The organism is Mesorhizobium ciceri biovar biserrulae WSM1271 (assembly GCF_000185905.1).
Taxonomy (GTDB): domain Bacteria; phylum Pseudomonadota; class Alphaproteobacteria; order Rhizobiales; family Rhizobiaceae; genus Mesorhizobium; species Mesorhizobium ciceri.
The window spans coordinates 5,816,083-6,264,489 of sequence record NC_014923.1 but is presented as its reverse complement, the minus strand read 5'-3'; the positions used below and the strand labels follow the sequence as shown (position 1 = coordinate 6,264,489).

336 protein-coding genes, 1 tRNA gene, 50 pseudogenes, 1 riboswitch and 1 other annotated feature are annotated in these 448,407 nt (G+C 60.3%); of the genes and pseudogenes, 193 read left to right on the top strand and 194 right to left on the bottom strand.

From position 1 onward, the window contains the following. Window positions 1-781: 781 nt before the first annotated feature. The 4 genes from rpsT to MESCI_RS30125 all read right to left on the bottom strand — a co-directional run bounded on the left by rpsT (window position 782) and on the right by MESCI_RS30125 (window position 4,260). Complete coding sequence (rpsT, locus tag MESCI_RS30140; protein ID WP_013533694.1) at window positions 782-1,048, bottom strand: 30S ribosomal protein S20; 267 nt, start codon at window positions 1,046-1,048, stop codon at window positions 782-784. Window positions 1,049-1,230: 182 nt separating this feature from the next. Beyond that, window positions 1,231-2,004 (bottom strand): enoyl-CoA hydratase, encoded by a 774-nt coding sequence (locus MESCI_RS30135; protein WP_013533693.1) that lies wholly within the window; start codon window positions 2,002-2,004, stop codon window positions 1,231-1,233. Between the two features lie 131 nt (window positions 2,005-2,135). Next, a complete protein-coding gene (mutM, locus tag MESCI_RS30130) occupies window positions 2,136-3,026 on the bottom strand; it encodes a bifunctional DNA-formamidopyrimidine glycosylase/DNA-(apurinic or apyrimidinic site) lyase (RefSeq protein ID WP_013533692.1) in 891 nt (296 codons plus the stop codon). After that, window positions 3,019-4,260 carry a phosphopentomutase gene (locus MESCI_RS30125; RefSeq protein ID WP_013533691.1) on the bottom strand — a complete coding sequence of 414 codons (1,242 nt, stop codon included), beginning with the start codon at window positions 4,258-4,260 and terminating at the stop codon, window positions 3,019-3,021. Before MESCI_RS30125 ends, mutM begins: the two co-directional genes overlap by 8 nt. 251 nt (window positions 4,261-4,511) lie before the next feature. On the opposite strand from MESCI_RS30125, the gene MESCI_RS30120 reads away from it, so the two are divergent. After that, a complete protein-coding gene (locus tag MESCI_RS30120) occupies window positions 4,512-5,432 on the top strand; it encodes a phosphate/phosphite/phosphonate ABC transporter substrate-binding protein (protein WP_063169997.1) in 921 nt (306 codons plus the stop codon). A gap of 34 nt (window positions 5,433-5,466) precedes the next feature. On the opposite strand, the gene MESCI_RS30115 is transcribed toward MESCI_RS30120, so the two are convergent. The 3 genes from MESCI_RS30115 to MESCI_RS30105 all read right to left on the bottom strand — a co-directional run bounded on the left by MESCI_RS30115 (window position 5,467) and on the right by MESCI_RS30105 (window position 7,264). Beyond that, entirely contained in the window at window positions 5,467-6,084 is a 618-nt protein-coding gene (locus MESCI_RS30115) for a TadE/TadG family type IV pilus assembly protein (RefSeq protein ID WP_013533689.1), read from the bottom strand. A gap of 38 nt (window positions 6,085-6,122) precedes the next feature. Then, the gene (locus MESCI_RS30110; protein ID WP_013533688.1) at window positions 6,123-6,704 is read right to left on the bottom strand and encodes a TadE/TadG family type IV pilus assembly protein; all 582 of its coding nucleotides are present in this window, start codon (window positions 6,702-6,704) and stop codon (window positions 6,123-6,125) included. 137 nt (window positions 6,705-6,841) lie between these two features. Beyond that, window positions 6,842-7,264, bottom strand: a complete 423-nt coding sequence (locus MESCI_RS30105) for a pilus assembly protein N-terminal domain-containing protein (protein ID WP_013533687.1) — start codon at window positions 7,262-7,264, stop codon at window positions 6,842-6,844. 334 nt (window positions 7,265-7,598) lie between these two features. On the opposite strand from MESCI_RS30105, the gene MESCI_RS30100 reads away from it, so the two are divergent. The 9 genes from MESCI_RS30100 to MESCI_RS30060 all read left to right on the top strand — a co-directional run bounded on the left by MESCI_RS30100 (window position 7,599) and on the right by MESCI_RS30060 (window position 16,699). Further along, window positions 7,599-7,781 (top strand): Flp family type IVb pilin, encoded by a 183-nt coding sequence (locus MESCI_RS30100; protein WP_013533686.1) that lies wholly within the window; start codon window positions 7,599-7,601, stop codon window positions 7,779-7,781. A 172-nt stretch (window positions 7,782-7,953) separates the two neighbouring features. Continuing rightward, window positions 7,954-8,472, top strand: a complete 519-nt coding sequence (locus MESCI_RS30095; RefSeq protein WP_013533685.1) for an A24 family peptidase — start codon at window positions 7,954-7,956, stop codon at window positions 8,470-8,472. Window positions 8,473-8,685: 213 nt separating this feature from the next. Continuing rightward, the gene (cpaB, locus tag MESCI_RS30090) at window positions 8,686-9,498 is read left to right on the top strand and encodes a Flp pilus assembly protein CpaB (RefSeq protein WP_013533684.1); all 813 of its coding nucleotides are present in this window, start codon (window positions 8,686-8,688) and stop codon (window positions 9,496-9,498) included. Further along, window positions 9,495-11,015, top strand: a complete 1,521-nt coding sequence (locus tag MESCI_RS30085; protein WP_013533683.1) for a type II and III secretion system protein family protein — start codon at window positions 9,495-9,497, stop codon at window positions 11,013-11,015. The genes cpaB and MESCI_RS30085 overlap by 4 nt, the downstream gene beginning before the upstream one ends. A 14-nt stretch (window positions 11,016-11,029) precedes the next feature. Beyond that, window positions 11,030-11,767 carry a CpaD family pilus assembly protein gene (locus MESCI_RS30080; protein WP_013533682.1) on the top strand — a complete coding sequence of 246 codons (738 nt, stop codon included), beginning with the start codon at window positions 11,030-11,032 and terminating at the stop codon, window positions 11,765-11,767. Window positions 11,768-11,805: 38 nt separating this feature from the next. Then, the gene (locus tag MESCI_RS30075; RefSeq protein WP_013533681.1) at window positions 11,806-13,095 is read left to right on the top strand and encodes a CpaE/TadZ family protein; all 1,290 of its coding nucleotides are present in this window, start codon (window positions 11,806-11,808) and stop codon (window positions 13,093-13,095) included. A gap of 29 nt (window positions 13,096-13,124) precedes the next feature. Next, window positions 13,125-14,624, top strand: coding sequence for a TadA family conjugal transfer-associated ATPase (locus MESCI_RS30070; RefSeq protein WP_013533680.1), 1,500 nt, complete (start codon window positions 13,125-13,127; stop codon window positions 14,622-14,624). A 29-nt stretch (window positions 14,625-14,653) separates the two neighbouring features. Further along, entirely contained in the window at window positions 14,654-15,667 is a 1,014-nt protein-coding gene (locus MESCI_RS30065; RefSeq protein ID WP_013533679.1) for a type II secretion system F family protein, read from the top strand. A 9-nt stretch (window positions 15,668-15,676) separates the two neighbouring features. Further along, window positions 15,677-16,699 carry a type II secretion system F family protein gene (locus MESCI_RS30060; protein WP_013533678.1) on the top strand — a complete coding sequence of 341 codons (1,023 nt, stop codon included), beginning with the start codon at window positions 15,677-15,679 and terminating at the stop codon, window positions 16,697-16,699. A 90-nt stretch (window positions 16,700-16,789) separates the two neighbouring features. On the opposite strand, the gene MESCI_RS30055 is transcribed toward MESCI_RS30060, so the two are convergent. Next, window positions 16,790-17,611: a tetratricopeptide repeat protein gene (locus MESCI_RS30055; RefSeq protein ID WP_013533677.1), complete on the bottom strand. Its 822-nt coding sequence runs from the start codon at window positions 17,609-17,611 to the stop codon at window positions 16,790-16,792. A gap of 116 nt (window positions 17,612-17,727) precedes the next feature. Between MESCI_RS30055 and MESCI_RS30050 the strand changes: the two genes are divergently transcribed. The 5 genes from MESCI_RS30050 (at window position 17,728) to pdeM (ending at window position 23,865) form a co-directional block, all read left to right on the top strand. Then, window positions 17,728-19,092 (top strand): leucyl aminopeptidase family protein, encoded by a 1,365-nt coding sequence (locus MESCI_RS30050; RefSeq protein ID WP_013533676.1) that lies wholly within the window; start codon window positions 17,728-17,730, stop codon window positions 19,090-19,092. 72 nt (window positions 19,093-19,164) lie between these two features. Further along, window positions 19,165-19,515, top strand: a complete 351-nt coding sequence (locus MESCI_RS30045; RefSeq protein WP_013533675.1) for a MarR family winged helix-turn-helix transcriptional regulator — start codon at window positions 19,165-19,167, stop codon at window positions 19,513-19,515. 26 nt (window positions 19,516-19,541) lie between these two features. Next, the gene (locus tag MESCI_RS30040; RefSeq protein WP_164920088.1) at window positions 19,542-20,402 is read left to right on the top strand and encodes a C40 family peptidase; all 861 of its coding nucleotides are present in this window, start codon (window positions 19,542-19,544) and stop codon (window positions 20,400-20,402) included. Window positions 20,403-20,602: 200 nt separating this feature from the next. Next, window positions 20,603-23,152, top strand: coding sequence for a ligase-associated DNA damage response DEXH box helicase (locus MESCI_RS30035; protein WP_164919987.1), 2,550 nt, complete (start codon window positions 20,603-20,605; stop codon window positions 23,150-23,152). Further along, entirely contained in the window at window positions 23,149-23,865 is a 717-nt protein-coding gene (gene pdeM / locus MESCI_RS30030; RefSeq protein WP_013533672.1) for a ligase-associated DNA damage response endonuclease PdeM, read from the top strand. Before MESCI_RS30035 ends, pdeM begins: the two co-directional genes overlap by 4 nt. 6 nt (window positions 23,866-23,871) lie before the next feature. Here pdeM and MESCI_RS30025 read toward each other — a convergent pair whose 3' ends face one another. From MESCI_RS30025 to MESCI_RS30015, 3 genes are read right to left on the bottom strand one after another with little or no spacing between them, the layout of a single operon-like run. Next, a complete protein-coding gene (locus tag MESCI_RS30025; protein WP_013533671.1) occupies window positions 23,872-24,807 on the bottom strand; it encodes a dimethyl sulfoxide reductase anchor subunit family protein in 936 nt (311 codons plus the stop codon). A 3-nt stretch (window positions 24,808-24,810) separates the two neighbouring features. After that, window positions 24,811-25,545, bottom strand: a complete 735-nt coding sequence (locus MESCI_RS30020) for a 4Fe-4S dicluster domain-containing protein (protein ID WP_013533670.1) — start codon at window positions 25,543-25,545, stop codon at window positions 24,811-24,813. Continuing rightward, window positions 25,542-28,472 (bottom strand): molybdopterin oxidoreductase family protein, encoded by a 2,931-nt coding sequence (locus tag MESCI_RS30015; protein WP_164919986.1) that lies wholly within the window; start codon window positions 28,470-28,472, stop codon window positions 25,542-25,544. Before MESCI_RS30015 ends, MESCI_RS30020 begins: the two co-directional genes overlap by 4 nt. Window positions 28,473-28,750: 278 nt before the next feature. Here MESCI_RS30015 and MESCI_RS30010 point away from each other — a divergent pair, with 278 nt between their 5' ends. Continuing rightward, the gene (locus MESCI_RS30010) at window positions 28,751-29,653 is read left to right on the top strand and encodes a LysR family transcriptional regulator (RefSeq protein WP_013533668.1); all 903 of its coding nucleotides are present in this window, start codon (window positions 28,751-28,753) and stop codon (window positions 29,651-29,653) included. A 134-nt stretch (window positions 29,654-29,787) separates the two neighbouring features. Here MESCI_RS30010 and MESCI_RS30005 read toward each other — a convergent pair whose 3' ends face one another. After that, window positions 29,788-31,350, bottom strand: a complete 1,563-nt coding sequence (locus MESCI_RS30005) for a winged helix-turn-helix domain-containing tetratricopeptide repeat protein (RefSeq protein WP_013533667.1) — start codon at window positions 31,348-31,350, stop codon at window positions 29,788-29,790. A 110-nt stretch (window positions 31,351-31,460) separates the two neighbouring features. On the opposite strand from MESCI_RS30005, the gene MESCI_RS30000 reads away from it, so the two are divergent. Beyond that, the gene (locus MESCI_RS30000) at window positions 31,461-31,922 is read left to right on the top strand and encodes a cupin domain-containing protein (protein ID WP_013533666.1); all 462 of its coding nucleotides are present in this window, start codon (window positions 31,461-31,463) and stop codon (window positions 31,920-31,922) included. Window positions 31,923-32,110: 188 nt separating this feature from the next. Here MESCI_RS30000 and MESCI_RS29995 read toward each other — a convergent pair whose 3' ends face one another. The 4 genes from MESCI_RS29995 to MESCI_RS29980 all read right to left on the bottom strand — a co-directional run bounded on the left by MESCI_RS29995 (window position 32,111) and on the right by MESCI_RS29980 (window position 39,481). Further along, on the bottom strand, window positions 32,111-33,367 hold the full coding sequence (locus tag MESCI_RS29995; protein WP_013533665.1) for an Hsp70 family protein: 1,257 nt from the start codon (window positions 33,365-33,367) through the stop codon (window positions 32,111-32,113). A 169-nt stretch (window positions 33,368-33,536) separates the two neighbouring features. Next, window positions 33,537-34,328, bottom strand: coding sequence for a TIGR02186 family protein (locus tag MESCI_RS29990; RefSeq protein WP_013533664.1), 792 nt, complete (start codon window positions 34,326-34,328; stop codon window positions 33,537-33,539). Beyond that, window positions 34,328-35,251, bottom strand: a complete 924-nt coding sequence (locus MESCI_RS29985; protein WP_013533663.1) for a sulfite exporter TauE/SafE family protein — start codon at window positions 35,249-35,251, stop codon at window positions 34,328-34,330. The genes MESCI_RS29990 and MESCI_RS29985 overlap by 1 nt, the downstream gene beginning before the upstream one ends. 192 nt (window positions 35,252-35,443) lie before the next feature. After that, window positions 35,444-39,481: a peptidoglycan-binding protein gene (locus tag MESCI_RS29980; RefSeq protein WP_013533662.1), complete on the bottom strand. Its 4,038-nt coding sequence runs from the start codon at window positions 39,479-39,481 to the stop codon at window positions 35,444-35,446. Window positions 39,482-39,936: 455 nt separating this feature from the next. On the opposite strand from MESCI_RS29980, the gene MESCI_RS29975 reads away from it, so the two are divergent. The 7 genes from MESCI_RS29975 (at window position 39,937) to MESCI_RS29945 (ending at window position 48,782) form a co-directional block, all read left to right on the top strand. Beyond that, entirely contained in the window at window positions 39,937-40,395 is a 459-nt protein-coding gene (locus tag MESCI_RS29975) for a MerR family transcriptional regulator (protein WP_013533661.1), read from the top strand. Between the two features lie 307 nt (window positions 40,396-40,702). Continuing rightward, entirely contained in the window at window positions 40,703-42,493 is a 1,791-nt protein-coding gene (locus tag MESCI_RS29970) for an acyl-CoA dehydrogenase (RefSeq protein WP_013533660.1), read from the top strand. A 46-nt stretch (window positions 42,494-42,539) separates the two neighbouring features. Continuing rightward, window positions 42,540-43,712 carry an acyl-CoA dehydrogenase family protein gene (locus MESCI_RS29965; protein ID WP_013533659.1) on the top strand — a complete coding sequence of 391 codons (1,173 nt, stop codon included), beginning with the start codon at window positions 42,540-42,542 and terminating at the stop codon, window positions 43,710-43,712. 33 nt (window positions 43,713-43,745) lie between these two features. After that, window positions 43,746-44,954 (top strand): acetyl-CoA C-acetyltransferase, encoded by a 1,209-nt coding sequence (locus tag MESCI_RS29960; RefSeq protein WP_013533658.1) that lies wholly within the window; start codon window positions 43,746-43,748, stop codon window positions 44,952-44,954. A 14-nt stretch (window positions 44,955-44,968) separates the two neighbouring features. Continuing rightward, window positions 44,969-47,188 carry a 3-hydroxyacyl-CoA dehydrogenase NAD-binding domain-containing protein gene (locus tag MESCI_RS29955; protein WP_013533657.1) on the top strand — a complete coding sequence of 740 codons (2,220 nt, stop codon included), beginning with the start codon at window positions 44,969-44,971 and terminating at the stop codon, window positions 47,186-47,188. Between the two features lie 82 nt (window positions 47,189-47,270). After that, a complete protein-coding gene (locus tag MESCI_RS29950) occupies window positions 47,271-47,921 on the top strand; it encodes a S24 family peptidase (protein WP_013533656.1) in 651 nt (216 codons plus the stop codon). A gap of 9 nt (window positions 47,922-47,930) precedes the next feature. Next, window positions 47,931-48,782 (top strand): thermonuclease family protein, encoded by an 852-nt coding sequence (locus MESCI_RS29945; protein WP_366216711.1) that lies wholly within the window; start codon window positions 47,931-47,933, stop codon window positions 48,780-48,782. On the opposite strand, the gene MESCI_RS29940 is transcribed toward MESCI_RS29945, so the two are convergent. Next, window positions 48,748-50,394 carry a lysine--tRNA ligase gene (locus tag MESCI_RS29940; RefSeq protein ID WP_013533654.1) on the bottom strand — a complete coding sequence of 549 codons (1,647 nt, stop codon included), beginning with the start codon at window positions 50,392-50,394 and terminating at the stop codon, window positions 48,748-48,750. The genes MESCI_RS29945 and MESCI_RS29940 overlap by 35 nt on opposite strands. A gap of 165 nt (window positions 50,395-50,559) precedes the next feature. On the opposite strand from MESCI_RS29940, the gene MESCI_RS29935 reads away from it, so the two are divergent. Continuing rightward, the gene (locus MESCI_RS29935; RefSeq protein WP_013533653.1) at window positions 50,560-50,967 is read left to right on the top strand and encodes a tellurite resistance TerB family protein; all 408 of its coding nucleotides are present in this window, start codon (window positions 50,560-50,562) and stop codon (window positions 50,965-50,967) included. Window positions 50,968-50,979: 12 nt separating this feature from the next. On the opposite strand, the gene MESCI_RS29930 is transcribed toward MESCI_RS29935, so the two are convergent. Beyond that, on the bottom strand, window positions 50,980-51,828 hold the full coding sequence (locus MESCI_RS29930; protein ID WP_013533652.1) for a transporter substrate-binding domain-containing protein: 849 nt from the start codon (window positions 51,826-51,828) through the stop codon (window positions 50,980-50,982). Between the two features lie 249 nt (window positions 51,829-52,077). On the opposite strand from MESCI_RS29930, the gene MESCI_RS29925 reads away from it, so the two are divergent. From MESCI_RS29925 to MESCI_RS29915, 3 genes are all read left to right on the top strand, one after another. Then, window positions 52,078-52,809 (top strand): helix-turn-helix transcriptional regulator, encoded by a 732-nt coding sequence (locus MESCI_RS29925; RefSeq protein WP_013533651.1) that lies wholly within the window; start codon window positions 52,078-52,080, stop codon window positions 52,807-52,809. A gap of 96 nt (window positions 52,810-52,905) precedes the next feature. Beyond that, window positions 52,906-53,544 carry an acyl-homoserine-lactone synthase gene (locus tag MESCI_RS29920; protein ID WP_013533650.1) on the top strand — a complete coding sequence of 213 codons (639 nt, stop codon included), beginning with the start codon at window positions 52,906-52,908 and terminating at the stop codon, window positions 53,542-53,544. Window positions 53,545-53,558: 14 nt separating this feature from the next. Continuing rightward, window positions 53,559-54,308, top strand: a complete 750-nt coding sequence (locus tag MESCI_RS29915) for an enoyl-CoA hydratase-related protein (protein ID WP_013533649.1) — start codon at window positions 53,559-53,561, stop codon at window positions 54,306-54,308. 49 nt (window positions 54,309-54,357) lie between these two features. Here the strand turns inward: MESCI_RS29915 and ppk2 are convergent, their stop codons facing one another. After that, complete coding sequence (gene ppk2 / locus MESCI_RS29910) at window positions 54,358-55,266, bottom strand: polyphosphate kinase 2 (protein ID WP_013533648.1); 909 nt, start codon at window positions 55,264-55,266, stop codon at window positions 54,358-54,360. A gap of 121 nt (window positions 55,267-55,387) precedes the next feature. On the opposite strand from ppk2, the gene MESCI_RS29905 reads away from it, so the two are divergent. From MESCI_RS29905 to MESCI_RS29895, 3 genes are all read left to right on the top strand, one after another. Further along, complete coding sequence (locus tag MESCI_RS29905) at window positions 55,388-56,653, top strand: sensor histidine kinase (protein WP_164919985.1); 1,266 nt, start codon at window positions 55,388-55,390, stop codon at window positions 56,651-56,653. Between the two features lie 112 nt (window positions 56,654-56,765). After that, window positions 56,766-57,491 carry a phosphate signaling complex protein PhoU gene (phoU, locus tag MESCI_RS29900; RefSeq protein ID WP_013533646.1) on the top strand — a complete coding sequence of 242 codons (726 nt, stop codon included), beginning with the start codon at window positions 56,766-56,768 and terminating at the stop codon, window positions 57,489-57,491. A gap of 90 nt (window positions 57,492-57,581) precedes the next feature. After that, complete coding sequence (locus tag MESCI_RS29895; protein ID WP_013533645.1) at window positions 57,582-58,592, top strand: magnesium and cobalt transport protein CorA; 1,011 nt, start codon at window positions 57,582-57,584, stop codon at window positions 58,590-58,592. A 154-nt stretch (window positions 58,593-58,746) separates the two neighbouring features. Here MESCI_RS29895 and MESCI_RS29890 read toward each other — a convergent pair whose 3' ends face one another. Then, entirely contained in the window at window positions 58,747-59,265 is a 519-nt protein-coding gene (locus MESCI_RS29890) for a GcrA family cell cycle regulator (RefSeq protein ID WP_013533644.1), read from the bottom strand. Window positions 59,266-59,623: 358 nt separating this feature from the next. Between MESCI_RS29890 and MESCI_RS29885 the strand changes: the two genes are divergently transcribed. The 3 genes from MESCI_RS29885 to MESCI_RS29875 all read left to right on the top strand — a co-directional run bounded on the left by MESCI_RS29885 (window position 59,624) and on the right by MESCI_RS29875 (window position 62,894). Further along, the gene (locus MESCI_RS29885) at window positions 59,624-60,823 is read left to right on the top strand and encodes an aspartate aminotransferase family protein (RefSeq protein ID WP_013533643.1); all 1,200 of its coding nucleotides are present in this window, start codon (window positions 59,624-59,626) and stop codon (window positions 60,821-60,823) included. A gap of 17 nt (window positions 60,824-60,840) precedes the next feature. Further along, on the top strand, window positions 60,841-61,752 hold the full coding sequence (gene argF / locus MESCI_RS29880) for an ornithine carbamoyltransferase (protein WP_013533642.1): 912 nt from the start codon (window positions 60,841-60,843) through the stop codon (window positions 61,750-61,752). A 110-nt stretch (window positions 61,753-61,862) separates the two neighbouring features. Then, entirely contained in the window at window positions 61,863-62,894 is a 1,032-nt protein-coding gene (locus MESCI_RS29875; protein ID WP_013533641.1) for an Hsp33 family molecular chaperone, read from the top strand. A 47-nt stretch (window positions 62,895-62,941) separates the two neighbouring features. On the opposite strand, the gene apaG is transcribed toward MESCI_RS29875, so the two are convergent. Then, window positions 62,942-63,334, bottom strand: coding sequence for a Co2+/Mg2+ efflux protein ApaG (gene apaG, locus MESCI_RS29870; RefSeq protein WP_013533640.1), 393 nt, complete (start codon window positions 63,332-63,334; stop codon window positions 62,942-62,944). Window positions 63,335-63,567: 233 nt separating this feature from the next. Between apaG and MESCI_RS29865 the strand changes: the two genes are divergently transcribed. Then, the gene (locus MESCI_RS29865; RefSeq protein WP_013533639.1) at window positions 63,568-64,719 is read left to right on the top strand and encodes a ceramide glucosyltransferase; all 1,152 of its coding nucleotides are present in this window, start codon (window positions 63,568-63,570) and stop codon (window positions 64,717-64,719) included. Between the two features lie 7 nt (window positions 64,720-64,726). Here MESCI_RS29865 and MESCI_RS29860 read toward each other — a convergent pair whose 3' ends face one another. Then, complete coding sequence (locus tag MESCI_RS29860; protein ID WP_013533638.1) at window positions 64,727-65,914, bottom strand: O-succinylhomoserine sulfhydrylase; 1,188 nt, start codon at window positions 65,912-65,914, stop codon at window positions 64,727-64,729. A 57-nt stretch (window positions 65,915-65,971) separates the two neighbouring features. Then, window positions 65,972-66,049: riboswitch (SAM riboswitch) on the bottom strand. Window positions 66,050-66,123: 74 nt separating this feature from the next. Between MESCI_RS29860 and MESCI_RS29855 the strand changes: the two genes are divergently transcribed. Both MESCI_RS29855 and MESCI_RS29850 read left to right on the top strand, forming a co-directional pair. Next, window positions 66,124-67,218, top strand: coding sequence for a 2'-deoxycytidine 5'-triphosphate deaminase (locus MESCI_RS29855; RefSeq protein ID WP_013533637.1), 1,095 nt, complete (start codon window positions 66,124-66,126; stop codon window positions 67,216-67,218). Window positions 67,219-67,318: 100 nt separating this feature from the next. Beyond that, window positions 67,319-68,092 (top strand): ABC transporter substrate-binding protein, encoded by a 774-nt coding sequence (locus tag MESCI_RS29850; protein ID WP_013533636.1) that lies wholly within the window; start codon window positions 67,319-67,321, stop codon window positions 68,090-68,092. 172 nt (window positions 68,093-68,264) lie between these two features. Here MESCI_RS29850 and araD1 read toward each other — a convergent pair whose 3' ends face one another. The 4 genes from araD1 to chvE form a co-directional block, all read right to left on the bottom strand. Beyond that, window positions 68,265-69,257 carry an AraD1 family protein gene (gene araD1 / locus MESCI_RS29845; RefSeq protein ID WP_013533635.1) on the bottom strand — a complete coding sequence of 331 codons (993 nt, stop codon included), beginning with the start codon at window positions 69,255-69,257 and terminating at the stop codon, window positions 68,265-68,267. A 307-nt stretch (window positions 69,258-69,564) separates the two neighbouring features. Further along, complete coding sequence (gene mmsB / locus MESCI_RS29840; protein ID WP_013533634.1) at window positions 69,565-70,851, bottom strand: multiple monosaccharide ABC transporter permease; 1,287 nt, start codon at window positions 70,849-70,851, stop codon at window positions 69,565-69,567. Continuing rightward, the gene (gene mmsA, locus MESCI_RS29835) at window positions 70,848-72,380 is read right to left on the bottom strand and encodes a multiple monosaccharide ABC transporter ATP-binding protein (RefSeq protein WP_013533633.1); all 1,533 of its coding nucleotides are present in this window, start codon (window positions 72,378-72,380) and stop codon (window positions 70,848-70,850) included. Before mmsA ends, mmsB begins: the two co-directional genes overlap by 4 nt. A 123-nt stretch (window positions 72,381-72,503) precedes the next feature. Next, a complete protein-coding gene (gene chvE / locus MESCI_RS29830) occupies window positions 72,504-73,574 on the bottom strand; it encodes a multiple monosaccharide ABC transporter substrate-binding protein (protein ID WP_013533632.1) in 1,071 nt (356 codons plus the stop codon). A 311-nt stretch (window positions 73,575-73,885) separates the two neighbouring features. On the opposite strand from chvE, the gene MESCI_RS29825 reads away from it, so the two are divergent. Both MESCI_RS29825 and MESCI_RS29820 read left to right on the top strand, forming a co-directional pair. Next, on the top strand, window positions 73,886-74,875 hold the full coding sequence (locus MESCI_RS29825; protein WP_013533631.1) for a LysR family transcriptional regulator: 990 nt from the start codon (window positions 73,886-73,888) through the stop codon (window positions 74,873-74,875). A gap of 130 nt (window positions 74,876-75,005) precedes the next feature. Next, entirely contained in the window at window positions 75,006-75,242 is a 237-nt protein-coding gene (locus tag MESCI_RS29820) for a hypothetical protein (RefSeq protein WP_013533630.1), read from the top strand. Between the two features lie 2 nt (window positions 75,243-75,244). Here MESCI_RS29820 and MESCI_RS29815 read toward each other — a convergent pair. From MESCI_RS29815 to MESCI_RS29770, 10 genes are all read right to left on the bottom strand, one after another. After that, window positions 75,245-75,318, bottom strand: a tRNA-Gly gene (locus MESCI_RS29815). 81 nt (window positions 75,319-75,399) lie between these two features. Then, window positions 75,400-77,313 (bottom strand): acyltransferase family protein, encoded by a 1,914-nt coding sequence (locus MESCI_RS29810; protein WP_013533629.1) that lies wholly within the window; start codon window positions 77,311-77,313, stop codon window positions 75,400-75,402. 196 nt (window positions 77,314-77,509) lie between these two features. Then, window positions 77,510-78,991 carry a hypothetical protein gene (locus MESCI_RS29805; RefSeq protein ID WP_013533628.1) on the bottom strand — a complete coding sequence of 494 codons (1,482 nt, stop codon included), beginning with the start codon at window positions 78,989-78,991 and terminating at the stop codon, window positions 77,510-77,512. A gap of 40 nt (window positions 78,992-79,031) precedes the next feature. After that, window positions 79,032-79,466, bottom strand: a complete 435-nt coding sequence (locus MESCI_RS29800) for a GtrA family protein (RefSeq protein WP_245458386.1) — start codon at window positions 79,464-79,466, stop codon at window positions 79,032-79,034. Between the two features lie 10 nt (window positions 79,467-79,476). After that, on the bottom strand, window positions 79,477-80,178 hold the full coding sequence (locus MESCI_RS29795) for a class I SAM-dependent methyltransferase (RefSeq protein WP_013533626.1): 702 nt from the start codon (window positions 80,176-80,178) through the stop codon (window positions 79,477-79,479). After that, the gene (locus tag MESCI_RS29790) at window positions 80,171-81,160 is read right to left on the bottom strand and encodes a glycosyltransferase (protein WP_174299097.1); all 990 of its coding nucleotides are present in this window, start codon (window positions 81,158-81,160) and stop codon (window positions 80,171-80,173) included. The genes MESCI_RS29795 and MESCI_RS29790 overlap by 8 nt, the downstream gene beginning before the upstream one ends. Window positions 81,161-81,240: 80 nt before the next feature. Beyond that, a complete protein-coding gene (locus tag MESCI_RS29785) occupies window positions 81,241-82,740 on the bottom strand; it encodes a sensor histidine kinase (protein WP_013533624.1) in 1,500 nt (499 codons plus the stop codon). Continuing rightward, complete coding sequence (locus tag MESCI_RS29780) at window positions 82,737-83,411, bottom strand: response regulator (RefSeq protein ID WP_013533623.1); 675 nt, start codon at window positions 83,409-83,411, stop codon at window positions 82,737-82,739. Before MESCI_RS29780 ends, MESCI_RS29785 begins: the two co-directional genes overlap by 4 nt. A gap of 40 nt (window positions 83,412-83,451) precedes the next feature. Next, a complete protein-coding gene (locus MESCI_RS29775; protein WP_013533622.1) occupies window positions 83,452-83,844 on the bottom strand; it encodes a hypothetical protein in 393 nt (130 codons plus the stop codon). Window positions 83,845-84,159: 315 nt separating this feature from the next. Further along, window positions 84,160-84,777 carry an outer membrane protein gene (locus MESCI_RS29770; RefSeq protein WP_013533621.1) on the bottom strand — a complete coding sequence of 206 codons (618 nt, stop codon included), beginning with the start codon at window positions 84,775-84,777 and terminating at the stop codon, window positions 84,160-84,162. Window positions 84,778-85,234: 457 nt separating this feature from the next. Between MESCI_RS29770 and MESCI_RS29765 the strand changes: the two genes are divergently transcribed. Then, complete coding sequence (locus tag MESCI_RS29765) at window positions 85,235-85,498, top strand: DUF6460 domain-containing protein (RefSeq protein ID WP_013533620.1); 264 nt, start codon at window positions 85,235-85,237, stop codon at window positions 85,496-85,498. A 97-nt stretch (window positions 85,499-85,595) separates the two neighbouring features. Here the strand turns inward: MESCI_RS29765 and MESCI_RS29760 are convergent, their stop codons facing one another. Next, the gene (locus MESCI_RS29760; RefSeq protein WP_013533619.1) at window positions 85,596-86,501 is read right to left on the bottom strand and encodes a histone deacetylase family protein; all 906 of its coding nucleotides are present in this window, start codon (window positions 86,499-86,501) and stop codon (window positions 85,596-85,598) included. 132 nt (window positions 86,502-86,633) lie between these two features. On the opposite strand from MESCI_RS29760, the gene MESCI_RS29755 reads away from it, so the two are divergent. Beyond that, window positions 86,634-88,007: an MATE family efflux transporter gene (locus MESCI_RS29755; protein ID WP_013533618.1), complete on the top strand. Its 1,374-nt coding sequence runs from the start codon at window positions 86,634-86,636 to the stop codon at window positions 88,005-88,007. A 266-nt stretch (window positions 88,008-88,273) separates the two neighbouring features. Here the strand turns inward: MESCI_RS29755 and MESCI_RS29750 are convergent, their stop codons facing one another. Continuing rightward, entirely contained in the window at window positions 88,274-89,350 is a 1,077-nt protein-coding gene (locus MESCI_RS29750) for a quinone-dependent dihydroorotate dehydrogenase (protein WP_013533617.1), read from the bottom strand. Next, entirely contained in the window at window positions 89,347-89,697 is a 351-nt protein-coding gene (locus MESCI_RS29745; protein WP_164919984.1) for a DUF952 domain-containing protein, read from the bottom strand. The genes MESCI_RS29750 and MESCI_RS29745 overlap by 4 nt, the downstream gene beginning before the upstream one ends. A 184-nt stretch (window positions 89,698-89,881) precedes the next feature. Between MESCI_RS29745 and MESCI_RS29740 the strand changes: the two genes are divergently transcribed. Next, on the top strand, window positions 89,882-90,310 hold the full coding sequence (locus MESCI_RS29740) for a hypothetical protein (protein ID WP_013533615.1): 429 nt from the start codon (window positions 89,882-89,884) through the stop codon (window positions 90,308-90,310). A gap of 120 nt (window positions 90,311-90,430) precedes the next feature. Beyond that, window positions 90,431-91,090, top strand: coding sequence for a response regulator transcription factor (locus MESCI_RS29735; RefSeq protein WP_013533614.1), 660 nt, complete (start codon window positions 90,431-90,433; stop codon window positions 91,088-91,090). A 3-nt stretch (window positions 91,091-91,093) separates the two neighbouring features. On the opposite strand, the gene MESCI_RS29730 is transcribed toward MESCI_RS29735, so the two are convergent. The 3 genes from MESCI_RS29730 to MESCI_RS29720 all read right to left on the bottom strand — a co-directional run bounded on the left by MESCI_RS29730 (window position 91,094) and on the right by MESCI_RS29720 (window position 95,174). After that, complete coding sequence (locus MESCI_RS29730; RefSeq protein ID WP_164919983.1) at window positions 91,094-94,579, bottom strand: PAS domain-containing hybrid sensor histidine kinase/response regulator; 3,486 nt, start codon at window positions 94,577-94,579, stop codon at window positions 91,094-91,096. A gap of 120 nt (window positions 94,580-94,699) precedes the next feature. Continuing rightward, window positions 94,700-94,975, bottom strand: a complete 276-nt coding sequence (locus MESCI_RS29725; protein ID WP_013533612.1) for a type II toxin-antitoxin system RelE/ParE family toxin — start codon at window positions 94,973-94,975, stop codon at window positions 94,700-94,702. Then, window positions 94,965-95,174, bottom strand: a complete 210-nt coding sequence (locus MESCI_RS29720; protein ID WP_013533611.1) for a hypothetical protein — start codon at window positions 95,172-95,174, stop codon at window positions 94,965-94,967. Before MESCI_RS29720 ends, MESCI_RS29725 begins: the two co-directional genes overlap by 11 nt. Window positions 95,175-95,573: 399 nt before the next feature. Here MESCI_RS29720 and mscL point away from each other — a divergent pair, with 399 nt between their 5' ends. After that, complete coding sequence (gene mscL / locus MESCI_RS29715; RefSeq protein ID WP_013533610.1) at window positions 95,574-95,996, top strand: large conductance mechanosensitive channel protein MscL; 423 nt, start codon at window positions 95,574-95,576, stop codon at window positions 95,994-95,996. A 112-nt stretch (window positions 95,997-96,108) separates the two neighbouring features. Next, window positions 96,109-97,275, top strand: coding sequence for a pyridoxal phosphate-dependent aminotransferase (locus MESCI_RS29710; RefSeq protein WP_013533609.1), 1,167 nt, complete (start codon window positions 96,109-96,111; stop codon window positions 97,273-97,275). A 72-nt stretch (window positions 97,276-97,347) separates the two neighbouring features. On the opposite strand, the gene hemA is transcribed toward MESCI_RS29710, so the two are convergent. Then, window positions 97,348-98,625 carry a 5-aminolevulinate synthase gene (hemA, locus tag MESCI_RS29705; protein ID WP_013533608.1) on the bottom strand — a complete coding sequence of 426 codons (1,278 nt, stop codon included), beginning with the start codon at window positions 98,623-98,625 and terminating at the stop codon, window positions 97,348-97,350. Between the two features lie 267 nt (window positions 98,626-98,892). On the opposite strand from hemA, the gene galE reads away from it, so the two are divergent. The 3 genes from galE (at window position 98,893) to MESCI_RS29690 (ending at window position 103,073) form a co-directional block, all read left to right on the top strand. Further along, window positions 98,893-99,888: a UDP-glucose 4-epimerase GalE gene (gene galE, locus MESCI_RS29700; protein WP_013533607.1), complete on the top strand. Its 996-nt coding sequence runs from the start codon at window positions 98,893-98,895 to the stop codon at window positions 99,886-99,888. A gap of 106 nt (window positions 99,889-99,994) precedes the next feature. Beyond that, window positions 99,995-101,245 carry a D-amino acid dehydrogenase gene (locus MESCI_RS29695; RefSeq protein ID WP_013533606.1) on the top strand — a complete coding sequence of 417 codons (1,251 nt, stop codon included), beginning with the start codon at window positions 99,995-99,997 and terminating at the stop codon, window positions 101,243-101,245. 1 nt (window position 101,246) lies between these two features. Next, complete coding sequence (locus tag MESCI_RS29690) at window positions 101,247-103,073, top strand: alanine racemase (RefSeq protein WP_013533605.1); 1,827 nt, start codon at window positions 101,247-101,249, stop codon at window positions 103,071-103,073. Here MESCI_RS29690 and MESCI_RS29685 read toward each other — a convergent pair whose 3' ends face one another. The 7 genes from MESCI_RS29685 to MESCI_RS29655 all read right to left on the bottom strand — a co-directional run bounded on the left by MESCI_RS29685 (window position 103,074) and on the right by MESCI_RS29655 (window position 110,213). Beyond that, the gene (locus tag MESCI_RS29685; protein WP_013533604.1) at window positions 103,074-104,450 is read right to left on the bottom strand and encodes an FGGY-family carbohydrate kinase; all 1,377 of its coding nucleotides are present in this window, start codon (window positions 104,448-104,450) and stop codon (window positions 103,074-103,076) included. Beyond that, window positions 104,447-104,764: an L-rhamnose mutarotase gene (rhaM, locus tag MESCI_RS29680; protein WP_013533603.1), complete on the bottom strand. Its 318-nt coding sequence runs from the start codon at window positions 104,762-104,764 to the stop codon at window positions 104,447-104,449. Before rhaM ends, MESCI_RS29685 begins: the two co-directional genes overlap by 4 nt. Next, window positions 104,764-105,759 carry an ABC transporter permease gene (locus MESCI_RS29675; RefSeq protein WP_013533602.1) on the bottom strand — a complete coding sequence of 332 codons (996 nt, stop codon included), beginning with the start codon at window positions 105,757-105,759 and terminating at the stop codon, window positions 104,764-104,766. Before MESCI_RS29675 ends, rhaM begins: the two co-directional genes overlap by 1 nt. Continuing rightward, window positions 105,756-106,730 carry an ABC transporter permease gene (locus MESCI_RS29670; protein ID WP_013533601.1) on the bottom strand — a complete coding sequence of 325 codons (975 nt, stop codon included), beginning with the start codon at window positions 106,728-106,730 and terminating at the stop codon, window positions 105,756-105,758. Before MESCI_RS29670 ends, MESCI_RS29675 begins: the two co-directional genes overlap by 4 nt. Beyond that, a complete protein-coding gene (locus MESCI_RS29665) occupies window positions 106,727-108,268 on the bottom strand; it encodes a sugar ABC transporter ATP-binding protein (RefSeq protein WP_013533600.1) in 1,542 nt (513 codons plus the stop codon). Before MESCI_RS29665 ends, MESCI_RS29670 begins: the two co-directional genes overlap by 4 nt. Before the next feature lie 84 nt (window positions 108,269-108,352). Next, window positions 108,353-109,348 carry a rhamnose ABC transporter substrate-binding protein gene (rhaS, locus tag MESCI_RS29660; protein ID WP_013533599.1) on the bottom strand — a complete coding sequence of 332 codons (996 nt, stop codon included), beginning with the start codon at window positions 109,346-109,348 and terminating at the stop codon, window positions 108,353-108,355. A 55-nt stretch (window positions 109,349-109,403) separates the two neighbouring features. Next, the gene (locus MESCI_RS29655; protein ID WP_013533598.1) at window positions 109,404-110,213 is read right to left on the bottom strand and encodes a DeoR/GlpR family DNA-binding transcription regulator; all 810 of its coding nucleotides are present in this window, start codon (window positions 110,211-110,213) and stop codon (window positions 109,404-109,406) included. Between the two features lie 185 nt (window positions 110,214-110,398). Between MESCI_RS29655 and MESCI_RS29650 the strand changes: the two genes are divergently transcribed. The 3 genes from MESCI_RS29650 (at window position 110,399) to ggt (ending at window position 115,851) form a co-directional block, all read left to right on the top strand. Then, window positions 110,399-112,501, top strand: a complete 2,103-nt coding sequence (locus MESCI_RS29650; RefSeq protein ID WP_013533597.1) for a bifunctional rhamnulose-1-phosphate aldolase/short-chain dehydrogenase — start codon at window positions 110,399-110,401, stop codon at window positions 112,499-112,501. A gap of 12 nt (window positions 112,502-112,513) precedes the next feature. Beyond that, on the top strand, window positions 112,514-113,803 hold the full coding sequence (gene rhaI / locus MESCI_RS29645; protein ID WP_013533596.1) for an L-rhamnose catabolism isomerase: 1,290 nt from the start codon (window positions 112,514-112,516) through the stop codon (window positions 113,801-113,803). Between the two features lie 308 nt (window positions 113,804-114,111). Continuing rightward, window positions 114,112-115,851 carry a gamma-glutamyltransferase gene (gene ggt / locus MESCI_RS29640; RefSeq protein ID WP_013533595.1) on the top strand — a complete coding sequence of 580 codons (1,740 nt, stop codon included), beginning with the start codon at window positions 114,112-114,114 and terminating at the stop codon, window positions 115,849-115,851. A gap of 86 nt (window positions 115,852-115,937) precedes the next feature. On the opposite strand, the gene MESCI_RS29635 is transcribed toward ggt, so the two are convergent. Next, a complete protein-coding gene (locus MESCI_RS29635; protein ID WP_164919982.1) occupies window positions 115,938-116,285 on the bottom strand; it encodes a hypothetical protein in 348 nt (115 codons plus the stop codon). 505 nt (window positions 116,286-116,790) lie between these two features. Between MESCI_RS29635 and MESCI_RS29630 the strand changes: the two genes are divergently transcribed. Genes MESCI_RS29630 through MESCI_RS29620 form a run of 3 tightly spaced genes read left to right on the top strand, consistent with a single transcriptional unit; the run spans window position 116,791 to window position 120,628 of the window. Beyond that, window positions 116,791-117,666 (top strand): ABC transporter substrate-binding protein, encoded by an 876-nt coding sequence (locus tag MESCI_RS29630; RefSeq protein ID WP_013533593.1) that lies wholly within the window; start codon window positions 116,791-116,793, stop codon window positions 117,664-117,666. Beyond that, the gene (gene fhuB / locus MESCI_RS29625) at window positions 117,659-119,707 is read left to right on the top strand and encodes a Fe(3+)-hydroxamate ABC transporter permease FhuB (protein ID WP_013533592.1); all 2,049 of its coding nucleotides are present in this window, start codon (window positions 117,659-117,661) and stop codon (window positions 119,705-119,707) included. The genes MESCI_RS29630 and fhuB overlap by 8 nt, the downstream gene beginning before the upstream one ends. Before the next feature lie 21 nt (window positions 119,708-119,728). Then, on the top strand, window positions 119,729-120,628 hold the full coding sequence (locus tag MESCI_RS29620) for an alpha/beta hydrolase (protein WP_013533591.1): 900 nt from the start codon (window positions 119,729-119,731) through the stop codon (window positions 120,626-120,628). 26 nt (window positions 120,629-120,654) lie between these two features. Here the strand turns inward: MESCI_RS29620 and MESCI_RS29615 are convergent, their stop codons facing one another. Together MESCI_RS29615 and MESCI_RS29610 are read right to left on the bottom strand one after the other, a co-directional pair. Then, window positions 120,655-120,993 carry a hypothetical protein gene (locus MESCI_RS29615; RefSeq protein WP_013533590.1) on the bottom strand — a complete coding sequence of 113 codons (339 nt, stop codon included), beginning with the start codon at window positions 120,991-120,993 and terminating at the stop codon, window positions 120,655-120,657. Window positions 120,994-121,371: 378 nt separating this feature from the next. Further along, window positions 121,372-121,812, bottom strand: coding sequence for a hypothetical protein (locus tag MESCI_RS29610; RefSeq protein WP_013533589.1), 441 nt, complete (start codon window positions 121,810-121,812; stop codon window positions 121,372-121,374). Window positions 121,813-121,893: 81 nt separating this feature from the next. Here MESCI_RS29610 and MESCI_RS29605 point away from each other — a divergent pair, with 81 nt between their 5' ends. From MESCI_RS29605 to gspG, 6 genes are all read left to right on the top strand, one after another. Continuing rightward, window positions 121,894-123,996 (top strand): RHS repeat domain-containing protein, encoded by a 2,103-nt coding sequence (locus MESCI_RS29605; protein WP_013533588.1) that lies wholly within the window; start codon window positions 121,894-121,896, stop codon window positions 123,994-123,996. Beyond that, window positions 123,993-125,006: a transglutaminase family protein gene (locus tag MESCI_RS29600; RefSeq protein ID WP_164919981.1), complete on the top strand. Its 1,014-nt coding sequence runs from the start codon at window positions 123,993-123,995 to the stop codon at window positions 125,004-125,006. The genes MESCI_RS29605 and MESCI_RS29600 overlap by 4 nt, the downstream gene beginning before the upstream one ends. A 37-nt stretch (window positions 125,007-125,043) precedes the next feature. Next, window positions 125,044-125,919, top strand: a complete 876-nt coding sequence (locus MESCI_RS29595; RefSeq protein WP_013533586.1) for an RHS repeat-associated core domain-containing protein — start codon at window positions 125,044-125,046, stop codon at window positions 125,917-125,919. Window positions 125,920-126,797: 878 nt separating this feature from the next. After that, entirely contained in the window at window positions 126,798-128,921 is a 2,124-nt protein-coding gene (gene gspD, locus MESCI_RS29590; RefSeq protein ID WP_013533584.1) for a type II secretion system secretin GspD, read from the top strand. A 2-nt stretch (window positions 128,922-128,923) separates the two neighbouring features. Continuing rightward, the gene (locus tag MESCI_RS29585) at window positions 128,924-129,418 is read left to right on the top strand and encodes a prepilin peptidase (protein WP_013533583.1); all 495 of its coding nucleotides are present in this window, start codon (window positions 128,924-128,926) and stop codon (window positions 129,416-129,418) included. After that, window positions 129,418-129,870: a type II secretion system major pseudopilin GspG gene (gspG, locus tag MESCI_RS29580; protein WP_013533582.1), complete on the top strand. Its 453-nt coding sequence runs from the start codon at window positions 129,418-129,420 to the stop codon at window positions 129,868-129,870. Before MESCI_RS29585 ends, gspG begins: the two co-directional genes overlap by 1 nt. Before the next feature lie 73 nt (window positions 129,871-129,943). Here gspG and MESCI_RS29575 read toward each other — a convergent pair whose 3' ends face one another. The 12 genes from MESCI_RS29575 to MESCI_RS29520 form a co-directional block, all read right to left on the bottom strand. Continuing rightward, window positions 129,944-130,654 carry a PulJ/GspJ family protein gene (locus MESCI_RS29575; RefSeq protein ID WP_013533581.1) on the bottom strand — a complete coding sequence of 237 codons (711 nt, stop codon included), beginning with the start codon at window positions 130,652-130,654 and terminating at the stop codon, window positions 129,944-129,946. Continuing rightward, entirely contained in the window at window positions 130,651-131,007 is a 357-nt protein-coding gene (locus tag MESCI_RS29570; RefSeq protein ID WP_013533580.1) for a PulJ/GspJ family protein, read from the bottom strand. The genes MESCI_RS29575 and MESCI_RS29570 overlap by 4 nt, the downstream gene beginning before the upstream one ends. Continuing rightward, a complete protein-coding gene (locus tag MESCI_RS29565; protein WP_013533579.1) occupies window positions 131,004-131,477 on the bottom strand; it encodes a prepilin-type N-terminal cleavage/methylation domain-containing protein in 474 nt (157 codons plus the stop codon). The genes MESCI_RS29570 and MESCI_RS29565 overlap by 4 nt, the downstream gene beginning before the upstream one ends. Next, window positions 131,474-132,691 (bottom strand): type II secretion system F family protein, encoded by a 1,218-nt coding sequence (locus tag MESCI_RS29560; protein WP_013533578.1) that lies wholly within the window; start codon window positions 132,689-132,691, stop codon window positions 131,474-131,476. The genes MESCI_RS29565 and MESCI_RS29560 overlap by 4 nt, the downstream gene beginning before the upstream one ends. After that, on the bottom strand, window positions 132,691-134,334 hold the full coding sequence (locus MESCI_RS29555; RefSeq protein WP_013533577.1) for a GspE/PulE family protein: 1,644 nt from the start codon (window positions 134,332-134,334) through the stop codon (window positions 132,691-132,693). The genes MESCI_RS29560 and MESCI_RS29555 overlap by 1 nt, the downstream gene beginning before the upstream one ends. After that, complete coding sequence (locus MESCI_RS29550) at window positions 134,331-135,251, bottom strand: hypothetical protein (protein WP_013533576.1); 921 nt, start codon at window positions 135,249-135,251, stop codon at window positions 134,331-134,333. Before MESCI_RS29550 ends, MESCI_RS29555 begins: the two co-directional genes overlap by 4 nt. Continuing rightward, complete coding sequence (locus MESCI_RS29545; RefSeq protein ID WP_013533575.1) at window positions 135,248-135,814, bottom strand: hypothetical protein; 567 nt, start codon at window positions 135,812-135,814, stop codon at window positions 135,248-135,250. The genes MESCI_RS29550 and MESCI_RS29545 overlap by 4 nt, the downstream gene beginning before the upstream one ends. Further along, the gene (gene gspM, locus MESCI_RS29540; RefSeq protein ID WP_013533574.1) at window positions 135,811-136,410 is read right to left on the bottom strand and encodes a type II secretion system protein GspM; all 600 of its coding nucleotides are present in this window, start codon (window positions 136,408-136,410) and stop codon (window positions 135,811-135,813) included. Before gspM ends, MESCI_RS29545 begins: the two co-directional genes overlap by 4 nt. A 2-nt stretch (window positions 136,411-136,412) precedes the next feature. Beyond that, window positions 136,413-137,462, bottom strand: a complete 1,050-nt coding sequence (locus tag MESCI_RS29535) for a PilN domain-containing protein (RefSeq protein WP_013533573.1) — start codon at window positions 137,460-137,462, stop codon at window positions 136,413-136,415. 379 nt (window positions 137,463-137,841) lie between these two features. Continuing rightward, entirely contained in the window at window positions 137,842-138,162 is a 321-nt protein-coding gene (locus MESCI_RS29530) for a hypothetical protein (RefSeq protein WP_164919980.1), read from the bottom strand. Between the two features lie 184 nt (window positions 138,163-138,346). Beyond that, the gene (locus tag MESCI_RS29525; RefSeq protein ID WP_164919979.1) at window positions 138,347-138,637 is read right to left on the bottom strand and encodes a hypothetical protein; all 291 of its coding nucleotides are present in this window, start codon (window positions 138,635-138,637) and stop codon (window positions 138,347-138,349) included. Window positions 138,638-138,702: 65 nt separating this feature from the next. Further along, the gene (locus MESCI_RS29520) at window positions 138,703-139,119 is read right to left on the bottom strand and encodes an integrase arm-type DNA-binding domain-containing protein (RefSeq protein ID WP_245268578.1); all 417 of its coding nucleotides are present in this window, start codon (window positions 139,117-139,119) and stop codon (window positions 138,703-138,705) included. 2,077 nt (window positions 139,120-141,196) lie between these two features. Between MESCI_RS29520 and trxA the strand changes: the two genes are divergently transcribed. Further along, on the top strand, window positions 141,197-141,517 hold the full coding sequence (gene trxA, locus MESCI_RS29510; RefSeq protein ID WP_013533570.1) for a thioredoxin: 321 nt from the start codon (window positions 141,197-141,199) through the stop codon (window positions 141,515-141,517). A gap of 278 nt (window positions 141,518-141,795) precedes the next feature. Next, entirely contained in the window at window positions 141,796-146,997 is a 5,202-nt protein-coding gene (locus MESCI_RS29505) for a shikimate kinase (RefSeq protein ID WP_013533569.1), read from the top strand. A 594-nt stretch (window positions 146,998-147,591) separates the two neighbouring features. Here MESCI_RS29505 and groL read toward each other — a convergent pair. The 5 genes and pseudogenes from groL to MESCI_RS29480 form a co-directional block, all read right to left on the bottom strand. Further along, window positions 147,592-149,259: a chaperonin GroEL gene (gene groL / locus MESCI_RS29500; protein ID WP_013533568.1), complete on the bottom strand. Its 1,668-nt coding sequence runs from the start codon at window positions 149,257-149,259 to the stop codon at window positions 147,592-147,594. Window positions 149,260-149,321: 62 nt separating this feature from the next. Next, window positions 149,322-149,618 (bottom strand): co-chaperone GroES, encoded by a 297-nt coding sequence (gene groES / locus MESCI_RS29495; protein WP_013533567.1) that lies wholly within the window; start codon window positions 149,616-149,618, stop codon window positions 149,322-149,324. A gap of 191 nt (window positions 149,619-149,809) precedes the next feature. Then, a pseudogene (locus MESCI_RS32915) lies at window positions 149,810-149,986 on the bottom strand (alanine racemase); the annotation flags it as partial. 1,073 nt (window positions 149,987-151,059) lie between these two features. Then, window positions 151,060-151,428 (bottom strand): GNAT family N-acetyltransferase, encoded by a 369-nt coding sequence (locus MESCI_RS29485; RefSeq protein WP_245262926.1) that lies wholly within the window; start codon window positions 151,426-151,428, stop codon window positions 151,060-151,062. Between the two features lie 329 nt (window positions 151,429-151,757). Beyond that, the gene (locus MESCI_RS29480; protein ID WP_013533564.1) at window positions 151,758-152,480 is read right to left on the bottom strand and encodes a Crp/Fnr family transcriptional regulator; all 723 of its coding nucleotides are present in this window, start codon (window positions 152,478-152,480) and stop codon (window positions 151,758-151,760) included. Between the two features lie 1,237 nt (window positions 152,481-153,717). Here MESCI_RS29480 and MESCI_RS29475 point away from each other — a divergent pair. Together MESCI_RS29475 and MESCI_RS29470 are read left to right on the top strand one after the other, a co-directional pair. Continuing rightward, the gene (locus MESCI_RS29475; protein WP_041163934.1) at window positions 153,718-153,963 is read left to right on the top strand and encodes a DUF982 domain-containing protein; all 246 of its coding nucleotides are present in this window, start codon (window positions 153,718-153,720) and stop codon (window positions 153,961-153,963) included. Between the two features lie 829 nt (window positions 153,964-154,792). Further along, complete coding sequence (locus MESCI_RS29470) at window positions 154,793-155,443, top strand: FAD-dependent oxidoreductase (protein WP_157163676.1); 651 nt, start codon at window positions 154,793-154,795, stop codon at window positions 155,441-155,443. Between the two features lie 202 nt (window positions 155,444-155,645). Here MESCI_RS29470 and MESCI_RS29465 read toward each other — a convergent pair whose 3' ends face one another. Continuing rightward, window positions 155,646-155,969 (bottom strand): phospholipase C/P1 nuclease family protein, encoded by a 324-nt coding sequence (locus tag MESCI_RS29465; RefSeq protein ID WP_013897122.1) that lies wholly within the window; start codon window positions 155,967-155,969, stop codon window positions 155,646-155,648. Window positions 155,970-156,192: 223 nt separating this feature from the next. Between MESCI_RS29465 and MESCI_RS29460 the strand changes: the two genes are divergently transcribed. The 4 genes from MESCI_RS29460 to MESCI_RS29450 all read left to right on the top strand — a co-directional run bounded on the left by MESCI_RS29460 (window position 156,193) and on the right by MESCI_RS29450 (window position 160,961). After that, window positions 156,193-156,570 carry a calcium-binding protein gene (locus tag MESCI_RS29460; protein ID WP_013533563.1) on the top strand — a complete coding sequence of 126 codons (378 nt, stop codon included), beginning with the start codon at window positions 156,193-156,195 and terminating at the stop codon, window positions 156,568-156,570. Window positions 156,571-157,241: 671 nt separating this feature from the next. Beyond that, window positions 157,242-157,424 (top strand): sunset domain-containing protein, encoded by a 183-nt coding sequence (locus tag MESCI_RS33430; RefSeq protein WP_476738568.1) that lies wholly within the window; start codon window positions 157,242-157,244, stop codon window positions 157,422-157,424. 328 nt (window positions 157,425-157,752) lie between these two features. Further along, the gene (locus MESCI_RS29455) at window positions 157,753-157,947 is read left to right on the top strand and encodes a DUF2158 domain-containing protein (RefSeq protein ID WP_276325708.1); all 195 of its coding nucleotides are present in this window, start codon (window positions 157,753-157,755) and stop codon (window positions 157,945-157,947) included. A 2-nt stretch (window positions 157,948-157,949) separates the two neighbouring features. Continuing rightward, window positions 157,950-160,961, top strand: coding sequence for a DEAD/DEAH box helicase (locus MESCI_RS29450; protein ID WP_013533561.1), 3,012 nt, complete (start codon window positions 157,950-157,952; stop codon window positions 160,959-160,961). Between the two features lie 178 nt (window positions 160,962-161,139). Here the strand turns inward: MESCI_RS29450 and MESCI_RS29445 are convergent, their stop codons facing one another. Genes MESCI_RS29445 through MESCI_RS29435 form a run of 3 tightly spaced genes read right to left on the bottom strand, consistent with a single transcriptional unit; the run spans window position 161,140 to window position 165,801 of the window. After that, window positions 161,140-162,219: a ComEC/Rec2 family competence protein gene (locus MESCI_RS29445; protein WP_013533560.1), complete on the bottom strand. Its 1,080-nt coding sequence runs from the start codon at window positions 162,217-162,219 to the stop codon at window positions 161,140-161,142. Window positions 162,220-162,228: 9 nt separating this feature from the next. Next, window positions 162,229-164,652: a caspase family protein gene (locus MESCI_RS29440; protein WP_013533559.1), complete on the bottom strand. Its 2,424-nt coding sequence runs from the start codon at window positions 164,650-164,652 to the stop codon at window positions 162,229-162,231. A 51-nt stretch (window positions 164,653-164,703) separates the two neighbouring features. Further along, window positions 164,704-165,801: a CHAT domain-containing protein gene (locus MESCI_RS29435; protein WP_013533558.1), complete on the bottom strand. Its 1,098-nt coding sequence runs from the start codon at window positions 165,799-165,801 to the stop codon at window positions 164,704-164,706. A gap of 495 nt (window positions 165,802-166,296) precedes the next feature. Between MESCI_RS29435 and MESCI_RS29430 the strand changes: the two genes are divergently transcribed. Further along, on the top strand, window positions 166,297-167,259 hold the full coding sequence (locus MESCI_RS29430) for a CHAT domain-containing protein (protein ID WP_013533557.1): 963 nt from the start codon (window positions 166,297-166,299) through the stop codon (window positions 167,257-167,259). Window positions 167,260-168,145: 886 nt separating this feature from the next. On the opposite strand, the gene nodU is transcribed toward MESCI_RS29430, so the two are convergent. Then, window positions 168,146-169,825, bottom strand: a complete 1,680-nt coding sequence (gene nodU, locus MESCI_RS29425; RefSeq protein ID WP_013533556.1) for a nodulation protein NodU — start codon at window positions 169,823-169,825, stop codon at window positions 168,146-168,148. 405 nt (window positions 169,826-170,230) lie between these two features. On the opposite strand from nodU, the pseudogene MESCI_RS29420 reads away from it, so the two are divergent. Then, window positions 170,231-170,728: pseudogene (locus MESCI_RS29420) on the top strand (IS5 family transposase); the annotation flags it as partial. A gap of 1,517 nt (window positions 170,729-172,245) precedes the next feature. On the opposite strand, the gene MESCI_RS29410 reads toward MESCI_RS29420, so the two are convergent. The 3 genes from MESCI_RS29410 to MESCI_RS29400 all read right to left on the bottom strand — a co-directional run bounded on the left by MESCI_RS29410 (window position 172,246) and on the right by MESCI_RS29400 (window position 174,386). Beyond that, the gene (locus MESCI_RS29410) at window positions 172,246-172,656 is read right to left on the bottom strand and encodes a response regulator (protein WP_081285670.1); all 411 of its coding nucleotides are present in this window, start codon (window positions 172,654-172,656) and stop codon (window positions 172,246-172,248) included. Window positions 172,657-172,699: 43 nt separating this feature from the next. Further along, on the bottom strand, window positions 172,700-173,272 hold the full coding sequence (locus MESCI_RS29405) for a Spy/CpxP family protein refolding chaperone (protein ID WP_013533554.1): 573 nt from the start codon (window positions 173,270-173,272) through the stop codon (window positions 172,700-172,702). 898 nt (window positions 173,273-174,170) lie between these two features. Next, complete coding sequence (locus MESCI_RS29400) at window positions 174,171-174,386, bottom strand: hypothetical protein (protein ID WP_150111244.1); 216 nt, start codon at window positions 174,384-174,386, stop codon at window positions 174,171-174,173. Here MESCI_RS29400 and MESCI_RS33375 point away from each other — a divergent pair. Beyond that, window positions 174,328-174,501 (top strand): transposase, encoded by a 174-nt coding sequence (locus tag MESCI_RS33375; RefSeq protein WP_157163674.1) that lies wholly within the window; start codon window positions 174,328-174,330, stop codon window positions 174,499-174,501. The two genes, MESCI_RS29400 and MESCI_RS33375, sit on opposite strands and share 59 nt — an antisense overlap. A 590-nt stretch (window positions 174,502-175,091) precedes the next feature. Here MESCI_RS33375 and MESCI_RS33130 read toward each other — a convergent pair. Beyond that, on the bottom strand, window positions 175,092-175,568 hold the full coding sequence (locus tag MESCI_RS33130) for a hypothetical protein (protein WP_276325686.1): 477 nt from the start codon (window positions 175,566-175,568) through the stop codon (window positions 175,092-175,094). A gap of 370 nt (window positions 175,569-175,938) precedes the next feature. On the opposite strand from MESCI_RS33130, the gene MESCI_RS29385 reads away from it, so the two are divergent. Further along, complete coding sequence (locus MESCI_RS29385; protein WP_013533552.1) at window positions 175,939-176,652, top strand: GntR family transcriptional regulator; 714 nt, start codon at window positions 175,939-175,941, stop codon at window positions 176,650-176,652. A gap of 708 nt (window positions 176,653-177,360) precedes the next feature. After that, complete coding sequence (locus MESCI_RS29380; protein WP_013533551.1) at window positions 177,361-177,546, top strand: hypothetical protein; 186 nt, start codon at window positions 177,361-177,363, stop codon at window positions 177,544-177,546. Window positions 177,547-177,768: 222 nt separating this feature from the next. Here the strand turns inward: MESCI_RS29380 and MESCI_RS29375 are convergent, their stop codons facing one another. The 3 genes from MESCI_RS29375 to MESCI_RS29365 are packed head-to-tail and all read right to left on the bottom strand — an operon-like array spanning window position 177,769 to window position 179,660. Next, window positions 177,769-178,230 carry a hypothetical protein gene (locus tag MESCI_RS29375; protein ID WP_013533550.1) on the bottom strand — a complete coding sequence of 154 codons (462 nt, stop codon included), beginning with the start codon at window positions 178,228-178,230 and terminating at the stop codon, window positions 177,769-177,771. 3 nt (window positions 178,231-178,233) lie between these two features. Further along, the gene (locus MESCI_RS29370; RefSeq protein WP_013533549.1) at window positions 178,234-179,367 is read right to left on the bottom strand and encodes a HigA family addiction module antitoxin; all 1,134 of its coding nucleotides are present in this window, start codon (window positions 179,365-179,367) and stop codon (window positions 178,234-178,236) included. Further along, the gene (locus tag MESCI_RS29365; RefSeq protein ID WP_013533548.1) at window positions 179,367-179,660 is read right to left on the bottom strand and encodes a type II toxin-antitoxin system RelE/ParE family toxin; all 294 of its coding nucleotides are present in this window, start codon (window positions 179,658-179,660) and stop codon (window positions 179,367-179,369) included. The genes MESCI_RS29370 and MESCI_RS29365 overlap by 1 nt, the downstream gene beginning before the upstream one ends. Before the next feature lie 107 nt (window positions 179,661-179,767). Between MESCI_RS29365 and MESCI_RS29360 the strand changes: the two genes are divergently transcribed. Beyond that, window positions 179,768-180,646 (top strand): IS1 family transposase, encoded by an 879-nt coding sequence (locus MESCI_RS29360; RefSeq protein WP_081285673.1) that lies wholly within the window; start codon window positions 179,768-179,770, stop codon window positions 180,644-180,646. A gap of 21 nt (window positions 180,647-180,667) precedes the next feature. Beyond that, on the top strand, window positions 180,668-180,973 hold the full coding sequence (locus MESCI_RS29355; protein ID WP_013533546.1) for a hypothetical protein: 306 nt from the start codon (window positions 180,668-180,670) through the stop codon (window positions 180,971-180,973). A gap of 1,009 nt (window positions 180,974-181,982) precedes the next feature. On the opposite strand, the gene MESCI_RS29345 is transcribed toward MESCI_RS29355, so the two are convergent. The 3 genes and pseudogenes from MESCI_RS29345 to MESCI_RS29335 all read right to left on the bottom strand — a co-directional run bounded on the left by MESCI_RS29345 (window position 181,983) and on the right by MESCI_RS29335 (window position 184,119). Beyond that, the gene (locus tag MESCI_RS29345; protein WP_013533545.1) at window positions 181,983-182,174 is read right to left on the bottom strand and encodes a hypothetical protein; all 192 of its coding nucleotides are present in this window, start codon (window positions 182,172-182,174) and stop codon (window positions 181,983-181,985) included. 304 nt (window positions 182,175-182,478) lie between these two features. After that, window positions 182,479-183,376, bottom strand: a pseudogene (locus MESCI_RS29340) (dihydrodipicolinate synthase family protein). 128 nt (window positions 183,377-183,504) lie between these two features. Further along, a complete protein-coding gene (locus tag MESCI_RS29335) occupies window positions 183,505-184,119 on the bottom strand; it encodes a trans-sulfuration enzyme family protein (RefSeq protein WP_425339448.1) in 615 nt (204 codons plus the stop codon). A gap of 595 nt (window positions 184,120-184,714) precedes the next feature. Here MESCI_RS29335 and pdxR point away from each other — a divergent pair. The 4 genes from pdxR to MESCI_RS29315 all read left to right on the top strand — a co-directional run bounded on the left by pdxR (window position 184,715) and on the right by MESCI_RS29315 (window position 189,654). Then, the gene (gene pdxR, locus MESCI_RS29330; RefSeq protein WP_013533544.1) at window positions 184,715-186,220 is read left to right on the top strand and encodes a MocR-like pyridoxine biosynthesis transcription factor PdxR; all 1,506 of its coding nucleotides are present in this window, start codon (window positions 184,715-184,717) and stop codon (window positions 186,218-186,220) included. Between the two features lie 215 nt (window positions 186,221-186,435). Next, the gene (locus MESCI_RS29325; RefSeq protein ID WP_172832179.1) at window positions 186,436-187,158 is read left to right on the top strand and encodes a B3/B4 domain-containing protein; all 723 of its coding nucleotides are present in this window, start codon (window positions 186,436-186,438) and stop codon (window positions 187,156-187,158) included. Window positions 187,159-187,626: 468 nt separating this feature from the next. After that, a complete protein-coding gene (locus tag MESCI_RS29320; RefSeq protein WP_013533542.1) occupies window positions 187,627-188,247 on the top strand; it encodes an FMN-binding negative transcriptional regulator in 621 nt (206 codons plus the stop codon). A gap of 564 nt (window positions 188,248-188,811) precedes the next feature. Then, window positions 188,812-189,654, top strand: a complete 843-nt coding sequence (locus MESCI_RS29315; RefSeq protein WP_013533541.1) for a TIM barrel protein — start codon at window positions 188,812-188,814, stop codon at window positions 189,652-189,654. Between the two features lie 236 nt (window positions 189,655-189,890). On the opposite strand, the gene MESCI_RS29310 is transcribed toward MESCI_RS29315, so the two are convergent. The 8 genes from MESCI_RS29310 to MESCI_RS29275 form a co-directional block, all read right to left on the bottom strand. Next, window positions 189,891-190,577 carry a transposase gene (locus MESCI_RS29310; RefSeq protein WP_245262924.1) on the bottom strand — a complete coding sequence of 229 codons (687 nt, stop codon included), beginning with the start codon at window positions 190,575-190,577 and terminating at the stop codon, window positions 189,891-189,893. A 1,014-nt stretch (window positions 190,578-191,591) separates the two neighbouring features. Further along, complete coding sequence (locus MESCI_RS29305) at window positions 191,592-193,637, bottom strand: carbamoyltransferase family protein (protein WP_013533539.1); 2,046 nt, start codon at window positions 193,635-193,637, stop codon at window positions 191,592-191,594. A gap of 362 nt (window positions 193,638-193,999) precedes the next feature. Continuing rightward, entirely contained in the window at window positions 194,000-194,737 is a 738-nt protein-coding gene (locus MESCI_RS29300; protein WP_015319224.1) for a sulfotransferase domain-containing protein, read from the bottom strand. A 164-nt stretch (window positions 194,738-194,901) separates the two neighbouring features. Further along, window positions 194,902-195,690 carry an ABC transporter permease gene (locus tag MESCI_RS29295; protein ID WP_013533537.1) on the bottom strand — a complete coding sequence of 263 codons (789 nt, stop codon included), beginning with the start codon at window positions 195,688-195,690 and terminating at the stop codon, window positions 194,902-194,904. Window positions 195,691-195,693: 3 nt separating this feature from the next. Then, complete coding sequence (gene nodI, locus MESCI_RS29290; RefSeq protein WP_013533536.1) at window positions 195,694-196,608, bottom strand: nodulation factor ABC transporter ATP-binding protein NodI; 915 nt, start codon at window positions 196,606-196,608, stop codon at window positions 195,694-195,696. Between the two features lie 226 nt (window positions 196,609-196,834). Continuing rightward, on the bottom strand, window positions 196,835-198,187 hold the full coding sequence (gene nodC / locus MESCI_RS29285) for a chitooligosaccharide synthase NodC (RefSeq protein WP_013533535.1): 1,353 nt from the start codon (window positions 198,185-198,187) through the stop codon (window positions 196,835-196,837). A gap of 14 nt (window positions 198,188-198,201) precedes the next feature. Continuing rightward, entirely contained in the window at window positions 198,202-198,843 is a 642-nt protein-coding gene (nodB, locus tag MESCI_RS29280; RefSeq protein WP_013533534.1) for a chitooligosaccharide deacetylase NodB, read from the bottom strand. Then, on the bottom strand, window positions 198,840-199,430 hold the full coding sequence (locus MESCI_RS29275) for a NodA family N-acyltransferase (RefSeq protein ID WP_013533533.1): 591 nt from the start codon (window positions 199,428-199,430) through the stop codon (window positions 198,840-198,842). The genes nodB and MESCI_RS29275 overlap by 4 nt, the downstream gene beginning before the upstream one ends. Before the next feature lie 298 nt (window positions 199,431-199,728). Here MESCI_RS29275 and MESCI_RS29270 point away from each other — a divergent pair, with 298 nt between their 5' ends. Next, a complete protein-coding gene (locus MESCI_RS29270) occupies window positions 199,729-200,712 on the top strand; it encodes a LysR family transcriptional regulator (protein ID WP_013533532.1) in 984 nt (327 codons plus the stop codon). Window positions 200,713-200,844: 132 nt separating this feature from the next. Here MESCI_RS29270 and MESCI_RS32475 read toward each other — a convergent pair whose 3' ends face one another. The 5 genes from MESCI_RS32475 to MESCI_RS29245 form a co-directional block, all read right to left on the bottom strand. Next, window positions 200,845-201,204, bottom strand: a complete 360-nt coding sequence (locus tag MESCI_RS32475) for a hypothetical protein (protein WP_172832180.1) — start codon at window positions 201,202-201,204, stop codon at window positions 200,845-200,847. A 234-nt stretch (window positions 201,205-201,438) separates the two neighbouring features. Then, complete coding sequence (fabG, locus tag MESCI_RS29260) at window positions 201,439-202,176, bottom strand: 3-oxoacyl-[acyl-carrier-protein] reductase (protein WP_013533530.1); 738 nt, start codon at window positions 202,174-202,176, stop codon at window positions 201,439-201,441. A 246-nt stretch (window positions 202,177-202,422) separates the two neighbouring features. Beyond that, window positions 202,423-203,631 carry a beta-ketoacyl-[acyl-carrier-protein] synthase family protein gene (locus MESCI_RS29255; RefSeq protein WP_013533529.1) on the bottom strand — a complete coding sequence of 403 codons (1,209 nt, stop codon included), beginning with the start codon at window positions 203,629-203,631 and terminating at the stop codon, window positions 202,423-202,425. Continuing rightward, complete coding sequence (locus MESCI_RS29250) at window positions 203,632-203,913, bottom strand: acyl carrier protein (protein WP_013533528.1); 282 nt, start codon at window positions 203,911-203,913, stop codon at window positions 203,632-203,634. A gap of 211 nt (window positions 203,914-204,124) precedes the next feature. Next, window positions 204,125-204,715: a NodA family N-acyltransferase gene (locus tag MESCI_RS29245; protein ID WP_013533527.1), complete on the bottom strand. Its 591-nt coding sequence runs from the start codon at window positions 204,713-204,715 to the stop codon at window positions 204,125-204,127. A gap of 158 nt (window positions 204,716-204,873) precedes the next feature. Between MESCI_RS29245 and MESCI_RS29240 the strand changes: the two genes are divergently transcribed. After that, complete coding sequence (locus MESCI_RS29240; RefSeq protein ID WP_013533526.1) at window positions 204,874-205,791, top strand: LysR family transcriptional regulator; 918 nt, start codon at window positions 204,874-204,876, stop codon at window positions 205,789-205,791. Between the two features lie 14 nt (window positions 205,792-205,805). Here MESCI_RS29240 and MESCI_RS29235 read toward each other — a convergent pair whose 3' ends face one another. The 3 genes and pseudogenes from MESCI_RS29235 to MESCI_RS29225 form a co-directional block, all read right to left on the bottom strand. Further along, on the bottom strand, window positions 205,806-206,645 hold the full coding sequence (locus MESCI_RS29235; RefSeq protein ID WP_013533525.1) for a TIM barrel protein: 840 nt from the start codon (window positions 206,643-206,645) through the stop codon (window positions 205,806-205,808). A 162-nt stretch (window positions 206,646-206,807) separates the two neighbouring features. Then, window positions 206,808-207,872, bottom strand: coding sequence for a LacI family DNA-binding transcriptional regulator (locus tag MESCI_RS29230; protein WP_015319223.1), 1,065 nt, complete (start codon window positions 207,870-207,872; stop codon window positions 206,808-206,810). A 181-nt stretch (window positions 207,873-208,053) separates the two neighbouring features. Continuing rightward, window positions 208,054-209,460, bottom strand: a pseudogene (locus tag MESCI_RS29225) (dicarboxylate/amino acid:cation symporter); the annotation flags it as partial. 1,287 nt (window positions 209,461-210,747) lie between these two features. On the opposite strand from MESCI_RS29225, the gene nifA reads away from it, so the two are divergent. Next, a complete protein-coding gene (gene nifA / locus MESCI_RS29220; protein ID WP_013533522.1) occupies window positions 210,748-212,517 on the top strand; it encodes a nif-specific transcriptional activator NifA in 1,770 nt (589 codons plus the stop codon). 535 nt (window positions 212,518-213,052) lie between these two features. Here nifA and MESCI_RS29215 read toward each other — a convergent pair. The 17 genes from MESCI_RS29215 to MESCI_RS29130 all read right to left on the bottom strand — a co-directional run bounded on the left by MESCI_RS29215 (window position 213,053) and on the right by MESCI_RS29130 (window position 230,180). Beyond that, complete coding sequence (locus tag MESCI_RS29215; protein WP_013533520.1) at window positions 213,053-213,574, bottom strand: Ntn hydrolase family protein; 522 nt, start codon at window positions 213,572-213,574, stop codon at window positions 213,053-213,055. Beyond that, window positions 213,571-213,927, bottom strand: coding sequence for a hypothetical protein (locus MESCI_RS32900; protein WP_245262923.1), 357 nt, complete (start codon window positions 213,925-213,927; stop codon window positions 213,571-213,573). Before MESCI_RS32900 ends, MESCI_RS29215 begins: the two co-directional genes overlap by 4 nt. A 1,462-nt stretch (window positions 213,928-215,389) precedes the next feature. After that, window positions 215,390-217,288 carry an ABC transporter ATP-binding protein gene (locus MESCI_RS29200; RefSeq protein WP_013533517.1) on the bottom strand — a complete coding sequence of 633 codons (1,899 nt, stop codon included), beginning with the start codon at window positions 217,286-217,288 and terminating at the stop codon, window positions 215,390-215,392. Next, window positions 217,288-219,150, bottom strand: a complete 1,863-nt coding sequence (locus MESCI_RS29195; RefSeq protein ID WP_013533516.1) for an ABC transporter ATP-binding protein — start codon at window positions 219,148-219,150, stop codon at window positions 217,288-217,290. Before MESCI_RS29195 ends, MESCI_RS29200 begins: the two co-directional genes overlap by 1 nt. A gap of 86 nt (window positions 219,151-219,236) precedes the next feature. Continuing rightward, a complete protein-coding gene (locus MESCI_RS29190) occupies window positions 219,237-220,121 on the bottom strand; it encodes an SIR2 family NAD-dependent protein deacylase (RefSeq protein ID WP_013533515.1) in 885 nt (294 codons plus the stop codon). A 39-nt stretch (window positions 220,122-220,160) separates the two neighbouring features. Then, window positions 220,161-220,373, bottom strand: coding sequence for a putative nitrogen fixation protein NifT (gene nifT, locus MESCI_RS29185; RefSeq protein WP_013533514.1), 213 nt, complete (start codon window positions 220,371-220,373; stop codon window positions 220,161-220,163). Then, entirely contained in the window at window positions 220,373-220,690 is a 318-nt protein-coding gene (locus MESCI_RS29180) for a nitrogen fixation protein NifZ (RefSeq protein WP_013533513.1), read from the bottom strand. Before MESCI_RS29180 ends, nifT begins: the two co-directional genes overlap by 1 nt. Before the next feature lie 76 nt (window positions 220,691-220,766). Then, a complete protein-coding gene (locus MESCI_RS29175; RefSeq protein WP_013533512.1) occupies window positions 220,767-220,961 on the bottom strand; it encodes a 4Fe-4S binding protein in 195 nt (64 codons plus the stop codon). 31 nt (window positions 220,962-220,992) lie between these two features. After that, window positions 220,993-222,474, bottom strand: coding sequence for a nitrogenase cofactor biosynthesis protein NifB (gene nifB / locus MESCI_RS29170; protein ID WP_013533511.1), 1,482 nt, complete (start codon window positions 222,472-222,474; stop codon window positions 220,993-220,995). A gap of 760 nt (window positions 222,475-223,234) precedes the next feature. Then, window positions 223,235-223,534 (bottom strand): ferredoxin family protein, encoded by a 300-nt coding sequence (locus tag MESCI_RS29165; protein WP_013533510.1) that lies wholly within the window; start codon window positions 223,532-223,534, stop codon window positions 223,235-223,237. 12 nt (window positions 223,535-223,546) lie between these two features. Continuing rightward, window positions 223,547-224,854 (bottom strand): FAD-dependent oxidoreductase, encoded by a 1,308-nt coding sequence (locus tag MESCI_RS29160; protein WP_013533509.1) that lies wholly within the window; start codon window positions 224,852-224,854, stop codon window positions 223,547-223,549. A gap of 11 nt (window positions 224,855-224,865) precedes the next feature. Continuing rightward, entirely contained in the window at window positions 224,866-225,975 is a 1,110-nt protein-coding gene (locus tag MESCI_RS29155; protein ID WP_013533508.1) for an electron transfer flavoprotein subunit alpha/FixB family protein, read from the bottom strand. Between the two features lie 18 nt (window positions 225,976-225,993). Next, window positions 225,994-226,842 carry an electron transfer flavoprotein subunit beta/FixA family protein gene (locus tag MESCI_RS29150; RefSeq protein WP_013533507.1) on the bottom strand — a complete coding sequence of 283 codons (849 nt, stop codon included), beginning with the start codon at window positions 226,840-226,842 and terminating at the stop codon, window positions 225,994-225,996. Between the two features lie 181 nt (window positions 226,843-227,023). Continuing rightward, window positions 227,024-227,404 (bottom strand): nitrogenase stabilizing/protective protein NifW, encoded by a 381-nt coding sequence (gene nifW / locus MESCI_RS29145; protein WP_013533506.1) that lies wholly within the window; start codon window positions 227,402-227,404, stop codon window positions 227,024-227,026. Continuing rightward, the gene (locus MESCI_RS29140) at window positions 227,404-228,468 is read right to left on the bottom strand and encodes a beta/alpha barrel domain-containing protein (protein ID WP_013533505.1); all 1,065 of its coding nucleotides are present in this window, start codon (window positions 228,466-228,468) and stop codon (window positions 227,404-227,406) included. The genes nifW and MESCI_RS29140 overlap by 1 nt, the downstream gene beginning before the upstream one ends. Then, window positions 228,465-229,682, bottom strand: coding sequence for a cysteine desulfurase NifS (gene nifS, locus MESCI_RS29135; protein WP_013533504.1), 1,218 nt, complete (start codon window positions 229,680-229,682; stop codon window positions 228,465-228,467). Before nifS ends, MESCI_RS29140 begins: the two co-directional genes overlap by 4 nt. 177 nt (window positions 229,683-229,859) lie before the next feature. Continuing rightward, window positions 229,860-230,180: a HesB/IscA family protein gene (locus MESCI_RS29130; RefSeq protein WP_013533503.1), complete on the bottom strand. Its 321-nt coding sequence runs from the start codon at window positions 230,178-230,180 to the stop codon at window positions 229,860-229,862. A gap of 318 nt (window positions 230,181-230,498) precedes the next feature. Between MESCI_RS29130 and MESCI_RS29125 the strand changes: the two genes are divergently transcribed. The 7 genes and pseudogenes from MESCI_RS29125 to MESCI_RS29100 all read left to right on the top strand — a co-directional run bounded on the left by MESCI_RS29125 (window position 230,499) and on the right by MESCI_RS29100 (window position 239,199). Continuing rightward, window positions 230,499-231,560: a hemin-degrading factor gene (locus tag MESCI_RS29125; protein WP_013533502.1), complete on the top strand. Its 1,062-nt coding sequence runs from the start codon at window positions 230,499-230,501 to the stop codon at window positions 231,558-231,560. 1,190 nt (window positions 231,561-232,750) lie between these two features. After that, entirely contained in the window at window positions 232,751-234,007 is a 1,257-nt protein-coding gene (locus MESCI_RS29120; protein ID WP_013533500.1) for a cytochrome P450, read from the top strand. Window positions 234,008-234,009: 2 nt separating this feature from the next. Next, window positions 234,010-234,180: pseudogene (locus MESCI_RS32895) on the top strand (ferredoxin); the annotation flags it as partial. A 105-nt stretch (window positions 234,181-234,285) separates the two neighbouring features. Beyond that, complete coding sequence (locus MESCI_RS29115) at window positions 234,286-234,876, top strand: nuclear transport factor 2 family protein (RefSeq protein ID WP_013897121.1); 591 nt, start codon at window positions 234,286-234,288, stop codon at window positions 234,874-234,876. Window positions 234,877-235,245: 369 nt separating this feature from the next. Beyond that, window positions 235,246-236,847: an SDR family oxidoreductase gene (locus tag MESCI_RS29110; protein WP_013533498.1), complete on the top strand. Its 1,602-nt coding sequence runs from the start codon at window positions 235,246-235,248 to the stop codon at window positions 236,845-236,847. Window positions 236,848-237,110: 263 nt separating this feature from the next. Continuing rightward, window positions 237,111-238,163 (top strand): LLM class flavin-dependent oxidoreductase, encoded by a 1,053-nt coding sequence (locus MESCI_RS29105; RefSeq protein WP_013533497.1) that lies wholly within the window; start codon window positions 237,111-237,113, stop codon window positions 238,161-238,163. A gap of 433 nt (window positions 238,164-238,596) precedes the next feature. Then, entirely contained in the window at window positions 238,597-239,199 is a 603-nt protein-coding gene (locus MESCI_RS29100; protein ID WP_013533496.1) for a nitrogen fixation protein NifQ, read from the top strand. 12 nt (window positions 239,200-239,211) lie between these two features. Here MESCI_RS29100 and rpoN read toward each other — a convergent pair whose 3' ends face one another. The 3 genes from rpoN to MESCI_RS29080 all read right to left on the bottom strand — a co-directional run bounded on the left by rpoN (window position 239,212) and on the right by MESCI_RS29080 (window position 244,360). Then, complete coding sequence (rpoN, locus tag MESCI_RS29095) at window positions 239,212-240,558, bottom strand: RNA polymerase factor sigma-54 (protein WP_013533495.1); 1,347 nt, start codon at window positions 240,556-240,558, stop codon at window positions 239,212-239,214. Window positions 240,559-240,727: 169 nt separating this feature from the next. Further along, entirely contained in the window at window positions 240,728-241,261 is a 534-nt protein-coding gene (locus MESCI_RS29090) for a peroxiredoxin (RefSeq protein ID WP_013533494.1), read from the bottom strand. A gap of 1,878 nt (window positions 241,262-243,139) precedes the next feature. After that, window positions 243,140-244,360: an MFS transporter gene (locus MESCI_RS29080; protein ID WP_013533492.1), complete on the bottom strand. Its 1,221-nt coding sequence runs from the start codon at window positions 244,358-244,360 to the stop codon at window positions 243,140-243,142. A gap of 578 nt (window positions 244,361-244,938) precedes the next feature. Here MESCI_RS29080 and nifH point away from each other — a divergent pair. From nifH to MESCI_RS29035, 9 genes are all read left to right on the top strand, one after another. After that, the gene (nifH, locus tag MESCI_RS29075; protein WP_013533491.1) at window positions 244,939-245,832 is read left to right on the top strand and encodes a nitrogenase iron protein; all 894 of its coding nucleotides are present in this window, start codon (window positions 244,939-244,941) and stop codon (window positions 245,830-245,832) included. 91 nt (window positions 245,833-245,923) lie between these two features. Further along, entirely contained in the window at window positions 245,924-247,426 is a 1,503-nt protein-coding gene (gene nifD / locus MESCI_RS29070; RefSeq protein ID WP_013533490.1) for a nitrogenase molybdenum-iron protein alpha chain, read from the top strand. Between the two features lie 134 nt (window positions 247,427-247,560). Further along, window positions 247,561-249,102 (top strand): nitrogenase molybdenum-iron protein subunit beta, encoded by a 1,542-nt coding sequence (nifK, locus tag MESCI_RS29065; RefSeq protein WP_013533489.1) that lies wholly within the window; start codon window positions 247,561-247,563, stop codon window positions 249,100-249,102. Between the two features lie 62 nt (window positions 249,103-249,164). Next, complete coding sequence (gene nifE / locus MESCI_RS29060; protein ID WP_013533488.1) at window positions 249,165-250,664, top strand: nitrogenase iron-molybdenum cofactor biosynthesis protein NifE; 1,500 nt, start codon at window positions 249,165-249,167, stop codon at window positions 250,662-250,664. Further along, on the top strand, window positions 250,661-252,043 hold the full coding sequence (gene nifN, locus MESCI_RS29055) for a nitrogenase iron-molybdenum cofactor biosynthesis protein NifN (protein WP_013533487.1): 1,383 nt from the start codon (window positions 250,661-250,663) through the stop codon (window positions 252,041-252,043). The genes nifE and nifN overlap by 4 nt, the downstream gene beginning before the upstream one ends. Continuing rightward, entirely contained in the window at window positions 252,009-252,500 is a 492-nt protein-coding gene (nifX, locus tag MESCI_RS29050; protein WP_013897120.1) for a nitrogen fixation protein NifX, read from the top strand. The genes nifN and nifX overlap by 35 nt, the downstream gene beginning before the upstream one ends. 14 nt (window positions 252,501-252,514) lie before the next feature. Further along, on the top strand, window positions 252,515-252,994 hold the full coding sequence (locus tag MESCI_RS29045; protein ID WP_013533485.1) for a NifX-associated nitrogen fixation protein: 480 nt from the start codon (window positions 252,515-252,517) through the stop codon (window positions 252,992-252,994). Next, window positions 252,987-253,805 (top strand): response regulator transcription factor, encoded by an 819-nt coding sequence (locus MESCI_RS29040; protein WP_013533484.1) that lies wholly within the window; start codon window positions 252,987-252,989, stop codon window positions 253,803-253,805. Before MESCI_RS29045 ends, MESCI_RS29040 begins: the two co-directional genes overlap by 8 nt. Window positions 253,806-254,097: 292 nt before the next feature. Then, a complete protein-coding gene (locus MESCI_RS29035; protein ID WP_245262922.1) occupies window positions 254,098-254,790 on the top strand; it encodes a universal stress protein in 693 nt (230 codons plus the stop codon). A gap of 515 nt (window positions 254,791-255,305) precedes the next feature. Here the strand turns inward: MESCI_RS29035 and MESCI_RS29030 are convergent. Then, the gene (locus tag MESCI_RS29030; protein WP_013533482.1) at window positions 255,306-257,273 is read right to left on the bottom strand and encodes an acyltransferase family protein; all 1,968 of its coding nucleotides are present in this window, start codon (window positions 257,271-257,273) and stop codon (window positions 255,306-255,308) included. Window positions 257,274-259,753: 2,480 nt separating this feature from the next. Between MESCI_RS29030 and MESCI_RS29025 the strand changes: the two genes are divergently transcribed. The 9 genes and pseudogenes from MESCI_RS29025 to MESCI_RS28985 form a co-directional block, all read left to right on the top strand. Beyond that, complete coding sequence (locus MESCI_RS29025) at window positions 259,754-261,058, top strand: lysine N(6)-hydroxylase/L-ornithine N(5)-oxygenase family protein (RefSeq protein WP_013533481.1); 1,305 nt, start codon at window positions 259,754-259,756, stop codon at window positions 261,056-261,058. A gap of 594 nt (window positions 261,059-261,652) precedes the next feature. After that, window positions 261,653-262,828: a TlpA disulfide reductase family protein gene (locus tag MESCI_RS29020; RefSeq protein ID WP_013533480.1), complete on the top strand. Its 1,176-nt coding sequence runs from the start codon at window positions 261,653-261,655 to the stop codon at window positions 262,826-262,828. Between the two features lie 779 nt (window positions 262,829-263,607). Beyond that, window positions 263,608-263,811, top strand: a complete 204-nt coding sequence (locus MESCI_RS29015) for a CCE_0567 family metalloprotein (protein WP_013533479.1) — start codon at window positions 263,608-263,610, stop codon at window positions 263,809-263,811. Then, window positions 263,808-264,119 carry a ferredoxin III, nif-specific gene (fdxB, locus tag MESCI_RS29010; RefSeq protein WP_013533478.1) on the top strand — a complete coding sequence of 104 codons (312 nt, stop codon included), beginning with the start codon at window positions 263,808-263,810 and terminating at the stop codon, window positions 264,117-264,119. Before MESCI_RS29015 ends, fdxB begins: the two co-directional genes overlap by 4 nt. Before the next feature lie 112 nt (window positions 264,120-264,231). Next, window positions 264,232-264,345, top strand: coding sequence for an exopolysaccharide production repressor protein (locus tag MESCI_RS33215; RefSeq protein ID WP_338048537.1), 114 nt, complete (start codon window positions 264,232-264,234; stop codon window positions 264,343-264,345). A gap of 376 nt (window positions 264,346-264,721) precedes the next feature. Next, the gene (locus MESCI_RS29000) at window positions 264,722-265,735 is read left to right on the top strand and encodes a 1-aminocyclopropane-1-carboxylate deaminase (RefSeq protein ID WP_013533477.1); all 1,014 of its coding nucleotides are present in this window, start codon (window positions 264,722-264,724) and stop codon (window positions 265,733-265,735) included. 419 nt (window positions 265,736-266,154) lie between these two features. Then, window positions 266,155-266,901: a LuxR family transcriptional regulator gene (locus tag MESCI_RS28995; protein WP_013533476.1), complete on the top strand. Its 747-nt coding sequence runs from the start codon at window positions 266,155-266,157 to the stop codon at window positions 266,899-266,901. Window positions 266,902-267,020: 119 nt separating this feature from the next. Next, window positions 267,021-267,188: a hypothetical protein gene (locus tag MESCI_RS28990; RefSeq protein WP_015319221.1), complete on the top strand. Its 168-nt coding sequence runs from the start codon at window positions 267,021-267,023 to the stop codon at window positions 267,186-267,188. A 129-nt stretch (window positions 267,189-267,317) separates the two neighbouring features. After that, window positions 267,318-267,551 (top strand): annotated as a pseudogene (locus MESCI_RS28985) (transposase); the annotation flags it as partial. A 260-nt stretch (window positions 267,552-267,811) separates the two neighbouring features. On the opposite strand, the pseudogene MESCI_RS28980 reads toward MESCI_RS28985, so the two are convergent. Continuing rightward, a pseudogene (locus MESCI_RS28980) lies at window positions 267,812-268,855 on the bottom strand (IS110 family RNA-guided transposase). Window positions 268,856-268,920: 65 nt separating this feature from the next. Here MESCI_RS28980 and MESCI_RS28975 point away from each other — a divergent pair. Next, window positions 268,921-269,459: pseudogene (locus tag MESCI_RS28975) on the top strand (IS3 family transposase); the annotation flags it as partial. Between the two features lie 441 nt (window positions 269,460-269,900). On the opposite strand, the gene MESCI_RS28970 reads toward MESCI_RS28975, so the two are convergent. From MESCI_RS28970 to MESCI_RS33370, 4 genes and pseudogenes are all read right to left on the bottom strand, one after another. After that, entirely contained in the window at window positions 269,901-271,658 is a 1,758-nt protein-coding gene (locus MESCI_RS28970; RefSeq protein WP_245263017.1) for a CocE/NonD family hydrolase, read from the bottom strand. An 880-nt stretch (window positions 271,659-272,538) separates the two neighbouring features. After that, window positions 272,539-272,721, bottom strand: a complete 183-nt coding sequence (locus MESCI_RS28965; RefSeq protein WP_013533473.1) for a hypothetical protein — start codon at window positions 272,719-272,721, stop codon at window positions 272,539-272,541. A 320-nt stretch (window positions 272,722-273,041) separates the two neighbouring features. Then, window positions 273,042-274,172 (bottom strand): annotated as a pseudogene (locus MESCI_RS28960) (IS110 family RNA-guided transposase). 629 nt (window positions 274,173-274,801) lie between these two features. Next, entirely contained in the window at window positions 274,802-275,167 is a 366-nt protein-coding gene (locus tag MESCI_RS33370) for a hypothetical protein (protein WP_420845286.1), read from the bottom strand. 275 nt (window positions 275,168-275,442) lie between these two features. Between MESCI_RS33370 and MESCI_RS28950 the strand changes: the two are divergent. After that, window positions 275,443-276,213: pseudogene (locus tag MESCI_RS28950) on the top strand (IS110 family RNA-guided transposase); the annotation flags it as partial. A gap of 384 nt (window positions 276,214-276,597) precedes the next feature. On the opposite strand, the pseudogene MESCI_RS28945 reads toward MESCI_RS28950, so the two are convergent. Further along, window positions 276,598-276,864 (bottom strand): annotated as a pseudogene (locus MESCI_RS28945) (transposase); the annotation flags it as partial. Between MESCI_RS28945 and MESCI_RS28940 the strand changes: the two are divergent. Then, window positions 276,841-277,803, top strand: a pseudogene (locus MESCI_RS28940) (IS110 family RNA-guided transposase). The pseudogenes MESCI_RS28945 and MESCI_RS28940 sit on opposite strands and share 24 nt — an antisense overlap. A 578-nt stretch (window positions 277,804-278,381) precedes the next feature. Here MESCI_RS28940 and MESCI_RS33125 read toward each other — a convergent pair. The 3 genes and pseudogenes from MESCI_RS33125 to MESCI_RS28930 form a co-directional block, all read right to left on the bottom strand. Beyond that, window positions 278,382-278,594: pseudogene (locus MESCI_RS33125) on the bottom strand (transposase); the annotation flags it as partial. A 600-nt stretch (window positions 278,595-279,194) separates the two neighbouring features. After that, window positions 279,195-279,365: a hypothetical protein gene (locus tag MESCI_RS32885; RefSeq protein WP_245262921.1), complete on the bottom strand. Its 171-nt coding sequence runs from the start codon at window positions 279,363-279,365 to the stop codon at window positions 279,195-279,197. Between the two features lie 496 nt (window positions 279,366-279,861). Beyond that, a pseudogene (locus MESCI_RS28930) lies at window positions 279,862-280,513 on the bottom strand (IS3 family transposase); the annotation flags it as partial. Continuing rightward, window positions 280,223-280,338: a sequence feature (AL1L pseudoknot), on the bottom strand. Its footprint overlaps the pseudogene before it by 116 nt. Before the next feature lie 348 nt (window positions 280,514-280,861). Between MESCI_RS28930 and MESCI_RS28925 the strand changes: the two are divergent. Beyond that, on the top strand, window positions 280,862-283,543 hold the full coding sequence (locus tag MESCI_RS28925; protein WP_013533471.1) for an AMP-binding protein: 2,682 nt from the start codon (window positions 280,862-280,864) through the stop codon (window positions 283,541-283,543). Between the two features lie 708 nt (window positions 283,544-284,251). On the opposite strand, the pseudogene MESCI_RS28920 reads toward MESCI_RS28925, so the two are convergent. Beyond that, window positions 284,252-284,893: pseudogene (locus MESCI_RS28920) on the bottom strand (amino acid ABC transporter ATP-binding protein); the annotation flags it as partial. On the opposite strand from MESCI_RS28920, the pseudogene MESCI_RS32875 reads away from it, so the two are divergent. The 4 genes and pseudogenes from MESCI_RS32875 to MESCI_RS28895 all read left to right on the top strand — a co-directional run. Further along, window positions 284,828-285,108, top strand: a pseudogene (locus MESCI_RS32875) (integrase core domain-containing protein); the annotation flags it as partial. The pseudogenes MESCI_RS28920 and MESCI_RS32875 overlap by 66 nt on opposite strands. 342 nt (window positions 285,109-285,450) lie before the next feature. After that, on the top strand, window positions 285,451-286,707 hold the full coding sequence (gene ectB, locus MESCI_RS28910; RefSeq protein ID WP_013533470.1) for a diaminobutyrate--2-oxoglutarate transaminase: 1,257 nt from the start codon (window positions 285,451-285,453) through the stop codon (window positions 286,705-286,707). Then, a complete protein-coding gene (locus MESCI_RS28905) occupies window positions 286,700-287,539 on the top strand; it encodes a 2OG-Fe(II)-dependent halogenase WelO5 family protein (RefSeq protein ID WP_013533469.1) in 840 nt (279 codons plus the stop codon). Before ectB ends, MESCI_RS28905 begins: the two co-directional genes overlap by 8 nt. A 173-nt stretch (window positions 287,540-287,712) precedes the next feature. Further along, on the top strand, window positions 287,713-288,642 hold the full coding sequence (locus MESCI_RS28895; RefSeq protein WP_013533468.1) for a 2-oxoglutarate and iron-dependent oxygenase domain-containing protein: 930 nt from the start codon (window positions 287,713-287,715) through the stop codon (window positions 288,640-288,642). 395 nt (window positions 288,643-289,037) lie between these two features. On the opposite strand, the pseudogene MESCI_RS28890 reads toward MESCI_RS28895, so the two are convergent. From MESCI_RS28890 to MESCI_RS28880, 3 pseudogenes are all read right to left on the bottom strand, one after another. Beyond that, window positions 289,038-289,844: pseudogene (locus tag MESCI_RS28890) on the bottom strand (IS5 family transposase); the annotation flags it as partial. 72 nt (window positions 289,845-289,916) lie between these two features. Continuing rightward, a pseudogene (locus MESCI_RS28885) lies at window positions 289,917-290,906 on the bottom strand (IS110 family RNA-guided transposase). Between the two features lie 183 nt (window positions 290,907-291,089). Then, window positions 291,090-291,740, bottom strand: a pseudogene (locus tag MESCI_RS28880) (IS110 family RNA-guided transposase); the annotation flags it as partial. A gap of 15 nt (window positions 291,741-291,755) precedes the next feature. Here MESCI_RS28880 and MESCI_RS32870 point away from each other — a divergent pair. Continuing rightward, a pseudogene (locus MESCI_RS32870) lies at window positions 291,756-291,956 on the top strand (IS110 family RNA-guided transposase); the annotation flags it as partial. Window positions 291,957-292,229: 273 nt separating this feature from the next. On the opposite strand, the pseudogene MESCI_RS28875 reads toward MESCI_RS32870, so the two are convergent. Further along, window positions 292,230-292,518, bottom strand: a pseudogene (locus MESCI_RS28875) (integrase core domain-containing protein); the annotation flags it as partial. 14 nt (window positions 292,519-292,532) lie between these two features. On the opposite strand from MESCI_RS28875, the pseudogene MESCI_RS28870 reads away from it, so the two are divergent. Both MESCI_RS28870 and MESCI_RS28865 read left to right on the top strand, forming a co-directional pair. Beyond that, window positions 292,533-292,776 (top strand): annotated as a pseudogene (locus MESCI_RS28870) (IS110 family transposase); the annotation flags it as partial. 245 nt (window positions 292,777-293,021) lie between these two features. Next, window positions 293,022-294,308 (top strand): ATP-grasp domain-containing protein, encoded by a 1,287-nt coding sequence (locus tag MESCI_RS28865; RefSeq protein ID WP_013533467.1) that lies wholly within the window; start codon window positions 293,022-293,024, stop codon window positions 294,306-294,308. A 6-nt stretch (window positions 294,309-294,314) separates the two neighbouring features. Here the strand turns inward: MESCI_RS28865 and MESCI_RS28860 are convergent. Then, a pseudogene (locus MESCI_RS28860) lies at window positions 294,315-294,796 on the bottom strand (integrase core domain-containing protein); the annotation flags it as partial. A 1,689-nt stretch (window positions 294,797-296,485) separates the two neighbouring features. On the opposite strand from MESCI_RS28860, the gene MESCI_RS28850 reads away from it, so the two are divergent. The 10 genes from MESCI_RS28850 (at window position 296,486) to MESCI_RS28805 (ending at window position 305,614) form a co-directional block, all read left to right on the top strand. Continuing rightward, window positions 296,486-297,508 (top strand): D-alanine--D-alanine ligase family protein, encoded by a 1,023-nt coding sequence (locus tag MESCI_RS28850; protein ID WP_013533466.1) that lies wholly within the window; start codon window positions 296,486-296,488, stop codon window positions 297,506-297,508. 185 nt (window positions 297,509-297,693) lie between these two features. Next, entirely contained in the window at window positions 297,694-297,813 is a 120-nt protein-coding gene (locus MESCI_RS33365; RefSeq protein WP_245262920.1) for a hypothetical protein, read from the top strand. A gap of 250 nt (window positions 297,814-298,063) precedes the next feature. Then, window positions 298,064-299,386, top strand: coding sequence for an NAD(P)-dependent oxidoreductase (locus MESCI_RS28840; protein WP_013533465.1), 1,323 nt, complete (start codon window positions 298,064-298,066; stop codon window positions 299,384-299,386). After that, entirely contained in the window at window positions 299,383-300,090 is a 708-nt protein-coding gene (locus MESCI_RS28835; protein ID WP_013533464.1) for a class I SAM-dependent DNA methyltransferase, read from the top strand. The genes MESCI_RS28840 and MESCI_RS28835 overlap by 4 nt, the downstream gene beginning before the upstream one ends. Beyond that, window positions 300,087-300,452, top strand: coding sequence for a 2-oxoglutarate and iron-dependent oxygenase domain-containing protein (locus MESCI_RS28830; protein ID WP_013533463.1), 366 nt, complete (start codon window positions 300,087-300,089; stop codon window positions 300,450-300,452). The genes MESCI_RS28835 and MESCI_RS28830 overlap by 4 nt, the downstream gene beginning before the upstream one ends. Beyond that, a complete protein-coding gene (locus MESCI_RS28825; RefSeq protein WP_013533462.1) occupies window positions 300,449-301,552 on the top strand; it encodes an aromatic ring-hydroxylating oxygenase subunit alpha in 1,104 nt (367 codons plus the stop codon). The genes MESCI_RS28830 and MESCI_RS28825 overlap by 4 nt, the downstream gene beginning before the upstream one ends. Further along, the gene (locus MESCI_RS28820; protein WP_013533461.1) at window positions 301,545-302,999 is read left to right on the top strand and encodes an aldehyde dehydrogenase family protein; all 1,455 of its coding nucleotides are present in this window, start codon (window positions 301,545-301,547) and stop codon (window positions 302,997-302,999) included. Before MESCI_RS28825 ends, MESCI_RS28820 begins: the two co-directional genes overlap by 8 nt. 9 nt (window positions 303,000-303,008) lie before the next feature. Then, window positions 303,009-303,368, top strand: a complete 360-nt coding sequence (locus MESCI_RS28815) for a carboxymuconolactone decarboxylase family protein (RefSeq protein WP_013533460.1) — start codon at window positions 303,009-303,011, stop codon at window positions 303,366-303,368. Window positions 303,369-303,384: 16 nt separating this feature from the next. Further along, window positions 303,385-304,491, top strand: coding sequence for a mandelate racemase/muconate lactonizing enzyme family protein (locus tag MESCI_RS28810; protein WP_013533459.1), 1,107 nt, complete (start codon window positions 303,385-303,387; stop codon window positions 304,489-304,491). A gap of 16 nt (window positions 304,492-304,507) precedes the next feature. Beyond that, a complete protein-coding gene (locus MESCI_RS28805) occupies window positions 304,508-305,614 on the top strand; it encodes an alcohol dehydrogenase family protein (protein WP_013533458.1) in 1,107 nt (368 codons plus the stop codon). A 526-nt stretch (window positions 305,615-306,140) separates the two neighbouring features. Here MESCI_RS28805 and MESCI_RS28800 read toward each other — a convergent pair. Then, on the bottom strand, window positions 306,141-307,361 hold the full coding sequence (locus MESCI_RS28800) for an ATP-grasp domain-containing protein (RefSeq protein WP_013533457.1): 1,221 nt from the start codon (window positions 307,359-307,361) through the stop codon (window positions 306,141-306,143). A 640-nt stretch (window positions 307,362-308,001) separates the two neighbouring features. On the opposite strand from MESCI_RS28800, the pseudogene tnpA reads away from it, so the two are divergent. From tnpA to MESCI_RS28785, 3 genes and pseudogenes are all read left to right on the top strand, one after another. Beyond that, window positions 308,002-308,313: pseudogene (gene tnpA / locus MESCI_RS33360) on the top strand (IS66-like element accessory protein TnpA); the annotation flags it as partial. A gap of 26 nt (window positions 308,314-308,339) precedes the next feature. Beyond that, window positions 308,340-308,929 (top strand): annotated as a pseudogene (gene tnpC / locus MESCI_RS28790) (IS66 family transposase); the annotation flags it as partial. A gap of 293 nt (window positions 308,930-309,222) precedes the next feature. Continuing rightward, the gene (locus MESCI_RS28785) at window positions 309,223-309,420 is read left to right on the top strand and encodes a hypothetical protein (RefSeq protein ID WP_013533456.1); all 198 of its coding nucleotides are present in this window, start codon (window positions 309,223-309,225) and stop codon (window positions 309,418-309,420) included. Here the strand turns inward: MESCI_RS28785 and MESCI_RS28780 are convergent. The 3 genes from MESCI_RS28780 to MESCI_RS28770 all read right to left on the bottom strand — a co-directional run bounded on the left by MESCI_RS28780 (window position 309,417) and on the right by MESCI_RS28770 (window position 312,117). Next, window positions 309,417-310,496: a GlxA family transcriptional regulator gene (locus MESCI_RS28780; RefSeq protein WP_013533455.1), complete on the bottom strand. Its 1,080-nt coding sequence runs from the start codon at window positions 310,494-310,496 to the stop codon at window positions 309,417-309,419. The genes MESCI_RS28785 and MESCI_RS28780 overlap by 4 nt on opposite strands. A gap of 305 nt (window positions 310,497-310,801) precedes the next feature. Then, window positions 310,802-311,182, bottom strand: a complete 381-nt coding sequence (locus MESCI_RS28775; protein WP_013533454.1) for a carboxymuconolactone decarboxylase family protein — start codon at window positions 311,180-311,182, stop codon at window positions 310,802-310,804. 29 nt (window positions 311,183-311,211) lie between these two features. Next, on the bottom strand, window positions 311,212-312,117 hold the full coding sequence (locus MESCI_RS28770; RefSeq protein WP_013533453.1) for a MurR/RpiR family transcriptional regulator: 906 nt from the start codon (window positions 312,115-312,117) through the stop codon (window positions 311,212-311,214). A 241-nt stretch (window positions 312,118-312,358) separates the two neighbouring features. Here MESCI_RS28770 and MESCI_RS28765 point away from each other — a divergent pair, with 241 nt between their 5' ends. The 7 genes from MESCI_RS28765 to MESCI_RS28735 all read left to right on the top strand — a co-directional run bounded on the left by MESCI_RS28765 (window position 312,359) and on the right by MESCI_RS28735 (window position 321,043). Continuing rightward, complete coding sequence (locus tag MESCI_RS28765; protein ID WP_245262919.1) at window positions 312,359-313,708, top strand: MmgE/PrpD family protein; 1,350 nt, start codon at window positions 312,359-312,361, stop codon at window positions 313,706-313,708. A 219-nt stretch (window positions 313,709-313,927) separates the two neighbouring features. Next, window positions 313,928-314,782 carry a substrate-binding periplasmic protein gene (locus MESCI_RS28760; protein ID WP_013533451.1) on the top strand — a complete coding sequence of 285 codons (855 nt, stop codon included), beginning with the start codon at window positions 313,928-313,930 and terminating at the stop codon, window positions 314,780-314,782. Window positions 314,783-314,892: 110 nt separating this feature from the next. After that, window positions 314,893-315,537, top strand: a complete 645-nt coding sequence (locus MESCI_RS28755; protein ID WP_013533450.1) for an amino acid ABC transporter permease — start codon at window positions 314,893-314,895, stop codon at window positions 315,535-315,537. Beyond that, window positions 315,534-316,295 (top strand): amino acid ABC transporter permease, encoded by a 762-nt coding sequence (locus tag MESCI_RS28750; RefSeq protein ID WP_013533449.1) that lies wholly within the window; start codon window positions 315,534-315,536, stop codon window positions 316,293-316,295. The genes MESCI_RS28755 and MESCI_RS28750 overlap by 4 nt, the downstream gene beginning before the upstream one ends. 33 nt (window positions 316,296-316,328) lie before the next feature. Further along, window positions 316,329-317,072 (top strand): amino acid ABC transporter ATP-binding protein, encoded by a 744-nt coding sequence (locus tag MESCI_RS28745; RefSeq protein WP_013533448.1) that lies wholly within the window; start codon window positions 316,329-316,331, stop codon window positions 317,070-317,072. Between the two features lie 208 nt (window positions 317,073-317,280). Further along, window positions 317,281-319,758 (top strand): FAD-dependent oxidoreductase, encoded by a 2,478-nt coding sequence (locus tag MESCI_RS28740; RefSeq protein ID WP_013533447.1) that lies wholly within the window; start codon window positions 317,281-317,283, stop codon window positions 319,756-319,758. Then, window positions 319,751-321,043, top strand: coding sequence for an aspartate aminotransferase family protein (locus MESCI_RS28735; RefSeq protein WP_013533446.1), 1,293 nt, complete (start codon window positions 319,751-319,753; stop codon window positions 321,041-321,043). Before MESCI_RS28740 ends, MESCI_RS28735 begins: the two co-directional genes overlap by 8 nt. 383 nt (window positions 321,044-321,426) lie before the next feature. Here MESCI_RS28735 and MESCI_RS33355 read toward each other — a convergent pair. Next, a pseudogene (locus MESCI_RS33355) lies at window positions 321,427-321,639 on the bottom strand (hypothetical protein); the annotation flags it as partial. Window positions 321,640-322,400: 761 nt separating this feature from the next. On the opposite strand from MESCI_RS33355, the pseudogene MESCI_RS28725 reads away from it, so the two are divergent. Next, window positions 322,401-323,206, top strand: a pseudogene (locus tag MESCI_RS28725) (IS5 family transposase). A 14-nt stretch (window positions 323,207-323,220) separates the two neighbouring features. Here MESCI_RS28725 and MESCI_RS28720 read toward each other — a convergent pair. After that, window positions 323,221-323,568 (bottom strand): transporter substrate-binding domain-containing protein, encoded by a 348-nt coding sequence (locus MESCI_RS28720; protein ID WP_013533444.1) that lies wholly within the window; start codon window positions 323,566-323,568, stop codon window positions 323,221-323,223. A gap of 484 nt (window positions 323,569-324,052) precedes the next feature. Here MESCI_RS28720 and MESCI_RS28715 point away from each other — a divergent pair, with 484 nt between their 5' ends. The 4 genes from MESCI_RS28715 (at window position 324,053) to MESCI_RS28700 (ending at window position 329,601) form a co-directional block, all read left to right on the top strand. Further along, window positions 324,053-325,717 carry an ABC transporter substrate-binding protein gene (locus MESCI_RS28715; protein ID WP_013533443.1) on the top strand — a complete coding sequence of 555 codons (1,665 nt, stop codon included), beginning with the start codon at window positions 324,053-324,055 and terminating at the stop codon, window positions 325,715-325,717. A gap of 68 nt (window positions 325,718-325,785) precedes the next feature. Continuing rightward, window positions 325,786-326,736, top strand: a complete 951-nt coding sequence (locus tag MESCI_RS28710; RefSeq protein WP_013533442.1) for an ABC transporter permease — start codon at window positions 325,786-325,788, stop codon at window positions 326,734-326,736. Beyond that, window positions 326,736-327,587, top strand: a complete 852-nt coding sequence (locus MESCI_RS28705; RefSeq protein ID WP_013533441.1) for an ABC transporter permease — start codon at window positions 326,736-326,738, stop codon at window positions 327,585-327,587. The genes MESCI_RS28710 and MESCI_RS28705 overlap by 1 nt, the downstream gene beginning before the upstream one ends. Continuing rightward, on the top strand, window positions 327,580-329,601 hold the full coding sequence (locus tag MESCI_RS28700; protein ID WP_013533440.1) for an ABC transporter ATP-binding protein: 2,022 nt from the start codon (window positions 327,580-327,582) through the stop codon (window positions 329,599-329,601). The genes MESCI_RS28705 and MESCI_RS28700 overlap by 8 nt, the downstream gene beginning before the upstream one ends. A gap of 168 nt (window positions 329,602-329,769) precedes the next feature. Here the strand turns inward: MESCI_RS28700 and MESCI_RS28695 are convergent. Beyond that, window positions 329,770-329,904: pseudogene (locus MESCI_RS28695) on the bottom strand (IS110 family transposase); the annotation flags it as partial. A 78-nt stretch (window positions 329,905-329,982) separates the two neighbouring features. Between MESCI_RS28695 and MESCI_RS28690 the strand changes: the two are divergent. The 3 genes and pseudogenes from MESCI_RS28690 to MESCI_RS28680 all read left to right on the top strand — a co-directional run. Further along, a pseudogene (locus MESCI_RS28690) lies at window positions 329,983-330,125 on the top strand (IS256 family transposase); the annotation flags it as partial. 1,120 nt (window positions 330,126-331,245) lie between these two features. Next, window positions 331,246-332,676 (top strand): amidase, encoded by a 1,431-nt coding sequence (locus MESCI_RS28685; RefSeq protein WP_013533439.1) that lies wholly within the window; start codon window positions 331,246-331,248, stop codon window positions 332,674-332,676. Between the two features lie 184 nt (window positions 332,677-332,860). Next, window positions 332,861-333,534: pseudogene (locus MESCI_RS28680) on the top strand (IS6 family transposase). A 54-nt stretch (window positions 333,535-333,588) separates the two neighbouring features. Here the strand turns inward: MESCI_RS28680 and MESCI_RS28675 are convergent. Beyond that, the gene (locus MESCI_RS28675; RefSeq protein ID WP_245262918.1) at window positions 333,589-335,265 is read right to left on the bottom strand and encodes a CocE/NonD family hydrolase; all 1,677 of its coding nucleotides are present in this window, start codon (window positions 335,263-335,265) and stop codon (window positions 333,589-333,591) included. A gap of 1,041 nt (window positions 335,266-336,306) precedes the next feature. Between MESCI_RS28675 and MESCI_RS33350 the strand changes: the two are divergent. Together MESCI_RS33350 and MESCI_RS28660 are read left to right on the top strand one after the other, a co-directional pair. Further along, a pseudogene (locus MESCI_RS33350) lies at window positions 336,307-337,056 on the top strand (ISAzo13 family transposase); the annotation flags it as partial. A gap of 387 nt (window positions 337,057-337,443) precedes the next feature. Next, entirely contained in the window at window positions 337,444-338,541 is a 1,098-nt protein-coding gene (locus MESCI_RS28660) for a DUF2817 domain-containing protein (RefSeq protein WP_013533436.1), read from the top strand. Window positions 338,542-338,948: 407 nt separating this feature from the next. Here the strand turns inward: MESCI_RS28660 and MESCI_RS28655 are convergent, their stop codons facing one another. Together MESCI_RS28655 and MESCI_RS28645 are read right to left on the bottom strand one after the other, a co-directional pair. Continuing rightward, entirely contained in the window at window positions 338,949-339,209 is a 261-nt protein-coding gene (locus tag MESCI_RS28655; RefSeq protein WP_041163552.1) for a hypothetical protein, read from the bottom strand. A 410-nt stretch (window positions 339,210-339,619) separates the two neighbouring features. Next, a pseudogene (locus MESCI_RS28645) lies at window positions 339,620-340,081 on the bottom strand (IS110 family transposase); the annotation flags it as partial. Between the two features lie 255 nt (window positions 340,082-340,336). Between MESCI_RS28645 and MESCI_RS28640 the strand changes: the two are divergent. Then, a pseudogene (locus MESCI_RS28640) lies at window positions 340,337-340,650 on the top strand (integrase core domain-containing protein); the annotation flags it as partial. Window positions 340,651-340,692: 42 nt separating this feature from the next. Here MESCI_RS28640 and MESCI_RS28635 read toward each other — a convergent pair. The 5 genes and pseudogenes from MESCI_RS28635 to MESCI_RS28615 form a co-directional block, all read right to left on the bottom strand. Then, a pseudogene (locus tag MESCI_RS28635) lies at window positions 340,693-342,317 on the bottom strand (MFS transporter). A gap of 410 nt (window positions 342,318-342,727) precedes the next feature. Further along, a complete protein-coding gene (locus MESCI_RS28630; protein WP_013533434.1) occupies window positions 342,728-343,468 on the bottom strand; it encodes an amino acid ABC transporter ATP-binding protein in 741 nt (246 codons plus the stop codon). 130 nt (window positions 343,469-343,598) lie between these two features. Continuing rightward, a complete protein-coding gene (locus MESCI_RS28625) occupies window positions 343,599-344,573 on the bottom strand; it encodes an amino acid ABC transporter permease (RefSeq protein ID WP_013533433.1) in 975 nt (324 codons plus the stop codon). A 52-nt stretch (window positions 344,574-344,625) separates the two neighbouring features. Beyond that, window positions 344,626-345,462 (bottom strand): transporter substrate-binding domain-containing protein, encoded by an 837-nt coding sequence (locus MESCI_RS28620; protein ID WP_013533432.1) that lies wholly within the window; start codon window positions 345,460-345,462, stop codon window positions 344,626-344,628. A gap of 445 nt (window positions 345,463-345,907) precedes the next feature. Next, window positions 345,908-346,639, bottom strand: coding sequence for an aspartate/glutamate racemase family protein (locus tag MESCI_RS28615; protein WP_013533431.1), 732 nt, complete (start codon window positions 346,637-346,639; stop codon window positions 345,908-345,910). A 1,313-nt stretch (window positions 346,640-347,952) separates the two neighbouring features. Between MESCI_RS28615 and MESCI_RS28605 the strand changes: the two genes are divergently transcribed. Next, complete coding sequence (locus MESCI_RS28605; RefSeq protein ID WP_013533430.1) at window positions 347,953-349,113, top strand: M24 family metallopeptidase; 1,161 nt, start codon at window positions 347,953-347,955, stop codon at window positions 349,111-349,113. A gap of 169 nt (window positions 349,114-349,282) precedes the next feature. On the opposite strand, the pseudogene MESCI_RS28600 reads toward MESCI_RS28605, so the two are convergent. After that, window positions 349,283-350,315, bottom strand: a pseudogene (locus MESCI_RS28600) (IS630 family transposase); the annotation flags it as partial. A gap of 642 nt (window positions 350,316-350,957) precedes the next feature. Between MESCI_RS28600 and MESCI_RS28595 the strand changes: the two are divergent. The 13 genes and pseudogenes from MESCI_RS28595 to MESCI_RS28530 all read left to right on the top strand — a co-directional run bounded on the left by MESCI_RS28595 (window position 350,958) and on the right by MESCI_RS28530 (window position 365,634). Then, complete coding sequence (locus tag MESCI_RS28595) at window positions 350,958-351,956, top strand: succinylglutamate desuccinylase/aspartoacylase family protein (RefSeq protein ID WP_013533429.1); 999 nt, start codon at window positions 350,958-350,960, stop codon at window positions 351,954-351,956. A gap of 291 nt (window positions 351,957-352,247) precedes the next feature. Further along, window positions 352,248-353,408: an IS110 family RNA-guided transposase gene (locus MESCI_RS28590; RefSeq protein ID WP_013533428.1), complete on the top strand. Its 1,161-nt coding sequence runs from the start codon at window positions 352,248-352,250 to the stop codon at window positions 353,406-353,408. A gap of 1,120 nt (window positions 353,409-354,528) precedes the next feature. Further along, window positions 354,529-354,801: a 3-keto-5-aminohexanoate cleavage protein gene (locus MESCI_RS33345; RefSeq protein WP_081285656.1), complete on the top strand. Its 273-nt coding sequence runs from the start codon at window positions 354,529-354,531 to the stop codon at window positions 354,799-354,801. Window positions 354,802-354,938: 137 nt separating this feature from the next. Further along, the gene (locus MESCI_RS33340) at window positions 354,939-355,295 is read left to right on the top strand and encodes a 3-keto-5-aminohexanoate cleavage protein (protein WP_081285657.1); all 357 of its coding nucleotides are present in this window, start codon (window positions 354,939-354,941) and stop codon (window positions 355,293-355,295) included. A gap of 456 nt (window positions 355,296-355,751) precedes the next feature. Further along, window positions 355,752-356,885 (top strand): serine hydrolase domain-containing protein, encoded by a 1,134-nt coding sequence (locus MESCI_RS28570; RefSeq protein WP_013533426.1) that lies wholly within the window; start codon window positions 355,752-355,754, stop codon window positions 356,883-356,885. A gap of 364 nt (window positions 356,886-357,249) precedes the next feature. After that, window positions 357,250-357,564, top strand: coding sequence for a hypothetical protein (locus tag MESCI_RS32850; protein ID WP_245262917.1), 315 nt, complete (start codon window positions 357,250-357,252; stop codon window positions 357,562-357,564). A 569-nt stretch (window positions 357,565-358,133) separates the two neighbouring features. Further along, a pseudogene (locus MESCI_RS32845) lies at window positions 358,134-358,306 on the top strand (ArdC-like ssDNA-binding domain-containing protein); the annotation flags it as partial. A gap of 208 nt (window positions 358,307-358,514) precedes the next feature. Next, window positions 358,515-360,119, top strand: a complete 1,605-nt coding sequence (locus tag MESCI_RS28555) for an ABC transporter substrate-binding protein (protein ID WP_013533425.1) — start codon at window positions 358,515-358,517, stop codon at window positions 360,117-360,119. Beyond that, window positions 360,119-361,060, top strand: a complete 942-nt coding sequence (locus tag MESCI_RS28550; protein WP_013533424.1) for an ABC transporter permease — start codon at window positions 360,119-360,121, stop codon at window positions 361,058-361,060. Before MESCI_RS28555 ends, MESCI_RS28550 begins: the two co-directional genes overlap by 1 nt. 1 nt (window position 361,061) lies before the next feature. Then, on the top strand, window positions 361,062-361,943 hold the full coding sequence (locus MESCI_RS28545) for an ABC transporter permease (protein ID WP_013533423.1): 882 nt from the start codon (window positions 361,062-361,064) through the stop codon (window positions 361,941-361,943). 1 nt (window position 361,944) lies between these two features. After that, window positions 361,945-362,952 (top strand): ABC transporter ATP-binding protein, encoded by a 1,008-nt coding sequence (locus tag MESCI_RS28540; protein WP_013533422.1) that lies wholly within the window; start codon window positions 361,945-361,947, stop codon window positions 362,950-362,952. After that, window positions 362,949-363,986: an ABC transporter ATP-binding protein gene (locus tag MESCI_RS28535; RefSeq protein ID WP_013533421.1), complete on the top strand. Its 1,038-nt coding sequence runs from the start codon at window positions 362,949-362,951 to the stop codon at window positions 363,984-363,986. The genes MESCI_RS28540 and MESCI_RS28535 overlap by 4 nt, the downstream gene beginning before the upstream one ends. 247 nt (window positions 363,987-364,233) lie before the next feature. Then, entirely contained in the window at window positions 364,234-365,634 is a 1,401-nt protein-coding gene (locus MESCI_RS28530) for a CapA family protein (RefSeq protein ID WP_013533420.1), read from the top strand. A gap of 352 nt (window positions 365,635-365,986) precedes the next feature. Here the strand turns inward: MESCI_RS28530 and MESCI_RS32840 are convergent. Beyond that, window positions 365,987-366,366, bottom strand: a pseudogene (locus MESCI_RS32840) (IS110 family RNA-guided transposase); the annotation flags it as partial. Between the two features lie 117 nt (window positions 366,367-366,483). After that, window positions 366,484-366,758: pseudogene (locus MESCI_RS33425) on the bottom strand (IS110 family transposase); the annotation flags it as partial. Between the two features lie 229 nt (window positions 366,759-366,987). Here MESCI_RS33425 and MESCI_RS33330 point away from each other — a divergent pair. Together MESCI_RS33330 and MESCI_RS28515 are read left to right on the top strand one after the other, a co-directional pair. Continuing rightward, a pseudogene (locus MESCI_RS33330) lies at window positions 366,988-367,154 on the top strand (IS481 family transposase); the annotation flags it as partial. 275 nt (window positions 367,155-367,429) lie between these two features. After that, a complete protein-coding gene (locus tag MESCI_RS28515) occupies window positions 367,430-368,662 on the top strand; it encodes an ATP-grasp domain-containing protein (RefSeq protein ID WP_015319220.1) in 1,233 nt (410 codons plus the stop codon). Window positions 368,663-368,739: 77 nt separating this feature from the next. On the opposite strand, the pseudogene MESCI_RS32830 reads toward MESCI_RS28515, so the two are convergent. Next, a pseudogene (locus MESCI_RS32830) lies at window positions 368,740-368,901 on the bottom strand (tyrosine-type recombinase/integrase); the annotation flags it as partial. A 10-nt stretch (window positions 368,902-368,911) separates the two neighbouring features. Beyond that, complete coding sequence (locus MESCI_RS28505; protein ID WP_155767324.1) at window positions 368,912-369,064, bottom strand: hypothetical protein; 153 nt, start codon at window positions 369,062-369,064, stop codon at window positions 368,912-368,914. 718 nt (window positions 369,065-369,782) lie between these two features. Here MESCI_RS28505 and MESCI_RS28500 point away from each other — a divergent pair. Continuing rightward, window positions 369,783-370,292, top strand: a complete 510-nt coding sequence (locus MESCI_RS28500) for a GNAT family N-acetyltransferase (protein WP_013533417.1) — start codon at window positions 369,783-369,785, stop codon at window positions 370,290-370,292. 416 nt (window positions 370,293-370,708) lie between these two features. Here MESCI_RS28500 and MESCI_RS28495 read toward each other — a convergent pair whose 3' ends face one another. Then, the gene (locus tag MESCI_RS28495; RefSeq protein WP_013533416.1) at window positions 370,709-371,749 is read right to left on the bottom strand and encodes an IS110 family RNA-guided transposase; all 1,041 of its coding nucleotides are present in this window, start codon (window positions 371,747-371,749) and stop codon (window positions 370,709-370,711) included. A 101-nt stretch (window positions 371,750-371,850) separates the two neighbouring features. Here MESCI_RS28495 and MESCI_RS28490 point away from each other — a divergent pair. Then, window positions 371,851-372,589: pseudogene (locus tag MESCI_RS28490) on the top strand (DDE-type integrase/transposase/recombinase); the annotation flags it as partial. Here the strand turns inward: MESCI_RS28490 and MESCI_RS28485 are convergent. Next, window positions 372,585-373,494: pseudogene (locus tag MESCI_RS28485) on the bottom strand (IS110 family RNA-guided transposase); the annotation flags it as partial. The pseudogenes MESCI_RS28490 and MESCI_RS28485 sit on opposite strands and share 5 nt — an antisense overlap. A 225-nt stretch (window positions 373,495-373,719) precedes the next feature. On the opposite strand from MESCI_RS28485, the pseudogene MESCI_RS28480 reads away from it, so the two are divergent. Further along, a pseudogene (locus MESCI_RS28480) lies at window positions 373,720-374,358 on the top strand (transposase). A gap of 108 nt (window positions 374,359-374,466) precedes the next feature. On the opposite strand, the pseudogene MESCI_RS28475 reads toward MESCI_RS28480, so the two are convergent. Both MESCI_RS28475 and MESCI_RS33325 read right to left on the bottom strand, forming a co-directional pair. Then, window positions 374,467-374,664 (bottom strand): annotated as a pseudogene (locus tag MESCI_RS28475) (leucine zipper domain-containing protein); the annotation flags it as partial. Window positions 374,665-375,073: 409 nt separating this feature from the next. Next, window positions 375,074-375,307, bottom strand: a complete 234-nt coding sequence (locus tag MESCI_RS33325) for a hypothetical protein (RefSeq protein ID WP_174299071.1) — start codon at window positions 375,305-375,307, stop codon at window positions 375,074-375,076. Window positions 375,308-375,746: 439 nt separating this feature from the next. Here MESCI_RS33325 and MESCI_RS28465 point away from each other — a divergent pair, with 439 nt between their 5' ends. From MESCI_RS28465 to MESCI_RS28405, 13 genes are all read left to right on the top strand, one after another. Continuing rightward, entirely contained in the window at window positions 375,747-377,000 is a 1,254-nt protein-coding gene (locus tag MESCI_RS28465) for a methylaspartate ammonia-lyase (protein ID WP_013533413.1), read from the top strand. A gap of 14 nt (window positions 377,001-377,014) precedes the next feature. Beyond that, window positions 377,015-378,166 (top strand): CaiB/BaiF CoA transferase family protein, encoded by a 1,152-nt coding sequence (locus MESCI_RS28460; protein ID WP_172832172.1) that lies wholly within the window; start codon window positions 377,015-377,017, stop codon window positions 378,164-378,166. 134 nt (window positions 378,167-378,300) lie between these two features. Next, entirely contained in the window at window positions 378,301-379,200 is a 900-nt protein-coding gene (locus MESCI_RS28455) for an HpcH/HpaI aldolase/citrate lyase family protein (protein ID WP_013533411.1), read from the top strand. 734 nt (window positions 379,201-379,934) lie between these two features. Next, window positions 379,935-380,861, top strand: coding sequence for a LysR family transcriptional regulator (locus MESCI_RS28445; RefSeq protein WP_013533410.1), 927 nt, complete (start codon window positions 379,935-379,937; stop codon window positions 380,859-380,861). Between the two features lie 192 nt (window positions 380,862-381,053). After that, window positions 381,054-382,487, top strand: a complete 1,434-nt coding sequence (locus MESCI_RS28440) for an NAD-dependent succinate-semialdehyde dehydrogenase (RefSeq protein WP_013533409.1) — start codon at window positions 381,054-381,056, stop codon at window positions 382,485-382,487. Continuing rightward, window positions 382,484-384,037 (top strand): fumarate hydratase, encoded by a 1,554-nt coding sequence (locus MESCI_RS28435; protein ID WP_013533408.1) that lies wholly within the window; start codon window positions 382,484-382,486, stop codon window positions 384,035-384,037. The genes MESCI_RS28440 and MESCI_RS28435 overlap by 4 nt, the downstream gene beginning before the upstream one ends. A 71-nt stretch (window positions 384,038-384,108) precedes the next feature. After that, window positions 384,109-384,606, top strand: coding sequence for an Lrp/AsnC family transcriptional regulator (locus tag MESCI_RS28430; protein WP_013533407.1), 498 nt, complete (start codon window positions 384,109-384,111; stop codon window positions 384,604-384,606). 197 nt (window positions 384,607-384,803) lie between these two features. After that, the gene (locus MESCI_RS28425; RefSeq protein ID WP_041163544.1) at window positions 384,804-385,049 is read left to right on the top strand and encodes a multiubiquitin domain-containing protein; all 246 of its coding nucleotides are present in this window, start codon (window positions 384,804-384,806) and stop codon (window positions 385,047-385,049) included. Then, entirely contained in the window at window positions 385,046-385,471 is a 426-nt protein-coding gene (locus tag MESCI_RS28420) for an E2/UBC family protein (protein ID WP_338048492.1), read from the top strand. The genes MESCI_RS28425 and MESCI_RS28420 overlap by 4 nt, the downstream gene beginning before the upstream one ends. Next, a complete protein-coding gene (locus MESCI_RS28415; RefSeq protein ID WP_013533405.1) occupies window positions 385,468-386,922 on the top strand; it encodes a HesA/MoeB/ThiF family protein in 1,455 nt (484 codons plus the stop codon). The genes MESCI_RS28420 and MESCI_RS28415 overlap by 4 nt, the downstream gene beginning before the upstream one ends. A 5-nt stretch (window positions 386,923-386,927) precedes the next feature. Continuing rightward, a complete protein-coding gene (locus MESCI_RS32820) occupies window positions 386,928-387,383 on the top strand; it encodes a ubiquitination-like system serine protease family protein (protein ID WP_013897114.1) in 456 nt (151 codons plus the stop codon). A 574-nt stretch (window positions 387,384-387,957) separates the two neighbouring features. Continuing rightward, window positions 387,958-389,364: an aminotransferase gene (locus tag MESCI_RS28410; RefSeq protein ID WP_013533403.1), complete on the top strand. Its 1,407-nt coding sequence runs from the start codon at window positions 387,958-387,960 to the stop codon at window positions 389,362-389,364. Window positions 389,365-390,035: 671 nt separating this feature from the next. Further along, window positions 390,036-390,761 (top strand): LuxR family transcriptional regulator, encoded by a 726-nt coding sequence (locus MESCI_RS28405; protein WP_420845285.1) that lies wholly within the window; start codon window positions 390,036-390,038, stop codon window positions 390,759-390,761. A 498-nt stretch (window positions 390,762-391,259) separates the two neighbouring features. On the opposite strand, the gene MESCI_RS28400 is transcribed toward MESCI_RS28405, so the two are convergent. Then, window positions 391,260-391,526: a DNA -binding domain-containing protein gene (locus MESCI_RS28400; RefSeq protein ID WP_013533401.1), complete on the bottom strand. Its 267-nt coding sequence runs from the start codon at window positions 391,524-391,526 to the stop codon at window positions 391,260-391,262. Between the two features lie 110 nt (window positions 391,527-391,636). Here MESCI_RS28400 and MESCI_RS28395 point away from each other — a divergent pair, with 110 nt between their 5' ends. Continuing rightward, window positions 391,637-391,855 (top strand): helix-turn-helix transcriptional regulator, encoded by a 219-nt coding sequence (locus tag MESCI_RS28395; protein ID WP_013533400.1) that lies wholly within the window; start codon window positions 391,637-391,639, stop codon window positions 391,853-391,855. 330 nt (window positions 391,856-392,185) lie between these two features. Here MESCI_RS28395 and MESCI_RS28390 read toward each other — a convergent pair. The 5 genes and pseudogenes from MESCI_RS28390 to MESCI_RS28370 all read right to left on the bottom strand — a co-directional run. After that, a pseudogene (locus MESCI_RS28390) lies at window positions 392,186-392,811 on the bottom strand (OmpW/AlkL family protein). Between the two features lie 707 nt (window positions 392,812-393,518). Continuing rightward, complete coding sequence (locus tag MESCI_RS28385) at window positions 393,519-395,648, bottom strand: prolyl oligopeptidase family serine peptidase (protein WP_013533399.1); 2,130 nt, start codon at window positions 395,646-395,648, stop codon at window positions 393,519-393,521. A 1,850-nt stretch (window positions 395,649-397,498) separates the two neighbouring features. Next, entirely contained in the window at window positions 397,499-399,820 is a 2,322-nt protein-coding gene (locus MESCI_RS28380; protein WP_013533398.1) for a S9 family peptidase, read from the bottom strand. A gap of 140 nt (window positions 399,821-399,960) precedes the next feature. After that, a complete protein-coding gene (locus MESCI_RS28375; RefSeq protein WP_174299070.1) occupies window positions 399,961-400,587 on the bottom strand; it encodes a hypothetical protein in 627 nt (208 codons plus the stop codon). Between the two features lie 180 nt (window positions 400,588-400,767). Then, window positions 400,768-400,947: pseudogene (locus MESCI_RS28370) on the bottom strand (hypothetical protein); the annotation flags it as partial. 1,114 nt (window positions 400,948-402,061) lie between these two features. On the opposite strand from MESCI_RS28370, the gene MESCI_RS33320 reads away from it, so the two are divergent. After that, entirely contained in the window at window positions 402,062-402,589 is a 528-nt protein-coding gene (locus MESCI_RS33320; protein WP_366216864.1) for a transcriptional regulator domain-containing protein, read from the top strand. Window positions 402,590-402,617: 28 nt separating this feature from the next. Further along, the gene (locus MESCI_RS33315; protein WP_366216862.1) at window positions 402,618-402,869 is read left to right on the top strand and encodes a DUF2285 domain-containing protein; all 252 of its coding nucleotides are present in this window, start codon (window positions 402,618-402,620) and stop codon (window positions 402,867-402,869) included. A 1,004-nt stretch (window positions 402,870-403,873) separates the two neighbouring features. Here the strand turns inward: MESCI_RS33315 and MESCI_RS28360 are convergent. The 3 genes from MESCI_RS28360 to MESCI_RS28350 all read right to left on the bottom strand — a co-directional run bounded on the left by MESCI_RS28360 (window position 403,874) and on the right by MESCI_RS28350 (window position 408,044). Further along, the gene (locus MESCI_RS28360; protein ID WP_013533395.1) at window positions 403,874-404,638 is read right to left on the bottom strand and encodes an HAD-IIA family hydrolase; all 765 of its coding nucleotides are present in this window, start codon (window positions 404,636-404,638) and stop codon (window positions 403,874-403,876) included. Window positions 404,639-405,141: 503 nt separating this feature from the next. Then, entirely contained in the window at window positions 405,142-406,617 is a 1,476-nt protein-coding gene (locus MESCI_RS28355; RefSeq protein ID WP_013533394.1) for an NAD-dependent succinate-semialdehyde dehydrogenase, read from the bottom strand. Between the two features lie 1,166 nt (window positions 406,618-407,783). Further along, complete coding sequence (locus MESCI_RS28350) at window positions 407,784-408,044, bottom strand: hypothetical protein (RefSeq protein WP_150111241.1); 261 nt, start codon at window positions 408,042-408,044, stop codon at window positions 407,784-407,786. Between the two features lie 1,274 nt (window positions 408,045-409,318). Here MESCI_RS28350 and MESCI_RS32455 point away from each other — a divergent pair. Then, complete coding sequence (locus tag MESCI_RS32455) at window positions 409,319-409,678, top strand: hypothetical protein (RefSeq protein WP_172832173.1); 360 nt, start codon at window positions 409,319-409,321, stop codon at window positions 409,676-409,678. Window positions 409,679-410,527: 849 nt separating this feature from the next. After that, window positions 410,528-411,232 carry a DsbA family protein gene (locus MESCI_RS28340; protein ID WP_013533392.1) on the top strand — a complete coding sequence of 235 codons (705 nt, stop codon included), beginning with the start codon at window positions 410,528-410,530 and terminating at the stop codon, window positions 411,230-411,232. Between the two features lie 900 nt (window positions 411,233-412,132). Here MESCI_RS28340 and MESCI_RS32510 read toward each other — a convergent pair. Together MESCI_RS32510 and MESCI_RS28325 are read right to left on the bottom strand one after the other, a co-directional pair. Next, window positions 412,133-412,402 (bottom strand): hypothetical protein, encoded by a 270-nt coding sequence (locus MESCI_RS32510; protein WP_041163540.1) that lies wholly within the window; start codon window positions 412,400-412,402, stop codon window positions 412,133-412,135. 351 nt (window positions 412,403-412,753) lie between these two features. Next, a complete protein-coding gene (locus tag MESCI_RS28325; RefSeq protein ID WP_164919826.1) occupies window positions 412,754-413,104 on the bottom strand; it encodes a hypothetical protein in 351 nt (116 codons plus the stop codon). A 239-nt stretch (window positions 413,105-413,343) separates the two neighbouring features. Here MESCI_RS28325 and MESCI_RS28320 point away from each other — a divergent pair, with 239 nt between their 5' ends. The 3 genes and pseudogenes from MESCI_RS28320 to MESCI_RS33420 all read left to right on the top strand — a co-directional run. Beyond that, the gene (locus MESCI_RS28320; RefSeq protein ID WP_245268576.1) at window positions 413,344-413,931 is read left to right on the top strand and encodes a helix-turn-helix transcriptional regulator; all 588 of its coding nucleotides are present in this window, start codon (window positions 413,344-413,346) and stop codon (window positions 413,929-413,931) included. Continuing rightward, the gene (locus MESCI_RS28315) at window positions 413,921-415,237 is read left to right on the top strand and encodes a type II toxin-antitoxin system HipA family toxin (protein WP_013533388.1); all 1,317 of its coding nucleotides are present in this window, start codon (window positions 413,921-413,923) and stop codon (window positions 415,235-415,237) included. Before MESCI_RS28320 ends, MESCI_RS28315 begins: the two co-directional genes overlap by 11 nt. A 195-nt stretch (window positions 415,238-415,432) precedes the next feature. Next, window positions 415,433-415,581: pseudogene (locus MESCI_RS33420) on the top strand (IS110 family transposase); the annotation flags it as partial. A gap of 1,405 nt (window positions 415,582-416,986) precedes the next feature. Here the strand turns inward: MESCI_RS33420 and MESCI_RS33205 are convergent. The 10 genes and pseudogenes from MESCI_RS33205 to MESCI_RS32805 all read right to left on the bottom strand — a co-directional run bounded on the left by MESCI_RS33205 (window position 416,987) and on the right by MESCI_RS32805 (window position 428,606). After that, complete coding sequence (locus MESCI_RS33205; protein WP_013533386.1) at window positions 416,987-418,102, bottom strand: ATP-binding response regulator; 1,116 nt, start codon at window positions 418,100-418,102, stop codon at window positions 416,987-416,989. A 1,515-nt stretch (window positions 418,103-419,617) separates the two neighbouring features. Beyond that, window positions 419,618-420,667, bottom strand: a complete 1,050-nt coding sequence (fni, locus tag MESCI_RS28300; protein WP_013533385.1) for a type 2 isopentenyl-diphosphate Delta-isomerase — start codon at window positions 420,665-420,667, stop codon at window positions 419,618-419,620. An 84-nt stretch (window positions 420,668-420,751) separates the two neighbouring features. Further along, on the bottom strand, window positions 420,752-421,654 hold the full coding sequence (locus tag MESCI_RS28295) for a terpene synthase family protein (protein WP_013533384.1): 903 nt from the start codon (window positions 421,652-421,654) through the stop codon (window positions 420,752-420,754). Next, a complete protein-coding gene (locus tag MESCI_RS28290) occupies window positions 421,651-423,201 on the bottom strand; it encodes a hypothetical protein (protein ID WP_013533383.1) in 1,551 nt (516 codons plus the stop codon). Before MESCI_RS28290 ends, MESCI_RS28295 begins: the two co-directional genes overlap by 4 nt. A 296-nt stretch (window positions 423,202-423,497) precedes the next feature. After that, window positions 423,498-424,496, bottom strand: a complete 999-nt coding sequence (locus tag MESCI_RS28285; RefSeq protein ID WP_013533382.1) for a polyprenyl synthetase family protein — start codon at window positions 424,494-424,496, stop codon at window positions 423,498-423,500. Between the two features lie 151 nt (window positions 424,497-424,647). After that, window positions 424,648-425,991: a cytochrome P450 gene (locus MESCI_RS28280; RefSeq protein ID WP_041163922.1), complete on the bottom strand. Its 1,344-nt coding sequence runs from the start codon at window positions 425,989-425,991 to the stop codon at window positions 424,648-424,650. 8 nt (window positions 425,992-425,999) lie between these two features. Continuing rightward, window positions 426,000-426,835, bottom strand: a pseudogene (locus tag MESCI_RS28275) (SDR family oxidoreductase). Beyond that, complete coding sequence (locus MESCI_RS28270) at window positions 426,822-427,127, bottom strand: ferredoxin (RefSeq protein WP_013897112.1); 306 nt, start codon at window positions 427,125-427,127, stop codon at window positions 426,822-426,824. Before MESCI_RS28270 ends, MESCI_RS28275 begins: the two are co-directional and overlap by 14 nt. Window position 427,128: 1 nt before the next feature. Further along, window positions 427,129-428,421, bottom strand: a complete 1,293-nt coding sequence (locus MESCI_RS28265; protein WP_013533380.1) for a cytochrome P450 — start codon at window positions 428,419-428,421, stop codon at window positions 427,129-427,131. 5 nt (window positions 428,422-428,426) lie between these two features. Further along, window positions 428,427-428,606 carry a hypothetical protein gene (locus tag MESCI_RS32805; RefSeq protein ID WP_245265020.1) on the bottom strand — a complete coding sequence of 60 codons (180 nt, stop codon included), beginning with the start codon at window positions 428,604-428,606 and terminating at the stop codon, window positions 428,427-428,429. Between the two features lie 792 nt (window positions 428,607-429,398). Here MESCI_RS32805 and MESCI_RS28255 point away from each other — a divergent pair. Together MESCI_RS28255 and MESCI_RS33310 are read left to right on the top strand one after the other, a co-directional pair. Then, a complete protein-coding gene (locus tag MESCI_RS28255) occupies window positions 429,399-429,611 on the top strand; it encodes a cold-shock protein (protein ID WP_008874821.1) in 213 nt (70 codons plus the stop codon). 331 nt (window positions 429,612-429,942) lie between these two features. After that, window positions 429,943-430,428, top strand: coding sequence for a prephenate dehydratase domain-containing protein (locus MESCI_RS33310; protein WP_081285659.1), 486 nt, complete (start codon window positions 429,943-429,945; stop codon window positions 430,426-430,428). A 655-nt stretch (window positions 430,429-431,083) separates the two neighbouring features. Here MESCI_RS33310 and hemN read toward each other — a convergent pair. Both hemN and MESCI_RS28240 read right to left on the bottom strand, forming a co-directional pair. After that, window positions 431,084-432,439 (bottom strand): oxygen-independent coproporphyrinogen III oxidase, encoded by a 1,356-nt coding sequence (hemN, locus tag MESCI_RS28245; RefSeq protein WP_013533378.1) that lies wholly within the window; start codon window positions 432,437-432,439, stop codon window positions 431,084-431,086. Between the two features lie 198 nt (window positions 432,440-432,637). Further along, the gene (locus MESCI_RS28240; RefSeq protein ID WP_013533377.1) at window positions 432,638-433,105 is read right to left on the bottom strand and encodes a Ros/MucR family transcriptional regulator; all 468 of its coding nucleotides are present in this window, start codon (window positions 433,103-433,105) and stop codon (window positions 432,638-432,640) included. Between the two features lie 630 nt (window positions 433,106-433,735). On the opposite strand from MESCI_RS28240, the pseudogene MESCI_RS33305 reads away from it, so the two are divergent. Further along, window positions 433,736-434,225, top strand: a pseudogene (locus MESCI_RS33305) (cytochrome-c peroxidase); the annotation flags it as partial. Window positions 434,226-434,443: 218 nt separating this feature from the next. On the opposite strand, the gene tdh reads toward MESCI_RS33305, so the two are convergent. The 10 genes and pseudogenes from tdh to MESCI_RS28185 form a co-directional block, all read right to left on the bottom strand. Beyond that, a complete protein-coding gene (gene tdh, locus MESCI_RS28230; RefSeq protein WP_013533376.1) occupies window positions 434,444-435,478 on the bottom strand; it encodes an L-threonine 3-dehydrogenase in 1,035 nt (344 codons plus the stop codon). A 432-nt stretch (window positions 435,479-435,910) separates the two neighbouring features. Then, a pseudogene (locus tag MESCI_RS28225) lies at window positions 435,911-436,635 on the bottom strand (uroporphyrinogen decarboxylase/cobalamine-independent methonine synthase family protein); the annotation flags it as partial. A 521-nt stretch (window positions 436,636-437,156) separates the two neighbouring features. Beyond that, entirely contained in the window at window positions 437,157-438,149 is a 993-nt protein-coding gene (locus MESCI_RS28220) for an adenosine kinase (RefSeq protein ID WP_013533375.1), read from the bottom strand. Window positions 438,150-438,256: 107 nt separating this feature from the next. Continuing rightward, entirely contained in the window at window positions 438,257-439,432 is a 1,176-nt protein-coding gene (gene metK, locus MESCI_RS28215) for a methionine adenosyltransferase (protein ID WP_013533374.1), read from the bottom strand. A 54-nt stretch (window positions 439,433-439,486) separates the two neighbouring features. Further along, complete coding sequence (locus MESCI_RS28210) at window positions 439,487-440,824, bottom strand: serine hydroxymethyltransferase (protein ID WP_013533373.1); 1,338 nt, start codon at window positions 440,822-440,824, stop codon at window positions 439,487-439,489. A gap of 1,158 nt (window positions 440,825-441,982) precedes the next feature. Continuing rightward, the gene (locus MESCI_RS28205; RefSeq protein WP_013533372.1) at window positions 441,983-442,843 is read right to left on the bottom strand and encodes a hypothetical protein; all 861 of its coding nucleotides are present in this window, start codon (window positions 442,841-442,843) and stop codon (window positions 441,983-441,985) included. Between the two features lie 258 nt (window positions 442,844-443,101). Beyond that, the gene (locus MESCI_RS28200; protein ID WP_013533371.1) at window positions 443,102-444,349 is read right to left on the bottom strand and encodes a type II toxin-antitoxin system HipA family toxin; all 1,248 of its coding nucleotides are present in this window, start codon (window positions 444,347-444,349) and stop codon (window positions 443,102-443,104) included. Beyond that, window positions 444,342-444,677 carry a helix-turn-helix domain-containing protein gene (locus MESCI_RS28195; protein ID WP_013533370.1) on the bottom strand — a complete coding sequence of 112 codons (336 nt, stop codon included), beginning with the start codon at window positions 444,675-444,677 and terminating at the stop codon, window positions 444,342-444,344. Before MESCI_RS28195 ends, MESCI_RS28200 begins: the two co-directional genes overlap by 8 nt. 561 nt (window positions 444,678-445,238) lie before the next feature. Further along, entirely contained in the window at window positions 445,239-445,691 is a 453-nt protein-coding gene (locus MESCI_RS28190; protein ID WP_164919976.1) for a BRCT domain-containing protein, read from the bottom strand. Continuing rightward, window positions 445,640-446,131 (bottom strand): hypothetical protein, encoded by a 492-nt coding sequence (locus MESCI_RS28185; protein WP_041163535.1) that lies wholly within the window; start codon window positions 446,129-446,131, stop codon window positions 445,640-445,642. The genes MESCI_RS28190 and MESCI_RS28185 overlap by 52 nt, the downstream gene beginning before the upstream one ends. A 1,423-nt stretch (window positions 446,132-447,554) precedes the next feature. On the opposite strand from MESCI_RS28185, the gene MESCI_RS28180 reads away from it, so the two are divergent. Next, the gene (locus MESCI_RS28180; protein ID WP_013533369.1) at window positions 447,555-448,346 is read left to right on the top strand and encodes a class I SAM-dependent DNA methyltransferase; all 792 of its coding nucleotides are present in this window, start codon (window positions 447,555-447,557) and stop codon (window positions 448,344-448,346) included. The last annotated feature ends 61 nt before the right edge of the window (window positions 448,347-448,407 follow it).

Below are 448,407 nucleotides of genomic sequence, written 5' to 3'. Positions count from 1 at the left end.
AGTCTTTGCTACGATGTCCGCTGCCGCCGCCGGCAGGTGAACGTCGCCCATTATCCGTGGGAACCGGTGCCGGCCCATGGAAGCCAGTCCGCGTTGGGTATGTCAGGGCAATACAACACCGTCCGGCGAAAAGAGCGCCGGCGCGCCGTCTACCTGCCATGTCTAGTTACGCCAGTCCCCTACCGTATCGAAAAAGACAAACCAAAGCCGTCCGCGGACTTGATCCGCGTTGCAAATCCCGCCAATTTAAGCTGGCCGATTCAGGCTTGGGTTAAGAGCCAGAGCCCGTCCCTTTCGATAGATCGACACTACCGAAATCGCTGTGGATAGGGCAAGGCCACGTCTAACGGATTTTTAAGGAATCTGGTTAGTGGAGGCGGGTTCGAGTGGCATGCCGCGACGGCACATTTTAACAAAGCCATTGTGATTCAAACCCTTTTCCGGCGAATATGAAAAACCGGGCGCTGACAGAAATATTCTGAAATAATTCGCTTGACAGCGACTTCTCCCCGATCGGGCCAGTCCGGTGTGGACAAGCTGTGGATCACCATCTGTAAGCGTTTGAAAAATATAAGCTATTTTTGACAGCCAAGAATCATTAGGCCGGCGATTTTCAAGCGTGCCGATCAACAGCAGGCATGCATATGCCGGCAAACTATTCCCTATTGTGAAATCCGCATAAGACGCCGTTTCCGGACATTCTTTTTAAGTGCTTGCCGGCAAACGAAAAAACCCGGCACAAACGGCCGGGTTCGAAGAACGTCAGTCTAGGCAAGTAATGTCAGGCCGACAGTACCTTGACCCGCTGAGCCAGTCGCGACACCTTGCGGGACGCCGTGTTCTTGTGAATCACGCCCTTGGTTGCGGCGCGCATCAATTCCGGCTCCGCGATCTTGAAGGCAGCCTGTGCGGCAGCCTTGTCACCGGAGGCAAGCGCCTCTTCGACCTGGCGGATATAGGTGCGGACGCGCGAGCGACGGTTCTTGTTGATCGCTGCGCGGCGGACGATCTTGCGCGTTGCCTTTTTGGCCGAGGATGTATTGGCCATGATGCCTCTCTTCTGATCTGGTCGGCGCATGCGGGATGCCGCAGGGCGCAAAAAACAAACGGGCTGCCACAGGGCCGCCTCGGTTGGTGCGGCTTATAGTTCAGCTTTTCCGGCGCGTCAACGCTGCCTGGCCTTCTTTTTGGCGGCCAACAACCATCTTCTTCGAAGCCAAGGGATTGGCGTCAGCGGTTGGTGAAATTCGGCTTCCGCTTCTCGGCAAAGGCCGCCATGCCTTCCTTCTGATCGTCCAGTGCAAACAGCGAGTGAAACAGCCGGCGCTCGAACCGCAATCCCTCGGCAAGCGTCGTCTCGAAGGCGCGGTTGACAGCTTCCTTTGCCATCATCACCGATGGCAGCGAGAAAGCGGCGATCTTGGCCGCGGCCTTCAGCGCCTCCTCGACAAGTTCACCGGCAGGCACGACCCGCGACACCAGGCCAGAACGCTCGGCCTCGGCGGCATCCATCATCCGCCCGGTCAGGCACATGTCCATCGCCTTCGACTTGCCGACAAAGCGGGTCAGCCTTTGTGACCCGCCCATGCCTGGAATGACGCCGAGCGTGATCTCGGGCTGGCCGAACTTGGCCGTGTCGGCGGCGATGATGAAATCGCACATCATCGCCAGCTCGCAACCGCCGCCGAGTGCATAGCCCGCCACCGCCGCGATAATAGGCTTTCGCGCCCGCGTCAGTTCCTCCCAGCCGACGAAGAAGTCTTGGGCGTAGGCGTCCGCATAGGAGATGGACTGCATCTCCTTGATATCGGCGCCCGCCGCGAAAGCTTTTTCGGAACCGGTGATGACCATGGCGCCGATACCGGGATCGGCGCTGAACCCGTTCACGGCTGCCACCACCTCGGTCAGGATCTGGGAGTTCAGCGCGTTGAGCGCCTGCGGCCTGTTCAGCGTGATCAGCCCGACCTTGCCGTGCGTCTCGGTGATGATCGTCTCATAGCTCATGGCTGCTTCTCCTTGCTTACGCTCGTCTAGAGCGGTTCATCGTTTCACGGAAACGCAGAACCGCTCCATCTCCTTGTCTTGACCAATTTCGGACGGAAAACCGCCCCCGCTTTTGCTGGAATTGCTCTGACTCATCGCTGACATGTCCGGCAATAAAAGGTCGATCGGCCGCTCTGCACGACACGCTCGATGTGGCCGCCGCAACTGGGCTTGGAGCAGGCCTCGCCTTCGCGGTCGTAGACGGCGAAGGCGTGTTGGAAATAGCCCAGCGACCCATCGGTCTGCATATAGTCCCGCAGTGAGGAACCGCCGGCTGCGATCGCATCCGATATCACCGAACGAATGGCTTGCGCGAGGTGTTCGCTTTGGGCCTGGGCTTTCTTTCCGGGCCTGGCGATCGTGCCCGCCTCGCGCAGCGGCGACAGGCCCGCACGCCACAACGCCTCCGACACATAGATATTGCCGAGCCCGGCGATCAGCCTCTGGTCGAGAAGCGCTGCCTTCAGCGGTGATCTCCGCCCCTTCATCAATGAGGAAAGCAGCGCACCGTCCAATGTGTTGCCCGTAGGCTCGACGCCAAGTCCAGCCAGCATCGGATGAACGTCCGGCAGTCCTTCCGCAAACAACATGAAGCCGAAGCGGCGCGGATCATTGAAGATCACGCGCGATCGGGTACCGGCCGGAGACACGACATGGAAGACGACGTGGTCGTGATTGGAGCTCTTCGAGCGGTCGTGCCGGAAGATGCCGGGCATGTCGCTGCCATCGGCCGTCTCGATGCGGAATGAGCCCGACATGCCGAGATGGCAGATCAGCGCGGGGCCGCCTTCCAGGTCCATCGTCAGATACTTGGCCCGGCGGCCGAGTGCCGTGATCGTCTTGCCGGCCAGTCGCTGCGCGAATTTCTCGGGAAATGGAAAGCGCAGATCCGGTCGGCGCGCCTCGACGCGGGCGATGGTGGCGCCTTCCAGAACCAGCTGAAGTCCGCGCCGGACGGTTTCGACCTCCGGTAACTCAGGCATGACCGCCGATCGCCGCATAGAAAGAAGTGCCGTAGCGTCCGGGCGCCAGCCCGAGATGCTCGGCCACGGTTTCGCCGATGTCGGCGAATGTCGTTCTCAGTCCGATGTCGCCGCCCTTGAGACCCGGTCCAGTGCCGATCACCGGAACGCGCTCGCGCGTGTGATCGGTCCCGGCCCAGGTAGGGTCGTTGCCGTGGTCGGCCGTCAGGATGAGAAGATCGCCCTGCCGCAGCCTCGCAAATGCCTCCGGCAGCCGCAGGTCGAAGGCCTCGAGCGCTGCAGCATAGCCCGCGACATCGCGGCGGTGACCGAATTCGGTGTCGAAGTCGACGAAATTGGCGAAGACGAGGTCACCGTCGCCGGCATCATCCATCGCACCCAGCGCTTCGTCGAACATAGCCATGTTGCCTGCCGCCTTGCGCACTTGCGAAATTCCGCGATGGGCGAAGATGTCGCCGATCTTGCCGACGGCGATGACACGGCTGCCACGCGCCGTCAGCCGGTCGAGCAGGGTCGGTTCCGGCGGGGGCACGGCGTAGTCATGACGGTTGTATGTCCGCTCGAAAGTGGCGGTGGTTTCGCCGACGAACGGCCGCGCGATCACCCGTCCGATCCTGAGCGGGTCAACCAGCCTGCGCACCACCTGGCAGAATTCATAAAGCCGATCGAGGCCGAAATGGACTTCATGCGCGGCGATTTGCAGGACCGAGTCGACCGACGTGTAGCAGATCGGCTTGCCGGTCCGGATGTGTTCCTCGCCAAAGCGCTCGATGATTTCGGTGCCCGGCGCATGGCAATTGCCGAGAATGCCCGGCACCTTGCCTTCGCGGATCATCGCCTCGGTCAGTTCGGCCGGAAAGGCGGGAACCGTATCCGGGAAATAGCCCCAGTCGAGGCGCACCGGCAGGCCGGCGATCTCCCAATGGCCCGACGGCGTGTCCTTGCCGCTCGAAACCTCCTGTGCGGCGCCGTGAAAGGCAGTTGGGAGCAGATCCGTCCCGCTGCTGGCAAAGCCCAGCCCCGTTGCGGTTTCGGCAGCCTTGCCAAGCCCGAGCGAGGCCATCTGGGGGACAAACAGCGGTCCACTGCGAAGCCCTTCGCGATCCGCGCGGCCCTCTGCACAGGCTTCTGCGATGTGCGCGAATGTGTTGGCGCCGGCGTCGCCGTAGCGGTCGGCGTCGGCCGCTCCACCGATGCCGAAGGAGTCCAGAACGAAGAGGAAAGCGCGTGCCATCGAGTTGTTGCCAGTTTGACCGACCAGACATAGGGTTCCGCGACTTCATTGGCAATTCGGAAACCAAACGGCAACGGCTTGGCGTGATAGTCTGGTGCATGTCGCCCAAAAGTGCGCAGCGGTTTTGGGATAACGACATGCACAAACAGAGATGCATGTCGCCCAACGGTGCGCAGCGGTTTTGGGCTGCGATATGCACAAATGCTCCGGGCATGGGCATGAATCGAGGACAACAGACCGTGGTTCCTGTCATGAGGGTTGCGCTGAAGACTTATGCCGCTCTCATGCTGGCGCAGGTCGCGCTCTGGTCAAATCCGGCGCATGCCGACTGGCGCGACGATATCGGCACGTTTCGCATCGGCATCGTTGCCGAGCCAGGCGCCGGCAACTCCGTTCCGGGGCTGGCACTGTTGACCGACGCCTACACCAAGGCCTTGGGCATGAAGGTCGAGTTTGTCGTTGCCCGCAACTATGCCGCGCTGATCGAGGCGCAGGCCAATGCCCGCATCGAATATGCGATCTATTCGGCCACCGCATATGCGACGGCCTCGCAGCGCTGCTTATGTATCGAACCGCTTGTGGCTCCGGTCGATTCAGACGGCGCGATCGGCATCCGCTCGGTTCTGCTGACGCGGGACGGCAAGCTGCCCGACCTTGCGGCGATGGACAGCCATCGTATCGCCATGGCGCCTCCTGACAGCGTCGGCGGTTCTCTCTTGCCATTGGCGGCGTTGGCGGCGGAAGGCCGCAAGATCGCGGAAGATGCACCGTTTCTGGTCCATGCCGATTCGGCCGCGGCGGCCGAGACGATGCTGGTCGACGGCAAAGCCGATGGCCTGTTCGGCTGGGTGACGGCCGCTGCCGACGGCCCGCGAGAACCGTCGGGCACGCAGGCGAGGTTGGAGGCGGCAGGGCTCTCGGTGACGGCGCTTCGGATCGTATGGACGTCGGGCCTGTTGAGATACGGCCCCCATGCGGTCCGCAGCGATCTCGACCCCGAAGCCAAGCGCCGGCTTGCCGTGTTCCTCACCAACCTCAAGTCGACGACGCCCGATATCTACGATCTCCTGGAATCGAAACATTCCGGCGGCTTCGCCACCGTGGCGCCAAAAGACTACGAGATGGCCGCTGCTATCGTGCGCTTCGTTTCGGACCGTGGGCCGCAGCAGTAGCTGGAGCGGCCTGCGCACGCCTGGCTGCCTCTGTTCAACAGTCGCTGCAAGGGATCGTCACGCTTCTGCGGGGGCGCAGAAAATAGGTTTCGCCCATGGTTATGTTGCTGAAAGCCGAGGTCAGCCCAAGCTTCTGTTGACTGCTCGCGCTCCACGCGATGACCGGCGTATAGCCGAGGTTGCTTTCAACGCGGATGAGAAAAGTGTTGGCGACTCTGAGCGACGCCGGGATCGTTGTCTCGGTGGTGGCGGCGGCGCCAGGGCTGGCGACGCCGGCTACCAATTTGCGTGACCACACCACCAGTGCCCTCGTCGCATCGGCCGAGACCTGGATTGCCGTGACGGTGATGGTCGGATTTGAGCGGTTGTAGGGCTGAAGGGTGACGCTGCCGATCTGCATGATGGCGTCGACATCTGCCTTGAGGACGCTTGTCTGCTGGGTGACGAGATCGGCCACCATGCTGCCGATACGGCTGACCTTCTTGCTGGTCTCGATGGCTTGCGACGCTTCCATTGTGAGGAAATACATGATCAGCAGAATTGGCATGATCAACGCGAATTCGACCGCCGCGATGCCACGACGATCGGACCAGAACAGACTTGTTTTCCGCCAAACTCCCGTAATCATAAGATGTGCCCCCGCACGCATCATGCCCATTGCCCTTTTCTTATACTGCTCGTGCATTCCGCTCAGTTGTCGAACGGTTCGTTCTGCCAGGTCACCGATGCGAAGTGCAGCGTCTTGTTGCCGCCCATTGATTTGGCCAGCAGGTCGGTCATGATCGGCCATTTGTAAAAGACCCGCAGCATGTTCCTCGACTCCGCCGCACCCGCTGTCACTGAAAACGACTGGGTTGCGGTGCCTTTCGTCAATACGACATCGCCGTTCTGGATCTTGAAGCCGGCCGTGGCCGCATCCGCGAACGATGTATATTGGCGAAGATCCACCAGCAGTTGATTGGGACAATCCTGGGAAACGATGATCTGCAGTTTTGTGCAGATCATGTCCCGCAAGTTGGTTCCGGCGACGTCAACCGCCCTCAACTGGCCGGTGCGAAGCTTGCGCGCGACATCGTCGGTGATGTTGGCCATCACTTCCTGCGCGGCCAACGAGATGCAGCTTTCCAGAATGGCGAAGACAAGCAGCGCGAAGGGGACTGAAAGGATCGCGAATTCGATTGCCGTGGCGCCGCGCCGGTCACGAAGAAAACGGGCGAAAAACCTTGGGCATCTCACTTTGTGGTCGCCTGCGCGGCCGTATCCCTTGCTCATGTCCGATCCTGCCGATCTCTATGCGGTCTCGGAAGGACCATTAACGCAAACCGATTGAGGTCCGGTTTGGATGATCGTTAAAGTCGGCGCAGGCCTCTTAACCGGCCAATAACCGCACCGGCAGCCGGTCACGCCACCTATCGGCTGACGCTCATCTCCGCCTCGGAAGACTTCTCCGCTTCGCTCTTGTAGGAGCTTTCGCAATACGGCGTGCAGGACATCGTCTGGATTTCGGCACGCCGATAGATGCGCACCGACGAAGCAGCCTGCCGCACGACGGTAACCTGCTCATCGACGATGGGACTGCCGTCGGTATCGAGCACGACCAGATTGGTGACGCCGAAACCTTTGCCGGTGAGCACGATCGTCGAAGCGTCCTGCACGGAAGCGTCGGCGATTGCCGGGTTGCCGACCACGATGGTGTCTGCGGGACGCGACAGTTTGACGATCTTGGCCTGGTTCATCGTGACCTCGATGCCGGCGCCGGCCATGGCGGGCGCGACGAAGCTCGAGACGGCAAGAAGCGCGGCAATCAGGATTGACGATCTCGGCTGGGCCATTGAGGCGCTCCACGCAGGCGGACTGATCAACGGAACATGAACGAGATTGGTGAACCAACGGTTAAGCCTGCGATGTTGCCAATCCTGCAATGGCCGATAAGGGCGCCCCGCGAGGCGCGGTCCAGTCGGGGCGCAAGCCTGCCAAACCTGGGACTGGAAGGCGCGGCGGTACTTTAGCCCGAAGTTAACCACGCAATATGTTCGAACCGGGAAAGGAATCGGTAAGGCTGTTTCTTAAGCCGATCGAAAGAGCTTCTCCCTAGATTGGCAGCATCCGATCAACCATCACAGAAGTTGACGGAAGTGCTGTAACACGTGGAGTAGGAGCTCTCGAATGTCTAATCTCATCGCACGTTTTGTGAAGGACGAATCCGGCGCGACCGCTATCGAATATGGTCTGATCGCCGCTCTCATCGCGCTCGCCATCATCACTGGCGCCGGCACGCTCGGCAATGCGCTGAATGCCAAGTTCACCAACATTGGCAGCACCCTGAACAACGCGCCGACCGGCAGCTGATCGGCTTATCGCCGAGCACTTGCATCGCATTTTCTGGAAAAGGGCCGCCGCGTGGCGGCCTTTTTTATGCCGCTGCCAATATAGGTCGTCTTTTCGTTCCTGGCCTCATCAATCGTTAATCGAACATATCTTAGATTGAGCCCAATAAAATCGGACAATAGGCGTGGCGCCGATGCTTGAAGCCCTGATCTTCGTCGTCTTTCCGTTCTGCATGCTGTTTGCCGCGATCTCCGACATGCTGTCGATGACGATCGCCAACCGCGTGCCGGTGCTGCTCGTCGTCGTTTTCGCGCTGGTCGCGCCCCTTACAGGCATGGACTGGGCGGCCTATGGCGGACATTTCGCCGCCGGCGCCCTGGTCCTGGCCGTGACGTTCGGCCTGTTTGCAATAGGCGGCATGGGCGGCGGCGACGCCAAGCTTCTGGCCGCAACCGCGATGTGGATGGGCCTCAATGTCAATCTCGTGGAGTATCTTGTCGCCTCGACAATCATCGGCGGCCTGCTGACGCTCGCGATCATCCTCTACCGGAAGTCGATGCTTGCGGCCGTTACCGGCCAAAATCCGTTTCTGCGCCATTTCGCCGACGAGGCAAAAGGCGTTCCCTATGGCGTCGCGCTCGGCCTTGGCGGGTTGCTGACCTATCCGGACTCGCCTTTGATGATATGGGCGCTGGCCAGGCTGGCGGCCTGACCACGATATTATTTTATTGTCTGTCAGCATTGCCGAGACCCCGTTCTCAACGGGGTCGGCCCGGCTGTTTTGGCCGGTCCGGCTATAGTCCGGCTAATTTATGTAAACGTTAAATTAATCACGATCGTAAGCATTACATTAACCTTGTTTTGACGATTGCCGCTGCAAAGTCCGGCTTGGCTACGTGGTTTGCCAGGGCAAGGGTTCGGACAGATGCCAGCATCGCGATTGATAATTCTGAGCGTGGCGGTGGCCGCGGCGGGTGGCGCTGGCTATGTCGCGAAGAACATGGTGGCACCGCCGCCCCAGGTCGTCGTTGATTCCGCTCCCCAGGCCCCGGCAGTGGCACTCCAGGATGTGCTTGTGCTTTCAGGCGACGTTCCGATGGGCAGCCCGATCCAAAACAACATCGCCTGGCAATCCTGGCCCGCCGACGGCGTCAACGCGAATTTCATCACCCGCACCGCCGAGCCCGAGGCGCTGGACAAGCTGAAGGGTTCCATTGCCCGTGTGGCGATGTATGCCGGAGAGCCGCTGCGGCGTTCCAAGCTGATCGGGGAGGGGCAGAGCTTCATGTCGTCGATCCTGCCTTCCGGCATGCGGGCGGTCGCCACGGCCATCTCGGCCGACACGTCGGCCGGCGGCTTCATTCTTCCCAACGATTTCGTCGACGTCATCATGACCCGCAGGGCCGATGCCGCCAGCGGTGCCGCCGGCTTCAACACCGAGACCATCCTCAAGAACATCCGCGTCCTGGCCATCGACCAGACCATTCAGGAGGACGAGGAAGGCAAGAAGACCAGGGTGGGCCAGACCGCCACGCTGGAACTGACGCCCAAGCAGGCGGAGATTATCACCGTCGCCCAGCAGATGGCGGATCGCCTGACCCTGGCGCTGCGGGCGGTCGCGGACACGCAGGAAAAGAATGTGGGTGAGGCCGACTATCTCGTTTCCGGCAATGGCCGCAGGGGAACGGTGAGGCTGATCAAGTCGGGCGAAGTTTCCGAAGTGGGAGCAAGGAAATGAAGCTAGGTGGCAAACTGCCGGCAATCGTAGCCGCGGCATTCGGCCTGCTGCTCGTCGGAACGAATGTGCAAGGCAGCGTCGTCGAGGCAAAGAACGCGCAGGTCACGGCATCGACGGCCACCCAGCGCGTCAAGCTCGGCCTCAACAAGTCGGTGGTCATCGACCTGCCGAGCGATGCCTATGACATTCTCGTCGCCAATCCGGCGGTTGCCGATGCGGTGACCCGCACCGCAAGGCGCATCTATCTGTTCGGCAAGGCGGTCGGCGAGACGAACATCTTTGTCTTCGGCCCCAATGGCGAGCAGATCGTCAGCCTGGACCTGGCCGTCGAACGCGACGTTGCCGGCCTTGAAGATTATATCAGGCGCTTCCTGCCGACGTCGGCTGTCAAGGTGGAACTGCTGAACGACAACGTCGTTCTCACAGGAACCGTGGATACCCCCCTGGATGCCAAGCGCGCCGAACAGTTGGCGAACATGTTCGTGTCGGGTGGTGAAGCGACGACGGGACAATATTCGCAGACCGCGGCTGGCGGCTCGGCCCAGAGCGGTGTCGACATCAACAATCCGGACCAGGAGCGCCGCACCAGCCAGATCGTCAACCTGATCCAGATCATTGGCGACGACCAGGTCACGCTGAAGGTCACGGTCGCCGAAGTCAGCCGCTCGGTGATGAAGCAGCTCGGCGTCAACATGGTTGGCAGCGGCGGCAGCAACGGCATTAGTTACGGCGCAATCAGCGACAACTTCACGGGTCTCGGCAAACAGCTGTCGAATTCCGGCTTTCAAATCGGCGCTTCAGGACTGCAGGCTTATGTGAACGCTATGGAGCAGTCCGGGGTGATGAAGACCTTGGCCGAGCCGACCTTGACGGCTGTGTCGGGCGAGAAGGCAACCTTCAAGGTCGGCGGTGAATACAATATGGTCACGGGTGTCTCGGCAAATGTATCGCAAGACAACCAGACCGGCCTGAAGACCTACAGCGTCGAAAAGATCGAGTACGGCATCGGCCTGGAATTCCAGCCGGTTGTGTTGTCTCCCGGCCGCATAAGTTTGAAAGTCAGGACGTCGGTTTCCGAGCCGACAACCGAGGGATCCGTATCGTTCTCCTCAGGCGTGACGAGTCCCGGCATGAATGCCCTGTCGCTGCGCAAGCGCCTTGCCGACACAACGGTGGAATTGCCATCCGGTGGCTCCATGATGATCGCCGGCCTGGTTCGCGACGATGTCAGGCAAGCCGTCAACGGATTGCCTGGATTGACAAAGATCCCGGTGCTTGGCGCGCTCTTCCGCAGCAGGGATTTCGTGCGAAACGAGACCGAGCTCGTCATCATCATCACGCCCTATCTGGTTAAGCCGGTGGCGCGCAACGACCTTGCCAAGCCGGACGACAATTTCAACGCCGCCAGCGATGGCGCCGGCATGTTCCTTGGCCGCGTCAATCGCGTCTACGGCACCATGCAGACCGACAAGCCCAATGGCCGCTACCACGGCGTTGTCGGCTTCATCTACAAGTAAGCGGGGAAGCGGACATGTCTCAGTCAGCATTGAAGGCAAGCACCATCGCCGCAACGACCCGTCTCGGCCGTTCACGGGTCTGCCGGCGAGCCGTTCCTGTCCTGGCGGTTGCGGTGGCGGCGCTGCTCGCCGGCTGCGCCCAGCGCGACAGCATCACGGTCGGCGCCATTCCGGACGATTACCGCACCAACCATCCGATCGTCATCGCCGAGAAGAATCAGAAGATCGACCTGCCTGTCGGCGCCGGTGACCGCGGCATGACCGGCTCCCAGCGCGATACGCTTCTTGGCTTCCTGGATGGCTATGACAGAAGTGCCGCCCCGACGCTGACGATCCAGGTCCCGAGCGGATCGGCCAACGAGGTCGCCGCGACCACGGCGGCCCGCGATTTCGCCCGGCTGGCGGTTGCCAGCGGCATCAAGCGCAATCGGATTGTCGTGACCTCCTATCAGTCCGCCTCCGCCGAAGCCTCTGCCCCGATTCGCGTTGCTTATATCTCGGTGAAAGCCCAGACCGATAAGTGCGGCCGCTGGCCCGAAGATCTTATGGAGACATCGGAGAACAAGCACTATGCCGACTTCGGCTGCTCCTATCAGAACAATCTTGCCGCCCAGATGGCCAATCCCGCCGACCTGCTCGGCCCGCGTAAATCTGCCAATATTGATCCGGCAAATCGTAGCCAAGCCATCGATGTTTACCAAAAGAGAGGCATTTCGGAAGAGTTCCTCGGCAATTCGGAAGTGACGTACTGAGCCGCAAATCTCGGATAGAACAGGCCACGGGAGAGAGCATGACGATGAGCAACCTTGCCTACGACGCCCCGGTGGACGGCAGCGATACCTCGCAGCAGGACATCGCCGCGATGCAGGCGTTGCGGCCGATCCCGCGCATCTCGATCCAGGCATTCTGCGAGACCGAGGGTGTTGCCAACCCGGTCGAGCGCGCCGGCGAGGACCGTCGCATGACGAAGGCGCATCTCAAGGTCCACATGGGCGGTGTTCCCACTGCCATCGAATTCTACCAATCGGCGCCGACGCCCAATCTGATCCTGCTGGAATCGCGCAGCGAGCCCAAGCAATTGCTGGAACAACTCGCCCAGCTTTCGGAATATTGCGATCCGACGTCGAAGGTGGTGGTGATCGGCCACTACAATGATGTCGGCCTCTACCGGGAACTCATCCGCAACGGCATTTCCGAATATGTGATCGCTCCGGTCTCGATGGCCGACATCGTCAGCGTGGTGTCGTCGATTTTCATCGATCCGGAAGCCGAGCCGCTCGGCCGCTCGATCGCCTTCGTCGGCGCCAAGGGCGGTGTCGGCTCCTCGACGATCGCCCACAATGTGGCTTGGGCGATGTCCTCCCTGTTCAAATCCGAAGTGGTCGTCGCCGATCTCGATCTGGCTTTCGGCACCGCCAACATCAATTTCGACCAGGATCCGGCGCAAGGCATCGCCGAGGCGGTGTTTTCACCGGAACGCATCGATGAAGTCTATCTCGACCGGCTGCTGACCCAGTGCGCCGAGCATCTGTCGCTGCTGGCGGCGCCTTCGACGCTCGAACGGGTCTATGATTTCGATCCAGAGGCCTTCGTTCAGCTCATCGACACCGCCCAGCGCAGCGTGCCGCTTCTGGTGCTCGACGTCCCCCATGCCTGGACGGGCTGGACCAAGAACACCTTGGTCAAGGCCGACGAGATCGTCATCACCGCGACACCGGAACTTGCCAATCTGCGCAACACCAAGAACCTCATCGATATGCTCAAGCGGCTTCGTCCCAATGATCCGCCGCCCAAGCTGATCATCAACCAGGCCGGCGTCCCGAAACGCCCGGAGATTTCGCCGGCCGATTTCGCCGAGCCGCTCGGTCTGTCGCCAATGTCGGTCATTGCTTTTGATCCCTTGCTGTTCGGCAATGCCGCCAACAACGGACGCATGCTTGGCGAAATGGATGCCAAGAACCCGATCGTCGCAATGATCAACGAAATGGCGCATGTGCTGACCGGGCGCAGCGAAATCAAGATCAGGAAGAAGGCCGGGCTCGGCAGCCTGCTCGGCAAGCTCTCGCGCAACAAGAAGTGACGCTTCAGCAGTGGAATCGGTAGTCGATCATGTTTGGTAAAAGAGGCAGCGACGACGGCAACCGGTTCACGCCGGAATTTCGCCAGCCAGCACCGGCGCCTGTTGCGCCACCGGCTGCAGGTTCCGTGGACACGGCGGTTCTGACACGGCCCGCGGCGCCAAGCGCGCCTGTCGCGCCGCCGGCGCGCCGTGCGGTCGAGGCACCGCCATTGGCGCCTGAGCCGAAGCGGGCACAGCGCGAAAAAAGCGAAACCTATTACGATACCAAGAGCCAGGTCTTCTCCGCACTCATCGACACCATAGATCTGTCGCAGCTTTCCAAGCTTGATCCTGAAAGTGCGCGCGAGGAAATCCGCGATATCGTCAACGACATCATCGCGATCAAGAACTTCGCAATGACGATCGCCGAGCAGGAAGAGCTGCTTGAGGACATCTGCAACGACGTGCTCGGCTATGGGCCGCTCGAGCCGCTGCTCGCCCGCGACGACATCGCCGACATCATGGTCAACGGCTCCAGGAACGTCTACATCGAGGTCAACGGCAAGGTCGAACAGACCGGCATCCGCTTTCGTGACAACCAGCAGCTCCTCAACATCTGCCAGCGCATCGTCAGCCAGGTTGGCCGCCGCGTGGACGAATCCAGCCCGATCTGCGACGCGCGCCTCCCCGATGGCTCCCGCGTCAACGTCATCGCGCCGCCGCTCTCCATCGATGGCGCCACGCTCACCATCCGCAAATTCAAGAAGGACAAGCTGACGCTCGACCAACTGGTCAAGTTCGGCGCCATCTCGCCGCAGGGCGCCGAAGTTCTCAAGATCATCAGCCGTGTTCGCTGCAACATCGTGATCTCGGGCGGTACCGGTTCGGGCAAGACCACGCTGCTCAATTGCCTGACCAACTATATCGACCGCGAGGAGCGCGTCATCACCTGCGAAGACTCGGCCGAGCTGCAATTGCAGCAGCCGCATGTGGTGCGCCTCGAAACCCGCCCGCCCAATCTGGAGGGCGAGGGTGAGGTGACGATGCGCGACCTGGTCAAGAACTGCCTGCGCATGCGGCCCGAGCGCATCATCGTCGGCGAAGTGCGCGGACCCGAAGTGTTCGATCTTCTGCAGGCGATGAACACCGGCCATGACGGCTCGATGGGCACGATCCACTCGAACAGCCCGCGCGAATGCCTGAACCGCATCGAATCCATGATTGCCATGGGCGGTTATTCGCTGCCGCAGAAGACAGTGCGCGAAATCGTCGTCGGTTCCATCGACGTGATCATCCAGGCAGCGCGCCTGCGCGACGGATCGCGCCGCATCACCCACATCACCGAGGTGATCGGGATGGAAGGCGACGTCATCATCACGCAGGATATCGTCCTCTACAACATCAAGGGTGAGGACGCCAACGGCCGGCTGTTGGGTGAGCACGTATCGACCGGCATCGGCCGTCCGCATTTCTGGGAGCGTGCACGCTATTACGGCGAGGAGCAGCGTCTCGCCATTGCGCTCGAGGCGATGGAGAAACGCGCTGACTGACGTCTGCTGGGGTGTAAGGGTTCGGGCCAATGTTTGGAATTGACGGCACAGTACTGGCGTTTGTCGTGCTCGCCGGCTTCAGCGCCGGCGCCGTCGCTTATGCATTTCTGTTCACCCGGATCAGCAACGAGAAACAGGTCGGCAAGCGGCTCGAAACAATCAGGACCGCCGAGACGGATCGCTCCGTCGTCAAGGCCTCGCGCGACCGCGTGGCGGAAGCCGCCAAGCGGCGCAAATCGGTTCAGGATTCTCTCAACGAACTCGACGCCAAGCAGAAAACCAAGGACAGCCGCGTCAAGAAGCCGCCGCTGAAAGCCCAGCTTCGTCAGGCCGGCCTCAAGACCACCATCGAGCGTTTCTATATATATTCCGCAATATGCGGCATCGTTTTGACGATGGCCGCTTTCGTGGCCGGAGCCCCGCTGATCGCCTTGCCGGGCGTGCTGCTGGCCGGGGGGCTGGGCCTGCCGCGCTGGTTCGTCACGTTTCGCCGCGCCCGCCGGGTCAAGGCATTCCTCAACGAATTTCCAAACGCGCTCGACATCATCGTGCGCGCGGTCAAATCCGGCCTGCCGCTGAACGATGCCGTGCGCCTGATCGCCAACGAATCGCCCGAACCCGTGAAGACCGAGTTTCGCCGCATCGTCGATTCACAGCAGATGGGCCTCTCTATCCCCGACGCGACCTTGCGCATGCCCGAAACCATGCCTTGCACCGAGGCAAGCTTCTTCGGCATCGTTATCCAGATTCAATCGCAAGCCGGCGGCAATCTCTCCGAGGCGCTGGGCAATCTTTCGCGCGTGCTTCGCGATCGCAAGAAGATGAAAGCCAAGGTCGCGGCGCTGTCGATGGAAGCGAAGGCATCCGCCGCGATCATCGGTGCGCTGCCCTTCATCGTCGCCTTTCTCGTCTACCTGTCGAGCCCGGCCTACCTGATGCCGCTCTTCAACACCAGCGTCGGAAACCTGATCCTTGGTTGCTCTGCGGTCTGGATGTCGATCGGCATCCTGGTGATGCGCAAGATGATGAACTTCGAAGTCTAGGATGCTGGCATGACCGAGCAAGTCATCAAGACCCTGACGGATCCGAGCTTCCTGATCGCGATGCTGGTCGCGATAGCGGTGTTTGCGACCGTCTTCACCTTGCTGCCGGCGTTTGGCGGAAACCAGCTCAAGTCACGCATGAAATCCGTTGCGCTGGAGCGCGACGAACTGCGTGCGCAACAGCGCGCCCGGCTTGCGGTCGAGGCCGACCGCCGTCGCAAGGGCTTGCGTGAGGAACAGTCGATCGGCATGCGCAACATCGTCGACCGGCTGGATCTGAGACGCGCGCTCGCCGATGAAGGCACCTTGCAGAAACTCAAGGTGGCCGGTTTTCGTGGACAGAATCCGCTGACGCGGTTTCTTTTCTTCCGTCTCGTGCTTCCTTTTGTCGGTTTCGCGCTGGCCGCAATCTACATTTTCGTGCTCGGAGGACTGCCCGACAAGCCATTGGTCATCAGGCTGTTCGTCTGCATCCTCGTTGCTTACGGCGGCTTTTACGCGCCGGTCATCTACGTCAACAACCGCGCCACCAAGCGCAAGCAGTCGATCCAGATGGCATGGCCGGATGGGCTCGATCTGATGCTGATCTGCGTCGAATCGGGCATGTCGGTGGAAGCAGCATTGCGCAAGGTCGCCGACGAGATCGGCGCGCAATCGGTGGCGCTGGCGGAAGAGTTCATCCTCACCAATGCCGAGCTTTCCTATCTGCCGGAGCGCAAGCAGGCCTACGAGAACCTGGCAAGCCGCACCGGCCTGGATTCGGTCAAGTCGGTGTCGCAGGCGCTCGTCCAGGCCGAGCGTTACGGCACGCCGGTGGCGCATGCACTGCGCGTGCTTGCCGCCGAAAGCCGCGACATGCGCATGAATGCGGCCGAGAAGAAGGCGGCCGCCCTGCCGCCAAAACTTACCGTGCCGATGATCCTGTTTTTCCTGCCGGTGCTTTTCGCCATCATCCTGGGTCCCGCCGGCATTCAGGTCAGCCAACGCGGTATCTTCGGCGATCATGCGGCGCCGGCAACAAACGCCCAGTAGCGGCAAGGCAAATTCCTGCAGTACACTTCAAACGAAGAGGCCGCGCTGCATGCAGCGCGGCCTCTTCGTTGGGGCATCGGACTTGTGGTCTCAGTTGGTTGCGGATTTCGGCTTGTCCTGGTCCTTGAGCTGGCTCCAGGCGTTCTGTTGGGCCAGCATCTGCCTGAGATAGGCGACATTTGCCTGCGCCTGTTCGGGCGACAGTTCCTGTGAGGCGATCTTCTCGGCCTCGTCGAACCGGCCTTGCAGGCCGACGACCAGCGCCAGGTTCTGGCGGACCCGGCTGTCCGCATTCGGCTGTTGCGCGGCCGAGCGCATATAGGTTTCGGCGGTGCGCAGATCACCTTCCAGCACATACGACATGCCAAGATTGGAGAGCACGGAAGGCTCGTTCGGCTTGAGGTCGAGCGCCTTGCGGTAAAGCTGGCGCGCATCGTCCTTCTGGCCGGTCTGGTCGAGAATGGCCGCTTCCGCCGACACCAGCCTCCAGTCGGGATATTCCGGTGTCTGAGCGCGGCGCACGGCGTCGAGCGCCGCCTCGAACTGGCCATTGGCGGCCAGCGCCTTGCCATAGGAGGCAAGCACGTCACGATCCTTGGGCAAAGCGATGGCGAGTTTGCGCATCACGGCCAGCGACTGGTCGGCGTCGCCATCCATCTGCAACGCCGCCGCATAGTTCGTCGCTATCCGCTTGTCGTTGGGGTTCTTCGCGTAGGATTGGCCAAGTGCACCGGTGGCATTGTGCAGTTCGCCGGCCGACATGCTTTCAAGCGGTTTGCCGCTGGTGCGTGCGATAGAGCCGGTGGAGAGCTTGTCGGTTCCGCAACCGGCGACGCCCGCCGTCAGCGCCAGCACAAGAGCCATGGTGATGAGCCGTTTTCCCCTGATATTGATCCTGCGGTTGGTCGGCATGGCACCCTAAGCCTCCATTCATGCGCGGCCATTGCGTGGCCGTCTTCCCTCTCGCAGAAATATTCTGTTAACCCTAACGGACGGTTAAGAACGGCGACTCACACGGAGAACATCGCATGCCTGTCGAACTCGTCGGGAAGACATTGCCGGGCGCGTTGCCGGTCCATCTGGTCGCCAGGGACGGTCTGGACGCGGCCGGTCTTGCGCCGGCCGCCATCGCCTGGGCCAGGGCCAACGGCTTTTCCGGCGAGGCAGGCAGGACACTGGTCGTGCCCGGCGAAAACGGGGCGCTCGGCGGCGCCTTGTTCGGGATCGGCGATGGCGAAGGCGCGCTTGCCCTCGGCGCATTGTCGAAAGCCTTGCCGGAAGGCGACTGGCATTTCGCCTTGGCGCCGGCCGAGGCCGAACTCGCGGCGATCGCGCTGCTGCTCGGCGGTTATGTCTTTACTCGCTACGGCAAGAAGCCAGGCAGGGCGCTGCGCTTCGGCCTGCCGGCCGACGTCGATGCCGGGCGCGTTCGCCGCATTGCCGATGGCGTCTTCCTGACACGCGATCTGGTCAACACGCCGACCAGCGATATGGGTCCGGAAGATTTGGAGCAGGCGGTGCGGACCCTGGCCGCCAGGCACAAGGCCGAAGTCTCGGTGATCAAGGGTGACGATCTCCTCGACCGGAACTTCCCGATGATCCATGCGGTCGGCCGTGCGTCGACCAGCGCACCGCGCTTGATCGACATGCGATGGGGGCAGCAAGACGCACCGAAGGTGACGCTGGTCGGCAAGGGCGTCTGCTTCGACACGGGCGGCCTCGACATCAAGCCATCGTCCGGCATGCTGCTGATGAAGAAGGACATGGGCGGTGCCGCCAATGTCCTTGGCCTCGCCTCGATGATCATGGCTGCCGGGCTGAATGTGCGGCTGCGCGTGCTCATTCCCGCGGTGGAAAATTCGATTGCCGGCAACGCCTTCCGGCCTGGCGACGTGCTGATGAGCCGCAAGGGCATCACTGTCGAGATCGGCAACACGGATGCCGAGGGACGGCTGGTGCTGGCCGACGCGCTGGCGCTGGCCGACGAGGAGGAGCCGCAGCTTCTGGTTGACATGGCGACGCTGACCGGGGCTGCCCGTGTCGCGCTCGGCCCCGATCTGCCACCGTTCTACACCGGCGACGAAACGCTGGCATCCGATCTGGCGGAGGCTTCCGTCGCGACGGAGGATCCGCTGTGGCGCATGCCACTGTGGCGGCCCTACGATGCAAAACTGTCGTCGAAGATCGCCGACATCAACAATGTCACCACGGACGGTTTCGCCGGCTCGATCACAGCGGCGTTGTTCCTGAAGCGCTTTGTCGAAAAAACCGCGGGCTGGGCGCATTTCGACATCTTCGCCTGGAATCCGGCTGATCGTCCGCATGGCCCCGCCGGCGGCGAGGCACAGGGCATCCGCGCGCTGGAGCGGATCATCGCGAAACGCTATGGCTGACAGTCGCAGGCGAAAGACGGCAATCGCTTTGACTGAAACGGAACCGAAACAATTTGCCGTCATGCTGGCGCGATGTCGATTGCGATGCGCCCAAGCCAGGCCTTGCGACTGTGGCAGCAGGTGATGCTGTCGCAGGTGCGCGACGACGCGCCCGATCTGACCATGCGCCAGACGGCGATCCTGTTCACCATCTATCTCGATCCGCCGCCGCACACCGTGCGCGGGCTCGCCGCCCGGCTCAATGTCACCAAGCCGGTGATCACCCGCGCCCTTGACACGATGGGCGCTTTGAAACTCGTCTCGCGCCATCGCGACGAGCTCGACAAGCGCAATGTTCTGATCAGGCGCACGGTCGAGGGCGCGCTCTTTGTCGAGCGCTTCGGCGATGGTATCATCGCCAAGGCGCTCGAACTGCCGATGTGAGCGACCTTTTCAACAGAGTGCTCGATTTGACTGCCAGGGATGCCCGCCTTCACGCTTTTCGCTCCGACCTTGCCGATGCAAGGCTGAAGGGCGAGGTCGCCGCTGACCGCTTCGTCGCCGGCCGGCCGGCGCGGGTCATCGCGTCAGTGGCCGATATGCGCAAGGCGCCGCGGCCGGATGCCGGCGTCAACACGCAAGCGCTGTTCGGCGACGATGTCCTGGTCTTCGATGTCGCTGAAGGCTGGGCCTGGGTCCAGGCCGAACGCGACGGCTATGTCGGCTACGTCGCTGACACGATGCTGGGCAAACGGGACCATACGCCGACGCACATCGTCTGCGTGCCGCGCACCTTCCTCTACCCCGGGCCGGATCTGCGCTTTCCGATCGCCGGACAATTGTCGATGGGATCGACGGTGACATTGACGGAGGCGGCCGAGACGCGCGGTACGCACTATGCGGTCCTGCCGTCCGGCGAGGCGCTGATCGCAGGTCACCTGCGGCCGCTCAGTGAAGCTGCCTCCGACTATGTCGCGGTTGCCGAGGCGTTTCTAGGAACACCTTATCTCTGGGGCGGTACTTCCGGTTTCGGCATCGACTGTTCGGGGCTGGTGCAACTGGCGATGCGCATGGCCGGCAGGAACGTGTTGCGCGATTCCGACATGCAGGCTGCGGCCCTTGGCGAGCCGCTGGAACCGGGACCTGATTTCTCCGGCTTGCGACGCGGCGATCTGGTGTTCTGGAAGGGCCATGTCGCCGTCATGACCGATGCCGACACGATGATCCACGCCAACGGCCACACCATGCTGGTGTCGCGCGAAGGCCTGAAGGATGCGGTTGACCGCATCGGTTATCTCTATGGTGGCCCGACAGGGTTCAGGAGGCCGTAGCCCTTCTTCCTTCGCCCCGTTCACGGGGAGAAGGTGCCCGAGGGCGGATGAGGGACAGCGCCAGCATTGAGAGGTTCGCGCCGCCCCCCACCTGCCTGCCGGCATCCTCTCCCCGTAGACGGGGCGAGGAAAGCTCACCTCGATCACCTTTTGTTCCGATTTTCCTTGGCGTTCGCGCGCCGTCGCGCTACCTCTGGCGGGTGACAGTTGAGCCGCGCCTTGCCGAACAGAATGCCGCCGTGGCCCTGCCCGAACCATTCCTCAGATGGTTTGGCGAGAAAGGCTGGTCGCCGCGCGCCCATCAGATCGAACTTCTAGCGAAGGCCCAGGCCGGTCAGTCGGTACTGCTGATCGCGCCGACCGGTGCCGGCAAGACGCTGGCCGGCTTCCTGCCTTCGCTGACCGAACTGGCCAACCGGCCAAAGAGAAAGCCGGGCCAGGCGCAGCGCGGTATCCACACGCTCTACATCTCGCCGTTGAAGGCGCTGGCCGTCGATATTGAGCGCAATCTCGGCAAGCCGGTGGAAGGGATCGGGCTGCCCGTCACCATCGAGACGCGCACCGGCGACACGCCGGCGCACAAGCGCCAGCGCCAGAAACTGGTGCCGCCCGATATCCTGCTGACCACGCCCGAACAACTGGCGCTGCTGATTGCGGCCGGCGATGCCAGACGCTTCTTCGAAGATCTGCGCTACGTCGTGCTCGACGAACTGCATTCGCTGGTGACATCGAAACGCGGGCATCTGCTCGCGCTCGGCCTGGCACGGTTGCGCAGCTTTGTCCCTGGTCTGCAAACCATCGGGCTATCGGCGACGGTGGCCGAACCTGACGAGTTGCGGCGCTGGCTGGTCAGCCAGAATCCACCCAAGGGTTCGACAGGCCATGACATGGCCCAACTGATCGTCGTCACCGGGGGTGCGAAACCGGAGATTTCCATCCTCGACTCCGAAGAGCGCGTGCCATGGGCAGGACATTCGGCGCGCTACGCCACGCCGGAAATCTATCGCGAGATCAAACGCCACAAGACGACACTGCTGTTCGTCAACACCCGCAGCCAGGCGGAACTGCTTTTCCAGGAGTTGTGGCGGGTCAACGAGGACACCCTGCCGATCGCGCTGCATCACGGCTCGCTCGACGTCGCCCAGCGCCGGCGCGTCGAGAAGGCGATGGGCGAAAACGCGCTGCGCGCCATCGTCGCCACCTCGACGCTCGATCTCGGCATCGACTGGGGCGATGTCGATCTGGTCGTGCATGTCGGCGCGCCAAAGGGGGCGAGCCGGCTGGCACAGCGCATCGGCCGTGCCAACCACCGCATGGACGAGCCGTCCAAGGCGATCCTCATCCCCGCCAACCGCTTTGAGGTGCTGGAATGCCGGGCCGCCCTCGACGCCAACTATCTAGGCGCGCAGGACACGCCTCCGTTGATCAATGGCGGGCTCGATGTGCTGGCCCAGCATGTGCTCGGCTGCGCCTGCGGCGCGCCGTTCCGTGCCGATGACCTGTACGAGGAGGTGCGAACGGCAGCACCCTATGTCAGCCTCGACCGGCCGACATTCGACCGCGTCATCGATTTCGTTGCCACCGGCGGCTATGCGCTCAAGAATTACGAACGCTACGCCCGCATCCGTTTGAACAAGGATGGGTTGTGGCGGGTGTCCAATCCGCGCGTCGCCCAGCAATACAGGCTGAATGTCGGCACCATCATCGAGGTGCCGGCGCTGAATGTTCGATATGTGCAGGCCGGCAGCAAAGGCACGGCTTCGCGTGGCGGCCGGGTCCTCGGCAAGATCGAAGAGGCCTTCCTCGAAACGTTGACGCATGGCGACACGTTCATGTTCGCCGGCAAGGTGCTGCGCTTCGAAGGCATCCGCGAGAATGAATGCTTCGTGTCGAACGCGCCGGGCAGCGATGCCAAGGTGCCCTATTATGGAGGCGGCAAGTTTCCGCTTTCGACCTATCTCGCCGAACAGGTCCGCATCATGCTCGATGACCCGCAGCGATGGAAAAAGCTGCCCGAGCAGGTCGCCGACTGGCTGCGCTTCCAGGCCGACAAATCGGTGCTGCCCAAGCGCGACGACCTGCTGATCGAGACCTTTCCACGAGGCAACCGCCACTATCTGGTGGCTTACCCGTTCGAGGGCAGGCTGGCGCACCAGACGCTCGGCATGCTGCTCACCCGCCGCCTCGACAGGGCAGGAGCCAGGCCGCTCGGCTTCGTCGCCACCGACTATGCCTTAGCGATATGGTCACTGGGCGACATGGGCGCGATGTTCAAAGCCAGGAAGCCTTCGCTGAGCGCACTTTTCGACCAGGACATGCTGGGCGACGACCTCGAAGCCTGGCTGGCCGACAGCTGGCTTCTCAAGCGCACCTTCCGCAACTGCGCGCTGATTTCCGGATTGATCGAGAAACGCCACCCTGGCCAGGAGAAGAGCGGCCGCCAGGTCACCGTCTCGACCGACCTGATCTATGATGTGCTGCGCAGCCATGAACCGGACCACATCCTGCTGCAGGCCACACGCGCCGATGCGGCGACCGGCCTGCTCGATGTCAGCAGACTTGCCGACATGCTCTCGCGCATCCAGGGTCGAATCGTGCATAAGGCTCTCGAACAGATATCGCCGCTCGCCGTGCCGATCATGCTCGAGATCGGCAAGATGCCGGTGAACGGCGAAGCCGATGAGACATTGCTGATGGATGCGGCGACGCTGGTCGCAGAGGCCATGGGGCCGGAGATGGTCGAGGAATGAATTTTTCGCTGGCGCGCACATCGCTGATCGCCGAGGCCGACCTTGTCGGCATATCAGGCGAACGCGCCGTCTGCGACCCGCGCGGCGTGCTTTATTTTCCGGATCTGCGGCTTCTGGCCGTGTCCGACCTGCATCTGGAAAAGGGCTCGTCGCTGGCACGCCGCGGCACGCTGATTCCGCCCTATGACACCGGCGCGACCTTGCTGCGATTGCAGGCCGTCATCGCTGACTACCAGCCGTCTATCGTCATCAGCCTGGGCGACAGCTTTCACGATGGCGGCGGCGCCCAACGCATGCATGCAAGTTTCCGAGAGCGGCTGGAAGCGCTGATATCAGGCCGGCAATGGTTCTGGGTCGCCGGCAATCATGACCCGGAAGCGCCAGCCGACCTGCCTGGCGAGACGGTGCGTGAACTTGCTATAGGCTCGCTGCTGTTCCGGCATGAGCCATCGAAGCAGCGTGTCGAAGGCGAAATAGCGGGCCATCTGCATCCCTGCGCCCGCATCGTCCAGCAGGGCCGCTCGGTGCGGCGCCGCTGCTTTGCCGGCGACGGCGGCCGCATGATCATGCCGGCCTTCGGTGCCTATACAGGCTCGCTCAACGTGCTCGATCGCGCCTATGCCGGGCTGTTCCGGCTGGATACGCTGATGGCCTATATGCTGGGCGCCCAACGCATCTTTGCCATTTCCGGCTCGATGCTGCGGCCGGGCTAAACAGCCCTACCTGCCGTAATAGAGCGTAACCGTGTGCTTCGCCTCTGCAAAAAACAGCCAGCGCTCGACCAGCATGCCGGCGAACTGGATTACAGCAGCGAGTACCGACAGCAACGCTGCCAGCGGCCATGGCAGGGCGAACACAATGGCGAGCAGCCCCAAGGGCAACGCGAAGGCCAGAAGCTGCGTGATCTGGCGCAGCCGCGCGCCATGCTTGCGCGCGATGCGGAAACCCATTTCCTTGAGCAGGTAATTCTCTTCGGTATGCGGCCATTCCAGCGACCGCACCGTACCTCCCGCCAGCCCGGTCGCGGTGTTGGCGGTGGTCGGAATCTCCAGCCGGTCATTGTAGCGCCAGGTCGCGAGCTTCCAGCCCCAGCCGGTCAAGGTCAGCAGCAGGCAAGCCGCCAGCTGCACCTTCGAACCAAGCGCAAAGCCCTGCAGCAGTGCGTTCAACAGCACGCTGCCGGTCATCGCCGAAAAGATGAGATAGCCGGGCAGGGTGAAGCGGCTGTGCCACTGGGCGATCGGTTTCAGCGACGCATAGATCATGCCGGTGGTGCAGACGGTGATGATTGCGCCGATGGCGGCCAGAGATCCGGCGATGCCGACCCAGCCATCGGTCTTGCCGAAGAATATCCAACCGATGCCGAACAGTCCCGCCGGAATGAAGGTGATGACCGAGGCAACACCTTCGCGCGACAGCCATGAACTGCGCCATTGCGAGAACGCCCGCCAGGCGCGTTCGGGGCGGCCGAGATGACCCGTCGAGGACAACAGGCCGGCTACGATCAGGCCGAGCGCCAGCCCCATGCCGATGAAGCCCAGCCAGAAATCGGGTGGGATGATCTGGAAGCCTCCGAGCGTGCCCAGCAGCGCGAGCAGGCCGTAGCCCGCGCCGGTGGCAGTGGTGAAGAAGACGACGGAGAAGGCTGGATGCATGGGTCAGTTCGAAAGCATGCGGTCGACCCAGCCGAGGAAACCGCCGTCGGCCCGCACCGGTTCCAATGCCGGCGCGGCCACCGATGCGGGGCGCGCGGTGTGGGCGCGCGGCGGCAAATATTTGTTGGTCGGGCGATAGCCGAGCTCAGGCATCAGGTCGACGCCGCCACGCTCGGCCACCAGTTGCGAGACCGCCGACAGGGGATCGCCGAGATCACCGAAATGCCGGGCGCTGGTCGGGCAGGCGGCGACGCAGGCCGGCACGCGGTCTTCTTCGGCCAGATTGTCATTGTAGATGCGGTCGACACACAGCGTGCATTTCTTCATCACCCCGACATCGGTGTCGAATTCGCGTGCTCCATAAGGACAGGCCCAACTGCACAATTTGCAGCCGATGCACTTGTCCTCGTCGATCAGCACGATGCCGTCCGAAGCCCGCTTGTAGGAGGCGCCGGTCGGGCAGACGGTGACGCAGGCCGGCGTCTCGCAATGCAGGCAGGAGCGCGGGAAGTTCACCGTCCGTCCGCCCATCTCGGTGGTGTGCTCATAGCCGTGCACGCGGTTGAACCAGACGCCGTCGACATGGCCGCCATAGGGATCGATGTCGGTCAGCGGCGCCATGTGGCCGCCGGTGTTCCATTCCTTGCAGGCGGTGACGCAGGCCTGGCAGCCGACGCAGGTGTCGAGATCGATGACGAGGCCGAGCTTCTTGCCGCTTTGACTTGGCAGACAGGTCATTTGGTCGCCTCTCTCGCCCTGCGGAATTCGGCGCCGAAAGTCAGTCTGTCGGGCGAGGATTCGAAATGCGGCGGCTGCAGGAAACGCTGGAACTGCGGCTCGGTGAACCCGGCTTCTTCGGCTGCGCATTTGACGATGCGCACGCGCAGGTCGAACCACGCAGCCTGGCCCGTCACTGGATCGGAATTCGAATAGCGTTTGCCCTGAGCGTCGGCCGAGGTCTGGTCGCCGATGATATGGTTGAGCAGGAAGCCGCGGTTGCTCTCGGCCGCGTCGTCCTTCAGCCCCCAGCTGCCGCGCCTTTTGCCGATGGCGTTCCAGGTCCAGACCGTGCTTTCGTTCACCCCGTCGATCAGCTTGATCTGCCCCTTCACTCTGCCGTTGATGCTTTCGATCCACACCCAGTCGTCATCGACAAGGCCGAGACCGGCTGCCGTCCGGTGATGCACGAACAGCCGGTTCTGGCTGGTGATTTGCCGCAGCCACGCATTCTGCGAACCCCAGGAGTGGTACATGTGCATCGGCCGCTGCGTCAGCGCATGCAGCGGATATTTTTCGAGGTCGACGACCGCTTCCTCGAAGGGCATGTGCCAGAAGGGCAGCGGGTCCATGTAGGTCTCGATGCGCTGGCGATCGCCTTTCGGCGGCACCACACGGCCATGGCCACGCGCGGCGAGCCTGAAGCGCTGCATAGGCTCCGAGTAGAGCTGGAAAACGATCGGTTCGGCTTTCGGGATAAAACCCATCTGCACTGCGAAGTCGAGATAGGAGCGGTTGGCCATCTTGTAATAGCGCTGGTCGTCCGCGAAATCATGATGCCAGAAGCCGCCATTGTCGATGTAGCGCTGCAACTGGTCCGGGTTGGCCTCACCCCTGCCGGTCGAGGTCCCATCCTTGCCGCGCCAGCCGGCGAGCGGGCCGATGCCGGGCGTGCGCTCATGGTTGACGATGTAGTCGGCATAGTCGCGGTATCTGGCCGAGCCGTCCTCATCGACGAAACCAGGCAGGCCGAGCCGGGCGCCGAGTTCGATCAGCACCGACTGGAACGGCCGGACGTCGCGGTCGGGCTCGATGACGGGATGGCGGATGGCGTCGCCCGGTCCGTCGGCATGACTGATCGGCCGGTCGAGCAGGCTGATGCAGTCGTGGCGCTCAAGATAGGTCGTGTCCGGCAGCACCAGATCGGCGAACGGCACGGTCTCGGAATAATAGGCGTCGGAATAGATGATGAAAGGGATCTTGTAGTTGCCCGCTTCGTCGCTGTCGGTCAGCATCGCCATGGTCTCGACGGTGTTCATCGAGGAATTCCACGCCATGTTCGACATGTACATCATCAGCGTGTCGATCTTGTAGGGATCGCCTGCCCAGGCGTTGCGGATGACGGTGTGCATCAGGCCGTGCGCGGCCAGCGGCGCGTCCCACGAATAGGCCTTGTCGATGCGAAGCGGCGTGCCGGCCTCGCCGACCAGCAAATCGTCCGGCCCGCAGACGAAGCCGAGCGGCATGCCGTCGAGCGGCGTCATCGGCTTGACGGTCTTGCCCGCCGGCTTCGGTCCGGGCGGCGCGGATCGAGGGTAGGGCGGCTTGAAGCGGAAGCCGCCGGGGACATCCACCGTGCCCAACAGCACCTGAAGGAGATGGATGGCGCGGCAGGTGTGAAAACCGTTCGAATGGGCAGAGATGCCGCGCATGGCGTGCATCGAGACAGGCCGCCCCTTGATCGTCTCGTGGCGGCGCCCGGCCCAGTCGGTCCAGGCGATCGGCAATTCGATCGTCTGTTCGAAGGCGACATGGGCGAGTTCGGCGGCGATCCTGCGGATCGTGTCGGCGGCAATGCCGCAGCGCTCGGCGACCGAGTCCGGTGCGTAACTCTCATCGAGGTAGCGGTCGGCGATCAACTGGAACACCGGGACGCAGCGGCGCCCGCCGATCGTGAAGCTGCCGGTCAGCGCCGGTTTCGCACCGGCATCGGCGGCGCTGACCGGTGTCTTCGCCGCCCTGTCCCAAGCCAGCGGATTGCCGTCGGCATCGCGCACGAACAGTCCGTCATCGGCAGCACCTGGCTCCTGCACGACGAGAACATGGGCATTGGTGTAGCGCAGCAGATACTCGAGATCGACGCGACCCGCCTTGAGCAATTCGTGGATGAGGGCGAACACGAACAGGCCGTCTGTTCCGGGTCGGATGCCGATCCAGTCATCGGCAATGGCATTGTAGCCGGTGCGGCACGGATTGATCGAGACGACCTTGGCGCCGCGCGCCTTGAGCTTGCCGAGACCGATCTTGATCGGGTTGGAATCGTGATCCTCGGCGACACCGAATAGCATGAAATACCGGGTGTTGTCCCAGTCGGGCTCGCCGAACTCCCAGAACGAACCGCCGATCGTATAGAGGCCGCCGGCCGCCATGTTGACCGAACAGAAGCCGCCATGGGCGGCGAAGTTCGGCGTACCGAACTGGCTCGCCCACCAGCCGGTCAGCGACTGCGACTGGTCGCGGCCGGTGAAGAAGGCGAGTTTCCTGGGGTCGGTCCGGCGGATGTTCGACAGCCGTTCCGTAGCGATAGAAAACGCCTCCTCCCACTCGATCTCGCGGAACTCGCCGGAGCCGCGCTGGCCGGCGCGCAGCAATGGCTTCTTCAGCCTTGCCGGGCTGTAATGCTGCATGATGCCGGAGCTGCCCTTGCCGCAGATCACGCCGCGATTGACCGGGTGGTCCTTGTTGCCGTTGATGTAGCGGACCTTGCCATCCTTGATGTGTACATCGATTCCGCAGCGGCAGGCGCACATGTAGCAGGTCGTCTTGGCGATGCTGTCGGAAACGGCAGGCGAGGTGTCGACGCCGTCGCCTTCGTCAGGCGCTCGCGTGTCGGCAAGCGGGCGTTGCGATGGTGCCGAATTCGCGCCGCGCGGCGGTCCCTGCATCATGATCCGGTGGCGCCTGTACGGCGCATGGATTTGGCCCGCGTCTTCGGTCCGGGGCCGCGCATGTAGTGCTCTTCCGGGTGATAGCGATCGCCGGCCAGCCGCCGCCTTAAGCCGCGGGTCCAATGCGCAAGCAGGGATCTGAACCGCCCGATCATTCTGCTCTCTGCGATCTTTCGGCGAATTTTTTCTAACTTCGCTGGAAAACTTAGAATAAAGCTATCGATCTGTCTAATCAGTTGTTCTTGTAAATTCGATCGATATTGGTTCTTAATACGGACATGACCCTGGATCAGTTGCGGATTTTCGTCGCCGTCGCCGAGCGCGGCCATATGACCAAGGCGGCGGAACTCCTGGGCATTTCGCAGTCGGCGGCATCGGCGGCCATCCGGGCGCTTGAAGAACAGCACGGCGTCCACCTGTTCAACCGCGTCGGCCGCAACATCGAGCTTGCCCAGACCGGCCATCGGTTCCTGCCCGAGGCCAAGGCCGTGCTCGAACGGGCCGCCGCTGCCCGTAATGTGCTGGAGCATGTCTCGCAGACCGTCACCGGCAGCCTCTCGATCGCCGCCAGCCAGACCATCGCCAGCTACTGGCTGCCGCGCCGGCTGGCTTCCTTCCACGAAGCCTATCCGGCCGTCAGGCTGAGCGTCTCCATCGGCAACACCAGGCAGGTCGAGGCCAATGTCCTCGATGGCGCGGCGGATCTGGGCCTGGTCGAAGGCCGCACCGAGTCCGATATCCTGCGCCGCACCAAGGTCGACGTCGACAGGCTGATGCTGGTGGTTGCCAGCGCGCATCCGGAGATCCCCGAAGTCGCGCCCGGCCGCCCTGACATCAAGGGCCTGCGCTGGATTATCCGCGAGGGTGGTTCGGGTACGCGCGAGGTGCTCGAGGATCTGGCACGCCACGAAGGGATTTCGCTCGCCGACCTCCAGATATTCCTGGTGCTGCCGAGCAATGAAGCTATTCGCCAGGCGGTCGAGGCGGGGGCCGGCGCCACCATCATCTCCGAGCTTGTCGCGGCTCGCGCCGTGGCCGAAGGCAGTCTGAGATCGGTGCCGCTCGAACTGCCGAAACGCGACTTCGCCATGATCACCCATCGCGATCGCCAGGCAAGCCTGGCCCAGATGGCGCTTAAGGCGCATCTCGACGGCAAGGCGGATGCCCCGTCGGCGGGCTAGAGTATCAGAGCTTGCGGCTTTGCCGTTGGCTCGGAGGTCTTGGTACTTTGTATCGAGTGGCTGATTGAAACGCCTCACCACGACCTTCCTCCCCAGATGGGCTCGCTAGCGCTGTCCGCCTCGACGCCCAGCCGTCACTCTGGCAATCCGGCGTCCCGCAGCGCGCTTCCCAGAGTCTCCGCGAGCGCTGGCGCACAGCGCACGCCAGCAAATTGGCGGCTGTAGCGGAAGCCCGGCTGAAGCTCGCGCACGCGCGCGGCGGCGGCCCTCGCTTCGTCCAGCCGGCCGAGTTTGGCGAGCGCAGCGGTCAGTTGCACGTAGGTGATGCTGTGTGCCGGATTGGCTTGAACGGACTTGTAGGCTGCGCGACAAGCTTCTTCGTAACGCCCGCGCAGCAAATGGCTCATTGCTTGGGCGTCAAACGCGGCCCAAGCCCACGAATCGAACGGGCTTAGCCGGATACCCTTCTGGCTCCATTCTATCGCGCGCTCTGCTTCGCCGGCCCATCCGAGAACGACGCTACCAAGAATGTAAGTCAGCGCCGATGACGGGCTAATGGCGAGGGCTGCGTCTAATGCCGTGAATGCAGCGGCGCGATCATGCGCGTCCATGCCGATCGAAAACCCTGCCCATGTCAGAGCGAGTGCATCGTCTTGTCCATGGACAATGGCCAATCGGGCGTGCCGGATCGAAGCCGCACGGTTGAATTCCTGCAGCCCGGCACGAAGGAACAAACAATGATGACACATTGCTGCATTGCCATGCGCAAGGGCATAGGCAGGCTCGAGTGCGATGGCACGCTCAAGAAGCGCCAGTGCTCTCGTAACTTGTTCCGGCATACCTGTATCGACATTAGGCTGGGCTTGAAGCACGAGATCGTATGCGTCGAGACTCTCTGGGCGCTTCCGCCTGACACGTTCAATTTCCGCTTTTCGCAAGCTTGGAGCAATCGCGCCCACCGCTGATAGCGCGATTTCGTCCTGAAGCGCGAAAATGTCCTCCGAACTGCGGTCGTAGCGCTCGGCCCACACGTGCGCGCCGGTCGATGCATCGATCATCTGAGCGGTTACGCGCACACTACCGCCAGCTTTGCGCACGCTGCCTTCGAGGACATATCGTACGCCAAGCTCGCTGCCGACCTGCTTCACGTCCACGGCGCGGCCTTTGTAAGCGAAGGTCGAGTTTCGCGCGATAACGAAAAGCCATTTTATGCGTGCCAGGCCGGTGATGATGTCATCGACCATTCCATCGGCGAAGTACTCCTGTTGCGGATCTCCGCTCAAATTCGAGAACGGCAGGACCGCGACGGAAGGCTTCTCAGGCAAGGTCGGCGCCGACGCGGTGCGGGCGGCTGCAAAACGATCGGGGACATTCGTCGCAACAGCCGGTCCTACATAGCGATAGCCTCGGCGCGGCAGTGTTTCGATCCAGCTCTCAGCATCCGCTGCGTCGGCCAATACCCGGCGCAAGGCCGCGATCTGGACCGTCAGGTTGTTGTCGGCAACCGCCAATTTGCCCCAGCCGGCTTCGACCAGCGCGTCTTTGGATACCGGTACGCCCGCGTTTTGGAGCAGCAAACGCAGAAGCGAAACGGCGCGTTGCCCAAGCATGGTCGGCTCGGCGCCGTGATACAAAATGCCCGCCACCTGATCGAGACGGAACGGGCCAAACTGATAAAGGTCGCCTCCGATTGTCATCCAACGCTTTTAGCAAATTTTTGGGAACGAATTCACGACTTTCCCGGCATCGACGGCCAATGTTGCACAGGTGCTTGCCGGAAGTAAGCACCCAGTCAAAGGAGGATCCTATGAGTGCCAATGCCATTATTCGCATGCCCGACGAGAAGAAGGGGATCATGCTGCGTGGTCAACCTATGGTCTTCCTCGTCACCGGCGAAAACACCAAGCACACGAGCATGTTCGACTGGACGATCCCAGCGGGATTCGCCACCGGACGGCATGTTCACCGTGTGCAGGAAGAGACGTTCTACCTGCTCGAAGGCGAGTGTGCGTGGCATGTCGGCGACAAGACGGTTCGCGCAACGCCCGGAACCTATCTGTTCATTCCACCGGGAGTGCCGCACGACATCACGAATGTCAGTGAGAGACCCGCCCGCGTGCTGATGACCGTCTCTCCGCCTGGCCACGAACGCTACTTCGAAGAACTTGCCAAACTCGCGGCGCAGGGTGCGCCGGACCCAAAAGCCCTCGCTGAGCTGCGGAACCGCTACGATACTGACCAGCTCTCGACTTTGACGACACGCGGGTAGGCATCTGTCACGGCGGCCCCACGACAGCTTCTGGCCCATTGCGACATATCGCGCTGGCGCACGAGCTTGGTCGCTATCGGCGCAAAGCGGACGTGATCTTCATCGCATCACGCCGAAGGTTATGGGTACACGACCTGGCCTAAAGCGGATCAGTAATCTCTGAAAAGCTGGACCGCTCGAAGAAAGCCTCAGCCGAACTTGCGTTGCGCATCCAGCGCCAGGCCAAGTCCGACCGAGCCGAACATGTCGCCTTCGATGACGGATGCCTGCGGCACCAGCGACAGGATCTCTCGTTTGGCCAGCGGGATCGCGGTCGATCCGCCGGTCAGGAACACCGCGGTGATGTCGGACGGCTTCACCTCAGCGTCCCTGATAGTCTGCCCGACCGTTGCGGTGATCCGCTCGATGTCCCTGGCAATCGTCGCGTCGAGCCCGCTGCGCGTGATTTCGGCGGTGAACTCCGCACCCGGCAGCTTCACAGCGACCTCTGCGGATGACCTGTCGGTCAGCTCTATCTTGGCCTTCTCGACACGTGCGGCCAGCGCGTGTCCGTAGCGGTGTTCGACGACGTGGATGAAACGGTCGACCAGGTCGGCGCGCTCGGCCTCGTAGCGGATCTGGCGCAGATGCGTCATCGCCTTGGCGGTGTAGACCAGGTTGATGCGCTGCCATGTGGCGAGGTCTATGAAATAGCTTGCCGGCAGGTTGCGCTTGCCGTCCTTGGTCGGCGTCAAATAGCCGAGTTGCGGCATGACATGGGCGATGCTCAGCAGCCGGTCGAAATCCGTGCCGCCGATATGGACGCCCCGGCTGGCCAGGATGTCGTCCTTGCGGTCGAGCGAACGGGAGCGCTGCGGCGAGACGCGCACGATCGAGAAGTCCGACGTGCCGCCGCCCATATCGATGATCAGCGCCAGCTCCTCGCGTGTCACCTTCTGCTCGTAGTCGAGCGCCGCCGCGATCGGCTCGAACTGGAAAGCGATGTGCTTGAAGCCCTGGGCACGCGCGGCGTTCTCGAGTTCGCTTTGCGCCTTCGCGTCGGCCTCGGCATCGTCATCGACGAATTGCACCGGCCGGCCAAGAACGACGGTCTCGACCGTATCGCCGGCATCGGCTTCCAGCCTCTTCTTGAGATGGCCAAGGAACATGCCGACGATCTCCATGAAGCCGATCGACCGCGATTTGATGCGGGTCTTTTCATGGGCCAGCGAACTGCCGAGCACGCTCTTCAGCGAACGCATCAGCCGGCCTTCGATGCTGTCGGTGTAATTGGCGATGGCCTGGCGGCCAAAGCAGGTGCGGTTGTCCTCGAAGTTGAAGAACACGGCACTGGGCAGCGTGACCTGGCCGTTCTCCAGCGCGACGAGGCGCGGCTGCCCGTTGCGGACCACGCCCACGGTGGAGTTCGAAGTGCCGAAGTCGATGCCGCCGAAGGCTGGTCGCATGACAAGTTCCTGCATTTGTCGTCGGCGAGCCGACAGGCGCCATGAGAAATCGCGCGCTGTCCGGGGACGGGCTGCTCTGCCGAACCGAATTGTTTGTGTCTGCCATTTGGCTGGGGAGCGCGGTCTACCGCATGCCTCGGCAAAGGGAAACCACTTTTCGGGGAAAATGCTAATCTCGCCGGAAGATCAGCCTTCCGAGCCAGCCGGTCAGCATGGCCAGCGATATCGCGAAGACGCCGTAGAGGAAGGAATAATTGTGGGCGACACGGAAGATCGACTGCTCGAAACCGGATTTGCGGATTTCGAGCTGGGCCGAGCTTTCCTTGATGAACAGACCGCTCTTGAACAGGAACGCGCGGGCTTTGTGGGTTCCAACCGGCACATTCGGCGCCAGCCTGACGGTGGCGCGGAAAAGGTTCTGCGACAGGAATTGCACGCCGCCGACATTCTCGCTGTAGAGGCCGGTCGCTGACTTGCGCTCCCGCAGTGCTGCCGTGAACTCCTCGATCGTCGCCGGGCTGTCGCCGGCATCGGCGGGCTGCATATAGAGGTTGGAGGCGCCGAGCGACAGCTGCTTGTAGCTGTTGGGTTCGGTGATGTCCTGCAGCGGCCGCGTCGTCGCCACCGAATAGGAGACCGGCACGTTTTCGAAGGTCTCAGAGTCCAGATTGACCCAGACGCCGAGCACCCTGTCCTTGCGGCGCACCACCACCGGTTTGGGCGGACCTTCGAGCACGACGATGACGTCGTAGCGGCCCTGGCGCGCGACGAGTGGATCCGGGTTTTCCAGCGAACCGAAGATGGTCAGATCGGCCCCGGAAAAACCGGCGGTGATCGAGACGTTGTCGGTGGAGAGACCGATCTGGATGCCTTCGGTCAGCGGGACCTGTGCCTTCGCCGGCACGGCGGCCGCAAGCAGCGACAGGACAATGGCGGTTGCGAATGTGCTGCGAGCCTTCATCAGTTGAGGCCCGCGGCAGACAGCGAATAGAGGTTGGGCGGGGTGACGAAAAGATCGATCGCCAATCGTATCGCCACCGCCAGCACCAGCAGTGCCAGCAAGGCCCTGAGCTGCTCGCCGCGCAGCCTCTGGCCGGCCTTGGCACCGTACTGCGCGCCGGCGACGCCGCCCGCCATCAACAGGAAGGCCAGCACGACATCGACTGTCTGGTTGGTGGTGGCGTGGACCAGCGTCGTATAGGCGGAGGTGAAGATGATCTGGAACAGCGAGGTGCCGATGACGACATTGGTCGGCACTTTCAGCAGATAGATCAGTGCCGGCACCATGATGAAGCCGCCGCCGACGCCCATGATCGACGACAGGAAGCCGATGCCGGCGCCAAGCCCAAGTACGGGGATGACGCTGACGAACAGTTTTGACGCCCTGAAGCGCATCTTCAGCGGCAAGCGGTGGATCCAGTTGTGCTGGCCGGATTTCTTCAGCACCGGCGCCGCACCGCTGCGCGTCGCGCGCAGCGCATTGACGCTTTCGACCAGCATCAGCCCGCCGACGGTGCCGAGCAGCACGACGTAGAGCAGCGAGATGAACAGGTCGAGCTGGCCGAGCCTGCGCAGGAAGGCGAAGACGTAGATGCCGCCGGTGGAACCGACAATGCCGCCGGCCAGCAACACCCCGCCGAGCTTGAGGTCGAGCGTCCCTCGCTTCATGTGCGAAAGGACGCCGGAGACGGAGGAGGCGATGACCTGGTTGGCGCCGGTGGCGACAGCGATCGCCGGAGGGATGTTGTAGAAGATCAACAGCGGCGTGATGAGGAAGCCGCCGCCGACGCCGAACATGCCCGACAGGAAACCCACCGCCGCGCCCATGGCCAGCAGGACGAAGATATTGACGGAAATTTCCGCGATCGGGAGATAGATGCCCACCCGTCAGTCTCGATCAGTTCTGCCTGTCGGCGAATGCAACCGTTGCGGGCATCTTGGACCGACAAGCCAATTCGTTCTTGCGCCGGAGGTGCTGCGAAGTCAAACCGCGCTACGCCGCCGAAACAAAAAACATCTCAATCAGTTAACAGGCGAATGTGTGGCAAGGGCGTCGTGGAAGCGACGCCTCTGCCGTTATTTGCGCGCCAGCAGTGCCTTCACCAGGTTTTCGTCGACTTCGCCGGTCGCCGCCATCTTGTTGTCGGTCTGGAAAGCCATGATCGCGGTCTTCGTTTTCTGGCCCATCTTGCCGTCCGCGCCGCCGGCGTCGTAGCCGTTCTTGTTGAGAATGCGCTGGATGTTCTGGACGGCCTTCTTCATGTCGATGCTGGCGGTCGTCTGCGGCGCGCCGTCCTGCCAGGACTCGGGAATGTCGGCCGAGTTGGCTGCCGCATCCAGCGGCTTGGCCTTCCACAGCTCGGTCGCGGCGCGGGCGCGCTCGAGCTGCTCGGGCCGCAGCGCATTGGCGATCTCGTCACGCTTGGCCGCCGCATCCTTGTCGCCTGTCTTGGCGACGAGCGCGAACCATTTGTAGGACTCCTCGAGGTTCTGCTTCATGCCGACGCCCTTGGCGGCGAGGATGCCGAGATTGAACTGGCTGTCCTTGACGCCGACGTCGGCCGCCGCCTGGAACCAGTGCGCGGCCGATTCATTGTCGGTCACGCCGTCAGCCGCCATGGCAAACAGCACGGCCAGATTGTGCATGCCGCTGGCGTTGCCCTGTGCCGCGGAAAGCTGGTACCAGGTCTTCGCCTTCTTGATGTCGCGCGCGACGCCGATGCCCTTTTCGTAGAAATTTCCGATACGGTATTCGGCCGGCGCGAAGCCGAGTTCCGCCGATTTCTCGTACCATTTGGCCGCTGCCGCCATGTCTTCCTTGACGCCGCGCGACTCGGCATAGCGCGAGCCGATTTCGAACAGCGCCTTGGCGTCGCCGCTGGCAGCGGCATCACGCAAGGCGGCCGGGCCGGCGTCAGCGGGAATGTCGAATTTTGCCGTCGTCGCCGGCGAAGCGTCCACCGGCGGAACCGCGCCCGTGGTGTCCTTGGCGGTGGTCGGCTCTGTCGCCGTAGGCTGGATGCCGGTGGCGGTATCGGTATCGGCAGGTTCGGCGGCGACCGGAACGGTCGAGGCCGGCGCAGCCGAAGCTGTCGTCGTCTCGGACGCCGCTGGGCTTGCATCGGCCGATGTAGCCAAGGCGACGGGGGCGGGAACCGGTTCTGCGATCGGCGCGGCACCCATCGACGGCTCGGCGCCTGACGGCGTGGCAATCATGCTTTGCGCGGCCATGTCGTCCTTGGTTGCCGGTGCGGATGGCTCGGCCTGTCTGACGGCATGGTCCGGCGCGCTTTCCACTGCCGCGGGCTGCGCGTCCGTCTTTGGCTGGCTCGCGGCATCGAGCGAGGCGGTTTGCATCGGCTGCGAGGCGACGATCGGCACGACATCGTTGCTCGCCACCTGGGCCGGATCGGCGAAGAAGGCCTTGCCCAGTTGCAGGGCGCCCAGCGCCAGCAGGATCGCGGTTGTCCCCATCAGGATCGGCTTGCGCCGTGCCTTGAGCAGGTCGCCGATCCGCAGTGCCTTCACCGGTCCGGTCACCGTCGACTGGCGCTTCAGCGCATCGGCCTCGGCGGCCGCGGCCTGCGCCGCGCGCCGGGCAGCGGCGATGAAATCCGATTTCGCGGCATCGGTGTCGCTGGGCTTGGCCGGCTGGCCGCGCTCGTCACGCACGCGCTTCATGATGGCATTGAGGTCAGGTGCGCCGGAGCCGGGCTCCAGCGGCCGGTTGGCCATTTTCGGATCGAGCGGCTCGTCGAGATCGACGCTCGGTATTGGGGCACTCGGCGCTGAGCCGGCCAGTGGCGGGATATCCGCCTCCTTCTTGCCCTTGAAGGCGCGGGCCAGCCCGCCGAACAACGATTTGCGGCCGCCGGCCTGTCCGCCTTTCTCGGCGATCGTGTCCGAACCGAGCGCGGCCATGGCCGCCGCCGCGGCAGCCTCGGCCGGCGTGCGCGTGCCAATACCAATACCGAGGTCGCTACGCATACCCAGGTCGCCGCGTGCACCCGGCTCATTGCGCAGGATGGCGGCGGCACGGCCATCGAGATCTGCCATGTCCCCAGTCAATGGCAGGGGCTGATCGATATCCATCGACGGCGCGTCGACGGCCATTTTGGGTCGGCGCACGCCGCGCCAGTTGCTCGGCTCGGCCGGTGCCGCATCCAGCAATTCGCTCATCGCCTCGACCGGCTCGCCGGGTTCGAGCGAACCCAGCCGGTCGACGATCTTGAGCAACGTATCGTGGATGGCCTCGAACGTTCTCGAATTGCGTTCGTCGGAGCGCCGCGTCAGCGTTTCAAGCGTCTTCAAATCCTGGGCGAGGCCGGAAACCGCGGTCGCATTGGCGCTCGAGCCGGCCAGCGATTGCACTGCGTTCTCGGCCGCTTCGCGCGCCGCGCCAAGGATGGAATCGCGGGTTCCTGCGAGCGACTTTTCAATTTCGTTGAGACGCGGGCTGATGTCCTCGAATTCCGGCAGCGGGGTGCTGGGCTTGGAAAGATGGGCCGACAGGCCGGCAACCTGTGCTTCCAGGCTGCGGATCAACGCCGGATCGATGCCGGCGACCTGTGCGGCCGACGCGTCCAGCCGGCTTGAAATGTCTTCGAGCCGGCTCTCCAGTCCGCGGATCGCCGCTTCGCCCGCGGGATCGGGCACACGCGTTTCAAGGCGCTTGGCGAGCGCCGTAAAGCGGGCATCGATGGCTTCCATGATGCCGACGCTGTCGACCTGCGGCATGCGCTGGTCGAGCCTGTCAGCAACCTCGTCCAGCCTGCGCTCGAGATCGCGGAACAGCATGTTGCCCTGCTCGATGGCGTCACCCTGGCGGCGTTCCATCATGCTCGACAGCACGTCGAAGCGTTGCTCCAGCCCATGGAAGATGTAGTCGGCGTCAGGCATGGCGGGTGCCTGGTCGATCTTGTCGGCGATGAATGCGATCTGCTTGGCCAGGCGCTCCATCGCCTGCTCCGGCAGATTGGCGCGGCCGGCGAGTTCGTCGACCCGGCCCGACAGCGTGCTCAACCGGTCCATGACCGCGTTGCCGGGACGATCCTGCGCCACTTCTTGAATCTGGCCGGCAAGCGAGTCGATCCGTCTCTCTATGCGCTCGAAAGCCTCGTGGTCGAATGAATTGGCTTGCGCGGCGACCGTCGATGCCACGATGGCGCGGGAAATCTCGTCCAGCCGCTCGTCGATCATGCCAAGCGTGTCGCTGCCGCGATTGTCTTGCTGGCTGGCGAAATGGTCGACAGCGCCGGCAAGCGTGCGCACCTTCTCCTCCAGCGAGCGCAGCGACAACGATTCCGGCAAATTGTTGACGGCATTGCTGATCTGCTCGAGCCGGGCGGTGAGAGCAGACAGGCCCGGGTCGTCCGAGCGCTTGCGCTGGTCGGCGTCGACGCGGTCTTCGAACGCCGTCCAGCGGCGATCGAAATCGTCCCAGCGGCGGTCGACCTTCTGCACGCTCTCTTCGCGTGCCAGCGTTTCGAGTGCGGCTTTGACCTGTTCGAGCTCGAGGCGCAGCATGTTGACGCTTCTGTCGTCGCTCTTCTCGGCCAGGGTCTGGATGGCGCCCGAAAGACGCTCGAACTCAAGGCCGAGTTCAGCACTGCCCTTGGCCGAAGCACCGGGCCTTGCGCCTGACTGGAAGGCCCGCTCGATGTCCTTGCGTAGCGCTTCGAATTCCCGCTGCAGGCCTGCGGTCATCTGGTGGCGCAATTCCTCGCGCATGCCGCGCAATTCGCCGGCGATCTTGCCGACCATGGCAACGCCATCCTCCTGGCCGCGCACGCGATCGATATCGCGGGCAATGGCCTGGTAATTCTGCTCGAAAGCGGCGGCTCCCTGCATCGGGCTCTTCGGACGCGACGCGGGCTGCGGGTCCTCATACCAGCGCTGCTGGCCAGAGGGCCGGGCGGCGGGGTAGCGCGCATCGGCACCATATTGGCGGGGATCGGGTTGGCGGAGTTCGGGACGTGCCATCGGATCCTCGCGCGTCCGCTCCAGCCGCTGCTCCAGTGTCTCCAGCGACTGGTTCAACTGATCGAGCGTGGTCTGCGGCCTGCGCTGCCTGCCGGCATTGAGTGTATCGAGATAGGACCGCTTGCTGTTCATCGGTGCGTCCGTCTTTCAGAATGGCTGGCTCGCGGCCAGTTCCCCCAGGTCCCTATCGGAACGAAGGCGACCGGCGGCGATGCCGCGGCGGAAGACGAGCTTCCCGGGCTCTCGCCCGCGCTCCGAAAAACCGTGAAAAATTCGATACAGGATAAACACGGGTAGCCGACGCGCCCACATTTCCCCCAACGTGGTAAACAACGCGTTAACCAAACTTAAGAAATCGAAAGGATGTTGGCTGCTGGCCTGACGGTGCGGCATAAAGGGCGGGGCGCAGAACGCCCTTGCGTCATCCTGCGGCAATCGGTATAGAATTGACGTAAACGTAAAAGGCGCATTGAGCGCATGTTTGCGATTTGTTTGTTGAAACCACGACTGGAAGCAGGCCCCCGCTTCCAGTCAGGCGACGCACGGTCCAGGACCGCGACGCCACCAGACGGGGAAAGCCAGTGACCATGAAGCTTATCTCGGCCGGCGAGACCGCGGCCAATACCAATATGTCTGCCGAAGCCGGCGAGGACCTCGTCCGCATCGGCGAGATGGCGAAGAAATATGGAGTGACGCTGCGCACGCTGCGTTTCTACGAAGACAAGGGCCTGCTCAATCCGCAGCGCGACGGTTCGACCCGTCTCTACACGCGCCGCGACAAGGCCCGCCTCAAGCTGATCCTGCTTGGCCGCAAGGTCGGATTCTCGCTGCGCGACGTCAAGCAGATGATGGATCTCTACGATCCCACCGGTTCAAACACCAAGCAGCTCAAGCTTGCGCTGGACAAGTCGGAAAAGCAGCTTGCCCGCCTGCAGAAGCAACGGGCGCTGATCGACGACGCCATCAACGAGCTCAGCGGCTCGATGTCGGCGGTGCGCCAGATGCTGAGCGAGCGTTCGGCGCCGCAGGCGAGCGCCGCCAGCTGAAGCAATTCCGTCAGGAATTGCGCCAGACACCAAGTCGTCTGCTGATTGTCCGAGTTCTGTCTAGCCGCGTGGCCTGCCACGCGGCTTTTCGTTGTCCTGGCCCACTCTTATGGCCTTTCGGCGCTGGCTTGCGCAACGTCGCGCCGCTACGCTCATTGCTCCAGGGGGCGGGGAATCTTGTCGCATCGAGAAAATTGACGTTTACGCAAACGTCAATTTTTGCTATCCCGCTCCCAATATGGGTCCGCATGCCGCCCTGGCTTGTCTTCGGGGCATTCGGACCGGGTTTGCAGGGTGGAGAAAAAGCATGCCGACATACAGGGCTCCGGTTCAGGATACGCTGTTCGTGCTCAACGAGGTTCTGGGTTATCAGCGTTATTCGAACCTTCCCGGATTTGCCGACGCCACGCCCGATGTGCTCGAGGCGATCCTCGCCGAAGGCGCCAAGCTCGCCGAAAACGTCATGCATCCGCTGAACCGTGTCGGCGACATGGAAGGCTGTGTGCGTCACGACGATGGCTCGGTGACCACGCCGAAAGGCTTCAGGGAGGCCTTCGACCAGTACCGCGAGGGCGGCTGGATGGGATTGGCCGCACCCGTCGAGTTCGGCGGCCAGGGCCTGCCCTATGCCGTGCACACCGCCGTCGCCGAATATATGGTCTCGGCCAATATGTCCTTGATGATGTATCCGGGCCTGACGCAGGGCGCGATCGCGGCAATCATCACCCACGGCACCGACGAGCAGAAGGCGACATGGTTGCCGAGGATGATCGAGGGTGCCTGGACCGGCACCATGAACCTGACCGAGCCGCATTGCGGCACGGATCTCGGCCTGTTGCGGACCAAAGCGGTGCCGAACGGCGATGGCACCTATAAGATTTCAGGCCAGAAGATCTTCATCTCGGCCGGCGAACACGACATGTCGGACAACATCGTCCATCTGGTGCTGGCCCGCATCGAGGGTGCGCCGGAAGGCGTCAAGGGCATCTCGCTGTTCATCGTGCCGAAGCTCAAGCTCGACCCGTCGGGCAATCCGGGCAACAGGAACACCGTCTCCTGCGGCTCGATCGAGGAGAAGATGGGCATCCACGGCAATTCGACCTGCGTCATGAACTATGACGAGGCTGAGGGCACGCTGCTCGGCGAGCCCAATGGCGGCCTGAAGGCGATGTTCACGATGATGAACGAGGCGCGCCTCGGTGTCGGCCTGCAGGGGTTGTCGCTGTCGGAGATCGCCTATCAGAACGCTGTCGGCTACGCCAAGGACCGTTTGCAGGGCCGCTCATTGTCTGGACCGAAGGCGCCGGACAAGAAGGCCGATCCGATCATCGTCCATCCCGACATCCGCCGCAGCCTGATGACCATGAAAGCCTTCAACGAGGCCGGCCGCGCGCTGGCGCTGTGGACGGCGATCAAGTCCGACATCGCCCACCGCTCCGGCGACGACAAGGATCGCCAGGCCGCCGACGACTACACCGGCCTGATGACACCGGTGGTCAAGGGCGTGCTCACCGACAAAGGGTTCGACCACGCCGTCATGGCGCAGCAGGTGTTCGGCGGTCACGGTTATATCGAAGAGCACGGCATGAGCCAGTTCGTGCGCGATGCCCGCATCGCCATGATCTATGAAGGCGCCAATGGCATCCAGGCGCTCGACCTCGTCGGCCGCAAGCTTGGTTTGCATGGCGGCCGCGCCGTGCAGGCCTTCTTCAAGGAGGTCGGCGAATTCTGCGAGGAGAACCGCGCTAACGAGAAGATGGCGCCGTTCACCAAGGCGTTGAAGAAAGGTCTCAACGATTTGCAGGCTGCGACCATGTGGCTGGTGCAGAACGGCATGGCCAAGCCCGATAATGCGGGTGCCGCCTCGACCGACTACATGCATCTCTTCGGCCTGGTCGCTCTGGGCTATATGTGGGCGCAGATGGCCAAGGTGGCACTTGGCAAGACGGACGCCAATGGCGCGCAATCCTTCTACGACAACAAGATCGTGACGGGGCGCTTCTTCATGGAGCGGATCATGCCGGAGACATCGGCGCATCTCGCCCGCATTTCGAGCGGCGCTGACACATTGATGGCACTGCCGGCGGAAGCGTTCTAAGCTCGACCTCACTGGCCTTTCTGTCTGTCGATACGCGGAGGAAATCGTGGCGACAAATCCCGCCGAAGTGCTCTCTTTGCCGAAGCCCGCCTGGGCGGCGGACGAGGTCGGCATGCTCTACGACATGGCGCATCGCTTCATGTCGGAGGAGATCGCGCCGCGCTACGACGAGTTCGAGAAGAACGAGATGGTCGATCGCGAAAGCTGGCTGAAGGCAGGTTCCGCCGGCCTGCTCTGCGCTTCTATGCCGGAGGAATATGGCGGCTCCGGCGGCACCTTCGCGCATGAGAGCGCCATCATCGAGGCCATTGGCCATGTCGGCGTCGACGGGTTCGGCATCGGCCTGCACAATTCGATCGTCGCCCCTTATATCCTCCACTACGGCTCCGAGGATCAGAAAAAGAAATGGCTGCCGAAGCTGGCGACCGGCGAGCTGATCGGCGCCATCGCCATGACCGAGCCCGGCGCCGGTTCCGATCTGCAGGGCGTCAAGACGCGAGCGCAGAAGGATGGCAACCAATACAAGATCAATGGTTCCAAGACCTTCATCACCAACGGCCAGCTTGCGAACTTCATCATCGTCGTCACCAAGACCGATCCGGAGAAGGGGGCCAAGGGAACCTCGCTGATCGTCGTCGAGACCGACGAGGTGGAAGGTTTCCAGCGCGGCCGTAACCTCGACAAGATCGGGCTCAAGGCCAACGACACGTCGGAGCTGTTCTTCAACGACATGCGCGTGCCGACCTCCAACCTGCTCGGCCACGAGGAAGGTCAGGGCTTCGTCCAGTTGATGCAGCAACTGCCGCAGGAGCGGCTGCAGATCGGCACGGGCGCCATCGCCATGATCGAGCGGGCGCTGGCGCTGACCATCGACTACGTCAAGGAGCGCAAGGCGTTCGGCAAGGCGATCATCGATTTCCAGAACACCCAGTTCAAGCTGGCCGAACTCAAGACCGAGGCCACCATCGGCCGCGTCTTCTACAATGATTGCGTCGCCCGCCACATCGCGGGCGGTCTCGATCCCGTGACAGCGTCGATGGCCAAGTACTGGCTCAGCGACCTGCAGGGAAAAGTCGTCGACGAATGCCTTCAACTGCATGGCGGCTATGGCTACATGAATGAATACCCGATCGCCCGCATGTTCCGCGACGCCCGCGTCCAGCGCATCTACGGCGGCACCAACGAGATCATGAAATTGCTGATCGGACGCTCTCTCTGAAGGCGACATCAGGCAAACCCAAGGAGCAAGCAAATGGCTGAAGCTTATGTCTATGACGCCGTGCGCACACCGCGCGGCAAGGGCAAGAAAGACGGATCGCTGCACGAGGTGCCGGCGGTGCGGCTTGCCGCCAAGACGCTCGAGGCGCTGCGCGACCGCAATGGGCTGGACACTGCAAACGTCGACGACATCATCTTCGGCTGCGTCGATCCGGTCGGCGAGGCGGGTTCGGTCATTCCGCGCGCCGCCGCCTTCGAGGCCGGCTACGACACCAAGGCGCCCGGCATGCAGATCTCACGCTTCTGCGCTTCCGGGCTCGACGCCATCAATTTCGGTGCCGCCAAGATCGCGCAGGGAGCGGACGAGATCGTCATTGCCGGCGGTGTCGAATCGATGTCGCGCGTCGGCATGGGCGCCTCGGGCGGTGCCTGGTTCATGGATCCTTCGGTCGGCCTGCCCGGCTGGTTCGTGCCGCAAGGCATCTCGGCCGACCTGATCGCCACCAAATACGGCTTCAGAAGAGACGACGTCGACGCCTATGCGGTCGAGAGCCAGAAGCGCGCCGCCAAATCCTGGGCGGATGGCCGCTTCAAGAAATCCGTCATCCCGATCAAGGACCAGAACGGCCTGACCATCCTCGACCATGACGAGCATATGCGCCCGTCGACCGACATGCAGTCGCTGGCCTCGCTCAACCCGTCCTTCGTCATGCCCGGCGAAATGGGCGGCTTCGATGCGGTCGCGGTGCAGAAGCATCCCGAAGTGGAAGAGGTCAACCATGTCCATCATGCCGGCAATTCGTCCGGCATCGTCGATGGTGCGGCGGCCGTGCTGCTCGGTTCGAAGAAGGCCGGCAAGGCGATGGGGCTGAAGCCCCGCGCGCGTATACGCACCTTCGCCAACATCGGCTCCGAGCCGGTGCTGATGCTGACCGGTCCGGTCGACGTCACCGAGAAGCTGTTGAAGCGCGCCAAGATGAAGCTCTCGGACATCGACCTGTTCGAGCTCAACGAAGCCTTCGCTTCGGTGGTGCTGCGCTATATGCAGGCTTTCGACATTCCGCATGACAAGATCAACGTCAATGGCGGTGCCATCGCCATGGGTCATCCGCTCGGCGCCACCGGCGCGATGATCTTCGGCACGGTGCTGGACGAACTCGAGCGGCGCGATCTCAACACCGCTCTGGTGACGCTGTGCATCGGCGCCGGCATGGGCACCGCAACCATCATCGAACGCGTCTGACGGGGAGAGAAACGATGAGCTACACCAATTTCGCCCTCGACACCGACGCCGACGGCATTGCGCTGGTCACCTGGGACATGCCCGGCCGTTCGATGAACGTCTTCACCGAAGAGGCGATGCGGGAATTGAACGCCATTGTCGACAAGGTGGCTGGTGACGCCGCCATCAAGGGCGCCGTGATCACCTCCGGCAAGGATACCTTCTCCGGCGGTGCAGATATCTCTTTGCTGCAGAAGATGCTGACGACCTTCGCCGCGGAAAAGGGCAAGGACGCCGAAAAGGCGACCAAGGCGCTGTTCGACAATGCCGGCATGATGACCGGCCTGTTCCGCAAGCTGGAAACTTGCGGAAAGCCGTGGGTGTCGGCGATCAACGGCACCTGCATGGGCGGCGCCTTCGAATTGTCGCTCGCCTGCCACGGCCGTGTCGCCGCCGATAGCGACAAGGTGAAGATGGCGCTTCCCGAGGTGAAGATCGGCATCTTCCCGGGCGCCGGCGGCACCCAGCGCGTGCCGCGGCTGACCGATCAGCAGCAGGCGTTGCAGATGCTGACCTCCGGCCAGACGCTGTCGCCGCAGAAGGCCAAGTCGATGGGCCTGATCCATGAGATCGCCGAGCCGACAAGGTTGGTCGAGACCGCCAAGGCGATGATCAGGAATGGCCTGAAGCCGGTGGCGCCATGGGACGAGAAAGGTTTCAAGCTGCCCGGCGGCCAGATCTATTCGCCGGCCGGTTTCAATCTGTGGCCGCCGGCGATCGCCATCCTGCGCCGCGAGACTTATGGTAACTATCCGGCCGCCGCCGCGATCCTCAAATGCGTCTATGAAGGCCTGCTGGTGCCATTCGACACCGCCTTGCGCATCGAGCAGCGCTATTTCACCGAGATCATGCAGACCAGGGAAGCGGCGGCGATGATCCGCTCGTTGTTTGTGTCGCTGCAGGAACTGAACAAGGGCGCCCGCCGCCCGGCCGGCGTGCCCGAAACCAAGTTCAAGAAGATCGGCATTCTCGGCGCCGGCTTCATGGGCGCCGGCATCGCCTATGTCACCGCCAAGGCCGGCATCCCGGTGGTGCTGCTCGACCGTGATCTGGAGTCGGCCGCCAAGGGCAAGGCGCATTCCGACAGCCTGGTCTCGGATCAGGTCAAGAAGGGCCGCGCCAAGCCGGAGGACAAGGACAAACTGCTGTCGCTGATCACGCCGACGGCGGACTACGCCGACCTTGCCGGCTGCGATCTGGTGGTCGAGGCGGTGTTCGAGGATTCGGGCGTCAAGAAGAGCGCCACCGAACAGGCGGAAGCCGTGTTGAAGCCATCGGCGATCTTCGCGTCGAACACCTCCACCATCCCGATCTCGTCGCTGGCCAAGAATTCGGCGCGGCCGAAGAATTTCATCGGCATCCATTTCTTCTCGCCGGTCGACAAGATGATGCTGGTCGAGATCATTTTGGGCAAGAAGACCGGCGACAAGGCGCTGGCCACCGCGATCGACTTCGTTCGCGCCATCAAGAAGACGCCGATCGTCGTCAACGACACGCGCGGCTTCTACGTCAACCGCTGCGTGCTGCGCTACATGTCGGAAGCCTACAAGATGCTGATCGAAGGTGTGCCCGCGCCGATGATCGAGAACGCGGCGAAGGCAGCCGGCATGCCGGTCGGCCCCCTGGCGCTGACCGACGAAACGGCCATCGACCTTGCCCAGAAGATCATGAAGCAGACCATCAGGGATTTGGGCGACAAGGCGGTCGATCCCAAGCAGATGGCGCTGATCAACACCATGGTCGACGATCACGGCCGCTTCGGCCGCAAGAACGGCAAGGGTTTTTACGATTATCCGGCCAAGCCCGCCAAGAAGAAGCTGTGGCCGGGCCTCAAGGAGCTCTATCCGCAGCTTGCGCCCGAGAAGGTCGATTATGAGGAGCTGCAGCAGCGGCTTCTGGTCACCATCGCGCTGGAAGCGGCACGGGTGATGGAAGAAGGCATCGTCACCGACCCGCGCGAGGCCGATGTCGGCTCGATCCTCGCTTTCGGCTTCGCTCCCTATACCGGCGGTGCGCTGTCCTACATCGACGGCATCGGCGCCAAGGCGTTCGTCAAGATCGCCAGAAACCTGCAGAAGAAATACGGCGCCGAGTTCAAGGCGCCCAAGCTGCTGCTCGACATGGCCGAGAAGGGTGAGAGCTTCTATCAGCGCTTCGATCCCTATGCGAAAGGCGAGACCAGGAAAGCGGCGTGAGTAAGCCTTGCACTGTGGACAAGATGGCGGTCCGGGGTTAGAACAGGGAAGGTATTTTTTCCTGTTCAAAGGAGAGCGACACATGCTCTCGCATGACCGTGTCTGGGCTGCCATTGATGCTCTTGCCGAGCGCTATTCGCTTTCGGCCTCGGGGCTGGCCAAGCGTGCGGGGCTCGATTCCACCGCCTTCAACAAGTCGAAGCGCCTGTCGTCGGATGGCCGGCCGCGCTGGCCCTCGACCGAATCACTGGCAAAGATCATGGAGGCAACGGGCGCCTCCCTCGACGAATTCACCGGTTTGATTGAAGGTCGGGCCGGGGCCAGCCATGCGGCTTCGGTCGCCCGCCGAAGCTCCGTGCCGCTGCTCGGCTTTGCCCAGGCCGGCGCCGGCGGCTTCTTCGACGATGCCGGCTTTCCAGCCGGGCAGGGCTGGGATCTGATCGAACTGCCGACGCAATCGACCGAGAGTTCCTATGCTTTGCAGGTGCAGGGCGATTCCATGCTGCCGCTCTACCGCAATGGCGACGTCCTCATCGTCGAACCGGGCGCCGTTACCCGCAAGGGCGATCGCGTCGTCGTCAAGACCACATCAGGCGAAGTGATGGCCAAGGTGCTCGAGCGCCAGACCGTCAGGTCGATTGCGCTGGTCTCGCTCAATCCCGATCATCCCGACCGCGATATTCCCATGCGCGATGTCGAATGGGTGGCGCGGATTGTCTGGGCAAGCCAATAGGTTAAGCTGGTGCGGCTTCTCCATCACGCGCTGGCGGTTCTGATGGTCCCTGTGATGGCAGCCATCGTCGTCACTGGCGGTCGCACTCTGAAAGGTAGTGAAAGCGTCATCACCGTGGACCAGCTTGATCCGGGCGCCGATGCGATGGCGCAGCAGGCTGCCGGGACGCTGCCCGAGGAGCCGGCCACATCGGCCATCGCAGTTCCGCAGCCGCCGAAGCCGGCGACGCATTCGAGGGCGATCGATCCCGAAATCGTCGCGCCGCCGGAACTGCCCGCCGACGGGCTTGAACGGATCGAGCCGCGCGAGCCGCTGAGCAAACTCGCGCTGGCCGTGCCGCCCAAGCCGAAAATGCCTGACGACTGGAACGGCACAAAGCTGTTCCAGCCGGTTGCGCCGGCCGCCGGCTTGATCGAGGCGAAGGGCTACTCGGTCGCGGTTTCCGGCATCGACATCGTCAGGCAGGACGAGATTTGCAGCGAGGACGGCAAGTCCTGGCCGTGCGGCGTCCGGGCGAGGACAGCGTTCCGCGCCTTCCTGCGCGGCCGCGCGGTGGTCTGCACGGTGCCGCCGCAGGGCGGCCGCGACCTGATCGCAGCCGAGTGCCGGATCGGCAAGCAGGATGTCGGTCAGTGGCTGGTCGAAAATGGCTGGGCGCGCGCCGCCAAGGGCGGCCCCTATGTCGAGGCCGGCGACAAGGCGCGCACGGGCAGGAAGGGCATTTTCGGATCGGCGCCCGATCTGTCCGGCATGCCGGCGATGCCGGCCGCGCCAGGCCCCGCACCTCAGGCGCCGGGTTCGATCCTGGAAGAGGTCGACGGCGTGCTCAAGCCAGCTGACCAGCCAGCGCCCGCTCAATGAGCGCACGCGTCTCGGCAACGCCGTAGAGTGCTGCGAACGAGCCGAAGCGCGGGCCGCGCTCCTGGCCGATCAGCACCTGGTAGATCATCTGGAAGAAGGCGCCCGATACGCCGGGGCCGCCTTCCGGGCTCTGCTTGGAATGATCCTGATAGCGCTCGATCCTGCGTGCGACGTTGAGCGAGGCGTTCTGGATCGCTTCGCCGCTGGCGTCCGCCGGCAGCGCGCCAAGTGCTTCGTTGAGCGCTGCCAGCGCTTCGCGCTCGACCTCGTCGGCGGGCCGGAAGGTTTTCGTCGGCTTCACGAAGTCGTCGAAATAGCGGATCGCATGGCCGACCAGCCGGTCGAGCTCTGGATGCGTCGCCGGCGTTACGCCTTGCGTATGACGTGAAATGAATCCCCACAGCACATCCTTGTTCTGCGCGTTGGAAGCGCTGACCAGATTGAGCAGCAGAGAGAACGGCACCGGCATGTCGATCGCGGGCGGGTTGCCGTCATGCATATGCCAGACCGGGTTGCCCAGCCGCTCCTTCCAGTCCTGGCGGGGATAGGCGGCGAGGAACGTGTAGTATTCATCCACGGCCCGCGGGATGACGTCGAAATACAGCTTCTTGGCCTGCCGCGGCCGTTGGTACATGTAGAGCCCGAGGCTTTCGGTCGGCGCATAGGTCAGCCACTCGTCGATGGTCAGCCCGTTGCCCTTCGACTTCGAGATCTTCTGGCCATTCTCGTCGAGGAACAGTTCGTAGACGAAATGCTCCGGCGCCCGTCCGCCCAGAATGTTGCAGATACGGTCGTAGACCACCGCATTGGTCTGGTGGTCCTTGCCGAACATTTCGAAATCGACGCCAAGCGCTGCCCAGCGCATGCCGAAATCCGGCTTCCACTGCAGCTTCACGCGGCCGCCGGTGATCGAAAGCGTGGTCTCGGTGCCCTCGTCGTCGAAGGTGATGGTGCCGGCTTTGGCGTCGACATGCTTCATCGGCACGTAAAGCACGCGGCCGCTCTTCGGCGAGATCGGCAGGAACGGGCTGTAGGTCGCCTGCCGCTCGGGCCCGAGCGTCGGCAGCATCACCGCCATGATCTGCTCATAGCGCTCGGCGGCGCGCTTGAGCATCGCGTCGAAACGGCCGGCCTTGTAGTATTGGGTCGCGCTGGCGAACTCGTAGTCGAAGCCGAACGTGTCGAGGAAGCGGCAGAGCATCGCATTGTTGTGGTCGGCGAAGCTCGCATAGTCGCCGCCGAAGGGGTTGGGGACCGACGACAGCGGCTTGTGCAGATGCGGCTCGAGTGCGGCGCGGTCCGGCACGCTGTCGGGTATCTTGCGCATGCCGTCCATATCGTCGGAAAAGCACAGCAGCTTGGTCGCGACCTTGTCCTGCGTCAGGACACGGAAGGCATGGCGCACCATCGAGGTGCGCGCCACCTCGCCGAACGTGCCGATATGCGGCAGGCCGGACGGCCCGTAGCCGGTCTCGAACAGGACCGTTTGCGGAAAGTCGGCGCCTTTGTAGCGCTCGATGATCTTTTTGGCTTCCTCGAACGGCCACGCCTTGCTTTCGGTCGCGGCCGCCAGCAGCTCGGGGTTGAGATCGATGATGTTTGATCCCGCCATGTCACAGTTTTCCAAATCATCTGCCGGCCCGAAGGCGGGCCGCAGCAAGGGTTTTTCAACCGGTCTCTAGGCGTGCAGCGCCGGAGCGTCAACGCGTGCGGCGCTTTTTCCTTGCGGTGCAGAACGGGCGTTCCTAACTTCGAGGCCCGGTTCAAGGAGAAAAAATTGCCGACACCTCATGAAGCCCTGATCTATCTGATGGTCATCACCTCGGCCTCCGACCGCGACATGACCGATGTTGAACTGGCACGGATCGGCGAGGTCGTCCGCTCCTGGCCGGTGTTCGAGGACTTCAACCACGACAGGCTGGTCGGCGTCGCCCAGGACTGCCAGAAGCGCCTGCACGAAAAGGATGGGCTGGAGGGCGTGCTGGCTGAAGTCGCCGAGGTCTTGCCCGAGCGGCTGCGCGACACCGCCTATGCCGCCGCCTTCGAGGTTGCCGCCGTCGACCTCGAAATGCGCATGGAAGAGGTGCGGGTGCTGCAGCTGATCCGGCGTCAGCTCGATCTCGACACGCTGACGGTTGCTGCCATCGGCCGCGCGGCCAAGGCGCGGCTGCGTACCCTGACCTGAAAGTCCTTGGCTTTAGAAAAAACTGACGGGGAAATAGCGCAGATAAAATTCGGCGAACGTGCCTTTCATTGAAATTTCCTGCAGCGCGTAGTCGATCGCTGCAGCCAGCGCCGGATTGTCAGCCTTGGTGGCGATAGCCATGCCCGTGCCCAGATATTCGGGCGCCAGATAGGGCCCGCCGGCAAAGCGGCAGCAGCCCGCCGCGTCCGAGCCGCCCAGCCAGAAAGCCAGGCGCATGCCGTCGCCGAAGGCGGCGTCGACCTTGCCGGCCTTGAGATCGGCATACAGTTCTTCCGGCCTGTCGAAAGGGACGACCTGGACCGTGTTGAAATAGTCGCGCAGCATGCGCTCATGCGCCGAGCCTGATATCACGCCGACACGCTTGCCGTGCAATTTGTCAAAGACGGGCTCGGTCAGCGCCTTGCCCTTCGGCATGACGAAGCGCGCCGGAAACTGCAGATAGGAGCGTGAGAAGGCGTAGGTCGCGCGCGATTCCGGTGTGGCGGCGATGCCGGCGATGATCGCCTCGCCTTCGCCTTTCTGCAGTGCGCCTTCCAGCTCGGCCCAGGGCAGGGCCTGGATCTGGCATTTTTCGACAATGCCAAGCTCGGCACAGATGGCGCGTGCCAGATCGATGTGGAAGCCGGACAGCTTTCCCGCACCGTCGAGGAAGTTGAAAGGCGGGAAGTCCGTGGTGGTGAGGAACCTCAGCCGGGGCAGCGTCGAAAGGTCCGGCTTGGGCAGCCGCTCCTTGGCATCCCACAGCACCGGAACCTGAGGCGCCGCGGCGCGCGCACCGTCGGCGAACGACAGCAACCCGATCAGCATCGCAAAGGCGAAGGACCTCCACCGGAACGCCAAGATAAAACTCCGCCACAGTCGTGCTCGCACCGGTTTTGGTACGAAAATGGTACAGGCACAATGGTTTTTGATTTCAACCCGCCGATTTCAGGATATGATTTAGCCGGTTTGCAAATCAGCTTCGGTCGCCTCGGTGAGAGGGAGCCACAAAATAAGTATGCGATTTGCAATCCGTGGTCGGTGGCGAAGTGTAAATCAGGCACGCATCATTGGCCGCAATGCACAAGGCAACATGGGGTTGATGTTGCGATGGGTCAGTTCGATCGCACGCTGGAATACATAGACCAACTGCAGCACGCCGCAACGGCGGCGGCGGTCTGCGAAAGGCTGCTGGGCATAACATCGGATTTCGGTCTCACCGCACTGATGGCGGGAACCGTCCCGCAGCCAGGCACGCCGGCCGGCCAGCAAAAGCAGCATGTGCTTCTCTGCGATTGGCCTGGCGAGTGGCTGGAGCGCTATGTCGCGCGCAACTATGTCGATCATGACCCGGTCGTCAGCCATATGAAACAGTTGCAGGCGCCCTTCCAGTGGCACGAGGCGTCCCAAGGCATCCGCATAGACAAGAGCAGCGGCGAGGTGATGGGCGATGCCGGCGCCTTCAAACTGCGCGATGGGTTGGCCTTTCCGCTGATCACGCTCGACGGCCAGATCGTCATGGTGTCGCTGGGCGGCGAGGCCGTGGAATTGTCCGCCGCCGAATTCGGCCAGGTGTCGCTGGTCTCGACCTACGCGGTTGGCCGCGCCATGCAACTCCACACCATGGCGAACAGGACCATCGATCATATCGTGCTGACGCCGCGCGAGCGCGAATGCCTGCAATGGGCCGCCGTCGGCAAGTCCGAATGGGAGATTTCGCAAATCCTCGGCATTTCCGAACACACCTCGGAGAAACATCTTCTTAACGCCAAAAGCAAACTAGGTGCCGTCAACAGGGTGCAGGCCGTCGCGGAAGCGATACGGCGCGGCTACATTAGTTAGGTCGGCCGTGCCGACCTGAAATCCTTGCCTACGCGATCACGCAATTTTCTCATCAAAGCACGGCCGTATCTTCCTCTGAACGCAGGAGACGGCGGAATGCTTTTTTCCCTTACAACCCAGGAATTGATGGAACGTCCCGACCTTTGGGAGGCCGTCCATCGTTTGCGCTACAAGATATTCGTCGAGGAGATGGGGTGGGATGACCTCAGACGCCCCGACGGGCTCGAACTCGACCAGTTCGATCACGACGAGGCGGTCCATCAGATCGTCATCAGGGGCGGTGAAGTGGCGGGTTATCAGAGGATGTTGCCGACGACGCGGCCACATCTGCTGACCGAGGTCTTGACCGATCTTTCCGAAGGAACGCCGCCATCGGGTCCAAACATCTGGGAATTGACCCGCTACGCGGTGGCTCCCGGTTTTCGCGATGGCCGTCGCGGCGTTTCGACCGTCGGCACCGAACTGATTGCCGGTTTCGTCGAGTGGGGGCTGAAGCGCGGCGTCGACAAGGTGATCATCGAGTTCGAGCCGATGTGGGTGCTGCGCGCCTTGCAACTGCATTTCCTGGCGACCCCGCTTGGCTATCAGCGCACCTATGGCAACCAGCAGGTGGTCGCCACCTTACTGACCTTCAACGAGCACACACTCGATGTGGTGCGGTCGCGCCGCAATCATTTTGCTCCCGTGCTGGCCAGGGGATATCCCGACATGCTCGGGCAAAGGCGTGCGTCATGAGATCGGAGACAGTCATGAGCACACATCCGCAACCTGAACTTCGCAACCACACGCTGGTGGTCACCGTGTCGTCGAGTGACGGCCGGCCGGTGCTGGACAGGAGGGCCTATGAAAGCCTGGCAAGGACCTTCCATGAAGCAGCCGACAATGAGGAGGTTCGCGTCGTCGTCTTGCGCGGCCTGGCAGGCTGTTTCTGTCTGGGCGGCGACTTCTCCGAATTCCTCGACGCCACCAAGCACCAGAAACTGATCGCCGCCGTCACCGACCTGTTCCGCACGCTGGCGACGTTTCCAAAGCCCATCCTTGCCTGCGTCGATGGCGATGCCGTCGGTGTCGGCTGCACCATCCTGTTCCATTGCGACATGGTGATCGCGTCCGATGAGAGCACGTTCAGGGTGCCGTTCGTCGATTTCGGCCTGGTGCCGGATGCGGCGACCAGCATCCTGGCGCCGCAGAAGCTCGGCTACGCCGGTGCCTTCCGCTTCTTCTGCCTCGGCGACACGCTTCGCGCCGAAGATGCCAGGGCGCTCGGCCTGGTCGCGGAGATCGTGCCGGGAGGCACCGTCGAGGAGGCGGCCCTTGGTCGGGCAAGACAGCTCGTCAAGAAGCCGGTCGCCGCCCTGCTGCAGACGCGCGGCCTGCTGAAGGGGAACACCGAGGCCCTCTGCGACCGCATCGATCAGGAGATCTCGCTTTTCCAGCAGGCGCTGCAGGATGATACGACGCTGCGGCGATTGCAGCGTATCGCCAGGCTGGCGGCTTAAGCATCATGATTGCGTCGCGCGGTTCCTTGCCGCGCGACGCAAAAAAGCGTCAATCCTGTTTTCCCAGGAATGACGGCCCTTCGCCGATGATCTTCTTGTCTTCCTTGCCGATGATTTCGAGATCGCGCCCCTCATAGGGCAGAGACGAAAGGATGCGCCGCATGACCGCCAGCCGCGCGCGCCGCTTGTCATTGGCCCGTACGATGATCCACGGCGCGAATTCCTTGTGGGTGCGCTCGAACATTGTGTCGCGCACCTTGGTGTAGTCGTCCCACTTGGTGATGCCCGCAACGTCGATGGGCGAAAACTTCCAGCTCTTCAGCGGGCTGTAGCGGCGGTCGTGGAAGCGCTCGAGCTGCGTTTCCCGGCCGATGTTCAGCCAGAATTTGAAGAAGTGAATCCCCTCGTTGGAGATCATCCGCTCGAAATGCGGCGTCTCGTCGAGAAACTGCTCGTGCTGCTGCGGCGTGCAGAAACCCATCACCGGCTCGACGCCGGCGCGATTGTACCAGGAGCGGTCGAAGGTGACGAATTCGCCTGAAGTCGGGAAGTGGTCGACATAGCGCTGGTAGTACCATTGCCCCAGTTCGGTCGGGGTCGGCTTGGTCAGCGCCACGTTGCGTGCCGTGCGCGGATTGAGGTACTGGCGCACCACGAAGATCGTGCCGCCCTTGCCGGCGGCGTCGCGGCCCTCGAACAGCGCCATCACCCGTTTGCCGGTCGACTGCAGCCAGGCCTGCGCCTTGACCAACTCGATCTGCAGCTTCTCGAGCGTTTCGTCATACTCATCGCTTTTCATCTTCTTGTCGTAGGGATAGCCGCCGGCAGTCAGCTTGTTGTCCTCGACCCAGTCGGGAAGCACGGGGTTTTCGATATCGAACTCCCGCTCCTTGCCGCCGATCCTGATCTTCAGCGGCCCCGAAGTTGGCGCGGCGGGACTTTCCTTGGCTTTTTTCATCGAGACGAACCCTTTCCAGCTTCGGGACTCATGCTATGGGGAGCCTCCGGAACGGTCTAGTGGAAGTTTTTCCGCCACCGTGGACCGGGTGCGAAGGCATGGGGTGCGGGCCCGCGGGCAGATGGCTGACCTGGACACAGAGCAGAGAGGCATCGCGCAAACCATGGCCGCACGGCTGTGGAACAGCCGCTGGCTGCTTGCGGCCGGCGTCGTCGCGATCGTCGCCGTTTATGCCTTGGCCGGGATTTCAGCCTATGTCGTCCTTGCGGCGCTGCTGTTGCTGTTTGCAGCGGCAATACTGCCGGCCGCCGGCGCGCGCCAATCCACTGGCAGCGGAGCCGCCATCGAGGCCACCGGCCTGCAGAGGCTCTCGGGTGAATATCTGGCCGCCGCCGTCGCCGATCCGCTGATCATCTTCGACCGGGCTGCCACCATCGTCCATGCCAACGCCGCCGCCTTCGCCGCTTTCGGCGGCATCGCGCCAGGCATGTCGCTGTCGCTGAAATTCCGGGCGCCGGAAATGCAGGCTCTGCTGGATGGCGTGCTATCGGGCGATGTCGCCTCCGATATCGTCGACTATACGGAGAAGCTGCCGGTCGAACGGGCTTACCGGGTGAGCGTGTCCTCGGTCGGTCATGCCACCGATCTCTATGTGCTGGTGTTCAAGGACCAGAGCGAAGCACGCAGGATCGACCGCATGCGCGCCGACTTCATCGCCAATGCCAGCCACGAACTGCGCACCCCACTTGCCTCCATCGCCGGCTTTATCGAAACGCTGCGCGGGCCAGCCCGCAACGACGCGGCGGCGCGCGACCAGTTTCTGCAGATCATGCAGAGCCAGACCGGCCGCATGGCGCGTCTGATCGACGATTTGTTGTCGCTGTCGCGGCTCGAGATGAAACCCTATCTGAAGCCGGGAACCGAGGTGGACCTGCGCCAGACCGTCGACAGCGTCATCGACTCGCTCGGACCGCTGGCCAGCGAAAACGCCGTTGCCATCGAGCGGCGCTACGCCGATGGACCGCTTCATGTGCCTGGCGATCGCGATGAGCTTTTCCAGGTTTTCGAGAACCTCCTGGAAAACGCCTGCAAATACGGGCAGTCGGGTGGGCGCGTGGTTGTATCCATAGCGCATAGCGATGCCGGATCAGAGCCGGGCATCGACGTGACGATCAGGGACTTTGGCCCTGGCATTCCCGAGGAGCACATTCCGCGCATTACCGAGCGCTTCTATCGCGTCGATGTCGAGACCAGCCGGACCCAGAAAGGCACCGGCCTCGGCCTGTCGATCGTCAAGCATATACTGACGCGCCACAACGCCCGGCTTTCGATCAAGTCCGAAGTCGGCAACGGCGCGGCATTCTCGGTTCATTTGCCGGCGCACTGATATCGCCCTAATTCAAGGGCACTGTTTCTTTTTTCTGTCATCCGGCTAGCGTATCAGCGGGGATTCGAGGAAACGACTCAAAATCAAAACACCCCGTGGGAAGGCATTTGCCATGCAGTCCGTGCACATCGTCAGCGCTTATGACGAGGAGTTGAAATATCTGTCGAAGCGCATCGCCGCGATGGGTGGCCATGCCGAGCGCATGGTCGAACAGGCGGTCACCGCTCTCGTCAATGCCGACCCGGGCCTTGCCCAGAAGGTCATCCGCGACGATACCGTACTGGACGAGGGCCAGCGCGAAATCGACGACAAGGCGATCATCATCATTGCCAAGCGTCAGCCGATGGCGGCGGATTTGCGCGAGATCGTCGGGACCATCCGCATCTCCGCCGACCTCGAACGGGTTGGCGATCTCGCCAAGAACGTTGCCAAGCGGGTGGTCGCCGTCACCGACGGACGCCAGCCGACCAGCCTGTTCCGCGGCCTCGAGGCCCTCTCCAACCTGGCGTTGACCCAGCTCAAGGAAGTGCTCGACGTCTACGCGTCCCGTTCGGTGGAGAAAATCGGCTTCGTGCGCGATCGTGACGACCAGATCGACGCCATGTACACATCGCTGTTTCGCGAATTGCTGACCTACATGATGGAAGATCCGCGCAACATCACGCCCTGCACGCATCTGCTGTTTTGCGCCAAGAACATCGAGCGTATCGGTGATCACGCCACCAACATAGCCGAGACCATCTACTACATCGTCACCGGCGATCAGTTGCCGGCTGAGCGGCCCAAGGGCGACAAGACCGACAAAATCAGCCTTTCCGAGACGCAGCCGGTGAAGTGAACGCCGCCTCTCGAACCGTCACCCGATTTACGATAAGCTTTCCGGGCCTTGCCTCTATCCTCGTGCGTGGATTTGCTCCGGGAGGTCGTGATGGAAAATGTTCGGAACCTGACCCCGGCGCCTGCGCCGATATCCGGCATTATCGCTTGCGGCGTTTACACGGCGGGGCGCCGCATCGCCGACATTCCCATCGAGGAAGCCGGCGAATGGGCAAAAAAATCCGGTCACGTCGTCTGGATCGGCCTGTTGGAGCCCGACCGTAACCTGTTGCTGCGCGTCCAGGCACAGTTTCACCTGCATGAGCTGGCGATCGAGGATGCCGAGCACCCGCACCAGCGGCCGAAGATCGAGCAATATGGCGACGCCTTGTTCATCGTCGCCCGCACCGCGCAGCTGATCGAGGGCCGGGTCACCTTCGGCGAGACCCATTTGTTCGTCGGCTCAGGCTACATCGTCAGCGTCAGGCACGGTCCCTCGACGTCCTATGCCGCCGTTCGTCAGCACTGGGAAAGCTGCCCGCACTCGCTGGCCAAGGGCGAGGATTTCGTCCTCTATGCCATTCTCGATTTCATCGTCGACAATTACATGCCGGTGCTCGAGCAGATCGAGGACGAGGTCGAGGCGATCGAGGACAAGGTTCTGCTGAAGCCGATGACCGCTCCCGACATAGAGCGGCTCTATATGCTGCGCCGCGATCTCCTGCGCCTGCGCAATGCCGCGCTTCCGCTGGTCGAAGTCTGCCGAAGGCTGACCAGCGCCGAGCTGCCGCAGATCCACACCGCCATGCATCCGCTGTTCCGCGACGTCACCGATCACATCCGCACCGTTCAGGAGAAGATCGACAGCCTGCGCGAGGTGCTGGCATTCGCTTTCGAGGCGAGCTTGCTGGTCGGCCAGAGTCAGGAAACGGCCAACACCAAGAAGCTCGCCTCCTGGGCCGCAATCCTGGCGGTGCCGACGGCGCTCGCCGGCATTTACGGCATGAACTTCAGCGACATGCCGGAACTGAAGATGGAATATGGCTACCCGGTGGTATTGGCCACGATCGCGCTGATCTGCGCGTTTCTGTATTGGCGGTTCAGGAAGAATGGCTGGTTGTGAAGTAGGGCAGTAGGGCAGTAGGGCAGTAGGGCAGTAGGGCAGTAGGGCAGTAGGGCAGTAGGGCAGTAGGGTGGCATTTCGTGAGCGCGACTTTCCGCGCACATACTGCCCTACTGCCTTACTCCCCTATTCCCCTATTCCCCTACTCCCCTATCTACCTGCTCCGCCGCCGCTCCGATGCCGGCTGGAATGCCACGCGGGCGTGATACTTGCAGTAGGGACCGGTTTCGGCGGCATCGTTGCCGCAGAAATGGAAGTCCTCTGAAAGCGGATCGCCGTTCGGCCATTTGCAGGTCCGCTCGGTCAGCTCGACCAGCTGCAGATGCCGCGAGATCGGCAGCACGACATTTTCGACCGGCCGGATGTAATGGCGTGCCACGGGTTCGGCGTCGAACTGCGTCTGCAAGGCGGTCGCGCCGACCGATGTCGTGACATGGCGTGCCGTGGTTGCGGCGCGTGATACCGATTTCTGGACGGTCGATCCTTGCGCTGCCTTCTTCTGGCGTGCCGGCGTGGCGGTCGAGCGACCGCGGCCCGACAGTTTCAGCCGATGCACCTTCCCGATGACCGCATTGCGGCTGACCCCTCCAAGCTGCGCAGCAATCTGGCTTGCGCTCAGACCCTCCGACCACAGTTTTCTCAAGAGTTCTACCCGCTCGTCAGTCCAGTTCATGAGACCGCGCTCCTCTAAGCGTGCGGCAATCGGAATCCTTCTCCCGACCCGGCAACATTTGCCAGGGCAGACACCACATATATCTGGTGATTAGGTCCGCCGCACGAAATCTAGTTATTTCTCGACTACAACTACTCTATGCGCTGACTCGGTGACAAGAGTCCCAAGTGCAACACGAATCGGTTTTTTCGGTTTTCCCCAACTTGCCCGGTCGCTTATGAGCCGGCGTCCCGTCGGGGGGCTTGCCGCGCGCCACTACGCGACGTTTTCGTTGACTTCATGGCCGAAAAACAGGATAAGCCGCACAGGCCGCCGCTTTGGCGGCTTTTTTGATTTTCCGGTACCGGAGACGCATATAATGAGCGGTTCGGCGCTTTACGAGACCTTTGCTCGCGCACCCCTGGCCTTCGACCACGGGGAAGGCACATGGCTGATTACCGACAAGGGCGAGCGATATCTCGATTTCGCCGGCGGCATCGCCGTCAATTCGCTGGGCCACAGCCATCCGCACCTGGTCGCCGCACTCACCGAGCAGGCAGCCAAGCTGTGGCATGTCTCCAACCTCTACGAGATCCCCGGGCAGAGCCGGCTTGGCGAACGGCTGGCCGACGCCACCTTCGCCGACAAGGTGTTCTTCACCAATTCCGGCGCCGAGGCGCTGGAATGCGCGATCAAGACGGCGCGGCGCTACCATTTCGTCAAAGGCCATCCCGAGCGCTTTCGCATCATCACCTTCGAAGGCGCCTTCCATGGCCGCACGCTGGCGACCATCGCGGCTGGCGGCCAGTACAAGTATCTCGAGGGCTTCGGCCCCAAGGTCGAAGGTTTCGACCAGGTCGGCTTCGACGACATTGACGCCGCCGAAAAGGCGATCACGCCGGAGACGGCCGCGATCCTGATCGAGCCGGTGCAGGGCGAGGGCGGTATCCGCCCGGTGCCGACGCAGTCGCTGAAGCGGCTCAGGCAATTGTGCGAGCAGCACGGCCTGCTGTTGATCTACGACGAGGTCCAGTGCGGCATCGGCCGCACCGGCAAGCTGTTCGCACATGAATGGTCGGGTGTAACGCCCGACATCATGGCGATTGCCAAGGGTATCGGCGGCGGCTTCCCGATGGGCGCCTGCCTTGCCACGGATGAAGCGGCGGTCGGCATGACCGCCGGCGTGCATGGCACCACGTTCGGCGGCAACCCGCTTGCCATGGCGGTCGGCAACGCCGTGCTCGATGTCGTGCTGGAAGACGGCTTCCTCGAAGATGTCCAGCGCAAGGCGCTGCTGATGAAGCAGGGTCTGGCGTCGGTCGCCGACGAGTTTCCCGAAATCATCGAGGACATCAGGGGTGCCGGGCTGATGCTCGGCCTCAAATGCGCCATGCCCAACACCAAGGTGAACATGGCCTTGCGCGACCAGCATCTGCTGGCGGTTCCGGCCGGCGACAACGTCATTCGCCTGTTGCCGCCGCTCACCGTCACCGACGCCGAGATCCATGACGCGCTCAACCGCATCCGCGCCGGCGCCAAGGGCCTGGCGGAGGCGATCGCTTCCGCCGCGGCGAAGTAATCCCGGAATCATTGCTGATGTCAGTTCGCCATTTCACCGATCTTTCCACCGTTTCCGAAGGCGACCTGCGCTTGATGCTGGACGACGCGGTGGTGCGAAAGGCGCGGCTCAAGGCCGGCGAGCGCACCAAACCGCTCGAAGGCAAGGTGCTGGCGATGATCTTCGACAAGCCGTCGACGCGCACGCGCGTCTCCTTCGACGTCGGCATGCGGCAGCTCGGCGGCGAGACCATCATGCTGACCGGCACCGAGATGCAGCTCGGCCGTTCCGAGACCATCGCCGACACCGCCAAGGTGCTGTCACGCTATGTCGATGCGATCATGATCCGCACCACCTCGCATGAGCGGCTGCTGGAATTGACCGAGAACGCCACCGTGCCGGTGATCAACGGACTGACCGACGATACCCATCCCTGCCAGCTGATGGCCGATATCATGACCTTCGAGGAACATCGCGGTCCGGTAGCCGGCAAGACCATCGCCTGGACCGGCGACGGCAACAATGTGCTGCATTCCCTGCTCGAGGCCTCGGCCCGGTTCCGCTTCAACCTCAACGTCGCCGTTCCCGAAGGCAGCGAGCCGGCGCAGAAGCATATCGACTGGTCGCAGGCGCATGGTGGCAAGCTGCACTTCACCCGCTCGCCCGAGGAAGCCGTCGATCAGGCCGACTGCATCGTCACCGATTGCTGGGTGTCGATGGGCCAGGAGCATCGCGCCCGCGGCCACAATGTGTTCTCGCCCTACCAGGTCAATGCCAAGCTGATGGCGAGAGCCAAGCCGGACGCGCTGTTCATGCATTGCCTGCCGGCGCATCGCGGCGAGGAAGTGACAGACGAGGTTATCGACGGACCGCATTCGGTGGTCTTCGACGAGGCCGAGAACCGGCTCCATGCCCAGAAGGCCGTGCTTGCCTGGTGTCTAGGCGCTTGAAGTGTCTGGGCGCTTGATCCCTGGGAGCTTGATCTGCGGGCGTGTGATGCCTATTTGCGCCGCATCACGCAAATCAAGCGCGTTTCGACGCATGCGCCCCGGAGGGCGGCATGGCCGCGCCCTGGAGCTTTGTCATGTTGGAAACCTATCAAGTGACTGAACATCACCCCAAACTCGGCGAATTCGGCTATGCCGGCGACGATCACGTCGTGCCGTTCGAGGTCGGCCCTCTCGACGTGCGCGGCCGCACGGTCCAACTCGGGCCGATGCTGGACGCCATCCTCAGCCGCCACGATTATCCCGAGCCGGTCGCCCGCCTGCTGGCGGAGGCCTGTGTGCTGACCGTGCTGCTCGGCACTTCGCTGAAGTTCGAGGGCAAGTTCATCCTGCAGACCCGCACCGACGGACCCGTCGACATGCTGGTTGCGGATTTTTCCACGCCCTCGGCGCTGCGCGCCTATGCGCGTTTCGATGCCGACCGGCTGGAAGCGCTGGTCGCGGCGGGCGAAACCTCCCAGCAGACGCTACTCGGCAGTGGCGTGCTGGCGCTGACCATCGACCAGGGCGCCCATACGCAGCGCTATCAGGGTATCGTCCAGCTCGATGGCGAGACCCTGGAAGACGCGGCACGCACCTATTTCCGTCAGTCGGAGCAGATCCCGACGGATATCAGGCTGTCGGTGGCCAAGCTTTTGACGCCCGGTCCCGGCGGCGCCCGCGAGCAATGGCGCGCCGGCGGTATCCTGGCGCAGTTCCTGCCGCAGTCGCCCGAGCGCATGCGCGTCCCGGACCTGCCGGGCGGCGATGGCGATCCGCGTGAGGAGATCCACGATCCGGTCGACAATTCCTGGCAGGAGTTGCTGGCTCTGCTCGGCACCATCGAGCCGACCGAACTGATCGACCCGACGATCGGCGCCGAGCGGCTGCTCTACAGGCTGTTCCACGAGCATGGCGTGCGCGTCTTCGGCGGCGTTCCGGTCGCCGACCAGTGCTCGTGCTCCAGGGACAAGATCCGCGGCATCCTCGAGGGTTTTTCCGCCCAGGAGATCAAGGACAGCACCGAAGACGGCGGCATCCACGTCGCCTGCGAATTCTGTTCGAAGCAATATGATTTCGACCCGGCGGAATTCGCGGCCCAGTAGAGTAGAAACCACGCCTCACCGGTCGCTCCGCGGCCGGTGAGGCGAAATCAATTCACCGTCCGCCGCGTCCCCGGCAAGTCCAGCGAAAACGCCGGAATGGCGATGTCGAACGTCTCGCCCCGCTTGTTGCGCATCGTGTAATGCCCGACCATGATGCCGGACGGTGTCGAGAGCGGGCAACCGGATGTGTACTGGTAGCTGTCGCCGGGATTGAGTTCGGGCTGGTCGCCGACCACGCCGGGGCCGCGCACTTCCTCGACCCGGCCGGTGCCGTCGGTGATGTGCCAATAGCGCGACAGAAGCTGCACGAAATCGTCCGACTGATTGTCGATCGTTATCTGATAGCCCCAGACATAGCGGTTCTCAGAGGGATCCGAACGGTCCTCCAGATAGAACGGCCTGACCTGCACTTCGATGTTGCGCGTGACGGCGCTATACATAAGCGGCTCCAAAAAACGGTTCCAGCGGAACTTTCGGCGCTCCGTGCGGTTAGGTCAACCGATCGAAGCCTCCTCTGGCCGGCCTCGCGGGCAGGTGCCGACAAAGAATGTCATTTAAGTGACATATGACAATGATGGTGTGCGCGGACTGGTGACGCGCGACTCGGGCGCTCTGCTGAACTGTTGAAACCGGCCATCTTGCGGACCGGTTTTCCTGGAGTGACCGGATCTCGATGCAACTCACTCTCATAGCCGCCACGCTTTCAACCGTCCTCATCCTCTCGAATCTCGCCAGCATCGTGCTCGCCGCGTCGCGTCTGAGACGGCGTCGCACCATTGCGCTGCCGGCCGGCAAGCCGCGGCCGGTGTCGATCGTCGTGCCGTCGCGCGGCGTCGAGCCGTTCACGCAGGAGACGCTGGAGCGCGCCTTCTCGCTCGACTGGCCGCGCTACGAGCTGATTTTCTGCGTCGCCCATGCCGACGATCCGGTGGTCAAATTGATAAACAGGACGATCGTCCGGTTTCCGAAAGTGCCGGCCCGGCTGCTTGTCGGCGACGACCGCATCAGCGCCAATCCGAAACTCAACAATTGCGTCAAGGGCTGGGAAGCGGCGCAGCACGACTGGGTCGTCCTGGCCGATTCCAACGTGCTGATGCCGAGGGACTACATCCAGCACCTGATGGCTGCCTGGCGGCCCGGCACCGGCCTTGTCTGCTCGACGCCGATCGGCTCGCGGCCGGCCGGCTTCTGGGCCGAGGTCGAATGCGCTTTCCTCAACACGCTGCAGGCGCGCTGGCAATATGCCGGTGAGGCTCTCGGCCTCGGCTTTGCCCAGGGCAAGAGCATGCTCTGGAACAAGCCGATGCTCGACGCCAATGGCGGCATCCGCGTGCTGGCCGCCGAGATCGCGGAGGATGCCGCTGCGACCAAGCTGGTGAACAGTCTCGGCCTGCGCGTCAATCTCGTCGCCGCCCCCTTCGAGCAGCCGCTTGGCCGGCGCTCGTTTGACGAGATCTGGTCGCGTCAGGCCCGTTGGGCGCGCCTGCGCCGCGTCACTTTCCCGCTGTTCTTCGCACCCGAAATCCTGACCGGCGCCGTGGTGCCGCTGGTGCTTGCGCTGATTGCAGCGGCAAGCGCCGGCTTCAGCCTCTGGGCAACCGCCCTTGCCGTGCTGGCGGCCTTCTACCTTCCGGAGTGCGCCCTGGCCTGGTCCAAGGGCTGGTACCTGTCGCCACGCATGGTCGCCGCGATCATGGCGCGCGACCTGATCCTGCCGGCGATGTGGGCGCGCGGCTGGCTCGGCGGCGCCATCGACTGGCGCGGCAATGCAATGACCATCGGCACCAAGACGGCCGAGCTGGAAGAGACGCCGTCCGGCGCCTGAAGGCCTCCTACCTGGCCTTCAGCGCCTGCGCGATGTCCTCGAGCAGATCGTCGGTATCCTCCAGGCCAACCGACAGCCTGAGCGTGCCCGGCCCGATGCCGAGCTCGGCGCGCGCCTCGTCGCTGAGATTCTTGTGCGTCGTCGTCGCCGGGTGGGTGATCAGGCTCTTGGCGTCACCGAGATTGTTGGAGATCAGGACGATGTCGAGCGCGTTCTGCAAGGCGAAGGCCGCCTGCTTGCCGCCCTTGACGTCCAGGCAGATCAGCGTCGAGCCGCCCGACATCTGCTTCTTGACGATGTCGGCCTGCGGATGGTCGGCGCGGCCGGGATAGATGACGCGCGCGATTTCCGGCCGTTCGGCCAGAAAATCCGCGATCCGGCCGGCACTTTCCGTCTGCTGGCGTACGCGCAGCGGCAGCGTTTCCAGGCCCTTCAGCAGCGTCCAGGCGTTGAAAGGCGAAAGGCTTGGGCCGGTATGGCGGAAATAATCGTGCAGGTTCTCGTCGATCCACTTCTTGTCCGACAGGATGACGCCGCCGAGGCAGCGCCCCTGGCCGTCTATGTGCTTGGTCGCCGAATAGACGACGATATGGGCGCCGAGCTGCAAGGGCTTCTGCTGCAGGGGCGTGGCGAAGACATTGTCGACGATCAGCCTGGCGCCGATCGAATTGGCAAGCGAAGCGACAGCGGCGATATCGACCACTTCCAGCGTCGGATTGGTCGGGCTTTCCAGGAAGAACAGCTTGGTGTTCGGCTTGACCGCCTTTTCCCAGTTGGCGATGTCGGTGCCGTCGACCAGCGTCGCCTCGATGCCGTATCTCGGCGCCAGCGTCTCGACCACCCAGCGGCAGGAGCCGAACAGCGCGCGTGCCGCCACGATATGGTCGCCGGCCTTGGCGCTGCACAGAAGGGCGGCCGTTACCCCCGCCATGCCCGACGCGGTGGCGCGCGCGTCTTCCGCACCTTCCAGCGCGCACATGCGCTTCTCGAACATGTCGACGGTCGGATTGGCGTAGCGCGAATAGATGAAACCCGGCTCTTCGCCCTTGAAACGGGCTTCGGCGGCTTGCGCCGTTTCGTAGACATAGCCTTGGGTGAGATAGATCGCTTCTGACGTTTCGCCGAAACCGGAACGCAGCGTTCCGCTGTGCACGAGTGCCGTCTGAGGCTTCCAGTTGCGCTTCTTGGTGCTCATCGCTTTTCTTCCAGACACAAAAAAACCGGCCGCGAAAGTCGCAACCGGTCCATACGGCCTTGCGGCCCGACGGTCCTTTAGCGACTTGTTTAACGTGGCTGCAAGCCGACCGGCCAAATCACCACGGGATAACGACCCTTTAGACCCGCACCGCGCTTGCGTCAATTGCCGGCTTCATTAAGAGGTTTGTACCAAGCAGGAGTGGAGCCTTGCGGCAGACAGGCATTCTTCCCGACCAGGACATATCGGCGCTGTTCCAGTCCGGCGCGCTGAAGTCGGCGCGTGCGCTCGACACCGACCAGATCCAGCCGGCCAGCCTCGATCTCAGGCTCGGCGACAAGGCCTGGCGGGTGCGCGCCTCCTTCCTGCCCGGCCCCAATCACAAGGTCTCGGAAAAGCTCGACCGGCTGCAGCTGCACGAGATCAATCTGGCCGAGGGCGCGGTGCTGGAGACCGGCTGCGTCTACATCGTGCCCCTGCTTGAAAGCCTGGCGCTGCCGGCGGACATTTCAGCCTCGGCCAATCCGAAGAGTTCGACCGGACGGCTCGACATCTTCACCCGCGTCATGACCGATCGCGGCCACGAGTTCGACAAGATCGCCGCCGGCTATCATGGCCCGCTCTTTCTGGAAGTCAGCCCGCGCACCTTCCCGATCGTCGTCCGCACCGGGTCGCGCCTGTCGCAGATCCGTTTCCGCACCGGCAATGCGCTGCTCTCCGAAGCCGAGTTGCACGACCTGCATCGCACGCAGATGCTGGTCGCCACCGAGCCGCCGAACATTTCCGGCGGCGGCATCGCGCTGTCGATCGACCTCAACGGCGATCAAAGCGGCTTGGTCGGCTATCGCGGCAAGCATCACACCGGCCTCGTCGATGTCGACAAGCGCGCGGCCCAGGAAGTCGTCGACTTCTGGGAACCGATCCACAAGAGCGGCGCCGGCGAACTGGTGCTCGACCCCGATGAATTCTACATCCTCGTCAGCCAGGAGGCGGTGCATGTGCCGCCGCTCTACGCCGCCGAGATGACGCCCTTCGATCCGCTGGTCGGCGAATTCCGCGTTCATTATGCCGGCTTCTTCGATCCGGGCTTCGGCCATTCCGCATCCGGCGGCACCGGCAGCCGGGCGGTGCTGGAAGTGCGCAGCCATGAAGTGCCGTTCATCCTCGACCACGGCCAGATCGTCGGCCGGCTGGTCTACGAGCATATGCTGAAGCGGCCGCAGGCACTCTACGGTACCGATCTCGGCTCCAACTACCAGGCGCAGGGCCTGAAGCTGTCCAAGCATTTCCGCGCCGCGCGCTGACCCTCATTGCCCCAAGGCAAAATACTTGCCTGTGCCGGCTCGCCATGCTTGGCTGCCTTGCCGCCCGTCAAGCTGGCGGCGTTCAAGGGGAACCAAGAAAATGCGATTTTCGAAATGGGTCATATCGGCGACGGGCGCTGCCATGCTGGCAACACTGGCCGGCTCTCTGTCGGTGCAGGCGGCGGAGAAAATCAAGATCGGCACCGAGGGCGCCTATCCGCCGTTCAACACCATTACCGCCGACGGCAAGGTCGAAGGCTTCGACATCGACATCGCCAATGCGCTGTGCGCGCAGATGAAGGTCGAATGCGAGATCGTTACCCAGGACTGGGACGGCATCATTCCCGCTTTGCAGGCCAAGAAATTCGACGCCATCATCGCCTCGATGAGCATCACCGAGGAGCGCAAGAAGCAGGTCGCCTTCACCAACAAATATTATACGACACCGCTGGCTCTGGTGGCGCCGAAAGACACCGATCTCACCTCGACCGAACCGGCGGCCCTTGCCGGCAAGACGGTCGGTGCCCAGGCTTCGACCACGCAAGCCGACTATGCCCAGAATGAATATGGCAAGGCGGGCGCGGAGGCCAAACTCTATCCCACCCAGGAAGAGGCGATCACCGACCTGACCAACGGTCGTCTTGACGCCGTGATCTCGGACAAGTTCGTGCTGATGGACTGGCTGAAGAAGGCAAGCGACGGCTGCTGCAAGCTGGTCGGCGACGTCAAGGGTACCGAGACCCAGGCCGGCATCGCCGTGCGCCTGGACGACACGGCCCTGCGCGACAAGCTCAACGCGGCCATCGACGCGATCGTTGCCGACGGCACCTACAAGAAGATCCAGGCCAAGTATTTCGACTTCGATATTTATTGAGGCAGAGGCGCCTTTTTCCTTCTCCCCTTGTGGGAGAAGGTGTCGCCGGAGGCGACGGATGAGGGGTGTTCCAGGGAACGCCAACGTTTCACTCCGCTGGAACACCCCTCATCCGTCTCGGCGCTAACGCGCCGATCCACCTCCCACTTGGGGAGAAGGAAAAGGCGCGCTCTCAAAGCGCCTTCACAGCCACCTTCACCGGCTGCTCGATCTCGAGCGGGTTGCGCAGCGGCAGGCCGAAATCCCCGGCCTCGATCTCGAAGACATCGCCGGCCTCGGTCGTGATGCCGTCGGCGAAGGACAGCGTCGCCGTGCCGAACATGTGCACATGCACGTCACCCGGCTGGCGAAAAGCCGCGTATTTGAAATGATGATGTTCGAGATTGGCGATGGTGTGCGACATGTTCGCTTCGCCGGACAGGAACGGCTTTTCCCACAGCACCTCGCTGTCGCGCACGATGCGCGAGGTGCCGCGGATGTCGGACGGCAGGTCGCCGATCAGGATCTCCGGCCCGAACGAGGCGTTGCGCAGCTTGGAATGCGCGAGGAACAGATAGTTCACGCGCTCGGTGACGTGGTCGGAAAACTCGTTCGACAGCGTGAAGCCGACGCGGAAAGGTGCGCCGTCGTCGCCGATGACATAGATGCCGGCGACTTCGGGCTCTTCGCCGGCGTCCTTGGCAAAGGCCGGTGACAGGAGTGCGGCGCCTGGTGCCACCGCCATCGTGCCGTTGCCTTTGTAGAACCATTCCGGCTGCACGCCGATCTGGCCTTTCGCCGGCTTGCCGCCCTCCAGTCCCATGCGGAACATCTTCATGGAATCGGTGAGCTGCTCCTCGCCGTCGGCGCTCAGCTTCTTGTGCATGGAATCGCGCGTCGCGGCGGAGCCGAGATGCGTCAGCCCGGTGCCGGTCAGGTGCAGATGCGCCGGATCGGGGTGATTGATCGGCGACAGCAGCCGCCCCTTCTTGTAAGCGGCCTCGAGATCGACCGTCTCGCCAAGCCCCTTGCGTTCGATCAGCGCGACGAGGCCGACGCCGGTCCGGGCGGCCTCCATCGCCAGCGAATAGACGCTGCGGGCGCCATTGATGATCCGGGTCTTGCCGCCATTGCGGGCGACGACGCGGATGGTCTCGGCGTCGTCAAGGATCTGGGAGATCAGCATGATGAATCCTCTCTCATTTGCCTTGGCAGGGCTGCCAAAACGGCAAACCTTGCTCAGCGCGGCCGGGACCTCGTCCATGCCACGGTTTAAATTCTCAGTTCGGATTGCGCTCGCGGGCCTGGTCCCTCAGGGACTTCTGTTACCGGCGGGTTGCCGGCAGCGTCGCGATCGTATGCCTCCTGCTTTCCTCGACCAGAGCAGTTCACCGTTTCACGGAAACGGCGAACCGCTCTAACTCTCATTGTCTTGGCGCAATTCCGGGCGGAAAACCGTTTCACACTTTTCCTGGAATTGCTCTTAAGTCCGTTCAAGCCTTGTTCTTGTTGTAGACGTCGAAGATCACGGCGCCGAGCAGCACCAGGCCTTTGACCACCTGCTGCCAGTCGACATTGACGCCCATGATCGACATGCCGTTGTTCATCACGCCCATGATGAAGCCGCCGACCACCGCGCCGATGACCTGACCGACGCCGCCCATCGCCGAGGCGCCGCCGATGAAGACGGCGGCGATGACGTCGAGCTCGCTGCCGAGGCCCGCGGCCGGCACCGCCTGTCCCAGTCGCGCCGCGATGATCAGGCCGCCGAGCGCCGACAGCACGCCCATATTGATGAACACCATCAGCGTCAGCCGCTCGGTGTTGATGCCCGACAGCTGCGCGGCCTTGGCATTGCCGCCCATGGCGTAGATACGGCGGCCGATGGTCATGCGCTTGGTGACGAAGACGAACAGCGAGATCAGCACGCCCATGACGAGCAGCACGACCGGCAGGCCTCTGTAGCTGGCGAACTCATAGACCAGGAACAGCGCCAGGGCGCTGGCGACCAGCGTCTTGACGACGAACAGGGCAAAGGGCTCGGCCTCATAGCCATGGCGTTCGCGCTTGCGACGCGTCCTCACCCCGAAATAGGCATAGGCCAGCACGGCGATCAGGCCCAGCACGATCGTCGTCATGTGCAGCGTCAGCCCGCTGCCCATGATGGTCTTGCCGGCCGCGTTCACCGTCGGCGGGATCAGCGTCAGCGGGCCGATGACATCCGGGATGAAGCCCGAGCTGAGCATTTTGAAGTCGTCGGGAAGCGGACCGACCGAGGATCCGCCGCCCAGCAGCGCCTGGCAGATGCCGCGGAAGATCAGCATGCCGGCCAGTGTCACGATGAAGCTCGGTATTCTGTGATAGGCGATCCAGTAGCCTTGCGCCGCCCCGATCAGGCCGCCCACGACGAGGCAGATGATCGAAACCACCAGCGGATTGCTGAGCGGTCCAAGTTGCCAGATGACCATCATGTTTGCCGCCAGCGCGCCGATGAAACCGGCGACCGATCCGACGCTGAGGTCGATATAGCCGGAAACGATCACCAGCAGCATGCCCAGCGCCATCACGATGATGAACGAGTTCTGCTGCACCAGGTTGCTCAGGTTCACCGGCTTGAACAGCGTTCCCGACGTGGTGAACTGGAAGAACAGCATGATGACGATCAGCGCGATGATCAGGCCGTATTCGCGCAGGTTCGTCGCCAGCGCCGAGACGGCGATGCGTGGGCGCTGCTCTTCGGCGACATTGCCGTGCGGGGCGGGGGCGCTTTCGGTGCTCATGCTGCTTTTCCTTCTCCACGAACGATGGCGCGCATTATTTTTTCCTGGCTTGCTTCCGCGGCGGGCATTTCGCCCACGATGCGCCCTTCGTTCATGACGTAGATGCGGTCGGTGATGCCGAGCAATTCCGGCATTTCCGACGAGATGACCACGATCGCCTTACCCTCCGAGGCAAGGCGCGCGATGATCGTGTAGATTTCGTACTTGGCGCCGACATCGATGCCGCGTGTCGGCTCGTCGAGGATCAGCACGTCCGGGTCGGCGAACAGCCATTTCGACAGCACCACCTTCTGCTGGTTGCCGCCGGAAAGATTGCCGGTCAACTGATAGACGCTGGAAGCGCGGATATTGGTCTTCTTGCGATAGTCGTTGGCAACGGCGAGCTCGCGCATGTCGTCGATCACGCTGTGGCGGGCCACGCCGCCGAGATTGGCCAGCGTGATGTTGTGCTTGATATGGTCGATGAGGTTGAGCCCGTAGGTCTTGCGATCCTCGGTGACGTAGGCGATGCCGTGTTGGACCGCCTTGCTTACCGAGGACACATCGATCGGCTTGCCCTTGAGCAGCACCTCGCCTGTGATGCGGCGGCCGTAGGAGCGGCCGAACAGGCTCATGGCGAATTCGGTGCGGCCGGCGCCCATCAGCCCGGCAATGCCCACCACTTCGCCCTTGCGCACATTGATGTCGATACCCTTGATCACCTGCCGCTCGGCATGGAGCGGGTGATAGACCGACCAGTTCTTCACCTCGAACACGATCTCGCCGATATCAGGCTCGCGCGGCGGATAGCGGTCGTCGAGGGAACGGCCGACCATCGAGGTGATGATGCGGTCTTCGGAGATGTCCTTCTTGGCCAGCGTCTCGATGGTGCGCCCGTCACGGATCACCGTCACCTTGTCGGCGACCCGGTTGATCTCGTTGAGCTTGTGCGAGATCAGGATCGAGGTCATGCCTTGCCGCTTGAATTCGAGCAGCAGGTCAAGCAGCGCCTGGCTGTCCTTTTCGCTGAGCGATGCCGTCGGCTCGTCGAGGATCAGGAGCTTGACCTCCTTGCTCAGCGCCTTGGCGATCTCGACCAGCTGCTGCTTGCCGACGCCGATATTGGTGATCAGCGTCTTGGGGTCCTCCTTGAGGCCCACCTTCTTCAACAGCGCACTGGTGCGCTCCTCGTTGGCGTCCCAGTCGATGACGCCGAATTTCGCGTGCTCGTTGCCGAGGAAGATGTTTTCGGCGATCGACAGCATCGGCACCAGCGCTAGCTCCTGGTGGATGATGACGATACCCTTGTGTTCGCTGTCCTGGATGCCCTTGAACTGGCATTCCTGGCCTTGGAAGATGATCTGGCCGTCATAGGTGCCGGAGGGATAGACGCCCGACAGCACCTTCATCAGCGTCGACTTGCCGGCGCCGTTTTCGCCGACCACGGCGTGGATCTCGCCTTCCTCGACGCTGAGATTGACGTTCGACAGCGCCTTCACGCCGGGAAACGTCTTGGTGATGTCGCGCATCTCCAAAATCGTCGGGGCCATGGGGACTACCGCTCCTTGAGAGCTCGGCAAACATTGCCGGCGAGGTCGGTGACAATACCGGGCTCGCTGGTGAACGAAAAGGGGCCCTGCGTTGCGCAGGACCCCCTGACTTTGTAACCGGGATTACTTCAGTTCGTCGGCCTTGATGTAGCCGGAGTCGACGACCAGCGCCTGGTAGTTCGACTTGTCGACTTCATGCGGCGTCAACAGGATCGAGGGAACGACCTTGACATCGTTGTTGTAGGTCTTTTCATCGAGGCCGTCCGGCTTGCCGCCCGAGAGCACCTTGTCGACGAGCTCGACGGTGGCCTTGGCCAGTTCGCGGGTGTCCTTGAACACGGTCGAGTACTGCTCGCCCGAGATGATCAGCTTGACCGAAGCGGTCTCGGCGTCCTGACCGGTCACGATTGGCCAAGGCTGAGCCTCGGTGCCGTAGCCGACGGCGCGCAGCGAGGCGGTGATGCCGCGCGACAGGCCGTCATAGGGCGACAGAACGCCATCGACGCGGCTGCCGTCCGAATAGTTGGCCGACAGCAGATTGTCCATGCGCGCCTGGGCGGTGGCGGCGAGCCAACGCAGCGTGCCGACCTTGTCCATGCCGGTCTGGCCGGACTTGATCTTGATCGAGCCGTCGTCGATCAGCGGCTGCAGGACGGAGATGGCGCCATTGTAGAAGAAGAAGGCGTTGTTGTCGTCGGGCGAGCCGCCGAACAGTTCGACGTTCCACGGCTTGGTGTTCGGGAAGCGTTCCTTGAGGCCCTTGACCAGCGAATTCGCCTGGATCACGCCAACGCCGAAATTGTCGAAGGTGGTGTAGTAGTCGACATTGCCGGTCTTCTTGATCAGGCGGTCATAGGCGACGACGACGACGCCCGCGTCAGCGGCCTTCTGCAGAGCATCCGACAGGGTGGTGCCGTCGATCGAAGCGATGATCAGCGCCTTCGGGCCTTTGGTGATTTCGTTTTCCAGCTGGCTGAGCTGGTTGGGGATGTCGTCCTGCGCGTATTGCAGGTCGACGGTGTAGCCGAGAGCCTCGAGCTGGGACTTGACGGCATCGCCGTCATTGATCCAGCGCTGCGAGGTCTTGGTCGGCATCAGCACGCCGACGAGACCCTTGTCGGCTGCGTGCGCCGAGTAGGTCATGGCAGCGATGCCAAGGGCCGCGACGGCGGCCAGTGTCTTGATGATTTTCACTTTAACTCTCCCTGTTTGATGGACGCGGCACCCCGGGGGTCGCGGGCCGCGCAATCGTGCAGAAGCGCCAAGGCACCGCTGCCGTCATATCGATCTCCGGTATCCTCCCATGGCCCCGAGACGCTGATTCAATCGATACGATTTTTCTCGTCGGCGACCGTCACGTCTTGGAACGCGCGGAGGGTGTGGGTCTTTGCCATAACTGTCAAATGCGATCTTTGATGGTTGCTATATCATGGTTGGTATATGTATTGCGACGTGACGGGCTGACCCCGATGTCGGTCGTACACGAGCAGAAGGCAGGGAAAGCGATGGCGCGGCCAGCGAATCCGACAACAGCTTCAGATGGTTACAGAGAAGCACCGGGCGATGGCGAAACCCTGCTGCGCAGCGGTCTCAGTCTGCGTCATATGCGCATGATCGTCGCGCTCGACGACCATGGCCGGGTCAGCGCGGCAGCCCAGGTTCTGAACATTTCGCAGCCGGCGGCCTCGCGCATGATCGCGGAGATGGAGGCGGTGCTGGAGGTCAGGCTGTGCGAGAGGCTGCCGCGCGGCATCACCTTGACGCCATACGGCAAGGCTTTGGCCAGGCGCGCGCGCTCGATCCTGCTGGAGATGCGCGAGGTCGACCGCGAGATTTCCGAGCTCAAGGCGGGCAAGGGTGGTTCGGTTTTCCTGGGTGCCGTGACCGCGCCGGCAATCGAGCTGGCGGTGCCGGCAATTCGTGAAATCCGCCGCATCTATCCGCGCATCGAGATCACCATGCAGGTCGAGACCTCCAATGTGCTGGCACGCGAGCTGATCGCCACGCGCCATGACTTCATCATCGCGCGCATCCCGGACGATCTCAATCCGCGGCTGTTCGAGTCGCGCGTCATCGGCGTCGAGAAAGCCTGCCTGATCGTGCGCCGTGGCCACCCGCTCACCAGGGGCAGCGTGGTGCGGCTGGAAGACACCGCCGCCTATGACTGGGTCTTCCAGTCGGGCGGCTCGCCCTTGCGCCAGGCGATGGAGAGCAACTTCCTCAACCGCAACATCGCTTTGCCGGACCGTATCCTGAACACCAGTTCGCTGCTCCTGACCCTGGTCATGGTCGCGCAATCCGATGCCATCGCACCGGTCTCTGTCCAGGTGGCGAAATTCATCCAGAACCCTGACGGGCTGGCCGGCGCCATCGACGTCGTCCAGACCGAATTCGACATCGAGGTCAGGCCCTACAGCCTGATCACGGTGAGGAATCGCGCGCTGTCGCCGGCCGCCAAGATGCTGCACGACTTCATTCTGAGGGAAGTGGGATGATGGCTGGCTCAGGTAAGCTTCTCCGGCGAAAGCGCCGCCAGGCCGAGGCAAGCGAAAGCGCACTGGGAACATTATTTCCCGCCGATGCGTTCATGATCTTGCAAGGGACGATTTCTTCTGGAGGCTGAACATGCGCAGCTTCGAAATCATCGACCTGCTTTGCGTGATCGAGGCCTGCAAGCACGATCGATCGGTCGGCAATTTCGTGTCCATGGCTGAAGGCGTGGAAGAATTGCGGGTGTTGACCGGCGATTTCGTTTCATCGGATGACGCGGCGGCAAACGCCCTCGCAGCAGTGGCGCTGGCGAGAGGCTGCTCGGTTGTGTTCGACGAACAGGCAGGCGCTGAAATGGTTCTGACGCCATAGGCTGGAGCGGGTAGCGGGAATCGAACCCGCGCGTTCAGCTTGGGAAGCTGACAAGCTACCATTACATCATACCCGCGTTTGCCCTCGTTACCATGAGGGTTGGCCTTCGGGCAATCGCAAAGCGGTCCGTTTCGGCACGACGCCGTCGTGCTGCAGATCAGGGCACGCCCGCGGCCGTGAATTGCCGGTTTGCGTTCGCGATCTTATCGCTGGTGGCGAAACTTGGCCAGTATTTCGAGATGGCCAGCGTCGCGCCGGCGGAAGAGAAGTGGCCATAGTCGAAGTAGAGAAATTCATTGGTCTTGGCGTCGGCGTATGAACAACCGGCCGAGTCGCACAGATACGTCAGCGGATCTATGAAATCGGCCCCTTTGGTGAACGGCAGAACCCGTGCGTTGATGCCCGGATCCATAGCCATAGGCCAGGATGTGGTTCCGGCATGCTCCCGCTTCGCCAAGAAAGCGATCTTCTGGACGTCGGCGATGAATTCCGGAGACTGGCCGACGGTATAGACCTTGACCCCCATCTCGCGAAGCCGGTCGATCGTCTTCTGCAGGCCGGCGAAGCCCCTGGCCTGGTAGTCGGTCCATCGGCCGCTCAGGATCACCGCCTGGATGTTTGCGTCGCGAATGATCGACAAGGCCCGTTCGTTGAAGCGGGTGCAGGCGGGCCGAGCATGGGAAAAATAGGTCAGGTCGGGCGGACAGCCGGCATAGGTGTATTGGATGACATTGGCCTGGATTTTCTGGGCGTTGGGCTCAAGTCCCGATACATAATGGGCAGCGAAAGAATCGCCCCACAGCAGCACATTGGTGGCAAAGCCCGTTGTACGGGTGCAGTCGGCGAGATTCCAGTCTTCGATGCGGGTCCCGTTTTCGTTGAAGCAGATGCCGTTGCGCCAGTCGCCGACCCGGATACGTTCGGTCGAGAAGTCCGGGAACCGTTGCGGGAAACCGTTGCCCAGTGCACCGGCCAAACCACCGGCGCACAGCAGCGCGATGGCCGTCGCCGAAAAGGCGAAGATAGGCAGCGGTGCGGTATAGGCTCGTTTCTGGCGGAAGGGCTGCTCGATATATTTCCAGGAGAATGCCGCCAGGGCGAAACTGGCCACCGTCATCGCGACAATCGTTGGCACACCGACGGTCTTCAGCGAGAGATAATGGACGAACGAGTTGATCGGCCAGTGGACGAGGTAAAGCGAATAGGAAATCAGGCCGACCCAGACCAGCGGCGCCAACCGAAGCACGCGAGTGGCGACAGGTGCCGGCCTGTCGGCGTTATCCTGGCCAGCATAGATCAGCAGTGCTGTTCCGATGCAGGGGAATAGGGCATTGTAGCCGGGAAACGGATCGCTGTCCGAAATCATCACAAAGCCAAACGCAATCAGGGCAAAGCCGGCGAGGCCGATCAGTTCCACCGCCAGCCGACCGGCTGGGACCGGAGGCTTCCGCAACATCAGCATGGCGCCCAGCGCCAGCTCCCATATGCGCGTCGGCAAGAGATAGAAGCCTGCCGTCGGTGCCAGCGAGGTTGCTATGACTGCCAGGGCAAAGCTGCCGACGGCCATCGGCAGAAGTACCGTCAGCCAGCGCTTCGAGACGTATCGGTGGATCAGATAAAGCAGGATCGGCGCGAAGATATAATACTGCTCTTCCACCGAAAGCGACCATGTGTGCAGGAGCGGCCGCAGTTCTGCGTCGATGGAGAAATAGTTCGTCGTTTTCCAGAAATAGATATTCGACCAGAAGGTCGAGGCGGCGATCACGCTAAGGCTGAATTCGTGGAGATCCGAAGGCAGAAGGATGAACCAGGCGGCAATGCTCGCGAGCAGGATGACGAAAGTCAGCGCCGGTAGGATGCGCCGGGCGCGGCGCCAGTAAAAGCGGCCGATCGAGAACTGGCCCCGCTCAAGATCATCGAGCAGGCTGCCGCTGATCAGATAGCCCGATATGACGAAGAAGATGTCGACACCGGTGAAGCCGCCAGGAATGGCGGACACGCCGAAATGGAAGAGCACGACGGGCAGCACCGCAACGGCCCGCAGGCCGTCGATGTCGCGCCGGTAGTTCATCCGGCCGGCTCGCGCGCGACCACCATGATCCGTGCGGCCGCACCCGACACGCTCATGCGGCGATGCCTTCGGTCGTGCTGAAAATCCCGGCTCGTCGGTCTCACAGGCTTACCCTCAGGCAGCAATTTTGCTGCGCTGCAACATGGGTGTCAAGGCATATATTGGCTGTCGCGAAATCCGCCAGGAACGCACAGGATCAGGCGCCGGGCAGATAGATTACCGCGTATTCGTCCGAGTAGGCCCGTTTCCAGCCCAACTGGTCGAAGAAGGGAATCCGGCTGTCGTCGGCCGACAGCAGCGCCCAATCTATTGCGTATTTCTTCAGGCGGGCTTCGAGGAGCGGCTTGCCGTCTCCGCGTCCGGTGTCGTTGTCGCTCTTTGTGAAGCCGCCCAGGAACAGCTGGTCCGTCCGTCCGTCGATATAGGTCTTGAACCCATGGAAAATCAGCGTGCCGCCGAAATTGTAGGAATTCAACACATTGCCGGACAGATGATGGCTTTGCGCGAAGGCCAGCGCCCCGCTGGCCGATGTCTTCGGGCTCGGCGCGACCTGATAGGCGCTGCCGAGCACGGCGATCCCGCCGATCAGCAGAACGGCTGCCGTGCCGCAGATGGCGTAGAACCGTCTGGCTAAGAATCTCTCCAGCCCGTCGCGCTTTTCGGCCAGCCATGCGGTGGCTGAAAGCGAGTGATATTGCTGTGCGACCTCGGCCGCCATCACCAGCGGAATCAGCAGGAAGAACAGATACATGAAGCGCACATGGGCGAGATAGACATGCAGGGTGAAGACGACGAACAACGCCTTGGCCCAGCCAATTCGCAACCGGGACACCAGAAGCCCGAAAAGCGCCAGCAGCATCGCCGCTTCCTGGACAGGACTGTCCGGCTGACTGAACGGTTTCCATTCCATGATCAGCGACACCGCCTCATTGCCGTAGGCCACGGCGAGCGTCGCGAGGATGGCCTGGACGCCGTAGGGGTGGATCAGGCTCACCAGCGGGCAAAGCAGGCCGAACGCGATCCACTTCGCCAGCAGGGACGGTTTCGACAGGCCCGTGCGCGCCAGCAGATCGAGACCGGCGAAAGCCGCGATGACGAAGCTCAAGGTGAAGGTGGCGTGCAGGTTCGCCCATAATACGACCAGCACAAGCAGCCACCAGGGCGGCGCCCGTTCTTCCCTTGCCGCACCGAAGAGGACCGCTGTCCAGATGACGATGATCGGGAAGGTGAAGACATGCGGACGCGCCGTGAAGATCGGGTTGATCAGGAACACCGCGGCGAACGCCAGTGTAATCGCCAGGATCGGCTTCAGCCATGCGCTGAGAAACCACCCCATCAGGAAAACCGTCAGTGAGATCGAGGCGATGATCGCGGTGACGACCCCGTTCCAGCCGCCCGCCCGGTAGGCAAGAGCCAGCAGGACCTGCCCCAGCCATTCCTTGGCAATCCAGGGCTGGCCGGCAAACGTGTAGGAATAGGGATCGACGGTCGGAAATGTCCGGTTAGTCAGGAAATCCAGACCGACCTTCACTTGCCACCAGCTGTCGGGATCCTGCAGGGTGGCGCCTGCCTGGGCACCCAACGCACCCGCCATCGCCAAGGCCGCGAGCAGGCAGAAGATCAGCCTGCTCCGCTCGTTGTATGTCGCGGCCGCCGCACTGGCCTGAGCGTCGTTCATGCTGCGCCGCCTCTAATCGGTTCCGGTGACAGTTGGGTGTTCAAGGTGTTGGATTGGCGGGCTGCCGCCGAGGCTTGTCGGCCACCCGAACTGTGCGGTCGGTGCTGTCGTCCCCACGCCCCACAAACACGAAGCGAGCCGAGCCAAGATAGAAAACAACCGAATAGACGCAGATTCCCGCGAGGTGGACCAGCGGGTTTTCGACGATGCCTGCTGAACGGGCGGCGATTACGACGGCCAGATTGATGCTGTAGGCGACCAGAAAGACACCCCCATAGCGCAGCGCGGTCCCGGGCTTGAAGCCATCGGCTCTGCTGAAGGTCCATTGGCGGTTGAGGAAGAAGCCGAGGACAAGGCCGGCGGCATAGCCCGTGGCGTTGGCAAGGATGTCGCCCAGACCCAGCGCAAGCCCGGCCAGAATGACCGCGTATCCCAGCGCCGTGTTCAACAGACCGACGGCGCCAAATCGCAGCATCCTCGGGAAGTCAAACGGCAGGCTTGACCACATGCGCAAAATATTGGGCTCCGACAGGTACCTTGGTGAGGAAGCGCTCGAACGGCCTCAGTCTCGCAAGCATCCGAGGAAAGAAAATCCGGTAGACGATCCTCGTATTGGCAAGGCCCGCCTCGGCCATGCGCCCGCGCATCTCGCGCGAATTTATCAAAACCGCGTTTTCGTCGAAGGCACAGTTCCTCACCGCGTGCGTGGTCAGCGGGTTCCAAGGATTGTGTTCGAAGACGAAGAAGCTGCCGCCATAGGCCAGCACCCTGCCGATCTCGGCGAACAGTCCGATCTGCAGGTTCTCGGGGATATGGTGGAAGACGCAGGCCGCGAAGGCCAGGTCGAAGCTGCCGTCGGCAAAGGGAATTGTCTTGCCGTCGAAATGCGTGAAGGCGGCCTGGCCGGGAAAGCGCTTGCTGGCGATGTCGAGCGATTCCCGCGAAGGATCGAGCAAGGTGATCTCCGCGTCGGGAAACGCGTTGCGCATATGGCCGAGCGAATTGCCGACGCCGGCGCCGAAATCCAGTATTCGTCGCGGTTTGACACCGGCCCGCCGCAGCGTCGCGGCGACGTCGTCGATCTTGTACCTGGCGAAGAAATCCGGGTTTTCGCCGCTCAGCCTTATGCTTGCGGCATGCTGCTCCTGATATTCCCGCGCAAACTGGTCGAATTCCGCCTCAACCACGCGCGGCTCTTTTCGCCATCTCCTGCAGGCGATGGACCGGCAATTCGCCGTCCTCCACTGCCTGGCTGCGCGAAACGATCTCGTTGACGAAGTAGAGCGGCCGCCGCTTTGTCTCCATGTACATGCGCCCGAGATACTCGCCGAAGATTCCGAGCACCATAAGCTGGACGCTGCCGAGGATCAGCACGATCGCGGCAAGGCTGGTCCAGCCGGGCAACACGTTTCCGACCGACCATTCGAGCAGCGTGTAGCCGAGCACGACCAGCCCCAGGAGCCCGAATGCCATTCCGAGCAGCGAGGCGAAGCGCAAGGGCACGATGGAGAAGCTGGTCATCGCGTCGATCGCCAGGAGAAGCATTTTCTTCAGCGGATAGTGGGTGGTGCCGGCAAAGCGGCGGTGCCGCTCATAGGGGAAAGCCACCTGTCTCAGCCCGATCCAGCTCACCATGCCGCGAATGAACCTGTAGCGTTCTGGCATCGCGTTCAGATGGTCGAGCGCGCGCCGGTTCATCAGCCGGAAATCACCGGTATTCGGGGCTATGTCGACGTCCACCATCCGGCGCAGCAAGCGATAGAACATGGACGCGGAGGCGAGCTTGAACCAGCTTTCGCCATCGCGCGTCAGCCTCTGGCCGTAAACCACATCGAAGCCTTCGTTCATCTTCGTTATCATCGCGCCGAGCAGTTCAGGCGGATCCTGCAGGTCGGCATCGAGAATGAGAATGCGCTGGCCGCGACAGAATTCGAGCCCGGCGCTCAACGCGATCTGGTGGCCGTAATTGCGGGCAAGGTCGATGGCGACGATATGGTCGTCCTTTTCGGCCAGCTGCAGAATGGCCTCGCGCGTACCGTCGGTCGCGCCATCGACGACAAGGACGATCTCGTAGGAAGGGCCTTGCCCAAGGCATGCGGCCGTTACCCGCCGATGCAGTTCGGCCACGCCATCCAGCTCGTTGTAGCATGGGATGACCACCGACAGCATGACGCCGCGTCGCGCGGTGTTTCTCTCCGTCTCCACCAAAGCCTTGCTCCCGCTATCCGATTGGGAATAGCGGCAATTGGTTAGAAAACAGATAAGCCAGCGGGATCGGCCGCAACCGTGGGCCGGCCATCATTTCTGCCGCACGCGGCCACCGCCCGAACCGGCAATTCCATGCGGATGCGGGCGCCTTGCCAGGAGCCGGCCAATATCCGGATGGAGCCTTCGTGCAGCAGTGCGATCTGCCGGGCAAGGTTCAATCCCAGGCCCGCGCCGCGCGATTGCGGCCGCAGTCGGTAGAAGGGCTCGAAAACGTTCTCGTGCTCATCGGCTGGAATGCCTGGGCCTTCGTCGCGGATTTCGACGCCGCCGTTTTCATCGATCGCTATGGTGATCGTGCCGGAACCGCCGCCATGATCGATGGCATTGCGCACGAGATTTGCCAGCGCCCGCTCGATCTGCAGCACGTTGATCTCGACATGGACCTTGTTGGCTGGCGGCTCGAAGGCAAGATCGTAGCCTGCTTCGATGGCGAGCGGGGCGAAGTCGGCGGCGACCCAGCCGACAAGATCGCAGAGGTCTATGATCTGGCGCTGGTCCGCCGGGCGGTCGAGCAGCTGGTGGTCGAGCAGCTGTTGCGCAAGATGCGACAGGCGCTCGATGTCATGCAGCAGGCGCGCGCTTTGCGGTTCCTGCTTCAGCAATTCGGCGCGCGTGCGCAGGATGGCGATCGGCGTGCGCAGTTCGTGCGCCGCGTCGGTGAGGAAGCGGTTGTGCCGGTCATAGCCCTGGGCGAGGCGCGCCAGCGTCTGGTTGAAGGCATGCACCAGCGGCGCGATCTCCTGCGGCACATTCTTGACCGGCAGTTGCATCGCACGGGTTCCGATGTCGATGCGCGCGGCCTGCTGGACGGTGTCGACGAGGCCGGCAAACGACCGGCGCACGACGGCTGGCGTCGTCACCAGGGTCGTGGCTCCCATGACGAGGACGATCGGCAGCAGCAGGATGACGATGATGGCCGCGAGAGCGGGAAGCGCCTTCTCCCAGTTCCTGCTGCCGTCCGGGTTCTTGGCGACGTCGATGGTGGCCGAAATGGTGACTTCGAGGCCGTCGGTCTCTTCCCGCGACGATCGCGTCGCGGCAATGATCTGAACCGTGCCAGCCTTGGTCGAAACCCTTTCGAGATAGGCCTCCGGCCTCAAATCATCTTCGGAAAATCCGACGGTGGCGTGATCGACCTGGCCCAGCAGATCGCCAAAATTCCTGGTGTAGACGTCGGGTATGTTGCCGAAGCGGATGCTCTGGCCGTTGTTGTCGCGGATGATGTACCAGACATTTGGGAAACCCTCACGAAACGAACGCAACCCATCGGTCTCATGGACGATCAATCTGCCGTTGCCGTCACGATCGACGGCATCCTTGAGGGTGGCGACGGCAGCCTCGTTGTCGACAAGAAGCCGTGGATCGGCGATCCACAGCGCGGCCGCGCACAGCACGATGAAGACAAGAAGCGTCGCCGCCTGCAGCAGGATCATCCGGCGCACCAGCACCCATTGCAGCGATCGCGCGCGCGGCTTCTTCACGAGGCGGCCCGCAAGAGATAACCGAGGTTGCGGATCGCCCTGATCTCGATGCCGGCAGCGACGTCGTCGAGCTTGCGACGCAGCCGCGAAATGTGCGCATCCAATGCATTGGAGCCGATCTCGTCGTCGAGAGCATAGACGGCTTCTTCCAGCGCCCCGCGCATGATCGTCCGCCCCGGCCTGCGGATGAGCGTTTCGAGCACCAGCCGCTCGCGCCGCGGCAGTTCCAGCGCCTGGTCCTCGACAAGCGCCTCGCGATGGCGGAAATCATAGGTGAGGCGGCCGACCATCACCTGATTGGCACGCGTGGTGAACGAACGCCGGTGCAAGGCATTGAGCCTGGCGACCAGTTCCACCGTGGCGAACGGTTTGACCATGTAGTCGTCGGCGCCGGCGTCGAGCCCCGCCACGCGATCGTCGAGCCCGCTGAGCGCCGTCAACGCGATCACCGGCACGTCCAGATGCAAGGCCCGCAGGCGCGGGATCAGGCTGAGGCCATCGCCATCCGGCAGACGGCGGTCCAGCACCACCGCGTCATGGTGGCCGAGCCGCGCCACGGCTTCGGCATCCGCCAGTGTCGCGGCATGGTCGACGATGATGTCCTGGCGCTCGAGCGCGGTCTTCAGCACCGAGGCCATTTCCGGCTCGTCCTCGATCAGCAGGATGCGCATGCGCACTCTCCGTCACAGGCAGCCGGCACGCTGTGGCAATTCATTCGCATTCCAGCTTCGGTTGACGAAAATTGGTGATGAACCATCTGCCGCCCGAGGCGCGGGCATAGAACGTATAGAAGCATTCCTGGCGCTCGATATAGCCAGGCGTTTCGGTTTCTTCGTAGACGGTTCCGTGTTTTGTGTGGCGAACTTCGCCGCTGGAGCTTCCGGAAACCGCATTGGTGGATATTTTCCGCCACTGATAGGCCCGCTCGCCCCGGCCGAGATCAACGACGGCGGTCGGCGGCCCGTAGTCCAGAATGACCGATTCGACCGGTTGCCCGATGTAGTTCTTCATGATGTCGGAGGCGCATCCCGTCAGCACCAGCACGATCGCGATGAAGAACGCCTTGGAGATCCACACCAGATGGTTTGCGCTGCGTTTGGACATATCCGATTCCCGTCATCAAGGTCATCCGCGGCACCGAATGCATGTCGCCCAAAAGTGGTCCCGGTTTTGGGACAACGACATGCACAAAACAAAACCTGAAGCGGGCCGCATGATCCGTTTCGATGCGACGCGCTTTAGGGTGTGAAGATTGCATCGGCATTACGCAGGACCTGGCACACAAATGCGGTCTGCCGACACGCGTCGATGACGGTGCGGATGGAGGCAAAGCAATCGCGCGGCCCCGTTGCATCCGGGCGCCGCGCAAGGTCGTTCGAGCAAAATACAAAACAGGTTCGACGGAACCCATGGCCTGCCCTAGAACCGGTAGTTGATGCCGGCCTTCAGTTCATGGCTGCCGATCGTCGCCTTGGATTTGCCCAGGGCGGACGTCGTTTCGACGCCTGGGGTGCGCACATAGTCATATTCGACCTTGGCCGAGAGGCCGCCGGCAAAACCCTGCTCGATGCCGCCGCCGACCAGATAGCCGAGTTTCCACCCGTCGATACCGTTCACCTTGTCGCCCTTGTCGAATTTGGTCATGGCGACGCCGCCGGTTCCAAACAGCAGCGTCTGGTCGAAGCTCAAGCCGGCCTTGGCCTTGGCGGCACCGCGCCATTTTTCCTTGATCTTGCCGCCCCGGACGTCGTGCTCGGCGCCGCCCAGATAGGAGCCCTCGATCTCGGCACCGAGAACCGCTGGACCCATCTGCTGGTTGTAGCCGGCCTGAAAGCCGCCGCTGAGACCATTCCTGCCGGCAAACGGGTTCGGCATCCCGGTGAACGCCGTGCCGCCATGCACGCCGACATAGGCGCCGCTCCACTGGAACGCGGGGGGATCATTGTAGGCGGGCGAAAGGTCGGCGGCCATCGCCGGCCCCAGGAGGCACATGGCAAGGGCACTTGCCGTCAGGATGATCTTTGCTTGAGAGAACACTGCATTACTCCAACACGCGCGCGCATCCGGCAATCGATGCGCAGGTTTCCCGAAGAACTCGACCGTTGAGGCGGTCGGGCTCCGATTTGGTGTCTTTCAGGGATGGTTGCGCGGTCCTGGAACTGGCTTTCGCCAGTTGTGGTAGGGGGTCAGATCCCCCGCGCGGCCAATCGCCTGAAAGACGCCGACCGTCTCGCAGGCGAAAATTGCACGCACATTGCGGGAAATCGAAAAATGAAGGTTTTTCGCTTTGTTTTCAATAAATTAAAGCGATGTTGTTTACGCAAACTTAACAGTCTGGCGCGGGTTTAGTCCGTTTGGCAGCACAAGCCTGCCATGCAATCGCGCGGTGCAGGCCGTTGGCATCCCGCAAAACTCCCGGCTTGAAGCGGACAAGCCAAGTGCGTATGTCTGGCCGACGCCCTCGAGCCTGGGTGCCTCAATCGGGAGACGAGCCTTGTCCGCACTGACGCGCTTTCTTGGCGACTCGCCGCTCAAGGTGATCCTGAAACTGCTGGTCGTGTCTTTCCTCGTCGGCCTGGTCATGAATGCCTTCGGCTGGTCGCCGATGGATGTGCTCTACGGCATCCGGAAGTTCTTCATGGACCTGTGGAATCTCGGCTTCCACGCCATCGACCGCTTCCTCGGCTATATCCTGCTGGGCGCGGCTATCGTCGTGCCGGCCTTCATCCTGCTCAGGCTTGCCAACTACCGGAAGTAGAGCATGATCCCGAACCGCAGGTCCGCGTCAGCGAAACTTGGGAACCGGTTTTCTCGGACAAACGGAAACCGTTTGTCCCGAGATCATGCTTGAAGAACTACCGGGCGTGGCCTGCGGCGACCTCGAACAGGATGGCGTGGCGCGCGGCAAGAGCGGGCACATCGGTGGAATAGCCACCGCCGATGACGCCGCAGACCGGAACGCCCTGCGCGCGAAAATGGCTGATGACCATGTCGTCACGGGCGCGCAGGCCGTCATCCGACAGCGACAGCCTGCCAAGCCGGTCATCTGCATGGACGTCGACGCCGGCATTGTAGAACACGATGTCCCAATGCGCCTGGGCGGACAGCTCCGGCAGGATGGCGGCGAGCCTCTCGAGATAGGCAGCGTCACCCGTGCCGTCGGGCAGCGCGACATCGAGGTCGGAGGCGATCTTGCGCACTGGGTAGTTGCGGTCGCCATGCATGGAAAAGGTGAACACGCGCGGGTCATCGGCGAGAATATCCGCCGTGCCGTCGCCCTGGTGCACGTCGAGATCGACGATCAGGATGTTTCGTGCCGCGCCTTCGGCCAGCAGCACCAATGCGGCGACGGCGACATCGTTGAAGGTGCAGAAGCCCGCGCCTTGCGCGCGCCGCGCATGGTGGCTGCCGCCGGCGGTGTTGCAGGCGATACCGTGGCGCAAGGCCAGCCGCGCCGCCAGCACCGTGCCGCCGGTGGCAAGCTGCGCGCGCAGCGAGACGCGGGGTCCGATCGGAAAACCGATCTCGCGTTCGATCTTTTCGGGCACGCGGCAGTTGATGACCTGGTCGACATAGTCCGCCGCATGGGCAAGCTCCAGCCATGAAGCCGGCGCCGGTTCGGCGGTGCTGAGCGCCTCGGGGCCGGCGAGGCCGCGTGTCCGCAGCGCCTCCATCAGCAAGGGATATTTGCTCATCGGAAAGCGATGGTTGACGGCGAAGCCGGCGTCGTAGTCGGGATGATGGACGATCTGCAGAGGCATGAACTCGTATCCGGCTGGCTCACGCCAGACCGGGATTTCGGTTGGCCGTCAAGGGATAGGTGATTGCGCGGTGGCCGGAAAATGGGGCACATCGACGGTTCCATCAAGCCGCAATCAGCAAGGCAGCAATCCTTGGACAAAGGTGCAACCCCAGCCGACGCCGGATCCCCGATCCTCTCGGGATCGCCGCTTCACTCCGGATCATTTGTCGTCACCAACCGCTCCGTGCTCGCCATCGCGGTGCCGATGACGCTAGCCTATCTGACGACGCCGATGCTCGGCCTGGTCGACACGGCTGTCGTCGGCCAGTTCGGCGATGCCGCCTTGCTCGGCGGCCTGGCTGCCGGCGCACTGATCTTCGACGTCGTCTTCACCTCTTTCAATTTCCTGCGCTCGGGCACCACCGGCCTTGTCGCACAGGCATTTGGGCGTGGCGATGCCCTGGAGGAACAGGCAGTGTTCTGGCGAGCCGTGCTGATCGCGGTTATCGCCGGCATCGTGCTCGCTGCCCTTGCGCCGCTGGTCGCCATCGCCGGGCAAAAATTCATGGGCGCCGAACCGCGCGTCAGCGAGGCGATGGGCGTCTACATCAGGATCAGGCTGCTTGCAGCCCCCTTTTCGCTGATCAACTACGCCATCCTCGGCTACGTGCTGGGGCGCGGCGAGGGCGGGCTTGGACTGGTGCTGCAATTGGTGCTGAACGGCATCAACATCGCGCTGTGCTTCCTGCTTGGGCTGGAACTTGGCTGGGGCGTCGCCGGCGTTGCCTGGGCGACCGTCACCGGCGAGTTCCTGGCCATGCTGCTCGGCCTGGCCATCGTGATCCGCCGGTTTCGCGCGGCCCCGCCCTTGCCGCGCCATCGCCTGCTCGACATGACCGCCTTCCTGCGCATGCTGTCGCTCAACCGCGACATCATGATCCGTTCGTTCTCGCTGCTCGCCGCCTTTGCATTGTTCACCCGCCAGGGCGGGCAGTTCGGCACGGTGACGCTGGCCGCCAACGCCGTGCTGATGAATTTCTTCCTCGTCGCCGGCTATTTCCTCGATGGCTTTGCCACCGCCGCCGAACAGCTGGCGGGCCGTGCCGTCGGCGCACGTGCCGCCGCACCGTTCCGCCAGGCCGTGCGGCTGACGCTGTTCTGGGGTTTCGGGCTGGCGGGAGCCGCGACGCTGGTAATGCTGTCTGGTGGCGCCAATCTGGTCGCTCTCGTGACGACATCGGAGGACGTCCGTTCGGTGGCCGACATCTACCTGCCATGGGCGGCATTCACGGCGCTGAGCGGTGTGCTGGCGTTCCAGATGGATGGCGTCTTCATCGGCGCGACCTGGTCTCGCGACATGCGCAACATGATGCTGCTGTCGTTCCTGGTTTTCGCGGCCGCGCTGCTGACCCTTGCGCCCGCCTTCGGCAACACTGGACTGTGGGCGGCGCTGCACGTCTTCCTGCTGGTGCGAGGCTTCAGCCTGCTGACGATCCTGAAGCTCAGGGTGCGGACGGCGTTTTAGACGGTGCCCCGGAAGGCCCTGCGCCCTCCAGGACACCGAGCGGCTGCTTCGCGATAGGAATTTTTTCTTGACTCGGTGATCTCAGCTATGGTAGATTTTTGCCCATGGTGCTGATTTGCGCCAATGACCCGCCGCACTGGCGGGTTTTTTGTTTGATGCGCCGTCAGCCAACGCCCGGCGAAAGCTCCGAAGGAACCCGTCGACCCGAGTTCGTTGCACCATCAGCGAGCGGGCCGTCAGCCGCGACCTGCGCTCCTGAGAGCAGTTCAGAGTTGCCTGGACGCCCAGAAGTCGAGGCGGCTGTCGCGCAACTCGCAAATCGACTTCAGCCGTTCTTTTTCGACGAAACGGGCCATTCCGGAAAGAATACGGCCTGGCAGCGAAGGCCCGGCATAGATCATGCCGGTGTAGAGCTGCACCAGATCGGCACCCGCACGGATCTTGTCCAGCGCCGTATCGGCGGAATCGACGCCGCCGACGCCGACGATGGCAAGCTCCGGCCCGAGCAGGTTGCGCATCTTCGCCAGCACGATGGTCGAACGCTCGAACAGCGGCTTGCCGGAGAGCCCCCCGCTCTCGCGTGCGGTGTCGCCGCTGCGCAGTGGCGGTCGGGAGATGGTGGTGTTGGAGACGATGACGCCGTCCACCCGCTTTTCCGTGACTTCGGCGGCGATGTCCTCCAGCTCTGCCTCGACCAGATCCGGCGCGATCTTCAGGAACACCGGCGGCTGGGCGCTTGCCGCGGCGCGCGCGGCCATGACCCGCGACAAGAGCTCGCCAAGCTGCTCACGCGCCTGCATGTTGCGCAGGCCCGGCGTGTTGGGCGAGGAGATGTTGACGGTCAGATAGCTGGCGTATTGCGCAAACCGGGCGACGCCGCGCTCATAGTCGCCGATGCGGTCGCTGCTGTCCTTGTTGGCGCCGATGTTGACGCCGACGATGCCGCCACGCCCCTTGCGCGTGGCAAGGCGCTTTTCGGCCGCCGCATGGCCTTCATTGTTGAAGCCCAATCGGTTGATCACCGCATCGTCGGCCGTCAGCCGGAAAATGCGCGGCTTCGGATTGCCGGCCTGCGCCAGCGGCGTGATCGTGCCGACCTCGGCAAAGCCGAAGCCCAGGCCAAGCAGCGCGTCGGGCACTTCGGCGTTCTTGTCATAGCCGGCCGCCATGCCGAGCGGATTGGGGAAATCGAGGCCGCAGATGCTGACCGTCAGCCTGTGGTCGCGGATCGCTGGTGCACCAACCGGAACGCCGCATCGCAAGGCCGCGATCGACAGGCCATGCGCGGTTTCCGGATCGAAGGCGAACAGCAGCTTCTGGCCGAGCCGGTCGAGCACGCTCATTGCCCCTCCAGTGCCGGGAACTGGTGCACACCATCGGAGCCAAGCGGCAGTGGCCGGACCCACAGCACAGCCTTGAGGCCGAGCGGACCATAAAGATGCGGAAACAGCGCACCGCCGCGCGAGACCTCGTATCTCAGCGCAGCACCCAGGCTGGCGCCGTCGATGGCGACCAGCAGAAGGTCGGTCTGGCCGGCAAAGTGCTTTGCCGCCGTTTCCTTGACCTGCGCCGCCGTGGAGAAGTGGATGAAGCCGTCTGCGACATCAATCGGCGCGCCGGTGAAGCGGCCATGCTTTTCGGCCTCGCGCCAAAGCGCCTGCGGGGTTATCTTGTAGATAATCTGAGACATGGTTGCGCTATAGAGCAGTTCCAGGAAAAGTGTGAAACGGTTTTCCTGGGAAAAGCGCATAGCGCTCCCTTGGGAATTGCTTCAAAAGGTTCCGAACCAGCCATTCGGGAAAGGCCACGCCAAGGGTCTTCCCCATTTCCGGCGCAAACATGCGATATCTGAGGCCTTTGCCATGGAGGACAACATGCGTCTGCAGCACATCTTGATCCCCGCCGCGCTCGTTTCGCTGGTCGCGGCTTCAGCTTATTCGGAAGAAACCGACCGCTACCGGCTGGAAAAGTCGGCCACCGGCTATATCCGCATGGACACCCAGACCGGCGCCATGTCGATCTGCGACGAACGCTCCGGCCAGCTCGTCTGCAAGATGGCGGCCGACGAACGCGCCGCTTTCCAGGACGAGGTCGACCGCTTGCAGACCTCGATGAAGGCGATGGACGAGCGCGTCACCAAGCTCGAGAATTCGCTCTCCGCCCGCCTCGAATCGAAACTGCCGAGCGAAGAGGATTTCAACAAGACGATGGGCTACATGGAGCGCTTCCTGCGCGGCTTCATGGGCATCGTCAGGGATATGGACAAGGACAACGGCGCCCAGCCCAATTCGCAGAAGACCTGAGCGTTTCAACCACGGGAGGCGGCGCACTGGCTTTGCCGCTTGAAAACAGCGCGCAGCCGCTCATAATCGTCCAGTTGAACCCGAAAAGCCAAAAATCATCGGGGATTCGGGGAGGGACATTTGCCGGCAGGCCATTCTTTCGTCATCGCCGACGATCACCCGCTGTTTCGCGGTGCGCTGCGCGAAGCGCTCGCCGGCATCGGCAATGTCGCCGCCATCCATGAAGCCGGCGATTTCGAGAGCGCCAAGGCGCTGGTCGTGGCCAACGAGGACGTCGATCTGGTGCTGCTCGACCTGTCGATGCCGGGCGCCAGCGGCCTCTCCGGCCTGATCTCGCTGCGTGGCATTCATCCGGCGGTGCCGCTGGTCGTGGTGTCGGCGCATGACGATCCGGCGACCATCAGGCGGGCGCTCGACCTCGGCGCTTCCGGCTTCATCTCCAAATCGGCCAGCATGGAAGAAATCCGCAGCGCCGTGCAATCGGTGCTTGCCGGCGATATTGCAGCACCCGTCGGCGTCGATCTCGGCACCGAGCGCGACCCTGAAATATCCGACCTGATCAAGCGGCTGCAGGCGTTGACGCCGCAGCAGACCCGGGTGCTCGGCATGCTGGCCGAGGGCCTGCTCAACAAGCAGATCGCCTATGAACTCGGCGTCTCCGAGGCCACCATCAAGGCGCATGTCTCCGCCATCCTGCAGAAGCTCGGCGTCGACAGCCGCACCCAGGCGGTGATCCTGCTGTCCAAGATCGGCAGCGACCCGCTGCAGCCGGCGGGTTAGACCCTATTCCGCCGCCGGCGCCAGCGGCCTGACCCTGGCCATCATCGAGCGCAGTACCGCTGGTTTGAGCGGTTTGTTGATCACCGCAATCTCGAGCCCGCCGGCGGCCGTGCGCACCTCGTTGGAGCGGTCGGCGGTGACCAGCACGGCCGGCAGGGTGTCGCCATGGATCGCACGCAGCCTGACGACGAGTTCGAGACCGGTTTCGCCGTCGAGATGGTAGTCGGCAAGGACGATGTCCGGGCGGTGTATCTTCGCGGTCTCCAGATCCTTTGAACCGGACGCGGTGTCGACGTTGCAACCCCAGCCTTCGAGCAGGAGCCGCATGCCTTCGAGGATGCGGGCGTCGTTGTCGATGCACAGCACGTGCAGACCGGCCAGCGAGGCCGTCGCGCGGGCGGGAGCCCTGGCTTCGATCTCGCGTCGTGCCTGCACGGCCGCGACGGGCAGGATAACGGAGAATCGCGTGCCCTTGCCCGGACTGGAAAAGATGCGGATCTCCAGGCGCAACACCCGGGCGATGCGGTCGACGATGGAGAGGCCGAGACCGAGGCCCTCGGCCTCGCGCGCGCCCTCGTCGAGCCGGGTGAATTCGCGAAAGACGGTGTTCAGCTTGTCGCCGGCGATGCCGATGCCGGTGTCGATCACCTGGATCTCGGCCAATTCGCCGCGCCGCCTGACGCCAACCAGGACGCGGCCGTGGCGCGTGTATTTGATGGCGTTGGAGACGAGATTCTGGATCAGGCGGCGCAGCAAATTGCGGTCCGTCGTCACCGTCAACGATGACGGCATGATGGTCAGCTCGAGCTTCTTTTCGGCGGCCAGCGGCCGGAAGTCGTTGCCGATCTGGCGCAGCAATCCGTCGAGGTTGAAGGCGGTGTCATCCGGCTTCATCGCGCCGGCATCGAGGCGGGAGATGTCGAGCACGGCGCCGAGAATGGTCTCGACGGATTCCAGCGAGGATTCGATGTTCACGGCCGCCTTGCCGGCAGGCCCCTTGCCGGCCTTCTCGATCAGCGAGGAGCAATAGAGCCGGGCGGCGTTCAGCGGCTGCAGGATGTCGTGGCCGGCGGCGGCGAGGAAGCGCGTCTTGCCGAGATTGGCCTCCTCGGCCAGCATCTGTGCCTGCGCCAGTTCCTCATTGACCCGGGTCAGCTCGATGGTGCGCGTCTTGACGCGCTGCTCCAGCGATTCATTGGCACGCTTCAGTGCCAGGTCCTGCTCGACGCGCCCGGAAATGTCGGCATAGGTGGCGACGATGCCGCCGTCCGGCATCGGGTTGGAACGCAGTTCCAGGATGCGGCCCGAGGTTTTCAGCTCCATCTGCCACGGGCTGACGAAGCTGGTCAGCCGGTTGAGCATGGCCACACGCTGATCGGCGGGAATGTCGCCGCGCTCGGCGAGATGGCGCAGGATGCGGTCGAGCGAGACGCCGACCTGGCCCATCTCGTCGGGCAGGTCGAACAGCGCCCGGTACTGGCGGTTCCAGCAGATCAGGCGGAAATCGCGATCGAAGACGGTGATGCCCTGTTCCATCTGGTCGAGCGCGATCTGCAAGAGGTCGCGGTTGTGCTGCAGCGCCTCGGTGGCGTCGTCGAGCAAGCGGAAGGCATCTCGGGATTCGCGGTCGTGGCGCCGAAACAGCAGCGACAGGATCAGCCGTGCCGAGGAGGAGCCGACGGCGCTGGCCAGCAGCTGCTCGGAAAAGCGGATGACGTCCATGCTCGCCTGTTCGTTGCCGTGCAGCGAGGTTCCGTTGGTCTTTTCGAACGACTGGAAAGAGCGCTCGGTGCGCTCGACGCCGAGATAGCGCCCGATCGTGTCCTTCAGGTCGTTGACGGTGATGGCGGTGCGGAAACGGCGCAGGCTGGGCATCGGGCCGGCATCGCGCGGCACGAAGATCGACGCCTGGATGCGTTCCAGCGGCACCGACGCGCGCGACAGCGAGCCAAGCACGAAAAACACCGCATTGATCGACAGGCTCCACAACACGCCGTGGTTCAGCGGTTCGGCGACGGTGCCGAACAGGGCCTGCGGCCGCAGCGCCTCGAAGCCGAACAGCCCGTGCACGATGATGCCGGTATCGGCCGCGGCAAGCGACGGCAGGAGCAGTGTGTAGCCCCAGACGAGGATGCCGGCGACCATGCCGAGTGCCGCACCCCGGCCGTTGGCGCCGCGCCAGATCAGCCCGCCGATCAGGGCGGGGGCGAACTGGGCGATGGCCGCGAACGACATCAGGCCGATCGACGACAGGCGCGCGCTGTTGGTGCTCTCGCGGTAGTAGAGGAAGGCGATGAACAACAGGATGAAGATCGCCCCGCGCCGCACATTGAGGATCAGCGTCGACCAATCCTCGGTCTCGGAGGTCGAGGTCTTGAGCAGGCGGCGCACGAACAGCGGAATGACGAGATCGTTGGAGATCATGATCGACAGCGCCACGCTTTCGACGATCACCATCGCCGTCGCCGCCGACAGGCCGCCGATGAAAGCCGCCATCGCCAGCACATCATGGCCGCTGAACAGGGGCAGCGACAGCACATAGAGATCGCTGCTGGTTCCGGCGCCGACCAGCGACAGGCCGGTGAAGGCGATCGGCAGCACGAACAGGTTGATCGCCACGAGGTAGAGCGGGAACACCCATGTCGCGGTGCGCAGTTCGGCCTCGCCGCGGTTTTCGACGATGGTGACGTAGAACTGCCGCGGCAGCATGATGATGGCAAAGCCGCTGAGGCACGTCAGCACCAGCCAGGTGGCGAGCGAGGTGTTGTAGCTCATCGCCTGCCGGACCTGCGCGTTCTCGGCGAGCTTGTCGAACATGTCGCCCGGGCCGCCGAAGATCAGGAAGGTGACCATCAGGCCGATCGCCAGGAAGGCGGCGAGCTTGACGACGGTTTCGACCGCCACCGCCAGCACCAGCCCGTCCTGGTGTTCGGTGGCGTCGGCGTGACGGGTTCCAAACAGCACCGCGAACAGCGCCAACAGCATGGCGACGACCAGCGAGATGTCGCTGACGAAGGGATCGAACGAAGGCGGCGATCCCGTATAGTGCTCGACCATCAGGCTGACCGAACCGGAGATCGCCTTCAACTGCAGCGCGATATAGGGCACCGCGCCGATGGTGGCGATCAGCGTGGCGATCGCCGCGACGGTGAAACTCTTGCCGTAACGTGCGCCGAGGAAATCCGCGATCGAGGTGATCTTCTCGGTCTTGGCCAGCCGCACGATGCGGTTGAGCAGCGGGAAGCCGAACACGAAGACGAGCACCGGGCCCGTATAGATGCCGAGGAATTCGAGGCCGCGTTCGGAAGAGAGGCCGACCGAGCCGAAGAAAGTCCAGGATGTGCAGTAGATCGCGAGGCTGAGCGCATAGATGAAAGGCCGCCCCCGGCTCGGCTCGGAGATGGCCGAGCGGCGGTCGCCGAGGCTGGCGATGGCAAACAGCAGCGTCACATAGGCGACCGCGATGATGACGATGAACAAGCCCTGCACGCTTGGACTTTCCTCCTCTGCCGTCTTTCTATCCGGCTTGCCCGGACGCAACCACAGCTTGGCGTCCGAGTCCATTGCAGAGCTGTGCAGGACGGCTATCAGGGCGGCGCGTCGGTGTCGTTATGGTGAAGATCGCCGCTGAGCGCCGTGGAAAATACGGCCAATGACGACCTCCTCCAAACCCATGCGATAGAGGATGATGTGCTTGCCGTGGACGAACTGATGGGTCCTGCCTTCATAGAGCCGGCCCATACTCGGATAGTCGCCGAGCAACTCAAACACCGCGTCGAGTTCGCGCAGGTACTTTTCGGCCTGAGTGTGGCCGAAGTTTTCGAAGGTGTGTCGGTAAATGTCTTTCAGATCGCGTTCGGCGCGATGCGTTATCCTATGGCGCATGCGGGAGTTCGGCACGCCCTTCCCGAATAATGTCGTCGATCGACTTTTCGCTGACCGGGCTCTCAAAACCTTCGTTGATCGCCGCCTGAATCGCTTTCCGCTTCTCGTCGGGCGAAAGCGCGTCAAACCAAGCGCGCTGCTCCTTTGTTGGAGCCGCCCACGGATAAACATCAATGCTGATGGTTTCGAGCATGTTCATGAGAACATTATAGGCGAAAACGCCTATAATTTCCAGAAATTCAATGCTGGCTTTGCCGTGCCGTCAATGCGGGAAACCTTGCAAAGAGCGATTGATCGCTCGCGTCAACAACCAGGGGCCCATGCCGTGCTCGGCGGCAATCTGGTCCAGCGTGGTCGTTTTGCAGTGATTCGGCGGCATCTGTGTCGATTTGCATCGCGGGGATATGAAATTTCACGCCCTTGTACGCAACGCGTCAAATTCGGCAGAGCTGCCGCCAAAAGTGCCGTAAGGTAAGGAGAAAGCGGTTGTTTTCTCCCTTTTACCCATGTTGCGTCAGGAGGTTTTTGTTATGTTGCCTCAGGTCGATGCCGCAAGGACGGAAACGGCAGCTCGGCCAGTCACGACAAGGAGGGTCGAATGCTGAAAGAATTCCAGGAATTTATTTCCAAGGGCAATGTGATGGACCTTGCGGTCGGCGTCATCATCGGCGCGGCCTTCGGCAAGATCGTCGATTCCCTTGTTAACGATATCATCATGCCGATCGTCGGCGCGATTTTCGGCGGCTTGGACTTCAACAATTATTTCCTTGGCCTCTCCTCGGCCGTCAACGCCACCTCGCTGGCCGACGCCAAGAAGCAAGGCGCGGTCTTTGCCTACGGCAGCTTCATCACTGTCGCGTTGAACTTCCTCATCCTCGCTTTCATCATTTTCCTGATGGTCAAGGCGGTGAACAACATGCGCAAGCGGCTTGAGCGCGAGAAGCCCGCTGCACCGGCGGCTCCGCCGCCCGCCGACGTCGCGCTGCTCACCGAAATTCGCGATCTGCTCGCCAGGCGCTGACCACGGGCAGCATTGCTGGACCAAAACCCCGGTCGTTGGCGGCCGGGGTTTTCTGTTTTCGCATCTGGTAAGGACCGCTGACGAAAACCGCAGACCAAAAACGGATCCGCCCATGACCCTGATCGACAGCTTGCGCACCGAGGCCCGTGCGGCACCCGAAAGTGGCATTGTCGCCGTCGTCAATTACGGCCGCCTGCGCGAAGGCATGATTCCGCTCTGGGCCGGCGAGGGCGACCTGCCGACGCCAGCCTTCATCACCGATGCCGCGTCGAAGGCGCTGGCCGGCGGCGAGACATTCTACACCTGGCAAAGGGGCATCCCCGATCTCAGGCAGGCACTCTCCCGCTACTATGCCAGGCATTTCGGCAAGAATTTCCCGGAGGAAGAATTCATCGTCACCGGCTCCGGCATGCATGCCATCCAGCTGGCGCTCGACGCGCTCGCCGGCGCCGGCGACGAGGTGGTCTACCTGTCGCCGGCCTGGCCGAATTTCGATGCCGCAGCAGGGATAGCGGGAGCCGTTCCAGTCGCGGTCACGCTCGATCATTCCGGCAATGGCTGGTCCTGCGACGTCGAGAAGATCGCCGCTTCGATCACGCCGCGCACAAAGGCGCTGTTCATCAACACGCCGTCGAATCCGACCGGCTGGACCGCCGATCACGAGACCTTGCAGGCGATCCTCGCTCTGGCGCGCGCGAAAAACCTCTGGATCATCGCCGACGAGATCTATTCACTGTTCCACTATGGCCACGGCCGCGCGCCGTCCTTCCTCGACATAGCGTCGGCGGAAGACCGTATCCTGTACGTCAACTCCTTTTCCAAGAACTGGGCGATGACCGGCTGGCGCGTCGGCTGGATCAAGACGCATCCGAGCTTGCAGCAGGTGTTCGAGAACCTGATCCAGTATTCGAGCTCCGGCGTCGCCCAGTTCATGCAGCGCGGTGCGGTCGCCGCCCTTGACGAGGGCGACGCCTTCGTTGCCGAACAGGTGGAGCGGGCGCGCAAGGCGCGCGACCTTGTCTGCGGCATCCTCGGCGCCACCGGCCGCGCTGGGTTTACGGTGCCGCAGGGCGCGTTCTATCTGTTTTTCACCGTCGAGGGCATCACCGATTCACGCACCGCTGCCTTCGACATCGTTGACAAGGCCAATGTCGGCCTGGCGCCAGGCACCGCTTTCGGCCCCGGCGGCGAGGCGTTTTTGCGGCTGTGCTTCCACCGCCGTCTCGACCAGATCGAGGAAGCGGCACACCGGCTGGCGAAGTGGATGAAGAACGCCTGAGCCGCTGACGAAGCCCGAATTGAAATCGCTCCGGCGAGCCAGATGGCCGCCGGAGTAGAGTTCCAAACGGCATCAGCCGCCTGACTTGGGCACCAGCAATGGAATGATGCGGTCGCTCTTGGCCACCGAAGGCCGACCTGCCGAACCATAGGGGATGCCGAGCGCATCCCAGGTCTCGACCAGCGCATCCTGCAATTCGGCGATCAGCGCATCGGAATGGAACGGCGTCGGCGTGATGCGCAGCCGCTCGGTCCCGCGCGGCACGGTCGGGTAGTTGATCGGCTGGATGTAGATGCCGTGCACGCCGAGCAGGCGGTCGCTGGCCATCTTGCAGGCCTCGGGATCGCCGACCAGCAGCGGCACGATGTGCGTCGGCGAATCCATCACCGGCAGGCCGGCGGCCGACAGGATGTGTTTGGTTCGGCTCGCCTGCTGCTGCTGGGCGTCACGCTCGGCCTGCGAGCGCTTGAGATGGCGGATCGACGCGGTCGCGGCGGCAGCGATCGCCGGCGGCAGTGCCGTGGTGAAGATGAAGCCGGGGGCATAGGAGCGCACGGCGTCGATCACAGCGCTGGTGCCGGTGATGTAGCCGCCCAGCGTGCCGAATGCCTTGGCCAGCGTGCCTTCGATGATGTCGATGCGGTCGGCCAGGCCTTCGCGCTCGGTGATGCCGCCGCCGCGCGGCCCGTACATACCGACGGCATGGACCTCGTCGATATAGGTCATGGCGTTGTAGCGCTCGGCGAGTTCGACGATCTCTTTGATCGGCGCGATGTCGCCATCCATCGAATAGACGCTTTCGAAGACGATCAGCTTGGCGCGTTCGCGCCCCGCCGCCTGCAAAAGGCTTTCCAGATGCGCCACGTCATTGTGGCGGAAGATCTTCTTTTCGGCGCCGGAACGCCGCACGCCTTCGATCATCGAGGCGTGGTTCAATTCGTCCGAGATGATCAGGCAGTTGGGCAAAAGCTTCGCGATGGTCGAGATCGAGGCTTCGTTGGAGACGAAACCGGAGGTGAAGACCAGTGCCGCTTCCTTGTCGTGCAGGTCGGCAAGCTCCACCTCGAGCTCGACCAGCGGGTTCGAGGTGCCGGAAATGTTGCGGGTGCCGCCGGCGCCCGAACCCATCTTGCCAGCGGTATTCTGGAACGCGGCGATGACGTCGGGATGCTGGCCCATGCCGAGATAGTCGTTGGAGCACCAGACGGTGATTTCCTCGGCACGGCCATTGGAACGCCAGATGGCGCGCGGGAACTTGCCCGCGATCCGCTCGAGGTCGGCGAAAACGCGGTAGCGACGCTCGGCATGGAGCTGGTCGATCGCTTCCTCGAAGAACCGCTGATAGTTCATGTCGACTTCCCAATTTTTGCGCGGGATCATAATCATTGGCCTGTTGGTCGTCCACCTGGCCTTTTTGGTCAAAATGCCACGCCCCGGACCTGTTCCTAACGACCGCGGATCGTGGCCTATTCCCTTGATGTGGATGAACTTTGTTTCAGGACAATGCCACTGGCCGGCAATGCCGGTTACCAGGGGTTCCAATGGCCATGCGGCGGGCTTTCCAGTAGAGCGGGGTTGAGACAGTTTCCGATAAATCTTGGATAAGCGAGGACGCGGATGACAGTTTTGGTGACAGGCGGCGCCGGTTACATCGGCAGCCATATGGTCTGGGAGCTGCTGGATGCCGGCGAAAGCGTGGTCGTTCTCGACCGTCTTTCCACCGGTTTCGAATGGGCGGTGGCGCCGGAGGCCAAGCTGGTCGTCGGCGATGTCGCCGACAAGGAATTGGTCGGCGCGGTCATCAGGGAGAACAAGGTCGACGCGATCATTCATTTCGCCGGCTCGATCGTGGTTCCGGAATCGGTCGCCGACCCGCTCAGCTATTATGAGAACAACACCTCGAAGACGCGCACGCTGATCGAAACCGCGGTGCGCGAAGGCGTGCCCAATTTCATCTTTTCCTCGACCGCCGCAGTCTATGGCGGCGCCGGGCTGGAGCCGGTGCGCGAGGACGCCCGCCTGGCGCCGGAATCGCCCTATGGCCTGTCCAAGCTGATGAGTGAGTGGATGCTGCGCGACGCATCGATCGCGCATGGCCTGCGCTATACCGCGCTGCGCTACTTCAACGTCGCCGGCGCCGACCCGAAGGGCCGCACCGGCCAGTCGACGCCGGGCGCAACCCATCTGATCAAGGTCGCCTGCGAGACGGCACTCGGCAAGCGGCCGTTCATGCAGGTGTTCGGCACCGATTATCCGACGCCGGACGGCACCTGCATGCGCGACTACATCCATGTCAGCGACCTGGCGGCGGCGCATCGCCTGGCCCTGCAGCGGCTGCGTGGCGGGGGACAAAGCCTCGTCGCCAATTGCGGCTACAGCCATGGCTATTCGGTGCTGGAGGTCATCGACAGCGTGCGCCGTGCCTTTGGCCGTGATTTCGAGGTGAAGATGGGCGACCGTCGCCCTGGCGATGCCGCGGCGGTGGTTGCCAATTCGGATCTCGCCCGCGCCGAGCTCGGCTGGACCCCGCAACGCGACGATCTCGACCAGATCGTCGCCGACGCGCTCGCCTGGGAGCGCATCCTGACCGGCAAGAACTCCGCGCGCGGCTGAGCCGGGTTCTCCCAAGGGCTCGCAAGGCGGGCAGCGAAGCGCTATTGAAGGCGTTCGCGGCAAGGCGCGGAGGCGCGGCGCCGCGAGGAGATCTTGGGGGAATGGCATGAAAATAACGGTGCTCGGGGCCGGTGTCGTCGGTACGGCGGCCGCCTATTATCTGGCCAGCGACGGCCATGAGGTGACGGTGATCGAGCGCCATCCGGCGGCGGCACAAGGCACCAGCCAGTCCAATGCCGGCCTGGTGTCACCGGGTGACGCCACCGCCTGGGCCTCGCCGGCGGCTTTGAAGACTTTCCTGCGCGGGCTCTACAACCATGATCTCGGCATCAAGGTCAGGCTGCGCCTTGATCCCTATTTCCTCGCCTGGAGCCTGCGTTTCCTGCGCCAGTGCACGGTGGCGCGCCTGCGCGCCAACACCGACATCAAGCTCAGGCTCGCGCTCTATTCGCGCGACTGCATCAATGCGCTTTCGGAAGCGACCGGCATCCATTACGACGAGCGCAAGAAGGGCATTCTCTATTTCTTCCGCTCGCAAAAGAGCCTCGACACCGGCACCGACAATTACCGTTATCTTGCCAGGCACGGCCTGCCGATCGAAATCGTCGGCCGCGACCGGCTGGTCGAGCTGGAACCGGGCCTTGCCGGCGTCAAGGACAAGATTGCCGGCGGCGTCTATTCGCCAACCGACCAGACCGGAGATTCCAAGCAGTTTGTCGACAGGCTGGCCGCCTATGCGGCCGAGAAGCTCGGCGTCGAATTCCTGTTCGGCACGACAGTCGAAGGCCTCGACATCGAGGGCGACCGGGTGCGCGCGGTGATGACTTCGGCCGGCCCGGTCGCCGGCGATGCGGTTGTCATCTCGATGGGGCCGGAAAGCGGCCTGCTCGGGCGCCGTTACGGCATCGACCTGCCTGTCTATCCGGTAAAAGGCTATACCGCGACGATTCCCCTGGAGGACGAAAGCAAGGGACCGACCATGGGCGGCGCCGACGAGGACCGGCTGATCGGCTATTCAAGGCTGGGCAACCGCTTGCGGATGTCCTCGACGGCCGAATTCACCGGCTTCGACCGCACTTTCAAGCCCGCCGATTTCAAGACGATCATCAGCACCGGCAAGGATCTTTTCCCGGGTGCCTTCGACGAGAAGAAGGCTGTGTTCTGGGCGGGTCTGCGCCCGATGATGCCGAACTCGGTGCCGGTCATCGGCCAGGCGCGCTACAAGAATCTCTATCTCGACACCGGCCACGGCCATGTCGGCTGGACGATGGCCTGCGGTTCGGGAAAATTCCTCGCCGACCTCGTTTCGGGCCGCAAGCCGGAGATCGACCCGCAGGGGCTGGTTTACGGGGGCTAGGATGTCGGGACCGCAAGTCGCCATCGACCTTGGCCGCATCGAGCGCAACGCGCGCACCATCGTCGAGCGCTGCGCGCTGTCGGGCATAAAAGTGTTCGGCGTCACCAAGGGCACTTGCGGCATGCCGCAAGTGGCACGCGCCATGCTGCGCGGCGGCGTCGCCGGCATCGCCGAATCGCGTTTCGAGAACATCCGCCGGCTGCGCGACAGCGGCATCAACGCACCGATCATGCTGCTGCGCAGCCCGCCGATGGCGCGGGTCGAGGAGGTGGTGCGCACCGTCGACATCAGCCTGCAATCGGAACTCGCCACCATCCGCGAAATTTCGCGCATCGCCGAGCGCATGGGCCGCGTCCACGACATCATGCTGATGATCGATCTCGGCGATCTCCGCGAAGGCATCTGGCCGAACGACCTGATCCCCACGGTTGAGCAGATCCTGCAGTTCAAGGGCGTGCGCATCGCCGGCATCGGCACCAATCTCGGCTGCTTCGGCGCCATCATGCCGACGCCGGAAAACCTTGGGCAGCTCGTCGCCCATGCCTACAAGACCGAGCGCCTGTCCGGCAAAAGCCTCGACGTGATTTCCGGCGGCGCCTCGTCGTCGCTGCCGCTGCTGCTCGAAGGCAGGCTTCCGGCCGGCATCAACAATCTGCGCGTCGGCGAGGCGATCCTGCAAGGCGGCGTCGAGACCTTCCGCGATGTGCCATGGGCCGAGCTCGAGCCCGATGCCTGCCGGCTGACCAGCGACATCATCGAGGTCAAGCTCAAGCCGTCACGGCCGATCGGCCAATCGGGCTACGACGCCTTCGGCAACCAGCCGGTCTTCCCCGACGAGGGCGACAGGCTGCGCGCCATCGCCAATATCGGCCGCGAGGACGTGCTGGTCGAGGGGCTGACGCCGATCGCCAAGGGGATACGGGTGCTCGGCGCCTCCAGTGACCATCTGCTGCTCGACGTCGCCGATGCCGATCCGAGGCCCTCCGTCGGCGACCGCGTCGCCTTCCGCATGAGCTATGGCGCCATGCTTTTGGCAATGACCTCGGAATATGTCGAGAAGGCCCCGATGCACGACGTCGAGGATTTTTCCGGCCGCAAAATGGTGCAGATCACGGCCGAACCTGGAGCCGCCGGCATCCTGGCCCGGGAAGGCACCGGCGCGCGGCTGGAGGCGATGAATTTCGACGTCGTCGAATTGGCCGATATCGAGCGGCCGCCATCGGGACTGGTCCGGCTGACCGCCGGCGCCGATCGTCGCGTCGCGCACAAGGCGCTGACCGCGACGGCGCGAGCCACGCATTCCTTCGGCCTGATCTGGATCGATTCCATCGCCGCCCTGATGCCCGAGGACGAGGACGGCATCGACCTGCCGGAAGGTTCGGTCCTGGCGCGCACCCTCGGCCTCGACCACAAGGCGGGCGCGCTGCAGCCGCAGCTGTCGCCGGAGAATGTCGTCATCGTCGGCTTGCGCCACGCCGATCCGGCCGAGGCGCGGGTGCTGAAGGATTCGCGCGTCTCCGCCTTCACCATGACCGATATCGACGCCATGGGCATGCGCGACCTGATGCATGAAGCGATCCGTATCGCCACATCAGGCACGCAAGGCTTTCATGTCAGCTATTCGCCGACCGCGACCGAATTCGCCGGCTGGGCTGCGGGCTCCGGTGGGCTGACCGTGCGCGAAACACATCAGGCGATGGAGGCGATCGCGCTCTCCGGCGGCTTGCTGTCGATGGATGTTTCGGGCCTGACGGCGGATCTGGAGCCGCGGATCGGCACCGACGCGGTCAACTTCGTCATGTCTGCCTTCGGCAAACGGATTCTCTGATCAGCCCTGCACTTCCACTGCCGCCCGCCATGCGCTGACATAGTCGACCCAGGCTGGGTCTATAGGCCGTTCTATTCTTTCGCCCTTGCCCTGTGCCATCAGTTGATCGGATGCCAGCAGCGCCGCGCCGATGCTGGTGCCGGTGGCGGCCTCCGACGCAACCACGGCGCGCGCCGTGGCTGCCGCCAGCATGCCGACAAAGAGCCGGTTGCGGGCAAAGGGGCCTTCGACCGTGGTCGGCCCGTCGGCACCGATCAAGTCGAGGCAGGTCGCCGTCATCAGAGCCAGATAGAATGAGATGGCGGCAAAGCGCTGGCCTTTGTTGATGCCGTCGGCGTCGAGCCATGCCGCGGCATGGTGCGGGAACGGCCCCGAACCTTGCTGGGTCGACGGCAGCAGCAGCATCTTTCGCGCCAGCACGGCGCCGACATCATCCTCGGTCCACGGCTCCGGCTGATCCTTTGTCAGCACCGAAAACTCGCGGCCGCCCATGAAGCGCGCCGAGGGAACGGGATCACCGAGCGCGTTGACATTGACCAGCGTGTCGCGCGCGGCATCCAGCGCAATCTGTTTGCCGCCGACCGCCATCGATACCACCCAGGTGCCGGTCGAGACGACGGAGAAAGGCGGCTTGTCGGAGAGAAGATGCGGCAGCAGCGAGGCGTTGGAATCATGCAGGCCGCAGAACACCGGCGTGTGCGGATCCAGTCCGGTTCGCACAGCAACGGTGGGCAGGATCGGGCCGAGGCGATCGCTGGCCGGCCGCACCGGCGCCATCAGGCTCCGCCACTCCAGCCTCTCGACCAGGGATGAAAAATCCGCTGTCCACGGGTTCCACAGGTCGGTGTGGCAGCCGAGCGAGGTGACCTCGTTGGCGGCGATGCCGGTCAGGCGCAAGGCCCAGTATTGCGGGTACATCAGCAGCGCCGCGGCCCTGGCGAATTCCGCCGGGAAGCTCTTCTGCTGCCAGAAGAATTGTGCTCCGAGATTGAGGCCGAGCGGCAGGCGCGGCGTGCCGGTCTCGGCAAAAGGCGGGCGGATCGCGTCGTAATCCTCGGCCATCCCGTCGGGGCCGTCGAACTCATAGTCGAGCACCGGCAGCACCAGTTCACCCGCCGCGTCGACCAGCACGCCGGTCGCGCCATGGGTGGTGATCGAAATGGCGTCGATGCGCTGTTCGCGGTTCAGGCCGGCAAGGCTTTCGAGGATGAATGCCCACAGTGCCTCGACATCGTGATGTGTGTAAGGCGCCTGCGGCACCGGCGCATTCGCCATGCGGCGCAGCGCCACCTCGCTCAACGCAGCGAGGTCGACCAGCGCCACCTTGGCGTTGGTCTTGCCGATGTCGATGACGGCGATGTGGCGCATCGCACTCATGCCATGTGGAACATTGTTTCCAGCTTCACGGCCACCGGCTCGTTGTCCGGCCTGGTTTCCATGATGTCGGCCATGTGGGCCCACCAGCGCTGCATCACCGACTGCCCGGGCAATTCGTCCATGCGGTGGTCGTCTTGCCGCCACAGCACACCGAACAGGATATTGGTCTCCTCGTCGAGATGGATGGAATAATCGGAGACGCCGGCCTGCTTCAGCAGCGCGACCAGCGACGGCCAGATCTCGTCATGGCGCTTCTTGTACTCTGCCTTCATGCCGGGCTTCAGCTTCATCTTGAACGCGTATTTCTCGGCCATCAACGCCCTCCGCGCAGCCGCCGCCAGACGATCGGCAAGGCGATGACGATGATCAGCAGCAGGCCGATGAAGATCGACATGACGATGCCGGGCACGTTGAGCAGGCCAAGTCCGAAGGTCACCAGCCCCATGATGAAGGCGGCGAGCACGACGCCCAGAATGCTGCCGGCGCCACCGAGGATACTGACGCCGCCGAGCACCACCATGGTGATGACTTCCAGCTCGTAGCCCTGTGCGATCGAGGGCCGCGTCGAACCGAGGCGCGAGGTGATCAGCACCGAGGCGATGCCCGACACCAGCCCGGTCAGGCAAAACAGGATGAACTTGGTGCGGCCGACGCGCACGCCGGAAAATTGCGCAGCGACCGGATTGTTGCCGATGGCGAAGACGCGTCGGCCGAAACTCGTGCGGTGCAAGAGGAACCAGTAGACGACAGCCGCGATCAGGAACAGCACCAGCTCGAACGACACCACCCACCAGACATAGCCCTGGCCGAAGAAGGCGAAGCTTGAGGGATAGCCTTTGTAGGCCTGGTCGCCGAGGATGATGAAGGCGATGCCGCGAAACAGGCTCATCGTGCCGATGGTGACGACGATCGAGGGCAGGCCGAGCCTTGTCACCAGCAGACCGTTGAAGGCGCCGCAGCCGAGCCCGACAACGATGCCGATTGCCACCAGCACTGGCGTGCCGGCGCCGGCCTGCACCGCCATGCCCATCATGGTCGACGCCAGCGCAATGATGGCGGCCACCGACAGATCGATCTCGCCCGAGATGATCAGCAGCGCCATGGCGAAGGCGATCAGGCCCTTCTCGGTGAAATTGAAGGTCAGATCGGACAGCGAGTACGGGTCGAGGAAATAGGGCGAGGCGAAGCTGTTGATGGCGAAGATGGCGACGGCCACCACGACCAGCAGCGCTTCCCAGGAAAAGATCGCCGAACGCAGCGGCTTGTCGAGCCGGTCGGGAATGTGGCGCGGGGCAGGGATGTCGGTCACGCCTCCACCTTTCTGAGGATGATGCGGCCTTGCTGGCGCTCGCCGCGCGCATTGAGCACGACGGCCAGAATGATTGCGCTGCCCGAAATCGCCATCTGCCAGAAAGGCGAGATGTTGATGACCGGCAGCGCATTGGAGATGATGCCGAGGAACAGTGCGCCTAATACCGCGCCGCCGACCGAGCCGATGCCGCCGGCGATCGAGATGCCGCCGATGACGCAGGCGGCGATGATGTTGAGCTCATAGCCATTGGCGACCTCGACCGAGGCGATCACGTAGCGCGAGATCCAGAGATAGCCTGACAGGCCGCCAATCATGCCGGAGATGCAGAAGACGATGAATTTCGTCCGGCCGACATCGATGCCGGCATAGACGGACGCCGTCGGGTTGACGCCGATCGCGTAGATCGAGCGGCCGAGCGCGGTGCGTGTCATCACAACGAAGAACAGCGCAATGACCAGGATGGCGATCCACGACAGCACCGGAATGCCGAGGAAGGCCGCGCGCTGGAAGCCGATGAACTCCGGGCTCATCTTGTCGGCATTGACCCAGGCACCGCCGGACAGGACGAAGGTGGCGCCGCGATAGATGGTCAGCGTGCCCAACGTCACCACGATCGAGGGGATGTTCAGCCGCCAGACCAAAAGGCCGTTGATGGCGCCGAGCACCAGGCCGACGACCAGCGCAATGACGATCAGCAGCGGGATCGGGATCGCCGGATGCGCGGCGTTCAGCATCGCCACCACCATGCCGGTGAAGCAGAGGTTGGACGCCATCGACAGGTCGATCGACCGGGTCAGGATGACCACCATCTGGCCAAGCGCCAGGATCATCAGGATCGAGGTGTCGTTGAACACCTGGCGCAGATTGGCCGGATCGGCGAAGGCCGGAAAACGTGTCGAGATCAGCCCGATCAAGACGATGATGGCAGCAGCCAGCCAGATTTCGCGGTATTTAAGGAAAGCCTTCATGCCGCGATCCCCGCTGCCGTCCGAACCAGCGTCTCGGCGTCCAGCTCCTTGTTGTCGTAGACCGCCGCGACAAGCCCCTCGCGCATGACCACGACACGGTCGGACATGCCGAGGATTTCGGGCAGCTCGGACGACACCATGATCACCGACAGGCCTTGCGCCACCAACTCGGCCATGAAGCCGTGCACGGCGGCCTTCGAGCCGATGTCGATGCCCTTGGTCGGCTCGTCCAGGATGATCACCTTGGGCGACGTCGCCAGCCATTTGGCGATGACGATCTTCTGCTGGTTGCCGCCCGACAGTGTTCCGACATCCTGGCTGAGCGAAGAGGCCCTGAGGTCGAGTCGCTCGGTGTAGGAGCGGGCCAGATCGAACTCCTCCGACAGCCGCAGCAGGCCGGACTTCGACGTGCGCTTGAGCGAAGGCAGCGAGACGTTCTGGAAGATCGGCAGGCCGATCACCACGCCTTGCTTGCCGCGTTCTTCCGGTACGTAGACGATGCCGGCATCGATCGAATCCGCAGCCGATTTCGGCGCGATCGTCTTGCCTTCCAGCGTGATCGTGCCGGCTGAGGTGCGGGTGATGCCCGATATCGCCTGCATCACCTCGCTGCGGCCGGCGCCGACAAGGCCGTAAAAGCCGAGGATCTCGCCCTTGTGCAGTTCGAAGCCGATATCGTTGAATTCGGTCGGATGCGACAGGCCGGAAACGGAGAGCACCGGTGCGCCGATCTCGGCCTTGCGCTGCGGGAAGATGTGATCGACCGCGCGGCCGACCATCAGGCGCACGATCTGGCTCTGGCCGGCATCCTTGATCAGGCCTTCGCCGACCATCTCGCCATCGCGGAACACCGTGTAGCGGTCGGCGATACGGTAGATCTCGTCGAACTTGTGGCTGATGAACAGGATCGCCTTGCCATCGCTCTTGAGGAATTCGATCAGCAAAAAGAGCTCCTCGATCTCCTTCATGGAAAGCGCGGCGGTCGGCTCGTCCATGATGACGATCTGCGCGTCGATCGACATGGCACGCGCAACCGCGACCAGATGCTTGTTGGCGATGCCAAGGTCCTTCAGCCGCGCGTCGGCGTCGATATGGCCGGCATGCATGGTGTCCAGCACTTCGCGCGCGTTCTTGCGCATCGTGCGCCAGTCGATGGTGCCGAAACGCGTGCGTGGCGCGTGGCCGAGAAAGATGTTTTCGGCGACGCTCAGATCGTCGAACAGCACGGTTTCCTGGTGGATGGCGGTGACGCCATGGCCGAAGGCGGCATGCGCGCTGGGCAGGGTGACGGCGTGGCCGTCTATGCTGATCGTGCCCCCGTCGGGCTGGTAGATGCCGGTCATGATCTTGACCAGCGTCGACTTGCCGGCGCCGTTCTCGCCGATCAGCGCTGTCACCTGGCCCGGATAGAGCGACAGGCTGACATTGTGCAACGCGCGCACGCCGGGAAAGCTCTTGGAGATGCCGGACAGCGTCAGGCGTGGAGCCGGGGCCGGAGGCCGCTCCTTCGCCGCGCCGTGTTGGGCTGTCGTGTCCATAGTCGTATCAAGCCCTGAAACAAGGTTCGTTTAAAGCCGCGGCGGGACGTGAGCCCCGCCGCGTCAGCTCTAGAGAACTCCAGATCAATAGATCTTGGAGAACTTTTCGATGTTCGACTTGTCGAACTGGAAGGGCGGAGCCATTGCAGCCGAGTTGGTGTCGTCGAGCGTGACCTTGCCGACGCGGCCGATCGACAGCGTGGCGCCGGGCTTGGCCTCTTCCTTCTTCACCGCCAGATCATGGGCGAGGTAGACGGCCGAGTAGCCGAGGTCGATCGGGTTCCACAGCGCAACCGCCTGGCTGGAACCGTTGTCGATGAACTTCTTGAACTCGGACGGCAGTGCGAGACCGGTGACATTGACCTTGCCGATCAGGTTCTCGTCGGTGACGACCTGGGCGGCGGCAACGACGCCGACGGTGGTCGGCGCGATGATCGCCTTCAGGTTCGGATAGGACTTCAACAGGCCCTTGGCTTCGTCGGTGCTCTTGGCCGAATCGTCATCGCCGTAGACGGTGGCGACGAGTTTGATCTTGGGGAACTTCTCGGGCAGGATCTTCTTGGCCGCGTCGATCCAGGCGTTCTGGTTGGTCGCGGTCGAGGAGGCCGACAGGATGGCGACCTCGCCGCCTTCCGGCAGGTGGTCGGCGGCGAGCTTGATGATGGTCTCGCCGATCAGGCCGGTGTCGGACGGGTTGAGGTGAAGCTGGCGACCTTCCTTGGCGACGCCCGAATCCCACGAGATGACGGTGATGCCGCGTTCCATGGCCTTCTTCAGCACCGGCACCAGAGCGTCGGCGTCATTGGCCGAAATGGCGATGGCGTTGACCTTCTGCGCGATCAGCGAATTGACCACTTCGATCTGCGCTTCGGCGGTCGCCTTGGTCGGGCCGGTGTAGATGATGTCGACATCGCCGAGTTCCTTGGCCGCCTCTTCGGCGCCCTTGTTGGCGGCATCGAAGAAGCCGTTGCCGAGCGACTTCACCACCAGCGCGATCTTGACGTTTTCGGCATAGGCGGCATTCACGAACATGGCGGCTGAGAATGCAGCCGTCACCATCAATTTCTTCAAGAAGCTCATCGAATTTCCTCCCTTGAGCGTTGCATTCCATCGCCGCTGCGAGCGCGAGTTGGCCTCAGGCCTGCAGTGAAGATTCTTCCTTGTTGGTTGCGGATGTGCGGGCGACGATCAGCGTCACGCCGGCGGTCTCCAGCATCTTGGCTTCACGATCCTCGATGCCGTCATCGGTGATGACGGTGGCGATGCGCGACAGCCCGCACAGGATGAGGCTGGAGCGTTTGCGGAATTTCGAGGAATCGACCAGCACCACCAACTCGTCGGCCTGGTCGATCAGTTTCTGCTCCGCCTGGATCAAGAGCGGATCGCCCTCCATCAGGCCGAGCGGCCCCAGACCCTGCGCACCCATGAACATGCGGCGCGCATAGAAATTGCGCGTCACGTCGTTGTCGAAGGGCGACAGGATGATGTTCTGCTCGCGATAAATGGTGCCGCCCGACAGCATCACCGTATTCTTGGAGTGCTTGAGCAGGTGCTCGGCGATGGGGAACGAATTGGTGAAGATCGGCATGCGGCGGCCGGTCAGGAAATGCACCATCTGGAAGGTGGTGGTGCCGCCATTGATGATGATCGGTTCGCCGTCGTTGCACAGCTCGACCGCTTCACGCGCAATCGCCCGCTTCTGCGAGGCGTTGATGGTTTCGTTGACGGAAAAGGGCCGGCCGGCCAGCCCGATGAACTGCGGCGGCGAGATTGCCTCGGCGCCGCCGCGCACGCGGCGCAGGCGCTTCTGGACGTGGAGAGCCGCGATATCGCGCCGGATCGTCGCCTCGGAGGACTCCGTCAGGTCGACCATCTCCTGCACCGTCACCACAGGCTTTTCCTGGACGGCGGACAGAATGATCCTGTGGCGCTCTTTTTCGTGCATGGTTCCTCCCTGCCCGGGCATCTAGGCACCCAAAACGCGCAGTGTCAATCATTTCCGATCATATAATTTCATTGTGCAGTGCAATATGATCGATATTGATCGTTTGTGATTGACAAGCCGACCGCTTCCGTGGAAATTCGGGGCCAAATGGCCGCGCCTTTTGCGTGCCTTCGGGAGGATTTCTTATGCTCGACAAGCGCACCGGCGCGCGCCTCGCCAATCTGTGGGACGAGGCCAAGGCTCACGCCATGAGCGGGCCGGAACTTCTGGTCTACCGTTCGAACACACTTGGTTCCGACAAGCGGGTCACCAACTATGGCGGCGGCAACACGTCGTCGAAGATCTGGCAGAAAGACCCGCTCACCGGCGAGGATGTCGAAGTGCTGTGGGTCAAGGGATCGGGCGGCGACAGCGCCTCGATCAAGCTGGACGGCTTTGCCACGCTCTACATGGACAAGCTGCGCGCGCTCAAAGGCCTCTATCGCGGCGTCGAGCACGAAGACGAGATGGTCGGCTTCCTGCCGCACTGCACCTTCAACCTCAATCCGCGTGCGGCTTCGATCGACACGCCGCTGCATGCCTACGTGCCGAAGCCCTTTGTCGACCACATGCATCCCGATGCCATCATCGCCATTGCCGCGGCGAAGGATTCGAAGGCGCTGACGAAAGAAATCTTCGGCGACGCCATCGGCTGGCTGCCGTGGAAGCGCCCTGGCTTCGAACTTGGCCTGTGGCTGGAGAAATTCTGCCTCGAACATCCGGCTGCCAAGGGCGTCATCCTGGAAAGCCACGGCCTGTTCACCTGGGGCGACACCCCCAGGGAATGCTACGAGACGACGATCTCGGTGATCAACCAGGCGATCGAATGGTTCGAGCGCCGCTCCGAGGGTGTCGCTATCTTCGGCGGTGAAGCGGTCAAGTCGCTCGACGCCACTGAGCGCCGTGCCATCGCGGCCAAACTGATGCCGAGGATTCGCGGCCTGATCTCGGAAAGGAGCCACAAAACAGGCCATTTCGACGATTCCACTGCTGTGCTCGAATTCGTCAACTCCAGGGATCTGCGCCCGCTGGCGGCACTCGGCACCTCATGCCCCGACCATTTCCTGCGCACCAAGATCCGCCCGCTGGTCATCGAGTTCGATCCGGCAAAACCCGATGTCGATGCCGTCATCGCGCGTCTTGCCGACGACATCGCCGAATATCGCGTTGGCTACCAGGCCTATTACGACAGCTGCAAGCATCCGGACTCGCCCACCATCCGCGATCCCAATGCCGTCGTCTACCTGATGCCCGGCGTCGGCATGTTCACCTTCGCCGGCGACAAGGCGACGGCGCGCATCTCGGGCGAATTCTATGTCAACGCCATCAACGTCATGCGCGGCGCCTCCACCGTGTCGTCTTATGTCGGCCTGCCTGCACAGGAAGCCTTCGACATCGAGTACTGGCTGCTCGAAGACCTGAAGCTGCAGCGTATGCCGAAGCCGAAGTCGCTTGCCGGCCAGATCGCCCTGGTCACGGGTGGCGCCGGCGGCATCGGCCGCGCCACGGCCAACCGCCTGCTGCGCGAAGGCGCCTGCGTGGTGCTGGCCGACATCGACGAGACAGCACTGGCCAGCGCCAATGACGAACTGGCGAAAGTCTACGGCAGGGACTTCGTGCGGCCGGTGCTGATCAATGTCACCTCGGAGGAGCAGGTCATTTCGGGCTTTGCCGAGACAGCGGTCGAGTTCGGCGGCATCGACATTCTGGTATCGAATGCAGGGCTGGCCTCCTCGGCGCCGATCGAGGAGACGACGCTGGCGCTGTGGAACAAGAACATGGACATCCTGTCGACCGGTTATTTCCTGGTCTCGCGGGAAGCGTTCCGGCTGTTCCGCGCGCAGAAGATTGGCGGCAACGTCGTCTTCGTCGCCTCCAAGAACGGCCTTGCCGCATCGCCGAACGCCGCCGCCTATTGCACCGCCAAGGCTGCCGAGATCCATCTCGCCCGCTGCCTGGCGCTGGAGGGCGCGGAGGCGCAGATCAGGGTCAATGTCGTCAACCCGGACGCGGTGTTGCGCGGCTCGAAGATCTGGACCGGCGAGTGGAAGGAACAGCGCGCCGCCGCCTACAAGATGTCGACCGACGATCTGGAGGAGCACTATCGCTCGCGTTCGATGCTGAAGCGCTCGGTCTTCCCGGAAGACATCGCAGAGGCGATCTATTTCCTGGCGTCCGACATGTCGGCCAAGTCGACCGGCAACATCATCAATGTCGACGCGGGCAACGCCCAGTCGTTCACGCGCTGAGCGGAGGGGACGATGGAACATATCATCTCCGCCGACCTCGTCGACAAGGACAACGCCGCGCGCAAGGCAAACCTCGAGCGCGACTACGCCTCGCTCGGCGAGCGGCTCGACCGTCGCGGCATCGCCATCGACGCTATCAGAGACAAGGTCGAGAAATTCGCGGTGGCGATCCCGTCCTGGGGCGTCGGCACGGGCGGCACGCGCTTTGCCCGCTTTCCCGGTGCCGGCGAGCCACGCGATATCTTCGACAAGATCGAGGATTGCGCCGTCATCCAGCAATTGACGCAGGCGACGCCGACCGTTTCCCTGCACATTCCGTGGGACAAGGCCGATCCGAACCGGCTGAAGCAAGCGGCCTCGCGCTTTGGCCTCGGCTTCGACGCCATGAACTCCAACACCTTTTCCGACGCCAAGGACCAGAAGCTCTCCTACAAATTCGGCTCGCTGGCGCATGCCGACGCCGGCACGCGCCGGCAAGCGGTCGAGCATAATCTCGAATGCATCGAGATCGGCAAGACGCTCGGCTCCAAGGCGCTGACGGTGTGGATCGGCGACGGTTCGAACTTTCCCGGCCAGGTCAATTTCGCCAAGGCATTCGAGCGCTATCTCGACGCCATGAAAGAGGTCTACGCCGGACTGCCCGCCGACTGGAAGCTGTTCAGCGAGCACAAGATGTACGAGCCGGCCTTCTATTCCACCGTCGTGCAGGACTGGGGCACCAACTACATGATCGCGCAGGAGCTGGGCGACAAGGCGTTCTGTCTCGTCGACCTCGGCCACCATGCCCCAAACGTCAACATCGAGATGATCGTGTCGCGGCTGATCCAGTTCAAAAAACTCGGCGGCTTCCACTTCAACGATTCGAAATATGGCGACGACGATCTCGACGCCGGTTCGATCGATCCTTACCGGCTGTTTCTCGTCTTCAACGAACTGGTCGACGCCGAACTTTCCGGCGCCGAGGGGTTCGACCCGGCCCACATGCTCGACCAGAGCCACAACGTCACCGATCCGATCGAAAGCCTGATGCTGTCGGCAGTCGAGGTGCAGCGCGCCTATGCGCAGGCGCTGCTGGTCGATCGCAAGGCGTTGGAAGGTTTTCAGGATAGCAATGACGCGCTGATGGCGACGCAGACGCTGAAAGCGGCCTACCGCACCGATGTCGAGCCGATCCTCGCCATGGCGCGGCTGAAGACCGGCGGCGCCATCGACCCGGTCGCCGCCTATCGAGCGGCGGGTTACCGCGCCAAGGTTGCAGCGGAACGCCCTGCAGTCGCTGGCGGTTCGGGCGGCATTGTCTGAGGCCGAGCCGGCCCCCTCATCCGGCCGCTTTGCGGGCCACCGCCCTCCGGGCGTTCGTTGTTCGAAAAGCCAAGCAGTTGGCTTTTCGCCCGCTGCGCGGACCACGCCTCACCCCCGCAGGGAGAAGAGACTGGCGTCAGCGCTGACACCTCCTCTCCCCTCGGGGAGAGGTCGGATTGCCCCGAATTACCCTTCGCAATTCGGTTGGCAATCCGGGTGAGGGGCTCTTTCTCGTGCTCCCTTAATTGTTAGTGGACTCGATCCGTCCAACACGGTCTTCTAGGCATCCCCCCGCCCGGAGAACCGCCATGCCTCTCAACCGTCGGACACTGATCGCCGCCAGTCTTTCCATCACCTTTGTCCTGGCGCCGTTGACGAGTGTCTTCGCCGCCTCGCCGGCGCCGGCCAAGGGCGAGCACGGCATGGTGGTGACGGCCCAGCATCTGGCGTCCGAAGTCGGCATCGAGGTGTTGAAGAAGGGCGGCAATGCTGTCGACGCGGCGGTTGCCGTCGGCTATGCGCTCGCCGTCGTCTACCCCAATGCCGGCAATATCGGCGGCGGCGGCTTCATGACCATCCGCTTCAAGGACGGCAAATCGACCTTTCTCGATTTCCGCGAGCGGGCGCCGCTGGCGGCGACAAAAACCATGTATCTCGACAAGGACGGCAACCCGGTGAAGGGCGCCAGCCTCGACGGCTATCTCGCCGTCGGCGTACCGGGCTCTGTGGCTGGCTTCGAGATGGCGCGTGAAAAATACGGCAAATTGTCCCGCCAGGATCTGATGGCGCCGGCAATCGGCTACGCCAAGGACGGGTTCATCCTCAACCAGGGCGACGCCGCATCTTTTGCCGGCAGCGCCGACAGGCTGGCGAAGGACCCCGCGGCCGCCGCCATATTCCTGAAACCCGACGGCAAGCCCTATGGCGTCGGCGAGCGGCTGGTCCAGCCCGACCTCGCCGCCTCGCTCGCCGCCATTTCCGAAAAGGGTACGGATGCCTTCTATAAAGGCGCCATCGCTGACGCCATCGTCAAGGCGAGCGGCGCCAAGGGCGGCATTCTCGCCAAGCCGGATTTCGAGCAGTATGCGGTGCGTGAGCTCAAGCCCGTGACCTGTACCTATCGCGGCTACGAGATCACCTCCTCGCCGCCGCCCAGCTCCGGCGGCATCATCATCTGCGAAATCCTCAACGTGCTGGAGGGCTATCCGCTGTCCTATCTCGGCGCAGGTTCCGCCGAGACGGTCCACGTCATGGTCGAGGCGATGCGCTACGCCTATGTCGACCGCAATTCAGCGCTTGGCGACCCTGATTTCGTCGACAACCCGGTCTCGAAACTGCTTGATAAGGCCTATGCCAAGGATATCCGCGACAAGATCGACCCGTTCCGGGCCGGCGTGTCGCAGGATTTGATGCCGAAGGGCTTTGGCGAGAGCAAGGAGACGACGCATTATTCGATCATCGACGATGCAGGCAATGCGGTAGCGGTCACCTACACGTTGAACGGTTCCTTTGGAGCCGGCGTCGTCGCCGACGGCACCGGCATCCTGCTCAACAACGAAATGGACGATTTCACCCAGAAACCCGGCGTGCCCAACCTCTATGGCCTGGTCCAGGGGGAGGCCAACGCCATCCAGCCGAAGAAGACGCCGCTGTCGTCGATGAGCCCGACCGTGGTCGCCAAGGACGGCAAGCCGTTCATGGTCATCGGCAGCCCCGGTGGTTCGCGCATCATCACAATCACGCTGGAAGCGATCATCAATGTCATCGACCACGGCATGAACATCCAGGAGGCGATCGACGCGCCGCGCATCCACCATCAATGGCTGCCCGACAAGGTGTATGTCGAGCCGTTCGGCCTGTCGCCGGACACAGAAAAGCTGCTGGCCGGCATGGGATATCACCTCGATCTCGCCGACCAGACCTGGGGTCAGGCCGCCGGCATCCTGGTCGGCGGCAAGAGCCTGGCGGAAATCGAGAAAGGCGGCGGCGCGCGCTACAACGGCGCCATCGACAGCCGCGCGGCCTCTGGCGAGGCGCTCGGATACTGACAGCTCGGAGGAAAAGCTTGGAGCAGCGTGGCGATTCGGGTTGATCGCCCGCTGCTCAAGTGGATCGGCTCACACCGACTTGACCGTCACAAGACCAGCGTGAGGGTGGACGCAACCAGCATCAAGGCGGCAATGCCGACGAACAGCGCATAGATGCGCGGCCGGTCGAGCAGCAGCGCATTTCCGGAGATCCAGGCGGATGTGGCGCCGCCAAGCGCGAAGAGGAAGCCGTTGCGGTGCCCGAAGACCATCGATGCGGCCATCAGCCCGCCGATGATCAGCCCACCGAACACGATGATCACGGCAACGGCATATCTCTCGAAATCATTGCCGCTTCCCATGCTCGGGCCGATTGCGTTCAAGGTTGGCAGGTCGTCCGGATCGAAAGGGTTCGTCGACCCGTATTCGTCTTGACCGGCAGGCTCTCGCATCATTCGTTCTCCGTATAGCGGCAACAAATCATCAAGCCTTGCCGAGTGCAACCCGATCACGCTGCCTTGATGCGTTCGACCGGTCCTTGACGTCTTCAGGTGGCGGCTTGCTGCCGGCTTTTGGTTCTTGGCCGTCTTTGGTCTCTCAGGCAATCCAGGAAACGGCTGCCCAAAGGCGACCGTAGCTCCCTCTATCATGGAATGCATTCGTGGAGGAAAAATGATGCGGGGCGCGGATTGGGCTTCGCAAACCGTGATTCGGACGGTGACGTCGCACAGGGTTGTTGTACGGGCGAATCGCCTTGCGGCCAGTGGGCGTCTGCGCTTGGCATGCGGTTGCGTGAAAGTTGACTGGGCAGGCATCTTAAATATTGACTAGTATATTCATGTTTCATAGTCACCGGGCAGTGGTCACTGGAGACCAACCCCCGAAAAAGCAGGGCCGGCCGCATTGCAGAGAGACCAAGAGCCCCAGTCGAGAGCCGCGCCCGATCATTTGCGCAGCCGAATGACCCGGCGCCAGGCGCTCGGGCTTTTTACGCTGCCGTTCGCCGGCATGGGGTCCTCCACGGCTGAAGCCCGTCCGTTGCGCATCGTCTGCCTGGATGACGGGTTGACCGAGACCTTGCTCATGCTCGGTGTCAGCCCGGTCGCCATTGCCGATCGGGAGGTCTGGGAGAAATGGGTGGTCGAGCCGCGGCTGCCGCCCGACATTGCCGATCTCGGCACGTTGCTCGAGCCCAATCTCGAATTCCTGCAGCAGCTCAGGCCCGACATCATCCTGTCCATGCCGTATCTCGACGGCATCAAGCCGCTGCTCGAACGCGTGGCTCCAGTGACGACGATCGGGCTCTATACCGAGGCCGGGCAGCCCTATCGGCGCGCGCTCGAGGCGACGCGCCAGCTCGCCGGGCTTGTCGGCAAGGAAAGCGAAGGCGAGGCGCTGATCGCGGCGACAGACGCGTATCTTTTGGAGGTTCGCCAGCAACTGGCGCCGCTTTCGGCACGGCCGATCTATGTCGTCAGCTTCCTGGACCCCCGCAATGTGCGCGTCTACGGCGCAAAGAGCCTGTTTCAGGAGGTGTTCGACCGCATCGGGCTCAGCAACGCGTGGACGGCCGAGACCAACTATTGGGGGTTTTCGACCGTGGGCATCGACGGGCTGGCGACATCCAGCGATGCGCGCCTCGCCTATCTCGAACCCTTGCCTGAGGGCGCCGGCGGCACGCTGACCGAAAGTCCGGTCTGGAATGCCATGCCCTTCGTGCGCAACCGCTCGATCATGCGCCTTCCTGCCGTCCTGATGTTTGGCGCGCTTCCATCCGCGAGCCGTTTTGCCCGGGTCCTGGCATCGGCGATGACCGCGGAGGCCGCCCATGGCTGAGGATGCTGCCATTGCCCAAAGGGGGAAGCCTGCGTCGGCCGGCCGGGCCCCCGTGTGGAGCTTTTCCAGCAATCAGCCGGTAGGCGCGATCCTGCTTTGCGCGGTGCTGCTCGCGGCTGCGGCAGCGGCAACCGTCTCGAACCTCACCGTGCAACTGCCATCGGCGCTCTGGCTCCAATCGCTCGCCGCTCCCGACATCGCTGACATGCGGCAGGTGCTCGTCCACTATGCCTTCCTGCCCCGTCTTGCGATCAGCCTTTTGTGCGGTGCGGCGCTCGGGCTTGCCGGAACTGTCCTGCAGCAGGTTCTGCGCAACCCGCTCGCCTCGCCTGAAACCGTTGGCGTCTCGGCCGGCGCCTATCTGGCGCTGGCACTGGCGACGCTTCTGTCACCGTCCCTGCTTGCCTTCGGCCGCGAATGGGTGGCGCTGGCCGGCGCATTTATGGCCCTTGCCGCCGTCATCGCTCTGTCCTGGCACAAGGGCCTGTCGCCGCTTTCGGTGGTGCTGGCCGGGCTTGTGGTCAGCCTCTATGCCGGCGCCATCGGTGCCGCTCTCATCGTGCTGCGGCACGAATGGCTGGCCAGCCTGTTCATCTGGGGCGCCGGTTCGCTCGGCCAGCAGGACTGGTCGACGACGCTGTGGCTTTTGCCCCGCATCGGCGCAGCGGCGCTGGCGATCTTCTTCATGGTGCGGCCCCTGACCCTGCTTGGCCTCGACGATGAAGGCGCGCGCAGCCTTGGCGTGCCGCTCGGCGCCTATCGCTTCGCCGGACTGGCGGCCGCCGTCGCGCTGATCGCCTTTGTCGTTGCCGCTGTCGGCGTCATCGGCTTCGTCGGCCTGGCCGCGGCGACGCTCGCGCGCATCGGCGGTGGCCGGCGGCTTGGCCAACAGCTGGTGATGGCGCCGCTGATCGGCGGCGCGTTGCTGTGGGCCGCCGATCAAGGCGTGCAGATCGCCACCGGGCCGCAAGGCGACCTGCTGCCGACCGGAGCGATCACAGCACTTCTCGGTGCGCCGCTGCTGCTCTGGCTGCTGCCGCGCCTTGCGCTTGGCTCGGAAGCCCCGACCTTGATGGCCGTGCGCCTGCCGCGCGCAAGCCGGCCCGGCCTTGTTCTGATGGCACTCGGCCTGGCTCTGCTTCTGCTGCTCGGGCTGGCCCTGCTCTATGGACCGGGTCCGCATGGCTGGACCTTCGCCTTCGGCGACGAGCTGCAGCCTTTGCTGTCGTGGCGGTGGCCTCGCGTGCTTGCCGCGCTGAGTGCCGGGGCGATGCTGGCGCTTGCCGGGCTGATGATGCAGCGGCTGACCGGCAATCCGATGGCCAGCCCCGAAGTGCTGGGCATCAGCGCCGGTGCCGCCCTTGGCATGATGGTGGCGCTGTTTGCGCTCGTCGATGCCGGGCGCCCGGTTCAGACGGCGGCGGCAACGATCGGCGCCTTCGCCGCTTTGCTGGTGACGCTGGCGATCGGCCGTCGTGCCGCCTATGCGCCGGAGCGGCTGCTGCTTGCCGGCGTTGCCCTGACGGCCTTGTTCGACGCGCTGATCCTGGTGCTCACCGCGACCGGCGATCCTCGCGCCATGCTGCTGCTCAACTGGCTGACCGGTTCGACCTATGGCGTCGATGTCGGTGACGCCCTGCTGACCGGTGGTATCGCGGTCTGCCTCTTCGCGCTCGCGCCTGTCTTCGTGCGCTGGCTCGACATCCTGCCGCTCGGCTCCGCCGCCGTTCAGGGCCTTGGCATCAACCTGAAGAGGGCGCGGCTTCTCGTGCTGCTGGCCGTCGCGGCACTCACCGCGGCTTCGACGCTGATCGTCGGTCCGCTGACCTTCATCGGCCTTATGGCGCCGCATCTTGCTCGTCGCCTTGGCCTTTCCCGTGCGCTGCCGCAGGCCATTGGCGCGGTGCTCGCCGGCGCGCTGATCATGGTCGCCGCCGACTGGGTGGGCCGGATCGCCATCTTCCCGCGCCAGATCCCGGCCGGTCTCGTCGCCACGTTGATCGGCGGCCCGGTGCTGATGTGGCTGCTGCGCCGCCGCTGACCGTTTTGCCTGGAGATATCCATGTCCAAGATATCCATGTCCAACGCGACGCCAGCCCTGATCGCCAACACGGCGGTCCACGATCTTGTTCCGGCGCAGGGCGGCGCGCCCTGGCGGATATTCCTGCATGTGCCGTCCGGGCCGGTGCCCGAGGCCGGCTGGCCGGTCCTCTACATGACCGACGGCAACGCCGTCATCGGCACGGCGGTCGACGCTGTGCGCGCGCAGGCCTTCTATCCCACGGGCACCAATGTCGGCTGGGGCGTCATCGTCGCCATCGGCTATCCCGTCGACGGCGCCTATGATCCGCTGCGCCGCTCATGGGATCTCGGCCCGCCACCAGGCAAGACCTACCCGCCCTTCCACGAGGGCACGCCCGAAGTCCGGACCGGTGGGGCAGGGGAGTTCCTTGCCTTCATCGAGGATGAGCTGAAGCCGTGGGTCGCCAGCCGGGTCACGGTCGATGCCAGCCGCCAGGCGCTTTACGGCCATTCTTTCGGTGGCCTGTTTGCGCTCTACGCCCTGTTCACGCGGCCTTCTTCCTTTCAGACCTGGATCGCGGCGAGCCCCGCCATCTATTGGGAAGACCGTGCCATCGACCGCTTTCTCGAAGCCTTCGAGGCCGCCATTCCCGATGGTTTGGCGGCGACCATGATCCTGTCGGCCGGCGAGTACGAGACCGAGAAGCTGGCGCCGTTCCAGATTGGCGCCGAGGACGAGGAAAAGCGCCTGAAGCAGAAAAAGGTGACACGCACCGACGCATTCGCGCGGGCAATGGCGCAGCGTCTTGACGCTCTCCCGGGCGTGCGCGCCAGTTTCGAACTGCATGCCGGCGAGAACCACATGTCGATCCTGCCGGTCACCGTCAATCGCGCGGTGCAGGCGGCGTTTGCGGTGAGGAGGGACACCGCCCTTTGCTGAACGCCGCAGCAAGACGGTCGGCGCTGTCATTCCTGTGAAGGGGAGGCGCTCAATCGGCGGTAGGAGACGCCGCCGAAGTTTGCCGTCACAAAATCCGTGACGGACATCTTGCGCTTGCCTCCGTCGCTGCAGGCGTAAACCGGCCAACCGGCATCGCTGCATTCGCTGGCAGCGCAGATGCGCGCCAGGCAGTTGCCGATGGTCAGCCGGAAGCCGCCCTTGCCGGCGAAGCCTTGCAACAGGCTGCCGTCCGCCGAGCGCCATGTCCGCGCACGGAATTCCGCCCGCAAAAGCAGTGGTTCGAGAGGGACCGCAAGGTTGTTTTCGCCGGCACGCCCTGCGAGCTGCAGACGGAAGCGCGCCATTGCGGTCGCGTATGCAGTCACAAGATCGGCTTGGCGAAAATAGGCGGTTGCCAGGCTTGGGCGGTCAAGCAGATGAGACGTCCACTCGCCTGCCCCTACCGGCCTCACCAAGGCAACAAAGGCAAGAAAGGCGAAGCAAGCTCGTGACATTTCCAGCAGCCATATCTGTCTCGGCGTGCCGGTTTGCCCCCCGGTTGCCCTCCCATAACATCCCGCCAATCGGCGCCCGGCGCAAGCCGCTTGCTAAGGCAGTTCAGAAGGCCGCCGAGCAAGGGATCCTGGAGCCGAAGACGGTGACCCGCATCGACGAACCTGTGCGGGCGATCGCGAGAGGGTGGCGGTGTTTGCGGCAAGGGATCTTGACCAGCCCAGGGTTTCCTAGCCGATGCGAGCCGGCGGCAGCTCGAACAAAGTGGCGCCGTTCTCCCGGCCGCGCTCGACATAGCCGATGACGCCGAACCATCTTGCGACATCCGGCCCCTGGAGCCAACTGCGCGAATGGATGGCGAGGTTGCCGGCGAGCGCCTGGATATGCCTGATATGCCGCTTGCAGAAACGGACGGTCGTGGCCCGGAAGAAGTCCTCCCGTGCGGCGAACAGCGTGTCGGCGGCGTCGCTGTTCTCATGCCAGGCGATGATCGCCACGGCCTTGTCACCCTCGACAAGCGCGTGCGCGCGGCCCTCCTTCAAATTCATCATAAGGTTGTCGTAGGCGATCTTGCTGTCCTTGCCGGCAGCGACGTATTCGTCCGACATCCGCTTGGACAGACCGCGAAAGACATCCTCCAGATCCCCAAGCGTTGCTGCGCGTGCTCTCATTTCACCTCCTGCAGCCCCATTGGGCAGTTTGCCCTAGGGTTGAGGGGTGGCCAAGCAAATTAAATCCGCCGGCGGGCTAATGTGCGCAAAGTGATTCCACTTGGCGATGCAGGCGGCGGGCTGCCGGTGACCAAGACCGATCCGAATAGTTTGGTAAAAACCTTCACTTATGACGCCTTCTGCCGGCCCTATCAGGTCTCTCAGAGCGTCACCGGCGCCTATACCAAGACGCGCTTCGAGAACGAGGGCAATCCGGCGACACAGGCGCTGGTCAAGTACACCCCGCTGCCCAATGGCGCGAGTGGGGGCGCTGGCGAGGATTTTACCCGCTCCTTCTATGACGGGCTTGGCCGGGTCTATCGCGTGGAAACCCCCGGAGAGACGGCGGCCAGTGCAAGACGCATTGCCGAGACCGACTACGATCTTCGCGGCAATGTGCTGCGTACCGCCTTCCCGAGGTTCGTCGGTGAGACGGCACAGTGGACCACCAACAGCTACGACTGGGCCGACCGGTTGACAAAGACGATCAATCCGGATGCCAGCCAGCGCAGCTATCTGCACGACATCGCGACCGCAACCGGCACACCCAACCCCCGACTTTACGGGGTGACGCTGACCGATGAGCTCGGGCATTTGACCAGAACCCCATCGACGACACGCGGTGACATTGCCGGCATCATTCGCGACGTCGGTGGCCTCAATCTGCCGGAGAGCCGCAGCTACGATCTGCTCGGTCGGCTGATCGGCGTCACCGATCCCGGCGGCTCGAACTGGACCTATACCTACGACATGGTCGGCAACCGGCTATCGGCGTCGGATCCCGATCTGGGCACCTGGACCTATGTCTATGACACCGCCAACCGGCTGGTCAGCCAGACCGACGCCAGGGGCACGGTCACCACGCTCGCCTACGACCAGATGGACCGGCTGACGCTGAAGACGGCTACCGCGCCAGGCGGCAGTGCGGTGACGCAGACGCAGAACACCTATGATCAGGCGGCGGCTGGCTATTACAACATCGGCCAGTTGACCCGCTCGGAAAACGCGGCTGCCGTCCAGCTCTACAATTATGACGGTCTCGGCAAGGTTGCTCGCCAGGATGCCACGATCGCGGGGATCACCAACTATACGTTCAACGTCCACGACGGCTCCGGCCAGAACGTATATGTCCAGTACTTCCCTGTTCAACTCGACTTCGGTTCGAACGCCAACCGCCTGCAGTACACCGCCGGCAACAAGCTCGCCTCCGCCCCCGGCTTCATCACCTCGACGATTTACGAGGCCGATGGCCAGACCAAGGAGATCACCTACACCAATGGCGTCAAAACCTCCTTCACCTATTCGCCGACGCGGCGCTGGGTGACGCGTGTCACCACGGCACGAGGCGCCACCATCCTGCTCGACGATCAGTACGCGCGTGACAGCGTCGGCCGCATCACCGGCACCACGGGGCTGACCGCCTCCGACAGCTGGACCTATGGCTATGACAATGCCGATCGGCTGACGGCGAGCACCAATCTTGGCAATATGGCGCTCAGCGAGACTTTTGCCTATGCTGCCAACGACAATCTGACCTCACGCACCCGTGTGGCCGGCACCTACACCTATCCGGCAGCGACAGCGCCACGTCCGCATGCGCCAATAAGTGTCGGCGCCAATGCGATGGCCTATGACGCCAATGGCAATTTGGCCTCGGACGGCAGCCGAACGCTGATCTGGGACGAAGCCAACCGGTTAAAGACGGTCACGCGCGCCTCCAACACCGTCAATCTCGCCTATGGACCGGACGGAGCGCGAGCCAAGAAGTCATCGAGCTTCGCCACGACGCTTTATCCCGACGCCAATGTCGAGATCGATCCGGCGACACCGGGCGCAGAGATCTACACCCGCTATCCGCATCCCGACATCAAGGTCGTCGGCACGACCAAATACTTCCTGCACCGCGAGCATCTTGCCTCGGTGCGCCAGGTCACCGACATGACGGGCACTGTCGTCGATAGCACCAGCTACGCCACCTATGGCGAGAGCCTCAACACCGGCTTCCAGACCCAAAAGAACTACATCGGCGAACGCTTCGATCCCGAGACCGGACTGCTGTATCTCAATGCACGGTACATGGATCCGGTGCTGGGGAGGTTTGTTCCCACGGATCCGGAGGGCACTGAGGACAAGGCCTCGCCATGACCCGGAAGGATGGGGTAATGATCGGCGGCGTGATCAGGCTGGCAGCGACTCTGCTCCTGATGCTGGCAGCGAGCGGCCTGTCCAGGGCCGACGACATCGACCGGTCGCGTCCGGCTGCCTTTGTGCAGGCCTTGGTCAATGTACCCGAAGGGAAAGCCGACTTTGCCCGCGCCAAGCTGGCTGTCGACAAGTTCGTTGATCCCTCCATCGATGAGGTTGCCGGGCTTGTCGTAATTGACAGCATGGCGGCGACGGTCAACAAGATGCTCAACACATTGCCCTCGGAGGCTGCTTCGACCAGCGTGGAGAAGATGAAGGCTCTGCGCACCTTCCTCTATGAGGGCGGCTGGTGGAACAATGGCCGGCCTTTCGAATATGACCTCTCCGACTCCTACGGCCAGAAGCCCAGCTCGCAGTCGCTGCCCAACTATCTCGCGACGAGAAAGGGCAATTGCGTCTCGATGCCGGCGCTGTTCCTCATCCTGGGCAAGCGGCTCGGCCTCGACGTGACGCTGTCGATCGCGCCGCTGCATATCTTCATAAAGTTCAACGACGACGCGACGGGCAAGACCTGGAACCTCGAGACCACCAGCGGCGCGGGGTTCACACGCGACGCATGGTATCGGCAGAAGCTCGAGATGACCGACGAGGCGATCGCCAACGGCGTCTATCTCAAGGCGCTTTCGCAGCGCGAGGCGCTGTCGATCCTCGCGACACCGATCCTCGACACTCTGATTGCCACTGGCCGCTACGAAGACGCGGTCGCCGTCGCCGATGTGCTGATCGAGGCCTATCCGGCCAACGCCTACACGTTGGTGAAGAAGGGCACGGCCTATTACCGGCTGCTCGATGCAAACATCATCCAGAAATACCCGAAGCAGGGCGACATTCCGGCCGACCGGATCGCCTATGCGAACGGTCTTTACAAAGCCAACCGGGAAGCCTTCGCCAGGGCAGAAGCCCTCGGGTGGCGTGAGCCGAAGCTGAACTATACGGCAAAAATCGAATAGCCAAGGGGATGCAATGATAAAGTCTAGCGGAGCAAAAATGATCCAGCGCATTCTTGCGATAATTCTGACTACATCCATGTTGGCTTCCGGCCCAGCCAGAGCGTACGCTACGTACGGAGTTCATCTGCCGCAATACGACGCAAATGCCGATATCCAGCCTGTTCGCTTCATCTCGCCCGATCCGATGGACCCAACGGTACCAAGTGTCGGCACCAACCGATATGCCTATGCTGGAAACGACCCAGTCAACAAGAGCGACCAGAATGGACTCTGTCCTGTTTGCATAGGCATCGCTATAGGTGCGACGGTCTCATACTTTAGCGGCACGACGGAGGCGAATACCCCAGAAACGCCAGACGATGTCTCCCAAACAAGCGAAACTATGGCCATGGCCAACATGGTCCTTGGTGCGACCACGGCAGGTCCGGCTCGCAGCTTGGCCATGGCTACTGAGCGATCTGGCTTCAGTTTTGCCCAGAGGACTTATGATGACGCGTTTAGCTACGGAAAAGAAGGCGGCCAAGCAGCATACTCAAAGATTGCCGGGAGTAAGATCAAAACTGTTGATGACCTTGCCAATGCAATTAGCGCCGGAAAAGTTAACCCAAGCAAGATTTCCGTCGATGTTGGCACAGTTGGCGGGAAGACATATATAATGAATACCAGAACGGCAGTTGCTTTGGACAAGGCGGGTATCTCCCGTTCCAAATGGACGATAGTAGACAAGACGAAGGACAAAGCAGCAATGAAGCGGCTTTCCGACCAGTTAGAACGGAATAATGTAACTCCCGGACGGACTATTTCAAAAGTGACCAGTAAGTCAGAGTCTCTGGGGGGGCAGGCATCACAGGCAACAGAATCGTCAGGCGGCGGACTTCTTGGTGCGATAGGGAAAGCGACGGGTCTCTGGTAGCTGTAGATATCCTTCTTCGACCAATTGGCTTACGGTAGAGGAACTTGTGTAAGCCACGGCGCCTCATCGCTTTCTTCCAAATTCGGAACTCTGCCCACCGAGTGCCAGGGGCAGGCGGCTTGAGAAAATCTCCGCGGCCACGGCTCTCGCTCTCTACGGTCGCCTCCTCAAATGTTGGATAGATGCGCGTGACCTATAAATCTCTATCGACGTTAGTCGAAGTCGAAAACTTCGCCCCGATGCTCACCACCTAACTCGTTTGATTGATGCCAACTCAGCCAAATTGGCTCTGAGGCTGCACCTGCAAGAATTAATTTGTCCAAAAGCACCCGAGCTAGCCATGCGGCTTCTGGAGAAAGACTATCGTCATCCACGTAGCAGTCTAGTCTGCAATGGGGGAAATATCCTTCCGGAGGGATTTCCGGCCGCGACACGTAGAAGCGGCCTACAGGTGTGCTGACTGATCCGCCGGATCTATTTCGCGAAATATGGAAGATCACCCCGTTCTGAAAAAGCCCGGCTGCATCAGAAACGGCATAGTAGTCAGGACTTAAATTTAAGTTGGTCATCGTGATACGATATGCAGGTCCAAAGACTCTGTCTAGGCATTAGGTTTCTCGGGCGCAGCTACGGAGAGGTTTGAGCGCCACGCAACAGTCTCGACAAGGCCCCCAAAAGCCGTCCCATGTCCTATCTGTTTTCGATCGGGGAGCGATCCAGCCAATTAGCAACCGCTCTTCGACCGCCATCCAGATCAGCAACGCGGTTGCCCGATGCAACCTGCCGACCAACCCTGTGGATAGACCCCAAACACCTGCATCATTCCCGACATGCGCTTGCACGAATCCCTAGAGTAAAAACGCAGGGGAATCGGGTGGATGTCGAGCAAGTCGAGTCATTGCGTGGTGTTGTTCACACTGCTGGCTGTTGCCAGTTGCACCTCCGCGCCGGGCAAGGACTTTTTCACAGAAACCATCGACAGCCTGCACGCCAAGAACTCGCCCTTGCGGGCGGGCTACACCGGACCCGGTGCCGTCACGTCGACCGCCGGCCAGGCGCAGCGCTTCAACGGCACGCAGTATCAGGGCTCGGGCCAGTTCGTCTCCTCCGGCGCGCCGGTCACCAAGGTGACGACAGATGGTTCGGGCCAATTCGAGCTCAATCTGATCAATGCGCCGATCACCGAGGCGGCCAAGGCGGTGCTCGGCGATGCCCTGCACCTCAACTACATCGTCGACCCGCGCGTGCAGGGCACGGTGACGCTGCAGACCTCGCAGCCGGTGTCGAAGGATGCGCTGGTCGACATCCTGCAATCGGCGCTTGCGGTCAACGGCGCCGGCATCACCAACCGCGCCGGCACCTACCAGGTCGTGCCACTTGCCGAGATCATGTCCAGCACCCCGCCGGTCAGCGTGCCCTCGGTTTCGCCGTCCGGACCCGGCGTCAAGGTGCAGGTGCTGCAGCTGCAATTCATCGCCGCCGACGAGATGAAGACCATTCTCGAACCGATCACCCGGCAGGGCTCGGTGCTGCGGGTCGATTCCACCCGCAACCTGATCACCGTCGCCGGCAACGACAGCGACCTCAATGCCATCCGCGAAGCGGTTTCGGTGTTCGACGTCGACTGGATGCGCGGCATGTCGGTGGCGCTGCACCCGCTGAAGACCTCCAAGCCGGAGGCGGTCGCCGCCGAGCTCGATTCGATCTTCGGCACCAAGGAAGGGCCGGGCGCCAAGCTCATCCAGTTCATCCCCAACGACAGGCTGAATTCGGTGCTGGTGATCACCTCGCGCCCAGCCTATCTCGCCCGCGCCGCTGCCTGGATCAACAAGCTCGATAAGCTCGCCGAAACCAGCGAGGATCAGCTTTTCGTCTACCAGATCCAGAACCGCCCGGCCAAGGAACTGGCCGCGGTGCTGAGTTCCGTCCTCGGCACCTCGGTCAAAACCGAGGGCGATTCAGGCGGCTCCAACGTGTCGCCCGACCAGACGCCCATCGCTATGCAGTCGGACGGCGTCACACCGGTGCCGATGACCGGTCCGTCGCCGTCGATGCCGATGGCGGACGGACAGCCGCCGGCGCATGCCACGGTCGTCGCCGATATCGAAAACAATGCGCTTTTGATCCAGACCACGGCGCGTGACTACGAACGCATCGAGCAGATCCTGAGCAAGGTCGACGTGCTGCCGACGCAGGTCATGCTGGAAGCCGTCATCGCCGAAGTCACGCTCAACGACGATTTGAAATACGGCCTGCGCTGGTTCTTCGAAAATGGCGGCATGAAGATCTCGGTGTCCGACGTGGCAAAGGGCGTTGCCGCGGCAGCGCTGCCTGGCTTCAACTGGAGCTACGCAACCGACAACATCCAGGTGACGCTGAATGCACTGTCCAGCATCACCGACGTCAATGTCATCTCGGCGCCGACCATCATGGCGCTGAACAACCAGAAAGCGGTGCTGCAGGTCGGCGACCAGGTGCCGATTGCGACACGGCAAGTGGTCGACCAGACACTCGGCAGCTCGCCGGTCGTCTCGGTCGAGATGAAGGACACCGGCGTCATCCTGACGGTGACGCCACGCATCAACAATGCCGGCAGGGTCATGCTCGACATCGAGCAGGAGGTCAGCAACGTGACCAAGACGACCAGCTCCGGCATCGATTCGCCGACCATCCAGCAGCGCAAGATCCAGACCCGCGTTCTGGTCAATGACGGCGAGAGCCTGGCGCTGGGCGGCCTCATCCAGTCGCGCAACAATGTCGACCGCACGCAAGTGCCCATCCTCGGCGATATCCCGATCATCGGCAACGCGTTCAAGCAGAAGACAGACAGCATCGGACGCACCGAACTGATCATCTTCATCAGGCCGCATGTCGTGCGCGACATCAACGAAGCCCGCGAAGTGACGGATGAATTCCGCGGCAAGATCAGCCTGCAGACGCCGATCCAGAAGCGGCGCGGCGGCACCAAGCTGCAACAGGACCTGAAGAGACTGGCGTATTGACGATGGCTGCGCACCCATCCCTCGTGTTGGCTGCGACGATCGCCCTGGCGGCTATTCTCTGCGCTATTTCGATCGCCGATTTCCGCCGGCAGGTCATCCCGGACGGGCTCAACCTGGCTCTCGCCGGCATCGGCCTTGCCTATCAGGTGGCGACCGACGCGAACGGGCTGCCGGTGCATATCCTGTTCGCCGCCGCGACCTTTGCGGCTGCTTGGGCGATCCGTCGCGGCCATTTCCTGATGACCGGCAGGATTGGCCTCGGCCTCGGCGATGTGAAGATGCTGGCCGCCGCGGCATGCTGGATCAGCCCGCTGCTGTTGCCGGTGCTGCTGTTCATCGCCAGCGCCAGCGCTCTGCTGTTCGTCGGCGGGCACGTGGTTGCGACAGGTCCGGCAGCGGCGAAGGCACGTGTCGCCTTCGGTCCGTTCATCGCCATCGGCCTCGGCTGCAGCTGGGCGCTGGAGCAATTTGCAGGTTTGGACATGGGACTGCCGTGATGATCACTCTGCGCCTCACCCCTGAAAAATCCGCCCGCCAACGCGACGATCGCGACAGCGGCTTCACGCTGGTCGAGCTTCTGGTCGTGCTCGCCATCATCGCCTTGATCGCGACGCTCGCCGCCCCTCAGGTGCTGCGCTATCTCGGCTCGGCCAGGACCAACGCTGCCAAGGCGCAGGTCCGCAACATCGAAAGCGCGCTCGAACTCTACTATGTCGACAATGCGAAATATCCGACCGCGGAGGAGGGGCTCTCGGCCCTGGTCACGGCGCCCACCGGCGAAGCGCGCTGGAACGGCCCCTATCTCAAGGGCACGACCGGTCTGAAGGATCCGTGGGGGAGGCCTTATGCCTACGAGGTGAAGGCCGACGCCAGCGGCGTGGTTATCCGTAGCCTTGGAAAAGACGGCAAGCCGGATGGAACCGGCGAAGACCAGGACGTCAGCAACTGACTTTTCTGCTCTAATTTTTTGTTTTAGCGCAATTCCGGACGAAAAACCGTTTCACACTTTTCCTGGAATTGCTCTATGGGCGCTGTGTTTCGGTCGTGCGCGGCAGCTGCTGGGCATTTGCCAGGTCGAGGCGGGCAAAACCTCTCGCCGAATAGGCGACACCATCGCGCAGGACCGAGACGGTGAACCGCACGGCGGCGGGCAGGCGCCGCGGCGCATTCCAGTTCGGCAACCACGATGAGGCTGTCGCCGAACCGTCGAGATATTCGAATCTTATAGCGCTTACGCCGCCGAGCAGCCGCACCGGTTCGCTCTGCGTCGACGTGCCGGCTCCGCCGCCGCGCCGCGTTTTCTGAACAATGGCCAGCGCACTTCCGCCAAGCGAAACGGCAATTTCGCGCAGCGCGGAGGATTTGAAGCCGATCGCCTGAACGGCGTTGAATTCGATCCGGGCAGCATCGCCGTTGAGATAGAGCACCTGGTCCGGCGACGACTTCGACAATGGCAATGGCTCGGCGTGGCTGATCGCCGTTTCCAGAAACCGTGATGCGGCATCGACCTCCATCTGGAACTCGGTTGCCTTTTCGATGCGCACCATCGTCCGGGCCTGACCGAGGAAGACCATCATCAGCGATGTGATCACGCCGATCATGGCCAGTCCGACCAGCACGTCGATCAGCGCAAATCCGTCGGTCGATGTCGGTGGCTGCGGTTTGCCTGAAAGCCGTCCCGGCGGGCGGATGGTGGCGAGCTTCGAGCGAGCGCGGACGAACAGGCCGCTCATGGAGCACCCGGCTCGCGCACCGGCACGAAGGTCAGAAACGGCCCGCCTCGAAACGCACCTGTCTTCTCGATGAGAACGGCGGTCACCTTGGCCTTCGACATTTCTATCGTGCGGGTCTTCAGGGTCCAGCCGGATGGCGCCGTGGTTTGCACACGGGCTTCGTAGTCTGCCAGCATCACGCGCACGGTCCTGGCGGCTTCGACCTGGCGCTTGGCAGCCGTGATGCTGCGGGACGCCAGCACGATCGACTGGCTGGCGATGCCAAGCACCAGCGCCAGGATCGTCATGGCGACGATCATCTCCAGGATCGAAAATCCGTCTTCGGGGGAAGGCTGCGGCGATGGCGCTGTCATGGCAGTGCGCGCCAGGTTGAAAGCCCGGTCAGCCAGTTGACCGCGATGCGCGCGGTCCTCCCTTTTCGCTCGAGGGCAATGTCCATGCCCGAAGCGCTGCCATCGGGAAGGAAGGTCAGGACCGTCTGACGGTCGGCAATGACGGTCTCCTGGCCGGTGGTCACGGTCATCTTGACATCGTCCGGCAAAGTGAGCGTGTCGCGCTCGCCAAAACGAAAGGCGCGGGCGCCGAGATCGACGACGACCTGCTTCGGCCTGGCGGCGGCGATCGCCGATGTGCGCGACAGGCGCAGCCGCATGGTGATCTCGCCGGCCAGCGTCTCCAGGTCCTTGGTGCGATAGTTGCTGACCAGCCCCGGTGCGGCGATGGCCGCGACGAGGGCCATGATCGCCAGCACGACCAGCATTTCGACCAGGGTAAATCCGGCCGTTGCTGGTGCCGGTGCGCCGGCTCTCGGCGCGGCTGTCATTGCAGCGCCAGATCGTTGATGCTGAGGATCGTCGTCATCACCGAAATGACCAGGCTGCCGACGAGAAACCCGAGCGAAATCGTCAGCGCCGGGGTCAGCAGCTTCAGCACCGTGTCGATGCGCCGCGTCAGTGTCAGCTGGAGCATTTTGGCCGCCCGATCCAGGACCACGGGAAGGGCGTTGGCCTCTTCGCCGAGGGAGACCAGCGACATCGTCGCGTGATCGAAAATTCCCGCCTTGACGATCGCGCCATGCAGGCGGGCGCCATTGGCAACGGTTTCTTCGATTGCTGCAAAGCTCGCCGCCAGTGAACTCTGCCTGGAAACGTTGGCGGCCAGGCCAAGCGCTTCGGTCATCGTCACGCCATTGCCGAGCAGCAGCGCAAGCGTTTCCAGATAGCGCGCGATCACGGCATCCCTGACCAGCGCGCCGATCAGCGGGATCTTCAACAGCCAATGCGAGAGCCGTTTCCTGACGCCGGTGGACCGCGACAGAAAAAGCCACGCAAGCAAGCCGAGGACCGCTGCCAGCGGGAAGACGAACGGATAGTCGCGGAACACAGTGCCGAATGCCGACAGCACGGTCATGGTGAACGGCTTGGGGGCGGATGAACCTTCGAAGATCGGTTCCAGCGCCGGCACCAGGACCGTCGCCAGAATGACCAGCGCTCCGCTCATGACCAGCAGCAGGAAGGCGGGATAGGCCAGGGCCTCGATGATGGCCGCACGGCGCTTGGCCGTGGCCTCATATGTGTCGGCCAGCCGCTGGCATATATAGGCCATCTTGCCGCTGCGCTCGCCGCTGGCGAGCAGAGCGGCGACGTCGGAGGTGATGCCCCGCAGGCCGGCAAATGCTTCGGCGATTGGCCGGCCGCCGGTCGTCAGATCGAGCACCGATTGCAGTTGCTGACGCCGTTGACCGTTGGCTTCGCCCGAAATCACCGCGCCTAGGGCGCGGTCGACGGTGAAGCCGGCGTTCAGAAGCACCGAAAGCTCGGAAAACAGACGGCTCAGATCGACTTTCCGGGTGAACGTCAGCGCGCTGCGTCCCGGCAGGCGAAGCTGCTGCTTGTCGCCGGTCACGGGCGCAAGATGATAGGAACGGCGGCCCTGCTGCGCCAGTTTGCGGGCCGCTTCCTGCTTGGTCGACGCATCGAGAACGCCGGTCTCGGTGCTGCCGTCGACCAGATAGGCGCGATAGGCAAAGGCCGGCATCAGCCGCCTCCCGAGAGATCGATGACACGCCGGACTTCGTCCATCGTGGTGACCTGCGACCGGGCAAGGGCGGTTGCGTGCACCGATATCGGCACGAGGCCGTCCTCGGCGGCAATTTTCCCGATCTCCATTTCGCCGGCGCCCTGGTCGATGAGCTCGGCGATGCGCGGCGACACTTGCAGCATTTCGTAGGTCACCGTGCGCCCGCTGTAGCCAGAGCCATTGCAGGTGCGGCAGGCCGGACCGGTCTGGTCCGCGCCGTGGCAGGTCGGGCAGATGCGCCGCAACAGCCTTTGTGCAATGACGCCCCGGATCGTGGCGCCGAGCAGATAGCCGTCGATGCCCATGTCGCGAAGCCGCGTCAGCGCGCCCGCGGCACTGTTGGTGTGAAGGGTCGAAAACACCAGATGTCCGGTTAGGGCCGCCTGGACCGCGACCTGCGCCGTCTCGCGATCGCGAATTTCACCGAGCAGGATGATGTCGGGATCTTGCCGTAGGATCGAACGCAGCGCGGCGGCAAAGTCGAGGTCGATCGCCGGATTGACCTGCAGCTGGGTGATGCCGGCCATTCGGTACTCGACCGGGTCCTCGACGGTGAAGATCTTGACGTCCGGCCGCGAGCGCTCGGCGAGGATGGAATAGAGCGTCGTCGTCTTGCCGCTGCCGGTCGGCCCGGTGATCAGCACGATGCCGTTGGCGGCTTGCGACATGGAGCGGATCTTGGCCTGCGCAGCGTCGTCGAAACCCAGTTTCTCCAAATTCAATTCGACGCCGGCGCGGTCGAGAATTCGAAGTACGATGGCTTCGCCGTGAATCGACGGAATGACCGAGACACGCAGGTCGACATCGCGGCCGCGCACGGCGATGCGCATGCGCCCATCCTGCGGCAGGCGCCGTTCGGCAATGTTGAGCCGCGACAGGATCTTGATGCGGGTGGAGATGCCGGACAGCATTGCGATCGAGGAGGTGTCGACGGTCGACAGCATGCCGTCATGCCTGAAGCGGATGCGGACGTGATCCTCGAGCGGCTCGATGTGGATGTCGGTGGCTCTTGCATCGACCGCCTTATGGATCGTCTCCGCGACGAAGCGGACGATCGGCGCCTCGCGGGCAAAATCCTTCAGCCGTTCGAGGTCGTCGGGACCGAAATCCAGGATTTCGCCACCGCCACCGCCATTTGAAACGGCGGCCAGCGCCGATTGCTCGATGCGGTCTATGCATTCAGTGATCACACGCCTTGGCAGGATGCGCAGGGCCAGTGTCCGCTCATAGTGAAAGGCGAGCGCGTCGATGGTTGCCGAAGAGAACGGATCGGCCACGGCGACAACCAGCCGCTCGGCATCCATCTGCAGTGGCAGGATGGCGTTTTCCCTGAGATAGACCAGCGGCACGCCTGCCAGCATTTCGGGGCTGACCTGTTCGGGAATCTCGACCCGCGTCGGTGCCTGGAGGTAGCGGCTGAGACTGTTGGCAAGCTCCTGCTCACCGATCAGCCCGAGTTCGGTCATCACCGTATCGAAGGGATGTCCTGACGTTCGCGATGCTCCCAAAGCGCGTTGGGCCGCGTGTGCGGTCAGCACCTTCTCGCCTTCGAGAAAGGCCAGGAACGTCTCGATCCCCTGAGGCGGGACGGGAGCGTTCATGAGCTCCACTCCTGCAGGAGCTGTGCGGCCTCGGTGCCGAAAAGCACCCCGCAGCCGGCACTGCCGACGACTGCCGGCAATGTGCCCGCGTCACGCGCCGGGCTTCGCGAGACGCGCCAGAACGCCGTGTCGCTGACCGGAGGTTTCTCGATGATAAACCCGGCTTCGCCCGTGATGCCGGATCCGTCGCGTCTGACGACCACGTCGACCGTGTAGGCCGATGCCTCGGCCGCCTGAACGATCGCTGCGCTGGAGCCGGTGGCAAGAGCAGCGCGAAGACGGCTCGGCGCACGATCGGCGCTGATCGTGCCGCGCTTCGAGTTGACCGTGAAGGCGGCATGGAGGGACTGCAGGGACAATGACGCAAGTGCCGAGAATTCCTGCAGCTCAGACACCGATTCGAATGGCGCCTGCTTGTCCTCAGGCGGCCCGACGGCGCTTCTGGGTCGGGGTTGGACGGCGAACAGCTTGGCGTTATCGCGAAAGCGGACCGTAGCCTCGGCCAGCGCCTGCGACGCCTGCGGCTCGAAGCCGAGCGACGCAAAGCCGAGTGCCAGCAAATGGTCGTCGGCGGCATTGAGATCGATCAGCCCGCCATGATCCTGGACGCGCACATCGAAGCTGAACGCACCCGACCGGCACGCTGCCGGCGTGGAATCCAACGCAAATGTCTTTGTTCCCGTGCCACCGGTCAATTGGCTCGCAACCACATTGCCCAGGCCCTCGGCAAGCAGCGACAGGCGCTCCTGCTCGACCTCGTTGTTGGCGATCATCAGCCGCGTCTTCGCCGTCACGGCAAAGGGAACGACGATCGCCGAGACGATCAGCATGAACACCAGCACGGCGACCAGCGAAAAACCGCTGCTTGCACTTTCGTCGCCTGCGCTTGCCCTGTCATGAGAAGTGCGGCCGCTCATAATTCCGGGACCGGCGGTGGTGGAGGGGGCGGTGGTGGTGGCGGGAGGTTCTTCCATGGCGGATAAAGCAGGATGCGCGCCACCTTGCCGTCCCGCTCGAGCACGGCCTGATCCTTGTCGATCGCCGACACCTTCCAGCCATCGACGGTCTCGCCATTGCCATACCAGACAGCCGCGTCGCTGCCAGCGACGCGCAGCAGCGCCTTTGCCGCTCCGCCGTTTCTGCTGATGCCCAGCAGCGATGGTGCAGCGGCCGGTGCGGCTTCGGGCGGTGGCGTCGGCTGCTCGGCCGGTGCGACGGCAACCTCCACCGGCTGCGGCGCTGCCGGCGGCGGAACGATTTTCCGGCGGGTCGGCGTGAACAGCGGACGCTGGAACGTCTCGCTGAAATCGCCGGCCTCGGGAAACTGCAGCGATCCCGCCGCTGATGCCAATGCGCCGTCACGGCCTTTCCCGGAGGCGATGGGCGTGATGTCGACCGGCGTGTTGTAGAGCGCGACATTGACCAGGACGAGCCCCGCCATCATAGCCGCAATCGCCAGGCCGGCGATTTTCCGGGTCATGGCTTGACCCCACTGGCCGCCGGCGCGGCTTGCGTTTGCAGCGGGCCGTAAAGCAGGATCTCGGCAAAGATCTCGGGGTCGCCGCTGCGCCCGGCAGCCGGTCCGACATCGGTCGTGCGCACCGTGGCTTCGCGAATGAACAGCACCGGAAGCGAGGTTTCGATAGCCAGGACGGCGTTGTGAATGCCCTCCAGCGGCCCCGAAAGATTGGCCCGCAAACCGATGAAATCCACGCCGGCTTCAGTGAGCACCGGCGCATTGCCGGCCGAAAGCACGTTCACGCCATTGGCGACTGCGATTGCGTTCAGCCGCTTCTGCAGCCCGCCGCGAATGATGGCTTCGCTCTCGCCGGTGAGAAATTCGGGATTTGCCGCTGTCACCTGACTGGCGGTGCTGTCGAGGCGCTTGGCCAGTGCAGCCACGCTCTGCAACTGACCGAGAAGCTCGCGCTTTTCCTCGATCCCGGCTTGCGCCGAGGCGACGCTGTCGAGTGCCGCGAACACCACCCACGCCAAGACAACGGCCGTCACGGCTGCAAGGGCCAGCGCAATCAGGCGGCGGACCAGCGGCCTTGTGTTGAGGATGGCGGAGAGCACCGTCAGAGCGCTCCGATCTTGGCTGAAATGGTGAAGTGTTCACCCTCTTGACCGGGAACCTTGACCACCGGGGCTGCGAATTCGGGAGCGGAAAACAGTGGTGAGGCGTCGAGCGGCTGGATCAGTTCGGCTGCCGAGGCGGAAAAGCCAGTGATGGTCAGGTCGTCGCCCTTGGCCGAAAGATCAGTCAGCCATGTCGTGTCGGGCAGCAGGTGCGTCAGCTCGGCCCAGACGCGCACCAGCGAGGCCGTGGTCTTCTTTTCCTGACGGATTTTCTCGATCTGATCGATGCCGGCCCGACGCTTCTGCAGCGAGGTGCGCGCTGCCTTGGCCAGCACCTGCGCATCGGCGATCTGCGCGTCCAGTTCGGCACCCGCCTGCCAGCTGCGCCAGTGCGCATGGGCGAAGGTGACGAGCACTGCCCCGGCCAGCATAGAACAGGCCGTTACCCAGACGGTTCTGCCGCGCCGGTCGCGCGCGCTCGGCGGCCAGATGGCGGCGAGGCTGAGCGGATCGGCGCGCAACGTGTTTTCGGGCTGCGACAGCGACAGGCATCGCACCGAGCCACCGGCCCGGCGGACGGCGTCCAGCACGGCGGCTAGCGTCTTCACCTTGACGACGTGGTAGGAGCTGTCCTGGTCAATGGGCTTGCCGAAGACGACATGCACCTGCGCCGGATCGATCGGCGTCGAGGCCAGAAGATCAAGCTCGGCCATGTCGCGGGCCTGCCGAAGCGGGAGCCGCCTGGGGGCGAGTTGCCGGGGCAGGAACAGGCCGGGCTGAACCAGGATATCGAAGGTCGGCCGCTTGCGCCGAGACCCGCCTTGAAGAAGCGCCAGAATCTCGTCCGAGGACGCCGTGAGCGCCAACGGAATCGACTGAAACTCCGGTGCATTGGCCTCGCGCACGCGGATGCCGTCATCCGCCAGGGTGACGATCCAGTCGGCGGTGGAAGCTTGCTGCTTGGTGGGAACAACCCGCGTCCAGACCCCTCGCAACTCATCGAGCCACCAGTCGAAAAAATCCAGAACCTGCGCGTTGAGTGTCGCCACAACCAACCACCCGCCACCACAGCTGATTCTCGCCGAGGTTTTCAAGGTGAGACTACTACAGATGGTGGTGTGATGCGGATATTTGCAAAGCCGCTGGAGGCTGATTAGTCACAGCTTTTGCTGGTTGGTTTGGTATCAGGCACCATGCACAGATGCCGACATCGGCGGTGTGGCAATGCTCGACCAGCAGGTTTTTGTAGAGCGCATAGTCTTGCGGCGTGAAAAACACCTACCGCGCTGGGTCACGTGGTGCGGCAGACCGGAACGACAATGCGGGCAAGGCGAGCCATGCTGGCAGTCGACACGCAATGAAGGCCGGACGAACGCGAAAAAAGTGCGCTGTCACCGTAATCACACTGTAATCAATTATCCGCATCAGTTAATTCAAGCCTTTATCTAACGACTTTAAAAACCCTTCTACCAAGTCCTGAGTGATGGGTCCATTCAGCGCGGAACTAGCAAGCGTAAAAATGACATCCGAAATCCAAGACTCGCTTTCGTCTTCATAGCGAATATCTTCCCTCAATTCGATTGCGTCCGCCCACTCCTCAAGCTCTTCAGCTCTAAGCTTTCCATCCAAATATCGAATTAAAATATTCGATACATCACTCCGGCTAAGTACATAAGGATCTCCGTTATATTCCCACTCAAATTCGCTGAGCCTTTCAATGAATACGGATGGGGAGCCATTCTCGAGCATTACAAGTCTCTTCACCGCGTCCATGCGCCGCTGGTTATCAGGTCTATTACTCACTGGTTGGAGCCTCCAGCTTTTTTGTCTGCGCTCCATCGGAGCCGGATTTAGCTTTTTCAGCGTCTGACATTTCTGCGAGTTTGTCTTTGGTTGATCGAACACTTTCTTACTAAATTTAGACGTTTTGCCATCACGCGACACGACCTTGTGGTAAGTCGCGTAGGGTGGTGGCGAAGCTCGAGGATTTTTTCGCGCGCGCTCCGTCGGGTCCATAAGCGAGGTTGACAGTGTTGGAGGCGAGCGTGACCGTCTTCAGCCGGTTGGCCTCGTCCCAGGCGAGCGTGCGGCTGCCGTCTGAGGTTAGGTTGCCATTGGCATCATAGGCCATGGCATTGGGGCCGACACTTGTTGGCGCATGCGGACGCGCGGCTGTCGCTGCCGGATATGTGTAGGTGCCCGCGACACGCGTCCGCGAGGTCATGTTGTCGTTGGCGGCATAGACGAAGGCTTCGCTGAGCGCGGTGTTGCCCAGATTGGTGCTTGCCGTCAGTCGGTCGGCATTGTCGTAGCCATAGGTCCAACTGTCGGCAGCGGTGAGCCCCGTGGTGCCGGTGATGCGGCCGACGCTGTCGCGCGCATCCGCGTGACATACTCCTCGGCGACCAAGGCGAAGGTGGTGCGTGCTTCCGTGATGGCGGCAGTCTTCTCCTCTTTGCGTTTGGTGGAGGGGTTGATGCCGGCGATCAACAGCCTCTTGGCGTCGTCGCGCTTTCCTCTCGCGTCGAGAAGTGACACCAGCGGGTATTTTCCAAAGGAGAGGATATTCCTTCTCAGGTATCGGTACCGCAGTTGCCAGAGTTTGGAGCCGTTGTTCCGGACGAGATTAAGCCCGTCGCCATCAGCAAGACGATACGGCTTGTCTTTGGGCTTAGCGTTCTTGCAGGCGAAGTCGGAGAGAGACATGCAGGCTCCAACCACTCCAAAACCCCTTCGGGCCAAAAGTGTTACCCATGTCTCCGGTATAAACCGTAACCTATGTGTCCGGAACGGACCAACGGGAAAATGGTGCCCAGAGGCGGAATCCAAGCAGAGAAAATAGCACTTGGTTTCTCAATCGCCTAGCTATGAAGCAGCAGCAGCGCTGACCAACATAAATACCAACAAAATATTTCTGTGGATTGGTTCGGTTCCCGAACATTGCCTTTCGGTCCGACGCCACCGGACCTTAGATGCAGTCGAGCATCGCAGCGACTTATCACCTATCCATCGACAATCAGGTCACATGTATTTGCCATGCGATGTTGCAACTTGGACAGAGTGTCCCCTGCGGACAACATTCTGAACGACTGCTTCGCCCCTCATCGCAGCCATTAAAGTGAGGCTGTTGGTCACCTGGACGCGGACACGTAGACCAAATTCGGCAATGGACGGCTCTTACCTGGGATGTCGAAGTGCCTAACGCCTCACTCGAGCCGTACTTTCCCTGACGATCAACCTGATCGCCAACTCGCGTTGCGATGGTGATGGTGATCGGCAGCAATTCGGCCCATGTCGCGTGCCGCGCTGGATTCTGTTGCTGGGCCACAGACCCGATCGACAACTCGGAGTATGACCGTTTTCTGTTCGACTACCATCAATCACGGGCGAACTGCCAACCGCGTGCTCGAACTGTTTGAACGCCACGGTCGCGTGACCAATCGTTTCTCGGTGCTAAGCACGGACCACCTTAATCAGATACACGCGGCGTTTTCGCCCGAGGACCTGATGGGGTCGAATTCATCCTGCAGGGGGAGGGCCGATCGCAAAGGCTTTCACCGGGCGCCCACGCGCGGAGAAGGGCGTCCGGCAAAGATGCCGCAATCGCCGTGCCGGAGGGCTGTCCCACTATCGCCTGTGTTTCTGGCCTTCTGGTAAATATGCGGCAGGGACGTTTACAACTGGTGACGCCGGTACCGGGTAACGAACGCTGGCCTCTCGGGTACCGAATAATGTCTCAACGTGTCTTCAGCACGCCCGACGAGTTCCGGGAGGGTCTCGATAGCATCGTCGACGAGAATATGCTCGAAAACCCGCCTCCCAACCGGCCAATTCGCTTCCGCGGAGACCTGCAACACGAGGCGGGGGACCACTGCTTCCATCTCCGCTCACGGAACCTTGAGCATCGAGTGCTCGACGGGGTGGTTCCGATTCCCATTGGTCATCTAATCGCGAGCGGGAACTGTACAGCCTCGGAGCTGATTATGGGGGTCACGGATGCAGCGAGGTCCTTGCCGTCGCCGACCTGCTCGATCAGCTATACGCGGCTGGGGTGATCGAAGAGGATCTCGACGACATTTCGCTTGGCAGAACGGGATGACGGGCGCGGGCCGCAGGCCGCGAGCTTTTTTTGTCGCAACGCCGCTGCCCTGCGTTCCACTCCGATAGAGCGGGCTATCGCGGCCGGTCCTCGACCAAATCGTGGTGCTCGCCGACGGCTTCGCCAATGACAATGGCGCCAAGCTTAGCGGACCACTCTATGCCGTGGGTTGGCATTGAAGTATTGGCAAGCCAAGCCGGCGTGGCGTTTCCCCTCGCAGATCATCTGGTCGCACCGTCGGGTTGCGCTGTCAGTCATGGTTATCGTGCGCGATGCCGTCCGGCGACAGGGGCAGACTATCTGCCAGGCCTTGCCGCTCGCTGAGCAACGCGGCGTGATGCGCAATTTGCGCGGCCTTTGGGATGTGCGTCGCTTTCCATGCCGCCGAATTTGGCTTCCAATTGTAGATCGTCGCTTCGGAGATCCCATGCTTGCGAGCCGGTCCAGCATGTCCGATCTATCCACATTACGAATGTAACCCGTTTCGACGTTGACGCTTCAGAACTTTGGATCTTCATTGCAGGACACGCTCCAATCGGCGCATTCGATGTTGAACGAAGGTCCATTTGCCGCTCGCAAAACTTACATCATCTCACTCGGGCTCAGTCAAAGTGGAAACAGCGTTCGGCTAAGCCGGAAACCGTCACATTTGATTTAACATCTTCTTCGGTCAAAGGAGCAGCCATGGCTACCGTGAAAGTCGATATCGATAACTTCCAGTCGGAAGTTCTGGAATCCGCAGCACCCGTCGTCGTCGATTTCTGGGCCGAATGGTGCGATCCCTGCAAGATGATTGCTCCGAGCCTCGAGGAAATCTCCGTCGAGATGGAAGGCAAGATCAAGGTCGCCAAGCTTAACATCGATGAAAACCCGGAACTCGCCGCCCAATTGGGCGTGCGCTCCATTCCGACGCTTGCGATCTTCAAGGGCGGCGAAGTGGCCGATTTCTCGGTCGGCGCCAAACCGAAGACAGCTCTTTTGAACTGGATTTCGAACGCTGCCTGATCGAGATCGCTCAAATGAAGGAACCGTAGATCCACCCCGTGGGGTCATAGTGATTTACTGGCATTTTGTACAGCGCTCAGCCCTTTGTGCTTCCGCTTTATGTCGGAAGAACGAGTGGTGAGGAAGCTTTTCACTGGGGCGTTGTCGAGGCAGTTGCCGCCGCGTGAATGCCGCAGCTTTCAAGCATGCCGTTGCAGGTTCGCGTGACCGCACTCAACCAATGACGCCCTGTTGTTGACAGGCTTAGGCGATGCGTTTTGCTGGATCGGAGAGGGAATATGGGCAGCACCGGAGAGTTAGTCGGACAAGCAGGGCGTCCTGATAGCGAAGAAGGCCCGCACCGCGTCTCCGACGCAATGTCGGACCAGCAGAAGACGCGCGAAGAGACGCTTGCCAGCGCCGGCGTGGTGGTTGCCCGCGACGGCAATCTCGACGGATTTTCGGATTCAGAGTTGGCCAATTTGGTGAACGGCTTCAGCAGATGGCCGGACCAGCAGGAGACGCGCGAAGCGACGCTTGCCATCGCCGGCGCGGTGGTTGCCCGCGATGGCAATCTCGACGGATTCTCGGATTCAGAGTTGGCCAATCTGGTGAACGGCTTCAGCAGATGGCCGGACCAGCAGGAGACGCGCGAAGCGACGCTTGCCATCGCCGGCGCGGTGGTTGCCCGCGACGGCAATTTCGACGGATTCTCGGGCCAAGAATTGGCCAATCTGGTGAACGGTTTCGGCAAGTGGCCGGAAGAAGAAAAAGCACGCAAGGCGATCGTTGCCATCGCCAGCGAGCTCGGTTCCAAGGGCCGTCGCTTCAGTGCTTTCGGCACGCCTGCACTAGTCAGGATCGCCAATGGCCTGTCGCGGGGTATCGAGGCGGGAGAGACCGCCGGCGAGGTCGCCGAACCGGCCTTGCTGAAGGACCGGCTGCATCAGCTGGCGCACTACCTGCAATATGCCGAGGATCGGCTCCAGCAGGCCGATGTCCATGCCGTCGCGAGTATATTCAAGGCGTTGGGCAAGGCGCAGTTGATGGATGATCTCGGTATGCTGGCACAGCCGGGGCTGGACAGGCTCGAGGTGTTACGTGCCGCTCCCGGGTTTAAGCTCGACAACAACCTCGAGACGATGGGCAATCTTTGCAGCTCCCTGCTGCCACTAGCTCGCAGCCCGAAGCCGGCGTTGCGCTGGCACCGCAAGTCGGCGCTGAACCTGCTCAACGCCATCCAGCCCGTGGTGGAACACAAGATCGATGCCTATCTCAAAGCAGGCCAGGCCGAGCGTACCAGCGGCGCCAATGCAAGCCGCAGCCCGGCGCTTTCGATCCATCAGGTGCTCAAGACCCGGGCGGTGCTGGAGACGCTCTACCGGCGGCCCTATGTCGACGGCGACGAGCTCGCATTGCGGGCCAGGCAGGAAGAGCTGCATGGCAAGACTAGGCAGATACTGAAGAGCGCCCGCACCCTCATCGACGCCGACCTTTCCTACAAGAGCTGGAACGTGATCGCCCATATCGAGGCGAAGGAACCGCTCGAAGCGCTCGACACCTTCATGGCGCAGAACGCATCGATGATCCAGGCCCAGCATGCAGCCGCCAGCTTCGATGTTCATCGGGTGCTTCAGGCCATGGATCAAGACCCGAGACCGCCGCAAGGCGATGCCGGACTAATGCGGCTGCCGGTGGTCGACATGCAAGGCCAGCCGCTGCCCAGCGAAGCCGAGTTGCGCTATTCCATTTTCCATCGCTTGACCTCGGGCGCGGTGAAGGTGGTGGCGGTGCAGCTAAAGGGAACTCCGACTGGCGCCATGTTGACACGCACGGTGGCCGTGGAGGGCGTGCCCTACCGCATGGACCTGTTCGGCGGCAGCAAACTGAAGCCGCCGCAAAGGAGCCTTAACCAGCTTGCCTCTGACCTGCCCTTCACGGCCGCAGAGGCCCCAAGCGGCAAGCTTTTGGCGATCCCCTATGCCGAGACGGCTCCGGGTACGGCCTTTGAGCAGCTGTCGCGGGCCTGGGCGCCGTTCAAGGAAGCCTATTACTATACCCAGCGCCGCGGATTTGCCGCGCCGCCGGGCGTCCCCGACGTTGGCCCGCATGATTATGCGCTGGAAGGGTGCTTCAAGCTGTCCCTTCTGCCCGACCGCCCCGCAGGCGCGGTGCATCCCTTCCGGTTCGAGGGGCGAGACGGCGAGATCGCCTTGCGGCCGCATGACGGCTGCGGCTTCATCAGGGCGTCGCTGGCCGAGCGCATGCCGTCCGTTGCCCGGGCTCGCCACGACGCTCCCGAGCGGATGCCTGCCTTTGCCGATAAAAGGCAATCGGCGGTACCGCCCACGGCGCTGCAACATTATCCGCGCAGCGTCGAGGTGGCACAGGAGACCCGCGAGAAGGCTCTGGCATGGCTCGAAACCCATCAAAGCCTCACCACCGAGGAGCTGTTTCGGACGGTCACGGGCGGGCATATCGAGGGTTCGAGCGCTATCGCCGTGCCGTCCAGTGACGAATGCCTGTATGTGCCGACGGGCAAGAGCAAGACCTTGACCCGTGACGCTGGCGTACTTGTCGGACGCTCCCCCTATGACAAGCCCAACCTGCGCCCGTTCGCCGCCGAGCGGGTCAGGTCGGCGCGCGATGGCGACCGCACCGCGGCGTTCCTGGATCGGTGCGTGGCCTTCCAATACAGCTTCAACGTCGCGCACAGGTCGGGGGCTAGGCTTGCCGCCGACGATCCGACCTTCTTTGCCAAAGGCGTCTTGATCGTTGTGCCCGACGAAATGTGGCCGGCGGACTTCGCCGACCGCGGGATTGTGATGTCTGCCGAGGACGTAAAGTGCCATTCGCGCTGGCTGGAGGAAAAGGACCGGGTCAAGACCGACACCGCGCTCGAGTGCGTCGGCATCCTGCAGGCGACGGAGGTGTTCGCGCCCGGCTCTTTGGTTGCGGTTCCGACCGCCCAACAAAAAATGCTCGACGGCGATTTTGATGGCGACGCCGTCATCATCATCGGCGACCAGCCTCGCCTTTACGAGCATGTGCGCCAGTTCGACGCGCAGCTGCAGGCGCGCGGCATCGCCTCGATGAAGCCGCCGAAGTCGCACACGCCGGCCATTGAGAAAGGCGGCTACCAGTTCAGCCGGTCCAAGCAGATCCTGTCGGCCACCGGGCTGGTGCTGGAGACCTACAGCTGCCTGCAGCGCAACGTGCTGGCGCAGCCGCTGGAGGCGCAACGCTGGTTTGCTGAGCGTGCCATCTTCGGCACCTACGAGGGCATTCATCAAGAGCTCAAGGCCGACATCCGTGCATTGTTGCAGGAAGATCGGCCGAATGGCCAGACCCTCCATGAGCTGATCGCCAGGGCGGGGGAAGACAGCAAGGCCGCCCGGCATCCGGTGGCCTGCGAACTGGCCGCGTTGCTAGTGGCCGAGCTCCAGGACTGGAACCTGCAGCTCAATAGCGAGCCGGCTCATGAGCATTCGGACGTCAAGCAGAAGTTTGCGCGATCCGTGGCCTCAACCGGCGCGAAGCCTGCCGTCAGCGCCGAGGCCGCCGCGCTCTTCCCGAAACTCAGCGAATCCTATCCGGCAACCGCTGATGCCAGGAAACGCATCGACTTCCTGCTCAACCGCTATCAGGCGCGCATTGATCCGCGGCCCGACGGCTACAACCCGGTCGATCTGCATGAAAGCGCGATCAATCTGTTGAGCGTCGGCATCAAGGTCGGCACGGACGCCTACAAGTCCGAAACCGGTGCGCGAGTGTTCATGCAAAAAACCACCGAATTGCAGCGGCTCATAGAGCAGAGGCCGGGCTTCAAGTCGGCGCCCTATGTCAAGTCGCAGGCGGCAAAGCTCCACCAGGGCCGGTTCGACGTCGATGGCAGCCTGGCGGATCTGAAGGACAACCCCACGCTGGCGGCCTCGGTCATGGAGGCCTCGATCAGACTCGCCGTCGAAAACCGAATACTGCCCAGCGCCTTAGCAATTCCGGCCTACGACGACCCCGCCAGCAGGATAGCGCTGAACAGCGAACAGGCCCTGGAGCGCGCCAGGCTCGAAGCCGCCCTCGCCGAAGCGCAAGAAAGCGCGATTACCGAAACTGTGCATGCGGTTGCCGAGCTTTTGCGGCAGGACGGCATCGAGGTGAAGGTGCCGCATCTTGATCAACGGTCGCGTGGGCAGATCTGGACAGCCAACGAGTTGACCGGCCAGGGCGTGAGCGCGGCGCCGGAGGCCCAACTGGTCACCAGTGCAGTGCGCCATGTCTTTGAGATCCCGGACGAGGCTTTTACGCGCGCCTTCAGGAAGGCGGCACTGGCCTTCGAGGAGCGTGACTGCAACGAGGTCGAGACCACCAACTGGTTCATCAGGATGGACACGCAGGGGTTACGCGGCGTTCACACGGCGTTCACAACCGCACAGAACTATCGCTTCGAGGTCGAGTTCCATACGCCGGCCAGTTACCGGGCCGAGCTCGCGCAGCGCGCGCAGAGCGAATGCGAGCTGGTCCCCATTCCCCGTGGTGCCTGGGACATATTACACTGGGGCTCGTCAGGAGAAAGCAGGTCGAGGGCGGCAGGGACCTCCAGGTCGCCCATCGTCGCAAGACAACAGAGTGCGGTCATTCTCTCGCCGCATGCCGGCAAGATCCTCGCGGCCCTCGGTACGAGGCCGGTCGTGCTCGTCGGCATGCCGGCGAGCGGCAAGTCGAGCATCGGCCCCCGCCTTGCCAGGGAGCTGGGGGTGGAGTTTGTCGACATCGATAAGCTTATCATCAAAGGGCACGGCGATATTAAGGATATATTCGAGCGCAGTGGCGAGCCTTACTTCAGGGAGCTGGAGACTAGAGAGCTCGCCGAGCAGCTGAAGAAAGGCCCCATGGTCATCGCAACCGGCGGCGGCGGCTTTGTCAAGCAGCCCAATCGAGACCTGATCCGCGAGAAGGCGGTGTCAATCTGGCTCAACACCGATCTGGATGAGATAGGCAGGCGCCTCCACCTGCAGCAGCGCTCCACGGGCGACACCGGCCGGCCGCTGCTGCAAGGCCCCGACATAAAGCAGCAGCTCGAAAACATGTTAGAAAAGCGCGGGCCAGACTACCAACAGGCCGATATCAAGGTGGTCCCGACCTTTAGAAAAGACAAGAAGAACGCCGGCATTTGCGTGGAGGCGCTCCACGATTTTCTGTGCAGCAGGGAGAGAGAAGCCGCCCTGACGCCCGCTACCGAGATGTCACATGTCTCCGGTGCTTCCGGCACCGCCATCAGCATGCCCCCAACAGCGCAGCGCATGCACGATGATCGTCCCAACCGCTATGATTGCGGGGGCGGCGTCGTGGAAACCATCCAGGCGCCGGCGGCACCAATGACTCAAGGTGAACTGCCGCCTCCCGACACCCTCACCGCCGAGCCGCAGCCTTTGCTGGCCGGCAATAACGCACGAGCGGATTTAGCATCTTCCATGAGAAGCAGAGAACGCTCAAGTCGATGACAACAAGCTTTAGGCGAGAATCAGGTCCTTTCGCAGGTTTGGTGCAGGGGGCGGGTTCGCGCCGAATGCTAACAAAAGTGGGAATCGCATGCATAAAGTCGTCAGAAGCCTCTGGCCGAGTCGATCCGGTCCTAGATGACACAGGAGGATTCGCTGACCGTCCAATGGCCCGCCCTTCACAGCAGTGATGCGGCGAGCAGGCTTCGTTCGCGGTCTGGCAAGGTCTCGAGACGACCGGCTGCTTGTGCTTGGGATCGAGGTCATGGCCGAGGGCGTGGAGACAGAGGCAGCCGACAAATTCTGCACAAGCTTGGCTGCAGAACCGCTCAGGGCTTCCTATTCTCAGCGGGGGTCCCTCTGCCCCAATCACTTGAATTTGCAGTAAAGGAGCACGCGAAAGAGTTGTGACCGGTACCAGCTGTTGCTGACTGCATCAAGAAGAGCGTCAAAGGACGAGATGGGTGCTGGAAATGGACATGAGGTAATAGGCGGTATAAAGCGGCCAGTACGACGATGTAGCTGTGGTTCCGCGAAGTTGTGCAAAAAAAGGGCGGCATCGCTGCCGCCCTTTCCGTATTGCGCAGGTAGCGTGGATTAGAAATCCATGCCGCCCATGCCGCCCATGCCGCCCATGCCGCCGCCGCCCATGCCGCCAGGCATGCCGCCGCCGCCAGCCGACTCCTTCTTCGGAGCCTCCGCGATCATGGCTTCGGTGGTGACCAGCAGGCCGGCGACCGAGGCCGCGTCCTGAAGAGCCGTGCGCACGACCTTGACCGGATCGACGATACCCATGGCGATCATGTCGCCATATTCGCCGGTCTGGGCGTTGTAGCCGAACGTCGCGCCCTTGTTCTCAAGGATCTTGCCGGCAACGATCGATGCTTCCGCACCGGCGTTGGCCGCGATCTGGCGGGCCGGAGCCTGCAGCGCACGACGAACGATGTTGATGCCAGCGGCCTGGTCGGAGTTGACGCCGACAACGTTGATGCTCAGCGAAGCGCGCAGCAGTGCGACGCCACCACCAGCAACGATGCCTTCTTCGACGGCCGCGCGGGTCGCGTTGAGGGCGTCATCGACGCGGTCCTTCTTTTCCTTGACTTCGACTTCCGTCGCACCGCCGACGCGGATCACCGCAACGCCGCCGGCGAGCTTCGCCAGACGTTCCTGCAGCTTCTCCTTGTCGTAGTCCGAGGTGGTCTCCTCGATCTGCTGCTTGATCTGGGCAACGCGGCCCTGGATCTCGGCCTTCTTGCCGGCGCCGTCGACGATGGTGGTGTTCTCCTTGGAGATCGACACCTTCTTGGCGCGGCCGAGCATGTTAAGGCCGACGTTCTCGAGCTTGATGCCGAGGTCTTCCGAGATGACCTGGCCACCGGTGAGGATGGCGATGTCTTCAAGCATGGCCTTGCGGCGATCACCGAAGCCCGGCGCCTTGACGGCGGCGATCTTCAGGCCGCCACGCAGCTTGTTGACGACCAGCGTGGCCAGAGCCTCGCCTTCGACGTCTTCCGAGATGATGAGCAGCGGCTTCGAGGTCTGCACGACGGCTTCGAGAACCGGCAGCATGGCCTGGAGGTTGGAGAGCTTCTTCTCGTGCAGGAGGATGTAGACGTCCTCGAGCTCGGCAACCATCTTGTCGGCGTTGGTGACGAAGTAGGGCGAGAGGTAGCCGCGGTCGAACTGCATGCCTTCGACGACTTCGAGTTCGGTCTCGGCGGTCTTGGCTTCCTCGACGGTGATGACGCCTTCGTTGCCGACCTTCTGCATCGCTTCCGCGATCATCTTGCCGACCGACTCGTCGCCATTACCGGCGATCGTGCCGACCTGGGCAACTTCCTCGGAGGTCTTGATCTTCTTGGCGTTCTTGATCAGCGTCGCGACGACTTCGGTCACGGCCAGATCGATGCCGCGCTTCAGGTCCATCGGGTTCATGCCGGCGGCAACGGCCTTGTGGCCTTCCTGGACGATCGACTGCGCCAGAACGGTCGCGGTCGTCGTGCCGTCGCCGGCGATGTCGTTGGTCTTCGAAGCAACTTCGCGGACCATCTGCGCGCCCATGTTCTCGAACTTGTCTTCAAGCTCGATTTCCTTGGCGACGGTGACGCCGTCCTTAGTGATGCGCGGGGCGCCGAACGACTTGTCGATGACGACGTTGCGGCCCTTGGGGCCGAGCGTGACCTTCACCGCGTCGGCGAGGATGTTGACGCCGCGCAGCATGCGTTCGCGGGCATCACGGGAGAATTTGACGAGCTTCACAGCCATTTTTTTGCTCCTGGGCAATTCGGCCTAAATTCAGATTGGATGTGATGAAAGGCGACGGCGTGTCAGCCGATGATGCCCATCACGTCGGATTCCTTCATGATCAGAAGGTCTTCGCCATTGAGCTTGACTTCGGTGCCCGACCACTTGCCGAACAGGATGCGGTCGCCAGCCTTGACGTCCAGCGGGACCAGCTTGCCGGCTTCGTCGCGGGCGCCGGAACCGACGGCAATGATCTCGCCTTCCTGCGGCTTTTCCTTTGCCGTGTCCGGGATGATGATCCCGCCCGCGGTTTTGGATTCGGATTCGACCCGGCGAACGACCACGCGGTCATGAAGCGGGCGGAACTTCGACTTTGCCATTTTTTCTTCCTCGGTGAGAGCGGTGAGAAACACCGTCCGGCCCACGCCGGACAAACTGCAAAGCCCGGCTTTGCCGGACTCGTTGTTAGCACTCATCACGAGTGAGTGCTAACAACGGGAGGATTAAGGGGTAAGCCGGAGATAGTCAAGACGAAATAGGGCAGGCGAACGAGCAAAAGTTCATCAAGCTCTCAGGCAAGGGACCACGGCACGTGAGCGAAGCTGGCAGCAGCCGGCCGGAGATTCCTCAAGGGAAACAAGCGCGCCTGAATAGGCGCCGCAACATCAGCCGAGCCGGTGCAGAAGCAGGCGACGGCCAACTGGCGGCCGCCGATCTCGACAGCCGCGACAACCGCCTCGGTACATACGATGCTCCAGTCGATGGCGAGATCGTGAAGCGCCTCGCACTTTGACATTGCCTCCTGGATTTTGTTTTCGCCGAAGGTGCTGATGCCGACCTCGAAGGCATATCGCAGGATCTGGGCCGGCACCGTCTTGGTGACTGGCAGCAAACGCACGGAGGCTCGGTCGCGCCCGGCCCGTGCGCAAGCAAGCGTGATGCGCTCTTCAACCGACGCCAGATTGGTGCGGAAGCGGGTAAGGGGATTAGGCCCGAAGCGTTCGACGTCCTCGGGCGAAAGCGGCGGATTGTTCGTGCCCATTGTGATCTGCCCATCCGCCGATTGAAACAGTTGAACACTCCTGCTGACTTCGTCATTTGGCATTCTCAGCAGTGCGACAAGTTTTGACAATTTATGTTCGCCTACCATCCCCAGCGGCTTTGGAGGGCTAAGAGCCTGTGAATTTCTTTGAAGAATCCGTTGCAACGCCTGCATGCTGCGCGGGGGCTGATCAGGCAGCGAGACTTGCGAACTGCTTGGGCGAGGAGGCATTCGGATTGAAGGGGTATCTCGCTTGTGGTTTGCTCAAAACCAGGACGCAGGGGTTGCTGCCGCTTAACTTACAATTGGTCGGCCAGCCCACCACGGCTGTCGCCGCATCACCGCACCTGCGCACAGGTGCGCTTCGCGAGGAAGTCCATTCGGGAACAAACCCACTCGCAGTGCTGGTAGTCGGCAAGCGGTTTGTCGCTGCCAAGCTCATCAGGTGCGCTCAATCTGCCGCGGCACCCGACGCCCTCAGAATGGACATGGCGCGGTCGATTCACACTAGAGCCGCCCCGGTAGGATCGGCTCCGTCGGCCAGACCAGACGGTGGCTGACCTTTCTCAACTCCAACCAATCAGGGGCGCCAGGAACAGTTCTGGGAGTGGCTCGCGAGTGATATCGGTACGCGAGGCAGCGCGCCTCGTCCAAGGGTGAAGATGCGCAGCCGAACTTGATCTGCCACATGCCGGCTTCGAACTCGCCCACGCGACCGTTTCTGGCGAAGTGACCCTGCATTACACCTGTGTAGTTTGGCGTAGGTTGGGACAGATTTTCTAAATAGTCCGGCGGAGCCGAGGGCCGACTTCCTCGAACCCGTCCCGTAAGTAGAAATCGAGCGTGCGTTTACATTTTGGTTGCGCGGGTGCTCCAACCTCAAGTCGCTTCCAACCACGAGCGCGGCCTTCCTGCAAGGCGACCTCGAGCAGACAAGGGGCAATCCCTTTGGAGCGCATCTCGGGTCGAACATACAGCTCCGAGATCTGGCCGAACTTGCCTCCTGCATAGATCGCTGTGCACTCATTCAGTACGATTATGCCGGCCGGCTCGCCACCTTCACTTGCGATTACAGCGACCGCGCCAGCGTTGGCAAGCACTGTCGCCGACGAAGTCGGGCGTGGGCGCTTTCCCGCCAGAGAGTTCATCGAGTAGCGCGTGAATGAAACGGGCGACCGTCTCTGCGTCCAATGAGTTGGCCCGTCGAGTAGATACGAAGGCATGGTTTCTCCTTCTCCTAGTGGTCGGCGTCCCGATTCGTGCTGCCAATCGCAACCTGCGCTTGCAAAAAACGGAACTGGGAATCCGTGCATGATGGAGGGCTGCTCTCCTTTATGGCAAGCCATTCTTGGGAAAGCAAAACCGTCGCACGCTCGTCCAAGCCAGGAATCCCTTACACCATCTGACCGCACTCGAAGCAAGATTCTGCTTAGCTGCTAGCGAGGACCGAGCTTGCGGACCCCGACAGACCCCATGGTCACCGTCGGGCGATTTCCCCAATCAGCCGAACATATTCGCCTTCCGGTTGCCCATATGTGCCAGCTGCTTGGGCAACGAGGCCATGGCGGTCTCGAATGACGATTTCACCTCGTCGCGAACGGATGAGGCCACGGCCCTCGAGCACTTGGAGCCCAACGGTGACCCCCGGCCGCCTTACGCCGAGCATAACAGACAAGAACTCGTGTGTGATCGTAATGCGTTTGTCGTGAATTCGGTCGTCACACATCAGCAGCCACCGCGCCAGGCGCTCTTCAAGACTCGCCCGTGCGTTCATAAGGGCCGTATAGCTCGCCTGAATGTGAAGATAGTGGACATAGCGCAAGAGGAAGAGACGCAACGTCGGGCTGTCCACCAGAATCGTCTTGAATGGCTCAACTCCGATTCGCACTGCATTGCCTGCGAATTGCACGTAACAATCGTGCGCGGCATAGTCGGCACCCATCACCAGCGCGGAACTAGTCATTCCCTCTAAGCCAATGAGGCCAACTTCGGCATCCTTGCCGTCCGAAGTCATCGCGACAACAGAGCCGATGCCTTCCTCGAGGAAGTAAATCGCCTCTATCCTTGAACCGGCAGTCTCCAACGGCATTCTCAGATCAAGGGCACATCGCTCAAAATGCGGCTCCAAACGCGCGAGGTCGTCCGCGTTAAGCCGTCGCAGCAATTCGTTTTTGTAGGAAGCATTCACTGGATTGGTCATGGCTCAATCCCACTTGGGGCAAGAGCATTCCAATCTCCTTGCCGTCCGCGCCCGTAAAAACGTGCAGACGATCTTGTGACACTACGCGCCTTGGTACGACAATGACAGCGGAATGCGAATCGATGCACGGCGAGCCCCCGCCGCGTGATTACAAAAGACGCGAGAAGTATGTCAGAGTGGGAAACGTACCAAACTCAGCTTTGTACGAAACCGACATTCTGAAGTCCCAGCTCTTTCCCGTTACCTGTCGTCCTAGCGCGCCGATTCCCTTGAGCTTCGTGATAATCGCACGAACTCCGGCATTTAGAGCCGGCGCGCTTTCAAATCGTAACTGTTCACTGAGAACGACACCTCGCGCTCGGGGATGCCGCTAGATGTAACCACTCCCCAATGCCGCAGCGCGTCCGGTCGGCCGCGTTGGGGGGCGGAGGATTTATGTTGTCGTCGCCGATCGCTCGGATCTACGATTGCTCGGAAAGTTGCGTCGGCGGGACGTCAGCAACACTCAGCGTGTCCGATAGAAATGCCCTAGTGGCGGCTGGCGGATTTATTCTGTGCGGGGACACGTTTGCGGATCGAGTGATGTCAGCCCGGGGCCGTCTGGTCCAATGTCGCGCGGATAGCGCCGAATCCCAACTCATCGATGATCATGTTGTGGCGACTGGCCGTCACCACATCCTGCAGGATGGGCGGCCGTTCGGACTTGCCTTTGTTCGAGCTCAGTTTCCGCTGATGACGGAGCATGAGGTACTTTGGCGAATTCACCCGGCCAATCTACATTCGCGCTGCCGCGAGAATGTTGTGCAGGCTCGGCCTCAATGTCGCCGCACCGCACTTCCGTGGTTATCGGGCGTCCGCGACGCATGGGCACGGTCCGAGATCACGAGTGCTGTAGGCACTGGCTAGCATGCCGCGCCCGGCTGTGAACGAGGCGACATGACATTGCCGTGTATACGCAGGTGCGCGCGCCGGGGTCGCTTGCTTTTAGCGAACTTGCATGGCTGTATGGTTTATGAAAATGGCCGGGGGGCTATATGACCATATACCTGTTTCTAGTGTCGCTGCATTCGGCTTGCTTATCCCACTCTACTTTATTCAGCGTGAACCGACCATTCTCGAGACTTTACGGCCAGGCAGCGGGTCGCCTGGGACCGAAAATTAGCTGCGGTGATTCAGGCGGATTTCGGTTGAGGAAAACAGTGCGGCCTGTCGTCGCCGGGTGGAGGGGAGCGTGGCGATGGGCTTAAGCAGGTTTGAGAGACCAGTCGTCGTTCAGGTCAACCGTAACAGCTCTGAACGCATCGTGCTTGAGGTGAATGACGCGGCAACTATTTTGATGCGGGATCTTCGTTCTCAGACCAAGAAGCGGAATGCAGCGATGGATGCCTGTCTGCACGTGTTGCGTGGTGAGGCTCATCCGCCAACTGCAAGGCGGGCATTCGTTGCGGCCGCGCTCGAGGCGAAGATTCTACGCGGCGATTAGACTAGCGCGAAGGTCGGCCGGATATCCATTCAGGTTCAATCCTCCTCCCGATCGAAGCATAGAATGGGAAGTCCCTCTGCGTGATCATGGCGCGATCAAGCAGGATGGCGCGGAGCATGCCTCCGGTGATCTAGGTTTAACAGCTTCCAACGCCCGCAGACTTAGCTCAGCTATTGAACAGAAATGCCGCCTGGAACTCCCGAAGGGCGCCTCGACCGGTGCAGAGGGTTCATTTGAAGATCACCTCGACGCATGGCGGACACCCTCGCGCCCGACACCGCCTGCTTCGAACCACCAACGGAGTTGCTTTGAAGACATTCGCTCGGTGTTGATCCCAACTTCCCTTGTTCCAAAGCTTCCGCCACAGGACGGATACGGTTCTTGGGCGGCAACCCCGTAAATCGTGCCATTGGCGTGACGCACGACCTGCTCTCCATACTCGAAGCGAATGACGGGAGCTGAGCGGCCTTGAATTTCTCTTCCTGAGCCACTGTCATGTCACTGGCTATCTGTGGAAGAAAGTACCGTCCCTGCTTAAGCGTCGAACGGTAGACGGGCAAGGCGGGTCGCGAACTGATCCAGGGCAGGGTGATCCACCGCCACCCCAGATAAGTAGACGGCCAGACTGCTGCTAGGAAGTCGAACGCTGGACACGCATGGCCACCGACAGAGCGTCACGCGCCTTCGAGCGCCTTCTTCGGATGGATCCTGATGTCGGCCTGCTGGCGCGAGCCCGGACGGTCTGATTGCCGTCTTCAACCTCGAAAACGGAGAGCAGTGATGGCAATCCCTCCTTACACAGCTCCTTTCGCGCAATGCCTATGATATCGTGATCGTTGGTGACGCGGTAGTCGGCTCGTCGACGGCGTATTGGCTGAGCCAGGCACTGGGCAAGGACGCCTCGATCCTCCTCGTCGAACGGGACAGCAGCTATGAATCCTCTTCGACGGCGCTTTCCACCAGTGCGATCCGCCAGCAATATTCCAATCCGATCAACGTGAAGTCAGCCAGTTCGGCATCGAGATTATCCGGAGGTTCCAGGAGCGAATGGTGCCATTCTACGCCTGTGCCGGCGCCCGATCTCGGCTTCAAGGAACACGGATATCTTTACTGCTGCTCGCCAGAAGGCGTGCAAGCGGCGCGCGAACGGGTCGACTTGCAGCGCAGCTTCGGTGCCCACACCGTGTTCCTCGAGCCCGGCGCTTTAAAGCAACAGTTTCCGTGGCTGAACGTGCGTGATCCTGGCGGCGGCTCGTGGGGCGCTCGCGATGAGGGCTGGTTCGATTCCATGGGGATGATTCAGGCCCACTCAAACGCCGCCGAAAACACGCCGATCTGCGACGTTCTGATAACAAAAAATAAATCCTATCATGGACAATCAGCGACAATCGGTACGCAGAGATCAGCTCTGACGGACCGTTTGACGGACCTCCCACATATTGCCCACCCGAATTTTTCTGGGTACCGTCACAACCAATGAGGCTCGTGACGGTACTTTTTTGCCCGTTAAGGCACTGAAAAAAAGGGATTTCCTGCTGCCGAGCCTTGAAATTGTACCGTACGGTCTTTTTCAGGAGACCATTGGGATGCTGACGGACGCCGCCCTTAAAGCGCTGAAACCAAAAGAAGAGAGCGCACGTCGTCGGTAGCGGCTGACGCCGGCAGCGCGGCGACGAAGAGTTTCATCTGCGAGACCGCGTGTCGGAGAATTGCGTCCCGTCGGTCGAAAAGCTGATGTCCTTGAAGTGCCAGTAGCGATGCATGTTCTTGTCGGCATAGCCGATGTTCTGCCCCGTTGGCGTGTCGTCGTCCTTGGTGTAGCCGTGGGCAGGGTCTTTGATGTCATCAGCCCAAACCGCCGCATGAACGAAAGCATACTGCGCCTTCTTGTCGTCCGGCACGCCGGCAACCCAGCTCTGATAGTCGGGGTTCAGTTTGATCGGGGCATCGGCCTTGGCCTTCGCCTGTGCGCTCAGCTTTGAGTAGGCCACGGCGGCGATCTGCATGGGGCCGCCGTCCCACCAGGCCCAAGGCGGGAGCCGATGATAGGATCATGAAAGAACGGAACCAAAGACGAGCGCGCCACGCATGTATTCCTCCCCAGAGCCAACATCGCTGAGACGACACGGCAATGAGACAAGGTGCCTGCACGGAAGACCGAAACCTCTTCTGGATTCGACAACAAAAGACAAATAGCGCATGATCCGTCTTGGGTTGGGGAATTCATTCATGCGTGTGCACGAATTTTCGTGCGTGTTGTCCGTGGTGCTTATCTCGGGCTGCGCAGCCGACTATTTGAACAATTTCGATTCGGTGACGCTCGCCGCTGGCGATGCGTACCACGCCAACATGCTTTTGCAGACGGTCGATCCATTCAATCCCAACAGCAACAACACCCATATCGAGGGCGACGGCGTACGCGCCGCAGCAATCGTCAACAGGTATCGAGACGTGGCCGCAACTGCCGCAGCTGTGCCATCTGGCGGTGCTGATTTGGACTGCGCAGGCGGCAAGGGAAACAATCCGGTCGCACCCCATCGGGTGAAAATCACCAACGGTGATCCTAACGGACTAGATCGCGATCGCGACGGCATCGGGTGCGAGTGAAAGCGGCCAGGACGGTGGAACGATCTCGCTACGACAATCGGTCCGACAAGCTGAACCGCGCCGGAGCCAAGCAATATCGCCCGCGCCGGTGGGCTGGCATGCCTTTGCGAGTGATCTACGTGACGGTAGCCGCGGCTTCGGCTTTGGTGGCGCAGTTCTTCATGCAACACAGCGGCTCATTGCCCGAGGTCACCTACAGAATCTGACCAAGCCGGCTCCAGCGCCGATTGCCGGTGTCGCCTCCATCATCGATGGCGACACGATCGAGATCCATGGGCAGCGTGTCCGCTTCAATGGCATCGACGCGCCCGAGAGCCGGCAATACTGCGACGACGCCAAGGGATTCGAATATCCATGCGGGCGCCGTTCCGCCGAAGCGCTGGACGGCTTCCTAGCAGCCTCGAGGCCGGTCAACTGTACGCTCGGGACTTGGTCGCTACGGCCGGTTTGTTGGTGACTGCAGGCGCGCCGACGGTCGAGCGTCGCCGCCTGGATGCTCGAGCACGGCCAAGCGCTCGACTGTCCAAAATACAGCGATGGCGCCTATGCAAAACAACAGGCCAAAGCGAAGGCCGAAGACCGATCTTTGGGTCGGAACGCTTCTGCCGCCATGGGACTAGCGGGCGCAGCATAGCGACGATGCGCAAGCGCCGCCGGCACCGCTTTTTGCGATTGGCAACGGCAACTCCGGCTGCAATATCAAAGGCAACATATCAGCCAACGGCGAGCGCATCTATCACGTGCCTGGACAGAAGTACTACAACGTCACCAAAATCACCGAAGCCAAAGGCGAAAGATGGTTCTGTTCAGAAGCGGAGGCCATGACAGCGGGCTGGCGGCGATCGAAGCGCTGATCGGTTTTGCGGGAGGATATTCCGTTCGTTTGACTAATTTGGTGGCGTCTCGACGGGACGGCGGAAACGTCTATGTTGCAGACCTATTTGTGGACTGCACTCGCTGACGCATATGATTGCCGCTTGTTTGATGGGCGGCACCGCTGTCTATGCAAGTTCGCCATCGCGACCGAATTCACTCAATCCGTAAAGACTTGGTGCATCACCTGTTGATAATTGTTCAAAGAACGAGTCGCTGGAGTGCCTACCGCAAAAAAATGTTATGATTGAACAAATCACGAACAAGGAGACGAAAATGTCTGAATTTGCAGCGGGTGACGTTGTTTAACTGAAATCCGAGGGTCCTCAAATGACTGTTGAGCAAGTAGGCAAGACGAGCATGACGGACGAGGACGGCGTGTGGTGCGTGTGGTTCGAAAAGATCGGAAACAAGCAAGTCGTTCAAAGAGAAACTTTTCCGCCGGTGGCGCTGAAAAAATACGAACGCCCCGCCACCGGATCGATTGCGGTGCACAGAGCCTAACCATGATCCGCGCAGCGTTTATTGGAATCAACAAACATCTTGATCCGCTTGCGCGGGAACTGAGCGGCGCTGTGGGTGATGCTTCGACTTTGTGCGCGGTGCTGTCGGATTCTATTGACCGGTTTCAGCCAACGCTTATCACTGACCACGACGCGACTTATGCGAGGGTTTCGGCCATCTTTGACGATGTGCTCGACGGTGCATCAGAAGATGACGTCGTCATCCTGTTTTTTGCCGGCCACGGCACGCAAGACCACCGATTAGTTTTGACGGATACGCGCTCTGACGACGTTCCGGGAACGACAATAGACATGACGGAGATTGCCGCGAAGTTTCGGACTTCGCGAGCGCGCGCTGTCCTGCTTTTGCTAGATTGCTGCTTTAGCGGTGGCGCGCCGGCACGCGTTCTGGATGTCGGATACATTCCGCGCGCAGCGGGGATGCCGCTCGCCGAAGTTGGTGGACAGGGCCGTATTCTTTTCGCTGCATGCAATCCAAACGAGGAGGCCCTCGAAGACCCCCAAACACGCCACGGTCTTTTTACGAAGGCGATTTTGGATTGCATACTGGAGAGTGATGGACCGGTGAGCGTGGTTGCGATGGTGGACCGCGTTGTGCAAATGGTCCGCGCCAACGCTGCCCGATTCGGTTACGAACAGACTCCGGTGATGTTCGGTCATGTCGAAGGAGAGCTAACCCTGCCGAAAGGTATGCGCGGTGAATGCTACCGCGCGCTCTATCCAGAAAGAGGCACGGTCACTGTTACAGGTCCAATTGGGGAGCTTTCGGCCTACGGAATTCCTCAGAATGCGCTGAACGCTTGGAGCGATCGTTTCCCCGCCGGTCTGAATTCATTGCAGATCGCCGCTGTGAATAGCCATGGCGTGCTCGATGGAAAATCTCTTCTCGTCGTAGCGCCGACAAGTGCCGGCAAAACGTTTGTCGGCGAGATGGCAGCACTGAAAGCAATCGGCGAGGGAAAGAAGGCGGTTTTCCTCCTCCCTTACAAAGCGCTGGTCAATGAAAAATTCGAAGATTTCTCTGCGCTCTATGGCGACCTTTTGAATCTGCGCATCGCCCGATGCAGCGGCGATTGGCAAGATCAGGTTGGCGACGTTCTAAGGGGTAAGTACGACATAGCCTTCTTCACTTACGAGAAGTTTTTGGCTCTGTCAGTTTCCTCTCCACACATCCTTCACCAAATCGGTCTTGTGGTGATTGACGAAGGACAGTTTATCACAGAGCCGGGTCGTGGGATGGTTGTGGAGCTAATCCTCACCAATCTTTTGAGTGCACGCGAGCGGGGGATTGCACCTCAGTTGGCGACCCTGAGTGCGGTAATCGGCGACACAAACAACTTTGAGCGCTGGCTTGATTGCGAACTTCTCCTTACGACCGAGCGTCCGGTTCCCTTGACAGAAGGTGTCATTGATCGGAGCGGCGTGTGGAAGTTGCAGCGTCCTAATGGTGAGGTGGAGGTCGCGCAGTTGTTCGCACGCTGCGAGATACGGCAGCGCCGGGATAAGCCATCTTCCCAAGACGTTCTCGTACCGCTGGTTCGGCATCTCGCCGGTCAGGGCGAAAAGGTCATCGTCTTTCGTAACGCGAGAGGACCATCCGCCGGTTGCGCGGAATATCTCGCGGCCGAGTTGGGTTTGCCGCCAGCACAAGCAATCGCGGACATGCTGCCGGGAATGGATCGTTCGGATATGTCCGAACGCCTTCGCCGCGCGCTCAACGGCGGCGTTGCCTTTCACAACGGTGATCTTAATCGCGAAGAACGCATGATCGTGGAGAGAGGCTTTCGCGATCCAAACGGTGGGATTCAGGTCTTGGTGGCGACAAGCACCGTAGCTGCCGGCGTAAACACGCCGGCTTCGACCGTCATCGTGGCCGAAACGGAATTTCGCGGAGTGGAGCCGCAGCCTTACACTGTCGCTCAGTATAAGAACATGGCGGGCCGTGCAGGTCGCCTAGGCTACGAGACAGAAGGCAAAGCCATAGTTCTCGCCGACACCGGCATGGAGCGAGAGAATCTCTTCCGGCGCTACGTTCAGGGAAGTCCCGAACGCATCCAGTCTTCCTTCGACGAAAGAAGCCCGGGCACGTGGGTCGTTAGACTTCTGGCGCAGGTAAAGGATATTCCAAGCAATGCGGTTGTCGATCTGGTGGCAAACACCTATGGAGGATTTGTTGCCTCGCTGAGAGATCCCGCCTGGCGCGGCAGCATGTCAACCCGGCTCCTCAATTTGATGACGAGGATGCAGCACGATGGGTTGATTGATGAGCGCGATGGAAGGCTGAGGCTAACGCCTCTAGGGCGCGCCTGCGGCGAGTCACCCCTCAGCTTGGAATCCAGTATGCAGGCTGTTGAGCTGCTACGCCAATTGCCGCCGGATTCGATAGGGCTAGAGACGGTTCTCGTTTTATTGGAAGCACTGCCCGAACGCGATGAAGACTACACGCCTCAAACAAGACGCGGTGAGCCGCAACGGCAGCAACAAGTTTCGCAACGCTTTGGCCAACATGTGGCGCGTGCCCTATGGCATCGTGCGGAAAGCGATGTGAAATATTACGGTCGCTGCAAACGTGCGCTCATCGTTTCGGACTGGATCGAAGGCGTTACAATCACGGATATTGAGACTGGCTACACCACCAATCCGTTTTCGCCCATTCGTCATGGCGACATAAGGGGTTTTGCTGACGGTACCCGCTTCCTGTTGGACTCGGTGCTCCGAATAGCTGCGATCGTTCTTGGTCGAGCTGATGATCCGGATGAGGTGAGTACTTTGCTTAAACGCCTTGACCTTGGAATACCCGGCGCAGCCTTCTCCTTGACTGAATTACCTATCGTCTTAGCGCGCGGCGAAATCCTCGAGTTGTGGAGAAACGGATATGGAAGTCGAGAGCAAGTCGAACATGCAACCGAAGCCGAACTCGTATCCTTGTTGAACGCGAGAGGGAATATGTTGTACGCCGCATTGCACGAGGAACTTGCTATCACTGGGTCCTGAACAGCCTTCGTATGGCTGCGGTCGATAGGAAGGCAGGGGTTGCGATGGCTTTTTCACGCCCGCTCCAACCTCATTTGGCCAACAGATCGCGATGCGGCAACATGGCATGTAATGGTCATCACAAGACCGATGACCGTGCCCAGATTTTGCCCTGAGGAAGAGAACGCGACCACTCCCCTCAGATAGAAATGACCAAGCCCTGCTCGCCTTGGGCAGGAAACACGCAGTGGTAATTGAAGCGGCGCATTGTCTCGGGGTCGTTCCAGATCGTGGTGTTCTCTTGCGCATAATTGAAATACAGAACCTTTTGACGCACCGGGTCATTCACAAGGATTCTTGCGATAGTTTCGGGATCGGGGTGGTTGTGGCGCGAGCCATCCGTCGAAAAGGCGAATGCCGTGCAATCGAGAATCCTAAGAATCTCTGGCGAGGTATTGGCCTTGCTGCCGTGATGGGAGACTTTGAAGCAAGCGAGGGGATAGGGTTCGGCCTCGCTCGCTCCGAGCTCCCGCAAAGCGCGCTCCATGATGCCCGGATGGGCATCGGCGCCCAAAAGGACGCGGCGACCGCCGAACTCGGCAATGAAGGCGATGCTGCTGCGATTAGGCGCGGCGGTGTCTTCCTTGAAGCGTTTGGAGGCGAGTTGCTCGACGTCCAGCCCGGACAAGGGCTCGCGATCTGAGCCAGGTTCGCCCATTCCGTGGTCAGGGTCGAATGGGCGGAGTCCATTGGCTTCAAGTTCGTCCATCCAACGCGGGATCAGCGCGGCAAGATCTGCATCGTTGGGCGAGAGTAGGCGAATCGCGAGCCCGGCGAAGCTAATTTCGCCACTTGCCTCCGGGCTCCCACGTGAGGCTATGCGGCTGGCGAAGCGGGAGTTCCATTTCCAATTGAACTTATCGATGCCGGACGAAAGCTTTTCGCCCTGCTCGGCGTTGAGCGGCTCGGTTTCGAGACCCGCTGTAATGCGGTCGCGCGCTTCGACAAGGTGATGGTAGGCATTGAACCACACCTCTTTGGGATTGAACGGCGCCGCGGCCTCGCGCACCAAAGGCATGGCTCCTTCGATGTGATCGGCATCGATGTGGCTGATTACGAAGAGTTCGCAGTTGCTCATCTCCTTTAGCGCAGGCCGGGCAGTGCCGTAGTCCTTTGTGCGGCCGAGATCGACCAGGGCGTGATACGAATGGTCCTCATCGCCCCAGGCGAGGACAAGCGCATCGCCCTCAGACGCCGGATTCATGGTGAGTGTGAACATTGAGCTACCTCATGGAGTAAGCTTGACCACTGTGAAGGCCTGTTGCGGATCGACGCGAGCCGCGACCCGTCGGACCAGCCCTCGCTCCTGTGAAGACTCCTCCTGCGACCCAGGAACCGATTCAAGACCGCGGGCCAGCCAGTCGCAGGTGAGCGAGAAAAATGGCACGCCGCGGCTGAACCCTTGTTCGAGCAATTCGGAGATGCGATCGAAGTCGGGCGACCTCTCGGTCATCAGGCGACGCGCCAGGATAATAGGCCCGTCGGGGATTTGCGGAAACCGGTTGGTGATGTTCTCGAGCCATTGCCGTGGCACAAGCTCCGATGCTCCGGCTCCCACTGCGATTAGAGCACCCGCCACGGCCGCTAGCGGGTTGGTCATCTTGCTGCGGACGGCCTCGCGGACCTCTCCTTGCATGACCTTGAGAACCTCGGAGCCACGCTCAAAGTCGCGCGAAGCGAGGAACGCCAGCAGGCCGGACCATCGGTATGACTCGACGATGCCCGACGTCGCGGCTCGCCCTTCTGCTGGAGCGGCGGCGACGATTAGGTGAGCGGACCATTCGTTTGGGTCGCTCGGCCGGCCCAACTGCGGCACAAAGGCCGCTTCGATGCGGGTACCGAATCCAAGGACGGCCCAGAGCGGCCCGCGGCGCTGCGTGTAGGCGTCTTCGAAGACCAGAGGATTGTGCTCGGGCACATCAAAGCGAAGAAAGTCCCGGTCGCCCGCTGCCTCCCGCAAGGCGGGTGTTCGCGGGCCTGCCGCACCTAGGCGGGCTGCGTCGCGCGGCTTGGCCATTACCCCGACGAGTTCGGAGAACGAGGGGGCCGGCATTGAACGGGCGACACTGGTGACCGTCGGTCCTCTAGGATTGAGAGGCTGCTGTGGAAATCGAGGTGCGCTGACCGCGTCTGGCCCCTGGGATATTGAGGTGCTGGCAAGAAGCGCGCCGGCTAAGGTCGCATACCCCAGCCATTCATGCAGGGAAGGGCCGCTGACAATCAGGCTATGGACACTCGCGCCTTGCTCGGCTTGGAGTTCCCTGCTGACGCTCGTCCCGTCGGGAAGCGTAATGACGGCGCTGTAGGCACCCGGCTCGACGTCAAGGCGCAGCTTTTCGCGAGTGCCGCCGACTACTGGTTTCAGTGGACCGGGGTTGTTGCCGTCGCGCCGCGACAATGCGACGACGAAGCCGGCCCCTACCTCCGCTGCGGCAGTAAACTCAAAAACCAATTCGGCGCTGGGGCCGCGACGCGGGACTGGCGAGGCGGTTTCGACGGTCGGTACCGCTCCGATTTCGACGAATGCCACGGGAGCGCGAGGGGTAAGTATCTCTGACCCAAGAGCCTTGCCGTCCCGATCAATTGAAATCGTCACTGTCTTCAGTTCTTCGAGGTCAAACTCCGCGAAGAAGGGCGCGGCCTCGCCCGCAGTTTTCGTAGATACGACCTCCCGATGGTCTGAGATGACGGTGCGACAGCGTGGCCATCGGGCTCGATCGGAAAGACTGACATAGGTTTTCACCCGATCAAGGCCGCCAGGATAGGTGATCGCAAAGCTTCCAGCGGCTCGGCCCGCCGGCGTCTGCAACGACCCGTCTGGTCGAGCAAAGAGCCTTAGAAACTGAGTGAGCCGGTCAACGAGAATGCCGGGTCGAACCGGCCAGCGAGCCCCCGACACGTCGGCCGCGGCACCGTTGAGCGCTCGGAGCAAACTGTCGGTGAAGACAGTTGTCTTATCGCGCCGACCGTCGGCCTCCTCATAGAGGCTAGTTGAGCAGAGCGCCCATTGGTGGCGCGTTCCACCGTGGTCGTCCCGCGCTCGTGAAAGCGAGATCAGCTTGGTGCCGAACTCCTCTTCGGCAGGCAGCCCCAACGAGGTCTTCAAACGGCAGCAATCGAACAATAACAGCTGCGACGTCGGCACAGCGTTCTCGAGCGCTGTAATGAACTGCTCGATCTCGGTCATTCCGGCGGTCTGCTCAAGCGGGTCTGTGTCGTAGTCTTCAAGTAAGAAGGCTGTCCTCCGACCGAAGCTCTCGCCGTGGCTTGAAAGGAACAGCACCATCACGTTGTCCTTGTGCGTATTGGCCCGCTTGACCCAGTCCTTCACTGCAGCCTTCACCTCGGCAAACGTCGCTCGTGGCACGGTTACGCTTGCATATTGGGCGCCAGCCTGCCCAGGGGGCGTTTCAGAGAGGGCCAGTGCAAGGCTCCCGAGCGGCCGCTCCGGGTTGGTGAATCCGGCCTTCTGATCGAGAAACCAGTCGGCGATAGCGCGTGCCGAGATCGGCGGTGAAGTAACCGGCTTCAGCTTCTTGCTCTGAAACGCGCCGACGCCAATGATCATCACATGGGTCGCGGGCCGTCGGTCGAAAGCGGTATCCACAAAGACGAGACCCTTGTCGCGTTCAGCGTTGTCGTCGCTACTCATCAGTCCCCCAGTTCCATTTTGGTCCGGACGCGCCGGCACGAACTATCAGTCTCAGGCGGCGGGCGTTTGCCCCTTCACCAACACAACCTGATCAAGGTCTGTCCCCGATCGTGACAACGACTCGAGCAAGGAGGCGTCGTCCAGCAGCAAAGCGTCCTTGAGGCCAAGTCTGGCCTGCTGCAAAGCCATCCCCGCCGGCTGCCCCTCAGCGATCGCTGCATAAAAACGCACTGCGAATACCCTGGCGCCAATATCCCCGACTTCACCACGCATTCCGATAATAACAGCGACCGTTTCGAGCAGCGCTTCGGCGCCGACGAGACTGTCGCACGCATTGAGGACAACGAGAATCGGTGGCGTTGTCGTTGCCGCCAGCAGATCGGCAATCCACTGCAGCGGTATCGGTCGTGCTTGAGTACTGTGGACAAGCCCGTCGTCAAATAGCAAGGCGCCCTCGGCGGCATGACCCGAAAAATGGATAACATGCGGACGTCGTTCGTTTGTCCCATCGATCAGATCGGCGAACGTCGCTGCCGGAAGATGCTCGAGATCGATGAGATCGCGATGCAGCGCACTCTTGAGTGCCTTGCGAACGTCCCGCACCTCACGGTCGGTCTGGAGCCACCGGCCCTCCTCGACGACTGACCCGTCGTCGCGCTGGTAGATGCGTTCGGTCGCTTCGGGATTGGCTGTGACGTAGAGGACTCGGAGCCGTTCGGGTTTGGGCTCGGGGATACGCGCGAGATGCGGGGCCGACTGCAGGAGCCCGTGAACCTGACGCGCGTGAGTGAGTTCCTCACGTCGGCGCTTCTTGTCGGCGCGCTCGCGTTCCTTGCGCAGGTCTTCTTCCGCGCTAGCGATCGCTGCCTGCTTGCTCGCTTGGTCCTTGGCGTTGCGACCGATTTTCTCGGCGACCGCGGCAGCCTTCTTACCGCTTTCGGTGGCCTTGTGGTCGAGTGACACAGCCGAGCGGAGATAGGAATTGATCGACGACGCATTGCGGGACCGCGCCGCCGACTGACGCTTCGAACCGGCATCTTTCCGCGCCACAGCAACTGTTGCCTCGTGCCCGGCGAGTTCCTTCCGAAGCCGCCCTTCCGATTGCTTAAGCCGAGCGAGTTCGCTGCGCAGGCTATCGATGCGCGACATTGTCTACTCCGAAATCAGAATGGGTGCGGTCGAGCCAAGAGCAAGGGCTGTCCGGGGGCAATCAAACAGTGGCGCCTGAAACATCGGACCTAGGCCTCCTCGCTTCCCTGGCTCGCGTTTCTGAGGACAAAGTTCAAGTAATTCCTGCTCAGAGGGCGGCAGAGTTGGCTGATTCATGCAATTCTCCATCACTGCTCTTGAACTCGAAGCTAAACCGTATGAACTTGCCTACCAATTGTCGACCCACGAGGCGACGTATGGTCGAGTCGTGGCGACCGAACAGCGGTCGAGCGGGCAGCGGCATTGGGGCTAGGAAGCGCACCTCCGCCGAGAAGATCCCAGCGATCCCATCGGCAGGTGGTGGCGGCAGCGGATCGCAAGAGACCTCGGCTCGAATCGGTTCAGGCGAACACAGCTCGCTTTAAGGTGAAGCTCGCGCCTCACGACGGGTACATTGCTCGGCACGGCGCTGCATTGGGGATTAGCGTGGCTAAGATGGAAATCGACGCGAACGGAAGTGGGCTAAAAAGCCTTATTGGCTCGCTCAAGGCCAGGGCGAAGCGTACCGCTGGACACTACCGTAAGGAAGACACTGGTATCACGCCCGAAGAATGGCCCAGGGACGCGGAGGTCGAGCTGATTGAAAGCCTTGTGCGGGAGAAGGCCAGACGGGTAACCGGAGGGGATCCCAGCCAGCAGTGGAAGGGGTGCCGTGAGTTCGCGCAGGCGATCAGAGATTCGCGCAACCCGCCTGTCTCACGTGAACATTTCGGGACGGAGGAAGCGCAGCGTCGCTACGAACGCGCAGAAGCCGATTTCTTCGATGGTATCGCGCTCTGGGCCGACAGTACAATGGACTATGTGACCTCTCTGAGCGGACTAGCTGTCGAGACGGCTACGAAGCTCCGGATACTCTTTCTAGCGGCCAATCCCTCGGACAGAACACGGTTGCGGCTCGACAGGGAATTGCGGGACATTCGAGAAGAGCTGGCAATGGCAGGATACCGCGAGCGGTTTGACCTCCAAACACGCGGAGCAGTCCGTGCCAAGGACATGGTGCGGGCACTGCTTGAGCTCGAACCGGCCTATGTGCACTTCTCCGGCCACGGTACTGCTGATGGTGCAATCTGTGTGGAAGCATCCGATGGGACGAGCCACGAAATCGACCCCGACGCGTTGGCCGCGCTGTTCGCGGCGGCGGGCGAGAAAGTCCAGTGTGTCCTGCTCAACGCTTGCTTTTCTGAAAACCAGGCTCTTGCGATTGCCCCGCATGTCCCCTTCGTCATCGGCATGCACACGACGATCAGTGACGAAGCGGCGATCGCGTTCGCCACGGGTTTCTACCGAGCACTTGGTGCCGGAAAGGGCATCCCGGTCGCATTCGAACTGGGGATTGTCGAATTGAAACTGTTTGGCATCGCGGAGCACGAAACGCCTGTTATCGTGCAGTGTCCTTAGCCGGGTGTTCGCTTCTACAGCCGCTTGAGCTCCCACTTGCGCAACACGATTTGAATGACCTCCGACCGCCCACTTTCATCTCCGCAGCAATGCTGATGAGCGCATCCTCGGTTGCGAGTCACTTTCAAGCTCTTCAGCAAAGGATTTGCGCGTCACTGTCGGGTTTGGAGCCGTTCTCTGCGCAGTTTTGCTCTCTCCAACTCAGCGGCGATGAAGGCTGTAGCGTGTCTATCGCGCGCCTAGTGTTCTCACGCGTCTCGAGGACGGTCGCGGCGCAGGGGCAGTCAATGGCGGCTTCCAGTCAACCGCAGCGGCGGGCTTTTGGCCCAACCGAACTGTTGCCAGCGCAAAGCAATACGCGAAAGTCGCATCTTGTCAGGAGTGCGGAAACCAAGAGGAAGCGCAAGCTTCGGGATATCGAACCTCGTTCATCCGTCCAACGTTGCTAAAGTGGCTTCCGTCGGCCTTCGGCGCATCGGGAGGCGTCGGATGCTCACCCCTGAGGTATGGCAGGCAACGAACCTAACCGGTCAGTTTCTTCCATTGAACGTTATTGATGCATCCGCGGCGGTTTTCAGACACTGGACCTGTCGCCATTTTCCTACGAGCGAATTTCGTGCAACGAACCGTTCCTCGAGGAGGCTGTGATCTAGACCATTCAGGCCGCCGGATACTTTGCGATGACGCCAACTACGACGTTGGAATGATCGGTCGCATGTCACCCCGGCGGCTCAGGAAGGAGACGGCACGGTAGCCTATGTGCCCACCTTGACCTTATGTGGTGATCGACGCCAGCCAAGGAGCAACAGCTCCATGGATGTGCGACCCGATGATTGTCGCAGCCGCGCTCCACGCCGGCGATGCAGGAACCTTGGCTGCGGCTCGGTCAGCCCTCGAATTGACTTGTCTTGGTCAAAAGCAACCCATCGCACCAAACGTGGTCTACGCAGCCCCACTCACAGGCGGCAGCAGCATCCGGAAAAAAACCACGTCCATTGAGATTTGCACTCGTGTTGCAGAGCAGCGAAATGCCCGTGAGTTTCTCGTACTCTATGAGAAGTTCTGCAATTGGGTGTTCGGAAGCTCTTGAAACCGTCTGAAGTCGCGCAGTTCCGTCGAGATGGACGACCGCCGGGATTATTTCTTTCCACTCTGAACGGGTCCGGTGGTCGAACAGCATGTAAGGATCCGGCGTGCCGGGGTCAAACATGTCAGGTGCACGATCCTCCAAGCATATTGGCGCTACCGGCCGGAAGTGCTCTCGCAATTTGATCTTGTTGAGATGGTCCTTCATTTCCGGCGAAGTTGCAGCCGCCAGAATGCTTCTGCCTCCCAAGGCACGCGGACCAAGCTCTGCGCGGCCTGCAAGGAACACCACAGGCTTGTTGTCGGCGAGCAAACCGGCAAGATCTTTCAGGCTGAAAGCAGCAGATTGCCAACCGGGGGGAATCTTGCCACGGCCCACATTCGGCCCGCTGTAGACTGACCAGTCAAGATGCACGAAACCTTTGTCGGCGGACAGCGCGCAGCAAGCGGCACCAATCGCCGATCCGCTGTCGTTTGGAAACGGAGGTACCCAGACTGCGTCGAATAAACCGCTCGCCCGAAGGGCGCTATTCCATTTGATATTCAGCCCGCATCCGCCGGCGATGCACAGGTTTCGGGTTTCCGGAACCAAGTACCGACGCAGTGCGCTTTTCAGTTCCCGGACGAGAAGACGCTCTACGAAGGCATGGAAAGAAGCAAGTATGTCCTCGGGAGTTTCGGAAATTAGTGCCGAGGCGCTAGCATCGAAGAAGTTGTGTACAGCAGTGAGCAGCGCCTCTTCGCTGTGGGTGTTGTTCCTGTATTCCGACGCGTGGTCCGTATCCCCGGCGAAACGGTCATCGTAAAGCTCCTGAAATACATTCACGATGTGTTCACGGACTACTCCAAGCGCGATATAAGCCATCAACTTGCCGGCGATGCCCAGATTCCAGCCAGCCCGCAGTTCTTGCCTGTAAGGACCGAAATGTTGACCGGCGGCGGCATAGGCATGGCCTATCATCGGAAACAGGCTGCCAACAAATCTCACTCCACTTGGCTCGACGTAGTAAAGCCGCGGAAAAATGCAGCCGTCCCATACCAGACAAAGCGCCGGTTCTTCTGCTTTCGCGAATGAACTGGTGCAGTATGCAGAAGCCACGTGCCCAAGAACATGCGGGTAGCTTTCGTAGGAAAATACCCCATTGTCGAGGACGAGACCGGAACCTTCATAGGCCTTCAGTGGGTTTTCGGCGTCCCACTCCACATATGGCGCGCCGTTGAGAGTGATCGGGGAGCCCTTGCTCAAAACATGGAATTCCGACTGGATCTCACCGTCCCATCCGTCAATGACGAACCGGTCGATATCGCCCGGAGCCAGCCCGTTTTCAGCCAGAACAGCTACGACCGTCTCAAGCCGCTCGATATGTTGGTACCGTGGGTTATTTTCAAGCTTCTCCTGCTCGACGCAAAAGATTAATCTGCCGTCTTCCACGACAGCAATCCCGCCGTCGTGCGTCAGCTTAATACCGCAAATACGCATAGTAGATCCTTGTCGAGGTGCCAGTAGAGCACCCGCTGAAAACGGCTGAGAAAAAGCCGTGGGTTCGATGTCGCGCTATGCGCTATGATGCGGGACCGGTAAATTAGATTGTTTGGATATGAGGCATCCGCGCGATGAATGATCAGGTCTGCCGCGTGATCTAGAAGATGGTGGACACGGAGCCCCAGCGCTCTGTTGAGCAAGCCACCCGAGCCAAGCTTGCCGTCTGCGTCCTCTCGTGACGGCGACCCGCACGCCACCTTCAGCATTTGGTTGCTGGCAACTGCCGGTCAGCAGCCCTTGGCGCCTCAACGCGCCGATCGGCTGTTCGACAGCGCTAGGCCACTCATAAACTGGGTATCGTGCTGATGTAAGTCTGATTCAGGGCTTCTTTTGGAGGCTTTGATGCGTCGGTATGAATTGAGCGATTTTGAATGGGGCATCATCGCGCCTCATCTCCCCGCCAAGGTCCGCGCTGTGGCACGCGTTGACCACCGCAAGGTGCTCAACGGCATCCTGTGGCGCTTCCGCACCGGCTCACCCTAGGCCGATGTGCCGGAACGCTATGACCCCTACACCACCTTCTACAACCGGTTCGTGCGATGGCGCAAAACCGGGGCCTGGGATCGGCTTCTGGCGGCGGTTTCCAAGGCATCTGACGGCGAGATCATCATGATCGACAGCTCCTGTGTCCGCGTTCACCTGCACGCTGCCACGGCAAAAAAGGGGGGCGCTGACGATGGCTGCATGGGACGTTCCCGCGGCGGGCTCACGACCAAGATCCCCGCGCTCGTCGATGCCGAAGGCCGGGCGATCGACCTTGTCCCGACGGCCGGACAGGCACATGAAGGCAAGCCCGCCGCCGCCATGCTCGACGCCCTCCAACCCGATGCAATAAAGCTTCTAACGGCTTCTGGCCTCGCGTGAAACAACTCGAGTGCCATGGTCACCAGCTCGTGCTCGAACCTCATAATCGGCGGATACGAGTTGTTCTTGCTGAAAAAAAGCTAGGTACGCTGCCTTGGCGATATCAATGGCATCATCGTCAAGAAGCAGGCCTCGATCATTGATCCACCGGTCGCAAAAGGTCGCGCGTGGATCGTTATCTGCCGCACGCGCTTGCAGAAGCATTTTCGACTTCAATCTGGCTTCTACCTTTTCTAGAGAGCAAGGCGTCTTCATCTGAAAACACCGACTGGTTCCGGGATTTGGCGTACGCTGCTTTGCTATGAGTCTCACCAGTCTTCATGATAGCTCCTCCGCCCGCCACAACTTGCCAAGGGCAAGCCTGACATTAGCGACCAGCGGTACGGAAGTGCTGCTGATTTGCGTCGAATAGTTCGTCGGACCAGACTGTCGGGAGCTGATCTGTTGTTCATCTACCGAGGCTGTTCATGCCGGGGGCACCGGCTCGGAGAAATGGCACAAGCCGGCACGCCCCTGCTCGGTATCCGATCGCTCCAACGACATTCAGCAATGCGCTGTCGAGCATGTGCGGTCTTGTGGCCATGCATGAAAACCTGAGCTCAGAAGTGCCGAAGGAGGAATTGCGCGATTATGTCGGTCGTCTTTCGCGGGAACTCCCCGCCCTCGACCGGCTCTCCGAGGAATGCTGAGCTCCGTAGCGCATTGATGAGATCAACGTTTATGGGGCGGCGTATCCGGGCCAGACCCTTGTTCGTGCCGGCGTGCTAGTCCGCGCGATACGTCAGGCTGCCAACGTTCCGTGTAGCCGCCGTCACCTTGGTTACGATGTGTGGGCTGGTACCTGTTCACGGGCCAGGTTGATGCCGAGAACGACTCGGCCCCTCTCTTCGCTGGGATTGTCGGCCGGCGTCTTCGGCGATGTCTAATAGCTGACAATGTAGTAACAGAAGCCGACTTTCGGATGTTTTGAACCGCCTTGTTTGCATTGGCGCGGTACACGCAACTCTATCCGCATTATGAGAAGCCGTTTTTGAAGTCCTCGTCGACGAGAGAACCTAGGTAATCCAGCCCGCACCGACGAGGCCCTTGACGAAAATGCCAGTCGGATTGTGGATCGCGTTGAAGAAGACTTCAATTGAATACGCGTCTAAATCGTCATAGGTAAGCCGCGAGAGCAGTGACGTGCCTTCATGATTGTAAAGGTCCTTCGATGTTTTGCCGGTACTGTAGAAATAGCGCTGGCCACCTTCGAAGGAAAAAACTGGAGGGGCCGCTGCCCAGGCTATAGACCTGCCCAGGCTATAGACGCGGACTCGGCGTTCACCGGCACTGTGGCGGTAGCGCCCGCCGTCAGGCCACAAAGCGCCACAGATGTCAGTAACAGTCGTTGCATCACATGTTTGCCTTATTTTCCGATTCTGTCGAAAACTATTCGCGTTGCAGGTTGAGCTTGAGCGCTCTATGGCGAGACTATTTGGGAGACAGGTCGAATCTCATCCTGATCGCCCCGCCGCATGAGGGTTCGGATCAGCTTTCCCTTCTGAGGTGGGCGTTTCAGGATGCAGATGAGAGTTACAACCTTCCACAGGTCTACTTGGCCTGCGCCTCCAATATCGCCCGGGCCTGTTTCCAGCCCCGATGCGGTCGGTTTCGTCGGCCCGCGCCGTCAGCATCAGAACCGGCACGTCGGAGTTCGCGCGGCTGCGCTTGAGCGCCTCTAAGCCGTCCATGTCAGGCAGCCTGACATCGAGAATTACGGCTTGGGGCGTACTGCCGCGCGATGTCGGCAATGCCCACCCCGCCGTGTCCGCCGTTAGTACACGAAACCCGTAACCCGTCAGATATTCCGCGAGCATGGCGGACAGGCGCCTGTCCTCATCGACGATGAGGACCTGGTCCGCCATGCTCGTTTGTCAGCTCCGATTCGAACCTGTGCTCGTATAGAGCTTATCCGCGATCTTCGAGATCCTCGAAATCGTCGAGCAACTGCTCAAGCTGCTCGGCCGTCAACACCTCGGTGGCATCCAGCAGATCGGTCGTCAGCGCGCGCAAAGCCTCGCCGGCCCACTCGACAATCTCGGCGCGCACCTCCTCCACTGCGTCGGGGTCGAGGGTTGGCGCGTTGAGCAGCTCGGCGAGATCATTGTGCGCCTGGATTAAGCCCTGCTCGATGAGGCGCATATGGTTATGGACCTCGTCGGTGATCGCCGCCAACTCTTCTTCCTGCTCGGGCGTGATGTCAAGATCAGCGAGCTTGGACTCTAAGTCATGCGCGCAGTAGCCCGTCCCATGGCGGAGGCTGGTCTGCATGTGCATGTCGGGTCCGGCGTGGCCGCCGCCGACGTCGAAGCGCTGCACGCGTCCGTAACCCTGGCTGAGCGCGCCAGAGACGCCGACGCTGGCAAGCGTGACGACCGCAATGCCGCCGATTGCGATGCGCTTGCCCCAGTTCTTCGACTTCGGAGCGCGGGAGAAATGGTGACGAAGTTTCTGCCACGCAGAGGGTTCAGGTTCGGCCATAAACATATTCCTTTGAATGTTGGTCGAGTGGAATGCCTGGATCAGTAGAACCGGCATTTGCACCAGATAGGTTTGTGCCAGTTAGAAGGCAAGAGAATATAAGTATATTTCCGAATATATCCCAGTATTTTGCGGGAACATGATGCAATCGGGCATGTCGCCCACAGGTGAAGAGGTATACTAACATATATTTAATAATATAGTCCAACTTATTGTTCAATTTCTGGATTGATGTGACGGTGTCGGGAGCCGCGGCGACTCCACGTACTCCTTATGACTGCTGGGCCTGAGGGGGGGCGTCATCCGATAAGCAACGGCCGAGGGTTAAGCCAGCTGGCCGGCGCAGTGCCTCATGCACAAGAGGCGGGCCCTATGTGGATATTCACAAGGAGCGGATTTCGATCGCGGTGGCAGCGAGCTGACGCGGCGGATCGCTGGAATATTCGGCGAGATTCCCAATGACACTGATGCATCAAAAAGCTCTGCAACCGTCTGGGTATTCCGGCAAGCCGCTGGCGTTTGGCTATGAGACCGGCGCGTGCGGTTATGGCCGTTATCGCCAACTCACAAGCCTGAGTCATCGCTGCGACGTGGTGGCGTCATCGCTGATTCCGAGGCGGCCGGCCGATCGGGTGAAGATAAACCGTCGCGATGCCACCATGCTCGCCCGCCGCAATCGGGCCGGAGAGTTGACCCCCCCGTCTGGGTGCCCATAACGATCACGAAGAGCCATGCGCGACCTGATCGCCTGTGTAGCCCCGTCGTGCGACAGATATTGACGCGAGCGCATGAACGTCTTCGCGATTTCTGCTGCGTCACGGGCATAAGCAAGAGCGTGGGGCGGCCTGGCGAATGGCTTACTGCCGATGGCTTTGACATTGGCCTTCGAACATCCCGCTCAGCAGGTCGGATTCAGGACTACGTCGATGCCGTCATGGATGCGGAACGGCGCCTGCAGCAGGTCCAGGAACAGATACTCAGCCCGATCCCGGAACGAACCGGCGCCCGGTGGGTGATGCCTGTAGGCAATACGCGGTATCGCGTCAGCCATTGCCGTGGTGCTGGTCGCGGAAGTCGGCGACTTCACCCGCTTCTTCAATCCACGCCGGCTCATGGCCTACTTCGGCCTGGTCCCTGGCGAGCAATCGAGTGGCGAGACCGTCTGGCGCGGGCCGCATCACAACGACCGGCAACACCATGCCCGGCGCGCGTTGGTCGAGGGCGCCTGAGCTTACAGGATCAGACCGCATCGGCCGGCGCAAGGTCGACCCGATCGAAGCGCTGCCACACGTCGTTCGCGATCGGGTCGTTCCAGACGCGCCGGCGCGTCCAGGCAAAAATGCGGCCCGTCAGAGCGTCAAGTCCGCCTCTTGCACCTGATATCCGCAGTCCAAGTGCCTCGATCGCCGATCGAGTGGCGGGCCAATTTCTACGCCAAAGGCCGTTGTCAGCACTCATGACGGTGGAAGGAATCTAGCGCTTGGTGCCCGCGTCTGGTGGCAACGATGATTTTGATCGCGCGCTCAATCTTCTTTAGGGCTAATTCGCGCATGTACATGAAGCCAGTTCCCGCTGCGGCGAAGGTCGTGGCGCATGCTGCGCGAATGCCTCGCCGGCATGGCATCGTTCGTACCGGCCGAAGACGAGCCCACGTCGATCCCCGGAGCGGATCGCCGAGGAAATCGTGCGGCGCGTGTTTGCGGAAATGTCAGCGTTGCCCAGAATTGCCTTGGCTATCGGACGTGCAATAATCACGAGTGGAGCGCAGAGGATTACCCGCAATCGCGCGCCCCATGAACACCTCGGCTGGCCATTTGGATCAGATTCTCCACAATGAAGGGCGGAAGGTGACGGGCAGGCACTGCAGGCAGCGAACGACGTGATGCTTAGTAGGCGGACATTTGTTCACTAAGATACATGGGAAGTGAATAGAGGCGGCGCTCTGGCAAAGTGAGGCTGCGACGCGCACTAGGAGACGTAGCGGCTTTGCTTTCGCACTGGAGCGCTGCGGTGGGCGTTCTGAGCGAGCCTGTCGAGAATGGCCGCGGCCCCTGATATTTAGCTCGGCGATGATGCCATCTGGCCACAGGCGGTGATCAGGGTGGTTTGCGCCGATAGCGTTTCTCGAGGAGTTCGAACAGATGGAAGTGCTGCTCCCCAAGAGGGAGTGCGTTCCGAAGTCGTCGAGGATGAGGAGCCGCACGCGCGTGAGCTTGTAGATGAGGCGGCGGCAGCGGCCATCAATGCGGGCGAACGCCAGGCCCTCGGAGAGCCGTAAAACGCGCAGGTAGAGCACGGAATGATCGAGCCGTGCCGCCTGACGGTCGAAGGCACAGGCCAGCCATGACTTTCGATCCCGGTCTGGCCGGTGACGACCAGGTTCTGGTGCGCCTTCAGCGAAACTTAACGAAACAAGAACGATACCGATGGCATGGCGAAGTCGGTGAGGCCAGCTTTAAAGCGGCCGCTTTGGCTCACCGTTTGATGTGGCGGCGAGGTTCAAATGCCCCCGGGGGGCAAAAATGTCACTTGCGCGCACGAGGATCAGCCCCATCTAACCGGCTCCCCCGGGTTGTAAGGGCAGATCGGGCGGGCGAGGGACACCAGGAGTGGGGCTGCAGCCCAAGCTTCTTTGAATAGCAGAAACCATTCTCCCAGGAGAAGGCATGTATAGGCAGCACGAAGATACACCAGGGTGGGATCGGTCCAAGGCCAATCGACTCTATAAAGCATTGAAGAAGCTTATCGTCGATTTTAAGGTACCCCCCGATACGCGACTCGACCCCCGTCTAATCAGCGTTACTCTGAAAACGAGCGTTACCCCGTTACGCGAGGCATTGATTCAGATCGAAACCGAAAAGTACATCGTCGGATCTCCTCGCAATGGCTACTACACAAGAAAGCTGGATACAAAGCAATTATCAGATGAGTATGGTGTTGCCAACGCAATACTTCAGGGTGTTTTCAGGCAAGGCCCAGATGAGCATTCCAAGCTGTGGTCAACGCTTCCTACGATCCCCAGCTCTAACGACTGTATTTTGTTTGGGGAGTTCCTCGAGGTATTTTATGAGAAGATCGCAGAGGGTGGAAACAATGGAAAAATGCTGGATCTCGTTCATGAGTTCAACATCCGAACGAGATATGTACGTCTTTTGGATTTGCAACGGCCGGAGCGTCTATCATGTATTATAAGTGATATGAGACAGCTTGTAGAGCTTCTTGACAAGCAAGACAAAAATGGGGTGATCGCAAATATTGGTCGGCAATTCAGTGCGATAATTGAAAACGTCCCCGAGCTTGTGCTGGAGGGTAATCTTCGTGCCGGGGATACGAAAGAGAGCTGGTTGAAGACATTGCTGTCGAATTTCGACGAGAGCTGACCGGCGGTTTCCACCGAGATGTGGCTCTGGCTCACTTTTGCTGCTGTTGCTGCCGGCGCTTTTGCTGATTCCCCGGAGGATTAACTAAATTCAACATCCACTTGCCCGCGCGAGCCTCGCGCCTGACGGATTGGCGCGGTGATTGATGTGAAGGTTATAGCGAACACCGCTCAAAAGCTTCGATCGCGCCAATTTTCGGGAATCTGTCCAGACCGGGGGCCAGCCGGAGCGTTCAAGATAGATATGTGCGTCGGCCCGCTGGCCCGCTCCTCGTCGTACGGACGAGCATACGCTGGTGCTGCTGCGGGGGCTGGCGCCGCATACCCCGACGCCGTCATCGCCGGCATTCTCAACAAACAAGGCCGCCGAACGGCGTACGGCACCGCTTCGGCGCGCCACGCCGAGGCTCGCCGGCGCACGCCCCGTCGTCTGGCGACAGACGTCACGGTCTCGCCCGAAAGGAAACTCTCCTCAATGATCTGCAGCTCCTGTTCGGTCCGGGCTTCATACCCGCCGGTTAGATTCATGACGAAGTGGTGCGCCGACCGCCATGGCGGCCTCGATCACCTTGTCGCGCGTGGCGATCCACCGCAAACGCGTGGTAGTGGGTCAGTTTGAAATTTGCCATGCCGTCAATCGACGTCAACCGACTGTCGCACGATAGGCCGAACTCCTATATATGCTCAACGCGAAGCATGAGGAACTGGCATGTTCGACGTCATTAAGGAAATGACTTGGTTGCGCGACACGGTCCGCCATAGCATCGAGCGGGTGGAAGGCATGGACCTAAAGCCTGCCGACGCTAAGGAGATCGCCAAGCGAAAGAAAATTCTTAAGGAAATCGAGGCGGATTTGCGCAGGCTAGAAGGATACCAGTATGCCAACCGGACCTAAGCCCAAGCGCCCGCGCGATCCTAACCAGTTGGCAAGGTCGATTGTTGACATCGCGACTGGCGAAGCGCCGGCCAAAGAAGATCATAAGAACAAGGCCGCTGTGGAGCTAGGGCGACGTGGCGGTAAGATCGGTGGCCGCGTACGGGCTGACCGCATGTCGGCAGAAGAAAGGGCCGATGCAGCAAGGCTAGCTGCATCGGCCCGTTGGAGAAAGCGCGACGACTAGGCAGCTTCTGCTGCCTCGATTTCCGCCAAGTCCATCGTGAAGTCGAAATCCATCTGGATAGGCTCTTCGTCCGACCTCGCATCATTGTAGCTATCGACATCGATCTTCAACTGCCGAACGTCACCGACGATCCCGCGACGGCGCTGCTGGAACGACATCTGCATATGGTGTCGTGGGGCGGTTCGAATATCGTCCCACAGAACCATCTGCATTCCGCCTGACTTGGTCGTGGCGGGATGCAGTTTGCGAACCTTTCTTCCGCGCTTGTCGGTGATGTAATCTTCGCGCATGGCCGACTGCAAATCTTCGGCGCATTTGGAGATTGCTGCCGACTCCGGCAATTCCCATCGTCCGGTTCGGATAGCCCAAGCGGCCATTGTTCTGGTGCCTGCCGGCCACGGCTCGCCGGACATGCGGTACTCTGCAACGATTTTCTGCATCTGCTTACTGTAAGTCATGCTTCAAATCTCCTTCAGATGCGGTGTCACCCCATACCCATCGGTCATCGCCGTACGTATGAGGACATGCCGCACCTTGGCTTGGTACTGCTTGAATAAGTCCCATCTGTTGAGGTGCTTTTGTATTTGCCCGGCCACGATGCCGGGATGGCGCTTCACTAGTTTCGAAAAACCGATCAACCCTGGTTTGGAATAGATCGGGTCATGCCGACGAATGAAGCTTTCCATCTTCAGTCTCGGCACACAGAAATCCGCCGCCGCCGCATCGGCTGCACGTTCGGATTCGTCTGTAAGTCGGTCGTCATCTTCGAAGTTGTCGATGACCGGATTATCGCGACCTTCAAGCCTGAGAATGTGCTCGATCTCATGCCGCAGATTAAACCAAAAGCGGTCGATCTGGTCGCCACCCTTAAGCGACAGGGCAATGACCGGCGACCTGTTTTTGTCCAGCCAGAAACACACCCCATCAATACGCGAGCCGGGAAGCGGTTCGACAACCAAAAACCGCACACCACAGTCATGCAAGATGCGCGGGACATGGCGGACCTCTTCCGGGTCAACCATCAAGGCTTCAAGCTGGACAAGCGCGTCGCGCAGTAGCGTTTCCGAGAACTTCGGCACGACCATCGCTTCCGCAAGGCGCTTTACGCGGATAAGCCAAGCCAGTTGGATAGTGGAAACATCTTCGTTGTTCTTCCTCCATGCGGCGAACGATCCGGTGATAGGATCGCCAATCGAAGCGATTCCGAAGAAGCGGCAAACCGATGCTTCCATACTCTCGCCGGGCCGCTGCGGAAGCCAGCCACGCTTCGCCAAATCTCGGACGGGAAAGCGCTTCCGCATCTCCGCCTCGCGAGCGATCCGCTCGTCAGCCGGCGACGTTTTCGCCAGCTGATAAGCGGATTCCAAATTCAACCAATACTGCGGAGTCGTATCCAGCGCCGCAGCGATCTCTCGCGCCGTGTCTGGCGTGATCGAGCGCTTACCCATGATGATCTCATTCACCACATTGGCCTTGCGGCCGATGATCTCCGCAAACTCTGTCTGCGACCAACCCAACTCATCCAAGGCGTCCTTAAGGAACTCGCCCGGTGGGAAAGTGTAAGCTGGCGTCCGATCGGTCATATTCCTTGGCATCAGTGATAATCCGTTATTTCAATTACCCGCAGTCGGGTGCCTTCGTTGTCGGTGACGATCTCAATGATGAGCCGCCACTGCTTGGTCAGCCGCACCGAATGTTGGTGGCCCCTTCTCCCCTGAAGCTTCTCGAATCGGAGTCCGCCGCGATAGAGGTCCCGCTGGTCGACGGCAGCGCGCAATGCCCATAGCGCTTTGCAGAATCCACGCACAATGTCAGGGCCAAAGCCCGCATCGAAACTCGGATCATGGTCCAGTTTGTCGAGGTCATCATCGGCAAATTCGATCTCCATGCCTCACGTCCCTTTTATATAGCGCCGGAGAAAAAATCTCAATACCCTTTATCCCGGATAGCGTAATAATAGTTGCAAAGCAAGAGCGCTTATGCATAATGGTCAGTATGAATAAGTTGGACGCCCAAGCCCGGTCTGGTATCCTTCACATGCTCTGCGAAGGTCAGTCGATCCGTTCGATTACCCGCATCATGGGTACCAGCAAAAATACGGTGGCAAAACTTCTCTCTGACGCTGGCGCGATTTGCGCACAGTATCAGGATGAAACCCTTCGCAACCTGACCAGCAAGCGAGTGCAGGTCGATGAAATCTGGAGCTTCACCTACGCCAAGCAGAAGAACGTCGCGACGGCCAAGGCTGCCCCGGAAGGCGCTGGCGACACATGGACATGGACGGCCATCGATGCCGACACCAAGCTTGTCATGTCGTGGCTGGTCGGCGGTCGCGACAGCGAATACGCGATGGGCTTCATGGACGATCTTTCGCGCCGCCTCGCCAATCGCGTCCAGCTGACCAGCGATGGCCACAGGGCCTATCTAGAGGCTGTTCAAGGTGCATTCGGTGGCGACATCGACTACGCCATGCTGATCAAGCTCTATGGCGCCTCCCCTGACAGCGCAAAGGGCCGTTACAGCCCCGCCGAATGCACCGGAGCGAACAAAGAGCGGATCGAAGGCAATCCAAACATCAAGCATGTCAGCACGTCATTTGCTGAGCGCCAGAACCTCACCATGCGGATGCATATGCGCCGCTTCACTCGGCTGACCAACGGCTTTTCCAAGAAGGTGGAAGCCCACGCCAACGCCGTGGCGCTTCACTTCATGGACTACAATTTTGTTCGCATCCATGCCACCTTGCGAATGACCCCGGCGATGGCCGCTGGCGTCACTGGCAAACTTTGGGAGATCGGCGATATCGTTGCGCTGATCGAAGCGAAGGAAGCCGAAAAGCCGATGGTTCGCGGAACATATAAAAAGCGTTCCTAGCGGTTTTGGGGAGGGCGAGAAATGGACAAGGCCGACTCTGGTTTGCGCCTCTTAATTGCCGGCGCCTGCATCGCGGTGATCGTTGGCGTCGGCTATTACCTTTTCGGCGAATATCGCAATTACCAGCGTCAGAAAGACGAGGCGGAGCAGGAGCAGCTGCAAGCGGTCCTTCGTGAGGATTGCGTCGATCAGTTGGCAAAATTGAATAAGGCATTCGGCATTTCCCCTACGGAGAAGAACCGAATTGCCAACTGTCTCTATATGGGATCGTTGACAGATGCCGAAGTCGCCGAGCGAGAGCGGGTTCTAGATGTCCCTTTACGCTAAAAATGCGGCCTGAATTTCAAACTGACCCACTACCCAACGCGTTTCTCAGGGCCAAGCCTTGAGTTCGGGCTTGTTGACGTAGCCAGGCAGGAAATCGTCGATCTGGCTATGCCTTACGCGGCATATCGCATGACTACCGGAGGCGAGGTCGCCGCCAAACGGACCAACGAGACGCCCCGCCGGTCATCTGGAGGGGCGAGGCTCCGGACCCAACCATTGTGGTGGAACGTTCAGTACATCTGCATTGGTTAGGCGGCGCATCGAGCCAAATGCGCACTTCGAATTCATCGGACGCGCCGGCCGGAAAGATCACGGGCTGCCCCCTGGACAATGACGGGACGATGGCTCGCACCCGCGTACCGACAACGGGACTTGTAGAGTCGATGAGGCGGGGCCATCACATGGATCACACGGCCTTCGGGGCGCTTTCGTCGATGCCTATCCGAAATTCTCGGTCCTACGTGGCGCCGTCATTCCGGCGGCGGAGGGCGACACGATCAGGTCCAACATGCAGGCCGACGGCGCCGCTCAAAATATTCGTATTCATCGCAGCCTACGACTACGCAGCTGTGAGCCCCGCGCTCCACAACCGAAGAGGAAGTCCTAACATCGACGATCTACGAGACCCGCCCAGTCCCTAGCCCAGCAGTTCACATGCGTTTTCCGAACGCAATACAGGCGGCGCATCCATGGGCGCTCCGTCTTCTTTTTGTAGCGAACACTAAGATGAAGTTTGGCCTACGGGTTGAACGCTCGATCTCGGCGCTCGCAGGAAGCATAGTAAAATTCACAACAGAAAGATCGCCGACCGCGTGGCTAACGCGGGGCCGTAACACCGCGCTTCGGACAGGACCTTGGCCCAATCGACCGCGTGTTCCCCGCCCATGGAGTTCGCTGCCTGCCCGGCATCGTGGATGCGCGCCCCAGGCCTTCATGGCTATTACCCATCGGGTTATGCCTGGGGAGCAGGGAGGATTTGCTCCCCAGGTTAATAGCTAGAGCGATCGTCTCAGAAGCGACGCACATCCGGAAATGGTAGCACCTCCGCCTGTTGGCGGGGCTGTTTGAATTCTTCGAAGGCGACCGCCTCAATTATAGCGTCCAAGGCTTCACGCCCCGTCTGGCTCATCGGGTCATCACCACCAAGATAGTGGTATGCCCGATCTAAATGCACCCGGGCCGCGGAAAAATCGCTCTTCATTTAACCTCTCAGTAGCCGCCGCGTCAGCCCTCTACGAGGTCAGTGTCGCGCAACGGTCAACATACACAGGACAATTTGATTTAAACTTGACACAATTAGGAGGAGTAGCATGCTCGGACGATGACATTTTGCCGGCACTGTGCCGCAGTGAGAGCTGGCCTCGCAAGCCGCTGGAGCAAGGATGTGGTCACATATCCCGAGGGACGGGAGGTGCTGCGCTCCCTCGGCACACACGGTGAGCGCGCTGGGTAGGGGTCGAGAGCTGTAATCCGTCGGTGGTCAGCACACCGCTCGAAAGCGGGGCTTACGATTGGGGACCTGATCCTAAACGGGCCGGGACTTCGGCGACCTGGTACTTCGCGGCCGCTGAAACCGGCTTGATTGGCCGTGGGGGCTGGGCGGAACAGATTTCGAGGAGCTCGGCGATAGCGTAGACAATGCGAAGGCTCGAGAACGTTTTAAAAAGCTCCCACACCGGGGCCAGCGTGGCGTCTATCCGGTGTACTTCTGTGTGGTCGCCGTGCCGAGCCGCTCTGACGATCGCCAGGCAGGGCTCCGGCAAGATGCCACCGAGGACGCTGTACCATGTGTCGGCGCCCGCGATCAGGGCCGCCGTGGCGTTCCAGTCGCCGCTGTAGCCGATCGAGAATCCTTTCGGCAGAATTTCTTTCTGGTGCGCAAGTTGGCCTTCGATAGCATCGCCCCGGTCCGCTGAGTTTTTCATAGCGAGGATCTCAGGCAACTGTCCCAGACGCGCGATGAGTGCTGGCGTGAAGCGAAAATGCGTGTTTCCAGGATTGTCGTAGATCACGATACGAAGGCCACTTTCGCGCGCCACTGTCGAAAAATGCTCGAAAACTTCGTCCTCAGTGAGCGGACTGTATGACACAGCGGCGAGCAATCCCGCGGCTGCGCCGAGGGCCTTCGCATCCCTTGCATATTTTACCGCTTCATCGGTGCGCAAAGCGCCCACAACCACGAGCGGGACTCGTCCACCGTCTCGTCCAGCGCTTCAGAAATTGCCCGGCGGCGTTCCTCGCGCGACAGATACATGTAAGTGCCGGTGCTGCCGAGCAGGCCGATGGAATCCACCTTTGCTGCACAAAGCCGCGCTTTGAGCTTTCGAAGCGCGAGGATATCGACGCTGCCGTCACTATCGCTTGGCGTTATTGGGAAGGCCAAAGGCCGCTCAGGAAAGCCATGCTGAAGCTCCCGCTGTTAGATTGCGTGAAGCGTTGGGCATCAGACCCCCTCCAGCGTTGAGATCGGTGATCAAATCGGCGGCGTCTTCAAGCCTACCGACAGGCACATGAGGTCGTCGCCGACTGCTTCAGGCAAAGGCGCGTCCTTGCAGATGGATTGACTTGCGCGAGCGGGTTAGGCTTGCCGGATGACAAATGAGACTGTCAGCATCGCCAAGGCTGACTGACCTGGTGATCAACGTGAGACCGTCCATCATACGGCGCGCGCCCTCGAACCCCGTTTGGAGGCCGAGAGCCAACATGCCTGAGCCGTTCGACATCTGTCTGCGCGCGATCTTATGCTCGGGATGAGAGCGGAGAAACGGATAGCTAACCCAAGCCACAGCCAGGTGCGCCTCGAGCGCCTGGGCGACCGCGAGCCCAAAGGCACTGTGACGCTCCATACGCAGCGTGAGTGTCTTCAGCCCGCGCAAGATCAGGAATGCGGACATGGGCGAGAGCGCTGCCCCGGTGAGATAGCGCAGGCCAGTTTCGCGCAACAGGTGCAATGTCTTCGCATCGCCGAGTATGAAACCGCCAAGCGCATCGCCATGTCCGTTGATGTACTTGGTCAGGGAATGGATCACGATGTCAGCTCCGAGTTCCAGTGGACGCTGGAGGGCGGGCGAGGCGAAGGTGCTGTCGACCGCGACCTTCACCCGGCGAGAATGGGCGTGTTCGGCAATGGCAGCGATGTCGAGGATACGGCTCAGCGGGTTGATCGGCGTCTCGAAGAAAACGAGCCGAGTCTTTCGGGTGATGGCCCCATCGAATTACTGGGATTTGACAGGTCGAGGGCAACGACCTTAGTCAAAATGCGGCAGGCCCTGTTCGACCATGGCGAGTGTATTGGCATAAACGGTGTTGTGGACGATGAGTTCGTCACCTTGCGAAAGCGGCGAAAGGATCAGCGTGCCGAAGGCCGCCATCCCCGAGGCGAGTACCAGCCCAGCTTCGGCTCCGTCGAGATTGGCGAGCCGCTTTTCGAGGACCTCAGTCGTCGGGTTGTATTCGCGTGCGTAGAGTCTTCCGCTGCTGCGGCGGCTTCGTTTGCTGCCACGCTTTCAAATCCGTAGGTCAATGTAAGAAACACAGTCGTCTGAACGGAATTGGAAAAGCCGGCCGGATCGTAGCCGTGATGTATGGCCCGGGTGGCAAATGCGAGGTCGACCTCGTTCCGGAACGGCATTGATATTGCCTCGTTTTCAAGCGAATCTTCGGCGCTGGCCATCGGCTTTAGCCCTCTTGATTTCGGGAACAATGCCGTCACACTAACTCAGATGGAACGTTCAGTTGGCGATGAAAGAAATGGTCCAGCCTTCTCCTGCCGCTTCGACAGCTCGCCCTCAAGGTCTGGGCGCGCGCCAGATCTGCGAAGCTCTTCGCGAGCAGATCCTGGGCGGCATCTATGAAACGGGCAGCCAGCTGCCGTCGTCCCGGGGCCTCGCAAATGAACTCGGTGTGTCGCGAACCACGGTGACGGTGGCATATGACCAGCTGGTCGCCGAGGGTTTCATTGAGGTCATCCAAGGCGCAAGACCTCGCGTTGCAGCTTCGCTAGTCGGGAGTAAAGCGACTAGCGCGGTGCCGAAAAGGACTGGCCCGATTCACCTTTCCAGTTACGGCGAGCGACTGCGCGCCAGTCCGCCACGGCCCGACTACCTCCCGAACCGTCTCAAGGTCGATTTCCGCTACGGCGACCTCGCACCATCTGATTTCCCTGCACTGACGTGGAAGCGCGCGATGAACGCGGCGATGTCACAAAGTCCCGGAAGGCTGGCCTATCACGATCCACGCGGCTCGCATCGCTTGCGCCAGGCGTTGCAGGGATATTTGTGGCGCGCCCGAACGCTTAGCTGCCGGGTCGAGCAGATCCTCGTCGTGAGTGGATCACAACAGTGCCTGGACCTTTGCGCGCGTCTGCTGCTAGATCCTGCTGACAGCTTCGTGATCGAGGATCCCTGCTATAGAATGGCGCGCCTAGTCTTTGCCAGCACAGGAGCCACTCCAGTGGCCGTCGCCGTCGATAGCGAGGGCATAAAGACGGAGCTGCTGCAGGAAATTCCGGCGCGGCTGGCCTATGTCACCCCGTCGCACCAGTTCCCGCTCGGCGGCGTCTTGTCGATTTCGCGGCGCTATCAACTCCTCGAATGGGCTCGGCGCAACGACGCCTATATCATCGAGGACGATTACGATGGCGAGTACCGGTACGACATTCGTCCGGTGCCCCCGTTGCACAAGCTGGAAGACCGCAGTTCCGTCATCTATGTTGGGACGATCTCCAAGACACTGTCGCCGATGCTGCGCATCGGCTACCTGGTGGTTCCGGCCGAGTTGCAAGATGTCTTTGCGACGGCCAAGCAGCTTCTCGACAGGCATTCTCCGGTTGCCGAACAGGAGGCCCTGGCCTCACTTATCGAGAGCGGTGGTTATGAAAGCCATGTGCGACGCGTCCGCCGTCTCAACGGCGAGCGCCGTGAGGCGCTGCTTGCCGTCCTTCAACGCGCGTTCGCAGACGGTATTGTCATCGAGGGTGCTGATGCAGGGCTGCATGTCGTCGTCTGGTTCAAGGATCTTTCTCGGTCGCTGGAGGACATCCTGGTTGAAGAGGCGCGGCGGGTCGGGGTGGGCATCCATCCGATTTCATCACTGTACATTCGAGATGAAGGCCGTGCTGACCGGATTGGACTGGTGATGGGCTATTCCGCCCTGACCATTCGGCAGATCGAGAATGGCGTTCGGCTCCTTACTGGCGCTGTCCAACGGGTAAAAAGCCTTGCGAGCACTCGGCAACATCCTCAATAACCGGCCTGACGGTGCACAGGCCTGGCTCGTGACCCCAGAGTCACGCCGGCAGCGATCGCAGACTGGATCAGCAAGACTTGCCGTGACTGGCCCTGTCGGCCATTCCGGGTCCCGGGCAGTACTCTGACCCTGCGACCTGGCGAAGAGAGTTCTCGACGAGACTCTTACATCCACTGGAAGCAAGGCGCCGTGCGGCCGGCTTAAAGGAGAAAGCGTTGATGGATTTTCCGCTGATCGACGAGGAAATAGCAGAGATCGCACCTGACTTTCGCGCTATCAGCATTCTTGTTGATGCACAGGACAGTGCGCGAGGCGTCATGGCTCGAGACGTGTTGGGAGAGGCTTGCGATTTCGTCCGAGCGGGAGGACCCGCATGGGGAGAAGCGCACTTGGCCAATTGGGCGGAGGCATACGTCCGATTCGGAGCGAAACCAAACCGGACGCCGTGCTCGGCGCACGCATTGAAAAAACGGGTGGAGAGGGACGGCCGCATCCCATCGATAAATCCTGTCGTTGACCTCTACAATGCAGTGAGCCTGCGTTTCGCAATACCCGTCGGCGGCGAAAATTTCGATGCATATGTCGGTAAACCACGGCTGACAATTGCGGAAGGAACGGAGTGCTTCCACACTGTTTTGAATGGGGAAGCGGTCGTCGAAAAGCCTTCCAAGGGGGAGGTCATCTGGCGCGACGATCTGGCAGCTACATGTCGCCGCTGGAACTGGCGGCAGGGCACGCGCACCCGGTTGGAGACGGTGGGCGGCCGCATGTGGTTTATTTTGGAAAGCTTAGCAGCGATGCCGGAAGGAGCGCTCGAGGACGCAGCTAAGATGCTCGTGAGCGGTCTGAGAGAGCTTGCACCAGGGTGTAAGGTCTACGAACAGGAAATCACCACCGCTAAAGCCTCGGTCGCCAGTTCCGCCAGGCGGGTCGGTTGAGGAACGTGCCGTCCCTGTCATCGAGGCTGAGCTGGCCTGCATGCGCCGCCTGATAGGCAGGCCGGCGGCACGGAAGCCTATCAGAGATGTCGATCGAGAGGCACATGCTCACCCGTCGGGGGAGCTCTCCGCCTCCTTCGAAGGCTAACTTCCCGAGCGGATCGGTACGCAGCCATATCTGCGGGTCGCGACCTTGCCGCCGACGCCGCCAGCGGCTCGGCGGCACATGCTGTGTCATGATTTCGCCAACCCTGGAGGACGGCGCCAGCTCGGCGTCACCCAGGTCCTGCTGGGCAAGCTGGACACACGGCCCTCTACGACTGTTGGGCCACTAAGATAGTTGGCCCGATGATCTGGGCTCGCCAAGTCACTTCACCAACTGGACGACTTCAATTGTAATTAACTGGCTGTTTCCTGAGGGTCAGATTGCCGGTATCCCGACCTGCAGCGCACACACGGAGTTCCCCGATGTACACCCCTCCCGCCTTCCGCGATGATGATATGGATTTCCTGCGGGCGAGCGTCCGCGCATCTCCTCTGGCGAACTTCGTCACCGCGACGGCCGAAGGACTCTTCGCCTCGCCGCTGCCCCTCTTGCTTGATGAAAGCGAGGGCGAGCACGGCGTGATCTACGGCCACCTCGCCAAGGCCAATCCACAGTGCCGTGTTCCCCCGCTGGGCGACGGTCTGGCCATCTTCATGGGGCCGGAGGCTTACGTGACCCCGGCGTGGTACGCGACCAAACAGGAAACCGGGAAGGTTGTGCCTACCTGGAATTACGTCACCGTCCACGCTTATGGCCCGGTCGAGTTCTTCGAGGACACCGGGAGGCTGCTGGAGGCCGTGAATCGCCTGACCGACCACCACGAGGGTGAGCGCGTCTCGCCCTGGGCGGTGTCGGATGCGCCGTCGGATTTCGTGCAGGCCCAACTCCGCGGAATTGTGGGTCTGCGCATGTCGATCACGAGGATCGAGGGCAAGCGCAAGATGAGCCAGAATCGGAACGCGGCCGACCGTGCCGGAGTGGCTGCGGGCCTCGCAGCGAGCGAGCGGGCATCTGACCGTGAGGTCGCCTCCTTCATCCCTTAGCAACATAAACTTCGTTGGTATCGACCCCATGACAAATCTGACGCAACTCGCCCTACGCCTTGCCGCGGCTTTTGTGCTCGCCATAACGCCTGGTGCTCGGCGACTCTATGTTGTCGCCCGCAGTCTCGCCGGCGGTCGCCCCAATTGCGTTCAATACTCTCGCCGACATGTTGGCTTTGTGCCCAGCGGCATTGAAGGCCGCACAGCAGCGCGTCCTGGATTGAATCAGCGCCTGAGGGAGAGGTCGGGGAGGCGCTATGATTGCACTGGCAGTCCACCTCGCTACGGCGGAGCAGCCGGCCACATCAGTTTGGCTCCGGAGCGGTTCAGCATCCTTGCGGCCTGGTACTCACTCTGCAGAAGCGGCTGGGTAGGCTGGATCCATCTTCGGTCATTTCGCTTAGCAGATGAATGTCTCAAGAGGCGCGGTGGTACCCGTTGCGTGAAAGTCGGCTCACAATGATAGACAATCCTATGAATAAAGAGCGGGTGACTTCGACCGGCTCGCCTCCCTATGCCGAACATTTCGGCCTTGAAAATCGCCAAACGGCCAGTGAGCCGCGAATGGCGGCCGCCTTGATGAAAGAACGCCAATCCGTGCGCGTGGCGCCGCTTCGGTTTGCACTCGACCATATGGCGACACCTGGGCTTGACGTCATGACGTTCCTCGCACTCGCCCGCGATCTCGGTCTAACCGACGTGCAAGTCAGGACTGATCCTTGCAGTAAGGCTGTTGCGCGCGGCAAGCCGTCGGCGGATGTCCGGGCTGCCGCTGCCGAAGCGGGAGTCACGATTATCTCAGTCAACGCCTTGCAGCGATTCGACGAGTGGACTCACGCCCGCAAAGCCGAGGCCAGCAAGCTCGCCGATTATGCGGCCGCCTGCGGCGCCCAGGCGCTCATGCTGGTGCCGGTGAACGACGGTTCGCGGTCCGCCAATGCCGAGCGCCAAGGCAATCTCCGCGTCGCCTTGAAGGCGCTAAAGCCAATACTTCAGTCGCGAGGTCTTGTTGGGCTTATCGAGCCGCTTGGGTTCCAGACCTCCTCACTTCGGTCGAAGAAAGAAGCGGCTATCGCCATTGCCTCGGTTGATGGCCAGTCCGCCTTCCGGCTTGTCCACGATACATTCCACCACACGCTTGCCCGCGAGACGTCCTTCTTCTGCGACTTGACCGGTCTCGTGCACATTTCGAGCATAAACGATCCAACCTTCTGGATTCGCCCGGATCGCATCCTGGGCGGCTCGGACAATTGCAGCCAAATCCGGACGCTACTCGATGGCGGCTATTCGGGCCCCTTCTCCTTTGAGCTTGTGGAGGAGGTCCATGCGTTAAATGACTTTGCAGGCGCATTTGCCTCCAGCATCGATCTCATCCGACGCGGGCTTCTCAGGCGAGTGCCAGTCTAATTCGCGCAGGCGATTGAGCCGAGAAGTCATTTGAGATCGCTGTATCTCGCTGATGCAGGCGCTTGCCGCATCACCATTGTCAAAACTGGCCATTGGACCGCCTTGGGCGGCCGCGGCAGTTCGATGGGCGGCAAGGCGAAGATCGGATCTGATGCGGAGGGCGGCGAGCTATCGGTTTTCGGACGAAGAGCAACTGATGGCGGACCAAGGGCGAGTGGCCCACCCCAACCGCAGCGTTATTCAAGCTCCAGCTTCCTCTTCAGTTCCGCGTTCTCCTTGCGCAGCCGTTCCGCGAGCAGGCTCTTCAGTCGCTTGTTTTCTTCCTCAAGCGCGACGAGGTCCTTCAGATCATCACCAACCGATGCAGGCAGCGCAGCTCTCTTCCATTGATAGTAGGTCTGTTCCGAGATGCCGGCCTGCTTGACCGCGCTCTTATGGGTGGCGCCGCCACTGATAGACTTCTGTATAAGGGCAAGCATCTGAGCGCGCTCGTTTTCAGAGTAGATCTTGCGTCCGGTCCGCACGGCCGCCGCTGGTATTTGCTGCGCCTGCGACGCCGCATTGGGCGCGTTCTTCCGAGCAGGCGGCCTGGGCTCAACCTTAGCTCTCGGCGACCGTTGTGCTTTCTTCTTCAGAGGCGTCTCCACTTTGGCTGCCGGTTGCGTTGCAGTTGTTCCTGATCCTGCGTCCAGGGAATTCGTCATGAGATGCTCCGCTCGCGGTTTGTGCATGTGTTCAGCATTGAGCGATACTACACTCGAGTCAACAGGGCGACCATTTGGCAACTCCATCTTCTCGAGTTCCCTTCTTGTCTCGGCCATTGCTGCGGTGAGATCGACATCGCTCCAGATTGAAAGACTCCGTTTTTGAGAACTGCGCTTCTGTCTGATCTCCACCGTGAATGCTCGGGGCTGCCGCCTCATAGGTCGTTCCTTGTTGAAGACGAATTGTACAGGAAGTCGCGGCAGACGACGGAATGAAGGTCTGGCCGGCTCTTCTGTAGCCGAGCTATATGCATCCGATCGCTTGAGCAAGCCCTGCTGGCGACGCACATCCTAAAACAGCCTACGAGCACCTAAAAGCAAGCAGGCTATTTCATCTCGAACCGAGGAGGTGGTGCTTCCTCGCAGCATGCAAAAGCTATCTTCCTGGTTTTCGACGGCGCAGCGACGGGTGGCATCCGGACTGAAAGGAGCTGCTCAAGTGCGCCGATCCAATCTGCGCTGGCAGTGCAGGACGGCTTACATCCGAAAGGCCGGCTAGCGACGCTAGCCCGGCTTATCAAAACGTGAACCGACTTGAGTTGGCGGCGAAGAGCGGACAGCTGCGCAGAATGGCGCGCATGGAGAGTGGAGGGCACGAGCCGAGTCGAACTCGCATCGAGCTTCGTCCGGCAGCGGCAGAGCGTGGTACGGAGGCCGACCGGAGCTACTCCTCGCCGCGGCCACCGCTGGGGCCAATCCTTCTTCCGTGAGTACCGCGGCGGTCATCTGGTTTGGTCGGAACGTGGTCCCGGTACTGACCGAGGAAATCTTGCGAGTTCACTTAGTGGCATGGTACGCACATGAATTCACTGAGCCTTTAGTCGTCCGCTTCACCTCTTGTGCGAGTTTGCTACCCTGGCCTTCTCCTGAAGGCCGGCCAGCCTGCTTTTCGCGTTCGATCGATGGCGCGTTCTCAAGGCCGATTGGCGTTGATGTCGACGGTCGGGCTTGGGAATGCTGAAGGACGCGCGCCTGGTTGCCTCTCCGGCAACCAGGCGACCACGGGCGCCTTCACAAGGCATCAGCAAGCATTGCTGTTAAAGGGCACTAAAAACTGACCCCCAACCGGCTTTGGTGTCGCCTCACCCATTGGTGAGCAGTCCGATTCTGGACAACGCACCGCTCCTGTTCAGACCAAGGCATGGAGCCAAAAGAGCCATTTTGGTGGGCCTGTTATGCCTGCTCCAGCAAACGATCGGGGCCTTGACGGACGCGAACAGCTTGTGAGGGGTGCAGCCGAATGCAGCGCTGCTCCCACAACTGACGAAGCTCCTTTGTGAGAGCTTGACGCTTAGCTTCATCTAGCGTGATTGGATTGAGGAGATCCCCCAGCACGGCTTCGCCCTCGATCTGAATGAGCAGAGCGTACACTTCACTTGAAATGCGCACACCGTCGCGAGGGGAGTGGACTGCGCGAATCTCGCAGACCGTCTCCTGGCGATCTTGCGTTGTATAAGCACGTACTTGATGCAGACTAAACTGAGGAGGCAATGAAACCGCGAGCGCAGTCCAGTCCTCCAGCGCGGTAGCCCGTTTCTTGACGAGGAACGGCCCGACCACAAGTCCGTCCAATTCTGTCGTTAAAAAGGTCGCAATCGAGTCTGCAACTGAATCTACGATCGGCTCGGCGTTGTTGTTGAAGGATGTGTTCAGCAAAATTGGGATGCCCGTCCGCTTCTTGAAAGCATTAATAAGGTCCCAGTAGGCCGGGTTGGCTTTGCGCGATACGGTTTGCAGCCGCGCGGTACCGTCGACGTGTGTGATGGCGCCGAGCAAGCCACGCATAGAGTCGCGCACACGAACGACGAAATTCATGAAAGGGAATTCGCATTCAGTGTCCGGCAGGTCGAAAAATTCGGCCGCATCCTCCTCCAGCACCGATGGCGCGAAGGGCCGATACCCTTCGCGCTTCTTAACCATTGCGTTGATCCGCTCCTTGTTTGCGGCAGGTCGTGGATCTGCAAGAATGCTTCGGTTGCCAAGCGCACGTGGACCGAACTCCGAACGGCCCTGCACCCAGCCGATCACCGCGCCATTGGCCATCAAGTCGGCTGCACTGCTGGCCACATCATCGGTGCGTTCGACCTCGATGTGCCCGGCCCATGCAATAAGTTCCTGCTCGACGGCCTGGTCGCTTCCGAGATCAGGCCCCCAATAGACCTCCCGCAACCGCTTGCGAGGCGCAGGGTGCCCCAGCTCAGCAGATGCCATGAGTGCGGCGCCCAATGCGCACCCAGCATCATGCGCTGCGGGTTGAACAAAAATATCTTCGAAAAGCCCTGAATACAGCAGTTTGCCATTCATCGAGCAGTTGTGGGCTACGCCTCCAGCGAGGCACAGCCGCTTCATCCCGGTCGCCTCACGATGATGGCGGAGAATGTGGAACACGATCCGCTCCAGCGCTTCCTGCAATGAGGCACTCACATCACGATGTTGCTGTGTGAATGGCATTCCCTTTCGCCTGACACTGATGTTGCGGAGCAGTGTCGGGCCGATGCGGTCCAGATGGACGCGGTAGCCACCGTTGGGCAAGAGTTCATAGAACTGCTCGAAGAGCTCGCGATAGGGAACTGCATCGCCGTATGGGGAAAGCCCCATTACCTTATATTCGTCGAACATGCCGTAGCCCAGATGACGAATAGTTTCTATATAGAACAGGCCTAGAGAGTTATTCTCTGGGAAACTCTCGAGCTGCCGGATTTCTGTGCCAGACCCGACCGCCAAGAGGCCCGACAAGAAATCACCAGAGCCATCAATCGCGAAAATCAGGCTTTGTTCGAAGCCCGACATTGCAAAAGCACTTACCGCGTGCGCCTGATGATGACTTACGAATGAGATACGCGAAGCCTCCAGTTCGGTGCCGAACTCCTGCGCGAACAGCTTCTGTACCATCAATTTAGCGTCCACAGGGATGGAGGCGTCCGGCTGGGAAATAAGCATCTTCTCCAGGGCGGCGTTACAATAGGCTTCGGTAGCGTAAAACGCTACACGATCGATGTCTTTGAGCTGAACTCCAGCGGCTGAGAGGCAGTATTGAATCGCACCACTCGCGAGCTTGTTGGAGTGCTTGATCCGGTTGAGGCGCTCCTCTTCAACGGCCGCTATTACGTGTCCGTCTCGGACGAGCACCGCAGCACCATCGTGCAAAAATGTATTCGCAAACTGGAATCGGTTTTCATGGACTTTGTCCAATCCGCCACTCACTCCTAGACACAACATCTCGATCTCCATGTTATTATGACAAAAAGGACCGGCTGGCCCGGCTCAAGGCCGTTCGACTTAGAACGGGCTCCATTATCTTTCTCGCCTGCAACCGCAATCAGACATCGTCAAACTCTGGCAGGGGTGTCGTCAGTGCCAAAATCCGGCCCAACGTTTCGAAATTGCCAGCGTGGGCCCACTGACGAGAAAAAGCCGCGTGGTGCCGACGCGGTATGCCCAAGGAAGGGAAGCACCGCTAAGGCCGCCGTTCCTGTTGAGAACTGCGGCAGGCGCCATCGGGTGGTTCGTAATTTCAACCTTCAATGGAAGGGATCGAGTGGCCCCGCAGCAAGCGAACTGCCGTCGGCGTAGCGGGCCAATCACAGACCACCCACGTCAAAGAACCGGGCGTATGGTCCATGCGCGAAGTGGAGCTGCAACTCATCAAAATTCTGCACTGTCTGGTCCAGCGCTCGCGTTTCCTGGCGCTGAAGGACGGCGCGATCAGAGAGCCCAACGGCCGGTGCGCCCAAAAAATGCCAAACCTTTCCCAAGCAAGCAGCGGGTTCGTGAAGGAGGCTCTCGTATTCGACTACAAGCAGCTGGCTCGTCGTGAAGGAGTGCTCGATGCGAGCGTGGAAATTGTCCGCGGCTTTGAAGTAAGCCTCGCAATCAGCGATTGACAATCTTACGCGCGGCGGCCGAGCGGCGTCCGAACTGAATTTCAGCCATTGGCCGCTTTGCCTTGCCTGTGCAAAGGACCGAAGCGATTCCAATATGTTTCGAGTTACGAGTATGACCTTGAGTGCTGGCCAACGGGTCAGTTCAGCAAAAAAACCTGGACGTTCGTGAAATTGGGGCTCGTTGATCTTGCAGCCAATATGCGTCACGTTCTTGTAGTCTGGCGTGGGATAACGCCAATAAGCTTGTTCGAGGAGCTCACGATCCGTGCGTAGCAGGCGATCCTTTCCGGGCCAATTGGTGTCGTACTCATTGAGCAACTCACCGTTGCTCAGCACGGTCGGATGCTCGTTTAGCAGTTCCTCCAAATAATGTGTGCCAGTCCTTGGCATCGCAAGGATAACAAAAGGCTGAGGCATCGGCGTGCGGTGTGTCATTGCTATGTGGTTCCAGCTAGTAGCGGTCGCGAGGGTTAGGGCAGACCAGGGCACCAGAAATTCGGCTGCTATGTCTTGAACGCGGACTCAATTCGGCTACAGCTTTGATGGTGGCCAATTCAAGATGCATTGCGGCCCTCGTTCTCGTGCCGTCGTAAGCAGCGTCAACGCATCAGGCGTCGGCGAAAGAGCGCAGCAGAGAGGAAGAACGGCAAAACCGTGTACATACAAAGTGCGCCGATATGCAGCCCGACGTTGTCTGCCACATGGCCAAGCATTGCCGGGCGGATCAGGTCGATAGAGTTCGCCAGGGGGGAGAAGGCCGCCACGCGCTGAAAGGCGCCTGGCAACTGGCCGACTGGAAAGACCGCGCCAGACAGGAACAGCATGGGTGTGATGACGAGCGTCTGATAGAATATGAAATAGTGATAGCTGGGGGTGAGCGCGATGACGACCATTGCCAGGCTGGCAAAGGCGAAGCCGGTGAGAGCGACTACCGGCAGCACATAGGGCAGGGACGTCCAATCGGCATAGCCTAGCATAACAGCAACAATGGTAATTGCGGTACCTGCCAGAAAGGCCTTGGTGGCTGCCCATGCCAATTCACCAAGAACGATGTCGCCCAGGGTGAGTTGTGTATGAAGGATTGCTTCCCAGGTGCCCAGGTCGCGCATGCGACTGAAAACCGCGTATATTGTTTCGAAGGTCGATGCGGTCATCGCGCCTGTCGCGACCATCCCGGCTGCCAAGAAGGCAATGTACGAGGCGCCTTCAACCCGACCTATCATCAGTCCAAGCCCCGTACCGAGCCCGAAAAGGTAAATCATAGGATCGGCAAGAGTGCCGAGAAGCGACACAAATGCGACCTTCTTCCACGCCAGATAGTTACGGCGCCACACCGCAATCCAGTTCCACGCGTTGGCGGGCAGTGCCGCCGCAAGACCTTCACGCATTTTTCACTTCTCCATCTCGCGTCCGGTTAGCCGCAAGAAGACGTCCTCCAGACTTGGTGGACGCTCCAGAATCCGCAGACCTGCGCGCCCGCGAAGCTGGACACGCACCTGCTCTGGATCGGGCGCATAGCAAAAGAGGGTCTCACCGCTTACCTCAATGCGCTGAACGTACGGCTTGATTAGCGAAGTCAGCTCCTGCGGATTGCCGCCAAAGATCTCGATCACATTGCATCCAATATGTTCGTCTATCAAAGCATGAGGGCTGCCCTCGGCAATCTTGCGTCCCCGCTCCAGTACACACAGCCGATCGCATAGCCGCTCAGCCTCTTCCATGAAGTGGGTGGTCAAAATGATTGTCTTTCCGCTCGCCAGCAGAAAACGGAGCCGCTCCCAGATCAGGTGGCGGGCGTGCGGGTCGAGGCCGGTAGTCGGCTCGTCCATTATAAGAAGTTGGGGGTCGTTGATCAGCGCGCGCGCCAACGTTAGACGCCGCTTCATGCCGCCTGATAGCTGGCCCACACGTGCGTCCGCCTTGCTCTCAAGGCGGGCAAACTCAAGGAGAGATGGAACGACCTCTTGAATCTTCCGTGTGCTCATGCCGAAGTACCGCCCGAACACCATCAGGTTCTCGCGGACCGTGAATTCCAGGTCCAGGTTGTCGAACTGCGGAACGACACCTATGCCCTTGCGGGCCAAGCGACTTCGACCCGGCACCGGCACTCCGAGCACCGTGATCTTACCGGAGTCGGGCCGGGTCATGCCGAGGAGCATGCGCGCAATGGTGCTCTTGCCTGCACCGTTCGGCCCCAGCAGGCCGAAGCACTCTCCCGTACCCACAGTGAAGGACAACCCGTTCACAACGAGTTTGCTGCCAAATGACTTGGTTACCTGGTCAAGGTCGATTGCTACATTGGACATACGTCTATCTCAGGCTGAAAACAGGCCAATCGGCCGGCCGGCAGCTTACTTTCGAGGTTCTGGTCCAGAGCAGCTGGTACCTGTGCTGGTCCTTGAGGAATGAGAGAAAACGAGTGTCGCAGCCGCGCAAAATAGGGTCGAAGGCTACGGTCGCTTTCGGCTGGTTCTCGGTCTGATCGTGGATGTATGCCTAAGCTCACGACGTATTCTCTACCCAAGTACTCGGTCACTCGGAGCTGTGAAGAACGCCAGGCTCAACCAGCTGTGCAGAATCGCGAGAACGATCCGTACGATTCGAGCCGGCAATTCCCGGACTGCCTGTACCATTTGCCCTGGTGATCGGGTTTGCGACGATGATCGGCTTCTTGCTCCCATGGGGCTGGATGGCATTTTTGCGCGACAGCCAATCACTGTTGCTCAAGGTGCACAACGCATAAGCTTTCAAGGGAAGTAGGAGAAAGATGTTGATGAACGTGTGCAGAGAAAAGCCGAAGAATCGGACTTGGCGTGCACGGAAAGCTATCACGGTGCATCGAATGATCGTCATGCCGGCAATGATAATTGCCGTTGGCCAAGGCGCCGTATCTGTCAATGCGAGCTCTGCGAGCCCGGCTAGTACAGCGACCGCGAGCAACAATGGACCGACATTCTGTCCAATCACGTCCAACGTGAGGTAGCGATCGAGGCCCGGCAACAGGCGCAGTGCCAGCAGCGTGTCGCGGAAAGTGCTTCGTGCCCAGCGTAGTTGTTGGCGCAGATAGGGCCCCATCTTGTCCGGAACGACTGTCGCTGCGACGGCGTCCGGAACGTACTCGGTCCGAAAGCCTGCTTTCAGCATCAGGATGGTAAGATGGCGGTCCTCGCCGAAGTCACTAGGTTTGCCCCTAAACAGCTGGGTTTCGTATTGATCCAGCAGCGACATCAGACAAGAGCGGCGGTACATTGCACAGGGGCCGCAACAGCACATGACCGCACCAAAGCGGGCCTGCGCAGCCCGTTCCTCGTTGCAAGCGAGCCAGTACTCCATGTCAATCAACCGGGTCAACCAAGTGTCGCTCCGGTTGGATGCCGTCAGCTGGCCCATGGCGGCGCCGATCGCTGGATCCCGCATCCGTGCCGTAAGTTTCGCGATCACGTCGGGCTCGAGAGTCGTGTCAGAGTCGACGCTGAGCACGAAATCTCCAGACGAACCACGGATCGCGGCGATCTGTGCTTTGCGTTTGCCGACGTTGTGGGGGAGCTGAATAAAGGTGAATCTGGGGTCGTCCACGTAGGCGTGATGCACCGGCATGAGGGCGTTGCGATTTCCAGAACCGTCATCAACCACATAGACATGCAGCTTTCCGGCGTATTCCTGGTTTGCAACCGAAGCCAGACAGGCCGAAAGTGTGCGCGGCTCCTCGTTGTAGCAGGGGATAATGACATCCACGCTCGGCCAAAGGTCGAAGGCGAGCAAGTCGTCCGAGCTCGAGGCAACGTGTCCCGGCTGCGCATAAACCGCTTGCATGCCTTTATAAACGGTCGAGAGCAGCGCGTAACACGAAACGGCGACGGTACTGGCTGTGGTAAGCGGGTCCATAGGATCTCGTTTGTTCAATGATGTTGAGGAAGGGGTCGGACTGTGAATCCGCGGTCGTGGAGCGCTGGGATCAGGCGGGACAGCGCCACAACGGTCTGGTCGCGCGGATCGCTTCGAGAGCACTCACACCCGTCGTGAAGGAGCACAATCGCGCCCGGGCGGACCCCGGCGAGAACTGCATCGACAATCAAGTCCGCTCCGGGGCGAGCCCAGTCTCGCGGATCGACTGACCAATGCAGGGGTGCCAATCCAGTGCTCGCCGAGGCTTTGAGAGCTTCTTTGGTCCAGCTCCCATAGGGCGCACGAAAGTACCGCACCGCAGCTTGCGGGCACGCCATCCTGATGGCGCTGTTCGCCTCAACTATTTCACGTTCAACTTCGCCGGGTTCGCATCTGGACAGATCCCGATGAGTCATCGTGTGATTGGCCACTTCATGCCCATCCGCAATAATTCGCCGGACAAGCTCCGGCCGGTCTACAGCCGCGTCACCGATCAGGAAGAATGTCGCCGGTGTCCGGTGTTGCGCCAGCACGTCGAGGACCTCCGGTGTCCAAACGGGATCGGGACCGTCGTCAAACGTGAGATAGACGCTGCGCTCTTGGGTGCCGTCTGCGCAGTGACTGGACATTTCACATATGCAGTCCAGATGTTTCATAGCTCCGGACCGTTCCGCTCGATGAAGGTGCCGGACGGCCACTCGTCAATCGACCGCCCAATCGGCGAGACAAAGACGAGATCGTCCTCCAAGCGCGTGGGCGGCAGGTCGGGATGCATGTCTGCCAAGGTTGAGCGGATGCGAACGTCCGGCACAATCTTCCCAAGCCCCACCTTGCAGAGCCTCTGGATGTGATTTCGCATTTCGTGCCGAACCGTGCCGAAAGCGAATGGAACGCCCATCTGCTGCAGCGCCGGATACAGACTGCGCAGGGACAAGCTGATGCCGAGGCCCTCAAGATCCCGACGCACCCCGTACAATCCGAGTTCGGCCACCAGCACGTCGATTGCGCCAACTTTGATGAAACGGCGCAGTAGACCGAGATGTGCCGCTACACCGTGCGTGTCCCTACCAATTGCTCGGAGCTCTGGCCTCGCGCCGAACCAACTCCGCCCGCCTTCGAATCGCATTGCGGAGAAGGTGCCAGTCCCTCCATAGGTTTTGTGCAAGAAGTCTGAGAGCTCGACATGCTCATGCCGTTGCAACTCGTTTTCCCAACACAACCTCCACTGCACTTCAGAGCGCATGGAAAGACCTCTGTCCGTTCCTGTTTTCCTGAGGTAAGCGCGTAATGACGGGGAGCTTGTCGCGTCGAGCCGGCGCGATATGGCTTTCGCAGGTCACGGTGAACTTTAGCCGCACTGGACATGCGATCCGGTCGACACCGGAAGGCGTACGCCAGAAATGCTGTCCGGCACCCACGCAAGCATCAAGTTCCTTTAGGGCTTGCTTACATCTCTTGTGAGGTCCCTATGCGACGTTCCGCAAAACTGGTAAAATCGTTTGTTTCGATGAAAGGTATCCACTCTATGGATGGCCGCAGGCATGCGTTTCAAGGGGCTTGATCTCAACCTTCTCGTTGTGCTGGACGCATTGCTGGCCGAGCGCAATCTCTCGGCGGCGGCACGCCGCATAAACCTAAGCCAGCCGGCCATGAGTGCGGCTGTCGCCCGGCTGCGCGACTTTTTCGGTGATGAACTGTTCAGTATGAACGGTCGAGAGCGCATCCTGACCTCACGAGCGATTGCACTTGCCCCCGCAGTCCGCGACGCTCTCCTGCGTATCCAGTCCTCGATTATTTCTTCGGATCCGTTTGACCCGTCTCGATCCGATCGACGCTTCAGGATCATTATTTCCGATTTCGCCACGCTCGTTTTTTTTGAAAAAGTCGTGGAGCGTGTCGCTCGTGAAGCCCCCGCCGTCACGTTCGAATTGCTGCCACTCGATGACAACCCGGACGAGCTCCTCCGGCGCGGCGACATCGACTTTGTAATTCTTCCGGATATGTTCATGTCGGGCGCGCATCCAAGCGTGGCGCTTTTCGATGAGAAGCTGGTATGCGTGGGTTGTGCCGCCAACAAGCAGCTGCCACGGCAGCTTACATTTGAGAGATACCTGTCGATGAGGCACGTCTGCGTCAGGTTCGGACGTTGGCGCAAGCCCTCTATCGAGGAACTGTTCTTGCTCGAGCACGGCCTAAAAAGACGTGTCGAAGTCGAGGTGCAGGGCTTCAGCATGGTGCCGCCAATGGTGTCCGGCACAGCTCGTATTTCGTCCGTGCCCCTCCGGCTGGTTAAGCACTTCGAAAGAACGTTCCCCCTTAAGGTCGTCGAACTTCCACTGCCGCTTCCCGTTTTCACCGAAGCCGTCCAATGGCTGGCCAACCACAACAGCGATCCGGCCAGCATCTGGATGCGGGAGATAATGGTGCAGGAAGCATCCCGGCTTGCTACTCCTGCGAATCCACGAGAGGCCCCCAGCGCTCCTGGACTTGTGTCGGCCGTTACCGCCCACACTCATGTTGCCTGAGGCGACGGATCGTCAGCTGATCGGCAGGTGTTGCGCTTGCAGACTGTGAGACGCCCGAAGCGAGGAGCGGAGCTCGAAGTGCATGTCTTGGGTCGGTACCTCATCCGGATTCGCAGCTTGGCTGGCCTTGGTCTAGGTTTGCTGAGCCCCATGGTGGGTTATGCCGCGGTTGCGGTCGATGCTCGCTTCGAAGCTCTGGTTGGAGTTGTCCTGGCATACGCTTGGGTGCAGAAGAAGTTCTCGATCAGACGCTTCCAGATCGAGAGGAGGCGGCAAGGCGCGCCTCGGATCGTGCTGGATTACGATCCTGGCGACGCGGTCGTTCAGATCGGCAATGATGGTGTTGATGTTGAACCCTTGTCGGCGTCGGATCGCCGAAGGCGACGCCCTCGATGGACGGGCGAAACCCCGTATCGAAGCGGCCTCCTGACAGGGGGGACGAAGCACACAAGTGCCGAGCGGATCGGTGAGCGCAAGGATCTTGGTCGCCATGCCGACCGGAAAGGCCTGTGGCCTGGCTTTGAGTCCCTGTTGCGCTGCCGCGGCACGCGTATCAAACTCATTCGCCCGGCCATGAGTGCAGCCGTGGCCCGGCTGCGGGATAAACCGTCTACGACAAGCGCCGCAGACGTTTGATCCGCATGCAGCAGCACTTGCCCTGCAAACCCCGGCGGTGAGGCCTGTCGCGCGATGCCTACGACAAGGTAGGCTCCGGTTACCCCGTGCTCAGATCATGGCCATGCCGCCATTGACGTGGACGGTCTGGCCGGTGACGTAGGCGGCTTCGTTGGAGGCGAGGTAGGCGACCGCGGACGCGACTTCAGCGCTGGTGCCCATGCGCCGGGTCGGGATCGCTGCCATAATCGCCTCTTTCTGCTTGTCGTTGAGCTTGTCGGTCATCGCTGATTTGATGTAACCGGGGGCGACGCAGTTGACCGTGATGTTGCGGGTGGCGATCTCCTGCGCCAGCGATTTGGAGAAACCGATCATGCCGGCCTTGGAAGCTGAGTAGTTGGTCTGGCCCGAATTACCGGTGATACCCGAAACTGAAGTGATGTTGATGATGCGGCCATGGCGGCGGCGCATCATCGGGTGGGTCAGTTCCCGGGTCAGCCTGAACACTGCGGTCAGGTTCACTTCCATCACCGTATCCCAGTCTGTGTCCGACATGCGCACGAACAGGCCGTCCTTGGTGATGCCGGCATTGTTGACCAGGATGTCAACCCCTTCGAGATCGGCCTCCGCCTTCTGGCCAAGCGCCTTGACCTCGTCGCGGTTCGAAAGGTTGGCCGGAAACAGCTTGACCCTGTCCCCAAGCTCGGCGGCCAGCGTCTCCAGCTTCTCGATGCGCGTACCATGCAGGCCAACAATGGCGCCCTGCGCATGCAGTATCCTGGCGATCGCCTCGCCGATGCCTCCCGATGCCCCGGTGACGAGCGCCTTGCGGCCGGTCAGTTCGAACATATCTTGTCCTCTTCTCTTCAGGCCGGCGAATTCGGTTTCGCCTTTTCCGGAACGGCTCGATGGTTGGCTTCCTGGCCAAACGGCCTTGGTGAGTTCACGCACCAATTGGGTTGCGGCGGCATCGGCCGCACGACCAGACGCGGCTCGACCGATCTGACCACCTGGAGCTGACTGGTGGACACTGGGAGAGCGTTCAGACTGTCCAGCAAGGCGCGCGGAAGGACTTTGCGGCGACATGGACGCTCACTATACGTGCTTGAACGCTAGAACTGCGTTCGTGCCCCCCATGGCAAACGCGTTGCTCATGGCCACACGCACCTTACGCTCGCGCGGCACGTTGGGCGTGACATCGAGATCGCAATCGGGGTCTGGCTCGCGATAGTTGGCGGTCGGAGGTACCACGCCCTCCTGAATCGCCATCACACAGGCGATCATTTCAATCGCGCTGGCTGCACCTAGGCAGTGACCGTGGGTGGATTTGGTGGAAGAGACGGACATCGAATGAGCATGCTCACCGAAGACTCGCTTGATCGCCGCCGTTTCGATTTGATCGTTGGCCTTGGTGCCGGTGCCGTGCGCGTTCAGGTACTCGACGTCCTCTGGATTCAGTTTCGCATCGGCAAGGCAGGCGCGCATCGCGCCTTCCGGCCCGTGAACTGCCGGCGCGGCGATGTGGGAGGCATCGGCAGACAGACCGATGCCCGCGACCTCGGCAAGAATCGTTGCACCCCGGGCGGTAGCATGCTCATAGCTTTCCAGTACGGCCATGCCCGCACCTTCGCCCAGCACCACTCCCTTCCGGTCCGCGGAGAAGGGCCGGCAAGTGTCCGGAGCGAGCACGCGCATGGCTTCCCATGCCTTCATCATCATGTACACGAACGCCGCGTCGCTGCCTCCCGCAAGCATCACGTCGGCTCGGCCATACTTGATCTGGTCTACGGCCGAGGCAATCGCATGATTGCCCGATGCACAGGCGGTGGTGACGGCGAAGACCGGCCCGCGAAGGCCGAGGCTCATGCTGACCTGGCACGCAGCCGCGCTCGGCATCGCCTTTACTCCCGAGAACAGTTCAACGCGGGACGCTCCCCCCAAAAGGACGTCGCGGTAGCCTTTCTCGGTCGCATCGTAGCCGCCGAAGCCGGCACCCACTATTGCGCCAAAGCGATGGGCATTGCCTTCATCGCAGGAGAGTCCGGACTGTCGCATGGCTTCGCGTGCTGCAAGCACGGCAAGCAGGCTGAAACGTCCCATGGAGAGCAGCTGCCGGGGCTCAATGTCGTGCTCAGGCAGCGTCTTGATCTCGGCGCCGATCGCGCCCTCCAGCCCGTGAAGCTGTGCATTGATAATCGGACCGATGGCCGATCGGCCCTCGCGCATGCCTTTCCAGATGGAGCCGACATCGGTGCCCAGCCCGCACAGCCCGCCTAGTCCAGTGATGACGACCCGGCGATCCATTCAAGCCGCCTTGTTGAGCAAGCCGCGGATGGCTTCCACCATGTCCCCGACAGTTTGGAGATCAGACCACGCATCGGCCGAGTTCATCTCGATCTTGATGCCGTACGCCTGCTCGAGGTCCCAGAGCACGTCCGCCAACCCCAGTGAATCGATCCCGAGCGAAGTCACTTCCGTCGCAGTGGTTATTTCGCCGACGGATGCTGCAGTCGTTCCCTCGGCGTTCTCCGATTCGATGCGCTTCCTGATTATCTCAATGACTTCCGTTATAAGTTGATCAGACATTTTGTTTCTTTCCATTTCAGCTTGTTTTTTACGTGCGCGACATAACTCCTTGAGCCGCGCGTCGGGGAACCAGCCATTAAACTTCTGCAACTGAAGAAGCTTAACGCCCATAGAGCCGGATAAGTCCGGCTGGCCTGCGGCGCAGGCTGCGATGGCGAAGAATGTTGCTGGGAGGCCGTAGCCACTCGGGACGGATATGCAGCCCCGAAGTTCACAGCTCCGGACCGTTGCGGTCGATCAGCGTGCCGGAAGGCCATTCGTCCATCGAGCGTCCAATTGGCGATACCAACACGAGCACGTCATCCAGGCGCGTGGACGGCAGGTCGTGATGCACATTTGCGCGGCTCGAACGGACCCGGACGCCTGGCACAATGGTGGCTATGCCCTCTCTGCAGTACCTCTCAACATGATTCCGCATGGCGTGCCGAACCGTGCCGAAACCGAAGGGAACCCCCATCTGCTGCAGGACGGGATATACGGCGCGCATAGAAAAGCTGATTCCAAGCTTCTCAAGATCCTGACGAACGCCATACAGGCCCAACTCAGCCACAAGAACATCGACGTCGCCAACCTTGATGAAGCGGCGCAGTATGCCGATGTGTGCCGCTACGCCCTCAGGGTCGCTGGCAATAAGGCGGAGTTCGGGTCTTGCGCCGGCCCAACTGCGGCTACCTTCGAATGGCTTTGCGCCGAAGGCCCCGTTTCGTCCATAGGTCTTTCGGAAGAAATCGGAGAGCTCGACATGGTCGGCCACTTGCAAGTTATTTTCCCAGCATAACCTCCACTGCACGGCAGAGCGCATGGAAGAATTTCTCCTTTCGGGTTGTCCTTAAGACGCTCATCACGGCATAGAGGCAGCGGGTGATCGGTGCGTCAGGTGTTTGTCCATGCGAGATTTCAGCACAATGATAAAATCGTTTGTTTCGATGGAAGGTATCCACTCGATGGATAGCCGCAGAAATGCGTTTCAGGGGGCTTGATCTCAATCTTCTCGTCGTGCTGGACGCATTGCTGGCCGAGCGCAATCTCTCGGCGGCGGCACGCCGGATCAATCTCAGTCAGCCGGCGATGAGTGCGGCCGTCGCCCGACTGCGCGATTTTTTCGGCGATGAACTGTTCAGCATGAACGGCCGCGAACGTATTCTGACGTCACGTGCGGCAGCACTTGGCCCCGCAGTCCGCGACGCTCTGCTGCACATCCAACGTACGATTATTTCTTCCGATCCGTTTGACCCGGCTCGATCCGATCGTCGCTTCAGGATCACTATTTCCGATTTCGCCACGCTCGTTTTTTTTGAGAAAGTCGTGGAACGTGTTGCCCGGGAAGCCCCCGCCGTCAGTTTCGAATTGCTGCCTGTCAACGATAGCCCCGATGAGCTCCTCGGGCGCGGCGACGTCGATTTTGTAGTTCTTCCAGATTTGTTCACGTCGAGCGCGCATTCGAGCGTGGCCTTGTTCGACGAGAGGCTCGTATGCGTCGGCTGTCCCACGAACAGGCAGCTGAGACGGCAGCTTACATTCGAGAGATACCTGTCGATGAGGCACGTCTCGGTCAGGTTCGGACGTTCGCTGATGCCGTCCGTCGAGGAATGGTTCTTACTCGAGCATGGTCTTAAAAGACGTGTCGAGGTGGCCGTGCAGGGCTTCAGCATGATCCCACCCATGGTGTCCGGCACGGCTCGTATTGCGACCATGCCCTTCCGGCTGGTTAAGTACTTCGAAAAAACCTTCCCCCTTCAGATTGTGGAACTTCCGCTGCCGCTTCCTGCTTTCACCGAAGCGGTCCAATGGCCAGCACTCCATAATACCGATCCGGCAAGCGTCTGGATGCGCGAGGTAATGATACAGGAGGCAGCTCGCATGGCTGTTCCGCTGTGACAACACGCAAGGCTTTACACGTCCATTTCGCTTTCTACCTCTTCGACCAACTGCTTTCGCGTCGACAGCACGCGCTGGATGAAAGCAATACTGGCGGCAAGCGCGCCAGCGAGCTCGTCCATCGTGCACACTTCCTCTACCAGTTCGAACGAGAAGGGTCCCGCATAACCATGATCAAGCAGCGCCTGGATCTGACTGGCATTGTCAGAACCTCCAGGAAGGCGATCCGGGTAAATCCAGAACATCGGGTCGTTCACGCCTGAAATGTGCGCGAGTCCGGTAAGCTCGCCAAACAAGGAGGTCTCGCCGGCGAGCGTGTGGTGGAACGTATCGTGCATCAGGCGAAACACGGTCTGGCCGTCAACCGCGGCAATGGCCTCGACCGCTTCCCTCTTTGATCGGAGCGAGCAGGTTCGAAAGCCCAGCGGCTCAATCAGGCCGATAAGCCCGCGCGATTGGAGGATCGGCTTGAGCGCGTTTAGAGCGAGGCGGAGACCGTCATGGCGCTCGCCAGCGCTGGCGCGCGAGCCGTGGTTGACTGGCACCAGCACGACCGTCTTGGCCCCGCAGGCCGCAGCGTAGTCGGCCAGCTTGCTCGCCTCCGCCCGGCGGGTGGCAGTCCAGTCGTCGAAGCGCTGCAAAGCGTTCATCGAAATTATCGTGACGCCGGCTTCGGTAGCGGCCGAGCGGACCTCAGCAGCCGGAATGGCGCGTGCAACAGGATTGCTGAAACGATGGTCACGGATTTGAACATCGGTCAGGCCCTGATCACGCGCAATTGCGAAAATGGCACTGACGTCGACAGAAGGCGCCGCCATGTCTTGCAGCGCAAAGCGGGGAGATACCTGGCGCATGGGCTTGGCTTTTCCTTCAACAAGTGCGGCGCCAGTCTTGTCTGGCTTCTCCGCGCGCCCCACCGCAGGCGGATGCACAAAGCTGATTAGAGCAGGCTAGTCAATCGAGCGATTCTTGCATTTATGATAGGAAATTAGCACGCACTGATGGAATCACATCATTCAGATATTCTCCGGCACATAGATATCGAACGGCAGAAATGTCTGGCCCGATGTCTCCGCCGTGCCGTTCTTGAGGGCGCGGTCCATCAGCAGCATCAGCTCATGGCAAAGTCGGCGCAGTGGTGTGGCGAGCGCCATCGTGACGATGTCATCCGCGAGAGCCGCCCGTGACTCCGGCGTGATTTCATTCACGATCACGACGAGATCCTGACCGTTGCACTCGTCCCGGAGCGCGGAGATGGCACCCTCCATGCCACCGCCGGCCACGTAGAACCCGACGAGCTCAGGTTCCCGCTGCATAAGATGCAGTAGCGCCTCGTAAGTGATCTGTCGTTTCTCAAAGTTCAAGAGCGTATCGAGCACCTCGAATGCTGGCTCGTTCTCTCGGAAATAGGAACGGAAGCCGCTTTCCCGCAGCTCATGACTCTGGAAACGGTGGCTGCCGACAAACACCGCCACTTTGCCAGGCCGTTTAGCGGCTTTGGAGAACATCCAAGCTGCCGTGCGCCCGACCCGGTGGTTGTTGAGACCTACGTAGCCCTCGCGCACGCCAGCGGCGAAGTCAGAAAGCAGCGAGAAAACCGGGATGCCTTTTGCCTTGAGCTCCTCGACTGCCGCCGTGATCTTAGGGTGGTCTGGCGCCACCATGCCGATCGCGTGACAGCGCCTACCAAGATTCTTGAGGCTAGCCGCCAGCTCCCCGGGCGAATGCGAAGGCGCGAATTCGATAACCGGAATGCCATAGAAGGTCTCGGCCGAAGTAACCGCTGCTTTGACCTCGCGCGCGAAATCTTGGTAGAAATGCTGGGCCGGCTTTCTCAGGATGAAGCCTAGCCGGTACTGCGGCAGGTCCCGTTGCAAGCGCTGTTTGATGAGACCCGCCGCATGATAGCCGATCGCGTGGGCGGCTTCATGGACCAGCCGCGCGGTCCGCTCCCGCACCGGAAGACGATCGTTCAGGACGCGATCGACCGTTGCTACGCTCACTCCGGCTTCGCGGGCGAGATCGGCAATTGTGGGGCGCTTGGCCGTCGCGCCAATTCTGATCGGCTGTCCCTGTGTCATCGGCCCTGTCCCGGCGACGGTTCCGGGCGGCAACATGAAGATTTCGACATGCTCCACGATCGGCAACCTATCCAATGAACAGCGCTCAAGGAGCAACCGAGCATTCGTCGCTCTCGGTTTCGTTTGCGTAAGGCATCCATGTTTCTTGATTCACCGCATTGGCGCTTCTGATCTTGTGTCTCGCGACGCGCTGTTTAGAGCCGCGAGCCGATTCTTTCGTGCTGATGACAGCGCGGCGACTTGATTGGTCGCGCTGCAGCAATCTTGCTGGGGCGGGGTGGCCGGTTTAATCTCTCGGCAAGCTCCCGCAGAAGGCGGCTTTCATGCGCGCTTCGTCCAATTCGCCTTCCCAGCGGGCGACGACGAGCGCAGCCACCGCGTTACCCACTACATTCGTCAGCGCTCGGCATTCGGACATGAAGCGGTCCACACCAAGGATCAGAGCCATCCCAGCAACGGGAACAGTTGGTATTACGGAAAGCGTGGCGGCCAACGTGACGAAGCCAGCCCCCGTAATACCTGCGGCACCCTTCGAGGAAAGCATCGCGACGACCAACAGGAGAATCTGATCGGCAACCGACAAATGCGTGTTCGTTGCCTGGGCGATGAAGAGGGCGGCAAGCGTCATATAGATATTGGTACCGTCCAGATTGAAGGAATATCCCGTCGGGATGACGAGACCCACGACGGAACGCTTGGCGCCTGCCTTCTCCATTTTCTCCATGAGCGAGGGCAGCGCAGCCTCCGAGGAGGACGTTGCCAGGACCAGCAGCAGCTCTTCCTTGATGTATCGCACGAGAGAAAAGATTGAGAAACCGTTGTATCGGCAAACCGCGCCGAGAATCCCGAACACGAAGACGAATGCGGTGAAATAGAACGTCGCGACCAGCATGGCGAGGTTGACCACTGAACCGATGCCATATTTGCCGATTGTGAAGGCCATGGCGCCGAAAGCGCCGACGGGCGCGGCCTGCATCAGGATGCCGACCAGCTTGAACACCGGCGCGAGGAGCGCTTGAAGCAAGGAAAGCACAGGCTTCCCGGTGTCTCCGGCCATCGCCAGAGCGCTGCCGAACAGAATCGAGAAGAACAGGACCTGCAGGATGTTGCCTTCGGCGAAGGCACCAACGATAGTTGACGGGATGATGTTCATGAGGAAGCCGGTCACCGACTGATCGTGGACCTTGGCCACATAGCCCTGCACGGCCTGGCCATCGAGCGAGGCCGGATCGATATCGAGGCCAGAGCCGGGTTGAACGACATTGGCGACAACGAGACCGACCATCAATGCGAGGCTCGAGAAGGTGAGGAAATAGATCATCGCCTTGCCGGCGACCCGGCCGACCTTCTTGAGATCGTTCATGCCCGCAATGCCGGTCGTTACGGTTAGAAAGATCACAGGTGCGATAATCATCTTCACGAGCTTGATGAAAGCATCGCCCAGCGGCTTCAGAGCCTCTCCGGTGCCCGGATACAAATAGCCGACTGCGACACCGAGGGCGATGGCGGTAAGCACCTGCACGTACAGTTGGGCGTAGAAGGCCTTGCGGGCTGGGGGACCGGCGCTTCGAATCGGTGGAGCCAACAGCTTTTCTCTCCCTGACCGGATCGGGGTGGGCCGCCTCCCTTCCCGCGCTTCTCCCATCGCGGCGCTCCGGTCGAGCGCTGCTGTCGTCTCGGCTGCAAGCGTCGTGCCAAGTGGAAATCCCGCGCCCAATCGTGCAGGTTCAGACGCTCGGTCAACCGGTGTCCCTGACGTTTGTGCGGGTTTCCGCACTGGCTGCCTTCATCCTGGGCGAAATCCCGCACTTAGGCTCGGAATTGTGCCGGGTCGAAGCAATACGGTCCGGTAGAAGAAAGAGGATTGACAGGGCGCCGTGCAGTAATTGCTTTGCCTGGCAGAGCGGCCGCCGGTTGTGTCTCTGGCGCCCCGATGTCCCCGCTTCGTTGTCGTATTTGTGACCGACCGCGCACCGGAGTGGAGGATCACCTACGCGAGCGTGCTCTGCCGCGCTCCCGCCGAAGCAGAGCGTCTCGAAGGGGCCGTCGGCAGACCGATTGATCCCGCGGGTCCTGGCGCAACCGGGTGATTGAGGAGATGCTTTGCAGCACGAACACTGAAGCCCCGCACGACGACAACTTCGCGCCACGGCACGCGCCGCCTGCTCTCGTGGGAATGGCATCAAATAGCGAGGAATGAACGATTGTCGCGATCAACTCAGCGAGCCAGGAGGACGTCGGCAGCGATTGCCGGCGATAGAAGCGACGCAAATGCGTCGGCTCGCTCAGCGCGCCAGGCACCCTCGACACGCCGGGGCAAACATCTTTGCCGTTCCGAATCGATCTCCTGGCAAGAATCTGAATGATGGATTCTATCATAGCCTCTCTCAACCTATCAGAAATGCAAGGAAGTTCGGTTGATTGGCCACCTCGTTCCGAGCAGCTGTTGACTGCCCATCTCGTTCCGAGCAGCAGTGGTGGCCACCGGAAAGAGCCTGTAGAGCGCCCCGATTCAGTAAGGATAGTCCAGCCATGCATCGAGCATCGCCTCCCGCATTTTTCGCGCCTGCCTTTCATCGGGCCCTGACGAAGCCAAAAACCGAAACCTACTTTTCGTCTTATGCCTCCTGCGGAACTCCGGCGTGCTGCCGCCAACCCCGCGTCACGATTGTTTCTATCGACGTCCCAAGCACTCGTGGCTCCGACGCGCGAGCAAGTGCGCCAATCTGCGGCGGCCTACGGGGCGAAGACTCATGCCGGTCCCGGCCAACGGTGGCTGGGGCGCCGATGCCATTTGACGAGGGCCTCTACGCCCGGCGACGTCGCAGGCCCACATGGCGCGGCGTTGCTGTCGCGGCCCGGAATGGAGGATGACATGCTAAATCATGACAACAATCGCCAATCTGAAGAAAGTGCTGAGCAGACGCCGTCATGCTGCCCATCGCTTCACGACGCCAAAAGGGACGATGTGGAATCCGCTACTCTGCCGTCACGTGAGAGCGAGCTTGCCGGCGTAGTGGAAATATTTACTACAGCACTTGCCGCCCCCTCCGCGCTCGATGTCACGTTGACAAAGGTCATAGATATTCTGCGATCGTTTCTGCCGATGCGGCACGGCATCATCTCTCTCTTCAACAGTCATGGCGAACTGGAAATCTTCGGCGCCGGCTCGAGCGAGAGCCGCCGTGTGCCGCGGAAGGCGATCGACCAGATTATGAGGGCGGGCACGCCCCTGGTCACCGAGAACATCGCCTTTCATTCGGCTTTCACCGCCGCCGACACGGACGTGCTCGGGGTCTCCAACAACGCAGCAGTGTCCTTCATCGGCGTTCCCATTCGCGTCGATGCGGATGTCGTGGGCACACTGACCATCGACCACGTACTGGGCGAAGACCCAAGAGCTTGGCTCGATCACAACCTCTATCTGCTCAACCAAATCGCTAACTTGGTAGGTCAGACAGTCAAGTTTCGTCGCTCCCTAGGGGGCGGTCGCCAGCAACCCATGGCCCAGCACGACCTGCAGCCAAAGCAGAACCAACCGGCGCGGCAGCGGAACAAGATTCACATCGAGGGGATGATTGGCGACAGTTTGCCGTTTCGCGATCTGATTGAGAATATCCAGGTCGTAGCCAAGCTCAAGATTGCGGTTCTGTTGCGAGGCGAGTCGGGTACCGGGAAGGAGAAGGTCGCCAAGGCCCTCCATGATTTGTCGCCGCGCGCCAAACGCCCCTTCATCAAGCTCAATTGCGCTGCGTTATCCGAGACAGTCCTGGAATCCGAATTGTTCGGTCACGAGAAGGGCGCTTTCACAAGCGCGTTCAACTCGCGCAAGGGGCGCTTTGAGCTCGCCGACAAAGGGACGCTGTTCCTGGACGAGATCGGCGAGATCTCGCCATCGTTCCAGGCAAAGCTCTTGCGTGTGCTGCAGGAGCAGGAGTTCGAGCGCGTCGGCGGCAACCAGACCGTCAAAGTCGATGTTCGGATCATCGCTGCCACGAACAAGAACCTGGAAGAGGCAGTTGCCAGAAATGAGTTCCGGGAGGACCTCTATTACCGCATCAATGTGTTTGCGGTGCGGGTGCCGGCGCTGCGCGAAAGGCGCAGTGATATTCCGCTCCTCGCAGCCGAGTTTCTCAAAAATTTCAATGATGAGAACGGCGTTACGATGACCCTCGATCCCGGTGCGGTTGAAGTGCTGATGAACTGTGATTTTCCCGGCAACATTCGCGAGCTCCAAAACTGCGTGTATCGGACAGCGGTTCTGGCGATGGGTGCATCGATAGGGAGAGGCGACTTTGCATGCTGCCAAGGCCAATGCTTCGCAGCGGCGCTGCATAAAGTCAGATCCGACAGCCTGGCGCTGCAATCGCGGCCGATGTTGCCGGCGCCAGGGGGTGCGGCCATAACGCCGGCTGCTGCCGGTACGTCTCCCTCCGTCGCAGTCCCGCCTGAGACCACAGGGGAGCCGCCACTGAGCAGGATAGCTCACTTGAACGGTACGAGAACGACCGGTGCTGAAGCTGTCATCGCGGCCATGGAAAGATGTGGCTGGGTCCAGGCAAAGGCGGCACGCCTGCTTGGACTGACGCCGCGCCAGATAGGCTACACGCTGAGGAAATACGGCATTGAGATCAAGCGTCTGTGAAGAGTCAACCGAACCAGATGAAGCCTTGGTGCTTTGGCGCCTTGAGACGAGCGATGTGGGGTCCCCGCATCGCCATTTCGATTCGATCGACCCAGGCAAGAACATGGGGCCTCACCCGAGATGACGCTTTGCTACCTAGCAATGAGATTGGCGGGCAGGAGGCCAATTTTAAGCTGTTTCGACCTAGTTGGCCCCAACGACAGGCGGCCGTTATGTAAAGCAAAATAGAACGAGGAACCGGTGCTACCACCCGACATGAGCTCTGTGCGCTCGTTATCGTTTTTGGTGTACAATTAACTGAAAGATTCCTAAGCTGGCGCTAGAACAATAGCGCCACGACTGAGACCGGTACGCCGGCGAACTGGATGGCCGACGTCGCCAGCAGCGCGATCGCTACCAGCGGCGCCGGCGCTGGGTCCCGAACCCGTTGATGATCCAGCGGATCAGGGCTGCCTCGCGCGGCTTGTGCCGCGTCGGTTTGTACCCCATCAAACTCCCTTCATCCTATTGTCACGGCCGGCAGCTGCGACGATAGCTAGCCCGTAATCTTGAACCTCCTGCCGACCCACGACAGCCACTTGGCCCGCCTGGGGTGGCGCGGGGAAGGGCAGGGCGCTCCGTGCATCAGGGACACGACCGGGAGCCCGGAGCACCAATCGAACTTGCAGGCGATCTCTACAGCCTGCTGTGAGGTCCCGCCGGATTCGAGAATGGCCTCCGCGTAATGGGAGCCGCTGCCGATAACAAAATAGGGGCTTTCGAGCATGCCGGTCAGTGTCCAGGCGCCAGACGCCACCTGAGCGCGCCCGTCGGGATGAACGACCAGCAGACCGACGTTGGAGCCTTTTACACCCTCTGGCGTGTTGTGAACGTCAGCGCCAGCGGCGTACCAGTCCAGAATGGCCTCACCGGCGCCAACCTGGGGAGTCGTTGCGCCAATCAGGCGTCCATCCGGAAGACGGCGGATTTTGAGCTTGGAGCCGATTGATCCCAGGCCGGCGCCGTAGGCACGGCTGTCGGCGGCCATTACGCCGTGTTTGTAGGCGATCGTCGTCACAGCCACGTCCCCTCGTCAACCTTGCTCATGGCCGCGTCGGCCGAGCGTACGATCTCGACAGTGTCGACGCCGGCAGCGACGGTTTTCGCGGTTAGTTCCTGGGGCTGGAAACCTCGTTTCGTGACGACTGCCCTGGCCTCGCTCACGCATTGGTTGGCGATCTTGTGGATCTCCCGGTCCAATTGTGCGGTATCCATCTTTGCTCCTGTTAACGGTTTCGAATTCCTGGCTAGTTCGGTGACGGTCAGAGCAATCCTCGTGCCAAGGAGAGCGCCGACAACAGCAAAATGCCGGGCGTGCAGGTCATTTGTCGATTGCGCAGTCGTCGCCGGCTGTAGCGTGTGCAGGTTCACGTGGTTTTCGTCTCTGGGTTGCTATCTGAGTTGGCCCTTGCTGGCGTAGGCCTGAGCGCCGTGGCCACGTTCCGCGAGGGATGATGCTGTGCCCCGAAGGTCTCGTATTCGTAGCGCTGAGGTATCATCGAGCACATAGCGGCTTTCCGTTGAGGTAGGCGTCGGGATCGGCCGGAAAAGCGAGGGCCTGCTTGCGCGAGATCGTCAGCTCGCGCCCAGCATTTAGATGGAGACGCCGGCGAGACGGAGCGATCGCATCTGTGGCACTCGAGAGGAAAAAGGCGAGGGGATTGCGCAATTGGTGCTCCTGCCATGGTCGGGAACGCCCCGCCCTTAACGAAAGGCCGGTAGTCGGACCGCATTCGCCAATGCTGCACAACACGTGCGTCTGCTGGTGTCGCGATCTCTTGCGAAGGAGTGCTCGAACTATGCCCGAAGAATGAGTTCTCACACTGACGCCTGCAGACTTGCCGGCCTCGTCCGGGTGAGACGTAGCCTGTCGTCGCCGAACTTGGAAAAGGCGGGCTGGCCTCGATATTGGCCTGACGGCTGTGTCGAGTGTCCAGCAGGCAGAACTTAGAAACTGGCGATGAACACGTCGAAGACGGCCAGCTTCGGCAATGATGGTTGAGCGACGCGGCTACTGGAACGCGGCTGGCGCGAACGTAGACTGGTCGCGGGTTCGTCGATTGATGCGTCCCACAAACAGCGGGGAGGTGCATTGCACCAGACGGCTGGGCGCCGGATCCGCGGGATCAATGGCATCCGAACCGACTATCCGAATGGCCTCCAGCGGTCTCGTGCTCAATCGCGTCCCACTCGCTGCCCCACTTTTCCGGTATCCGAGTACGATAGCGTTTATGATCGCCGTCCGACACGGAGTGTGGGGATTGTCGGGTCCGCGACAAACCTCTTGGTTTAGGCACTTTCTTTTCTGGGGCTTAGGCTAACTGTTGGAAACGAATGTCGGGTCGATGGGTGAGTTGATACGATTTTTGCGAGCCTTGGTGTGGAACAGGAAGAGGTGGCGTGGACCGTCGATGCCACGCGCCACACGCTCGGCGCGCGGCAGCCGGTTTGCCTAGACCAGAGCTACACGCCTGTTGCGGGACAGTATGCTACCGGGGAAAAACCTGAAGTGACCGCAGATCAAACATCATCCGCTGGACAATTGCCCACCCGTCGGGGCTTATGGCACCTGCGTCAGGTCTATCAGCGTTTCTTCAACGCTTGGAGCCAATGGTTGCCGCCGTTTTCTGATCGGTCTCGTTCGCACGGCCTCTTGTCCAGGGCTTGCTGGAGGCCAGGCAGCGTTCGTCTGATTGGCAACGGACAGGGTTATCCCGCTCATCATACGGCCGTCACGCAGTTGGCTTCCTTGAGTGCGAGCGGTTTTCTCTGCCCGCTTCATCCGCGGCGTTCGCCGACGCGCCTAAAGCGGATACTGCCGGCGATGCATGCATCAGGTACGCGAGGCGGCTTGTCCAGTCGGATCGGCCTCCTCATCGGGAATGTCGTCGAATGACGAGTAGTTCAGATTGTATAGTTTGGAATAGAGCCCGCCCAAAGCCATCAGCTTGTCATGGTTGCCGGTCTCAATAACCTGGCCGTTCTGAAGCACGATGATGCGATCGGCACCCCGGATTGTTGCGAGACGGTGAGCGATGACAAGCGCGGTACGGCCTTCAAGGAGCTTTCCGAGTGCCTTCTGGATCAGCATTTCCGTGTAGCTGTCGATGCTGGCGGTGGCCTCGTCAAGAACAAGGATCTTGGCGTCGGCGACGAGAGCGCGGGCGAAACTGACAAGCTGACGCTGGCCGAGAGAAAGATTGCCGCCGCGTTCGCCGAGTTGAGTCTGGTACGTGTCGGGAAGGTTCATGATGAAGTCGTGGGCTCCGACCACCTTGGCGGCCTCAATCACCTTCTCGCGCGAGACTTCCGTGTTGCCGTAGCGGATGTTCTCGAAAACCGTTCCGGTGAACAGAAACGGCTCCTGCAGCACCATAGCGATCTGGTTGCCGAGCGATTCCTGTGTGAGATCGCGCACATCATGTCCGCCGACCAGCACTTGACCTTGCTGAACATCATAGAAGCGGTGGACGAGGGCCATCGCGCTGGATTTACCAGAGCCAGTCGGCCCGACCAAGGCGACCGTCTCGCCGGGATTGACCTCGAAGGAGACATTCTTCAGCACCGGATCTTTGGGGTCGTAGCCGAACGTGACGTCCCTGAACTCGACTGAGCAGGCCATTTCCGGCAAAAGGACACTCGCATCCCGTTTGTCCTGGATTTCGACCTTGACGTCGAGCACATCGGTCAGGCGCTTGCCGGAGGCCATCGCTCTCTGCATGACCGAATATTGCAGGGTAAGTGAGCGAATTGGGTCAAAGAAGCGTTGGATATAGAATATGTAGGCAACCAACGTTCCTACTTCGATGCGACCATTCATGGAGCCGCCGACCACAATTACGACAGCCATGGCGAGGCCCGTGAGGCCATCCACGATCGGCACCATTATCTGTGTATACCTGGCAGCGATCAGGTGGGTTGTGAGGTCAGCATGTGCCTTGTCGTCATACAATGCGAAGTTTACCTGCTGGCGGTCCATGGACTGAACGGTGCGCACGCCGTGAATGGCTTCGGCCAACGCGCCGTTAACAACTGAATTGGTGTCTTGTGCAGCAGTGAAGGCGTCGCGAGCACGCGGCAGCCAGACGATGCGGATAATCAACAGGACCGGCAAGACAGAGAGCGTCAGAAGGCCGAGCCTGAAGTTGACGCACAGCATAACGACAATGATGCCGAAGAGAAGCGTTATGTCGCCTACAGAGTAGATTGAGCTTTCGAGGAATTCCTGGATAGAGTTGACGTCGCCTTGGAGGCGGGACATCAGGCGTCCGATCTCGGTCTTGTCCATGAAGGAGAGCGATACCATCTGCAGATGCGCAAACATGGCGCGGCGGATGTCGAAGAGGACGTTTCCGGCCATTTTCCCGATCACGGCTTCCTGTGCGTAAGCGGCGCCGAAATTAACCAGAATGGCGAGCGCAAACGCGCCGGCGGCCTCAAGCAGGGCGTAGCGATCAACGCCTGCCGGGGTTATGGCCTCGTTGATCGCGTAGCGGATGATCAGCGGGATGAGAAGCTGCGTGCCAGTGAAAATCAGCAATGCGGCGACGGAGATGGCTGCCGTGGCCCGGTAGGGACGAACGAAGGCCCAGATGCGCCGAATGATCTTTTGGTCAAAGGCCCGGCCGAATATCTCCTCCTCGGCGCGATGGGAACCAACGACCGCGCGCGGGGGACGTCTGCCGCCGTCATTGGGTTCGATTTCGATTTCGCTGGCGTGCTCCTGGGCCATCAGGGCGCGCCTCTATACTTCGTCACAATGTCATCTCCCGGGCGCAACTGCAGATCATGAAGGGCCTTGTAGCGTCCTTGCTTGGCCAAAAGCTCTTGATGGGTACCACGTTCCACGATCTTGCCGTTGTCGACAAACAGGATCCGGTCGGCGTGCTTGAGCGAACTTAGCCGGTGGGCGATGATGATCGTCACCCTATCCTTGGCGAAACGCCGTATCGCCAGGCGAATGCGCTGTTCGGTGGCGGCGTCGATCGCGGCCGTTGAGTCGTCGAAAATGACGACTGATGGACGTAACATCATGGTGCGAGCTATGGTGAGGCGCTGCCGCTGGCCCCCAGACAGAGAAGTGCCGCGTTCGCCGACGACCGTCTTGTAACCTGCGGGGAGGTCCAGGATGTAGTTGTGCAACTGGGCGGATTCGCTAGCGCGCTCGATCCGCTGTTCCTTTGCCCAAGGGTCGCCATAAGCGATGTTGTTCTCGATCGTGGTAGTGAACAGGAATGCATCCTGCTGTACGACAGCGACCGCCTTGCGAAGCGTGGCGAGGGTGACCCCACGGATGTCCTGCCCGTCAAGCATGATGGCGCCCCCAGTGACGTCGTAAAAGCGGGGGATCAGGTGAGCGATTGTCGATTTGCCCGAACCCGGCGGACCCACGATCGCGATCGTCTCGCCCCGACGGGCACAAAAAGTGACATTCTCCAGAACGGCCCGGTTTCCGGTGCCGGGATATGCAAACGAGACATTGTCGAAGCGCAGAGTGCCTTCACCGATCTCAAGTGGTCGGGCGGTGGGGACATCCCTGATCGTATTGTCCTGATCGAGCAGACCGAAGAGGCGCGAACCGCAAGTATAAGCGCGGGCGAAGCCGTTGACCATCAGGCCAATCTGCCGGACGGGCATTTGCAGGATCGTCATGAAGGCCAGGAACATGGTGAGCGTCCCAACGCTGATCTGCCCGACAATGACCTTGTTGCAACCGAGCCAGAGGACCAACCCCATGGCGAGAAAGAAGGCCAGGGTCATTGCCGACGTATTTGGCACGTACACGTCAACCTGCTGGTGAGCGACTTCGAGCGCGGTTTTCGACGCGCGGTCGAACTTTGCCATCTCGTAGGCCTGTGCCGAAAAGGCCCGGACAACGCGGATACCCGCGAGATTTTCCTCCATCACACGGCCGAGGACGGAGAGCCGCTCCTGCAGGTTGAGCCAGATGGCGCGTAGCTTGACCTGCGTGATCGACGATCGCCAGGCTACGAAAGGCACGAAGCTCAGCGCCATGAGACCGAGCAGCGTGTCGGTTGAGATCATCCTGTAGCCGCCGATCCCGATCAGCATGGTGAGCAGAAGCAAGCGAACCAGGGCGGTGGAAAAATACATCCGCACACCATCGAGATCGAGGATGCCGAGGGTGATCAGGTCGCCTGAATGCACCCGGTCGTGAAAGGAAAAGCTGAGGCGCTGGACCTTGTCGTAAAAAGCCAGCCGCAGTTCGTACGCGACGTGATGTCCGACGGCCTCGGCAAAATAGTTTTGCGCCATCGTGAAAAGGCCGCGTAGCGTACTCGCGGCGAGCAGCAGGAGAGCCGGAACCCAGAGCGCTTGTTCTGCAGCCGCCCCCGTGGCACCGCCCCCGAGGACTACCTTGGTCTGGTCGATAGCGTCGCCGAGAAGCTGAGGAATGAGCACCTGCAGGATTACGGCTGCGATTGTCGACCCGATCGCAAGCGCGGCTTGGCCCGGATGCCTCAGATTCATGCGCGTGATGCGCAGCAGCGTGCTCAAGCCCCGGCCCCACCCGGCAGCTTTCACATGCGCGGACGATTTGAGAGAGGTCGTGCCAACAGCATCACTGCTCACAGTGTGTCCCTAACTGAACTTAGCGCCTTCAAAAGCAAGCCGTCGACTCACACCAACGAAGTCCTCAAGTTGATCCAGGCGTTGGCTCAAGTCGTTGACCCGGCGAGTTGCGCCACGGCATCGCTGTCTGGCATGTCAATCACCGTGATCCCGCTTGCCCCAAGGAAACGCGCTTCGTTTCTGGTCAGCGTTTGTCCGTCCATGATCGCGTAACGTGGGCCTTCTGAGCGCTTCATGATCTGCCTGGCGTAAGTGCGCAGCATCTGATCATTGAAGCGGCAGCCGACGAAAAAAAACCCCCGGTCGGTGCGCCGTTCCTTGACCACGTCAGGGATAGGGGTCTGGATGTCGATCTCGGTCAGGGCTTCGACATAGTCGGAATCGGCTATGAGGAAATTTGCGGCCGGCCTGATACTGCCATGAGGCGCATAGAGAACCGTCTTTGTCGCTGCTCCGGGCTCGAGCTCCGTCCCGAACAAGTCGTAGGTTCTGGTCCAAATGTCGCGAGTTTCGTTCGCCCGGGTGACGCCTTGGATCTCGGCGACGTCGGTTCGGCCGGCCTCAGCCAGCGCCGCCCTCATGGCGCCTTCGTACCAGCTGTCGACGATGAGGGAGAGCGGGAGCTTTGCGAGCCAGTTGTGGAGGGGCGTCGGCGCCGTCGGCCCCGCGAATATATCTGCCATCCAGGCTTGAAGTGTGCGGCGATGCCGGCGCTGCTCGATGAATTGCGCGACCGACCACATGTTGGTGCGGATCTTCGAGGGAGCTGTGGCCCGGGTGTTGAGTGCGGCGGCGACGGCCTCTGGGGTGCACGGTACAGGCGGCTCCGCTGAGCTTAGCCGCAGCAGACCCGGACCGAGATACGGGATCATCTGATCGTAGACGAGCGCTCGTCTGGCCAGTTCAAGCAGCTTTCGGGCAAAACTGTCGCGGACGACGAAGAGGTGGCCCGAGGTCGGGATCGTGTTCATGCTCTTTTTCCTCTTGACGCCTTTCATTGAGGGTCAGCGTCAGCCCTCGTCGGGAAGCTTCCTTGCCTCGACAGTGATCGGCAGGCGCGTATGCGGCGGAAGATCGGGTAGAAGGAGCCGCCACCCGTTCCTGAGCGTTACGACGCCGCCCCAGAGGTCTTGCTTCTCGAGCTCGATAATCGGCTCTTCGAGATCCTTTTTGGGGATGTACGCCGACAACCCGGAATCGGTCCTGCGGATCATAACTTTCATCAGGCCGTCCCTTGCTTCGCGTTTTCTTCGGCCCTACGGGCAAGGTCGGCCCTGTCGAGGCTCATCAATTCGCGCGCTCGCATGCCAACGACCGTGCCACGGTCGATCCATTCGACGGCATAGATGAAGAACTGCTGTAGAAAGGTGCCGATGTCGCGCACATAACCCTCTTCACCCTTGCGCACGAGATTTTCGCCGATCTCCCTGCCAGGATAGGTGCCGTCGTTCTTGACGTGACGAGTGGCACGGACCCGCTCCCCCGGCCTGAATTGGGGAGGCCTGCGGATTTCGACCTCCTGTTCGCGTGCGAGGCGCATGGCGGTTCCTTGTTTGTTTGAGGCCAGAGTTATTGATGAGGCGCGCAGGCTTTCTCGGAAGCAGCCCTATGCCGGGTCAGGCAGGAACGCAGGTCTTCGGCACCGGGCATACCGAGGCACATTGTTGCGTGTCGAATTCTCCCTGGCATTCTGTGCACTTCTGCGGCTCGACCACGTAGCTCTCGCCTTTGAACTTGATCGCACCAGACGGGCATTCGAATTCGCAGGCGCCGCATTGCGTGCATTGGGATGCGATGATCTTGAAAGCCATTTTGACTCCTGTTCGAGTGGAATGAGACGGCTCAGGCGTTCGCCGCGAGGGCCGGGACGCCGGACTCGCCGGCGTAAATCGCGCCGATTGCCGTTTCGATATAGTCATGGCCATAAGCGTCGGTTGCTCGGATACCGGCGTCCGCCAACTTATCCTTGGGGCAGTTTCCAATCTTGGCGCAAAGCACGATGTCTACGCCTTCCAGCGCGGCGATGACGCACTCGAGAGTGTCGTTCTCGCCCCAACCGCCGAGGCAATACTGCTCAACCTTGCGGTGCCCGACAAAGTTGATACCTATCGGCGAGGCTTCATACACCTGGAACTCCTTGGCATGGCCGAAGTGTTCGTTGACGCGGCCACCGCCCCTAGTCGCCACCGCGACGACCAGGGACTTGCCGGAGCCGGCTGCCTTGACCATTCCAATCGCTTCGCTCCTGGCCGCCAGGTGATCACGGCGCTCGTCCGCGACCAGCTCCCGATAGGCTTCGCGCTTGCCGGCATCATAGGTGAGCTCGCCAGGAATCTGGTCGATCGTGAATTCCTGGCCACGATCCTCGCCGAGCAGGCCGACGGCATCTGCCCGGCACTGCCGGCAGTGGCGCATCAGCTTGGCGCCGCCTTGAAGACGATCCTGAAGAGCCCTCATCTCCAGTGCATTTGGGCCGCGCTGCCCGGTCAGTCCGTAGTACGTGCCGTGAGCCGGGTCTGAAATCAGGGGCATGACGTTGTGCAGGATCGCGCCGCGCTGCTTGACCTGCTTGTTCACCTCAACCAGGTGCTGGTCGTTCACCCCGGGGATCATCACCGAATTAATTTTGGTGAGGATGCCGCGCGCGCTCAGCATCTCCAAGCTCAGCATCTGTCGCTCGTGCAGGATCCTGGCGGCTTCGATGCCGACATAGCGGCGGTGGTCGTAAAAGATCCAGGGATAGATCTTTGCTCCGATTTCCGGATCGACCATGTTGATGGTGATCGTCACGTGATCGACATTCATGTCGGCAAGCTCGGCGACATGGTCCGGCAGCGCGAGCCCATTGGTAGAGATGCAAAGCTTGATGTCGGGGATTTCCCTGACGACGCGTTCGAACGTCGCCTTTGTCTTCTCCCAGTCGTAGCAGGCATCGCCCGGTCCGGCGATGCCCAGCACGGAAAGCTGCGGCACTTCGTTGGCGACCGCGATAACCTTGCGTACCGCCTGGTCGGGCGTCAGCTTTTCCGAGACAACCCCAGGCCGGCTTTCGTTGGAGCAGTCATATTTGCGATTGCAATAGTTGCATTGGACATTGCACGCAGGCGCGACAGCGACGTGCATGCGCGCGAAATAGTGATGCGCCTCTTCAGAAAAGCACGGATGATCCTTGATCTTGTCCCAGACAGCCGGATCCAGATCGTCCGGTCTTGTCGACGACCCGCAGGAGGTAGATACGCAGCCACCCGAATTCGCGCTCGCCAGCAACTGGTCGGAGAGCTTCGTCTCGGTCAGGCTCTCAACCGAAATTGCCGGTGCGGACATTGAACGGCTCCGTTGCGGGTTAACGTCGCGGTTCAAAGCGCAAGCGCAATGCCAACTAAAAAGGCGGCACTATGATCGGCAATTGGCTTTCGCGTCGGATATCATGAGGCTGCTCCGACATAAATTTGTCGGACCTCGGACAGCGGCAGCCGCATAAGGTGAGGAAGGCGACTACGGCCGGACATCATTGAGAGACAGAAATCCCGTGTCGATCCCTTCACCCGTGAGCGCCTCGGCACAACGTTCTCGACCGGTCTCCGACGAAGATGTCGATCTCGGCGACTGTGAACTCATCGGCGGTGAAGGTGTCGCCGCATACTGTGTCGGCATGGTTCCAGCTAGGAGAGTGCGTGCCTCCCCTTTACTCTCGTCCAGACGCCCGCATGGGCTCCTCATGATCGCGATCAAGAGCGTGATCATCGTCAGAGACCGAGCAGCTTGGCCCTGGCACGGACAGTTCCCGCGCACCTGGCGCAGGGGTATGGTCTTGTTCTCGACATCGTGAGAACGCTGGAATTTCTTCACCTCGATGTCATGTCGGCGCAAAGCGTATCCGACCTGCCGCGTTCGTTAACCCGGTCCGGCGGTATGTGAGCCCTGGAAACACCTCAGGAGTTGTGGTCCAATGCTCCCCCCAAGTAGCATTCATTCAATTCTGGAAGTACACTGTTCACCCGCCCCCCTTTGCGAGGATGGTGCCAGAAGCGGTTGGCGCTTGTGGTAACTTCAGGAGTACACACGTGCCCTATGCAAACGCGGATCATCCGAACTTGAAGAGGACACCGAAGCCACCGCGCGGATAGTTCCATTCGATCTCGCCGCTGGCCTCGCACAAGACGCGGCAGGTGCCGCACTCCATGCAGCCATCAGCGGTGATTTCAACCTGACCTTTGTCGTTCGACTCATAGCATTTCGCTGGACAGACGAGGGTCAGCGCGACCAGATTCGCGCTTGGTTGCTCGTGCGGTCGCACCTTTATATGCGGACGGCCGGAGTCCACCAGATAGCGGTTCTGGTAAAGCTTGTCCTCTACACGCAAGTTCGTCACTGGGTTTGCCATGTGGTCAGTGCCTCACCGCCACGCCAATGCCAGGCGGATAGCGTCCCTGACCAGACCCAACCGCGATCGCGCCTTGATGAAGGCTGCGGTAGTAGCCCTTTCCTTCTCGATCTTTGGCGTGCCGTCGACCCGCATGAAGTTCTGCGCGGCTTGCGACATTAGCCGCGGGTAGGTCGTGAAGAAATTGCCGGCGTTATTATGGAGTAAGGCTGGCATGTCTTTGTATTTCCGCAGGTCCTTCACCACGAAGGATTCGTCCAGCATCGTCTTGTAAAGGGCGAGGTTCCGTTTGGTCATGGGATCGTTGCGTCTCTTGACTTGGATGATAGCTTCAGCCGCAATGCGACCGGAGGTCATGGCGAGGTTCGAACCCTCGCGGTGAATGGCGTTGTTCAATTGCGCAGCATCGCCAACAACGACCCAACCGTCGCCAAAGAGCTGCGGAATTGCCTTGTAGCCACCTTCAGGAATGAGATGCGCCGCGTATTCCTTCACCTCCGAGCCGGCGATCAGCGGCCGGATCGAAGGATGGTTTTTTAGCGCGTCCAGGAGGGCGTAAGGGCTCTCCATCTTCGCGGTGAAATCCGAGACGAGGCAGCCGATGCCCAGTGAGATCGATTCCTTGTTGGTGTAGAGGAACCCGAGCCCGGCCATGTCGTGGGATATCGTGCCGACTGCCTCGATCACGCAGCCTTCACTCCCTTTGACGCCGAACCGCTGCTCAATGACCTCTTCGGGCAAGAAATGCATTTCCTTGACGGCCAGCGCCACGGCTTCCGGCGTCAGCATCTTGCGCAGGCCGCCTCGCGTGCCAAGCAGCCCGCAGACACCTTCTGCAAGAACAACGACATCCGCGTAGATCGCTCCGCCAGCCCGATCTGTCCGGACCCCGATCACCTTGCCCTTGTCGTCACGCACGAGTTCCGTCACGGTCGTCTCGCACAGAAGCGTCGCGCCCGCCTGGCGCACCCTGCGCGAAAACCACTTGTCGAACTGGGCACGGATGATGGTATAGCGATTGGGGCTCACCTCGTTGAAGTCCTCAGACCGATAGTGAATCCCGGTGTGGGAGGTCTCGTCCATGACCCATAGCCGCTGTTCGACCAGATGCCGCTCCAGAGGTGCATCATCGCGGAAATCCGGGATGATCTTCTCCAGCATGTTCGCGTACATGATGGCGCCCTGAACATTCTTGGAGCCCGGATATTCACCTCGCTCCAACTGGAGCACCTTCAAGCCGTCGCTTGCCATGGTGTAAGCAGCTGCGTTCCCGGACATGCCGGCTCCGATAACAATGGCGTCGAATTCTTCGTTGATCATCTCCATCTCCCTTAGCTCGCAAGCTTGTCGCGGCTGTGCGGTGACAGCCGCCGGGTGAAGGCCTCGGTGAGCGCGGGGAGGAAGCGGACCGCATCGGTGACGATCCCGAGGTGAGCGAAATCGAAAATCGGAGCGTTCGGGTCGGTGTTGATGGCCACGATGAGATCGGCTGCCTCAACCCCAACGCGGTGCTGGATCGCGCCAGAAATACCAGCCGCTATGTAAAGCTTCGGCCGGATTGTCTTGCCAGTCTGGCCGATCTGCCGATCCGCCGGCATCCAGCCCTTTTGGACCAGCGGCCGCGAACAGCCAAATTCGGCGCCAATCGCTCGCGCGAGACTCTTCACAAGCTGCAGGTTCTCCGCCCCGCCGAGGCCGAGCCCTCCCGCAATCACCACATCGGCATAGGCGAGATTGGCTGTGCCTGACTGGCTATCCGGCAGGAAGCCGAGGATTTTGGTGACGATTTCATCCTCGGCCAGTGACAGCTTGTGCGCGATGACGCGCCCGATCGCTCTGTCCGCCCGCTGCGGCATGGGCATGACCCTCGGTCGCACCGTCGCCATCTGCGGCCTGTAGTTCAGCGTGTATATCGTGCATAGCAACGAGCCCCCGAAAGTCGGACGGGTCGCGGCCAGCGAACCGTCGGCATCCACATCGAGTTCGGTGCAGTCGGCCGTGAGCCCTGTTAGCAAGGTCGTCGCGACGGACCCGGCGAGATCCCTGCCGAGCGTGGTCGCTCCAAGAAGCAGAATCTCGGGTTTGTAAGTATCAACCAAATCGGTCATCGCCTTGGTGAAAGGCTCATTCCGATAGTCGGCGAGCAGCGGCGACTCGATGAAGTAGACAAGGTCGGCGCCATAGGCGAAGGCTTCGGCGACCGCGTTCTGGGTGGCTTCTTCCGGCGGTCCGAGCACAACGCCCCCGAGCTGGACGCCAAGTTTGTCTGCCAGCTTGCGGCCCTCACCAAGCAATTCGAAGGACACGGAGTGGACCTGGCCGCGTTCAAGCTCGATGAAAACCCAAACGTGCCGATAGGCCCTGAAACGCTCGGGCAGCTCCTTCGTCATCCCGGCACGGCCGGCGGGCGGGCGGGGAGTGTCTGGGTTCGCGCTCGACATATGGTCTGCTCCTTGCCGTCAGGCGCCGTCGAAGGCGAGTTCCGGTTCCAGTGCCGGCTGGCGGGTGAAAATTGCAACAATCAGTTCGTCGGCGAGATCGCGCAGCGTCTTCTCGGCCGTGTCAATTTGCGCTGCCTTTTCCGACCGCGCGGTAGGGGCGAAAACGCGTCTGACGACCGTCGGCGAGCCACGCAAGCCGCACTTGGTGAGGTCCTCAATGCCCGCCTCGGCCGCACTCCATTTCACCACCTGCCTCCGCGCAGCGCTCAATGCGTCTTCGATCGAGCCCCGACGCATCTCGTTGGTGCCTTCCAGCATTGTGATGAGGCAAGGCAGCTTGCTCTTCAGCGTCTGCGTCCCACCCTCGCAACGACGCTCCACCGTGATCTCGCGCGCAGCAAGATCGATGGTAGCGATTCTCGCGACATAGGTGAGTTGGCTGAGATCGAGACGCTTGGCGATGCCGGGCCCGACTTGCGCGGTGTCGCCGTCGATCGTCTGCTTGCCCGTGAAGACCACGTCCGGCGTGCCGAAGGTTTCGCCGATCTTCGCGATTGCCTGGGAGAGAGCAAGTGATGTCGCCAGTGTGTCGGAACCGGCAAAATAGCGGTCGGTCAAAAGCACCGCGCGATCGGCGCCGTAGCCAAGCGCTTTGCGCAGGGAGTCCTCTGCCATGGGCGGACCCATGGTGAGCACGGTGACCTCGCCGCCATAAGCGTCGCGTAGCCTGAGAGCTTCTTCGAGGGCGAATAGGTCATAGGGGTTAATGATGGTCGGCACACCCTGGCGCATGATGGTGTTCGTCACCGGATGGACCCGTATCTGTGCCGAGTCCGGCACCTGCTTAATGCTGACGACGATGTGCATTGGCGTTTCTCTACGCTGTTATCCGGATGCGGGCTGGCGGTGCGAGTTCTTGGCTGCATCATTCGTGCCAAGTGCTTTGCGGCCCTGTTCCCCTAAGTTCGGGCTGCTCATTACGGATGGTGCCGTTGCGATCCCGAATTTGTCGACTTCTTGACATTGTCGCGTCGCGTCTATGTCGCGATCATTCCCTGCCGAACGGCTTCAGGACGGAATCGAAAGGAACGAAAGCGCGGCGTGTCGTGCAAGCTTTATCCGGATCGTGATCTTTGAGCACCTTGAAGACCCGGTGCGTGAGCGGCGAGGAAACCGCGAAGTCCCCGTAAGCCCGTTCCAGCAGGGCGCGCACGCGCGCGGCGATCACCTGGTCGGGCAGACCGGAGAAATCTTCCTCAGCAAGGTATTGTCCCACACGCTTCATGATATGAAGCCGTGAAACGTTGAGCACCTTCGGATCATAGGCGACGCCAAGGACAGAGAAGAACTCCTCCGCGGCCGACACTCCTTTCAGTCGCGTAACGATATCGGTGACATCGATGGGACGGCCGTCAGCGGAACAGGTCATTACATTCTCCCTTGTCGGAAAACTGTTGGGTCAAATACGAAAAACTCTGATCTACAGCCGCGAAAATCCGCAGTTTGATGACGAGGTGGGCTGAGCCAGCGAGGCCGCAAGGCTGGGCGCCCCGGTGCCCGGGCGTGGCGAACAGGCGCCATGCGCAGCGCCGAGCAGTGCGAGATGGGCTCGATTATTGCCGCATTGGCTCTCGATCTGCCGGGCTCCGACCTGGGTGGGACCGAGGTCTTGTTGCTGGCATCTATGAGGAGATCGGCCAGACGCGGCCGGATCATGCCCCTTGATCTCCGGAGGGCTTTGGAGGGCACAGCCCCGACGATCGGCTTGGTGGCGGCTGTCGGTCGGCGTGACGCCTGCGCCACCTTGGCTGCCAGGGCGGGCAATGCGGTCAGGTCGATGCCAGCATGTGCGTGCTGGAGGACAGCCAACGCGGCGGCCACCTCTTCCAGCGCGGCATTGCCCCCGCGCTCGCTGAGTCCAAGGAGGGTGACCGAGGCATGGCGCGCGCCGGCGCGGATCGCCGCCAGCTGGGCGACAAGCTCGAAGGTCGAAAAGGGGTCGAGAACGCCGGCTGTGTCAGCCAGCCTCACGCGCCTTGCGCCGGCGCGCGCCGCCGTCATGATAACGCGCCCGAGATGATCCCGGTCGGCCCGTGAAGCATCCTCGCAGCCAACGGCGACGGAGGAGCCGCTGGCGGCTGCGCGCCCGACCATATGTTCGATAAGCTGGAGCGCTCCCGCCCGATCGAGGCCGAGCTTGGTGGCAAGTTGGATGTTCGATGCAGAAAACGACAGATTGACGGCCCGGACCCCGCTCTCGATCGCTGCTTCGAGATCCGGTGAGGTCATCCGGCACCAGGCCGTGAGCCGCACCGAGAGGCTGCGCGCGACCTCGTCGGCGCCCATTGCCGGCGTGCCGATCTCGATCTCAGGGACGCCGGCTGCTGCAAGCGACTCAGCGATCTCAAGTTTTTCCGCCACGGTGAAGGCAACGCCGGGTGCCTGCTCGCCGTCGCGCAGAGTCGTATCCTTGAGAAAGACCTGACTGCTCATGAATGGTCGCCGGAGCTTCCGGCGCTGAGACAGGGACCGCATTGAAGGTCTTCGGCACTCCGCCCTTCCGGCGCAGAACTGAGGGACGCGCGCAGCTTCTCCACCATGGCAGGCAAGACCTCGAGCACCCGGTCCACGTCGTCTTGGTCGTTGTCACGCGAGAACGAGAAACGGACCGCCCCATGTGGGATGTTCATCGCCCTCAGCACATGGCTCGGCTGTGCACAGCCAGAGGTGCAGGCGGAGCCTGAGGAACAGGCGATACCCACGCGGTTGAGGAGATGCAGGATTCCATCACCTTCGATACGTTCGAAGGCGATGTTTGCGGTGTTCGGCAAGCGCTCGACGGGATCGCCGTTGACGAAGGTGTTTGGTACACGCTGAAGAATCCCGTTCTCCAGCCGGTCGCGTAGCCACTTTATCCGTGTGGTCTCATCATCCATGAATTTCAGGGCGAGTTCGGCTGCCCTGCCGAGCCCGACTATGCCGGGCGTGTTTTCGGTTCCCGCACGCCGGTCTCTCTCTTGGTGACCGCCTTTGATCAGCGAGTGGAAGCGCACACCGCGCTTGAGGAAAAGTGCGCCGACGCCTTTCGGTCCATGCAATTTATGGCTGGAGAGCGATAGCATGTCGATAGCGGTCGATTTCAGGTCCATAGGGAGCTTGCCGACCGCCTGCACGGCATCGGTGTGGAAAAGGGCGCCGACTTCCTTCGCCAATTCGGCGAGCTTTGCGACGGGGAAGATCGTACCAGTTTCGTTGTTGGCCCACATGATCGAGACGATTGCCACGTTTGAGCTGAGGGCTGCCCGGTAAGCGTCAATGTCGAGCCGGCCATGGTGATCCACCGGGATCCTGTGCACCTTGACCCGGCGCGTCTGCTCAAGATGTGCGCAGAGCGCCAGCACTGCGGGATGTTCAACGGCGGACGTCACGATTTCTGTTCGGTCAGGCATCACCTCGAGCGCCGAAAGAATGGCCGCGTTGTCGCTTTCCGTCCCACCCGAGGTGAAGGTGATCTCGTCATCAAACGCCGCGCCGATCAGCGCCTGCAGCTGCCGCCGCGCGTTTCTCAACGCGGCGCCGGCAAGGGTGCCAAGACCGTGCGCCGACGAAGGGTTGCCGAATTGATCCGTAAGGAAGGGCAACATCGCTTGAACGACCTCGGGATCGACCCGTGTCGTTGCGTTGTTGTCGAGATAGAGAACTGTCATGGGTGTGGTCTCCAATCGAGCGGAATGACGTTAAGCGCAAGGACTCATCGCGCTTGCAGCCGCCGTTGATAGCCGAGACGATCCAGAGCCGGTGCAGCACCCACAAATTGATTTAGACCGGCGCCGCCGTCGCGATCGACGAGCTCACCTCCCGGGCCCTCTCTCCTGCTTCGACGATCAGCTGAAGGACTTGCCGCATGAGCACTTCGCTCGCGCGTTAGGGTTATCGAAGACAAAGCCGGAGGATTCGAGCCCCGTGACGAAGTCGACGGTCATGCCGGCGACATGCGGTTGGGAGCCGGCGTCTAAGAACACCTTGATCCCATCTGTCTCGAGGATCGCGTCGCCCTCGCGCGGGACGCTCTCCAAACCGATTGAGTATTTGAAGCCGGAGCAGCCGCCGGGCTGAACCATGATGCGAAAGCCTTCTGCGGGCTCAGTAGCGGCGGAAAGAGCGGTCTTGACCGCGGCAACGGCCTTGTCGGTGAGCGTAATCATGGCTCGCTTATCCTGGTGCGTGACGATTTTGCGGATCACCATGCATGGTCCGTGCCAATGGGAAAAGCGGCGCTGGAACAGTGCGACATCGCTAACACTGCCGCGATTCCGGTTCGGAATTGCTGCGAAGGCGTCCGGCAATCGACACGTATTGTCGAATTTGTCGCGTCCGCCACAGGGGCTGGGCCCGAGTTCCCGCCGAGCTGGCACGTAAGCCAGTTTCCGAGATGCTTTCGGCAAATTGGCACGAGTTTTGAGGCTCCCTTTTGGCGAGGACTAACGCTCCTGACCGACAGTATGGGCAAGCAGAGGTAAGACATGCACCAGCGCGAGAAACCTTCGCCAGAGAGAATCCGGCGGGCACGCGAAGACAGCCCCAAAATCCGCGACCGCGATCTCGCTGGCCAATTGGGCATCTCGGAAGCGGAGCTCTCCGCGGCACATTGCGGTTTTGGCACTGTGCGCATCGAGCCACGCGTCAATGTTGTTCTAACCGCTCTCGAGGCGGTCGGCGAGGTAATGGCGCTGACCAGCAATGATAGTGCCGTGCATGAGAAGATAGGCATCTACGACAAGGTGCTCACCGGCAACCATCACGCCATGGTGCTCGGCAATGACATTGATCTGCGCATCTTCCCGAAGGTGTGGGCGCATGGCTTTGCCGTCGAGACACGCGAAGGCGGGGAGATCCGCCGCAGCCTGCAATTTTTCGACGCCGCAGGCGAGGCAGTGCACAAGGTGCATCTGAGGCCGTCCTCAAACCTCTGTGCCTATCAAAGACTGACAGACGAGCTCCAATCCTCGAACCAGGAGCCGATTGTATCGGTTAAGACGAGGTCAGCCGAAAACGAGGCAAAGATTCCGGACCAAGCCGCTACCATCGACGACCTGCGGGAGCACTGGAGCCAGCTGACCGACGTACACCAGTTCTTCGGCATGCTCAAGACGCTGAACCTCAGGCGCCGCCGGGCGGTCCGCATGGTCGGCCAGGACTACGCCTGGCTGCTTGACAATGCTGCAATTGGCGGCATGTTCCATCGTGTCGCCGAGGACGAGATGCCGATCATGTGCTTTGTCGGCAATCCTGGCTGCATCCAGATCCATTCCGGCCCGATCAAGTTGGTCAGGCAGATCGGGCCTTGCATCAACGTACTCGACGCCACTTTCCACCTGCATCTCAGGACCCAGCACATCCGCGAGGTTTGGGCCGTGCGCAAGCCGACCAGGGACGGCCACGTCACGTCACTCGAAGCCTATGGCGCCGACGGCAATATGATCATCCAGTTTTTCGGGACGCGCAGGGAAGGCGAGCCCGAGCGCGACGACTGGCGGTTACTGACCGAGAACCTGCCGCGCTTTACCAATTCAACCGCCGCTTGAGGTAGGACCGATGCATATTGATTTCCGTTTTCGCTCGGCGTCCGCGCCGCTACTCTGGATTCTGCTGACCACCTCTCCGCCTGCCGAGGCCAACGAGAGCACAGCTGTCTTTTGCGACCCGTCGCGGATCGCCTCGACCGTAGTCTCCAGCCCCAGAGCGCTACACCCGTGGCGAGCTAGCCCTCAATGGTTCCGTTGCGATGTCCCAGAACCGGAAGCTGCCCCTGGTCTAATGCGTCAGCTGTACGTCGATCGAACGTCCAACATCCCGGCCCTGTACGGCGCCGGGTGGCATCAAGTGGTCGAGGTGAAATCGATCGGTCCCCTCGTCCAGTTTCCAGAGGGATGGCTCCACAAAGGCGTGCTCGAATGATCCATAAGGTCGGCAACCCCGTCGGCGTCTAATGCCAAGTCCGCAAGGGTAGCGTGCGAGATGGATGCAAAGCTGAACGCCGCCCGAAGCAGACCGTATCATCAAAGAACGCCAGCGCATCCTGTTCGTGCTATCGGAGCAGGGCAGTTAGATTCTCGGCCCGGGGCGGCGACGCAGCAGACCACGGCCTGGTTGCCGGTACGACGAGTGCGGTCGAGGATTTCTCCGGCGAGCAGCAGCTGTCCGACGAGGCGATCGTCACCGCCAGGCGAGGTGATCCTGACGCAGAAGAATGTCGGGGCGCAATCTTCAGAGCTCAGCCGTTTGCGGCCTCGCGATAGCCTCGGCGGATGTAGGCCTTCTTCTCACGAGCGCGCAGGCTCATCATGGTCAGCGATCGTTCCTGCGAACTGATCGCTGTCAGCAAATCCAACCTTGCCTGCGAACCGTCGATTACCACCGCAAAGCCGCTCGCTCCCTACAGCGCTGGTGGAGAGCGCGCTCGCGAGCGGCTTCGCTACCGCCGAGCCACACCCGGTCTGGGAGGGACCTCGTTCGATCCTTAGGCAGCTTCCACCAGGCTCCTCGTTAGCTTCTATGCGCAACGTTGTCATGTCTGGAACGGACAAGAATGTCGAAAGCCCTACCAGGCGTCGCCCCATACCGGGTCGCCACTACGATATATGAGCGGGCGCCAACGGTGCCCCTATTCGGCACGCGATTTGCTCAATGTCATCTGAGGCGATGTCGGCAGTGCGTCACGCAGCTCAGCGGTATCTCAGTCGAGCGCGTAAACGCCTGAACGCAGGAGAACCAAATGGTAGCCAACCCGGTTCCAGATCATGTCCCCCCGGAAATGGTGGGCGACTTCAGTCTTTTTACCTCGCCATGCATGTCCCCGACGCCCAACGGCGATCCGCACGCAGCAGTCGCTTGCGTGCATGCCGGGCCGCCGATCTTTTATTCGCCTTGGAACACGCGGGCCGGACAGGGTACTTGGGTCATCACTCGCGCGGCAGATCAGCGCCGGGTGCTGCAGGAGACCGAAGTCTTTTCCAGTCATCGCAGCATCTTCGCATCTGCATTGGGCGAAGACTGGCCGATGATCCCGCTCGAACTCGATCCACCGTACCATGGAGTCTTTCGCTCACTGCTCAATCCGCTGCTTTCGCCACAGCGTGTAGCGGAATTTGAACCAACTATCCGCGAGCGAGCGATAACGCTCATCGACAGCATCGCCTCGCGGGGCACGAGCTGCGACGTGATGAAGGATTTCGCCTTTCCCTTCGCGGTCAACATCTTCCTTCGCTTTCTCGGACTGCCGGATCACCGTCTCGATACATTTGTCGGCTGGGCGAAAGATCTGCTCCACGGCGACGATCTGAGACGGCCGGCGGCTGCTCGGACTATTGTGGCGTTCATCGACGAACTGGCGGCCATGCGCCGCAAAGAGCCCGTCGACGACTTCATGAGCTTCATCGTGCATGCACAGGTCGAGGGTCGCGGGCTGACGGACCAGGAGGTCCGTGGCATTGGCGTGCTTACCTTCGTTGCGGGGCTCGACACCGTCGCTGCAGCCATTGGCTTCGACTTGGCCTATCTCGCGCGCAACCTCGAAGATCAGGAATTGCTGCGGAACGAACCGGACCGGATTGTGCTCGCAGCCGAAGAGTTGCTGCGCGCCTATCCGAGCGTTCAGATGATCCGTGTGGCACGGAAAGATATCGATTTCAAAGGCGCGCCGATCCGCAAGGGAGACTTTGTTTCCTGCGCCACGATGATTGCAAATCGTGACCCCACGGAATTTGAGGCCCCCAACACGGTCGATCTGACGCGAGAGGGCAACCCTCACGCCGCCTTTGGCTATGGTCCCCACCGCTGCCTTGGCTCTCATCTCGCCCGGCGGGAAATTGTCGTTGGGCTGGAGGAGTGGATGGCGCGCATACCGCCCTTTCGGATCAAGGAGGCAACAGCACCCATCACCCATGGCGGCCATGTGTTCGGGATCGAAAATCTGGTCCTGGATTGGGCTCGACCAAGGCCGCGCGGAACTGGGCACATACGTGGGAAGTAGCCGTGCGCATTATCGTTCACAAAGCCAGGTGCCAGGGTCATGCGCAATGCTCGGCGCGAGCGCCGGCAGTCTTCAAGCTGGATGAGGCGGGCTACATCCTACCTGGCGACATTGATGTTGCGGATGGGGAGCAACTGCTTGCGGCAGATGGGGTGCGATCCTGCCCCGAACTAGCGCTGGAAATAGACGATCCGCCTGCTGCGCGCCTAGTAGCCGAGGCCACGCGCAAACGGAAGACTCCGCTCCCGGAACAACTCAGAACCCCGGAATTTGCGACTATGGACCACGCAAAAACTACCGAACTACTCGACCGTGAGGCGATCCGCGACTGTCTGTATCGGTACTGCCGCGGGATAGACCGCGCCGATGAGGCAGCGCTGCGTAGCGCCTACTGGCCTGATGCACATGACAATCACGGGGCCTATCGCGGCTCGGCCGAGGGCTTCATTCGGTTTGCGCTCGGTGTGTTCAAGACCGGACCGCGCAACATCCATCAGATCACGAACGTCCTTGTCGAATTCATCAAACCGGCTCAGGCCGCAGTCGAGAGCTATTTCACCGCGCTGCAACGCGGACCGGACAAAGACGGAGAAATGCGCCAGATGCTGCTAAGCGGGCGCTACTGCGATCTGTTTCAAAAGAGGGCAGGCGAGTGGCGGATTGCCGATCGGACCGTCGTCTACGATTGGCTCGAGGAGCAGGTCCCAGCTGCGGTGCTTGAGACCGAACGGTTCGGCCCGCGACAGCCGATTGGAGCACCGTATCCGAACGATCCGGTCTACGCGATCGGAAAGCATCGCGTTGCTTCTCGCGATAATGCGTTCCCAGCTCCGAACGGGAAAACACATCGGTGGGACGATAATTTATGACAACTCTGCTACGCCACAGCAAGCTTAGCGACACCCTGCGCGGTAAAGATGCGGCCGCCAGGGTAGCCTTTCTGCCCCGCGACAGCGTGACCGCGACAGCGCTCTGGTCTGAGGCCACGAGCGCGCCGAGGCCGGTCTACATCGATTTGCTGGACTTTGGCAGAGCCGCTCATCGAGGCAAGCACCTGTGCTTGAGGCGTCGGACACACATTCGGCTATCCAACCGAGAGTTGGATCGCAGCCAATGGGGAGGACGCCTGTCTGGGAACGCACGCGACCGGCACCAGCACAGGGTGCTCTACGGGGGCGCACCATTCCGCCGCACCACGTCGAGGACAGAGAATTCAGAGACTCCTGGAGAAAGTTCCCATGAAGCATGCAGGACGGGTCGTCATCATAACAGGCGCCGCGGGCGGAATCGGCCGTGCCCTGGTCGATGTTCTTGCCGCAGATCAAGACACTATCGTTGCGGTGGACCTTCCTGGGAGCGGCGTGTTTGAACTGGCCCGCGATCTCGGCGAGCAGCACCTTGGCCTCGAGTGCGATGTCTCGCGAGAGGGAGATATCCTCGCGCTCTATGGCCGGGTCGAAGCACAGTTCGGGCAGATCGACGTCCTCATCAACAACGCCGCGGTGGGACCCAATGTGGCTGCCACTGTCGACACCGATGTCGACGCCTTCCGACGCCGCCTGGCAGTAAACCTGATTGGGCCGTTCCTCATGGCGCGCGAGGCGGCGAGGCGCATGAGGCCGGGAGGTGCCATCGTCAACGTCGCTTCGATGTCGGGCGTGGCCAGCAATCCCAGACGCCATGCCTACGCAGCCTCGAAAGCAGGCCTGATCTCGTTGACAAAGTCGCTTGCATGCGAATGGGCTTCTCGCGGCATCCGCGTGACGGCGGTAGCGCCGGGCTGCGTGCGCACGCCTATGACTGCAGAGCTGGAACGAGCAGGCAAAATGGACCTCTCGGCGATGCGCCGTCGCGTGCCAATGGGGCGCATGGCTCGGCCCGACGAGATCGCCCGGGCTGTGCGTTTTCTGGCAAGCGCACAGGCGCACTACGTCACGGGATCCGTGCTGGCGGTCGACGGCGGCTGGATGTCATTCAACCAACCTGGGGATGCCTGCCCTGAGGTGGAAGGCGTTCCCCTAAGCGAACTCTCCTGTCCGGCCCAACGCGCCGACGCGCGAGTGGTGCTCGTCACGGGTGGTGCGAACGGTATAGGCGCCGCCGTTGCTCGCCGTTTTGCCGCGAATGGTGATACCGTCGTGATCGCCGATAAAGACCGCACCGCGGCAACGCTCCTGGCTGCACTGCTTGGCGGAAAGAACATCGCGAAATCGGTAGATGTGGCCGTCGAGGCCGAGGTGGTGGCGCTGTTTGAGGAACTGAGGGAGCGCTTCGGGGGCGTCGATATCCTCGTCAACGGTGCTTCTGTCGTCGACACTTTTGTGGCTGGGATCGAACAAATGCCTGCAGACATCGAACGTGTCCTGCATGTCAATCTCACTGGCGCCTTCATTTGCGCGCGTGAAGCGATCAAAGCAATGCGCCCTGGCGGCGTGATCCTCAACCTCGGATCGATCAACAGTTTTCTGCCCTTCGCGCCGCGTCACGCCTACGGTGCCTCGAAGGCGGCGATGGACATGCTGACCCGATGCATGGCGGCCGAACTGGGGCCCGCCGGCATTCGCACAGCCACCGTCGCTCCTGGCTATATCCGCACTCCCGCCATTAGCGAGTTGGCGAAAACCGGCCATATCGACTTGGCAACGATCGGCCGACGGATCCCTTTGGGCAGGATGGGAAGGCCGGAAGACGTTGCAGATGCAGCGTTTTTCCTGGCTTCCTCCGACGCCTCATACATCAACGGCTCGATCCTCTATGTGGACGGCGGCTGGACCGCGTTCGGTGACGCAGGAAACGCCAGCGAACTCTACGACGAATGCTTTGCGGAGGCGGGTGTTTGAACGTCGACCATCGCTACGCAACCGGGCGCCGTCCATGAAAGCGGAGACCCTGGCTTGGGACGCGCCCGCGGCGCGGCCCCGATCCAAGATGTCGGCGGGGCAACGTCCCTCGGTATGGGGGCTCTCGCGCGTGCCTGCAACCGCGGATCGCAAAACTGCTTATCGTAACACTATGCCCCTGCCAGGCGCCCGATCCGAGGCAATCGCGTGTCTCGGATGAGCGCAGTTCCAAATTCGCCACCATCAGCAAACAAGGAAACATAGTGGAATTCGCCACCTTCATCCTGGCCGCCCAACGTGGGTATCATCAATCCCCCGAGATCGTTATCCGAAACTCGATCGAACAGGCCATCGTTTCGGAACAGGCCGGCTTCGGCACAGCCTGGTTCGCAGAACACCACTTCAACAACTACAGCCTGATCCCGTCGCCGTTGATGATGGTGGCCCACTGCGCCGGAGTGACGAGCACCATTCGCCTCGGCACTGCCGTCTGCGTTCTGCCGCTCTACAAACCGCAGCGTCTGCTCTCCGAGATCGGATTCGCCGATATCCTTGCGAACGGTCGCCTGGAACTCGGCGTCGGCTCTGGATACCAACAGTTCGAGTTCGAGCGCTTCGGCGTCAGTATCGATGAGGCGCCGGCCATCTTTTCGGAACACCTCGATATCCTTTTGAAGGGTCTCAACCAGAACATCTTCGAGCACGATGGCCACTATGAGAAAATACCCCCGACAGCGATTTCAGTATCCACCGTCCAAAGGCCGGCACCGCCCATCTGGATGGCCGGCGGGCCGGCCCGCATGAAACGGGCCTACCGAGAGGGTCACAATTTCTTTGTCACCGCATTCCACGACGGCCTGGCGAGCTTGAGCACGTTGCGCGGAGCAATCAAGGAGGCGGCGGCTTCCGAGGACAGGAATGTGACGGACGCCAGGATATCGCTGTTGCGTTGCTGCTACGCCAGCGATGACGAGGAGGAGATCAAAAGCTATCTCGACAACGCCCGTTTCCAGCGCCGCCTGTCCGAGGCGCTGCATCAGCGCCGGCAGCAGAGCCACGACGGCTATCTGCTGCAGGAAACGCCCACCCAGCAGGATCTGTCCTTCGGGGCAATGCGCAACAACCTGCCGATCGGCAGTGTGAATCGCGTGATTGATCGCTTGCTGGAAGAGATCGACATTCTGAATCCGGATCAGATCGCTATCCAGACCCAGTTGGGGGATTTCGACCAAAAGCTAATGCTGCGCCAGATCGAACTCTGGGGAGACAAGATCATTCCCGCAATCAACAAGGCGCTGGGTTATGCGCGCGTTTGAATTCATAAGGGGTCCAACTTCGTGCCGCAGCTTCTTTTTCGTTCCACTCGGCATAAACGATTTCAAATGGCACGTTCATGAACGGAACTTGGCGTGCTTTCGATGAGTGGCGCTGCCGTCACCTGGACGGCCCCAGATGGGGTTCCCCACTATCTCGCCTGCCGACGGGCGAGCCTTCACGGCTAACCCGTCGCTTCAGGACCTGCTCGCGCCGTCAGCCAATTTCACGGCGTCGTGTCCTGGGTGAAATTCTCGCCTGCCGACAGGCTGCAGGACGCGTTTCAAGGCGAGCTCAATTGCATGATCAAGGCGGTCGATTTCGTCGACCGCTCCATTGGGCACGAGCCTGGGCACACGTGTGCCCGAAAGACTGACTGACCCGCGTTGCGCTCGGCAGAGTGCTGCGTGAAGGCACAGACCAGGAGAACGGAACATGTCCGGTCAAAACGATGCGCATATCGGCACCGGCCAATGGCCGACGATCCAGCCGGAGAAGGAGTTCGACGAACATGTGCTTGCCTGCGTCTTCTCCTGTGCGTTCAAGGAGGTCGAGGCTGGCACGACAGTGGCGGAGTCAACAGGCCTTTCGCTTGCCGAGCTGCGCGAGGTCTTGCCCCGCAGTTTCCCTGGTACCGCGATGGCAGCATTCGCCTCGGCAGACGTCAGCGATGTTGAGCCGGGTATAGAGGAAGAACTTCTGCGCGGCCTGCTACTGGCACATGCCCGGGCGAGCCATCCGGCGAGCGCCCGCTTCGCTAAGATCCTCGCCCGGCGCGCCATGCATGATGGCCATCTGTGGCAGGACCTTGGGCTTCCCGACCGGGCCGAGCTCAACCGCCTTCTTGCCACACACTTTCCGACGCTGGCGGCCGGCAACACCCAAAATATGAAATGGAAGAAGTACTTTTACCGCAAACTCTGCGAGGCCGAAGGGTTTTCGCTGTGCACTGCGCCCAATTGTCGGGAATGCAGTGATTTCGAAAATTGCTTCGGCCCCGAGAGAGGCGAATGTGAAGAACGCGTCACACCGGTTTAAACGCCGCGTTCGTCACGAGGCCCTGAGGCCTTGATTACCGTTGTGCCACAAGCGTTTTTCCCGGCGCCGTTGTATGGAGGAGGGGACATTCATCGCCTCGCGATATTTTGCGACCGTGCGGCGAGCGAGATCGATACCGTCTTCCTTGAGCCGGTCAGCGATTTCATCGTCCGAAAGCACGTTCTCAAACGATTCTTCGGCGACCATTGCTTTGATCCTATGGCGGACAGCTTCGGCGGAGTGCGCGTCACCGCCTTCGGAAGAAGCGATCGCGACAGTGAAAAAGTACTTGAGCTCGAACACTCCACGTGGGGTGTGCATGTACTTGTTCGACGTTACCCGGCTTACAGTCGACTCGTGCATGTTGATCACGTCAGCGACCGCCTTGAGATTGAGGGGCCGTAGGTGGGCGACGCCATATTCCAGAAAGGCATGCTGCTGGCGCACGATTTCGTTCGAAACTTTGACGATCGTCTTGGCGCGCTGATCGAGGCTGCTGATTAACCAGAGCGCATTCTGTAAGCATTCGTTGAGAAATGTCATCTCTTTCGATTTTTTGCCGACTCGGCGTGAAACTTCCTTGAGATAAGTGTGTTTGATCAAAACCTTGGGCTGCGTGTTCGGATCAGGCTCGATCTGCCATCCACCTCCGGGCGAGGGAGTGGCCCAGACATCCGGCACGATGCATTCCGGCGCGCCCGAGTGGAATGCGTTTCCGGGCTTGGGGTCGAGCGCACGGATTTCCTGCAGCATGTCGAAAAGATCTTCGTCGTCGACGCCGCAACGCACCTTCAAAGTCCGAAAATCGCGTCGCGCAAGCACGTCAAGGTTGGCAGTCAAAGCCGCCATGGCCGGGTCGAACCGGTCTCGCTGGCGCAGCTGTATCTCAAGACATTCGCCGAGAGATCGTGCGAAAATCCCCGGCGGATCGAGGTGCTGCAAGATACCCAAAACTCGTTCCACTTCGGCCGGCGGGATGTTTAGCTTCCCGGCCAGCTCCGAAGCACTTGCCCCAAGCCAACCAGTGTCATCCAGATGTCCCGCAAGCACATTAGCAATCAGCCGCTCGTGCGGCGTGAAGGCGGTGAAGGAAATCTGAGAAGCGACATGGTCGTGCAACGTTTCTGGTAAGGCGACAAACTCCTCGAAGGCACGATGATCGCCAGGCGCGGTGCTCGATTTCCCTTGCCTGGGCAGATCCCGTCTCTTCGCATACTCCAGAAGGGGATTTCTCTCGAGCTCCTGGGCCACGAACTGATTCAGTTCGGGAATGTTCATTTGAAGCAGGCGAATCGACTGGATGAGTTGAGGCGATAATCCAAGAGACTGTTTCTGAAGTAGGCTCAACGACGATTTCATGGTCACTTATTCCTGTCCAAGAAGCTCTGACCGCGGCTGGTTTCGATCTCTCACAGGTCGACGCCTCGCATGCGCGTCACCTTTGAATGACCATCCCGGACGCGCCGCTTTAGAGCTTTGCCCTTGTGCAAGTGGCGTCCAAACGCAGCTGCACATCTTCGGCACCAGGTCATGCAGCGTCCTTCAATGTTTGAAGGACGTTCTGCGGGGATGAGACGCCATAGGGGTCGGTCCCGCAGTTGTCGGAGAAACCTTCCTCCTCAAACCACTGCTCCACCACGCCATTATTGACCAGAGCCGCGTAGCGCCAGGAGCGCATACCGAAGCCGAGATTGTCCTTGGCAACCAGCATGCCCATTTTGCGAGTGAACTCGCCTGAACCGTCGGGGATCAGCTCGACTTTCTGCAACCCCAAGGACTTCCCCCATGCATTCATGACAAAGGCATCGTTGACGGAGAGGCAGTAGATCGCGTCAATTCCCTCCTTCTTGAATTCCGCATAGAGATCTTCGAAATTCGGCAGTTGGTAGGTCGAACAGGTCGGTGTGAAAGCACCGGGCAGAGAGAACAGGATGACCCGTTTGCCGGCAAAGTAGTCGTCGGATGTTCTTTTTTCCCAGCGGTATGGATTTGGCCCCTGGACTGAATCATCGCGGACACGCGTAAGAAACGTGACGAAGGGAACCTTCTTTTTACCGGTCATCAATTTTCTCCTTGAAAGGAGGTGGCACTGGATTCTTGCAGGGGCTGGCGCAATACCGAGCTGCGGGTCTCGTGCATGGCATGATGCCGACGGCGCTCCCGATGCTTTCCCCATTCGGGTGTATGGGAACGGCCCGGCTCCAGGTGTTCTTCACCCGAACCGCATCGACGTGAGCGATTGGGGGACGCGGCTCCCGATTCATGGCAACGGCCCGGCTCCAGACCTTTCTCACCCGAAAGCCATCGATATGAGGGATGAGGGCACCTTCTAGCGCCGCGATTGGTCTTGCCGCGACTAGGGCGCCGGAGCCGGCATGGATCACCCACTCCTCATACCCGGGGTCAAAATGCTGGCAACCGGACATGACCAGCAGCGGGATGAGCATATGCGTCGCAAAAGTGATTCTCCGCGCCGCAGAGCGGCGTGGCTGAACTGGTTCAGCGTATTGGCTGGACTTGCCTGTTTCCGGCCGACGTGGGCTCCGCCGAAACTTTGAGAAGCCTCTGGGCCACTGACATGCTGATGCAAACCGATTTGTGGCAAATGCGCGAGCATCATCTGGCGTCTCGGCATCGAACCCCAGTTGCAAAGCCGCTTCGGAGGACGGATCTCCGAACCGGACGACGTCCCGATCTTCAGCGAGGACGGCCACCGTCGCCTTTGTCCATCGTTTGGAGCTTGGGGCGTCAGCCATGGTAGTCACCTTCTTCCTGGTTTGATGGGCTCTAAGCACAAGGCAGCAAGCGGCATGCCATTTCCAATGAAGCTGCTCCTGCACCAGCGCTATCGCTTCGAGACGACGTCTTCGCCAACCGGAGGTGCGCGCCAGAGCCGTCACGTCATCACACCGAACAAAAGTCCTGTGTAGAGAGGGTATTCACGCGTCCGGCGCCGGCTGGCAAAGGACGGGCCAGACAGGGCAAGCCCGGGCAATACCCCGCATCGGCCGGCACAGCGATTGCACAGTGTGTTTGCCCTGGCGTGTTTTTACGTGCGACTAACGTGAACGCAGGCCGGCAGCGCCACGATCCGGATTCGATAAGGATCGCTTTCGCTACGATCTTTACACGCTTGGTGTTCCTCTCGCCGAGCGTCCCTATCGAAATCTATTGTGTCGGAAACTGGACTAGAATTGTCGCAAAGCCGACCCAAAGGTCGCCAAGAAGCGTCCGCTGTTTGCGGGAACCGGCAGAACGCAACGGAGCGCCAACCGGGCACGCAAATAGCCAACAATCTTGTCAGTGGGACGTCTGCAAATTTCGAGGAGAGCCTCGGCTGCCCCTAAGGACGCTTGATGCAGGAGCGCATTGATCTTCCGCTCCAACTCAACTGAAAGGATTTCTGTGACCTATATCGGTCGCTATGCCTGGACAGGCACTAAATCGGCATTTCAAAACCGATGATTTGACGGGTCTCGCTAGCTCGCGCCGAAAAAGTTTGCTGCCCATTTGTGCCCGACGTTCAAACGCTCATTGAAGAGCAGATTGCGCCCTTATCTCCCAAGCTCGTCGGCGTCCACCAGCGGGACGAGTTCGTTGCCATGAAGTTGTCGGACATAGTCATTCGAGAGGTGAGACCGTCGTTGCGCTGACACCCTTGCAATATCAGGACATCGATGTCGGCGAAGATGGGCTGCGCAACCTGACCAAGTCCGCCCGGGCCGAGCGCTGATCGCTCGCTGTAGTCTCGGTGCAGGCCGGCAAGGCACCGGCGCTGGTCCATGCCCGTTGAAGAGCCGACGTGGAAGAGGCAGTACCGCGAATTAGGCGGCCGTCCTAGGCGAGACGAAGGCCTGGATCGAAAAAGTATCGTGGGCAGACCGCGTCGCGCGGCTGGTGCGAGTCCACCTCGACGGCGAGCTTCTCTCCCACCAGGCGGTTAGGTTGCGTGTTTCGGGTCGAATACGAACACTGTGAGTGCCGCGAGCAATGTGGCAATTGCGGTGTAGGCAAAGACACCCGTGACGTGGTCGGGATCATTCAGCAGCAGTCCGCCGAAAATCGCGCCGGCTGCGATGGCTACCTGGAACGTTGAGGTCATCAGCACGGCGGCGCTTTCGGCCTGCTCGGGGACGGCACGCAGCAGTATCCAAGTCTGCAACCCCACCGGCACCGCGCCGAAGGCAAAGCCCCATACGGAAACCGCAATCGCCGAGGCATAGGTCGATGCTCCAAACTTCAGCAACGAGACAGCGGCTATCGCCATAAGGAAGGATGGCAGGGCCGCGACTGCCTTGAGACTGTGTTTGGCCAGGAATGCTCCGGCAAAACTGCCGAAGAAGCCGCTTATGCCAGAAAGGAGCAACAATATCCAGATCCCGTTGGTACCGAGCTTGGGAGTCGTCTCGAGGAAGACCCGAATATAGCTGAAGCTGGTGAAGTGCCCAGAAGCGACCAGCAGTACGACCAAAAGTGCGACCTTGATGGTCGGATCTTTGGCCGCATCCAGCAGACTGCGGAATCCAGCCATTTCAACCGGAGGCAGCGTCGGCATCGTTAAAAGCAGCACCAGCAGCGTAACAGCATTAAGCACTGCGGTGAGCGTGAAGGCCACTCGCCATCCCAAGCTGCCGCCGACGACGGCGCCGAATGCAGGCACGCATACGAGAGCGACCGAAACGCCGGCGAGGATGATTGACATGGCGCGCGGCAGAAGATGATTTGGAACGAGCCGTATCGCCAGCGATGCCGAAATCGACCAGAAGCCTCCGAGCGCAATGCCGAGCATAACGCGTGCTGCCAGCAAAACCGGCAGCGACGACCCGACTGCCACCAGGAGGTTGGACAGGATCTGAAGCAGCATCATTGCCCACAGGACGGTCCTGCGGTCCAGGCGCTTTGTAATAATGGCCATCGTCGGCGCTGAGATCGCCGCAGCAATGCCCGTCGCTGTGATCGCATATCCAACCGCATCCACTGAGATACCGAGATCGTGCGCTATCAGCGTCAGCACGCTGGCTGGCAGACACTCTGCCGCCACCAGCCCGAAGGTGCCCAAAGCAAGCGAAATGACCGCACCCCATGCGGGAGGAGATAGTCGATCCGGCGTTTCTGGGCCGTGCAGAACAGTTTCGATAAGACCCGTCGCCGATTCGGTCATGAACATTCTCGCCCAACATGGGTTGGCTGCGATGATCCGAACTAAAGGCAAAAGCGCGCCATCGCTGCCCGACATCTTGTGATAGTAGGGCGTGCAATTTCGGTGCCGGTTCTCCGTGCCCGACGGGGGTGTCATCGTCGGCAGACGTCTCATCAGGCTGTTCTATGCCGACCACGGCTTCCGTCTCGAACCAGCCATGCGCGCCAGCAGTTCCGAGCACGGACGTCTGATGTTCCGTGACGGGACGACGCGAGCCGGTCGCTATGACCGCCGCCTTTAAGCAGCCAAAAACCGGCTCTGACTCAAAGGACCATTTCCGGTGGCTCGAACCTGACGTTTTGTGTCGGGCATTGTCGGGTCCGCTACACGGCTCGTTCCAACAATAATCTATCTGCCAGCGAGCACTTGTTAGCGCACAAGCTAACTAGCTTGAGCCAAAAGGAAAAATCCCGCTTTGGCTGTCCTTCGGAAAAGTTGGCACGAATCTTGAGACCTCGTTGTGAGGCGGCAAGAGCTGCCCATCGGCATTTGTGTCCCGGGCAGCCGCGACGGATAAAACCAAGGAAGGAAACCTATTAATGTCAGGTCTGCGTCAGATCGCCTTTTACGGCAAGGGCGGCATCGGCAAGTCCACCACCTCCCAAAATACGCTCGCCGCCCTCGTCGACCTCGGGCAGCGAATCCTCATCGTCGGCTGCGACCCCAAAGCGGATTCCACCCGCCTGATCCTGAACTCGAAGGCTCAGGATACTGTCCTGCATCTCGCGGCACAGGAAGGTTCGGTGGAAGACCTCGAGCTTCAGGACGTGCTTAAGGTAGGCTACAGAGGCATCAAGTGCGTGGAGTCCGGCGGCCCGGAGCCGGGTGTGGGCTGCGCCGGCCGCGGCGTCATCACCTCAATCAATTTCCTTGAGGAGAACGGCGCCTACGACGATGTCGACTATGTCTCCTACGACGTGCTCGGGGACGTGGTTTGCGGCGGTTTCGCGATGCCGATCCGCGAGGGCAAGGCGCAGGAAATCTATATCGTCATGTCCGGGGAGATGATGGCGCTCTATGCCGCCAATAATATCGCCAAGGGCATCCTGAAATATGCACATTCGGGCGGTGTTCGGCTCGGCGGACTGATCTGTAACGAGCGTCAGACCGACCGTGAGCTTGACCTGGCCGAAGCACTGGCTTCCAGGCTCAACTCCAAGCTCATCCACTTCGTGCCGCGCGACAACATCGTCCAGCACGCCGAGCTCAGAAAGATGTCAGTGATCCAATATGCGCCCGACTCCAAGCAGGCCGGAGAATACCGCGCGCTGGCTGAGAAGATACATGCGAATTCTGGCCAGGGTACCATCCCGACCCCGATTACCATGGAGGAGCTCGAGGACATGCTGCTCGATTTCGGCATCATGAAAACCGACGAGCAGATGCTTGCCGAGCTCCAGGCCAAGGAAGCGGCAAAGGCGGCAGCCCAGTAACCGATATTGGGCGCCCTCCTTGAGGTGGCACGCCTTGCAAAGAACGGCGCCTCGTCGGTGAGGCGTCACCAGACACCTTGAAAGGGGTCCCATGAGCCTGGAATACGAGAATGATGGTGCTCTCCATGCGAAGCTTATTGAGGAGGTGCTATCGCAATATCCGGACAAAGCGGCGAAGCGCCGCAAAAAGCATCTCAGCGTCGCAAAGAGCGGGGACCAGGCCGGCGGGGAAAGCGAGATCCTTTCCGAATGCGACGTCAAATCGAACATCAAGTCCATTCCGGGAGTGATGACCATACGCGGCTGCGCCTATGCCGGTTCAAAGGGCGTGGTCTGGGGTCCGGTCAAGGATATGGTCCATATCTCGCACGGCCCCGTCGGTTGCGGCCAATATTCCTGGTCACAGCGCCGCAACTACTACGTCGGAACAACGGGCATCGACACGTTCGGGACAATGCAGTTCACATCCGATTTCCAGGAGAAAGACATTGTCTTCGGCGGTGACAAGAAACTGGAACAGATCATCGATGAGATCGAGCTACTGTTTCCGCTGAATAACGGCATCACGGTGCAATCCGAATGCCCGATCGGTCTCATTGGCGATGACACCGAGGCAGTTTCTCGCAAGAAGGCCAAGGAGTACGAAAAGACTATCGTGCCGGTGCGCTGCGAGGGCTTCCGCGGCGTCTCGCAATCACTCGGCCACCATATCGCCAATGACTCCATCCGCGACTGGGTCTTCGACAAGAAGGACGTCGATTTCGAGGCCGGTGCTTACGACGTCAACGTGATCGGCGACTACAATATTGGCGGCGACGCGTGGGCCTCGCGCATCCTGCTTGAGGAGATAGGATTGCGCGTGGTCGGCAACTGGTCCGGTGACGCGACACTGGCCGAGATCGAGCGCGCCCCGAAGGCCAAGCTCAATCTCATCCACTGCTACCGGTCGATGAACTACATCTGCCGGCATATGGAGGAAAAGTATGGCGTCGCCTGGATGGAGTACAATTTCTTCGGACCGTCCCAGATCGAGACCTCCCTGCGTAAAATAGCCAAGCATTTCGGCTCCGAAATCGAGGAGAAAGTCGAGAAGGTCATCGCCAAGTACAGACCGCTTGTCGACGCCGTCATCTCAAAGTACCGGCCGCGCCTCGAAGGCAATACCGTCATGCTCTACGTCGGCGGCCTGCGCCCCCGCCACGTCATCACAGCTTACGAAGACCTCGGCATGGTCATCGTTGGCACCGGCTACGAGTTCGCTCACAACGATGACTATCAACGCACGGGCCATTACGCAAAGAATGGCACCCTGATCTATGACGACGTTACCGGCTATGAGTTGGAGAAGTTCATCGAGGGAGTTCGCCCCAACCTGGTTGGCTCTGGCATCAAGGAAAAATACCCCGTGCAGAAGATGGGTATCCCGTTCCGTCAAATGCACTCCTGGGACTATTCGGGACCTTATCATGGCTATGACGGCTTCGCCATTTTCGCGCGCGACGTGGATCTTGCGATCAACAATCCGGTCTGGGACCTCTACCAGGCACCTTGGAAACAAGGCCCGTCCCGCGGGCAGGCGATGGCTGCCGAATAGACGCCCTGTCCAAGGCCTAGTCTCCCCCAGAGAGACGATGAACCCCCGCGGCTTGTGAGCCTCGGGAAACCGCAAACGTCTCGACGTACCTGAGCTGCCGTATGGCGCGGCCAGATGGAAAAGAGGTAATACCAATGCCGCAGTCGGCCGAAAAGATTCTCGACCACGCTCCGCTGTTCCGCGAGCCGGAATACAGGCAGATGCTCGCCGAGAAGAAGCTGAATTTCGAATGTCCGCACCCGGATCAGATCGTTGCCGATCAGGGTGAATTCACCAAGACCTGGGCGTACCGCGAAAAGAACCTCGCCCGACAAGCGCTTGTGATTAATCCCGCCAAGGCCTGCCAGCCGCTCGGCGCGGTGTTCGCGGCCGCAGGCTTCGAGCGGACCATGTCCTTCGTCCACGGTAGCCAGGGCTGCGTGGCCTACTACCGCTCTCATCTATCGCGCCATTTCAAGGAGCCTGCTTCGGCAGTTTCCTCCTCGATGACGGAGGACGCGGCAGTGTTCGGGGGCCTGAAGAACCTGGTCGACGGGCTCGCCAACACATACCAGCTTTACGACCCCAAGATGATCGCAGTGTCGACGACTTGTATGGCCGAGGTCATAGGCGACGACCTGCACAGCTTCATCGAGAACGCCAAAGACGAAAAGTCGGTGCCGAGCGACTTTGACGTGCCCTTCGCCCACACGCCGGCCTTCGTCGGCAGCCATATCGACGGCTATGACGGCATGCTGAAGGGCATTCTAGAGCACTTCTGGAAAGGCCAGGAGCGCACGGAGGCCAAGGGAACCATCAACGTCATTCCGGGCTTCGACGGCTTCTGCGTCGGCAACAACCGGGAACTCAAACGCCTGCTCGATATGATGGGTGTGTCCTACACCTTCATCCAGGACGCCTCTGACCAGTTCGACACGCCATCGGACGGGGAATACCGCATGTATGACGGCGGCACGAAGATCGAAGAGGTGAAGGGGGCACTCGACGCCGAGGCAACGCTTTCGCTCCAGCACTACAACACCCGAAAAACGCTCGACTATTGCGGGCAAGTTGGGCAGGCCACGGCTTCCTTCCATTATCCGCTCGGCGTCCAGGCGACCGACGAATTGCTGATGAAGGTGTCGGCGCTTTCCGGCAAGGAAATCCCCGAGGCAATCCGACTGGAGCGCGGCCGACTGGTTGATGCCATGGCCGACAGCCAATCCTGGCTGCACGGCAAGAAGTACGCGATCTACGGCGACCCGGACTTCGTGTACGCCATGGCCCGCTTCGTCATGGAGACCGGCGGCGAGCCGACACATTGCCTGGCCACCAACGGCTCCTCGGCCTGGCAAGCCGAGTTGCAGGAGCTGCTTGACGCCTCGCCCTTCGGCGCGGATGCCCAGGTCTGGGCCGGCAAGGACCTGTGGGCGATGCGGTCGCTGCTCTTCACCGAGCCGGTCGACCTGCTGATCGGCAATTCCTATGGCAAGTATCTGGAGCGTGACACCGGCACGCCGCTGATCCGCCTGACGTTTCCGATCTTCGACCGGCACCATCACCATCGTTTTGCGCTCATGGGCTATCAAGGCGGATTGCGCGTGCTGACCACGATCCTCGACAAGATCTTCGACAAACTCGATCGCGAGACGAGCCAGACGGGCGTGACGGACTATTCCTATGACCTCACCCGCTGAAACATACGGCCAGCTTTTCGCGCAGGCGGTTCGTCGCCGAATTGGGTTTGGGGGCTGACGCGATGACCGCGCTCAGTGCCAAGATCCAAGACGTTTTCGACGAGCCCGCCTGCGACAAGAACCGTGGCAAGGACGCCAAGGCGCGCAAGGAAGGCTGCGCACGGCCGCTGACGCCGGGAGCGGCAGCGGGCGGCTGCGCCTTCGACGGGGCCAAGATCGTCCTGCAGCCGATCACTGACGTTGCCCACCTGGTGCATGCGCCGCTCGCCTGCGAGGGAAATTCCTGGGACAACCGCGGTGCAGCTTCGTCCGGGCCAACCTTGTGGCGCACAAGCTTCACGACCGACCTCACCGAATTCGATGTGGTGATGGGGCGGGGGGAGCGGAAGCTCTTCAAGGCGATCCGCCAAATCACGGAGACCTATGCGCCCGCAGCAGTCTTTGTCTATTCGACCTGCGTGACGGCGCTCATCGGCGACGATATCGAGGCCGTCTGCAAACGCGCCGCCGAAAAGTTCGGCCTGGCCGTGGTTCCCGTCAACGCGCCGGGCTTGGCTGGCTCCAAGAACCTCGGCAACAAGCTTGCCGCGGAGGCGTTGCTCGACCATGTCATCGGCACGGTGGAACCCGACGACGCCGGCCCGTATGACATCAACATCCTTGGTGAATTCAACCTTTGCGGCGAATTCTGGCTGGTAAAGCCGCTCCTGGATCGGCTCGGGATCCGGGTGCGCGCCTGCATTCCGGGCGACGCGCGCTATCGCGACGTAGCTTCCGGGCACAGCGCCCGGGCGGCCATGGTGGTGTGCTCGACGGCCCTCATCACTCTAGCCCGCAAGATGGAGGAGCGCTGGGGAATCCCCTTCTTCGAAGGCTCCTTCTACGGGATCTCGGACACTTCGGAGGCACTTCGCAGAATTGCCAAGCTGCTGGTGAGGAAAGGTGCCGATCCGGAGATCCTGGACCGCGCAGAGACGCTGATTGCCGAGCAGGAGGCGGTTGCATGGAAGAAGCTTGAGGCCTACCGGCCGCGGCTCCAAGGCAAGCGCGTGCTGCTCAACACAGGCGGTGTGAAGTCCTGGTCGGTCGTCCATGCGCTGATGGAGATCGGCATGGAGATCGTGGGCACCTCGGTCAAGAAATCCACGCCCGAAGACAAGGTGCGCATCCAACAGATGCTCAAGGACGACAACCATATGTTCGAGCAGATGTCAGCGCGCGACCTTTACGCCATCCTCTCTGGAGGCAAGGCCGATATCATGCTGTCTGGCGGGCGCACGCAATTCGTCGCGCTGAAGGCCAAGACGCCCTGGCTCGACATCAATCAGGAGCGCCAGCACCCTTACGCCGGTTATGACGGCATGGTGGAACTCGTACGCCAGATCGACCTCGCCATTCACAACCCGATCTGGCGCCAGGTGCGCGAGCGACCCCCGTGGGATTGCCAGCCCGATGGGAAGCACCAATTGCCCAGCGCCAACAATGACACGGCGACGACGCGCGCTGTCCAGAATTTCGCTGCCACCACGCGGACGATTTCGGCTGTCGAGGAAATCCTATGACCCGCATCCTTCCCCAAACCAAATCAGCCTCGGTCAATCCACTGAAATCGTCACAGCCGCTTGGTGCCGCCTTGGCGTTTCTCGGCATTGACGGCGCAGTGCCGCTGTTCCACGGCGCCCAAGGCTGCACCAGCTTCGCCCTCGTGCTGTTCGTGCGGCATTTCAAGGAAACGATTCCCCTACAGACGACCGCGATGGATGAAATAACAACCATCCTCGGCGGGTCGGACAATCTGGAAGAGGCCATCCTCAACCTCAAGAGCCGCACGACGCCAAAGCTGATTGGGGTCTGCACGACGGCCCTGGTGGAAACCCGAGGCGAAGATTGCGCAGGCGGCGTCGCCGACATCAGGCTGAAACGGGCGAAAGACCTCGCCGGCACGGAAATCGTCCTGGCCAACACGCCTGATTTCACCGGCGCCCTCGAAGAGGGCTGGGCCAACGCTGTAACCGCGATGATCGAAGCTGTTACGCGACCTGGCGAACGGGCGCGCCAGTCCAAAAAACTTGCAATCTTGCCCGGCTGGAACCTCACCGTGGCTGACCTCGAGCATTTGCGCGAGATCGTCGAAAGCTTTGGCCTGCAATCGGTGATCTTGCCAGACCTTTCAGGCTCGCTCGACGGTACCGTGCCAGACCACTGGGTCCCCACCACCTATGGCGGAACGAGCATCGAGGATATCCGCGAGCTCGGCACGGCCGGGCACTGCATCGCGATCGGCGAGCATATGCGCCGCCCGGCCGAGGTTCTCTACAAGGCGACCGGCGTGCCTTACGTGCTGTTTCAGTCGCTGACCGGATTGAAGGGCGCCGATCAGTTCGTTTCGCTGCTGTCGGCTATTTCTGGCCAGCCTGTGCCGGCAAGCGTCCGCCGTCGGCGGGCGCAACTGCAAGATGCGTTGCTCGACGGACATTTCCACTTCGGAGGCAAGAAAATTGCGATCGCTGCTGAACCAGACCAACTCTATCAATTCGGAGCGTTCTTCGTCGACATGGGCTCCGCAATCACGGCGGCCGTCACGACGACCGATATGTCGAAAATTCTGGAAAAGGTACCGGCGGAGTCGATTCAGGTCGGCGATCTCGGCGATCTGGAATCACTTGCAAGCGGCGCTGATCTTCTGGTCACCCATTCACATGGACGCCAGGCCTCGAAACGCCTTGGCATTCCGCTTATGCGCATCGGCTTCCCCGTCTTCGACCGGCTTGGCAGCCAGCACAGGCTCTCGATCCTCTATCAAGGGACCCGTGATCTGGTCTTCGAGGTTGCCAACCTGTTCCAAGCCGACCGGCGTGCGCCGACGCCTGATGAGCTCGATCCATTCCGCAACCGCCAAACGCCAGGTGAGCCCGATGCGTCGCTTCTCACTCGTCACTGACGAGGTTCACCGTCCGATGCGTGAACGACAAGTAGGCGCTTTGCGGGTGGCAATCGCTACCCAGGACGTCAAGCAACTCAACGCCCATTTCGGGTCGGCCAAGCGCTTTGTCATCTACGATATGACGCGCGAGGAGTGGGAGCTTGTGGAAGTCATCGAGTTCGACGACGTCTCTGACGAAAGTGGGAAACATCACTCCGAGAGGGATGACCGCATCACACCGAAGATAAAAGCGCTGAAGGGCTGCCACCTCCTGTTTTGCCTGGCGATCGGTGGACCTTCGGCAGCCAAGCTTGTTTCGGCAAAAATCCATCCGATCAAGGTGCGGCATACTCAGAGCATCCAAGAGGTGCTGGTTCGCACGCAGCTGATGCTCAGGACCTGCCCTCCACCTTGGCTGCGCAAGGTCCTGGCTGAGGCAGGCGTACAGAAGCCGTCCTTTGAAGACGAGGACTGAAATGAGGAGGCGAAATGTTCGACCCTGCCCTTAGCCTTGCTGTCGATGAGGATGAGGTGGCGCTTGCCAGCCCGTTTCTCAAATGCCTCGTGCGGCTAATACGTGCTCAGGACTCTTACGGCGCGTGGGAAGGCAAAGCGGACCGCGAACTGCTGGCCGCCTTCATCATCACCAAGGAACAGCGCCGTGGGATCCCCATCATAGGCGATCCCGACCCGGACGTCCTGTGGAGGCTAGATATGTTTTATACCGCCATTGGGCTTGCGATCGAGGAGCGCTGCGGCCTGATGGCATCGCCGATCATGGAGCTGAGCCGTGAAGGCTTTGGGCGCGTGCTTTTCACGACTGGGCGGCTGGTCGCTCTGTCGAAGACGCTGCGCGACGTCCACCGGTTCGGCTTCGAGACGTTGCGGAAGCTCGCCGGGGCCGGCACGAAGCTGGTCAGCGACGCAATCGCAGCCATCGAAACCTATCCCGAGGTGGCGCGTGCGTGATGAAGCAGGTTTCGAGCCCAGGGGCCATGACAATCTTCAGCAGCCGCGGTGGCCAGCCGTCGCAGCCGACGCCGTCCAGGCGGATCAAGCTCCTGAAGTAACACCGATGAAGCCACTCGTCCTGATCTGTTCGCAAGATGCCGAGCTTTATCTGTTGCTCAGCCACATACTGGAGGTGGACGGCTTCGCCACTGAGCCGGTAAGGAGCGCCAAAGAAGTGCTTGCATTGGCCGACGAACGCGAATTCCAGGCCGTAGTGCTGGACTGCGGTCCGGCGAGCATAACCGGGGCCCCAATCTGCGCCCGGCTCAAGGGGGAGCCCCGGACCGCCGACCTTACCGTTATTGCCCTGATCGCGCCGGGTGCCGAGGAACAGCACCTCGATCTCCTGAAGGCTCGCATTGACGAGAGATTTGTGCGGCCGATCGTTCCGGCCAACCTGCTCGACTTTCTACGGGCGAGGCTGGCACTGCCGAAGCGGGGCGCAAATGGTGTTGAAAACGGCGGCTGGCTCACCTTTGGTGACCTCGAGATGAAGGTGGATGCCCGCCGGATTCGCGGCAATGGCCACGATATTCACCTCGGAGTCATCGAGTTCAACGTGCTGCTGCTTATGATGGAAGCTCCCGGCAAGGTCTTCAGCCGGAAGGAGCTTATCGGCGCGGCTTGGGAGAAAAACATCCATGTCGAACCACGCACCGTCGATGTCCATGTCAGCCGGATCAGAACAGCCCTCAAGAAGGCTTGGCCCGGCGGCGGCATTCTCACTGTGAGGTCGGCCGGCTACTCGCTCCAGACGCCGGACGGCTGAATCAGTTGAGGTGTAGTGCCACTCCCTTTCCCTCGCGCTGTGAGTCGGTGTTGCGGCCTGCCCCCTAGACTAAACGAAATACTCAGGAAGAAGCAGGCAAATGGGTTTTAAAAGCGTACTCTGTGTGACGGACGCAGACCATTCCGATCATGACGTCGAAACTGCTGCCGGCTTGTGTGCTGAAGTCGGTGCGCATCTTTCCGTACGGATAATACCGGCTCTGATGCTCGTTTTGTCATATCGGCCGATCAGAGATGGTATCCCCGAGTGGCCCACGGGGCGTGGACAGGCAATGGCCACATTGAACAATCAGTTTCGGCAAGAGAGATTTACACTGGACGTGCCCAGACTGGAAAGACGCTCCGAGAAGATCCAGGAACTGCTGAGGGCCATGTGCCTCTCCTATGATGTCGATACGGATTATTGTAATTTGACTGGCGTGGGGGAGGTGGTGCGACAGCGGGTACTCTGCGCCGACCTGACAATTGTCGGCCCCGCACTTCTCAACGACAGTATTGTCGGACCTGTCGTCATCAACGGCAGCTTACTTGATACGGGAAAACCGGTACTTATTGTGCCCAAGCGCGCTGAGGCGACGCTGTGGCCAAGGCGCGTCCTGGTCGGTTGGGATTCGCGACTCGAGGCATCCCGTGCCGTTCGGGAAGCGCTGGGTCTCCTATGCGCTGCTGAGGAAGTTCGTGTTGTCCTGGTGGGTCCGAAGGCGAACCACAAAGGGTACGGCGCGAAACCTGGAGCCGATATTGCTGCCTATCTCACGCGCCACGGTGCTCGGGTGTCGGTTGACCTGTTGCCAAGTGCTGGCAAATCGGCGGCCAAGGTGCTTGCGCAGCACGCAATCGATACATCTGCCGACATGATAGTCATGGGCGCTTATGGCAGCCGTCGCCTGCGTGAGCGGCTCTTCGGCGGCGTAACGAAATGGATTGTTGACAAGCCGACATTGCCGCTGTTCTTGGCGCGCTGACCGGCTCGGCAGTTGCACCGATGCCGCTCGAAGCTCTAGTCCACTTGGGTGAACTATTCAGATATCGGGAAAAAGATCGCGGCGGCGCGACGCTCCTCGAAGGCAGTGCACGAGGCCTGACCGATCATATGCTCCGGTCTTGAGTTGCTTGTCGAACTCTCGCCCGAGACGGCTCCAAAGGCCGTGCAGCGGCGCTGCTCGACGCTATCGAAGCACGGCCGCGGCAGGTTGGCCTAAGTCGAGAATGGTAGCTTGGCTTAATTCAGTTGAGAAAGACAGTCGTTAGCTTGGTGCACGGGTTAGGACCTATGCTCCGGCCAGCACAGCCGTTCGCTCAAGGCAATGGTCTTTGCAGCGCCGGACCACAGGCTGCCATTGTTCCCGGCTGCCCCATGTCGAGGGCAATTGCAGCTTCATAGAACTCAAGACGAGTGCCCTCAGGCAGCTTAAGGTAGGGCTTCGCCGCAGCTCGTGATGACCTTTAGCTGGCGCCGGACGGAAGCAGTGTGCGATCCTCACTGCCCCGGAAAGCCTGCCTTAGCCGAATTCATGGCTGACGAAGAGATGAGCTTGGCGAAAATAGGGGCAAGCATATGCTGGCTCTCGCGCGAAAGATGGATCGCATCAAGGTAGTAGATGTCTTCACCTGATTTCAGCGGGCACTTATCCTGCCCACACAAAGCTGGGACTATGGGGACGAATTGTACGCTTCGTGGCAGCAGATCCGCGAGGATTTGATTGTTCTGCCAAGACCTCTCGGCCCGCATGGTGGAGCACGGCGCATCGCCATTCATGAAGTCCGCACGGATGAGGCAAGTCAGCACATCAGTGGGCGGTTCTGGGGCTGGTCCAACCACTGCGGTCTTGATGCCACGGGTCGCCAGTGCGGCCGCGGTCTCTTTAATGGCAGACGTGAAGTTCGCTTTGGAAGCCTCCTGCGAAGGCCAGCTTCCATCCTTCGAAAGGAAGCTGCCTCCACGCCCCGAGTAGGTGTTCCAGCGGCCTGCCAGGATCACGAGTGTGACGTTGCCATCGGCAAGAACCGATTGGAGAGCGGACGCATTGAAGGCCGGGCAATCCGCTCTCAAGGGACTGGCGGGAAGCATCGTCATGTCGGGAAAAGGAGCGCACCCCGCCTTTGTGATCTGTCTGACGCGCACGCCTGTCGTCCGGGCGGCCTCGTCTAAAGCAGAGGCAAGATGGGCAGCCTGAGAATCGCCCCACAAAACGATCCTCGGAGCGACATTGCCGGAGCCAAGGAGGCATTCGCCCGTCTTGGGAATGAGCCCGCCACGCCGGAGGCAGGAAGAGGATTCGAACTTGGCCCTTTCCGCTCTAAGCGCTTGAACAGACGGGCCGCCATCAGGCCCCCGACTGGGGAAACCGGAGCTGTTGATGATCACCAGGGACAGACAGCACACCGCAGCCGTTGCGCCGGCGGTCGGTACCATCCACTTCCAGCCTGTGGCCCTCCGGCGAAACGGGCGCTCGACAAAGCGCCAGGAGAGTGCTGACGCGAGCACAGCGGCCGTCAGGACGGCGACACGTTCAGAGACGAACAATTCTCGATTCCGATAGATGCCTGCAAAGACCAGCAACGGCCAGTGCCAGAGGTAAAGCGAGTAGGATGTGAGCCCGACGAAGGCGGCAGGCTTGATCGACAGCCCTCTCGAGACCATCGTGTCGCGGTGAAAGCCGGCGGCGATGATAAGCGCCGCTCCAATGCAGGGAGCAAGCGCGTATAGGCCGGGAAATGGCGTATCCTGATTGAGCAGGAAGATGGAAGCGGTGATGAGCGTCAGACCCGAGGCAGCGAGGAGTTCCGCAATCGTTTGGTTTGGCTTCATTGCCTTAGCCACAGGCAGCGCGATCAGCCCGCCCGCGAGCAGTTCCCAGGCGCGCGTCGGAAGCATGTAGAATACAAAGGCCGGATCGCTCTGGAGCCAGTGCTGAGCTGCGGTGATGGAGATGATGCCCAGCGCCGCGACGATCATTGACGCCCATGGTCTCAGCCATCGCATCATGAGCACGACTGCCAAAGGCCACAGCAAATAAAACTGCTCCTCGACGGCCAGGGACCATGTATGCAGGAGCGGGAGCGAGGTCGCGGCTTCAGTGAAATAGTTGGTGTTGACGTAAAAAAAGAAGTTGCTGGCGGAAATCGCAGCGGCGATGGCGCTGTTGCCGAAGCCGATGAACTCTCCTGGCGGCAGCACAAACCACCCCATCGCAAAACATGAGGCCAGCATCGCGAACAGGGCAGGAAAAATCCGTCGGACACGGCGGTGATAGAAGTCCAGCAGCGAGAATTCGCCCCTGTCGGTGCGCTCGATGATGTCGGAGGTGATGAGGAAGCCGGAGACCACAAAGAAGATGTCGACCCCAACGAACCCGCCGCTGACCGCTGAAAAACCAGCGTGATATAGGACAACCGGAACAACGGCGACGGCCCGCAGACCGCTGATATCCGCTCGGTACTTCATGCAGCTGATCGTCCTCAGAAGGTTCCGAGCAGCGTTTTTCATGGTCGTTACGCATCGTAAAATCGATAGTTTCGATGAAGTGCATCTACGGTATGAATGCGGCCCATCGCGTGCGACTAAGAACCGAACCAGACCGGACACAAATCGCGCAACGCACAATCACGCTCGATTAAAGTGAAAGACGGCTTTTCACTAGAGGCGAACCCGTCCGGTCACCGGCCACTCCGGCTTGTCAGTGTGCGCAGTGGTGCGCCGATGGTACGGGGCGCCAAGGCAAAGATCGCCACTCCAGCGCACATGAGCTTGAGATCATCAGTCGGATCGATCGCCTGCTGCCTTGCGTCAGCTTGACTTGAATTGATGTGGCCTTGCTCATCTCTTCCGCGGTCCTTGTGCCCACCTAGCGCATGTGCGCAGTATCCACCTTCACCGCGCCCGTGATGTCGATCGGCGATTGCCGCGCGTCCGTTGAACAGACGAAACCTATAAGCGCGGCTGGACGGCCGGTCAGAAACAGCACGCTGCCGAATTGGCCACCTACCGCAGCTGCGAAGCAGGCCAGTCATCTCTCAAGCCCGATCTGCTCTCCTCCTCGACAATCGACTAGCTCGCCCGTGCCACGTGGGGCGGTTCCGATTGGGATGATCGGCATCGCCGATCGTACGGTTTCTCATAAGTAGATCGGGCGTCGAGCTTGCAGGCGAGTTGCGCAGGCATCGGTATGGAGCTCTGGGGTTCGGATCTTGATCGCATGCGAGGCGCCCGAATTCACATCGTAGATGGGCTCCATCGAAACAATCTATTTTACGGAGAGTAGCGAACATGAAAAAGCGTCGATCGGGAGGCGACGCCCACCGGAAATCTCTCCAGGTCATGCGCAAGGCGGAAGGTGGAGCGGCGTCCTCCTTCTGATGCCTAGGGTACATCCTCAATTTAGTCGCTCGCTTCCTGGAGCCATCCTGCAGCGTCACGAGCCTGATCATTTGTGCTCGCGACCGGCGGACCCGTTCGGCGCGACCGGCAGACGATCTACATTCCTCTAAATCCGATGCCGTGCGAGCTTCTCAACACTCCGAAGGGATTTTCGGCGAAGGTGAGCTATCTCAAACGGTATGCCGTCCGCTTCGCTCCGGACTTAACGGCGCAATGGATGTCGCCCGAAGCCGGATCGTGGGTTGGACCCGAGGGTGCAAAGCGGTCTCGGCGTATGAGATGCATGAAAAAGCTGCAGACGTTATCTCGATGACGATACCTTACTGAACCAACCGCGCGACGAGGATTGTCTGGCCAGGAACAACGTCCCGACCTGGTGGCCGCGCGCTCCTTGCCGCGATTTGGCGCGTGCTGGCGTCTTCAACGCAATCGCTGCTGATAGCTTCGAGCCGCTGTCGGCTTCCACCGTAATCGACGGCGGCTGCGCCGGCGGAGATGTAAGCTCGAGCGCAGCGGTCGGACTAATGGCCCACGTCATCGGCATTGACCTCGATGAAGCGAGCTTGTGCTGGCGCGCGAAGAAGCTGCCGCGCGCACCTTATTCGAGTGCTAATGGGAGCGTCATGCGCCGTAAGAATGCTATGCCTATCGGATCATGGGAGAGATCCACGTCGCCTGACACATGTGACATTACCGGATTCCCCGGACGGCGCCCATCTGAAAAAAACGCTAGAGTTGGTCAAGCTGGTGCTGTTCCGAAGGGCGACGAAGTGCAAACCTTCAAGGCCTGCCGTTCAACGTCGGATACTCGACACGATCACAAACCCGCTGTCAGTTGGTTCCATCAACGTTTCATCCTGGCACGTCGATTGAGGGAACATTCCGAACACATCAGCGCACGTCCTGCCATGATCAGGCTAAGCGAACAAGCTAGCCCACCCAAGCGCATTTTTCGGGATCGGAGCTACCCTGCTAGCTTACCGGTAAGAGCACCGGGACAAATCTGCCGCCGGTGCAAGGTTTCCCTCCTCAACGTCGGATAGCCGACACGATCACAAACCTGCTGCCAGTTGTTTTGATCAATTTTCCTTCTGGCACGTTCGATGCGGGGAATCTTCTGAACACATCAGAAGGATGTCCTCCTAGGGTCAGGGTCACTGAAGAATGCTGTTGCCGCACTGGGACCGCGCTTCGGCTGATCCACAACCGGTCAGAAGTGGGCGCATCACCTTGGAGGCGAGCGACTGCGCCCGATTCATACGCCGAATAAGGTCGGTAAGCATCCGCTGAGCGAGACGCTATCATCGAAGCGGGGTGGAAACGTCGATCCCGCGCACGGCCCCCACGTCACCGACATGAGTGTCGATCTCATCCGTTGGCTGGATCCCTGGGCCTCACACAGCCGACCACACGAACGCCGGGACAAACGCTAGCGAATCCAGCCGCACCGGGGTCGAGAATGGCCGCGTAGTGCGGAAGCCGAATGACCAGGCCGATGTTCGCCGCGAGCATCGCCTGTTTGGGAAACACTTATAGGAGCAGGACAAGTGGAGCTCTCTTGCATTGGAGTGGGTGCTGGACCGTCTAATCTCAGCCTTGCGTGTCAGATACACGAGCAGATCGGTCGAGGGGCACTGTTCTTGGATCGGCAGCTCGACTTCCGCTGGCACCCCGGCAGCGCATTGGATTCGCCGGAACTCCAGGTCAACCACCTCAAGGATCTGGTCACGCTGGTGAACCCGCGATCAGCCTACACTTTCGTAAACTACCTATACGAGAACGGGCGTCTATTCCACTTCCTGAATGCACAGTTCGAGGCCGTGCTCAGAGCTGAGTTTGAGCAATACCTGAACTGGGCCTTCCACCGGAACCCGCTTGTCTGCGGCGGCGAGACTGTGCGCGAAATCCGCTTCGAGGGCGAATTTCGGGTGTGGACGGACGACGCAGTTCGTGGCGCCAGAGACCTGGTGATCGGCACCGGCAAGCAGCCGCGGATTCCGTCTCAGTTTCGGGGCTGGACCGGACGCAACCTGTTCCACTTATCGGATTTACCGCGCATCCATCCTGAGGTTTGGAAAAAGGACGTTTGCGTGGTTGGTGGAGGCCAGTTGGGAGCCGAGGTGCTTTTACACCTTGTCGGCCTGCCAAAAGAGCGGCGGCCTCGATCGATCACTTGGGTCTCGGAGTGCGAAAACTATCAGCCCATCGACAACAGCCCGTTTACAAACGAGTTGTTCATAGCGTGCTCTTCGGATCGCTTGGCGGCAATGAGCGAGTCGCAGCGCAAACTGTACCTGAGGCGTTTCGTGCTTGCTTCCGACTGCATTTCGGAAGGGACGTTGCGCGCGATTTATCAAGCGCAATACCGGCACGCGTTTTTGGAGCCAAGCCACTGCGAAATCACACTGCGGCCGGGCTACACCGTCTCGTACTGCGTCAACGCCGGCGCGGGTCACAGGCTGAGCCTGCGCCGCGGCAGGAGTGAGGTCGAAGAAGTCACGGCCGACATCGTCATCCTGGCCACCGGTTACGAGAACGCGTTGCCAGACTTCTTGGAGCCGATGGCGGGCCGGCTGGAAAAGAGCGACAACGAATTGGCTATCCGCGAAGATTTTTCCGTGTGCTGGGACGGACCGCCTGAAAGGCGCATCTTCGTACAGAACGCGACCCTCGGGCAGCGCGGGCTGGCTGATCCAAATCTAGGCCTGCTGGCCTGGCGAGCGCGTCGCATCCTCGACAGCCTCCTGGGACGCGTGCCGCAGGCGAACCGCGAGCAGGCCGGCTTCATCAGACCTGCCCCCGTCGACAACTGGCCCCACCTCGTCGCGGAAGAAATGGGCAGCGGGATATGACCTACGGCTACTGATCATCGGCGGGGGGGCCGAGGAATGCTGTCCGCCTTCGCTGCAGCGAAGGGCGGGGTGGATGCGGCGTCCGGGTCCCTGCGAAACAGCATTCGCGCTGTCAGCTCGCACTCGACGCTGGGCCTCATCGACAACGGCTTTAGGAGAAAAGCTCAACGTAACCGGGCGGCACTCAGTCGTTGCACGCGGGAGCCAGTCGCGGACCTAACCCCGCCCTTTCGAACGGCGCCGAAGTGCTGCTGCTGGAGAAGCCGAGGCCATCTGACCGCAGAAGAGAGCCAAGCTGTTCGGTTTCTTACGCAGGAGTGGTTGCGGTGTCCAAAAACTTACGGCCGGCAGAAATTTGTCGCGTCGAAGACAGCTGGCCAACTGGGCCTATGAGGTTTTCAAAGGTAACTATGGAGTTAACGGGCACTAAGCGTGCTGGCACGGCCCTTGCGGCAATACTCGTGAGGGCTGACCGCATGAGAACACGCAAGCCGGATTGGTCGCTACCAACTCGTGTGTTCCGCTCCTGAGAGAGAGAACGACCAGCTAACGCATAAGCGCCAGGAAAGGTGTGGGAATTTGGAGTACGAAACGGTGTTGCGTATTGAGTCCCCCGCTCCGCCAATCAAAGTGGACACTTGGCTGCGTGGCGAGCCCATCACGAACTTTCAGCCCGGCAAGGTCTGTCTTGTTGAATTTTGGGCGACTTGGTGCGGACCTTGTGTGGCGGCTATACCCCATCTGATGCAGCTGCAAGAGAAATATCAAGACAGTGGATTCGAGGTCGTCGGAATCGCAGCTAGCGAACAGGCTCCAACCGCAGACGAGGCGCGGACCAAGTTGGATGCGTGGCTGACCGAGAGGTTCCCGAATCTGAATTACCGGATTGCGTTCGATTTTACTGGTGAAATGAACAGACTATGGATGCAGGCGAGTTCTTCTCCCGGAATCCCTGAGTCGTTCCTGGTTGATGGCGACGGCCGCATCGCTTTCATCGGACACCCGGCGGAACTCAATGAGGTTCTACCCAAAGTTCTGAACGGCAGCTGGCGCAGCAGCAATGAAGCGAGGGCCGCCGACATAAGGCGGATCGCTACTAGCCAACGCACAGCGCGCGAACGGGCCCGGACCAAACCGATATACGCCAAACTTAAGCCCGCGACACAGACCGAGGATTGGCCGGCCGCACTCTCGGCAGTTGAAGAAGGCCTGGCATTGATGCCGGACTATATCGGGTTTCGGCAAACTCAAGCGAATCTTCTGCTTCACAAGCTGCGGGACATGCAGAGCGGCTTGCCAGTCATGCGCCAGTTAGTCGAGGACGCGATCAACAAAAAAAACGAGGCCGTGTCTTGGATGGTCATGGCCCTGAATCAGCTCTTCGATCCCGCGATAGACAACGCCCATCTTCCCCGTGCTGAGCGCTTTGCGATAGGCAACACGCTCTCGGAACAAATCCTGACACTGAATCCCCCGGATGGCGACGGGCGCCTTAAATTCCGTTGCTACCTCCCGGTAGCTCAGTATTACCACGAGAGCGGCAACAACGCTCGCGCGATCGAGTTGATCGAAGCGGCACTGGAATCGCTGGATATTCCGGAGCCAATGCCTGATCACATCAAACAGACACACCTTAGCCCCTTGCTTCAAGCCCTGGCCGACTACACGGGTGAGAACGCCTGTTGCGGGGACTTCTGTGTGGCACCGCAATCAAGGCTCCTGAACACTAAAGCGGAGTGGCCTCATGAGCAGAGATTGCAAAAGGCATGACAAGGAATTGAACCCTGATCAATTCGCTCAATGCATGCGGCCCGCTCGCAGTAAGTATGCCCATGCAGCACCGAGGGGATCGTTTGCTGTAGGTCAAGGCTGGGGCGTGAACGACCTCCAAAGACGGATCGCCGCGGACGCGATGTTCGACGAGAATTTAGCTATCGCGGAGGACGTCACAGTCCAGGACATGTTCAAGGTCGGCCCAAGCACAGCATTACCTGGAACCCGGCCCGGCCAAACCGGAGGGCGGCCGCGTAAGCGGCCCGAAGTTGGCGCAGCCGAACGCAGAGCTCGCCCTCTGAGGACGACACTGAATTGAGGAAACGATATGTCTCACACCGCGCTTGCTCCTGCCCGTCAAGAAGGCAGCAATGCCCTTGCCCGACAGACCATCGAACGGCTCCTGACGCTGATCCGTGCTCAGGACAGGCGATGCCAGGGCAAATCGGACCGAGCTGCTGGTCGACTTCATCATCACAAAAACTGCGTCCTTCAGATCCCGATCATTGGCGATTCTGCTGTGTAGGCTCGACATATTTCACACAGCAGCGGGGATTGTGATCGAGGAGCGCTCTTTCGTCACTACATCGCCAACAATGATGAAATCGATCGGGGTTTCGTGGTTTTCACGGTCGGGCAGTTAATCGTTTGAGACGTCCACCGCGTCCTCTTCGAGACTTTCCGGAAACTTGCCAGCACGAAACTGGGCGACGTTGCGACTGCGTTCATTGCCTGTCCGACGTTGCGAGGATGAAACAGAATTTCGAGGAAGGCTCATGTCAAATCTGGATGAGATGGTGAAGAAAGTCCGAAAGCTGCAACTGCGCGCGGCGATTGCCAAGACGAACTTGCGCGACCTTGCCGAGGGCCTCCCGAACAAATGGACTGAGATAGCGGAAGTCGCCGAGACAGCGCACGCTGTTTATGCCGAGTTGAATAGTGCCCGGAGAGAGCTCGCCAAAATGAGGACCTTACGATGAAGAGCATCACCCGCGACGGCTCCAAATGGGTGCCGGAATATCTGGCCGCTATCGACGAGAAAATCTGTATCGGCTGCGGTCGCTGTTTCAAGGTCTGCTCGCGCGGGGTCATGCATCTTCACGGCGTGGATGACGCGGGTGAAATCCTAGGCATCTGCGACGGGGAAGACGACGACTTCGACGGTGAGCTCAATCGTATGGTCATGGTGGTGGACCATGCCGGCCGCTGCATTGGCTGCGGAGCCTGTGGCCGTGTCTGCCCAAAGAACTGCCAGACGCATGTCGCGGCCGACCAGATTGCAGCATGAGCAGCATCAATGACGGGATAGGAGAACGGCTTTGGACCTCATCATCTTTAGTCGACTCGCGGCAGTGGTTTGGAGCGGCAACGCTGTGTCCGTTCTCTCCGCTTAGCACGCGATCCGTCTAGCCGTCGTCGCTACGCTGGCCTGTTCGCTACTGCTCCAGATGGTTTATTTCGGCAGCGTGCTCTTTCTGCTCTGGCGGTCCAGTGTGCTTGTCGAGCACAGGTAAGGGTAAGCCAACGCAGTTGGAACGAGCCGCCATGAGATGACGAGTTGATGAATGAATGTTCAGATGGATCTCAGCTCGTTCTGACTGGGCTATGTGTTGACGCTGTGTTGAGGCGTAGTGACAGAGCGGAACTCACGTTCACGCCCAACAAGGGACATCGAATTGATAGGACAAGCATACAGGTGGGCTTGAACTGGCCAGAGGTTCGCCACGCACATAGGAGGCGTCGCAGCACGCCGGCACGGGTCGATCGAACGGAGACGCGGCGATGATGTTGAGTCACTTCTACAACGTTCCAGAACATAGCTGGCTCAGCAAGAACGCCCATGGCCTAGACTGAAGGTAGTTCAGCTTGATTACCTCTGCTGGAGAAAACATGCTGAAAAAGTTCCCACGCTATCCGCTCACCTTTGGCCCAACGCCGATCGAGAAGCTCGATCGCCTCGGCAAACATCTGGGCGGCAAGGTAGAGATCTACGCCAAACGCGAGGACTGCAATTCAGGTCTTGCTTTCGGTGGAAACAAGCTGCGTAAGCTCGAATACATTGTTCCGGATGCGATCGCGTCAGATGCCGATACGCTGGTCACCGTAGGGGGCGTGCAGTCCAATCACACCCGGATAGTCGCAGCGGTCGCCGCCAGGATCGGCATGAAATGTCTTCTGGTTCAGGAGAGCTGGGTTCCACATGACGACGTTGTCTACGACCGGGTCGGCAACATTCTTTTGAGCCGCATCTTGGGCGCAGAGGTGCGCCTGGTCGACGAGGGCTTTGACATAGGTGTCCGCCACAGTTGGGAAAAAGCGCTATATGACGTCAAGGCACGGGGCGGCAGACCTTATGCGATACCGGCCGGGGCCTCTGTCCACAAATACGGTGGCCTTGGCTATGTGGGGTTCGCTTACGAGGTGCGCGCCCAGGAGAAACAGCTTGGGTTTGCCTTCGACTACATTGTGGTCTGCACTGTCACAGGTTCAACGCATGCCGGCATGATCGTCGGGTTCGCGAAGGACGGTCGACAGCGCAACGTGATCGGTATCGATGCATCCGCCACTCCAGCAAAGAGCAAGGCGCAGGTGCTTAGTATTGCCCAACATACAGCGATGCTCGTCAACCTCGGAACCGATCTTGTCGAGGCTGACATCGTGTTGCTCGAGGACTACGCGTACCCGCGCTATGGCGTTCCGTCTGAGGAAACCAAGCAAGCGATCCGTCTGTGCGCGCGTCTCGAGGGTATGATTACTGATCCGGTCTATGAGGGCAAATCGATGCAAGGGATGATCGACCTCGTCCAGAAAGGCGTCTTTCCAGAGGGGTCGAGGGTCCTTTACGCCCATCTGGGTGGCGCGCCCGCAATCAATGGTTACGGCTACACCTTCCGTAACGGCTGACGGGCGACAGCTCGCGTATGCCGCCGTGCCGTGCCGGACGTGTCCACGACAGTGCCGAACCGGAAAGGCCGGAGCCAATTTCGCGGACGGTCGATGATCTGGTAATAACGTTCAGCGCGTTCCGCGCAGAGGGCTCGCGACCAAATTCCTCCCTGGGCGGTTGGGCCGTCGAGAGACACGAGGCCGTTGAGTTCGTGCTCCGCTGCCATTCTGCGACCCAACGATTGTTCACTCCGCGACAAAGTGCGTTCGGTTCATCTCCTGGGTACCTACCCAGCCCATTGCAATCCGAAGAAAAGCTTTGCGCCCAAGTTGGCACGACTCTTGAAGCTCTGTCGACAGGGCCAGATTCCACCACGCAATTGGGATGCTGGGCTGGAGCAGCTCGCACCAATGAGAACGCAACTGAAGGAGAGATCATGGAATTCTCGCGGATTGCGGCCGAGTTAGGCTTATTCCTCGACACGACTAATGATGTCGCTGAATCCGAACAGTTGTTCGAATTGTTGTCCGCGTTTGCGCTGAATTTCGATTGCCCGTGGATAGCCTATGGCCCGCTTGCACCAGAACAAAGGGTTTTGAAGCCGACCCGACCGGACTCTGCGATGATGTGGAATTACCCTGATGAATGGCAGGAGCGCTACTTAAAGATGGGTTATGCCAAAATAGACCCGCTCATCAAGAAAGGTCGAAAGGGGGTAGGGCCCTTCCGGTGGAGTGAGGTTTATACCCACGAAAGCACAACTGAAAATGAACGCCGCGTCCTGGACGAGGCGGGGACGTTCGGCTTGAAGTCAGGCGTTACCGTTCCGCTACATGGCCCCGCTGGCAGCTTTAAGCTTATGTGTTTTGCTAAATCCGCGGACTGCGAATTGGAAAATAGAGCGATCACCTATCTGCAAATTGCCGCGGTACAGTTTCATCTGAGGGTTGCGAAGCTCGGAACGCAGAGGTCATCGGAGCACGCCTATAAGATCTCTGATAGGGAAAGAGAGTGCATTCATTGGATATCGAAAGGAAAAACGTCAGGGGAAATAGGGACGATATTAGGACGGTCCCAAAACACGGTTGATTTCCATGTGAAAAACGTAATGCGGAAGTTGGATACGACCCGCAGAACGGCACTTGCTGCGAAAGCTGTGGAACTTGGGATTATCGAACCATAGGAAGGAAGATTCGGAGAGCTCGGTGCGCGGCCTGTCGTGGAGCTCGAGCCTCGTCATACGCGGCGCCGATGGCTGCCCCAACCTCCAAATCCATCACTCGCTCGCCCAGAAGGCCTATCATGTCCCGCAAGAGACCGGAATCCACATTCCTCTCCAAGAGCGCACGCATGTTCGTCATGTCATCGGTCATGGGTGATTCCTTTAAATCAGGTTGGTACCCGCAACTGAGCTTTGCCGGGAACATCGATGACCGCCGCAATGCCGCTCGCTCGCTGCGGCACTGTTGAGGGCGCTCGCGAGCGGCTTCCGCAACCGCGGCGCTACAGCCTGTGGTGACGTGCTCCAGCGGTCGTGACCTTGCCCCTCTGATCTAATCCGGTTTGAAGTTCGTTCTGGCCCAGCGAGAGGACCAGGACATGAAACGCAGCCGCTTCTCTGAAGAGCAGATCATCGGAATTTTGAAGGAACACGAGGCCGGGGTATCGGTTGCCGATCTGTGCCGCAAGCACGGGGTCAGCGACGCCTCGATCTACAACTGGAAGGCCCGCTTCGGCGGGATGGATGTCTCCGAGGCTCGGCGGCTGAATGCGCTGGAGGACGATAACACGCGGCTGAAGCGGCTTCTGGCCGACGCCATGCTCGACAACGTTGAAGGATCTTGTGGGAAGGAATGTATGGTCCGCCCCGTCCGTGCAAGGGTTCGCGACATCGCCGATGACGATTCCAGCTGCGTAAATGATCCGGCCTCTCGCGAGTGAGCTGCTGTTGCAGCCAGGCCATGATGAGATCCGCGCACGCCGTTCCCAATAATGGTTCGGGCACGAAGCCCGCTTTTTTGCACAGGGCTTACGGCATGCTGATCCACTGTTTCGTCATCACTATTCCCGAGCCTTGCAATCGAGCCGGAGCGTCAGGCGAAAGCAGGGTCCCTGCGTTCGTAGAGCGCTCCCGGCTTGGTCAGGACAACCCAGACAATGCGCGCCATCTTGGCGGAAAGTGCGACAACAGCTTTGTTCGGGTGCATACGGCTCTGCAACCCGTCAAGCCAGCTTCCCAGGCGATCCCGGGTTCGATCCAGGTGACGGAAGCATGATCGCGCGCCATGAACGAGCAGCTTGCGAACGTAGCGGTTCCCGCGCTTGCTGATACCGAGTAGCTTCTGCTTGCCTCCGGTCGAGTATTCTCGAGGGACCAGCCCCAGCCATGCGGCCAGGTCGCGAGCCTTCTGGAACTGGCATCCGGTGCCGACGGCCGCCAGTAGCGCGGTGGCTCCCAATGCTCCGATTCCGGGGATCGTCATGAGCCGGCGGGCAACATCTTCTCGGTCTGGATCGCTGCGATCTCCCTCGTCACGTCGTTGATGCGCTGCTCCAACTGGCGCAGATCTGCGAACAGGTCCACGAGCAGTTTGCGCATTGCCGGCGTGAGGTCATTCGAAAGGTCATCGAGAACCAGTGGCAAGTCGAGCTTGAACAGTCCGGCGCCCTGTCTCAATGCGATGCCGTATTCCAGGCAGAATGCTCGCATCTGGTTGATCAGACGGGTTCGCGTGCCGATCATCTGGTCGCGCACCCGATGCAAAGCTTGGAGGTCGGATTGCTCCTCGCTCTTGATCGCGGCAAATCGCATCGTCGGCCGCGTGGCTGCTTCGGCGATAGCTTCGGCATCGATGATGTCGCTCTTGTTCGACTTGACGTATGGCTTCACGAACTGCGCTGGGAACCCTGTGCCCCAGTGCCTGAAGTCTCCTGGCGATCCATTGCGATCCAGCGCACGATTCCATCCCGACGATTGCCGGCGCTGCCCGCTCAAAGAACTTCATCAACGTATCGCGTCGGAAGCGAACTCGCTGGACGGGCTCGCCGTCGCTGCCCAAGCCGACGACGTGGAAGATGTTCTTGCCGATATCGACACCATAGACGGCCGCAGGGCGCGGCGCATTGCGTGGGGACATTGCAACCTCCTTTGTTGTGACTGCCCAGATGATGCTGCGGGAGGACGGGGCGGACCATCCCATTAATGGTGACGCCCGCGGCCAAGCGGAAAGCTGTCGCTCGCCTGAAGGAAGGCTTCGGGATGAGCGAACGGCGGGCGTGTAAAGCCATCGGCTGTTGCCGCATGACGGTTCGCTACGAGACCAGCAGGCCGGACGACCGCGAGGTTCGCGAACGGATGAAGGCGATCGCGCAGGAACGTCGTCGGTTCGGCTACCGGCGTCTTCTCGTGATGCTGAGGCGGGAGGGCCTGGTCGTGAACCAAAAGAAGCTGTTCCGGCTCTATCGGGAGGAGAAGCTCGCCGTTCGCCGCCGTGGCGGCCGCAAGCGGGCGATGGGGACCAGGGCGCCGATGCTGGTGCCGCTGAGGCCCGACGAGCGCTGGTCGCTTGACTCGTATCGGACCAGCTCACCGACGGGCGCCGCTTCCGCATCGTCGACGACTGCACGAGAGAGTGCCTGGCACTCATCGTTGATGCGTCTCTCTCGGGCATGCGGGTTGCCCGCGAATTGGACCGGCTCATCACCGAGCGCGGCCGGCCGAGGATGATCGTCAGCGACAACGTCCTAAGAGCGGAAGGAAATGGAGCGTGCAGTCAACGTCTCTCTGTTCGTCAGCATGCTCTTGCTGCGTAACGTTGGTCAAGTCATCGAACCAGGCGGCTCCCGCCGGCAAGGGAAAAGGTCTCGTCCATAGCAAACACAGGGTACGCACGCAGGCGGCCCTCACCGTCCTCAACACGAGCTTCTGATCCAGGCGGAAGACCCGAACATTATCTACAGGGTCATCGAAGCGATGCCTCACGGCCCTACGCACGTCTGCGGTCTTCACCGGATGCGTACGGCAGAAACCTCATTGTTCAGAAACACGCCGAATGATGGTGTAGGCGGCGCATCACCTTTTTTACGACAGAATGCGCAAATTACTTCAAGGCCGCAGGGCATGAACCGGATAAACGTGCTCTGGTCCGCGGTCCCGCCACTGCCGTTAATATGCGCTATTGGTCAATGTTGAGACGGGATTATGGGCAGGATCACACAGGATTCGAGCCCTGGCTGGTGAAAAACGCGCTGGTGCGCAACTATCGGTTCAGTCTCTTGGAATGGGTTTGCAGTCCCACCATTCAGATTGCGATCGTACTGCGTGAACCACGAACTCATGACTTCGATACCGATTCGGTGGCCTGGAAGGAACCGATTCCCGGTTGCGTCCATTGAGAACTCGAAGAGGGTTGGCTCGTGCGGCTCTAGGAGGCGAGGGCTAGCGAGAGAATCGCGGTATCGGGCACGCAGGACGCCACGAGTCAGGAACCTAGCCGAACCATCGGGATAGAGGTCAACAAGACGGACATGCCAGTCTGTATCCCGCGCCGATGACGACGCATACAGCCTCATAGTCACCCAACCGACAACATCCAACGGGGCCGTGAGCACTTCACTCGTATAACACAGGACGCCCTCGCATCCTCGAATCGCTCGATCATCCACGGGCCCTGCTTCCAAGCGCCACAGCATGCGAGGCGATTCACGAGGGTCGTAAACGTAGGAATCTGCTTCCTCGGCGCTCGTTGGAGGGCTCCACGAAAGCTGTCCGTCGCTCCGAGCATCATCATTCTGCGGGGCTCGGAGGTACAAGGACGTGTACTCAGTGGTCACGAGTGGCCAATCGTCCATCGCCCACCACTCGTTGGCGCCCGCTACAAACACCCTTACTAATGACTCCTTGCTCAATTGATTCTGTTTGCCTTTGAGCCAATGGTCGTAGAACTGCAGGATGTAGTCATCGAGGCTAACCACAGCTGACGGGCCAAAATCAAGTCCTGATAGGGTGGTCGTCTTGTTTACTCGGTGTGCCCATGGCCCGATGACCAATCGTTGCCCGCGCCTAGCACTCTCTGTGAGTCCCTGATCGCGCATTCGCTCAAAATTAAGTGGAGAGCCGGGAAAGTTCATGTCCCACCACCCGGTAATACTAAGCGCTGGGACGGCCATTCGTTCATAGCGCTCATAGGAGCCGGCGGCCCAGAAGCCGTCGTAGGTGGGATGTTCAAGCCACTCCCGCCACCAGTCTATTGATGCTCCGGCCATCTCCGGAAGGCAGCTGGAAGGGATGGCCTCGAAATACTCCTGCTGTTGCGACCATATCTCGCTGAAGTCGGTGACTTGCCAGCTGCGATCTCCCATACCGACAGCCCATTCTCCGAATGATATGAGCAGCGCACCATTAAAGATTGGCTCATTCCGCCACAGCGACCCCGGCGGCGAAACGATAGGAACTATGGCGCGCAAATGTGGTGGAGCCTCAGATGCGGCGTACCACTGCGTTTGACCGACATACGACGTACCATGCATGCCGACATTTCCATCGCACCACTCCTGTCGAGCGATCCATTCGATGGTGTCGTAGCCGTCGATGGCCTCATTGAAGTACGGCTTGAATTTCCCGCCGGAGTTGAAGCGGCCTCGAACATCGACTACTATCACGACGTAGCCGTTCTCAACAAGTTTCCGGTAGAACTCCGCACTCCAAGAGCGCTGGTTTGTCTTGTCGTATGGCGTTCTGATCAGAATCGCAGGCGAAGCACGTCCAAGGGCTCCGTCCGCACAGATCAGGTCAGCAGCCAACTCGACCCCATCGCGCATCGGGACACGCAGATTGTGCACCGTTCTTATGGTCACTGTCTCGGAACTTTGGGGCGACGCTGCCGGCCACCTAAATCCGCGAATGATCCGTCGCTCCACTGCTTCTTCCACTTCATTCATCCTTCTTGGGCTCGACTTGGGCACACCCAGCACCTGGCGGAACACGCGTAGGACGTTGGCGTCTTGCCGACACATTTCGGGCATTGCGAGCATCATGTCTGCTTGGGTCGCCACGATATGTGGATTTGGTTGCGAATATCCTCCCACATGTTCAGAAGTAAAGTGGATCGAGAATCCGGCTACTAGCGATGTAATGACGACTTCATCGAAGGAGGCGAGGAACGCGAAGAGGGCGCTGGCCGAACCCCAGCGGCAGCGTCATCCTCAAAAACGTCTGCAGCGGCCCAGCCCGCATGCTCATGACGTTCGCAAGAGCCGCCGAGACGATTACGACGACGTAGGCGAGCGCGCCGGACCCTCAACTCGTCCGAAGGGCTGATGCGCGTCGGCATCGCACCCACGGAGATCGCCGATCCCTCCTGAATTAAACGTCTGCGGTTAAAGTCCGAAAATTCAATTATTGTACGATTAGGTCAAATACTATTTGCATATATCTGCCATCTAGACATTAGATGGACGCTGAAGCTTGCAATGGGCTGATGTGATAGACGACCTCCCATGCGGGATCGCTCGGTCCGATCTTAGCTTGTGGGGTCACACAAGCGACAGCTGTCCCGAGGAACCCAGCGCGTGCCACTGGGTCTGGAAAGCGTCAGGCACCTCCCTAGTGCACGAGGCGAGCAATCGGCAAATAGGATGGTTGCGATGAATTTGCGCCAGCCGTTCGTCGATCTCGCCAAGGCGCGTGTTTAGTTTGTTCAGTTCGCCGTCCTGACCAATCAGAGTATCGAGGCAAAGCAGGCTTCAATGGGCATGGCCTCGCGGATCTCTTCGAAAGCAATCGCAATGTTATCGACGCGTTGCCGCCCCTGCGGGATGATCAGACCGTATTCCGCCAGATGAGCTTGGATCGCGCACGCCACCATTGTCCGCTGCCGCGCACCAGAAGGACGCAGGCCGGTTGCAACATCAGGAATGCCTGATCCTGCTCGGACTTGAGTCGGACCAAACCAAATGCCAGCTCGAGAGACAGCCTCACAGATTGCAGCAGCATCCGCAGCATTGTTCTTCCGTAGGGCTCACATGAGGAGCTTTGGGTCAAGCAAGCTTATCAGGGTGCCATCTGCAGGTCTCCTGCGCTGTTTCGGCATCCAAGGTCTGAGCCCGTTAAGGAGGCGGCTCCATATCGAGCACGCTCAAACTCACATTCGGTCGCCGCTCAAGGCGGCTGCACCATTATCCCGCATGCAGCGGACAGGGCTCAGGAAGACGAGACCATTCTTAACTTCGGCATTTCGGGCCATACCCTACGCCGGTTCGTCCACCCGGATCCGCAGGAATGATCAGGTCCTGGTAGGTTGCTTAGTTTCGCAAAAGCTATCGTCATACGCTGTTCGTCGCGGCGCCTTCGATCAGCACACCGGCGGTCACATATTTCCAGAGCGCGACCAATAATTTTCGCGCTAACGCGACGATCATCGGCTTCTTGAGACGACCGCCATTCCGGCTCACCCGTTCATAGAACCACCGACTGAGTTCCGAGGCCGGCTGGTGCCGCGGCCACAGCCATGCCAGTTCCACGAGCGTGGCTCGTAGCCTCGGATTGCCGGCTTTCGACACGCCCTGTTCGTGAGCGATTGATCCACTCTGCCACGGTGTGGGGGCCAAGCCCGCATAAGCGGCAATCTGGCGCCGATTGTCGAAGTGACGGAAGAGTCCTTCCGACCACAGGGCCCCGGCGAAGCCAGGGCCGACCCCTTTTAGCTCCAGCAACATGGCCACCCGCGCCGACGCGGCGGCGCGCTCTGCGGCAAGCAGGGCATTCCGCTCCGCCTTCACCACATCGATCTGCTTATTCAGCAGTTCCAGGAGGTCCAGTTCACGGCAAGCCACTGCTTTCAAATGCGTTGGCAACGGTCGCCCATCGCCGGTTCGCAGTTCCTCTAGCCGCTGGTGCCGATCATGGCGCCGTGGCTCGTAGTCGACGATCCCTTGTGCGAACAACAGTCCCTTGAGACGAATTGACGTGCCGTATGCGCTCGTTGATGAGCGTCTTGAGCTCGCGGCAGAGGCGGCGGCGGTCCTCCTCCTCAGGGGTGGGCACCCTGACCATCGCACACACCCGAGGCTCGCCTCGCTTGTACGCCAATAACGCGCGAACCAGCGCCTCGCCATCGATCTTGTCGGTCTTCGCCCGCCGGCGTCGGCGTGAGGTTGCGATCGAAGCGGGATCGACGATGTGGCTTTCGAAGCCTTCCTTCTCCAGGACCCGATGAATCCAGAAGCCGTCCAATCCGGCCTCCTGAATGAATATGATCGAAAAGTGCCGCCCTGTTCGCACCCGCGCCTTCTCCTGGAGTTGGCTAAAGCGCGCGAGGAGCGCTGCAACATCTGCGCCAGAGACGGTATGCTTCGACATTTTCTCTCCACCGCCTGGCGACGGCGAAGTGATCAGCCAGATCGATCGACTGAGTTCCAACGAAACGAAAATCGCGCCCCAAGATCGGTGCGGATAGGGGTCGGTGTTTCGGGTCATTCTGCTGCATCTTGCATGGTCGCCTCCAGAGAGTGAAATTCAGCAACCTCACTCTGCAGAGCGCTGGCCGCTATCCACCTCCTCATAGGATCTTAACGTGTAGGACGGTGGAATGACCGCACGATCTGGTGATTGTCGCGCAGCGCGATAGCTGCCTCGATCGGCCTTTGGGTATAGGAACAGCTTGGCCAAGATTTCGCGCAACCGAATGGTCCATAATTCCTTGCCGATGATTCTCGTTGTAAGGACAGCGCGAGTTCCTGGAGACGTGGGTGTCCCAAAATTTGCCTTGAAGCCCAAACGGCCGTCCAAAGAAGGCCCGAAGCTGCTACCGCTCCGGCCCTCGCGTACTGAGCCGCAAATACTCCGCCTCTCGACATCCGCTGCGGCATAGCGGTGGGTCGTGGCGACCGGCGGCACGGATCGCTGTGTTTGGCGAACCCGAGAATGTGCTCTTCCAACGTTCTGATTTCTTGCTCAATGCGTGCGCGGACAGCCAGCAACGCTGAGACAGCCCCTTCCAGCCCAAGCTCTCCCGCGCAGAGCTCGCGAACGGATTCCTCATATTTCCTTCCGCTGACCTTCCCGACAATCCTGCCAAATGTCTTCAAAAGCCCACGTATCTTTGTTCCGAGATCGCGGCGCATGTTGACCAGCTGGGCACGGGAGGAAAGCAAGGTCCGCACACGATGGCTGTCGAGGCTCTTGACCGCACTTTCTTATACCAGCCGCTCCGAATAAGCTGGGCTAAGCCGTAGGCATCATTGTCATCCGTCTTGTTCAGCTGAACCGACAATGCCGCCTTCGCATGCCTGGCATCAAGGCAGACGACAGGAAGGCCGTTTTCCCGGAGTGCGTGCCAATGCCATGTGCACAACGGTCCTGTTTCCAGGCCAATCTTTACAACTGATGGTGCATGTTTGCGAATGGCTTCAGTCAAAGCTTCCGGTGTTGAGGCAACCTTGCCAGCCACACCACGGCGCCGGCTTCGTCAAGAACGCATACCGACGTCAGGTCGAGGGAACATCCAGACCAACAAAGTGCTTCGTCATTCCATTTCTCCACATGGCGAGATCAAACGTCAGCAGTTTAGCTGAGTGCTCGATGCTCCGCGATCACGCCATGTAATCGCGGAAGCGAGTCGCCCTGAAACCAATCAATAGTCTTGGAGAGCGGCTGTTCCCCGATAGGATGGAGATACGGGCTCACGACTGGACGCCGGGCCCAAGCATCGAATGGAGAACAGCCATGGAAGAATATATCGGTCTCGATGTGTCGATGAAAGAGACGGCAGTCTCGATCCGCCGAGCAGGTCAACGGATCTGGCGCGGCAAGTGCGCATCTGATCCCAGCATCATCGCCGAGCTCATCCGCAAGCGGGCGCCAGCCGTGAAACGCGTGGTGTTCGAGACCGGACCGCTGTCGGTATGGTTCTATCATTCACTGCGCACCGAGGGGTTGCCGGCGATCTGCATCGATGCGCGCCATGCTAAGGCGGCGCTCGATATGGCGGCGAACAAGACGGACGCTAACGACGCCGATGGTCTGGCGCAGCTCGCGGAAGTCGGGTTCTTTCGTGAGGTCCGCGTGAAGGGATTCGACAGCATGCTGACTCGCACGCTTGTCGCAGCGCGCACCCGGTTGGTCCGAATCACTACCAAGCTTTCCAACCAGATCCGCGGTGTCATGAAAACCTTTGGTCTGCTCGTTCCCGCCGGAAAGGGAAGCACCATCGAGAAGAACGTCCGGAGCCTTCTTGCCGATCAGGACGGACTTGCATCGATCGTGCTTCCGATGCTGGAAGCCTGGCGTGGCATTCGCATCCGCGCCGCCGAACTCGGACGGCAGTTGGTCCGGGACGCGCGCCAGAGTCAGGCTTGCCGCATCCTCATGTCGATTCCCGGCATCGGTGCGATCACCGCAACCTCCTTTACCACAGCCATTGAGGAGCCGGACAACTTCAGGAAATCCCGATCGGTTGGCGCGTGGATCGGCCTGACGACATGCAAACCGCGGTCTCTTTCACCGATACATCCAGTGCACAATAGTGTTTCATGCTGCGCTTCTCCGTTTCCTGCGGTCGAGGCTGTTGAAAGACATGACCTCGTTCCCATCAGCCAGAAGCGCAGCACCACAATCCACAAGGGTCAATGGTAAGCCTGCAAAGCCAAATATCCCATCTAATCGCAATGTTGATGACAAGTATCTGCACGTCTTAACACGCGTGTGCCGGGTGCAGGGTTGTCTTCGCGGTCGACATTAGCCGCCGCATGATGGAGCTTCGCGGGTCGAGCCTTCAATGTGGACGACGCACTTTGCTGAGTCAGCGGTGCAACCCATCAGCGGAATGGCTCGGCTCACGTCCCGGCAGGGACACCTTAAGCGTTTGAACGCTATCCGGATTTATGCGGCTGCTCCAGCATTCGGATTAAAGATCTCGCCGGTCTTAAGCAACGTATGCTTATAACCGCCAGTTTGCGGGCTACGGCAACGGCGGCTCGTTTGAAGCCGATCCTCTCCCGGAGCTGCAGACCCCACGTGCGCAGAGTGCTGTCGGTTGAGCTGCGCGTCAGAATGACCGCCGCCGCTTCGTAGAGAAGCCCCCGCAAATGGCGATCGCCACGTCGGGATATATGGCCGTCATTAATCGACTTCTCCGGATTGGTAGCGGCCATCATTGATGAAACAGGAAAAATTTGCCGCGAAACAAAGGTTACTACTCACCCCGATGATTTGATCTCGGTGATAAAGGACCCGAAGTGGCAGATTGAGCGGATCGGTCTTGAAGCCGGACCACTGTCGCAATGGCTTTACGAGGGACTTGCCAAGGCAGGACTGCCCGTGATCTGCATTGAGACCAGGCATGCCAAGGCATTTGAAAGCTCAACCGAATAAGACCGACCGTAACGATGCCCGTGGGATAGCCCAGATGATGCGCGTCAATCTCTATCGGCCTGTGCATGTGAAGACCCTGACGAGCCAGAAGCACTGGGCATTGCTGACAGCGCGCAAACTCTTGCAGGGAAAAGCCATCGCCATCGAGAATGACATTCGCGGATTGTTGCGCAATTTCGGCCTGAAAGTCGGATTGGTTGGAAAGGTTAAATTCGAGGAGCGGATCAATGGTCTCGTCGAAGACAGGCCTGAGCGACATCATGCAGCCTTTGTTGACTGGGCGCAAATTGCTGCGCCAAGAGTTCACCAAGCTGCACAAGAAGGTCTTGGATTTGGTCCGTGAGGATGAAGTCTGCCGCCGGTTAACGACGATCCCCGGCGTCGGGCCCGTTGTCGCTCTGACCTATACGGCAACCATCGATATACCTGCGCGGTTTGCACATTCAAAGGCAGTTGGTTCGGTGCTCGGCATGACGCCGTATCCTGTTGTGGTGACGCGATGATGCGATCCCTGCTTTAGCAGCGCAGGTCCTGCTGGCTAATGTCAAGAAATGATCTTGGCTAAAAGCCTGGGCGGTGAATATCGCCAAACACCGCGGCAGGCAAAAGGCGGTTGTAGCTTTGGCCCGACGGCTTGCGGTGATCATGCATCGCATGTGGAGTGACGGAACCGAATTCTGCTGGACACGGGAGAGCTTGCCTGTTGCTGCGTAATTAGCAACCAGGATAGCGAGAGCCAAAGGAGACAATAAGATTCCGCCGCCGGTGGAAAGAGTCCTTCGCAGGACGATGGATGGGGCGAGTTCGCATGGTTGCTGTTGCGGTCTCATGTTGCGATCAGGTCGCCGATTAGATTGTTCCGCCCCATTCTTCTGGTCCCATAATGGGAGGGCCACAAAGGCCGATCCCGTCTCAGGGGATCTGAACCATGATGCAGAATGCGCATCGGTAGGCGAAGCTCCGGGGCGGCGGGCCCATTCTACGTCCGCGGTCTGAGGACCATGTGTAGCTTCGGGTTGCCGCCACCTCGGATCATCATCGGCAGACCGTCTGCGGGCCAGCCAATTGGGTGTGCGTTGCTCTCCTCTTCCCACGTGTTCCCACCACGCCGCACGCAAACTGACGCCCTGTGGCGCCTCGCCCGTGGTGACGAGGCGCCACAGCGCAATCAGAAGCTTGCGCGCCAGCGCCACGATCATTGTCTTGCGCGTGGCCTTGCGGCCGTCCGCCGTGCGCGCCTGGAACCATCGGGCCAGCGCACCGTCCTTCTGGAAGAGGAGAAAGCGCCAGCCCAGTTGGATCACGCCATGCCGCACGCGGGCACTGCCGGCGCGTGCAAGCCCCTTCTCGCGCCGGCGTTTGCCGCTCTCGTCGAGCGAACCCGTGAGTCCGGCATAGCGCGCCACCGCGCGGCGATCACGCAATCGGCGCGACAGGATCTTGTGGACCAGCATGTCCGCCGTCTCTACACCCACGCCGATGACTCGTGCGATGAGGCGCACCATCGCATGCGGGCCTTCTGGTGCAGCCGGAGCCGCGGCGAGCCTACGCAGGCGGTCGCCCTCGATTGTGCGGATCTGCGCACGCAGGAGGTCGAGCCGCTCAAGCAAGCGGTGCAACTCGGCGCGGGTGTTGTCCGGCAGCGGCGTTCCCTCCGCTATGCGGATGGCGATGAGCCTGTCGGCCGCATTGCGCAGACTCAAGCGGAAGCTGCGAATGCCGAAGCGGGCGAGAATCGCCTTGATGCGGTTGACGAGCCGCGTCTGCTCACCAACCAAGGTCTGTCGCTCGCGGTTCGGCCGCCGCGCGTCCTCTTCTTCGAGCGTCGGAAGCGCCGCCATACTGCAATGGCGCTTCTCGCCACGCAGCCGGCCGAGAAAGGCGCGCATCAAAAGCTCCGTGTCGAGCCTATCTGTCTTGGCACGCCGGTGCTCACGCGACACCGAAACGCTGGCAGGGTGGATGGGGCATAGGCCTCGATGTCGCGCGCCCGGCAGCCAGCGCGCCAGCCAAAAGCCGTCGCCGGCCGCCTCCTAGGCGACGGCGATCCGCTTGATCGTATGCCCGGCCTGGGCCGGCTTCGCCGCGCCAGCGCTGCATCAGCTTCAACAATGATGGCGCGTCGGCAGCAATGGTATCTTTAGCGGCTGGCGCTTGAATCCCGGAACAAGCGCGGCAATCAGCCACTTCGCCTTGCTCATTTCGATGACGGCGACGATCGTGTTATCCTGTTCGAGAGCGGTAAGGGACCGGCTTGCGTCAAAAGACTGTGGCATGGGGCGCCTCCTTCTGAAGAGTTGCTTCTAACAGCGCCGAAAGATGCCACACCCTCGCCGCTTGCCCCACATCTACGCCCTGGGACACGATCACTACTTCACTGCCGCATGACATGGACTCACATTAAAGTCCGCCGCTCTAGCTCAAGCAATTGTGGCTTCCGCCTAGATTCCTCGTTCATACGCTGGACATTCCACGACTGGGGAGGTTGCCGGTCGCAGTCCTTGTCCTTGCGTCCCGCAAGTCCATGCCGCTGCCATGGTCTGGCTGTGTTCTCCCCATGGCTCCCTGCAGGCGACCTACATGTACGCCCAAATTCGGATGCCGCCGACATACGTCTCCGGCGACCTCATCAGCATTTCGCCTCAGCCCTCGGCCTCAATTCCCTTTACCTGCGGGCTACGTGACCCTGCCAGTTGACGCCAGGTCACCGCCGCTTGGGCTCTTGCCCCATCACAGCAGAGCAGAGCATTCTTCAAATCCTCCTTTCTCGATGCCGGGACGGGGCGCACCGTAGGTGAAGTCGGAGACCCACAGCATGTTCGGCGCCTGGGCATGGAACTGGCGGTTGACGTGATCGAGAGGGCATGGCGCCGCCTTGTCGCTCACTGTGGCGCGGATCGGCTTGCCGCGGATGATGCCTTCGACGCCCATGGCCTTCATCAGGCGGGCAACCGTGCAGCGGGCGACGTCGAAGCCCTCGCGTTGCAACTGCCGCCAGACCTTGCGAACGCCGTAGACGCGGAAGTTAGCCTCGAACACACGTCGGACCTCATCGTTCAAAGCCTCATCCCGCTTCGTCCGAGCCGACACCGGGAGGGATCGATGCGCGTGGCGACATGGTCGTGGTAGTCGACGGGGTGATCGGCAGCACATTGCAGATCGGCTCGATCCCATGCGCCTCGCGGTGATCGTCGTGAACGCGATCATGGTCTGAACCGGCGGTCGAGCTCAGCCTGGGCAAAACACGCGGAAGCCTTGCGAAGGATCTCGTTGGCCTGGCGAAGCTCGCGGTCCAAAGCCTTGAGTCAGCCACTGTCGCGTTCGGCCTTCACCCAGTCATGCAGCGTCTGCGCCGTACGGCCAATGTTGGCGGCGATCGACGAGACCGCCGCCCACCGCGAGGCATGCTCTGATCCAGAACCAGCCGAACCGCGCGGGTCCGGACCTCGGGAGAGAACTTGTTAGTCGTCTTGCTTGCCGTGGCTCGACTTTCTCAGGAAGTTGGAGCCTCCGATCAACCCGGGGCGGTTCAGAACGGTCCCGAAGCCGCCGCAGCGTGAGAAGCGTCACCCTACCAGCTTTGACAGTTCCTGAAAAAGCTCAACATGCTATGTTTCAGGTCCAGTCAGCGACCAAAGGGCACAACTCGCTGGGTCACGCGAAGCTAGACAAATGAGATTGGCCGCGCTCAGGCAAGTGCGGAGTGCGATGTGTCCTAGTTGCTTCCTGAAAACCGCAGGCGGAAGACGAAGACCATGAGGGAGACCATACGATGCAGATTCTGATACCGACCCTCTCGGGTCCGCGCCGGCCGGTACGTTTTGGCCACGACAAAATCGGAAATGTTATCGCCACGACTTTGGAAAAATTTGCGTCGAACACCGCTGTTCATACGAGCGAGAATGGCGAGATAAGTTACCAGGAGTTGGGGATGTCCGCGTCGAGTCTTGTGCGGCGTTTCGAGGCCATCGGCCTCCAGCCTGGCGATGCGGTGATTGTCAAGCTCCCCCGATCAGTTGATTTGGTCACGGTCATTCTTGCTACCCAAATGATGGGCGTTGCGTTCGTGCCTGTTGATCCATCTGAATCCAACCAGCGGTTGGACCCCATACTCCGCAACACAAACGCCAATGCAATCGTTAGTCAGGATGCAAGCGGTTCCATCCACGTTGAGCACCTTCTGACACGCGGTGTCAGCAACTCGGCGTTCTCGGACATCTCATACATCATGCATACCTCCGGGACCACGGGAACCCCGAAAGGGGTACCAGTTTCCCAGACGGCTCTTCTGAATCTGGTCGACTGGTATATCGATATGCTCGATTTGTCGGAGGGCATCCGCATATCGCAGCTTACGCGGCCAACGTTCGATCTCTCGGTCCCCGAGTTCTTTGTCCCATTTGCGACCGGAGGGACAATTGTCTTGCCCGCTACAGAACTCCGTGGACAGATTATGCAGACAATCGAATTCCTAATCCAAAGCAAAACGAATGTTGTTCAGATCGTTCCAACACTGCTGCGTCGCTTCTTGGGAGCACTTGAGCGTCTTCCCTACATAGTAGAACAGTTAACGGATCTCAGATATGTGATCTGCAACGGTGAATCCTTGCCAGATTCACTTAGGAAGAGATTCTACTCTATCATTCCACGGGCGAATCTAATAAACAGCTACGGCCCCACTGAGTGTTGCGTTGCCGTTAGCTATCACTATTGCCAACGTTGTGATGCTGATCTGCCAATGTACATCGGCAAACCCGCATGCAACATTGACTTCTTTGTTCTTGACAGCGCCAAATCCGGCGTTGGGTTTGAAGTCGAGGGCGAGCTCTGGGTGGGAGGCATGCAGACGTCCAAAGGCTACGTGGGTGACGATGCCCAATCGCAGCTGCGCTTCGTGCCATTCATTACGTCCAACGGTGAACAAGTGCTGTATCGTACTGGAGACTATGTCTTGGCGTCGGAAGAGCAGGGATTGCGGTTTGTCGGAAGGAAGGATGATCAGATTAAGTTTCGAGGGATCCGACTGGAGAAAGGGGAAATTACGAGCGCGATCGATCGGACGGGCCTATGCGCAGATTCCGCGGTTGTCGTAGTGGATAGAGATGACGACATGGGGCAGGAGTTGGTCTGCATCGTCACGCCCACGAGCGTCGACGTGGATGATGTTCGCCGGCGGCTCTCGGATGCACTGCCGAATGATCGTGTTCCGAGGCTCGTTACGCCTCTTGTCGAGCTTCCTTTTACCGCCAATGGAAAACTGGACCAGCGCACCCTTGAGAGAACTGCCAAGGAGGCGCTCAGGGCGAACGTGAGTTGTGCTGCACCCCAAACAGAACATGCAACGGCGTCACCGTTGGACCACTTGCTGAGAGCGGTACACGCCGTCACGCGAAAATGGGTATTACCCAGCTCGATAGCTCGGGAGTGCAACATTGATTCGCTGAACTTCCTCGAGATACAGGTCAAGTTGGCCGAAACCGGCCTTATGTTCTGCGACGACGTCTATCGAGAGCAAGACTTGTCGCTTGAGGAGTGGGCAAGGCGAATCCAACCAGTCGATCGCAGCGGATCTCAAGCGGGCGCCAGAGGCAAGAGCGGACAGGCTGCCGAATTTAGGGACGAGCTCGCGCGGATTATCGGATACATTGAGTCACTGACACCCAGCACGATTGTGCTGCATTCGTCGCTTGTGGCATTGAGGAATGTAACTGCGAATGAGATAGCATCCATTCTTCTTGAAGGGATAGAGCGCGTCTCCGCGTCGTCCACGGTTATTCTTCCAGCGTTCACATTAAGCTACTGCGCTACGCGGTATTTTCATTGGACGAAGACAAAGTCTGAAACAGGAGTGTTGGCCGACCTTGTGATGCGAGAGCTTCCCGCTGGGCGCACCAAACATCCCGCTTATTCAATGGTCGTGACCGGCCCGAGAGCGCACGAATTGTGCCAGACGGAATGGTGGAGATGCAGTCCGTTCGGTGATGACTCGATATTTGGGTTGATCAGCCGGCTCGGAGGCCTTGTCATGGGCCTCGGTACGTCAGATGCCACGCATGTGCACCGCTGCGAACTGTTGGCTCACGTGCCTTATATGAAAACGATCGATATCGAGGGTGTCTTAGACTTCGGGACGGGGCCGTTTAACGGCTCATCATCAATCTATGTCCGCGATGTCGTGGGAAGGCCGGAATACAGATTTCTTTCGCGCAATGTCGCCCGTGACGTTCATGAATTGAAGGAGGTCACACGTGAGTTCGCGCTGGGTGGAACCTACGCGAGGCTCGTCAGCGTGAGAGACATGGAGTCCATTTGGGTTCCCGCCATGCGCAATGAGCCATATGGCTTCCTCTGGGAAGAGCGCAGGAGCGAAGCGCAACGCGCATATCCCATGGAGAAGTTGCCGAAGAACTATCCAACCCTTGTAAACTCATCTGATTCGGAAGCTTCAAAATGACTGCGCACATATTGGCCTGGTCGAACTTGGCCAAATGCGGCTCAGAAATTTACTATTACGGTCAGAGCTACTCGACATAGTCGGGCGGGGTAGGCAGTGCCTCCTATGTCGAACAAAAGTAACCGGCCGGTTACCCTTCGTCAAAACCTGAAAACGGACTATGCCTCGATCGTCATCCTCTCAGACGCCGACACCATCCTGGCCTTGCTTCGACGATTATGGTGAGGTCCACCCGCACTCCGGCCTCAAGTTCCGCTCACCTCGCGAGTTCTTGCGCCTCAGTGCCTAAACCCAACCGCCGCGTCTCCGGTGAAAATGGGGCCCACTCCACGGTGCAGACGAGAAAGTCGTCTTGTCATTGCTGCCATCCGGGCTAGGTCGTTGTTCCCCTTTCCGCTTCAAGGCGTGGACTTTTGACAATGAAGCGCCGCATGAATGAACTCGTGGTCTCCTGGTGCAGAAGTCAAGGATTGGAAGTGACGCGTTCCCGTGCTTATCGGAAGAATGATCAGGCATCGGTCGAGCAGAAGAACGGTGCCATCGTTCGTCGCCTGGTCGGCTATGCAGGTTCGTTGCGTGCGGAAGTGTATTGGCCCATCCCGAGGTGGCGGAGGTCGACAAGGAGCTGTTGCGCCACGCTCGACCGGCAGTGCTGGCTGACAATAGCGAACAGCATCACCGGTTCGCCGTTGCGAGCATACCCGCACCTCAGTGCGACAAAATCTGATGGAGGAAGAGTTTTGTTCTTTCGTGCTGAGGCTTGGTGAAGAAGTCGTGCGGCTTGCCTTCCTCGACGATCCGGCCTGCATCCATGAAGATGACGCGATCGGCGACGGAGCGCGCGAAACCCATCTCGTGGGTGACGCAGACCATCGCCATGCCCTCGCGCGCGAGACTGGTCATGGTCTCGAGCACCTCAGCGACCATCTCCGGATCGAGAGACGAGGTCGGCTCGTCGAAAAGCATGACCGCAGGCTCCATGCAGAGCGAGCGGGCAATTGCGACGCGCTGCTGTTGTCCTCCGGAGAGTTGACCAGGGAATTTGTTCGCCTGCTCGGGTATGCGTACGCGCTCGAGGAATTTTAGCGCGATCTTCTTTGCCTCGGCCTCGGACATACTCTTAATCCACACAGGCGCTGCCATGCAGATCATCAGCACCGTCATATGCGGGAAGAGATTGAAGTGCTGGAACACCATGCCGACGTTCGTACGAACCTCAGTCAGGTCGCGCATTTTGTTATGCAACCGGATCCCATTGACAGTGATCTCGCCCTCTTGGTGCGCCTCGAGAGCTTCAACGGCCGATTGCGCGATGAACTGCTCAACGAGACACTGTTTACCTCGCTGGCTCAGGCACGCGTAGCCATCGCCCTATGGCACGCCGACTACAACACCGCGCGGCCGCACTCCCAAATCGCTTGGCAGACAGCGGCCGAGTTCGCCAGCACTTCAACCCGCGACGGTCGCTCGCGCTGCGCTATGCCAAAGGCTCCGCGCCAGCGCCCGTCGCTTCACCCGCCCAGCAGGGCACAACCCACGCCGGAAACGAACTCAAAACTGGATAGAAACTGGGGGCAACGTCAGTCGGACGACTCCTATGGTTTTGGTCGGCCGAATTCTCGCAGGGGCGATGGGGCTGATCCGTCAACTACTCGATGCCGTAGTATCGGTGCTTGCCTGGAAAATCTATATGTTGTCCACCGCATTTCCCCTAGGTACCAGCTCTGGAACAACGCAATAATGGGGGTATTTTGAAGAGAGAGAGCCACACCAATTAGCATTCCGGCGAAGTACCGGCCCAAAAAAAGTCGATCCGACGATTCTGGTGTCAATGTGAAGAACATTTACCACGATCAGAAAGTTTTATCACTCTCCCCGTGAATGATCTCCGTGCAGAGGACCTAAAGATGAACATCAACGCTTTCACGGCTCATGAATCCAATGTTCGCCGATATTGTCGGGCCTTTCCCGCAGTCTTTACGAAGGCCCTGGGGGCGACGATCTGGGACGAGACCGGCAAGCCTCACATCGATTTCCTTGTGGGTTCCGGCGCACTCAACTACGGACACAACAACCCGAATATTATGGGACCAGCAATTGAATATCTTGTCGGTGAGAACATTGTCCTGTCGCTTGATATGCATACGGTGGCAAAGCGTGACTTCATTGAAGCCTTTGTCGATTCGATCCTGAAGCCAAGGGGCCTTTGCTACAAGATACAGTTTCCGGGGCCAACCGGCACGAACGCCAACGAAGCGGCGCTGGCCCTTGCGCGAAAGTATACCGGCCGCTCGAGCGTCATGGCATTCACCAATGCTTTCCACGGTATGTCCCTCGGCTCGCTGGCGGTGTCCGGGTCGGCGTCTACCAGAGAACTGGGAGGCGTTGCGCGCCACGATGTGATTCGTATCCCTTATGACGGCTATCCGAGCCAAGCGTTCGATTCCGCCAATTACATTGATTGCGTTTTGAGCGACCCAGGGAGCGGCATAGAAAAGCCGGCCGCAATCATTCTGGAGACCATCCAGGCAGAAGGGGGCATGAACGCCGCATCCGCGGCTTGGCTCATAGAAATTCAGCGCATTTGCCGCAAGCACGGCATTGTTTTTATCGTCGACGATATCCAGGCGGGTGCGGGCCGAACAGGCGATTTCTTTTCCTTCGAGTTCGCGAAAATTGAACCCGATATCGTGTGCCTTTCCAAGTCACTGAGCGGTTCAGGTAGTCCGTTCTCAATTGTCCTTATTCGCCCCGATATAGACATATGGAAGCCCGGAGAACATAGCGGGACCTTCAGAGGCAATAATTTCGCCTTCGTGACGGCAGGGGCCATGTCCAAAATGTGGTCGGACAGCCGGTTTACTGCAGGCGTGGAGCAGACAGCGGCCAAACTGCAGGGGCACCTTGACGGCCTCGTCGCGAAATTTCCCAGATACATTGAACAAAAACGCGGCCGCGGCCTGATGGCTGGCCTCAAGTGCCGTTCACCGGCCGTTGTTGGCCGCGTGCACGATGTCGCGTTCGAAAACGGTCTGCTTATCGAATCTTCAGGGCCAGTTCGCGACGTTATCAAAATTCTCCCGCCGATAACCATCACCAATGTCGAACTCGATAACGGCATTGCCATTCTTGATCACGCACTAAAGGAGCAAGACAATGCGTAGTAAGGCCCCTCAAGCGCCGGCCATCTCGCCTGTTTCCATCATAAAGCGGATCGGCTCGATCAGCACTGCGGACATCATCTCAGTCCTGAAAGGCGAGACGACCGCTCTGCACGTTAAGCAGGCTTTCAGTACTGAAGTAGCCGAGGAGATCAGCGCAAACTTCAGTGTCAGTACCGGTCTCAAGCAGCGAAAAGATGGAGTGCCAGGAGACTATGTCGGCGCATCCCACTACAGGAAGGATGCAGCCACCTATTTCGCCGAGGCCGAAAATGCACGACCGTACGTCGAGGCCCTGTTTAAGAATTTGGTTGACCCGGTCCGAGCAATATTCAGCGCATTGAAGCGCGAGCTTCACAATCAGGGCATTGAATTGCGACTGGCCCGTTCAGAACACGGTCAGGCCAATGTTTGTCGTGCTATCAGCTGGTCTGGGAGCGGCACATTTTCATTGGACCCCCACGACGATGTCGCTCAAGTCCTATGTGCTGGGAGCGGTTATGAGCTCTCATCGGTGGCGCACAACACTGTCGCAGCACTCAACTTTTATCCCAGCATGCCCGAGGAAGGTGGCAATCTGCGGCTCTGGAGCCATAAGCCGACCGTCGCGGACCGAAAGTTGCAGGGTGTAGAGGCCACGGGTTATCCCTATTCGGCAGCTTATCTAAAAACCGTTCCTTGTCGCGAGTTCCAGCTTAAGGCCGGGGACATCGCCCTGATCGACGGCGGCTTCGTTCACGGGGTCACCGGTCAATCAGGCAACGGAAAGCCTCGCCTAGTGCTGAACAGCTTTTTCGGGTTCGCACGGGCGGATCTTGTTCTCTGGTGGACATGAAAAGCTATGGCGGAGGCCACATCCTTTGAAGATGAGGTGCGGCGTCTGCAGGATGAGGACCTGCTTGTGACGGCACAGTGTTTAAGCAACGGCAGATACCTCGCGGAGGAGGGCGCCCACTACTGGGTTTTCCAAGTGACCCATAAAGCCAATGCGCGAACGGAGAAGCAGCTATGATCACGCTACCGCAAATCTCACTGACAAAATTGACAGCCGATGCAACGCGACACGAAGAGCGCGAGCGCCTGCGCCTGGCATGCGAGGAGTACGGGTTCTTCTACCTTGAGCACGGCATCCCGAAAGAACAGATTACAGAAGCCATCCAGGCTTCCCGGCGGTTCTTCGCGTTGCCACAATCGACAAAGGAACGTTTCGGCCACGCCGCCCAAGACGTGTACCCCACTACCGCCCGTGGATACAGTCCCTTGCACGGCGAGGTGCTACATCCCGAGGCTGGTCCCGATCCGAAGGAAATGTTCGACCTCGGGATAGAGAACGAAGGTGACCGGCGCCTGTTTGCCGGACGCACACACCTTCCGGATGACGCGTTGGCTCCTGGTTTTGCCCGAAGCCTGCTTGCTTTGCAGGCTACCGTGGTCAATGAGGTTGTGCCGAAGCTCGGAAGCGCGCTGGCCGACCTGCTCGAAATGGAAGAGGGCTGGTTCCGACGCCATTTCAGCCCGCCGACCGTCCTGCAGCGCGTGATCCGGTATCCGTCTACTGGTGGCACAGCCGGAAAGCATACCGACAATGGGTTCTTCACGCTGCTGCTGCAGGAAGAACTCCCGACGCGCTCCTTGCAGGTCTGGTTCGGGGGGCGCTGGGTGCCGGCACCGAGCTTGCCCGACAGTCTCGTTGTCAATCTGGGCGACATGCTTCAGGCCTTGAGCGAAGACCGCTTTAAGAGCACGCCCCATCAGGTCGTGCACACCGGTCCGGCCGAACGAATTTCCCTTCCCTTCTTTATCTATCCGGACATCGACGCTCGCCTAACTTCCCGGCAAGGGAAGCAAACCTTTAGCGTTGCGGAAGTGATGTTACGCAACTTTGACTCGATCTGGGAAACTCGGAACGGCGCTGGGCGGGCGCGAGAGTTGCAGTAGATAGTTCGGGCTTTGTCAAGCTACGCAAATACGGCGACGACGCGCCGCACCTCGGCGAGGTGCGCTGAGAGAACTCTCCCTACCGGGCTCTGTCGAGCTCTGCGACCTTGTCGAACACCAACACTAGATGTTTATATGGGTTGTCTGCTCTATTTGGCGTGGTGAGGTCAAACACCTTCTGACCATCCGCACCAATGGTCATTGATGTCTTCGCAGTATCGCGCTTCTCTCCGGGCTCGGCCTTTGTGGCCCTCCCATTATGGGCCTGTTGCGCAGTAGCGGAGGGATGTTTGAAGGGATCGGATTGCAGGGATTTCGCTCGTAATCTTGAGCTCTAGCGCCTTGGTGGGGTTTTGGCGGCGGTGCGGCCTCTTACGGCCGGATTGTAGGCGCACCTATCCCGTGATGGCGGCCCATCCGCGCATGTTGAATGCGGTCGCCGCCATCGTCAGCTGGGCGGTCGCCTTGGCCAGCCCGACATAACGGATCGCGGTCAGCTTCATGCGGTTTTTGAGCGTGGCAAAGGTAGTCTCGACCGTCGCGCGGCGTCTTGCGATCAGGCGATTGTAGTGCTTGAGCAGCGGCGGCAACTGCGGATGATGCTTGTTGGGGCGGCGCGCAATGCGCACCTTCTTGCCCTCGGCCTTGAGCCGGGCGCGGCGAGCAGGGGTGTCGTAAGCGGCGTCCGCCCACACCGTCTTCTCGTCTCCGCAGATCAAGGCATCGGCCATCACCGTGTCGTTGACGTTGGCTAGTGTGGTGATCACCGTGCGGATCAGGCCAGAGCCCTCATCCACCCCGACATGAGCCTTGTAGCCGAAGGTGAAGCCGCCCTTGCCCTGCCGCACGGTGCCACGGGCGTCCGCTTCCTTTGAGGTCCGCTCGTCCGTCGGCGGCAATGAGACCGCATTGATCAGCGTGGCATCCAGCATCGTGCCACGCTTCAGGATAACGCCGGCCTTCTCCAACTGCCGGTCCAGTTCACCAAACAACTTATCAAGCAGACCTTCGCCGACAAGCAGATTGCGAAAGCGCGAAAGCACCGTGTGATCGGGAATGCTCTCCTCCAGCCCGAGCCCGACAAAGCGCCGGAACGACAGCCGGTCGCCAAGCGCCTCTTCCAACTCACGGTCCGAAAGTCCGTACAGCGACTGCAGTAAAAGCGCCTTGAACAGGACCAGCGGTGGCCAAGCCGCCCGACCCTGCGAAGGACAACTTTCCACCGACGGCGGAATCTTATTGTCTCCTTTGGCTCTCGCTATCCTGGTTGCTAATTACGCAGCAACAGGCAAGCTCTCCCGTGTCCAGCAGAATTCGGTCCCGTCACCCCACATGCGATGCATGATCACCGCAAGCCGTCGGGCCAAGGCTACAACCGCCTTTTGCCTGCCGCGGTGTTTGGCGATATTCACCGCCCAGGCTTTTAGCCAAGATCATTTCTTGACATTAGCCAGCAGGACCTGCGCTGCTAAAGCAGGGATCGCATCATCGCGTCACCACAACAGGATACGGCGTCATGCCGAGCACCGAGCCAACTGCCTTTGAATGTGCAAACCGCGCAGGTATATCGATGGTTGCCGTATAGGTCAGAGCGACAACGGGCCCGACGCCGGGGATCGTCGTTAACCGGCGGCAGACTTCATCCTCACGGACCAAATCCAAGACCTTCTTGTGCAGCTTGGTGAACTCTTGGCGCAGCAATTTGCGCCCAGTCAACAAAGGCTGCATGATGTCGCTCAGGCCTGTCTTCGACGAGACCATTGATCCGCTCCTCGAATTTAACCTTTCCAACCAATCCGACTTTCAGGCCGAAATTGCGCAACAATCCGCGAATGTCATTCTCGATGGCGATGGTCTTTTCCCTGCAAGTAGTTTGCGCGCTGTCAGCAATGCCCAGTGCTTCTGGCTCGTCGAGGGTCTTCACATGCACAGGCCGATAGAGATTGACGCGCATCATCTGGGCTATCCCACGGGCATCGTTACGGTCGGTCTTATTCGGTTGAGCTTTCAAATGCCTTGGCATGCCTGGTCTCAATGCAGATCACGGGCAGTCCTGCCTTGGCAAGTCCCTCGTAAAGCCATTGCGACAGTGGTCCGGCTTCAAGACCGATCCGCTCAATCTGCCACTTCGGGTCCTTTATCACCGAGATCAAATCATCGGGGTGAGTAGTAACCTTTGTTTCGCGGCAAATTGTTCCTGTTTCATCAATGATGCAAACCGCGGTCTCTTCCACCGATACATCCAGTGCACAATAGTGTTTCATGCTGCGCTTCTCCCTTTCCTGCGGTCGAGGCTGCTGAAAGACGTGACCTCGTTCCCATCAGCCAGAAGCGCAGCACCGCACTCAGCTGAGCCAGCGGTGCAACCCATCAGCGGAATGGCTCTGTCCACGCCCCGGCAGGGACGTCTCGGCGCGCTCAGAGACTGAACGCGATCCTTAAAGCCGTCATGCTGTCGCGCCAGCGGTCCTGTCGAAGAACTCGCCGGTCTTGAGCATCGCATGCATTGTCACCGCCAGTTTGCGGGCTACGGCAACGGCGGCTCGTTTGAAGCCTATCCTCTCTCGGAGTTTTAGACCCCATGTTCGCAGGCTGCTGTCGGCGCAGCTGCGGGACCGTCGCAGCTTCGTAGAGAAGCCCCCGCAAATGACGATCGCCCCGCCGGGATATGTGGCCATCATAGTCGACCTCTCCCGATTGGTATCGTCGGGTAGTCAGGCCAAGCCAGGCGCCGACGGAGCGAGATTTCTTGAAGTTGTCCGGCTCCTCAACGGCGGTCACGAACGAAGTCGCGGTGATTGCGCCGACACCGGGGATCGCTCGGCTTTGACGCGCACCAGCGACAAGCTGACGCCCGAGTTCCGCGGCCCGAACGCGCATGTTGCGCCAGGCTTCCAGCCTCGGCAGCACGATAGGAGGCCGTCCTGGTCGACAAGGAGATTGCGGACATTCCTCTCGAACGTGCTTCCTTTGCCGGCGGGAACAAGCAGTCCGAATGTCTTCATGAGCCCTCGGATCTGGTTTGAGAGTTCGGTCGTGATCCTGACCAGCCTGGTGCGTGCCGCAACGAGCGCGCGCGTCAGCATGCTGTCGAAGCCTTACGTATTCCCTGCGGTGACGCCATGATGCGAACGCTACTTTATGAAGCCGCTCAAGTCTTGCTGACGGTGATGAAAAAGTGGTCATGGCTGAAAGCTTGGGCGATGAACGTCGCTAAGCGCCGGGGCCGACAAAGAGCGACCGTTGCCCATGCCCTGCACAGAATATGGTCCGATGGCAATGAGTTCCGGTGGGCGCGAGAGGAAGCGACGGCGGTGATAAAGCGGGTCCACCAAACGAAAGGGAGAACATCCGATAACCAGATCCGCCAGGGGCGGATGAATGTCCTTCGCGGGACGGAGGATGAAGAGAGGACGTGCCGGGACTCGTTTCCACCGCGGCAACATGGTGAGAACGCTGTTTATGTTGTCCCCTTCACTCCAACTGATCCCATGCTGGGAGGGCCAACGCGCCGATCCCGAAGAGAAGCACGGCCTCGCGAAAGACATCAAATGCGCGTGGTAGAGGAAGCTTGAAAGCGATTGCCTTCAACACGCCGAATAGAGAAGTCCCGGCATTTGCGGAGCGGATCAAGCTTGAAGCGTTCTGCTGTGCAGCCCATGCCTTGCAAATGAACTCGTAGGGCGTGAGGCCCTTGAGGGTCTTGAGCCTGCGAGCGAAGTTGTACGCAGCGACGAAGTCGGTGAAATGCTGCCGGAGCTGATCGTGGCTCTCATAGTGGAAGCGCTGGACGGTGGCGTCCTCGATGGTCCGGTTCATTCTCTCGACCCGGCCGTTGGTCCATGGGTGCTTTGGCTTTGTGGTTCGATGTTCGATGCGTGTTGTAGCCGATCGATCTGCGGCGCCTGCCGCTATCCACCGATCTTGGCGCGATCTTCGTTTCTTTGGAACTCAGCAAATCGACCTGGTTGATCAGCTCGCTGTCGCCGCGCAGTGGGGAGAAGATGTCGAAACATGCGGTCCGCGGCGGCGATATCACAGGACTGCTGGCACGGCCGAGGGATCGAAAGCCATGTCGTCGACGCCGCCTCTATTGCCACGTCGCGCCGGCGGCGTCGTGCCAAGACCGACAGATCGATGGTGAGGCGTCGTCGCCTTCTCTCACGGAGAACTCGCCGACTCCGGATAGGCGGCCGCCGACCGCTGCTAACCATAACCCTGCAACAGATCCTTCAAACATCTTTACAGTATCTTTGCAACCGCAAGTCGCTGACAATGTTACCTTCACCGCAAGGGTCTGAGGCTCGGTAGGGCACAAGAAGCCGACGCCTATTGACGCTCAGGCAGCCGGACAGCACCCAACGGAGAGTGAACAGCCAATGACAAGAAGAGCGCTCATCCTGGTTGAAGGGCATAATCGTATCGGACTGCTGTATATGAAAGCAGCCCAGCGCCTTGGTCTTCATCCAATCACCCTGTCGGCTGATCCAGCTCGGTACGACTACCTTGCGGCGGAAAGCATCGAGACAATCCGTGTCGATACAAACAGTCTCGATGCGCTGATCTACGAATGCTCCCGGCTGGGTGGGACGTATGACATTGCTGGCATTACGGGCTTTGCGGGCGACGACGAGTCGATCTATGCCACAGTTGGCCAGCTCTGCCGGTATTTCGATTTACCGGGGCCGAACCCCGCATCGATTGAAGGATGCTGCAACAAATTTACTCAACGTCAGCTCCTCGCGGAGGCCGGCGTTCCAATGCCTTCTTATCGCTTGGCAGCGAATGCGGCGGAGGTTGAAAGCGCTGTCGCGCAGATCGGTCTGCCGGTGGTTATCAAGCCAGCCCTAGGCAGCGGAAGCATTGGGGTTCGCTTGTGCCGCAACGTCGATGATCTAGCCGAACATGCGACCTATCTATTGAGCGGGAGGCACCGGTCTTCGCCGCGTATATTGGTCGAAGAATTCGCACAAGGCCCGCACTATAGCGCTGACATAATGGGAAATGAAGTCATTGGGATTGAGGCCGCTGAATTCGGCCCCCCACCGCATTTCATCTTTCGTGAGTACATCCATCCAGCCCCGCTGACTAGTGAGGAGTATAAATGCATCGCCGACCTTTCGCTCAGCTGTTTGCGAGCTCTCGGCCTTGGCTGGGGGCCATCCTTCGTTGAATTCCGGTGGACGAAGCGTGGCCCCGTCGTCATTGAAGTCAATCCGCGCATTGCGGGTGGGGCCAATCCTCAGCTGGTTCAGCTGGCTTACGGCGTCGACCTCGTCACCGAGCACATCAAGCTAACGGTCGGCGAGGGATCGGATTTGCGCAAAAAGTATTCGCATTCTGCGGGCGCGCGGTTCCTGATCGCAGATCGCGATGGCACCCTAGATTGGATCAGTGGCGACTGTCAGGCGGCTGGTTTACCTGGCGTCGCCGAGGTGGAATTGTACGCCAAACCCAAGACACCGATCGTCAGGAAAGGCGACTATCGAGACCGCATCGGACATGTCGTCGCTGCTTCACCCAGCTATTCTGAGACCGAGACGATACTTGAGGGAGCCGTCAACTTAATCAATTGGTCGATCACACCTTTTCCGACCTCCGGCGAACAGGAACAATCTGAAGCCCCTCACCCTCCGCACCAGAGGAGGAAGCTACGCAACGGGTGATCGTCGTCAAAGATTGGTGCACTCGAGACCGGGGAGTTGCAGGTCGAGATGACTTTGTTTGTGTGGTCCCGGCATGAGATGGCGCGGATCGATCTTGAAGATTGACGGGTCTTTCGTCCATGCCCCGCAGATCATGGTAGAGTGTTTTCCATCGCAGAGCCTTGAGGTGCTTGGCGAAGTTGTAGGCGGCGACGAAGGCCACGACATGGGCCTTGAGGCTTTCTAGATCGTCGTAGTGGTAGACCTTGACCGTGGCATCCTCGATTGTCCGGTTCATCCGCTCGGCCTGACCGCTGGTTCAAGGATGGTAGTTTGGTCAGCCGGTGCTCGATCCCATGATGATGCAGACGCGGTCGAAGATGTGCGGCCCAAGGAAGCGTCGGTTGGGACCATCGCGGTTTTGGGCAGTTCGTTCCTGAGGAAGGCCGCGCCTTCCATCTTGCCAGCGCAGTGATGGAACTCGACGTGGTGAACTTAGAGACCTGGTCGGTCGATGGCCAGGAACATGCCAAGCCTGCACGCACATTATTCATGAATTTGGGTATTGCTATAAGCGAGGAAAACGTGAGAGATATTCATCTGACGCGATTGTAAATATAATTGCAGAGCACGCCCCATCAGGTCGTGCACACCGGTCCGGCCGAACGAATTTCCCTTCCCTTCTTTATCTATCCGGACATCGACGCTCGCCTAACTTCCCGGCAAGGGAAGCAAACCTTCAGCGTTACGGAAGTGATGTTACGCAACTTGGACTTGATCTGGGAAACTCGGAATGGCGCCGGGCGGGCGCGAGAGTTGCAGTAGATAGTTCGGTTTGACGAAGAAGGAGATCAGGAATCTTAAGAGGCGGCTGGCGCAATCTTAATGACGGAGTCACAATGGGACTAGATCTCGCCAAGAATGTGCTTCAGACGCGCGGAGGGTGCTCAGATGCGACGCCTTTCAAATGAAAATCACCTGCCTAGTGGTTTGGCAAGTGCCATTGATCAGCCATGTTCCTTATAACTTGGCGGGTGGAACGACCTCCTATACCATCGCCTCACATTGCTCCGCGTCGATACCGACGAAAGAATCGCGGTTGGGGTGATGTGTATCGAGGGTACATGGGGGTCCGACGTTACGACGGGTGCACTCCTTCACTTGGCGCGTCGACGCCATCCAGCCGGATCATGAATGCATGCGATCTATCGAGTTACGTTACTCCGCGGCTCGATCCTTTCGCCCCAGCTCGCCGCAGCGGCCATATTGCGCCGCCTGAGGGCCTGGGCATTGGCGTGAATCCGGATCCTGAAGCGCTCGGCAATCGGCCGCCATTATCAGTTATCTCCCACAACCGCAGCGCTATCTCTCGCGTTTACGAGCTGGACGACCGGAACGATCAAAGGAGCGTCGCCTCGGCAACTACTTCAAGTTTCGAGTGCAGCCCCTCAGTAAGCTCGCCCGACGTTGTCATTTCGCCAACCAGGCTCGCTCCGCATATGCGAGCTGCCCATCGTGCGAACCAGCTCGGACTACACTCTCAACTTTTGGTGTGCACCGTACAGCGAACCGGCATTTATTGAAAGAGAGGTGATCCCCGTTTCGGGGTGTGCTTGAGGCGACCCAATTAGCCAAGGTGAGCAGTGCGGCCGTGCTCGGCCAGCGGTGCGCACCACATGATGCAAGGCATAATCATAGAGCGCTGCGGTGCGATCGTGCCTAGACGGTGTATCATGGTGCGGGTGGCCAAGCGGCATGAGAGCGCGCGCATGCGGTGCGCCTGGATATGGTGCGGTGCGCTCGGCAGGCATGCGGCATCAGCCTGTGTCTTTTTTCCAAGCCACGCGGCCGTTCAGTGCAATGGAAATCCTGACTGGCACTGGTGATGGCACGGGATCTTCCAAGAGCGGGGGCAATTCGTCATCATCCGCTCATAAGACAGACGCCGATTGCTGTCGTACTCAACCGTGTACCATTCATGACGTCTATATTCGAATCCCCACACACCGGGGCGCGACCATTCCGCCGGCGCAGCGCAGATGACATGATTATTCCTCTTGCTCGCGCCATGTCTTCGGCGGCACGGCGATTGCATGGAACGTAGTGAAGGGGCACGGGCTCCAGACGTGCTGATCCCTTCGATTGACAGAAGGCGAGCGAATAAACGTGACGGCGGACAAACATCAAGGGAGTAGCTTATGCGGGTAGCAGTCGTATCGAACCATGATCATACAGGTGTGATCAACCGGTTCGGGCAGCCTATTCCGGAGTTCGGCGACCGCGAAGAGGTGGAAAGCGTGGTGGCGGCGCTGCAAGAGGGAGGTCACGAGACGCTGATTTGCGACGGCGACAAAGGACTGCTCGCTACGCTCGAGCGGTTCATGCCCCCCGATCGGCAATCCCGGCCCTCGGGGATCGTCTTCAACTTGGCGTGGGGAAGTCAGGGCGAGCGCCCTGAAGCCGGCGTTCCGGCCATGCTTGAGATGGCAGGCGTGCCGTGTACCGGACCGGGCCCGCTTGGATATGGTCTGGCGTTCGACAAGGTCATCATCAAGAGGCTCATCCGCGATCGCGGAGTGCCGACGCCAAATTTTCGGGTGATGCGTCTCGGCACCGAGACTACCGGCGACCTGCGATTCCCATTGGTAGTGAAGCCGCGTTACGAATGCGCGAGCTTCGGGTTACAGCTGGCACATGAGCCCGCTCAGTTGAGGCAGGCCGTGGAGGTGATCGTAACGCTGTATGCTCAGGACGCACTCGTCGAAGAATACATTGATGGGCGAGAAATCACTGTCGCGCTGCTTGGAAATCGAGAGCTCGAGGTGTTACCCCTTGTGGAATACGACTTCCGCGACCGCGAAAAGCGTTGTCTGACTCGGGAAGCTAAGCAGCGGAGAATTTGCCCGGGGCAAATCGGGAGTAGGCTTGCGACTGTGCTGCAAGATATTTCGGTTGCGACGTTCCTTGAGTGCCAGTGCCGGGACTACGCCCGCGTCGACCTACGGATCGACCGCTCCGGCCAGGCCTTTGTCCTCGAGATCAACAACATGCCGTCACTCCGTATGCGCGCCTCTTATGTTCTGGCAGCGAGGACCGCCGGATACACCTTCTCGAGTTTGGTAAATCGCATCCTTGATGTTGCGCACATGCGGTATTTCGGAATCGGCATCCCCAACGCCGAACACGCGTCGAATCGCGGCCGGAGGATCGGAAGTTCCTGAAGTGAGCATCGCGAATGACGGGAGCGAGCGGCGCATAGTGCCGAAGGCCCTCGCCAAATTCAGGCGCTGATCCGGGATATGAGTACGCCAGACCCGGGGCATAAGTCTGCGGCAGCTGGCCCAGGCGTCGAAGCCAGTACCTCATCGGATGGCGCGGCTACTTAGGCTTCTGCCAGACCCCAGGGGTGCTTGCCAACTTGGAAGCGTGGACCCGCGGAAGATTACGCATGTATCTCGGGCGGCGATTGGGAACGGGCACAACCACGTCCCTTCAGCCGACCACTGTCATAGCGACAATCCAATGAATTCTGGCTTATTCTCGAAATTTCATCAAACTGTGCGGCAACTCATGAAAGCAAGTCGGCGCCACAATTTGCGAGGTTCCGTATTACGTCATATCCACATATGCTTGGTAAATATTAATTGTGCAAAATTTAAAGTGATTTTAATATAAGAAAGCTTGCCATGATGACATCATCCATTTATTTGTGGGCCTAGGTTCTGTTTGAACTGTACGTAGCACTAATCGCGACTGACCTATGAAAGGAAGTCCCATTGTCTACTGTAGAAGCCGCGCCCGCCGCTCTTTTCGGCAACGCCGAACGCATCGGATTCGTTGGTACCGGCAGCATGGGGCGGCCGATGATCGCCAAGCTCCTGGAGGCCGGCTATCTGGTGAATGTGTACGATATTGATCCCGCGGCTGCAAAAGACGTGGTCGAAAAGGGAGCCCGGTGGCATGATGCACCGTGTGACGCGGCCCGCGATTGCGAGATTGTCATTACTTGTCTGCCGATGCCCCGCGATGTCTTTGACAACATGACGGGCGAGCAGGGCGCTATGGCCGGAATGCCACCGGGCGGCGTGTGGATCGACGCGTCTACTACCGACTACCACAATACGATCGAGATCGCCCGACGGGCGGCAGCAATTGGCGTGTATTCGCTAGAAGCGCCCGTGAGCAACTTGTCTCACATGGGGGTCGATTTTGGCAATGTCAGCTTCTTCGTGGGTGGGCCATTGGAAGCCTATGTACGTTGCGAGGCGGCGTTGCAAGCCATGGGAGCCGTCTCCTTCCATGTCGGAAACATCGGTCAGGGCCAGTCGGTCAAACTTCTGACGAACCTTCTCTTTTACGCTGCGGCCGTTGCCAGCGGTGACGCGCTCTGCCGAAGCGTACGCGACGGCGTTCCAGCCCAGCAGGCGTGGCGCAAGTTTGTCGGTTCTTCGGCGAACTCCGTTGCAGTCGAGCAATTCGTCCCGTTTCTCCTAGATGGCAGTTACGATCGCTCTTGCACTCTGGAGATCACGATGAAGGATATGGACTTGACCGTCCAGCTGGCCGACGAACTCGGCGTGGGACTGCCGATCGGGCGCACGATCGAAGAGCGCTATAGCCTGGCGGGAAGGAAGTTCGATCGACACGACAGCCATCTGAGCGTCGTCGAACTGGCGCAGGCGGCCTACGGCGCTGGACTGCAAGTGCCGGGTTATCGCGCGCCATCCAAATACGGTGCCGACCCCGCGCATCCGCCAGACCAAGAATTTCTGACCGATCCCGTCGGACGGATCAAACCGAAGCGCGAGCATATGTTTCCGCTCGAGGACGTCCCGCTAAGTGACGTCCAGATACGGCTACTCGAGTCTCTGTCCGTCGAGCTCACTAACTTGAATCGCCTGATCCTTGACGAGGCGTTTGATCTTGGGCGCGGCATGGGCCTGAGCGATGCCCTGATCCACGACGTTATCACCTGGAGCGTAGGCGCCTCCGCATGGTCGGATAGCCATGCTCAGCAATACGGCAACCGACAGCCCATTGCCCCGCCGCTGACGAATGTACCCCATCTCATCTACCCCTACACGGAGGAACTGTCATGACCACTCTGAATGAGCAGACGGCAATAGAGCAAGCCGCACGAAAGCGCATCAAGGACTCCCATGCCCTCGACGGCGACGTCGGTCGCTTGGCCCGCTTCTATCGCGGATGGGCCAGTTCCTATGAACTGGATGTTGGCCGCGAGGGCTACTGCGGGCCGACGGTTGTTGCGGAACTCGCGAGCGCGGTGCAGACGGCGTATTTTGCCAATGAACGAGCAGCCATCGCAATCCTTGACGCCGGGTGCGGAACGGGCCTCGTTGGCGCGCAGTTGAATCGCCTCGGCTTCCAGTTGCTAGACGGGTTCGACCTTTCCGAAGACATGGCAGGAAAGGCGCGAAAAAGCCACGTCTACCGCCATGTCCAAGGCGATGTCGACCTTAATGGGCCGCTCTCCGACTACTCCAGTGCGACTTATGACATTACTGTTTGCTGCGGCGTCTTCACGCTCGGGCACGTCCGACCGGACGCATTGCGCGAACTTGCTCGCGTGACGCGCCCCGATGGGTTCATCATCGCAAGCACCCGCAAAAGCTATGCGGAGGCCACATCCTTTGAAGATGAGGTGCGGCGTCTGCAGGATGAGGACCTGCTTGTGACGGCACAGTGTTTAAGCAACGGCAGATACCTCGCGGAGGAGGGCGCCCACTACTGGGTTTTCCAGGTGACCCATAAAGCCAATGCGCGAACGGAGAAGCAGCTATGATCACGCTACCGCAAATCTCACTGACAAAATTGACAGCCGATGCAACGCGACACGAAGAGCGCGAGCGCCTGCGCCTGGCATGCGAGGAGTCCGGGTTCTTCTACCTTGAGCACGGCATCCCGAAAGAACAGATTACAGAAGCCATCCAGGCTTCCCGGCGGTTCTTCGCGTTGCCACAATCGACAAAGGAACGTTTCGGCCACGCCGCCCAAGACGTGTACCCCACTACCGCCCGTGGATACAGTCCCTTGCACGGCGAGGTGCTACATCCCGAGGCTGGTCCCGAGGCCGTCAGCAACATCCAGCGATTTCATCAGCGACGCCAGGAGCTTGGTATCTACTGGAGTGAGGATCAACGATGAATATCCCCGCGATGCCGCCGATTGTGCCCCTGCGATCTCTGGAAGCCCATTACTACACCGACCTAGAGATCTTTGCCAAGGAACAGGCCGGCCTGCTAGCTCGCTCATGGCAATTTGCCGGGCACGTCAGTCTGGTGGAGAAGCCGGGCGACTACTTCACGTTCGAGATCGCCGGCCAGAACCTGTTCTGTATCCGGGATCGCGACGGTGAAGTGCGATCCTTCTACAATGTGTGCCAGCACCGGGCGCATGAGTTGGTGCACGGGACCGGAAATTCAAAGCTCACCGTTTGCCCCTATCATGCTTGGACGTATGAGATCAGCGGACAACTGCGCAGCGGTCCGAACATTAAGGCGGTTCCGGGTTTCGACCGGCACGACGTTTGTTTGCCATCCGTGAGAACCGAGGTTTTTCTGGGCTTCGTGTTCGTGAATCTCGATCCAGATGCGCACCCCATGGATGAATGGTTCTCGAGAGTTCGAGAAGAACTAACTGAATATGTCCCTGACATCGAGCGGTTGAAACCACTAGAATGGGTCGAGATTCCCGAACGCTGCAACTGGAAAGTCTCCGTCGAAAACTATTCCGAGTGCTATCACTGCCAGTTCAATCACAAAACTTTTTCGACCGGCGTGATCAAGCCGGAAACCTATGACATCCAGCCTCAAGGCTATTGCCTCAGGCATACAACCGAATGCCAGAACCTGGAGCGCATGAGCTACCCGATTGATCTCGCCGCCAATCCCCGCGCCCGGAAGTATTCGTCGTGGTTCTTGTGGCCAACATTCTCCTTCCAGGTCTACCCCGGCAACGTGCTGAACACCTATCACTGGCGCCCCAAGGGCGTGGATGAGGTCGTCGTATGGCGCGGCTGGTACACGATCAACGGAGCCGATTCGGATATGATACGCAAGCTGGCTATCCAAGATCGGGCGACCACGGTGGAGGAAGATATCCACATCGTTGAATCCGTCCAGCGCGGTCTGAAAAGCCGCGGCTATCGGCCTGGCCCACTCGTTATCGACCCCAATTGCGGCGTCAATTCCGAGCACTCGATACGTGTGCTCCAAGAGTGGATGCGCGAGGCCGTCCATGCCTGAGGTTAAGGCATATTGGCAGAACTATATTGACGGCGCATGGACCGACGGCGGTGCCGGCAGGATCGTGGTCGACGATCCCGCAACAGGTGAAAATCTGGCCGAGCAGGGGCTTGCCGATGCCGGCGATGTCAACCGTGCGGTCGTAGCTGCCAGAGCGTGTCACGAAACTGGCGTGCTGACTGCAATGCGTCCGGTCGAGCGCGGCCGGATGGTCCAGGCGATGGGTGACTACCTTCTGGCCAATATCGACATCATTGCGGAAGTGCTGTGTCGTGAGGCGGGCAAGCCGCTCTGGGAGGCGCGGCTCGAGGTCGAGGGTGCGGCGCGTTACTTCGAATATTACGGCAACCAGGCCGAAACGTTCGAGGGCCGCTCGATCCCGCTCGGCGAGGGCTATTACGACTTCACCAGCTACGAGCCCTATGGCGTGTCCGCGCAGGTGATCCCGTGGAACTATCCGCTGGAGATGGCCGCACGCTCGCTAGCGCCGGCTTTGGCCACGGGCAATGCCTGCGTCGTCAAGACCCCCGAACTCGCCCCGCTGTCCAGCGCATACATCGCTAAGGCGGCCGAGCATGCTGGCCTGCCGCGCGGCGCAGTCAACATACTGTGCGGGCTTGGTCGCGAAGCCGGGGCATCGCTGGTCGGCCACCGAGACGTCAGCCAGATCGTCTTCATCGGCTCCGTGACGACTGGCATCAGTATCGCCTCAGCTGCGGCCAGGAACGTCGTCCCCTGCGTGCTGGAGCTCGGCGGCAAATCGGCCGCGATCGTCTGGCCCGACGCCGACCTCGACGCGCTTGTGTCGTCGGTGCGCTGGGGGATTTTCTTCAATGCCGGCCAGGTATGCTCCGCCATGTCCAGACTGATCGTCCATGATGACGTTCACGACGAGGTCGTCGAACGGGTGGCCGATATGGCCCGCTCGATCTCGGTCGGACCGGGCCTCGATCGACCGGACTTCGGCGCAAATATGGGGGCGATGATCTCCGCTGCTCAGCGCGATCGCGCCGAGGCAATGTGCCGCGAGGCTAAACGCCAGGGCGCCCGACCCGTGGTCGGTGGTCGCAAACTCAACCAGCCCGGTTACTTCCTCGAGCCGACCATATTTGACGGTGTTACACCGGACATGAACATCGCCCGAGACGAGATCTTCGGACCGGTCCTGTCCGTCCTAAAGTTCGGTGAGGACGAGGAGGCAGTGCGCATTGCCAACGGAACCGATTACGGGCTCGTAGGTGGCGTCTTTACCGCCGACGTCACCCGAGCGATGAAAACAGCCGCGCGGCTGCGCGCCGGACAAGTCTTCGTTAACGAATGGTTCGCCGGGGGCGTCGAGACGCCCTTCGGCGGCTATGGCAAGTCCGGCTACGGGCGGGAAAAGGGCCGCGAGGCGTTATGGAACTACGTGCAAACCAAGAACATCGCGATCTCACTTCAATCTTAGGAGTTTCGTGTGAAGAAAGATTTGTTCGACGAGGGCCTTCCCAGGCGCAAGGCCACCTTGGAGGCCGAATACGTGGAGAAGAACCTCGCCGCTGCAGACGCCTTCACCCGTCCCTTCCAAGAGGCGATGACCGCCTGGTGCTGGGGGTTCGGCTGGGGCGACGAAGCGCTCGACGCCCAGACGCGATCGCTCATGAACCTCGCGATAATCGGGGGGCTCGGAAAGATGCACGAGTGGGAAACCCATTGCCGCGGCGCGCTCAACAACGGTGTGTCCATGGAAGAGATCCGCGCCGCGATCCATGTCGTCGGTATCTACTGTGGCGTGCCGCAGGCGCTTGAGCTTTCGTGTCGCCAGCAAGGTTCTTGAGGAGCGCCCCGCTGCTATGAAGATCACCCGGATTTACGTGTGGCAGCACGAGCTTCCGCTGACGAAACCTTACTGGCTGTCCGGCGGCCGGCTGAAGTTCGAGAAACTCGACAGCACTTTCGTGCGCATCGACACGGATGCCGGTCTGTCCGGCTGGGGCGAAGGCTGTCCATGGGGCAACACCTACCTGCCTGCCCACGGACCTGGCATCCGGGCTGGCATCGCAACGCTGGTGCCAGCGCTGCTCGGGCGCGACCCGTGCGCGCTTGACGCGATCAACCGCACTATGGACAAAGCCTTGCCCGGCCATCTCTACGTCAAGTCGGCCATCGACATGGCCTGCTGGGACATTCTCGGCAGGGCGAGCGGCATGCCGCTGTGGCGCCTGTTTGGTGGCGAAGAAGCAGATCCGGTCGCAGTCAATTCGTCGATCTCGACCGGCTCGAATGAGGAGATGATTGCCCTTATCCGGGAGGCGTATGCGCACGGCTACCGCACCCATTCGGCAAAGGTGGGTGGCAGCGACCCGGCGCACGACATCTCCAGGATAGAGGCAATCGAGGCCGCCCTGCAGCCCGACGAGACCGTGACCTATGATGTCAATCGTGCCTGGCTGCCGGCGGTCGCGATCCGGGTCTTGAATAATGTAGGCCTGCGGGGCTGGGTCGAGCAGCCCTGCCAGACCCTGTCGCAGTGCGCGCAGGTGGCGAGAAGGGTGAGCCAGCCGATCATGCTGGACGAATGCCTGCACACTTTCGAGGACCATCTGGAAGCCTGGAAGCTCGGTGCCTGCGAAGGCGTCAAGGTGAAGCCGAACCGGGTCGGGGGACTGACTAAGGCCAGGCAGATCCGGGATTTCGGCGTGTCGGTGGGGTGGCAGATGCATATCGAGGACCTCGGCGGCTCCGCACTGGCCGATACGGCTGCCATCCACCTGGCGTCCTCCACGGCAGCCGAAAACAGGCTTGCGAGCTGGCTTTGCCATCATCATCTCGCTGTCGACCTGGTTGCGGGCCAGGGTGCCAGGAACATCGACGGCTTTGCTACCCCGCCGAGCGACCCCGGTCTCGGCGTCGAACCGGACGTCGAGGTGCTGGGTGAGGCAGTTGCGGTCTATTCGTGATCCCGAGGAGAAAAACGTGACTCGGCCGACATCTATGCGTGCGGTGATCCTGACCGGCCACGGCGGTCTCGATAAGCTCGAATACCGCGAAGATTGGCCCATTCCCGCGCCGGCTGCCGGCGAAGTGTTGATCAAGGTCGGAGCCTGCGGCCTCAACAACACCGACATCAACACCCGCACCGCATGGTATTCCAAAGCCGTCCATGACGGCATCACGCTGTCGAGCGGCAGCGCGGGCTTCGCCGTGGCCGAGGCCGATGTCGGCGGTTGGGGAAGCGCGGCGCTGCAGTTTCCGCGCGTCCAGGGCGCCGATGTGGCGGGCCGGATCGTGGCCATCGGCGACGGCGTTGACACCGGCCGGATCGGCGAACGGGTTATCGTCGACCCGTGGCTGCTTGGCCCGGAGGACTGGTTTGACGCCAAAAGCGCGGCCTATTTCGGGTCCGAATGCGACGGCGGATTTGCCGACTTCACTACCGTGCGCGGCGACAACGCGATCCGAATCGAGAGCCCGCTGTCGGATGCCGAGCTGGCAACCTTTCCCTGTGCCTACACCACGGCGGAGAATTTGATCTCGCGCACCTGTCTGAAGCCTGGGGAGGCCGTGGTGATCGCCGGCGCCTCGGGAGGAGTGGGATCGGCCGCGATACAACTTTGCCGGTTGCGCGGCGCTCGCGTCATCGCGATCGCCTCGCGCTCGAAGGCGGCCCTGCTCGAGGAACTCGGCGCTGAGACGGTGATTGACCGCGCATCGCCCGACTTGGCCGAAGCAATTCGCGCGGCTGTCGGCGGCGGTGTCGATGTCGCACTCGACGTCGTTGGCGGCAGCGTTTTCGGATATTTGATCGAGGCGTTGCGTCACGGCGGCCGCTATTCCACTTCAGGCGCGATCGCCGGGCCGGTTGTCGAATTCGACCTGCGCCAACTGGTCTACAAGGACCTGCAACTCACCGGCGCGACGATCGTGCCCCCAGGCACGGCATCACGCCTTGTTCGCCTGATCGAGCGGGGTCTGCTGAAGCCGATACTCGCCGCTCAGTACCCACTACGCGAGCTTGCCGCTGCCCAGCAGGCGTTCATGGAAAAGCGGCATGTCGGCAATATCGTGGTCGCTATGTCCTGACGTTTCGCGGCTGGATGGGACGCTGAGGATCAGCCCTGCGCCCCCGTCCGCCGCGTCGCGCTCCCCTTGCGGGGCGACCATCGCTGATCAGATGACCATTGGACCGGCGAAACTCTCCGACCTGAACCTGCAGGACTGTCTCGCCAACGTGCTATCTAGCATCAATGACCACATCGTCAGCCCGCTCGATGAACTCTTGCCCGGACTGGAAGTTGCCGGCTGTCCCTCACCACAGGGGGCAAGAAGCCGGCCACTGTCGGCGACAGGACCTTGACCGGCCTTTCCTTTCTTGGTCGAAGCGGCGACGACAGCAATGGTGTGCAAGGGGCCGAGTCACACTCAACCAAAGATGGGCGTTCGTGCCGACGGGCGTCTTACCAATCGGCCGGGTAGCCGCCAAACTGGCGCTTCCCGAAGGCGATCATGCGGACACATCTTTGAGACCGCAGGACAAAACGCCGCCCAGCTTCGCAAGTGTACCGATCTATGCCTTGGCCAAAAGCGGTCCAGTTAGATCAGGCTGTTCCTATTCACTAACGGGCGGAAACGGTGTGATCGACCAATTGATCAATTCGACGGCACTTTGAAGTATTGCCTCGGTCCGAGTATGGCTGCGTGAAAAGGCGATGACATATCCCATGGAGTCTAGGTAATCGCCTTTCCTAACGATCGGCATCTTGGGTTTGACCCACAATTTGATCTCGGCCACACCAGGTACCGCAGCTGCCCGACTGCCGTCATCGATCCAGTCGAGGGTACCCTCGTGATCGGGAAGTAGGTTCCGCCAGCCAGCAATTTCCGAATGCCTTTTACGCAAATCCCATTCGTCGCCGGTGACAAGTTTGATGTGCTCGGTGATGAGATCGATACCGTAAGCCAGCTGAATGTGTTCAGGACCGCCACCAAGACGCGGATTGACTTCAATGACGACTGGGCCACACTTCGTCCACCGGAGTTCAATGCACGTTGGCCCCCAGCCAAGGCTCAGAGCTTGCAAACAGCTCAACGAAGTATCGATGATACGCTTATGCTCGTCATCAGTTAGCGGAGCGGGAAAGATGCCCCCACGAAAGACGAAATGCGGTGGGCGGTCGAAGTCAGCTGCCTCAATCCCAATGACCTCATGTCCCATCACATGAGTGATATAATGCGGACCTTCTGCGAATTCTTCGACCAGTATTCTCGGCGGGGACCGCCAAATGTGCTTGCCGCCCAATAGATAGGTCGTGTGTTCGGCTAGCTCGTGGATATTGCGGCACAATCGGACGCCTTGGCTGCCAGTGCCTACGGCTGGCTTGAGAATCACTGGCAGGCCGATCTCTGCGGCAGAGCTTTCGACGTCCGCCACATTAGTGGCCACGCGATACGCTGGTATTGGAACCCCGGCTTCCGCGAGAAGCTGGCGTTGGACGAATTTGTCGCAGCATCGCTCAATAGAGGTGGGGTCCGGTCCGGGTAGATCGAAATGCCGGCAGAGCTTGCCAACTTTCGCACAGAACGGTTCCGCGGAGGATGTAATTCCAGCAATATCATAGGTTGCACGCAGCTGGGAACATTCACGGATCAGCGCATCGAGATTGTCTGTATCGATACGGACTGCGTCAATGCTTCGGGTTGCAAGATAGTCGTACTGAGTTGGATCAGTCGACAAGGTAATTGGATGAAGACCAAGACGCTGGGCCGCTTGGACGTACATAAGACCATTGCTCCTCCCGGCTTCAACTAGTATGAGCGATCTTCTTGCCATTTTCTGCTGTCTCCACGTTGCGTGCGGTCGAGATAAATAGGCATCAACTTCTTCAGTTTCGCCTGACCAGAGTGTCTAGTGAACGTACTGTCGTCAGCAGCGTACCACTATCAGCGGTTTGCAATCGCAAAGATTCTGCAAGCTTGTTTGAAGGATATGTTGCAATTGGTTCATTGTGAGAGCCTAACTCATCGCAGCGACCAAGCCGAGAGGCTCGTTGTTCTCTCCTTCGAAAGCCGATCCGGATGATCTCTCATTCTTGATCTTGCCAGAAGCCCGAACTCAGTGAACGGTCAATTCGGAGCCCGCTTTCCGCATCAACAGATCGCACGAGACGTGCGCGTCATCAAAAAAACGAACGGGCTTGTGATCGGAAAGCTCGAAAGCTCCGTTTCGTTTTTCTTCGCTGAGGTAGCGGACTTCCAGAGTCCGCAGGGGCACGATCGGCGACCTGGCGGGACGTTCACAGCGCGTCGCGGCGCATCAGCCCACTATGGAGGTCCTCGCCATGGAACCAATCCGGATCACATGGTCAGTTTCAGTCCGTGCTTAACGAGTAAGCGGTGTTTCGGGGCCACCTTTCGGGAGTGATCGCGATCTGTGAGGTTGCCGATCCTGTATTGGGATCGGAGATAGGCTTGTGTCTGGACTTGACCTTACGCTCGACCCGGAGCGGCAGCCTCGGCGTTTCGAGGTGATCAACGGTGCTGGCGGCCGGCGTCACTGGTCGCTGGATGACAAGGCGCGGATCGTCGCGGAGACGCTGGAACCGAACGCAATCATTTCCGAAGTCGCCCGGCGTTATGGTCTCAGGCCACAGCAGGTGTTCGCCTGGCGGCGCGAAGCGCGCAAACAGGCCGCTTCGGTGCAGCAGGAATCCCCGACCTTCGTGCCGGCGGTGGTGGCGCCTCCGGAACCCGCGCCGACGCGTCCAGCACAGCCACGGAAGCGGAAGGCGACCCGAGATGCTGGCCTGATGGCGGCGCAACGCTCGCCTTCTGCTGGGCACACGTGCGCCGGCGCTTCTACGAACTCGCCGCGGCTGGCCCAGCGCCGATCGCGAGCGAGGCGCTCCGGCGCATCTCAGAACTCTATCGCGTCAAGGACGACATCCGCGGCCAGCCGGCAGACGCACGTCGTGCCGCGCGCCAGGAAAGGAGCCGGCCCATCCTGGTCGAGCTCGAGCCGTGGCTGCGCGAGAAGCTCGGCCTGATCAGCCAGAAGACCAAGCTCGCCGAGGCGATCCGCTATACGCTGTCACGCTGCGAGGGGCTCACCCACTTCCTCGACGACGGACGCATCGAGGTCGACTCCAATATCGTCGAGCGGTCGATCCGCCCGATCGCGCTCAACCGGAAGAACGCCCTCTTCGCGGGCTCTGACGGCGGCGCCGAGCACTGGGCCGTCGTCGCTTCGCTGATCGAGACGTGCAAGCTGAACGGCGTCGAGCCGCTCGGCTACCTGGCCGACGTGCTCGCCAGGATCGTCAACGGCCATCCGAACAGCAAATTGACGAACTCCTGCCCTGGACCTACATCGCCAAGCCGGAGCTCAAGGCCTTGGCCTGAGAACGACGCTTACCTTAACGAGGCCGGTCTCCAATCCAATCTGAAAATTAACCGGTGGGAAATCAATTTGCGTCAGCAACCGAAATTGGAGAATTGTACCTGCACAGGTCACATTTCGAAATACTAGCGCAACATCTACTTCACGCAAAATAACCTTACGCATTGCGGCAATGTGATACAGCTTTGGCGACGCCCGACCTGCGGTGACGGCATGGCGAGCCTGGTACCTGACAGCTCTGTGCATCTGTATGCCAATCACAACATCCAGCGCAAAATGGCTGCGGAGAGAGATTATGGAACGCCCGCGGATCCTTAGTCTCGTCGATGCATTCCCCGAGGCACCCAGGGAGGCGTTTGCGGTCGAGTTCAGCCGATTTCTCGACAAGGCTGACGGCATTGCTCAATCCGAGCGGTTGTTTGACCTTTTATCCGCCTTTGCCCTGAATTTTGATTGCCCGTGGACCTCCTATGGGTCTCTTGCACCTGACTAACGGGGTTTAAAGCCCGATGATTCTGCGCGCATGGTTCTGGAGGATGCAGTCATGCAGTCGGCAGCTGGACCGCCAGCAGGATCAGCGAGCGGATCATATGGGCGATCTTGTCCAGTTCCGTACGACAACAATCGAGTTTGATGTGGGGCGCAGCCGTACATTTCCCGATAGACTTTTGAGAAATGTGATGCAGAGACGAATCCGCACGCTACAGCTATCTCTATAACGGGCAGGTTCGAGCTTCGAAGCAGCAAGTGCGCGCGCTCGAGACGCAGTTCCAGGTAGTAGCGGCTCGGACCTCGTCCTAGTTCACGCCTGAAGAGTCGCTCAATTTGGCGGCGTGTAAGGCCAGTCGCTGCCACCAGTCCATTTACCGACTTGGGATCGCCGATATGTGCTTCCATCTGATCGATGACTGTTATCACTGCCTTGTGATTGCATCGTACGCGGGAATTCGGCGGCAAGCGTTGACGGTCCCCAACAGAGCGGACACGACACGCGATGGCCTTCTCACATATGCGATTTACGACGGCAGCTCCATGATCGCGTCCAACCAGATCCAGGAATGTATCAAAGGATGCGCCTGCGCCAGAGCAGGTATACAGCTCACCATCTTCCTCGAATGCGGCTTGCGTAGCTATAACGCTTGGAAACTTCTCCAGGAATAGCGGGAATTGCTCCCAGTGCACGGCGCAGCGGCGACCTTCTGCCAGGCCCGCTCGAGCAAGGACTAGGGTTCCGCCACCTATGCCGATAAGGCGCGCGCGACGGTTGCGGCACTCTCTGAGCCAGGCATCCAACTGGCTGTCATGTCGAGGGAGGGAACGGCCTCCACACACTATCGCGACCGTGGCTGGGTTTGATCGAAGGCGGTCACGCTCCGATCGCAATGCGGCGGCTGAGCTTATGGTGATGCCGCAACTCGACACCACCGGTTGTCCGTCGCCCGAAACAACCTGCCAACTATAGGCGTTTCGTCCCGTCGCTTCGTTAGCCAGCGTAAGCACTTCAATCGCGGAGGAAAAAGCATGCAGGGAAAAAGCGGGAAGCAGGTAAAAGTTAAACCTGCCGGGCATGGTTTCCAGGCCTTGCTTTCGGGCCTCGTTGTATCGACCCGAGGAGCCCCGCGCTGCGTCAAGCGGTGTCAGCCGTTGCAAAATCGAAACCCTGTCTTCACACGAGTAGCCTGAGTACGTTCATCGTTGCCGGACCAAATTCTCACGGCGCACCCCCAGAATTGTTCGATGTCGCTCAGAAGCCGCGGCCCAACACCTGATGGTGGCTACGCTACGCGGCCTCGAAAAGATTCTCGCACAAGCCGAGCCTTTTCGCCGGCCGCCAGCCCAACGTCGACCATATCAGGCCCGACGAGTTCTTAGGCTTATAAGAGATTTCGTTCCTCAAGTACTTTGCGAGCAACCCTGAAGCACTCTAAAGCCTGTGGCACGCCGCAATAGATGCCAACTATGTGAATCGCAGCACGGATCTCGTCCTTTGAGACACCATTGTTGATTGCGCCACGACAATGGGTCTCCCATTCGTGCATCTTCCCTAAGGCGCCGATCATGGCCAGGTTCATCAGCGATCTCGTCTTTGGATCGATTGCTTCATCTCCCCAGCCAAATCCCCAACACCAAGCCGTCATCGCTTCCTGGAACGGGCGGGTGAATTCGTCTGCCGACGCGAGGTTTTTCTCAACGTACTCGGCGCCAAGTACGGCCTTTCTTTTGGACAGGCCCAATTCAAAGAGATTTTGTTCCATTCTGTCCTCTATGTGCGAACGGGCCGGCATCACCTTTGCTCATCTTTCCAGTAGATACCCAGATCATGCCGCCGTTGGTGGAAACGCTCGATATTATTGACAGCGCCGGTCTTGGCTTCCGCTACGACAAAGGCCATGATCGTCTCGAAAAGCGCGGTAACAGCAACGGTAGAGGGAAAAAATTGCGGGGTGTTGGTGGGTATGACGAAACGCTGATCTGCCCGGACGAGGATCGGCGATGCCGGGCTGTCAGATATGCCAACCACCTTGAGGCCGTAAGAACGGGCGACTTCGACAGCCTCGATGATCTCGCGTCGATATGGCTTAAATGTCATCGCCACCAGGATGTCGCCCTTCTCGGCGTGGACCAGTCCGTCAATAGGCAGGGACCCTTCACGCGGGATGGCGACAACGCCGCCTACGGCCATGCTCGCAAGATAGGCGAAGTTTCGGGCAATGGAACTGGCGAAGCCTACGCCAAGCACATATGTCATTCGCGCACTCACGATAGCGTCGGCGAGCTTCTTTATCTCGGTTGCGCTCGTACCAGTAAACAGACCCTCAATATTCTCTATGGATGTCGACGCCATCTGGCTGTAGAGGCTGGCGAGCTTGCCGCCCTTCGAAAGTGACTGAAGCCATCGCGCTCGGTCCGGAAAGTCGTCGCGCCCTCGCATGACTTGTTCTCTAAAGGGTCTACGAAAATCCTCGTACCCTTCAAAGCCCAGAGCGCGGGCCATCCTGACCAAAGTATTTGGCTTGATATCGGCGCCCTGCGCCATGTTTCTGATCGACGTGATGCTGATCAGATTTGAGTTCTCAAGTACATGGGTAGCGGCCTTGTGCAATTCCGGTGTGAACGAAATGAGCCGCCCTCTAATCTCTTCCAGAACCGCGGCCGCGGACCTTTCGGATGGTACATTCATTCGCTTCATGGTTGACATCCATACAGTTGTTCGGTAGCGTTGTCTATAGCGTGTTTGCTCGGAGAAGGCACATGAATGTACGCGATGCACGCGTTGAAAGCACGGGTGTGCGTGCCCCAGCTTGTGGAATGGCATAGCCTCTGAAAGTTGCTTTCCCGCGCCGAAATGAACGAGCTTCTGCCGGCAGACCACTAACGCAGCTGAGCCGCCCTCCAATTGCAAACGATCAAAGTCTTGATCAGCAAGCTGAATGAATATGCCGAATCTCGATATCGCCTCGTCAATTGCCGAATGGGCCGGGCGCTATAGGGGCGATATGTCTCCCACAATCGAAAGGGAGGCGCGCCGAAGCCTTGTCGATACCGCATCTTGCATGTTTGGCGGCAGAACTACAGCCGTGTCTGCCCTGGCTGAGAAGGCGATATCGTTAGAATCCGGAGAGGGTGCGGTTTCGATTGTTGGTGGCGGCATGCTCAGTGTCGGTGGGGCTGCCTTTCTCAATGGCGTGCGCTCCCATGCTCTCGATTTCGACGATTACGAATTCGTCGGCTCGACGCACCCCAGTGCACCGATCCTTGCGGCGCTTCTTGCCGTTGGCTTTCGCGACGGCTTGACCGTTGGCGATATCCTTCGAGCCTGGACGGTCGGATATGAGGTTATTGTTCGTCTGGGTGAATCTCTCGGCTTCGGGCACTACCTGTCGGGATGGCATTCAACATCCACGCTTGGTCCGATCGCCGCTGCCGCCGCATGTGCTCACGCCATGGACCTGCCAAGCGAACGCATTGCGGCCGCGATGAATATGGGGTCCAGCGTATCTGCGGGGCTTCAGCATCAGTTCGGAACAGACATGAAGGTTGCCCATGTTGGCTTAGCTGCCAGGGGCGGAGTATTTGCGGCTCAGTACGCGAGGGTCGGAGCGGTAGCAGCTTCCGGCCTTGTTTGGGACGGCCCTTTGGGCTTCCTGGCGAATTTTGGGACGCCCACGTCTCCAGGAACTCGGGCGGTCCTTGCGACCAGAATCATCGGGCAAGGAATTATGGACCATCCGGTTGCGCGAAAATCTTGGCCAAGCTGTTCCTATACCCAAAGGCCGATCGAGGCAGCTATCGGGCTACGCGAGAATCACCAGATCGATCCCACATCGATCGCTTCGATAGCGATCCACAGTCCCGCGCCTTTCGTGCGAGTTGTGTCGATCGCCGAACCCACGACATCCGCGGAGGCGCGGTTCTCAGTTCGGTATTGCGTCGCAAGAGCAATGTTGTGTGGCGTGTTGACCCCTGCTGATTTCGAACCGGCAGCGCTGAGCGAGCCGGACACTCGGGCCCTGATGCTGAAAGTGTCGATCGTACCTGAACAAGTCCCGGATGACATCCAAGATCTATCGCCAGAAGCTCCCGACCGCCTTGTCGTTACATTGCAATCAGGGCAGCGCCTCGAAAAAGCCGTGGCTTATGTGCGCGGAGGGCCCAAGAATCCGATGACGGACGCCGATCTGACACGAAAGGCCAAAGCTTGCGATGCTCCTGCCGAGCTTGTCGGTCTTTTGGCCGAAGGTGCTTTGTCCATTCCTATCAGGTCGACGGCCATCTTTTAAAGCTACCGCAGGGCTCCGTCCGGTCAACGTCGTTTCATCCTCACTGGGATGTCCAAGCAATTCTCCGAATCCGAATTGACTCAAAAACGTTTGTACGCCAGGTTCTCTGCGGGAAAACAATCGTTCTCTAACCGCCGGTCGGTTCCACGGTTGTGATGGCCAGGGATGGCGAACCCCATCCCAAAAAAGAAAAAGCGGTTAAGCTCAGGGGAGTGAAACATGGACAGACGCAGCATGTTATCGGCGATGGGGGCCACGGCCGCCGCATCGCTCGTGGCCAAAGGCGCCAAGGCCGAGGAGGTCACCTCGACCTTGGATGCGATAATGAAGCGCGGCCACTTGTTAGCCGGCGCGCGATACGATTATCCTCCGGGCAGCTTCGCTGACGCGCAGGGCGTCGTGCAGGGCTACGGACCGGATGTGGCGAGGGAGTTCGGCAAGCACTTGGGTGTCGAAGTCAAGTTCGTGCAGACGACGTCGCAGACCCGAATCCCGCTCTTGCTGAACGGGCAGATTGATGCCGAGTTCGGTCCTACCACAAACTCCAAGATTCGCGAGGAAGTCGTGGACTTTTCCTTGATCTGGAACACCGAGCAGGCGGTCATACTTGTCCGGAAAGGTGAACCGACGGACCCCAAGGCTTACGCCGGCACGGAAAAGACGATCGGCGCGACGCAGGGCGCAGTCTATATAGGCTACTGGAGAGCGACCAATGCTGGCGCCAAGTTCAAGCTCTTCCAACAGTATCCGGAACTGCTGCTGGCCGTTGCCCAAGGGCAAGTGGACTGCGTTCTGATCGACTCCTTGCAGGCGGAGCTGATGATCGAAAAAATGTCCGACGCGAAGCTCGCGGTGGGCGAGCCTTTCTATCGGGACTCCAGCGCCATCATGGTTCGGCAGAACGATTCGAAATGGCGCAACTGGGTGAACTGGGGCCTGCAGCGCCTTTGGCTTGAAGGCAAACTCCAGGAGATCTACCGCAAATACTACAACGAAGAGCCAGGGTTCGTGTTGTGGCAGCCAGGCATGATGCAGCCTGGCGTAGCGGAAGTGCACGGCCCCGATAAGTGGTAGCTTCCAGACAGACATGAACGCAGGTCGGCCGGACCAACAAGCGCCGCGAAAGCCGCGCCACTGGTCGACCTGAGTGATCGGGGCTTGACGCGGAACCCTACGGAAACCTCATGCATCTCGACTGGGGAATAATCTGGGAGTACCGAGCTCTGCTGTTCCAGGGTTTGGGTACGACGCTCCGCATATCTCTGATCTCGATAGCTCTGTCTTTTCTGATCGGATCGGTTGTCGGCTGCTTGAAGGTTACTGCGGGCTTCCATCTCAGAAAGTCCTTAGATACGTGTGTAGAAGTCATCAGGGATATACCAGTAGTTGTAAAATTATTTGCCATATATTACGCCTTCGGGATCGATGCATCCATTTCCGGCGTGATAGCTTTAACGTTGCATCAGGGCGCCTATATCTCTGATGTTGTGACCTCAGGAATCCGGGCTCTTCCCACAGGGCAGTGGGAGGCCGGCATCGCTTCCGGCCTGTCAGGCCGACAGGTATTTACGAGGATCATACTGCCGCAGGCGATCCGGATCACTGTACCGCCCCTGACCAGCCAATTTATCCAAGTCGTGAAGAATTCATCGACTGTGATGCTGATCGCGATTGAAGACCTCACGTTCATGACCCAGCAGATCGAGCAGGAGACGTTTCGCGGCATGGAGGCCGCGATCGCGGTGACGGTCCTGTACCTGATGCTTGCTTTGCTGATAGCGGGCGCGATGAGCGCTGTCCAAGTGCTAATGGACCGGGAACGCCGATGAATCTCGATCGCCAGCCAGAGGATGCCGATCGCCGGAAGGCGGTTATTTGGTACGGTTGCCTCGCGTTCCTGTGCTTTGTGGGTGCTTGGAAAGCGGCTGGGTTTCGCTGGGCTCCCATTTGGCCGAGCGCCGGCCTGATCGCGCAAGGCCTATGGCTATCAATTCAGCTCTCCATCCTGTCCACTGCGATCGGACTGGCGGCCGCGATACCTTTGGCGGTGGCGCGCGTCCACGGTTCGTCTTTCGCCAGGATTCCGGCGGTTTTCCTGATCGAGATCGTTCGCGCGACGCCCGAGTTGATGGTGATATTTTGGGTCTACTTCGGCGCTCCGGCCATCACGGGTCAACCAATCGACGGTTGGACAGCGGCGCTGGTGGCAATGTCGATAATCGCGGCTTCGTACCTGGCTGAGGTCATTCGAGCTGGGTTGTATTCCGTGGACAAGGGTCAATGGGAGGCCGCTGCGTCGACGGGCTTGAACAACTGGCAATCCTTCAAATGGATAATCCTGCCCCAGGCTATTTCCAACATGATGCCAGCCCTTCTGTCGCAAGTGATTATGCTTTTCAAGACAACGTCTCTCGTCTCAATGGTGGGGGTAATTGATTTCTTTAGAGCAGCGCAGATCACAAACAGCAACACCTTCAGTCCGTATGCGATCTATACTTTGGTTGGCATTGGATATTTTATCATTTGCGGCACCCTCTCCTTGGTCGTGAAAAGGTGGCGAGGGCGGGTTTCCGCTGTAGGTGCTTGAGCGATCGGAAGCATAGGGAATGGATTTCGTTACATGACGATTCAGTCGATCATTCGGTTCTCCAAGGTCAGCAAGAGCTTTGGAACCGCCCAGGTGCTGCACGAAATCGATCTCAATGTGAGGGAGCGCGAAGTCGTCGTTGTGTGCGGCCCGTCCGGCTCGGGAAAGTCAACGCTGACCCGATGCATCAATGGCCTGGAAACGTTTCAGACCGGGTCTTTGCGGGTCCTTAATCACAATCTGAACGCAGCCAAGAAGAACCTTCGGCAGCTTCGTTGCGAAGTCGGAATGGTCTTTCAGAATTTCAATCTGTATCCGCATCTCGACGCGATCGACAACATTACCCTGGCACCCCGCCTGGTGCGTGGGACCGCCAGGCGAGAGGCGGAGGAGCGCGCTCACGCGCTGCTCAAACGCGTCGGCATAGGCGACAAGGCCCGCGAGTTCCCGGGCCGCCTTTCGGGCGGGCAAAGGCAGCGCCTCGCGATTGCCCGCTCACTGGCCATGGACCCAAAGGTGATGCTTTTCGACGAGCCGACATCCGCCCTTGATCCGGAGATGATTTCAGAAGTGCTGGATGTCATGGGTGAGCTCGCACAGGCGGGCATGACCATGGTTGTCGTGACGCACGAAATGGGATTCGCGCGCAAGGTCGCCGATCGCATCGTTTTCTTGGATTCCGGGCGAATAGTTGAAGAAGCTGAGCCGGAGCAATTTTTCACCGCACCGACGGACAGGCGGGCAAAGGACTTCCTGTCAAAGATTCTTTCCCACTAGGGAAGCGGGAACAGCCGCGGCGTGCTCACGCTCGGCGGCATCGGCTGTGCCCACCTAATTCCTCAAAATCTCATTAGGAGGCTCCCCGTAAGGCTGCTCGCGCAAGCTTGGCCGCATGGCCCGCTATGGTACAATTTTTCGATTTATCATTGACAAACGCACATCTGTCCTATTAGGTTTTGAGACCATTCGATTAGGAGAACTGACAATGAGCGTATCTCATGCGCGCGTGGTGATTATTGGTGGCGGGGTCATGGGCTGTGGGTTGGCCTACCACCTGGCGCACGAGGGGTGGACAGACGTAGTTCTCCTGGAGAAAGCCGAGTTGACGTCGGGGTCTACCTGGCATGCAGCAGGCCAGATTACCCATTCGACATCGAGTTTCTCCTTAGGCAAATGCGTTGGCTACAATATCGATCTCTACTCCAAGGTACTGGAGCAAGAGACTGGCCAGTCGGTGACTTGGCATGGCTGCGGGTCGCTGCGGCTCGCCTACACTGACGATGAGCTCGATTGGCTTCGTCAAACCCTGAGCGTCGGCAAGGCTCTTGGGTTCACCATGGAATTGGTGGGACCACAGCGCATAAGGGAGCTGCATCCATTCTACAATCTCGAAGGCGTTCAAGCCGCGCTCTACACACCCGATGATGGGCATGTGGATCCCTCCGGCGCTACATTCGCCTTGGCTCAGGGCGCGAGACAATTTGGTGCCAAAATTATTCGGCAGTGCCGCGCCACCGACATCAAGCGAGAGCCGAACGGCGAATGGAGGGTCTTCACGGAGCAGGGCGAGATCGTTTGCGAACACGTTGTCAATGCTGGCGGCACCTATGCCCGCCAGGTTGGGAAGTGGGTGGGTCTCGACGTGCCCATCACGTCGATGACTCACCACTATCTGATTACGGATACCGTGCCGGAATTCATGTCCCTAGAAAGGGAGCTGCCCGTCATCAGAGACGACCAGCTTGTCTCCGGTTACATCCGAATGGAGCAGAAGTCCGGCCTCATCGGCATTTATGAGAAGGCCAATCCGAATGCGGTTTGGATCGACGAATGTCCTTGGGAGGCGGAACACGAACTTTTCGAGCCGCATTATGACCGGATTATGCCGTGGCTAGAGAACGCCATGGGCCGTATGCCTGTGCTTTCCCAGCTTGGCATCAAACGAGCCGTTCACGGGGCGATTTCGCATCCGCCGGACGGCAACCCGCTGATCGGGCCAGCACCGGGGCTCAGGAATTTTTGGCTGAACTGCGGTTGCCAAATCGGTATCGGTTGGGGCCCAGGGCTGACACGTGAACTGGCTCGCTGGATGGTCCACGGTGCGTCGGACATCAACATGCGCGACTACGATCCGCGGCGCTTCGGCCGCTTCGCCGACCAGGGATATCAGGTTACAAAGGCGAAAGAGGACTACCTTCTGCGCCATGAAGTTCCGTTCCCTCACCTCAACAGGCATGCCGGCAGGCCAGTCAAGCCCAGCGCCCTCTATGAACGCCTCAAAAGTCGGGGTGCTGTGTTCGAAGAAGTCTACGGATGGGAACGTCCGCGCTGGTTCGCGCGCGACGGTGTCGAGCAACGAGACTACTATTCTTTCCGCAGGCCCGCTTGGTTTCCTCTTGTCCAGCAAGAGGTCAACAGCGTGCGCGAGTGCGCCGGCGTGATAGACATTTCCGCGTTCACCAAGGTTCAAGTCTCTGGACCGGGAGCGGCCAAATTCATCGATAGGCTCATCCCGAACAGGCTGCCTTCGAAGCCCGGTCGCATTGCGTTGACTCACCTGTTGAATGAGAACGGTCGCATCGAGTTGGAAACGACCATTGTTCGCCTCGCCGACGATCGCTTCTATTTCACCTGCGCGGCGTTCTTCGAGCAGCGCTTGCTGGACTATCTGAGGTTCGCTCGCACTGATCACGACGATGTAACCATCACCAATCTGTCTGATGCCTGGGGAGCCTTGGCTCTCAATGGACCTCGCTCCCGCGAGATCCTGGCCCCGAACACAAGCGCTGCCTTGACCAACGAGGCGTTCCCCTGGCTTACGGCCCAGGAGATCGAGATCGCAGGGGAGAAGGTATGGGCGTTCCGGATGTCCTACGCGGGCGAGGTGGGCTGGGAGTTCCATGGACCAAAAGAGAGCATCCCGGCCGTCTACGATGCATTGCATGAGATTGGCGATGCCATGGGGCTGATCGACTACGGCTCTTTCGCGATGAACGTCATGCGATTGGAGAAGATGTTCAAGGGGGCTGGCGAACTTACCAACGAGGTCACTTTGCCGGAGGCCGATGTGATGCGCTTCGTCAAGACCGACAAGGCTGAGTTCAGGGGCAAGCAGGCCACACTGGCCGCTCTGGAGAAGGGCCCGTCGTGGATCTGCGCTTATCTGCAGATCGAGTCCGACGGGGTGTCGGATGGAAATGGCGGCGAAGCCGTGCTGATGGGAGACCGTCAAGTGGGATCGGTGACCTCGATCGCCTACTCGCCGTCCGTCGGCAAGATTCTCGCCTTTGCCTACGTGTCGCCCGATGTCGCGAGCCCGGGAACAAAGGTGGATGTCACGATCATGGGTGAAATCCGGAAGGCGGAGGTGCTGGGCGAGCCGGCTTTCGATCCCGACAATGTTCGCCCCCGCGCCGATGCAGGCGCAGACAGCCAGAGGAAGAGGGTGGCGGCCAATGCTTGACAATTCAGTTGCGCAGCCGGCGCAGAAGCAGTGGGTCGACAGGGCGAAAGGTGTGCTGCCCGGCGGTGGATTCGGTAATTTCGACCCGTCGATCGTCATTCGCGAAGGCCATGGCGCTCGCGTCTGGGATGAGGACGGGAAGGAATACGTCGACTACCTCATTGGCTCGGGACCGATGATCCTGGGACACGACAATGAAGAGGTCGTTGAGGCAATTCGAGAGCAGGCAGGAAAAGGACTGACGTTTTTCGCCAGCAACAGGCACGGTATAGAGCTTGCCGAAGCGATATGCCAAGCCTTGCAGTGTGCGGAAAAGCTACGATTTGTTTCGAGCGGTGGCGAGGCAGACATGTTCGCGATGCGCCTTGCTCGCGCGCATACTGGTCGGGACCTCATTTTAAAATTCGAAGGCGGCTATCATGGCATGTCTTCAGATGCCCTGATCAGTGTCTTCCCCGACAGACTGGAGAACTATCCAAATGGCGTTCCGGATTCAGCGGGAATACCCGAACAAGTCCGCGAAAGCATCTACGTCGCGCCGTTCAACGATCCGGATTTTATTCGGCAGTTCCTTGATGAACATGGCGAGAGAATCGCTGGTGTGATCGTTGAACCGCTTCAGCGCCTGATTCCTCCGGAGCCAGGATTTCTCGAAGTGTTGCGCGAAGAAACCTCGAAGCACGGGATCGTGCTAATTTTCGATGAGGTAGTTACCGGATTCCGTTTGGCCTACGGCGGGGGACAAGAAAAGTACGGCGTTGTGCCGGATCTTTGCACCGTCGGCAAAATCGTAGGCGGCGGTCTCCCGCTTGCCGCGGTGGTGGGCCAAGCAGACATCATGGCTCATTTCGACAAGAGCGTGGTCGGCAAAGATCGCTTTACCCTGCAGATCGGAACCCTGAGCGGCAATCCGCTTGCAGCCGTTGCCGGCCTGAAGACGCTCGAAATCCTTCGCCGTCCGGACAGCTATGACCGGCTTCGCAGAAATGGGGAGGCCATCATGGGCTTCCTTAGGGATGCTCTCGATCAAACAGGAGTCGATTATCAAATCGTTGGGGATCCTGTTCTTTTTGATGTCGTATTCACTAAGCGTTCGGTGAAGTTCTACAGAGATGTTCTCAAGGCGGACAATAGTTTGGCAGGCAGGTTTAATGCTCGGCTCCGTCAGCATGGAATCTTTAAATCGCCGGGCAAGATTTATCCTAGCCTTGCTCTCTCCAGCAGCGATCTCGCTTGGACGCAGAACGCGATAATGGCGGCCGCCAAGCAACTGTCCGCCGAATAAGCGGTGCTACGCGATGAAACCGCGATTCGACAATTGTCGTCCTGCCACATCGCGTTGCCCTTGCGCTGAGAAATGTAGCTGGCTTCCGGGCGATCTCGCTATTCTCCCGGGTTCAAGTTCTCGTGGATCGACTAAAGGAAAAGAGTTCAGTGAAGATCCTGGTGCCCGTGAAGCGGGTCGTGGATGCGAATGTGAAGGTTCGCGTGAAGGCTGACGGTTCGGCGGTGGAACTTGCCAACGTCAAGATGGCGAGGGTTCGTCAGCGGAAGATTGAGCCGACACACGCAAATCCGGGTGACCTTCATAGCAGGTCGCGCTCCTCTAGCGCGGCTACGGGCCGCAAGAATATCACGCGCATGTGGCCCGTTCAGCGCGAGTGCGCCCCAGTCCTCACACAGGATCGCGATCGTAACCGCCTCGTCGACCTTTTTGTTCATTGCCAAATAATTCAGCAGACGCTGCTCAAAGAAGGCTCTGAAGTAGAACTGGTCATCGGCGAAGCGAACGATGGTCGTCTTGAGCTCAATGCGGCCATTGTCGTTCAGCAGATGCGCCAGCGCGATTCGGCCAGGCTTCGACGGCAGCCGGTTCGCCACAAGCCGGTCGAGAAAGCGTGCCCGTCTGGAGCCGACACCTCAATCTTGGTGAAGGCGGAAATATCTATCAGCCCGGCCCGTTCGCGCACGGCGCGAACCTCCTCCCCGCGAGATGGTGCCAGGGCGGGGCGGCGGAATGAATAGTGGTCGCGCTGCTCAAGCCACCGCGAGGGAACGAGAGCGGCCGCTCCCAGCCGTAGACATTCGAACACCGCGCTTTTCCTTCAAACGGCCGTAGAGTGCGCTCGGCTTGACACGACGGCGCACCGTGCGGTGGAGATGCTGCCGGCATTCACTTCGCAAACGATCTCGCCCTGCTCGGAGAATACCCCCCATTCGCCATTTGGCCGGGCTTTATGTCAGTCACCCGGCACTGGCGGGTAATCGTTGCGCCGATCTGGCGCGCACCCTTGGTCAGCGTGAAAGTCGCACCTGCCGGGTCCATATGGCCGTCATCGGGTTTGTAGAGCGCGATCCGGCGCTGACCAACGAGGCGTTTCCATGGCTGACTGCATAGAAAAATCGAGGTCGCAGGCAACAAGGTGTGGGCGTTCCGAATGTTCTATGCCGGCGAGCTCGGCTGGGAGCTCCACGGTCGGCGCGCGAGCCAACCCTATTCTCTAGGACGCCCTGCAGGAAGCCGGTGCGCTTGCCAACTAACTACGGTTCGTTCGCGATGAACGTGATAGCCGTTAGAGGCCGTTTGGAAAATCGGAAAAATTGGGATTTCGTCTGAGGCTGGTTTGTGATTCAAGCTGGGGATGTGGACCGAACAGAGCCGTGGCCGGATGGCCAAGATCGCCAAGAAGACCAAGCGCTACCCGTCCGATCTGACGGACGAGGAGTGGGAACAGATCGCGCCGCTGATGCCCAAGCCTGGGCGTCGCGGTCGTCCGCGCGAGGTTGAATTCCGTGAGGTGATCAACGCGGTGCGCTACCTTGTGCGCTCGGGTTGCGGCTGGCGGATGCTGCCGATCCATTTCGGCGCCTGGCAGACGGTCTACGGCTGGTTTCGCGAGTTGGCGCGGCGCTTTCCAGACCATCCAAGACGTGGCGCTGATGCTGGATCGCGAGCGGGCCGGGCGCGAGGCCAGTCCCACGGCTGGCGTGATCGACAGCCAGTCGGTCGAGGCCCGCAAGCGGAAACAAGAGGTTGCGACGCCGGCAAGAAGATTGTCGGCTGCAAGCGACACGTTGCCGTCGATACGGATGGGTGGCTCTTGATGGTCAACCTCACCACCGCCGACATCTCCGACAGCGCCGGCGCTCAGGCGATTCTGGATGGTATCCGCAAGCGCTGGCCCTGGGTGAAGCATCTGTTCGCCGACGGCGCCTACGACCGGATAAGGCCGCCTATCTGGACTTCGTGGTAGAGATCATCCGCCGATCCGACGACCAGAAGGGCTTCCAGATCCTGCCCCGCCGCTGGGTTGTCGAGCGCACCTTCGGCTGGATGACAAGATGGCGCCGCCTCGTGCGCGACTACGAGCAGCGCATCGATGTCTCGCAAGCCATGATCCTCGTCGCTATGGCCGGCAATCTTATCCGCAGAAACACTCATCCCTGAATTCAAAACGGACTCTAAGACAGCTCACTCGTATCTTGGCGATCGGATCGGTTGTCGGCACGTTGCTGCAGTCGCTTGGGCAGGATGAACATGCCGCCGGTGATGATGTCGAAGCGACCGTCCTGCAGGCTAGGGACGAGCGAGCCCCATTCCGTCACGATCGGCTCGACCTTGGTGATGCCCATCTTCTTCAGAATGTCGAGCGTCGTATTGACCAAGCCGAGCGGCTCTTTGTTGTCGCGCGGATAGGCCCAGGGAATCTCGTTGGAGAAGCCGATCCGGATCGTCTCTCCGTTCTTGATCTTGCCGAGCGATGAAGCCCAGACCCAGCGAACGGTCGATTTGGAGCCCGCTTCCCGCATCAGCAGATTGCACAAGACGAGCGCGTCATCAAACGAACGGGCTTTAACATCGGAAAGCTCCGCCTTCCACGCTGAGGGCCCGTCGGCGCGGGAAAGTGGAGCAAATCAGTTGTCCTGGACACGTTGGGGCCTTCTGCAACGAGGGCGAAGCGGGACCCAGTTTGACCGTGCAATGTGCTGAAGGGTGACCCATTGTCCCAGTGGCGACCTGGGCCATCTCGTTCCCAGATGATGAGCATAAAATAACTGTATTTGCTCCGAGCCGCCGCGCAATTGATCATCAAAAAATGAAGAAGCCTCGTTCAAGCTTGGGCCACTTGTGACCTCGTCAAGGTGGCACTCGCCGCAGGAAGCTAAGGCTAGTAGACGCGGAAAACGGCGTCGGGACGGAAGTCCATAGGAATCGCTCAGTGGGTTCCCGACGACATCGGAACCGGGCGTAAACGCAGGTGCACGATCAACGTTGAGAAAAAGGGGAACCGCTGTGACACGAAACACTTACTTGCTCGATGGTCTTCGCTCTGGCCTAACGCCGATCGAGAACCACCTGATCGATGGCCACGTCGATGGCCGCGTCAGTCGTCGCGAGTTTTTGCGGCACGGCAGTGTGCTTGGCCTGTCCCTGCCGTTTCTTGGCCAGGCTACGCTGGTGGTTGGCCTCGGCGCAACACCGTCCGTAGCGAGAGCGGCCGTCCAACCCGGTTCCACCATTCGAGTTGCTTGCGATGCGCCGCAGACCGTGGTCGACCCCGTCCTGAATGGCGACACGGGGGGGGTCCTGATGCTCAATCAGGTCGGTGAGTTCCTCTGCATCGACGGGCCAGACCTTGTGCTGAAGCCCTGTCTTGCGACAAGCTGGAACCCTAACCAGGACGGCACCGTTTGGACGTTCACGCTACAAAAAGGCGTTAAGTTCCATTCTGGCGGCGAGATGAAGGCCGATGATGTCGTCGCCACTATGGATCGACTGGCGGATCCAAAGAATTCGTCAAACGCGCTTTCCGTCTTCAAGGGCATTTTGCAAAAGGGCGGCACCCGAAAGGTGGACGACTACACAGTCGAGTTCCATCTCGACAGCGCGAGCGGCAGTTTCCCTTACTTGGTGTCGTCCGACAACTACAATGCTATTATCTTGCCGGCGGGCTATTCGGGAAATTTCGAGGAAAGTTGGGACGCCACTGGTCCTTTCAAGATCGAGAAGTTCACTCGCAACGTCGGCGCGAGTTTCGTCCGCAATGATGATTATTGGGGACTAAAGGCGCTGCCGGCGAAAACAGAATTCATCTTCTTCAAGGATATCCGGGCGCAAATCTTTGCGCTGCAGGCCGGGCAGGTCGACATCGTCAACCAGTTCTCCGTGCTCGACGGTGTGGCACTGCTAGGCGACCCGAGCGTTGACATCGTTAGCTTAAAATCCACTGCGAACCAGCCAGTCCACATGCACTGTGACTCGGATCCATTCGGGGATCCACGTGTCCGTCAGGCGGTGGCGCTGTGTTTGGATCGCGAGAAGTTCGTAAAGGGCCTGATGAAAGGCCGCGCCGAAGTCGGCAACGATAGCCCCTTCGCCAAAGTCTATCCCATGACCGATCCGACCGTGCCGCAGCGCAACCAGGACATCCGCAAGGCCAAAGAGTTGATGAAGGCGGCGGGGATGGAGAAGGGCTTTCAGGTGACGCTTGCCGCCCCGCAATATCTGGAAATTCCGGCCTATGCCCAGCTCTTACAGAACTGGGTGAAGGAGATCGGCGTCGAGCTCAAGCTCGACATCATGGACCGGAGTGCCTTTTATGGCGATGTGATCCCCGGCAAATCGCCGTGGCTCGACTCGGTGATGGGCATTGGCGACTTCGGCCACCGCGGCGTACCGAACGTTCTCCTCCAATCGCTATTGATGAGCGACGGCATTTATAATCCGGCCAAGTTCAAGAACAAGGAATATGACAACCTCGTCAACAGCTACACGGCCTCGCTCGATTTGGAGGCGCAGCGGGCGGGTGCAGGCAAGATTCAGCGGCTACTGCTTGAAGAAACGCCGCTGCTGTTCGGCTACTTCTATGACTACCTGATCGCGACCAAGAAGGGCGTCGTTGGCGTCCAGCCAACAGCCATCGGGCAATTGTTCTTACAGGATGCGGGAAAGACATAACGTTGGCTCGGCGAGGGCAGCATTAGCTGCCTCGCCGTACAGGTACATCATTTAAGAAGCGGACCCCGATGAAACGTTTCCTTGCCCGGCGCTTTACCTATGCAATAATTACACTCTTCGTGCTGAGCCTGCTCGTGTTTTTCGGCGGGCAGGTACTGCCGGGCAACGTGGGGCGGGCCATTCTTGGCCCCTTCGCCGATCAACAAGCGGTGGATGCGCTGAACCACCGGCTCGGTGTGGACAGGCCGTTACTCGTCCAGTACGGCTCTTGGCTAGGGCGCTTCCTGCACGGCGACATGGGAGAGTCCCTTGTCTATCGTAGCCCGGTAGCCCTCGTTGTGAAAGCGGCACTGGGCCAGTCGTTGAAGCTAGCCGCGGTGGCATTCGCTGTCGTCGTGCCACTCAGTATTCTCGGCGGGATAGTGGCAGCGCTAAACGTGAACCGTCCAGTTGATCGCATCATTACCCTTGGCGGTCTCTCGGTAACTGTGCTCCCGGAATTCGTCACTGGAATCGTGCTGATCCTGATTTTCGGCGTTTGGCTGCGTTGGCTGCCGGTTTCCGCCGCCTGGCCGGATGGTGCAGGGCCGCTGACACAACTTTATTATCTTATTCTGCCGGCGATGCCGTTGGTGCTGGGGCTTTTCGCCTATATCGCACGGATGGCCCGTGCAGGAACGCTCGATGCGCTTGATTCCGACTACACCCGCACTGCCGTTCTAAAAGGCCTGCCCTGGCGGAAGGTCATCTGGAGGCATGTGCTGCGGAATGCGCTCTTGCCGACGATCACAGTTATTGCGACTCAGACTGCTTTTCTGATTGGCGGCCTGTTGGTGACGGAGAAACTATTCGGCTACCAAGGAGTTGGATTGCTTATTTTCTCTGCCGCGCAGAGCAAGGACTTCCCGATGCTGCAGGCGGGGGTGCTAGTGACTGGCATCGCCTTAGTGGTAGCGACTATGGTTGCAGATCTGCTTTATGCGCTGCTCAATCCCCGAATCCGTCTCGGGGCTGAGTAATGGCCGACCTGACCGCTTCTTCTAGTTGCCAGCCTACGGTGCGGAGCGCGCTGTTAGGCTCGGGCCCGTTTTTGTTCGGCTCCGCCATTCTCGCGTACTGGGTCGTCTGTGCGTTATTTGGTCGCTATTTCGTGCCTCACGACCCGTTTGCCGCTGACATCATGAATGTGCTCGCCCCCCCTTCTACCGAGCATTGGTTCGGCACGGATCAACTTGGGCGCGACATTTTCTCGCGCGTTTTCCTTGGATCGCGCGATATCCTGATCGTAGCTCCGGTCGCCACCTGCCTCGCTACATTATTGGGAACAGCGCTGGGGCTAGTGACGGGCTACTTTCGTGGAATGATCGATGATGTCGTCTCCCGTCTACTCGAGGCGGTGTTGGCGCTCCCCACGCTCATCATTGCCTTGCTGATCATCGTTGCGTTGGGCAACTCGCAGACGTCCGTGATTCTCGTTATCGGATTGTCCTACGCGCCAAGCATCGCCCGCACGGTCCGCTCCGCCGTCTTGTCGGAACGCGATCTTGAATACGTCGCTGCCGCGACGCTCCGCCGCGAGAACGCCGCCCATATCATGTTCGTCGAAATCTTACCTAACATACTCCCACCCATTCTCGTCGAATCCGCCGTGCGTCTCGGTTATGCAATCTTCGCAGTCGCCACGTTGAGTTTCATTGGCTTCGGCCTGCAGCCACCTTCGCCGGATTGGGGGCTGTCGATCGCGACCAACTACGGAATGATCGGCGGCGGCTTTTGGTGGACAGTGCTATTCGATGCATTGGCCATCGCCAGCCTGGTAATCGGGGTAAATCTAATGGCCGAAGGGCTGCATGGAGCGCTCGATGGCTGAACCCGCACTTCACCTCGATCGCCTCTCCGTCGCTTACCGGTCTGGTGGGCGGGACCGCGCCGTGCTGCGCGATGTTAGTCTGCAGATTGCGCCGGGTGAGGCTTATGGGCTCGTCGGCGAAAGCGGTTGTGGCAAGTCCACCGTGGCACTGGCGGTGGTTCGGTACCTTCCGCGGAACGGGAAGATCACCGGCGGGGCGGTGATGCTCGACGGGACGGATGTAATGCGGCTCGGGCCCGAGGCGCTCAGGCACCTGCGAGCAGGAACTGTCTCGATGGTCTACCAGGATCCCAGCAAAGCGCTAAACCCGTCGCTGAAAGTGGGGTGTCAGTTGGGCGAGGTGTTCGAGGTGATGGGCGTCCCTTCTGCCGAGCGCGAAATGCGTTCGCTAGAGATGCTGCAAAAGGTGCGCATCGCCGATCCCGGCTCGGTTATGATGCGCTATCCACATCAACTTTCGGGAGGCATGCAGCAACGGGTGACGATTGCCATGGCACTGGCGAGCGATCCGAAGATGCTGATTCTGGACGAGCCCACGACCGGCCTTGACGCCACCGTGGAGGCTGAGGCCCTCGACCTCATCTCCGATCTTCGGCGCGAGCTCGGCACCTCAATCTTGTTCATCAGCCACAACCTCGCCGTGGTGGCCAAGATGTCCGATCGCGTCGGTGTCCTCTATGCAGGGATGCTGGTTGAGGAAGGGCTGACCCGTGAGATATTGAGTTCTCCACGCCATCCCTACACTGTCTCGCTCTTGCGTTGCCTACCTCGGGGCGGGCAGCGAAAGGACCAGCGACGGCTCGATAACATTCCGGGTTTTCTACCCGCGCCCGGCGCGCTGATCTCCGGTTGCCCCTTCGCGGAGCGCTGTGCGATCGCCGACGACCGGTGTCGCGCGGAAGTGCCGGAACTGCGGGAAGATTGCGGTAGACTCGTGCGTTGCCACTACCCGGATCGGGCCGTCAATATTCCGCGGAGTACGCCAAGCGATCTTGTAAATCTAAAGTCTTCGTGGGGGGCCGCGCCGGTACTTCGGGTTAGCAATCTCTCGAAAACTTATGGTCAGGGGAGCCACGCGATCCGTGCGGTCGCCGGTGTTTCGCTAAGTCTTCTGCCTGGGGAAACACTAGGTCTGGTCGGTGAGTCTGGCTCCGGCAAAACGACGCTAGCGCGAATGCTCTTGGGCTTGGTGCCGCCGGATCCCGGCGGGGCCATCGAGCTTGACGGCAGGCCTCTGGCCGCCAGTCTCGATCGGCGCCGAGATGAAGAGGTGAAAGCGGTGCAGATCGTCTTTCAGAATCCGGATTCAGCGCTGAACCGCTCGCATTCGGTCTCTCGGATCATTGGCCGCGCGTTGCGAAAGCTCGGCGGCTATCGTGGCGCCGACTTGACTGGCCGTCTCAATGCGCTCGTGGCCGCAGTCCGCCTGACGCCTCGACATCTATCGCTCCGTCCGCGCCAGCTTTCCGGTGGGCTCAAGCAGCGCGTCGCCATAGCGCGCAGTTTCGCCGGCGACCCTCGCGTTTTGGTCTGCGACGAGCCTACGTCGGCGCTCGACGTCTCAGTGCAGGCGGCGATCCTGAATCTGCTCGCAGACCTTCAGGTAGAGCGGAATGTCAGCTACCTATTCATCTCTCACGATCTTGGCGTCGTTCGGTATCTTTCCGACCGAATTGCCGTGCTCTACCTCGGGCGGATCATGGAGATGGGGCCATCGGAGAGCGTGTTCGAAGGACCAAACCACCCCTATACCGAAGCGCTTCTTTCGGCGGTCCCCCAACTCGACGGTGCCCAGAATACCCGCATTCGCCTCTCTGGAGAGATCCCCTCCGCGGCCAACCCGCCCAAGGGGTGCGTCTTCCATAACCGGTGCCCACGCAAGCTTGGCGCAATCTGTGAGACCCTGGAGCCGCCGCAGAACGAGGTGCAGCCGGGCCATGTCATCCGTTGCCATATCCGAACAGAAGACCTCCAGCGCCTCCAGCGGCGTGGCATGCTTTCTCCGGTAAGTTGAAGGCGGTGACGCCACCGTCGGCGATGCCCCTTCTCGACAGACTCGATCACAACGCCCACCGCATCGTGCTCCAGGGTGACAGCATGCGAAAGCAAGCCGCGCCCCCCTTGACCGGCACCCGAAACGGCGAACTCAATCATCCATGACCGCAACGAGGCACCCGAGCGGCAGCTTCTCGAAGAAGGCCACCACCTCCTTGCGTCGAAGTTTCTTGCGCAATGTCGGCTCTTCAGCGGCGTTCGCCCCATGCAGCTGAAACACGTGCTTTGACGTGTCCATCCCAGTTCGAATAATCTGATCCACGGACGGCCTCCTTTGCTTGAGATCTTTAACGACCTCACTCTGGCAGATCGATGCCGTGCTGGGGGCCGTCCACACCAACAGACCGTGCTGCCTTCGGCCGAAACGGCGGCAATGTTGTTATGGGCGTTGATGGCGCCGGCCAGATCTCAATGCGAAAGATCGACGGTTGGCACACGCTCCCCGCCAAGCCGCTCGATCAACAGATTGACCTCGCCGCATGAACCGATAATCTCAACCTACCGAGGCTGCTCCGCCGAATTCCAACACGATCCGCTACGGCACCAGGCATGATGGCAAATAATGCGCAGTGATTACCGTCTCCCCATGCCGCCGTATTTCGCCTTCTACGCGTAAGCCATCATCTAAGGCTTCAATAGGATGGGCCATTCGGATTATGGTCGAGTAACTCAGCCAATCGGCTCTGGTTCGCCAAAATCATGGCCCTAGACATTGCGAACTCGCCATTGAAATCGGTATGAACCTAGCCGCGTTTTCCTGGTGGCCGTTTCGTTTGAGTCAACGCGGCCTGGCTCGTTCATTGAGCAGGTCTTGAGGGGCTAAAGCCGGATTAGCGTCGAATTCGATTTCCTCTCACCCTCAGGGCTGTCGCGTGAACTTGACAACATGGCGCTGCCAAACTGAATCACGTCGCCTTGGCCGCTGAGGTGCTGCCTTATGGAGCCGAGACATGCCGCCGGCTTCTGAGGTGAGAGTGGCAGCAGGGGTCAACTCCAATTTTGTCCTTGCAAGGAAGCAGACCTCGACTACCAGCACCATGGACCGGTTCGATGGGACGACCCGAAAAGTATTGACGTTATTATGGCCGCAGCCGCGGCCGGCCGTGAGTTGCCTGTCGCTCAGCACCGGCCTATCCGTAAGATTCACACGCAGAGCTATGAGAAGCAGGTGCACGGTCATCAGTTCCAGGTTGGCGTTAGTCGCTGAATCTCGGCCGCAAAGACGGGAGATTCAACGTTTCGTCGGCCGTCCTAAACTCCCTCGTACCCTCTCAAAGTTCTCTGCTTATTCTCTTCCTGCCTCATCGGGGTGATCCAACAGTTTGGACAGATCCCCATCACCAGGCCCAGGATCCGCAACAGGGCGCTATAGTCGATTTGCGATCTGAATTTCAGATGAATCGAATCGCAAAACTGTATTTGACTGCGGCCTGGCGCGAGATCGATTGTGGGTGTCGTCCAAATTGAGATTTGCACTCCACTACCATTGGAAAACGACCGCTGTTTTCCAGTTGGATTTAGTACTAATTGAAAATTCAAACCGCGCTGTGCGTGCCACGGCCCTCTCTCGCTGACACGAGGCAGAGGAGAAAGGATAGCTGCAATGAGGGTGAGTGAATACGCAGAGTACGATGCCACCGGTTTGGCCTCTCTTGTCGCTGCCGGCGAAGTGACGCCCTCGGAATTGATGCGGCTAGCCCGCGAGGCGCACGACGAGGTCAATCGGCAGATCAACGCTGTGATGGAATTCTACGAAGATGCTGAAACCGTTGCCGGCGCGGACGGAGGGCTCTTCCATGGCGTGCCGTTCCTTCGGAAGGATATCGGTGCCGCCGAAGCTGGCCGCCTCCAGGAAAAAGGAAGCCGACTGTTCAAAGGCTGCCGGCCCGATACCGACAGCTATTTTTTTCGTCGCGCTCGGGAGGCCGGGCTTCGAACTATAGGAAGGACAACAACTCCCGAGCTTGGCTCTTCCGTAATGACAGAGTCCATTCTCAGTGGCGTCACCGGCAATCCATGGGATCTGGAACGCGCCGCGGGGGGCTCCTCCGGGGGAGCGGCAGCGGCTGTGGCCGCCGGCATCACACCTATTGCCCACGGCAGTGATGGCGGCGGGTCAATTCGCATCCCCGCGTCATGGTGCGGCCTCGTCGGACTTAATCCGTCCAGGGGACGTGTTTCAGGCGGTCCCAACAATCAAGACCGTTCGTATGGTCTCACCCGCGAGTTTATTCTGTGTCGAACAGTCCGCGACATGGCCGCGGCGCTGGACGTCTTTTCCGGTCCCCATCCCGGCGATCCGTTTATCATCGTCCAACCGAACCGTCCCTATGTGGACGAACTCTTAAAGCCCACGGGCCGTCTGCGGGTCGGGGTCGCGAGAACGAGTTGGGGCGCGGTCAATCTTGATCAGGAAGTGCTGCGCGCTGTCGAGTCGACGGCAACGCTTCTGCAGAAGATGGGGCACACGGTACAAGACATCGACCCGCCATATGAGCCGGTCGAATACAGCAGCCTATATCTCGACCCGACGACTGCGAGTGGGCTCGAAAAAGCGGCGCGGGCCATGGGGCGCAGCATCACCGCGAACACCTTAGAGCCGGCCAACCTAAAACGGTATGAATTTTGCCGAGACTTGCCTCTTTCCCTAGCGGCGGACGTACAAGAGGCACTCCGGAGAATGCGTTTCCGCGTGGGCGAGGCGATCCATGCGTTCGAAATTTTGCTGACCCCGACAATGCCAATCGTGGCCGTGCCGCATGGCGGCATCTATTCTGCCACGAATCCTGCGGTCTCTGCAGAGGAATACGTGGAAGCGGATACGGCGATTTGTCAGTATACTGGCGTATTCAATGTGACCGGACAACCTTCGGTGTCCTTGCCTTTGGCACAGAGCGCCAGCGGGCTGCCGATCGGTATTCAGATCGTTGGCCGCTTTGGCGACGAGGCCACACTCGTCCGTGTCGCACGCGATCTGGAAGACGCCAGACCCTGGGGCGACCGGCGACCAACGGTTCGAGCAGGAAACAGCTGACTATCACCTCACATGCTTCAATTCTGAAATTCGAGCAATGTTCCGTAATCGAAGCTTCGAATAGACTGACGCACGGAAATAAGCGATCTGACGCAACGTATGACAGGCGTCTCGGCGGTCAATCCGAAGCAGGAAGGATGTGTTGCAACGTTTTAATTACCCATCGACATTTTCGGAGGACTAGATGTTCAAGGGTCGCCAGTTCGACCAGGCAGTGATCCTGCTTTGCGTGCGCTGGTACCTGGCCTATAATCTCAGCCTGCGTGATCTTGAGGAGATGATGGCCGAGCGGAGGATTGCCGTCGACCAGATGACCATTTGCGGCTTGACCGTTCGCACGCTACTGCTGGAGCATTTCGATCGGCCCAAGCGTAGCGTGACGGGGAAGTGGCAAGTCGACGAGACGTACGGATGCATCTTTACCGCGCCATCGACAGTGTCGGCGACGCAGTCGAATTCTGTTCAGCGAGCATCGTGACTTGTTCTCGGCCCACCGGGTCTTCAGAAAAAGCGCTGGCACATCATGGCCGGCCCGTCCACGTCGTCATCGATGGTAGCAAGACCAATCAGGAGGTTATCGTTTCCTGTGACGTCACAAATCGCTTGCAGGATCGTTCCGGGCGTCGGCTGAAGCCGATCCGGAGTCGCAAGACTAAATGCCTGAACAAGCGGATCGAACAGGACCATCGGTGCATAAAGCGCCGCATCCGGTCAATGCTCGGGTTCAAATCACCAGCATCAGCCGCGATCACCCTAAACGGCATTGAAATGGTTGACATGATGCGTGAGCAACAGGCGAGGTTCGCCTTCAATCCGAATTTATCCCTGGCCGAGCAGTTCCAAATCCATGCCGCGTGATTGGCCTCGTGTCAGACCTCCCTGCGCTCCCATTCAGCCGTTGGACAAAACCCCTCACGGCACGATTGGAAGGATGATTTGCGAGGGATGGTCGCGATCGTGGTAGATAGTGTTCTCTGCCACGACCCACCTGGTTTCCGTCAAATTGTTACCGCCTGTATTCAGGTTTCGGCCGAAATGCGGGAAGCTGCTGCTCGACACTTGCACGCGGATGCGGTGGCCAGGCGCGAAGTAATTGCCGGTCGCATGCAGATTCACCTCTATGGGATAGATTTGGCCTGGGATCATCAATTTAGACGGCTTGTAGCCTTCACGGTAGCGCGCCCGCGCGATACCGGTCCTGAGATTGTAGACCCGCCCATCGGGATAGACGTCACTCAGTTGCACAACGAAGTCGGTGTCCACCGCCGAGGATGACACATAGAGCACGGCGCGCAGCGGACCGGTCACCTCGATGCCTGAACGAAGCGGCTCCGTGGTGAACACCAACCGGTCGTCTCGCAGATCCGTCTGGCGCTGGTCCACTGACACGCTGGCGGACTCAAGCTCGGCAGGGCAGCCCGGACCCGGGGGGACTCTGAAGGGCTCAGGGCTGATAACGGGATCGGCAGGATCATAGTGATAACGGTCAGGCGGGCCCGACGCAGCCGCCGTGGATAGCCGGCCGTCACCCTTGCTCGTGTTCGCATGACCGCCGCTGCTCAAATAATAGGGCACAAAGCGTGTTCCCGGCAGCGGCCAGCTGTCGGATGACTTCCACTGGTTCGCTCCAATCAAAAAGTATTGGACGTGCGGCATGTCGAAGCCGCCCTGACCGTCGCGCAGCCAATGATTGAACCAGCGCAAATAGATCGACCACCAATCCAGCCGATTGTCCCCGACATCACGCTGGCCCACGATGTAGGGTGGGGCCTGTTCGCTTTCGCAATGACCGGTGGGAGAGATGATCACATACTGATTCCGCCGCGCTTCCTCTGACAACGACTGCTTCTGGAACCTGTCGAACAATTCCAGCGTGCCTCCAACCGTACCGTCATACCAAGAATCGACGAACAGGGCCGGAACATCGGGGTGCGAGAACTCATCGAAAAGGCCGAACTTGCCCCACCAAGGACCGCCGAGTTCACGCGAGTGCCAATCCCGCCAGTCATTGGGCGGGCCGCCGGCCCGGTCGCCCAAGTCGGCAACAGGGAGGGTCTTCAGCAACTCCCAATAATCAACTTTCTTGAGCACTTCTTGGCGCTGGTTGGCCGACTCGCGAAACCACTGCAGTGTGCAGCCCATATCGTGAACACCGGAAACCAGTTCATCCCATGGCATCGACCGCAGTGCGCCAGCGGCTCCCTGCGGCACGACAGCCTTCAGCGCTGGCGGCCGCCGTTGCGACGTCATCACCTGAGTGATGCCGAGAGCAGAGCAGCCGTAACCGCCGACCCGGCCGTTGGACCAGGACTGCGAAGCGATCCAGGCGACCGTGTCGTAGCCGTCCATGGCATCGCTTTCAGCTAAATGGAAGGTACCCTCGGAACGGAAGCGCCCGCGAAGGTCCTGCACAACGACCGCGAAGCCCTGGCCGGCAAACATCCTGACTGCCACGCTGCGGTGGCTGAACGGACTGGGCTGAAGATAGCCCGCCTTATTGTATTGCGTCCGGATCATGATTGTCGGCAGCGGGCCAGCCACCCCGCGTGGACGATAGATGTCGGCATAGTGACCGACGCCGTCATGCATCGGTATGCGGACGTCCTTCTCGACATCTACTTCGTAACGCGGCTTCGGAAGGGGCACTGGCTGGTCTGTCTGCCCGCTCCGGTTCAACCATCCAGTGCCAATTTCGGCAGCCTCATTCGTGGGCGTTTTCGACCATCCAGTGCCCGTTTGGGCAGCCTCACTCGTAGGGGTTTGGGCAGCCTCACTCGTAGGGGTTTGGGCGGCCGTGCCCGTAGGGGTGGCTAAGACCGCGCTTGCGGACCTGGCGATAGCCGCAGCGGTCGCCGTCAAGCGCTGACGGAGCCGGTATGGTGCATTTTGGACCATCCTGTCCCTCCTCGGTATGGCGAGTTCATGCGCGGTTACACGCACCTCCAGATCCAGGCCCGCGATCGACCAGGGTAAAGCAAGACAGGCGACCGGCCCTACTCCGCCATGCTTGCGGTAGAATGACGGGCAGGGCCAAGTTCCGGTAGAGGGCATGTCCCGTCGGCCAAGAGTTGGCAAGAATATTATCATTATCGCAGTCATCTAGAACTTAGATGGTTGAACACCGCCAGCCTCGCCTATAGGGGATCGATGCAAAATTGCCTGGTTGTGATTCATGGACTGCATCGGCGGGTCGGTGCAGTTTGGCCCGGCGAATGGCGGATTTCAGCGCGGGTTGGTCAGAATGCGGCGCTGGAGCGTCTGGCGCGGAGGGTGAAGTGGTATCACTTTAAGACGCTGTCGTCGCTTCGGCCGCAGGGCGCGGGCTGGCCGCCGTTAGCTTGGCCTAGCATTGCAGGCGCCGCCGCCCGATCACATGCCATTGTCCCCGGTTCCGCAACCGGCACTATGATCGATGCTCGCTGGTGGCGACGCCGCACCGGCCGGGGTCGGCCGACGGGGCGCGGCGAGCTACTTTTCGTGGCCAACTAATGGGCTCGGTGCGAAACAATCGAATCGGAATTTGAGGTGAGGCTGTGCCTTTCCGGTTGATCGATTGTCGAGAGCGTGGCTGAGGGCTAGACGCGGTCGGTATGGTCGGATTCAGTCATTCGAAGAAGTTGGTCAAAGCGGATGATAGACATTGCCGCGATCAAGGCGCGTTTTGAAACGCTTTCGCCTATTTGTATGAGCGCGCCCGACGCTTGTTTGCGGCAACGGAGGCTGAACTCTTCGGGAATTGCGTCGCGCAGTGCCTATTGGACTGGACGCATTCGTCGACCGGGAGGCGGTCGCAAGCCGAAGACCGAGACTGAGCTTGGACTTTTGGCGGCGCTCAGGGAACTGGTGCGGTCGGCGATCCGTGCGATCCCGAGGCGGTCCTGTTGTGGGTCAGCTGAAGCCAACGTCATCTTGTGTGCGCTCTGCCTGAGCGCTGCTTCACTGCAAGCCGGAAATTGGTAGGCCGGTTACTGCGGGAACTCGGCTTCAGCCTTCATGCTAACAAGAAGACGCGGGAGCGCGCGGCCCATCCTGACCGTGATAGGCAGTTTGAACACATCAACGCGAAGATCAGACGGTTCCGGGATGGCAACCAACCGGCCGTCTCTGTCGATTCCAAAAAAAAGGAACTGGTTGGCGATTTCAAGAATGGTGGCCGTCAGCTGCGGCGCAAAGGCGATCCGAAGCCCGTACGCTTTCATGACTTCGAAATCCCCGCACTACGGCAAGGTCGCTCCCTATGGCGTCTATGACATCGCGGCCAACGCCGGCTTGGTCAATCTCGGCACCGATCACGATACCGGCCTTCGCGGTGGAAACGTTCGACGCTGGTGGCTCACCTTGGGCAAGAGCCGGTATCCGGGCGCAACCACCCTGCTCATTAAAATCGCAGCGGTTGTTTTGAGCCGAGGCCTAACTGCTCTTTTCGCGCCGCTCAACCCCCAGCAGAAGCACCGGTCTGTGCAGGCGGACGCAGGGACCGCGAAGTCACGGCCGCTCTGAGGTTATCTCAAAACGAGATAGCGTCGATCCGCAAACTGAATTTGACGTCGATCGCCGCGACGGGTCATAGTTCGAAAGCATGTTCTTGGCGGCATCTACAAAGTTTATCAGCTTGTCGGCTCCGTTACTTTCGGCGCGTGAGGATAGCGGATAAATAGTCACTGTCCGCAAGTTTTAGCCCCGGCATCTCACATAAAAATAGAGGTAACTATCGAGCCATGGGTCTCAGTTGCTGCCGCAGAATGATTAGCAGGGAGATTGAGCACGATGAATCTTGACAGCGCAAAGGAGCTAGCCTCCGTTGTCTTTTCTGACGATTATTTCGAAGCCAGGCAGAAATTCCTGGCGGCTGCGCCGACGTCGCGAGCATACCGATGCAGTACAAACGGACCCTCTGGTGAGGCTCTCTACACGGACGCAGCGTATTTCGGCCCGGCAGACGCCAAGAAACTCTTGGTTCTGGTTTCCGGTACACACGGGCCAGAAGGTTGCATCGGGTCCGCGGCGCAGCTTCTATTCTTGGAAGCCAAATTTCATAAGCGTCTCCCATACTCCACGGCCGTGCTCTTCCTTCATGCGCTGAATTGCTACGGTTTTGCCTGGGATCGCCGAGTTACTGCGGAGGGGGTTGACCTCAACCGGAATTTTGTCGACTTTTCCAAACCGCTCCCCTCGAATCCTGGATACGAGGAGTTGGCCGGGCATTTCGTTCCGGCGGACATTTCCGAGGAGGGATTGAAGCGCGCTGAGATTGCGTTCGCGGCATATCAAGCGAGACACGGCGAATTGAAACTTCGGGAGGCGCGAGGATCAGGGCAATACACCCATCCGGGCGGCCTGTTCTACGGCGGAACCGAGCCTACCGAAGCCAGGCGAACTCTCGAGGAAATAACGAACGAATTCAACGTAGCCGCCCGCGATGAGGTTATCATCATAGATTACCACACCGGACTGGGCCCTTACGGCTATGGGGAACTGCAATGCGAGCAGTCGTCCGGACTAAGCGGCTATGAGCGAGCCGTCCGCATCTTTGGCACGTCTGTAACGTCGCCCGAAGTAGGGAATTCTTCCGCGGAAATTATACCTGGGACCCAAGACGCATTTTGGGAGCGTGTCTTGGGGAGCCGGCACACCTACATTGCTCTTGAATTTGGAACTTACAAACTAAATACGGCGGTGCTGCGCGACGACCATTGGTTATTCATGTATCGGCCAGAAGAGGTTGATTCCGAGCGGGGCCGGCAGATTCGGCAGGTCACCAAATTGCACTACTATCCGCAGGGGTCAGACTGGAAGGAGATGATCGCTTGGAGATCGCACCAGGTGCATCGACAGGCAATCGAGGCACTTGCGTCAGGAAAATGATCTCCCAAGCCTGGCCGGCGTCCGGGCCAATTGAGATAATCTCGGCTTAACGCATACAGGCCACGGAAGGAGCCGGCGGAGAAATTCATTAAGGACATCGGCCGCGCTACCCGCAAACAATATTCGGCGGAAGAGAGGATCCGCATCGCCGCGAGCGCGGCCTCCGATCAACTGAAGGCGAGATCAGACGCCTGTTAGCCCACTTCGAGGGCAACCCCGTCAATTGATCCCGATGGGTCGCATCATCCGCTTCGTGATCGCACGGCGATGTGACAGGAGAAAATGTGCAGAGTGACGTGGAGCGATCTCGACGCCCGCACCCGGACGCTCACGATCCTCGCAAGGACCCGCGGGTCAGGATGGGCAAATGACGTTTGGAGCGTAAAGCGATCCTGTATGTGCAGTCGTCAGCCCATCAGGTCCTGCACAATCCTGAGAGCAGCATGCTTCAGTATGCGACCCGCGATCGCCTGACGGCGCTTGGCTGCTCTCGCGTAGAGACGATCGACGACGATCTCGGCCCGTTCTGCCGCCGGCGGCGTCGCGCGTGCCGGCTTCGACCGGAGGGTCGCCGAGGTCTGCCTCGGCAAGGTCGGTACGGTTGCGGCGCGAGTTGGAACCAGGCACTCATCCGTGTCGGTGAGATCGAGAGCAAGATCGCCGCGCATGATGCCGCGACGCCAAGGCCATCACCTGTGTTGGCAACGGCATCACGGCGCTGGCCACAGACCTTCAGGCTGTCTGGTCGGCGCCAACGACGGACGCCAGGCTCAAGAAGCGCATCGTGCGCACGGTCATTCAGAAGGTGGTCGCCAATTTCGACGATCATGCCTCCGAGATCGTGCTGCTGATCCATTGGATTGGCGGCACCCATACCGAGCTGCGCCTGCCGAAGCGCCGGCGCGGACAGCGCAGCAGCACCTCCACCGATATCATCGCAGCCATCCGGCAACTGGTGCTGATCGCCAGCGATGATCTGATCGCCAGCATTCTCAACCGCAACGGCTTGGTGACCGGGCATGGCAATCGCTGGACACGGGAGCGGGTCACCGCACACAGATCGCATCACAAGATCCCGGATGCGGTGCTGGATCTCGGTCTTGGCTCTGGCGATCGCCTCATGCGTCTTCGACAGTTCCTGTACGTTGTTTATTCCGGCGCGCAGCGGATCGTGATAGCGCTGCGTCGCCTGGATCCTGAGCATGTGCAGGATCACCTGCGCATCCTGGGGATCGTTCTTGTCCCAACTGTTGTGCAAGGCCTCCCGGGTTCGGGCGAGCGCCAGTGACGACACCAGCCGCACCTCGAAGCCTGCCTCAGCCAAACGCCATGCGATAGGGCGATGATAATTGCCCGTCGCTTCGAAGCCGCAGACCACCGGTTGGCAATACGCCTGCAGAATCTCGATCAGCCGGTCATGCTCTGCGCGGGTGTTGAGAACCGGCAGCCGGCTGCGGCGCTTGTGGCCGGAGGCTTCAATCAGGACTTCATTGCGGACCTTGGCGATATCGATCGCTACCAACACCGCATCGGCGGGTATAACATTTGGGCTGGTCGTGGTCGGTCTCTCCGGAATGGGTTGTGAACATTCACATTCAAGAGATCCTTCGACTGGCCATGGCCACCTCGATCGGTGCGCGCCTGCAGCGAAAAAGCTGCGCGCACCGATGTCTCGGTTGCCTCTCATCATTCCTTCGGTAGGTGCTATGGCAGCGAGTTCACCACGCCAGGAGCTGGCGGTTCGGCCGTTCCACTGATCAAGGAAGCGATCGCAAATGGCGAGATATTCCGGGCTCATGCCTTCGAACTCGCCCGCGCCAGGAACGATATCGAACATCGAACCACAAAGCCAAAGCATCCTTGGACCAACGGCCAGGTCGGGCGCATGAACCGCACCATCAAGGACGCTACGGTCAAGCGTTTCCACTACGACGATCACGACCAACTGCGTCGGCACCTTGCCGAGTTCGTCACAGCCTACAACTTCGGTCGCAGGCTCAAGACCTCAAAGGTCTCACCCCCTACGAGTTCATCTGCAAGGCATGGGCTTCCCAGCCCGAGCGCTTCACCCTCAATCCGCTCCAGCAAATGCCGGGACTAAACACCTAGGCTTGGCAAGTTGAACTTGGGACGCCGCTTCCGGCCTTTCGCTCAAGACCTGTCCAAGTGGGGCTTAAGCGGCATGTCGTCGTGTACCCGCACGTCTGCCGTTCGATCTTGATGGATTTGGGCGGGCAATCGCCTTGGTGCAGTGCGTCCAGGCGCGCTGCGATTTCAGCGTCGGCATGGGTCTGCCTCTGGTTGTGTCGCAAATGTTCGACCCATGTTGGTACGTGGTAACACTCGGTCCACAGTCCGGGCTTTTCTAAGTCGCGCAGCAGCGACCACTGCCTGGCACCGTCTCGGAGTCGGGCTTTTCGCCACGATGTCATCACGATGAGGAATTCTGGAACTTCTTTCTGATCGATGCGATAATCAACCATCGCCATGATCGGTCCGCTGCGCGATCGCAGGTCAAGTTGCAGCGCCGGTTCGCTGAACTTATTGGTCGGGTCGAGATTGAGTGTTTCGAAATCCGGTTGGTGAAGAAGAATGCCGATCAGCCCCCCGAAGACAAGAACGAGGCTAGCAACGAACAAAGCCCCGGAAACACCCTGGATGTCCGCCAATTCACCCCAGATCCAGCTGCCCGCCGCCATGCCGCCATATGTAGCCGTCTGGTAGAGGGAGAGAGCTCGTCCAACCACCCACCGTGGCGCCGAAAGCTGAACCGTCACGTTGGACAGCGAGAATGCCTGCAGCCAGGCCGCACCAGCCGGCATGAGGAGAAGGCAGCTCAACCAAACGTGTTCGCACGATGCCAGAAAGAAGCAGATGATCGCCAGCACAAAGAATGCGCCACGAATGACCCACTCGTTGGTGAGAACTTCGCGGCTCCGTGTGATAAGAAGCGCGCCGCAAATGGCACCCAGGCCAAAGAAGCCGAGCATCACGCCGTAGATTATGGCAGTACCCTTCACCTGTTCTCGGGCAATGAGCGGCAGCAGAGCCAGAATGACGATGGCGGTGAGACCGAAAACGAAACTCCGACACATCACCTTGAGAAGGTTCGGCGACAGCAGCACATAGCGGAAGCCGGCGCCCATCGCACTACCGAAAGCCTCACGCGGAAGCGGCTGTCGCGCACGTACAGTTTTCCATCGCAAGAGCGCGATGATCAGGGCGAAGTAGCAAAAGAATTTGAAAAGAAACGCAAAGGCCGCACCGGCTGCCGCTACAATGAGCCCACCAATGGCCGGTCCGATGCTGCGCATGAGATTGTAGCTCATGCCGTTAAGTGCAACTGCGCTTGATAGGTGCTCGCGAGGGAGGATATCTCCCATCGAAGCTTGCCACGATGGGTCGTGCAACGCCCAACCACAGCCGATCAGGAACGTGAGACTCAACAGAGTCCAGGGTGTGAGTGCCTGGGTATAGGCCAAAAACGCCAAAGACGCGGAAACGCACACCATCAGCAGTTGAGCCGTCAACATAATCCGGCGGCGATCAGAGTTATCTGCGAGCGCTCCCGCTGCGAGCGAAAAGATCATGTACGGCAGCGTAGTCGATGACTGGACGAGCGCCACCATACCAGGCGACGTGGCAATGCTCGTCATCAGCCATGCAGCAGCCACGCCCTCGACTAGGGTGCCAAGGTTCGAAACAAATGCAGCCGACCACAGAGAACGGAACCTCTTGTGTTGAAACGGCACGAGTGGAGATGTTCTCTTTGCCATTGTGGAAGCTTTCGGGATCGACTGCTGGCGCGAATTCACAAGCACCCAAATATGCCACGCCCTTAAAGCCAAGCTGCCACGCGCTCGCGCGCCCACTAACCCACAAGGGTAGCGGCCTCACACCCATAACGATGAACGCAGGCAGTACTACCATCGAGCGCGATCCACCGTCGTTTTTCCAACGGCGCTGCAATTTGAATCTCACTCTAGGCGGAAGCCACGACGTTTGAGCTAGGTGTGTTCAAATACTGTTTGGGCGATGTGATTCATCTAAAACTCAGATGACAAGATTGGCTAAAGCGACCGTTGCTTTGTGGCCGAGATCTGTTGCAATCAACTAATATTGCTTATGTTGCTCGTCTCTCGATAATTCTGATAGTCGCTAAATCAGATCCGCCCGATTGATCAACTCAGTGCGACAAGATTTGATGGAGGAAGAGCTTTGTTCTTTCGTGCTGAGGCTTGGTGAAGAAGTCGTGCGGCTTGCCTTCCTCGACGATCCGGCCTGCATCCATGAAGATGACGCGATCGGCGACGGAGCGCGCGAAACCCATCTCGTGGGTGACGCAGACCATCGTCATGCCCTCGCGCGCGAGACTGGTCATGGTCTCGAGCACCTCAGCGACCATCTCCGGATCGAGAGACGAGGTCGGCTCGTCGAAAAGCATGACCGCAGGCTCCATGCAGAGCGAGCGGGCAATTGCGACGCGCTGCTGTTGTCCTCCGGAGAGTTGACCAGGGAATTTGTTCGCCTGCTCGGGTATGCGTACGCGCTCGAGGAATTTTAGCGCGATCTTCTTTGCCTCGGCCTCTGACATACCCTTAATCCACATCGGCGCTGCCATGCAGTTCATCAGCACCGTCATATGCGGGAAGAGATTGAAGTGCTGGAACACCATGCCGACGTTCGTACGAACCTCAGCCAGGTCGCGCATTTTGTTATGCAACCGGATCCCATTGACAGTGATCTCGCCCTCTTGGTGCGCCTCGAGCCGATTAAAGCAGCGGATTAGCGTCGACTTTCCCGATCCGGAGGGGCCGCAGATAACGATGCGTTCGCCCTTGCGGACCGTGAGATTGACGTCAGTCAATGCTCTGAAGGTGCCGTACCACTTCGAGACGTTCTTAGCTTCGATAACTGTATCACTCACTGCCACTCCTCTGGCCGCCCGATAACCCCGATCCGAACTTGACCCGGGGGAGCTTATCTCGACAGTCGTCTTAGATGGGCCGTACAATTTTGGAGCGTGCTTCACGTGACCTTGCCTATGCTGACGACCATCACCGCACCTTGCTTCTAGCAAAGTGGCGCTCGATCCTGGACTGGACCAGTTCCAGGCAGATGGACATAATCCAATATATAATTGCGGCCGTTATGAGCATCTCCATGTGTTGAAAAGTCGGCTGGCCGAGTGTGCGAGCAAGGAACGTGAGCTCCCACACACCGAGGATGGAGACGAGTGAGCTGTCCTTCAGCATTGAGATGAACGTGTTTCCCATTGGGGGAATGATGACCGGAAGCGCCTGCGGCAGTATGATCCTACGCATCGTAAGACCGAAGCCGAAACCCATGGATCGCGAAGCTTCCCATTGGCCGCGGTCGATGCTCTGGATACCGGCACGGAAAATTTCTGTCATGTAGGCTCCGGTGCAAAGCGACAGCGCCAAGACGCCTGAAGGAACGGCGTTGATAAAGATACCAAGTTGCGGCAGTCCGAGGTAAATCAGGTAAATCTGGACCAGCAGCGGCAGGCCACGGAAAAATGATGTGTAGAAACTGGCGATTGCATAGGCGAAGCCATTGCTTGAAAGCTTTGCAATCGCGGCAATCATCGCGATGATCGAAGCGAATATCAGTGAAACCGCCGAGATATAGATCGTCGTAACCGCTCCCTGCGTGATCAGATATGGTAAATTCTCCCAGATGAAGGGCATGCTCAGGTTAAATGACTTGAAGAAGGCAAGAAACAGAACCAGTAGCTCGGCCCAGACAACACCGATTTGCACCTTCAGCGAAACAAAACCGATCAAAACGATGTTGAGACAGAATATGATCGCTATCACAAACGCGATCGCGAAGCGACCATAGATCCCACTTTGCGCCGGGTCGCCGATGACAGGCCGCATGAGCTCGCCAAAGGTGGTGCCCGTAAGATTGAACATAAGAAAAACCGCGAGCACTACGGCAAAAATTGAAGCAACGAACCACGGCTTGTGGACGAGGACCTCGGACTCGACGTTGTCCTGATAAAGCATGAGCAGCGCTTTCAAAGAGCGGCCCCGACAGCGGGGCCGCTATGCTTTGCAATTATCTGTCGACGCTGTAGTCCGCGCCGAACCATTTCATGGACTGCTTGGCGAGGGTGCCATCATCCCTCATCGTTTTCACGGCAGCCGCAACCCTGTCGAGGAATTCCTTGTCGCCATGGAGAATGGAAATAGCAGCCGGCCCCGAGAACAACGGCTCGTCAAGGATCTTAATTGGATACCCGGCCTTTATCGCATTTCTAGCCCCGTTATCAGAGTTAAGCACCGCATCAAGCCGTACTCCATCTCCCAGGCGAAGGTCGTCGTACAAAAGGCTGTCCGTTTGGTAAATCTTCAGCTCGCCAGGTGTAAATTGGTACTTTACTGGTTTAGCGGTGACCCATCCGGGCGTAAAGTTATGTTTGGCATAGGACTCTGCCACGTCGCCCGATCCGACACCGATAACCTTGCCGTCGAGGTCGGAAAGTTTCGTCGCCTTACTATCCTTGTGTACGATGGCTACCTCTGGAATGTAACTGTAAGTGACGAACTCAAATAGTTTGGCACGTTCCTTCGTAGGCGTCATTTGACCCATGCCCATATCCCAACGGCCCTGCCACTTGCCTGCCGCTATCATATCCCAGTTCGTCGTTACGAACTTTACCTCCACGCCAAGGGATTTCGCGATGGCCTTGGCAAGGTCGATATCGGAACCATCGAGCTCATGTTTGTCGTTCAAATGGGACAGGGGTCCCCAATCCGGCCCCACCGCCACCGTCAGCGTCTTTGTGGCGAGCACGCGATCCAGAACTTCGCCGGCGTTGGCCCTGGACGGGCTACCGCCGGACGCAACTGCGAGTGAGGCTGCAGCTGCAATCATCGTTATAAGCCGATTCATCCGTCTCTCCCATCTTTTTTGCCGTTCTTGGCCCGTTAGCGAAGCAAGGTCGTGTCTGCGCGTACTCTCAATGACTACATTCATGCCTGCATTTCGGGCAGGCGTTCCTGTTGACTAGATATGCATGGCGCTGGTGCATCAGAAACGATTAGCGCCTTGTCAGTCAAAACCGCTGAGTGGCTGCCGTCAAATTCAGTTTGTCGATTGTGGCCATCTGAGTCTGAGATGATGTGAGTTGACCGGCCGCCTTTGCTACCGTGGGTAATAGGTGTGATGCCGGCGGCTACTGCCGCTGCTGCTCCAAATCCCACTGATTGCCGGTGACGCCCTCACTACAACGGCACTCCGGTGCCAATGCCCCACCGGGAACAACACGAAGACGCACTATCCCGCTTACTGCCATGGGCGTGCGGGCTTTGTGTTGGAACCACAGCTTGATCGTTATTCATGACAATTCAGGGCTAGCAACCGACGCGAGCGTCAGCCGACAAAGGTCCGTGATGTCGTAGATCGGCAGCCCTGTTATGCGGCGTAGGGCGTTTTTGATACTCGGGAAAGCCGTGCATTCGAAAAGTAGGGTTCCAATCTCAGAATGTTCGGAGCGCAGTTGCGCGACACAAGCTGCGACTTCCGATTCAATTTGTCCAACATCGGTTTGGATGTATGGCCGCGCGAACGCGTTACCTACGAACATACCGCCTTCAATCCCTCCGACGACTACTTTCGATCGATCGACGGGCTTCTCTATCCCCAACAGATCTTCGGTGCAGTGTCGGGAGTCAGCCGCTACTACCGCCAGCTTCTGAGCGGGCGATAGCTGCCGCAGCAACGCCGGAACGAGTAGCAGGCTGGACATCACGACGGGTATATTGACTGCAGCCGCAACCGCTGCCTGATAGCGAACGAAAAAACCGCAGTCAGCAGAGATTACGTCAGCGCCTCGTTCGACTAGTCGTCTCGCTGCAGCAACACAAGCGTCCTTAAGCCTAAGAGACGGCTCACCGCGCACAATAGTCTCGGCGAAGGCGCCTTCCACTATTTCCATGATGATCGGGCCATCAAAGGTCGCTGGATGCAACATAGAACCCTCCCTTGCAATAAGGAACGCGCCATCAGGTGCCAGTCCTTCATCAAGCTCAAGAATTCCGAGGACCGGGCGGCGGCCTTGCAAGACCATGAGTGACACCTTTCAAACTGAGAGGGTTCAGATTCCGCAGGGTCGTGGCAAATCTCGATGCCGTCGCTGTCGACTTGCGAAAAGCAAACGTTTGTTCGTAGGAATTGACATTGTCATACAAACGTTTCTAAGTCAATTGGATTCCGAGAATTGGTTCGAATGTACCGGTTGCTCATGGCACCAAGGATCGGGTGCGGAGGAGGGCCAGGCAGTTGCCCTCTGGCGGCCAGCAATGCCTTCAGAAAAATCGCGGTCGACTTGATAGGCAGGAATAGAGCAACGTCGGTAAGGAGAAACGACGAGCTCGTCGGGAGCGCCACAAGCCTTGGTCTTTCGCATCAACTCGGAGTCTGACATTGGGTCGCCAGCCCTCTGCGCCAGGCGCGAATACTCTCCGCCCCTGGCAGCTATGCCAACATGGGCAACCTTCATGTCTGTTCCGAACTGATGCTGAAGCCCCGCAGATGCGCTGGACCCATACTCATCGCGGCCGCGATGCGTTCGCTCGGCATGTCCATGGCCTGAGCGCATGCGGCGGCAGCGGCGATTGGAGCAAGCGTGGAGGCAGGCAACCGTGCAGGGGACGACATCGAAGCTCCCGCGCTGCAACTGGCGCCAGACCTTGCGAACGCCGTCGACGCGGAAGCTCGCTTCAAACACGCGCCGCACCTCATCCTACAAAGCCTCATCCCTCTCGCCTAAGCCGAGAGGCGGGAGAGATCGATGGGCTTGGCGAAATGGTGGTGGCAGGCCGACGGGGCGACCGGCAACACCTTGAAAATCAGCTCGACCCATGCCCCCTGCGGTGACCGTCGATAAAGGCGATCGTGGGAAAAATAGGTTCGAAGCTCGCGGTTCACACGTTCCGAAGCCTTGAGCTTAATCGCGACATCCGTGGGACCGCAGGCGCTCGAACCTCGTCACCCACTCATTGAGCGTCTCCGCTGTGCAGCCCATCTTGGCGGCAACCGACATGACCGCCGCCCAGCGCGAGGAAATGCTCGTCTTATCCAGAACCAGCCGCACCGCACGGGCCTGACTTCGGGAGAAAATTATTTGTTGTCCTGCCAGCCAGGCTCTACCTTCTCAGGAGCTAGAGTCCCCGATCAACCCGGCGCGATTCACATTCCACATTATGAAGCCATCGCGTGGCCAGATGACTACGATATGGAAAATGCATTTGACCCATGCCGACGGTGCAAGCAATCCTCACGATAGGACGACGGATGGTATCCGCGCGTGCGCATTGTCTGCGTGCTCCGGTTAGCCGATGGGCGCCTTTTAGACAACCAGTGAGCACTTGAGGTGATCTAATGACTAATACATCTTCAGCAGTTCCGTCGACGGGTCTTCCGTTCCCTAGGACCGAATACGAACGCCGTCTGCACAAAGTATTCGAGGCGATGGAACGAGCTAGCCTCGACGCTCTTTTGGTCACCGCCCATGGTAACCTCCAGTATCTTAGCGGATACGACGGGCGTGGTGCATACTTCATGCCGTTCCCATTGATTCTCATCCCGGGACAAATGCCTACCTTGGTCGTCAGAGAGTTTGACTTAGCAAGTGTCCGTGTAGGCAGCTGGGTAGATGAAATAGTTCCTTACAGGGAACAAACTGATTTCGCCCCAGTGTGCGCGGATGCCATTCGGAGACGTGGCTTGAAGGGTAGGGTCGGCCTTGAGCTTGGCTGCTGGAATCTTGCACCGGCGGACGTTTACGCGCTTCAAGCGAAACTTCCAGATATCGAATTCGTTGACGCGTCTCATCTGGTGGCGACGGTCGCAGCTGTCAAGACGGATATGGAACTTGAAATTATGCGTTCCGCAATGAAAATGACAGACATAGCTGTTCGAGTTTTCCATCAGTCCCTACGGGAAGGCATTTCGGAGGCCGAAGTGGCGGCGAATATTGATCGCGAAGTCGAGCAAGCCGGAGGCGAGGTAAGGGCGGCTTCCTCAACATTGGTCTTCGGCGAGCGGACGAAACTTCCACACGGCAGCCCCAAGCACAATGCGATCAGAAACAACGAGCCGGCCTTTATGGAACTTGGGGGATATCAAAGCGGTTACGCCTGCGGCGTCGTGCGAAGCGCCATTCTTGGTCGGCACGCCGAGACTGAAAGTCTGCACGACCTCTCGATTGAAGTTCTGGAGGCGGTGATTTCTGCGATCAGGCCTGGCGCGACAGCCGGCGAAGTTGATGCGGCCGGCAGAGAGGTACTCAAACGACATGGCCGTCCCGGGCTTCTTAACCACAGAGTCGGCTATCAAACTGGCATCAATTGGCTGGAGCGTGGTTACATCAGTCTTGAACCCGGCGCAGAAGACATTCTTGAGCCAAATATGACCTTGCATATGCCAATCATTTTATGTGGTGAAAGTGGTTACTTGTTTGGAACCAGTGAGCATGTTCTTGTTACAGATAACGGTACGGAAATACTAAGCAGCACACCTCACACGCTTTTTCATGCATAATTTGAGTGCGCGTTCCTGCACTCGATACCTCACAACGGCCAAACATGCGTGCGTTCATCCGGAATCGATCCGCCATGCGAAGATACCTGCCGATCCGGAGGAAGATGCGGTCTGCTCTGCAGTGCTAGTCATTTGAATCTAAAGTTCGCCACATAAGGTCTGCTCGGCCTTCCGGGTTCTCATTGTGGCGCTCGATGAAGGTGCAAATATCGGCATCGAGCTGGCTGGTTGAGGTATGCACGCCGCGTCGCAGCTGCTTTCGGGTCAGTTCAGCGAACCAGCGTTCGACCCTGATTGATCAAGGATGCCGAGGTAGGCGTGAAGTAGACATGGGAGTGAGGCCGGCGCGCCAGCCACGACCTGACCAGCGCGGTTTTGTGGGGGCATAAATTATCCATGATATGTGGACATCGAGATCGCGCGGCACGTTGGCGTCGATCTGCTTGAGGAAGTCCGGAAACTCGGTTGTCCAGTGCCGCTTGTAGCATTTGCCAATCACAACGCCGGACGCCACATCGAGCGCCGCGAACAGCGAGGTGGTGCCGTGTCGGACAGAGCTATGGGTCCGGCGCTCCGGCATGCCCGGCATCATCGACAGGACCGGTTGCTCCCGATCGAATGCCTGGATCTGGCTCTGTTCTCGTCGACGCTCAAAACCAGGGCCCTGTTGAGCGGTGACAGGTAGAGCCCGACCATGTCGCGAACACTTCGACAAACAGTAGATCGCTTGACAGCTTGAACGTCTCCGAGCGATGCGGCTGCAGCCCGAAGGCGGTCCATATCCGGCGGATCGTCGTATGGGAGAAGCCAGTCGCAGTGCCCATCGAGCGGATTGACCAATGGGTCGCATCATCAGGATTCGAGCGTAGCGGCCGCTCGATTACAGCTGCGATCTGATCATCGTAGATCGTCCGGGTCAGCCGGGGCGGGCCTCGTCCAGCAGCCCCTCGGCGCGATCTTTGAGGAAAACGTCGTCGCCATTTGCCGACCGTGTGTTCGTGCACGCCCAACTCGGCTGCACGACCTTGCTGGAGACACCGTCAGCGCATCGAAGAAATGATCCGGCACCGCTCCGCCATTGATCGCGCTACACGCCGACGCCGGACCTGCCGCTCCAGATACTCCCGCTCGACCGAGCTCAGAACCGAGGCGGCCGTAACCCGGCCAAAGCACTTGGCACTCAAACTCCTCGCTACACGCATCTGGTGTCAGCCATAATGGTTCCCTCCTAGACTGGTAAAGACGATTGCCAAATTGCCTGATCGCCGCTTCTGCTGACCATCCCGGCTTTGGACCACTTTCTGTCGCGCTTGCGAACGGAATGGGAGGAAGACGGTGAGGATCACACAGGTAGGGGTTAGGGCTTCAATAGCCGGTGCAGGGCGAATCGGGCGGCACAAAGCAGTCCTTGGAACGGGGCCGAATATGCTTGTCTCGGTGTCTGCGTCGGAACACATCCAGCCTCCAGCACGCTATGGTCATGCAGATTTGGACCGTCGACCAGGGCCGAATGGCCAGCCCTTTTCAAGCCCTAAACTGCATCTTTTTCGCGCGCTCAACCCTAGCAGAAGTACCGGTCTTTGTAGGCGGACACAGGGGCGATTCTCCTCCAAGTCACGGCCGCTCTGAGTTTTTATCTCAAAACGAGATAGTGCCGATCCGCAAACTGAATTTGACGTCGATCGCCGCGCCGGATCATAGTTCGGATACACGTTCTTCGCGATATCTCGCTGATAAACGCCGACCCCAATAGCCGCGAGGTACCATCCGTTAGTCGGGCCATCCTGTGCCACAACGTCATTTAGAAAGTCTCGTCTCGCAAACGACACCATGAAGGCTGAACAATGAGCGAAGCACCACACCTTACGTTCGACCTCGAAAAGCCCGGCGTGAGCAAAGGGGATCTTGTTGTGCCAAAGGGCGCCGATTGCGAAGCTCTTTCGCTCCCAGTATTCAGCCTCAACAAAGGCGAGGGGCCTCGGCTCCTGATCACCGGCGGATGTCACGGTAATGAACTCGAAGGGCCGATTGTTGCGCGACGGCTTATTGAGTGGCTGCCCGAAGCGCAAACCTGTGGACGGATCATCATCGTACCGGTGCTCAATCCACCGGCTGTGCAGGCGTTCACCCGCAATACACCGATTGACGGATTGAACCTCAATCGAGTGTTTCCGGGCCGTGCCGACGGGTCGGCAACCGAACGAATCGCGGACGCGGTTTCTCGGATATTGTTGCCTACCGCGGACACCATTTTTGATCTTCACAGCTACGGACCGGGCTGGGAATTTCCTCTGGTCAATACGACACATCCCGTAGCTGATCCCGGCCTCATGGCCAAGACGATTAGAATGGCAGAGGCGTTCAAATTACCCATGACGTTGATCTGGGAACACCCAGAAACGCCTGGAATGTTCGATACTTTGGCCCAAAATCAGGGCAAGGTATTCATTTGCCCCGAACTCGGTGGCGGCGAGGTTGGCGCCGAAGCTCTTGCAATATACGAAGCTGGAGTACGCAACGGACTCATCGCGCTTGGACTGGTCGAAGGAAAATCTGACTATCTGACGTTCCGTCGCCAGAACTCTGTCCAGGCACTTGAAACGCGGCGCTCGTCCGACGAGCTGTATTCGCCCGCGCGAGGCATCTTCGAACCTCGCTGCTCGATGTTGGACGAAGTTAAGCAGGGGGATCTAATCGGAGTACTATACCCGATGGACTCGTTAACGGCCGACACCATTGATGTCCTTGCGCCTGGCACATCCATCGTCTGTGGAATTCGATCCGGAAGTTATGTCGAGGTCGGCGAATTTATAGCGCTCCTCGGGCGGCCGTTAAATCGCTGAAATCCGCGAGCGCAGGAACGCGATCGCAGCCAACGATCCGGCGATCGCCGGCTTCACCGTCGCCTGGTGGCTCGACCGCTCGACGATCCCGACGGCACTAGCAGGCTGTTGAAAAAGGGCTCGCGACGGTCTCAGGTTCGTGATCCACTCTGACCACGAAGAGGTGGGAGTGAATCGTGCGGGGCGAAGACGAACTGACAGGCGAACTGTTCAGATCCTATGAGGAGGTGGATAGCGACCGGCGCGGTGGCAAAGTGAGGTCGCCAAAACATCTCACCTTGGAGGCTAAACTTGCCAGTCACTCGCCAACCGGAAAAACCGACCGCTATCCGCACCCATCTTGGCGCAATTTTCGTGTCGTTGGAATTGAGCCGCTCGAAATGGCTGATCACGTCGCTGTTGCCGGGTGGCGGAGAGAAGATGTCGAAGCACATGGTGACGGCGGGCGACGTCGCCGACCTGCTGGCGCGGTTCGCCGAGCTCAAGCGGAGGGCTGAGGCGCGAAGCGGGACATACCTTCCGATCATCGTGATCCAAGAAGCGGGACTCGACGGCTTCTGGATTCACCGGCTACTGGAGGCCGAAGGGATCGAAAGCTACGTCGTCGATCCGGCGTCGATTGCGACCTCGCGCAGGCGGCGGCGGGCAAAGACCGATAAGATCGACGGCGAGGCGCTGGTGCGCGCGCTGCTCGCCTACAAGCGGGGCGAGCCGCGCGTGTGTGCGATGCTGTGGGTTCCCACACCCAAGGAAGAGGATCGCCGCCGTATAGCACGCGAGCGCAAAGCATTAACGAATGAGCGCACACGCCATATCAATCGCCTCAAGGGGCTGCTGTTTGCACAAGGCATATCTGGCTACGAACCGTTGCGCCGCGACCGGCGCGAGCGGCTGGAGGAACTGAAGACCGGCGATGGTCGTCCGTTGCCTGTCCATCTGAAGCGACAGATTGGCCGCGAACTCGACCGGCTCGAGCTGCTGATCGACCAGATCAAGGCGGTCGAGGCCGAGCGCGACGCCATGCTTGCTGCTGAGCAGGCCGTCTCGCCCGCCCCGGCGATGCTACTTGCCCTGAAAGGCATCGGACCGGAGTTTACCGCCGTCTTGTGCTCGGAAGGTTTGTCCCGCCATTACGATAACCGGCGACAGCTTGCCGCCTATGCCGGCCTGGCGGCGACGCCCTGGAAGAGTGGGGCGATCGATCACGAGCAGGGGGTGTCGAAATCCGGCAATCCGAAGCTGCGAACGACGCTGGTCCAGATGGCCTGGCTATGGGTGCGCCATCAGCCGCGCTCGGCGCTCACCTTATGGTTCAAGGAGCGGGTGAAGCAGAACGACGGCCGGCTGAAGAAGACGATGATCGTCGCGCTCGCCCGCAAGCTGCTCGTGGCGCTGTGGAAATACGTCAATGTCGGCGTTGTCATCGAGGGAGCGATCATGACAGTTGCCTAATGCGCCACACCCATCGAATTCTGCCATCTTCCAGGACCTGATCAGTCCTGGCGGATCCAAGGTGGACGAACCGGCACGTAGCGTGGCTTCAAAAGTCGTTGTCTCAGAATGGTCTCGTCCTCTTGAGCCCTTGTCCGCCGCAAGCGGGATGTTGGTGCCGCTGTTTCGAACAGCGACCGTATATAAGCTGGATCTGGCTCGGAGTAACGAGCCGCGTCATGCAATCGGGCTCAGATCATGGGATCCGCACAACCGAACCGGGGAAGTTAAAAATGTTGCCCTGACACACCCGTTTGCCAAGTTCGAGACCGAGGCGCAACTTCATCCCAGAAAAACGAGCCGCCGCGTCTATTTAACCATGGCTTGCGGGGAGGACAGAATGAATGAATGGTGAATGAGTCGCCGTGCGGTCGTGCCAACGGACTGAGGTGCTGGAGCCGGATCTCCAACAGCTCGTGCTCGAAGGCGGTTCGGCACACTGTCTGACCATTCTGTTGAGAAGAGGTTTGTGATGCCTACTGCCGCAGCGGCTGTAAAGACCTTCAACAATGATTACCGCAGCCGCGTTGCCCAAGGTGCCATGGTCGGGGCGGCTATGTCTTCGATGCCGATGGCGAGCAATACATCGATGACTCCAATTGGGAGCCGCCGTTTACAACCGCAAAGCCGGGGATGTCATCAGATCGGTGTACGGAGGCCCGCAGAACGGACATACGTTCACCGGCCATACCACGGCTTGTGCCGCGGGCGTGGCTGTTCAGAGGATAATCGAGCGGGAGCGGCTTATTGAACCTGTCGCAGCCAACGGATCGAAGCTGATTTCCCTGCTGCGCGATGCGCTCGACAGGGTAGCGTCCGTAGCGATATTAGAGGGCGAGGTTACTTCGTCGGAATCGAGCTTGTCGCCCCTGCCACCAAGGCCTCCGTTCGACCCCGGGAGCCAGGCTTTCCTGAGACTGTGGCGACGGGCGCTGCAAAATGGCCTCATCTGCTATCCGTCAGGCGGGAACGTCGATGGAGTGGCAGGCGACACAATCATCATTTCCCCCAGGTATAACGCGACAGACGCGGAGTTAAGCGAAATCGCCGACAAGCTTGGCAAGTCGGTGCGAGAGGCCCGATGACATTGGAGCCGCCTGATGTCTCCACGCAAAGCCATCATTACTTGCGCCATCACAGCCCTATCTGCCCATCAGCGAGGACGACATTGTTTCGCAGGCGATCGCGGCGGCTGATGCCGGCGACGGTCATTCACCTTCACGTCCGTGACCCCGTGACGGGTCGCCCGAGCTCCGATGCGGAACGGTTTGAACGTGTGGTGGGACGCATTCGCGCCGGTTGCGACGCTCTGCCTAGCATCACGACCGGCGGCAGCGCGCCGGCTCCGACCTGAACTTTGTTCCCTCGATCTGGCACGATGAATTTTTCGCTGCACCCGATGGCATTGACGGAGCGAACCTGGACACACTCGTGGGAGAAGCCGTCCCTTGAGACCATGAAGAGCGGCTTCTTCGGAATACTTTTGCCGATATAGAGAGAATAATTGGTGAACTGGCAGACCAGTTCGGCACGCGCTTCGAGTTTGAAGCCTATGACGGCGGGCATCTCTACAACTTGGTGCATCTTCTGGACCGCGGCCTTGTCAAGGGCAGGACGTTTGTCCAGTTCGTGATAGGAATCCTTGGGGGTTCGGAGCGGATGCCGACAATCGTTCAGGCCGCATCGACATCACCGGTGTTCTTCCTCTCAATTCTCGCCGGACCATCGCCGATCCGCGGCTGGCGCCCTAGCCTGCCACTCCTGCCGCGCCCTGCTGATGTGGGGACGATCTTGCTCGCTGGCCAGCAGCGTTTTTTTGACATTCCTGATGAGCCAGCGCGAGATTGAGGCGGGGGAATCTGGACGCCTGCAGCAGCGGCCTGTTCAGCGGCAAGCTTCGGCATGGTGATGTCATCCTTCTCACAAGGCCAAGTAGGAACGCACAACGCGGGTCGAGCTTGGAATGGCTACCGCCCCCGCTGACCGGGGGCGAGCCTCTCGGTTCGATAGTTCCTCATAGGATCACGACGAATGAGACCGACTCCCCAAAATATGCCGCTGTCGCATGCCGTCAGCGACCAGCCTCGACACCCGCGATTCAGAGATGCCGGTGCTTTAGCGCCGGGATGCTGTGCTAAGAGCGACGAAATTCCGGCCCTCCGGCAATCTGAGTTTCATCTGAAAACCAGATGGCCGCAATACACAGACTGAATTTGACGTGAACCCCGCGGCATTTGAAAATCAACTGACCAATTAAAGAGCCGAATCGCAGACGGGAAGATGAGCGCTTTGGGAGTAAGACCTATGCAATCATCTATTGATAAGATCGTCGAGGGCAAGCTCAAGGAATTTTCAATTCCAGGTTCGGCAGTTGGACTCGTGCACGATGGCAGGCTTGTTTGGGCGAAGGGGTATGGATGGGCAGATGTGACACGCAGCGTTCCGATGACGCCCAAAACCATCATGAATATCGGCTCCGTGTCCAAGACTATTACGGCAACAGCCGTGATGCAGCTTTGGGAACACGGGTTAATTGACCTGGATGCGGATGTCAGTAGGTATCTTCCCTATCAGGTCGTCAATCCGAAACACCCATCGCTGGCCATCACAGCACGGCGGCTCCTGAATCATCGCTCGTCAATCCGGGACGGGAAGTCTTACTCAGACAGCTACGCCTGCGGCGATCCGACGGTTGCTCTTGGGGACTGGCTCGAGGCATACCTAACGCCAGGGGGGATCTATTTCGACGCCAACGACAATTTCCACGGGTGGGCGCCCGGCAAACTCGATCCGGATCACCCCGGCGGGTATTGCAATGTTGCTTATGGCCTGCTCGGCCACCTTGTCGAGTGCGTAGCTGGCGCGCGCTTCACCGATTATTGCGCCGACCACATCTTCACCCCCTTGGGCATGAACAGCACTGGCTGGTATGTGCGCGATGTTAATATTAACCGGCATGCAGTTCTCTATAGCAGGGGTACCAAAGAAAAGTGGGAGGGAGGCGGGCAAGCATTTTCCTCCCGATTTGCAGTTCCTGGCTTGACAATTGATGAGGTTGCGCCGGAGGGCCGCGTGGCGCTTTGCCTCTACAGTTACCCCACCTATATGGAGGGACTAGCGCGCACGAGCATTGAGGAACTGTCGCTCTTTCTCGCCACCTACGGAAACCGAGGCGGAAATCTGTTGCTGAAAGAGTCAACCATCGACGTGATGCTCTCTGAAGTCCACGATGGTCGCCCCCTCTGCTGGCACAAATTCATCCTTGAAAATGGTGATGTTATTTGGGGACACACTGGCGGCGATCCTGGTGTCAGGACGTTTATGGGCTTCCGTGAAAAGGACGGGACTGGCGCGATCCTCTACTTCAATGGAGACGACATTGGTGACAGCAGAGAGGTCCTTATCGAAAGCCTTTTCTGCAGTGCGAGCACCCTTTAACATCGCTTCCGCCGTGACCGTTGGGACGCACGCTATTTCACGAAAGCTATCAAGAACTACGTGTTGGTTTAATAGGGTATGCTGGTGCCCCGGCTTGAGCGCATCGCGCATCGATCCGGCGATTCTGATTCGCTGGTCGACCTTGCGATGTCGAACGTCGCGTCTGGCCGGTGGATCAGGAAGCTTTTGAGAAGTGCGATGCAGAGACTGCGCAATCATTTGCCACAGGGCCTTGACGACGCCCGCCAAAAAAGCTCAGGGCCTGCACCTGCCCTCCGATCCAATCCGGCAGCTTCTGGACTGAGCCTGAACGCAAGATTGGGCAGCAACACATTGAACTTGGTTTTTCAAGAAGCCTTGCGGAATGGTCAATGCGGACAACCTGGTCGCCGACGCGCTGGAAGCCGACTGGAACGCACGGCTGCGTGACCTGGACGCGCTCCAGCGCGAGCACGAGCGCCAGAACGAGGCCGACCGCTCGCTGCTGGACGAGCCAGCGCAGGAGCGCATCAAGGCGCTGGCCGCCGATTTCCCACGCATCTGGAATGACGAGCGCACCGGTGCCGTCGAACGCAAGCGCATGCTCGGCCTTCTCATGGAAGACGTGACGCTGCTCGTCGACGAGCAGGTCAACATCCATAGCCGCTGGCGCGGCGAGGGCATGCGAGCCTGTCGGTGACCAGACCGCGGCCAATGTCAGTGATACGCAAGACGCCGGCACAGTCGTGGCGATATTGAACGAGCTGCTAGAGACCGCCAACGACCAGCAGATCGCCGCCCGTCTCAATGAACTCGGGCATCGCAACTGGCGCGGCGAACTCTTCACGCTGAAGAAGGGTCATGCTCGTGCGCCGCACCTATGGATTGAAGACCCGGTAGGAACGGCTGCGGGAGAGCGGCATGCTGACTGGCGAGGACGTAGCCCAGCAGCTCGGCGTGTGCGCCTCGACCCTTCACCAACTCGGGCGAAAGGGCATTCTCAAGCGCCATCGATATGCCACCAACCATCGATTACCTCTTGAACCGCCGGGCCAATGTCAGACTCGAAAAAGGCGCCGGCAGTCGATATGGTGGTCGTCCGCCCAGATTAATTGCCGCTCAACAACTCCAAGAAGGTGCATCGTGATGCCTGCTCCTTGGTCGGTGGCTCGATGTCGTTCGTGGCGCAAGCGTGTTCAAAGGCATGGGCCCAGAAGCGCTCACCGTTTGCGATGGCCTCCTTGATCAATGGCACGGCTGAACCGCAGGGCGAAGGCGGCCTTCGACCTGCCGAAGAACGCCGCCACCAGCCGCACCTATTCCGGCATCAACATCCTGATCCTGTGTGCCGCGGTCATCGAGCGCGGTTACTCGGCTAGAACTGGCTGACCTTTCGGCAGGCGCTTTCCTTTGGCGGCAATGGCAGGACGGGCGAGCACGGAGGTCTTCAGCCGGGGAAAGGGCCCAGGATACCTCATATCCACAATCCAAACCGCTCTGAGTTATCTCAAAACCAGATGGCAACGATACGCAAACTGAATTTGACGGAGGTTGTGGCGCGACGGAACATAGATTGAATGAATGCTCCTCTCAGTATTCATCTAACCGATAAGCGTGATAACGGCGCGACCGGACAAAGGGGAATGAGCCATGGCAATCTCTCGACGTGAAATGATCAAAGCGGGTTTGGCCGCCGGAGCGGCTATATCGATTCCCTCAGTCCTGAGGGCACAAACAGCACCAACCGACGCGCGGACGGTCCGCATGGTGATGGGCGACCTCAGCACCTTCGATCCGATCGTTACGACGGCTACTATGACCGGCAATCATGGCCTTGCGATTTACGACATGCTGTTTTCGCTTGATTCCAAATTGATTCCACAACCGCAAATGGTGGGGAAGTGGGCCGTTTCCGATGACAAGAAAACTTATACGTTCGAGCTGCGGGATGGTCTGGGCTGGCATGATGGCACCCCCGTCACCGCGAAGGACTGTGTCGCCTCGATCTGTCGCTGGGGCGAGGTGCCTTCTGGCGGAAAGCTGATCGTGGAACGGGCCAGCGACATCTCGGCGCAGGACGATAAAACCTTGATCATCTCGCTCAGGGAACCGATGGGACTTCTTATTGAAATCCTAGCGGGAGCGGTCACGCCGGTCTTGTACATCATGCGCGAAAAGGACGCGAATCTCGCTGCCACAGAGCAGGTGACCGCGAACATCGGATCGGGGCCGTTCAAGTTTAACCATGCTCTTGCTAAGCCGGGCGCCAGCTTCACCTACGACCGCAATGAAAAGTATGTACCCCGCCACGAGCCGACAGACGGGTTCGCGGGCGGGAAGGTCGTCAACGTCGATCGCGTTATCTGGGAAAATATCACTGATCAGCAGACCGCCGTTGCGGCCTTGCAGTCGGGCGAGGTCGATTTTCACTTATTGCCACCCGCCGATCTTTACCCAGCGATTGAAAGCGACACTAACCTTGCACTGCAGGTTCTTAACAAGGCGGGCGATGTATATTTCATGCGCATGAACTGCCTGCAGAAGCCGTTCGACAACGTCAAGGCACGCCAAGCAATGCTTCACCTGATCGATCAGGAGGCATTTATGCGTACTTCGTTTCCCCCAGAATACACCCGCACCATCACTTCGTTTTTCGGAAACCAAACGCCCTATACCAACGACGAAAATACAGGGTGGTACAAGAAGGGCGGTGATCCGGAAAAAGCCAAGCAGCTCTTCAAGGAGGCGGGATATGCCGGCGAAAAAGTCGTCATCCTGCAGCGAACGGACTGGGCGGAGGCCGGCAATTGTGCGCAGCTCTTGGCGGTCACTCTGCGCAAGATTGGGGTCAACGCCGAGCTTGCCCCGGGCGATTCGGCCTCAAATGGCGCCCGCCGAAGGAACAAGGGCTCCGTTGAGAACGACGGCTGGAGCATTTTCATCACGTCCGAGTCCGATTATGAGCGCAGCACTACGCTCAGTAATCCCACTCTGACCGCGAATGGCGAGCAGGGTTGGTGGGGGTGGCCGCAGAGCGATGAATACGAGGCTCTTCGGGCAAAATGGGCGGATGTCGAAACACTCGAAGAGCGCCAGGCACTGGCGCGCGAGATGCAACGTATACAGTGGGACATCGCGGGCACCGTTCTACTGGGATCAGTTCTCTCGCCAATCGCGCGCCGCAAGACGCTCACTGGTCTCATCGAAATGCCGTCGCTCACAGCGATGTGGAATATGCAGAAGGTTCCGGCCTAGTGGCTGCCTACATCCTACGCAGATTCGTTTCGACCATCGCCGTCATGGCGATGGTCGGGATCTTCATATTCCTGCTTCTCAGGCTGGCTCGCGGCGACCCGGCGGCCATGATCGCCGGCAGAAATGCCGCTCCGCAGCTGATCGCCAGTATCCGAGAGCATCTGGGCCTGAACGACCCCATGCCGGTTCAGTTCATGCGTTGGGTGCGCGACATGCTCGGCGGTGATTTCGGCACCTCGATCTTTGCCGGGCGACCGGTCCTCGACCTGATCTCGCAGCGGCTTGAACCGACCCTTTCGTTGTCGATCCTGACGATGATCCTGTCCGTGTCCGTTGGGGTCTCCTTCGGCATTCTTGCCGCGTGGCGATCTGGCGGGCTGCTCGACCGTCTCCTCGCAGCCTTTTCGGCAGTTGGTTATTCCGTCCCGGTCTTTGTCATCGGCTATTTTCTCATATACTTCTTCGCCATCAGGACACACTGGCTGCCGGTCCAAGGATACATCCCTTTAAACCAGGGTCTCGGGCCTTGGTTTGTGCACCTGATCCTTCCCACCGTGGCCTTAGGGCTTGGCTACATTGCATTCATTGCCCGGGTTACACGGGCGAGCATGCTCGAGGTCCTGTCGGAAGACTATATGCGAACGGCCGCCGCCAAGGGCGCTTCGTCCTATGCCATGCTATTCCACCACGCCTTGAAGAATGCGGGTGTTCCGATCCTGACCGTTATCGGCATAAGCTTCGCTTATCTGATCGGCGGCGTCGTCCTCACGGAAACGGTGTTCAACATACCCGGTATCGGTCGTCTGGTCGTGGATGCAATCAACAACCGCGACTATCCGATCATACAGAGTGTGCTCATCCTGACTTCGGGTTTGTACGTCCTTATCAATCTCACAGTCGATCTGGCCTACACCTTGATCGATCCCCGGATCCGGTACTGATATGACCCTTCTTTCCGCACCGGTTGAGGCCGTGCCGATTGGTCGGCTGCAGCTATCCGATATTCCGCGTCTGGCTAGGCGGCACCCGCTGGTTCTGGTGGGCGGCAGTCTGTTGGTGCTCCTGATCGCTCTGGCGATTGCCGCCCCTCTTTACGCCGGCGATCCAGTGAACATGGATCCGTTCAAGCGCCTTCAGCCGCCGTACGCCGAGATGTGGTTCGGGAGCGACAATCTGGGCCGGGACGTGTTTGCGCGAACGATCTTCGGCGCCCGCATCTCTCTTGTGGTCGGGCTGCTGTCGGCGGCGTGTGCGGCTCTTGCGGGGCTTCTGATCGGAATCGTCGCAGGCTACAGCCGCAGCTTCGACAACGTGGTCATGCGGGTCATGGACGGCCTGATGTCGATCCCGACGATTCTGCTGGCGATCGCGCTCATTTCTCTGACCGGGCCCGGCATCGGCATCCTCATCGTCGCCATCGCGGTCCCAGAAACGCCAGCTGTCGCGCGGCTGGTTCGTTCGGTGGTTCTGGGTGTTCGCGAGCGTCCCTACGTGGAGGCCGCACTCTGCGGCGGGGCGCGCCTGCCCAAGGTGCTGTGGCGGCATATCCTGCCGAGTACCATTCCGGCGCTGATGGTCCAGGGCGCTACCGTCTGCGCCAGTGCGATCCTGACGGAGGCGGGGCTGAGTTTCCTCGGCGTGGGCGTGCCGCCCGAGATTCCGAGCTGGGGCAACATGATTGCCAGTTCGCGCCTGTATCTTGCCATCGCTCCAATGACGATCTTCGCCCCCGGTATCTGCCTTGCCGTGACGGTCCTTGCTGTCAACCTGCTCGGGGACGGTTTGCGCGACCTGTTCGATCCCCGCGCCAAGAAGAGGCGCTAACATGCAGATGCATCAAACTGCAGGGAACGACGTGCTTCTCGATGTCCGAGACCTAGAGACGCATTTTTACGGCGAAGAGAGCGTCACCCGTGCGCTCAGCGGCATCAGCTTTCAGGTCAAGAAAGGCGAGACACTTGGCGTCGTCGGTGAATCGGGATGCGGGAAGAGCGTCACCGCTCTCTCTATCCTTCGTCTGCTGCCGAAGCTGACCGCCAGGACTGTCGGCGGCGAGGCCCGCTTGCACGGACGCGATCTCCTTAAGCTGTCCCATCGGGAGATGCGAAAGATCCGCGGCAACCAGATCGCCATGATCTTCCAGGAGCCGATGACGAGCCTGAACCCCGTTTATACGGTCGGCCACCAGATTGCGGAAGCGGTGCAGATCCATACCAAGGTCTCGCGGACCGTGGCCATGGCAAAGGCCGAAGAGATGCTGCGTCTCGTCCGCATCGCGGATCCGGAACGGCGCGTCTGTAATTATCCCCACGAAATGTCGGGCGGCATGCGCCAGCGCGCCATGATCGCCATGGCTCTTGCCTGCTCGCCGGAATTGTTGATCGCCGACGAGCCGACGACCGCGCTTGACGTCACGATCCAGGCGCAGATCCTGCGGCTCATTGTCGATCTGAAAGCGCGCACGGGAACGGCCGTCATGTTCATCACGCATGACCTGGGCGTTGTAGCCGAGACATGCCAACGCGTGATCGTGATGTATGCCGGCCGGATCGTGGAACAAGCTAACGTGATAGATCTGTTTGCGCGTCCCGCACATCCCTACACCCAGGGCCTCATGCGATCGGTGCCAGATCCGCGGCGTGGCCGCCAGCGCCGCCTTCCGGAAATTCCCGGCATCGTCCCAAACTTGCGCGAGCCCAATGTCGGCTGCAGCTTTGCACCACGCTGCCCGTTCGCGATCGATATTTGCCGCGAGAAGACACCCATCCTGCGTGATGTCGGGCCGAGCCACGCCGCAGCTTGCTGGCGCGCCGAAGAGGTGATGGGCGCATGAATGGTCCTTTGCTTAAAGTCGAAAATCTGACCAAGCATTATCCGCTCGGTGCTGGAATATTCAAGAAAAGCATTCCGGTGATCCGGGCGGTGGAGGATGTATCCTTTTGCGTCGAGGCGGGCGAGACACTCTGCATCGTCGGTGAATCGGGCTGCGGAAAGTCGACTGTCGCGCGGCTCCTGATGCGGCTCGTGGAGCCGACGGGTGGGCGCGTGCTGATCGAGGGAACCGACATTGCTGGCCTCAAGAAGGACGCGCTTCGCGCCTGGCGCCGTCGCATGCAGATGGTCTTTCAGGATCCTCACTCGTCGCTGAACCCACGCCTTACCGCCGGACAGGTCATCACCGAGCCGGTCGAGAATTTTGAGTGCCTCAGCAGGAAGCAACGCCAGGCACTTGCCGCGGAGCTTCTGCGTAAGGTCGGAATGTCGCCCGAGATGATGCACAGGCTACCCTCCGAGCTGTCGGGCGGACAGCGCCAGCGGCTCGGCATTGCGCGCGCACTGTCACTCAAGCCTTCGCTCATCATCGCCGACGAAGCGGTGTCAGCCCTCGATGTCTCCGTGCAGGCGCAGATTCTGAACCTACTTCTGGATCTCCAGCAGCAGATGGGCATCGCCTTCGTCTTCATCTCGCATGACCTCGGCGTCGTGGAGCATATCGCGCATCGCGTTGCCGTCATGTATCTGGGGCGCATCGTGGAGCTCGCCCGGAGCGAGGCGCTCTTCGAGAATCCAGTCCATCCCTACACCGAGGCGTTGATCGCGGCAGCTCCGGTGCCGGATCCGACGCGGGTTCGGCTGGAGGTGCCGGTCGAGGGCGAGGTGCCGAGCCCCATCAACCCGCCGAGCGGGTGCGCCTTCCATCCGCGCTGCCCGCTCGCAGTCGAGCGTTGCCGTGCCGAGATACCGCCTTTGGTGCCGATGGCTGACGGGCGCCTCGTGGCCTGCCACGTGCGCGCTCCGGCCACAGGCCAGTCTGCTGCGGCGGCCAATTTCTCGGCTGCAACGGTTTCGGCGATTAGGAGCCCATAAAAATACAAGACAAATCTAACGCTCCCATGGTCGAGTCGTATTTGGTAGTCGATATTTCCGGCCCTCTCCATGAACGTGGGCGGCAGTATGGCCGCGAGGCGCGCTGGTCGCAAAGGGAGCATCGCAACCTCTCAGCTAAAGGAGCGCTTGTGGTGCGAGTGGCGCGGCGACGCTGGTAGAGCTGGGGGAACAGGAATGACAAAGGCGAATGGATTCGGTTATAAGCAATCAGCCTACTGAGGAAGATATGGAGAAAAAATTACACGACAACGGTTGTGATCCAGCCCGACGTGCTGATGGCTACGATACGGTCGGCTCGATCGAAACTAATGTTGCCGACGGCTTCACGATGGTCGCAGTCGGTGACCTCATCGTATCCCGGGCTCTGATGGAAGGCCGGCATCCCGGCATCCACGCCATTGCCGAAATCCTTCGCAATGGCGATGCCACTTTCGGCAACATGGAATCCGTCATCTTCGACATCCGATCGTTCAAGGGAAGCCCACAAGCCGAGCATGGTGGTGCGTACCACGTCAGCCTTCCAGAGGTCGGACCCGATCTAAAGGCGATGGGCTTCAACATTATGGGGCGCGCAAATAACCATACACTCGACTGGGGCCTCGAAGGTATGCGCGCAACCGGCCGGATCCTCGACGAGAGCGGAATCATTCATGCGGGTGCGGGTGAGAACCTTGCAGAAGCCAGCGCTGCCCGGTTTCTAGAGACGGCGCGGGGGCGGGTGGCGCTGGTGTCATTTACTACGTCTTTTACGCCGATGTCCCGGGCGTGCGATCCCGCCGGCGAGGCGCCGGGCAGGCCGGGACTCTATGCCCTTCGCTTGACTGAAAGCATCGTAGTGCCGCCGACGATGCTCGAAAGTTTACGGAACGTGAGTGATTCGCTACCCAATCCCAGTCCCGACCATAAGAACCCGAACCGGCTTAGTCTCGCTGGAGCGACGTTCAAATCTGGCGACAAGGCCGGTTATAGCTACGAACCCGACGCGGGCGATGTCGCTGATATCCTGCGAAACGTTCGCCGCGGCAAGCAGTTTTCTGATTTCTGCGTCGTCACCAACCATTGTCACGAGCCCGGAAACTGGAGCCAGGAACCGCCAGATTACGAGCAATCCTTTGCGCGTAAGACAATAGATGCAGGGGCGGATGCATATGTCGGACACGGGCCGCACCTATTGAGAGGCATCGAGATCTACAAAGGCCGACCAATCCTCTACAGCCTGGGGAATTTCTTCTACGACGACCTGCGGACGCCCGTAGGGGCTGACATGTTCGCCCTCTACGGCAAGAATCCACGAACCGACACCGATGCAGAGGTGACGGTCGACGAAGAGACAAAAGGATACCCCAGGGCAGGCGGCTTTGTGGGCGCGCTCGCCGCACCGATCTACTACGAGAGCATCATCACAGTCAGCCGATTTGAAAGAAATCATCTCGCTGAATTGCGGCTATATCCAATCGAGCTGGGCTATGCCCAGAGATTTGCCAATCGTGGCATCCCGAAGTTGGTTGCCAGGTCGCAAGCAAAGGCCATTCTGGAACGCCTACAGAAGCTCTCGGAGCCATTTGGAACTGAAATTGCATTTGAGAACGACGTTGGAGTGATAAAGCTGCCCGGCGCTTCACGATGAGGCGATGCGCACTGAATCGGTCGCGCAGCGAAATGCTGGCAAGGATATCACAAAGCGTCGCCGACGCGCTTCGGGTACATCTCGAACTCCATCCTCCCGACTGTATCCGATACCTTTCGCAGGCATACGCGCGCGAACAGAGTCAGGCGGCGAAAAACGCTATCGGGCAGATTCTGCTGAATTCCCGAAGCGGAACAAGCAAGTTTGCGAACTCACCTCATCCATCGTCCGCGAGGGCCAGCGTCCCACCGGCAAGTGGGAACTTATCGTCTAGCTTTCTTCCGGCTTTTAAAATTTCACGTTCATCAATTCCGCGATCCGGTTCGACCCTGCGGCCATCTTCGCGCCCCCGGCCAGACCCCTGGGACCGCATCAGACGGCGGCACGTCTCATCCTCCCGAGCGAGCGCGCGCAGCTTGCTTCGTGGATCGGAGCAGCGGCTCCTCGATCAGGTCAGGCAGGCCTTCGGCGAGCTTGCGGATGCGATCCTCGAAGCTTGCGGCACTGGCCTTGCCAAGCTTGAGCCCGAAATTGCGCAAGATCCCCCGGATGTCGTTCTCGATGGCAGTCGCCTTGTCCTGCAGCAGCTTGCGTGCCGACAGCAGTGCCCGACGTTCTGGCTGGTTAGTCTAGCGTCTTCACATGCATCGGGCGGAACAGGTTGACCCGCATCATCTGGGGAATGCCGCGGGCGTCAATGTGATCGGTTTTGTCCGGCTGGGCCTTTAGAAATGGTATGCCGGGTCTCGACAGATAACCGAGCGCAGCATCTCAACCAAGCGTCGTCACCAAAGATCAAAAGATCAGGCTCCGCGCCGAATTCACATCTGGAAATTGAGGGCTGGGGTGCACCAGATCAGCCCGAAGAAGGTGCGCCAGCACAGTCGCGTCGATCGTGTCCGTCTTGATCTTGGCGTCGGCGATCGCCTTCACCTTCAAGGGGTACGCCAACACAACGCAGATGTGGTGGAGCCAGTCGTACATCGCCATCCCAGTTGCGCGTGGCTTCCAGAACGGCATGAGAGTTCTCACAATATCGTTCTAGAAACGAGCCGAGAGGGTGACGGTCGTTCTTCACCCGGTCCGGACCGCAGCATCTTGCCAGGTGAATCCTGCACGACCAGTTGGCCGTAGCTTTTGTGATATCGAACCCGATAGGGTCGCTTTGCTTTCCGTCCTCGAGTTCTTCAAAACCCAGGAACGATAAGCCAATCGGCACAGGGCGTGACAGTCCCGCGATCATCTGGTTGTTGAGCAATCCGGTTCTTCCAGTAGGCGACACCTCTTTCATGCCTCCGATGCTGGTGCCGTAGCCAACCGGCATGGGCTTCTGAATTCCTCAGCAAAGGATACGCCATGAAGATACGCGAGTTGCTGGTGCGCAAGCTCGCCGGCGAGGTGCGTATCCCGGCCAAGAGCACCGTTCAAGTCGTGCTCGATCGTCATGTGTGAGCCAGGCCCGCAAGAGGAACCCGGCGAACAAGGCCGTGGGCACCCAGCTGCCAGAGGGGACGCAGCCAACGATCTATGGGGCGCCGTTAAAGCAGCGGCAAAGCCCCCCAGAATTTATCCAGCAGTTCCCTGAGTTGACCCTGACCAGCAGCTCGCCACTTTCTTCACGTGCGAATCCAACTCTTGCAACAGATCCTTCGAATAAAATTTACAGGATCTTTGCGACCGCAAATCGCTGACGATGATACGCTCACGGCAAGGTCTGAGTCAGGCACGGCTGAAAAAGTAGATGACGATTCAAACTCGTACCGCCACACAGGACGCAATGTCGGGGTTAAAGCCAATGGCAAAAAGAGCACTCATTATGGTTGGAGCGTCAATGGGTAATGGTCCGCTATACATCCAAGCGGCCCAGCGTCTTGGTCTTCATCCAATTACCCTGACGGCGGATCCAACTCAATACGACTATCTTGCGGCGAAGGGGATCGAGGCAATCCGTATCGATACAGACAATCTCAATGCGCTGATCCACGAATGTTCGCGGCTGCGTGCGACCTATGACATTGCCGGCATTACCGGGTTTGCGGGCCTCGATGAGTCGATTCCTGCGACAGTTGGCAAGCTCTGCCGACATTTCGGTCTACCGGGACCGAACCCCGCATCCGTTGAACGGTGCTGCGACAAATTCACTCAACGTCAGCTCCTCGATGATGCCGACGTTCCAATACCCGCTTATCGCTTAGCAGCGAATGCGACGGATGCAGAACGGGCTGCCGCAGAGATTGGCCTGCCGGTTGTTCTGAAGCCAGCCGTAGGCATCAGAAGCATCGGTGTCCGATTGTGCCGCAATATCGATGAGTTGGCCGAACATACGACCTATCTGTTGGGCGGGAAGCATATATGGCGGTCTTCGCCAAGGATAGTGGTCGAAGAGTTCGTACAAGGCCCCCTTTATGTCGCTAATTTAATGGGAACTGAGGTCATTGGAATTAGCGCCTACGAGTTCGGCCCGCCACCGTATTTCGTCGTTCGTGAGTGCACCTGTCCGGCCCCGCTGATTGATGATGAGCATCAACGTATCGGCGATGTTTCGCTGAGCTGTCTGCGAGCTCTCGGCCTTGGCTGGGGGCCATCGAATATTGAATTCCGCTGGACGAAGGGTGGCCCAGTCGTCATTGAGGTTAATCCGCGTCTTGGTGTTGGGGAACCTGAACGGGTCCGACTGGCTTACGGTGTCGATCTCGTCACCGAGCACATCAAGCTTGTCATCGGCGAGGAATGGGATTTGCGCAAAAGGCATTCGCAGACTGTGGCTTCGCGGTGCTTAGTTCCTGATCGCGATGGCATTCTCGATTGGATCGAAGGCGGCAGCCGGGCGGCCGCCGTACCAGGTGTCGTCGAGGTCAAATTTATTGTTGAACCCAAGACGCCGATCGTCAGGAAAGGCGATAATGGAGACTACATCGGGCATGTCATCGCCGCTTCACCCAGCCGTGCTCAGACCGCGGCGATACTTCAGCGTGCCGTAGACTTAATCGCTTGGTCGATCACACCATTTCCGACCCTTGGCGAATAGGAAGGATATGCGGTCTCCTTGCCGCCTCCGCACCAGCGCAGGTAGTCCCAGCTTGTCGCCGCGTCCGGGAAACAATTCAGGCTTACCACCTCCGATGCGCGCAGGCCGGCGGCATAGGCGGTGGTCAACGCGGTGCGTGCCTTCAGTGGTGGCAGCGCCCCGAGAAAGCGCACCACCTAGTCTGGGCTCAATATTGTTGGCAGCTTGCGCGGCGTAGGAATCCGCTCGGGAGTCTCCACCCATCAAGCGTCACGAAGCCGCAGGGCTGGCTGTTTCCGGGCCAATGCCGCCATCTTCGAGCGCTGCGTCGAAACTCGCTCCCGACTGTCGCCCGTCGACGTCGTCATTCTCGACAATCTCGGCTTCTAAAAGAACGAGGGCGCCGCTCAACTGGTTCGCCAATGGGGCGCCTGGCTCCTGTTCCTGCCGCCATAATCGCCCGATCTCAACCCATCGAGCTGGCCTACTCAAAACTCAAGGCGCGCTGCGAAAGAAGGCGGCCAGAACTTTCGACGCTCTCTGCGAAGCTCTCGGCGACGATATCTGCCATCTGTTCGAGCCAAGTGGATGCAGAAACTTCTTCAAGGCTGCCGGATATGAGGCCAATTAATTACGACAGACTTAACCCAAGCTGTGTCCTGATCGGCCGGTCACAATATAGGACACGGCCGAACGAGACCTGCATGAGGATCAGCGTGGGCAAATCCACGAAGAGCAAGCGGAATTCACTGGGCAGTCGACACGCTCTGCGTCGTCATTTCCGACAATGTCAGACATACAACGTAGCAGCATTGGAGCTATGCCGTTATTTTTCAAATAGATTTCTGGTTGGCACGGCACATGTATTCGGTATTCGCAGAACGTCACGGGCCAAGGAGAAGACTTTGTCTCAAACCAATTTGCAAGTCTATTCGGAACGAGTGCTCTCGTTTTTAACCGCCGACGCTATCGGGGATGCGCAATCGAATACCGGCGAACGCGTGGTCAGAGATCGATAGAGGCTTACGGCCCCATCTTGCGCTACTTCGAAGGTACGCACCTCATTCGCAGCTACGCGCCCTTACCCGCCTTGACTTGGGCTGTCTTTGCTGGCGCATCTCTCCAATGGATGGAATTTCACATGAATCTGGAAACAGAACGTTTATTCATGCGCCCAGTTCGTACTTGGGACGCCGAGGCCCTGCATTGTCTGCACTGTGATCCGCTGGTATTCAAATTCATGGAGGGAATTCCGCCAACCCGGGAAATGTCTGATGCTTGGCTGTCCCTCTATCTTCATGACTGGGAGACCCACGGGTACGGATTCTGGATGGTCTATGAACGAAAGGCTAATGGCGATTTGCGCTTTGTAGGCAAGTCCGGGCTGCGCCGCTTCGGTGAAAACGACATTCAAACCGCATGCTTCCTGTTCGGAGCCCGGTGCGGTCAGGGGATTGGGCCGGAAAGCCTTCAGCCGGTGATCGAATTCGCCTTCGCAACCCAATCTATCGATCGGTTGGTCTCTCTCGTACGCTCCACGAATATACGAGCGCTCAAAACGAGAACCCCAATGGGCTATTCCTACCTTGGGCCGGTTGTATTTGATGGAAAGAAATATCAATTCTTTGAATTGCGCCGTCCGCGAAAGTGAAGCTCAGCAAACTGCTGCGCTTCGGGCTCAAGTGTCTCAGTGTCAGGCCGACGAACCGAATGCTGTCAACGGGACGGCGGAGCCGCCGGCTCCCGCCGTGGTGAGCTGGATGTGTTATCTCTAGGTGTTTGATCCCAGGCTTTGATGGTTCATCATTGTCGTCCGGATCAAAGGATGCGCTATGGGCCAGATTCTGCATGGGAGCGCCACAACGACAGAGGCGATCCGTCGAGCGATACAGCATAGTCATGTCTGGACGGCGCCCGCCGATCAAGGGTTTATTTTCGGCGATGGGGTGGTCGCGGGTGCGGTCATGTCTCCGGCCTGTTGCTGCGGTTTAATGACCGCACCCGCGACCACCCCATCACGTCATTGTCACCCTCGATTCCGGATGGCGGCCTTAGCCGATGCTCCTGTTACGCCGGCGTGCCGACATAATGTGTCTCGTCGCGCATGAGTGCGAAGGCAATACGGGCGAGTTTGTTGGCGGTCGCTACGGCGACAAGCCTGAAGGGCTTGGTCTCCATCAGGCGATCCGCCCAGTTTCTCAACACATCGCCGGAACGCTTGCGATGGAACAGAACAGCATGAGCCCCCACCACGAGCAGCTTTCGCAGATATCGGTTTCCCATCTTGGATACACGCCCCAGCCGTTCCTTTCCGCCTGAGGAGTTTTGCCTTGGTGTGAGCCCAAGGAAGGCGGCGAATTCGCGCGGGCCTGAGAAAGCCGAGATATCCTGGACGCTCGCCGCAAGCGCGGAGGCAGTAACAGGGCCGATGCCGGGAACGGTCATCAGGCGGCGTGCCGTTTCATCGGTCTTGGCGAGGGCCAGAATGGCCTGATCGCTCTGCCTGATCTCGGCATCGAGTTCGCTCAGTTGGCGCACCAACGGCAATAGTGCCGAACGCACCGTCGCCGGGATCATGTCGTTGCCCTCGATGACGAGGATAGCCAAGGCACGCGCATTGTTCGGTCCCTGGGCGGCGATGATCCCGATTTCGGCCAGATGGCTGCGAAGGGCATTGAGCAGCTGAGTGCGCTGGGCCACCAGAAGTTCGCGGACCTTGTGATGCATGAGCGCCGCCTGGTTCTCGACCGATCGCACCGGCACAAAATGCATTGACGGGCGCGTCACCGCCTCGCAGATCGCTGCTGCATCAGCAGCGTCGTTCTTCTGACGACGCACGTAAGCCTTCACATAGGCTGGCGGCATCAGCCGCACGTCATGGCCGAACTTCATGAGTTCGCGAGCCCAGTGATGGGCCGACCCACACGTTTCCAAGCCAATGAGGCAGCATGGCAGGCATTCGAAGAATGCCAGAACATCCTTCCGCCGCAGCGCGCGGGTCGTGACGACACGGCCGGCGGCGTCGATCGCGTGAACCTGGAATACGTGCTTGGCCAGATCGAGGCAAACGGTAACGACAGCGCTGAGATCGGTGTTAATATTGCCCATGGACGGTGCTCCTTCCAGATGAGTGCTCGACAGCAGCCATCTTGGCACGCCTCTCACGAGGATGATGCCGTTGCGGGCGCCGTCCATCCCATCAAGCGAGCCTGAGGAAGCTTTCGAAGCGCTACGGCATCAATCCTAAGACGGTCGCTAAGTGGAAGAAGCGGAGTTCGACCGCCGATCACCGGCCCCAGGGAGCCGAGATCGACGATTCTGTCTGTCGAGGAAGAGGCTGTCGTTGTGGCCTTCCGCCGGCACACGCTGCTGCCGCTCGATGATTGCCTCTACGCATTGCAGCCGACAATCCCGCATCTGACACGTTCTTCATTGCACCGCTGTCTGCAGCGCCACGGCATCGGCCGATTGCCGGATGTCGAAGGCGACAGGCCGGCGAAGAAGAAGTCCAAGGCCTATCCGATCGGCTTCTTCCACGTTGATATCGCGGAGGTCCGAACCGAGCAGGGCAAGCTACACATGTTCGTCGCCATCGACCGGACCTCGAAATTTGCCTTCGTCGAACTGCACGAGAAGGCTCCGACAGCCATTTCCAAAGAGTTTCTGCTCCGCCTGATCGCCGCCGTCCCTTACAAGATCCTGCTCACCGACAACGGCATACAGTTCACCACGCCAGGAGCTGGCGGTTCGGCCGTTCCACTGATCAAGGAAGCGATCGCAAATGGCGAGATATTCCGGGCTCATGCCTTCGAACTCGCCTGCGCCAGGAACGATATCGAACATCGAACCACAAAGCCAAAGCATCCTTGGACCAACGGCCAGGTCGAGCGCATGAACCGCACCATCAAGGACGCTACGGTCAAGCGTTTCCACTACGACGATCACGACTAACTGCGTTCCTCTCCCGGAGTTTTAGACCCCATGTTCGCAGGCTGCTGTCGGCGCAGCTGCGGGTTAGGATGACGTCGCAGCTTCGTAGAGAAGCCCTCGCAAATGATGATCGCCCCGCCGGGATATGTGGCCATCATAGTCGACCTCTCCCGATTGGTATCGTCGGGTCGTCAGTCCAAGCCAGGCGCCGACGAGGCGAGATTTCTTGAAGTTGTCCGGCTCCTCAATGCGGTCACGAACGAAGTCGCGGTGATTGCGCCGACACCGGCGATCGACACGAGTATTTGACACGCTCGGCCTTGACGCGCACCAGCGACAAGCTGACGCCCGAGTTCCGCGGCCCGAACGCGCATGTTGCGCCAGGCTTCCAGCCTCGGCAGCACGATAGGAGGCCGTCCTGGTCGACAAGGAGATTGCGGACTTTCCTCTCGAAGGTGCTTCCTTTGCCGGCGGGAACAAGCAGTCCGAATGTCTTCATGAGCCCTCGGATCTGGTTTGAGAGTTCGGTCGTGATCCTGACCAGCCTGGTGCGTGCCGCAACGAGCGCGCGCGTCAGCATGCTGTCGAAGCCTTTCACTCGCACTCACGAAAGAACCCTACTTCTGCAAGATGCGCCAAACCGTCGGCATCGTTCGCGTCGGTTTTGTTCGCGGCCATGTCGAGCGCTGCTTTGGCATGACGAGCATCGATGCAGATCGCCTGCAAACCCTCTGCGCGCAGCGCATGATAGAACCACACCGATAGAACACGACGCGCTTTGCGGCCGGCGCCCGCTTGCGGACAAGCTCGGCAATGACCTTTGGATCAGAGGCGCACCTCCCACGCCAGACGCGCTTGCCTTCACGTCGAATGGAAACCGCTGTCTCTTTCATCGAAACATCGAGGCCGATATAGTCTTCCATGGCTGTTCTCCCTGAGATGCCTGGGCCCGGTGCGAATCGTGAGCCCGTATTCCATCCTGTCGGGGAACAGCCACCCACTTCCATAGCTAAGACTTGGGAAACCGATTACCCCATGTATTCGGCTAGCCCCACGTCTTGAACGGATGTTTGAGGTGCTGCGCTTCGAGCTGATGATAAAACGTGGTCTGCGTGAACAGCCACAAGCATCAGGAAAGCAAGCGCAGCATGAAGCATTATGCCGGACTGGACGTCTCCGTGAAAGAGACGGCCGTTTGCATCGTGGATGAAGGAGGCCGCATTTGCCGAGAGATGAAGGTCGCGAGCCATCCGGACGATCTTGTTGAGGCGTTGAAGAACCCCGCCTGGAATTTGGCCCGGATCGGGCTTGAAGCTGCTCCCTTATCACAATGGTTGTTCAGTGGTCTGGCGGGAGCCGGACTACCTGCATCTGCGTCGAAACCCGTCATGCGAAGGCCTTTCTCAAGGCGCAGACCTGTCGTTGCGCTGGCTTTCAAGGCTACAGTCGACATTCCTGCCCACTTCAAGAATGCGAAGGCCGTAGGCCGGCTCTTGGGTTAACGCCGCGCTGCATCAATCAGGCGAGGACAATCGCGTCGGGACGTGTTTCCCTGTGCGGTGACTCCATGATGCGAACGCGACTTTATGAAGCCGCGCAAGTCTTGCTGACGGTGGTGAAAAAGTGGTCATGGCTGAAAGCTCGGGCGATGAACGTCGCTAAGCGCCGGGGCCGACAAAGAGCGACCGTTGCCCTTGCTCGCAGATTAGCCTCATCATGCACAGAATATATGGTCCGATGGCAGTGAGTTCCGCTGGGCGCGAGAGGAAGCGACGGCGGTGATATAGCCGGTCCACCAAACGAAAGGGAGAACATCCGATAACGAGATTCGACAGGGGCGGATGAATGTCCTTCGCGGGACGGAGGATGAAGAGAGGACGTGCCGGACTTCGGTTTGCTTCGGGGCTTGTTTTGGGCCGCGAGGAACGGTCGATCATGCCGGCGCTTCCCTCGACCCGGAAGCGCTCCACCCAGCGCGCCACCACCCCGTATGTTCGCGCCGCATCGGCTTTGGAAAGACAGCCTTCAACAACGTCGCGGGCTATCTCCTCTCGACGCAGCGGCGTCAGACGGGCGTTCTGATGGATGTTCATTCGGTCCTCCGAGAATCACTGAAGCTTCGACAACCTCAGCTTTCCCGGCTTGGACCGGATGGACAACCTACTGAAAGCTCACAGCTAGTTCGCTCAGTTGGCGCACCAACGGCAACAATGCCGAACGCACTGTCGCCGGATCATGTCGTTGCCCTCGGTGACGAGGGTATCCAAGGCGCGCGCGTTGTTCGGTCGCTGGGCTGAGATAATCCCGATTTCGGCCAGATGGCTGCGAAGGGGTATTGAGCAGTTGGGTGCGTTGGGCAACCAAGTACGAGTACCTTTTGATGCATGAGCGCCGCCTGGTTCCCGACCGATCGCATCGGCACGAAACGCATCGAAGGGCGCTGTCACCGCCTGGCAGATGGCTGCTGCATCAGCCATCGTTCTTCTGGCGACGCACGTAAGCCTACACATAGGCTGGCGGCATCAGCCGCACGTCATGGCCGAACTTCATGAGTTCGCGAGCCAGTGATGGGCCGAGCCACACGCGTCCAAGCCAATGAGGCAGCACGGCAAGGGTTCGAAGAACCGTCAAAACATCCTTCCGCCGCAGCGCCCGGGTCGTGAGGACGCTGCCTGCGGCATCGATCGCCTGAACCTGGAAGGCATGCTTGGCCAGATCGAGGCCGATCGAGGCCAATAGTGGCAACAGCACTGAGATCGGTGTTAATATTGCTCATGGACGGTTTCCCCCAGATGAGTGCTCGACAGCAGCCATCTTGGCACGCCTCTCACGAGGATGATGCCGTTACGAGCGCCTGTCCACCTCATCAAGAGAGACTGAGAGCGCTGGCGAAGCCCTGGGGCATCAACCAGAAGAAGTTGCCAAATGGCGGGAACGGACCTCGGGTCGTCCGCACTGTGTCTCTTTCTGGCCATATCTTCGCTCCGCCATCGCGTCGAAAGCCATACCTCAGGGACGATCGGGCAGGCCAGGAAGGTGCCGGTCATCTCAAAACGCGATGGTTCCGTCCTGGACATTATATTGGCGAACCCAACGCTAAATGGCACATAGTTGGCAGGTAGCCGTGGAAGTGCGTCGCCCGTCAATGGCTCTGGAATGAATCGAGCGAAACGAAGTGCAGATCAAAGATGTCCTGCTAGCGCCTGGCAACGGCGCATTTTTCTATGACGATCAGGAAGCCATTAGGTCCGGCGCAATCCAGGACGGCTTTATGTATGTCGGCGCACCGACGACCCCCGGGTTCAAGTCCATTCGTATTCCGGCATCTTCGCTCAGCATCGGGCTCGTCCTTGCGGACGAGACCGTTGTTTGGGGTGACATGATGAACGTCCAGTACGCTGGTGCCGGTGGACGCGATCCTCTGTTCGACACTAACCAAATCTCAGATCTAACGTCATGCGTCGTCGCGCCGAGGCTTTTTGATGTCGATGCCTCTCGGTTTATTGATTCTTGCACGAGGGTTTTTGAATCCGTCGAGCATTTGCGGATACCTCTGGCTATTGAATATGGCGTGAGCCAAGCGCTTCTTCGCGCAGCCGCCCACCTTCAGCGCAAGACAATGGCGGAGATCGTATGCGCCGAGTTTGATCTGCCGCTACCCACGTGCCGCGTCCCAATTTACTGCCAGAGCGGCGATGCTCGCGAAATCAACGTTGACAGAATGATCTTGAAAGGCGTGGACATTCTTCCCCACGGCCTTATCAACTCTCGGCAGAAATTCGGCACCGACGGCCAGACGTTCATGGATTTCGTGAAGTGGGTTGCAACGCGTACGCGCCAAATCGGTCTCCCGGGGTATCATCCGGTGCTGCATTTCGATGTATATGGCTGGATCGGCCTCGAAATCGGCTTGGAGCCGCAACGGATCGCCGACTTTATCTGCAGGGTTGCCGAGAGCGTTCCGGGTTTCGCGCTCAATGTCGAGTCTCCTGCGGATTTTGGTTCGACTCAAGCGCAAATTGAGAACTACGCGGAGATCGTGTCGATTTTGGACAACCGCGGTTCCAGAGCCCGCATTGTCGTGGACGAGAGATGCAATACGCTTGAGGATATTCGGCTCTTTGCCGAAGCGAAGGCTACGCATCTGGTCCAAATCAAGACGCCAGACGTAGGCTCAATCGCCGATACGGCCCGCGCAGTTCTCATCTGCAAGGAAAACAGGGTCGGAGCGTATGTCGGAGGAAGTTGTACCGAGACAGATCTCTCCGCCCAGGCTTCAGTGCACATTTCGGTAGCGACCCAGGCCGACATGATGCTCGCAAAGCCGGGAATGGGGGTCGACGAGGGATTTTCCATCGTCGGGAACGAACAGAACCGATTGCTGGCGATACTGAACCGTCGTCGAGTTCAAGCCGATAACGTTGGATGAAAACACGGTGTCGCATGCAGAAGTCTCTTGAGGGGATCACAGTCGTTGCCGTGGAGCAGGCGGTTGCTGCGCCTTACGCTTCGTCTCGCCTTGCTGACGCCGGCGCCCGGGTGATCAAGATCGAGAGGCCCGAAGGGGATTTTGCCAGAAACTACGACAAGTTGGTGCGGGGTCAGAGCGCCTACTTCGTCTGGCTCAACCGGGGTAAGGAGTCGGTCTGTCTGGACTTGAGATCTGAGGCGGACCGCGCCGTCCTGGACACGCTCATTGCCGGTGCCGACGTATTGATCCAAAATCTGAAGCCGGGCAGTATTGAAAAATTGGGTTTCGGGTCTGCGGATCTACGTCGGCGTTTTCCACGGCTGATCACCTGCGATATCTCTGGTTTCGGAGAGCAGGGGCCGTATTCCCACTTGAAGGCTTATGATCTCATCGTCCAGGCCGAAACTGGTCTGTGTGCGATCACCGGGACGCAACAGGGGCCCGCCCGTGTGGGTGTGTCGGTTTGCGACATCTCGGCAGGCATGACAGCACATAGCGCCATTCTTCAGGCCCTCTATCATCGCGAGGTCACCGGTGAAGGCACCAGCATCCAGGTGTCACTGTTCGATGCAATCGCCGACTGGATGAACGTGCCGGTTCTGCAAAACGACTATAGCGGCTACCATACGGTACGCGCCGGCGTGAAACACCCGTCGCTGGCGCCGTATGGCGCTTACCGTTGTGCCGACGGCAAAGAGGTCATCTTTTCGGTTCAGAATGACCGGGAATGGGTAAATTTCTGCGAGAAATTTCTTAAGCAGCCGGCGCTTATACGCACACCTGGTTTCGCCGATAATATGGAGCGCCTCGGTCACCGTGCGCAACTTGATAAGATCATTGAACGGCGGTTTTCCGAACTATCCTGCCATGAAGCGATGCGGGAGCTCGAGGCGGCCGGGTTGGCATATGGCCGACTGAACGAAGTCGCGGATGTTTCAACGCACCCACACATTCGCAAGGTGCAGGTCGGAACACCCGAAGGAACCATCGAGACGATAGCGCCGGCGGCGATCTTCAACTCTGAGCGCCCGTTGCTGCGCCCCGTTCCGGCTCTTGGCGCTCATACCGAGGCTGTCCGCGAGGAGGTTCAAGCAGGTTTGCGCGCAAGAGCCGCCTCAGCATGAGCACGCCTCTTGTGGGCAAGGGGGCGCGGTCGCGACCCACAGAGTGCATACCAACCTCTCTGACCCCTTCCAGTCCCACGGCCGCCCAGCCAGCTCACTGACACAGCCCGCACTAAAACCGGCAGCAGATCTTCATGAAGCGCACCGTTCCGGCCATTGAAAGACCGATGTCCATTCCCCGCTGGAGATCGCTGCTTTTCGTTCCCTCTCATGTTCCGCGCTTTGTGGAGACTGCTCATGAGCGCGGGGCAGATGGCGTCATACTGGACCTTGAGGACTCGGTTCCCCAGGATCAGAAAGAGGAGTCGCGAAAGCGGCTTTCTGCATCCGTGGCAAAGGTGGGCCGAAAGGGCGCATCTGTCTTGATCCGTGTGAATCGTGGTTTGCGCCCCTTGGCGGCAGATCTTGATGCAGCAGTGATGGCGGGTGTTGATGCACTTGTTCTTCCGAAAACGGATTCGTCAGAATGGGTATCGGAGATCGCGAATGCGGTACTGGAACTTGAACGAGAAAGAAATCTTGTGCCGGGTCAAATCCGGTTCCTTGCACAGATCGAGACCCCAGCTGCATTGCAAAATCTCGCGGCCATTGCGTCGGCCGATCCCAGGATGATTGCAATGGCGCTGGGCCCTGAAGACTTCAGTGCCTCAGTTGGTGGTGCCCCGGAACTCGACCTTCTCTTGACGCCGAACCTTTCCGTTTTGTTTGCTGCTCGTGCCGCAGGCTTGCTACCGCTTGGCTTCGTAGGAAGCATCGGCGAGTTCTCAGACACGCATAAGATTCGTGAGGCCGCGGCTCACGCGCGGCGGCTTGGCTTTGTCGGAGCTTTGGCGATCCACCCGACCCAGGTGGCCATATTCAATGAGGCTTTCTCGCCAAGCGAGCAGGAACTCGAGTGGGCCCGTCGTGTCGTCGCGGCGCAAAACGATACCTCGGCGCAGGGCAGAGGTGCTTTCGCCTTAGACGGAAAGATGGTTGATGCACCGGTGATTCGAAGGGCCCGTGAGATAATCGCCATGGGCCCGAAAGCCTAGCTGGGCGTCTGTCCGTTTTTGAAATTCACGGATGGGCATTTCAGCGAAGCAGATTGCCCATGGCGACGAGGATCATGTCGTGAGAGACGTCGACGCGCTGCACGTAGTCGCGCACGAGGCGCCGCCATCGGGTCATCCAGCCGAAAGTTCGCTGGACGGCCCAGCGGCGGGGGAGGCTTTCGAAGCCCTTCTGTCGTTGGATCGGCGGATTGCCTGCACGACGAAGTCGAGATAGGCGGCTTGTCCGTGAGCTTTAGCGATGGTAGGCGCCGTTACGAACAGATGCTTGGCCAGGGCCAGCGCTGGCGGATGTCATCCAGGTCGCCTGAGCGCCGGCGCTGTCTGGCCGGCTCATCCCGTATCGACCGCGATATCGCGCTTGCGTGCAACGTTTTTTTCAGCACCAGAGCCAGGTTTTGGGGGTCTGGAACAGAAACGCCGCGCGATTTCGCCAATCCAGGTAGCGCTTTGTCTTCCTGACGAACTGGGTCATCCGCCCACGACCCGGTTTTGTCCACGTCCGGAACTCGAAACACAATTCGCCTCACCTCAAACAAAAATTCCGATATCCAAACGGCGTCTTAACAACTGAAGAGACCGGACGGGACGACAAGAGACCACGGCGATCCAATTGCGTCGCCACTGGATCGCTGCAGCGTGGCACAATTATTGCTATCGCGCCATCGCATTTCGAGATAGATTACATCCATTGGAGTCCACCCTCGGATGTACCCGTGGAAATCAGGCAGTTAAGATATTTCGTCGGCGTGGTCGAAGCAGGCAGTTTTACGAAGGCCGCTGGTTTCCTTAATGTCGCCCAGAGTGCGCTGAGCCTGCATGTGCGTCAACTAGAGGAGGGCTTCGGCACTCAGCTGCTGATACGCGACAGAACCGGCGTCAGCGTCACCGCGTCAGGAGCCAAATTGCTCGAGCGGGCACGGGCGATCCTCAACGAAATTCGACTTACCGAGGTGGAATTGACCAACACAGCTTCTTCCCCTGCAGGGGAGGTAACTATTGGCATTCCATCTGGAGCAGCCCGCGTCCTGAGCGGCCTGCTGCTTGAGTCGGTGAGAAACGAACTGCCCAAAGTGTCCCTTAAGATGGTCGAGGGAATGACTGGCCCGCTGGAGGAGTGGATGGCTGCTGGACGCTTCAATCTGGCGGTCCTCTACCGCACCGCGGACAGTGTAGGGCGAATGACGGTGCTAGCGCGCGAAAACCTTTGTCTGGTGGTCCCGTCCGGTGAGCCACCCTTCGAAGATGCAATATCTCTAGCTGACCTGCATGCATTCCCGCTGGCTGTTCCCATGCGCAACAACAATGTAAGGCGTTCCGTGGCTGATGTCGTCGCACAACATGGTTGCGCGCTGGACGTCAAGTTTGAAGTGGACTCGCTTTCAACGATCATCAACATGGTCATAGAGGGCAAAGCCCATTCTATTCTCGCCCCGTCTGCGGTTCAGAAAGAAGCCGCTCAAGGGCTGGTGCGGACCGTGAAGATCGTTGATCCGGTGATTACCCGCTCGGTTGTGCTTGCTGTAAATCCGAAGGACGAGCGTTCTGCGGCCGTCTCCGCGGTCCGCAAGATCATCCCCAAGGTGGCCAGAGAGTTAATAGAGAGCCGCGGCTGGGCAGCATCCATTCCTGACGCGACCTGACAGCCGTCGATCTATAAAATACGGCACGACTATTTGCCATTCGAAAGATCGATCTGGATTCCAGATGGATTTCGGCACTAATCGATATTTGACCCACCGCGACCATCGCGATGAAACTGGCTCGAGCGAGTTCAGCGGTTTCGATATTGAAACGGCACTCGTATGGCAAGAATTACACAAGTGGAGCGCGCGATGTCCGACGCCAGGAGCCACCAGCTCTTTATCAATGGCAAATGGCGAGCCGGCGGTAGCAGAGCCACATTGCCGGTAGTTAATCCGGCGACGGAGAAGGTATTTGCTTCGGTGGCTTCGGCGACGGTGTCGGATTTGGATGAGGCTCTCGCTTCGGCAGAACGGAGCCGCAAGGCGTGGTCGTCGCGGCCAGCCAAGGATCGTGGCGAGATCCTCGTAGCCGCCGCCAGGATTCTAGCAGAGAAGGCTGGAGCCGCAGCCAGGGACCTGTCGGCCGAACAGGGAAAGACGATTGCCGAAGCGACAGGTGAGTACCTGCGCGCCGTCGAAACGCTGGAATGGAACGGCAGACATGCCGAAGAGCTGTCGGCCCCGATTCCGGTGGGCCCGAACCGGATGGTCGTCCCGGAGTCGCTCGGTGTTGTTGCTGCGTTTACGCCATGGAATTATCCGGCCGTTCTCATCGCCCGCAAGCTCGCCCCAGCGCTGGCGGCAGGCTGTCCGGTGATCCTCAAAGGGGCTGAAGAGACACCGAGCGTAGCTGTCCATATCGTGGAATCGTTGCGTCAAGCAGGCATTCCGGATGGCGTGGTCAATCTCGTCTTCGGTGTTCCAGTGCATATATCGCGGCATCTCCTCAGTTCGCCAATAGTGAAGGTCTTGACTTTCACGGGCTCGACCGAGGTGGGGAAACAGCTGGCCACGCTCGCCGCGAATAACTTGCAGCGTTGCATCCTTGAACTCGGTGGACACTCGCCGGTTATTGTGTGTGAGGATGCCGACCTGGGAAAGGCCATCCCGGCAATTTCGGAATACAAGTTCGAGTGCGCTGGCCAGAGCTGCAACGCGCCCAGCAGGGTTCTCGTCGCCCGGTCCCGCTATGAGGAATTCCTGTCCCAAATGACGGATGCGGCTCGAAAGATCAAAATCGGGCTACCAGACGACCCCTCAACTGACATGGGTCCTATGGCGAACACGCGGCGAATCGAGGCCATGCAGCGCCTGACCAAGGATGCGGTCGAACGCGGCGCCCGTATCGAGACCGGTGGCTCTCGGCTCGACCGGCCGGGCTTCTACTGGCCGCCAACCATCCTGACGGGCGTACCGAAAGAAGCCAGAGTGCTGCATGAAGAGCCGTTCGGACCGATCCTTACGATTGCGCCTTTTGACGAGCTAGATGAGGCGATCGAGGAGGCCAACGCCACCGATTATGGCTTGGCCGCTTACTTCTTCACGGACGCTGCCAATGCGCAACGAAAGCTGATTAATAGTCTTTCAGCGGGAGCTGTCAGTGTGAATTACCTGAAAGGGGTTTCCGCGGACGCGCCTTATGGAGGCGTCAAGCAAAGCGGCTATGGATACGAGGGCGGCGAACAGGGGGTGCGAAGCTTCCAAATCCTCAAAATGGTCAATGGTCTCAGCTCATTTGGATGAAATCGGTGGGAAATAGAACGCGGACCATCGCCGGCAAGGATATCACAAGGAGCGTTGCCGACGCCCTTCAGTACATCTCGTATTACCATCCTCCAGATTACATCCGGTCTCTTTCGCAGGCCTACGTGCGTGAACAGAGTCCAGCGGCGAAGAATGCCATCGGACAGATCCTCGCTAATTCCCGTATGGCGGCCTTCGGACGGCGGCCAATGTGCCAGGACACCGGTCTTGTGGTGGTCTTCGCCAAGGTCGGTATGGACGTCCGCATCAACTCAGCAGCCAGTTTCGCAGACCTCGTGAATGACGGCGTCCGTCAGGCATATCTCGACCCGGACAACCCGCTTAGGGCATCAATTGTTGCCGATCCGCTTGCCCGACGGATGAACACCCGTGACAACACGCCGGCAGTGGTCCACGTTGACCTTGTGCAAGGTAATAGGATTGAGATCACCATTGCGGCAAAAGGCGGCGGGTCGGAGAACAAGGCACGCTTTACCACCCTGAACCCGAGCACCTCGGTTGCCGACTGGGTGGTCGATACCGTTTCGACCCTTGGAAGCGGATGGTGTCCGCCCGGCCTGATCTCCGTTGGCATCGGTGGTAGCGCTGAAAAGGCGATGCTGCTGGCCAAAGAGGCCATGAACGAGCCCATCGATATGGTGGAACTGATTGCCAGGGGAGCGTCCAGTCCAGAGGAGGGGCTGCGGATTGAGCTTTATGAGCGGATCAACGCGCTTGGTATTGGGGCCCAAGGCCTTGGTGGCCTGACGACAGTCGTTGACGTCAAGGTTGCTACCTATCCTACTCATGCGGCGTCCAAGCCCGTGGCCCTCATCCCGCAATGTGCCGCCAACCGGCACGTGAAGTTTACTTTGGACGGCTCTGGACCCATCAGCCTCCAGCCGCCCGATCTGAGCGAATGGCCCGAAATTGGAACGGACGAATTGAGGCCAGCCGGCGTACGCAGGATCAATCTTGATACGCTGGCGAAGGAAGAGACAGCATCGTGGCGCTGCGGGGAAACCCTCCTTTTATCCGGAACGATGCTGACGGGCCGTGACGCAGCCCACAAGCGGATCGTCGAGTTGATCGACGCCGGCAAGCCGCTTCCCTTCGATCTGCAGGGACGCGTTATCTACTACGTTGGACCCGTCCGCGCGGTGGGAGATGAAGTCGTCGGACCGGCTGGGCCAACGACCTCCAGCCGAATGGACGATTTTACGGAAAAGGTACTAGCCGAAACCGGGCTTTTCGCGATGGTGGGCAAAGCGGAGAGAGGGCGGGCGGCAATACAGTCGATTGCAAGATACAAAACGCCGTATCTCATCGCGGTGGGAGGGGCTGGCTACCTGATCTCAAAATCAATTAAGTCAGCGCGGCTTGTGGCCTTCGAAGACCTTGGCATGGAAGCTGTCTATGAATTCGAGGTGAAGGACATGCCTGTCATCGCAGCTGTCGATGTCGAGGGAAACTCCATTCATGATTCCGGCCCTCTTGAGTGGCGAAAGCGCATGGCTGCGGACAGCATCGCACGCAACATCGGCGTTTGAGCCTTCTGACCAAGCTCGGTTGGTTGACGTCAATTCTATTGTCGACAACGGCTTAACTAAGAGCACAACTCATGAAGTCGAAACCCAATCCTGCGGGCCTGGACGCTTGGGACTTACGGATTCTCTCCGAGATTCAGTCAGACGGCCGAATTTCAAAAAGCGAGCTTGCGAAGCGCGTCCATTTGTCGGCTTCGGCTTGCTCGGATCGGCTCCGTGCGCTCGAAGCTGGAGGAATTATTGAGGGATTCTACGCACGGCTCAGTCCAGCCCTCATTGGCGGCATGATCTTTGTAATGGTGGAGGTCGTGCTGGACCGTCATCGCCTTGAGGACCAAAGACACTTCGAGGTCGCGATCCAAGATTTTCCCGAAATCTTGGATTGCTGGGCAATTGGCGGAAGGATCGATTATCTGATGCGCGTCGCAACACTTTCCATGGCTACCTATCAAGATTTCATGGAGGGGCTGCTGCAGGCAGGGCTGGGGATTGATCAATATTACAGCCTTGTGGTGACCAAACCTGTGAAATCAAATGCGCCGATTCCCTTGTCCTCACTAAGACAACGGTAGACGCCCAGGCGTTATTCCTGCGGGTTTGGACCTCCATTCCGCGAATTCCGTGGCGAAACACGCGCATTCCCGTCAAACCCGAAGGAACGCTTCCCGTATAAGAGGCAACTGGTCAAGCCCTGCCCGTAATCAACGGGAGAAGAGGGATGTGCGCGCCAGAGATATCTTGAAACCAAGCAACTGCGAGAGAAGGATCCATGGCTGCCAAAGAGAAGTTCAAGTTCAAAATCGAAAACGAAAATTACGATTGGGACAACCGGTTCATAACCGGCGCCGAGGTGCGAGGCGTGGGCCCTGGCATACCGGATAGCATGGACCTTTATGTGAAAAGGCCAGGCCAGCCTGGCCAGTTGGTTGGGCGCGAGGACCCGATCGACTTGCTGCCACCGGGGATCGAAAAGTTCTACGCGCAGGATGCAAGTTCCGAAGCCGGAATTGAATGATGCCCCTGTTGTTCGATTCTGATTACGAGACACTCCACAAAGCCGGCGTCAATTTTGAAGAAGAGGAGGGCGCCCGTTTCCTAATATTCAAAAGCTTTCCGCTGCCGAAAGGGATTTACCTGGCAGATGCAAAACCTGCAAACGCTGTCGATGTGTTGTATGAGATTCCGCAGAATTACAATAGCTCGGGTGGGGACATGTTCTGGGTTCACCCACGACTTCACCGGGCTGACGGCAAGCCAATACCAAATACTGGCGGACCTGGTTCCAATGAGGATTCGCGTACGCACAAGGCGACAGTGTTTTGCCGATGGTCCAGACACTGGCATAAAAATGCCTGGAAGCCAAAGGTCGACGACGTCCGGACAATTATGGACCGAATCTCATGGGCGTTTAAGTACCCGGACGCGAGGCGTTCATGAACGGACATCGGATTTCGATTATCGGTTCCCTCGACGATAAGCTCAAGAGCTGGTTGACCGGGCACCCCGACGGTGACGAGCGGGGCGCGCTCGTCCTCTTCCGCAAAATTGAGAGAACCGTACTGGGTCTGCCGCCGTCAACGCGTTTTGTGGCCGTTGACGCGATTGAGATGGATGGCGACTGGGTGCTGGACAGCTCCCCGGTGCACTTGCGCATCAATCTCCGCAAGTTCCAGGATATCTACTTTCGTTGCGAGCAGGAGCGGCTCGAGCTGGGGTTTGCCCACAGTCACCCAAGGGGCGTTCTGGATTTCTCGACGAAGGATGATGAGAACGAACAAAGCATTCTGAGGGGATACGCTGGCTGCAATGGACCTGAGGTATCACTTGTCGCGATGATTTTGGCCGACGGACATTGGCGTGCCAGAGTTCGGACGGGTGCGGCCCCTCACGGAGTGGCTGACGTCCGGCATGTCTGTGTGCTCGGGACGCAGCTGTCAGTTCACATGGGCAACAGGGTCGATGCTGCACCATCGGAAGTGCTAAGGCGACAAGAAGCTGCATTTGGCGAACCATTCAACGAGAAGATCAGATCGTTGCGCGTAGCAATCGTCGGAGGAGGGGGAACAGGGTCTTCAGTCGCCACACTTATCGCTCGCGCGGGTGTAGGCGAACTCATCGTTGTAGACGGCGATTCGCTCGAAGCTAGCAATCTCAACCGCGTTCGCGGATATCGCCGTTGCGATGTAGGCGAGAGCAAAGCTGCTACGTTAGCCCGATATGTCCGGGATCTGGGCCTGAGAGTGACTGTCGTTGCCATTGAGGGGTATGTGAACGAGTCTCCAGAAGCGGTCGATGCCATTTCCAGCGCCGACTTGGTGTTCGGTTGTACTGATGATGTCGCTGGGAGAGAAATTCTCAATCAGGCGGTTTACTATTACTGCCAAGGACTTATCGACTGCGGGCTCACGGGCAATATTGGTCTTGACCAGGACCGTCAGCCGTACCTACGTGATCATAGAGGGCGGGTTAGCACAGTTCTTCCCGAATCTGGTGGGTGCTTAAGATGCCAAGGCGTCGTCACCGAGGAAAAGCTCGATTACGAGAGTGCACTGAAGGCGCGTCCGGAGCTGGCGGAGCTGGATCCAGAGACGCTCCGGGAAGAGTATTATCTGATCGGGGGCGGGGAGCGGGCGCCCGGAGTAGGTCCCTTCACCAGTGCGACCGCCGACATGGCCGTAGCGACCTTGTTTGATCTGGTGCGCCCCTATAGGCGGCTTGCGAGCGACATTCGCCGCGACAATATATGGTACGATTTCGTGCACATGGTAATTTACAGCAATATGCCAAAAGACAACGCTGGTTGTTTTTGCTGCGGTCCAGACGGTTTATTGCTCGCACGCGAGAATGGCTACCGGCTCGGAATGCCGTCACTCGGCAAGCTGTGTTGATTCGCATGTGGTCTTGGTTGTTAAGTTTCCTACGGTGGGTAGAGGAAATCATTCTCGGTCCACGTGGTCCAAAAACACCGGCGGACGGAGTTCCTTCTGAGGCATCGCTCGCGGACGTATCTTTCGCTCGCAATGATGTGGTTGAAAAAACGCCCCCGAATGACGCGGTTCGGCCGGGACATTTCATCAGCGTCGTGCATAAAGGCCGACCATACTGGGCACTCTTTAGGTGTCCCTGTGGGTGTGGGGATGTGGTTTCATTGCCAACCCACGCGCCGCATAACCCCAGGTGGCGCATTGAGGTGAGCCTGGAGGGCCGGCCAACGTTGCATCCCTCCGTTTGGAGAACCAAAGGATGCCTGAGCCATTTCTGGCTCAGCGACGGAAGGGTCTATTGGTGTGAAGACACCGGTGTCGAGCCTTGGCGAGCCCGACCAGACATATATGCAAGAAAACTCTAGAGTAGGTCCTGGAGCCGCGGACGCGTTTGCGATAAGGCCCGCGCGGCTTCACCGGGCGACGCACCCTTGTCATGGAGATGGGCCGCGCCACCGCGGGGTCTCGGCAACGGCCTTCATCGGGAACTGTCACTCGGCTGCAACAAGCGCCGCAAGTCGGTTTATTTTGAGTCCGACCCGGCCAGCGCGTCCTTGAGGATCTCCACTTGCATGGTCTTGCGGCCGAGAAGCCGCTCGAGGTCGCGAACGCGCTCTTCAAGCCCCCGCACTTCTGAACTCCAAAGATTCGACCGATCCCACCGCAGCCGCTGCAATTCAATCCGTCGATAGTCGTCAGCCGCCTGTGCTTGACGATACCCCCAAGCCTCCCACATTAGCCGACTGTCCGGTCCAAACGGGCCCAGTCCAGGCAAAGGTACACAGCTCAGCTGATTTCCACGGCATCTGATCCCGATTCCGCGAATTCGTCTGCAAAAAACATCCATTCCCGCGAAATTCGAGCCGTCTTTCCGGTATACTGCTTGCCAATGAGCTGGCCGGCCGAGTGCCTCCGCCAGTGTGTTGCGAGGAGAGGAACATGCGCTTGAGCAATCTGGGAACCGAGCAACTCCGGGAGAAGGATCGAAGCTTCGTCTTTCATCCGTCTACCCATCTGGCCAAGCACAGCCGAGGCGAGACCCCAAATCGGATTATGGCCGGTGCAGAAGGCGTCTACATCTGGGATACCGAAGGCAGGAAGAGCCTCGACGGTTTCGGAGGGCTCTACTGCGTCAACATGGGATATGGATGCACGGAAATTGCCGAGGCTATCGCCCGGCAAGCGCATGAGCTGCCGTTCGCACACGTCTATGCCAGCCAGGGGACGGAGCCGGTCGCCCTTTTGGCAGAGGCGATAGTTGAGTATTTCGGACGGAACATGCGACGGGTCTATTTTGGCCTATCCGGTTCCGATGCCAACGAAACCAACATCAAGCTGGTCTGGTACTATAATAACATCCTCTGTCGGCCCGAAAAGAAAAAGATCATTTCACGAAATCGTGGCTATCACGGATCTGGATTGGTCACCGGTAGCCTGACGGGGCTTCCCTTCTTCCATAATTTCTTCGACTTGCCCCTGGATTTGGTGCGCCATACAACGACGCCGCACTACTATCGCCAAGCGCGTACCGGGGAGATCGAGGAAGCGTTCTCCCAGCGCTGTGCCGATGAGCTTGAGGCGTTGATCCTGACCGAAGGCCCCGAGACTGTTGCGGCTTTTATCGGAGAGCCGGTACTTGGAACAGGAGGTATTGTGCCGCCCCCCACAGGGTACTGGACGGCCATTCAAGCGGTGCTCGACAAGTACGATATCCTCCTCATTGCCGATGAAGTGGTCTGCGGCTTCGCGCGAACCGGCGAGAAGTTCGGTTCCCACCTGTACGACATGCGCCCGGATTTCGTGACGATCGCCAAGGGTTTGAGTTCCGCCTACCTCCCTATATCCGGGTCAATCATTGGCGAGCGAGTCTGGTCGGTTTTGGAACAAGGAACCGAGAAGCACGGCGCACTTGGCCATGGATGGACATATTCCGGTCACACGCTTTGTGCTGCGGCCGCGCTTGCCAATATTCGACTGCTAAAAGAAAGAAACATCCTGGAACATGTGAAGGATGTCGGACCGTACTGGCAGGCCCGCATGAAAGCCGAACTGGCGGGACATCCCATCGTCGGCGAAGTTCGCGGAGTGGGTATCCTATCCGCGGTAGAGATGATGCGGGACCCGAAACAAAGGATACCATTCGATCCTGACCTTCAGGTCGGGGTGCGCACTGCAGCTGCTCTGTTTGAAAATGGTGTGATCGGACGGGCCATGCCGCATGGCGACATCCTCGGCTATGCGCCACCTCTGATCATTACCCGAAAAGAGATCGACATCATCGTCGGTGCGACCGCGAAATCAGTCGATGCCACATATCGCGCGCTGAAGGCTGAGGGTGCCGTATGATCTTCCAAAGGCGACGGGATTGAGCACTGGCATGACCATGTGCCAGAATGCTGTCATATCATCCCGTGAAAACTCTGCACGGACCAGTAGTAAAGATCTGGCTGCGTCAGGGGCTGTCCTTGGGTGATGCTGGGCTTGACTGCATTCTGTTGCGCCGAGCAAACCCAAATAGTTGAATTCCAGACATCTGATCCTGAGCATGCTCCGGACCACTTTACTCGCAAGTTGTAACCGAACCAGTTCTGCCGCCACTGTCCTGTCCCCCAACAACCAGGGCCTTTGTGCGGCGCGCCCTGCCGGTGTACCTCCCCGCCGGCAGGGCGCCCTTTTTGATTCACCCCATCACGATCATTATGGGCGGCCGGAAATCAGGCGTTCAAAGATGATTTGCGTGTTGGGATGCAGATCGAACTTAGACGCGACTTTACACCATTGCAGCGCGCCATCCCTACCGTTCAACGGAGCGGCCACGCCGAAGATATCGTCCTCAATCATCGATCGCAGCAGAACAATCGCGGCGGTGAATTCTCACATCTCAAACCCAGTGTGGCCACATCTGCTGATCAGCCTCCGCGACGCCTGCGAAGTCAATGACAGTTGTCCGGCCATGCACGCCGCGGCCGGGAGGCGTGCAGAAAGAGGAAGAAGCGAGCGCGACTATGACGAGGGACATGCCACTTGTTTTCGAGACATTCCTTGAAAGACTGTCACAGAGTGTCGATGAAGCAGATTTCCGGGAAGCCTTGGCTGAGGCGGCCGCAAGATTTGACCTACTCTCTTTTGCGTACCTGTCTTTGCCATCACTGCCTTCCGGCAAGCCAAAGCTAATTTCGAATTACCCACCTCGCTGGGCCATGCAGTATCTGGAAAATCAGTATGAGAAGCTCGATCCTGTCATCTTGCGTGCTCGAAATGGCGGCCGCCCGTTTCAATGGGGGTCGGATTTGTGGGGCGGTAAGATGTCGCCGGCTCAACAGCAGCTATTTGATGAGGCGGCCCGATTCAGCATCCGCTGCGGATTGACGATCCCAATCGTCGATCTACGAGGCCGCACTGCCGCGGTTACGTTCGCCGCCGATGAGCCTCGTCCAGTATTTCTTCGGGTCATCGAGCGGTACGAACAAGCTCTTCAGCTGATGGCCACCTGCTTTCATCGCTGCGTTCGCCGCAAACTGCCGGGCGATCGAACCGTGGATGGGATCTTGCTGACATCGCGCGAATATATGTGCCTGCGGTCGGCAGCGCGCGGCAATTCGGCCTGGGTAACCGGCCGCATCTTGGGCATTAAGCCGCGCACCATCGCATTCCATTTGGAGAATGCCAAGAAGAAGCTGGGCGTGCGCACGCAAAATCAGGCCATAGCCCTTTTGGGGTCCCAAGGGAGCTCGATCCTCTGAGTAGCTCTTTTGGTCCGCTGTGCTCGGGCCATCGGTCGCAGCATTTTAACAGCGGCGAAGGGATGCTGAGACCCTTTGTTCCGCCCGGCGTAGTCAGGCGCGATGCAGTCGTATATTCCCGTCACACTTTGCACTCAAAGGACTCAGTCGGCGTCTCGTTCCGACGCTAGTCCGCGTTGCATGGTTATGAGGATAGCTCGCCCCATACTGCTGACGCAAAGCGTCAACCGTGGCGGGCACCGGGTATTTGAATATCCAGCTTCACCGAAAACCTACACTTACTCGTGGGAGGAGCGGCACTCGATGACGTGCTGCTGTGGCTACTGCCCATCCAAACGGACGCGATCCTTTTGTCGCATCAGACCCCCAACCGGCCAAAACGATGCCCATGAACCGAATTGAGGCTGCCGTTGGCCGTTCCTGGATGCCTGATCAGGCGCCGAGGAGGGGGCTGTAGCCGAAGCAGTGGCGGCCACTGGGCGAGCACTGCGCAATTTCTCAGCTGTCGAACAATTCCTTGTACCCGCTTGTCATCACCCAGTTTGCACGGTCGAGATGACTGCGAACAGCCTTCCTCGCACGCTCCGGTTCTCGTCTCGGATCAATGCCGAGGATCAGATGTGCCATTTCCTCTTCGCTAGCATCGTCGCCGGATGCATCGAGGAGCCTCATGTAGGTTGTAAAGTGCTCCTTGTCGTAGGCTGTGATGCCGTCTGACCAGGGCACTTCGTCGGCAATCGCCATGTCCGATTTAGGCTGTAACATTGCTGATCCTAGCTCCAGATGATCGCCTCGGCGAACTTCTCTCCCGGCAAAATGTGAATTACATATTATAGTTGATAAACTCAAGTCGCCTGATCCGGTGGCTTGCGTGCATGGATATGCGCAAGTTGATCGGACGGAATGTGCAGCGGATCAGGCAAAGGAAGCGTCTGACCCAGGAGCAGCTTGCCGACATTTCCGGCTTCAGCCAGCAGTACATCAGCGGTTTGGAGAAGGGCCGAAGAAATCCGACGATCATCACGATCTATGAACTGGCGTTGGCGCTCGGCGTCAGCCACATGGATCTGGTACGGCCCGACAAACAGGCCTGAGGTGGCCGTTCATGTAAGCACTAGGCGCCAGCGCCTGACGGATCTTCCTCGGGGCGACCAGCTATCGCCGCCACCCTTTGCCGATGAGTGTTCCGGGGCTCGCGGGCAAGGTGACTGAGAGAACCAGCGCTACGACGTTACAGTCGAGGTTACGACGTGCTGATCAAAGGTGGGCGCGACGCATGCTGATCGCGTACCTCGACAGGCGTCCTTGTGCTGGGCGTTCTGCAGAAGTCGTCACGGGAAACCGAAACTAACCCGAGGAAGGGGGAACGCTAACGGGCGCCTGAGGGGGCCGTTGGCTAAAAGCGCGCTCACGAGGCCGCGCTATCAGAATCGGTACGTGACACCTGCGCCGATCAGCCAGGAATCGAGCTCCGCTTTCCCCGTCAGCTTGTTACCGGCCACGGTGACTTCGAAGTCCGGCTCCAGGAAAAGCTTCTTCACGTCGAAGCTGACGCCCCAGTGCTGGTCGAGCTTGTAGTCGAACCCGACCTGCAGCGCGGTGCCGAAGGTGTTCTTGACCTTGAGATCATCGGCGCTGCCGGCTTCCTGATGATAAAGGATCGTATAGTTCACGCCGGCGCCGACATAGGGTTTGAAGGCGCCGAAATCGGCAAAATTATACTGGAATGTGAGCGCGGGCGGCAGCAGCCAAACCTTACCGACCTTGCCTAGCCCCCATCGAGCGTTGGCCATTGATGTTGGCATAGGTGGTGCCGAGTATGAGTTCGGCGGCGACGTTGTCCGAGAATATCGAGTGCAGGCGTCACCGTGTTCGAATAGGAAAGACCGGAGCCAGACACCCATTGACGTAGCCCGAATCCCCCAGTGATGACCCTCAAGGCGCGCAGGCGGATCTGCCAGGGGCTTGGCCATTCCGCGACCGAAGGACCCTCGTCGGGGCCGCACGGTTCTGGAAGGTCTGACGCGACCGCCTGCTGTCCGATCAGCATCAGGACGACAGCCGCTGTTGCTGCCCGCGCAGGTTCATTCGCTTTGTTGACTGATATCTCTTGCTCTTCAGAACTAACGAATATTATGCAACTAGTCTATTTCAAGATAGATGGAGCTGTGCGCGCATTCTGACCAACTGTGATCGCGTTATTGCTTTTGTCGCAGTCCTGACCTGTGCTCCTTCGTTCGTCTTGCTTTCGTCGTGCTCCCGGTCGTCCATAAACGTTACCGGCGTGCCAGCCGATCGCGCCGCCAAGCAAATTGTCGCCTAAGCCAATGAACGCGCCCGGGTCGGATTGTCCTTGCCGTAGCTGTGCCCGCCCGGGCTGGTCCCGCAGAAGCAACCGGATAGGCACCGTATTAACCTAGCCGAATGTGGTCCCCCGAGGCGCGCAGGCGGATATGCCAAGAGCTTGACTCCTAGATTGGTGTCGTAGACGGGCACGGGTAAGCGCAACGGGACGGGGGAGGCGGGGAGGCGCAGGGACTTGTGGATGACTCGTCGCGACAACCTGCTGTGCCAGCAGCATCAGGACAACGGCCGTTACTACTCCCTGCGCCAGTTTCACTTACTTGATCCCATGGATTGCTCCTTGCTCTTCAGAAAATGGTAGACTGCATTGATTGAGATCGAGAGCGTGCGAGCGCGCTTTGCACAAACCGTCCTCGCATTATTTCCACCGTTCTCGCAGTCATCGACCTGTACTCAGTCATCCGAAGTTCGCCCTCCTCGGGTTCCCGATCCTTTGTGAAAGCTATCGGCGTGCCAGCCGATCGCGCTACGAAGGAAATTGATGCCAAGACTGATGAATGCAGCGCGCTCCCGATTGTCCTTACCGTGGCCGTGCCCGCCTGCGACGGGCTCGTAGAAATAAGCCGGATAGCCGAGGGCCTGCAGCTTTGCGGTCATCTTGCGCGCGTGGCCCGGGTGAACGCGGTCGTCCCGCTTCGTGGTGGCGAGCAGCATCGGCGGATAGGGCTGTCCCGGCGTGGCGGCGTGATAGGCGGAGAGTTCCTTCAGGAAAGCCCAATCCTCAGCCTTCTCCGGATCGCCATATTCGTCGATCCAGCTCGCGCCGGCCAAGAGCTTGGTGTAGCGGCGCATGTCGATAAGCGGAACCGTGCAGAACAGCGCGCCGAAATGCTCAGGATAGCGGGTAAGCATGTTGGCAATCAGCAGGCCGCCGTTCGAGCCGCCTTCGGCGGCAATCCGCCTCGGCAGTGTGATGCCCCTTCGCACGAGGTCGGCTGCTACGGCGGCGAAATCGTCATGGGCGAGACGCTTGCCCTCCCTCCGCCCGGCATCATGCCAGCGGGTGCCGAACTCGCCGCCCCCGCGGATATTTGCCACCACACACGTGCCGCCGCGTTCGAGCCACAGCTTGCCGAGCGACGAGTTGTAGTGGGGCAGGAGCGATATGCCGAACCCGCCATATGCGGAAAGGTGAACCGGGGCATCTCCGTTCCCGTTCGCCGGACCGACCTGCGTATAGGGGATCAATTCATCATCGATTGAGACTGCCTCGTGGCGCGTGACCACCAGTCCGGATGCGTCGAAATTCTCCGGGCTGCGCTTCAGGACCACTGGAGCGCCAAGAGGCGGCGCATCATTGAGATCAAGTAGGAGCAGTTTCGACGGTGTGATCGGGTCCTGGGCCGAAACGAAGACCTCTCCATTGGTCTCGTGATCTGCCGCATCGAGGGACCAGAGGTGGACGGTCCCTTGCGCCGGCACCGCGTCCAGGGCACGGCGCGTCCATTCCTGGTGACCCGGGGTCAACACCTCGAAACGCGGAGCGAGGTTCTCGAGGTAGGCGATAATGAGCTTCCCGTCATTCCAGAAGAATGACTGCAGACAGCGCCTCTCGCCCGGTTCAAACAGGGTGCTGAAACGGCGTTCGCCACCGATGAAAGAGGAAAGCGAGATGCCGATCAGCGCGTCCGCGGGATGGGTAGTCCCTCTCACTGTCCAGGGCTTGCGCGGCTTTACCGCCAGCCAATCACCGAAGCTGGCCCACCAGGCATCCCGAGGAAGGTTGATCTCAAGCTTCGGCCCGCTCCTGTCGCCGATTTGGACTATCTGCTTGAAGAAGCCAGTATTCTCGATGAACCAAAGGCGCTCGTTCTCGACCGTGTGATCCATATGACCAGACACGCTTAGGGATTCGGAACCCGTCCTGAAGATTACCGGCGCGGTGAGGGGATCGGCGCCACGCTTCCACAACCGCAAGGTCCGCGCGAATCCGGAGCGGGTGGCCATGCCATGGCCAAGCGCACTGAAAAGCAGAAGCGTGTCAGGGTCGAGCCAATTTATCCCGCCCTTGGCCTCTGGGAGATTAAACCCGTCCGCGACAATGCTCAAAGAGCTAAGGTCGAATTCGCGATGCACGACCGCGTCGCTGCCCCCGCGCGACAGGCGCAAGACGGCTCTTTCGCGCGTCTCAGGCTCGATCGACGCGCCGCCCCAGATCCAGTCTTCTCCGTCGCTAGCGGCCAGGGCGTCCAGATCGACCAGTAGCTCCCACTGGGGATCCGCCTTCATGTAGGCGGCAAGGGTGGTTCGGCGCCATTGTCCGCGCGGGTTTCCGGCATCTTGCCAGAAATTATAGAGGTACTGACCGCGGCGCGTGACAAGCGGAATCCTGTCGAAACGGTCGAACATCACTCTAAGCACCGCCCGGTCGCGCTCGAACTGCGTTCCCGCGAAGTGCTTCAGGGTCTTTGCCGACTGGCTGGCGGTCCACGCAAGTGCCCGTTCGCCTTCTACATCTTCAAGCCAAAGATGGGGGTCATCGTCGGGCGCATTCAGCGTTGGGCGAAAATCGAATTCGCTCATGGCCGAAAGACCTGAGGAATGAAAGCGGAAGGGCTCTCGTCCGCTCGAGAAGGCTCAATGTTTGCGGCGGCGTCCGCATGTTCAAAAACCGTGATCATGGATGAGTTCTTCCCAACCGGTGGCGTCGCAGTGCTCTTGCACATAGGACCGCAGCTCTCGTGCCAACTCGGAAGCCCTTACGGAACAATGAGATCGCTCTGACAGAGCTGTGTCAGATGTCAAACATCGTCGCGAAAGCGACAACGAGTGCACCCTGTGATCACCGGAACAACCTCAAGCCCTATAGCTGACACCGTGCAGCTCGCGATGAACTTGGTTGGCCGCCGACATCTTCGCTCCGGAACGCTTCACGCATGCGAGTCAATGGCAGCCACCATGATGTGATGGACGAGTGAGCGACTAAGACCGGCTGCACCTGTGGGTCTAGCCGGCGGCAAAAACCGGAGCCAGGCAAGGAACTGGGGCGCCGCTTGGGCAATCTGAGGGTTGCCCCAAGGCCTGCCGCAACCTTGGCCTGCACGGTCCCCTTCATTGGATTCTTGAAGTCTGTCGATCAAGCCAGCAAGCTGTTCGGGCGAACGCAGTGGACTGGTCCCCATGGCAACTTGGGGTGATGTCGGGGCCGCCGTCCGATATGCGATACGCGGGTCAGGAGGGGCGGTAGAGCCCAATGGGAGAAAATTCCCCCAGGAGACCTCCCGATCACTGACCTTATAGCGCCGCGCTACGACAACTTGCCCACAACCAGCGTGCAATCCACCGCGGCGCCCACTGCCCCTCAAGGAAAATCTGGCACGGGTCTCACGAGCCGATCACGGACTTGAAATCAATTGCGTTGGCCTGCACAGGCCGAGGTGGCTGTCGCAATGCGGATGCGACGGCCTGGACGCGTATTGCGCGCGCCTTCTACTCTCGACAGTGCCGATGGCACACGGCTCGACGAAATGCCTCTATCGAGGTCTGGTGCGCTCAGCGCCGGTGCCTTGCCAGCTGGCATGATGTTTCGACATCCGTGGGGGCGGGCAGGGGAGCACAATCATGCCAGCACTTCTCGTGACTGGCGCGGACGAGGCTGAGTGGCGCGGATGAGGCTGAGTGGCGCGATGAAAGATCATACGATTACTCCGCTGGTCTGACGCCGTGAATGGGCTTAGGAGTTTTTAGTACGCGACCAGCAGTCCACCGTGATGTGACCGCTGCAACCCAGTAGGCCACCCACCTGGTCTCACCAACCCTTTCTCAACGTAGTCGCGTCGGCCGGCGACCTGTCGCGCTGGCCTGTCTTATTTCGCCGAGTCCTTTGGGCGAAATTCGGTCGTATTCTGGTCTCCGCTCTGGTGCCTCCATGCGCTGCCGGTCATTGCAGATGTCAAGATCCTTGGTGACAGCGCCGTTCGAGCTCTCGCATTGCCTGCGGTGCGACGGTCCTGCTGCCGCCCGACAAGGGCCGGCATGTTCTTCTTCACAAAGGGGAGCATGCTCCCAGCTCGGCGTCTCTGGCGCCGATATGCTGCAAGCCTGTCAACCTCCGTACCGAAGCGATCTGGCCCGAGAGGCTTTTGAAGCACTGCAGCTCGCGAAGGCATTCAGCGTCGACCCCTGTGAGCTCATTAAAACGCCGCGCGGGCATCGCATAAAAAAATCAGCTGTGGCGGATGTGGGAACTTCGGACGGCTCTTACGATGCATGCGCCTCCGGGCGGGCCTCGTGAGAAGGGACCCGCCTTTCTTCGGCATTTGGTCTCGGTCACCGGTGCAGCGCCAGCCACAAAGATCCCGTGGACAGTCAAAAGGGGCATTAAAGATGACGTCGCGGGACGTTAGTCGGATGGCGCGGCATCCCTAGCTGAGTCATTCTTCTAGATCAAACAAGTCGTTCCAGTTGGGCGGGGTCTGACCTAGAATGTTCCGAACGAAGAAGTCCAGGAGTTTGTGCTCGGTGTAGATGCCTAGCGTATAGTGATCGGCACCAGGCACATAGACCATTTCGAAATCTTTTCCTGCCTTGACGAGCCGATCGGCAAGCTGGAACGAGGAAAACGGATCGACATTATCATCCATTTCGCCGACCGCGATCATCAGCCTGCCCTCTAGCCTGTAAGCATTGTCAACGGCGGAGGATTGGGAATATTCAATCCCGACCGGCCATCCCATCCACAGTTCGTTCCAGCAGATCTTGTCTATCCGGTTGTCGTAGCAGCCGTTTTCAGCAACTGCGACCTTGTAGAAATCGGCATGAAAGAGCAGTGCGCTGACCGCGCTCTGGCCACCGGCGGACGCGCCAAAAATTCCGACGTTGGATGTGTCATACCACGGATATCGTGCGGCCGCGGCCTTGTGCCACAGAATGCGATCGGGAAATCCTGCGTCCTTCAGATTTTTCCAGGCAACATCATGGAAGGCGCGCGAGCGGTTGTTGGTACCCATGCCATCGATCTGAGCAACGACGAAGCCAAGCTGCGTGAGCGGCTCCGTCCACCCCGAGAAGGATTTCGGGACGAAGGAGCCGTGGGGCCCGGCATAGATATTCTCCACCACCGGGTACTTCTTGCTCGGGTCGAAGTCGGCTGGCAGGTGGATCACGCCCCAGACATCGGTCTTGCCGTCGCGCCCCTTGGAATGGAAACTGAGCGGCGGCTGCCAACCGGCGGCGACGAGCTCGGAAACGTCGGCGGTCTCGATCTCCTTGAGCTTGGCATTGTCGCTGGCGCGGTAAAGTGCCATGCGCGGAGGCAGATCGATGCGTGACCAGAGATCGACATAATAGCGCCCGTCGGGCGAGAACTCGATATGGTGGTTGGCTGGATCGGGCGTCAGTGCAGTCAGCCCCTTGCCATCGAAGCCGATGCTGTAAGCATGAACGAAATAGGGGTCCTCCTCCGAGTTCATCCCGCTCGCTTCGAACCAGATCTGTCGCTTGATCGGATCAATATAATCGACCCTCCGGACGACCCACTCACCTCGGGTGATCTGGTTTTCGAGCGCGCCTGTCCGGCCGTTGAAAAGATACAGATGCTCGTACCCGTCGCGCTCGGATGCCCAGATGATCTCCTTCCCGTCATCGACATCGTAACGGAAGATTTTTCCGGTACCCTCCTGGCTCGCTCCCAGCGGCGGATAATCAACGAATGTCTCACTGGTCTCCTCGATCAGGGAGCGAGCGCGGCCCGTGGCGGCGTCTACCTCGACCAGGCGATAGAGCTGATGCCCGCGCTGGTTATATTCGAAAGTGAAGCCGCGACCGTCCGCCCACCACTGGGGAGGGGAAAGTTCGAAGACGTTCGAGAATAGGGCATTGTCAATCACGATCTGGCGCCCGTCGGCAATGTCAAACAAGACCGGCTGCGGCAGCGGAAGGACATCGCCCGGCTTGCGATAGGGCCTTGTTGAATATTCGCGCCCCAACTGGTCCGTCGAGGAATTGAGGTAGGGGACCTCCCGCTTGTAGCCGGGGCGAACACGGTAAGCAGCGAGGTGGCGCGAGTCCGGCGACCAGCTTAGCGTCGAAACGACGTAGCAATTGTCTTCGGCTCCGTCTCGGCTCAGAGGGACATCCCGCAATCCGTCCTCGCTGCGCAGGAAAACATTACAGTGTTTGATGTAGACGATCCATTTTCCGTCGGGCGACAACCTGCTACTGTCGGGGTTGTTCTGCACCGGCACGTAGTTGTGGCCGAGCGGCCAAAGCTCCCGGTTGTCCGAATCGAATGTGGTGTTGGTACACTCATAGCTTGCAAGATCGCAGCTCCACCGGATGTCTTCAATCTGGAAGCCGAGCCTGCGACCATCGTCGCTCAGTTCGAAATGGTCGAACGGAAGATGGTCGGCGTGGTACAGGTTATGGCTCGCCCTGTTTAATGCCGCCGCCAGACGAGACTGATCGAAGGCTGGCCGCTGCATGCCCGTGGCAACATCGACCAGCATGAACTGGCGCTCGCCATGGCTAGTCCGGCGGTAGACGAACGCGTCGGCTCCATTCGGCCAGAAAGGCACCTCCGGGACATTGACGGTGAGCCCGCCATATGAATCGTTGATGGTAAGTGCGCGCTCGAAATCGGCCGGCGCTAGCTGCGGATGTCCACCATTTGAACCTACAGCCAGCGCCTCAGCGGTTGCCCATTCCGACGCACCCTGAATTGATGGCGCGACCGTCAAAGCGCGGGTTCTGTGCATTTCCATTTACTCTTCGGTTTTCGGAATTCGTATTTTGGATGTGGCTGTCACCGCCAGTCTACGGCAGCGCCAAGTCTGAGGACGTGTGTGCGGATGAAGCAGAAATGCGCCTATGCACCCGTGACGAGACTACGCCTCGGCTACTGGCCTCTTCCTTTTCTGCATCTGGTGGTCTGGGCATAGCCTAGACAAAGGAAAAACCTCTCCACTTTCGCTGCACGAACATCATTGACACCGAGGTGCGGCGCAAAAGGTGTGCCAATGAAAGAAACACTTAAAACCAAAGCAATCGGTCCAACCGGCTTTGTCGCATCTCCAACATTGTCGTGCAGCGGACAGTGCCAATCTGTGCGCGCCGGATTGTGAAAGTGGACCGCCGTCGTCAGCGATAACACCGACCCGAGTGAGGCGAGACGAGCGATTGCCAAGCATGGATTTTCCTGAGCGATCTGTAGCGCTTGCTGCCTGGCCGCATCCAGCCCCAGTTGGCCCCGACCTGTTCTCAAGAATTCCGAGCGAAACAGGCCTCCGGATGTTGATCTCATGCTTTGAGCGGCGTCTCCCCGGCTTAGCTTCCTCAGCCGGCCTTTTTCTGGCGCTGGGTTCGACGTCGCAGACGCGTCGAACGGCCAGGGGAGGTCCCTGACGCGACCGGCGGCAAGCGCCGCCCACTTGAACAGGCAGGCGATATGCGGAGAGCCGTTCGAATAGGCGGTCTTGTTGTCCTTGAAAATGCGCCGGAGAGCGGTCTCTGGTGATGCAGCCAAAAAACCGGATCCAGCTCTCGAGCGCGGCAACCGGGCAGGCGGGCTGCGCCGAGGCGGATCTCGACCTCGCCCGCCGGTTCAGAACTTTTAAAGCGAAGAGACAATAGAGCTTGCCACGGCTATTCCGCCGCCTCGTCATCGGCACATAGTTGAAAATAGGCCCAAGCCAGCGTTCGAAGTCGACGATTGGGCGTGACAGGCACAGCCGGCGAAAGCCTCGCGGCGAAAATGCTCCTCGTCGAAACGCAGGCCCTGGATCTGCGTGCCCATGGCGCCATCGAGGACCAGAATGCGCTCGCGCTCGGTCGTGGCGAGCGCCGCAAGCACTTCAGGGTCTTTGCTGACTGGCCTTCTGTCCACTCAAGTGCCCGTTCGCCGTCTACGTCTTCAAGCCAAAGATGGGGGTTATCGTCGGGTGCGTTCAGGGTTGGGCGGAAATCGAACTCGGTCATGTCCCGATAACCGGACGAGTGAAAGCGCAAGCGCAACGGTTTCGGTCCGCTCGGGAATGCTCAGTGCTGGCCGGGGCGTCCGCATTTTCGACAAGCTTGATCATCAGAAGGTTCTTCTCAGTTGGCTGGCCAGAGTGCTCTTGCGCACAGGACCGCATTTGCCGTGCCAACTGTGAGATCGTTCAAAAACAATGCGATGAGTCTAGTAGGGCTGTGTCGCATGTTCGACATCGTCGAGAATCCCACAACGAGCGCGGATCAAGCTCCAACGGTGAGTTCCGCGGCACAGTCAGAACTCAAGCTGTGAACCTCACACACCTTGGCTGGACCGCAACATCTTCGCCAGAACGCTTAAATGCTTGCGGATCCAATTGGCCGACGACACCCCCAGTCGATGGCCACTTGAGCGACCGAAGCGTCTAGACACCGGAGCGGCAAAAGTCGGATAGGGCTCCGTTTGGCCGATCTGATGGTTGGTCAAGCCCCTGCCATAACGCTTATCCCGGCCGCCGCGCTCCACGTGCACGCCGCTCGCAAAAGCTCGGCGTGAGCACCACCTCAAAGCCATTGCCCCTCGCCGGTGTCCTTTTGCGGTCCGCTGAACCCCCCGGCTTACCTGTATAGCTATACAGGCTGCCGTAGCCTGAAACTTGGTCTCCAATGGCGGGGAACTTCCCCCAGGAGACCTCCATGGCTACGCTTATATCGCTGGCGCTACGACGACCTGCGCACAATCAACGAGAAACCCACCGCTGCGCCACGCGGGCTTCAAGGAACGTCAGGAATGCGGCGCAGGAACCGGCCACTGGCGGCGAGCCAACTCACTTGGCCCGCTCGGGCCGTGCTGGCTGCGCTGGTTCGGTCATGTCGCCGCTATTTGCCGGCGTGTTCGGCCCTGAACGGTGCCGGCCGCAACAGCTTCGACGAAACGCATTCGTCGAGGTCTGGTGGCCCCTGCGCCGGTGCTTTGCCACCCGGCATGATGTTTCGACGTGTCTGGGGGCGGGCAGGGGAGCAAACTGATGCCTGCAGTTCTCGTGAATGGCGCCGATGAGGCTGATTGGCGCGACGAAAGATCTTATGATTACACCTCAGCTCTGACGCCGCGCGAATGGGCCTGGGAGTTCTTACGCCGGAATCCAGCATTCCAGCCTGATGTGACCACTGCAAGCCAGCAGGCCAATACTTTGTCGTACCGACCTTTTCTCAATGTGGTCACGGTGGCCGGCGAACTGTCACGCTGGGGTGTTCTGTTTCGCCGAGTCTCATGGGCGCAATTCGGTCGTATTCTGGTCTCCGCTATGGTGCGCTCATGTGCTGCCGGTCATTGCAGAACAGCTGTCCGCGTGGTCGGGCACAGCGCCGTTCGAGCTCTCGGCATTGCCGTGCCGTTCGACGGTCCTGCTAGCCCCCGACAAGGGCCAGCATGTTCTTCTTCGGGATACCGAGCATACGCTCCAACTCGCCGTCTCTGGCGCGGATATCTTGCACCCCGTTTGCCTCCGTACCGAGGCCATCTGGCCCGAGACCCTTTCGAAGCACCGTCTTAGGGCGATCGAGTCCCTCAATCGTCTAAATGTGGGCCAACAGCTTCCTGCCCGCTTATTCCCGCCAGAAAAACGGGGTCCCCGTTTGACCTTCGTTCTTCGGGCGCTCGACGGCTCGCTTGCTGGGGCGTCACATCGCGAGCTCGCCGAAGCGCTGATTGGTCAACAGCGCGTCCATGCCGACTGGAGGGATCCTCGCGATCATCTGCGCGATCGCATTCGCCGCGCTGTCTCTCGTGGCCGCGCCCTCATGCATGGAGGGTACAGGGATTTCCTTCTTTGAGAAGGGACGGTCCGCCCTGTACATCAGCCGGCGAACAGTTCGGAGCTAGAACCGGTCACCCCAGTTCGCCCGGTCGACTTGGCGGGGCAAGGCCTTAGGTGCGCTCTGGTCGAGGCGTCAGCCGATGCCGAGAGGCACGTTTGAAAACGTTCCATAGGTGACAATGTCGAATGCGCAACAGAGAAAAAAGCTGCCGCGACCGGTATTTTAGAACGCTTTTTGCCTTGGCACGATACATGCTCGCTCAGCAAAACGAGCGGACTGGGTGGTTCCCCCCCGCCACGAAGGTCGCGGACTTACGCCACCTCCCAGGGCGTACCCGGCCCGGCAGCGAGCTCTGTCTCCTGCCGGGCATGCCGCTCAGACGTAGTCGCGTTTAGAGCTTAAAGTTTGAGGCCCATTTCGCGTCCGGCTATGCGGGCTGGTGGCTGTAGGTAGTCGAGGCGGCGGAACTTGCCAATGCGTCTGCCACGGATAGAAAACGAAGCGCAAGGCCCCGAAATCGTCGAGCGCGTCGTTGTTGCTTCATGTTCACGGCAGCGACTATTTCGGCCATCGTTAACTCGAGGATCGCTTTTCAAGTAGTGCGGAAGTCTCACTACGCAGCGTAGTCTTAGCACCTCATAGGCTCTCCCATCGTCGTCGGTACATGCGATGGAGCGGCGAGCGCGGCAGGCGGAGCCTGGAGAGACAGATTCCGCACATCGCAAGGCCGCTCGGCAAGCGCGATGCTCTAAGCCCATTTTTGCGGCAGGCGCATTGCCAACTCCCGTTCAAAGTTGTTCGAATCGCTTTGATGAGGGCTCGCTATACGCAGCGGCCGAGCCGGCCCTTCCCAGCAACGGCAGACCGCCGGCATGGCTACGTGGGTGTAGTTCGACTAACTTGTCATGCTTATCACTTCTTTTGCGGCCAGCTTTCCACCAGATTGCGCTGGGTTGACGGCCCGGAACGTAGAAGGAGCACGTTCAGGCTTGGTGTCGGGGTGCCTTCGGCTTGTTGGTTCAGATGATCTGGCCCAGATCCGCAAGGCAATCGACCACGTAATCCGGTCTGAATGGAAACCGCTCTATGTCAGCCAGTTTGGTCACCCCAGTAAGCACAAGGGCTGTTTTCAGGCCCGATTCCAGCCCTGCGAGCACGTCGGTATCCATGCGGTCCCCGACCATGATGGTATCGACAGCTCGCACTCCCAGCCGGTCGAGCGCATTGCGCATCATGAACGGGTTCGGCTTCCCGACGAAATAGGGCTGACGGCCGGTGGCCTTCTCGATTAGTGCTGCGACTGCCCCGCACGCCGGATGGAAGCCTCGTTCGGTCGGGCCAGTCGCATCCGGTTTGGTGGCGAGAAAACGCGCTCCCTTCGCCACAAGCTCGGCACCAGTTGCGATCTGCTCATAGTGGTACGAAATTGTATCCCCGAGGACCACGAACTCGGGCGAAAACTCCGTTATCCGGCAGCCTGCCTGCCGCAGAGCCTCAACCAGACCGTGGTCGCCGATGACATAGGCAGATGATCCGGGCTTTTGCAGTTCCATGAACCGCGCAGTGGCGAGCGCCGATGTGTAGATGTGCTCTGGCTGCACGGCGAAGCCAACCGCTCTTAGACGCTCGGCATGATCTTCGGGTGTGAAGCGCGAGTTGTTGGTGAAGATCTGAAACGGCTCACCCGTGGCGATTAGCCCGGCCACATAGCCGACCGAGCCAGCAATCGGTTGGCCGCCGCGGACCAGGACTCCGTCCATGTCGAGCAGATGCGCTGTAATCATTGGATATCAACCCTCGATGTCTTTCGTGCATGCACGGCCTGAGCACGGCTTGTGTCACTGAATCTTCTCCAGGCGAGAATGCCGGCGACTGTACCGATTGAGAGCGATGCGCGAAGGGCGCCCAGTTGGCCGTGCGGCAATAAGGAGGTTGCGGCGTAAACGTGTCGGGCGCACCGCTCGCCGTGCCGACGCCCTGCGCCGTCGGCTGCCGACATTCGCTGCGTCAACGCAGCTGATGGACAACGCGTCTCTAGTTCCCAGCGAACCACTAGCCTGGCGAGACGTGCCGCGCTTGGATCAGGATGAGCAACCTGCCGTCCGCTTGTGGCACCTTGCCTCGTCGCTGTAGAGGCGGTTCACGTAGCGCGGCGTCTAGATCTCACTTAAGGCGCGCAGGCCAGGGGCGCGGTGAACGACCCGAAACCAGCCGGAAGAAGGTTCGCCAAAGCGTTCGATCATCCCTTTGGTTCATTCTGCGCCTGAGGCGGCCCATCCCATAGAGATCAGATGCCGCCCATGCAGAGGTATTTCATTTCGAGGTAATCTTCGAGCCCGTGGCGGGAACCCTCTCGCCCAATGCCGGACTGCTTGATGCCGCCAAAGGGCGCCGCTTCCGAAGACATACGCCCCGTGTTGATGCCAACCATGCCGTATTCCAACGCCTCGGCAACGCGCCAGACACGCTTCAGATTGGAGGCATAGAAATAGGCGGCGAGGCCGTAGATCGTGTCGTTGGCCTCACGCACTACCTGATCCGCATCGTGGAAGCGAATGATCGGAGCCAGCGGCCCGAAAGTCTCCTCTTGCGCAACCGCCATGCTGCTGGAAATTTCAGTGAGGACTGTCGGTTTGAAGAAGGTCCCATCCTTGCCAATACGTTCGCCCCCGCATCGAATTGTCCCACCCTTGGCAACGGCATCTGCGATGTGGGACTCGATCTTGGCCAAAGCATGCAAGTCGATGAGCGGTCCGACGTCCACTGCCGGAGCGAAGCCGTCGCCGACCGACAAGGACCGGGCTTTCTCCACGAACTTTTCGACGAACTCATCGTGAACGCTCGATTGGACGTAAAGCCGGTTCGCTGAAACGCAAGTCTGGCCGGCGTTGCGGAACTTCGCCTGGATCGCGCCGTCAACCGCAGCGTCGATGTCAGCGTCGTCGAAGACGATGAAAGGCGCGTTGCCGCCGAGCTCGAGACTGACCTTCTTGATCTGGTCCGAACACTGGCGCATGAGCAGCCGGCCAACCTCGGTCGAGCCTGTGAAGCTGATCTTTCGAACCTTGGGGTTAGAGCAAAGCTCGCGTCCGACGTCATCACCTTCAGATGCATAAACTAGGTTGACGACGCCTTCGGGAAAGCCGGCCTGGTGCGCGAGGGCGAACATTGCACCTGCCACAAGCGGCGTCTGTTCAGCAGGCTTAAGCACGATCGCGCAGCCCGCCGCCAGCGCCGGCGAGATCTTTCGCGCCACCATCGACGCCGGGAAATTCCAAGGCGTAATCGTGCCGACCACACCGATGGGCTGCTTGATCACCAGCATGCGACGGTCTGTCGACGGCGCGGGGATCGTCTCGCCATAAGTGCGATTGGCCTCTTCGGCGTACCATTGCAGATACGCGGCGGCGTGCGAAACCTCGGACCTGGCTTCGGCAATGGGCTTGCCCATCTCTGCAGTGAGTATCGCGGCAAGATCGTCGGTGTGGTCAATGATCAGCTGATGCCATCGCCACAAAGCGTCACTGCGTTCTCGGGCGGTCAGCCCCGCCCATTCTGGCTGCGCCAGGTAAGCCTTGTCGATCGCAGCGCGCGTTTCTTCCACACCCATGTCGGGAAGCACCGCCAGCACTTCGCCGCTCGATGGATTGATGACTTCGAATGTGCGCTCGCTAACCGGTGTGCCAAGCGCCGGCAAGCGATCGATGGCGCCAAACAGGTCCGGGGATTTCAGGTGGCGGATCATCGGTAGGCATAGGGGCATACCGGGTTCCTCTTAAACGCGGCGGATGAGTTGTCGAGCGGCGTCGATGTCTATTCCGCACCTGCGGGTTCCTTATAGGGCCTCCGCCAGACGGCTAGTAGACCATCCCCGAATTTGAAAGGGCGAATTGCTCAAGGCTTTTAGTTTGGTTGGTGGTCTCATTAGGAGACAAACCGAACAGTCGATATGGGCTTGCCCAAGCGCAGGTATTTCGTGGCGGTTTTCCGCTCTGCGTCTACGCCGCAGGGGCCCACAGTGAAGGTCACATCTTGGAAGCCGAAGCCATCAGCAGTCTCGGCATCCCTCAGTGGCCGGACGGATAACCTGCGCTACTTGGCGCAACCGGCTCCCTCGGCGGTCTGGCAGAGGTTCGGACGGAGCCGGAGTCCATCACATGCAACTCGCTCGTATTGGCGTTGGCGAGCTCACCTTGTCACCTTTCGACGTGCGAGACGGCAAGCGGGCGCCGGACATATCCGATGACGTGCCGTCCATCCGCCGGCGCAGCATCCTCCAGCCGCTATTGGTCCGAAAAACGGCAGTCCAGACCCTTTCGACATCGTCGCGCCACTACGCCGCAAAGACAAATCGCCGATGAGCGCAAGCCGGGAAGACCTGCGCGCCATCATGAACCGGCGACGATGTGGCCGCTCTCTCACCCTCGCTAATCGAGAACATCGGGTGAAGTCGCGCAACGGGTTCGCCCAGTTGTCCAAGGCAGGCGCCGCCGTGGCGCAATCGGCAATACCTACCGCCGCGAGATCGGGGCCGAGAGAGCGCGCTATTTGACGCTAGCGACCAAGGACGGGTAGAAGGAATGGCTGTCGCTGTTCAACAACCTACGCGCCGCGCCGCGGGCCGAATGGAGGCATGGCTGATCGGGACAGTTGATGCCACCGAAGTTCGCGCTGTTTGCGATCTATCCCCGCCAGATCCTCCTCGATCTCTTTGGCGAGGAGAGCTATTTCACCGCCGACGTCGATACGGCGATTGCCAGGCGCCAGGCAGGCTATCTCGACGCCGGACGGTCCGATGTTGTTGTTATGGACGCCAATCACTGTTCCATTCCTGGGAGTACAAGACGATGCCGCAGACGAAGGCGGCACAGCCCGCCTACAATTGGGTTCATACCATCTGCCAAGTCATTTGCGGTTTCTCGGCTTCTTTCAATGGAAAGGCGCACCAAGAGCGGGGCATACCTCAATACAAGCGTCGGCAGCCTTCAACATACGTTCACTTGGGTTAAATCCTGGCAGCATTTGCCCCAGGATCATAGCGTTGAGGAACAGCGAACCGCCCAGACGCGGATGAGACGTGTGCCCTATCGCCAAGCTGTAGTTTGAAGGCCTACCACCATAGCGGAATGCAATATTCCGCGCATTTGAGAGGCCAGATACACCGCGTTTCTTTTTACCTTCAGCACTCATTGTTTTCTCTTCTGCTTATGCTCATCGAGAGATGGGTAACCAAAAGACAAGAAAAATTATGCAGTAAATTACGCCAACGTAACCAACCGCGTATGCTTCCGTGCTCGTTCTCTTCATCCTTTCCGGCAGAGAGAACGCAATTATCCTTTGAGTTCCTTCCCGCTGAAACCTTCCGAAGCTTTGACTTCGCTGTCCGGCAACAAGGGGAAACACCTCGCTCGATGTTGCCACCTCCAATTTGCAAAGGCCGTGCCAACACCTCGGCGCCCAATAAGCGCCGTTTGCTTCGACGGTGCTCAGATATAGTTTGTAGTGAACCTGACATTTTGCCTGCCGCAGAGTCGCGCTCGTTGACGCTCATTCCGGAGAGCTGGGTCCGGGCTGCGATCGACCGGCTCTGTCATTGGTGACCGCCAGAACCGAAGCGGTGGTCGCGAAGGTCAGCGCCGTCGCAAAATGTGGCCTTGTGCACCCAGCCAGACCGAAGGTCCACGTTACCGGGCGATGGGCAAAGTTCGAGGCGAAGTGAGTTGCCCCACATTTCGCCGATGCTGCGTCCTCGACGCCCTTGCGGGACAAAATGGATGCGTGGGCAGCGCAGGGCCAGCTGAGCCATCAGTATTTTGCGAGGCCTGACGCGAGCGTCATCTTGAGTGAATCAATGTGAGCGCATTCTTTGGTGGGTGATCATCGGATGACTTTCTCTTTAGTCTGTGAGGCGTTTGCGGGATCGCACATGCCGTGCCAAACAAGAAACTCGTCTCGGCAACGTGAGTAATCGGACTCTGCTATGTTGCCGATCCGACATTGTCCGACATCGAACGCCAGTTAAGGGAAGCGCTTGCCGCTTAAGGTATCGTCGGCGCCACCGGGGCATGGCGGCGCTCGCCGGCAGCATGAGTAATATTCACGACAGAAGGATCGCCGACCGCGTGGCTAGCGCTGGGCCTGCAACACCGCGCTTCGGACAGGACCTTGGCCAATCGACCGCGTCGCCACCATCCTAAGTTCGCGTACAGCCGCGAGGTTTTTGGCCTCGGTCGGATAATCTCGCCGACAGGGTCAAGATCCAGAAGAGTTGCCGCACGCCGTCGCGATGGGAGCAGCATACATGCCGGCCTAGACTATAGACTAGAGGTGCCGCTGAGCGGTTTGAGGGAGTGGCATACCTTGCGCGTCTGGTGCAGAAATTGCTCGCGTCACGCCGAAGTAAGGTCGGCCACGCTAATGCGCCGGCATGGCAAAGGCGCGCTAATCGGCACGGTCGAGGGCAGTTGACTGCCCGGGAATTGGGCCGGGTCATCGCCAGCGACAATGCCAGCGAGTTCATCTTGAATGCCATGCTCTCCCGAGCGGGTCAGAACCGGTCGAATGTCATTACATTGCGCACGGCCCGTCGCCATCGCCATGTGGCGCGCCGAGCTGCAACACCGCGCGGCGGTACAGGCGTGAGAGCTGGAAGCGTGCTGCGAGCCGCCGATATCGACCGCCGGGCGGTCCAACTCGCCGGCGGCATGATTGATACCGCCAATCAGATGCTCAAGGAAATGCCCGATCGCCGAATTTCCCGGGCGGGCTCGTCGGCGCTGCCGATCTTGTACCGCACCATATGGGTGATAGTTGGCGCGCGGTGATCGGGGACTAGGACCACGCCTTTGTCGAGCAGAAAATTCGTCGCCTTGATGTCATCGCTGGCCGCCACAACCGGAGCGCCAGACCGAAGGTTCATCGACCGCCTAGCTTGTAGTTACCGGGCGATGTGCAAAGTTCGAGGCGAAGGAGTTGCCCCTCATTTTGCCGATGCTGCGTCCTCGACGCCCTTGCGGGACAAAATGGATGCGTGGGCAGCGCAGGGCCAGCTGAGCCATCAGTATTTTGCGAGGCCTGACGCGAGCGTCATCTTGAGTGAATCAATGTGAGGGCATTCTTTGGTGGGTGATCACCGGATGACTTCTCTTTAGTCTGTGAGGCGTTTGCGGGATCGCGCACATGCCGTGCCAAGCAAGAAACTCGTCTCGGCAACGTGAGTAATCGGATTCTGCTATGCTGCCGATCCGACATTGTCCGACATCGAACGCCAGTTTACGGGAAGCGCTTGCCGCTTAAGGTGATATCGTCGGCGTCACCGGGGCATGGCGGCGCTCGCCGGCAGCATGAGTAAAATTCACGACAGAAGGATCGCCGACCGCGTGGCCAGCGCTGGGCTCGCGAAACCGCGCTTCGGACAGGACCTTGGCCCAATCGACCGCGTGGCCACCATCGTAAGTTCGCGTACAGCCGCGGCCAAGATCCTTGCCGTCTTCGACGAGCGTAGTGGCATCAGGGGGGCCGGGCGACAGTTCGAGGGCGGAGTCTTTCTGAACGTGACGCTACGCTCAACGCCGCGTGACGCAAATGCCCTGAGGTTGTCAGGCTGCTGTCAGGTCCGGGTGTCACAAGCCGGCTGTTACTGCCCTGCCATTCACCGTTAATTGGAACTCCCCATGATTAATCTAAAAGCCGGCCGGATCGCCCTTTCAGCCCTACTGCTGCTGCTTTCCGTGCTGGCGAAATATGGTCCAACTGTCACACACTACGTGCTCCAGCACGAATACAATAGCCAGCTCCGCAAGGATAGGGAGAAGGTCATTTCAGACCGGCACGACGCACTCTTCAACGACCCCGCTGCGCCAACTGCAGGCAACCCGAATGGCGACCACCATATCGCCGTATTTTTGGACTGCAACGACCCGCAGCGCCGCGCGGTAGACCGTACGATCCAGCAAGCCCTCAAGCGTGATCCCGAGCTGAAGGTTTACTACATACCTTATTCGAGCACGAGACCGGGTTCCAAATTTGCCGCACGGGCGGTGCTCGCCGCCAGCAAACAGGGAAAATTTGAGGCGTTCCATCACGGCCTAATGGCTACTGGCCTCCGGCTCAGCGGATCCGACATTTTGGATATCGCACGAGACGAGGGTCTCGACGTTGAGCGGCTCAAGCGGGACATGAAGGACCCCGGAATCGTAAACACCGTCAAGCACCATTCCGCGCTCGCAAAGAAGCTGTCCATCCACGGCGGGCCGGCGGTCGTTGTCGGCAAACGAGTGGTTTCAGGTGCGGCTAACATTCACTATTTGGACCGCTACCTCGCCAACGAGCGGAAAAAGGATAGGCGTCCTACCGGATCACCAACTTCGGCATTTTGACAGGGCTGGCCGCCGGTGCAACCTCTCTGGCCACGAGTGCCGCCTCTCGCGCCGGGCCAAATCTCAATATGGCCCGGCAACGCGGTAGTGGGCGGCCCGCGCGGCGCTATGCAACGCACCGGGCAAAGGGCAATGACTAAGCCGTCCTGAACATCGCATCGGAGTTCAACGTCTTTGCACCAATGCCCAGGAATGGTCGCCGCGACAAACAACGTCTTCGAACGGTCGCTGAGAGCCGCCGTCGTTCAACGAGAGATCACCAACGGCTATCCCGAGGAGGCGGCCCCATGAATCGCTGCTATGATTGGCTCAAGGAAGCGCCGAGCTCTGCCGAACGGGATTGGTCGGATCAGTCAATCCACTCCGACACCCACCTTGACCGCTACATCAATTTGGACGGCGCAGGCGGCCGAGGTTTCGTGATCAGCGTGCCACGGTTCTCAACCTTCATGGCGGCGTCAATTACACGAACATGAAGCGGAGCGACTAACGGGATCGTACATATATGCCTAAGGGGATCGTACATATATAGTGGGAACGGCTTCGGCTTCCGCGAGAAACGCGGCAAGTTCCCGGACGGCGAAGCCAGCATCGATTACGAACAGCGCTATTTCGGCGTGTTCCTTGGCGCGGAAGCAACCACGACGCTCAGCACTTGACGCCCTCGGGTCTGCTCCGCGGCGGCCTGACCATCGACGCAAGCGATGTTGACCATCAATGGGGGGCGATTGGCCCGGGCTGCGATTTGACGACGACTTCTCCACGGTGCCGTTCATCTCGGCCAGCCAAGATCGACTATCAGATAACCGGCCGCGCCAGCGTCTTCCTGGCCGGCAATCTGGACAATATTTTCCCAAGAAAGGCTAGAACCCGGACTACAGCATCGCGACCGGCGGAGAGCTAAGCATCAAGGGTAGCAACAGCGCTGGCATGGACTCCTATGCCTTCACCCTGTCGGCCGGCTTCAAGCTGACGTTTTGAGCTGAGCACGTAAAACGATGCGTGGAATAAGGACCCACGTTGCATCTGCGCCCAAACGATTTCAATCGCAGCTACCCAAGCGGCGCCGACGTCGGCCAGGATCTCAGGATTATCCGGGCGGTCCGCCAGGCATGATCCGGCCGGCGTGAAGGTGTTGTCGCCGGTCGATTTTAAGGTTCCGGGGGCCATCTGGCACCGGTGCGCGAAGCCGGTTCGAAGCGGGCAAACGCGTAGCTCAGCTCATGCCCCGCTTAACCAAAGGCGGTGGCGTCGTAGCAGACCGCCGTCCTTCGGACCTAAGTCCAAAAGAGCAGCCAAGGCGATCTCGCAGACCGGGCGGCTTTGCGCCGTTCGCATCAAGAGCTGTCCGCCCGGCCAATTCTGTCCCTAACATAAACCTGATGGTCAGCCGGAAACGGTATACCAGCTGTCGAATCGGCCATTGTTTGGAGCCGCACACACAGCGCCGTAACAAACCTTCTCACCCTTGAAGTAGGCCAGGAACTGCAGCAAATGCTGTTCATCTTCGTCGCGGATAAGCTACGGACCGCCCTGCGACTTCAGTGTCAGGTCGATCAACTCGATCGCCCGAGTCTTTGTTGCCGCTCTCGTGATAGTACAGAGCTGCCAACGGGTAAGGCACGAGCTTGCATTGGTCGCTATCGGGGGATTCAATGCCAGGATGTGGTCGGACAGCTGTTTTCCCATCGCCAAGCGCTCAGAAGACGGAAAGTGCGAATGGTCAAGGCCGCAACCATCCAATTCTCGGAGTTTCTGTTGATCCCAGCGAACGAATTGCCGCATGACGGGCAAGCCGGCCTGCATGTCCTCTTCATTTTGTGAAGCCAACAGATTCACACGAGACCGGCGGAAACCGAGATTGTGTGGCATCAAGGCGATGCCTTCTTCGACCGCCGAGAGAAATTCTGCGCATGTCGCAGATCGAGGTGAGCCTCGATCAATTGCTCGACGTTCGCAAGCGGCTGATCACCGGCTCAACCAGGCATTGACCGACGATCAGCGAAAATTCCTGCTCTCCTTCGAAGCCCGCCCCGCAATGGGATCTGCTCGGCATTGAAGGGGCGGACAAGCTGCCCGCCGTTCGCTGGAAGCTGCGCACTCTGGAACGCATGCCAGATGAACGGCAGCCTGGGGTGTATGAGAACTTGGAGCGGGTGCTCGGCGAGAAAAGGCAAATAAGTGAGACCGCCCAAGTAATCGGGGTTCATTGGCTCCTGCTGCGAACTCTTGCTGCTTATAAAGGGCGACTCAGGGGTTTGGATCATATAGGAGACGGATGCTTGCCTCGCTCTGCGAAGATGACCTATATAAAGGCCGAAAGCCTGAGATATGGCTCATGCATGGATCACGGTGGCCTAATGACGGCAACGCAAAAACGGACTTATTCGCGCTACGCGATCGAGGCGCTTGGCCTTTTCGGTAAGACCATCCGGCTGGGCCGGATGCAGCACCGGTTAACCGGACAGGAGTTAGCCGAGAGAATCGGTGTTTCACGCAGCACCTTGCAGCGCATCGAGAAGGGCGATCCCAAAGTCGAAATCGGACTGATGTTCGAGGCTGCTGCCATTGTCGGTGTGAAGCTGTTCGATGCGGATGGCAAGGCCATCACAGCCCTCACAGGCCGCATGGACGATCGCATCGCGCTGCTGCCGAAGCACGTCTACAAGGCCGGCAAGCAGGTCGTCGATGAGTTCTAAGGTCCCCAAGTACGACGAAGCCTATGTCTGGGTCTGGCTGCCGGGCGAGACCGCGCCGGTTGTCGCCGGGCGGCTATATACCCATGACGGACTCGTCAGCTTCAACTATGGCAGGAGCTTTCGTGAACTCGGCAGGGCGGTCGCGCTTTATCTCCCGGAACTGCCCCTGAAGACAGGCGAATTGCCTTTGCTTCCTGGCCTAACCATGCCGGGATGCATCCGCGATGCTGCCCCCGATGCCTGGGGACGACGGGTTATCCTCAATCGCAAATTCGGTGTGAAAGGCGATGAAATCGCGCAGCTCGATATTTCAGAACTGACGTTCCTGCTGGAATCAGGCTCGGACCGCATCGGCGCGCTCGATTTTCAGTTTTCGCCCACAAATTACGAGCCGCGCGCACCGGCCAATGCCACTCTCGAAGAGCTTGTCCAATCGGCGGAGCGGGTAGAGACAGGTATTCCGCTCACCCCCGAATTAGATCAGGCGCTGCATCACGGCAGCTCGATCGGCGGGGCAAGACCCAAGGCGCTGATCGAGGACCACACCGTCAAGCATGTCGCGAAATTTTCCTCGTCTGCCGACCTTTACAGCGTCGTCAAAGGAGAATTCATAGCCATGCGGCTTGCCGCCTTGTGCGGCATCAGAGCGGCATCCGTCTCGCTCGTCCGCGCCGCAGGCAAGGACGTGTTGCTCGTCGAGCGATTCGACCGGATCAGGGTCACGGGCGGCTGGCAACGCAAATCCATGGTCTCAGCGCTGACGATGCTCGCGCTCGATGAGATGATGGCGCGTTACGCTAGCTACCAGGATCTGGCGGAGATCATTCGCCACCGATTCACTGCGCCGTCGGAAACTCTCCGCGAGTTGTTCAGCCGCATTGTATTCAATATACTTTGCGGCAACACCGACGATCATGCCCGCAACCATGCGGCGTTCTGGGACGGGGCTAAGCTCACCCTCACGCCTGCCTATGATATTTGTCCGCAGGCCCGCAGCGGCCAGGAGGCCAGCCAGGCCATGCTCATCAGCGGCAATAACCGCATGAGCCGGATCGCGTCATGCCTTGAGGCCGCGCATCACTTCCTGCTCAGCGCGCCGGAAGCTCTTGCGATTGTTGAAGGCCAGCTCCGATGCATTGCGGAGAATTGGCCGAGTGTCAGCGAGGAAGCTGCGCTATCGCGCACAGATCGCAATCTGTTCTGGGGCCGACAGTTCCTCAATCCCTACGCTTTTACGGCGCTGGAAGGGAGCGCCGACGCTCTCCGCGCTCTGGCTGACGAACTACGCAACAGTGTTCACGCCTGATCCGGCGCTGGATTTCGGACACGCTCGGCAAGCGCACGACGCCCACAATTTGGACAATCCTTGCCGTGCCAGCGCGAAGACAGGAACAGACGGCTGTTCAACCTTCAAGACTGCCGCCCGTAATCTGGGCGGGCGCTTGGCCGAGCGGCAAAGCTGTGCGCCGGCCGCAGCTGGCTGTCGTTGACGACTCGGCGGCAGAACGCCATCCGCCACTCGTCGGACGCGGCGCTTTTCGAGCAGGCGCTGCGCCAGGCCGTGCTTTACTCTGTCGGCCGAGCTGATGGGACGCAATGCTGACGGGGCGCGCCGCGCTTTGGCGACAGTACTGCCGGCTGCACGATCTAGCCAACCGGACCGAAGGTTCAGCGATGGCTTAGCTTGTGGTGATCGGGCGATGGGCAAAGTTCGAGGCAAAGTGAGTTTATCTCCTAGTTGAGGGTGCTGCGTGCTCGTCCCACTTAGTAGTGGGAGAGAGTGGGACGGTGGGCAGCCCGAGCCAGATGAGCCATCATCATGTTGCGGGGCCTGACTCGAGCGTCATCTTTGAGTGAATCAAGGTGAGGGGCATTCTTTGGTGGATGATGGTCGGATGACTTCTCGTTAGTTTGTGAGGCGTTTGCGGACCGGGCACATACCGTGCCAACGAGAAACTCGTCTCGGCAATGTGATTATCCGCAGTCTGCTATGTTGCCTATCCGACATTGTCGGACGTCGGACATCGCCGAATGGGAAGCGCGTGCCGCTTAACATGATATCTTCCCCGTCATGCCGGATGGACGCCGGCAGCATGAGGGAAATGCGTCGAAAAAGCGCAGAAACGCCCCCCTTTTTGTGAGCTTCGCCTTCCAGCTGATATGCTGCTGCGGGTCAAATCAGGACCCGCAGCAACCGCTATAGATCTACTTGGTCGCAGGGGCTCAGATCGTCTTCCGAGCGCCAACATTCACAAGGGAGGCGGCATAGCCACAACCGCCGTCGTCGTCGTCGTCGTCGGGGCCTGCGGGAGCCGGACCGGTCGCCATCAGGGCTAGCGCGCCAGCAAGTATGGTGCGCAGCAAGGCAGAGGGAAATTTCGTCGGCGGCTTCGGAAGGCCCTGGACGGCGACATCTTTGGGTGAGGGGGACATCATCGTATATCTTTCTCCTGTATGGTAACGTGCTGGATTCCGGTGTCGTCTGCCATTTGGCCATCGGCACGCCGGACGGAATGATATGGTTTCCTAGTTCATAAGATCTCCTGACTGGAAGGCCCAACAATAACCCTTCTGGCAGAGCTAGCTGAGCCTGAAAGCTACCAGCTATTTTCGCGACGACGATTCTGAGTGGCCTCAGTTCTGTCGAGCAGGGTAGGTAATCCAATCGATCTTGAAGATCGGCCCTGACCTTATATTGATCATGAAAACGACAAGACAAAAGCGTTGTCGAACTGGAGACGAACATTGGGGGGAAGCGGACGGATCAACGTCCCATGTGAATGAAAAAGACCGCTCAGAACAACGCTACAGCGCGGGCTCTCACGACGGGAAATCGGAAGGGTGCGTGCAGGCGGAAGCGCCTTGGGCTTGGGCGGGGGCCGTGGCATGCTTGTCTCACGCCAGTGGATTGGGATGTGGTGTGCCCCGCCAAAGCTGACTTCCTCTGGCGAGCCGGCCCACCGCGGGGTTGGTTACCGCCCCTGTTTGACATTCCCGTTGCCCAGCAGCGTACAATGCTTCCTACGCCCAACCTGGTCGCTGCAGCAAACCAGGGTCATCGAGGGATTCGAATAATCGCCTCAAAACCATCCTCGCGACCTGTGGCAGGCGAGGCAAGTTCAAGGCTGCCACCGACCTTCTTGATTACATAATTAGCGACGGGTAGACCCTGGCCTGGGACAGTTGCCCGAGTCGCAAGACGCACAAAACGCTCTGTTATCTCGTCAAGGTCTGGGAGGGGCACCACCGGTCCTGCGTTTACAATGGCGATGGTTCCATCAGCTCGGACGGAAACTGTCGTCGGGATATCGGGCAGTCCATGTGTGAGTGCGTTGTCGATGAGGTATCGAAGCACGACGGGAATTCTAACGGCGTGGTCTGCTTTGCACTCCCAGGCGGGACAGCCGTCGACGTCAAGGATTAGCCGTCCGGCAAACCACGGCTTTTTCAAGAAGTCATCAACGACTGACCGAACCTTTTGGACAAGATCGACGGGGTCTCCGAGGCCGTTCCGCGATTCTTCCACGAAACTGTACCCCAAGCCACGCAGTGTCGCTATTCGGTCCCTACCGATCTTCTTGCGGAGCCGGCTAACATAAACCTCCACGGTATTGCTCTCACTTTCCGAACCTAAGGAAAGGAGTTCTTCCTCGATCTTCCTCTTCAAAACTACCGCTCCGGGTCGGGATAGAACGCAGTCGAGAATCGCCCATTCGCGTGCAGTCAGGTTGACCGGCTGCCCGTCGAGGGCGACGCGCCGCTCAGCCGCGTTTATGGACAGCGCCCCGACAGAATATGGCTTCGGGAAGTTCCCGTGACTACGCGCCACGGCATGAATGCGCGCGGAAAGTTCGCGGGGATCGAACGGCTTGACCAAGTAGTCGGCGGCACCAGCATTGAGCCCCTCGATGCGGTCCTCGACCGTATGGCGAGCTGTCACGATGATGACGGGTGTCGAATCACGCCCCTTCCTCATCTCCCGCAAGTAGTCCAGGCCGTTACCGTCTGGCAGGTTAATATCGAGCAGAACAAGCCCGTAGGGAATCCCACTTGCGTGATACCGCGCTTCGGACAGGTCCTTGGCCCATTCAACCGCGTGGCCATCAGCTATCATATGTTCTCGTACAGCGCTGCCAAAGTCCTCGCTGTCTTCAATGAGCAAAATTCGCATGCCGAGCTCCATAATTGGGCAGGGTTCGTGCCCTATTGACGGAACCTGACAATAGGCTGAACGCCGTAGCGCAAATGTTCCGGCGGCTTTCAGGCTGCCGTCAGGTGCGCGTGTCAGAAGGGCGGTGATTATAACAACCGATTAGAGGCAAGTTATGAACGTCATCTTGATCACGGCACTTTCTCTTTATGCGACCACCGTCGGCGCTGCACCGGCCGCCGGGAACTTAGAGGTTGGGATCGCCGAATGGCAACCGCGCCAAGCCGTACTGACCAAGCCTGAAGCGGAGCAAAGGCACCTCCGTTTGATTAGACCGAAGACGGCGGGTCAGATGGCGTCGAGTCGATGGGCAAAACGTCAAAACGCACTTCGACCGCGTAGCTTCGCGCGTGTGGGTGGTGCCGGCGCAGGAGGCTAAGGATAAAGCGATGCGTCACCTACAATGTCTGGAAGCCCTGTCTTAGGATTGTTCCACTGTAGCCTCGAGATTGGCCAAGTGGTGTTATTCTTCGTGGATGAAATATGATCAGCATGAGCGTTCTGCCAATGCCCGCTGCGGCCCTCATCATCCAATCCCGCCTTATTCATGCGCCCGCGATGCCAACGATGCACTGTCATATCCTGAATGCGTGATCTTCAAGTCCTGAGTGCATGACCAAGCGTAAATCGGGCTACCTAGCCACAATCCGTCGGGAGCATCGAAGCTGATCTTGCTAACCTAGACAGCACTCGTGGCCATCACCGGCTGGCGGCATCCAAAGGGGGCGAGGGGGCCCGTGTCTGCTTGCCAATCTCGCCGGCTCAGATCGCGCTTTTTTATCGGCGGCGGGCTCGGAAGCGTCAGTACAACCGAGAACTTCGTTCGAGCCATCACCATTCAATGTCTGAATGCGCCGCCCACGCGTGCGTCGCTTGACAGGAAATCGTCGTCAGAATGCGGCCAAAGCAAACGTCCAAAATTCGCAATTCAATTGGAAGGAGCGTTGTTCCGGCCTGCCTTCTCTTGGGTCCCATCGCGTTGGCCTTAGGACTGCTGCTGCTGCTAACTGCCTAGAAAGGGGCAATGAATGCTCGCCCGCTGCTTCAGGATTTTCGTCGCCGAGAGTTCGCGTTCGCAATCATGCTTCCGCGTCGCTCGCCACTTCTCAGCGGAAAAAGCTCTTGCCGGAGCCAATCTCCGTTCGGGCCGATCGCAGTTTGCGCCGCCACCGCGCTGAATGAACCGACAGGGCAGGGCGGCGAAGATTACCCGGCCCGTTCCTGCGACGCGGCTGCTTCCGCCGTGTCTTAAGTTGGATGTGCACGTATTCGCGCTTCATTGACCATCAGCGGATTGGGCGCAGTGGATGATCGGCTGGAACGAAATCCTCCAACCGCTTCATCGTGAACAGCTACTCCATCACACATCGCTCCGGGCGCATCGAACCGCCTCGCCAAGGTGGATCAGTGGTCTACTTTGGCGTAGGTATTTCAGCAGCCTTCTGGGCGCCCCGCCGCTACGTGCGGACGCCCGCATCAACCGGCGGGCAGATGCGCCGAGGGCAACAAGCGCGCCTGACGTAATGCCGCCAGATCGGCCGAGCCGGTGCAGAAGCAGGCGACGGCCAACTGGCGGATGACGATCTCGAAATGCGCGACAACTGCCTCGGTGGACACCGTCGCCGCGCGCAGCACGCCGGCCGCCTGCCCAGCGATGTCCGCGCCCAGGCGAATGGCCTTGGCCACGTCGACGCCGTCGCGGATTCCGCCCGACGCGATCAGCTTCACCGTTGGCAGCGCCCGACGTACCGCCTGCACGCCGGCCGGGGTCGGAATCCCCCAATCGGCGAAGGCCAGCGCCACTGCACGGTCGGCGGCATCGCGGGCGCGCTCGCCCTCCACCGCGGCCCAACAGGTGCCGCCGGCGCCTGCGACATCGATCACCGCCACGCCCGCCTCGACGAGCACACAGGCCACAGAGGTGGACAGGCCCGACCCCACTTCCTTGGCCACGATCGGCACGCCCACGCAGCGCGCGGCGCGAGCGATCTGCGCCATGACGCCGCGCCAGTCGCTGTCGCCGTCCGGCTGTACCGCTTCCTGCAGCGGATTGAGATGGACGATGAGTCCATCGGCCTCCAGCGCATCAACTGCCCGCCGCGCCAGGTCCAGGCCGTCGGCCTCGCGCAGTTGCGCGGCGCCGATATTGGCCAGCAAGGGAATGTCTGGGGCCAGGCGGCGCAGCGCGCGCGTTAGCCCCTGGGAGCTGCGGGATTGCAGGCTCACGCGCTGCGAACCGACGCACATGGCGATCCCCAAGGATTGCGCTGCCTCGCTCAAATGCCGGTTGATGGCCTCGGCGCGTGGCATGCCGCCGGTCATGGAGCTGATCAGCAGCGGCGCGCGCATGGTCTTGCCCAGCAGCGAGGCGCGCAGGTCGATCTGCGTCAGGTCCAACTCGGGCAATGCGCAGTGTTCGAAACGGATGGACTCCCAGCCGGCGGCGACCCTGGCCGGCGCCGTTCGCCGATCCAGCACGATGTCCAGATGATCGTCCTTGCGCCGGCTCAGGGCGGTGTCGGTCATGCTCGCTCCATCCGTCGCATCGTGCGACGGCATTGCGTCGGATCGGACCGACGGCAGCGCGCGCACGCGCCGCGTCCCGCGCGTTCAGGCAGGCGCACGCTGGCCTCCCCTCGAAGCGTCGCTGCGGTAGCGGCTGGTCGAGGTCTGGTAGTACTGCGCGCGTATGGCCGCCATGGCCTCGATCAACGGTCCCCACGGCGCGGGAAAGCGTTCTTCCGCCATCACCCGGTGCAGCATGCGCGTATGGCCGGCCAGCTCGTCTTTGAGGAACTCCATCACAGCCATAGCCGGATAGCGCTCCAGCAACAGGATCGCCGCGTTGTCAGCCTCGCCGGCCGACCTATCCTTGTCGCGTCCATGCAGATCGTTCTGCAGGCGCCCTATCGCGGAGATGAGCCGCAGGACCTGGCGAAACGCCGGTCGCGCGCGCAAGCTCGCCATGTCCAGCCCCCACAGCAACGAAAGGCAAGAGAACACGTTCGCGTAGGCGATCGAATCAATGCCGTTGTGCAGGTACTCGGCGTAGGACCAGCGTTCCGTCGCTGCCGCCTGAGCGTGTCCTGCGCGCAGCGCCGCGCAGTAGCACCGGGTATCGTCGAGAAGCTGAGCATAGTCGCGACGATCGTAGGCGAGCGCGGCCAGCGAAGCACGCAGCACAACGCAGCCCTCGAATCCGGGGAGCACGCACGGCACGCCGTGCCCCAGCGCCTGCTCCACCGCGGCGAGCTGCTCCGGCGCGATCAGGCCAAGGTCGTTGCAATCGTCGAGCCAGAACAGCAGCGCCAGTTCGCGATAGAACGCCAGGATCAGCATTTCGTCCTGCGGATCGCGGCCGGTGCGGGCGCTGGTCTCACGCAGGCTCGGATGGATGCGCTGCAGGATGTACTGGCCGCCCCTGACCGCTTCCATCGCATGCTCGTCGGCGAACCCGGTCAGGGAACGCCCCCACTCCAGCACCTGCTGCAGCGCGCGTTCGGTCTGGATCATGGAGGCGCTCCTGCTCCCTCGGCCAGGACGCGCCGCCCCCAATGAAGCGCCAGCCACAACCCGGCGAGTTCGGCCACGCGCACGACCCGGATGGGGCAATACAGTTCCTTGCCGATCCACAGCGGCGTCTGCGGTAATGCATGCGCCGCATAGCGGGCGAGCATCCACTCCAGCGCACGCCCCACCGCCTGCGCGATGCGCCGGCGCTCTGTCGGTTCTTCGCTCCCGTCCATCACGTGCAACGCGAACAGCGCATAGGCGGTTTCCTCGAATGTGCACGCGCGACCGGCGCCCCAGCCGCCGTCGTCACGCTGCGCCTGCAGCAGCGCCGCTAGCGCGCGCTCGTCGCGCCACTGGGGCTTGCCTTGCGCCAGCGCAGCGACCGCATGCGCGGTGGGATACAGCCACGAAACGTGCCATTTTTCGTTGTCCCATAGACCGTGTGGGTTGCGATTGGCCTCGACGTAGGCGCCGGTGCCGGCGTCGGGCTTTTCCAATAGTCGCAACGCATGCAGGGCATGTATGTTGGTCGACACTGAGGCATTGCGCTCTCCGGGAAAGGTGACGAACAGCTCGCCGATTTCGAAATGGCGCAACGCATCGACCGCCGGGTCGCGGCCTGCAAGGCGCAGGACGCACAACGCAACGGCGGTGTCGTCCGCATCGGCCGCGAAGTGCAAGGCCGGGCCCAGACCGCGCACGCCCAGGCGGGCGTCGAGCTGCGCGACGATCACGCGCATCGCCTCGGCGAGCGCGGGATGCGCGAACAGCCCGGCCAGATGCAGGGTATACAGCGACCAGCATGGCTCAAACACATTGATCGGCCAGACGCTGGGAACGACACCTTCGATGCAGCTGCGCGTCGCCCGCGATGCCGCCTGCAGATACGCGTCGGCGCACCCGACCTGCGGCCTGCTCCCTTGTGCCACGGCGTGCGCACGCCACGCGGCGGTGGCCGCCGGACTGATGCCGATGCTGCCGTCTTCATCTGGGCATGCGGTGGTCAGCGACGTCCCCCAGGCTTCCCAGGAGTGCAGCAATGGATGGCCGCTCGGCAACGTCGCCCCCGCCCCCAGCTTGACCAGGCAGGCTTGCCGCAACGGCAACAGCGCCGGGTGGCGCGGAAACGCCACGCTGCCCAGCAAGGATGCGGCCTCGCCGCACAACTGCGGCAGGATCAGCTCCGCGCCGATCGGCGCGTCTTCCGGCACCGCATGCGCGTAGGGATCCGGCTGGCGCTCGAGGAACCGGGTTGCAGCCTGGACTGCGTCGGCAGCGTCGGGAAGAGGCTCAGCGCGCTGCAATGCCAGCAACGCCGCCCACGTGGGCGCATGGCGAAACAGCGGGAAGTCCGCGCTTCCCCATCCGCCGTCGGCCTGTTGCTGCGCGATCAGCCAGGCGTATGCGTCCTGCCGACCGGTGACGTTGCCGTGGAACTGCAGCGCTCGCGCCGTGTCGTAGACGGACGGACCGACGCTGCCGCCGTCGCTCATCTCGCTCAGCAGGTGGCGCAATTCGGAAAGGATCTGTTCGGACAGCGCGTTCACGCGGGATGTTCCTTCTGCAGAAGGGTTGACGAACGATCGGGCAGACGCCGCGCACGTCGCCGCAGGCCCGTCGCGGCCAGGCGCGTGGGCAGCGCCGGATGGCCGCCCTGCTCCGGCGCGGCGACGCGCGGCTGGCGTCGGTTCGCCCAATAGGCTAGCGCAGCGCGCCGCGTGCCACGGCCGTGCTGGGCAACCGCTGCGATCGGCGCCGCGGGATCTCGGACAGAGTGCAGCATCCACCGCTACCGCCGGCCGATCGCAGCGGCACAGGGGCGACTCCATGCGGACGGGACGCCTCATGCGCATGGCGCGTGCTTTAACAGATACGCGGTGGCCCGCTGCAGCATCTGCGCCAACGGTTCCGCACGCGGCCCCAGCGGGGCGATGGCCTCCCCGGCGTCGCGCAACAGATCCAGCGCAAACTGGCGCGCTGCTTGCAGCCCCATGATCGACGCGCAGGTCGGCTTCTGCGCCGCCGCGTCCTTGCCGGGGGTCTTGCCCAGCGCCGCGGCATCCGCTGTCGCGTCGAGAATGTCGTCAACCACCTGCAGCGCCAGGCCGAAACAGGCGCTGTAGCGATCGAGCGCACTGTACAGCGCGGCGTGCGCGGCATCCTCCGTGATGGCGCATAGCGCGCCCATGCGAACGGACGCGCGCACCAGCGCTCCGCTCTTCATCCGGTGCATCGCCACGATCCTGTCCAGCTCGACATGCTTTCCGACCAGCGACAGATCCTTGGCCTGCCCGCCTGCGGCACCCTCGGCGGACACCGCCTGCGCCAATTCGCGCACGAGCGCGATACGGTTGTCGCCCGGCGCATCCAGGCTCGCCAGGGTGAGGAAGGCGTGCGCCTGCAGCGCATCACCGACCAGGATCGCAGTGGCTTCGCCGAACTTGACGTGCACAGTCGGAAGGCCGCGGCGAAGCACGTCGTTGTCCATCGCGGGCAGGTCGTCGTGGACCAGGGTACAGGCGTGGATCATCTCGATGGCGGCGCCGACGTCCTCGAGCACGTGCGCCGGCGTATCGGCCAGTGCGCCGGCAGCCAGACAGAGCAAGGCGCGGGTGCGCTTCCCGCCATGCAAGGTGGCGTAGCGCATCGCCGCCATCAGCTCGGTCTCGCCATCGTCTTCGGCGCACAGAAGACGCGCCAGCGCCTGTTCGACCCCCTTTGCGCCGTCCTGCATCCAGATCTCCGGCAGCAGCCTGCCGGATGCGCCGCGCGCCTGCGCGCCTAATCCCCCGATCGCGGAAACGCCAGTTCGGTCGTCATGTGGCTTGGAACCGGCCTGCATGTTGTTCATGTCCTTGTACCTGACAGGAGACGGCCACGGCGAGCGGCGACCGCCGCGCTGTTGCCGGCGTCGCACCGAGCGCGCGCGCCGAGTGCAGCAATGCTGCGCGTCGCTCGCCGCTGCCTCGCCACACGGGGCATGCGATGCCAGCTCATGAGAATCCGATGCGGATTTTCATGGACGGATTTGCGGTCGGGTAATAGCGCCGGCCTTTTTCGACGTCGCTCAGCAACCGCGGCCGCACCCCGGCCTTGTGCATGGTCAGCGCCAAGGCGATGCAGAACTGCACTAGTTCCAGCCATACCACGTGGTAGCCGATGCAGACGTGTGGGCCGGTACCGAACTGCAGCATGTCCACCGGCCGGATCGGCTCCGTGCGTTGCAGCCATCGCGCCAGGCGGAACTGATCAGGCGCCTCGTGCAGCAGCGCCGAGGTCGAGAAATGCAGCAGCGGGATGCACAGATGGGTACCCGCGGGAATGCGCCATTGGCCGAGTTGCAATTCCTGCAGCGCTTGACGCGGCAGGAGCGTGACCGCCGGATGCAGGCGCAGCGTCTCGCGGAACAGCGCCTCGGCGACCGGACACTGCGCTAGATCCGCGTGCCGGGTCGGCACCGCGCCCACGCGTTGCGCCTCTTCGACCAGGGTGTCCCACAGCACAGGCTGCCGCGCCAGCTCGATCACCATCCAGGCCATCGTCGAGGCGGTGGTCTCGTGACCGCCAAGCAGCAGCAAGCGGATATTGGCGACCAGGACGTCATCGGAGAGCGCATCGTCGCTGCGATCGAAGGCGCTCACCATGTCCTTGATCAACCCGGTGCGCGCGGCATGCGCGCGCGCGTCGCGGACGAACTGGTGCAACTGCGCGTCGATCCAGTCGCGGGCGGCGCGGCCGCGCCGCAAGGGCAGTCCGGGCAGGTCGATCGGGGGCGCGACGATCAACTGCACCAGTTGCCGGTACTTGCGATGCCATCCCGCCAGGTCCTGCGCGGGGATTCCCATGAGGCTGAAGATGAGCTTTAGCATCAGGTCGCCGGTTTCACGCAGGATGGCTACGTCGCCGCGGTCGCGCCACGCCTGCACACGCGCCCGGATGACGGGCTCGAACAGGTCGCCGATGCCGGCCTGGGTCAGCCCCTTGGGCAGGAACGCCGGCTTGATCGCATCGCGCGCCTGCCGGTGCGCGCCGCCGTCCTGGGCGACCATCGTTCCACCAAGCAATTCGGGCGCGATCCCTTCGATCAGCGCCGAGGACACGTCCTTGTGCCGAAGCAGTGCGAACGCGTCCGGATCCATGCAGGTCATCAGGTGTCCGGCAGGGCCGAAATCCAGCCAGAAGTAGCTGCCCAGCGTCCGTTCCGCGCGCCGCAGCAGGCGCGGCAGGTCGCAGATGATGGCGGGAAGATGCCCGACCAAGGGGAAAGCGCCGGGCACGACCGGGATGTCGTGCCGCAGCCGGTGGCGACGGTTCAGCGGGTTGAGCAGCATGTCCATCAGCTCCATCAGCAGCGCGGCGCCGCGGCCGCTTCGGCGGTGTCGCCGGCAGGCCGCGCGGCGCGGCTGTTGCCACCGTTCGCGTACGTCCGCACATGCGCCAGCATGCCGCCGTCGATGCACACGACCTGGCCGGTGATGAACGCAGCATCGTCGGAGAGCAGGAACGCTACCAGCGCGGCCACGTCCTCGGGGCGGCCGACGCGCGGCAGCTGGTGCCGGCGCAGATGCCGTTGCATGCACTCGTCCAGCTTGGCGAGGAGACGCTCGGTCATGATCAGACCCGGCGCAACCGCGTTGCAGCGGATCTGCTCATCACCGTACTGGGTGGCGAGCGAGGCCGTCAGGGTGTTCATCGCCGCCTTCGATGCGGGGTAGGACGTCTGGGCGGGGTCACCGCTGAGCCCTGGCACGACGACATGTTGACGATCGCGCCACCGCCGCGGGCAATCAGCCGTCGGATGGCGTGCCGCAGCAGAGCAGCATGCCGCGCAGATTGGTCGCCATGGTCTGATCCCAGACCGCCAGGTCCAGGTCGAGCATCGCGCGCTCGTGCGGGGTCAGATGCATAGCTCGCGTTGTTCACCGCAGTCGACCTCACCGAAGTGCCGCTCCGCCGTCTGGAACAGCGCTGCCACCGCCTGCGCATCGGCGATGTCCATGGCCAGGGCCAGCGCGTGGCCCGCTTCGGCCGTGATCTGCGCGGTGCAGGCGATGGTCGCCGAGCCATCAATGTCGGCCACCACCACTCTGCCGCCCTCGGCGCGATGGCGAGGGCGCATGCCTTGCCGATGCCGGCGCTGGCGCCGGTCACCACGGCCACCTTGCCTTCAAACCGTCCCATCGTGTCCTTCTGGATTGCGTTGGTCTTTCGCGGCATGCCGCTCGGGTTCCGCCGGAGAAGGCGCAGCGTCGGCGCTGGCGCGCTCGTCATCGCCAGCGTCGCTTATCACCCGAATGGCGGCGACCGGGCACTGGCTGGCCGCGAGCCGCACGGCGGCGAGCAACGCCTGCGGCACCGTCGCCGCGCACACTTCAGCCACGCCGTCCGGTTCGCGCTGGCGAAAGGTGCCCGGCAGCGTAAGCACGCACTGCCCGGTGGTTCCGCACAGATCCTGGTCGACCACGACGCGCATCTCAGCCCCCCGCCTGCGCATTCAGCCGCACCGGCAGCGCAAGGAACGTCCTAAGGAACGCGGAGGGCTCCCGGGTCGGCTGCTCGGCCAATGCCAGCGTGGGGAAGCGCGCCTGGATCCGCGGCAGGCTCTCGGCCAACTGCATCCGGGCCAGTTGTGCACCGGGGCAGAAGTGGATGCCGTGGCCGAAGCTCAGCATGATCTTCCCGTCGGTCGACATGCCAGGATTGGTGCCGTAGAACCGCGCGGGATCGAAGCGGTCGGGATCGGCGAAGCCGTCCGGGTCGCGATTGCCGGCCGCGATCAGAACGCGAACGTCCGCGTTCTTCGGGATCACCACGCCGCCCAGTTCGATGTCGCGCTGGGCGATACGCGGAGTGGCGCTGAACAGGACGGGCGCGTCGCGGCGCAGGACTTCTTCGACGAATGCCTTCACCTCCACGGCGTCTCCCTGCAGCCAGTGCCGCTGTTCGGGATAAGCCAGCATCGCCAGGACCGCGTGGTCGATGGCCGCAGCAGTGGTGGTGAAGCCGCCCAGCAGCATGCCCCACAGCATGCTGATCAACTCCGCATCCGATAGCGTGTCGGCATCGTCGTCGTGTGCGCCGACCAGCATCGACACGATGTCATGGCGGGGATCGGTGCGCTTGCGCTGTATGAGGTCGCCGAAGTAGGCCTGCACCCTGGCGCTGCCTGCGTCCGCCGCGGCGAGCTGGGGATCGCTGGCGTGCGGGCTCAGGCCTTCCACAATGGCGCCGATGCCGGCGGCGAGCCCGAACATGTCGTCCTGGGGCAGGCCGAACAGTTCGGCGAAGACCAGCATGGGCAAGGCCAGCGCGAATTCCCGATGCAGATCCACCGCCTCCCCGCGCTCCAGCGCGGGCGCCATGCCGTCCAGGCGCGCTGCGACGATGCGCGCGATGCTCGGCCGCAGGTTGTCGATCTGGCGCATGGTGAAATCGCGAGAGATCAGCCGGCGCAGACGCGTATGCGTCGGTGGGTCCTTCATCGCTATCGTGGACGCCATTAGATTGAGCGACAGGCTGGTCGCCGCACGCGGGAAATAGCGCGCCAGTTCGCCAGGCGCCGGTCCCCGAAAGGCATCGCCCGTGGCCGTGAGCGCCCAGTAAATGTCGGCGTGGCGGCTCAACAGAAAGAGGCCCGAGGCCGCGCGATGCACCGGATCGTGCTCGCGCAACCATCGCATAAACGGATACGGGTCGTGGATGCACGCTGGCGACGCCAGTTCGGCGAAGGCGTCCCGGCATGCTGTCTTGGTTTCTTGCACGTCCATCTTGGTTACCTCTTGGCTGGCTGATCTGACCGGCGCGCGCCAGGGTAGTAGGCACTATAGTCATAGGAGGTGAAGGCGTCGTGCGAGCCACCGATCTCGGCCACCGCGCGGTCAAACTCGCCGGCGACGTGATTGGCCGTCGCCTTGATGTCATCGGTAGCCGCCAGAACCGGAGCGGTGCTCACGAAGGCCAGCGCGGTCGCAAAAAGAGCCAGACTGAAGGTTTGCTGACGGCGTCTCTTGTCGTGACCGGCCGATGGGCAAGTTTTGAGGCAAAGTGAGTTGTCCCTTATGTTGAGGGTGCTGCGTGCTCGTCCCTTTAGTGGGAGATAGTGGGGCGGTGGGTAGCCCCGAGCCAGATGAGCCATCAACATGTTTCGAGGCCTGACACGAGCGTCATCTTTGAGCTAATCTGGGAAACGTGAGGCGGTATTTTTTTGGGATCATTGGATGACTCTCCTCGGCCCGTGACGTGTTCGCGATGACCGCGCACGAACCGTGCCAAATGAGAAAACCCCGTTTCGGCGATGTGATTGTCGGACTCAGCTATGTTACGTATCCGACATTGTCGGACATCTTACACCGCCCGAATGGGAAGCCCTCACCGCTTAAAAAGGTGGCTAGGTGAGCTACCCTTCGGAGATGTCGAATATCATGGCGTTAGCGCGCGCCTGTAGTTGCTGGTCGTCCGCGTACGCCTGCTCACATCGGCCGATCGCTGGTCCCCTAACACGACTCCAAACAGCGATAGACGCGGTCTGGAATTTACCGGAGCGTTGCAGGACATGTATTTGCCACTCGGAACGCCAGCGCGGGAGACGCTTCCGCGAGGGGCGGTCATGATGGAGCTTGCGAGCCGATTTGCGATTTGACCGGGGCTTTTGCTGTTTTCGCTTTTGCTGCCCCTAAAATCTCAGATATGAAGCGGACCTGGCCTATGGCCTGCCTACATTGAATGGTTACAAAGGAATACGACTATGGCGACTGGAACGGTGAAGTGGTTCAACAGCACCAAGGGATTCGGTTTTATCCAGCCTGACAACGGAGGTCAGGACGTTTTCGTTCACATTTCCGCTGTCGAACGAGCGGGCCTTTCGACCCTTAATGAGGGCCAGAAGATCAACTACGAGGTCGAACAGGACCGCCGTACCGGCAAGTCCTCCGCAGGCAGTCTCAGCAAAGCTGGCTGATCTTTTTCTGCCTCTGCCCGGCAAGAGCCGGGCAGAAGTGCCACTGACCGCGCCATAGGAGCGGGCAAGAACACGGATCTCCCGCTGACCGGGCTGCGGTTTGCAGGAAGCTGCTAAGTTCTACTGAAACAAGATGTTTGCAAGTGAAGAGGGGCGGGTCCCGGCCTCTTATTTTTTCTGCTGTAGATTCTCACGTAGCAGATGCCGACGGCGACCGCGCGCATCAGAACGAATCTGGACAAATGAGATCAAGCTGCGAGCTTCTTGTGGGTCCGCTCGCTTCACGCGGATCAATGCTATATTTTCGTTCACGAGCCCCGTGCTCTGACGCATTATCGATCGAGCGTGCCGAGGAAATGAACCAGCAATTCAGCCACCTCCAGCGGTCGACATCTCCACGATCAAGCGGGTAGGGTACATTGGCCCTGAGGGGACCTGGACCCATCAAGCCTCGCTGGACCTCTTTGGCGACCAAGTTGAACTCGTTCCGTTCAACGACGGATTGTTCGAAGCATATGAGAATGGCTGCGTCGACGTTGCATGCGTTCCAGCTACGACCTCTCTGGTCGGAACCACTCTCTACCTCGACCAAGTCCTGCGCTTGAGGTCTCCCAGGGTCATCGCCGAGTACCCGAAGGTCTTGAGCTATAGCCTGATGGCCAGCAAGGATGCGAGTTTCTCGATGATCACTAAGGTGCTTGGCCACGCCGTAGCCTTGCAGGAGGTGGCCGGGTGGCTCGACGAGAACATGCCCAATGTCGAGCGAGAGAGCCGTAAGGGAGCGACATCTTTAGTCGCTAAGCCTCGCCCTCGATAGCGGCATTTGGTCCTGCGCTTGGTGCCAAGCTGTACAATCTGCAGATATTGCGAACAGGAATTGAAGAAGGGCTGCATAACGTTAAGCGGTGGTGGGTGCTCGGGGGCAGGGCCACTGAGCCGACAGGATTTGACCGGACGACACTTCACCTCCGCGTTTCAGAGCAAAATCTCAGTTATGAGCGTCCGACATGCGAGCGGCTGGACACCCATCAATATGTCATCGATGTCGCTGGCCATGTTTTGACGCACCCGGCGCTGGCTGCGTTGGCGGATATTGATGGCTTTAGAATTCTCGGGTCCTGCCCACGTTGCCATTAGCTAAGGCTAGGGTAGTTTCTGCCCATAACTCCAAAACTGTTGATCCTCATCACTGATGAGAAGACACGACCGTGCCGCGCGTCCACGAGATCATCGCGCCGACGATCTTGTCGTTTTCGCTCTTGCCTGCGAAAGTAGTATTCATAAGCACAAGACGTCGATCGGCCGGGCATCTCGCAAAACAAGTCACCATCGATGACTGTGTCGCGTTATCGGCGACACGCTCGTCCATTCGGGACCGTCAAACACTTCAATCCGCGCAGGGGGCGCCGTGACCGGGGCCTGCGGCGGTTTTAGGAGCTTGCCGTTCGGCACGAGCTTGTCGCTTTGGCACCTCACGCTGATTGGCTGTGCTGTGGGACAACCCGGTCGAGAAAAGCATCGAATGCGGCAGCAACAGCGCGAACTACGAAACGATGCTCCTGCCGCACCCGGATGAAACCGTTTTCAATGTCCACTATCCCATCCTCAGCCAGCTTCGCCAAGCGTTCGGCAGCCGAATCGAGAAGGCGAGTTGGATCGAATCCACAGGCCGCACAAATTGCCGGCACATCGGCCTGCAAATCGCACATCAGCCGCTCTATGATCACGGCTCGCACGCGGTCATCGTCTGTGAGCCGGTAGCCTTTTGACGTCGCCAAACGGCCAGCTGCTATGTGCCGACTGTAGGACTCACGTGTTACCTCGTTCTGGACGTAACCCTCGCCGACCCGCCCGATAGCCGACGCGCCGAAACCGATCAGGGTTTTGCAGGTGTCGGCCGAGTAACCCAGCGAGTTACGCCGTAGCCGACCACTGGTCTGCGCCAGCGTAAGTTCGTCGTCCGGCAAGGCGAAATGGTCGAGGCCGATCTCTTGGTAGCCGGCGGCGACCAGCGTCTCGGCCACGGCCGCAGCCTGTTCGGCGCGGGCGACGCTGTCCGGCAGCGCAGTCGTCTCGATCAGGCGCTGATTCTTTATCACCGATGGAATGTGCGCGTAGCCGAACACCGCAAGCCGGTTGGGGCGCATGGCGACAGTTGCCGCCGCAGTCTGGACGCAGGACTCTACCGTCTGATTCGGAAGACCGAAAATGAGATCGACGTTGATGCCGCTTACCCCATGCCGGCGCAGCTCTTCGACGGCAGCGGCCGTCTGCGCCTCGCTCTGGACGCGGTTTATCGCTTTTTGAACAATCGGATCAAAGCTCTGCACTCCGAGACTCGCGCGGCTCACATTGGCTGCTCCCATTGCTTCGGCAATCTCGGCCGTGAAGGTGCGCGGGTCAATTTCGACGGCGATTGTCGCGGACTCCCTGAACGCGAAGCGGCGGCGCAGGAGTTGGATCATGGCCAAGAACTCCGCTGCTCCGATCAGGGTCGGGGTTCCACCGCCGAAATGCACGTCGTTCACGACGAGCCCCTGCTGCACTTGCTCCCAGACCAAACGGATCTCGTCACGCAGAACGGCCAGATAATCGAGGATCGGACCCTGATTGCGGGCAATCGTGGTCGGGAAGCCGCAATACCAGCAAATCGATCGGCAGAACGGAATGTGGAGATAGAGAGACACCGGATCGTCAGCCGGCAGACCTCTTAGCCATTCCTGATAGCTTTCGGGCCTGACGGTGGCGGTGAACTCCGGCACAGTCGGATAGATGGTGTACCAAGGCAGGAGAGCCTCGCGATATTCTTTCAGGATAGAGGTCTGCAACAGTTTCCGTCCCAAGCTGAAAAGTTGGTCCTTTTACCGCCGCGGTCTCCTGTGTCCCTGCGCTATGTCAATTCCATTCCGCTTCGCGCATGTAATCACGCCCTGCAAGGAAAAGGCGGGATTTGATCCCGCCTTTCTATGTTTTCGCTCGCATCATGCCCGAGCTGCCAGCCCCTCAACGGGTCTGGATTGAGGAAGTCACGCTGGTACCTTCTTTCTAGACCGCTTCTCGGGCGCCGAGACTTCAGGCTCTTTCGGTTTGCGGCCGAGTCCCATCGTCTTGGCCAGGGCAGAGCGCGCAGCCGCATAGTTCGGCGCGACCATGGGATAGTCCGCCGGCAGACCCCATTTGGCGCGATATTCATCGGGTGTCAGCCCGTAATGGGTCGACAGATGGCGCTTTAGCGATTTGAATTTCTTGCCGTCCTCAAGGGAGATAATGTAGTCCGGCGTCACCGATTTTCTGATCGGGACGGCCGGCGTAAACGCCGTCGGCTCTTGTGCGGAGACGCGACCGGCCGCCGTGCGTTTCAAAGCTTCGTGCAATTGGCCGATCAGGGCAGGCAGCTCCCCCACCGGGACGGGATTGTTGGAAACATAGGCTGAGACAACATCCGCGGTAAGGTCGATGAGGTTGTTGGCGTTTTCGAAGTCTTCTTCTGGCATGAAACTCTCCAGTGGATTGGTCTACGGAGCGTGGCCTTCTAGTGATGATTTCCGATGAACGCAACAAATCTCGCGACAGGATTGTTCGGTGCTCGTCCAACATCGAGGTCTATAGCGCCAGTTACAAGCTGTCGCGACGCTGATCTCCTCGGAAATCGCCGTTCATAAGCGCCCGGTATCCGCCGTTCAGTCGCGATCTTGTCGGTTTGAGTTGCGAGAGGACGACGCAGAAAAATTGTAAGCACCATGAGCCGTGCACCTGGAAGACCTTGCGCGTACGAAGCAGGTCGGCGTTGCGCCAGCGTGGGGGCGACAGGCAACAGAACCGACCAAGCCCTCAGCGAACAAATAGCGATTGCGCGCCCGCCACTGTTGATATCGGGGGCCGTCGGGCGATACATCAATCACTGTTTCCGCCGCTCGATCATCTTGGTCGACAGGCGCCATTCCCTTGATCAACGGATCTCGCGCAGGGCGTTCGCATGCCGCATGTGGAGATTCGTAAGGAAATCTATGAAAATTCTATTGCCCGCGGTGGCTGTTGCGCTTGTGGCGGCCACAGCTTTGCTGAGCAGTCCCTCCGCCAGACCTCAGGGACACGGCACTGCCATCTTCAAGCCCTTGCCATCCTACGAGGCGACACTGGTCGCGCCGGACCCATTCGAGGCCTACCTCAATGGCGATGACACCGCCATTGATCCCAGCGAAACACGGTCTGGCCCTTTTATGGAAAAGGGCTGCTCCTCCTGCCATTCCGGTGTCAATATTGGCGGGGAAGGCTATATCCATTCGGCCTCGTAGAGAAGCCCGGCGCCGACATCCTGCCGGAGAACGACAAGGGACGATTTGCCGTCACCAATGTGCCAGAGGATCCTATGTTTTCCGCGTGCCATCGCTGCGCAACGTAGCAATCACCGCGCTATACTTTCATTCGGGCAAGGTCTGGGACCTGAGCGAGGCGGTCGCCATCATGGGCACTACCCAGTTTGGCCAAGAGCTAGCGCAAATCGAAATCGATCGGATCGTTGCCTACCTTCATTCGGTGACCGGAAAGCGACCGGAGATCACATATCCCCTCTTGCCAACTGAGACGCCCACTACACCTCGACCTCGATCCTAGGCATCGCGAAACAAGCGATCGCGTCGGAGCCAGTGAGCGTTCCTTGACCCATCTGGCGAATTGCCACAGGCGCGGCCGTCCGATTGGGCCGTGATACGTCGCGGCGCGATTGAGCGTCGCTCGTTGATGGCATGAAGCCATGGTTTTGCATGCTCCCGCCCTTGGAGATCTTCGGCAGGCCAGGGCGCTGTCCGTCAGCATTAGGCCGGCCAATCGCCTCACCAGTCCATCACCACCTTGCCCGAACTACCGCTCCTCATCGCATCGAAGCCGGCTTGGAAATCGTCGATGCCGATGCGGTGCGTGATAAGCCCGGAAACATCCAGCGGCCCCTGCACCAGCGCGATCATCTTGTACCAGGTCTCGAACATCTCACGGCCATAGATGCCCTTGAGATGCAGCATCTTGAAGATCACCTTGTTCCAGTCGATCTCGAAACCGGTCGGTGCAATGCCCAAAATGGCGATCTTGCCGCCATTGTTCATGGTGTCGATCATATCGCGGAAGGCGGGCGCGGCACCCGACATTTCAAGGCCGACATCGAAACCTTCGGTCATACCGAGCACCGGCATGACGTCGCGCAGCTTTTCCTTGGACGCGTCGACGACGTGCTGCACGCCGAGTTTTTTTGCCAGCGCCAGCCGCACCGGGTTGATGTCGGTGATCACCACTTTTCGCGCGCCGACGCATTGGGCGACGAGCGCGCCCATGATGCCGATCGGCCCGGCGCCGGTGACCAGCACGTCCTCGCCGACCAGATCGAAGGAGAGTGCCGTGTGCACGGCATTGCCCAACGGATCGAAGATGGCGGCGATCTCGTCCGGCACATCATCGGGGATCGGCACGACATTGTGCTGCGGGATAGCCAGATACTCACCGAAGGCGCCCGGACGGTTGACGCCGACGCCGAGCGTGTTGCGGCACAGATGCCCTCGCCCGGCGCGACAGTTGCGGCAATGACCGCAGACGATGTGGCCCTCGCCCGACACGCGCTGGCCGACCTTGTATTCGGTGACCGCTGCGCCGAAATCGGCAACGGTGCCGACGAATTCATGGCCCGTCACCATCGGCACCGGCACCGTCTTCTGCGCCCACTGGTCCCAATTGTAGATGTGCACGTCGGTGCCGCAGATCGCCGTCTTCTTGATCTTGATCAGCACGTCGTTAGGGCCGATTTCCGGCACCGGCACCTCTTCCATCCAGATGCCTGGTTCGGCCTTGGCCTTCACCAGCGCTTTCATCATGTTCGACATCAGATGCTCCTTACACCTTGGTTTTGATCCCACTTGCGCCTCTCCTCTGGTAGCCGCACAACGGAAAGGTGGGGTTCGGAGAGCACAGCTGAGATTTCTGGACCGATGGGTATGTCGAGGCTGCCTTGGTGTCGAAGCAACACTCCACCGCGAGGGGCGCGTGAAGATCCAGTTCCAGCGAACCTCAGCGGAAGCGGAGCAAGCGCCACGCCAGATGCAGCGAAGTTTCAACTCATGGGATGAGTAAAGGGTCGCAGCTTGCGGCTCGGGGCCGTGGCTATGTTGTCGATGTCAGCAACATGCCAGGCAATCAATCGACACGATGCTCTCGATGGTCGATCTCACCGCGATATCTCATAGTGCGGACGCACAGGCGGCATCCGAAAACGTGCCCCTCGGTGAAGTGTCTGTTGACCGCTGCTGGCAGGTGACTTGGAAGGCAGCTCGTTCGTTCGGGTTAAGATCGAGCACAAGCGCCGGCTCATCAATCTGCACCCAGTTGGCCCCAGCGAGTTCCAGCTTCTGCGGGAGTTGCTCGTAGACGGGCAGCAGCCGCGGCAGGAGCGCCATGGGATTGAAACCCTGGTCGGGAGACTTCGCCAGCTTCAGGAAGGTCACGGGTCCAAGGATGACCGGGCGTGTATGGATGCCGAGCTCTTTTGCCTCCAGAAGTGATCGACGGGTTTCGTCGACGAAAGGGCGAATGTATGATCGTCGCCAGCTCCGGCACGAGGTAGTGATAGTTTGTTTCAAACCATTTGGTCATTTCCATCGCGGTTAGCATTGCCCCTTAACGGCATGCCCGTGACTGGCGTGTCCGCAACCCGCAGTATCGCCTTGCGTCCCGCGCGCCATCGCGAAGTAGATGTCGAGCGGCACCTCGCCGCCTGTCCAGCCGTAACGAGCTGGCACGGCGCCGACCATTGCTGCCGTGTCGAGCACGTGGTCATAGAGTGAGAAATCGTTCGACGGGATTTTCGACACGCCGCGGTCTCGCTGCTCCAACTGGCGGCACGGAGCGCCTTCGCCGTCGCCAGAAGGTTGGCAGCAGAAGATTTTCTGGACCAGTAGCTTTCGAGCGCGAATTTCAGTTCTCGCCGGCGACCGATACGCGGCACGCCAAGCGTTGCTATGGGAACTTGCTGAGAGACATTCATTCCATACCCCGATGGTTGGGGCGGGAAAAGGAAGGCGCTAGCAGGCCGGCATCAAAGCCGAGCTGCAGCGGCCACCAGACACCCCGCCCGTGTTCACCGTGGCAGGTCTCCTGGCTCGCGGATAACAGCCTCTGCCCCTCTTCCCGGGGAGTTCGCCCCAGTGACCTTAGTGGGTAGGCTGTGTTTATGTGAACTTTATCTGCGACGGTTTCCAAGTCCAAGGCCGCGCTAGGGCTGAGCCGCTTGTGCCCTCTCCAGTTTTGCGCAGGCCGTGCCTGGCCGCTCCGGCAAATCTGCGAGCCGCACGATCCTGGCTGGCGACTTCGGCAAATGGCCTGTCGGCCACCATGATCGGCCACAGTATTAGCCCGAAGAGCGTAAATGTTTCTGCGCCGTCAAAATCGGAAATTTGGAGAAAACCGCCATCCTTCACGGACGGGCACGCGACATTTCGAATTACACGCGCTTATCTTAACAGCCCTGCATCAAGTTCGGTGGGCAGCACCTTGCCGATATGCCCCCTACAACAATCCCGCCTGCTCAGCCTCGCGGCGCAGATTCTGCCGGGGCCTGGGGCCGATCTGCTGGATCACCAATCCGGCCGCCAGTGAGCCAAGATCACCGCAGGTCTTGAGGTCGCGGCCTTGCGTGTAGCCATGCAGGAAGCCGGCGGCGTAGAGGTCGCCGGCGCCGGTCGTGTCGACCAGTTCCTTGATGGCGGTCGCCTTGATCACCACGGTTTCGTCGCCGTGCACGATGACGGAGCCTTTTTCCGAGCGGGTCACGGCGGCGATCCGGCAATCCTTGCGGATCTGCGCCAGCGCCTCGTCGAACGAGGATGTCTGGTAGAGCGATTTGATCTCGTGGCTGTTGGCAAAGACGATGTCGACCGTGCCCGAACGCATCAGCTCGAGGAATTCGTCGCGGTAGCGGTCGACGCAGAACGAATCCGACAGCGTCATCGACACTTCGCGGCCTGCTGCGTGCGCCAGCTTCGCCGTCTGGCGGATCGCTTCCTTGGCGCGCGGCGGGTCCCACAGATAGCCTTCGAAATAGGTGACCTTGGCGCCAGACGCCTTGTCGGCCTCGACATCCTCCGGCCCAAGCTCGACGCAGGCGCCGAGATAGGTGTTCATCGAGCGCTCGCCGTCGGGCGTGACGAAGATCATCGAGCGCGCCGTCGGCGGCTCTCCCTTGAGCGGCGTGGTGTCGAAGGCGACGCCCTGCGCATGGATGTCGTGGGCGTAGATTTCGCCCAGCGCATCGTTGGAGACCTTGCCGAAGAAGGCGGCGCGGCCGCCGAAGCTGGCGACGCCGGCCGCCGTGTTGCCGGCGCTGCCGCCGGACGCCTCGATCGCCGGGCCCATGCGGCTGTAGAGCAGTTCGGCGCGTTGTGTGTCGATGAGGTTCATCGCGCCCTTGATGATGCCGTTGGTCTCGAGGAATTCCTCGTCGCACTGGGCGAGGATGTCGACAATGGCATTGCCGATGCAAAGCACGTCATAATCCGGCATCAAAATCTCCGCCAAAAACCCGAGCCGGCTTCTTGCCACGCCGGCCGGGTGTTTCTTTCGAGTGTGGAATGGGTCGTCCTTTGCCGAAAGAATCCAATACCGACGCATCAAGCAGCTGCGGGTCCTGCCTCACGCGACAGGTCGTCAGCTCTGTCCGTCTTTTCCCAGGTGAACTCCGGCTCTTCGCGGCCGAAGTGTCCGTATGTCGCGGTCTTGCGGTAAATCGGCCGTAAGAGATCCAGCGCCTTGATGATGCCTTTCGGCCTGAGATCGAAAAGCTCAAGGACGGCGCGTTCGATCCTTTTTTCATCAATCTTTGCGGTTCCGAATGTATTGATGAGGACTGAGACCGGTGCGGCCACACCGATCGCGTAAGCAAGCTGAACCTCGCACACCTCCGCAAGTCCGCTGGCAACGACGTTTTTTGCGACGTACCGCGCGGCATAGGCGGCCGACCGATCAACCTTGGACGGGTCCTTGCCCGAAAAGGCACCGCCGCCGTGACGCCCCATGCCGCCGTAGGAATCGACGATGATCTTGCGGCCGGTAAGCCCGCAATCGCCTCGCGGCCCGCCGACCACGAACCGGCCGGTTGGATTGACCAGGAACCTTATTCCCGTCGTATCCAGGTCATGGGGCAAGACCGGCCTTATGATCTCCTCAATGACGCCTTCGCGGACGGCGGCCTGTGAGACCTTATCGTCATGCTGCGTCGACAGGACTATGGTATCGAGCGCTACCGGTCGCAAACCTTCATAGCGGACGGACACCTGAGATTTAACGTCCGGGCGAAGCCAGCCAAGGCGTCCGGTTTGGCGCACCTCTGCCTGTTTTTTCGTCAAATCGTGAGCAAGTTGGATTGGCAATGGCATCAATGTTTCGGTCTCGTTGCATGCGTACCCGAACATGAGGCCCTGATCTCCCGCTCCCTGCTCGAGATCCTGCCCTCGTCCCTCGTCTACCCCCTGGCTGATGTCAGGCGACTGCTCGGTCAGGGCCAAGATCACCGCGCAACGCCGGCCGTCAAAGCCGATCGCATCGTCGTCATATCCAATGTCCAAAATGATATCGCGGGCAACTTGGCTGTAGTCGATCTGCGCGTGGCTGGTGATCTCGCCAGCCAGAACGACCATCCCTGACTTCACCAACGCTTCACAAGCAACGCGAGCCAGAGGATCCTTGCGAAGGATCGCATCGAGGACGCCATCTGAGATATTGTCGGCCATCTTGTCGGGATGTCCCGCGCCGACGGATTCGGAGGAGAACACGAATTGTCTGGTCATGGAATATCCTCGCTTCAAACGTTGGAATTAAATGTGACAGCCGATCCGGCCATCTTATCTGTCGGAGATGCCAGGGACGTCGAACGCAGCGCAGAAGTCGGCAACGTCTCTGCGCACGCGGGCATGGACATCCGAATCATCGGGCTGGCGGCAAACAAGGTCGATGAAAGCGGCAATCTGCAGCATTTCCGCCTCGCGCATGCCCACAGACGTCACTGCTGGCGTGCCTAACCGAATGCCGCTGGTGAGCGCGGGATGCCGCCGGTCGCCCGGCACCATGTTGAAATTCGTGATGATACCTGCTTGCGACAAGCGCTCGGCATAGGCTTTCCCGGACAGCGGCCGTTCCCGTAGATCAAGGATCAGCATGTGATTGTCAGTGCCCCCCGTGACGAGTTCATAGCCTCGCTCCAGAAGCGCCTGGGCCAGAGCCCTGGCGTTGTTGACGATCTGCTGACCGTACACACGGAAGGACGGATTCCCTGCTTCGTGCAGAGCGACAGCTAGCGCTGCAATCGTATTCATGTGAGGTCCGCCCTGCAGGAGAGGGAACACGGCACGGTCTATGCGTTTGGCCAGATTGTGTTTGCTCTTGGAATGATAGAGTGCCTGATAGCGGTCTTCATTCCTTGACAATATGAAGCCACCGCGGGGACCGCGGATCGATTTGTGAGAGGTGCTGGTGACCACATCGCAATGGCCTACAGGATTGGGGTGCACTCCTGCGACAACGAGGCCGCTGATGTGGGCGATGTCGGCCACCAGGTAGGAGTTCACCTCCGAAGCAATTTCGGCCATTGCCTCGTAGTCAAAGATACGCGGATAGGCAGTTCCGCCGACCCAAATGAGCTTCGGTCGTTCCCGCTTGGCCGTCTCGCGCAAGCTGTCATGGTCAATCTGGTGTGTCTTTTCGTGCAGCCCGTACGGGACTCTCTGATAGTCAGTGCCGGAGAAGTTGACGGCCCAACCGTGAGTCAGATGCCCGCCCTCGGGGAGGGTCAAGCCCATCATCTTGTCTCCCGGACACAACAGCGCTCGACAGACAGCCTGATTGGCCGGGGAGCCGGAATAGGGCTGCACGTTGGCGTGTTCACAGCCGAACAGTGCCTTCAATCGATCCATGGCGAGGTTCTCAAGCTCATCGACGATCTCGTTTCCGGCGTAATAGCGTGCGCCAGGATATCCCTCGGCATACTTGTTGGTGAAAATAGACCCGGTCGCTTCCAGCACCGCGGAGGACGCGAAGTTCTCGGAGGCGATAAGCTTGAGGGTCGTCCTCTCCTGGCGCTCCTGTCTTAAAAGCAGCTCGTGAACGCGAGAATCTGCGACAGCCAGGGGAGGCCACTCGCAAGTGCCAAGCTCCGCGATCCCGCCGCCAGTCGAATTGCTCATATCTGCTTCGCGATCCATTGGGACTAAGTTTCAAGACAAGCAGGCGGTCACCTTGGACCGCGCGCTCTGTATCGCCTCCAGTCGCTGTAGGTCTTGTCTGTGATGGCCATCGCCGTGAGGCAGGAGATCAACCAATAATTGAACCAAGCCGCCGTCCGAGCCTCCTGCTTCGAGGTGGTACGAAGGCCAGGGGCGCTGTTCGTTGCCGAGAAGAAAGCCGGCTCTGGCGAGCCGACGGACGTGTGCAACCACGTGCTCGCGAGACAGACTCAGAACTTCTGCTAGCTCGCAGACGGTTAGGTCCGCATGCGCACAAAGTCCCAGGATTCGAAGTCGATCAAGATGAGCCGCGGCCTTTAGGCGCCTGACCAGTGTCATCATCGTCCGGCGCTCGTTGTATTGACTTCGTCCATTTGGCGTCTCCCACTCTTTCAGAGGCGATCTTGCCGTCCCGACGAGGTCAATACGCTCGACCGCATCGTCAGATCGTTTGCGATATATCTCCTCGACCAAGGCAAATGCTCCTGCCGGCCCCTGCTTTTCCGAGCTGCAGGTATTTGGTCGGGGCACGGCGCCACGGTCTCGACCCGCGGCTTTAACGAGGCTCAACGTACATATTCTCACCGGTTTAGAGTGCTAAAAGTCCGCGATTTTCTTTGAAGGATCTGTTGCAACGCTGCATACCGGCGTTGGAAAGCCCAATCAGGAGACTTCATCGAGGTGCTTGCGCGGGCGGCCAAGCGTCCCGCTCGCTGCTGAGCTCGCTTGTGGTGGATCTCGCTGCTCTGAGGCTGGGTCAGGCACCCGAACTGCCCCCGGGATGTCATGTCGTTCGTTTCGAGAGCGGGGCCTGGTGATACAACTCCTCGGATAACTGATGTCAGCCTCCGAGGCTTCGTATCTAGCCTGAACCCGGGCGGCCGCCATTTTGGCCTCAAGGCGCGGCCTTCCCCAGCGTATCGATATACGACAGTACCGGACGGGGCCGAATACGTTTCGGCAGACGATCTGAATTTTCGTCCCCTGTCGGTGGTGATAGTGGGCATCAGCGCGGCGTGGCCGCGTTCAGTCTCCTGCGTTCCATCTTTCTGCCTAATCGTGCCGTGTCTGGTGTCGCCGGCCGTTTCCCCACGATGCTCATGTTCGGTGGTCACCGGATCAGTTGCCTCCTCTGATGCGTCGCTCCTCACCGATCGGGATGATCCAGCCGCCAGCGCGGTCAGGCCGAGAAAAATCATCGGGACCCCCTATCTGCGTCAGGCGCATGCGAACGGTTTGCAGCTCCGCGTCGATAGCGGCACGGATGAGATCGCGCTCGATGCCGACGAAGACCGGCCGGAGATTGAGGCGAGCGAGCGCCTCCTGATCGGCGGGCGCAACGTCGGTGTCAGCGACGGGTCCGGCACGGGTGACGATCCCTCCGATCAGTCCGCCCATGGTCGTGGCCTTTTCCAGCTCTCTCACCAACGTGGCATCCAGCAGCGCTCGGGCGCGTTGGAGATCCCCTTGCAGTCTTCGCGCGAACGGCTGGTGTGTGAGGCCGCGAAGCGCACTGGCTAGCTCAGCGTGCCCAAGCGACTTGATGAGATTGGCGATATGGAGGCGGAGAAGCCCGATGAAGAGCGCGTCTTTCTCCTCCGGCTTGATCGGCTCGCCTTCATCGATCGGATCGCGGACTGAGAGGTGGGCGTCCGTCGGATTTCGCGCCGCCATCCCCCAGCGGGTCGCGACGGCAATGCGCTTCACTGTGATCTTGCGGCCTCCAGCGGTGATATCTATCCGTCCGGCCTGAGCCCAGGCGCGGTTCAATGCTTTGGCCGGGCCGCCATTATCGTGGCAACCCTTCGCTTCGGCCACGGTCAAGGAGGACAGGTCGGATGCGCAGGCGATCCAGTCGGGCAGATCGCCGCGGGACAAGCGCGTGACTTTGACCTGCCGGCGGCGATCGAGGTCGATGATGCGGCTGCCGAGATGCGCGAAGACGAAAGTTGAAGTAGCGTTCCAGATAGGCGCGGGCAACGAAGCGGCCGAACAAGCCGGATAGCGCGACCTTCACCTCGCGGGCTTGCCCAAGCGGTTCCCGGAAGATGAAGGGCGTACCCGCGCCGGTTGGCGTCAACAGCGCGTCCAGGATAGACCACGCGCCGTATGCAGCCCCTGGCGTCTGCAACACTTCGCGAATCCCGGCGTCCTCGATCTCCGAGACGTCGAGGTCGACGGTCGCGCCCGTGACAGGGCTGAATGCTGGCGGATCGAAATTGTGGAGGAAGGTCCTCGTCATAGCGCCAGCGCCAGCTTGAGATCGTCATGCTCGAAAGCGCTGGCCATTCGGCTGATTTCCGCCGATCGAGCGCCGACCGCCTTGGCTGTATCGCGCCAGGTCGCTGTCACGGTCGCGACCTCTTTGATAATCGCGCGGGCCTGCGGCAGGGTGAGCGCGAAAAATATCGACGCGGCTTCAAGCAGATCGAGCGAACAGGTGCCCTCATCGAGATCGATGTTCGTCGTCAGCACCCGGGCCTTGAGATCTGTCGGGACGGGATTGAGGTCGTATGCCGGCGAGAGAGACCACCCCGCCTTTCCCAGCCATAGGAAACCGTGATTGCGGAGGTGGTCGTCGACATTGGAAACCAGCACATTGAAGACGACCCGCCGATAGAGGGCATGCGCGTCCGTCTTCCCCTGGGCGCCGTGTTGAGCAAGGGCATCGACGATCTCCGGATAGCTGCCGCGCTCACCGTCCTTGGCGCCCATCATCGCCATCGCCGACAGGAACGGGATGCGGCTCGCACCGTCACGATCGAAGCGCCGCGACAACATGACTGGCTTGCCGGCGACCTCGATCAGCTCGTGTCGAGGCGTGGCAATACCTGCCTGGCCGGCCAGCCGCAGCGCGATCTGTTCCCAGGTCTCCATACTGTAGTCGTCGGTCTCCTTCGGGAATTTCGCTATGGAGAGGTGACCATGTTGGTCGATAACCGAGGCCTTCGGTCGGGCACCGCCCAGGGAGGAGCCTGGGGCAAAGATGAGCTGCAGGTCTTCATCCGTTTCCTCGTCTCGGAGGATCCGTTCGGTGATCTGGAGCAAACGGCCAAGCTCGATTAAAGCGGGAACGCCCGTGCGGATCGGCGCTTGGAAAATCTCTTCGCCGACCCAGCGGAAGCGGAGGGCGCCAAGTCGCGTCTCGTCGGCGACGCTGAGCAGGTAGTCGCTTTCTATAAGCGTGCGAACCGCGCGGCCTTCTTGGTCGGCGAGGCGGCGTTCGGCGCGCTGCATGAGGCGCCGGCCCCAGGTATCCGGCGCTGAGTCGCCGATGGAGCCGAAAGTCGCAAGACCTGCAGGGGGGGCGAAGGCTCCGCGGGTCAGAGCAAGAGCTGGCTCTAGCGAGAAGCGGTCCGAATCCTCAAGCCATGCTCCGTCATACTCGAAGAGCATGGTCTCGGTGCCCCGGACGCGATTGCTCCTCGCCAGTCCGATCGGGCGTGTGCGGCCGTCCAAATCGATATGGACCTCGAAGTCAGCCATCGCGCGACGATCCGGTTGGCCGCTGGAGGTGGACATGCTTGGGCAGGTCGGCACTGGCGAGCGCCTGACCGACGCTGTCGTTGCTGATGTCGGCGACCTGGCCTAGGCCCTCGAGGAGGCCGAGCGCCTGCAGGACGCCGGCATAGATGCCGACGCTGACGTTGGTGTCCCCGGCTTCGACCCTTTGCAGAGTCGAGCGAGAAGTGAAGGCGCGCTCGGCTACCACCGCCATCGGCAGCCGTCGGCGTCGACGGGCATCATGAATGTCAGCCCCAAGCTTGCGCAGCACGCGCCGCACCGCAGCAGGAGGGTTGTGTGGAGTGGGCATTATGTCACCTTCGCGCTACAGATTGGTGCGTTATGTAGCACGAAGACTACATTTCATCTAGCCCTTGAAGCCTCATCTCAATGGAGAACGAAGTTCTATTAACGCCGTCGTGATGGCATCGACGGGACCCCCCAGTCGACGGCGATCGCGGCGACCGTGGTCATCACGTCATCGAAGCTCGTTCGGTCGACCTGAGTGAAAGGAGCGTCTGTCTCCGTCACTATGCGGTCGATCTGGGCAAGTGCAGGCGAGAGAGCGGCCGCGATGCGAACGGGTCATCTCGGCATGACGGAGAAATAGCATAGCATCGGCGCACATCGAGCCTCGCTTTTGCTTCGGGTGAACCAGTGAAGCACGACCGTGCCGCGATGCCGTGGGAGATATTGTTCGTGCAGGTGCGGCCGCTGCCCGCCTTAAAAACTGTCAAGAAAGGTGGCGAGCGCCCAGACCCGTATCAGGATCCACTAAGGCTCGGGTATTCAGGCTCCGCGCTTCCAACGCGACCATGCTCTGAAGCCGCACTTCCAAGATAATAGGTTTTCCTTTGCCGGATGGAGGCGGTCAGAAACCCAACGCTTTGGCCAGCATCGGTTCAAGAACCAGATCCGGCCGACCTCCCTTTTCGCGAAGCTCCATTGCCCTTATGATCTTCGTGCCTTCATGGCTGTGCTTCCAGTCCCGAGACGCTTCGGCCGCGACGACGAGGTAGTCGGTCTGGCCGCAGACGGTTTCCTTCCAATCACCGCCGCGTTCGCAAATCATCTCAGCGATTACCTTTCGCGGGCCAATGGCGAATTTTCCCGTGAGGACGAACATCCGACTCGGAATTACGAGCCGGCTTGCATCCTCCAAGGCGCCGTCAATGACACCCACATTGCCGAAGGTAGGCAGCCCCGTATCTGTCGCGCTGTCGCCGACAAGATGGGCAATCCACCCGCATATGTCTTTTGCCTCCTCGGCGGTTATGCGACCGTCAGAAATAGACCTTCTGGCAGTTTCTCCGAGAGACGCCACGCGGCTGTCTCTCTGCAGGACCACACTCGCAGTCTTTCGACCTCTGCGGGCGTGATGGAGTTGTCGCAGGCGATACCGGCACAGAACCCGTAGAACTCGTTGACTTCGTCCTTCTCGTCAGCGGCGATAAACTCCCGCGAGCGTATGCCGACTATAGTTTCAAGGATGGCGTAGATCTCTTCGGGCGCGTTACCCCACACATCCAGATCGCGGATGAGCTCGGCAGCATCGTCGTCATGAAGAAGGGACAGGAACTGCTCAGCTTCGACCCTGAGTGGCGGCATCTCCGCGCTCTCGACCCGCTCGCTGGCCATCACGCCCTTCAAGAACCCGAGCCAGTACCCCAACGCCTTCCGGTGATTTGCCTGCGCATGGATTCTACCGAGCGCGGCCCCTTCGTGTTCGAGTTTACCGCCCCTTCCGCGGAACACTTCAACCATTGTCGCCCCCTCGACTCTTTGGTTTCGATCGTAGCAGACATCAGAACACTCATCTATCCGCCGACCAGACAACGCGTGCCTAAACCGGAAGGCCTATCCCGTTAGCTCCCTGCTTTCTCGATGGTAGGGCCAGGTTGCCACCCCAGGAACGGCGTTTCGGCCGAGCGGTCGACCAAAGAAGACGCTCTGGACTCACCAAGGATCAGGCCGCCTGAACCCGCTGCCTCCGACGCGCTCTGTCCCTCGCGCAGCCGTGCTCGTCCGCAAGGGACGCTCCGCTCAAGCCCTTGCGGACTGCGCGCGCCTGCGCATGGCGGGACGCGCGACGGCGGCTCCGGAGATCAGGCTTGGTTCCAGACCGCTTCGTGCGGGGAGCTAAAGCTCGAGACCGCCCTTTCGCCTACTGTGCCGACACCGTTCTGTCCCTGGCGCTGCCGTGCTCTTTGATTAAATCTGCCGAATTCTCGCGTATCCTGCGGCCGCGCATGTGAGCACAAGGTGGCGCCTGGCGCTTCGACGAGCCCCACAAAAACCAGCGTCGGCATGGCGACCGAAATGCTGAGGCAAGAGACCGCCACTCCAGAAGGAAAAGTTCGTCATGCATTCCCATGCCGTTATTGCGTCCCTGCCAGTCGCCGGGGCCGACCGTACTGTCCTTATCGAACGTCATGACGATGACGGAGGCCGCCCCCTTCCTGGGAGTCCATCACTAACCGAGAGATTCCTGGTGGATTCGGGATACGTCGAAACGACCTCGTGAGAGGGAACTGGCCGCAAGAACATTCGGGCCGAATTCACTACGGCGGCGGCAGCACGGCCGCTCCAGATCGATTTCGTCCAGGCCAGGAACGGGCCAGGAGACTAGGACGCGGTGCGGGTCCTTGCCCCGGCTCTCGGAAGCAGGATTCAACCTGCGATCCGCACCTCGATGGGGAACAGTCGCAAAGTGCAACCGAAGCTTTTGAGCAAGTGTTCACGGCTCAAATCGGAACGCCGGGGACTATGGATGTATCTTCGGCACGGCGACTTCAAAGGAACCGCCTCGTTATGGGCCAAAACGTTTGTGATGACGTAAAGGTCGGGCCAGAGTTGCCACTCCCCGCACGCGGTGTCCCTCTGAGGCGCCTTTCGCGACCAGAATCGTCTGATCATTTGTCGGAACCCTGACAAAGCTGTGTCGTTGCAAACAGACAGAAGCGGAGACTAAGAGCCAATATGGTGAACTAAACCGACTCTTTGAATTGGCTTGGCTCTTGCATTTTGAATCCGCGTTCACTCCGCAACGGAGCCGTTCGATGTCCGGAGCCCGACCAGAGCGACACCCTTCGACCATTTCCTGTTGCGGAACGAGCGGCGTTATTTCCGAGCCGATTGCATACGAAGTAATTGCTAAAATCCTTAAATCAATCTCACAGGAGGAGAAATGGCTGACGAATTCATCTACGACGAAAATTGGTCGGCAATGTATGAGCTACTTACATTGCTGCGAGGTAAGAATGATGAGGTTGGCGAGACTGTCGCCTTTCTTCAGCGATTTTCCAGCGGAGGGACTGCTCTTGAACTTGGCATTGGCGACGGACGCGTGGCGGTGCCGTTGAGCGAGCGCGGCGTCAAGGTCGAAGGTATCGACAATTCGGACAGCATGTTGAACCTTCTCGCCAAGCGTACTGATCTGATTAAGTTTTGGAAGGCAGATATTTCAAGATTTAGATCGGAGCAACGCTACAACTTGGTGTATTGCGTTTGGAATACATTCACGCAGGCCGTCACGCGCGAAGCGCAAATAGCTTGCCTCCGATCTGCCGTGGAGGCGTTAGATGATGGAGGGAATTTGGTGATAGATGTAGGCGTGCCGCCCTTGGATGGTTTCGTCAACGGCCAGAAAATTTCCACGCTCGTTGTGGATCATGAGAATACGATCATCGCTGCTGATGTGCACGATCCCCTAACCCAAAACTTGGTCTCAACCCTCCTCTGGTTTTCTGGTACGTCGGTCAAACGATTGCCCAATCGCGTTCGTTACGTCTATCATCAGGAACTCGATACCATGGCCGAATGCGTAGGGCTCAAGCTGGCGGAGCGTTGGGGAGATTGGGCAGGAGGTGCGTTCACCGAACAGTCCAAACGTCATATCTCTGTTTACGGCCGAGCGACGACCGGTCTATTAAATGAGTTATCTCCAACTCATGTAAGGCAAGCCCCTCGAGGCGGATGATAAAGCCTGGCAGAGCCTCATTGAAACAACCGTGAGGTTGTTGTGAGCGGAACAAGCTAGC

Coding starts and splice junctions, on each gene's coding strand:
- rpsT (WP_013533694.1), bottom strand. CDS start 1,048: ATGGCCAATACATCCTCGGCCAAAAAGGCAACGCGCAAGATCGTCCGC.
- MESCI_RS30135 (WP_013533693.1), bottom strand. CDS start 2,004: ATGAGCTATGAGACGATCATCACCGAGACGCACGGCAAGGTCGGGCTG.
- mutM (WP_013533692.1), bottom strand. CDS start 3,026: ATGCCTGAGTTACCGGAGGTCGAAACCGTCCGGCGCGGACTTCAGCTG.
- MESCI_RS30125 (WP_013533691.1), bottom strand. CDS start 4,260: ATGGCACGCGCTTTCCTCTTCGTTCTGGACTCCTTCGGCATCGGTGGA.
- MESCI_RS30120 (WP_063169997.1), top strand. CDS start 4,512: ATGAGGGTTGCGCTGAAGACTTATGCCGCTCTCATGCTGGCGCAGGTC.
- MESCI_RS30115 (WP_013533689.1), bottom strand. CDS start 6,084: ATGATGCGTGCGGGGGCACATCTTATGATTACGGGAGTTTGGCGGAAA.
- MESCI_RS30110 (WP_013533688.1), bottom strand. CDS start 6,704: ATGAGCAAGGGATACGGCCGCGCAGGCGACCACAAAGTGAGATGCCCA.
- MESCI_RS30105 (WP_013533687.1), bottom strand. CDS start 7,264: ATGGCCCAGCCGAGATCGTCAATCCTGATTGCCGCGCTTCTTGCCGTC.
- MESCI_RS30100 (WP_013533686.1), top strand. CDS start 7,599: ATGTCTAATCTCATCGCACGTTTTGTGAAGGACGAATCCGGCGCGACC.
- MESCI_RS30095 (WP_013533685.1), top strand. CDS start 7,954: ATGCTTGAAGCCCTGATCTTCGTCGTCTTTCCGTTCTGCATGCTGTTT.
- cpaB (WP_013533684.1), top strand. CDS start 8,686: ATGCCAGCATCGCGATTGATAATTCTGAGCGTGGCGGTGGCCGCGGCG.
- MESCI_RS30085 (WP_013533683.1), top strand. CDS start 9,495: ATGAAGCTAGGTGGCAAACTGCCGGCAATCGTAGCCGCGGCATTCGGC.
- MESCI_RS30080 (WP_013533682.1), top strand. CDS start 11,030: ATGTCTCAGTCAGCATTGAAGGCAAGCACCATCGCCGCAACGACCCGT.
- MESCI_RS30075 (WP_013533681.1), top strand. CDS start 11,806: ATGACGATGAGCAACCTTGCCTACGACGCCCCGGTGGACGGCAGCGAT.
- MESCI_RS30070 (WP_013533680.1), top strand. CDS start 13,125: ATGTTTGGTAAAAGAGGCAGCGACGACGGCAACCGGTTCACGCCGGAA.
- MESCI_RS30065 (WP_013533679.1), top strand. CDS start 14,654: ATGTTTGGAATTGACGGCACAGTACTGGCGTTTGTCGTGCTCGCCGGC.
- MESCI_RS30060 (WP_013533678.1), top strand. CDS start 15,677: ATGACCGAGCAAGTCATCAAGACCCTGACGGATCCGAGCTTCCTGATC.
- MESCI_RS30055 (WP_013533677.1), bottom strand. CDS start 17,611: ATGCCGACCAACCGCAGGATCAATATCAGGGGAAAACGGCTCATCACC.
- MESCI_RS30050 (WP_013533676.1), top strand. CDS start 17,728: ATGCCTGTCGAACTCGTCGGGAAGACATTGCCGGGCGCGTTGCCGGTC.
- MESCI_RS30045 (WP_013533675.1), top strand. CDS start 19,165: ATGTCGATTGCGATGCGCCCAAGCCAGGCCTTGCGACTGTGGCAGCAG.
- pdeM (WP_013533672.1), top strand. CDS start 23,149: ATGAATTTTTCGCTGGCGCGCACATCGCTGATCGCCGAGGCCGACCTT.
- MESCI_RS30025 (WP_013533671.1), bottom strand. CDS start 24,807: ATGCATCCAGCCTTCTCCGTCGTCTTCTTCACCACTGCCACCGGCGCG.
- MESCI_RS30020 (WP_013533670.1), bottom strand. CDS start 25,545: ATGACCTGTCTGCCAAGTCAAAGCGGCAAGAAGCTCGGCCTCGTCATC.
- MESCI_RS30015 (WP_164919986.1), bottom strand. CDS start 28,472: ATGATGCAGGGACCGCCGCGCGGCGCGAATTCGGCACCATCGCAACGC.
- MESCI_RS30010 (WP_013533668.1), top strand. CDS start 28,751: ATGACCCTGGATCAGTTGCGGATTTTCGTCGCCGTCGCCGAGCGCGGC.
- MESCI_RS30005 (WP_013533667.1), bottom strand. CDS start 31,350: ATGACAATCGGAGGCGACCTTTATCAGTTTGGCCCGTTCCGTCTCGAT.
- MESCI_RS30000 (WP_013533666.1), top strand. CDS start 31,461: ATGAGTGCCAATGCCATTATTCGCATGCCCGACGAGAAGAAGGGGATC.
- MESCI_RS29995 (WP_013533665.1), bottom strand. CDS start 33,367: ATGCGACCAGCCTTCGGCGGCATCGACTTCGGCACTTCGAACTCCACC.
- MESCI_RS29990 (WP_013533664.1), bottom strand. CDS start 34,328: ATGAAGGCTCGCAGCACATTCGCAACCGCCATTGTCCTGTCGCTGCTT.
- MESCI_RS29980 (WP_013533662.1), bottom strand. CDS start 39,481: ATGAACAGCAAGCGGTCCTATCTCGATACACTCAATGCCGGCAGGCAG.
- MESCI_RS29975 (WP_013533661.1), top strand. CDS start 39,937: ATGAAGCTTATCTCGGCCGGCGAGACCGCGGCCAATACCAATATGTCT.
- MESCI_RS29970 (WP_013533660.1), top strand. CDS start 40,703: ATGCCGACATACAGGGCTCCGGTTCAGGATACGCTGTTCGTGCTCAAC.
- MESCI_RS29960 (WP_013533658.1), top strand. CDS start 43,746: ATGGCTGAAGCTTATGTCTATGACGCCGTGCGCACACCGCGCGGCAAG.
- MESCI_RS29955 (WP_013533657.1), top strand. CDS start 44,969: ATGAGCTACACCAATTTCGCCCTCGACACCGACGCCGACGGCATTGCG.
- MESCI_RS29950 (WP_013533656.1), top strand. CDS start 47,271: ATGCTCTCGCATGACCGTGTCTGGGCTGCCATTGATGCTCTTGCCGAG.
- MESCI_RS29940 (WP_013533654.1), bottom strand. CDS start 50,394: ATGGCGGGATCAAACATCATCGATCTCAACCCCGAGCTGCTGGCGGCC.
- MESCI_RS29925 (WP_013533651.1), top strand. CDS start 52,078: ATGGGTCAGTTCGATCGCACGCTGGAATACATAGACCAACTGCAGCAC.
- MESCI_RS29920 (WP_013533650.1), top strand. CDS start 52,906: ATGCTTTTTTCCCTTACAACCCAGGAATTGATGGAACGTCCCGACCTT.
- MESCI_RS29915 (WP_013533649.1), top strand. CDS start 53,559: ATGAGCACACATCCGCAACCTGAACTTCGCAACCACACGCTGGTGGTC.
- ppk2 (WP_013533648.1), bottom strand. CDS start 55,266: ATGAAAAAAGCCAAGGAAAGTCCCGCCGCGCCAACTTCGGGGCCGCTG.
- MESCI_RS29905 (WP_164919985.1), top strand. CDS start 55,388: ATGGCTGACCTGGACACAGAGCAGAGAGGCATCGCGCAAACCATGGCC.
- phoU (WP_013533646.1), top strand. CDS start 56,766: ATGCAGTCCGTGCACATCGTCAGCGCTTATGACGAGGAGTTGAAATAT.
- MESCI_RS29895 (WP_013533645.1), top strand. CDS start 57,582: ATGGAAAATGTTCGGAACCTGACCCCGGCGCCTGCGCCGATATCCGGC.
- MESCI_RS29890 (WP_013533644.1), bottom strand. CDS start 59,265: ATGAACTGGACTGACGAGCGGGTAGAACTCTTGAGAAAACTGTGGTCG.
- MESCI_RS29885 (WP_013533643.1), top strand. CDS start 59,624: ATGAGCGGTTCGGCGCTTTACGAGACCTTTGCTCGCGCACCCCTGGCC.
- argF (WP_013533642.1), top strand. CDS start 60,841: ATGTCAGTTCGCCATTTCACCGATCTTTCCACCGTTTCCGAAGGCGAC.
- MESCI_RS29875 (WP_013533641.1), top strand. CDS start 61,863: ATGGCCGCGCCCTGGAGCTTTGTCATGTTGGAAACCTATCAAGTGACT.
- apaG (WP_013533640.1), bottom strand. CDS start 63,334: ATGTATAGCGCCGTCACGCGCAACATCGAAGTGCAGGTCAGGCCGTTC.
- MESCI_RS29865 (WP_013533639.1), top strand. CDS start 63,568: ATGCAACTCACTCTCATAGCCGCCACGCTTTCAACCGTCCTCATCCTC.
- MESCI_RS29860 (WP_013533638.1), bottom strand. CDS start 65,914: ATGAGCACCAAGAAGCGCAACTGGAAGCCTCAGACGGCACTCGTGCAC.
- MESCI_RS29850 (WP_013533636.1), top strand. CDS start 67,319: ATGCGATTTTCGAAATGGGTCATATCGGCGACGGGCGCTGCCATGCTG.
- araD1 (WP_013533635.1), bottom strand. CDS start 69,257: ATGCTGATCTCCCAGATCCTTGACGACGCCGAGACCATCCGCGTCGTC.
- mmsB (WP_013533634.1), bottom strand. CDS start 70,851: ATGAGCACCGAAAGCGCCCCCGCCCCGCACGGCAATGTCGCCGAAGAG.
- mmsA (WP_013533633.1), bottom strand. CDS start 72,380: ATGGCCCCGACGATTTTGGAGATGCGCGACATCACCAAGACGTTTCCC.
- MESCI_RS29825 (WP_013533631.1), top strand. CDS start 73,886: ATGGCGCGGCCAGCGAATCCGACAACAGCTTCAGATGGTTACAGAGAA.
- MESCI_RS29820 (WP_013533630.1), top strand. CDS start 75,006: ATGCGCAGCTTCGAAATCATCGACCTGCTTTGCGTGATCGAGGCCTGC.
- MESCI_RS29810 (WP_013533629.1), bottom strand. CDS start 77,313: ATGAACTACCGGCGCGACATCGACGGCCTGCGGGCCGTTGCGGTGCTG.
- MESCI_RS29805 (WP_013533628.1), bottom strand. CDS start 78,991: ATGAACGACGCTCAGGCCAGTGCGGCGGCCGCGACATACAACGAGCGG.
- MESCI_RS29800 (WP_245458386.1), bottom strand. CDS start 79,466: ATGCTGCGATTTGGCGCCGTCGGTCTGTTGAACACGGCGCTGGGATAC.
- MESCI_RS29790 (WP_174299097.1), bottom strand. CDS start 81,160: ATGCTGTCGGTGGTCATCCCATGCTACAACGAGCTGGATGGCGTGGCC.
- MESCI_RS29780 (WP_013533623.1), bottom strand. CDS start 83,411: ATGCGCATCCTGCTGATCGAGGACGAGCCGGAAATGGCCTCGGTGCTG.
- MESCI_RS29775 (WP_013533622.1), bottom strand. CDS start 83,844: ATGTCCAAACGCAGCGCAAACCATCTGGTGTGGATCTCCAAGGCGTTC.
- MESCI_RS29760 (WP_013533619.1), bottom strand. CDS start 86,501: ATGCCTCTGCAGATCGTCCATCATCCCGACTACGACGCCGGCTTCGCC.
- MESCI_RS29750 (WP_013533617.1), bottom strand. CDS start 89,350: ATGAGCGTGCTCGACCGGCTCGGCCAGAAGCTGCTGTTCGCCTTCGAT.
- MESCI_RS29745 (WP_164919984.1), bottom strand. CDS start 89,697: ATGTCTCAGATTATCTACAAGATAACCCCGCAGGCGCTTTGGCGCGAG.
- MESCI_RS29740 (WP_013533615.1), top strand. CDS start 89,882: ATGCGTCTGCAGCACATCTTGATCCCCGCCGCGCTCGTTTCGCTGGTC.
- MESCI_RS29725 (WP_013533612.1), bottom strand. CDS start 94,975: ATGCGCCATAGGATAACGCATCGCGCCGAACGCGATCTGAAAGACATT.
- MESCI_RS29720 (WP_013533611.1), bottom strand. CDS start 95,174: ATGAACATGCTCGAAACCATCAGCATTGATGTTTATCCGTGGGCGGCT.
- mscL (WP_013533610.1), top strand. CDS start 95,574: ATGCTGAAAGAATTCCAGGAATTTATTTCCAAGGGCAATGTGATGGAC.
- MESCI_RS29710 (WP_013533609.1), top strand. CDS start 96,109: ATGACCCTGATCGACAGCTTGCGCACCGAGGCCCGTGCGGCACCCGAA.
- hemA (WP_013533608.1), bottom strand. CDS start 98,625: ATGAACTATCAGCGGTTCTTCGAGGAAGCGATCGACCAGCTCCATGCC.
- galE (WP_013533607.1), top strand. CDS start 98,893: ATGACAGTTTTGGTGACAGGCGGCGCCGGTTACATCGGCAGCCATATG.
- MESCI_RS29695 (WP_013533606.1), top strand. CDS start 99,995: ATGAAAATAACGGTGCTCGGGGCCGGTGTCGTCGGTACGGCGGCCGCC.
- MESCI_RS29690 (WP_013533605.1), top strand. CDS start 101,247: ATGTCGGGACCGCAAGTCGCCATCGACCTTGGCCGCATCGAGCGCAAC.
- MESCI_RS29685 (WP_013533604.1), bottom strand. CDS start 104,450: ATGAGTGCGATGCGCCACATCGCCGTCATCGACATCGGCAAGACCAAC.
- rhaM (WP_013533603.1), bottom strand. CDS start 104,764: ATGGCCGAGAAATACGCGTTCAAGATGAAGCTGAAGCCCGGCATGAAG.
- MESCI_RS29670 (WP_013533601.1), bottom strand. CDS start 106,730: ATGAAGGCTTTCCTTAAATACCGCGAAATCTGGCTGGCTGCTGCCATC.
- MESCI_RS29665 (WP_013533600.1), bottom strand. CDS start 108,268: ATGGACACGACAGCCCAACACGGCGCGGCGAAGGAGCGGCCTCCGGCC.
- rhaS (WP_013533599.1), bottom strand. CDS start 109,348: ATGAGCTTCTTGAAGAAATTGATGGTGACGGCTGCATTCTCAGCCGCC.
- MESCI_RS29655 (WP_013533598.1), bottom strand. CDS start 110,213: ATGCACGAAAAAGAGCGCCACAGGATCATTCTGTCCGCCGTCCAGGAA.
- MESCI_RS29650 (WP_013533597.1), top strand. CDS start 110,399: ATGCTCGACAAGCGCACCGGCGCGCGCCTCGCCAATCTGTGGGACGAG.
- rhaI (WP_013533596.1), top strand. CDS start 112,514: ATGGAACATATCATCTCCGCCGACCTCGTCGACAAGGACAACGCCGCG.
- ggt (WP_013533595.1), top strand. CDS start 114,112: ATGCCTCTCAACCGTCGGACACTGATCGCCGCCAGTCTTTCCATCACC.
- MESCI_RS29635 (WP_164919982.1), bottom strand. CDS start 116,285: ATGATGCGAGAGCCTGCCGGTCAAGACGAATACGGGTCGACGAACCCT.
- MESCI_RS29630 (WP_013533593.1), top strand. CDS start 116,791: ATGACCCGGCGCCAGGCGCTCGGGCTTTTTACGCTGCCGTTCGCCGGC.
- fhuB (WP_013533592.1), top strand. CDS start 117,659: ATGGCTGAGGATGCTGCCATTGCCCAAAGGGGGAAGCCTGCGTCGGCC.
- MESCI_RS29620 (WP_013533591.1), top strand. CDS start 119,729: ATGTCCAAGATATCCATGTCCAACGCGACGCCAGCCCTGATCGCCAAC.
- MESCI_RS29615 (WP_013533590.1), bottom strand. CDS start 120,993: ATGGCGCGCTTCCGTCTGCAGCTCGCAGGGCGTGCCGGCGAAAACAAC.
- MESCI_RS29610 (WP_013533589.1), bottom strand. CDS start 121,812: ATGAGAGCACGCGCAGCAACGCTTGGGGATCTGGAGGATGTCTTTCGC.
- MESCI_RS29600 (WP_164919981.1), top strand. CDS start 123,993: ATGACCCGGAAGGATGGGGTAATGATCGGCGGCGTGATCAGGCTGGCA.
- MESCI_RS29595 (WP_013533586.1), top strand. CDS start 125,044: ATGATCCAGCGCATTCTTGCGATAATTCTGACTACATCCATGTTGGCT.
- gspD (WP_013533584.1), top strand. CDS start 126,798: ATGTCGAGCAAGTCGAGTCATTGCGTGGTGTTGTTCACACTGCTGGCT.
- MESCI_RS29585 (WP_013533583.1), top strand. CDS start 128,924: ATGGCTGCGCACCCATCCCTCGTGTTGGCTGCGACGATCGCCCTGGCG.
- gspG (WP_013533582.1), top strand. CDS start 129,418: ATGATCACTCTGCGCCTCACCCCTGAAAAATCCGCCCGCCAACGCGAC.
- MESCI_RS29575 (WP_013533581.1), bottom strand. CDS start 130,654: ATGAGCGGCCTGTTCGTCCGCGCTCGCTCGAAGCTCGCCACCATCCGC.
- MESCI_RS29570 (WP_013533580.1), bottom strand. CDS start 131,007: ATGACAGCGCCATCGCCGCAGCCTTCCCCCGAAGACGGATTTTCGATC.
- MESCI_RS29565 (WP_013533579.1), bottom strand. CDS start 131,477: ATGACAGCCGCGCCGAGAGCCGGCGCACCGGCACCAGCAACGGCCGGA.
- MESCI_RS29560 (WP_013533578.1), bottom strand. CDS start 132,691: ATGCCGGCCTTTGCCTATCGCGCCTATCTGGTCGACGGCAGCACCGAG.
- MESCI_RS29555 (WP_013533577.1), bottom strand. CDS start 134,334: ATGAACGCTCCCGTCCCGCCTCAGGGGATCGAGACGTTCCTGGCCTTT.
- MESCI_RS29550 (WP_013533576.1), bottom strand. CDS start 135,251: ATGAGCGGCCGCACTTCTCATGACAGGGCAAGCGCAGGCGACGAAAGT.
- MESCI_RS29545 (WP_013533575.1), bottom strand. CDS start 135,814: ATGACCCGGAAAATCGCCGGCCTGGCGATTGCGGCTATGATGGCGGGG.
- MESCI_RS29530 (WP_164919980.1), bottom strand. CDS start 138,162: ATGCTCGAGAATGGCTCCCCATCCGTATTCATTGAAAGGCTCAGCGAA.
- MESCI_RS29525 (WP_164919979.1), bottom strand. CDS start 138,637: ATGACCTCGCGGACGCGTGTCGCGGGCACCTACACATATCCGGCAGCG.
- MESCI_RS29520 (WP_245268578.1), bottom strand. CDS start 139,119: ATGTCTCTCTCCGACTTCGCCTGCAAGAACGCTAAGCCCAAAGACAAG.
- trxA (WP_013533570.1), top strand. CDS start 141,197: ATGGCTACCGTGAAAGTCGATATCGATAACTTCCAGTCGGAAGTTCTG.
- MESCI_RS29505 (WP_013533569.1), top strand. CDS start 141,796: ATGGGCAGCACCGGAGAGTTAGTCGGACAAGCAGGGCGTCCTGATAGC.
- groL (WP_013533568.1), bottom strand. CDS start 149,259: ATGGCTGTGAAGCTCGTCAAATTCTCCCGTGATGCCCGCGAACGCATG.
- groES (WP_013533567.1), bottom strand. CDS start 149,618: ATGGCAAAGTCGAAGTTCCGCCCGCTTCATGACCGCGTGGTCGTTCGC.
- MESCI_RS29485 (WP_245262926.1), bottom strand. CDS start 151,428: ATGAACTCTCTGGCGGGAAAGCGCCCACGCCCGACTTCGTCGGCGACA.
- MESCI_RS29480 (WP_013533564.1), bottom strand. CDS start 152,480: ATGACCAATCCAGTGAATGCTTCCTACAAAAACGAATTGCTGCGACGG.
- MESCI_RS29475 (WP_041163934.1), top strand. CDS start 153,718: ATGGGCTTAAGCAGGTTTGAGAGACCAGTCGTCGTTCAGGTCAACCGT.
- MESCI_RS29465 (WP_013897122.1), bottom strand. CDS start 155,969: ATGCAGATCGCCGCCGTGGCCTACTCAAAGCTGAGCGCACAGGCGAAG.
- MESCI_RS29460 (WP_013533563.1), top strand. CDS start 156,193: ATGCGTGTGCACGAATTTTCGTGCGTGTTGTCCGTGGTGCTTATCTCG.
- MESCI_RS29450 (WP_013533561.1), top strand. CDS start 157,950: ATGATCCGCGCAGCGTTTATTGGAATCAACAAACATCTTGATCCGCTT.
- MESCI_RS29445 (WP_013533560.1), bottom strand. CDS start 162,219: ATGTTCACACTCACCATGAATCCGGCGTCTGAGGGCGATGCGCTTGTC.
- MESCI_RS29440 (WP_013533559.1), bottom strand. CDS start 164,652: ATGAGTAGCGACGACAACGCTGAACGCGACAAGGGTCTCGTCTTTGTG.
- MESCI_RS29435 (WP_013533558.1), bottom strand. CDS start 165,801: ATGTCGCGCATCGATAGCCTGCGCAGCGAACTCGCTCGGCTTAAGCAA.
- MESCI_RS29430 (WP_013533557.1), top strand. CDS start 166,297: ATGGAAATCGACGCGAACGGAAGTGGGCTAAAAAGCCTTATTGGCTCG.
- nodU (WP_013533556.1), bottom strand. CDS start 169,825: ATGCGTATTTGCGGTATTAAGCTGACGCACGACGGCGGGATTGCTGTC.
- MESCI_RS29410 (WP_081285670.1), bottom strand. CDS start 172,656: ATGGCGGACCAGGTCCTCATCGTCGATGAGGACAGGCGCCTGTCCGCC.
- MESCI_RS29405 (WP_013533554.1), bottom strand. CDS start 173,272: ATGGCCGAACCTGAACCCTCTGCGTGGCAGAAACTTCGTCACCATTTC.
- MESCI_RS29400 (WP_150111244.1), bottom strand. CDS start 174,386: ATGAGCCGGCGTGGATTGAAGAAGCGGGTGAAGTCGCCGACTTCCGCG.
- MESCI_RS29385 (WP_013533552.1), top strand. CDS start 175,939: ATGTATAGGCAGCACGAAGATACACCAGGGTGGGATCGGTCCAAGGCC.
- MESCI_RS29380 (WP_013533551.1), top strand. CDS start 177,361: ATGTTCGACGTCATTAAGGAAATGACTTGGTTGCGCGACACGGTCCGC.
- MESCI_RS29375 (WP_013533550.1), bottom strand. CDS start 178,230: ATGACTTACAGTAAGCAGATGCAGAAAATCGTTGCAGAGTACCGCATG.
- MESCI_RS29370 (WP_013533549.1), bottom strand. CDS start 179,367: ATGCCAAGGAATATGACCGATCGGACGCCAGCTTACACTTTCCCACCG.
- MESCI_RS29365 (WP_013533548.1), bottom strand. CDS start 179,660: ATGGAGATCGAATTTGCCGATGATGACCTCGACAAACTGGACCATGAT.
- MESCI_RS29360 (WP_081285673.1), top strand. CDS start 179,768: ATGAATAAGTTGGACGCCCAAGCCCGGTCTGGTATCCTTCACATGCTC.
- MESCI_RS29355 (WP_013533546.1), top strand. CDS start 180,668: ATGGACAAGGCCGACTCTGGTTTGCGCCTCTTAATTGCCGGCGCCTGC.
- MESCI_RS29345 (WP_013533545.1), bottom strand. CDS start 182,174: ATGAAGAGCGATTTTTCCGCGGCCCGGGTGCATTTAGATCGGGCATAC.
- pdxR (WP_013533544.1), top strand. CDS start 184,715: ATGAAAGAAATGGTCCAGCCTTCTCCTGCCGCTTCGACAGCTCGCCCT.
- MESCI_RS29320 (WP_013533542.1), top strand. CDS start 187,627: ATGTACACCCCTCCCGCCTTCCGCGATGATGATATGGATTTCCTGCGG.
- MESCI_RS29315 (WP_013533541.1), top strand. CDS start 188,812: ATGGCGGCCGCCTTGATGAAAGAACGCCAATCCGTGCGCGTGGCGCCG.
- MESCI_RS29310 (WP_245262924.1), bottom strand. CDS start 190,577: ATGAGGCGGCAGCCCCGAGCATTCACGGTGGAGATCAGACAGAAGCGC.
- MESCI_RS29305 (WP_013533539.1), bottom strand. CDS start 193,637: ATGTTGTGTCTAGGAGTGAGTGGCGGATTGGACAAAGTCCATGAAAAC.
- MESCI_RS29300 (WP_015319224.1), bottom strand. CDS start 194,737: ATGACACACCGCACGCCGATGCCTCAGCCTTTTGTTATCCTTGCGATG.
- MESCI_RS29295 (WP_013533537.1), bottom strand. CDS start 195,690: ATGCGTGAAGGTCTTGCGGCGGCACTGCCCGCCAACGCGTGGAACTGG.
- nodI (WP_013533536.1), bottom strand. CDS start 196,608: ATGTCCAATGTAGCAATCGACCTTGACCAGGTAACCAAGTCATTTGGC.
- nodC (WP_013533535.1), bottom strand. CDS start 198,187: ATGGACCCGCTTACCACAGCCAGTACCGTCGCCGTTTCGTGTTACGCG.
- nodB (WP_013533534.1), bottom strand. CDS start 198,843: ATGAAACATCTGGACTGCATATGTGAAATGTCCAGTCACTGCGCAGAC.
- MESCI_RS29275 (WP_013533533.1), bottom strand. CDS start 199,430: ATGCGCTCTGAAGTGCAGTGGAGGTTGTGTTGGGAAAACGAGTTGCAA.
- MESCI_RS29270 (WP_013533532.1), top strand. CDS start 199,729: ATGCGTTTCAAGGGGCTTGATCTCAACCTTCTCGTTGTGCTGGACGCA.
- MESCI_RS32475 (WP_172832180.1), bottom strand. CDS start 201,204: ATGGCGACCAAGATCCTTGCGCTCACCGATCCGCTCGGCACTTGTGTG.
- fabG (WP_013533530.1), bottom strand. CDS start 202,176: ATGTTCGAACTGACCGGCCGCAAGGCGCTCGTCACCGGGGCATCGGGA.
- MESCI_RS29255 (WP_013533529.1), bottom strand. CDS start 203,631: ATGGATCGCCGGGTCGTCATCACTGGACTAGGCGGGCTGTGCGGGCTG.
- MESCI_RS29250 (WP_013533528.1), bottom strand. CDS start 203,913: ATGTCTGATCAACTTATAACGGAAGTCATTGAGATAATCAGGAAGCGC.
- MESCI_RS29245 (WP_013533527.1), bottom strand. CDS start 204,715: ATGCGCTCTGCCGTGCAGTGGAGGTTATGCTGGGAAAATAACTTGCAA.
- MESCI_RS29240 (WP_013533526.1), top strand. CDS start 204,874: ATGCGTTTCAGGGGGCTTGATCTCAATCTTCTCGTCGTGCTGGACGCA.
- MESCI_RS29235 (WP_013533525.1), bottom strand. CDS start 206,645: ATGCGCCAGGTATCTCCCCGCTTTGCGCTGCAAGACATGGCGGCGCCT.
- MESCI_RS29230 (WP_015319223.1), bottom strand. CDS start 207,872: ATGACACAGGGACAGCCGATCAGAATTGGCGCGACGGCCAAGCGCCCC.
- nifA (WP_013533522.1), top strand. CDS start 210,748: ATGCTAAATCATGACAACAATCGCCAATCTGAAGAAAGTGCTGAGCAG.
- MESCI_RS29200 (WP_013533517.1), bottom strand. CDS start 217,288: ATGGCCCAGGAGCACGCCAGCGAAATCGAAATCGAACCCAATGACGGC.
- MESCI_RS29190 (WP_013533515.1), bottom strand. CDS start 220,121: ATGAACACGATCCCGACCTCGGGCCACCTCTTCGTCGTCCGCGACAGT.
- nifT (WP_013533514.1), bottom strand. CDS start 220,373: ATGAAAGTTATGATCCGCAGGACCGATTCCGGGTTGTCGGCGTACATC.
- MESCI_RS29180 (WP_013533513.1), bottom strand. CDS start 220,690: ATGCGCCTCGCACGCGAACAGGAGGTCGAAATCCGCAGGCCTCCCCAA.
- MESCI_RS29175 (WP_013533512.1), bottom strand. CDS start 220,961: ATGGCTTTCAAGATCATCGCATCCCAATGCACGCAATGCGGCGCCTGC.
- nifB (WP_013533511.1), bottom strand. CDS start 222,474: ATGTCCGCACCGGCAATTTCGGTTGAGAGCCTGACCGAGACGAAGCTC.
- MESCI_RS29165 (WP_013533510.1), bottom strand. CDS start 223,534: ATGGCAAACCCAGTGACGAACTTGCGTGTAGAGGACAAGCTTTACCAG.
- MESCI_RS29160 (WP_013533509.1), bottom strand. CDS start 224,854: ATGATCAACGAAGAATTCGACGCCATTGTTATCGGAGCCGGCATGTCC.
- MESCI_RS29155 (WP_013533508.1), bottom strand. CDS start 225,975: ATGTCGAGCGCGAACCCAGACACTCCCCGCCCGCCCGCCGGCCGTGCC.
- MESCI_RS29150 (WP_013533507.1), bottom strand. CDS start 226,842: ATGCACATCGTCGTCAGCATTAAGCAGGTGCCGGACTCGGCACAGATA.
- nifW (WP_013533506.1), bottom strand. CDS start 227,404: ATGACCTGTTCCGCTGACGGCCGTCCCATCGATGTCACCGATATCGTT.
- MESCI_RS29140 (WP_013533505.1), bottom strand. CDS start 228,468: ATGAGCAGTCAGGTCTTTCTCAAGGATACGACTCTGCGCGACGGCGAG.
- nifS (WP_013533504.1), bottom strand. CDS start 229,682: ATGACAGTTCTCTATCTCGACAACAACGCAACGACACGGGTCGATCCC.
- MESCI_RS29130 (WP_013533503.1), bottom strand. CDS start 230,180: ATGATTACGCTCACCGACAAGGCCGTTGCCGCGGTCAAGACCGCTCTT.
- MESCI_RS29125 (WP_013533502.1), top strand. CDS start 230,499: ATGCACCAGCGCGAGAAACCTTCGCCAGAGAGAATCCGGCGGGCACGC.
- MESCI_RS29120 (WP_013533500.1), top strand. CDS start 232,751: ATGGTAGCCAACCCGGTTCCAGATCATGTCCCCCCGGAAATGGTGGGC.
- MESCI_RS29115 (WP_013897121.1), top strand. CDS start 234,286: ATGGACCACGCAAAAACTACCGAACTACTCGACCGTGAGGCGATCCGC.
- MESCI_RS29110 (WP_013533498.1), top strand. CDS start 235,246: ATGAAGCATGCAGGACGGGTCGTCATCATAACAGGCGCCGCGGGCGGA.
- MESCI_RS29100 (WP_013533496.1), top strand. CDS start 238,597: ATGTCCGGTCAAAACGATGCGCATATCGGCACCGGCCAATGGCCGACG.
- rpoN (WP_013533495.1), bottom strand. CDS start 240,558: ATGAAATCGTCGTTGAGCCTACTTCAGAAACAGTCTCTTGGATTATCG.
- MESCI_RS29090 (WP_013533494.1), bottom strand. CDS start 241,261: ATGACCGGTAAAAAGAAGGTTCCCTTCGTCACGTTTCTTACGCGTGTC.
- MESCI_RS29080 (WP_013533492.1), bottom strand. CDS start 244,360: ATGACCGAATCGGCGACGGGTCTTATCGAAACTGTTCTGCACGGCCCA.
- nifH (WP_013533491.1), top strand. CDS start 244,939: ATGTCAGGTCTGCGTCAGATCGCCTTTTACGGCAAGGGCGGCATCGGC.
- nifD (WP_013533490.1), top strand. CDS start 245,924: ATGAGCCTGGAATACGAGAATGATGGTGCTCTCCATGCGAAGCTTATT.
- nifK (WP_013533489.1), top strand. CDS start 247,561: ATGCCGCAGTCGGCCGAAAAGATTCTCGACCACGCTCCGCTGTTCCGC.
- nifE (WP_013533488.1), top strand. CDS start 249,165: ATGACCGCGCTCAGTGCCAAGATCCAAGACGTTTTCGACGAGCCCGCC.
- nifN (WP_013533487.1), top strand. CDS start 250,661: ATGACCCGCATCCTTCCCCAAACCAAATCAGCCTCGGTCAATCCACTG.
- MESCI_RS29045 (WP_013533485.1), top strand. CDS start 252,515: ATGTTCGACCCTGCCCTTAGCCTTGCTGTCGATGAGGATGAGGTGGCG.
- MESCI_RS29035 (WP_245262922.1), top strand. CDS start 254,098: ATGGCCACATTGAACAATCAGTTTCGGCAAGAGAGATTTACACTGGAC.
- MESCI_RS29030 (WP_013533482.1), bottom strand. CDS start 257,273: ATGAAGTACCGAGCGGATATCAGCGGTCTGCGGGCCGTCGCCGTTGTT.
- MESCI_RS29015 (WP_013533479.1), top strand. CDS start 263,608: ATGTCAAATCTGGATGAGATGGTGAAGAAAGTCCGAAAGCTGCAACTG.
- fdxB (WP_013533478.1), top strand. CDS start 263,808: ATGAAGAGCATCACCCGCGACGGCTCCAAATGGGTGCCGGAATATCTG.
- MESCI_RS29000 (WP_013533477.1), top strand. CDS start 264,722: ATGCTGAAAAAGTTCCCACGCTATCCGCTCACCTTTGGCCCAACGCCG.
- MESCI_RS28995 (WP_013533476.1), top strand. CDS start 266,155: ATGGAATTCTCGCGGATTGCGGCCGAGTTAGGCTTATTCCTCGACACG.
- MESCI_RS28990 (WP_015319221.1), top strand. CDS start 267,021: ATGTCCCGCAAGAGACCGGAATCCACATTCCTCTCCAAGAGCGCACGC.
- MESCI_RS28970 (WP_245263017.1), bottom strand. CDS start 271,658: ATGAATGAAGTGGAAGAAGCAGTGGAGCGACGGATCATTCGCGGATTT.
- MESCI_RS28965 (WP_013533473.1), bottom strand. CDS start 272,721: ATGCTGCGGATGCTGCTGCAATCTGTGAGGCTGTCTCTCGAGCTGGCA.
- MESCI_RS32885 (WP_245262921.1), bottom strand. CDS start 279,365: ATGCCACAGTCTTTTGACGCAAGCCGGTCCCTTACCGCTCTCGAACAG.
- MESCI_RS28925 (WP_013533471.1), top strand. CDS start 280,862: ATGCAGATTCTGATACCGACCCTCTCGGGTCCGCGCCGGCCGGTACGT.
- ectB (WP_013533470.1), top strand. CDS start 285,451: ATGAACATCAACGCTTTCACGGCTCATGAATCCAATGTTCGCCGATAT.
- MESCI_RS28905 (WP_013533469.1), top strand. CDS start 286,700: ATGCGTAGTAAGGCCCCTCAAGCGCCGGCCATCTCGCCTGTTTCCATC.
- MESCI_RS28895 (WP_013533468.1), top strand. CDS start 287,713: ATGATCACGCTACCGCAAATCTCACTGACAAAATTGACAGCCGATGCA.
- MESCI_RS28865 (WP_013533467.1), top strand. CDS start 293,022: ATGACAAGAAGAGCGCTCATCCTGGTTGAAGGGCATAATCGTATCGGA.
- MESCI_RS28850 (WP_013533466.1), top strand. CDS start 296,486: ATGCGGGTAGCAGTCGTATCGAACCATGATCATACAGGTGTGATCAAC.
- MESCI_RS28835 (WP_013533464.1), top strand. CDS start 299,383: ATGACCACTCTGAATGAGCAGACGGCAATAGAGCAAGCCGCACGAAAG.
- MESCI_RS28830 (WP_013533463.1), top strand. CDS start 300,087: ATGATCACGCTACCGCAAATCTCACTGACAAAATTGACAGCCGATGCA.
- MESCI_RS28825 (WP_013533462.1), top strand. CDS start 300,449: ATGAATATCCCCGCGATGCCGCCGATTGTGCCCCTGCGATCTCTGGAA.
- MESCI_RS28820 (WP_013533461.1), top strand. CDS start 301,545: ATGCCTGAGGTTAAGGCATATTGGCAGAACTATATTGACGGCGCATGG.
- MESCI_RS28810 (WP_013533459.1), top strand. CDS start 303,385: ATGAAGATCACCCGGATTTACGTGTGGCAGCACGAGCTTCCGCTGACG.
- MESCI_RS28800 (WP_013533457.1), bottom strand. CDS start 307,361: ATGGCAAGAAGATCGCTCATACTAGTTGAAGCCGGGAGGAGCAATGGT.
- MESCI_RS28785 (WP_013533456.1), top strand. CDS start 309,223: ATGGAACGCCCGCGGATCCTTAGTCTCGTCGATGCATTCCCCGAGGCA.
- MESCI_RS28780 (WP_013533455.1), bottom strand. CDS start 310,496: ATGCCCGGCAGGTTTAACTTTTACCTGCTTCCCGCTTTTTCCCTGCAT.
- MESCI_RS28775 (WP_013533454.1), bottom strand. CDS start 311,182: ATGGAACAAAATCTCTTTGAATTGGGCCTGTCCAAAAGAAAGGCCGTA.
- MESCI_RS28770 (WP_013533453.1), bottom strand. CDS start 312,117: ATGAAGCGAATGAATGTACCATCCGAAAGGTCCGCGGCCGCGGTTCTG.
- MESCI_RS28765 (WP_245262919.1), top strand. CDS start 312,359: ATGAATATGCCGAATCTCGATATCGCCTCGTCAATTGCCGAATGGGCC.
- MESCI_RS28760 (WP_013533451.1), top strand. CDS start 313,928: ATGGACAGACGCAGCATGTTATCGGCGATGGGGGCCACGGCCGCCGCA.
- MESCI_RS28755 (WP_013533450.1), top strand. CDS start 314,893: ATGCATCTCGACTGGGGAATAATCTGGGAGTACCGAGCTCTGCTGTTC.
- MESCI_RS28750 (WP_013533449.1), top strand. CDS start 315,534: ATGAATCTCGATCGCCAGCCAGAGGATGCCGATCGCCGGAAGGCGGTT.
- MESCI_RS28745 (WP_013533448.1), top strand. CDS start 316,329: ATGACGATTCAGTCGATCATTCGGTTCTCCAAGGTCAGCAAGAGCTTT.
- MESCI_RS28740 (WP_013533447.1), top strand. CDS start 317,281: ATGAGCGTATCTCATGCGCGCGTGGTGATTATTGGTGGCGGGGTCATG.
- MESCI_RS28735 (WP_013533446.1), top strand. CDS start 319,751: ATGCTTGACAATTCAGTTGCGCAGCCGGCGCAGAAGCAGTGGGTCGAC.
- MESCI_RS28720 (WP_013533444.1), bottom strand. CDS start 323,568: ATGCGGGAAGCGGGCTCCAAATCGACCGTTCGCTGGGTCTGGGCTTCA.
- MESCI_RS28710 (WP_013533442.1), top strand. CDS start 325,786: ATGAAACGTTTCCTTGCCCGGCGCTTTACCTATGCAATAATTACACTC.
- MESCI_RS28705 (WP_013533441.1), top strand. CDS start 326,736: ATGGCCGACCTGACCGCTTCTTCTAGTTGCCAGCCTACGGTGCGGAGC.
- MESCI_RS28700 (WP_013533440.1), top strand. CDS start 327,580: ATGGCTGAACCCGCACTTCACCTCGATCGCCTCTCCGTCGCTTACCGG.
- MESCI_RS28685 (WP_013533439.1), top strand. CDS start 331,246: ATGAGGGTGAGTGAATACGCAGAGTACGATGCCACCGGTTTGGCCTCT.
- MESCI_RS28675 (WP_245262918.1), bottom strand. CDS start 335,265: ATGCATGACGGCGTCGGTCACTATGCCGACATCTATCGTCCACGCGGG.
- MESCI_RS28660 (WP_013533436.1), top strand. CDS start 337,444: ATGAATCTTGACAGCGCAAAGGAGCTAGCCTCCGTTGTCTTTTCTGAC.
- MESCI_RS28655 (WP_041163552.1), bottom strand. CDS start 339,209: ATGCGCGGCGATCTTGCTCTCGATCTCACCGACACGGATGAGTGCCTG.
- MESCI_RS28625 (WP_013533433.1), bottom strand. CDS start 344,573: ATGCTTTATCAGGACAACGTCGAGTCCGAGGTCCTCGTCCACAAGCCG.
- MESCI_RS28620 (WP_013533432.1), bottom strand. CDS start 345,462: ATGAATCGGCTTATAACGATGATTGCAGCTGCAGCCTCACTCGCAGTT.
- MESCI_RS28615 (WP_013533431.1), bottom strand. CDS start 346,639: ATGGTCTTGCAAGGCCGCCGCCCGGTCCTCGGAATTCTTGAGCTTGAT.
- MESCI_RS28605 (WP_013533430.1), top strand. CDS start 347,953: ATGACTAATACATCTTCAGCAGTTCCGTCGACGGGTCTTCCGTTCCCT.
- MESCI_RS28595 (WP_013533429.1), top strand. CDS start 350,958: ATGAGCGAAGCACCACACCTTACGTTCGACCTCGAAAAGCCCGGCGTG.
- MESCI_RS33345 (WP_081285656.1), top strand. CDS start 354,529: ATGACATTGGAGCCGCCTGATGTCTCCACGCAAAGCCATCATTACTTG.
- MESCI_RS28570 (WP_013533426.1), top strand. CDS start 355,752: ATGCAATCATCTATTGATAAGATCGTCGAGGGCAAGCTCAAGGAATTT.
- MESCI_RS32850 (WP_245262917.1), top strand. CDS start 357,250: ATGGTCAATGCGGACAACCTGGTCGCCGACGCGCTGGAAGCCGACTGG.
- MESCI_RS28555 (WP_013533425.1), top strand. CDS start 358,515: ATGGCAATCTCTCGACGTGAAATGATCAAAGCGGGTTTGGCCGCCGGA.
- MESCI_RS28545 (WP_013533423.1), top strand. CDS start 361,062: ATGACCCTTCTTTCCGCACCGGTTGAGGCCGTGCCGATTGGTCGGCTG.
- MESCI_RS28540 (WP_013533422.1), top strand. CDS start 361,945: ATGCAGATGCATCAAACTGCAGGGAACGACGTGCTTCTCGATGTCCGA.
- MESCI_RS28535 (WP_013533421.1), top strand. CDS start 362,949: ATGAATGGTCCTTTGCTTAAAGTCGAAAATCTGACCAAGCATTATCCG.
- MESCI_RS28530 (WP_013533420.1), top strand. CDS start 364,234: ATGGAGAAAAAATTACACGACAACGGTTGTGATCCAGCCCGACGTGCT.
- MESCI_RS28515 (WP_015319220.1), top strand. CDS start 367,430: ATGGCAAAAAGAGCACTCATTATGGTTGGAGCGTCAATGGGTAATGGT.
- MESCI_RS28500 (WP_013533417.1), top strand. CDS start 369,783: ATGAATCTGGAAACAGAACGTTTATTCATGCGCCCAGTTCGTACTTGG.
- MESCI_RS28495 (WP_013533416.1), bottom strand. CDS start 371,749: ATGGGCAATATTAACACCGATCTCAGCGCTGTCGTTACCGTTTGCCTC.
- MESCI_RS28460 (WP_172832172.1), top strand. CDS start 377,015: ATGCAGAAGTCTCTTGAGGGGATCACAGTCGTTGCCGTGGAGCAGGCG.
- MESCI_RS28455 (WP_013533411.1), top strand. CDS start 378,301: ATGAAGCGCACCGTTCCGGCCATTGAAAGACCGATGTCCATTCCCCGC.
- MESCI_RS28440 (WP_013533409.1), top strand. CDS start 381,054: ATGTCCGACGCCAGGAGCCACCAGCTCTTTATCAATGGCAAATGGCGA.
- MESCI_RS28435 (WP_013533408.1), top strand. CDS start 382,484: ATGAAATCGGTGGGAAATAGAACGCGGACCATCGCCGGCAAGGATATC.
- MESCI_RS28430 (WP_013533407.1), top strand. CDS start 384,109: ATGAAGTCGAAACCCAATCCTGCGGGCCTGGACGCTTGGGACTTACGG.
- MESCI_RS28425 (WP_041163544.1), top strand. CDS start 384,804: ATGGCTGCCAAAGAGAAGTTCAAGTTCAAAATCGAAAACGAAAATTAC.
- MESCI_RS28420 (WP_338048492.1), top strand. CDS start 385,046: ATGATGCCCCTGTTGTTCGATTCTGATTACGAGACACTCCACAAAGCC.
- MESCI_RS28415 (WP_013533405.1), top strand. CDS start 385,468: ATGAACGGACATCGGATTTCGATTATCGGTTCCCTCGACGATAAGCTC.
- MESCI_RS32820 (WP_013897114.1), top strand. CDS start 386,928: ATGTGGTCTTGGTTGTTAAGTTTCCTACGGTGGGTAGAGGAAATCATT.
- MESCI_RS28410 (WP_013533403.1), top strand. CDS start 387,958: ATGCGCTTGAGCAATCTGGGAACCGAGCAACTCCGGGAGAAGGATCGA.
- MESCI_RS28405 (WP_420845285.1), top strand. CDS start 390,036: ATGCCACTTGTTTTCGAGACATTCCTTGAAAGACTGTCACAGAGTGTC.
- MESCI_RS28400 (WP_013533401.1), bottom strand. CDS start 391,526: ATGTTACAGCCTAAATCGGACATGGCGATTGCCGACGAAGTGCCCTGG.
- MESCI_RS28395 (WP_013533400.1), top strand. CDS start 391,637: ATGGATATGCGCAAGTTGATCGGACGGAATGTGCAGCGGATCAGGCAA.
- MESCI_RS28385 (WP_013533399.1), bottom strand. CDS start 395,648: ATGAGCGAATTCGATTTTCGCCCAACGCTGAATGCGCCCGACGATGAC.
- MESCI_RS28380 (WP_013533398.1), bottom strand. CDS start 399,820: ATGCACAGAACCCGCGCTTTGACGGTCGCGCCATCAATTCAGGGTGCG.
- MESCI_RS33320 (WP_366216864.1), top strand. CDS start 402,062: ATGCCTGCAGTTCTCGTGAATGGCGCCGATGAGGCTGATTGGCGCGAC.
- MESCI_RS28360 (WP_013533395.1), bottom strand. CDS start 404,638: ATGATTACAGCGCATCTGCTCGACATGGACGGAGTCCTGGTCCGCGGC.
- MESCI_RS28355 (WP_013533394.1), bottom strand. CDS start 406,617: ATGCCCCTATGCCTACCGATGATCCGCCACCTGAAATCCCCGGACCTG.
- MESCI_RS28350 (WP_150111241.1), bottom strand. CDS start 408,044: ATGAGTGCTGAAGGTAAAAAGAAACGCGGTGTATCTGGCCTCTCAAAT.
- MESCI_RS28340 (WP_013533392.1), top strand. CDS start 410,528: ATGATTAATCTAAAAGCCGGCCGGATCGCCCTTTCAGCCCTACTGCTG.
- MESCI_RS32510 (WP_041163540.1), bottom strand. CDS start 412,402: ATGGCCCCCGGAACCTTAAAATCGACCGGCGACAACACCTTCACGCCG.
- MESCI_RS28325 (WP_164919826.1), bottom strand. CDS start 413,104: ATGCCACACAATCTCGGTTTCCGCCGGTCTCGTGTGAATCTGTTGGCT.
- MESCI_RS28320 (WP_245268576.1), top strand. CDS start 413,344: ATGCCAGATGAACGGCAGCCTGGGGTGTATGAGAACTTGGAGCGGGTG.
- MESCI_RS28315 (WP_013533388.1), top strand. CDS start 413,921: ATGAGTTCTAAGGTCCCCAAGTACGACGAAGCCTATGTCTGGGTCTGG.
- MESCI_RS33205 (WP_013533386.1), bottom strand. CDS start 418,102: ATGCGAATTTTGCTCATTGAAGACAGCGAGGACTTTGGCAGCGCTGTA.
- fni (WP_013533385.1), bottom strand. CDS start 420,667: ATGACCGACACCGCCCTGAGCCGGCGCAAGGACGATCATCTGGACATC.
- MESCI_RS28295 (WP_013533384.1), bottom strand. CDS start 421,654: ATGATCCAGACCGAACGCGCGCTGCAGCAGGTGCTGGAGTGGGGGCGT.
- MESCI_RS28285 (WP_013533382.1), bottom strand. CDS start 424,496: ATGCAGGCCGGTTCCAAGCCACATGACGACCGAACTGGCGTTTCCGCG.
- MESCI_RS28280 (WP_041163922.1), bottom strand. CDS start 425,991: ATGGACATGCTGCTCAACCCGCTGAACCGTCGCCACCGGCTGCGGCAC.
- MESCI_RS28270 (WP_013897112.1), bottom strand. CDS start 427,127: ATGCGCGTCGTGGTCGACCAGGATCTGTGCGGAACCACCGGGCAGTGC.
- MESCI_RS28265 (WP_013533380.1), bottom strand. CDS start 428,421: ATGGACGTGCAAGAAACCAAGACAGCATGCCGGGACGCCTTCGCCGAA.
- MESCI_RS28255 (WP_008874821.1), top strand. CDS start 429,399: ATGGCGACTGGAACGGTGAAGTGGTTCAACAGCACCAAGGGATTCGGT.
- MESCI_RS28240 (WP_013533377.1), bottom strand. CDS start 433,105: ATGCCAGAAGAAGACTTCGAAAACGCCAACAACCTCATCGACCTTACC.
- tdh (WP_013533376.1), bottom strand. CDS start 435,478: ATGTCGAACATGATGAAAGCGCTGGTGAAGGCCAAGGCCGAACCAGGC.
- MESCI_RS28220 (WP_013533375.1), bottom strand. CDS start 438,149: ATGCCGGATTATGACGTGCTTTGCATCGGCAATGCCATTGTCGACATC.
- metK (WP_013533374.1), bottom strand. CDS start 439,432: ATGACCAGACAATTCGTGTTCTCCTCCGAATCCGTCGGCGCGGGACAT.
- MESCI_RS28210 (WP_013533373.1), bottom strand. CDS start 440,824: ATGAGCAATTCGACTGGCGGCGGGATCGCGGAGCTTGGCACTTGCGAG.
- MESCI_RS28200 (WP_013533371.1), bottom strand. CDS start 444,349: ATGGCTGACTTCGAGGTCCATATCGATTTGGACGGCCGCACACGCCCG.
- MESCI_RS28195 (WP_013533370.1), bottom strand. CDS start 444,677: ATGCCCACTCCACACAACCCTCCTGCTGCGGTGCGGCGCGTGCTGCGC.
- MESCI_RS28185 (WP_041163535.1), bottom strand. CDS start 446,131: ATGGTTGAAGTGTTCCGCGGAAGGGGCGGTAAACTCGAACACGAAGGG.
- MESCI_RS28180 (WP_013533369.1), top strand. CDS start 447,555: ATGGCTGACGAATTCATCTACGACGAAAATTGGTCGGCAATGTATGAG.